The organism is Gluconacetobacter takamatsuzukensis (genome assembly GCF_014174275.1).
GTDB lineage: Bacteria > Pseudomonadota > Alphaproteobacteria > Acetobacterales > Acetobacteraceae > Gluconacetobacter > Gluconacetobacter takamatsuzukensis.
Window position 1 is genome coordinate 55,803 of the sequence record NZ_JABEQK010000001.1, and the last position, 456,922, is coordinate 512,724.

Annotated in this window: 398 protein-coding genes, 6 tRNA genes, 1 pseudogene, 2 CRISPR repeat arrays and 3 riboswitches (2 of these 410 only partly in view); of the genes and pseudogenes, 219 read left to right on the forward strand and 186 right to left on the reverse strand. The window is 66.8% G+C overall.

What is annotated here, in order from left to right:
* The 4 genes from HLH27_RS00290 to HLH27_RS00305 all read left to right on the forward strand — a co-directional run.
* Positions 1–162: the end of a LysR family transcriptional regulator gene (locus HLH27_RS00290; protein ID WP_182947126.1), read on the forward strand. The gene continues 741 nt to the left of window position 1, outside the view; only the last 162 of its 903 coding nucleotides appear in the window; the start codon falls outside the window, past its left edge; the stop codon is at positions 160–162.
* Positions 163–404: 242 nt separating this feature from the next.
* Positions 405–2,207, forward strand: a complete 1,803-nt coding sequence (locus HLH27_RS00295; protein WP_338029802.1) for an FUSC family protein — start codon at positions 405–407, stop codon at positions 2,205–2,207.
* A 335-nt stretch (positions 2,208–2,542) separates the two neighbouring features.
* Complete coding sequence (locus HLH27_RS00300; RefSeq protein WP_182947127.1) at positions 2,543–4,630, forward strand: EAL domain-containing protein; 2,088 nt, start codon at positions 2,543–2,545, stop codon at positions 4,628–4,630.
* On the forward strand, positions 4,627–6,927 hold the full coding sequence (locus HLH27_RS00305; protein WP_220790216.1) for a putative bifunctional diguanylate cyclase/phosphodiesterase: 2,301 nt from the start codon (positions 4,627–4,629) through the stop codon (positions 6,925–6,927). The genes HLH27_RS00300 and HLH27_RS00305 overlap by 4 nt, the downstream gene beginning before the upstream one ends.
* A gap of 14 nt (positions 6,928–6,941) precedes the next feature.
* Here HLH27_RS00305 and HLH27_RS00310 read toward each other — a convergent pair whose 3' ends face one another.
* A complete protein-coding gene (locus HLH27_RS00310; protein WP_182947128.1) occupies positions 6,942–7,871 on the reverse strand; it encodes a LysR family transcriptional regulator in 930 nt (309 codons plus the stop codon).
* A 222-nt stretch (positions 7,872–8,093) separates the two neighbouring features.
* On the opposite strand from HLH27_RS00310, the gene HLH27_RS00315 reads away from it, so the two are divergent.
* Complete coding sequence (locus HLH27_RS00315) at positions 8,094–8,801, forward strand: pirin family protein (RefSeq protein ID WP_182947129.1); 708 nt, start codon at positions 8,094–8,096, stop codon at positions 8,799–8,801.
* Positions 8,802–8,898: 97 nt separating this feature from the next.
* On the forward strand, positions 8,899–9,594 hold the full coding sequence (ung, locus tag HLH27_RS00320; protein WP_182947130.1) for a uracil-DNA glycosylase: 696 nt from the start codon (positions 8,899–8,901) through the stop codon (positions 9,592–9,594).
* A 9-nt stretch (positions 9,595–9,603) separates the two neighbouring features.
* Here ung and preA read toward each other — a convergent pair whose 3' ends face one another.
* The 6 genes from preA to HLH27_RS00350 all read right to left on the reverse strand — a co-directional run bounded on the left by preA (position 9,604) and on the right by HLH27_RS00350 (position 17,591).
* Positions 9,604–10,872, reverse strand: coding sequence for an NAD-dependent dihydropyrimidine dehydrogenase subunit PreA (gene preA, locus HLH27_RS00325; RefSeq protein WP_182947131.1), 1,269 nt, complete (start codon positions 10,870–10,872; stop codon positions 9,604–9,606).
* 3 nt (positions 10,873–10,875) lie between these two features.
* The gene (locus tag HLH27_RS00330) at positions 10,876–12,222 is read right to left on the reverse strand and encodes an FAD-dependent oxidoreductase (RefSeq protein WP_182947132.1); all 1,347 of its coding nucleotides are present in this window, start codon (positions 12,220–12,222) and stop codon (positions 10,876–10,878) included.
* An 87-nt stretch (positions 12,223–12,309) separates the two neighbouring features.
* Positions 12,310–13,581: a histidine-type phosphatase gene (locus tag HLH27_RS00335; protein ID WP_182947133.1), complete on the reverse strand. Its 1,272-nt coding sequence runs from the start codon at positions 13,579–13,581 to the stop codon at positions 12,310–12,312.
* Positions 13,578–16,106: a TonB-dependent receptor domain-containing protein gene (locus HLH27_RS00340; protein ID WP_246375235.1), complete on the reverse strand. Its 2,529-nt coding sequence runs from the start codon at positions 16,104–16,106 to the stop codon at positions 13,578–13,580. The genes HLH27_RS00335 and HLH27_RS00340 overlap by 4 nt, the downstream gene beginning before the upstream one ends.
* A 91-nt stretch (positions 16,107–16,197) precedes the next feature.
* Complete coding sequence (locus HLH27_RS00345) at positions 16,198–17,100, reverse strand: FecR family protein (protein ID WP_182947134.1); 903 nt, start codon at positions 17,098–17,100, stop codon at positions 16,198–16,200.
* Entirely contained in the window at positions 17,097–17,591 is a 495-nt protein-coding gene (locus HLH27_RS00350; RefSeq protein WP_182947135.1) for an RNA polymerase sigma factor, read from the reverse strand. The genes HLH27_RS00345 and HLH27_RS00350 overlap by 4 nt, the downstream gene beginning before the upstream one ends.
* Positions 17,592–17,806: 215 nt before the next feature.
* Here HLH27_RS00350 and HLH27_RS00355 point away from each other — a divergent pair, with 215 nt between their 5' ends.
* Positions 17,807–18,493 carry a YfdX family protein gene (locus HLH27_RS00355; protein ID WP_182947136.1) on the forward strand — a complete coding sequence of 229 codons (687 nt, stop codon included), beginning with the start codon at positions 17,807–17,809 and terminating at the stop codon, positions 18,491–18,493.
* A 41-nt stretch (positions 18,494–18,534) separates the two neighbouring features.
* Here the strand turns inward: HLH27_RS00355 and HLH27_RS00360 are convergent, their stop codons facing one another.
* Positions 18,535–19,371: a DODA-type extradiol aromatic ring-opening family dioxygenase gene (locus tag HLH27_RS00360; RefSeq protein ID WP_182947137.1), complete on the reverse strand. Its 837-nt coding sequence runs from the start codon at positions 19,369–19,371 to the stop codon at positions 18,535–18,537.
* 275 nt (positions 19,372–19,646) lie between these two features.
* Positions 19,647–20,041: a CRISPR direct-repeat array (repeat unit 29 nt; unit sequence GTGTTCCCCGCACACGCGGGGATGAACCG).
* A 228-nt stretch (positions 20,042–20,269) separates the two neighbouring features.
* Between HLH27_RS00360 and cas3 the strand changes: the two genes are divergently transcribed.
* From cas3 to cas2e, 8 genes are all read left to right on the forward strand, one after another.
* Complete coding sequence (gene cas3, locus HLH27_RS00365; RefSeq protein ID WP_338029803.1) at positions 20,270–22,969, forward strand: CRISPR-associated helicase Cas3'; 2,700 nt, start codon at positions 20,270–20,272, stop codon at positions 22,967–22,969.
* 502 nt (positions 22,970–23,471) lie between these two features.
* Positions 23,472–25,121 carry a type I-E CRISPR-associated protein Cse1/CasA gene (gene casA, locus HLH27_RS00370; RefSeq protein WP_182947138.1) on the forward strand — a complete coding sequence of 550 codons (1,650 nt, stop codon included), beginning with the start codon at positions 23,472–23,474 and terminating at the stop codon, positions 25,119–25,121.
* Positions 25,118–25,711, forward strand: coding sequence for a type I-E CRISPR-associated protein Cse2/CasB (gene casB / locus HLH27_RS00375; protein WP_182947139.1), 594 nt, complete (start codon positions 25,118–25,120; stop codon positions 25,709–25,711). Before casA ends, casB begins: the two co-directional genes overlap by 4 nt.
* Positions 25,708–26,769: a type I-E CRISPR-associated protein Cas7/Cse4/CasC gene (gene cas7e / locus HLH27_RS00380; protein WP_182947140.1), complete on the forward strand. Its 1,062-nt coding sequence runs from the start codon at positions 25,708–25,710 to the stop codon at positions 26,767–26,769. Before casB ends, cas7e begins: the two co-directional genes overlap by 4 nt.
* A gap of 8 nt (positions 26,770–26,777) precedes the next feature.
* Positions 26,778–27,566 carry a type I-E CRISPR-associated protein Cas5/CasD gene (gene cas5e, locus HLH27_RS00385; protein WP_182947141.1) on the forward strand — a complete coding sequence of 263 codons (789 nt, stop codon included), beginning with the start codon at positions 26,778–26,780 and terminating at the stop codon, positions 27,564–27,566.
* Positions 27,563–28,246 (forward strand): type I-E CRISPR-associated protein Cas6/Cse3/CasE, encoded by a 684-nt coding sequence (gene cas6e, locus HLH27_RS00390; protein ID WP_182947142.1) that lies wholly within the window; start codon positions 27,563–27,565, stop codon positions 28,244–28,246. The genes cas5e and cas6e overlap by 4 nt, the downstream gene beginning before the upstream one ends.
* Before the next feature lie 12 nt (positions 28,247–28,258).
* Positions 28,259–29,218 carry a type I-E CRISPR-associated endonuclease Cas1e gene (gene cas1e, locus HLH27_RS00395; protein ID WP_182947143.1) on the forward strand — a complete coding sequence of 320 codons (960 nt, stop codon included), beginning with the start codon at positions 28,259–28,261 and terminating at the stop codon, positions 29,216–29,218.
* On the forward strand, positions 29,199–29,540 hold the full coding sequence (gene cas2e / locus HLH27_RS00400) for a type I-E CRISPR-associated endoribonuclease Cas2e (RefSeq protein WP_182947144.1): 342 nt from the start codon (positions 29,199–29,201) through the stop codon (positions 29,538–29,540). The genes cas1e and cas2e overlap by 20 nt, the downstream gene beginning before the upstream one ends.
* A 72-nt stretch (positions 29,541–29,612) precedes the next feature.
* Positions 29,613–30,190: direct repeats of the CRISPR family, unit length 29 nt; unit sequence GTGTTCCCCGCACACGCGGGGATGAACCG.
* Between the two features lie 20 nt (positions 30,191–30,210).
* Here cas2e and HLH27_RS00405 read toward each other — a convergent pair.
* The gene (locus HLH27_RS00405) at positions 30,211–31,110 is read right to left on the reverse strand and encodes a LysR family transcriptional regulator (protein WP_182947145.1); all 900 of its coding nucleotides are present in this window, start codon (positions 31,108–31,110) and stop codon (positions 30,211–30,213) included.
* A 255-nt stretch (positions 31,111–31,365) separates the two neighbouring features.
* Between HLH27_RS00405 and HLH27_RS00410 the strand changes: the two genes are divergently transcribed.
* The 10 genes from HLH27_RS00410 to HLH27_RS00455 all read left to right on the forward strand — a co-directional run bounded on the left by HLH27_RS00410 (position 31,366) and on the right by HLH27_RS00455 (position 45,042).
* Positions 31,366–32,523 carry an iron-containing alcohol dehydrogenase gene (locus HLH27_RS00410; protein WP_182947146.1) on the forward strand — a complete coding sequence of 386 codons (1,158 nt, stop codon included), beginning with the start codon at positions 31,366–31,368 and terminating at the stop codon, positions 32,521–32,523.
* A 26-nt stretch (positions 32,524–32,549) separates the two neighbouring features.
* Positions 32,550–33,920, forward strand: coding sequence for an MFS transporter (locus HLH27_RS00415; RefSeq protein WP_182947147.1), 1,371 nt, complete (start codon positions 32,550–32,552; stop codon positions 33,918–33,920).
* Positions 33,921–33,950: 30 nt separating this feature from the next.
* Positions 33,951–35,444, forward strand: a complete 1,494-nt coding sequence (locus HLH27_RS00420; protein WP_182947148.1) for a CoA-acylating methylmalonate-semialdehyde dehydrogenase — start codon at positions 33,951–33,953, stop codon at positions 35,442–35,444.
* 197 nt (positions 35,445–35,641) lie between these two features.
* Complete coding sequence (locus tag HLH27_RS00425) at positions 35,642–37,237, forward strand: isocitrate lyase (RefSeq protein WP_182947149.1); 1,596 nt, start codon at positions 35,642–35,644, stop codon at positions 37,235–37,237.
* 466 nt (positions 37,238–37,703) lie between these two features.
* A complete protein-coding gene (locus HLH27_RS00430) occupies positions 37,704–39,251 on the forward strand; it encodes an OprO/OprP family phosphate-selective porin (protein ID WP_182947461.1) in 1,548 nt (515 codons plus the stop codon).
* 266 nt (positions 39,252–39,517) lie between these two features.
* Positions 39,518–41,188, forward strand: coding sequence for an OprO/OprP family phosphate-selective porin (locus HLH27_RS00435; protein WP_182947150.1), 1,671 nt, complete (start codon positions 39,518–39,520; stop codon positions 41,186–41,188).
* Positions 41,189–41,235: 47 nt separating this feature from the next.
* Complete coding sequence (locus HLH27_RS00440; protein WP_182947151.1) at positions 41,236–42,270, forward strand: sulfate ABC transporter substrate-binding protein; 1,035 nt, start codon at positions 41,236–41,238, stop codon at positions 42,268–42,270.
* An 11-nt stretch (positions 42,271–42,281) separates the two neighbouring features.
* A complete protein-coding gene (cysT, locus tag HLH27_RS00445) occupies positions 42,282–43,127 on the forward strand; it encodes a sulfate ABC transporter permease subunit CysT (protein WP_182947152.1) in 846 nt (281 codons plus the stop codon).
* Entirely contained in the window at positions 43,127–43,942 is an 816-nt protein-coding gene (cysW, locus tag HLH27_RS00450) for a sulfate ABC transporter permease subunit CysW (RefSeq protein ID WP_182947462.1), read from the forward strand. The genes cysT and cysW overlap by 1 nt, the downstream gene beginning before the upstream one ends.
* Complete coding sequence (locus tag HLH27_RS00455; protein WP_182947153.1) at positions 43,939–45,042, forward strand: sulfate/molybdate ABC transporter ATP-binding protein; 1,104 nt, start codon at positions 43,939–43,941, stop codon at positions 45,040–45,042. Before cysW ends, HLH27_RS00455 begins: the two co-directional genes overlap by 4 nt.
* A gap of 13 nt (positions 45,043–45,055) precedes the next feature.
* Here HLH27_RS00455 and HLH27_RS00460 read toward each other — a convergent pair whose 3' ends face one another.
* Positions 45,056–45,820 carry a VOC family protein gene (locus tag HLH27_RS00460; RefSeq protein ID WP_182947154.1) on the reverse strand — a complete coding sequence of 255 codons (765 nt, stop codon included), beginning with the start codon at positions 45,818–45,820 and terminating at the stop codon, positions 45,056–45,058.
* A gap of 182 nt (positions 45,821–46,002) precedes the next feature.
* On the opposite strand from HLH27_RS00460, the gene HLH27_RS00465 reads away from it, so the two are divergent.
* From HLH27_RS00465 to nadC, 4 genes are all read left to right on the forward strand, one after another.
* The gene (locus HLH27_RS00465; RefSeq protein ID WP_182947155.1) at positions 46,003–46,890 is read left to right on the forward strand and encodes an NUDIX hydrolase; all 888 of its coding nucleotides are present in this window, start codon (positions 46,003–46,005) and stop codon (positions 46,888–46,890) included.
* A 211-nt stretch (positions 46,891–47,101) separates the two neighbouring features.
* The gene (nadA, locus tag HLH27_RS00470; RefSeq protein WP_182947156.1) at positions 47,102–48,085 is read left to right on the forward strand and encodes a quinolinate synthase NadA; all 984 of its coding nucleotides are present in this window, start codon (positions 47,102–47,104) and stop codon (positions 48,083–48,085) included.
* A complete protein-coding gene (locus HLH27_RS00475) occupies positions 48,082–49,623 on the forward strand; it encodes an L-aspartate oxidase (protein ID WP_182947157.1) in 1,542 nt (513 codons plus the stop codon). Before nadA ends, HLH27_RS00475 begins: the two co-directional genes overlap by 4 nt.
* The gene (gene nadC, locus HLH27_RS00480; protein WP_182947158.1) at positions 49,620–50,477 is read left to right on the forward strand and encodes a carboxylating nicotinate-nucleotide diphosphorylase; all 858 of its coding nucleotides are present in this window, start codon (positions 49,620–49,622) and stop codon (positions 50,475–50,477) included. The genes HLH27_RS00475 and nadC overlap by 4 nt, the downstream gene beginning before the upstream one ends.
* A 37-nt stretch (positions 50,478–50,514) precedes the next feature.
* Here the strand turns inward: nadC and HLH27_RS00485 are convergent, their stop codons facing one another.
* Complete coding sequence (locus HLH27_RS00485; RefSeq protein ID WP_182947159.1) at positions 50,515–52,971, reverse strand: ABC transporter permease; 2,457 nt, start codon at positions 52,969–52,971, stop codon at positions 50,515–50,517.
* Between the two features lie 256 nt (positions 52,972–53,227).
* Here HLH27_RS00485 and HLH27_RS00490 point away from each other — a divergent pair, with 256 nt between their 5' ends.
* Together HLH27_RS00490 and HLH27_RS00495 are read left to right on the forward strand one after the other, a co-directional pair.
* Positions 53,228–53,707 carry a low molecular weight protein-tyrosine-phosphatase gene (locus HLH27_RS00490; protein ID WP_182947160.1) on the forward strand — a complete coding sequence of 160 codons (480 nt, stop codon included), beginning with the start codon at positions 53,228–53,230 and terminating at the stop codon, positions 53,705–53,707.
* Between the two features lie 19 nt (positions 53,708–53,726).
* Positions 53,727–54,836: a PQQ-dependent sugar dehydrogenase gene (locus HLH27_RS00495; protein WP_182947463.1), complete on the forward strand. Its 1,110-nt coding sequence runs from the start codon at positions 53,727–53,729 to the stop codon at positions 54,834–54,836.
* A 67-nt stretch (positions 54,837–54,903) separates the two neighbouring features.
* Here the strand turns inward: HLH27_RS00495 and HLH27_RS00500 are convergent.
* From HLH27_RS00500 to HLH27_RS00510, 3 genes are all read right to left on the reverse strand, one after another.
* Positions 54,904–54,980, reverse strand: a tRNA-Asp gene (locus tag HLH27_RS00500).
* Positions 54,981–55,124: 144 nt separating this feature from the next.
* Entirely contained in the window at positions 55,125–55,667 is a 543-nt protein-coding gene (locus HLH27_RS00505) for a carboxymuconolactone decarboxylase family protein (protein ID WP_182947161.1), read from the reverse strand.
* A gap of 228 nt (positions 55,668–55,895) precedes the next feature.
* Positions 55,896–56,438, reverse strand: coding sequence for a peroxiredoxin (locus tag HLH27_RS00510; RefSeq protein ID WP_182947162.1), 543 nt, complete (start codon positions 56,436–56,438; stop codon positions 55,896–55,898).
* Positions 56,439–56,570: 132 nt separating this feature from the next.
* Here HLH27_RS00510 and HLH27_RS00515 point away from each other — a divergent pair, with 132 nt between their 5' ends.
* The 16 genes from HLH27_RS00515 to HLH27_RS00590 all read left to right on the forward strand — a co-directional run bounded on the left by HLH27_RS00515 (position 56,571) and on the right by HLH27_RS00590 (position 73,028).
* Positions 56,571–57,503, forward strand: a complete 933-nt coding sequence (locus tag HLH27_RS00515) for a hydrogen peroxide-inducible genes activator (protein WP_182947163.1) — start codon at positions 56,571–56,573, stop codon at positions 57,501–57,503.
* A gap of 108 nt (positions 57,504–57,611) precedes the next feature.
* On the forward strand, positions 57,612–57,737 hold the full coding sequence (gene ykgO, locus HLH27_RS00520; RefSeq protein ID WP_012223099.1) for a type B 50S ribosomal protein L36: 126 nt from the start codon (positions 57,612–57,614) through the stop codon (positions 57,735–57,737).
* A gap of 252 nt (positions 57,738–57,989) precedes the next feature.
* Complete coding sequence (locus tag HLH27_RS00525) at positions 57,990–58,451, forward strand: hypothetical protein (protein WP_246375239.1); 462 nt, start codon at positions 57,990–57,992, stop codon at positions 58,449–58,451.
* Positions 58,452–58,530: 79 nt separating this feature from the next.
* On the forward strand, positions 58,531–59,199 hold the full coding sequence (locus HLH27_RS00530) for a regulatory protein RecX (protein WP_182947164.1): 669 nt from the start codon (positions 58,531–58,533) through the stop codon (positions 59,197–59,199).
* Between the two features lie 11 nt (positions 59,200–59,210).
* Positions 59,211–59,711 (forward strand): CHAP domain-containing protein, encoded by a 501-nt coding sequence (locus HLH27_RS00535; RefSeq protein WP_338029804.1) that lies wholly within the window; start codon positions 59,211–59,213, stop codon positions 59,709–59,711.
* A 129-nt stretch (positions 59,712–59,840) separates the two neighbouring features.
* The gene (locus tag HLH27_RS00540; protein ID WP_182947165.1) at positions 59,841–60,107 is read left to right on the forward strand and encodes a twin-arginine translocase TatA/TatE family subunit; all 267 of its coding nucleotides are present in this window, start codon (positions 59,841–59,843) and stop codon (positions 60,105–60,107) included.
* Positions 60,108–60,146: 39 nt separating this feature from the next.
* Positions 60,147–60,770, forward strand: a complete 624-nt coding sequence (locus HLH27_RS00545) for a methylthioribulose 1-phosphate dehydratase (protein ID WP_182947166.1) — start codon at positions 60,147–60,149, stop codon at positions 60,768–60,770.
* Positions 60,767–61,306 (forward strand): 1,2-dihydroxy-3-keto-5-methylthiopentene dioxygenase, encoded by a 540-nt coding sequence (locus HLH27_RS00550; protein WP_182947167.1) that lies wholly within the window; start codon positions 60,767–60,769, stop codon positions 61,304–61,306. Before HLH27_RS00545 ends, HLH27_RS00550 begins: the two co-directional genes overlap by 4 nt.
* Positions 61,307–61,319: 13 nt before the next feature.
* On the forward strand, positions 61,320–62,036 hold the full coding sequence (mtnC, locus tag HLH27_RS00555) for an acireductone synthase (RefSeq protein WP_338029805.1): 717 nt from the start codon (positions 61,320–61,322) through the stop codon (positions 62,034–62,036).
* Positions 62,033–62,980, forward strand: coding sequence for a bifunctional riboflavin kinase/FAD synthetase (locus HLH27_RS00560; RefSeq protein WP_182947169.1), 948 nt, complete (start codon positions 62,033–62,035; stop codon positions 62,978–62,980). Before mtnC ends, HLH27_RS00560 begins: the two co-directional genes overlap by 4 nt.
* A 133-nt stretch (positions 62,981–63,113) precedes the next feature.
* Positions 63,114–66,011 carry an isoleucine--tRNA ligase gene (gene ileS / locus HLH27_RS00565; protein ID WP_182947170.1) on the forward strand — a complete coding sequence of 966 codons (2,898 nt, stop codon included), beginning with the start codon at positions 63,114–63,116 and terminating at the stop codon, positions 66,009–66,011.
* Positions 66,008–66,544, forward strand: a complete 537-nt coding sequence (gene lspA, locus HLH27_RS00570; protein ID WP_182947171.1) for a signal peptidase II — start codon at positions 66,008–66,010, stop codon at positions 66,542–66,544. The genes ileS and lspA overlap by 4 nt, the downstream gene beginning before the upstream one ends.
* 10 nt (positions 66,545–66,554) lie before the next feature.
* Positions 66,555–67,082, forward strand: coding sequence for a DUF3035 domain-containing protein (locus HLH27_RS00575; RefSeq protein WP_182947172.1), 528 nt, complete (start codon positions 66,555–66,557; stop codon positions 67,080–67,082).
* 144 nt (positions 67,083–67,226) lie between these two features.
* Positions 67,227–69,110 carry a DNA mismatch repair endonuclease MutL gene (mutL, locus tag HLH27_RS00580; protein WP_182947173.1) on the forward strand — a complete coding sequence of 628 codons (1,884 nt, stop codon included), beginning with the start codon at positions 67,227–67,229 and terminating at the stop codon, positions 69,108–69,110.
* A 179-nt stretch (positions 69,111–69,289) separates the two neighbouring features.
* The gene (locus tag HLH27_RS00585) at positions 69,290–70,798 is read left to right on the forward strand and encodes an NADH-quinone oxidoreductase subunit M (RefSeq protein ID WP_182947174.1); all 1,509 of its coding nucleotides are present in this window, start codon (positions 69,290–69,292) and stop codon (positions 70,796–70,798) included.
* Positions 70,799–71,321: 523 nt separating this feature from the next.
* The gene (locus HLH27_RS00590) at positions 71,322–73,028 is read left to right on the forward strand and encodes a methyl-accepting chemotaxis protein (RefSeq protein ID WP_182947175.1); all 1,707 of its coding nucleotides are present in this window, start codon (positions 71,322–71,324) and stop codon (positions 73,026–73,028) included.
* A gap of 47 nt (positions 73,029–73,075) precedes the next feature.
* Here HLH27_RS00590 and HLH27_RS00595 read toward each other — a convergent pair whose 3' ends face one another.
* On the reverse strand, positions 73,076–73,972 hold the full coding sequence (locus tag HLH27_RS00595) for a LysR family transcriptional regulator ArgP (protein WP_182947176.1): 897 nt from the start codon (positions 73,970–73,972) through the stop codon (positions 73,076–73,078).
* Positions 73,973–74,047: 75 nt separating this feature from the next.
* On the opposite strand from HLH27_RS00595, the gene HLH27_RS00600 reads away from it, so the two are divergent.
* Together HLH27_RS00600 and gluP are read left to right on the forward strand one after the other, a co-directional pair.
* Positions 74,048–74,704, forward strand: a complete 657-nt coding sequence (locus tag HLH27_RS00600) for a LysE/ArgO family amino acid transporter (RefSeq protein WP_182947177.1) — start codon at positions 74,048–74,050, stop codon at positions 74,702–74,704.
* Between the two features lie 174 nt (positions 74,705–74,878).
* Positions 74,879–76,495: a glucose/galactose MFS transporter gene (gluP, locus tag HLH27_RS00605; RefSeq protein WP_246375241.1), complete on the forward strand. Its 1,617-nt coding sequence runs from the start codon at positions 74,879–74,881 to the stop codon at positions 76,493–76,495.
* Here gluP and HLH27_RS00610 read toward each other — a convergent pair.
* The 3 genes from HLH27_RS00610 to HLH27_RS00620 all read right to left on the reverse strand — a co-directional run bounded on the left by HLH27_RS00610 (position 76,434) and on the right by HLH27_RS00620 (position 80,106).
* Positions 76,434–77,411 carry an aspartyl protease family protein gene (locus tag HLH27_RS00610; RefSeq protein WP_182947178.1) on the reverse strand — a complete coding sequence of 326 codons (978 nt, stop codon included), beginning with the start codon at positions 77,409–77,411 and terminating at the stop codon, positions 76,434–76,436. The genes gluP and HLH27_RS00610 overlap by 62 nt on opposite strands.
* Positions 77,412–77,473: 62 nt before the next feature.
* Positions 77,474–78,619 (reverse strand): aminotransferase class I/II-fold pyridoxal phosphate-dependent enzyme, encoded by a 1,146-nt coding sequence (locus HLH27_RS00615; protein WP_182947179.1) that lies wholly within the window; start codon positions 78,617–78,619, stop codon positions 77,474–77,476.
* Positions 78,620–78,714: 95 nt separating this feature from the next.
* A complete protein-coding gene (locus HLH27_RS00620) occupies positions 78,715–80,106 on the reverse strand; it encodes a sugar porter family MFS transporter (RefSeq protein ID WP_182947180.1) in 1,392 nt (463 codons plus the stop codon).
* A gap of 300 nt (positions 80,107–80,406) precedes the next feature.
* Between HLH27_RS00620 and pckA the strand changes: the two genes are divergently transcribed.
* Positions 80,407–82,026 carry a phosphoenolpyruvate carboxykinase (ATP) gene (gene pckA / locus HLH27_RS00625; protein WP_182947181.1) on the forward strand — a complete coding sequence of 540 codons (1,620 nt, stop codon included), beginning with the start codon at positions 80,407–80,409 and terminating at the stop codon, positions 82,024–82,026.
* A gap of 115 nt (positions 82,027–82,141) precedes the next feature.
* A riboswitch (TPP riboswitch) is annotated at positions 82,142–82,253 on the forward strand.
* Positions 82,254–82,320: 67 nt separating this feature from the next.
* Positions 82,321–84,207, forward strand: a complete 1,887-nt coding sequence (gene thiC / locus HLH27_RS00630; RefSeq protein ID WP_220790217.1) for a phosphomethylpyrimidine synthase ThiC — start codon at positions 82,321–82,323, stop codon at positions 84,205–84,207.
* Between the two features lie 76 nt (positions 84,208–84,283).
* On the opposite strand, the gene HLH27_RS00635 is transcribed toward thiC, so the two are convergent.
* Complete coding sequence (locus HLH27_RS00635) at positions 84,284–85,786, reverse strand: aminotransferase class V-fold PLP-dependent enzyme (RefSeq protein ID WP_182947182.1); 1,503 nt, start codon at positions 85,784–85,786, stop codon at positions 84,284–84,286.
* A gap of 107 nt (positions 85,787–85,893) precedes the next feature.
* Here HLH27_RS00635 and HLH27_RS00640 point away from each other — a divergent pair, with 107 nt between their 5' ends.
* Positions 85,894–86,355, forward strand: a complete 462-nt coding sequence (locus HLH27_RS00640; protein ID WP_182947183.1) for an Lrp/AsnC family transcriptional regulator — start codon at positions 85,894–85,896, stop codon at positions 86,353–86,355.
* Positions 86,356–86,383: 28 nt separating this feature from the next.
* On the opposite strand, the gene HLH27_RS00645 is transcribed toward HLH27_RS00640, so the two are convergent.
* From HLH27_RS00645 to HLH27_RS00655, 3 genes are all read right to left on the reverse strand, one after another.
* Positions 86,384–86,563: a CsbD family protein gene (locus HLH27_RS00645; protein WP_182947184.1), complete on the reverse strand. Its 180-nt coding sequence runs from the start codon at positions 86,561–86,563 to the stop codon at positions 86,384–86,386.
* Between the two features lie 123 nt (positions 86,564–86,686).
* Positions 86,687–87,040 (reverse strand): hypothetical protein, encoded by a 354-nt coding sequence (locus HLH27_RS00650; RefSeq protein WP_182947185.1) that lies wholly within the window; start codon positions 87,038–87,040, stop codon positions 86,687–86,689.
* A gap of 83 nt (positions 87,041–87,123) precedes the next feature.
* Entirely contained in the window at positions 87,124–88,362 is a 1,239-nt protein-coding gene (locus HLH27_RS00655) for a sugar diacid recognition domain-containing protein (protein ID WP_246375243.1), read from the reverse strand.
* Between the two features lie 189 nt (positions 88,363–88,551).
* Here HLH27_RS00655 and HLH27_RS00660 point away from each other — a divergent pair, with 189 nt between their 5' ends.
* The 5 genes from HLH27_RS00660 (at position 88,552) to HLH27_RS00680 (ending at position 94,643) form a co-directional block, all read left to right on the forward strand.
* A complete protein-coding gene (locus HLH27_RS00660; protein ID WP_246375245.1) occupies positions 88,552–89,868 on the forward strand; it encodes an MFS transporter in 1,317 nt (438 codons plus the stop codon).
* Between the two features lie 201 nt (positions 89,869–90,069).
* On the forward strand, positions 90,070–91,227 hold the full coding sequence (locus HLH27_RS00665; RefSeq protein WP_246375247.1) for a glycerate kinase: 1,158 nt from the start codon (positions 90,070–90,072) through the stop codon (positions 91,225–91,227).
* Between the two features lie 559 nt (positions 91,228–91,786).
* Entirely contained in the window at positions 91,787–92,914 is a 1,128-nt protein-coding gene (locus HLH27_RS00670) for an inositol-3-phosphate synthase (RefSeq protein WP_182947186.1), read from the forward strand.
* Entirely contained in the window at positions 92,914–93,630 is a 717-nt protein-coding gene (locus HLH27_RS00675) for a phosphocholine cytidylyltransferase family protein (RefSeq protein ID WP_182947187.1), read from the forward strand. The genes HLH27_RS00670 and HLH27_RS00675 overlap by 1 nt, the downstream gene beginning before the upstream one ends.
* A 56-nt stretch (positions 93,631–93,686) precedes the next feature.
* Positions 93,687–94,643, forward strand: coding sequence for a CDP-alcohol phosphatidyltransferase family protein (locus HLH27_RS00680; RefSeq protein ID WP_338029807.1), 957 nt, complete (start codon positions 93,687–93,689; stop codon positions 94,641–94,643).
* Positions 94,644–94,685: 42 nt separating this feature from the next.
* Here HLH27_RS00680 and lptG (HLH27_RS00685) read toward each other — a convergent pair whose 3' ends face one another.
* The 3 genes from lptG (HLH27_RS00685) to HLH27_RS00695 form a co-directional block, all read right to left on the reverse strand.
* Positions 94,686–95,753, reverse strand: a complete 1,068-nt coding sequence (gene lptG, locus HLH27_RS00685; RefSeq protein ID WP_182947188.1) for an LPS export ABC transporter permease LptG — start codon at positions 95,751–95,753, stop codon at positions 94,686–94,688.
* Entirely contained in the window at positions 95,750–96,847 is a 1,098-nt protein-coding gene (gene lptF, locus HLH27_RS00690) for an LPS export ABC transporter permease LptF (RefSeq protein ID WP_182947189.1), read from the reverse strand. Before lptF (HLH27_RS00690) ends, lptG (HLH27_RS00685) begins: the two co-directional genes overlap by 4 nt.
* A gap of 168 nt (positions 96,848–97,015) precedes the next feature.
* Positions 97,016–98,290 (reverse strand): glycosyltransferase, encoded by a 1,275-nt coding sequence (locus HLH27_RS00695; protein ID WP_338029808.1) that lies wholly within the window; start codon positions 98,288–98,290, stop codon positions 97,016–97,018.
* 195 nt (positions 98,291–98,485) lie between these two features.
* On the opposite strand from HLH27_RS00695, the gene HLH27_RS00700 reads away from it, so the two are divergent.
* Entirely contained in the window at positions 98,486–98,806 is a 321-nt protein-coding gene (locus HLH27_RS00700; RefSeq protein WP_182947190.1) for a hypothetical protein, read from the forward strand.
* Between the two features lie 18 nt (positions 98,807–98,824).
* Here the strand turns inward: HLH27_RS00700 and HLH27_RS00705 are convergent, their stop codons facing one another.
* The 8 genes from HLH27_RS00705 to HLH27_RS00740 all read right to left on the reverse strand — a co-directional run bounded on the left by HLH27_RS00705 (position 98,825) and on the right by HLH27_RS00740 (position 104,570).
* Positions 98,825–99,160, reverse strand: a complete 336-nt coding sequence (locus HLH27_RS00705) for a baeRF12 domain-containing protein (RefSeq protein ID WP_182947191.1) — start codon at positions 99,158–99,160, stop codon at positions 98,825–98,827.
* 35 nt (positions 99,161–99,195) lie between these two features.
* Complete coding sequence (locus HLH27_RS00710; protein WP_182947192.1) at positions 99,196–99,984, reverse strand: prephenate dehydrogenase/arogenate dehydrogenase family protein; 789 nt, start codon at positions 99,982–99,984, stop codon at positions 99,196–99,198.
* Positions 99,985–100,137: 153 nt separating this feature from the next.
* Complete coding sequence (locus HLH27_RS00715) at positions 100,138–100,866, reverse strand: cytochrome c oxidase assembly protein (protein ID WP_182947193.1); 729 nt, start codon at positions 100,864–100,866, stop codon at positions 100,138–100,140.
* Complete coding sequence (locus HLH27_RS00720; protein WP_182947194.1) at positions 100,863–101,468, reverse strand: SCO family protein; 606 nt, start codon at positions 101,466–101,468, stop codon at positions 100,863–100,865. The genes HLH27_RS00715 and HLH27_RS00720 overlap by 4 nt, the downstream gene beginning before the upstream one ends.
* A gap of 10 nt (positions 101,469–101,478) precedes the next feature.
* Positions 101,479–103,224 (reverse strand): cbb3-type cytochrome c oxidase subunit I, encoded by a 1,746-nt coding sequence (locus HLH27_RS00725; protein ID WP_220790218.1) that lies wholly within the window; start codon positions 103,222–103,224, stop codon positions 101,479–101,481.
* Entirely contained in the window at positions 103,221–103,733 is a 513-nt protein-coding gene (locus tag HLH27_RS00730) for a cytochrome c oxidase subunit II (RefSeq protein ID WP_182947195.1), read from the reverse strand. The genes HLH27_RS00725 and HLH27_RS00730 overlap by 4 nt, the downstream gene beginning before the upstream one ends.
* Positions 103,734–103,767: 34 nt before the next feature.
* Positions 103,768–103,926, reverse strand: a complete 159-nt coding sequence (locus HLH27_RS00735) for a hypothetical protein (protein WP_182947196.1) — start codon at positions 103,924–103,926, stop codon at positions 103,768–103,770.
* Positions 103,923–104,570, reverse strand: coding sequence for a c-type cytochrome (locus HLH27_RS00740; RefSeq protein WP_182947197.1), 648 nt, complete (start codon positions 104,568–104,570; stop codon positions 103,923–103,925). The genes HLH27_RS00735 and HLH27_RS00740 overlap by 4 nt, the downstream gene beginning before the upstream one ends.
* A gap of 762 nt (positions 104,571–105,332) precedes the next feature.
* On the opposite strand from HLH27_RS00740, the gene HLH27_RS00745 reads away from it, so the two are divergent.
* The 3 genes from HLH27_RS00745 to HLH27_RS00755 all read left to right on the forward strand — a co-directional run bounded on the left by HLH27_RS00745 (position 105,333) and on the right by HLH27_RS00755 (position 110,066).
* Positions 105,333–107,084 carry a methanol/ethanol family PQQ-dependent dehydrogenase gene (locus HLH27_RS00745; protein ID WP_246375250.1) on the forward strand — a complete coding sequence of 584 codons (1,752 nt, stop codon included), beginning with the start codon at positions 105,333–105,335 and terminating at the stop codon, positions 107,082–107,084.
* A gap of 10 nt (positions 107,085–107,094) precedes the next feature.
* The gene (locus HLH27_RS00750) at positions 107,095–108,285 is read left to right on the forward strand and encodes a c-type cytochrome (RefSeq protein ID WP_220790219.1); all 1,191 of its coding nucleotides are present in this window, start codon (positions 107,095–107,097) and stop codon (positions 108,283–108,285) included.
* A gap of 173 nt (positions 108,286–108,458) precedes the next feature.
* Entirely contained in the window at positions 108,459–110,066 is a 1,608-nt protein-coding gene (locus HLH27_RS00755) for a porin family protein (protein WP_182947198.1), read from the forward strand.
* 132 nt (positions 110,067–110,198) lie between these two features.
* Here the strand turns inward: HLH27_RS00755 and HLH27_RS00760 are convergent, their stop codons facing one another.
* Both HLH27_RS00760 and HLH27_RS00765 read right to left on the reverse strand, forming a co-directional pair.
* Positions 110,199–110,867, reverse strand: a complete 669-nt coding sequence (locus tag HLH27_RS00760; RefSeq protein ID WP_182947199.1) for a response regulator transcription factor — start codon at positions 110,865–110,867, stop codon at positions 110,199–110,201.
* Positions 110,864–112,288 carry a sensor histidine kinase gene (locus HLH27_RS00765; RefSeq protein ID WP_182947200.1) on the reverse strand — a complete coding sequence of 475 codons (1,425 nt, stop codon included), beginning with the start codon at positions 112,286–112,288 and terminating at the stop codon, positions 110,864–110,866. Before HLH27_RS00765 ends, HLH27_RS00760 begins: the two co-directional genes overlap by 4 nt.
* Before the next feature lie 68 nt (positions 112,289–112,356).
* Between HLH27_RS00765 and HLH27_RS00770 the strand changes: the two genes are divergently transcribed.
* On the forward strand, positions 112,357–114,708 hold the full coding sequence (locus HLH27_RS00770) for a TonB-dependent receptor (RefSeq protein ID WP_182947201.1): 2,352 nt from the start codon (positions 112,357–112,359) through the stop codon (positions 114,706–114,708).
* Between the two features lie 59 nt (positions 114,709–114,767).
* On the opposite strand, the gene exaC is transcribed toward HLH27_RS00770, so the two are convergent.
* The 3 genes from exaC to HLH27_RS00785 form a co-directional block, all read right to left on the reverse strand.
* Positions 114,768–116,294, reverse strand: a complete 1,527-nt coding sequence (exaC, locus tag HLH27_RS00775) for an acetaldehyde dehydrogenase ExaC (RefSeq protein WP_456305473.1) — start codon at positions 116,292–116,294, stop codon at positions 114,768–114,770.
* A gap of 153 nt (positions 116,295–116,447) precedes the next feature.
* The gene (locus HLH27_RS00780) at positions 116,448–117,341 is read right to left on the reverse strand and encodes a helix-turn-helix domain-containing protein (RefSeq protein ID WP_246375252.1); all 894 of its coding nucleotides are present in this window, start codon (positions 117,339–117,341) and stop codon (positions 116,448–116,450) included.
* 440 nt (positions 117,342–117,781) lie between these two features.
* Positions 117,782–118,567, reverse strand: coding sequence for a sulfite exporter TauE/SafE family protein (locus tag HLH27_RS00785; RefSeq protein ID WP_182947204.1), 786 nt, complete (start codon positions 118,565–118,567; stop codon positions 117,782–117,784).
* 253 nt (positions 118,568–118,820) lie between these two features.
* Here HLH27_RS00785 and HLH27_RS00790 point away from each other — a divergent pair, with 253 nt between their 5' ends.
* Together HLH27_RS00790 and HLH27_RS00795 are read left to right on the forward strand one after the other, a co-directional pair.
* Positions 118,821–119,531: a ferric reductase-like transmembrane domain-containing protein gene (locus tag HLH27_RS00790; protein WP_182947205.1), complete on the forward strand. Its 711-nt coding sequence runs from the start codon at positions 118,821–118,823 to the stop codon at positions 119,529–119,531.
* Entirely contained in the window at positions 119,528–119,908 is a 381-nt protein-coding gene (locus tag HLH27_RS00795) for a cytochrome c3 family protein (protein ID WP_182947206.1), read from the forward strand. Before HLH27_RS00790 ends, HLH27_RS00795 begins: the two co-directional genes overlap by 4 nt.
* A gap of 54 nt (positions 119,909–119,962) precedes the next feature.
* On the opposite strand, the gene HLH27_RS00800 is transcribed toward HLH27_RS00795, so the two are convergent.
* The 6 genes from HLH27_RS00800 to HLH27_RS00825 all read right to left on the reverse strand — a co-directional run bounded on the left by HLH27_RS00800 (position 119,963) and on the right by HLH27_RS00825 (position 126,466).
* Positions 119,963–121,399: a tetratricopeptide repeat protein gene (locus tag HLH27_RS00800; protein WP_182947207.1), complete on the reverse strand. Its 1,437-nt coding sequence runs from the start codon at positions 121,397–121,399 to the stop codon at positions 119,963–119,965.
* A 249-nt stretch (positions 121,400–121,648) separates the two neighbouring features.
* The gene (locus tag HLH27_RS00805) at positions 121,649–122,743 is read right to left on the reverse strand and encodes a flagellin (protein WP_182947208.1); all 1,095 of its coding nucleotides are present in this window, start codon (positions 122,741–122,743) and stop codon (positions 121,649–121,651) included.
* 21 nt (positions 122,744–122,764) lie between these two features.
* Positions 122,765–124,498, reverse strand: a complete 1,734-nt coding sequence (locus HLH27_RS00810; protein ID WP_182947209.1) for a flagellar hook-associated protein FlgK — start codon at positions 124,496–124,498, stop codon at positions 122,765–122,767.
* Positions 124,499–124,670: 172 nt separating this feature from the next.
* A complete protein-coding gene (locus HLH27_RS00815) occupies positions 124,671–125,414 on the reverse strand; it encodes a flagellar hook-basal body complex protein (RefSeq protein ID WP_182947210.1) in 744 nt (247 codons plus the stop codon).
* A 234-nt stretch (positions 125,415–125,648) separates the two neighbouring features.
* The gene (gene flgC / locus HLH27_RS00820; protein ID WP_182947211.1) at positions 125,649–126,056 is read right to left on the reverse strand and encodes a flagellar basal body rod protein FlgC; all 408 of its coding nucleotides are present in this window, start codon (positions 126,054–126,056) and stop codon (positions 125,649–125,651) included.
* Positions 126,057–126,070: 14 nt separating this feature from the next.
* Positions 126,071–126,466: a flagellar basal body rod protein FlgB gene (locus HLH27_RS00825; protein ID WP_246375254.1), complete on the reverse strand. Its 396-nt coding sequence runs from the start codon at positions 126,464–126,466 to the stop codon at positions 126,071–126,073.
* A 229-nt stretch (positions 126,467–126,695) separates the two neighbouring features.
* On the opposite strand from HLH27_RS00825, the gene HLH27_RS00830 reads away from it, so the two are divergent.
* Entirely contained in the window at positions 126,696–127,493 is a 798-nt protein-coding gene (locus HLH27_RS00830; protein ID WP_182947213.1) for a prepilin peptidase, read from the forward strand.
* A 79-nt stretch (positions 127,494–127,572) separates the two neighbouring features.
* Here HLH27_RS00830 and HLH27_RS00835 read toward each other — a convergent pair whose 3' ends face one another.
* Entirely contained in the window at positions 127,573–130,137 is a 2,565-nt protein-coding gene (locus HLH27_RS00835) for a hypothetical protein (RefSeq protein WP_246375255.1), read from the reverse strand.
* 247 nt (positions 130,138–130,384) lie between these two features.
* Positions 130,385–130,636: a hypothetical protein gene (locus HLH27_RS00840; protein ID WP_182947214.1), complete on the reverse strand. Its 252-nt coding sequence runs from the start codon at positions 130,634–130,636 to the stop codon at positions 130,385–130,387.
* A 547-nt stretch (positions 130,637–131,183) separates the two neighbouring features.
* Here HLH27_RS00840 and HLH27_RS00845 point away from each other — a divergent pair.
* On the forward strand, positions 131,184–131,999 hold the full coding sequence (locus tag HLH27_RS00845; protein WP_246375257.1) for a response regulator transcription factor: 816 nt from the start codon (positions 131,184–131,186) through the stop codon (positions 131,997–131,999).
* 111 nt (positions 132,000–132,110) lie between these two features.
* On the opposite strand, the gene HLH27_RS00850 is transcribed toward HLH27_RS00845, so the two are convergent.
* From HLH27_RS00850 to flhA, 9 genes are all read right to left on the reverse strand, one after another.
* Entirely contained in the window at positions 132,111–132,878 is a 768-nt protein-coding gene (locus HLH27_RS00850; protein WP_182947215.1) for a flagellar hook assembly protein FlgD, read from the reverse strand.
* Between the two features lie 35 nt (positions 132,879–132,913).
* Entirely contained in the window at positions 132,914–134,875 is a 1,962-nt protein-coding gene (locus tag HLH27_RS00855; protein ID WP_182947216.1) for a hypothetical protein, read from the reverse strand.
* Positions 134,876–134,914: 39 nt separating this feature from the next.
* Positions 134,915–135,799 carry a flagellar motor stator protein MotA gene (gene motA / locus HLH27_RS00860; protein WP_182947217.1) on the reverse strand — a complete coding sequence of 295 codons (885 nt, stop codon included), beginning with the start codon at positions 135,797–135,799 and terminating at the stop codon, positions 134,915–134,917.
* Positions 135,800–135,924: 125 nt separating this feature from the next.
* A complete protein-coding gene (locus HLH27_RS00865; RefSeq protein ID WP_182947218.1) occupies positions 135,925–137,010 on the reverse strand; it encodes a flagellar motor protein MotB in 1,086 nt (361 codons plus the stop codon).
* A gap of 17 nt (positions 137,011–137,027) precedes the next feature.
* Complete coding sequence (locus HLH27_RS00870) at positions 137,028–137,792, reverse strand: hypothetical protein (RefSeq protein ID WP_182947219.1); 765 nt, start codon at positions 137,790–137,792, stop codon at positions 137,028–137,030.
* A gap of 167 nt (positions 137,793–137,959) precedes the next feature.
* Entirely contained in the window at positions 137,960–138,385 is a 426-nt protein-coding gene (gene fliJ, locus HLH27_RS00875; protein ID WP_246375259.1) for a flagellar export protein FliJ, read from the reverse strand.
* Entirely contained in the window at positions 138,385–139,773 is a 1,389-nt protein-coding gene (fliI, locus tag HLH27_RS00880; protein WP_182947478.1) for a flagellar protein export ATPase FliI, read from the reverse strand. Before fliI ends, fliJ begins: the two co-directional genes overlap by 1 nt.
* 115 nt (positions 139,774–139,888) lie before the next feature.
* Positions 139,889–142,933 carry a DUF1217 domain-containing protein gene (locus tag HLH27_RS16920; RefSeq protein ID WP_220790220.1) on the reverse strand — a complete coding sequence of 1,015 codons (3,045 nt, stop codon included), beginning with the start codon at positions 142,931–142,933 and terminating at the stop codon, positions 139,889–139,891.
* Positions 142,934–143,116: 183 nt separating this feature from the next.
* Positions 143,117–145,186, reverse strand: a complete 2,070-nt coding sequence (gene flhA / locus HLH27_RS00900) for a flagellar biosynthesis protein FlhA (protein WP_246375347.1) — start codon at positions 145,184–145,186, stop codon at positions 143,117–143,119.
* Positions 145,187–145,468: 282 nt separating this feature from the next.
* Here flhA and HLH27_RS00905 point away from each other — a divergent pair, with 282 nt between their 5' ends.
* The 7 genes from HLH27_RS00905 to HLH27_RS00935 all read left to right on the forward strand — a co-directional run bounded on the left by HLH27_RS00905 (position 145,469) and on the right by HLH27_RS00935 (position 156,847).
* Positions 145,469–147,061 carry a tetratricopeptide repeat-containing glycosyltransferase family protein gene (locus HLH27_RS00905; RefSeq protein ID WP_246375261.1) on the forward strand — a complete coding sequence of 531 codons (1,593 nt, stop codon included), beginning with the start codon at positions 145,469–145,471 and terminating at the stop codon, positions 147,059–147,061.
* On the forward strand, positions 147,061–148,689 hold the full coding sequence (locus tag HLH27_RS00910) for a tetratricopeptide repeat-containing glycosyltransferase family protein (protein WP_246375263.1): 1,629 nt from the start codon (positions 147,061–147,063) through the stop codon (positions 148,687–148,689). Before HLH27_RS00905 ends, HLH27_RS00910 begins: the two co-directional genes overlap by 1 nt.
* A gap of 77 nt (positions 148,690–148,766) precedes the next feature.
* Positions 148,767–150,311 carry a tetratricopeptide repeat-containing glycosyltransferase family protein gene (locus HLH27_RS00915; RefSeq protein ID WP_338029809.1) on the forward strand — a complete coding sequence of 515 codons (1,545 nt, stop codon included), beginning with the start codon at positions 148,767–148,769 and terminating at the stop codon, positions 150,309–150,311.
* Positions 150,308–151,906, forward strand: a complete 1,599-nt coding sequence (locus tag HLH27_RS00920; RefSeq protein WP_246375265.1) for a tetratricopeptide repeat-containing glycosyltransferase family protein — start codon at positions 150,308–150,310, stop codon at positions 151,904–151,906. Before HLH27_RS00915 ends, HLH27_RS00920 begins: the two co-directional genes overlap by 4 nt.
* Entirely contained in the window at positions 151,903–153,489 is a 1,587-nt protein-coding gene (locus HLH27_RS00925) for a tetratricopeptide repeat-containing glycosyltransferase family protein (protein WP_246375268.1), read from the forward strand. Before HLH27_RS00920 ends, HLH27_RS00925 begins: the two co-directional genes overlap by 4 nt.
* A 114-nt stretch (positions 153,490–153,603) precedes the next feature.
* On the forward strand, positions 153,604–155,166 hold the full coding sequence (locus tag HLH27_RS00930; protein WP_246375270.1) for a tetratricopeptide repeat-containing glycosyltransferase family protein: 1,563 nt from the start codon (positions 153,604–153,606) through the stop codon (positions 155,164–155,166).
* Between the two features lie 43 nt (positions 155,167–155,209).
* Complete coding sequence (locus tag HLH27_RS00935; RefSeq protein ID WP_246375272.1) at positions 155,210–156,847, forward strand: tetratricopeptide repeat protein; 1,638 nt, start codon at positions 155,210–155,212, stop codon at positions 156,845–156,847.
* Here HLH27_RS00935 and HLH27_RS00940 read toward each other — a convergent pair.
* Positions 156,805–157,506 carry a transglycosylase SLT domain-containing protein gene (locus HLH27_RS00940; protein WP_246375273.1) on the reverse strand — a complete coding sequence of 234 codons (702 nt, stop codon included), beginning with the start codon at positions 157,504–157,506 and terminating at the stop codon, positions 156,805–156,807. The genes HLH27_RS00935 and HLH27_RS00940 overlap by 43 nt on opposite strands.
* 699 nt (positions 157,507–158,205) lie before the next feature.
* On the opposite strand from HLH27_RS00940, the gene HLH27_RS00945 reads away from it, so the two are divergent.
* The 4 genes from HLH27_RS00945 (at position 158,206) to HLH27_RS00960 (ending at position 160,712) form a co-directional block, all read left to right on the forward strand.
* On the forward strand, positions 158,206–159,303 hold the full coding sequence (locus HLH27_RS00945) for a flagellar basal body P-ring protein FlgI (protein ID WP_182947488.1): 1,098 nt from the start codon (positions 158,206–158,208) through the stop codon (positions 159,301–159,303).
* A 28-nt stretch (positions 159,304–159,331) separates the two neighbouring features.
* The gene (locus HLH27_RS00950) at positions 159,332–159,646 is read left to right on the forward strand and encodes a rod-binding protein (protein WP_246375275.1); all 315 of its coding nucleotides are present in this window, start codon (positions 159,332–159,334) and stop codon (positions 159,644–159,646) included.
* Complete coding sequence (locus tag HLH27_RS00955) at positions 159,643–160,077, forward strand: hypothetical protein (RefSeq protein ID WP_182947222.1); 435 nt, start codon at positions 159,643–159,645, stop codon at positions 160,075–160,077. Before HLH27_RS00950 ends, HLH27_RS00955 begins: the two co-directional genes overlap by 4 nt.
* An 89-nt stretch (positions 160,078–160,166) precedes the next feature.
* Positions 160,167–160,712 (forward strand): hypothetical protein, encoded by a 546-nt coding sequence (locus HLH27_RS00960; protein ID WP_246375277.1) that lies wholly within the window; start codon positions 160,167–160,169, stop codon positions 160,710–160,712.
* A gap of 34 nt (positions 160,713–160,746) precedes the next feature.
* Here HLH27_RS00960 and HLH27_RS00965 read toward each other — a convergent pair whose 3' ends face one another.
* The 8 genes from HLH27_RS00965 to HLH27_RS01000 all read right to left on the reverse strand — a co-directional run bounded on the left by HLH27_RS00965 (position 160,747) and on the right by HLH27_RS01000 (position 167,982).
* Positions 160,747–161,496 carry a DUF6468 domain-containing protein gene (locus HLH27_RS00965; RefSeq protein WP_182947223.1) on the reverse strand — a complete coding sequence of 250 codons (750 nt, stop codon included), beginning with the start codon at positions 161,494–161,496 and terminating at the stop codon, positions 160,747–160,749.
* A gap of 79 nt (positions 161,497–161,575) precedes the next feature.
* Positions 161,576–162,724: a flagellar motor switch protein FliM gene (gene fliM / locus HLH27_RS00970; RefSeq protein WP_182947224.1), complete on the reverse strand. Its 1,149-nt coding sequence runs from the start codon at positions 162,722–162,724 to the stop codon at positions 161,576–161,578.
* 62 nt (positions 162,725–162,786) lie between these two features.
* Positions 162,787–163,317 carry a flagellar basal body-associated FliL family protein gene (locus HLH27_RS00975; RefSeq protein WP_182947225.1) on the reverse strand — a complete coding sequence of 177 codons (531 nt, stop codon included), beginning with the start codon at positions 163,315–163,317 and terminating at the stop codon, positions 162,787–162,789.
* A 317-nt stretch (positions 163,318–163,634) separates the two neighbouring features.
* Positions 163,635–165,041: a flagellar hook-basal body complex protein gene (locus HLH27_RS00980; RefSeq protein ID WP_182947226.1), complete on the reverse strand. Its 1,407-nt coding sequence runs from the start codon at positions 165,039–165,041 to the stop codon at positions 163,635–163,637.
* Between the two features lie 303 nt (positions 165,042–165,344).
* Positions 165,345–166,421 (reverse strand): EscU/YscU/HrcU family type III secretion system export apparatus switch protein, encoded by a 1,077-nt coding sequence (locus HLH27_RS00985; RefSeq protein WP_182947227.1) that lies wholly within the window; start codon positions 166,419–166,421, stop codon positions 165,345–165,347.
* Between the two features lie 86 nt (positions 166,422–166,507).
* Complete coding sequence (locus HLH27_RS00990; RefSeq protein ID WP_182947228.1) at positions 166,508–167,320, reverse strand: flagellar biosynthetic protein FliR; 813 nt, start codon at positions 167,318–167,320, stop codon at positions 166,508–166,510.
* A 34-nt stretch (positions 167,321–167,354) separates the two neighbouring features.
* Positions 167,355–167,630, reverse strand: coding sequence for a flagellar biosynthetic protein FliQ (locus HLH27_RS00995; protein ID WP_182947229.1), 276 nt, complete (start codon positions 167,628–167,630; stop codon positions 167,355–167,357).
* Positions 167,631–167,640: 10 nt separating this feature from the next.
* On the reverse strand, positions 167,641–167,982 hold the full coding sequence (locus tag HLH27_RS01000; RefSeq protein ID WP_182947230.1) for a flagellar hook-basal body complex protein FliE: 342 nt from the start codon (positions 167,980–167,982) through the stop codon (positions 167,641–167,643).
* Positions 167,983–168,319: 337 nt separating this feature from the next.
* Here HLH27_RS01000 and HLH27_RS01005 point away from each other — a divergent pair, with 337 nt between their 5' ends.
* Entirely contained in the window at positions 168,320–168,973 is a 654-nt protein-coding gene (locus HLH27_RS01005) for a hypothetical protein (RefSeq protein ID WP_182947231.1), read from the forward strand.
* 311 nt (positions 168,974–169,284) lie between these two features.
* On the opposite strand, the gene HLH27_RS01010 is transcribed toward HLH27_RS01005, so the two are convergent.
* Entirely contained in the window at positions 169,285–170,283 is a 999-nt protein-coding gene (locus tag HLH27_RS01010; RefSeq protein ID WP_182947232.1) for a flagellin N-terminal helical domain-containing protein, read from the reverse strand.
* A gap of 301 nt (positions 170,284–170,584) precedes the next feature.
* On the opposite strand from HLH27_RS01010, the gene HLH27_RS01015 reads away from it, so the two are divergent.
* Positions 170,585–170,947, forward strand: a complete 363-nt coding sequence (locus HLH27_RS01015) for a flagellar biosynthesis regulator FlaF (RefSeq protein WP_182947233.1) — start codon at positions 170,585–170,587, stop codon at positions 170,945–170,947.
* A 308-nt stretch (positions 170,948–171,255) separates the two neighbouring features.
* Here the strand turns inward: HLH27_RS01015 and HLH27_RS01020 are convergent, their stop codons facing one another.
* The 19 genes from HLH27_RS01020 to HLH27_RS01110 form a co-directional block, all read right to left on the reverse strand.
* Positions 171,256–171,642 (reverse strand): hypothetical protein, encoded by a 387-nt coding sequence (locus HLH27_RS01020; protein WP_182947234.1) that lies wholly within the window; start codon positions 171,640–171,642, stop codon positions 171,256–171,258.
* A gap of 28 nt (positions 171,643–171,670) precedes the next feature.
* On the reverse strand, positions 171,671–172,123 hold the full coding sequence (locus HLH27_RS01025; RefSeq protein WP_182947235.1) for a chemotaxis protein CheD: 453 nt from the start codon (positions 172,121–172,123) through the stop codon (positions 171,671–171,673).
* A gap of 104 nt (positions 172,124–172,227) precedes the next feature.
* Positions 172,228–172,617: a response regulator gene (locus HLH27_RS01030; protein WP_182947236.1), complete on the reverse strand. Its 390-nt coding sequence runs from the start codon at positions 172,615–172,617 to the stop codon at positions 172,228–172,230.
* A gap of 77 nt (positions 172,618–172,694) precedes the next feature.
* Complete coding sequence (locus HLH27_RS01035; protein WP_182947237.1) at positions 172,695–173,738, reverse strand: chemotaxis-specific protein-glutamate methyltransferase CheB; 1,044 nt, start codon at positions 173,736–173,738, stop codon at positions 172,695–172,697.
* A gap of 3 nt (positions 173,739–173,741) precedes the next feature.
* Positions 173,742–174,584, reverse strand: coding sequence for a CheR family methyltransferase (locus tag HLH27_RS01040; protein WP_182947238.1), 843 nt, complete (start codon positions 174,582–174,584; stop codon positions 173,742–173,744).
* Positions 174,581–175,051, reverse strand: a complete 471-nt coding sequence (locus tag HLH27_RS01045) for a chemotaxis protein CheW (RefSeq protein ID WP_182947239.1) — start codon at positions 175,049–175,051, stop codon at positions 174,581–174,583. The genes HLH27_RS01040 and HLH27_RS01045 overlap by 4 nt, the downstream gene beginning before the upstream one ends.
* Positions 175,052–175,093: 42 nt before the next feature.
* Complete coding sequence (locus HLH27_RS01050; protein ID WP_246375279.1) at positions 175,094–177,343, reverse strand: chemotaxis protein CheA; 2,250 nt, start codon at positions 177,341–177,343, stop codon at positions 175,094–175,096.
* A 27-nt stretch (positions 177,344–177,370) separates the two neighbouring features.
* Positions 177,371–177,754 carry a response regulator gene (locus HLH27_RS01055; protein ID WP_182947241.1) on the reverse strand — a complete coding sequence of 128 codons (384 nt, stop codon included), beginning with the start codon at positions 177,752–177,754 and terminating at the stop codon, positions 177,371–177,373.
* Positions 177,751–178,047 carry an STAS domain-containing protein gene (locus HLH27_RS01060; RefSeq protein ID WP_246375281.1) on the reverse strand — a complete coding sequence of 99 codons (297 nt, stop codon included), beginning with the start codon at positions 178,045–178,047 and terminating at the stop codon, positions 177,751–177,753. Before HLH27_RS01060 ends, HLH27_RS01055 begins: the two co-directional genes overlap by 4 nt.
* Positions 178,047–179,546, reverse strand: coding sequence for a methyl-accepting chemotaxis protein (locus HLH27_RS01065; RefSeq protein ID WP_182947243.1), 1,500 nt, complete (start codon positions 179,544–179,546; stop codon positions 178,047–178,049). The genes HLH27_RS01060 and HLH27_RS01065 overlap by 1 nt, the downstream gene beginning before the upstream one ends.
* 479 nt (positions 179,547–180,025) lie before the next feature.
* Positions 180,026–180,721 carry a flagellar type III secretion system pore protein FliP gene (gene fliP / locus HLH27_RS01070; RefSeq protein WP_182947490.1) on the reverse strand — a complete coding sequence of 232 codons (696 nt, stop codon included), beginning with the start codon at positions 180,719–180,721 and terminating at the stop codon, positions 180,026–180,028.
* A gap of 226 nt (positions 180,722–180,947) precedes the next feature.
* Positions 180,948–181,250, reverse strand: coding sequence for a hypothetical protein (locus tag HLH27_RS01075; protein ID WP_246375283.1), 303 nt, complete (start codon positions 181,248–181,250; stop codon positions 180,948–180,950).
* 70 nt (positions 181,251–181,320) lie between these two features.
* A complete protein-coding gene (fliN, locus tag HLH27_RS01080; RefSeq protein WP_182947245.1) occupies positions 181,321–181,695 on the reverse strand; it encodes a flagellar motor switch protein FliN in 375 nt (124 codons plus the stop codon).
* A gap of 17 nt (positions 181,696–181,712) precedes the next feature.
* Positions 181,713–182,486: a FliH/SctL family protein gene (locus tag HLH27_RS01085; RefSeq protein WP_182947246.1), complete on the reverse strand. Its 774-nt coding sequence runs from the start codon at positions 182,484–182,486 to the stop codon at positions 181,713–181,715.
* Positions 182,483–183,523, reverse strand: a complete 1,041-nt coding sequence (gene fliG / locus HLH27_RS01090; RefSeq protein ID WP_182947491.1) for a flagellar motor switch protein FliG — start codon at positions 183,521–183,523, stop codon at positions 182,483–182,485. The genes HLH27_RS01085 and fliG overlap by 4 nt, the downstream gene beginning before the upstream one ends.
* A gap of 7 nt (positions 183,524–183,530) precedes the next feature.
* Positions 183,531–185,159, reverse strand: coding sequence for a flagellar basal-body MS-ring/collar protein FliF (fliF, locus tag HLH27_RS01095; RefSeq protein ID WP_182947247.1), 1,629 nt, complete (start codon positions 185,157–185,159; stop codon positions 183,531–183,533).
* A gap of 282 nt (positions 185,160–185,441) precedes the next feature.
* Positions 185,442–185,777, reverse strand: coding sequence for a hypothetical protein (locus tag HLH27_RS01100; protein WP_182947248.1), 336 nt, complete (start codon positions 185,775–185,777; stop codon positions 185,442–185,444).
* 446 nt (positions 185,778–186,223) lie between these two features.
* A complete protein-coding gene (locus HLH27_RS01105) occupies positions 186,224–187,198 on the reverse strand; it encodes a MotE family protein (RefSeq protein ID WP_182947249.1) in 975 nt (324 codons plus the stop codon).
* A 434-nt stretch (positions 187,199–187,632) separates the two neighbouring features.
* Positions 187,633–187,718, reverse strand: a tRNA-Tyr gene (locus HLH27_RS01110).
* Positions 187,719–188,360: 642 nt separating this feature from the next.
* Here HLH27_RS01110 and flgG point away from each other — a divergent pair.
* From flgG to HLH27_RS01205, 19 genes are all read left to right on the forward strand, one after another.
* Positions 188,361–189,146 (forward strand): flagellar basal-body rod protein FlgG, encoded by a 786-nt coding sequence (gene flgG, locus HLH27_RS01115; RefSeq protein WP_182947492.1) that lies wholly within the window; start codon positions 188,361–188,363, stop codon positions 189,144–189,146.
* Between the two features lie 46 nt (positions 189,147–189,192).
* Complete coding sequence (gene flgA, locus HLH27_RS01120; protein ID WP_182947250.1) at positions 189,193–190,170, forward strand: flagellar basal body P-ring formation chaperone FlgA; 978 nt, start codon at positions 189,193–189,195, stop codon at positions 190,168–190,170.
* Between the two features lie 30 nt (positions 190,171–190,200).
* On the forward strand, positions 190,201–190,911 hold the full coding sequence (gene flgH / locus HLH27_RS01125; protein WP_220790239.1) for a flagellar basal body L-ring protein FlgH: 711 nt from the start codon (positions 190,201–190,203) through the stop codon (positions 190,909–190,911).
* Positions 190,912–191,248: 337 nt separating this feature from the next.
* A complete protein-coding gene (locus HLH27_RS01130; RefSeq protein WP_182947252.1) occupies positions 191,249–192,082 on the forward strand; it encodes a TrmH family RNA methyltransferase in 834 nt (277 codons plus the stop codon).
* A gap of 110 nt (positions 192,083–192,192) precedes the next feature.
* Positions 192,193–192,645, forward strand: a complete 453-nt coding sequence (locus tag HLH27_RS01135; RefSeq protein WP_182947253.1) for a hypothetical protein — start codon at positions 192,193–192,195, stop codon at positions 192,643–192,645.
* A 25-nt stretch (positions 192,646–192,670) separates the two neighbouring features.
* A complete protein-coding gene (locus HLH27_RS01140) occupies positions 192,671–193,060 on the forward strand; it encodes a GFA family protein (RefSeq protein WP_246375287.1) in 390 nt (129 codons plus the stop codon).
* Positions 193,061–193,083: 23 nt separating this feature from the next.
* On the forward strand, positions 193,084–193,470 hold the full coding sequence (locus tag HLH27_RS01145; RefSeq protein ID WP_182947255.1) for a VOC family protein: 387 nt from the start codon (positions 193,084–193,086) through the stop codon (positions 193,468–193,470).
* Between the two features lie 149 nt (positions 193,471–193,619).
* Entirely contained in the window at positions 193,620–194,873 is a 1,254-nt protein-coding gene (locus HLH27_RS01150) for a sarcosine oxidase subunit beta family protein (protein WP_182947256.1), read from the forward strand.
* 16 nt (positions 194,874–194,889) lie between these two features.
* Positions 194,890–195,171, forward strand: coding sequence for a sarcosine oxidase subunit delta (locus HLH27_RS01155; protein WP_182947257.1), 282 nt, complete (start codon positions 194,890–194,892; stop codon positions 195,169–195,171).
* Positions 195,168–198,161, forward strand: coding sequence for a sarcosine oxidase subunit alpha family protein (locus tag HLH27_RS01160; RefSeq protein ID WP_182947258.1), 2,994 nt, complete (start codon positions 195,168–195,170; stop codon positions 198,159–198,161). Before HLH27_RS01155 ends, HLH27_RS01160 begins: the two co-directional genes overlap by 4 nt.
* Positions 198,154–198,678, forward strand: a complete 525-nt coding sequence (locus HLH27_RS01165) for a sarcosine oxidase subunit gamma (RefSeq protein ID WP_182947259.1) — start codon at positions 198,154–198,156, stop codon at positions 198,676–198,678. The genes HLH27_RS01160 and HLH27_RS01165 overlap by 8 nt, the downstream gene beginning before the upstream one ends.
* 132 nt (positions 198,679–198,810) lie before the next feature.
* A complete protein-coding gene (locus tag HLH27_RS01170; RefSeq protein WP_182947260.1) occupies positions 198,811–200,067 on the forward strand; it encodes an aromatic ring-hydroxylating oxygenase subunit alpha in 1,257 nt (418 codons plus the stop codon).
* 7 nt (positions 200,068–200,074) lie between these two features.
* Complete coding sequence (locus tag HLH27_RS01175) at positions 200,075–201,160, forward strand: hybrid-cluster NAD(P)-dependent oxidoreductase (protein ID WP_182947261.1); 1,086 nt, start codon at positions 200,075–200,077, stop codon at positions 201,158–201,160.
* Between the two features lie 4 nt (positions 201,161–201,164).
* Positions 201,165–202,130, forward strand: a complete 966-nt coding sequence (locus HLH27_RS01180) for a GlxA family transcriptional regulator (protein WP_182947262.1) — start codon at positions 201,165–201,167, stop codon at positions 202,128–202,130.
* A gap of 10 nt (positions 202,131–202,140) precedes the next feature.
* On the forward strand, positions 202,141–204,189 hold the full coding sequence (locus HLH27_RS01185) for an NADH:flavin oxidoreductase (RefSeq protein ID WP_182947263.1): 2,049 nt from the start codon (positions 202,141–202,143) through the stop codon (positions 204,187–204,189).
* A gap of 4 nt (positions 204,190–204,193) precedes the next feature.
* Positions 204,194–206,056 carry a DUF3483 domain-containing protein gene (locus HLH27_RS01190; RefSeq protein WP_182947264.1) on the forward strand — a complete coding sequence of 621 codons (1,863 nt, stop codon included), beginning with the start codon at positions 204,194–204,196 and terminating at the stop codon, positions 206,054–206,056.
* Between the two features lie 161 nt (positions 206,057–206,217).
* Complete coding sequence (locus tag HLH27_RS17165) at positions 206,218–207,126, forward strand: FAD-binding protein (protein WP_182947265.1); 909 nt, start codon at positions 206,218–206,220, stop codon at positions 207,124–207,126.
* Positions 207,126–207,857: an electron transfer flavoprotein subunit beta gene (locus HLH27_RS01200; protein ID WP_182947266.1), complete on the forward strand. Its 732-nt coding sequence runs from the start codon at positions 207,126–207,128 to the stop codon at positions 207,855–207,857. The genes HLH27_RS17165 and HLH27_RS01200 overlap by 1 nt, the downstream gene beginning before the upstream one ends.
* On the forward strand, positions 207,850–208,335 hold the full coding sequence (locus tag HLH27_RS01205; RefSeq protein WP_182947267.1) for a prolyl-tRNA synthetase associated domain-containing protein: 486 nt from the start codon (positions 207,850–207,852) through the stop codon (positions 208,333–208,335). The genes HLH27_RS01200 and HLH27_RS01205 overlap by 8 nt, the downstream gene beginning before the upstream one ends.
* Here HLH27_RS01205 and HLH27_RS01210 read toward each other — a convergent pair.
* From HLH27_RS01210 to HLH27_RS01225, 4 genes are all read right to left on the reverse strand, one after another.
* Positions 208,319–209,209, reverse strand: a complete 891-nt coding sequence (locus HLH27_RS01210; RefSeq protein ID WP_182947268.1) for a diacylglycerol/lipid kinase family protein — start codon at positions 209,207–209,209, stop codon at positions 208,319–208,321. The genes HLH27_RS01205 and HLH27_RS01210 overlap by 17 nt on opposite strands.
* A gap of 48 nt (positions 209,210–209,257) precedes the next feature.
* A complete protein-coding gene (gene purU / locus HLH27_RS01215; protein WP_182947269.1) occupies positions 209,258–210,109 on the reverse strand; it encodes a formyltetrahydrofolate deformylase in 852 nt (283 codons plus the stop codon).
* Positions 210,110–210,212: 103 nt separating this feature from the next.
* On the reverse strand, positions 210,213–211,289 hold the full coding sequence (locus HLH27_RS01220) for a GlxA family transcriptional regulator (RefSeq protein ID WP_182947270.1): 1,077 nt from the start codon (positions 211,287–211,289) through the stop codon (positions 210,213–210,215).
* A gap of 129 nt (positions 211,290–211,418) precedes the next feature.
* Positions 211,419–212,372, reverse strand: coding sequence for a glycine betaine ABC transporter substrate-binding protein (locus HLH27_RS01225; protein WP_182947271.1), 954 nt, complete (start codon positions 212,370–212,372; stop codon positions 211,419–211,421).
* Positions 212,373–212,598: 226 nt separating this feature from the next.
* Here HLH27_RS01225 and HLH27_RS01230 point away from each other — a divergent pair, with 226 nt between their 5' ends.
* Entirely contained in the window at positions 212,599–213,018 is a 420-nt protein-coding gene (locus tag HLH27_RS01230; protein WP_182947272.1) for a ketosteroid isomerase-related protein, read from the forward strand.
* Here the strand turns inward: HLH27_RS01230 and HLH27_RS01235 are convergent.
* From HLH27_RS01235 to betB, 3 genes are all read right to left on the reverse strand, one after another.
* Positions 212,999–214,357, reverse strand: coding sequence for an L-serine ammonia-lyase (locus HLH27_RS01235; RefSeq protein WP_182947273.1), 1,359 nt, complete (start codon positions 214,355–214,357; stop codon positions 212,999–213,001). The two genes, HLH27_RS01230 and HLH27_RS01235, sit on opposite strands and share 20 nt — an antisense overlap.
* Positions 214,358–214,446: 89 nt before the next feature.
* Positions 214,447–216,114 carry a choline dehydrogenase gene (gene betA, locus HLH27_RS01240; protein WP_456305474.1) on the reverse strand — a complete coding sequence of 556 codons (1,668 nt, stop codon included), beginning with the start codon at positions 216,112–216,114 and terminating at the stop codon, positions 214,447–214,449.
* On the reverse strand, positions 216,114–218,207 hold the full coding sequence (gene betB / locus HLH27_RS01245; protein WP_182947275.1) for a betaine-aldehyde dehydrogenase: 2,094 nt from the start codon (positions 218,205–218,207) through the stop codon (positions 216,114–216,116). The genes betA and betB overlap by 1 nt, the downstream gene beginning before the upstream one ends.
* Before the next feature lie 115 nt (positions 218,208–218,322).
* Here betB and choW point away from each other — a divergent pair, with 115 nt between their 5' ends.
* The 7 genes from choW (at position 218,323) to HLH27_RS01280 (ending at position 227,559) form a co-directional block, all read left to right on the forward strand.
* Positions 218,323–219,225, forward strand: a complete 903-nt coding sequence (gene choW, locus HLH27_RS01250) for a choline ABC transporter permease subunit (protein ID WP_246375289.1) — start codon at positions 218,323–218,325, stop codon at positions 219,223–219,225.
* The gene (locus tag HLH27_RS01255) at positions 219,222–220,406 is read left to right on the forward strand and encodes a quaternary amine ABC transporter ATP-binding protein (RefSeq protein WP_182947276.1); all 1,185 of its coding nucleotides are present in this window, start codon (positions 219,222–219,224) and stop codon (positions 220,404–220,406) included. The genes choW and HLH27_RS01255 overlap by 4 nt, the downstream gene beginning before the upstream one ends.
* 411 nt (positions 220,407–220,817) lie before the next feature.
* Positions 220,818–223,211: a TonB-dependent receptor domain-containing protein gene (locus HLH27_RS01260; protein WP_246375291.1), complete on the forward strand. Its 2,394-nt coding sequence runs from the start codon at positions 220,818–220,820 to the stop codon at positions 223,209–223,211.
* 57 nt (positions 223,212–223,268) lie between these two features.
* Positions 223,269–225,464 carry a methyl-accepting chemotaxis protein gene (locus tag HLH27_RS01265; RefSeq protein ID WP_182947277.1) on the forward strand — a complete coding sequence of 732 codons (2,196 nt, stop codon included), beginning with the start codon at positions 223,269–223,271 and terminating at the stop codon, positions 225,462–225,464.
* Between the two features lie 228 nt (positions 225,465–225,692).
* A tRNA-Ser gene (locus HLH27_RS01270) sits at positions 225,693–225,782 on the forward strand.
* 373 nt (positions 225,783–226,155) lie between these two features.
* Positions 226,156–227,124: a VOC family protein gene (locus HLH27_RS01275; protein ID WP_338029810.1), complete on the forward strand. Its 969-nt coding sequence runs from the start codon at positions 226,156–226,158 to the stop codon at positions 227,122–227,124.
* Positions 227,125–227,271: 147 nt separating this feature from the next.
* Complete coding sequence (locus HLH27_RS01280; RefSeq protein ID WP_182947278.1) at positions 227,272–227,559, forward strand: hypothetical protein; 288 nt, start codon at positions 227,272–227,274, stop codon at positions 227,557–227,559.
* A 258-nt stretch (positions 227,560–227,817) separates the two neighbouring features.
* On the opposite strand, the gene HLH27_RS01285 is transcribed toward HLH27_RS01280, so the two are convergent.
* The 5 genes from HLH27_RS01285 to HLH27_RS01305 form a co-directional block, all read right to left on the reverse strand.
* Positions 227,818–227,894 (reverse strand) — tRNA-Arg (locus HLH27_RS01285).
* A 33-nt stretch (positions 227,895–227,927) separates the two neighbouring features.
* Positions 227,928–228,233, reverse strand: coding sequence for an ETC complex I subunit (locus tag HLH27_RS01290; RefSeq protein ID WP_182947279.1), 306 nt, complete (start codon positions 228,231–228,233; stop codon positions 227,928–227,930).
* A gap of 27 nt (positions 228,234–228,260) precedes the next feature.
* Positions 228,261–228,337, reverse strand: a tRNA-Pro gene (locus HLH27_RS01295).
* A gap of 79 nt (positions 228,338–228,416) precedes the next feature.
* Positions 228,417–228,899: a xanthine phosphoribosyltransferase gene (gene gpt, locus HLH27_RS01300; RefSeq protein ID WP_182947280.1), complete on the reverse strand. Its 483-nt coding sequence runs from the start codon at positions 228,897–228,899 to the stop codon at positions 228,417–228,419.
* Entirely contained in the window at positions 228,899–229,264 is a 366-nt protein-coding gene (locus HLH27_RS01305) for a tRNA-binding protein (RefSeq protein WP_182947281.1), read from the reverse strand. Before HLH27_RS01305 ends, gpt begins: the two co-directional genes overlap by 1 nt.
* A 136-nt stretch (positions 229,265–229,400) precedes the next feature.
* Between HLH27_RS01305 and HLH27_RS01310 the strand changes: the two genes are divergently transcribed.
* Together HLH27_RS01310 and HLH27_RS01315 are read left to right on the forward strand one after the other, a co-directional pair.
* The gene (locus HLH27_RS01310; protein ID WP_182947282.1) at positions 229,401–230,681 is read left to right on the forward strand and encodes an MFS transporter; all 1,281 of its coding nucleotides are present in this window, start codon (positions 229,401–229,403) and stop codon (positions 230,679–230,681) included.
* A gap of 124 nt (positions 230,682–230,805) precedes the next feature.
* Positions 230,806–232,014 carry a GGDEF domain-containing protein gene (locus tag HLH27_RS01315; protein ID WP_182947283.1) on the forward strand — a complete coding sequence of 403 codons (1,209 nt, stop codon included), beginning with the start codon at positions 230,806–230,808 and terminating at the stop codon, positions 232,012–232,014.
* Between the two features lie 74 nt (positions 232,015–232,088).
* Here the strand turns inward: HLH27_RS01315 and HLH27_RS01320 are convergent, their stop codons facing one another.
* The 4 genes from HLH27_RS01320 to HLH27_RS01335 all read right to left on the reverse strand — a co-directional run bounded on the left by HLH27_RS01320 (position 232,089) and on the right by HLH27_RS01335 (position 236,822).
* Complete coding sequence (locus HLH27_RS01320; protein ID WP_182947284.1) at positions 232,089–233,960, reverse strand: glycosyltransferase family 2 protein; 1,872 nt, start codon at positions 233,958–233,960, stop codon at positions 232,089–232,091.
* Between the two features lie 120 nt (positions 233,961–234,080).
* Complete coding sequence (locus HLH27_RS01325; RefSeq protein ID WP_182947285.1) at positions 234,081–234,860, reverse strand: ABC transporter ATP-binding protein; 780 nt, start codon at positions 234,858–234,860, stop codon at positions 234,081–234,083.
* Between the two features lie 5 nt (positions 234,861–234,865).
* A complete protein-coding gene (locus HLH27_RS01330; RefSeq protein ID WP_246375293.1) occupies positions 234,866–235,726 on the reverse strand; it encodes an ABC transporter permease in 861 nt (286 codons plus the stop codon).
* A gap of 136 nt (positions 235,727–235,862) precedes the next feature.
* A complete protein-coding gene (locus tag HLH27_RS01335; protein ID WP_338029811.1) occupies positions 235,863–236,822 on the reverse strand; it encodes a glycosyltransferase family 2 protein in 960 nt (319 codons plus the stop codon).
* Between the two features lie 115 nt (positions 236,823–236,937).
* Between HLH27_RS01335 and HLH27_RS01340 the strand changes: the two genes are divergently transcribed.
* Together HLH27_RS01340 and HLH27_RS01345 are read left to right on the forward strand one after the other, a co-directional pair.
* On the forward strand, positions 236,938–237,189 hold the full coding sequence (locus tag HLH27_RS01340) for a hypothetical protein (protein WP_182947287.1): 252 nt from the start codon (positions 236,938–236,940) through the stop codon (positions 237,187–237,189).
* Between the two features lie 58 nt (positions 237,190–237,247).
* A complete protein-coding gene (locus HLH27_RS01345) occupies positions 237,248–237,421 on the forward strand; it encodes a DUF1328 domain-containing protein (RefSeq protein WP_182947497.1) in 174 nt (57 codons plus the stop codon).
* A gap of 43 nt (positions 237,422–237,464) precedes the next feature.
* On the opposite strand, the gene HLH27_RS01350 is transcribed toward HLH27_RS01345, so the two are convergent.
* From HLH27_RS01350 to HLH27_RS01365, 4 genes are read right to left on the reverse strand one after another with little or no spacing between them, the layout of a single operon-like run.
* Positions 237,465–239,036: an efflux transporter outer membrane subunit gene (locus HLH27_RS01350; RefSeq protein ID WP_182947288.1), complete on the reverse strand. Its 1,572-nt coding sequence runs from the start codon at positions 239,034–239,036 to the stop codon at positions 237,465–237,467.
* 5 nt (positions 239,037–239,041) lie between these two features.
* Positions 239,042–242,356 (reverse strand): efflux RND transporter permease subunit, encoded by a 3,315-nt coding sequence (locus tag HLH27_RS01355; RefSeq protein WP_182947289.1) that lies wholly within the window; start codon positions 242,354–242,356, stop codon positions 239,042–239,044.
* Positions 242,353–245,520, reverse strand: coding sequence for an efflux RND transporter permease subunit (locus tag HLH27_RS01360; protein WP_182947290.1), 3,168 nt, complete (start codon positions 245,518–245,520; stop codon positions 242,353–242,355). The genes HLH27_RS01355 and HLH27_RS01360 overlap by 4 nt, the downstream gene beginning before the upstream one ends.
* A 46-nt stretch (positions 245,521–245,566) precedes the next feature.
* Complete coding sequence (locus HLH27_RS01365) at positions 245,567–246,949, reverse strand: MdtA/MuxA family multidrug efflux RND transporter periplasmic adaptor subunit (protein WP_182947291.1); 1,383 nt, start codon at positions 246,947–246,949, stop codon at positions 245,567–245,569.
* Between the two features lie 325 nt (positions 246,950–247,274).
* Between HLH27_RS01365 and HLH27_RS01370 the strand changes: the two genes are divergently transcribed.
* The 3 genes from HLH27_RS01370 to HLH27_RS01380 all read left to right on the forward strand — a co-directional run bounded on the left by HLH27_RS01370 (position 247,275) and on the right by HLH27_RS01380 (position 249,503).
* Positions 247,275–247,583: a CsbD family protein gene (locus HLH27_RS01370; protein ID WP_182947292.1), complete on the forward strand. Its 309-nt coding sequence runs from the start codon at positions 247,275–247,277 to the stop codon at positions 247,581–247,583.
* 175 nt (positions 247,584–247,758) lie between these two features.
* A complete protein-coding gene (locus tag HLH27_RS01375; RefSeq protein ID WP_182947293.1) occupies positions 247,759–248,406 on the forward strand; it encodes a ribonuclease HII in 648 nt (215 codons plus the stop codon).
* Positions 248,403–249,503: a site-specific DNA-methyltransferase gene (locus HLH27_RS01380; protein WP_182947294.1), complete on the forward strand. Its 1,101-nt coding sequence runs from the start codon at positions 248,403–248,405 to the stop codon at positions 249,501–249,503. The genes HLH27_RS01375 and HLH27_RS01380 overlap by 4 nt, the downstream gene beginning before the upstream one ends.
* A gap of 116 nt (positions 249,504–249,619) precedes the next feature.
* On the opposite strand, the gene HLH27_RS01385 is transcribed toward HLH27_RS01380, so the two are convergent.
* The 5 genes from HLH27_RS01385 to HLH27_RS01405 form a co-directional block, all read right to left on the reverse strand.
* Positions 249,620–250,234: an ankyrin repeat domain-containing protein gene (locus HLH27_RS01385; RefSeq protein WP_182947295.1), complete on the reverse strand. Its 615-nt coding sequence runs from the start codon at positions 250,232–250,234 to the stop codon at positions 249,620–249,622.
* Positions 250,235–250,433: 199 nt separating this feature from the next.
* Positions 250,434–252,569: a VWA domain-containing protein gene (locus HLH27_RS01390; protein WP_182947296.1), complete on the reverse strand. Its 2,136-nt coding sequence runs from the start codon at positions 252,567–252,569 to the stop codon at positions 250,434–250,436.
* Between the two features lie 2 nt (positions 252,570–252,571).
* The gene (locus HLH27_RS01395) at positions 252,572–255,358 is read right to left on the reverse strand and encodes a DUF4159 domain-containing protein (RefSeq protein WP_182947297.1); all 2,787 of its coding nucleotides are present in this window, start codon (positions 255,356–255,358) and stop codon (positions 252,572–252,574) included.
* Positions 255,355–256,353, reverse strand: coding sequence for a DUF58 domain-containing protein (locus HLH27_RS01400; protein ID WP_182947298.1), 999 nt, complete (start codon positions 256,351–256,353; stop codon positions 255,355–255,357). The genes HLH27_RS01395 and HLH27_RS01400 overlap by 4 nt, the downstream gene beginning before the upstream one ends.
* An 8-nt stretch (positions 256,354–256,361) precedes the next feature.
* On the reverse strand, positions 256,362–257,411 hold the full coding sequence (locus HLH27_RS01405) for an AAA family ATPase (protein WP_182947299.1): 1,050 nt from the start codon (positions 257,409–257,411) through the stop codon (positions 256,362–256,364).
* A 160-nt stretch (positions 257,412–257,571) separates the two neighbouring features.
* On the opposite strand from HLH27_RS01405, the gene HLH27_RS01410 reads away from it, so the two are divergent.
* From HLH27_RS01410 to HLH27_RS01435, 6 genes are all read left to right on the forward strand, one after another.
* A complete protein-coding gene (locus HLH27_RS01410; protein WP_246375359.1) occupies positions 257,572–258,108 on the forward strand; it encodes a DUF1285 domain-containing protein in 537 nt (178 codons plus the stop codon).
* A 26-nt stretch (positions 258,109–258,134) separates the two neighbouring features.
* Complete coding sequence (locus HLH27_RS01415; protein ID WP_246375361.1) at positions 258,135–259,340, forward strand: CCA tRNA nucleotidyltransferase; 1,206 nt, start codon at positions 258,135–258,137, stop codon at positions 259,338–259,340.
* Between the two features lie 137 nt (positions 259,341–259,477).
* On the forward strand, positions 259,478–261,199 hold the full coding sequence (locus tag HLH27_RS01420) for an ABC transporter ATP-binding protein (RefSeq protein ID WP_246375295.1): 1,722 nt from the start codon (positions 259,478–259,480) through the stop codon (positions 261,197–261,199).
* A gap of 148 nt (positions 261,200–261,347) precedes the next feature.
* Positions 261,348–262,439 carry an HlyD family secretion protein gene (locus HLH27_RS01425; RefSeq protein ID WP_182947302.1) on the forward strand — a complete coding sequence of 364 codons (1,092 nt, stop codon included), beginning with the start codon at positions 261,348–261,350 and terminating at the stop codon, positions 262,437–262,439.
* The gene (locus HLH27_RS01430) at positions 262,436–264,046 is read left to right on the forward strand and encodes a DHA2 family efflux MFS transporter permease subunit (protein ID WP_275943876.1); all 1,611 of its coding nucleotides are present in this window, start codon (positions 262,436–262,438) and stop codon (positions 264,044–264,046) included. Before HLH27_RS01425 ends, HLH27_RS01430 begins: the two co-directional genes overlap by 4 nt.
* Positions 264,047–264,072: 26 nt before the next feature.
* Positions 264,073–264,471, forward strand: a complete 399-nt coding sequence (locus tag HLH27_RS01435; protein ID WP_338029812.1) for an NUDIX hydrolase — start codon at positions 264,073–264,075, stop codon at positions 264,469–264,471.
* 6 nt (positions 264,472–264,477) lie between these two features.
* Here the strand turns inward: HLH27_RS01435 and HLH27_RS01440 are convergent, their stop codons facing one another.
* From HLH27_RS01440 to gpmI, 4 genes are all read right to left on the reverse strand, one after another.
* On the reverse strand, positions 264,478–264,984 hold the full coding sequence (locus tag HLH27_RS01440) for an RNA pyrophosphohydrolase (RefSeq protein ID WP_182947304.1): 507 nt from the start codon (positions 264,982–264,984) through the stop codon (positions 264,478–264,480).
* A complete protein-coding gene (locus tag HLH27_RS01445; protein WP_182947305.1) occupies positions 264,977–266,401 on the reverse strand; it encodes a S41 family peptidase in 1,425 nt (474 codons plus the stop codon). The genes HLH27_RS01440 and HLH27_RS01445 overlap by 8 nt, the downstream gene beginning before the upstream one ends.
* 148 nt (positions 266,402–266,549) lie before the next feature.
* Positions 266,550–267,989, reverse strand: coding sequence for a murein hydrolase activator EnvC family protein (locus HLH27_RS01450; protein WP_182947306.1), 1,440 nt, complete (start codon positions 267,987–267,989; stop codon positions 266,550–266,552).
* Between the two features lies 1 nt (position 267,990).
* Positions 267,991–269,541 carry a 2,3-bisphosphoglycerate-independent phosphoglycerate mutase gene (gene gpmI, locus HLH27_RS01455; RefSeq protein ID WP_182947307.1) on the reverse strand — a complete coding sequence of 517 codons (1,551 nt, stop codon included), beginning with the start codon at positions 269,539–269,541 and terminating at the stop codon, positions 267,991–267,993.
* 115 nt (positions 269,542–269,656) lie between these two features.
* Between gpmI and msrB the strand changes: the two genes are divergently transcribed.
* The 3 genes from msrB to HLH27_RS01470 all read left to right on the forward strand — a co-directional run bounded on the left by msrB (position 269,657) and on the right by HLH27_RS01470 (position 271,058).
* Entirely contained in the window at positions 269,657–270,076 is a 420-nt protein-coding gene (gene msrB, locus HLH27_RS01460) for a peptide-methionine (R)-S-oxide reductase MsrB (RefSeq protein WP_182947308.1), read from the forward strand.
* Between the two features lie 63 nt (positions 270,077–270,139).
* Positions 270,140–270,784 (forward strand): uracil phosphoribosyltransferase, encoded by a 645-nt coding sequence (gene upp / locus HLH27_RS01465; RefSeq protein WP_408870766.1) that lies wholly within the window; start codon positions 270,140–270,142, stop codon positions 270,782–270,784.
* Between the two features lie 61 nt (positions 270,785–270,845).
* A complete protein-coding gene (locus HLH27_RS01470; protein ID WP_182947310.1) occupies positions 270,846–271,058 on the forward strand; it encodes a dodecin in 213 nt (70 codons plus the stop codon).
* A 12-nt stretch (positions 271,059–271,070) separates the two neighbouring features.
* Here the strand turns inward: HLH27_RS01470 and HLH27_RS01475 are convergent, their stop codons facing one another.
* From HLH27_RS01475 to carA, 4 genes are all read right to left on the reverse strand, one after another.
* Complete coding sequence (locus tag HLH27_RS01475; protein ID WP_182947500.1) at positions 271,071–272,267, reverse strand: threonine ammonia-lyase; 1,197 nt, start codon at positions 272,265–272,267, stop codon at positions 271,071–271,073.
* A gap of 10 nt (positions 272,268–272,277) precedes the next feature.
* Positions 272,278–272,751 (reverse strand): transcription elongation factor GreA, encoded by a 474-nt coding sequence (gene greA, locus HLH27_RS01480; RefSeq protein ID WP_182947311.1) that lies wholly within the window; start codon positions 272,749–272,751, stop codon positions 272,278–272,280.
* 132 nt (positions 272,752–272,883) lie between these two features.
* A complete protein-coding gene (gene carB, locus HLH27_RS01485; protein WP_182947312.1) occupies positions 272,884–276,138 on the reverse strand; it encodes a carbamoyl-phosphate synthase large subunit in 3,255 nt (1,084 codons plus the stop codon).
* A 13-nt stretch (positions 276,139–276,151) separates the two neighbouring features.
* Positions 276,152–277,576 (reverse strand): glutamine-hydrolyzing carbamoyl-phosphate synthase small subunit, encoded by a 1,425-nt coding sequence (gene carA, locus HLH27_RS01490; protein ID WP_182947313.1) that lies wholly within the window; start codon positions 277,574–277,576, stop codon positions 276,152–276,154.
* Positions 277,577–277,735: 159 nt separating this feature from the next.
* Between carA and HLH27_RS01495 the strand changes: the two genes are divergently transcribed.
* The 8 genes from HLH27_RS01495 (at position 277,736) to HLH27_RS01530 (ending at position 285,679) form a co-directional block, all read left to right on the forward strand.
* Entirely contained in the window at positions 277,736–278,191 is a 456-nt protein-coding gene (locus tag HLH27_RS01495) for a GatB/YqeY domain-containing protein (RefSeq protein ID WP_182947314.1), read from the forward strand.
* 3 nt (positions 278,192–278,194) lie between these two features.
* Positions 278,195–280,024: a DNA primase gene (gene dnaG / locus HLH27_RS01500; protein WP_182947315.1), complete on the forward strand. Its 1,830-nt coding sequence runs from the start codon at positions 278,195–278,197 to the stop codon at positions 280,022–280,024.
* 216 nt (positions 280,025–280,240) lie between these two features.
* Positions 280,241–282,178 (forward strand): RNA polymerase sigma factor RpoD, encoded by a 1,938-nt coding sequence (gene rpoD, locus HLH27_RS01505; protein WP_182947316.1) that lies wholly within the window; start codon positions 280,241–280,243, stop codon positions 282,176–282,178.
* A gap of 12 nt (positions 282,179–282,190) precedes the next feature.
* The gene (locus HLH27_RS01510) at positions 282,191–282,766 is read left to right on the forward strand and encodes a GNAT family N-acetyltransferase (protein WP_246375297.1); all 576 of its coding nucleotides are present in this window, start codon (positions 282,191–282,193) and stop codon (positions 282,764–282,766) included.
* A 154-nt stretch (positions 282,767–282,920) separates the two neighbouring features.
* Positions 282,921–283,397, forward strand: a complete 477-nt coding sequence (gene rpsF / locus HLH27_RS01515; RefSeq protein ID WP_182947317.1) for a 30S ribosomal protein S6 — start codon at positions 282,921–282,923, stop codon at positions 283,395–283,397.
* A 6-nt stretch (positions 283,398–283,403) separates the two neighbouring features.
* Entirely contained in the window at positions 283,404–283,679 is a 276-nt protein-coding gene (rpsR, locus tag HLH27_RS01520; protein WP_114726487.1) for a 30S ribosomal protein S18, read from the forward strand.
* A 12-nt stretch (positions 283,680–283,691) separates the two neighbouring features.
* Positions 283,692–284,258 (forward strand): 50S ribosomal protein L9, encoded by a 567-nt coding sequence (rplI, locus tag HLH27_RS01525; RefSeq protein ID WP_182947318.1) that lies wholly within the window; start codon positions 283,692–283,694, stop codon positions 284,256–284,258.
* Positions 284,259–284,419: 161 nt separating this feature from the next.
* Positions 284,420–285,679, forward strand: coding sequence for an SAM-dependent methyltransferase (locus HLH27_RS01530; RefSeq protein WP_182947502.1), 1,260 nt, complete (start codon positions 284,420–284,422; stop codon positions 285,677–285,679).
* A 19-nt stretch (positions 285,680–285,698) separates the two neighbouring features.
* On the opposite strand, the gene rsmA is transcribed toward HLH27_RS01530, so the two are convergent.
* The 9 genes from rsmA to cysQ form a co-directional block, all read right to left on the reverse strand.
* The gene (gene rsmA / locus HLH27_RS01535) at positions 285,699–286,535 is read right to left on the reverse strand and encodes a 16S rRNA (adenine(1518)-N(6)/adenine(1519)-N(6))-dimethyltransferase RsmA (protein ID WP_182947503.1); all 837 of its coding nucleotides are present in this window, start codon (positions 286,533–286,535) and stop codon (positions 285,699–285,701) included.
* Between the two features lie 20 nt (positions 286,536–286,555).
* Positions 286,556–287,914, reverse strand: a complete 1,359-nt coding sequence (locus HLH27_RS01540) for a peptidylprolyl isomerase (RefSeq protein WP_246375299.1) — start codon at positions 287,912–287,914, stop codon at positions 286,556–286,558.
* 28 nt (positions 287,915–287,942) lie between these two features.
* A complete protein-coding gene (locus HLH27_RS01545; protein WP_182947320.1) occupies positions 287,943–290,294 on the reverse strand; it encodes an LPS-assembly protein LptD in 2,352 nt (783 codons plus the stop codon).
* On the reverse strand, positions 290,291–291,400 hold the full coding sequence (lptG, locus tag HLH27_RS01550) for an LPS export ABC transporter permease LptG (RefSeq protein ID WP_182947321.1): 1,110 nt from the start codon (positions 291,398–291,400) through the stop codon (positions 290,291–290,293). The genes HLH27_RS01545 and lptG (HLH27_RS01550) overlap by 4 nt, the downstream gene beginning before the upstream one ends.
* A complete protein-coding gene (gene lptF / locus HLH27_RS01555; protein ID WP_246375301.1) occupies positions 291,397–292,533 on the reverse strand; it encodes an LPS export ABC transporter permease LptF in 1,137 nt (378 codons plus the stop codon). Before lptF (HLH27_RS01555) ends, lptG (HLH27_RS01550) begins: the two co-directional genes overlap by 4 nt.
* 278 nt (positions 292,534–292,811) lie before the next feature.
* Positions 292,812–294,260, reverse strand: coding sequence for an FAD-binding oxidoreductase (locus HLH27_RS01560; protein ID WP_182947323.1), 1,449 nt, complete (start codon positions 294,258–294,260; stop codon positions 292,812–292,814).
* Between the two features lie 103 nt (positions 294,261–294,363).
* Positions 294,364–294,909, reverse strand: a complete 546-nt coding sequence (locus tag HLH27_RS01565; RefSeq protein ID WP_182947324.1) for a hypothetical protein — start codon at positions 294,907–294,909, stop codon at positions 294,364–294,366.
* A 49-nt stretch (positions 294,910–294,958) separates the two neighbouring features.
* Positions 294,959–295,930 (reverse strand): L-threonylcarbamoyladenylate synthase, encoded by a 972-nt coding sequence (locus HLH27_RS01570; RefSeq protein ID WP_182947325.1) that lies wholly within the window; start codon positions 295,928–295,930, stop codon positions 294,959–294,961.
* A gap of 66 nt (positions 295,931–295,996) precedes the next feature.
* Positions 295,997–296,797, reverse strand: a complete 801-nt coding sequence (gene cysQ, locus HLH27_RS01575; RefSeq protein ID WP_182947326.1) for a 3'(2'),5'-bisphosphate nucleotidase CysQ — start codon at positions 296,795–296,797, stop codon at positions 295,997–295,999.
* 185 nt (positions 296,798–296,982) lie between these two features.
* On the opposite strand from cysQ, the gene HLH27_RS01580 reads away from it, so the two are divergent.
* The 9 genes and pseudogenes from HLH27_RS01580 to HLH27_RS01620 form a co-directional block, all read left to right on the forward strand.
* Positions 296,983–298,452, forward strand: coding sequence for a leucyl aminopeptidase (locus HLH27_RS01580; protein ID WP_182947327.1), 1,470 nt, complete (start codon positions 296,983–296,985; stop codon positions 298,450–298,452).
* 19 nt (positions 298,453–298,471) lie between these two features.
* The gene (locus HLH27_RS01585) at positions 298,472–298,921 is read left to right on the forward strand and encodes a DNA polymerase III subunit chi (RefSeq protein ID WP_182947328.1); all 450 of its coding nucleotides are present in this window, start codon (positions 298,472–298,474) and stop codon (positions 298,919–298,921) included.
* Between the two features lie 49 nt (positions 298,922–298,970).
* Positions 298,971–299,825 carry an aldo/keto reductase gene (locus HLH27_RS01590; protein ID WP_182947504.1) on the forward strand — a complete coding sequence of 285 codons (855 nt, stop codon included), beginning with the start codon at positions 298,971–298,973 and terminating at the stop codon, positions 299,823–299,825.
* Between the two features lie 70 nt (positions 299,826–299,895).
* Positions 299,896–301,653 carry a hypothetical protein gene (locus tag HLH27_RS01595; RefSeq protein WP_182947329.1) on the forward strand — a complete coding sequence of 586 codons (1,758 nt, stop codon included), beginning with the start codon at positions 299,896–299,898 and terminating at the stop codon, positions 301,651–301,653.
* On the forward strand, positions 301,650–302,606 hold the full coding sequence (locus HLH27_RS01600; protein ID WP_182947330.1) for a hypothetical protein: 957 nt from the start codon (positions 301,650–301,652) through the stop codon (positions 302,604–302,606). Before HLH27_RS01595 ends, HLH27_RS01600 begins: the two co-directional genes overlap by 4 nt.
* Positions 302,603–303,160, forward strand: coding sequence for a hypothetical protein (locus HLH27_RS01605; protein WP_182947331.1), 558 nt, complete (start codon positions 302,603–302,605; stop codon positions 303,158–303,160). The genes HLH27_RS01600 and HLH27_RS01605 overlap by 4 nt, the downstream gene beginning before the upstream one ends.
* 2 nt (positions 303,161–303,162) lie before the next feature.
* The gene (locus HLH27_RS01610; RefSeq protein WP_246375303.1) at positions 303,163–304,308 is read left to right on the forward strand and encodes a hypothetical protein; all 1,146 of its coding nucleotides are present in this window, start codon (positions 303,163–303,165) and stop codon (positions 304,306–304,308) included.
* Positions 304,305–305,816 (forward strand): NADH-quinone oxidoreductase subunit D-related protein, encoded by a 1,512-nt coding sequence (locus HLH27_RS01615; RefSeq protein ID WP_246375305.1) that lies wholly within the window; start codon positions 304,305–304,307, stop codon positions 305,814–305,816. Before HLH27_RS01610 ends, HLH27_RS01615 begins: the two co-directional genes overlap by 4 nt.
* 14 nt (positions 305,817–305,830) lie before the next feature.
* Positions 305,831–306,271 (forward strand): annotated as a pseudogene (locus tag HLH27_RS01620) (NADH-quinone oxidoreductase subunit B family protein); the annotation flags it as partial.
* Here HLH27_RS01620 and HLH27_RS01625 read toward each other — a convergent pair.
* The 3 genes from HLH27_RS01625 to HLH27_RS01635 form a co-directional block, all read right to left on the reverse strand.
* Positions 306,163–307,137, reverse strand: coding sequence for a CDP-alcohol phosphatidyltransferase family protein (locus HLH27_RS01625; protein WP_246375307.1), 975 nt, complete (start codon positions 307,135–307,137; stop codon positions 306,163–306,165). The pseudogene HLH27_RS01620 and the gene HLH27_RS01625 overlap by 109 nt on opposite strands.
* Before the next feature lie 5 nt (positions 307,138–307,142).
* Positions 307,143–307,820 carry a phosphatidylserine decarboxylase gene (locus HLH27_RS01630; RefSeq protein ID WP_182947333.1) on the reverse strand — a complete coding sequence of 226 codons (678 nt, stop codon included), beginning with the start codon at positions 307,818–307,820 and terminating at the stop codon, positions 307,143–307,145.
* A gap of 74 nt (positions 307,821–307,894) precedes the next feature.
* Positions 307,895–308,620, reverse strand: coding sequence for a methyltransferase domain-containing protein (locus HLH27_RS01635; RefSeq protein WP_182947507.1), 726 nt, complete (start codon positions 308,618–308,620; stop codon positions 307,895–307,897).
* A gap of 72 nt (positions 308,621–308,692) precedes the next feature.
* On the opposite strand from HLH27_RS01635, the gene gloB reads away from it, so the two are divergent.
* On the forward strand, positions 308,693–309,421 hold the full coding sequence (gene gloB, locus HLH27_RS01640; protein WP_182947334.1) for a hydroxyacylglutathione hydrolase: 729 nt from the start codon (positions 308,693–308,695) through the stop codon (positions 309,419–309,421).
* 36 nt (positions 309,422–309,457) lie between these two features.
* Here gloB and HLH27_RS01645 read toward each other — a convergent pair whose 3' ends face one another.
* The 3 genes from HLH27_RS01645 to dhaL form a co-directional block, all read right to left on the reverse strand.
* A complete protein-coding gene (locus tag HLH27_RS01645; RefSeq protein ID WP_182947335.1) occupies positions 309,458–310,213 on the reverse strand; it encodes a GolD/DthD family dehydrogenase in 756 nt (251 codons plus the stop codon).
* Positions 310,214–310,271: 58 nt separating this feature from the next.
* Positions 310,272–311,648, reverse strand: coding sequence for an MFS transporter (locus tag HLH27_RS01650; protein WP_182947336.1), 1,377 nt, complete (start codon positions 311,646–311,648; stop codon positions 310,272–310,274).
* Between the two features lie 124 nt (positions 311,649–311,772).
* Positions 311,773–313,545 carry a dihydroxyacetone kinase subunit DhaL gene (gene dhaL, locus HLH27_RS01655; RefSeq protein WP_182947337.1) on the reverse strand — a complete coding sequence of 591 codons (1,773 nt, stop codon included), beginning with the start codon at positions 313,543–313,545 and terminating at the stop codon, positions 311,773–311,775.
* Between the two features lie 385 nt (positions 313,546–313,930).
* Between dhaL and HLH27_RS01660 the strand changes: the two genes are divergently transcribed.
* The 4 genes from HLH27_RS01660 (at position 313,931) to phaR (ending at position 317,032) form a co-directional block, all read left to right on the forward strand.
* On the forward strand, positions 313,931–314,380 hold the full coding sequence (locus tag HLH27_RS01660) for an RpiB/LacA/LacB family sugar-phosphate isomerase (protein WP_182947338.1): 450 nt from the start codon (positions 313,931–313,933) through the stop codon (positions 314,378–314,380).
* Positions 314,381–314,384: 4 nt separating this feature from the next.
* Positions 314,385–315,455 carry a sugar-binding transcriptional regulator gene (locus tag HLH27_RS01665; protein ID WP_182947339.1) on the forward strand — a complete coding sequence of 357 codons (1,071 nt, stop codon included), beginning with the start codon at positions 314,385–314,387 and terminating at the stop codon, positions 315,453–315,455.
* Positions 315,456–315,539: 84 nt separating this feature from the next.
* Positions 315,540–316,133: a glutathione S-transferase family protein gene (locus HLH27_RS01670; RefSeq protein ID WP_182947340.1), complete on the forward strand. Its 594-nt coding sequence runs from the start codon at positions 315,540–315,542 to the stop codon at positions 316,131–316,133.
* A 281-nt stretch (positions 316,134–316,414) separates the two neighbouring features.
* On the forward strand, positions 316,415–317,032 hold the full coding sequence (phaR, locus tag HLH27_RS01675) for a polyhydroxyalkanoate synthesis repressor PhaR (protein WP_182947508.1): 618 nt from the start codon (positions 316,415–316,417) through the stop codon (positions 317,030–317,032).
* A 25-nt stretch (positions 317,033–317,057) separates the two neighbouring features.
* On the opposite strand, the gene HLH27_RS01680 is transcribed toward phaR, so the two are convergent.
* The 6 genes from HLH27_RS01680 to HLH27_RS01705 form a co-directional block, all read right to left on the reverse strand.
* On the reverse strand, positions 317,058–318,140 hold the full coding sequence (locus HLH27_RS01680; protein ID WP_182947341.1) for a DUF2125 domain-containing protein: 1,083 nt from the start codon (positions 318,138–318,140) through the stop codon (positions 317,058–317,060).
* Positions 318,141–318,447: 307 nt separating this feature from the next.
* Entirely contained in the window at positions 318,448–319,218 is a 771-nt protein-coding gene (locus HLH27_RS01685) for a lysophospholipid acyltransferase family protein (protein WP_182947342.1), read from the reverse strand.
* A gap of 110 nt (positions 319,219–319,328) precedes the next feature.
* Entirely contained in the window at positions 319,329–319,961 is a 633-nt protein-coding gene (locus HLH27_RS01690) for a YdcF family protein (RefSeq protein WP_182947343.1), read from the reverse strand.
* Positions 319,961–320,950 carry a cell division protein FtsX gene (locus HLH27_RS01695; protein ID WP_182947344.1) on the reverse strand — a complete coding sequence of 330 codons (990 nt, stop codon included), beginning with the start codon at positions 320,948–320,950 and terminating at the stop codon, positions 319,961–319,963. The genes HLH27_RS01690 and HLH27_RS01695 overlap by 1 nt, the downstream gene beginning before the upstream one ends.
* Entirely contained in the window at positions 320,943–321,623 is a 681-nt protein-coding gene (locus HLH27_RS01700) for an ATP-binding cassette domain-containing protein (protein WP_182947345.1), read from the reverse strand. Before HLH27_RS01700 ends, HLH27_RS01695 begins: the two co-directional genes overlap by 8 nt.
* Before the next feature lie 25 nt (positions 321,624–321,648).
* Positions 321,649–322,059 carry a hypothetical protein gene (locus HLH27_RS01705; protein WP_182947346.1) on the reverse strand — a complete coding sequence of 137 codons (411 nt, stop codon included), beginning with the start codon at positions 322,057–322,059 and terminating at the stop codon, positions 321,649–321,651.
* A gap of 177 nt (positions 322,060–322,236) precedes the next feature.
* Between HLH27_RS01705 and HLH27_RS01710 the strand changes: the two genes are divergently transcribed.
* From HLH27_RS01710 to HLH27_RS01760, 11 genes are all read left to right on the forward strand, one after another.
* Positions 322,237–322,740: a chemotaxis protein CheW gene (locus tag HLH27_RS01710; RefSeq protein WP_338029821.1), complete on the forward strand. Its 504-nt coding sequence runs from the start codon at positions 322,237–322,239 to the stop codon at positions 322,738–322,740.
* A complete protein-coding gene (locus tag HLH27_RS01715; RefSeq protein WP_182947348.1) occupies positions 322,733–324,133 on the forward strand; it encodes a CheR family methyltransferase in 1,401 nt (466 codons plus the stop codon). The genes HLH27_RS01710 and HLH27_RS01715 overlap by 8 nt, the downstream gene beginning before the upstream one ends.
* 14 nt (positions 324,134–324,147) lie before the next feature.
* Entirely contained in the window at positions 324,148–324,684 is a 537-nt protein-coding gene (locus HLH27_RS01720; protein WP_182947349.1) for a chemotaxis protein CheW, read from the forward strand.
* Between the two features lie 6 nt (positions 324,685–324,690).
* A complete protein-coding gene (locus HLH27_RS01725; RefSeq protein WP_182947350.1) occupies positions 324,691–326,373 on the forward strand; it encodes a methyl-accepting chemotaxis protein in 1,683 nt (560 codons plus the stop codon).
* A 9-nt stretch (positions 326,374–326,382) separates the two neighbouring features.
* Entirely contained in the window at positions 326,383–328,482 is a 2,100-nt protein-coding gene (locus HLH27_RS01730; protein WP_182947351.1) for a response regulator, read from the forward strand.
* Positions 328,479–329,555 carry a chemotaxis protein CheB gene (locus HLH27_RS01735; RefSeq protein ID WP_338029813.1) on the forward strand — a complete coding sequence of 359 codons (1,077 nt, stop codon included), beginning with the start codon at positions 328,479–328,481 and terminating at the stop codon, positions 329,553–329,555. Before HLH27_RS01730 ends, HLH27_RS01735 begins: the two co-directional genes overlap by 4 nt.
* Entirely contained in the window at positions 329,552–331,423 is a 1,872-nt protein-coding gene (locus HLH27_RS01740) for a response regulator (protein WP_182947352.1), read from the forward strand. The genes HLH27_RS01735 and HLH27_RS01740 overlap by 4 nt, the downstream gene beginning before the upstream one ends.
* On the forward strand, positions 331,420–333,357 hold the full coding sequence (locus HLH27_RS01745; RefSeq protein ID WP_182947353.1) for a response regulator: 1,938 nt from the start codon (positions 331,420–331,422) through the stop codon (positions 333,355–333,357). Before HLH27_RS01740 ends, HLH27_RS01745 begins: the two co-directional genes overlap by 4 nt.
* A gap of 47 nt (positions 333,358–333,404) precedes the next feature.
* The gene (gene hslV / locus HLH27_RS01750; RefSeq protein WP_182947354.1) at positions 333,405–333,995 is read left to right on the forward strand and encodes an ATP-dependent protease subunit HslV; all 591 of its coding nucleotides are present in this window, start codon (positions 333,405–333,407) and stop codon (positions 333,993–333,995) included.
* Positions 333,995–335,308, forward strand: coding sequence for an ATP-dependent protease ATPase subunit HslU (gene hslU, locus HLH27_RS01755; RefSeq protein ID WP_182947510.1), 1,314 nt, complete (start codon positions 333,995–333,997; stop codon positions 335,306–335,308). The genes hslV and hslU overlap by 1 nt, the downstream gene beginning before the upstream one ends.
* A gap of 264 nt (positions 335,309–335,572) precedes the next feature.
* The gene (locus HLH27_RS01760; RefSeq protein ID WP_182947355.1) at positions 335,573–336,016 is read left to right on the forward strand and encodes a SufE family protein; all 444 of its coding nucleotides are present in this window, start codon (positions 335,573–335,575) and stop codon (positions 336,014–336,016) included.
* 11 nt (positions 336,017–336,027) lie between these two features.
* Here the strand turns inward: HLH27_RS01760 and HLH27_RS01765 are convergent, their stop codons facing one another.
* On the reverse strand, positions 336,028–336,945 hold the full coding sequence (locus tag HLH27_RS01765; RefSeq protein WP_182947356.1) for a DUF2272 domain-containing protein: 918 nt from the start codon (positions 336,943–336,945) through the stop codon (positions 336,028–336,030).
* A gap of 331 nt (positions 336,946–337,276) precedes the next feature.
* Between HLH27_RS01765 and HLH27_RS01770 the strand changes: the two genes are divergently transcribed.
* Positions 337,277–338,260, forward strand: coding sequence for an aldo/keto reductase (locus tag HLH27_RS01770; protein WP_182947357.1), 984 nt, complete (start codon positions 337,277–337,279; stop codon positions 338,258–338,260).
* Positions 338,261–338,284: 24 nt separating this feature from the next.
* On the opposite strand, the gene HLH27_RS17280 is transcribed toward HLH27_RS01770, so the two are convergent.
* Positions 338,285–338,479 (reverse strand): type II toxin-antitoxin system VapC family toxin, encoded by a 195-nt coding sequence (locus tag HLH27_RS17280; protein ID WP_338029822.1) that lies wholly within the window; start codon positions 338,477–338,479, stop codon positions 338,285–338,287.
* Between HLH27_RS17280 and HLH27_RS17285 the strand changes: the two genes are divergently transcribed.
* Entirely contained in the window at positions 338,472–338,693 is a 222-nt protein-coding gene (locus tag HLH27_RS17285) for a hypothetical protein (RefSeq protein ID WP_338029814.1), read from the forward strand. The two genes, HLH27_RS17280 and HLH27_RS17285, sit on opposite strands and share 8 nt — an antisense overlap.
* Here the strand turns inward: HLH27_RS17285 and HLH27_RS01780 are convergent.
* The 5 genes from HLH27_RS01780 to HLH27_RS01800 all read right to left on the reverse strand — a co-directional run bounded on the left by HLH27_RS01780 (position 338,675) and on the right by HLH27_RS01800 (position 342,345).
* Complete coding sequence (locus tag HLH27_RS01780) at positions 338,675–339,022, reverse strand: helix-turn-helix domain-containing protein (RefSeq protein ID WP_182947358.1); 348 nt, start codon at positions 339,020–339,022, stop codon at positions 338,675–338,677. The genes HLH27_RS17285 and HLH27_RS01780 overlap by 19 nt on opposite strands.
* Before the next feature lie 75 nt (positions 339,023–339,097).
* On the reverse strand, positions 339,098–339,688 hold the full coding sequence (locus tag HLH27_RS01785; protein ID WP_182947359.1) for a LutC/YkgG family protein: 591 nt from the start codon (positions 339,686–339,688) through the stop codon (positions 339,098–339,100).
* On the reverse strand, positions 339,685–341,103 hold the full coding sequence (locus HLH27_RS01790; protein ID WP_182947360.1) for a lactate utilization protein B: 1,419 nt from the start codon (positions 341,101–341,103) through the stop codon (positions 339,685–339,687). The genes HLH27_RS01785 and HLH27_RS01790 overlap by 4 nt, the downstream gene beginning before the upstream one ends.
* Positions 341,100–341,843 carry a (Fe-S)-binding protein gene (locus HLH27_RS01795; RefSeq protein ID WP_182947511.1) on the reverse strand — a complete coding sequence of 248 codons (744 nt, stop codon included), beginning with the start codon at positions 341,841–341,843 and terminating at the stop codon, positions 341,100–341,102. The genes HLH27_RS01790 and HLH27_RS01795 overlap by 4 nt, the downstream gene beginning before the upstream one ends.
* A gap of 151 nt (positions 341,844–341,994) precedes the next feature.
* Positions 341,995–342,345 carry a hypothetical protein gene (locus HLH27_RS01800; RefSeq protein ID WP_182947361.1) on the reverse strand — a complete coding sequence of 117 codons (351 nt, stop codon included), beginning with the start codon at positions 342,343–342,345 and terminating at the stop codon, positions 341,995–341,997.
* Positions 342,346–342,560: 215 nt separating this feature from the next.
* Between HLH27_RS01800 and HLH27_RS01805 the strand changes: the two genes are divergently transcribed.
* Together HLH27_RS01805 and HLH27_RS01810 are read left to right on the forward strand one after the other, a co-directional pair.
* The gene (locus tag HLH27_RS01805) at positions 342,561–343,484 is read left to right on the forward strand and encodes a DnaJ C-terminal domain-containing protein (protein ID WP_182947362.1); all 924 of its coding nucleotides are present in this window, start codon (positions 342,561–342,563) and stop codon (positions 343,482–343,484) included.
* Positions 343,481–343,819: a chaperone modulator CbpM gene (locus tag HLH27_RS01810; protein ID WP_182947363.1), complete on the forward strand. Its 339-nt coding sequence runs from the start codon at positions 343,481–343,483 to the stop codon at positions 343,817–343,819. Before HLH27_RS01805 ends, HLH27_RS01810 begins: the two co-directional genes overlap by 4 nt.
* 357 nt (positions 343,820–344,176) lie before the next feature.
* On the opposite strand, the gene HLH27_RS01815 is transcribed toward HLH27_RS01810, so the two are convergent.
* The 4 genes from HLH27_RS01815 to HLH27_RS01830 are packed head-to-tail and all read right to left on the reverse strand — an operon-like array spanning position 344,177 to position 347,819.
* The gene (locus HLH27_RS01815; RefSeq protein WP_182947364.1) at positions 344,177–344,524 is read right to left on the reverse strand and encodes a hypothetical protein; all 348 of its coding nucleotides are present in this window, start codon (positions 344,522–344,524) and stop codon (positions 344,177–344,179) included.
* 37 nt (positions 344,525–344,561) lie between these two features.
* The gene (locus HLH27_RS01820; protein WP_408870773.1) at positions 344,562–345,569 is read right to left on the reverse strand and encodes a biotin/lipoyl-binding protein; all 1,008 of its coding nucleotides are present in this window, start codon (positions 345,567–345,569) and stop codon (positions 344,562–344,564) included.
* A gap of 13 nt (positions 345,570–345,582) precedes the next feature.
* Entirely contained in the window at positions 345,583–345,777 is a 195-nt protein-coding gene (locus tag HLH27_RS01825; RefSeq protein WP_182947366.1) for a DUF1656 domain-containing protein, read from the reverse strand.
* A complete protein-coding gene (locus HLH27_RS01830; RefSeq protein ID WP_246375309.1) occupies positions 345,774–347,819 on the reverse strand; it encodes an FUSC family protein in 2,046 nt (681 codons plus the stop codon). The genes HLH27_RS01825 and HLH27_RS01830 overlap by 4 nt, the downstream gene beginning before the upstream one ends.
* Positions 347,820–348,106: 287 nt before the next feature.
* Here HLH27_RS01830 and HLH27_RS01835 point away from each other — a divergent pair, with 287 nt between their 5' ends.
* From HLH27_RS01835 to HLH27_RS01860, 6 genes are all read left to right on the forward strand, one after another.
* Positions 348,107–349,249, forward strand: a complete 1,143-nt coding sequence (locus HLH27_RS01835) for a metallophosphoesterase family protein (protein WP_182947367.1) — start codon at positions 348,107–348,109, stop codon at positions 349,247–349,249.
* Complete coding sequence (locus tag HLH27_RS01840; protein ID WP_246375311.1) at positions 349,246–351,936, forward strand: AAA family ATPase; 2,691 nt, start codon at positions 349,246–349,248, stop codon at positions 351,934–351,936. Before HLH27_RS01835 ends, HLH27_RS01840 begins: the two co-directional genes overlap by 4 nt.
* Before the next feature lie 32 nt (positions 351,937–351,968).
* Complete coding sequence (gene moaB / locus HLH27_RS01845) at positions 351,969–352,517, forward strand: molybdenum cofactor biosynthesis protein B (RefSeq protein WP_182947368.1); 549 nt, start codon at positions 351,969–351,971, stop codon at positions 352,515–352,517.
* Between the two features lie 33 nt (positions 352,518–352,550).
* Positions 352,551–353,126 carry a DJ-1/PfpI family protein gene (locus tag HLH27_RS01850; protein ID WP_182947369.1) on the forward strand — a complete coding sequence of 192 codons (576 nt, stop codon included), beginning with the start codon at positions 352,551–352,553 and terminating at the stop codon, positions 353,124–353,126.
* A 113-nt stretch (positions 353,127–353,239) separates the two neighbouring features.
* Complete coding sequence (locus tag HLH27_RS01855) at positions 353,240–353,851, forward strand: POTRA domain-containing protein (RefSeq protein ID WP_182947370.1); 612 nt, start codon at positions 353,240–353,242, stop codon at positions 353,849–353,851.
* A gap of 178 nt (positions 353,852–354,029) precedes the next feature.
* Positions 354,030–354,545 (forward strand): hypothetical protein, encoded by a 516-nt coding sequence (locus HLH27_RS01860; RefSeq protein WP_182947371.1) that lies wholly within the window; start codon positions 354,030–354,032, stop codon positions 354,543–354,545.
* A 90-nt stretch (positions 354,546–354,635) separates the two neighbouring features.
* Here HLH27_RS01860 and HLH27_RS01865 read toward each other — a convergent pair whose 3' ends face one another.
* The 5 genes from HLH27_RS01865 to metZ form a co-directional block, all read right to left on the reverse strand.
* Positions 354,636–356,759, reverse strand: a complete 2,124-nt coding sequence (locus HLH27_RS01865) for a M3 family metallopeptidase (protein ID WP_182947372.1) — start codon at positions 356,757–356,759, stop codon at positions 354,636–354,638.
* 188 nt (positions 356,760–356,947) lie between these two features.
* Positions 356,948–357,847, reverse strand: coding sequence for a dihydrodipicolinate synthase family protein (locus HLH27_RS01870; protein WP_182947373.1), 900 nt, complete (start codon positions 357,845–357,847; stop codon positions 356,948–356,950).
* A gap of 30 nt (positions 357,848–357,877) precedes the next feature.
* Positions 357,878–358,486 carry a GTP cyclohydrolase I FolE gene (gene folE / locus HLH27_RS01875; protein WP_182947514.1) on the reverse strand — a complete coding sequence of 203 codons (609 nt, stop codon included), beginning with the start codon at positions 358,484–358,486 and terminating at the stop codon, positions 357,878–357,880.
* A gap of 49 nt (positions 358,487–358,535) precedes the next feature.
* Positions 358,536–359,012: a Co2+/Mg2+ efflux protein ApaG gene (apaG, locus tag HLH27_RS01880; protein WP_246375315.1), complete on the reverse strand. Its 477-nt coding sequence runs from the start codon at positions 359,010–359,012 to the stop codon at positions 358,536–358,538.
* Positions 359,013–359,030: 18 nt separating this feature from the next.
* The gene (gene metZ / locus HLH27_RS01885) at positions 359,031–360,227 is read right to left on the reverse strand and encodes an O-succinylhomoserine sulfhydrylase (RefSeq protein WP_182947374.1); all 1,197 of its coding nucleotides are present in this window, start codon (positions 360,225–360,227) and stop codon (positions 359,031–359,033) included.
* Between the two features lie 122 nt (positions 360,228–360,349).
* Positions 360,350–360,430: riboswitch (SAM riboswitch) on the reverse strand.
* A 121-nt stretch (positions 360,431–360,551) separates the two neighbouring features.
* Between metZ and HLH27_RS01890 the strand changes: the two genes are divergently transcribed.
* Positions 360,552–360,625, forward strand: a tRNA-Gly gene (locus HLH27_RS01890).
* A 204-nt stretch (positions 360,626–360,829) separates the two neighbouring features.
* Here the strand turns inward: HLH27_RS01890 and HLH27_RS01895 are convergent.
* Positions 360,830–361,402, reverse strand: a complete 573-nt coding sequence (locus tag HLH27_RS01895; RefSeq protein WP_182947375.1) for a hypothetical protein — start codon at positions 361,400–361,402, stop codon at positions 360,830–360,832.
* Positions 361,403–361,500: 98 nt separating this feature from the next.
* Here HLH27_RS01895 and HLH27_RS01900 point away from each other — a divergent pair, with 98 nt between their 5' ends.
* The 3 genes from HLH27_RS01900 (at position 361,501) to HLH27_RS01910 (ending at position 364,466) form a co-directional block, all read left to right on the forward strand.
* A complete protein-coding gene (locus HLH27_RS01900; protein WP_182947376.1) occupies positions 361,501–361,719 on the forward strand; it encodes a DUF1653 domain-containing protein in 219 nt (72 codons plus the stop codon).
* Between the two features lie 48 nt (positions 361,720–361,767).
* The gene (locus HLH27_RS01905) at positions 361,768–363,351 is read left to right on the forward strand and encodes an adenosine deaminase family protein (protein WP_182947377.1); all 1,584 of its coding nucleotides are present in this window, start codon (positions 361,768–361,770) and stop codon (positions 363,349–363,351) included.
* Positions 363,352–363,413: 62 nt separating this feature from the next.
* Complete coding sequence (locus HLH27_RS01910) at positions 363,414–364,466, forward strand: purine nucleoside permease (protein WP_246375370.1); 1,053 nt, start codon at positions 363,414–363,416, stop codon at positions 364,464–364,466.
* 14 nt (positions 364,467–364,480) lie between these two features.
* On the opposite strand, the gene HLH27_RS01915 is transcribed toward HLH27_RS01910, so the two are convergent.
* The 12 genes from HLH27_RS01915 to HLH27_RS01970 form a co-directional block, all read right to left on the reverse strand.
* Positions 364,481–365,020: a PqiC family protein gene (locus tag HLH27_RS01915; RefSeq protein ID WP_182947378.1), complete on the reverse strand. Its 540-nt coding sequence runs from the start codon at positions 365,018–365,020 to the stop codon at positions 364,481–364,483.
* A gap of 218 nt (positions 365,021–365,238) precedes the next feature.
* Complete coding sequence (locus HLH27_RS01920) at positions 365,239–366,213, reverse strand: MlaD family protein (RefSeq protein WP_182947379.1); 975 nt, start codon at positions 366,211–366,213, stop codon at positions 365,239–365,241.
* Positions 366,214–366,216: 3 nt separating this feature from the next.
* Positions 366,217–367,014, reverse strand: a complete 798-nt coding sequence (locus HLH27_RS01925) for an ABC transporter ATP-binding protein (RefSeq protein ID WP_182947380.1) — start codon at positions 367,012–367,014, stop codon at positions 366,217–366,219.
* 1 nt (position 367,015) lies between these two features.
* On the reverse strand, positions 367,016–368,152 hold the full coding sequence (locus HLH27_RS01930; protein ID WP_182947381.1) for an ABC transporter permease: 1,137 nt from the start codon (positions 368,150–368,152) through the stop codon (positions 367,016–367,018).
* Positions 368,153–368,337: 185 nt separating this feature from the next.
* Positions 368,338–369,402, reverse strand: coding sequence for a hypothetical protein (locus HLH27_RS01935; RefSeq protein WP_182947382.1), 1,065 nt, complete (start codon positions 369,400–369,402; stop codon positions 368,338–368,340).
* A complete protein-coding gene (locus HLH27_RS01940; RefSeq protein WP_182947383.1) occupies positions 369,377–370,753 on the reverse strand; it encodes an MBOAT family O-acyltransferase in 1,377 nt (458 codons plus the stop codon). Before HLH27_RS01940 ends, HLH27_RS01935 begins: the two co-directional genes overlap by 26 nt.
* A gap of 21 nt (positions 370,754–370,774) precedes the next feature.
* A complete protein-coding gene (locus HLH27_RS01945; protein WP_182947384.1) occupies positions 370,775–371,512 on the reverse strand; it encodes a 2OG-Fe dioxygenase family protein in 738 nt (245 codons plus the stop codon).
* On the reverse strand, positions 371,505–373,991 hold the full coding sequence (locus HLH27_RS01950; protein WP_182947385.1) for a mechanosensitive ion channel family protein: 2,487 nt from the start codon (positions 373,989–373,991) through the stop codon (positions 371,505–371,507). Before HLH27_RS01950 ends, HLH27_RS01945 begins: the two co-directional genes overlap by 8 nt.
* 173 nt (positions 373,992–374,164) lie before the next feature.
* Positions 374,165–375,004 (reverse strand): hydroxyethylthiazole kinase, encoded by an 840-nt coding sequence (gene thiM, locus HLH27_RS01955; protein ID WP_182947386.1) that lies wholly within the window; start codon positions 375,002–375,004, stop codon positions 374,165–374,167.
* 225 nt (positions 375,005–375,229) lie between these two features.
* Entirely contained in the window at positions 375,230–375,844 is a 615-nt protein-coding gene (locus HLH27_RS01960; RefSeq protein ID WP_182947387.1) for an RDD family protein, read from the reverse strand.
* 38 nt (positions 375,845–375,882) lie between these two features.
* Complete coding sequence (gene argJ, locus HLH27_RS01965; RefSeq protein WP_182947388.1) at positions 375,883–377,115, reverse strand: bifunctional glutamate N-acetyltransferase/amino-acid acetyltransferase ArgJ; 1,233 nt, start codon at positions 377,113–377,115, stop codon at positions 375,883–375,885.
* A 136-nt stretch (positions 377,116–377,251) separates the two neighbouring features.
* Positions 377,252–378,202, reverse strand: a complete 951-nt coding sequence (locus HLH27_RS01970) for a peptidylprolyl isomerase (RefSeq protein WP_182947389.1) — start codon at positions 378,200–378,202, stop codon at positions 377,252–377,254.
* A 208-nt stretch (positions 378,203–378,410) separates the two neighbouring features.
* Between HLH27_RS01970 and secA the strand changes: the two genes are divergently transcribed.
* The 18 genes from secA to HLH27_RS02060 all read left to right on the forward strand — a co-directional run bounded on the left by secA (position 378,411) and on the right by HLH27_RS02060 (position 398,386).
* Positions 378,411–381,143 (forward strand): preprotein translocase subunit SecA, encoded by a 2,733-nt coding sequence (secA, locus tag HLH27_RS01975; protein WP_182947390.1) that lies wholly within the window; start codon positions 378,411–378,413, stop codon positions 381,141–381,143.
* A 211-nt stretch (positions 381,144–381,354) separates the two neighbouring features.
* Positions 381,355–382,104: a YebC/PmpR family DNA-binding transcriptional regulator gene (locus HLH27_RS01980; RefSeq protein ID WP_182947391.1), complete on the forward strand. Its 750-nt coding sequence runs from the start codon at positions 381,355–381,357 to the stop codon at positions 382,102–382,104.
* A gap of 32 nt (positions 382,105–382,136) precedes the next feature.
* Positions 382,137–382,643, forward strand: coding sequence for a crossover junction endodeoxyribonuclease RuvC (gene ruvC / locus HLH27_RS01985; RefSeq protein WP_182947517.1), 507 nt, complete (start codon positions 382,137–382,139; stop codon positions 382,641–382,643).
* The gene (gene ruvA, locus HLH27_RS01990) at positions 382,640–383,257 is read left to right on the forward strand and encodes a Holliday junction branch migration protein RuvA (protein ID WP_182947392.1); all 618 of its coding nucleotides are present in this window, start codon (positions 382,640–382,642) and stop codon (positions 383,255–383,257) included. Before ruvC ends, ruvA begins: the two co-directional genes overlap by 4 nt.
* A complete protein-coding gene (ruvB, locus tag HLH27_RS01995; protein ID WP_182947393.1) occupies positions 383,254–384,300 on the forward strand; it encodes a Holliday junction branch migration DNA helicase RuvB in 1,047 nt (348 codons plus the stop codon). The genes ruvA and ruvB overlap by 4 nt, the downstream gene beginning before the upstream one ends.
* Complete coding sequence (gene ybgC / locus HLH27_RS02000) at positions 384,297–384,701, forward strand: tol-pal system-associated acyl-CoA thioesterase (protein WP_220790222.1); 405 nt, start codon at positions 384,297–384,299, stop codon at positions 384,699–384,701. Before ruvB ends, ybgC begins: the two co-directional genes overlap by 4 nt.
* 193 nt (positions 384,702–384,894) lie before the next feature.
* Positions 384,895–385,611: a protein TolQ gene (tolQ, locus tag HLH27_RS02005; protein ID WP_182947394.1), complete on the forward strand. Its 717-nt coding sequence runs from the start codon at positions 384,895–384,897 to the stop codon at positions 385,609–385,611.
* A 3-nt stretch (positions 385,612–385,614) separates the two neighbouring features.
* Complete coding sequence (tolR, locus tag HLH27_RS02010) at positions 385,615–386,058, forward strand: protein TolR (RefSeq protein ID WP_182947395.1); 444 nt, start codon at positions 385,615–385,617, stop codon at positions 386,056–386,058.
* A gap of 27 nt (positions 386,059–386,085) precedes the next feature.
* Positions 386,086–387,078 (forward strand): energy transducer TonB, encoded by a 993-nt coding sequence (locus tag HLH27_RS02015; protein ID WP_182947396.1) that lies wholly within the window; start codon positions 386,086–386,088, stop codon positions 387,076–387,078.
* A gap of 63 nt (positions 387,079–387,141) precedes the next feature.
* Positions 387,142–388,515 carry a Tol-Pal system beta propeller repeat protein TolB gene (tolB, locus tag HLH27_RS02020; RefSeq protein WP_182947397.1) on the forward strand — a complete coding sequence of 458 codons (1,374 nt, stop codon included), beginning with the start codon at positions 387,142–387,144 and terminating at the stop codon, positions 388,513–388,515.
* Between the two features lie 246 nt (positions 388,516–388,761).
* Positions 388,762–389,238 (forward strand): peptidoglycan-associated lipoprotein Pal, encoded by a 477-nt coding sequence (gene pal, locus HLH27_RS02025; protein WP_182947398.1) that lies wholly within the window; start codon positions 388,762–388,764, stop codon positions 389,236–389,238.
* Positions 389,239–389,462: 224 nt separating this feature from the next.
* Positions 389,463–390,410 carry a tetratricopeptide repeat protein gene (locus tag HLH27_RS02030; protein WP_408870768.1) on the forward strand — a complete coding sequence of 316 codons (948 nt, stop codon included), beginning with the start codon at positions 389,463–389,465 and terminating at the stop codon, positions 390,408–390,410.
* Complete coding sequence (gene tilS / locus HLH27_RS02035; RefSeq protein WP_182947399.1) at positions 390,401–391,747, forward strand: tRNA lysidine(34) synthetase TilS; 1,347 nt, start codon at positions 390,401–390,403, stop codon at positions 391,745–391,747. The genes HLH27_RS02030 and tilS overlap by 10 nt, the downstream gene beginning before the upstream one ends.
* A 198-nt stretch (positions 391,748–391,945) precedes the next feature.
* Positions 391,946–393,880, forward strand: coding sequence for an ATP-dependent zinc metalloprotease FtsH (gene ftsH, locus HLH27_RS02040; protein ID WP_275943877.1), 1,935 nt, complete (start codon positions 391,946–391,948; stop codon positions 393,878–393,880).
* A gap of 115 nt (positions 393,881–393,995) precedes the next feature.
* The gene (gene folP, locus HLH27_RS02045) at positions 393,996–395,051 is read left to right on the forward strand and encodes a dihydropteroate synthase (RefSeq protein ID WP_182947401.1); all 1,056 of its coding nucleotides are present in this window, start codon (positions 393,996–393,998) and stop codon (positions 395,049–395,051) included.
* Positions 395,052–395,069: 18 nt separating this feature from the next.
* The gene (gene glmM / locus HLH27_RS02050; protein WP_182947402.1) at positions 395,070–396,428 is read left to right on the forward strand and encodes a phosphoglucosamine mutase; all 1,359 of its coding nucleotides are present in this window, start codon (positions 395,070–395,072) and stop codon (positions 396,426–396,428) included.
* Positions 396,429–396,446: 18 nt separating this feature from the next.
* A complete protein-coding gene (gene thiD / locus HLH27_RS02055; protein WP_182947403.1) occupies positions 396,447–397,259 on the forward strand; it encodes a bifunctional hydroxymethylpyrimidine kinase/phosphomethylpyrimidine kinase in 813 nt (270 codons plus the stop codon).
* 374 nt (positions 397,260–397,633) lie between these two features.
* Complete coding sequence (locus HLH27_RS02060; RefSeq protein WP_182947404.1) at positions 397,634–398,386, forward strand: response regulator transcription factor; 753 nt, start codon at positions 397,634–397,636, stop codon at positions 398,384–398,386.
* Between the two features lie 229 nt (positions 398,387–398,615).
* Here HLH27_RS02060 and HLH27_RS02065 read toward each other — a convergent pair whose 3' ends face one another.
* The 4 genes from HLH27_RS02065 to HLH27_RS02080 all read right to left on the reverse strand — a co-directional run bounded on the left by HLH27_RS02065 (position 398,616) and on the right by HLH27_RS02080 (position 403,574).
* Positions 398,616–399,929 carry an Hsp70 family protein gene (locus HLH27_RS02065; protein WP_182947520.1) on the reverse strand — a complete coding sequence of 438 codons (1,314 nt, stop codon included), beginning with the start codon at positions 399,927–399,929 and terminating at the stop codon, positions 398,616–398,618.
* Between the two features lie 52 nt (positions 399,930–399,981).
* Positions 399,982–400,656 (reverse strand): DNA oxidative demethylase AlkB, encoded by a 675-nt coding sequence (gene alkB, locus HLH27_RS02070; RefSeq protein WP_182947405.1) that lies wholly within the window; start codon positions 400,654–400,656, stop codon positions 399,982–399,984.
* A 17-nt stretch (positions 400,657–400,673) separates the two neighbouring features.
* A complete protein-coding gene (locus tag HLH27_RS02075) occupies positions 400,674–401,219 on the reverse strand; it encodes a GNAT family N-acetyltransferase (RefSeq protein WP_182947406.1) in 546 nt (181 codons plus the stop codon).
* A gap of 162 nt (positions 401,220–401,381) precedes the next feature.
* The gene (locus tag HLH27_RS02080; RefSeq protein WP_246375319.1) at positions 401,382–403,574 is read right to left on the reverse strand and encodes a S9 family peptidase; all 2,193 of its coding nucleotides are present in this window, start codon (positions 403,572–403,574) and stop codon (positions 401,382–401,384) included.
* Positions 403,575–403,765: 191 nt separating this feature from the next.
* On the opposite strand from HLH27_RS02080, the gene HLH27_RS02085 reads away from it, so the two are divergent.
* The 5 genes from HLH27_RS02085 (at position 403,766) to HLH27_RS02105 (ending at position 410,407) form a co-directional block, all read left to right on the forward strand.
* On the forward strand, positions 403,766–404,692 hold the full coding sequence (locus HLH27_RS02085; RefSeq protein WP_182947408.1) for a DMT family transporter: 927 nt from the start codon (positions 403,766–403,768) through the stop codon (positions 404,690–404,692).
* 141 nt (positions 404,693–404,833) lie between these two features.
* Positions 404,834–405,985 (forward strand): UDP-galactopyranose mutase, encoded by a 1,152-nt coding sequence (gene glf / locus HLH27_RS02090; RefSeq protein ID WP_182947409.1) that lies wholly within the window; start codon positions 404,834–404,836, stop codon positions 405,983–405,985.
* 74 nt (positions 405,986–406,059) lie between these two features.
* Complete coding sequence (locus HLH27_RS02095) at positions 406,060–406,785, forward strand: glycosyltransferase family 25 protein (RefSeq protein WP_182947410.1); 726 nt, start codon at positions 406,060–406,062, stop codon at positions 406,783–406,785.
* A 294-nt stretch (positions 406,786–407,079) separates the two neighbouring features.
* The gene (locus tag HLH27_RS02100; RefSeq protein WP_182947411.1) at positions 407,080–408,546 is read left to right on the forward strand and encodes a hypothetical protein; all 1,467 of its coding nucleotides are present in this window, start codon (positions 407,080–407,082) and stop codon (positions 408,544–408,546) included.
* A 640-nt stretch (positions 408,547–409,186) separates the two neighbouring features.
* Positions 409,187–410,407, forward strand: a complete 1,221-nt coding sequence (locus tag HLH27_RS02105) for a hypothetical protein (protein WP_182947412.1) — start codon at positions 409,187–409,189, stop codon at positions 410,405–410,407.
* A gap of 668 nt (positions 410,408–411,075) precedes the next feature.
* On the opposite strand, the gene HLH27_RS02110 is transcribed toward HLH27_RS02105, so the two are convergent.
* Complete coding sequence (locus HLH27_RS02110) at positions 411,076–411,318, reverse strand: hypothetical protein (protein WP_182947413.1); 243 nt, start codon at positions 411,316–411,318, stop codon at positions 411,076–411,078.
* A 151-nt stretch (positions 411,319–411,469) separates the two neighbouring features.
* Between HLH27_RS02110 and HLH27_RS02115 the strand changes: the two genes are divergently transcribed.
* The 3 genes from HLH27_RS02115 to HLH27_RS02125 all read left to right on the forward strand — a co-directional run bounded on the left by HLH27_RS02115 (position 411,470) and on the right by HLH27_RS02125 (position 415,664).
* Complete coding sequence (locus HLH27_RS02115; RefSeq protein ID WP_246375321.1) at positions 411,470–411,850, forward strand: hypothetical protein; 381 nt, start codon at positions 411,470–411,472, stop codon at positions 411,848–411,850.
* A 68-nt stretch (positions 411,851–411,918) separates the two neighbouring features.
* Positions 411,919–414,282 carry a TonB-dependent receptor family protein gene (locus HLH27_RS02120; RefSeq protein ID WP_182947415.1) on the forward strand — a complete coding sequence of 788 codons (2,364 nt, stop codon included), beginning with the start codon at positions 411,919–411,921 and terminating at the stop codon, positions 414,280–414,282.
* 14 nt (positions 414,283–414,296) lie between these two features.
* Positions 414,297–415,664 carry a PepSY-associated TM helix domain-containing protein gene (locus tag HLH27_RS02125; RefSeq protein ID WP_182947416.1) on the forward strand — a complete coding sequence of 456 codons (1,368 nt, stop codon included), beginning with the start codon at positions 414,297–414,299 and terminating at the stop codon, positions 415,662–415,664.
* Between the two features lie 192 nt (positions 415,665–415,856).
* On the opposite strand, the gene HLH27_RS02130 is transcribed toward HLH27_RS02125, so the two are convergent.
* Positions 415,857–416,504 carry an SCO family protein gene (locus tag HLH27_RS02130; protein ID WP_182947417.1) on the reverse strand — a complete coding sequence of 216 codons (648 nt, stop codon included), beginning with the start codon at positions 416,502–416,504 and terminating at the stop codon, positions 415,857–415,859.
* 190 nt (positions 416,505–416,694) lie between these two features.
* On the opposite strand from HLH27_RS02130, the gene HLH27_RS02135 reads away from it, so the two are divergent.
* Positions 416,695–416,925, forward strand: a complete 231-nt coding sequence (locus tag HLH27_RS02135; RefSeq protein ID WP_338029816.1) for a hypothetical protein — start codon at positions 416,695–416,697, stop codon at positions 416,923–416,925.
* Between the two features lie 136 nt (positions 416,926–417,061).
* On the opposite strand, the gene HLH27_RS02140 is transcribed toward HLH27_RS02135, so the two are convergent.
* The 6 genes from HLH27_RS02140 to HLH27_RS02165 all read right to left on the reverse strand — a co-directional run bounded on the left by HLH27_RS02140 (position 417,062) and on the right by HLH27_RS02165 (position 424,330).
* A complete protein-coding gene (locus HLH27_RS02140; protein WP_220790224.1) occupies positions 417,062–418,711 on the reverse strand; it encodes a long-chain-fatty-acid--CoA ligase in 1,650 nt (549 codons plus the stop codon).
* Between the two features lie 76 nt (positions 418,712–418,787).
* Entirely contained in the window at positions 418,788–420,089 is a 1,302-nt protein-coding gene (locus HLH27_RS02145) for an OmpP1/FadL family transporter (protein ID WP_182947419.1), read from the reverse strand.
* Between the two features lie 422 nt (positions 420,090–420,511).
* Entirely contained in the window at positions 420,512–421,447 is a 936-nt protein-coding gene (locus tag HLH27_RS02150; RefSeq protein ID WP_182947420.1) for an electron transfer flavoprotein subunit alpha/FixB family protein, read from the reverse strand.
* 2 nt (positions 421,448–421,449) lie between these two features.
* The gene (locus tag HLH27_RS02155) at positions 421,450–422,199 is read right to left on the reverse strand and encodes an electron transfer flavoprotein subunit beta/FixA family protein (RefSeq protein WP_182947421.1); all 750 of its coding nucleotides are present in this window, start codon (positions 422,197–422,199) and stop codon (positions 421,450–421,452) included.
* 30 nt (positions 422,200–422,229) lie between these two features.
* Positions 422,230–423,861 carry an electron transfer flavoprotein-ubiquinone oxidoreductase gene (locus tag HLH27_RS02160; RefSeq protein WP_182947422.1) on the reverse strand — a complete coding sequence of 544 codons (1,632 nt, stop codon included), beginning with the start codon at positions 423,859–423,861 and terminating at the stop codon, positions 422,230–422,232.
* A gap of 277 nt (positions 423,862–424,138) precedes the next feature.
* Positions 424,139–424,330, reverse strand: coding sequence for a hypothetical protein (locus HLH27_RS02165; protein ID WP_182947423.1), 192 nt, complete (start codon positions 424,328–424,330; stop codon positions 424,139–424,141).
* 118 nt (positions 424,331–424,448) lie between these two features.
* Between HLH27_RS02165 and HLH27_RS02170 the strand changes: the two genes are divergently transcribed.
* The 5 genes from HLH27_RS02170 to HLH27_RS02190 all read left to right on the forward strand — a co-directional run bounded on the left by HLH27_RS02170 (position 424,449) and on the right by HLH27_RS02190 (position 431,130).
* Positions 424,449–425,588 carry a thiolase family protein gene (locus HLH27_RS02170; RefSeq protein ID WP_182947424.1) on the forward strand — a complete coding sequence of 380 codons (1,140 nt, stop codon included), beginning with the start codon at positions 424,449–424,451 and terminating at the stop codon, positions 425,586–425,588.
* Complete coding sequence (locus tag HLH27_RS02175) at positions 425,588–427,939, forward strand: 3-hydroxyacyl-CoA dehydrogenase/enoyl-CoA hydratase family protein (RefSeq protein WP_182947425.1); 2,352 nt, start codon at positions 425,588–425,590, stop codon at positions 427,937–427,939. The genes HLH27_RS02170 and HLH27_RS02175 overlap by 1 nt, the downstream gene beginning before the upstream one ends.
* A 19-nt stretch (positions 427,940–427,958) precedes the next feature.
* Positions 427,959–429,749, forward strand: a complete 1,791-nt coding sequence (locus HLH27_RS02180) for an acyl-CoA dehydrogenase C-terminal domain-containing protein (RefSeq protein WP_182947426.1) — start codon at positions 427,959–427,961, stop codon at positions 429,747–429,749.
* A gap of 79 nt (positions 429,750–429,828) precedes the next feature.
* The gene (locus HLH27_RS02185) at positions 429,829–430,326 is read left to right on the forward strand and encodes a PaaI family thioesterase (RefSeq protein WP_182947427.1); all 498 of its coding nucleotides are present in this window, start codon (positions 429,829–429,831) and stop codon (positions 430,324–430,326) included.
* A 210-nt stretch (positions 430,327–430,536) separates the two neighbouring features.
* Positions 430,537–431,130, forward strand: a complete 594-nt coding sequence (locus HLH27_RS02190; RefSeq protein ID WP_182947428.1) for a chalcone isomerase family protein — start codon at positions 430,537–430,539, stop codon at positions 431,128–431,130.
* Between the two features lie 108 nt (positions 431,131–431,238).
* Here HLH27_RS02190 and HLH27_RS02195 read toward each other — a convergent pair whose 3' ends face one another.
* On the reverse strand, positions 431,239–432,012 hold the full coding sequence (locus tag HLH27_RS02195) for a TetR/AcrR family transcriptional regulator (RefSeq protein WP_246375322.1): 774 nt from the start codon (positions 432,010–432,012) through the stop codon (positions 431,239–431,241).
* 257 nt (positions 432,013–432,269) lie between these two features.
* On the opposite strand from HLH27_RS02195, the gene HLH27_RS02200 reads away from it, so the two are divergent.
* The 3 genes from HLH27_RS02200 to HLH27_RS02210 all read left to right on the forward strand — a co-directional run bounded on the left by HLH27_RS02200 (position 432,270) and on the right by HLH27_RS02210 (position 435,078).
* The gene (locus HLH27_RS02200) at positions 432,270–433,244 is read left to right on the forward strand and encodes an NAD(P)H-dependent flavin oxidoreductase (RefSeq protein ID WP_220790225.1); all 975 of its coding nucleotides are present in this window, start codon (positions 432,270–432,272) and stop codon (positions 433,242–433,244) included.
* Positions 433,245–433,406: 162 nt separating this feature from the next.
* Positions 433,407–433,616 carry a hypothetical protein gene (locus tag HLH27_RS02205; RefSeq protein ID WP_182947430.1) on the forward strand — a complete coding sequence of 70 codons (210 nt, stop codon included), beginning with the start codon at positions 433,407–433,409 and terminating at the stop codon, positions 433,614–433,616.
* 49 nt (positions 433,617–433,665) lie between these two features.
* Positions 433,666–435,078, forward strand: coding sequence for a cryptochrome/photolyase family protein (locus HLH27_RS02210; protein WP_182947523.1), 1,413 nt, complete (start codon positions 433,666–433,668; stop codon positions 435,076–435,078).
* Between the two features lie 16 nt (positions 435,079–435,094).
* On the opposite strand, the gene HLH27_RS02215 is transcribed toward HLH27_RS02210, so the two are convergent.
* From HLH27_RS02215 to HLH27_RS02235, 5 genes are all read right to left on the reverse strand, one after another.
* Complete coding sequence (locus HLH27_RS02215) at positions 435,095–436,003, reverse strand: delta(1)-pyrroline-2-carboxylate reductase family protein (protein ID WP_182947431.1); 909 nt, start codon at positions 436,001–436,003, stop codon at positions 435,095–435,097.
* An 86-nt stretch (positions 436,004–436,089) separates the two neighbouring features.
* Positions 436,090–436,329 carry a DUF6587 family protein gene (locus HLH27_RS02220; protein ID WP_182947432.1) on the reverse strand — a complete coding sequence of 80 codons (240 nt, stop codon included), beginning with the start codon at positions 436,327–436,329 and terminating at the stop codon, positions 436,090–436,092.
* Entirely contained in the window at positions 436,326–438,170 is a 1,845-nt protein-coding gene (feoB, locus tag HLH27_RS02225; protein WP_182947433.1) for a ferrous iron transport protein B, read from the reverse strand. Before feoB ends, HLH27_RS02220 begins: the two co-directional genes overlap by 4 nt.
* Before the next feature lie 16 nt (positions 438,171–438,186).
* Complete coding sequence (locus tag HLH27_RS02230; protein ID WP_114726625.1) at positions 438,187–438,426, reverse strand: FeoA family protein; 240 nt, start codon at positions 438,424–438,426, stop codon at positions 438,187–438,189.
* A gap of 354 nt (positions 438,427–438,780) precedes the next feature.
* Positions 438,781–439,233 (reverse strand): hypothetical protein, encoded by a 453-nt coding sequence (locus HLH27_RS02235; protein ID WP_182947434.1) that lies wholly within the window; start codon positions 439,231–439,233, stop codon positions 438,781–438,783.
* Positions 439,234–439,489: 256 nt separating this feature from the next.
* Here HLH27_RS02235 and HLH27_RS02240 point away from each other — a divergent pair, with 256 nt between their 5' ends.
* Positions 439,490–440,815 carry an Nramp family divalent metal transporter gene (locus tag HLH27_RS02240; protein WP_246375377.1) on the forward strand — a complete coding sequence of 442 codons (1,326 nt, stop codon included), beginning with the start codon at positions 439,490–439,492 and terminating at the stop codon, positions 440,813–440,815.
* Here HLH27_RS02240 and HLH27_RS02245 read toward each other — a convergent pair.
* Complete coding sequence (locus HLH27_RS02245; protein ID WP_182947436.1) at positions 440,766–441,383, reverse strand: histidine phosphatase family protein; 618 nt, start codon at positions 441,381–441,383, stop codon at positions 440,766–440,768. The genes HLH27_RS02240 and HLH27_RS02245 overlap by 50 nt on opposite strands.
* A 181-nt stretch (positions 441,384–441,564) precedes the next feature.
* A riboswitch (cobalamin riboswitch) is annotated at positions 441,565–441,784 on the forward strand.
* Positions 441,785–441,881: 97 nt separating this feature from the next.
* Here HLH27_RS02245 and HLH27_RS02250 point away from each other — a divergent pair.
* The 14 genes from HLH27_RS02250 to HLH27_RS02315 form a co-directional block, all read left to right on the forward strand.
* Entirely contained in the window at positions 441,882–444,023 is a 2,142-nt protein-coding gene (locus HLH27_RS02250) for a TonB-dependent receptor plug domain-containing protein (RefSeq protein ID WP_408870769.1), read from the forward strand.
* Positions 443,998–444,870: an ABC transporter substrate-binding protein gene (locus tag HLH27_RS02255; RefSeq protein ID WP_246375324.1), complete on the forward strand. Its 873-nt coding sequence runs from the start codon at positions 443,998–444,000 to the stop codon at positions 444,868–444,870. Before HLH27_RS02250 ends, HLH27_RS02255 begins: the two co-directional genes overlap by 26 nt.
* Complete coding sequence (locus tag HLH27_RS02260; RefSeq protein WP_182947437.1) at positions 444,867–445,871, forward strand: FecCD family ABC transporter permease; 1,005 nt, start codon at positions 444,867–444,869, stop codon at positions 445,869–445,871. Before HLH27_RS02255 ends, HLH27_RS02260 begins: the two co-directional genes overlap by 4 nt.
* The gene (locus HLH27_RS02265; protein WP_182947438.1) at positions 445,868–446,656 is read left to right on the forward strand and encodes an ABC transporter ATP-binding protein; all 789 of its coding nucleotides are present in this window, start codon (positions 445,868–445,870) and stop codon (positions 446,654–446,656) included. Before HLH27_RS02260 ends, HLH27_RS02265 begins: the two co-directional genes overlap by 4 nt.
* Before the next feature lie 136 nt (positions 446,657–446,792).
* Entirely contained in the window at positions 446,793–447,446 is a 654-nt protein-coding gene (locus tag HLH27_RS02270) for a cytochrome c3 family protein (RefSeq protein ID WP_182947439.1), read from the forward strand.
* Positions 447,434–450,271, forward strand: coding sequence for a 4Fe-4S dicluster domain-containing protein (locus HLH27_RS02275; protein ID WP_182947440.1), 2,838 nt, complete (start codon positions 447,434–447,436; stop codon positions 450,269–450,271). Before HLH27_RS02270 ends, HLH27_RS02275 begins: the two co-directional genes overlap by 13 nt.
* On the forward strand, positions 450,268–451,617 hold the full coding sequence (gene nrfD, locus HLH27_RS02280; RefSeq protein ID WP_182947441.1) for an NrfD/PsrC family molybdoenzyme membrane anchor subunit: 1,350 nt from the start codon (positions 450,268–450,270) through the stop codon (positions 451,615–451,617). Before HLH27_RS02275 ends, nrfD begins: the two co-directional genes overlap by 4 nt.
* Positions 451,614–452,108, forward strand: a complete 495-nt coding sequence (locus tag HLH27_RS02285; protein WP_182947442.1) for a DUF3341 domain-containing protein — start codon at positions 451,614–451,616, stop codon at positions 452,106–452,108. The genes nrfD and HLH27_RS02285 overlap by 4 nt, the downstream gene beginning before the upstream one ends.
* Entirely contained in the window at positions 452,105–452,587 is a 483-nt protein-coding gene (locus tag HLH27_RS02290; protein WP_182947443.1) for a c-type cytochrome, read from the forward strand. The genes HLH27_RS02285 and HLH27_RS02290 overlap by 4 nt, the downstream gene beginning before the upstream one ends.
* On the forward strand, positions 452,584–453,624 hold the full coding sequence (locus HLH27_RS02295; protein WP_182947444.1) for a hypothetical protein: 1,041 nt from the start codon (positions 452,584–452,586) through the stop codon (positions 453,622–453,624). The genes HLH27_RS02290 and HLH27_RS02295 overlap by 4 nt, the downstream gene beginning before the upstream one ends.
* Complete coding sequence (locus HLH27_RS02300) at positions 453,617–454,006, forward strand: hypothetical protein (RefSeq protein ID WP_182947445.1); 390 nt, start codon at positions 453,617–453,619, stop codon at positions 454,004–454,006. Before HLH27_RS02295 ends, HLH27_RS02300 begins: the two co-directional genes overlap by 8 nt.
* A complete protein-coding gene (locus HLH27_RS02305; protein ID WP_182947446.1) occupies positions 454,003–454,797 on the forward strand; it encodes an SCO family protein in 795 nt (264 codons plus the stop codon). The genes HLH27_RS02300 and HLH27_RS02305 overlap by 4 nt, the downstream gene beginning before the upstream one ends.
* Complete coding sequence (gene coxB, locus HLH27_RS02310) at positions 454,794–455,759, forward strand: cytochrome c oxidase subunit II (protein WP_182947447.1); 966 nt, start codon at positions 454,794–454,796, stop codon at positions 455,757–455,759. The genes HLH27_RS02305 and coxB overlap by 4 nt, the downstream gene beginning before the upstream one ends.
* A 5-nt stretch (positions 455,760–455,764) precedes the next feature.
* Positions 455,765–456,922 carry the 5' portion of a cytochrome c oxidase subunit I gene (locus HLH27_RS02315; RefSeq protein WP_182947448.1) on the forward strand. The gene runs 468 nt beyond the window's last position, so only the first 1,158 of its 1,626 coding nucleotides appear in the window; it begins with the start codon at positions 455,765–455,767; its stop codon lies beyond the right edge, outside the window.

Consider the following 456,922-nt stretch of genomic DNA (forward strand, 5'->3'; position numbering starts at 1 on the left):
TCGCGCATGGGGGGCGTGCCGTTTCAGGTCCGGCGGCTCGACCCGTCGCCGATGCCTTCGGTGGGGCTGGTGCGGGTGCGGCAGCCGATGACCAGCGCGCTGATGGCGCGGTGCTGGCATGTGGCGTCCGGGCTGGTGTTGACGGATGTGCTGACGATGTAGGGAAGCGGTTCTTTTTTTGAAAAAAAGAACCAAAAAACTTTGATTCGTTCAGGAGTTTTTGGCTGGGGCACGCGAGGCTCCCGAACAGATCAAAAGTCTTTTTGCTTCTTTTTCTTCAGAGAAAGAAGAGCGCTTTCCTCCCCCCATCATAAGCCGCCTTTATGACCTGATCACGAGAATGACTTGGACGCCGCCCGCGCCGGCCGCCACTGTCCGCCGCCGGGACCGGGGGATGGCGGGCGGTGGAAACGGGTGTGATCGGGGGGCGGTGGGGCTGGCTGTTCGCGCCTTCGCGGGCCGACCTGGGTTTTGCGGTCCGGACCGCGTGCGCGGCCATCCTGTCGCTGCTGATCGCGATGTGGATGGAACTGGGCAGCCCGCAATGGGCGCCGCTGACCGTGTGGACCGTGGCGACGGCCTCGCGCGGGGAGTCGTTTTCCAAGGCGCGGTGGCGCCTGGCGGGGACTGTCGTCGGGTGCGGCGTGGGGGTAGCGCTGATTGCCGCCTTTCCGCAGGAGGCGGGGCTGTTCTTTGTCGGTCTTGCCCTGTGGGTGGGGCTGTGCTGCGGGCTGGCCACGTTTTTCGACGGGTATCGCAGCTACGGCTTTCTGGTCGCCAGTTTTACCGCCGCCATCGTTGCCACCGACGGGATTGTCTCGCCCGACGATGCGTTCTTTATCGCGATGGCGCGGGGGACGTATATCGCGCTGGGTATTCTCTGCGAGGCCGTGCTGGCCATGCTGTTCTCGCCCGGGCTGCGCGAGCGGGCGCGGGGGGCGCTGCTGGCGCGCCTGAGAGGCGTGTCCGCGTCGGCGCGGCAGCATATGGAAGGCTGGCATCGGGCCGCGCCCGGCCCGGCGATCGAGAGTGCCCTGCTGGCGGATATCATGGCGGCGTCCGGCCGTATCGAATTCGATGTACTGGAGATGGGTCCCTCTGCCGGGCGGGTGGCCGACCATGCGCGGGCGGCGCTGGCCGACCTGCTGGCCGCCGTGGCGCGGGTGCGGGCCGGGGCGCCGTGGGAGTCGGTGCGGCGGGCGCTGGATGCCGGGGGGCTGCATATCGACGCCATCGCGGCGCCGCGCGCGGGGGACCGGTTCCGGTTCCGCACCCGGTCGGTGCGGCAGGCGGGTCAGGGGCTGCGGAACGGCGCGCGGGTGGCGGCGGGGGTGCTGGCCGCGTCGGCGGTCTGGTACGTGACCGCCTGGCCGTCGGGCATCGGGTTTATCGCGTATGTCGTGCTGGTCTATGGGCTGCTGGCGACGCGCGAGGTGCCGGTGCTGGCCTCGGCCGGGTTTGCCCGGGGGGCGATGTGGTGCGCGATCGTCGCCGCCGTCTATGTGCTGCTGATGGTGCCGATGGTGACGGCCCCGGAGATGCTGGCCTTTCTGCTGCTGGTGCCCATGGTGATCGGCGGGCTTGCCGCGCGGGCGCCGCGGCTGGTCAACCATGCCTTTTCCTTCAACATGTTTCTTCCGGTCCTGATCGGGCCGTCGAATGCCGGGCGGTATGACGAAAGTGCGTTCCTGAACGGTACGATGGCGTTTCTGGCGGCGGTGTTCTTCGCGGGGGCGATGTTCCGGCTGGTGCTGCCCTTTCGGCCCGACGACCATCTGCGGCGCACGATCGCCTGGGCGGAGCGGCGATTGCCCGGGCTGGCGACGGGCCGGGGCGTGCCCTCGGCGCGCGTCTGGCTGATGACGAACGCGGACAGCATGGTGCGGGCCGTCCGCACGGGGCGCGGCGTGGCGCAGGAGCGGCTTTTCGCCTATTTCGCGGCGCATATGGCGCTGACGGTGCAGGGCATGTGTGTGATCGAGATTCGCGAGGCCATGGCGGGCGGCGCGCTGCCTGTGGCGGTCGGCCGGCGGCTGGCGGCGTTTCTGCGCGCATGGACGCGCGATCCGGCGCGGGCGGCGGCGCTGGTGCCGGGGTTGCTGCGCCGCGCGGACATGCAGGCGCCCGCCCGGGAAGATCTGGCGATCGCGCTGCGGGCGCTGATGCGGCATGAGCGGCGGCCGGTCGGGCGCGATGGTGGGGGCTGAGGGGCTGTAGAGGCCCTGTCCGGGCCCTGACGCGGGGCGCCGGGGTGGGCCGTAGCGACCCTGGGACCCTGGCAGGTTGCGGTGAGGGCCGCACTGCCGCCCGCTGCGGGCATGCGCATTTCCGAACCGGCTGTCGGGGGCTTGCTGGCCCTGTTCGATCTGGGGCATGCCACACCTCCCGGACCGGGCGGGTGGTGCTCCGCGATGGCTGGTGCCGATCGGGTCATGCCTGAATTCAGTATCAGTGGTGCCGGATGAGGCCTTGAAGGATATTCCGCCAGTGGTATTAATTAACAAAATGTTGATTCCATGCAGCTGAAGAAAGACATGCGTCGGTGAATTCTTTATTCGTCTGTGTCATTCGCGAGCATGATCTTTGGATAGTCCTGGTCGCCGGGCTTCTGTGCGGTGTCGGGTCATGGGTGACGGCGCGCCTGTTTCGCCGTGCGCTGCAGACCGGCGGGTTGCAGCGGGTCGGGTGGTATGTGCTGACCGCCTTGGCCACCGGGGTGGCGATCTGGTGCACGCATTTCATCGCGATGATGGGCTTCCGGGCCGGTGCGGGCGTGACGTTCGACCCGTTCCTGACCCTGCTTTCGCTGTTCATCTGCATCGTCGGGAGCGTTCTGGGGTTTCTGGCTGCCGGCAGTCGCGTCCTGCCATGGCCGGCCGTGGTGGGGGGCGGGCTGCTCGGGCTTTCGATCGCGGCCATGCATTACGTCGGCATGATGGCCTTTCACGTCCATGGGCAGGTGACGTGGGACCGGCCCTATGTGATCGGGTCGGGCATCCTGGGCCCGGTCCTGTGCATGGCGGCGCTGCATATGGCGCTGAAACAGACCCGCCAGGGCACCAATGCCATGGCGGGTCTGTTCGCCGGTGCCATTCTTGCGGTGCATTTTCTGGGCATGACGGCCTTTCATGTCGTCACGGCCGGCGACGGGATGACGCCCACCCATTCCGAAGCCCTGAAGACCATGACCATGGCGGTGATCGGCATGAGCCTGGTCATTCTCGTGATGGGCATGGTCAGCTACCTGATCGATGACAGCACCCGGGCCGAGAGCATCGAGCGCCTGCGGCGCATGGCGCTGAACGATGCGCTGACCGCGTTGCCGAACCGGGCGAACTTCAACGACCGGCTGGATTTCGAGATCGCGCTGACGATCCAGCGCCGGAGCCGGCTGGCGCTGATCGGCATTGACCTGGATCGTTTCAAGGACATCAACGACCTGCGGGGGCACGCGGTCGGGGACGAGGTCCTGCGCGTGCTGGGCCGACGCATGAAGGCCCTGCTGCACGAGGAACGCGGCGAATTCATTGCCCGGACCGGGGGAGACGAATTTACCGCGATCTATCGCATCGGCGAGTCCGGGGATGTTGCCGGGTTCGTAGCCCGGATCGAAAAGGCCCTGTCGACCCCGATCGCGGTCGATAATCTGGAAATCGCGGCCGGGGGCAGCCTGGGGGTTGCGATCTTTCCCGACGATGCCGCCGACCGGGATAATCTGGTCAACTGCGCGGACCTGGCGATGTATCGCGCCAAATCGAACCCGTTGCAGCGCGTCTGCTTCTACGAAGCCGGCATGGACGAGCGGATTCGGGAACGGCGGGCGCTGGCCGCCGACCTGCGCGACGCGATCGGCCACAACCAGCTGACGCTGCATTATCAGGTCCAGACCATCGTCTCGACCGGCCGCATCCGGGGTTATGAGGCCCTGCTGCGCTGGAACCACCCGAAGCTGGGCCAGATTCCGCCCGGCGAGTTCATTCCGCTGGCCGAGGAGAGCGGGCTGATCCTGTCGATCGGGGAATGGGTGCTGCGCACGGCGTGCCGGGAGGCCGCGACGTGGGAGCCGCCCTATACGATTGCCGTCAATCTTTCCGCCGTGCAGTTCATCAACGCCGACCTGCCGGGCATGATCCGCAGCGTGCTGGCCGAGACCGGGCTGGCGCCCGAACGGCTGGAACTGGAGCTGACGGAATCGACCATTTTCGCCGATCGCGAGCGGTCGCTGGAGATGCTGCGCCAGATCCGGGAGCTGGGGGTGAGCATTGCCCTGGACGATTTCGGCACCGGCTATTCGTCGCTGGACACGCTGCGGTCGTTCACCTTCGACCGGATCAAGATCGACCGTTCGTTCTTCAGTTCCTCGTCGGCGACGACGCAGACCACGGCCATCATCCGCGCCGTGCTGGCGCTGGGGAAGAGCTTCGGCATTCCGGTGATGGCGGAAGGCATCGAAACCTACGACCAGCTTTCGATGCTGAATGCCGAGGGCTGCGAGGAAGCGCAGGGGTTTCTGCTGGGGCATCCGGTGACGGTGGATGACATTCTGCGCTCCGGGCAGATCGCGCGGCTGGAGGGCGGCCCGGCCGATGCGGACGCGGTCGCGGCGATGCGGACAGAGGGCGTGGAATGAGCATCAACTGGCCCTTCGGCCGTGAAGGCTGGTTTTCCGCCGCCGAAGCCGAGAGTTCCGAACTGGCCGCCGCGTGCTATCGCCGGTGTGCCCAGCTGCTGCCGACGATGTATGTGATCCTGGTGGCCAATGCGTGGCTGCTTGCCGCCGTCTTTGCCCGGCAGGCTCCCGACTGGCTTTCGCTGTTCTGCCCCGCCGTGGGCAGCGTGTTCTGCGCCGTCAGGATGCGGTCGTGGCTGCGGGCGCGCAATACCGATCCGACGCTGGACCGCATCCAGGCGACGCTGGTCAATACCGGCCGCTTTTCCGCCGGGCTGATCGTCGCCCAGGGAGGGTGGGCGTGTGCCCTTTACCCCTATGGCGATGCGGCGACGCGTTCTTTCCTGTTCTTCTATATCGCCACCACCACGCTGGCGGTCATGTACTGCCTGGCGCATATGCGGCTTGCGGCGATCCGGCTGGCGATCATCGCCAATGTGACGCTGTTCATCCTGTGCCTGGTCGACGAGACGGCGACGCATCTGGCGGCCGTCGTGAGCCTGCTGGTCGATTCGATCGGCGGGATCGGCGTGCTGACCAGCACCTATCGCGATTTTTCGAAGACCGTGAATGCCCGGGCGGAAGAAAAGCGCCGGGCGAAGGAGCAGGAGCTGCTGCTGCGCATGATCGACAACATGCCCGTGGCGGTCATGACCGTGGAGCCGAAGAGCTATATCATCAACTACGCGAACCAGATGTCCAAGGCGCTGATCCGCAGTATCGAGCATCTTCTGCCGATCCGCGCGGATGACCTGATCGGTACCTCGATCGACGTGTTCCACCGTTCGCCGGCCCACCAGCGGGGTATCCTCGCCGACCCGAACAACCTGCCGCACAATGCGCGCATCCGCCTGGGCAACGAGGTGCTGGACCTGAAGATTTCCGCCATCACCGCCACGGACGGTCATTACATGGCGCCCATGCTGACCTGGGCGCTGGTGACGAAGGAGGTGGAGGCTGAAAACCGCATCCGTTACCTGGCGCATTTCGACGCGCTGACCGAACTGCCCAACCGGATCACCTTCCGCCGGGAACTTGAGGAGCGTCTGGCCACGCCGGGCAACCGCGTCGGGCTGCTCTATGTCGATCTGGATGGTTTCAAGCTGGTCAACGATACGCGCGGGCACCAGATCGGCGATGCCCTGCTGCAACAGGTCGCGGCACGGCTGAAAATGGTCTGCAACGGCCCCGCCGTGACGCTGACCCGTCTGGGCGGCGACGAGTTCGCCGTGCTGCTGCCGCATAATTCCCGCCAGCAGGCCATGGTGCTGGCCGACCTGATCGTGGCGGCCCTCGGCGCGCCCTTCGACCTCGATTACGACCGGACCATCCAGATCGGGGCGTCGGTCGGCATTGCCCTGGCGCCGGAGCATGGCGAGGAGCCCGATATCCTGCTGTCGCGTGCCGACATGGCGCTGTACGCCGCCAAGGAGGCCGGGAGGGGGACCTCCCGCCTGTTCTCGCCCGAATTGGAAAAGCGCGTGCAGGAGCGGGTGCGCCTGGAGGAAGAGCTGCGGTCCGCGCTGGCGAGCCGGGACGGGTTGTTCGTATTCTACCAGCCGATCGTCGATCTGTCGTCCGGGCGGGTCACGTCGCGCGAGGCGCTGGCCCGCTGGCATCATCCCCAGCAGGGCTGGATTTCTCCCGGCCGGTTCGTGCCGGTGGCAGAGCAATGCGGGCTGGTCGACCGGCTGGGCGAGTTCATCCTGAACCAGGCGTGCCGGAGTGCCGCGCAATGGGTGGACGAGGCGCATGTCGCCGTCAACGTCTCGGCCATGCAGTTGGGCAAGGGGACGCTGGTCGATAGCGTCTCGGCGGCGCTCGCGGCCTCCGGCCTGCCGGCGGAGCGGCTGGAGATCGAGGTGACGGAAACGGCGCTGCTGAGCGACGAGCATCGCGGCATCCAGGACCTGCTGTTGCTGCGGGACATGGGGGTGCGGGTTTCGCTGGACGATTTCGGGACCGGCTATTCCTCGCTGGCGCATCTGCGGACGTTTGCGTTCGACAAGATCAAGATCGACGGGTCGTTCGTGCGCGATGCGCTGGAGCGGCCGGAATGCGCGGCCGTGGTGCGGGCCATTGCCGACCTGGGCAAGCGGCTGGGGGTACGGATCGTCGCCGAGGGGGTCGAGACCGAGGACCAGCTTGCGCTGGTCCGCGCGGAAGGGTGCCGGGAAGTCCAGGGCTATATCTACGGCCGCCCGGCTCCGTCGGACGAGGATGCGGCGCTGGTTGCGGAACTCGACAGTCGGCGGTGACCGGGTGAGGGGCGTTAGTCCTGCGGAGTGTCCTGCCGTGCCCAGGGGGGCAGCGCGAAGGCGTCGACGAAATAGTCCAGCAGTGCGTTGACGCGGGCGGGGCGCAGGGGGCTGGGGGGCGTGACCAGATAGAGCGCGATCGCGGGGGCCTCCCATTCCGGCAGGATGATTTCCAGCGATCCGGACTGGAGGCTGTTCCAGATCATGAATTCGGGGAACAGGCCGAAGCCCAGCCCGGCCTCGAGCGCCGGCAGGAAGCCTTCCGCATTGTTCGCGCGCAGGCGCGATGCCTGGGACAGCACGTAATCCTTGCCCGACGGGGCATGGCGCAGCCGGATCGTGCCCGGGGCGGAAGTATTGGTGTAGACGAAGCTCTTGTGTGCCTCCAGGTCGCGCGGGTGGGTCGGCCGGCCGATCGCGTCCAGCCAGGCGGGGGTGGCGACCAGCAGCAGCCTGACCGCGCAGAGGCGGCGCGCCCGCAGCGATGAATCGGCCAGCGAGGAGATCCGCAGGGCGATGTCGTAGCCCTCGGCGACCAGATCGACGATCGAATCGCTGAAATCGAGCGTCAGGTCGATATCGGGGTAGCGTTCCAGGAAGGCGGGCAGGATCGGCGAGATGTGCTTGACGCCGAACGTCATCGGGGCGGCGATGCGGATCAGGCCCGAGGGTTTCAGCGTGCCGTCCCTTGCCTGTGCCTCGGCGGCCTCGGCTTCCGCGATGATGCGGCTGGCATGGCCCAGGGCGTGGCGTCCCATCTCGGTCAGGGACAATTGCCGCGAGTTGCGGTTGAACAGGCTGGCCCCCAGCGCCTGTTCCAGCCGGGATACGGCCTTGGAAACCGTAGGCTTGGAGAGCTGGATATCCTCGGCCGCGCGCGCGAAGGACCCCCATTCGGCCACTTTCGCGAAAATCGCCCAGGCTTCGAAATCGGGCAATCGCATGAGGAACAGCCTTTTGAAAACGATCCCCGCGTCTGGCCGGTCGGGTTCCAGGGGGTTTCCCTGCATATATTTTCTGCCCCGGCCCGTCCAGACAGCGCCCCCAAGCCGGCTTTCGGGCCGCGGAAATTCCGGAAACGAAGGGTTTCGCTTCCTGCCGTATCGCGGCGGGCCGGTGGGGGCGTAGGGTCCGCCCAGACATTCAACACATTGGAGGCGATCACGATGATCGAAGTTCGGCCGTTCGCGGAACTGGGCCACGCCGACCATGGCTGGCTCGATGCGAAACATCATTTTTCCTTCGCGGATTATTACGATCCGCGCCGGATGCACTGGGGGGCGCTGCGCGTGTGGAACGATGATGCCATCGCGGCGGGAACGGGGTTCGGCACCCATCCGCACCGCGACATGGAAATCATCACCTATGTTCGCGAAGGGGCCATTACGCACCAGGATAATCTGGGCAACTCGGGGCGCACCGAGGCGGGCGACGTGCAGGTGATGTCGGCCGGCACCGGCATCATGCACAGCGAGTATAACCGCGAGCCCGGCAAGACGCGCATTTTCCAGATCTGGATCATGCCCGATCGTGCGGGGCATGCGCCATCGTGGGGCACGCGGGCCTTTCCCCGGGGCGAGCGTGGCGGGCGGTTCGTGGCGCTGGCCTCGGGCTACGATGCCGATACCGGGGGGGATGCGCTGCCGATCCATGCCGATGCGCGGGTTCTGGGCGCGACCCTGAAGAAGGGCGAGCGCGCGGAATATCATCTGGGCGTGGAGCGGCTGGGTTATCTCGTCCCCGCCAGGGGCAGCGTGGAGATCGAGGAAAAGACGGTCGGCACGCGGGATGGCGCGGCGATTTCGGAGACCGACACGCTGGTGGTGCGGGCGCTGGAAGATGCCGAGATCGTGCTGGTGGACGTGGCTGCCTGACGGTATCGCCGCCCCGAACCTGTTCTGCCCCCGCCCTTATCGGCGGGGGCGGGCGGGACTGCTTGATTTTTGGCGCGCGGCGTCGCTTGATGCCGGCATGACGATCAGACTGGACGATAGCTGGAAGACGGCTCTGGCCCCCGAATTCGATGCGCCCTACATGCAGGCGCTGAAGGATTTCCTGCTGGCGGAAAAAGCGCGCGGGAAGGTGATCTTTCCCAAGGGGGCGGAATATTTCCGGGCGCTGGACCTGACCCCGCTGAACGACGTCAAGGTCGTGATCCTGGGCCAGGACCCCTATCATGGCGACGGGCAGGCCCATGGGCTGTGCTTCAGCGTGCGGCCCGGCGTGCGCATTCCGCCGTCCCTGGTCAATATCTACAAGGAACTCCAGAGCGACCTGGGCATTCCGCCGGCCCATCACGGCTATCTGGAATCCTGGGCGAAGCAGGGGGTCCTGCTGCTGAACAGCGTGCTGACGGTGGAGCGCGGCAATGCGGCGTCGCACCAGAAGCGGGGGTGGGAGCAGTTTACCGACGCCGTGATCGCCCGCGTCAACGAACAGCGCACGCCTGCGGTCTTCATGCTGTGGGGGGCGTATGCCCAGCGCAAGGCGGCCTTTGTCGACCAGTCACGGCACCTGGTGCTGAAGGCGCCGCATCCGTCGCCGCTTTCGGCGCATAACGGCTTCTTCGGCTGCCATCATTTTTCCAAGGCCAATGAATTCCTCGTCAGCCATGGGCTGACGCCGATCGACTGGCGGTTGCCGGTGGAGCCGCCGAAGGATGTTTGAAGGGCCTTTTTACTTGCCGACGCGCGCGGGATTATTGGGATGCTGGGGCCATGTCAGCACGCCCTCCACTGGCTGCGGCACCATGGTGATGCAGTCGTCGACCGGGCAGACATGGGCGCACAGATTGCATCCCACGCATTCCTCGTCGATCACCTCGTAGCGCCTTGTGCCGTCGACGCGCAGTTTCGCGATTGCCTGGTGCGACGTGTCCTCGCAGGCGATGTGGCACAGGCCGCATTTGATGCAGGCATCCTGGTCGATGCTGGCGAGGGTCTTGAATTTCAGATTGAGCTGGTTCCAGTTGACGAAATTCGGGATCGCGCGGCCGGTGACGTCGTCGATCGTGGCGAAGCCTTTCTGGTCCATCCAGTGGGACAGGCCGTCGATCATGTCCTCGACGATGCGGAAGCCGTAATGCATCGCCGCCGTGCAGACTTGCAGCGTGCCGGCGCCCATGACCAGGAACTCGGCGGCGTCGCGCCAGGTCGAAATGCCGCCGATGCCTGAAATCGGCAGTCCGCGGGTGGCGGGGTTGCGCGCGATTTCGCCCACCATGCGCAGGGCGATCGGCTTGACGGCCGGGCCGCAATAGCCGCCATGGGTGCCGAGCCCGCCCACCACCGGCATCGGCGCCATGGCGTCGAGATCGACCGCCACCACCGACTGGATGGTGTTGATCAGCGAGACCGCGTCGGCGCCGCCGCGCAGGGCGGCGGTGGCCGGCTGCATGATGTCGGTGATGTTGGGTGTCAGTTTCACGATGGTCGGCATGCTGGTGTTCTGCTTGACCCAGCGTGTGACCATCTCGACATATTCGGGGACCTGGCCGACGGCGGAGCCCATGTTGCGTTCCGACATGCCGTGGGGGCAGCCGAAATTCAGCTCGATGCCATCGGCCCCGGTCTCTTCGACCAGCGGCAGGATACGCTTCCAGCTTTCCTCGACGCAGGGCACCATCAGGCTGACCACGATGGCGCGGTCGGGATAGTCGCGCTTGACCGACTTGATTTCGGCCAGGTTGACGGCCAGGGGGCGGTCGGTGATCAGCTCGATATTGTTCAGGCCGACCAGGCGGTTGCCGTTATAGTTGAACGCGCCGTAGCGGCTGCTGACATTGACCACCGGCGGGTCTTCGCCCAGCGTTTTCCACACCACGCCGCCCCATCCGGCCTCCAGCGCCCGGCGGACGTTATATTCCTTGTCGGTCGGCGGGGCGGAGGCCAGCCAGAACGGGTTGGGCGAACGGATGCCGGCGAAGTGGCTGCGCAGATCGGCCATGGTTCAGGCTCCCGTTGCGGTCGTCAGGTCGGCGTGGATGGCCTCGGCAGCGTCGCGGCCCTCGCGCACCGCGACCACCGTGAGGTCGGCGCCCGGGGTGCAGTCGCCGCCGGCATAGACCAGGCGGCGTGTGGTGCGGCCGTGGGCGTCGACCCTGATGCGGCCGTTCTCGATGGCGATCGCGCCGCGATCCAGCGGGTCCGGCAGGAAGAGCTGGCCCACCGCCTTCAGCACCATGTCGGCTTCCAGCGTGAAGGTGTCCTGGTCGTGGACCGGCCGGCCGTCCAGCAGCCGGCCGCGGGTGAAGGTGATCGAGCCGACCGCGCCGTCGGGGCCGTCGATGCGCAGGGGGGCGGCCCAGTAGCGGATGGCGACGCCGTTGGTCTGGGCCCAGGCTTGCTCGACCTTGGTGGCCGACATGGTTTCGGCCCCGCGCCGATAGACCAGCGTGACCTCCTCGGCGCCCAGGCGCCGGGCCTGCACGGCGGCGTCGATGGCGGTGTTGCCGCCGCCGATCACCACCACGCGCCGCCCGACCGGCACGTCGGCCCCGGTGGAGGAGGCGCGCAGGCCGGCGATGAAATCCACCGCGTTCAACACGCCGTCCCGTTCCTCGCCGGCGATGCCCAGCGCGCGCACGCCGGCCTGGCCGATGGCGAGGAAGACGGCATCGTATGTCGTTTCCAGCTCGGCCAGGGTGATGTCGCGGCCCAGCATCCGGTCGGTCTGGATGGTGATGCCGCCGATGGCGGTGATGAAATCGATCTCGTGCTGGGCGAAATCATCCGGCAGCTTGTAGGCGGCGATGCCGTATTCGTTCAGGCCGCCGGGCCTGGGGCGGGCATCGAGGATCGTGACCGTGTGGCCGTGCAGGGCCAGGCGGTGCGCGCAGGCCAGCCCGGCCGGCCCGGCGCCGACGATTGCGATGCGGCGGCCGGTTTCGGCGGCGCGGGGGAAGGGCTGGGTGCCTTCATCCATCTGCCAGTCGGTCGCGTGGCGTTGCAGGGCGCCGATGACGACCGGCTTTTCCTCCTGCGCGGTGCGCACGCAGGCGCCCTCGCACAGGATTTCGGTCGGGCAGACCCGGGCGCAGGAGCCGCCGAGGATATTGGATTCCAGGATCGTCCGCGCCGCGCCGGCGAGGTTGCCGGTGGCGATGCCGCGGATGAAGCCGGGGATGTCGATGCCCGTCGGGCAGGCTTCCACGCAGGGCGCGTCGTAGCAGAAATAGCAGCGATCGGCCTCGATCGCCGCCTGGCCGCCCGTCAGCGGCGGGTGTGCGTCGGCGAACCGGATGGCCAGACATTCGGGCGACAGGCGGTTGGCAGCAATGTCCGGGCGTGGGTCCACGATAGACGATCTCCGTCATGAAGCATGACCAGGGGAATCTATCGCAGAATTTGTATTTTTTGCGCAATGAAAAATTTGACCATATGGTCAGAAAATGGTGGCGGGGCGGAGATGGCCGAGCGGGCAGAGTGTTGCCCCGGCGCAGGTTCCGATCGGCAGGGTTGTGGCGCCGGTGCCCGACAGGTCCGGCTTGCGGGCCGCGCGAAGCTGTTCGAGCCCCTGGTGGAGGATCACCGCGCGCACCACGCGGCTGCCGTCCTTGAGGCGCCAGCGTTCGAACGCCAGGGTCGTATCGGGTGCTGTCGGGTCGGGCTGGTCGGCGAAGGCCCAGTCCAGGCCGAAGGTCGCCGCCAGCATGTCCAGCGTCGTATCGTGGCCGGCGAAGAGGACCAGCCGTGCGTCCGGTCCGATTGCGCTGTGGTCGGGCAGTGTGACCGGGCGGTCGGCCAGCAGGTCGATGATGGCGCGGGAGAGCACCGATGCGCGGGGGATGGCGATGGCGGGCAGGCGGCGGGTCAGCGTTGCGGCGTAGAGATGGGCCGGCAGGATGGTGGCCAGCAGGGTGGCGTCGTCGGGCGCGCCCCAGGCAACCTGCTGCGGCCCCATGCCCTGCGCGTAGGCCAGCATCATGTTTTCCGCGATCGTGGCGGCCTGGACCGGGCCGCCCTTGAGGTGCGGTGCTCCGTGCTGCCACGAGAGGGAGAGTTTCTCCGTCAGGCATAGGTCGTGCGTTTGCGCGCAGCCGTCGGGGGCGACCAGGGCCTGGAGGCGGGCCAGCGCATCCTGCACCGGTTTCGGCCGGTGGTCGCGGTCCTGGGCGATGGCGTGCGCCAGCGCGGCAGTCACGCGGGCCTGGTCGAGTGTGGCGGCGCCGGTGCCGAGGGCGTTGAAGAACAGGTCTGCCTGGCCGGCGGGCAGGGCATGCGCAGCGAGGCCGCAGCGGGGGGCGAGGGTGGCGGCCATGATCGCGCCGCTCTGGCGTGTGCGGTCGTCGGCGGAATCGGCCCAGATGGCGATGGTGCCGGGGGCCGGGCAGCCTGCGGTGGGCAGGAGGTCCAGTTGCCGGTATCGTGCGCCCAGTGCGTCGGCCATCGCCGCGAGGGCGGCGCGGCCATGCGGGGTCAATTGTCCCGGTGGGACCGGCCAAGCGGGCCAGTCGCGGCCGGTCTGGGCTTTCAGCTCCTTGGGCGGCCTGGTCGGGCTGCGGACGCCGTGGCGGGCGATCAACACGGTTTTTTCCAGCGTTGCGCCGGCCAGGGAGGGGGCGTTGGCCGCCCTGGCGCCGCCGGCCAGGGTTGCGGCCAGGAGCAGGGCGGCGCCGATGGCGCGGGGGGCTCGGGGCGTGCGGTGGATCTTCATGGCAACGTCATCGACAGGTTGAAGAAGATGCTGCGGCCGGACAGGCGCCAGTAGAGCGGCGCACCGTCGGGATAACCCTTGCTGGCCGCCGACTGGTTGCCGGCGAAATCGCTGATCGCGTGGCTGTCGAACAGGTTGGCGATCTTGAGGCTGGGGGTCAGTTCGCTCATGAAACCGGCCAGGTGATGGAAGTGCCAGCCCAGGGCGAGGTCGGCGGTCGTGGTGCTGCCGACGCGATACTGGTTGGCGAACACGGTGTGGCCGTCGCTGTCTGTGGTGCTGTCCAGTCCCCAGTGATTGCCGACGAACTTGCCGATCAGCGAGAAATACGGGCCCTTGCCGTTATCGTACAGCAGGCCGAACGAGGCCAGGACGTTCGGGGTGGCCGCCACGCGGACCTGCGTATGCTTGTACTGGGCGTCGTTCACGCTGTAATTGCCGTAGAGCGAGAAGCCGGCGCCGATGGCGTACTGGCCTTCGATCTCCAGCCCCTTGTAGACCGCGCCGCCGCTGTTGACCGAGGTGCTCTGGGTGCCGATGCCGGGGACCTTGATCTGTGCCGAGGCGATGTAGTTGGAAAAATCGATGTAGTAGGCATCGGCCGAGAGGGTCCAGCGCTTCTTCTGGAGCACGGTGCCGACCTGGTAGTTGAGCGTCGTCTCGGGGGTGACGCTGCCGACATTCTGGGTCTGGAAGACGCTCATCGGCGGGGCCAGGAAGCCGCGCGCGATCTGGCCGTAGGCGCTCCAGCCCGGCAGGATGATCTGGTTGATGGCGATCGAGGGCTGCCAGGAGGTGAAGGTCTGCCTGTCGTTCAGCGGCAGCTTGGTCGATTTGTTGATGGCTGCGTCATAGTCGCGGTGGAAATAGGAATATTTGATGCCGGGCTTGACCGTCATGCCCTTTATCGGGTGCCAGTCGAATTCGAGATAGGGCTGGACCGTCGTGTTGAGGTCGGAAATATCGTAGCTGTACGCGGAGCCGTTCTTGCCCGGCACCGGAATGCTGCCCTGGCTGAGGTCGACGGCGTAGGTGTATCGCCGGTCGTCCTGCACATCGGCCCAGACCCCCAGCAGCACGTCGCCTACCGGGGTGTTTGCCCGGAATTTCATCGTGTCGCCGTAGTCGCGGAAGGAGGCGCGGGCATATTTGCCGGGGATGTCGGTGCCGTAGGTGCCCAGCTTCTTGCCGGCGGTCGAATAGAAGGTCACGCCGTTGGCGGACGGGTCATCCTGGCTGGCATCGGTCGATTCGGTGTAATCGTGAACGAAGCCGTTGGTGTAGAGCTTGTCTTCGAATGTCAGCCACGGTGCGAGCCGGGTCCTGAGATTCACGTAGCTGAAATCGGACTGGTAGGTGCTGGGGTTGTAGCCGTAATAGCATTGCAGCGCGCGATTGAAGCACAGGCCGTAATTGTCGCCATATTTCGCATATTGCGCCAGAGTCGCGCCCTGGGTGGTGTATTGCCATTCCTTGTCGTAGGTCGTCAGCAGGGTCAGGGTGGTGTGCTCGCCCAGTTCGATCACGTCCTTGAACAGCAGGTTGCTGCGCCGTTCGGCCGAGCCGGTCAGGTAGCCGTCGGTTTCCTCATGCTGCATGTCCAGCACCATGGAACCGGCACGGGTCTTGCCGCTGTCGATTTCGATCCCGCCGGCGCGGGTGTTGAAACTGCCGTAGGTACCGTAAGGCGTGACGCCGAAATGCTTCGCCGGTTCGCGGGAGTCGAAGCCGATCGTGCCGCCGAAGGTCGCGTTGCCCAGGGTCGCCGCCGTGCCAGGCCCGCGATCGACCTGCACCTGGTCGAGAAAATGCGAGATGAAGAGAGAGGATGTCGTGTGGTGCAGGTCGGACGCATCGCCGAAGGGGATGCCGTCGAACGTCATGTTGTACTGGCCATCCTGGAAGCCGCGCAGGCTGATCGTCTCGGCCTTGCCCATGCCCGGACCGTTGGGGTTCTGCGACCAGACGCTGGGCTGGAACTTGATGATGTCGTCGACGCTGGCCAGCGGAATGATGTTGTTGGTGATGAAGCGCTTCTGGATCACGGATGTCGGCTCGGTGATCGTCAGCGGCACCGTCGACGGGGCCAGGCGTTCGGCGCGCCGGATCACGGTGACCTGTTCGGCGTCTTTCTGCGCGTCCTGGGGGGACGGGGTGGGGTGTGGGGGTGTGCCTGCCGGCCCTTCGATCAGCAATCCGCCGTCATGCTGCGGCACGGCGTGCAGGCCGCTGCCGCGCAGCAGGCGGGTTGCTGCGTCTTCGACGCTGAGCGTGCCGTCCACGGCCGGGGCGCGGCGATTGCCGATTTCGCTGCTGGCAAACAGGATGTCCCGGCCGCTGATCCGTGCCAGTTCCTGGAGCGATTCGGCCAGGGACTGGGCGCGCAGGTGCACGGTGACGGGGGCGGCAGGGGTGGGCGTGGCGGCGGGGGCGCGTGCGGGGAGCAGGCCGGCAATCGCGGTCGTCATGACCAGGAGGCAGGCGAGGCGCTGGGAGGAGGGGTGGGGAGATGGCGGGCGTGACATCGGGGGAATCCTGTCTGTGGCGCCGGTTGCGCCGGCTTACAGGCGTGACGAACTGCCCGGTCGTGTCCTCAATGTTCGTGCGTGCGTTTCATCAAAGCTTCACAATACGCAGGGTTGGGCCGTCCTCGATCCGCACCGGCAGCAGACGGGTGAGCGCGTGGGCGAAGCCTGCCATATTGCCGGTGTGGTAGAGGCCGCTGATCCGCAGCGCGCCGATGCCGGGGGAGGCGATTTCCATCTTCCTGTCGCTGTAGCGGTTCATTTCCACGATTGCTTCGGCCAGGGGCGTATCGCGGAATGCCACGCGCCCCGTGCGCCAGGCGATCAGGTCATCCAGCCTTGGGCGGTCGATGCAGGGGGGCTTGCCGGCCCGCAGGGTGAGGCGCATGCCGCGGCCGATCGCGATGGGCTCCGTCTGGCCGGATGTCGGAAGGGCCGTCATCGATCCGTCCAGGACCGTGGCGGCCAGCCCGTCATCGAGCAGGCGGATATCGAACTGTCCGGCGGCGGATGTGAGGGTGCAGTCTGCCGTTGCCAGGCGCAGGGGGGCAGCCCCCATGGGGAGCGTCAGGGCGATCCGTCCGCAGGCCAGCCACGCCCGGTCGGTGCCCGTGGTGGGGGGGAGGATGACCGTGCTCCGGGTGTCCAGCAGCATGTCGGCGCCGCCTTGCAGGGTGCAGCGTCGCCGTTCGCCCGTTGCGGTGCGCAGGACCATCGCTTCGGCCGGTGCGCCAGGGAGGGCGAACAGGCTGGCCGCCAGCCCGACCCCGACGGCGAGGACGGTGCGGCGCGAAGGTGTCGCCGTGCGTTGCCGGTGGCTGGCGGCCAGTGCCGCCGACGAGGCCCAGACGCCGGACATCAGGGAGAAGACCTCGCGGTGGCGGGGATGTTCGTCCAGCCATGCGGTGAAGCGACGCTGTTCGTCCTCGGTGCAGTCTTCGGCCCGGAGGCGCGCTGACCAGCGGGCGGCGGTCTGGACGGTGCTGTCGCTCATGGTGCGTCGCCCTCCAGGAGGGCCGTCGTCAGGACGCACAGGGCCTTGCTGATCTGTTTTTCGATCGTGCTGACGCTGACGCCGAGTTGGGCGGCGATGGTGCGGTAGGGCAGGTGGTCCAGTCGGTGCATCAGGAAGATACGCGCTGTGCGGGGTTCGAGCGCCGCGAAGGCGGTCGAGAGGCGGGCCAGTTGCTGCCGGCCCAGCACCACCGCATCGGGCAGGGGCATCGGGCAGGCGATGGCCTCCGCCTGGTCGGGGAGGAGGTTGACCAGGCAGTCGCGGCGCTCGCGACGATATTCGTCGATGGCCAGGTTGCGTGCGGTGCGGAGCACATAAGCCTCGGTATTGGCGATTCCCGCATGGCCGCGTTCCAGGATGTGGAGCAGGGCCGTCTGCAACAGGTCCTCGGAATCGTGTCGCCTGGTCAGGCGGCGGACGCGGGCGTGCAGCGACGCCCAACCGGTCTGCCGGATCGCCCAATCCGTCATGTCGCCCTCGCCCCATTCTGCCGGTAGACGGCCTGCCCGGTATCGGGGCGGACCCTAGAAGAGCAGTCCTGTCCTGTCATCGGCGCGGCACCGGTAACGGATCGGTATTCTTTAAAACTTCATGATCGCGGAGTGCATCCCTGCCCTGACTTGTTCTCCGGGCTTCAGCAACATTATGTTAAAAATACACGTTCATGACGAAAAGGATGTCAGACATGCGGATTGTGGCCTCGCTGGCGGTTGTTGCAGCCCTTGGTTCCGTGCCCTCGCTGTCACACGCCGCGCCGCTGCATGCGGCGTGGGAAAAATTCAAGGCCGGCCGTGCGCTGAACCATATTTCCGACGATGGCGAGCGCGCGCTGGCCGACATTGTCGTCGCCCAGCAGTTTGTCGCGCAGGGCAAGGTGGACCAGGCGGTGCCGCCGCTGTACGACGCCCAGAAGCGGCTGGAGGCTGCCCGCAAGGCCGAGAAGCGCTTCAACGCGGCGGAAAGCGCGTTGCAGCCCGCGCCGCAGCATCCGGTGGCCCCTTCGCATCAGCCGGTGACGACGCCGACCGACTGGCTGCCGGTGGGTGGCGAATTCGTCGCCAGCGACATCATGGCGCCTGAAAAGAAGGCCGCGGTTGCCTCGGCCAACGCCCAGCTGAAGGCGGGCGACAGCCAGGCGGCGGCGCAGACGATGCAGGTTGTCGGCGAGGATATCGATTTCATCGTCGCGCTGGCGCCGCTGGACCAGATGGAAGGGGCGGTCAACCGGGCGACCGTGTTTGTCGAGGGGCGCCAGCCCAATCAGGCGGCCGAGGCTTTGCAGCAGGCGCTGGACGGGATTGTCTTCGTCTCGCAGGATTTCGTCGAGACCCTGGCGCCGACGGCCGCTCCGTCGCAGCCGGCCAAGAAATAATCGGGGGACGGGCCCGGGGGCGGATTGCGTGCGCCCCCGGGTCAGCCGAAGCGGAAGCCGGACAGGGCCTTGCCCATGATGGTGTCACTGTAGTCGCGTCGCCCAAGGTCTTGGCCTGCCGCGCCGGCGGCGAGCATCAGCGGCAGCAGGTGTTCGGGACGCGGATGGCACAGCAGGGCGCCCGGTGCGCGGTCCCAGCGCAGAAGGGCGTCTCGCCGCTGTTCCGGCGGGGCTTCCACGGCTTGTGTCAGCCAGTCGTCGAAGGCCCGTGCCGCGGCGTCGGAGGCGGGGTTGCGCGTCATGAAATGCGCGAGATTGTGGTAGGTCATGCCGGTGGTGGCGATCAGCACGTTCTGGTCGCGCAGGGGGGTTAGGGCGGCGCCTACCTGCATTTCGGCCTCGGCATTCATGTCGCGGCGCAGGGACAGTTCCACGATCGGGATATCGGCCTGTTTGAAGGCAAGCATGAACGGGATGAAGACGCCGTGGTCGAAACCGCGTGTCGGGTCCTCGGCATTCTCGATTCCCGCGGCATCCAGGAGGGCCCGCACCCGTGCCGCCAGGGCCGGTGCGCCGGGGGCGGGATAGCGCAGCCGGTAGGTGTGGGCGGGGAAGCCGTAATAATCGTAGATCAGCGGCGGATGGGTGGCGGAGGTGACGGTTGGCACCGCCGTTTCCCAATGGCCCGACACCGCCAGGATGGCGTCGGGGCGCCCGGGCAGCGTCGCGGCGATTTCGCGCAGATAGGCCGCCATATGGTCCCAGGTATCGGGCCTGTCCATGAAGAAGCATGGGCCGCCGCCATGCGGCATGAACAGGACCGGCTGACGCGCGGATGCGACGCCGGCCGGTCGGGGGGCGGTTGCCGGTGAGTCCATGGGGTGCTCCTGGGCGTGCGGGGCACGGGTATCATGCCATGGTTGAGGCATCACGATAAGCCCGAGGCCTGGTCAAGGCGATTGATTGGCCTCATGCCGTTTGGAATGACCCCCGAAGGCATTGTCCGTTGCCTCGGCCATTTGGGAGGGATGTCAGAACTGGATATTCCGGCTACTCTGGGAGAATGGAAGATGGGGCGACGCAAGGGCCCTTATTCGTCGGTGGAATTTTTGACATGAAAATAGGCTTTTAATATCAATATGCTCTGGGAAGAGTGTTCCCCGCACACGCGGGGATGAACCGGTGGAGCGGCTGATCACGACCTACCAGGAAAAGTGTTCCCCGCACACGCGGGGATGAACCGGCCAGGAACATGTCCTGATCGATCGATTTCATGTGTTCCCCGCACACGCGGGGATGAACCGTTGCATGTGAAAAACAACACGGTCGAGCCCGAGTGTTCCCCGCACACGCGGGGATGAACCGGTCACGATCTCGGCCGTCGACCGCGTCTCCTCGTGTTCCCCGCACACGCGGGGATGAACCGCTGATGCGTGCGGACCCGATGCTCTGCCTGATGTGTTCCCCGCACACGCGGGGATGAACCGGCGTCGACATCACGGAAACTCCCGCGTCATGAGTGTTCCCCGCACACGCGGGGATGAACCGCATGCGTCGGACGACGTGACGGCTGGGTTGCATTGTTCCCCGCACATGCAGGGATGTTTCTTCTTCGAACGCTACATTGTCTTATCGATAAGATTCCTCCTTCTTTACTATGTGAGGATCTGGAAACGACTATATGATCTCGGTGCCGTTTACTGCTTGGGCGGGAGCCTGGAACGGCCGCGTTTGACGAAGGGACCGCTTCGGTGCGCAAGAAGGGGGCAGGGTCGGGTGTGTATTCCAGGTGCGGACGGGCTTTCCCTATTCTGGGGCAAGGCGCGAACTGATGTATTTGGGGTGGGGGGTCTTTCGGGGCCTGCGATGCACCCACTTGTTGCCCATATGCTCGACGTTGCGGCGGTGGCGGTTCTTCTGCCCGGATGGTCGCAGTGCACACTCGACAGACGCCAGATCGGGTTTCTGGTCGCGCTGCATGATATCGGCAAGCTGATGCCGGGGTTTCAGGCCAAGGTGCCGGAACACTGGCCCAGGGCAGCGTTCGGGCCGTTGTCATCCACGTTGGCCGCTGCCTCTCACGACGCGGACGGGTTGGCGCTCCTGAATGCGATGGCGGATGCGGAACTGGCGCCGTTATTCGGTCTGTCGCCCTCGGGGCGGCGGTGGCTTGCCTTGGAACGGGGTGCGTTGTTCCGCGCGGTTGCCGGGCATCATGGACGTCCGGTAGCGGAAACGCGGGCCGACAGGCTGGATGATCGGACGATGGTCTGGGCACGACGAATTGTCGGCCTGTTGTTCGAAGTGTTTCGGCCGCCGCCGATCCCGCTGCCTGATGCCTCGGCGCTTCGGCGGCTGGAATGGCGGCTGGCGGGGCTGACGGTTACTGCGGACTGGATCGGGTCCAGGGTTGAGTGGTTTCCGTATGTCGCCCCAGGCGAACTGGCCGATCCGGCGGCATATTTCTGGAATCATGCCTTGCCCCGGGCGCATTCGGCCGTCACTCGTGCCGGTCTGGCGCCGATGGCCGTAGCGCCCTTCGCCGGCGTCGGCGGGTTGTTCGATCATATCAGTCAGCCATCGCCGGCCCAGGCGTTGGCCGAAGGCGTGGCCTTGCCTGATGGCCCGGCACTGATCGTCATCGAGGACTTGACAGGCAGCGGCAAGACGGAGGCCGCGCTGACTATGGCGCACCGGCTGATGGCGGTAGGACGAGGCGCGGGTCTGTTCGTTGCGTTGCCGACGATGGCGACAGCGAACGCCATGTATGACCGGTTGGCCACGGCCTATCGACGGCTTTTTCAACCGTCGGCTCACCCATCGCTGGCCCTGGCGCATGGTCGTGCGTCGCTGGATGAGCGATTTGCCGACGCTCTGGCGCCGGATGACGATATGGCGCGCGCGGGTTCCGTCATGGAGGGTACGGCCGAAGCCCATTGTGCCGCGTGGCTGGGCAGCCAGTCGCGCCGGGCGTTGATGGCACAGGTCGGGGTCGGGACCATCGACCAAGCATTGATGGCGGTGTTGCCGGTGCGTTTTGCAACGGTGCGGCAGCAGGGCTTGGCCGAGAAGATCCTGATCGTTGACGAATGTCATGCCTTCGATCCCTACATGCGGCGCGAGATGATCGAATTGCTGCGCTTTCATGCGGCAATGGGGGGATCGGCCATTCTGCTGTCTGCTACATTGACGCGGCGGGTGCGTCAGGCGCTGATTGATGCGTTTCGGAGCGGGCTGGGGGGAAAACCGGTGCCGCTTTCGGCCACGGCCTATCCGCTCGTGACTGTGGCGGGGGGCGGAGAAGTCGACGAACATGCCTGCGCGGCCCGGAGTGGGCTGGCCCGCTCCGTCGCGGTGCGGCGTCTGGCGGATGTCGATGCCGCGTTGGGCGAGGTCAGGCGGGGGGCTGCCGCCGGGGCGGCGGTGGCATGGATTCGCAATTCGGTGGACGATGTTATCGAGACCGCGCGGACATTGCGCGCCCAAGGCGTGGACGTGCTGGTTTTTCATGCGCGCTTTGCCATGGTGGATCGTCTGGCAATCGAACGGGATGTTCTGGCGCGTTTCGGAAAGAATGGCCTGGCCGGCCAGCGGGCGGCGGTGCTGATGGCGTCGCAGGTGATCGAGCAGAGTCTGGATCTGGATTTCGACCTGTTGTGTACGGATCTGGCACCGATGGATCTGCTGATCCAGCGGGCGGGCCGATTATGGCGTCATTCGCGCGCTGGGCGGCCCGTCGCGGCGCTGGAAATGCTGGTTGTCTCGCCGGAACCGGTCGCTGAACCCGATGGCCTATGGGTGCGCCGCGTTCTGCCTCGGACTGCGGCGGTGTATCGTGACCCGGCGTTGTTGTGGCGCACCGCGCGGGCTCTGTTCGCGCGGGGCTGCATCGACAGTCCCGGAGAGATCAGGGCGCTGATCGAGGCGGCTGGGGATGATGATACGGCGGATGCCGTGCCCGAGGCGTTGCTTGCCGCGAACACACAGGAAACTGGTCGAGGGCAGGCGCAAGCTACGCTGGCGGCGCAGAATGTCCTGGCGTTCGATCGTGGCTATGCCCCCGAGACCGCGCAGTGGGAGGCTGAACTGGCCACGCCGACGCGCCTTCAGGAGATCCCTCAGGTCACGGTGCGCCTTGCAGTGGTGCGTGATGGGGTGGTGGTGCCCTGGGCGCTGGAAGCGAACCCGGTCGACCCATCCGATCTGCGACGTGCCTGGGCCTTGTCCGAGGTTTCAGTGGCGCAGTACCGCCTGGCGTCGTGCCACGTGCCGGTCGGGCTGGAATCGGCGGTGACCGACGCCCGGTCCGGATGGTCGCGCTGGGAACGTGAAGCGGAGCAGAGCATGCTGTTGCTGGTCTTGCGTGAAACGGGAAAAGGATGGCGTGGGGACGGTCGGAACGAGAAGGGGGAGGAGGTTGTGGTCGGGTATGATCGTGTCTATGGGTTCATGATAGTTCCCGCCAACGCGGGATGACCCGTCTTGGGTAGGCAAATGTGCGCTGTTCCCCGCGTTAGCGGGGATGTTGTTTTTTGTTGGAAATGCATTGTAAGCATCGCGAGCAGGGTTCTTTGCACAATTACCAACACAAGACATATGGATTAATCTTGACCATAAGAGAGGTTCAAGCTTATGGAAGGGAAGCCACGTCGAAGCTCAGCTTCGACGTGGCGGGGAATTATGAAAGGAGGATATGGCGTGTGGCGCACGTTCGGTAGAAGAGACTATGCTACATCTTGTGCTGCCATTCTCATGTCAGCGCATAGATGCATCCACAGATGCGAATATTACGCCCTTTGTCTGTGTATGTCCATTCATTTGGTATGCCTTCATCTCAGTGTTATTTTATTTCTGAATTGAATTCATTCTATAAAAATAGGATGGCAAAAATAGATTTGTCGAACCGCCACAAAATGTATGAATATTATCGATGTAATATATAATTATTTCCCACAATATCAAGGATATTGTCTGTGCGATGATCTGCTCTCCGCTGAATCTCCTCACCGATTCCTGGCTGCCGGTTCGTAGGCGGTCTGGAGCAGTCGCCTGTATTCGTCCTGCTCAGATCGTGGAGAGGCTGGTCGACGATCCGGTTGTGGCGTTCGATTGGCCGCGCGCGGATTTCCGTATTGCTTCCATTGAATTTCTGATTGGCCTGTTGGCCACCGCGTTCCCTGCTGCCGAGGCGGCGCAGTGGGTGGAGTTGTGGCATATGCCGCCGTCGGTCGAGGTGCTGGACTTGGCTTTTGCCCGTGTGGCCAAAGCGTTCTGGCTGGACGGGCCGGGGGCGCGCTTTCTTCAGGATCATGACGATCTGGCCAGTGGGTCGGAGCCGGTGGAGCGATTGCTGATCGAGGCGCCCGGCGACAGTACCCTGCGCAGGAATGCCGATCTGTTCGTGCATCGGGGGCAGGTGACGGCGCTGGGACGTCCGGCGGCGGCGATAGCGCTGTTTACGTTGCAATCCTGGGCCCCCAGCGGTGGAGCGGGGAACATGACCGGCCTGCGCGGCGGCGGGCCGCTGGTCTCGCTGGTTCTGCCGCGAGAAGGAGCGAGCCTGTGGCAGGTCGTTTGGGCCAATACGCCGTGTGGCCAGCCGGCGCCGGAGGATGATCTGGCGCGTGTCTTTCCCTGGCTGGCGCCCACGCTGGTCTCGGGCAAGGCCGGAACGAAAGTGCGGGCGGAGCACAACGCGCATCCGTTGCAATGCTGGTGGGGAATGCCCCGGCGCATCCGGCTCGATTTCGGTGATGGTGGGTCATGCGACCTGACGGGACGACCGGACGGCGCCACGGTGACAGGCTGGCGCCAGCGGCCTTATGGCGCCAGTTATGACGGATGGACCGGCATGCCCTATGGCGCCGGCGCATGCATTCATCCTCTGACGCCGCGCTATCGGCAGAAGCCGGACAGCGAATGGCTCAGTGTCCATCCCCAGCCCGGCGGGATCGGTTATCGCCATTGGGTCGGCGTGGTGGTGGAGAGTGGCGACGGGAGCCGGTTGCCCGCCAGCGCGGTGGCGATATGGCGCGCCGAACGGGCGCGCGATGCCGGGTGCGCCTGGTCGCCGCGTCTGCTGGCTGCCGGTTTCGACATGGACAACATGAAGGCACGGGGTTTCGTGGAAAGCGAAATGCCGCTGCCGGGTACGGCCGATCCGGTTCGCCAGCAAAAGCTGGACGGGTTCGCGCGCGATTGTGTCGAGGCGGCCGATCTGGTCGCCAGCGTGTTGCGCGGCACGGTGCGCGAAGCCTTGTTCGGTGGCGCGACGGTGTCGCTGGATGCCACGTCGCTGTCAGGTGTGCGCGAGCGGTTCTGGGCCGGAACCTCCGGGGCGTTTTTTGATCTTCTCAATAAACTGACGGAACAGGACGCCTATGCGTTCGAGACTGCGCGTGCCGAATGGGTGACGGTGCTGCGGTGGCAGGCCATGGCGCGGTTCGATGCCGCAGTGCAATTGTCGCCGGACATGCGGGAGGCGGAGGCGATGCGCGCGGCGCAGGCACGACACCGGTTGCGGGTGGTGGTCTCGGGGTTTGGAAAGGAGGGTGGTGCGATCATGAGGGTGATGAACTTGCCTGTTCCTGAGAGCAAGAAGCCGACTTCCACAAGGAAACGGGCATGAGCAGGACCGATGCCGGGACCTTGGCCAGGGAGGCCCAGGCATGGTGGCGGGCGTTGCAACCTGATCCCGCGCGGGGCGATCCCGGTGATCGGGCCGCGCTTGCAAAGCTGCGACGTTGCGGCAGCGTGATCGACGTGCTGTTCGAGCCGGCGGCGCAGGAGCTCGCGCGTCGGTGTGGGGCGCGAGGAGATGGTGCACTGGAGCGTATCGCGCTTGTGGCCGGTGTGCTGGCCCATGTGCGCACGGATCGGCCCGGCCTGCGGGTGGCGCGCCGGATCGGTCCGGTGGATGCCTCTGACCGGGCAACGGCGCTATGCAAGCCGATCCGGTTTCGTCGCCTGCTGGACATGATGGAATTCGACGATTGCCTGCGGGGATTCCGTCGTCTGGTCGCGCTTGCCGATGCCGAAATGAATGTGCGCGACCTGGCTGAAGCCGTCTTCCTGTGGCCTCGCCCCGAGGGGCGGGGCAGTGCGGCAGCGGACCGTATCCGCGTGCGCTGGGTGTACGAATACTGGAATGCCGGTGAGCCGGAGGGGGAGACGCCTTCGGATCAGGCCTGTGACTCTGTCGAGGAATTGCAATCGTGAGCCGTTTTCTGCAACTGCATCTGCTGACTTTCTACCCGCCGTCCAACGTCAATCGCGACGATACGGGCAACCCCAAGACAGCGGTGGTAGGCGGTGTTACGCGCCTGCGGATTTCCTCGCAGGCGCTCAAGCGGGCCTGGCGCACGTCCGACATCTTTGCCAAAGCGCTGGCCGGGCATATGGGGCAACGTACCCAGCGCCTGGGCGATGAAATCTTCCGCTATCTGCGCGAGGAAAAGGCTGTGGCGGAAAAGGCGGCGTTGGAGATCGCCCGGGCGATTGCCGGCGTGTACGGCAAGGTCAAGCCCGAGAAGGACAAGAATCCGGCCCATACCGAGCAACTTGTTTTCGTCTCGCCGACGGAACGCGCGGCTGCGCTGGCGCTGGCGGACCGGCTGGCGGCGGGCGAAAAGGTCGATCCCGCAAAAGAAAAGGACACCCTGCTGTGCCATGCAGATTCTGCTGCGGACATTGCCCTGTTCGGGCGGATGCTGGCTGCCGATCCCGTCTATAACCGCGAGGCGGCCGTACAGGTGTCGCATGCCATTACCACGCATCACGTCACGGTCGAGGACGATTACTACACCGCGATCGACGACCTGAAAGGTGCCCAGGAAGATGCTGGGGCCGGCTTCATGGGCGAGGCGGGGTTCGGTTCGGGCGTGTTCTATCTTTATCTCTGCGTCAACCGCGACCTGTTGCGGACCAATCTGGGCGACGAGGCCGAAAGCGGCGTGATGGATGAGGCGCTGGCAGCACTGGCACAGGCTGCGGCGACGGTGGCCCCCTCCGGCAAGCAGAACAGCTTCGCGGCGCTGGCACGTGCGCATTACGTCCTGGCCGAGAAGGGCGATGCGCAGCCGCGCACTCTGGCGGGTGCATTCGCAAAGCCCGTGACCGGGACATCGCTGATGGAGAATTCAATCCGTGATCTGAAAGCGTTCCGTGCCGATCTGGCCCACGTTTACGGACCGGGTTGCGATGCTGAATGCGCCCTTGAACTCGGGCACTCCAGTAGTGCTACCCTCGCGGAGATCGCGGCATTTTGCCGGACCTGACCGGCATCATGACCCATTTTCTGACCTTCGCCATGGTGGCGCCTGTTGCCTCCTTCGGTGCTCTGGCGGTGGGGGAGCGCCGTGAGGGGTGGGATCGTCCGGCGCGGTCTGGTGTGCTGGGGCTGGTTGCGGCCTGTCTTGGCCTGACGCGCGAGGACGAGGCTGCACAGTCGGCGCTGGCGACACAATACGGGTTGGCCCTGTTATGTCACGCGCCCGGAGAGCCGATGACGGATTACCACACCACCCAGACGGCGCCGGCACGACGCGGATGGCGCCCGGCAACGCGGGCCCAGGAACTGTCGGGACCGGCGGAAGGTCTGGCCACTATTCTCTCCCGTCGCGATTATCGTACCGGGGCATGGCATCTCGGGGCGCTGTGGGTGCAGGCGGATGCACCGTGTTGGACGCTGGAGATTATTGCGGCGGCGATGGCCGCGCCGGTTTTCACCCCCTCCCTTGGCCGTCGATCCTGCCCGCTGGGCCTTCCTCTCGCACCCGTTCTGGTCAGTGGCGAGGCGGCGGCGGAGGTGTTGATGGACCGTTACGATACGGGGCCGGAGGCGCGGTTGAGGGTGCATGGCGGTTCTTTCCGTGAACAGCTTGCCGGGCGTGTGCGGGCGCGGGGTGGGCGGCCGCTGCTGGTGCTCGATGCGGCCGATGTGGCGCGGCAGGGCGGAGGTGCGCGCGTGCTGCGGCGCGAAGTCCGGCGGGACCAGCCGATTTCGCGGACACGATGGCAATTCGCCCTGCGGGAAGAGGCCGTGCTGATGCCGGGCGTGAAGGGGGAAGCATGATGACGCCCATTCTCTCGCGCGTCGCATTGCGGCGGGACGCCCCGGTGCAGGCATTCGCCCGCCTGCTGGTGCCGGAAGGACAGGCGCAGCAGCATGGGGCAGCGCATCATCTGCTATGGGCCCTGTTTGGGGATACACCCGATCGCGATCGCGATTTTCTTTGGCGGCAGGTGGAACCCGGTCGCTACATGGTCCTGTCTGCCCGGCCTCCCATGGACACGCATGGGCTGTTTGCGATCGAGAGCCGCCCGTTTGCTCCGGTGCTGCACGAGGGGGACCGGTTGCGTTTCCTGTTGCGGGCGAATGCCACCGTTGATCGCAAGATGCCGGGCAAGACGCGCAGCCAACGGCATGACGTGGTGATGGACGCGCTTCATCACCTGCCCAGGGACAAACGTGCGCCGGCCCGTGTGGACGCGGTGGCAAGCGCGGCGGCGGCCTGGCTGGAGCGGCAGGGCGCGCGCAGCGGCTTTGTGCCCGAGGCGCCCGTCACGGTCGAGGCATATGACGTCCTGCGGATTGCGCGCGCCGGAGCGCCCCGTGTGTCGTTCGGCGTCGTTGACCTGACCGGGGACCTGATGGTGGCGGCGCCTGCGGATTTTGTTGCGACCTTGTTGCGGGGATTCGGGCGGGCGCGGGCCTTCGGTTGCGGCCTGATGCTGATCCGCCGCGCGGGATAGGAGGCGCAGGTCATGTCGCGCCCCATGCCTGGCCTGCCGCCGCCACGACCCATTCCGATGAAGGAACGGTCGTCGATCCTGTTTGTCGAGAAAGGGCAGCTTGACGTTCTGGACGGTGCCTTTGTCCTGGTGGATCAGTCGGGTATTCGGACCCATATCCCTATTGGCGGAATCGTGTGTCTGATGCTGGAACCGGGCACGCGTGTCAGTCACGCCGCGGCATCGTTGGCGGCGCGTGCCGGTACGTTGTTGATCTGGGTGGGTGAGGCCGGTGTTCGGCTTTATGCATCCGGCCAGCCGGGGGGCGCCCGTGCCGACCGGCTGCTGCTTCAGGCCCGCCTGGCGTTGGACGATGCCGCGCGTCTGAAGGTCGTGCGGAAAATGTATGCGCTGCGCTTCGGAGAGGACCCGCCTGAACGGCGATCGGTGGACCAGTTGCGGGGGATCGAAGGAGCGCGGGTGCGGGAAACCTATCGATTGCTGGCCCGCACCCATGGGGCCCAATGGGACGGACGGTCGTACGACCCGCATGCGTGGGATACTGCCGACGTGGTCAATCGTTGCCTGTCGGCGGCTACGGCCGCGCTATATGGTATTACCGAAGCTGCCATTCTGGCGGCAGGATATGCGCCGGCAATCGGGTTTTTGCATACGGGCAAGCCACAGAGTTTCGTCTATGACATCGCGGACATCGTGAAATTCGAAACCGTAGTGCCGGAAGCCTTTCGAGTTGCCGCCGCCGTCGAGCATGGTCGCCTTCTGGACGGGTGGCGGGTTAGCGACCCTGTTGCGACGGTGCGTCATCGGTGCCGGGATGCGTTCCGGCGCACCAACATTCTGGAACGGCTCATTCCCCTGATCGATGAGGTTCTGGCGGCCGGCGGCATGGAAATGCCGGTGGCTCCGGACGAGGCCATGCCTGTCGCGTTTGACGACCCTAAAGGCCTGGGTGATGCTGGTCATCGTGGTTGAAAACGCGCCGCCCCGCTTGCGGGGGCGGCTTGCCGTCTGGTTGCTGGAAGTCCGTGCCGGAGTCTATATCGGCACGTATGGCCGCCGGGTGCGCGAGATGATCTGGGGACAGGTCTGTGCCTATATCGAGGACGGCAACGCCGTTATCGCCTGGGCGGCACCGAACGACGCCGGGTTTGCATTCGATACCTGCGGCCGTAACCGTCGGGTGCCCGTGGATTTCGACGGGCTTCGGCTGGTCGCGTTCGGGGCCGAAGCGGCGCTGCCGACCCAGCCTGGGCCGGCCGCTACCTCGCCGCCAGGGCGCCGGGGACCTCGCTGACACCAGGGCATTTCGATCGGTAGAATCTTTGACAAGGAAATAGGTGTTTTATATCAACGTTTTGTCGGAAGAGTGTTCCCCGCACACGCGGGGATGAACCGCCCGTGACCTCGCCATAGTTCGACAGCACCGTGTGTTCCCCGCACACGCGGGGATGAACCGCGATCAGGCGCCCGGACAGGTCGGCCGGATGAGTGTTCCCCGCACACGCGGGGATGAACCGGCGCCGGAGCTATCGGGAGGAGGATTGTAAATGTGTTCCCCGCACACGCGGGGATGAACCGTTCACACGCCTATCCTCGCCCGCCGGCACATGGTGTTCCCCGCACACGCGGGGATGAACCGCGGGATAACCCGGTCCTCGGCCAGGAATACGCGTGTTCTCCGCACACGCGGGGATGAACCGGCGCCCGTAAAGGCGCCTTCTCCCACCAGCAGGTGTTCCCCGCACACGCGGGGATGAACCTACCGGATGAACCCCTCAGCGACCCCGAGGGTCGTGTTCCCCGCACACGCGGGGATGAACCGGCGGCCGTGACCACGGTCGATAACGGCATCGAGTGTTCCCCGCACATGCGGGGATGAACCGACCTGCTGGCTTGCCATCATCATCGGCCTGCGGTGTTCCCCGCACACGCGGGGATGAACCATGAACTGTTGACCGTTCTTTTCATGTCTCCCCCAGGAACAGGGGTTTTTCCTTTTCGACTTCGCGGCGGAGGAGGGCGCAGAGGTGGTGGATGCGTCTGGTGCCGCGTTCGTCAGCGCGGGTGACGAGCCAGTAGATGCGGCGCAGGGTCATCGTTTCGGGTAGCACACGGACCAGTTGGGGGCGGGTGGCGGCGACGAAGGCGGGGAGGACGGCGAGGCACAGGCCGGAACACGCGGCCTCCATCTGCGCGTGGATGCTGGAATTCTGGATCCGGACCGCGCGGGCGGGGATGCCCATGGCGCCCTGGTAGTCGAGCTCACGCGTGAACAGGAGTTCGTCGACATAGCCTGCGAACATGTGGTCGGTCAGGTCCTCGCGCATGTGGATCGGGGTGTGGCGGGCCAGGTAGTCGGGGCTGGCGTAGATGAACAGGGCGTATTCGCCCAGTTCCTCGCCCACGAAGCGGTTGCCGTTCGGCGGGGTCAGCGTGATCGCGATATCGGCATGGCGGCGCGCCAGCGAGACGATCTGCTGGATCGTCTCCATTTCCACCGTCAGGCCGGGATTGTTGGCCAGCAGCAGGCCGATCCGCGGCGCGAGGAAGAAATTGGCGAAGCCCTCCAGCGCGCTGATGCGGATCGTGCCGGACAGGCCGCCTTCGCCGGTCTCGGTTATGCGTCCGGCTTCCTTGTCCATGCCCTCGACAGCCGCCAGCAGGCGTTCACCTTGTCGTGTCATCGCGTAGCCGCGCAGGTGGCGCTCGAACAGCGAGGCGTCCATCGACTGTTCCAGCGACTGGATGTGGCGGCCCACCGTCGCATGGTCCACGCCGAGCTGGCGGCCCGCCACGGACAGCGATCCGCCGCGCGCGACCGCCAGAAAATATTGCAGGTCCCGCCAGTCCAGCCCGCGCTTCATCTGTCTCGCTCCCCCACTTGCTCCCCATGATCCCGCACATCGGGTCGCGTGTTGCCGTGCAGATTTGCACAGGCCATGGGCGAAAACGCCTAATTTTCGCGCGAGCGCCGCTGCGTTAGCCCAGAGGCAACATCAACAAGAAGAGGCACCGCCGATACGGCGGACAAGAGGCGGTTTGAAAACTCGTGCCGGATCGCCGGCAGGGTGACTTTGCAAACCGCCCCGAAGCCTCTCCGGCCGGTCAGGAGCCCTGCCATGACAGCCTTATCCCTGCCTCCCTTCGTCCGCCTCGGCGGTGGTGCGCTCGACGAACTGCCGGCCGCGTTGCGCCAGGCGGGGCTTGGTGCGCCGTTTATCATCACCGACCGTTTCATGGCCGCTTCCGGCGTGCTGGAGCGGGTGCATGCGCTGTTGAACAAGGCGGGCATCGAGTTGCGCGCCTTTACCGACACCGTGCCGGACCCGACGGTGGCCTGCGTGGGGGCGGCGCTGGCGATGCTACGCGAGGGGACGCATGATTGCGTGATCGGGCTGGGTGGCGGCAGCCCCATCGACACGGCGAAGATGGTGGCCGTGCTGGCGGTGCACGATACCAGCCCGGCACAGCTGAAGGCGCCGTTCGTGCAGGATGCCCCGGGGTTGCCGATCGTCGCCATTCCGACCACTGCCGGCACCGGGTCGGAAGCCACGCGCGTGACCGTCATCACCGACGAGGCGACGGACGAGAAGATGCTGTGCATGGGGGCGGCCTATCAGCCCCGGATCGCCATCGTCGATTACGAGCTGACCCTGTCGATGCCGCCGCGCCTGACGGCGGATACCGGCATCGATGCCCTGACCCATGCGCTGGAAGCCTATGTCTCGCGCAAGGCCAGCCCGTTTACCGATGCGCTGGCGCTGACGGCCATGGCGCGGATCTGGACCCATCTGCCCACCTGCTGCGTCGAGCCCGGCAATCGCGCGGCCCGTGCCGCCGTGATGGAGGGGGCGTTCGAGGCCGGGATGGCGTTTTCCAACGCCTCGGTGGCCCTGGTGCATGGCATGAGCCGGCCGATCGGGGCGCATTTCCATGTCGCGCATGGCCTGTCCAACGCGATGCTGCTGCCCGAGATCACGGCCTGGTCGCTCGCCGGCGCCCCCGGGCGCTATGCGGAGTGCGCCCGGGCCATGGGCATCGTGGCCGGAAACGTGCCCGATGCGGCGGCCGGCGAGGCGCTGGTTGCGGCGCTGCGGGCGCGCAATACCGAACTGGGGGTGCCGTCGCCGCGATCGTTCGGGCTGGATGCCGGCCGGTGGGACAATCTGCTGCCGCTGATGGCGGACCAGGCGCTGGCCTCGGGCTCGCCGGCCAACAATCCGCGCGTGCCGACCGCGCGCGAGATCATGGACCTTTATCGTCGCGTCTGGGCCTGAACCCATCAGCAAACGGATCGACCGTCATGCAGAATGCGCACGCTGCCGCCCGTCCGATGTATGGGCTGGTCTTCGCCTCCAGCGTCGGTACCATCATCGAATGGTACGATTTCTTCCTTTACGGAAGCCTGGCCATCTTCTTTTCGAAATTGTTCTATCCGCCGCAGGACGGTGTGGCGGCGACGTTGATCAGCGTGGCGACCTTTGCCACCGGGTTTGCCGTCCGGCCGTTGGGCAGCCTGATCTTCGGGCATCTGGGGGACCGGTTCGGGCGCAAGGTCACGTTCCTGGCCACGCTGCTGATCATGGGCTGTTCCACCGCCGCCATCGGGTTTCTGCCCACCTATGCCACGGCGGGGTATCTGGCGCCGGTGCTGCTGATTTCACTGCGGGTTGTCCAGGGGCTGGCGCTGGGTGGGGAATATGGGGGCGCTGCGACCTATGTCGCGGAACATGCGCCACCGCATGAGCGGGGCAAATGGGCCAGCTATATCCAGGCCATGGCCTCGGGCGGGTTCGTGCTGTCGCTGGCGATGGTGCTCGGGCTGCGGCTGGGGCTGGGGGAGCAGAGTTTCGGCGCCTGGGGGTGGCGGCTGCCGTTCCTGGTCTCGATCGTGCTGGTCGGCGTGTCGTTTCGCATCCGCATGCGGCTGCATGAATCGCCGGTCTTTCTGGACATGCAGAAGAACAAGCAGCTTTCCGCATCGCCGATCCGCGATGCCTTTACCATTCCGGGCAATGCGCGGCGGATCGTGACCTTTCTGTTCGGCGTGGCCTGCGCGCAGGCCATCACGTTCTATACCGCGCAGTTCTATGCACTCTATTTCCTGCAAAGCGTCATGCACGTGGATTTCCTCTCCGCCACGCTGGCGGTGGCGCTGGGGGCAGTGTGCGGGCTGCCGTTCTTTATCGTCTTCGGCGCGCTGTCGGACCGGATCGGGCGCAAGCGCCTGTCGCTGTGCGGGATGGCGGCGGCGGTCATTCTCTACCTGCCGATGTTCATGCTGCTGCGCTCGGCCGTGCATGGCACCACGATCGATTTCCTGCCGGTCGCGGGGACCGTGTTCCTGCTGGTGGTGATCGCGGCCATGATCTATGGGCCGTACGGGGCCTTTATCGTCGAGAGTTTTCCGCCGGCGGTGCGCTATACGTCGATTTCCATTCCCTACCATATCGGGAACGGGATTTTCGGCGGCTTCCTGCCGCTGATCGGGCTCAGCCTGGTCAATCTTACCGGGAATGTCTTTGCCGGGCTGCTTTATCCGGTTGCGGTCTGCATCGTCGGTTTTCTCGTCACCCTTTTCTTCGTGCCTGAAACGCTGCCTGTCGGTGGCGATCGGAAACGCCAGGCGGCCTCGCTGTCCGTGCTGATTCCGGAATCCGGGCAGGAAGTCTGATTATCAACACGTATATCAAGGATCGGAATCATGAAGATCATTCCTCACGTTATCGATGGACGGCATAGCGAGGGCGACGGAACGGGCCGTGCCGATGTGTTCAACCCGGCGACCGGGTCGGTGGCGGCGCAGGTCGTGCTGGGGGTGCAGAGCGACCTGGAGGCCGCCATTGCCGCTGCCCGTCGCGCCTTTCCCGCCTGGGCCGAGACGCCGCCGCTGACGCGGGCGCGCATCCTGTTCCGGGCGCGGGACCTGATCGAGGCCCGGATGAGCGAGCTGGCGGCCGTCATTACCGCCGAACATGGCAAGATCCTGTCGGACGCGCAGGGCGAGGTCACGCGCGGGCTGGAGGTGGTGGAATTTGCCACTGCCGCGCCGGAACTGCTGAAAGGCGAGTTTACCGAGCAGGTCAGCCGCGGGATCGACGCCCATACCATGCGCCAGCCGCTGGGGGTGGTGGCGGGCATCACGCCGTTCAACTTCCCGGTGATGGTGCCGCTGTGGATGGCGCCGATGGCGCTGGCCACCGGCAATTGCTTCATCCTGAAGCCGTCGGAGCGCGATCCGTCGGCGGCCGTCATGCTGGCCGACATCTTCAAGGAAGCCGGGTTGCCGGACGGGGTGTTCCAGGTGGTGCAGGGCGACAAGGACATGGTCAATGCCATCCTTGCGCATCGCGGGATCGAAGCCATCAGCTTTGTCGGCTCCACGCCGATCGCGAAGCATGTTTATGCCACGGGGACGGCGGCCGGAAAGCGTGTGCAGGCGCTGGGTGGCGCGAAGAACCATGCCGTCATCATGCCGGATTGCGATCTGGACAAGGCGGTGGATGCGCTGGTGGGCGCGGCCTATGGGTCGGCCGGCGAGCGCTGCATGGCGATTTCGGTCGCCGTGGCCGTGGGGCCGGTTGCCGACGCGCTGGTGAGCCGGCTGGCCGAGCGTGCCCGTTCGCTGAAGATCGGCCAGGGGACCGACAACAGCAACGAGATGGGGCCGCTGATCACCGGCCAGCATCTGGCCCGCGTGCGCGCGCTGGTCGATGCCGGGGTGGAGCAGGGGGCGACCCTGGTGGTCGACGGGCGCGACCATGTCGTGGCCGGCCATGAGAAGGGGTTCTTTATCGGCGGGTCGCTGTTCGACCATGTGACGACGGACATGACGATCTATCGGGAGGAGATCTTCGGCCCCGTGCTGTGCGTGGTGCGGGTGCCGGATTTCGACAGCGCGCTGAAGCTGATCAACGAAAGCCCCTATGGCAATGGTACTGCGATCTTTACCCGCGACGGCGATGCCGCCCGGGCGTTCACCCATGGGGTGCAGGTGGGCATGATCGGCGTGAACGTGCCGATTCCGGTACCGATGGCCTTTCATTCCTTCGGCGGCTGGAAGGACTCGCTGTTCGGCGACCACCATATGCACGGGCCGGAGGGTGTGCGCTTCTTTACACGCATGAAGGCCGTGACCACCCGCTGGCCGACGGGTATCCGCTCGGGCGCGGAATTCGCGATGCCGACGCACGGCTGAGGCGGGTGCGGGCCGGGTTGCGCGCAGGCGCGCCCGGTCCGCGAGCCGGTCGTAAAAAGGCTTTTCATTTGGAAATCGCTGTTTGTAAAAGCTTTACAGAAATACAGCGTGATGAATGGTTTCCACCTTCCTGCACCGGGTATTATGGCGTTAAGCCTTGTGACGCCACGCTTCCCACGGATAACGGAAACCATCATATGTCATATCAGGAATCGGCAACCGCCAAGCTCAACCAGATCATCCAGGCCAAGCAGGGTACCTGGGGCGGGATCAACCCCGACTATGTCGTGCGCATGCGCCTGCAGAACCGTTTTCAGACTGGGCTGGACATTGCGCGCTACACCGCCGCCATCATGCGCCAGGACATGGCCGCCTATGATGCCGATCCGGCGCAGTACACCCAGTCGCTGGGGGCGTGGCACGGGTTCATCGCGCAGCAGCAGATGATCTCGGTGAAGAAGCATTTCGGGTCGCTCAAGGGTCGCTATCTGTACCTGTCGGGCTGGATGATCGCGGCGCTGCGCTCGGAATTCGGCCCGCTGCCCGACCAGTCGATGCACGAGAAGACGGCGGTGCCCGACCTGATCGAGGAGATCTACACCTTCCTGCGCCAGGCCGATGCCCGCGAGCTGGGCATGCTGTTCCGCGACCTGGATGCCGCGCGGGGAGCCGGCGATGCGGCGCGCGAGGCCGAGGTGCAGTCGAAGATCGACAATCACCAGACCCATATCGTGCCGATCATCGCCGATATCGACGCGGGGTTCGGCAATGCCGAGGCGACCTACCTGCTGTCGAAGAAGATGATCGAGGCCGGGGCCTGCGCGATCCAGATCGAAAACCAGGTGTCGGACGAAAAGCAGTGCGGGCATCAGGACGGCAAGGTGACGGTGCCGCACGAGGACTTCCTGGCCAAGGTGCGTGCCGTCCGCTACGCGTTCCTGGAGCTGGGGGTGGAAGACGGGGTGATCGTCTGTCGCACCGACAGCCTGGGCGCGGGCCTGACCAAGCAGATCGCGTACAGCAGCGAGCGCGGCGACCTGGGCGACCAGTACAACAGCTTTCTGGATTGCGATGAGGTGACGGACGGCACCGTGCGCAACGGTGACGTGATCATCGCCCGGGACGGCAAGCTGCTGCGGCCGAAGCGCCTGCCCAGCAACCTCTACCAGTTCCGTGCCGGCACGGGTGCGGATCGCTGTGTGCTGGATTGCATCACCGCGCTGCAGCATGGTGCCGACCTGCTGTGGATCGAGACGGAGAAGCCGCATATCGAGCAGATCGCCAGCATGATGGACCGGATCCGCGAGGCCGTGCCCAATGCCAAGCTGGTCTACAACAACTCGCCGTCCTTCAACTGGACGCTCAATTTCCGCCAGCAGGTCTATGATGCCTGGAAGGAAGAAGGGCGCGACCTCTCGGCCTACGATCGTGCGAAGCTGATGGCGCAGAGCTACGACGAGAGCGATCTGGCGACGGAAGCCGACCTGCGCATCCGCTCGTTTCAGCGGGATGCGGCGAAGCGGGCCGGGATCTTCCATCACCTCATCACGCTGCCGACCTATCACACGGCGGCGCTGTCGACCGACAATCTCTCCAAGAGATATTTCGGCGACGAGGGGATGCTGGGCTATGTGCAGAACGTCCAGCGCGAGGAAATCCGCCAGGGGATCGCGTGCGTCAAGCACCAGAACATGGCCGGGTCGGACATTGGCGACGACCACAAGGAGTATTTCGCCGGCGAAGCGGCGCTGAAGGCCGGCGGCGCGCATAACACCATGGGGCAGTTCGGCTGACGCCGGCACCTTTCGGTGTGCGGGAATAACAACAAGCAATAATTGTTATCGCACCTTGCGGCCCGGTCTTCCTCGTGAAGGCCGGGCTTTTTTTGTGCGTCCTGCGATGGGCGGGGACGAGGAGTGTGCCAGCGCGGCCGGGTGGCGGGAATTAAAATAAAAATTCGCATTATTGGCGGGTATGAAACGGCATATGTGAATTCATGTCTGATGGTGCGATGTAAAACATGGCGCGGCGTTGACCGATCGGCGGGGGCTGACTAGCCTTTCGGCGGCTGGTTGCGGGAAACCTGCACGATCCGGTGCGTTCCTGCGGGAGTGGACGCGGAGAGTTCGGGCGATAGTGTCTATTGTATTGAAAACGCGACATTTGTTTCTTGTGGCGACGGTTGTGCCGGTGGTCGGTCTGCCGAGCCTTGCCCTGGCGACACCCCGAGACGATGAGATTGCGGCGCTGCGGCGCGAAATGCGGGACATGCAGCGTGAGATGCGCGACGAGATCCGCGTGCTTCAGGCCCGGATCGCCCGGGATGAAGGGCGGGCGCCGCAGGCGCGGGACACGCACCCGCCCGGGGAGGCGCCCCGTGTCGCCCATGCCGTGCCGCGGCGCTGGAGCGGGCCCCTGCCGACGATCGGCGCGCCCTATGGGCCCGGGCCGGTACGGCCCCGGTCGGATGCCGGGAGCCGGGTGGCCATGGTGGAAGGGCCGGTTCCGTCCTGGGCGGAAGTGAAGGCCGCGACGGCGAAGGATGAGAGCGTGCATGTCGGCGGCATGCGCATCGGCTTTCCGGCCGGGCGGCCCACGATCTCGTCGGATGATGGGGCGTACAGCTTCTCGGTCGGGGGGCTGTTGCAGGAAGATGTCGGCGGCTTTCTGGGCACCGGTGCCAGGGCGGGCGAGGCCAAGGGCAATTTCAACAGCTTTACCCAGAACGGGCGCCGCCTGCGCATGTATTTTACCTGGCGGTACAAGGATTGGGTGGCGAACGTCACCCCCGATTTCGGGTCGCTGAGTGCCGACGGGTCGGTGGGGCTGTTCGAGGCGAACCTGAATTATACCGGCCTGCGCCATACGACGCTGACCGTCGGCTATTTCCAACCGCGCATGGACGAGGAAAGCGCCGAGCGGCCGGTGGCGTTCGAATTCCTCGAACGTCCCACCATCGTCGACCTGGTGCGCAACATCGCGGCCGGCGTCGCGCGCTTCAGCGTCGGCGGCGAGCATTACGAGGACCGGTGGCTGGCGGCGTTCTATTTCACCGGGCAGAAATTCGGCGACCGCAACAAGGATACGACGATTACCGACAGCCAGACCGGCGGCGTCGCACGCATCGTCGGCCGGCCCTATGTCAGCCGGGATGTCGATGTGCTGGTGGGTGCCGGGGCGATCAGTGCCTTCAAGGTCAACCAGAATGCGAAGGGCCGCGCCTATACGTTCAGCGACAATGTCGAGGTGCCGCTGGGTGAGACGGCGCTGCTGACTTCGGGCGCCCTGTCCAATGTCGCGCAGATCTGGGCGGCCGGCCCGCAGATGGGCGTGCGCTGGCGGCGCTTTCTGCTGAAGGGCGAATATTACCATATCGGGGTGGAACGCAGCCATGAGGCCGGGGCGTCGCCGCTGCCGTCGCTGAATTTCGACGGGTGGTATGTCGCGGCCAACTATACGCTGTTCGGCCGGCCGCGATCCTACAACCCCAGGATCGCTGCGTTCATCACGCCCGGGGTCGAACATGATCTCGATCCGCTGCATGGCGATTGGGGGGCGCTGGAACTCAGCGGCCGCTGGAGCGTCACGGACCTGTCCGATGCCGTCGACCAGGGCGGTACGGGGGTTGACGGCAACCAGCAGACGGTCTGGCAGGGCGGGCTGAACTGGTACCCCAACCGGCATGTCAAGTTCATGCTGGATTTCGACCATTTCATCGTCAGCCGGTCGAAGGGAGTGGCCGGCGGGGTCAATCTGCTGGGGCGGACCGGGAATCTGGTCGTGGGGCGGATTCAGGCCAGTTTCTGAGCGCTTGCATGGTCGATGCGAGGTCGATGCGGGCCGGCGGCGATCGGGCGGGTGTGCCTGGACTCGATAAATAACAATTAAATATAGTGAAAATATCGCCTCGTCGCCCGGGCTTTGTCTCAATTAAACGAACTAGCGTGGTCAATGACTCTTACAACGCTATTGACCGTTAAATTACAACGTGGCATCGATCATTGCGGTTCGCATTAAACGCGAAAAATATCGTGAAATGTGTCTGTTTGTGCCGGGTTGAAGGTTCGTAGAATATGAAAGAAGGTTTCAAGGTCCGGCGTTCGCTTGCCCTGGCAACGGCTCTGTCCACCGGTTTTGTGCCCGCGCTGGCGCAGGCGGCTTCGCATGACGACGAAGTGACGGCGTTGCGGCGTGAAATGCGGGAGATGCAGCGCCAGATGCGCGAGGAGATCCACGTGCTTCAGGCGCGGATTGCCCGCGATGAGGGACGGGCCGTGCCCGCCGCGGCCGGGCATGAGGCCGGCGGGGCGCCGCATGTGGTGCATGCGCATCGCTGGGCCGGTGGACCTTTGCCCACGATCGGCGAGGCCCAGGGACCGGCCGCCACGCAGCGGCCCCGCACGGATGCCGAGACGCGGCTGATCACGCCGGAAGGGCCGATTCCGTCCTGGGCCGAGATCCGGGCGGCGACCGCGCGGGACGAGACCGTGCATGTGGGGGGCATGCAGATCGGCTTTCCGGCGGGGCGGCCCACGATTTCGTCGGAAGATGGCGCATACAGTTTCTCGATCGGGCTGACGGCGCAGGAGGATATCGGCGGCTTTATCGGTGCCGGGCCCAAAAGGGGCGAGACGAACGGCAATTTCAACAAGCTGACCGAGAATGCCCGCCGCCTGCGCCTGTATTTCAGCTGGCGCTACAAGGATTGGGTGGCGAACGTGACGCCGGAATTCGGCTCCAGCTCGGTGGACGGGTCGGTCAGCCTGTTCGAGGCCAATGCGAACTATACCGGCCTGCGCCATACGACGCTGACCGTCGGCTATTTCCAGCCGCGCATGGAAGAGGAAAGCGCGGAGCGGGCATCGTCGTTCGAATTCCTGGAGCGCCCGACCATCATCGACCTGGTGCGCAACCTGGCGGGCGGTGTCGCGCGCTTCAGCGTCGGCGGCGAGCATTATGAAAATCGCTGGCAGGCGGCGGCCTATTTCACCGGCCAGAAATTCGGCGACCGGAGCAAGGACACGACGATCACCGACAGCCAGACCGGTGCCGTGGCCCGCATCGTCGGCCGGCCCTATGTCAGCAAGGATATCGACGTCCATGTGGGGGCCGGGGCGACCAGCGCCTTCAAGGTCAACCAGAATTCGAGCGGCCGCAACTATACGTTCAGCGACAACATGGAAGTGCCGCTGGGCGAGACCTCGCTGCTGACGTCGGGTGCGCTGACCAATGTGTCGCAGATATGGGCGGCCGGTCCGCAGCTGGCGTTCCGCTGGCGGCATTTCCTGCTGAAGGGGGAATATTACCATGTCGGCGTGGAGCGCGGCCGCAATGCCGGGGCGTCGCCGCTGCCGTCGCTGAATTTCGACGGGTGGTATGTCGCGGCCAACTACACGCTGTTCGGCCGGGGGCGTGGATACAACGTCAAGACCGGTGCGTTCACCACCCCCGGCGTCGAGCATGATTTCGACCCGGCGCATGACTATTGGGGGGCGCTGGAACTCAGCGGCCGCTGGAGCGTGACGGACCTGTCCGATGTCGCCAACCAGGGTGGGGTCGGCATCAATGGCGACCAGCAGACGGTCTGGGCCGGCGGGCTGAACTGGTATCCCAACCAGCACTTCAAGTTCATGCTGGATTTCGACCATTTCATCGTCACCCGGTCGAAGGGTGTCTCGGGCGGCGTGGATCTGCTCGGCCGGACGGGCAATGCCGTCGCGGGGCGTGTGCAGGCCACGTTCTGAGCCGGATTTCCTTCCCTCCGCAAACTGTCATCAGGACGAGAAACGATATGAAGAACGGTTTCATGGCGCCGTCGCGGCGTGGCTTTCTGGCCGGTACGGCTGCCGCCGCCACGGCGTTTGCCGTAGGCGCGCGCCCGCGTCCGGCGGCGGCGGCGACGCGGCTGCTGAATGTTTCGTACGATCCGACGCGCGAGCTTTATGCCGATGCCGGGCGGGCCTTTTCCGCCTTCTGGGCGAAGGGGCATGGGGGCGAGCAGGTGGTGGTGACGTCGTCGCATGGCGGGTCGGGGGCGCAGGCGCGCTCGGTGCTGGAGGGGGCGCCCGCCGACGTGGTGACGCTGGGCCTGGCCTACGACATCGACATCCTGGCCCAGCATGGGCTGCTGGCGGCGGACTGGCAGACGCGGCTGCCGCATAATTCCACGCCGTATACCAGCACGATCGTCTTCCTAGTGCGCAAGGGCAACCCGAAGGGCATTCAGGACTGGCCGGACCTGCTGCGGGACGGGGTGCAGGTGATTACGCCCAACCCCAAGACCTCGGGCGGGGCGCGCTGGAACTATCTGGCCGCCTGGGGCTGGGCGCTGCGCCAGCCCGGCGGGTCGGAGGCCAGCGCGACGGCGTATCTGAAATCGCTGTTTGCCCATGTGCCGGTGCTGGATACCGGGGCGCGCGGCGCCACCAACAGCTTCGTGCAGCGCGGGCTGGGCGATGTGCTGCTGGCGTGGGAGGACGAGGCCCTGCTGGCGACGCGCGAGCTGGGACCGGACAAGTTCGACATCGTGGTGCCGCCGGTGACGATCCTGGCCGAGCCGCCGGTCGCGGTGGTGGACAGGAACGTGCAGGCGCACGGCACGGCGGAGGTGGCGAAGGGGTTCCTCGACTTCCTGTTCACGCCCGAGGGGCAGCGGATCGGGGCGAAGCATTATTTCCGCCCGGTCGATCCGGCGATCGTGGCGGAAACGGCATCGGTCTTTCCCAAAACGACAACATTCGATGTCGCCAGCCTGGGCGGATGGACTAAGGTCCAGAAGGCGCATTTCGCCGATGGCGGTGTGTTCGACCAGATCTATAGCCGATAACGGACTCTTTCATGGTGTTTTGCCTGCGGCGGCGCGATGGGCTGCCAGGTCTTTCCCTATCCATCGCGTTCACGCTGGTCTGGATCGGCCTGATTGTCGTGCTGCCGCTGACGGCCCTGGTGTTGCGCCCTTGGCAGGATGGCGGCGGCGTGATGCTGCGGGCGCTGCACGACACGCGCATGTATGCGGCGCTGCGCGTCAGCTTCGGCTGTGCCGCGCTGGCGGCCGCGATCGACGTGCCGCTGGGCCTGCTGCTGGCCTGGGCGCTGGTGCGCGCCCGCCTGCCGGGCCGACGGGCGATCGATGCGCTGATCGACCTGCCGTTTGCGCTGCCGACCGCCGTGACGGGCATCACGCTGGCCACGCTGTATGGGCCGACCGGCTGGATCGGCGCGCTGCTGGCTCGGGCCGGCATCCGCGTGGCCTATACGCCCGCCGGGATCGTGGTCGCGCTGATGTTCGTCGGCCTGCCTTTTATCGTGCGTGCGGTCGAACCGGTGCTGCGCGGCCTGCCGCCGGAGCTGGAGGAGGCGGGGCTGCTGCTGGGCGCCAGCCCGGTGCAGAATTTTCGCCGGGTCATCCTGCCGCCCCTGCTGCCGCCGCTGGTGGCGGGGTTCAGCCTGGCCTTCGCGCGGTGTATCGGTGAATACGGCTCGGTGATCTTCATTGCCGGCAACCAGCCGTTTCATAGCGAGATCGCGCCGCTGCTGATCGTGGTGCGGTTGCAGGAATATGATTACGAAGGCGCCACCGCCATTGCGCTGATCCTGCTGCTGAGCGCGCTGGTCTGCATGACCGGGGTGGCCGCGCTGCGCCGCCGCGTGTCGCGCGGGCTGGTCGCGCGGGGGGCGGCGTGATGGGCGAGCCGTCGCGCCGGGGCAATGCCGTGCTGGTCGCCGCCACCTATCTGACGGTGCTGGCCGTGCTGGTGCTGCCGGTGGTGCTGGTGATGGTCGAGGCCCTGCGCGCGGGGCTGGGGGCGGCGTGGCGCAGCCTGCTGGACCCGGATGCGCTGTCGGCGATCCGCCTGACGCTGCTGGTGACGCTGGTGGCCACCATCGTCAATACCGCCGGCGGGATCATGGCGGCGTGGCTGGTGACCAAATACCGGTTTCGCGGGCGGGGGGTGCTGGTCGCGCTGATCGAACTGCCGATCAGCGTCTCGCCGGTGATTGCCGGCCTGGTCTGGCTGCTGCTGTTCGGGCGGCAGGGCTGGTGGGGCGACTGGCTGGACCGGCATCATATCCAGATCGCCTTCGCCACGCCGGGCATCGTGCTGGCGACGCTCTTCGTCACCTTTCCCTATGTCGCGCGGACGCTGATGCCGTTCATGGAACAGCAGGGGCGCGAGGCGGAAGAGGCGGCGTTTCTGCTGGGGGCCGGGTTCTGGCGGACCCTGTGGCGGGTGACGCTGCCCGATGCGCGCTGGGCGCTGCTGTCGGGCATTCTGCTGACGACCGCGCGCGCGATCGGGGAGTTCGGCGCGGTGTCGGTCGTCTCGGGCCATATTCCGGGGCTGACCGAAACCATGCCGCTGCATATCGAGACGCTCTATAATGGCTACCAGACGGTCGCCGCCTTTACGATGGCGGCGCTGCTGGCGCTGATCGCCATGGCCACCGTCCTGCTGCGGTCGTTTCTCGAGCATGATTTCAGGAAGGGCTCGTCATGAGCGTCCAGATCCGGTCCCTGACGCGCCATGCGCCCAAGGCGTCGCGCAAGCTGCTGAACGATGTGTCGCTGACCATCGAGGATGGGGCGTTCGTGGCGCTGGTCGGGCCCTCGGGTGCTGGCAAGACCACGCTGCTGCGGACCATTGCCGGGCTGGACGGGCCTTATGAAGGGTCGGTGCTGGTGGATGGCCAGGTGCTGGCGGGGCGGCCGATGCGCGAGCGGCGGATCGGCTTCGTGTTCCAGAACTATGCGCTGTTCCGGCATATGACGGTGGCGCGCAACATTTCCTTTGGGCTGGACGTGCTGCCCCGGGGGGCGCGGCCGGACCGGGGGACCATTGCGGCGCGCGTGGCCGAGCTGCTGGAGCTGATCCAGCTGCCGACGCTGGGTGGGGCCTATCCGGACCAGCTTTCCGGCGGCCAGCGCCAGCGGGTGGCGCTGGCGCGGGCGCTGGCGACGAAGCCCGGGCTGCTGCTGCTCGACGAGCCGTTCGGCGCGCTGGACCCGATCGTGCGGCGGCAGATCCGCCGCTGGCTGCGCGGGCTGCACGACCAGCTGGGCCTGACGACGGTGCTGGTGACCCACGATCATGAGGAGGCGCTGGAGGTGGCCGACCGGCTGGTGGTGATGCAGGACGGGCGCATCGTGCAGGATGCCGCCGCCGAGACGCTGGATGCCGCGCCGGCTACGCCGTTCGTGATGGAATTTCTGGGCGAGGCGCTGGCGTTTGCCGGGCGGGTTACCCATGGGCGGTTCCTGCCGGACGATCCCAACGTCCTGTCCTTTCCGGTCGGCGCGGGCGACGGGCCGGCGACGGCGCTTCTGCGCCCGCACGAGGTTCGTCTGGTCGCGGCGGGGGGGACGGCGCATGCCACGCCGCTGGCGGGTGGGCAGGGTGGGTTGCGGCGACTGGCGGTCGCGCTGGGGGCGCGGGAGGTCGAGATCCTGGTCCTGCCCGAGCGGCTGGGGGCCGCGGGGACCGAGGGGCTGGGGCTGGATATCGGACGGGCGCGCCTGTTTCGCGATGGCGTGCCGCTGGCCGGCGCGCTGGTCGCCCCGGCCGGCCACGCGTTGCCGCGCGTGACCGGCGTCGGCTGACGCGGCGCGGCCCTCAGCGGCCGGGCGCCACCATGGCGAACAGCGTGCCTTGCGGATCGCGGCACTGGGCGACCCAGCGGCCGCCGGGCACTTCCAGGGGGCCGTGAATACAGTGGCCGCCGGCCTGGGTGACGCGCGTCAATGCGGCGTCCAGCGTGTCGACGGCGATATAGAACAGCCAGAACGGCGTGTCGGCATCCGGCGCGGTCATCATGCCGCCGGCGGGCGTGCCGCCGATGGCGAACATCTGGTAGATGCCGTCGGGGCCCATATCCAGCGCATCGGCGCGGGTCCAGCCGAACTGGCCGGCATAGAAGGTGAAGGCGGCCTCGCCATCGCGCGCATAGAGTTCGTGCCAGGCGACATGGCCCGGCGTGCCCTCGGGCACTGGCGGCATCGGTGCTTCCCCATTGCCCTGGAACAGGGCGAAGGGCGCGCCCTGCGGGTCGGTGACGACCGCGAAGCGGCCGACGCCGGGAATATCGTCCGGGGCGTGCAGGATGGCGCCGGAGGCGGTGGCGATCCGCGCGCCGGCGGCATCGACGTTATCGACGCCGATATAGCCGATCCAGCCCGGCCGGGCGGCGGCGTCGAGGCCCGACAGGCCGATGAGGCCGGCGACCGGGCGCTCGGCGGCGCTGAGGATCCGGTAGGCCATGCCCGGCACGCCGGCATCGCGGGCCTGCCAGCCGATGACGGCGCGATAGAAGGATTCGGCGGCCGCGGGGTCGCCGGCGATCAGTTCGTACCAGACGAACGTGCCCGAATGGGTCGACATGGCGCATCCTCTTCACCCGGTCCGGTCCCGGCGGGCATCGCGCGGGTTCCGCCGGCCCTGAGACCGTGGTGCGGGGGTGGGAGCATATCAAGCGGCCGCATTGGCGGTTTTTTTGCCGGCCGCGCGATGATATGGCCGGATGATCACCGGCCCCCTGCCACGCAAGCTGAAGGACATGCGCCATGCCCCCGGAATTGATCGCGGTGCTGATCGCGGTCAGCGACGACCGGCCGATGGTGCTGACGCTGGAAGGCGGGCGCCTGCTGCCCTCGGGGCCGCTGGAAGCGGGGCACCGGTCGCTGCAGACCGGCCTGCGCCTGTGGGTGGAACACCAGACCGGCCATGCGCTGGGGCATGTGGAGCAGCTTTATACCTTTGCCGATGCGCCGGCCGATGTGGGGCCGGACGGGCGGCGGGTCCTGATTTCATACCTCGCCCTGACGCGCATCCGCCGGGGGGAGCGCGGGTGGCGCGGCTGGTACGATTATTTCCCGTGGGAAGACCAGACCGCGCCCGAGGGCCGCGACCTGGTGCTGCGCATCGTGCAGTTGCTGGATGAATGGGCGGCGCGTGCCTCTTCGGCCGCCGAGCAGGAGGCCCGGCGGCAGCGCGTGGCGCTGACCTTCGGGCTGGAGGGGCTGGGCTGGGACGACGAGCTGGTGCTGCAACGCTACGAATTGCTGTGGGAGGCCGCGCTGGTGCCGGAATCGGCCTCGCCCGGGGCGGCGGTGCTGCCCGGGCTGGGCATGGCGCGCGACGAGCGGCGCGTGCTGGCCACCGCGATGGCGCGCCTGCGGGCCAAGATCCGCTACCGGCCCGTGATCTACGAGCTGATGCCCGACAGTTTCACGCTGCTGCATTTGCAGCGCACGGTCGAGGCGGTGGCGGGCCAGCCGATGCACAAGCAGAATTTCCGCCGGCTGGTGGCCCAGCAGGGCCTGATCGAGGAAACGGGCGAGGTGGCGCCGGATACGCGCGGGCGGCCGGCGCGGCTGTTCCGCTTCCGGCGCGAGGTGATCGGCGCGCGGCGGATTGCCGGGTCGAAATTGCCGCTGGCACGCCCCATTTGAGAATTTCCTTGAAAGATGCGGCCGGTCGTGGCGTTCACGGATATGTTTGCATCGGTCAATAAACTGGAATTGTGCCGTTTTTTTCGTGATGCGGGGCAGGCGGCGCGCCGGCGTGGCTTGACGCCGACTGGATGCGGGTTGAACAGCACAAAGGCGACGTTATGTATCTAGATTATGCTCAACATGAGCATAAAGGTCGAAGGAGACCGTGATGTCCGAAACCCTTGCTGCCCCGCCCCGGCTCGATGCGCTTTACGAGCGTGTCTCCCGTGTCGTCCCGCGTCTGGAATGGGATCTGTTCGCCGATGACATCGCGGCCATCCTGGAGCTGAAGCGGCGGCGCCGGGCGGTGATCCTGGCCCATAATTACCAGACGCCCGAGATCTTCCACTGCATCGCCGACATCCGGGGCGACAGCCTGGCCCTGGCGCGCGACGCGCAGGGGCTGGATGCCGAGGTGATCGTGATGGCCGGCGTGCATTTCATGGCCGAGACCGCGAAGCTGATGAACCCCGACCGTACGGTGCTGATGCCGTCGCTGGAGGCGGGGTGCTCGCTGGCCGATTCGATCACGGCCGAGGATGTGCGTGCCCTGCGCCGTGCCCATCCGGGCGTGCCGGTCGTGACCTATGTGAACAGCACCGCGGAGGTGAAGGCCGAGAGCGATATCTGCTGCACCTCGGCCAATGCGCGGCGGATCGTGGAAAGCCTGGGCGTGCCGCGGGTGATCATGATCCCCGACGAGTTCCTGGCCCAGAACGTGCAGCGCGAGACCGGGGTGGAGATCATCACCTGGCGCGGCCATTGCGAGGTGCATGAGCGCTTCACGCCGCAGGAGATCCGCGACTGGCGCGCCGACAATCCCGACGTGGCGGTGCTGGCGCACCCGGAATGCCCGCCGGCCGTGGTGGCGGAGGCCGATTTTTCGGGCTCGACGGCGGCGATGTCGGATTTCGTCTCCAGCGGTGCGCATCGCAAGGTGCTGCTGGTGACCGAATGTTCCATGAGCGACAATCTGGCCGCCACGCATCCCGAGGTGGAATTCGTCCGGCCGTGCAATCTGTGCCCGCACATGAAGCGCATCACCCTGCGGGCCATCCGCCACGCGCTGGAGACCATGAGCCACGAGGTGACGATCCCCGAACATCTGGTGGCGGGCGGGCGCCGCGCGGTTGAACGGATGCTGGCGGCGTGACCGGTTTGGCCGCGCTGGCCGGGCAGCCGGTCATTGCCGGGGGCGGGCTGGCCGGCCTGGCGACCGCGCTGCTGATGGACCGGCCCTGCGTGCTGCTGTCGCCGGCGCCTCTGGCGCGGGATGCGGCCAGCGCGCTGGCACAGGGCGGGATTGCGGCGGCGATCGGGGCGGACGATTCGGCCGGCCTGCATGGGGCGGATACGCTGGCGGCCGGAGCCGGGCTGTGCGACCCGGACGTGGTCGCGGCCATTGTCGGGGCTGGTCCTGATGCCGTGGCGGCGCTGGCGTCGCTGGGGGTGGTGTTCGACCTTGGAGCCGACGGGCGGCCCGACCTGCATCTGGAAGCCGCGCATTCCCGCGCGCGCATTGCCCATGCGCTGGGCGACGGCACCGGGGCCGAGATCATGCGCGCGCTGGTGGCACGGGTACGGGCGACGCCGCGCATTACGGTGATGGAGGGGGCGGGCCTGCGTCGCCTGATCCTGCATGACGGGCGGGTGGCCGGGGTCGAGATCGCGCGGGGCGGCGTGGTGCTGGCGCTGCCGACCAGTGCCTGCGTGATTGCCACCGGCGGGGTGGGGGCGCTGTTTCCCGCCACCACCAGCCCGGTAGGCGGCCAGGGATCGGGGCTGGCCTGTGCCGCGCGGGCCGGGGCGGTGCTGCGCGACATGGAGTTCGTGCAGTTTCATCCCACCGCGCTGGCCGATGGGCCGGAGGGTGCGCCGCGCGCGCTGGTCAGCGAGGCGGTGCGGGGGGCCGGGGCGATCCTGGTGGATGAGACCGGGGCGCGCTTTACCGACGAGCTGGCGCCGCGCGATGTGGTGGCGCGTGCGATCCAGGCGCATCTGACTGCCGGGCATCGGGTCCTGCTGGATGCGCGGGCGGCGACGCGCGGGGATTTTGCCCGGCATTTTCCCGGTATCGCCCGCGCCTGCGCGGCGCGGGGGCTGGACCCCGACCGCCAGCCGATGCCGGTGCGGCCGGCCGTGCATTACCATATGGGCGGGATCGAGACCGACCTGAACGGGCGCAGTACCGTGCCCGGCCTGTGGGCGTGCGGCGAGGCGGCGTCGACCGGGCTGCATGGGGCCAACCGGCTGGCCAGCAATTCGCTGCTGGAGGCATTTGTCTGTGCGGGATTTGTGGCGCGCGACCTCGATGCGCTGTCTCTGCCTGTGCCGCGCCCGGTTGGTGTGCCGGTGCCCGATGCCGGGGATGGGGTGGGGCTGGCGGATATTCACGCCTGTCTGGGCCGTGCCGCCGGCATTCTGCGCGACGGGGCCGGGCTGGCCCGGGCCGCCCGGGCGCTGGCGCCGCATGTCGCGACCGATGATCGGGCGCTGGTCGGTGCCATGCTGTGCCTGGCGGCGCTGGACCGGCGGGAGAGCCGGGGCGGCCATTATCGCACCGATTATCCGCGCATGGCGGCGACTGCTGTGCATTCGCGCCTGACCCTGGCGCGGACCCTGACCATGCTGGCCGATTTGTCGGCCCGCGATCCTGCCCTGACCCCTGCCGATGGATTGACCGTGCCATGACCCCTTTGCCCGACCTGATGCTGGAACCGCTGGTGCGCGCGGGATTGCTGGAAGATCTCGGCTGCGGCGGCGATCTGACTACCGACGCGCTGGCGGCGCCCGGCCAGATGCTGCGTACCGCCCTGGTGGCGCGCCAGCCCGGCGTGGTGGCGGGGCTGGCGCTGGCCCGGCTGGCCTTTACGCTGATGGACCCTTCGGTGCGCTTCGACATCGAGCGGCCGGACGGCAGCGCGGTGGCCCCCGGCGACCGGATCGCGCGCGTGAGCGGCCCGGCGCCGGCCATCCTGGGCGGGGAGCGGGTGGCGCTGAATTTCCTGTCGCATCTGTGCGGGATCGCTACCGCCACCGCGGGGATCGTCCGTGCCGTCGCGGGGACGAAGGCGCGCGTGTGCTGCACGCGCAAGACGCTGCCGGGAATGCGGGCGATCCAGAAATATGCCGTGCGGGCCGGTGGGGGGGCGAATCACCGTTTCCGCCTGGATGATGCGATCCTGATCAAGGACAATCACATTGCCCTGGCCGGCGGCGACGTGGCGCAGGCGCTGGCGGCGGCGCGGGCGCGGGCGGGGCATCTGGTCAGCATCGAGCTGGAGGTCGATACATTGGACCAGTTGGCCCAGGCGTTACGCGCGGGTGGAGCGGATGCGTTCCTGCTGGACAACATGACTCCTGCCCAGTTGCGCGAAGCGGTGGCGATGGTGAACGGGCGCGCCGTGACCGAGGCCTCGGGCGGGATCACGCCCGATAGTGCGCCCGACATTGCCGCGACGGGGGTGGATATCCTGTCGGTCGGCTGGCTGACCCATACGGTGCGGGCGCTGGATATCGGGCTGGATCACGAATCCGGCGCCTGAATGGCGGTGGTGACGGCGATGATGGGCCGCGTGGCCGTTATCCCGTCCGGAGGGCCCGTGCGGGTTCGGCGCGGGCAAGGGCGATGGTGCGGCTGAAGACGGTCACGCCGCACAGCACCAGCGCGCAGGCCGTGACACCGAGGAAATAGAGCGGCGACAGCGTGACGCGGCTTTCGAAACCGGCGAGCCAGCTTTGCATGCAGGCCCATGCGACCGGCCACGCGACCAGGTTCGCCAGCATCACGGGGCGCAGGAAATGGGCCAGCATCAGCCGCATGACCTGGCCGCTGGTGGCGCCCAGCGTCTTGCGGATGCCGACTTCGTGCATCCGTCGTTCGGTATTGAAGGCCGCCAGACCGTAGAGGCCGAGGCAGGCGACCGCGAGGGCCACGGCGGCGCCCAGTGTGAATAATTGCCCGCGCTGCTGGTCGGGACGGTAATACTGGGCCAGCGCGTCATCGACTGTCTGGGCCGAAAACGCGATTTCGGGGAAGATGGTTCTCCATTTTTCCGCCAGCCGCGCCATGATGATCTTCGGGTCGGAGTGGGCGAAGCGCACGATGGAGCGGCCGTACGGCATCGGCTCGCGATAATAGCGGAAGATCTGCGGCCCCTGCGCATCGCGCATTGACTGGAAGCGCACCGGGGCCACGACCCCGGCGATTGTCGCGGTGATCGCACGCTGGTTCGAATCGGCCCGGTAGACCAGTGTCTGGCCGACGGCCTCCCGCGGTGAGGACCAGCCGAAAATCCGCATCGCGACCGTATCGATGATGATCGTGCCATGGCCGGACAATTCTGCGGCCTTCGTGTCATCGTCGCCATGGGCGTCGTCGAATACCCGGCCGGCCAGGGGGACGATATCGAGGGTGCGAAAAAAATCGGGACCAACGGCGATGAAGCCTGCGTTGGACCGCTGGCCGATCGTGCCGGGTCGCCAGGCAGGCTCGTCGATGATCCGGACATGGCCGGGGGCCGAGTTCGCCATTGTGACCGCCGTCACGCCGGGGACGGATCGCAGCGCGTCACGCAGGATGCGCTGCCGCCCGTCGGGTGAGGGGTCGAGCGGGGTGGTGATCTCGACCAGCCCGTCACGGCCGAAGCCACGATCGGCGGTGCGCAGGTGGCGGGCCTGCATGTCCACCACCAGGGTGCAGATCGCCAGGCCGACCGCGAAGGCGAATTGCACGCCCACCAGCGCCGCCCGCACCCGCGCGCCCATGCGGCCGCCGGACGGTATTTTCATGGAGGCCAGGACGATGGCGGGCCTGAACGATGCCAGCACGAAGGCTGGATATGCGCCGGCACCCAGACCGATCGCCAGCACGACCGCGAGCAGGACCGGCAGCAGGAACGCATAGTCGATCGAGACCTGCCATCCGCCCAGTGCGTTCACGACAGGTGCGGCCAGTTCGGTGAGCGCAAGGCCTGCGATCCCGGCGCCCAGGGCCAGCATGGTTGCCTCGCCGAGAAACTGCGCGACCAGCATGCCTTTCGGTGCGCCCAGCACCTTGCGCATGGCCACCTCGCGGGCCCGCAGCAGGGCGCGCGCGGTGGCCAGGTTGACGTAGTTGATCGCCGCTGCGACCAGTGCCAGCACGCCGACGATGAACAGCGAGTCGATCACGCGCCTGTCGGTGGCCGTGTCGTCGCCCAATATGTGTGCATCGTAAAAATGCGTCTCGAGAAGAGGAACGATCGTGAAATGCAGGGCGCGGAGGGCGTCGGTTCGATCAGCATCGTTCCGACCCATGGTGACGTGGCGATGTTCCACTTCGTCCAGCGCGTTGCGTACCGTTGCCGCGTCGTCCGGATTGTCGATCCGGATATAGATACTTCCCGATCCGGCGCCCCATTGGCTGAACGCGGGATCGGACAGTGCGGCGCCCGGAAGGCGCGTCATGGCATCGATCGGCTGGGTCGTGTTCGCCGGCTGGGGCGCCAGGACGCCGCTGACCACGTAATCCTGCTTATGCCTGTCGTTCTGGATGGTCAGGCGGGCACCGATTATGTCGGTACGGCCGAAATATTTCCGGGCCAGCGTGTCGGACAGCACGATGCCGTCCGGCTCTTGCAGGGCTTGCTCGGCTTTTCCCCGGATCAGAGGCAGGCGCAACACGTCGAAGAAGGTGGGATCGACATAATCGAGGGTTTCGGTGCCCGTCGTCTCGCCATGCCGGAACGAGACGCTGTGCGGATCGATCCGGACGCTGGCACCGATCTGCGGCACCTCCTGGCGCAGATAGGGTTCGATCGCGAAGGTCGAGCCTGCGACCTCCAACCTGGGCAGGCCGGGCAGGTCGTAGATCTCGTCGATTCGGTAGACCGATTGCGCGCCGGGGATCCAAGCGTTGAAGCGGTATTCGTAGCGGGCGACGAGGCCGAGGGTGAGGAAGGTCGCGATGCCCAGCGACAGGCCCGCGACGGTCAGGATCGCGTCCAGGCGATGGCGGCGCAGGTTCCGCCAGAAGCTCGACAGGATGGTCGTGAGCATGGTCTACGCTCCCCACACGGTGTTGCGGTTCGGGTAGACAGTGTAAGCGATCGGGAGGATTTTTTATCTGTTTGAAATGGCGTGGTATTTTTCCGCATTCCTGCGGAATTGTCCGGAAACGGACGCGGTGTCTGGAAACGGACGGCCCTCTTTCCTCGTCAAGGGGATAGTGGGGCGGGCTCGACAGTGCGGGCGGTCTGCGGCCATCATGATGGCCGCGAGTACCATGCCCCACGTCGAGGATGGAAATCACGCGATGGCTGTTCGTCCCGCCGTTCTGTTTGTGTGTACCGGTAATATCTGCCGTTCGCCGCTGGCCGAGGCCGCGTTTCGGGTGGCGGCGGAGCGCCATGGGCTGGAAGGGCTGGTCGATTCGGCCGGGACCGGCGACTGGCATGCGGGTGACGCGCCCGATCGCCGGGCGCAGGCGGTGGCGCGCCGCCATGGGCTGGATATTGCCGAATATCGCGCGCGGATGGTCAGCGCGGAGGATTTCCGGACCTTTACCCATATCGTTGCCCTCGATCCGGGCCATCTGAAGATCTTGCGCAATCGCCGGCCCGTCGATTCGGCTGCCGAGCTTTCGCTGCTGCTGGATCATGTGGCGGGGCGCGAGGGGCAGGGGGTGGCGGATCCGTATTACGGGTCGGTGCGGGATTTCGACGTAACGTGGGCCGATGTGCGGCAGGGGGCCGAGGCCCTGGCGCTGAAACTGGCCCGCGCCACGGGAGCATGACCGGCGGAGGAGACGCGTGATGACGCGATTTGGGCTGATCGCCTGCCTGGGGGCCATGCTGGCGCTGGGGACGCCGGCAATGGGGCGTGCCGCGCCGCCGGTCGAGCGGCTGCGCCTGCCGCCGGGGTTTCATGCCTCGGTCTATACCGACCAGGTGCCTTCGGCGCGGGAAATGGCGGTGGGGGCGCGGGGCACGCTGTTTGTCGGTTCGATGACCGGGGGCGTGGTCTATGCGGTGACGGGTGGGCCCGAGCGGGCGACACGAGTGCGGATCGTGGCGCGCGGGCTGACCATGCCGGTGGGCGTCGCGTTCCGCAATGGCGACCTGTATATCTCCGACGTGCGCGACATCGTGGTGCTGCGCGGGATCGAGGACCATCTGGACGACCCGCCGCAGCCCCAGGTCGCGGTGACGGACCTGCCGTGGCGGATGGGCGACCATAGCTGGAAGTTCATCGCCTTCGGGCCCGACGGCAAGCTGTATGTGCCGATCGGCGCGCCCTGCAATATCTGCGATGTCGGCCACCATTTCGGCAAGCTGATGCGGATGAATCCGGATGGCTCGGGCCGCGAGGATATTGCCTGGGGCCTGCGCAACAGTGTGGGCTTCGACTGGCAGCCGGGCACGGGCACGCTGTGGTTTACCGATAACGGGCGCGACCTGCTGGGGGACGATATTCCCAATGACGAGCTGAACCGGCTGGACCGGCCGGGCGAATCCTTTGGTTATCCCGTCTGCCATCAGGGCGACATCCTGGACCCGGTTTTCGGGCGTGGGCAGGATTGCCGTGCCTTTACCCCGCCGGTGCTGAAGCTGGGGGCGCATGTCGCGGCGCTGGGGATGCGATTCTACGACGGCGGCATGTTCCCCGAATCCTATCGGGGGGCGGCGCTGATCGCGGAACATGGGTCGTGGAACCGCAGCCGGCTGGCGGGCTACCGCGTGATGGCGGTGCGATTCGCGCCCGGTGGCGGGGTGGCGTCCTACACGCCGCTGCTGGACGGGTTCCAGGCCGATGAGACGCCCTGGGGGCGCCCGGCGGACGTGCAGCCGCTGGCGGATGGCAGCGTGCTGGTGAGCGACGACCTGGCCGGGGCGATCTATCGCGTGACCTATAGCGCGCCGTAGGGTGCGGCCTGCCGGCGCCGGAATACTGGCGTCGGAGAGCAGGCGATCATGATTTTTTGGGAAAGGGTGGCGCGAGTGACGGGGCTCGAACCCGCGACCTCCGGCGTGACAGGCCGGCGCTCTAACCAACTGAGCTACACCCGCATCGGCTTGGGGTTTGAGGCCCCTCGTCCGTGTGTGGAGGGCGAATTAACAAAGCCCGGCGATTCTGGCAACAGCCCGTGCGAGAAAAAATGACGGCGGGCGGAAAAACCGGCCCGGTGCGAGGATGCGCCGGGCCGGAAAAATTCAGTTCGCGCCGGGTTCGGCCAGGGCGCGGGCGCCGTCCAGCGTGACGGCGACGCCGTGGACCGTGGCGGCGATGCGGACGGCCGTCTGGACCTGTTCGGCCGACAGCCCGCCCTCGCGGACCACGCGCTCGTGGCTTTCGACGCACATGCCGCAGCCGTTGATGGCCGAGACGGCGAGGGCCCACAGCTCGAAGTCCAGCTTTTCGACGCCGGGGCGGCCGATGACGTTCATCCGCAGCCGTGCGGGCATCTTGGCGTAGTCGCCTTCGACCATGTGCACGAAGCGATAATAGATATTGTTCATGCCCATGATCGCGGCGGCGGCCTTGGCGGCCTCCAGAGCTTCGGGCGACAGGACGGCCTGGTATTCGGCCACGATGGCGCGCGTGACGTCGTCGTTGCGCGCGGCGAGGGCCGAGGCCACGAAGGTGCCGGCCAGCTGCTGCGGCGACAGGGTGATGTCGTTGGCCAGGGACCCCAGGTTGAGCTTCAGATCCTTCGCGTAATCCGGAAGGCGTTCCTTGAGCGATTCGATCGACATGGCGGACAGACCTGCTGGGCGGAGGAACCCGGTCGGCCGGGCGGGCGGTCGCGGGAAGGCTCCGGCAAATGGAAAATCGGGGGACGGGCGTTTGCCGTCATCGTTTTCGGGGCGTCGCCGCGCGGCGATCGGCGCCCGTCGCGGGCGGGGCCCGCGTTCCGCCTGTCCGGGACCCCGGACAGGCGGCGTGGGCCGGCCATGCGGCCGGACCGTCCTGATCGGGAGGGATCAGGGCTTCAGGAAGGCTTCGCCCTGCTTCCAGTTGCACGGGCACAGCTCGTCGCTCTGCAGCGCGTCCAGGATGCGCAGGACTTCCTGCGGGTTGCGGCCGACCGACAGGTCGTTGACGCTGACATGGCGGATGATGCCTTCCGGGTCGACCAGGAAGGTCGCGCGGTTGGCGACGCCCGCCGTCGGCGACAGGACGCCCAGGGCCGTCGACAGCTCGCGCTTGATGTCGGCCAGCATCGGGATCTGAAGGCCCTTGAGGTCTTCATGGTGCAGGCGCCAGTTCAGGTGCACGAACTCGCTGTCGATCGACACGCCGTAGACCACGGTGTCGCGATCCTTGAACTCGCCGGCCAGCTTGCCGAAGGCGACGATCTCGGTCGGGCAGACGAACGTGAAATCCTTCGGCCAGAAGAAGACCAGCTTCCACTTGCCCGCATCGGTCTTGTCCGAAATCTGGACGAAGTCGCCCTTCAGCCCTTCCGGGCCGCCGGGAACGGCCGCCAGATCGAATTCCGGAAATTTATCGCCGACTGTCAGCATCGGTTTGCTCCCTTGCATAAATGGTCGTGACCGCGGCCCGCACGGGGCGGTCGCGGCCTGGCCTTTATTCTATGGCTCCGAAGCCGATATCATGCCAATGAATAATTTATATCCAGACGATTGAAGAAATCGATGACGCCACTGCCTTCGGCCCAGCAACTGCGCTATCTGATCACCCTGGCGGAACTGCGGCATTTCGGCCGTGCCGCGCAGGCCTGCGCCGTGACGCAATCCACGCTGTCGGCGGGCATCCTGGCGCTGGAGCGGCAGCTGGATATTCAGCTGCTGGACCGCAATGTGGGCAAGCGCGTGGTCTTTACCCCCATCGGGGACGAGGTGGCGGCGCGGGCGCGCTTTGCGCTGGAGGCGTTGCAGGCGGTGCAGGATGTCGCCGATGCCTCTCGCGCGCCGATGACGGGGCTGCTGCGGATCGGGGTGATTCCGACCATCGGCCCCTTTGTGGTGCCGGGGCTGGTGGCGCGGCTGCGCCGGCATTTTCCGCAGATCCGCCTGTCGGTGAACGAGGATCTGACGGGCAACGTGCTGGACAAGCTGGCGCTGGGCCGGCTGGACCTGGTGCTGCTGGCCATGCCCTGCCCGTGCGAGGGGGCGGAGATGCTGCCTTTGTGGCGGGATGAATTCATGCTGGTGCTGCCGGCCAATCATCCGCTGACGGCGCTGGAGTCGATTCCGGTGGAGCGGATCGCCGGCGAGCGGATGGTGCTGCTGGAAGACGGGCATTGCCTGCGCGACCAGACGCTGGCGCTGTGCCGGCAGGACCGTGGCTGGACCAGCACGGAGGGCGAGGAGGAATTCGTCGTGACCTCGCTCTATACACTCGTCGAGATGGTGGCGGACGGGCTGGGGATCGCGCTGCTGCCGCGTCTGGCGGTGGAGTCGGGCATCCTGCGGGACCTGCCGGTGGTGATGCGGCCGGTAACGGGTTGCCAGGCCTGGCGGACCATCGGGCTGGGCTGGCGTGCCCGGTCGCCGCGTGCGGGCGATTTCCGCCTGCTGGCGCCGCATGTGCGTCCGCCGGGGCTCGAAGCCCCGGTTGTGGAGTGAAAATGGCGCTCCGGAGGGCCGAAAAGGGGGGCGGATGGTTGACTCGGGGGCGCCTGACCGGTATTCGGCCCGTCTTCGCGGTTTACCGCCGCCAGTGAGGGTCGGGTCATGAAGATCAGAAACAGCCTGAAGTCGGCCAAGGTTCGTGACAAGGACTGCCGTGTGGTCCGTCGTCATGGCAAGGTCTATGTCATCAACAAGAAGAATCCCCGCATGAAGGCCCGTCAGGGCTGAATGTCGCGGGCGGCCTTGGCCGTACCGTTCTTTTTGGGTGACGCGAAAACCCGCGCCCGTCCCCGGTTTCCGGGCGGTTGGCGCGGGTTTTCGCGCGTACGTGCCCTGCTGGCCGCTCTCGTGTGGCTGGGGGGTGCATTGCCCGCACTGGCCGAGGCGCCCGTTGGTGGCGCCGCGCCAGCGCCGGCCGCGCCCGGCGTGGCCGGGCATCCGGCCCATTCCGACCCTGCTGCGACTCCGGACCTTTCGGCGTTGACCGCCCAGCTGGCGGCTGCGTCCTCGCGCGCGGCGGCGGCGGATCTGGAAGTGCGGCTGGAGCAGGCGCGGCGGCATGCGCTGTCCCCCACCACGCGCCTGTTGCAGCGCGGGGCCCAGGCGCATCTGGTCGAAGGCAAGGCGCTGGCCGCGGTCGAGGATCTGGACGATGCGCTGGTGTTGCAGCCGGATGTCGCGATCCTGTGGCGCGACCGGGCGCAGGCGCGGCTGGCGGCGCGCGACCTGACCGGGGCGATCACCGACCTGGGCGTGGCCCTGCAGCGCGACGGGCAGGATGCGGTGGCGTGGCGGCTGCTGTCGGCGGTCGAGGAACAGCGCGGCGACTGGCAGGCGGCCGAGCGGGCCTGGCAGCGCGTGATGGCGCTGGACCCGATGGTCGAGGGTGGCCGCGCCAAGGGCGAGCAACTGCATCTGAAGGCGTTCGGCCGCCCTACCTGATGGGCGGCGGGGCTGCCCGGGTGCCCGCTGCGACACGTAACTGTCGCGATTCCCGACATTTTATGCCATACTGGCCAGCATGATCGAGCAGGCCGCACGTGGAACGATAACGGGCGGGCGCCGGGCTGCCGGGCCGGTGCCGGATCGCGCGTCGCTGCGCGCGATGGCGCTGGCGCATCTGGCCCGTTTCGGTACCACCCGCGCCGGGCTGACGCAGGTGCTGGAGCGCGCCGTGCAGCGCTGGGCCCGGCGTGCCGTCGAGGGCGGGGCCCTGTCGGAAGATGTGGAGGCCCGGGCCGCCCCGCTGGGGGCCGTGATCGAACGGGTGGTGGCCGACATGGTGGCCCTGGGGGCGGTGGACGACGCGGCCTTTGCCGGGTCGCGCGCCCGGTCGCTGACCCGCTCCGGCCGGTCGCGGCGCGCCGTGCAGGCGCATCTGGCCGCGCGCGGGGTGGAGGCGGAAATGGTCGGCACCGTGCTGGATGAAACGCTGGGGGCGCGGGGGCAGGACGGGCAGGAGATGGAGCTGGCGGCGGCCCTGATCTTTGCGCGGCGGCGCCGGGCCGGGCCGTTCGCCCCTGTGACTGCGGGGGACGATGCGATGCCGGGCGGCGACGGGGCGGTGCGCCGCCGCAAGGCGCTGGATGCCATGGCCCGGGCCGGGTTCGGCCGCGCGACGGCCGAGGCGGCGCTGGACATGGACCCCGAGGAAGCCGAGGACCGGATCATCCGGATGAAATCGGCGTGAGGGCGGGGAGCGTGGCCCGGGGAACGGGCAAGGCCGCGCGGGGGCTGCTATTGTGCGGCCTGTTGCCGCTGGCGGCCTGTGGCGGCGGGAGTGGCAGCGGCCATGGCTGGAACGGGGCCTTGCAGTGCGCGCCCTATGCGCGCTCGGTCACCGGGTTGCAGCTGAGCGGTGCCGCCGCCGGCTGGTGGCGGCAGTCGGAAGGCGCGTATGCCCATACCCGGGTGCCGGCGCCGGGCGAAGTGCTGGTGTTTCGGGCCACCCACCGATTGCCGGACGGGCATGTCTCGGTCGTGCGGCAGGTGCGCGGGTCGCGGGCGATCCTGGTCGACCAGGCGAACTGGGTGCCCGGACGCATCGATCATGGCATCCCGGTGGTCGATGTCTCACGCGCCAATGACTGGTCGGCGGTGCGGGTCTGGTGGCAGCCGGTTCACAGCATGGGTAAAAGCGTCTATCCGACATATGGGTTCATCTCGCGCGACCTGCCCGACCGTCCGTCTCCGGACGCGTGACGGGGCGCGGGGCGAGGGGGCGCTTGCAAGGCGGGCCTCGCGGTTCCATGTCATGTCGGGATCATCGGGACGGATCGGTGTCGGCCCGGAAGCCGGCGGCGCCACGGCGCGGAAACGAGGGTGTGTGTTATGGGTAGCTTGAGCATCTGGCACTGGCTGATCGTCCTGGCGGTGGTGCTGGTCCTGTTCGGTGGCGGCGGCAAGATCAGCACGCTGATGGGCGACGTCGCGCGCGGCGTGAAATCGTTCAAGAAGAACATGGCCGACGACGAGAGCATGGAAAACACGAATGCGGGGCCGGGGGGGCATATTGCCCCGCCGGGGCCGGCGGCCGGCGCGCAGCGCGATGCCAGCTACTCGGCGCCGGGCCGCCCTTCCGGTTCTTCCACCCCCTGAGCCTGGGGACGGGCGAACGATTCAGGATCATTTTCCGATATGGACCAGATGACGAAGACCGGTCTGTGGGTCGATGCGGTGCAGGACATCATCGCCGCCGGCCGGCGGATGGACCGGTTCGGCTGGGTGCCTGCCACCGCCGGCAATATCAGCCGGCGCCTGCCGGACGGGCGGATCGCGATCACGCGGTCGGGCGGGCACAAGGGGTTTCTCGCACCCGACGGCGTGATCGAGGTCGGGATGGACGGCAGGGCGGTGCAGCCGGGCGACCGGCCCAGCGCAGAGACCCTGCTGCATTGCCAGCTCTACGCGCACGACCCGGCCATCGGGGCGGTGCTGCATGGCCATTCCGTGGCTTCGACCGTGCTGTCGATGGCGGCCGGGGATGCCATCACCCTGTCGGACTATGAAGTGCAGAAGGTGTTCGCGGGGCAGACTACCCACGATGCCAGCGTGCGCGTGCCCGTATTCGACAATGACCAGGACATTGCGCGGCTGTGCACCGTCGTGGCGCCTGAGCTGGGGCGGATGCCGGCGGGATACGTGATTCGCGGCCACGGCGTGTATGTGTGGGGCGCCACCATGGACGTGGCGCTGGCGCGGCTGGAAGGGCTGGAATTCCTGCTGGCCTGCGAACTGGAAAAGAGGAAGCTCGGCCGATGAGTCGCCTGACCGTCTATCGCGACGACGATCCGGGCCGCATCGTGCTGCGCACGGAAAACGCACCGGATATTGCCGAAGCCCTGCGCGGAATCGGCGTGCGCTTCGAACGCTGGGAGAGCCCGGTGGTGCCGGAGCCCGATGCCGCGCCCGAGGCGGTGCTGGAGGCCTATCGCCCCTATCTGGACGAGCTGATGGGCGAGACGGGGGCGGGATCGGCCGATGTGGTGCGCATCACGACCCGGACGCCGAACCTGGCCGAGCTGCGCGCGAAATTTCTCTCGGAACATATCCATAGCGAGGACGAGGTCCGGTTCTTCGTCCATGGCTGGGGCAATTTCGTGCTGCACGTGGCGGGCAGCGTCTATGACGTGCATTGCGTCGCGGGCGACCTGATTTCGGTCCCTGCCGGGATTCCGCACTGGTTCGATGCCGGGCTGGAGCCCGATGTCGTGGCGCTGCGGGTGTTTACCGACAGGACCGGCTGGATCGCCCAATATACGGGCGACGATATCGCCCTGCGCTTTCCGGCAGCTTGAGGAGCGGATAACGGTGGCCGAAGCGGCAACGCACGCGGATGGAATCGACTCCGTCCTGCTGGATATCGAAGGTACGACCATTCCGGTCGCTTTCGTGCACAAGGTTCTCTTTCCCTATGCCCGCAAGGCGATGCCCGGGCTGCTTGCCCAGCGCGCCAACGACCCGGTCGTGCGCGCGGCGGTGGCCGAGATCGCGGCGCTGGCCCCCGGCGTGGACCCGCTGGAGCAGCTGAATGCCTGGATGGACCGGGACGAGAAGATCGGGCCGCTGAAAGTCTTGCAGGGACTGGCCTGGGAGGAAGGGTATCGCACCGGCGCGTTGCAGGCGGTGCTGTATCCCGACGTGCTGCCGGCCCTGCGGTCCTGGCATGCGGGCGGGGTGCATCTGGCGGTCTATTCCTCGGGGTCCGAGGCGGCGCAGCGGCTGATCTACGGTCATACGACCGAGGGCGATGTGTGCAGCCTCTTCGACGGGTTCTACGATCTGCGGATCGGCGGCAAGCGCGAGGCGGACAGTTATCGCATCATCCTGTCCAAGGCCGACTGGGTGCCCGGGCGTACCCTGTTCCTGTCCGATATCGTGGCCGAGCTGGATGCGGCGGCGGCGGCGGGGGTGTGGACCTGCCAGCTCGCCCGGCCGGAGGACGGCACCAGCCCCGGCAATGCGCATCCGGTGGCCATGACGCTGGGCGATGTGACGCGTCTGTTCGCCCTGCCCGACATGCCATGAAGGCGCATCTGCATACGAGCTGGCGCCATATCCCCGACGAGGCGCGGGGCATGGCGGCGGCGCTGGGCAATTTCGACGGCGTGCATCTGGGCCATGCCCATCTGCTGCATACGCTGCATACCGCGCGGCCCGACCTGGGGCTGGCGGTGGTGACGTTCGAGCCCCATCCGCGCGAACTGTTCCGCCCGCAGGACCCGCCCTTTCGCCTGACCCTGGCCGAGGAGCGGCTGGCCGCGCTTTCGGCGCTGGGTGTGCGCCATGTCTTCCAGATTCCCTTCGATGCCGCCTTCAGCGCCATGACGGCCGAGCGGTTCGTGACCGGGGTGCTGGATGAGGGGCTGGGCCTGAAGCATGTGGCCTGCGGCGCCGATTTCGCCTTCGGTCATCGCCGGGGCGGCAATGCCGCGTTCCTGGCCGAGCGGGCCGAGGAGCTGGGGATCGGGATGACGACGGTGCCCGCCCTGGCCGACAAGGGTGGCCCCTATTCCTCGACGCGCATTCGCCGGCTGTTGCAGGATGGCTATCCCGAGCGCGCCGCCGAGGAGCTGGGACGCCCCTGGGCGATCCGGGGCGTGGTGCAGCATGGCGACAAACGCGGCCGGCTGCTGGGCTTTCCGACCGCCAACGTGCCGCTGGGCCGGCATCTGGAACCCGCGCGCGGGGTCTATGCCGTGACGGTGCGGCTGCCGGGCGGGCAGGCCTGGCCGGGGGTGGCCAATATCGGCCGCCGCCCGACGATCAACGACGGGCAGGAAAGCCGGCTGGAAGTGCATCTGCTGGATTTCGAGGGGGATCTGTACGGGCAGACCCTGTCGGTGGCGCTGCATACCTTGCTGCGCGAGGAGCGTCGTTTCGACGGGCTGGATGCGCTGAAGGCGCAGATCGCCGAGGATGCGGCGACGGCCCGGACCTACCTCGACCGCTTGGCGTGGGCGGGCGCCTGATCCTGCCCGCGCCTGACCCCCGTGCTTGACCATCGGGTGCGTGGCTCCGCATAAGGTTGGGGCCGCGAGGGGAGGGAATGATCCTCCCGTCACATCTTTGTCCATTGTCGCCAGCAGCCAGAAATTCAGGGTCATGACCGAGTCGAAGTCACAGGATCTCTATCGGGATACGGTATTCCTGCCGAAAACCAGCTTCCCCATGCGGGGCAGCCTGCCGAAGCGGGAGCCGGAGATTCTGGCGCACTGGGCGGATAGCGGCCTGGACCGGCTGCTGCGCGCGCAGGCCGAGGGTCGGCCGTCCTTCATGCTGCATGACGGGCCGCCCTATGCGAACGGCAACCTGCATATCGGCCACGCGCTGAACAAGATCCTGAAGGATGTGGTCAACCGCGCCCATCGCATGGCCGGTTTCGCGGTGCATTACCGCCCGGGCTGGGACTGCCACGGCCTGCCGATCGAATGGAAGATCGAAGAGGAATATCGCAAGTCGGGGCGCGACAAGGATTCGGTGCCGGTTCTTCAGTTCCGCGCCGAATGCCGTGCCTATGCCGCGAAATGGGTTGGCATCCAGGCTGCCGAATTCCGCCGCCTGGGTGTGCAGGCCGAGTGGGACGAGCGGTATGCGACGATGGATTTTTCCTCGGAAGCGACGATCGCCGAGGAAATCGGCCGCTTTCTGCTGAACGGGCTGCTGTATCGCGGCCTGCGCCCGGTGATGTGGAGCCCGGTGGAGAAGACGGCCCTCGCCGAGGCCGAGATCGAATATCGCGACCATGAATCGACGACGATCCATGTCGCGTTTCCCTTCATCCACGACCCCACGCCCGCGCACACGTTGCAGGATGTCTCGGCCGTCATCTGGACGACCACGCCGTGGACCATCCCAGGCAACCGTGCCATCGCCTTCGGGCCCGAGATCACCTATGCGGTGCTGCGCGTGGACGGGGTGACCGACAGCGCGCTGCTGGAGCCGGGCGCGCGCCTGCTGGTGGCCGAGGCGCTGATCGCGCCGTTCTGCGCCGCTGCCGGCATCACCGAGCATTATGTGCTCTACACCCTGCCGGGCGAGGCGCTGACGGGTGCGATCTGCGCCCATCCGCTGCGCGGCGCGGGCTACGATTTCGACGTGCCGCTGCTGGGCGGGGATTTCGTCACCACCGATGCCGGCACCGGGCTGGTCCACATGGCGCCGGCGCATGGCGAGGACGATTTCGCCCTGTCGGTGGCGAACGGGGTCGAGGTGCCGGAACTGGTGCTGGATGACGGGCGCTATGCCGAGTGGGTGCCGCAATTTGCCGGCACCCATGTCTTCAAGGCTGCCGACCCGGTCTGCGCGGCCCTGACGCAGGCGATGGTGCAGGCCAACGAGTCCGGCGCGGCGCCGGCCGGCCTGGTTGCGCGGTCGACGCTGGTCCATTCCTATCCGCATTCCTGGCGGTCGCGCGCGCCGGTGATCTATCGCGCCACGCCGCAATGGTTCATCCGCATGGATGGCGAGGGGCAGTTGCGGGCCCGCGCCCTGCGCGCGCTGGAGGATGTGACCTTCGTGCCCGCCCAGGCGCGCAATCGCCTGACCTCGATGGTGGCCGGGCGCCCGGACTGGTGCATCAGCCGCCAGCGGGCCTGGGGCGTGCCGATCGCGGTGTTCGTCGAGAAGCGGAGCGGTGAGGTGCTGCGCGACCCGGCGGTGATGCAGCGCGTGGTGGACGCGTTCCGCACCGAGGGGGCGGATGTCTGGTACAGCGCGCCGGCCAGCCGCTTCCTGGGCAATGGACGCAACCCCGACGATTACGAGCAGGTGTTCGATATCGTCGATGTGTGGTTCGAAAGCGGGTCGACCCATGCCTTCGTGCTGGGGCGCGACGGGATGCCGTTCCCGGCCGATCTGTATCTGGAAGGGTCGGATCAGCATCGCGGCTGGTTCCAGTCCTCGCTGCTGGAAAGCGTGGGCACGCGCGGGATCGCGCCCTATCGGGCGCTGGTGACGAACGGCTTCGTGCTGGACGAGCAGGGCCGCAAGATGTCCAAGTCGCTGGGCAACGTCGTGGCGCCGCAGGATGTGAACGACTCGCTGGGTGCGGATATCCTGCGCCTGTGGGTGATGAATTCCGACACCAACGAAGATCTGCGCATCGGCAACGAGATCCTGAAGCAGCAGGGCGAGCTCTATCGCCGGCTGCGCAACACGCTGCGCTGGCTGCTGGGCGCGCTGGACGGGTTTGCCGATGCCGAGCGCGTGCCCTACGAGCAGATGCCCGAGCTGGAGCAGTGGGTGCTGCATCGCCTGACCGAGCTGGGTGCGCAGATCGGCCGCGCGGTCGAGACGCATGAATGGGTCGGCGTCTATGCCGCCGTGCACGGGTTCTGCGCCACCGACCTGTCGGCCTTCTATTTCGACGTGCGCAAGGATGCGCTCTATTGCGACGGTGTGGACAGCCTGCGCCGCCGGGCCGCCCGCACGGTGCTGGACCATCTGCATCGCTGCCTGTGCACGTGGCTGGCGCCGGTGCTGGTCTTTACCGCCGAGGAAGCGTGGACGGCGCGGTTCGGCGAGGCCGAGAGCGTGCATCTGCAATCCTTCCCGTCCCTGCCCGAGGAATGGATCCGCCCGGACCTGGCCGATCGCTGGGCGACGCTGCGGGGCGTGCGCCGGGTGGTGACGACCGAGATCGAGGCGGCCCGGCGCGGCGGCATCGTGGGGTCGTCGCTTCAGGCGGCGCTGGACCTGAAACTGTCCGAGGAAGAGGCCGCGCGCTTCGCCGATGTCGACTGGTGCGAGCTGGCCATCGTGTCGCAGGCGTCGATCACGGTGGAACCGGGGGCGGCGTCGATCTTCCTCTCCGGCGGGGCCGAGGGGGAAGAGCGGGACGGCGGGGCGGTCGGTGCCCATGGCGTGCCGTCGATCTCGGCGGCGTCGGGGCATAAATGCGCCCGCTGCTGGAAGGTGCTGGACGAGGTGGGAAGCCATGCCGCCCATCCCGAACTGTGCCTGCGCTGCGTCGCGGTCGTCGACGCGCGGGCCAGCGCATGAGCGAGGCCGTGCTGGGTGCCGGGGCTTCCCGGCCGGCCTTGCGGTGCCGTGTCATCGGTGCCGCGCTGTTCCTGTTCGTCCTGCTGCTGGATCAGGGCAGCAAATACTGGATTCTGCACGGGCTGGACCTGCCGGACCGGGTTTCGGTTCCCGTGCTGCCGTTTTTCAGCCTGACCATGGTGTGGAACCACGCCATCACGTTCGGCATGCTGGGTGGCCTGGGGGGAATGGGGCGGGTCGTCTTCACGGTCATGGCGCTGGCGGTGGTGCTGGGGCTGACGATCTGGCTGGCGCGGACGAATCGGCCCTGGGTGGCCGCGGGACTGGGTACGGTCATGGGCGGGGCGATCGGCAATGTGATCGACCGGCTGCATTACGGCGCGGTGGTCGATTTCGTGCACCTGCATGCGTACGGGCATAGTTTCTATGTGTTCAACCTGGCCGATGCCGCGATCGATTGCGGCATCGCCATTTTGCTGTTCGATAACCTGACCGAGCGGCGCGGCCTTGCCGGAACCGGGCAGGAGCGGTAGAAAGCGAAGCATGGCGCCCCTATTCCCTCGTCTGGTTCCGTTCGCACTTCTGCTGTCGGGCGGAGTCCTTCTTGCCGGTTGCTCCGGCTCGGACCTCAATCGGGCCTTCGGCCTGGAACGCGATTCGCCGGACGAGTATACGGTGACGACGCGCGCCCCGCTGTCGATGCCGCCGACCCAGGAACTGGCGGTGCCGCACAGCGATTCGTCGCGGCCGCAGGACGAGAGCCCGAGATTGCAGGCGCTTGAGACCCTGTCGCCCAACGTTGCGCTGCAGGGCGCCGACGGCACGCCCAGCGCGGGCCAGGCCGCGCTGGTGAACGAGGCCGACGCGGCCTCGGACAGTTCCGACAAGGGCGAGCTGGGCCAGGCGGGGCAGGGCTTTATCAACCAGCTGATGTTCTGGAACGGCGGGGGAGCCGGCGGCGAGGTGGACGGCGAGGCCGAGAATCGCCGTCTGCGCCAGAACGCGGCGCTGGGCAACAGCCCGACCCAGGGCGCCACGCCGACCGTCAAGAGCACGGCCCCCGGCAAGTAGGACCGGATGCTCCGGCCGGTCAGCCGGCCGGGATGGACAGGGGACCGGCCGTGGCCGGTCCTTTTTCATTTGGCCCTGGCTCCGCCCTGTCCCCTCACTGAAAAGGACTTCGTCCCGCTGGGGCGGATGGTCTAGCCTGATCGCATGAGTGATTCGTCCAGCCTGCCCGCCCGACCGGTGATCCGGCGTCTGTCGGAACAGGTGGTCAACCGCATCGCGGCGGGCGAGGTCATCGAACGCCCCGCCGCCGCGTTGAAGGAACTGGTCGAGAACGCAATCGATTCCGGCGCGCGGCGGATCGCGATCCTGCTGGAACAGGGCGGGATCAACCGCATCGAAGTCGTCGATGACGGGTGCGGGATGACGCCGGACGACCTGATGCTGGCGGTCGAGCGGCATTGCACGTCGAAACTGCGCGACGAGACGCTGGTGCGGATCGAAACCCTGGGCTTTCGGGGCGAGGCGCTGCCCTCGATCGGGGCGGCGGCGCGGCTGGCGGTGACGTCGCGCCCGCATGGGGCCGACAGTGCGTGGCGGGTGACGGTGGAAGGCGGGGTGGTGGGCACGCCCGCGCCCTGCGCCGGCACGGCCGGGACCCGCGTGGTGGTGGAGGACATGTTCTTTGCCACGCCCGCGCGGCGCAAATTCCTCAAGAGCCCCCGGGTCGAGGGCGGCCATGCCGACATTACGGTGCGCCGGCTGGCGCTATCGGTGCCGCATGTCGCCTTTCGCCTGCAACTGGACGACCGGGTGGTGTTCGACCTGCCGGCGCAGGACATGGCGGACCGGGTGGCGGCGATCCTGGAGACCGAGGGCGCGGACGGGATGCTGGCGGTCGAGGGCGTGAAGGGCGACCTGGTGCTGACCGGTTTTGCCTGCGGCCCGTCGGTGCATCGGGCGACGGCTGCCGGGCAGATCCTGCTGGTCAATGGCCGGCCGGTGGTCGATCCGGTGCTGCGCACGGCGGTGCGTGTCGGCTACCGGCATGTGATCGAGCATGGGCGGCATGCGGTAGTGGCGCTGTCGCTGACCATTCCGCCCGACATGGTCGATGTGAACGTCCACCCGGCCAAGACCGAGTTGCGTTTTGCCGACCCGGCCGCCGTGCGCGGACTGGTGATCGGGGCGCTGGGCCGTGCGCTGGGCGGAGGCGCGGGCGTGGCCGGGGTACGGCCGGGACTGTTGCAGTCACGGCCGTCGGCGCCGGCGCGGATCTGGTATCCGCCGGCCGATCCCGCGCCTGCGCGGCCGGGGGTGCCGGTGTTTGCGGCGCCGGGGCCGGCGGGGTTCTCGGGCGCGCGACTCGATCTGGGCGACCGGCCGGCGGCGCGCGTGCTGGACGCAGCCTTGCCGGTTGCGCCGCCTCCATCGGGGAAGGGCGCCGGCCCGGCGGCGGTGGAGGATCGGGCCGTGCTGGCCGATCCGGCGGATTATCCGCTGGGCGCGCCGGTGGCGCAGGTGATGGGCACCTATGTGATCGCGGTGTCGGGTGACGGGGCGCTGGTGCTGGTGGACCAGCATGCCGCGCACGAACGGCTGACGCACGAGCGGCTGCGCGCCCAGTACCTGGACGGGACCCTGCGTGCCCAGCGCCTGCTGCTGCCCGAAGTGGTGACGCTGCCGCGCGGCGGGGCGGAGGCGGTGCTTTCGCGTGCCGGGACGCTGTCGGCCCTGGGGGTGGAGATCGAGCCGTTCGGCGGCGATGCGGTGCTGGTGCGAGCACTGCCGGCGCTGCTGGGCACCGACGATCCGGCCGGGCTGCTGCGCGACATGGCCGAGGAAATGGCCGAGGACGATCTGGCCGGACCGGACGAGGTCCAGGCGCTGGACGGGCGGCTGGATGCCATCCTGGCCCGCATGGCCTGTCATGGCAGCGTCCGGGCCGGGCGGAGCCTGACGCGGGCGGAGATGGACGCGCTGCTGCGCGACATGGAACGGACCCCGCGCGCCGGCACCTGTTCGCACGGGCGGCCGACCTGGCTGAAGCTGAGCCGCGCGGACCTGGAGAGCCTGTTCGGCCGGCGATAGGCGGCGCGCCGGGCCGCGACGGGTGGAAAACGCGGGGCTGCTTCAACGTCAGCGCGGGGCCCGGGTTGCGTAAAGCGCTGAAAACCGATGCTGCTCGGGAGAACGTGAGCGGTGCGTGGCTGGTCTCGGTGCCGGAACGGGGATAGGCTTCGCCATCTTTCACGGACGATGAGACCGACGTGCATCCCATCCTGCTCTCCCTGGTCACGTATCTGCCGCTGGGCGGCGCGCTTGCCATCTTCCTGATGCGCGGCACCTCCGAGGCGATCGAGACCGCATCGCGATGGGTGGCCCTGTGGACCAGCCTGCTGGTCTTTGCGCTGTCGGTGGTGATCTGGGCCGAATTCGATCCGCAGGTGCCGGGCTTCCAGTTCGTGCAGCAGGCGGACTGGGCGGCCTCGTTCGGCGTGTCGTACCATACCGGGGTCGACGGGATCAGCCTGCTGTTCGTGCTGCTCTCGACCTTCCTGACCCCGCTGGCGGTGATCGGCGGCTGGAAGCTGGTGACGACGAGGGTGCGCGACTACATGGTCGCGCTGCTGCTGCTGGAAACCACGTTGGTCGGCCTGTTTTCGGCGCTGGACCTGGTTCTCTTCTACGTGTTCTACGAGGCGACGCTGATCCCGGGCAGCCTGATGATCGGCGTGTGGGGCGGCCCGAAACGGGTCTGGGCCTCGATGCAGTTCTTCCTGTTCACCTTCGGCGGTTCGCTGTTCATGCTGCTGGCGCTGCTGGCGATGTGGACCATGACGGGGACCACCGACATTCCCGTGCTGATGCACGCGAATTTCGCGCCCGCCATGCAGTGCTGGCTGCTGCTGGGCTTTATCCTGGCCTTCGGGGTGAAGCTGCCGCTGTTCCCGCTGCATGCGTGGCTGCCGGATGCCTATACCGAGGCCCCGACCCCGACGACGGCGCTGCTGTCGGGCGTGCTGTCCAAGGCCGGTGCATACGGGTTGCTGCGTTTCGGGGTGCTGATGTTCCCCGACGCGGCCCGGCTGTTCGCGCCCTATGTGCTGACGCTGGGCGTGATCGCCGTCATCTACGCCGCCATCGTCGCGCTGGCGCAGACGGACATGAAGCGGTTGATCGCCTATTCCTCGTTCTCGCACATGGGGGTGATCGCGGTCGGGCTGTTTACCCTGACGCCCGAGGGCATCGACGGTGCGATCTTCCAGATGTTGTCGCACGGGGTGATCATCACCGCGCTGTTCTTCTGCGTGGCTGCCGTGTCGTGGCGGGCCGAGACGCGGTCGATCGACGCGTTCTCGGGCGTTGCGCACAAGATGCCGGTGCTGGCGACGCTGGGCATGCTGTTCGTCATGGCCAATATCGGCCTGCCGGGCACCGGTGCCTTCGTCGGCGAATGGCTGGTGATGGTGGGGGCGATCCATGTCTCGTTCTGGATCGCGTTCCTGGCGGGCAGCAGCATGATCCTGGGCGCGGTCTACATGCTGGTGCTTTATCGCCGGGTGATGTTCGGTGCGCCCGGGCGCGGGGTGGTGGCGATGCTGCGTGACCTGACCGGGCCGGAACTGGCGGTGCTGGTTCCGTGCGCGCTGGTCACGCTGTGGATGGGTATTCATCCGACCAGCTTCCTGCGGGTGTTCGACCCGGCGGTCGTCAATGCCGTCTCGGCCCCCCAGGCCCAGGCGGCCGCGGCGCCGGTGCATCTGGCGGCCCGCTGACCGGCTGACCTTTCTTGTTTGCTGATCCATCCTGAAGGCTGGGTGGCGTACAGGGCGTGGCGGATTTCCGCCGCGCCGTGTTTCGTTCGAGGGGGCGGTGGTGCCCCGGCGAACGAGCGGCCGGATGATGTCCCGTGACGATAGCGCAATGGACTCCGTTCACGCTCTTGCGATATAGCGCCGTTATTGATATCGATAATCAATCGTTTTTGGGAGCGCGCGCGGGGAGCGACGGGGCTGTCTGCCGTCGATCTGGTGTCCTTGCGAGGGAGAAGATCGTCGAGCTTCCGGGTGCCCGGGCCGGCGGCGGTGCGGGGTTGCTGCGCAGGTCCCGAGCGGGCTGAAGGCAGGGGGCCGGGTGCCTGCGCGACTGCGACTGTCGAGGATGGTCCGCGGACCGGCCTGCCGGGTTACATTCCGGATTCGATCCGGAACCGGCTTTGTCGGCAGCCTCGGTCCTGGTTTTCGGGCGGCTTTGGGTATGAACTGGTCTGATCTGATCGGGGTAGAGGAAGCGGTATGAATGTTCGGCTTTCTGAAACGTAGTCTGGGGGATGCGGGGGCGACGCTTGCCGCCCTCGATCGGTCGCTGGCGATCATCGAGTTCGATCTGGCGGGGCGGATACTGACCGCGAACAGGAATTTCTGTGAGGCGCTGGGCTATCGGCCGGAGGAACTCCGGGGGCGGCCTCATAGCATTTTTGTCGACCCGGCCTATGCCCGCAGCCCCGAATATGCGGCTTTCTGGGACAAGCTGCGGCGTGGCGAATTCGATGCCAGGGACTATGTGCGCATTGGAAAGGACGGGAGAGAGGTCTTTATCCAGGCATCCTACAACCCTGTGCGCAATTTTTTCGGAAAGCCGTACAAGGTCGTCAAGGTCGCGGTCGTCGTGACCGACGAGGCGATGCGGGCCGCCGATTTCAAGGGCAAGATGGATGCCGTGTCCCGCGCCCAGGCGATCATCGAGTTTACGCCGGATGGCGAGATCCTGGATGCGAACGATCATTTCCTCGAATCCATGTCGTATCGCCTCGACGAGATCCAGGGCCGGCATCACCGGATGTTCGTCGAGCAGGATCTCGCCCGTTCGCCGGCATATACGGCCTTCTGGGAGAAGATGAGAGCGGGCGAATATGTTTCGGCCGAATTCAAGCGCATCGGCAAGGACGGCAAGGTCGTCTGGCTTCAGGCGTCGTACAATCCGATTTTCGACCATCGGGGACGGGTCACGAAGGTCGTCAAGTTTGCGACCGACGTGACCAGCCGGGTCCAGGCCGTGGACGATGTCGCCGACGGGCTGGACAAGCTGGCCGCCAACAGGCTCAGCCATCGTCTGGTCAAGCCGATCGACCCTGCCTACGAGAAGCTGCGTCGCGACTTCAATGCCGCGATGGAGACGCTGGAAAGCACGATGGGGGCGATTTCGGCCTCGGCCGGCAGTGTCGGCAACGGGGCGCAGGAGATCGCTTCGGCATCCAATGACCTGGCCCGGCGGACCGAGGTCCAGGCCGCCAATCTGGAGCAGACCGCGGCGACCCTGGATGAAATCACGAATGCGGTGACGCGGAGTGCGGAGAGTGCCAGGGAGGCGTCCACCTCGGCCTCGGCCGCGCGCGCCGATGCCACGAAATCCGGCGAAGTGGTGCATGAGGCCATTGTTGCGATGGGGGAGATCAGGGGCTCGTCGCAGGAGATTTCCCAGATCATCGGCATGATCGACCAGATCGCGTTCCAGACCAATCTGCTGGCGCTCAATGCCGGGGTCGAGGCCGCGCGTGCGGGCGATGCCGGGCGGGGCTTTGCGGTGGTTGCGTCTGAAGTGCGTACCCTGGCGCAACGTTCGGCGGAAGCTGCCAGGGACATCAAGGGGCTGATTGTCAGGTCCGGCGCCCAGGTCGGGCGCGGGGCGAAGCTGGTCGAGGAGACTGGGGAGGTCCTGGGCGCGATCGTGACGAAGATCTCCCAGATCGACCTGCTGGTGGCCGAGATGGCCATGTCGACCCAGGAGCAGGCGATGGGGCTGGCGCAGGTCAACGCCGCGGTGACGCAACTGGATCAGGTGACCCAGCAGAACGCGGCGATGGTCGAGGAGGCCACGGCCTCGTCCACCAGCCTGGGCCATGAAGCCCAGGAACTCATGAAGCTGATCGGCCAGTTCGAGACCAGGGACCGGACGCGGGTTCTGGAGACCCTGCTGCCCGTCATGGAATCGCGGCCGGCAGCCTAGCGCCCTGTCCGAGGGAGTCCTGGAGGAGTTTCCCGGCGTGCGGGAAGCTAGAGCAGGCCGCCCTGTGCCGCCGCGACGACCTCGCGCGTCAGCGCGTCCAGCAGGCGGGTGCCGATGCGGGCATGCTGCCAGTAGAGCGGCACGTCCAGATGGTGATTCGGCGTCAGGCTGATCAGGCCGCCGGTTCGCAGGTGCGTGGCGACCAGGGGAATAGGGTTCATGCACCAGCCCATTCCTGCCAGGGCGGCGTCGATGAAGCCGTGCGTGGAGGGAATCCAGTGGGTGGGCATGTCCGGTTCGTGCCCGAACAGGGTGCGGGCCCAGCGGGCGTGCAGATCGTCCCGCCGGTCGAAGCGCAGGACCGGGGCCCGCGCCAGGGATGCGGCGTCGACACCCCTGGCAAACCACTGCGCCACGAAGGCGGGCGAGGCCGTGGCGGCATAGCGCAGGGCGCCCAGCGGAACGGTGCGGCATCCCTGGACGGGCGTGTGGTCGGTAGTGACGGCGGCCAGCACATCGCCCGAGCGCAGGCGTTCGGCCGTATGGTCCTCGCCCGCGATCACCAGGTCGACCAGACGGTCGCCCCGCCCGGCAAAGGCGGCGATGGCGGGAATGAACCAGGTGGCCAGGCTGTCGGCATTGACCGCGACGCGGATCGTCGGCGGCCCGGATTCGGCGATCTGGCTGGCCAGTCCCGGCAGGGCGGAGGCCATCTCGCCCTCCAGCAGGCGGACCCGTTCGACATGGGCGCACAGCCGGGCGCCGATCGTGGTGACGCCGCAGGGCTGGCCGCGGACGATCAGCACCGCGCCCAGGCGGTCTTCCAGCGTGCGCACGCGCTGCGACACCGCCGAGGCCGTGACGCCCAGCGCCGCCGCCGCGCGGTCGAAACTGCCTTCGCGCGCGACGGCGGCGACGGCGGCCAGGGCGGCGTAATCCAGCATCCGATTTAGCCTCTCTTAATCCGGTGAAGAGAATTAAGCTGGATTACGCGATCGTCCACCGGCATGGAAGCGGCCATGTTGATTCCTTCCGGCTTTGCCAGCGGGTTCGGCCTTGCGGCCGCCCTGATCGTCGCCATCGGCGCCCAGAACCTGTTCGTCCTGCGTCAGGGATTGCTGCGGCGGCATGTCATGCCCGTGGTGATGTTCTGTACCCTGTCCGACGTGTTGCTGGTTTCGGCCGGTGTGCTGGGGATGGGCGTGATCGTGCAGAAAATGCCCGCGCTGATCTGGGTCATGTCGCTGGGCGGCGCGGTGTTTCTGGCGTGGTACGGGCTTGGCGCGCTGCGGCGCGCGTTTGCCCCCGCCGCGATGGTGGCCGATGGGGGCGGCGGGACGGACAGCCTGGCCGGTACGCTGGGGCGTGCGGCGGCGTTCACGTACCTGAATCCGCATGTCTATCTGGACACCGTGCTGCTGATGGGAGCGGTGGGCGGCGGCCTGCCGGGGGCGGCGCGGCCGCTGTTCGTGGCCGGGGCGGCGACGGCCAGCGTGCTGTGGTTCACCGGCCTGGGATTCGGAGCGCGCCTGCTGCGCCCGATCTTTGCCCGCCCGGCCGCGTGGCGGGTGCTGGACGGGATCGTGGCGGCGGTGATGCTAGGGCTGGCCGGCATGCTGGCGGTGCGCGGGCTTGGCGGCGCGGCGCCGTATCTGGCCACGTGGCACTGGCTCTGAGAGCCTGCCCGTAAATGCGGTCTGGCGGCGATCCGGCGCGCGTTTCCTGCGCGCCGGTGCTCACGGCCACATAGGCCGCTCCACGCCTGTTTCCATGCTCTTCGGGCTGGTCAGGCGCGATCATTCTGTGCTCCGATCGCTGCATGATCGTCCTGTGACGGGGAGTGCGCACGGATGCCTGTCCAGCCATCGGGGCCGTGGTTTGCCGCGCGGCGTTATGGGGTGGGTTCGGGCCTGCCCATCGCATGGCAGGGCTGGGTGACGCTTCTGCTGTTTTTCGGGACGGTCCTGGCCGTTTCGGTGCTGCGGGTCCTCGTGCATTCCGTCATTGTGGTTTTTGCCGAAATCGTCATCATTCCCGTCCTCCTGGCTGTCTTCCTCGTGGTCTGCGCGGCGAAGACGGAGGGGGCTGGAGGTGGCGCTGGGGTGGTGACGACGCGTGACAGCGGCAATGCCGCGTTGGCGGATGCGATGCGGGACGGGGCGATTGTGAGCGGTGCCGGGGCCGGCATGGAGACGGCTGTCGCCACCGGTCCGGCTGGGACCTATGGCTGGCGGCCGGTCGTCATCATGGCGCTGCTGTTCTTCAGCATCGGGTTCGTCACCTGGCTGAACGGGCCGCTGATCACGTTCGTGCAGCTTGCCTTCAGCCTCAGCGACGTCGCGGCCTTTCTTGTCCCTTCATGCTTCTATCTGGCCTATTTCGTGTTTCCCCTGCCGGCCACGCTGCTGGCGCGCCGGACCGGGCTGAAGGCCGGCATGGCGATCGCGCTGATGGTGATGGCGGCCGGCACGGCGCTGTTCGGGGAATGCGTGACCGGGCGCTGGTATCCCGGCGCGCTGGCAGGGTTGGGTGTGATCGGGGCCGGCCTGTCGCTGTTGCAGGTGACGGTCAACCCCTATGTCACGCTGCTGGGGCCGCATGAGCGCGCGGCGCAGCGGATCGCGATCATGGGGACCGCGAACAAGTTTGCCGGCATCCTGGCGCCGCTGGTCTTTGCCGCGCTGGTGATGCGCGATATCGGCGGCATCGCGACGCTGGTGCAGGCCGCGCCCTCGGCGGCGGCGCGGGATGCCGTGCTGGTGCATTTCACCCGCGCGGTGCATGTGCCCTATCTGTCCATGGCCGTGCTGCTGATGGTGATGGCGGTGTGGATCCTGCGCTCGCGCCTGCCGGAGATCGCGATCGGGCCGGAGGTATCCGGGCCGGAAGACGCCCGCGATGGCGGCCTGTTTCTGCTGGCGCTCGGCGTATTCAGCACCTTTCTGTATGTCGGGGTGGAGGTCATGGCCGGGGATGCGATCGGCCTGTATGGCCGGTCCTTCGGCCTGTCGCTGGATGTGACCAAATATTTTACCGCCGTGACCCTGGCGGCGATGCTGGCGGGATATCTGGCCGGCATGCTGGTGGTGCCGCGCCTGGTCTCGCAATTGCGCTACATGGCGTTGTCGTGCGCCATGGGGCTGGGCCTGTGCGGGGCGGCGTGGATGACGACGGGGCTGCCTTCGGTATTGTGCGTGGCGCTGCTCGGCTTTGCCAATGCGATGATCATGCCGGCGCTGTTCCCGGTGGTGATGCGGGCGATGGGGCGGTATGCCGACCATGCCGCGTCGTTGCTGGTCATGGCATTCTGCGGCGGCGGCGTGCTGCCGCAGGTCTTTGTGCATCTGGCGCGACTGAGCGGGGCGCATGCGGCCTTCGTTGCGGTCGCGGCGCCGGCCTATCTGGTCATTCTGGTTTATTGCGGCCTGATGTTGCGTCATGACCGCCGGGCGGCGGCGGTGGCGTGACCTCCCGATAGAACGGGGCGACCGGCTGGACGAAGAGCGCGTCCCGGGCCCTGGGAATCCAGACCCGGTGGCGGCGGAAGAATTCCGCGCCCAGCAGGCTGTGGTCGGTCTGGCCCACCGTCAGGACGGGATTGGAGAAGCGGAAGGGCCCGAGTTCCAGACTGTCGAACCGGTGCAGGAACCGGGTGCCTTTTTCGTCGTCGATTCCGTAGCCGACGCCTTTGCGGTCGCCGGTGAGGTCGGATGTCCTGACGCCTGCCGCGGCGGCATCGTCGGTGGAAATCAGCGTTCGATGCGCGCCGCTGTCGAGAATCGCGTCCATGCCATGGCCGTTCAGCGTGACGTGGACGATGATCTTGGTCTGGTCCCAGCCGTCATGATTGATGGGGACCTTATAATAGGCCCCGGTCCAGTGCGGGATGGCGCCCTTGCAGCCATGGACGTCGTACAGATTGACCCGATGGTTCGGCAGGTCGAAGACGACATCGTAATTGGACAGGAAGTCGGCCCCCAGCAGCCCGACAATGGGGCGGTCGCCGATCATGTGGCCGTCCAGCAGCGTGCCCACGGAGACGAACGATACGTCCGACGCGGTCGCGCTGCCCAGGCCGAGGGTGTGGGCCGTGACGATCGTGCCCGTGGTCTCGCCGCCGACGCCGCGGAGGTGGACCTGCCGGGAACTGGCCTCCAGCCCCAGCCTGTCGATCTGCTGCGGCCAGATGCTGGTGATGACGGCGCCGGTATCGACGATGAGCGCCACCGGATGGCCGTTGAGGGTCGCCTTGACGATGGGCGAGCCCTGCGTGTTCAGGACGTTCAGGTCGCCGACCGAAGCGATGGTGCAGGCGCCGTCATCGGCGCAGGCGCTGAGGACGAAAGGGGTGCAGAGCAGCAGCCCACGCAGGGATCGGAACATGCGGTCAGGTTAGGACGCGCCGTGAAATCCTGACAAGGCGCCAATCGGGACGGGCTGCGCCTTCAGCGTTCCGCATTGCCTGCCCGGGCGAACCAGGGGACCATGCGCCGCAGGGCCTCTTCCAGCCGCTCGGTCGAGACCGCGAAGCTGAAGCGCATGAAGCGATTGCCTTCGACGGGGTCGAAATCCAGCCCGGGCGCGGTGGCCACGCCGGTGTCGGCCAGTAGCCGGGCGCAGAAGGCCAGGCTGTCATTCGTCAGGTGCCCGATATCGGCATAGATGTAGAAGGCGCCGTCGGGCGGGGCAATGCGTTCGATCCCCAGTTCCGGCAGCCGTTCCAGCAGCAGGTCTCGGTTGTGGCGGTACATGCGGACATGGCCCTCCAGTTCCTCGCGGCAGTCGAAGGCCACCAGGCCGGCATGCTGGCTGAGGGAGGGCGGGGTCAGGAACATGCTGCCCACGCGCGCCTGCACCGCCTCGACCAGCGAGGGGGGCGCGACCAGCCAGCCCAGGCGCCAGCCGGCCATGCTGAAATATTTCGAGAAGCTGTTGACCACCAGCGCCTCGGGCTCGTCCTGCAGGATCGAGCGGACCGGCCCGATATAGCTGAGCCCGTGATAGATCTCGTCCGAGACAATGCGGATGCCGCGTTCGCGACAGATATCGACGATGGCCCGCAATTCGGCGTCCGACAGGATCGTGCCGGTGGGGTTGGCCGGGCTGGCGAGGATGACGCCGTCGGGCGGCGGGTCCAGCGCCGCGATGGCGGCGGCCGAAAGCTGGAAGCGTTCGGCGGGGCCGCAGGCGATCTCGACCGGTTCCATATACAGGGCGCGCAATGTGTTGCGGTAGGCGACATAGCCCGGGCGGGCCAGCGCGACCCGCGCGCCGGGCCCGAAGGCGCTGTTCAGCGCCAGGACGAAGGCCGGCGAGGCCCCGCAGGTCAGCCAGATCTGGTCGGGCTGGACGGTCGCGCCATAGGTTTCCAGATAATGGCGGGCGATGCGGGCCTTCAGCGGCGCGCTTTCCCAGTAGCCCATGGCGTCGCTGTCGAGGATGCGATGGGCCTCGGCGATCGCTGCCTTCGGCGCGCCGGTCGAGGGCTGGCCGAATTCCATATGCACGATATCGCGCCCTTCCGCCGCCATCTGGTGGGCCAGGGTGCTGAGCCCGACGGCATGGAAAGGATCGATGCGGGGGATAGTCATCGGGCAGGCCTCGTCCGGGTGGCAGGGCGACCCTTGTGGGCATAATCGCCATGCCGGCCCCCGGCAAGCTGTCGTGCGCCTGTTCGGCCGGGCCTCTAGCGTGCCCGGCCCAGCCCGCGACCGTCCGCGGTGCGCAGGAAGATGCCGGCACGCAGCCGGCCTTCGATTTCCTCGAGCGACAGGCCGCGCGTTTCGGGGACGAAGCGCAGCACGAAGAGGAAGGCCAGGGCGTTGACCAGCCCGAACAGCAGGAAGGTGCCGCCTGCGCCGAAGCCCTGGACCATCGACAGCGTCGTCAGGGAGATCAGCAGGTCGGCGGCCCAATGGGCGGCCGCCACCAGGCCCATGCCCTTGCCGCGCACCGACAGCGGAAAGACCTCGGCTCCGATGATCCAGATCGTGACCGACAGGCTGCCGACATTCAGTACCGCATAGCCCAGCAGGGCCGCCACCATCAGCAGGGGATGGGGCGTACCCGCGGCCTGGCTGTGGAACAGCTCGGCCAGGGCCAGCAGGCACAGGCTGGCCCCGGGGAGGAACCACAGCAGCAGGGCGCGCCTTCCGATGGCCTCGACCGCCCAGTTGCCGAACAGCGTCGCCACGATGATGGCCACCCCGACCGCGACCGAGGTGAGGAGCGCCGAGCCCTCGCCGAACCCGGCGCCGGAGAAGATGGTGGGGGCGTAATAGAGGACGGCATTGATGCCGCTGAGCTGGCAGAGCAGGGCGACGCCGATCGCGGCCACCAGGGCGGGGCGAATCCACGGGCGGCCGAGTTCCGACCACGGGGCCTGATGGTCATGCGCGTCGATGATGCTTTGCAGTTCCTCCTCGGCCGTGTGGTGGCTGGAGCGGACCCGGCGCAGGACAGTTCGCGCCCCTTCGAAATCGCCCCGCATGGCCAGCCAGCGCGGACTGTTGGGCAGGAATGCCATGCCCAGCAGCAGGATCACGGCGGGAATGATCCCGAGCCCGAACATGAGGCGCCAGCTTTCGTGACGCAGCAGGTAGCCGGCGATGAACGAGACCAGGATCCCGGAGACCACCGCGAGCTGGAACAGCCCCACCAGGCGCCCGCGCCGGTGGGCGGGTGCCAGTTCGGAAATATAGAGCGGTACGATCTGCGAGGCCGCCCCCACCGCCAGGCCCAGCACGAAGCGGGCCACGGTGAGCATTCGCGTGCCGTCGGCCAGCGCGGCCACGAGCGTGCCGATGATGAAGATGGCGGCCGCCACCATCACGGTACGCCGGCGCCCGCAGCGGTCGGACAGCGGCGCCGCCCCCAGGCACCCCACCAGCGCGCCGGCGATGATGGCCGAGGTGACGATCTGCTGCCCGCCGATATCGAGATGGAATTGCGGGGTGATCTGCAGCAGGGCCGCCGAGATGATGCCGGTGTCGTAGCCGAACAGGAGGCCGCCAGCGGCGGAAATGCCCGCGATGACGTCGATGAGCAGCTTTGCCTGCGGATTTTCTTTTTCATTCATTCAATTATTTTATGAAGCGAATTCGGAAAAATCAAAGAAAAGCAGGGAATCCGATGCAAAAAAGACGGTAGTCCGGAACGCGTTTGTGATAATTTCCGGCGTCTTTCAAGAAACTTTCCGCCAATGCGATGCTCAGGCAGGTGGAAGGCAAGAGAAGGAGGGGGCAATACTGGAATGCGCTATCACGCATTTGTGATTTAGCGCGTGGAGGTCGATCGGGAAGTTGCCACGCTGATCGGATCACATTGGCCATCCCGGGACGACACATCGGGGAAACAATGATCAGGAAACGGAAAAAGAATGAACAGCAATAATATCTTCCGGCCTGCGGGTTCAGAAAAAGCAATAACGGGTACCGGCCTGCGCCATGCCGGCAGGGTGCATGCCAATCTTCATGCGCCCGAACTGATCGGGCATGCGATTCGCCGCGAGGAAGGCGCATTGTCTTCCGGCGGGGCGCTGATGGTGCGCACGGGGCTGCATACCGGCCGGTCGGTGCAGGACAAATTCATCGTCGACGAACCCTCGACGCGCGACGGCGTGTGGTGGGGGGCCATCAATGCCGCCCTTCCGCCGGAATCGTTCGTACGGGTCTGCGACCATGTGCGCGGCTATCTGGAAGGGCAGGAGCTGTTTACCCAGGACCTGTATGCGGGCGCCGACCCGGCCCATCGCATCCGTATCCGCCTGGTGACGACCCATGCGTGGCATGCGCTGTTCGCGCGCAACATGTTCATCCGCCCGCCGGCGTCGGAGCTGGCGGGATTCGTGCCGGATTTCGTGATCCTGCATGCGCCGGACCTGGAACTCGACCCCGCCACGCATGGAGTGCGCAGCGGCACCGGCGTGATCCTGTCGCTGGAGCAGCGGCTGGTGGTGATTGCCGGCACCCAGTATGCGGGCGAGATCAAGAAATCGATCTTCACGGTCATGAACTGGCTGCTGCCGGAGCAGGACGTGATGCCCATGCATTGCTCGGCCAATATCGGGCCGGGCGGCGATGTGGCCTTGTTCTTCGGCCTGTCGGGCACCGGCAAGACCACGCTTTCCTCCGATGCCTCGCGCCAGTTGATCGGCGATGACGAGCATGGCTGGTCGAAGGACGGCGTGTTCAATGTCGAGGGCGGCTGCTATGCCAAGGTGATCGGCCTGAAGCGGGAGGCCGAGCCCGAGATCTGGGATGCCGCGCACCGGTTCGGCACCGTGCTGGAAAATGTGGTGGCCGACCGGGACGGCGTGCCGGACTTCATGCATGGCGGCCTGACGGAGAACACGCGCGCCTGCTACCCGATCGATTTCGTGGCCAATGCCAGCCCGGACGGGCAGGGCGGCGTGCCGCGCCATGTGGTGATGCTGACGGCCGATGCGTTCGGCGTGCTGCCGCCCATCGCGCGGCTGACCCCGGCGCAGGCGGTCTATCATTTCCTGTCGGGCTATACGGCACGGATCGCGGGCACCGAGAAGGGGCTGGGCAAGGAGCCGCAGGCGACCTTCAGCGCCTGCTTCGGCGCGCCCTTCCTGCCGCGCCGGCCCGAACTGTATGGCGAGCAGTTGGCGGCCAGCCTGGCGCGGACGCCGGTGACCTGCTGGCTGGTGAATACCGGCTGGACCGGCGGGCCGTACGGGACCGGCCGGCGAATCGCGCTGGCGCAGACGCGTGCGCTGGTCAATGCGGCGCTGGATGGGCGGCTGGATGACGTGCCGTTTCGCGTCGAGCCGCATTTTGGCCTGTCGATCCCGACCCATGTGCCCGGTGTGCCGGACAGCCTGCTGGACCCGGCCTCGACCTGGGCCGAGCCGGCGGCCTATTCCCGTGCGGCGGCCGATCTGGCGGCGCGGTTCGAGAAGAACTTCGAGACCTTCCGGGAGGGCTGCGGGCCCGAGATCCGGGAGGCCGCGATTCGTCCCCCCGCATCGTGACCAGTGCGGGCGGGCCGTGGTTGCGGCCCGCCCGTCGCGCGACAATGTGACGGGCCGTGCTGCCGGACGGCGCCGGTTGCACTTGACCCGGGCCCTTGGGCCCGGACTAAGATCGCTCCGTTCTCCGGGGAGTCGCATGCGAGCGGCTGAGAGAGGGGTGTTTTCCCCCTGACCCGTCGAACCTGATCCGGGTCATGCCGGCGAAGGGATGGGAATTGAGCGCGGCGCTGCGATGTGCCGCCGTCATGACATTTCGCGCCGGCGCGCCCCCTCAACGAGCAAAGAGGACGCGCCATGAACATCCAGACACCTCCCGCCACCCCGCCGCGCCAGCCGACGCGCACCCCCGCGACCGGCGATGTGACCGTCGGGCCGCGTGCCGGCGGTCACAAGGTCTATCAGGGCGGCACGCTGTTTCCCGATTTACGGGTGCCCTTCCGGCAGGTCGACCTGCACCCTACCGCCGGCGAGCCGCCGGTGACGCTGTATGATCCTTCGGGCCCCTATACCGACCCGGCGGCCGAGATCGACATTGCGCGGGGCCTGCCGGCGCTGCGTGCGGGCTGGATCGCGCGGCGCGGCGACTGTGCGGTGGTGGACCAGCCCCGGGCGGTGCGGCCGGAGGATAATGGCGGGGCTAGCGGGGCGACGCTGGCGCCGGCCTTTGACAATACCGGGCGGGTGGTACGGCGCGGCCGGGCCGGCCGACCGGTGACGCAGCTGGAATATGCACGCGCCGGGATTGTGACCGAGGAAATGGAATATGTCGCGATCCGCGAGAACCAGCGCCGTGCGGCGACGGACCGGGTGCTGCGGGATGGCGAGGATTTCGGCGCCAGCATTCCGGATTTCGTGACTCCGGAATTCGTCCGCGATGAAATCGCCCGGGGGCGGGCCGTGCTGCCGGCGAATATCAACCATCCGGAACTGGAGCCGATGATCATCGGCCGGAACTTCCTGGTGAAGATCAACGCCAATATCGGCAATTCCGCCGTGCTGGGCCATGTGGCCGACGAGGTGGACAAGATGGTCTGGGCCACGCGCTGGGGTGCAGACACGGTGATGGACCTGTCGACCGGCCGTAACATCCACAATATCCGCGACTGGATCGTACGCAACAGTCCGGTGCCGATCGGCACGGTGCCGATCTATCAGGCGCTGGAGAAGGTTGGTGGCGTGGCCGAGGACCTGAGCTGGGAGGTCTTTCGCGATACGCTGATCGAACAGGCCGAGCAGGGGGTGGATTATTTTACCATCCATGCAGGGGTGCGGCTGGCCTATGTGCCGCTGACGGCGCGGCGGGTGACGGGCATTGTCTCGCGCGGGGGCTCGATCATGGCCAAATGGTGCCTGGCGCATCACCGCGAGAGCTTCCTGTATGAGAAATTCGCCGAGATCTGCGAGATCATGCGGGAATATGACGTCAGTTTCAGCCTGGGCGACGGGCTGCGCCCCGGATCGATCGCCGACGCCAACGATGCCGCCCAGTTCGCGGAACTGCGCACGTTGGGAGAGTTGACCCGTGTGGCGTGGGACCATGGGTGCCAGGTGATGATCGAGGGGCCGGGCCATGTGCCGATGCACAAGATCAAGGCCAATATGGACGAGCAGCTGGCCCATTGCGGCGAAGCGCCGTTCTATACGCTTGGTCCGCTGACGACCGACATTGCGCCCGGCTACGACCATATTACCAGCGCCATCGGGGCGGCGATGATCGGGTGGTTCGGCACTGCCATGCTCTGCTACGTTACGCCGAAGGAGCATCTGGGCCTGCCCGACCGCAACGATGTGAAGACCGGGGTGATTACCTACAAGCTCGCGGCCCATGCCGCCGACCTGGCCAAGGGGCATCCGGCGGCGCGGCTGCATGACGATGCGGTGTCGCGCGCGCGCTTCGAGTTCCGTTGGGAGGACCAGTTCAACCTTGGGTTGGACCCGGAGACGGCGCGTTGCTTCCATGATGAGACGCTGCCGAAGGATGCACACAAGACGGCGCATTTCTGTTCGATGTGCGGGCCAAAATTCTGCTCGATGAAAATCAGCCAGGATATCCGCGATGCGGCGCGGGGGCAGAATGACGGTGCGGGCATGTCGGCCGCTGAAATCACGGCCGGGCTGGCAGAGATGGGGGAGAAGTTCCGGGCCGGGGGGAGTGCGATCGACGTGGCTGTGGTGGAGTGAGGTTTCTGTTTTTTTTGAAAAAAGAACCAAAAAACTTTTGATCTGTTGAAGGCTGCCCAGGAGGCTTCGTGATTCCCTAAACGGATAAAAGTCTTTTTTCTTCTTTTTCTTCAGAAAAAGAAGATTCTCCTGCCACCGCATGAAACCGTGCGGTGGCAGGGTCCACCTCGTAGGAATCGGCGACCGGATAGGGCGCGCGGGCCAGTGCGTCCACGGCGGCGACGATCTTTGCGGCTTTCACGTCGTCCATCAGCACGCTGAAATTCAATCGTGTCCAGCCGGGCTTGCGCATTTCCGCACCGGACAGGATCGCGGCGCGCAGGGCGTCGGATTCCGTGCGGTCGATCCCCAGCAGCCGGTGGGCGTAGGGGCCGGCGCAGGCGCAGCCGCCCCGGGCCTGGATGCCGTAGCAATCGGACAGCATGCGGGTGAAGAGTTGCTGGTGGAGCATGCTGCCGTGCTGCCGGTCGTGGATCTGCATCGAGAAGATCGGCAGCCGGTGCGTGGCGCGCGGGTTGCCCAGGATCACGAGGTTGGGGTTGCGGTCCCAGACCGCCCGTGCCGCGTGGTACAGTGCGTCGTGGCGGGTATTCATGACATCCTGGCCGATCGCGTCCTTGACCAGGAAGGCGAGGGCGGCACGGATATCGCCAATCACGTTGGGGGTGCCGGCTTCCTCGCGCGTTGCGATGGCGTCGGCGTAATCATGGCCCCAGGGGGAGACAAAGCGTACCGTGCCGCCGCCGGTCACAACCGGACGGCGGAGCGCCACGGCGGCATCGCGGACGATCGTGATCCCCGAGGCGCCGGGGCCGCCGACGAATTTATGGGGCGAGACCACGATGGCGTCTTTTTCCCAAGCAGTGCCGGGCTTCATGTCGATCGGCAGGTAGGGGCCGCCGCCGGCATAGTCCCAGACCGCGAGGGCGCCGTTGGCTTTCAGGAGTGCCGTGACCGCGTCGATGTCGGTGATGATGCCGGTGACGTTGGATGCGGCCGAGAAGGTGCCGATTTTCAGGCGTGACGGGCCGGCTGCCGCCAGGGCGGCCGCGAGATGCGCCAGATCGGGCCCGCCGTCGGGAGCCTCGTCGATTTCGACGATCTCGGCGCCGCTTTCGCGCCAGGGCAAGATGTTGGAATGATGCTCGTAGGGGCCGATGAACACGATTGGCGCGGCACCGTTGCGTATCGCTTCCGGCACGCCCAGCAGGGACACCAGCCGGTTCAGCCCCGCCGTGGCACCGGAGCCGGTGAAGATGGTCGAAAACCCTTCGCCGGCGCCGCATGACCGGGCGATGGCGGCGCGTGCAGCATGGCGCAGGCGGCTGACATGCCGGCCGCAGAACGAGGCTTCGGTATGGCTGTTGGCGTACCAGGGCAGGACGTGAGTCATCACGAATTCCTCGACCTGGCGCAGGGCGCGGCCCGAGGCCACGTAATCGGCGTAGATCAGCGCATGCGTGCCGAAGGGGCCGGGGATGGGGGCGCCCTCGCCGATCAGGCCGGCGCGGAGTCCGTCCAGGCCACCCGCGCGCAGGGACATCGTGAAATCGGGGAAGAGATCCTGTCCGTCGCGCATCGTCGCCTGCCTCCGTCAATGGATGGCTGGAAACTAGACGGGATTCGGCGGGAGAACTTTATCATTCTCTCGATTGAAATGGGTCAAATAGGGTCATATGATCGGGAATGGCTGAAAAACTGGATCATTTTGACCGGGCATTGCTCCAGACCCTGCAACGCGATGCCGGATTGTCGCAGCGCGAGCTGGCCGAGCGGATCGGGCTGTCGCAGAATGCCTGCTGGCGGCGGCTGCATGCGCTGCGCGAACGCGGACTGATCCGCCATCAGACGGTGCTGCTCGATCCCGAATCCCTGGGGTTGGGACTGACGGTTTTTGTGATGGTGCGCACGCGCCACCATTCCCGGGACTGGCTGGACCGCTTTCGCGAGGCGGTGGTGTCGGTGCCCAATGTGATCGATTTCTACCGGATTGCCGGCGACTACGATTACATGCTGAAGATCGTGACGACGGACATGAATGCGTTCGATGCCATCTATCGCACGCTGATCGCGCGGGTCGAACTGGATACCGTCACGTCTTATATGGCAATGGAAGCGATCTGCGATCGGCGGGACCTGCCGTTGTGACAGGCCCCGGCGACCGTGTGCCTGAGGCTCAGAATTTGTTGATGGTGCCCTTTACGGCGCCTTTGGCCTTTTCGGCGGTGCCTTTCAGCTTCTGCGCCTCGCCTTCGGCTTCGAGTTCGGTATTTTTGGTCGCCTTGCCGACGCCGCGCTTGATCTCGCCGACCACCGTATCCGCGTGGCCTTTGATCTTGTCCTTGAATTCACCCATTTCGATGCCTCCTTCGTTTCGCGCCTCTCGGGCTGGACGCGGGCAGGAATCGAAACGCCGGGGGGCGGGGCCGGTTGCGTGCGGGCGTGGCAGGGCGGACAATGCAGGGATGTCCGGAGCGGGTCAGTGCTGCTCGTCGCCGATCGTCGCCTGATCGGGCGTGACCTCGCGCATCCGGGTGGGTGCGTTGCCTTTTGCGTGGCTGGAGGGCGCGCAGGGTGTGGAGGACGCGGAATCGTCTCCGCCCATGCTGCCCATGCCGTGATGCATGCCGCCACCGCCGCCACCGAAGCCGCCGCCCATTCCCCCGCCCATGCCGCCCCCCATGCCGCCGCCAAATCCGTGGTGGCCGCCGAAGCCGTGCGAGCCGCCATGTCCCGAACGGCAGGCGCCATCGGAGTCATCGCCGCCGCAGGCGGCCAGCAGGGGCAGGCAGGCGACGAACAGGCAGGGCAGCAGGATTCGGGTCAATGGCATGGTCGGCTCCGTGAATGGACTGGGGGCGATGATGGGCACGGGTGGGGCGGAGGGAAAGCAACAGTCTGTAACGGAACGCGGCGTTATGTGGCGTTTTCAGGAGGATCGTATTCGGGCGGCGCCATGTCCGGGGTCAGGTGCAGCGCCAGATAGAGGGCGACGATGTCCCTGCTGGATGCGAGGTCGACACCGCAGATGGTCTCGATCCGCCGGAGGCGGTAGTCCAGACTGTTGCGATGCAGCCCGAGGGCAGCGGCGGTGGGTTGCGGCCGCATGCCGTGGGCCAGCCATGTCCGCAGTGTGTGCAGCAGCATCGCATGGCCGGCGGTTTCGAGCAGCGGGCGCAGTGGGGCCCGTAGTTCCTGGGTTCGCCAGTCCTGGGACGGGGCGTCCAGCAGGACCGCCAGGCGCATCTCGTCATAGAACAGGAGGTCGCGCGCCGGGTGCAGGCGTCGGCCGACATCCAGCGTTGCCCGGGCGGTGTGGAAGGAACGGACCAGCCCGTCGGTCCCATCCACGAGGCCGCCCAGTGCCAGCCGCAGATCCAGCCCGGTGGCGGCGCGCGCGCGGGCCAGCAGGCGGTGCGCCCGCTCGCGGTGCCAGTCCAGGCTCCAGGCGCCCTTGGCGGTCAGGGCCGGTTTCAGCACCGCGATTTCGGCCAGCGACAGTGGTGCGACCAGGTTGCCGCGTTCCGGCTCGCAGAGCAGGTTGATCAACTGGTGCCGTTCGCCCAGCAAGGCGGCGGCGTCCGGCCCTTCGGACCGGATTTCGATGATCGCGGCCACCCGTGGCTGCCGCAGGTCTATGCCCAGGCGTGCTGCCGAGCGGGCCAGGGCTGGGGGCGTGGTGGCCTCGCGCACCAAGCTCAGCACCAGTTCCTCGCGCAGGCGGGCGTCGCGCGACAGGGTGCGGTTCTGGCGCGCATGTTCCAGCATCGTCTCGGCGGCCATGCGGACCAGTTCGGCATAGGGGCGCAATGTGCCGGGCGCGCCGGTCAGCCCGACACAGCCCACGATCGTCCGGCCGATCCGCAGCGGCAGGTTGACGCCCGGCCGCGCGCCGCCGAACTGCCGGACGGCGCGGGCCTCGATCTCGACCGCGCTGCTGCGGGCCAGGACCAGTAGGGCGCCGTCATGCACCTGGCCCAGCCGCGCGGGATCGCCGCTGGCGATGATGACGCCACGGGCGTCCATGACATTGATGTTGCAGCCGGTAATGGCCATCGAGCGGTCGACGATCGCCTGGGCGAGCGCCGGGTCGATGTCCGTGCGCCCGGTGCCGTCGCGGGCGGCGGTCTGGATCATGTGGTCCGGTGTGGCCATGGTGTTTCTGTCATATGCCCGGAATTTTGTACCGATTCTGGCATAATTATCGTGCATATGCACCAAGACGGCGGGTCGATTCTGCCCGTAGGGTCGATCCAATGGCGCGGACACCGCATGGTGACGTGCCCCCCGCCCGCATCCCGCCCCGGGACGTGGCCGGGCAAGAAGAACAAGCATCGGGGAAGAATGATGCACGCAGCCTCCGCACTCTCGTCGCCGGCCGTGGACCGGCTGGATGCGACCTTTCGCAAGGTCGCAGGCAGGGTGGTGCCCTATATTTTCGTCTGTTACCTGTTCAATTACCTGGACCGGGTGAATGTCGGCTTTGCCAAGCTGGACATGCTCGATGCGCTGCATATGTCCGAGCGTGCCTATGGCCTCGGGGCCGGGATCTTCTTTCTTGGCTATATCGCTTTCGGCGTGCCCAGCAACCTGATGTTGCAGCGCGTGGGGGCGCGGCGGTGGCTGGCTATGATCATGGTCGTGTGGGGCCTGCTGTCGGCGGCACAGATGTTCGTGGCCGGGCCGGCCAGTTTCTATCTGCTGCGCTTCGTGACCGGGGCGGCGGAGGCGGGGTTCTTCCCCGGGCTGGTGTTGTATCTGACGCGTTGGTTTCCCTCCGACCGGCAGGGGCGGGCGCTGACCCTGTTCATGTCCGCGATTCCGCTTTCCGGCGTGGTGGGCGGCCCGCTTTCGGGGTGGATGCTGTCGCATTTCGCCTCCGCGCCCGGTGGGCTGGCGGCGTGGCAGTGGCTGTTCCTGCTCCAGGGGCTGCCGACCGTGGCCCTGGGCATCGGCATGGTGATGCTGCTGAGCGACACGATCGAGCAGGCGGGCTGGCTGGCGCCGGAGGAACGGGCTGCGGTCGGCGAGGCGTTGCGGCGCGACCGGCTGGCGCAGCCGCAGAAGCTGGCCGACAGTTTCGGCGCCGTGCTGCGCAATCCGGCCGTCTGGATGCTGGGGCTGCTGTATTTCTGCATCCAGGCCGGGGTCTATGCGATCAATTTCTGGCTGCCCACGATCATCCGCTCCAGCGGCATCCACGATGCGGCGACGATCGGCTGGCTGAGTGCCGTGCCGTATGTGGGGGCCAGCCTGTTCATGATCGTCATGGGGCGTTCGGCCGACCGGATGCGCGAGCGGCGGTGGCATCTGGCGGTTCCGCTGCTGATGGCGGCGGGCGGGCTGGCCCTGGCGGCGCGGTTTCCGGACTCGATGCCCATTGCGCTGGGGGCCCTGACGGTGGCGACCGCCGGCGCGCTGACCGGCCTGCCGATGTTCTGGCCGCTTTGCAGCGGATATCTGAGCCCGGCGGCGGCGGCCGGCGGTCTGGCGCTGATCAATTCGATGGGCCAGCTGGCGGGGTTCGTCAGCCCGTATCTGGTCGGCTGGGTGAAGGACGCGACGCATCGGACCGACGGGGCGCTGGCCCTGCTGGCGGCGATGGCGGTGCTGGGCGTGGTGTTGGTGCTGCGCATGCCCCCCACCCGCGTCAACCGCTGAAAGCCTGCTTGGAAATGCGCGCTGGTGGCGATCCGACGCGCGTTTCCTGTGCTTCGGTGCTCACGGCCATCAAGGCCGCTCCGCTCCGATGCTCGGAAACCCGCGCCGGACGTGCCGCTTGCGCGGCACTCTCGCTCACCAGCCCACATTTCCAGGCAGGCTTTGAGGTTCGGCCGGTACAGAAAAAATAAAAGACGGGGAATGGCGATGAAGATCGTGATCGTGTGTGATTCCTTCAAGGAAAGCCTGTCGGCGCTTCAGGTGGCCGATGCGATCGAGGATGGGTTTCGCGAGATCTATCCGGACGCGACCTATGTGAAGCTGCCGGCGGCCGATGGGGGCGAAGGGACGGCGGAATCGCTGGTTCTGGCGACCGGGGGGCGGATGTTGACCCGCGAGGTGATCGGGCCGCTGGGTGAACCCGTGACCGCCGCGTTCGGCATCCTGGGCGACGGGCGGACGGCGGTGGTGGAGATGGCCGCCGCCGCCGGACTGATGCTGGTGCCGCGTGACCGGCGCGACCCGATGGCGGCCACCACCTATGGCGTGGGGCAGTTGATCCTGGCGGCGCTCGACGAAGGGTGCCGGCATGTCATTCTCGGGCTCGGCGGCAGCGCCACCAATGATGGCGGGGCCGGCATGGCCCAGGCGCTGGGTGTGTCGCTGCGCGACCGTGACGATGTGGAACTGCCCTTTGGCGGCGGTGGGCTGGGGCGGCTGGCCCGCGTCGAGCTGACGGGGCTGGATGCCCGTCTGGGCAGATGCCGGATCGAAGTGGCGTGCGATGTCGACAATCCGCTGACGGGTCCATCGGGAGCCTCTGCGATCTTTGGCCCGCAGAAGGGGGCGACGCCAGAGATGGTGCGCGTGCTGGACGACGCGCTGGCGGGATATGGGCGGCAGGTCGCGGCCGTGACGGGGCGCGCGGTCGATGCCGTTGCCGGCGCCGGTGCGGCGGGCGGACTGGGGGCGGCGGCGCTGGCGTTCCTGGATGCCACCCTGCGGCCCGGGGTGGAGATCGTGATGGAGGCGCTGGGGCTGGATGCCATCCTGTCCGACGCCGACCTGGTGATCACGGGCGAGGGACGGATCGACGGGCAGACCGTGCATGGCAAGGCGCCGATCGGCGTGGCCCGGGTGGCCCGCCGCCACGGACGGCCGGTGATCGGCATTGCCGGGTCGCTTGGCCATGATGCGGCCCGGGTGCATGCCCATGGAATCGATGCCGTCTTCAGCGTCGTCAACCGGCCCTGCACGCTGGAGGAGGCTCTGGCGGAGGCGGCGGCGAATGTCCGTGTGACGGCGCGCAATGTGGCCGCCGCGACCGCGATTTTTCACGGCCGGGCGGTAAAAATGTAACCGGCCCGCCGGGTTGCGGCGGAGATTGATTTTATTTTATGTCAAATATGACAGAACGAAGACAGTGTCCTTGCGGCATGTTTGTTTTTTGTAAGCCGATGGATTTTCTATAACATTCTGTTTTTATTTGACTAGTTTGGATAGTTGTTCGACCCTCCGGGCGAGGAAAGCGCTTTTTTAATCAATAAAGATTAATTTAATTTAACTAAAAGCCCATCGGTGTCTGTAACATAAGCAGCGGAATGAGACCGCGCCGGCCCATGGGCGCGACCGACGGGCGCGCTGGACGCCGGTGGAGGGGGAATCGGACAGGGACGCATTCTTGATCTGGCGCCGGATTTCCCCGATGCTCGCGGGTGAGAGAGCAGGTGGCTGGTGGCGATCGGCGCGGATCACACCAGAGAGTGCGTGCGGCACGGCTATCGACAGGGTCCGCTGCCGCGCCGCGTGCCGATACCGGATCTGTTCAGGCGACAATGTGCGTTTTTGATTCGTCGTGCGGCCGGCGGCCGGTGCGACTGTTGGTTTATTATGGTCTCGAAGAGGGCAGGGAAAGATTATGAAGACTAAGGGCGGTATCCGTATCGCGATCGTGGGCGTCGGCAACTGTGCCAGTGCCCTGATCCAGGGCATTCATTATTATGGCCCGAACCGCCACAACGAGGAAGTCATCGGACTGATGCACGAAAGCCTCGGCGGTTATCGTCCCAGCGACATCGAGGTGGTGGCTGCGTTCGATATCGACGCGCGCAAGGTCGGCACCGATGTCAGCCGTGCCATCTTCGCTGCCCCCAACTGCGTGGTGAAGTTCGAGCCGAACATCCCCGACAGCGGCGTGACCGTGCGCATGGGCGCGGTGCTGGACGGCATGTCCGAGCACATGGCCAATCATGACGAGAAGCGCAGCTTCGTGCGGGCCGGCGCCCCGGAGCCGAGCCGCGAGGACGTGGTGGCGGAACTGCGCCGCAGCGGCGCCGAGATCCTGGTGAACTACCTGCCGGTCGGGTCGGAAAAGGCCACGCGCTTCTATGCCGAGTGCGCGCTGGAAGCCGGTGTCGGCTTTATCAACAACATTCCGGTCTTTATCGCCAGCGATCCGGAATATGCCGCCCGTTTCGCCGAGCGGAACGTGCCGATCATCGGTGACGACATCAAGTCGCAGCTGGGCGCGACCATCGTCCATCGCGTGCTGACCGACCTGTTCGCCAAGCGCGGCGTCAAGATGCTGCACACGTACCAGCTGAATACGGGCGGCAACACCGACTTCCTGAACATGAAGAACCAGGAGCGCCTGGCGTCGAAGAAGACCTCGAAGACCGAGGCCGTGCAGGCCGTCGCGAAGACGCGGATGGAGAACGAGGACATCCATGTCGGCCCCAGCGACTATGTGCCGTGGCAGAACGACAACAAGGTCTGCTTCATCCGCATGGAAGGCCATGCCTTCGGCAACGTGCCGCTGGAACTGGAACTGCGCCTGTCGGTGCAGGACTCGCCGAACTCGGCGGGTGTCGCCATCGACATGATCCGCTGCTGCAAGTTGGCGCTCGATTCCGGCGTCGGCGGCGTGCTGGCGGCGCCCAGTGCGTATTTCTGCAAGCATCCGCTGGTCCAGTACACGGATGACGAAGCGCACAAGATGGTCGAGGATTTCATCGCCACCCACTCGACTGAGGCCGTTCCCGCCTGATGAAGTGCCTGATCGTCGCCGCGGGGCAGGGCAGCCGCCTGCGTGACAAGGGGCCGCTCAAGCCCCTGGTCACGATCAGGGGGCGGCCCCTGATCGCCGAGGTCATCGACCGCGCCCGTCGTGGCGGGGTCGATGAATTCGTCATCATCAACGGCTATCGCGGCGGCGAATTGCGTGAGGCCCTGGACGGGATGGCGGAATGTGACGGGGTGCGGGTGACGCATGTCGCCAATCCGGCATGGGACCGGGCCAACGGGGTTTCGGTCCTGGCTGCCCGGCCGTTCCTTGACGGACCGTTTCTGCTGACCATGTGCGACCATGTGCTGGACCCGCAGATCAATCGCCTGATGGCATCCGTCCCCGTCGGCCGGGACGGGGTGACGCTGGGCATCGACAGCAATGTCGAGCGCATGCTGAACGATCCGGACGACGTGACGCGGGTGCTGTGCCGGGACGACCGGATTGCGCGCATTGGCAAGTCGCTGACGGATTACAATGCCTTCGATACCGGCATCTTCCATTGTACACCGGTGATGTTCGACGCCCTGGAGAGCAGCCAGGCCGAGGGCGAGGACAGTATTTCCGGCGCGATGAACACGCTGGCCCGCTGGCACAAGGCCTATGTCCTCGATATCGGCGAGCGTCTGTGGATCGATGTCGATGACCCGGTGGCGTACGACAAGGCCGAGCGCCTGATGGCCCAGGGGCAGCTTTGACAGGAACCGCCCGACCCTTGCCGGTCGGGAGGATTTGAGGAAACAAGGGCGCCATCGTGTTGCAGCAGACAGACCCCGTGCGGCGCACGTCGGAAATCGAGGAACTGACCAACCTGCACGTCATCCATCCCGTTTCGGGGTGGTTGACGCGGCATTTCGCTCGCCTGGGCGTGGCGCCCAATGCCGTGTCGCTGGGCGGGATGGCGGCGGGCGTGCTGGCTGGGGTGGCCTATCATCATGTCGGCGATCCGCGTTTTGCGGTGGCAGGCTTTCTGCTGATGGTCGTCTGGCATGTCATGGACGGGGCCGACGGCCAGCTGGCGCGCCTGACGGGCAAGCAGTCGCAGACCGGCAAGATTCTCGACGGTATCTGCGATTACGTGACGTTCGTGTCGGTCTATGTCGGGTTGGCGCTGGCCCTTTCCGCCCTGTACGGGGCGTGGGTCTGGGCGCTGGTCGTGCTGGCCGGCATGTGCCACGCGGTGCAGTCCGCCGCCTATGAACGGCAGCGGCAGGATTATAATTTCTGGGGCTGGCAGCGTGGATCGCCGCCGATGGCGCGGGCGAAGGTTCGGTCGGGGCGGCGCATGGGGGACCTGCTGTTTGGGCTGTATAACCGGCTCGAGTCGCTGACCGCGCCTGGTGGGGAGGCGGGGCTGAACCAGCGCCTGGCGGGACTGCTGGCTGCGTATCCCGACCGGGCGCCGGTCGTGCGGCTGGCCTATCGCGAGGCCTTTGCGCCGCTGCTGCGCGGCTGGTCGATCCTGTCGGCCAATTATCGGACGATCGGCATCTTTCTGTGTGTTTTCTGCCAGGTGCCGCTGGCTTATTTCACGTTCGAGATCGTGGGCTTTACCGCGATCCTGATGCTGCTGCTGGCACGGCAGCGCGTGTGCGACGCCGCGTTCGCGTCCGGGCTGGATGGGTTGGCCGGCGATCCGCCGGGTGGCGGCGACCGTCGCCGCGAGCAGCCGGTCTTTGTGGTCGAGGTCGAAGCGCCCCTCGTGCCGTGACGGGGCACCCCCGCCTTCTGGCGGGGCTTTTGAAGCGGCCGCTTATTCCCTCGTGTGGATGAACAAATAGGCCGCCGACAGCATCAGCAGGACGGGAGGGGTGAGGGCTGTGATCGCCGGGTTCAGGTCCAGCAGCAGGCCCAGCCGGTTGGTGATTTCCTGCCCCAGCGAGAACACGATGGCGATCGCGATGCCGACCGCCATGCGATAGCCGAGGCTCTGCGAACGGGGCGGCCCGAAGACAAAGGGGGCGGCGCAGGCGATCAGCGCGATCATGGCGAAGGGCGTGCTGATGCGCGACCAGAGTTCCTGCTCGTAGCGCGTGGCCGGCAGGTGGTGGCGTTTCAGGTCGCGGATGTAGCGGTAGAGCGCGATCGGCGGCACGCTCTCGGGCGGCAGGCTGAGGAAACGGATCTGCCGTGACGACAGGAAGGCATGCCACGTCATGCTGTCCTGATGGCTCGTGTGGAACTGGTCGGCGACGATGTCCTTGCGTGTGACATCGGCCAGGAGCCAGTCATCGTCCGCGCCGATCGTGGCGTGGGCCGCGTGCAGATATTGCGTCAGCGCGCCCTGGTCGTCGAAACGGTAGATGTCGATATCCTCGGCCAGCGTCTCGCTTGCGAAGCGATGGACGCCGAGGAACTGCTGGTCGCCATGGGCCCAGAAGGCCGTGTTGTCGCCGGCATTCGCCGATGTCAGGGCGGCGGTGCGGCGTTCCTGCGCCATGTGGCGGGCCGAGGGGACGATGAATTGCCCGACCAGGAACAGCATCACGATCGTCGGCACGATCAGGCGCAGCACCGCACCGATGATCTGCATCTCCGACAGTCCGATCCCTTGCAGCGCCGTGAGTTCGGAATGTTTGGCCAGGCCGCCCAGGCCCAGCAGGCAGGCCAGCAGCAGGGCGATCGGGGTGACCTGCATGAAGCGTGCGGGGGCGAGCAGGGCGGTGTAGGCGGCGGCGTCGGCCAGATGGTAGTGGCCCTGGCCGACGAAGGAGAGCTGGTCCACGAATTCCAGCAGGCTGAACAGCGCCGTCAGCCCGACGGCCACCAGCACGAAGGCGCGCAGCGTGACGAGCTGGATATAGCGATCGAAGCGTTTCATGCCGCGCGCGCCCGCCGCTGGGACAGCAGGTCGGCGATCTGGCCGCGCAGCATGAACGCCGTCAGGGCCGCCAGCAGGACGGGTGCCCACCAGATGCCGGGAAAAGATGCCACCATGCCGTGCTGCACCCAGGTGCGGGCGGAGGTGTAGAGCAGGTAATAGACGAAGAAGATCAGGATCGCGGTCCCCAGTTTGCCGTAGCGGTTCTGGCGGGGGCGCCCGCGCGCCAGCGGCACGGCGAGCATCGCCAGCAGGATGGTGGTCAGGGGCGTGGACAGGCGCCACTGGAATTCGGCCACATCCGCCGGCTTGTGCGAGAGGGCGAGGCGCAGGCTGCCGGCCGTCACCGAACTGTAGTTTGGTGCTTCCGCGACGTGGCGGTTCGGGTCCTGCGTGATTTCGCGCACGGTCAGGATCTGGTCGTGCGCCCCCGGCGCGGTGCCGATATCGTAGATATGGGCGTTCTTCAGACGCACATAGAGGTCGGTGCGGCCATTGCTGTCTTCAGCCACCGGATAGCCGAGTTCGGCATGGATGATCCTGGTATCGGTGGCGCGGTGCAGCTGGACGAAGATATCGCGTGCCGGGCCGTTGGGGCCCTGGCGCCGGGTCAGGAAGATGACGCGTGCGCCGTTCTGCACGACATAGAAGGTGCCGGCCTGCATCGCATCGACGTCCAGCGTCAGTTCGGCGCTGCGCGACAGGGCATGCAGGCGGTCGTAAGCCCAGGGGCGTACCACCAGCGACAGGAGGCCGACCCCGATGGCGACGCAGCCGGCGAGAATCATGACATGGCGCAGCAGCATGCCGGGGGTGACCCGCAGGGCATGCAGCGCCGTGATTTCGGAATTGCCGTACAGGGTACCCAGCGCCAGCACGATCGACAGGTACAGCGCCACCGGCACCAGCACTTCCAGGCTGATCAGGAGCTTGAGCGTGATCAGTTCCAGGATCGTGTTGGTGGACAGCAAGCCGTTTACCGCGTCCGACAGGAAGTCGGCGGCGCTGTAGCCGGCGAACAGCGCCATGCAGACGACCAGCATGGCCGCCAGGGGCTTCCCGATTTCGCGCAGAAGATAGGTGCGAATGATCAAGGTATGAAAACCGTCTGTCGGGGACGCGTGTCGCGTCGGGGCGCACGAGTTGTTTCCTCCGTCCCGTCACGCCGGACGGGCGCGGCCTGCGCCGCGTGTGAACGCACCCCTGATCGCGCAAGGATAAAAGAGGGGTCCGCTTTCGTCAAATCGGTGGTGCCGGCCGGTTCAGGAGCCGGAGGGCGGGAGGATCGGCGAGCCGGTGCGCAGCAGGTGTTTCAACCAGCGCCAGGATTGACGTCGATACAGGCGCCATTGGGGGGCCTTCCACCCTTCGACGGGAGCGGGCGGGGCGGCCAGGCGTTCGGAGATCGCGGCCATGATCCGCGTGGCGCGGGCCTCCCATGTCAGGGTGCGGCTTTCCGCCAGCGCCGCTTCGGCGAGGCGCGCGCACAGGGCAGGGTCGTCGGTCATGCGCCGCACTGCATCCGCCAGGGCCTGGGGGGAATCGGGGCGGCAGAGATAGGCATTGTCCGCGTGGCGCAGGACTTCGCACACGTCGGGGGTGTCGCCGGCCAGGATCGGGCGGCCCGATGCCATGTAGAAGAACAGCTTGAGCGGCAGCACCGTCGACCCGAAGCGCGTCAGGGGCTGAAGCGAGGGCGGGATCAGCAGGACATCGGCGGCCGTGACATACAGGCCCAGGGTTTCCGACGGCTGGAAGGGAACGATCCGCACGTTGGACAGGGAGCGGGCCTGCTCCTCGATGGGGCCTTCGCCATAGGACCCGACCAGGATGAAGAGGCGGTCGGGCAGCAGGCGTGCGGCCTCGATGACCACCTCCAGCCCCTTTCGCTGGTTGATCCGGCCCGTATAGACGATGGTCCGCGCGGCCGCGGGGATGGAGAGAGCCTGTCGGGCGGCGTCCGGCGCCGGGGCGGCATCCAGCCGTCCGGGCTCGAAGCCGTTATGGATGCAGCGCAGTTTTGCGGCGGGTACGCCCAGTTCCAGATATTTCTGCCGCGTATAGTCCGAATGGCAGATATTGAGGATGAAGCGGGGATGGCTCATCAGCCGGTGGAGCCAGCGGCGCAGCGGCGGGATCTGGTCGGGCCACGGGCGATAATGGTCGAAGACCACGCGCTGGCCGAACCGGATGGCCATCCAGGCGATCCACAGATTGCGGGTATAGACCAGATCGGCCCGGCGGAAGGCGCTGCGGCAGACGATGGTCAGGCCGCACATCAGATGCCTCAGGATGGCGGGGCCGAGCGGTGCCCAGGCCCGCACCACCGTCAGGCCCGTGGACGCGCGCAGGGCCGCGCAGGCCGCCTGGTCGCGCATGGGAACGTGCAGCCGCGCACGAGGCGCCAGGCGGGCCAGGTAGCGGGCAGTGGTAATGAAGACTTCGGCGTCGGCTTCGGCACTTGGGAGCGGATTTTCGAACGCGAAAAGGATTCCGATCCCCGCATCCGGGTTTCCGGCATGGCCGCTCTGTCTCACTGGTCGCATCCATCAGGCTTTTGTCCGGGCGCTGGCCCGCCGATGGCGCATATGACCGGGAACGTCCGCGGCTGTCCAGAAGGAGGCCGCCATGCCGGGGGCGGGTGGCGGATGCAACCATCATGGGCATGGCGCGCTACGAAGTCGGGTGACGGCCCGCCTTTGGGGGGCCTGTCCGGTTCGGAGGAAATCGTCATGCGTGATCTGACCGACATCGAGATCCTGTCGCATCTGACCGCGCTGCGCGCGCAGGTGTCGGGCTTGTGTTCGGCCTTGCAGATGCCACGGACCACCCAGGAGCCTCCGCCGGCACGGAAGGCGGCGGACGGTGAAATCGTGGCGGTTACGCTGAACGATTCCGTTCTGCGCCGTGTCGCGGACTGGCAGGCGCGGCAGGCGGACCTGCCGAATCGCGCGATCGCGCTGGAGCGGATGATCGAGGCTTTTCTCGATCTGGATGCCTGGTCCCGGCGCCCTGGCCTGAACGGGGCGGGCTCGGAGGGCGCCGGAGCCTAGCCCCGGCGCCGCGGTGGGTTACGGCCAGCCGGTCGCCGGAATATCGAAATGATGGATCAGTTCATGGTCCGGCAGCTGTGCCAGTTCCTTGGGTACGGCCAGGATCAGCCTGTCCTGGGTGGTGGCGGCCAGTTCCGCCCGGATTGCGTGCAGGAGATGGCCCGGCGCGGCCAGGATGAAGCGGCTGATCGTGCCGTCCGTCACGCGGCGATTCAGCGTCTCGGCGATCGTGGTCGCGAAATGTTCGGTGGTCGCGATGTGCTCGATCGTGTGCAGCGCGTGTCCTTCGTGGCGTAGCAGGCGCGCCGTGTGTGCGTCGGCGACGACATATGTCACGGGGTCGATCGTTGTCATGATCTTCTTCTCCCTCTCGAAGAGCTCTTCATCTTTCACTGGAACGCCGTTTCGGGGAAGAGGGCTGCGTCGTGCGCGTCATCACTTTCCGCGATCCGGCCGGCGATAGTGAAGAATCGCCGGCGGACTGCCCCCGCATGGGGGTTGAGATGCGCGATGGCGTGCGAGACCTCCGGTGCGTCGTTCTGCACCATGGCGGCGGCGGTGCGGATCAGGTCGAAGCTGCTGGTGCTGATCCGCTCGGGCATCGGGCCCATTTCGGAGAGGATGCGCGCGAGCAGGTGCGTCAGGCCTTGCGCCATCGCGGCGTCGCGGTCGTGGGCGTCGGGCGTGGTCAGGATGACGTCCAGGCCCAGGGTCCGGCGCAGGAACGCAGAGAGCGGGGCGGCGCTGGTGCCGCGCAGGGGGCAGAGCACGATCCGGTGGCCGGCGATGCCGTTCCTTGCGCTCTGCGGGCCGAACAGGGGGTGGGTGGCGATGATGCGGACATGCGGCGGCAGTTCGCGGCACAGGATGTCCGCCGGCAGGATCTTGACCGATCCGACATCGGCCACCAGCGCACGATGCGGCAGGTGGGGGCCGATGGCGCGCGCGGCCGCCTGCATCCGTGCGACCGGAACCGCTAGGATCACGATCGGGCAGCGTGCCGCGTCTTCCAGCGTCGTTGCCGTGATTCCGGGCTGGAGGGGGCCCGGCGAAAGCAAAGGATCGTGGACGCGGATGGGGCAGTGGGGGGCAAGGTGGGTGGCGATCAGCCGGCCGAAGGCGCCGAAGCCGAACAGGCCGACCAGGGGAGGGGAAGGAAGAGACGATCTGTCTGACATGACACGGCTTTCGGGAAGCTGCGTTGCCAGGTGACGTCTTGAATGTTCGACCGCTGACGACGCAGCGGTTGAACAGAATAATACGCCCCCGCCGCTATGAGTGCGGCGCGTAATACAGTCCAGACAGGAAGGACGGGGTGATCATGGAGGCAACTAAGGGGATTTGGCGGGGTCGGTCAAGGGTGTTGCCTGGGCCGCGACCAGGAGCCATGTCCCGACGACCTGGAGGGGCAGGCCGGCTACCAGCATGACGAAGCCTGCCCAGTGCTGGTCTTCGAGCGGGGTCAGGTCCCACCGGCAGAGAACGTCCAGATAGGGTGCGTAGAGTACGTGCGGCGCCGTCATCCACACCACCGCCACCACCGTCATGGGCAGGCTGCCCAGCAGCGCATAGGCGCCGGCCAGCGGCGCGCGCCGGATGACCCGGCTGCCGGGCATCAGCTGGGCCCAGAAGAGCAGGCCGGCCAGCAGGTCCAGCAGGCCCAGGGGTGCGCTGAACAGGGCGTTGGCCAAGGATCGGTCGAGGATCGCGGGCAGGCCGGTCGCCACCGCCAGACCGCCGAACAGGGCGGCGGCCACGCCGGGGTCGCGGGTCCAGCCTGCCACATGGGCCGGGCGTGGGGCAGGGGCGGGGATGGCCAGCAGCAGGAAGGGCGGGACGACCTGCCCCAGCGTCATCAGGGCGAGCGTGTATTGGGTCATCGAGGTCAGCGGGTCGCGCAGGCCCAGGCAGGAGGCCGCCAGCAGGGCCGTGCCGGTGGCCCCGGCCGCCAGCCGCCATGCCGGCCGCCGGTGCCGGGCGGCCAGGAGCAGGATCGCGGTGCCGCCGAGCAGCCCGGCGGCGATCCAGCCGGCCTGGAAGAGGGGGCTCCAGCCCCTCATGGGGACAGGGCCGCATGGATGTCGGCGGCCATGGATGCGGGATCGTTCAGTTGGGTCATGCCGTAGCGCGCGCGCATCCGCCCGTCCGGGCCGACCAGCGTCAGGACCGAATTGTGGTTGATGTGGCCGTCGGTGCCCGTCCAGCCGATTCCCCAGGCGCGGGCGGCCCGGGCCATTTCGGCCGGGCGGCCGGTCAGGCCGGTAGGGGTGGGCTGGAAGTGGGAGAGGAAGGCATGCAGCACGGCGGGGGTGTCGTGCGTGGGGTCCAGCGTGACGAACAGGACCCCGGTCCGCGCCGCATCCGGGCCCAGGCGGGCGAAGAGCGGTTCCAGCGCCGCGAGGACGGTCGGGCAGACATCGGGGCAGCGCACATAGCCGAAATAGACCAGCGTTGCCCGTCCATGCAGCGTGGCCGGGTCGAACGCGCGGCCCAGATCGTCGCGCAAGGCCAGGCCGGGGGCCGGGACCGGCGGGACGGGAGAGCCGAAGCGGCCGAAGTTGCCGCTCCAGCCCGCATAAAGCGCCAGCAGGGCCAGGATGGCGGCCACCGTGCAGGCGGCGCGCCGCAGCGACTGGCGGACCGGTGGGGCGAGCGCCGTCACGCGGCCTGTCCTACCAGAGGATCCAGCCCGGTGCCCGCGTCACATGGTGCAGGAAGGGCCACAGGATGGGAATGTAGGCGGCGACGGTCGCCAGCGCCGTGACCCCGGTGAGCAGCCATATGTGATCCAGCGCGCGGATCAGGGGCGAGGCCGACTGTGCCGGGTTGGGCGGCGAGTCGATGGTGGAGCTGGCCGGGCCGCCGAAGGACTGGGCGAAGGGTATCGGCGGCGGGGCCGTGCGCCGGCCGAACAGGATGGTGCCGAAGAAGACGGCGAAGAACGTGTAGCTGGCCACCCACAGCAGGACGCCGCCCAGTGCGACCAGGGCCAGCGGGACCGACGCCATGCCGTACAGCGCATGATAGGTCTCGTGCGGGAGGGCGGACACCCAGGCCCGGCGCGGCACGCCGTAGAGGCCAGCCCATGTCATGCCGATGGCGAAGATCGTCATGCCGACGAACCAGGTCCAGACGGAGAACAGCGCCAGCCGGCGGCTGACCAGCTGGCGGCCGGTCAGGTGCGGCACCATCCAGAAGCTGATTGCCATGAAGGTCATGGCGGTGACGCTGCCCACGGTGACATGGAAATGGCCGGGGATGAACGTGGTGTTATGGACGATGGCGTTGAGCTGCCAGCTGCCGTTGACGACGCCCGTGGCGCCGCCGAGGATGAAGGTGACGGCGGCGAGAACCTGTGCCGCCACGCTGGGATCGCCCCAGGGCAGGGCGCTGAACCAGCCGAACCAGCCCCTTCCGCCACGCAGGCGGCCGGCATATTCCAGGCTGAGCCCGATGGTGAAGGCCGTGACCAGGCTGGGGGTTGCCACCGACATGGTCAGCACCACCAGGATGCCGCGCCAGATGGACGAGAAGCCCGGGTCGGAGAATTGGTGGTGCGTGCCCACGGGCAGCGAGAAGATCATCAGCAGGGCGAAGGTGATCCGCGCCATCGGGTCCGAGATCAGCTTGCCGCCGACCTGGCGCGACAGCAGGCCGTACCACGAGACATAGGCCGGCATCAGCCAGAAATAGACGATCGGGTGGCCCGTCAGCCAGAACAGGGTGCGGTTGACGATCGGGTCGACGGTGCCGATCAGCCCCAGCGACCATGGGTCGAGCTGGAGCACCAGCTCGGCCACCACGCCCACGCCGGCCAGGCCCCACATCAGCATGGTGGTGAGCGACATGTAGGTGACCAGCGGCGTGATTTCGCCGGGACGGTGCCGGCGCCAGGTCGCGCGCATTTTCAGCAGGATCGGCAGCGGCATCGTGCTGCCGAGGGCCAGGAGCGTGATGCCGATATAGAAGAACGGGCTGCCCTTCAGCGGTGGATAGAATGTCCACAGCACCGACGAGGAATTGTCGGCCATGGCATAGAACACGCACAGCGTGCCCAGGGCCATGACCGCGAAACAGGCGCGCCACATCGCGAGATTGGGCGCGACGCCCAGTTCGCGGGCCGGCAGGTAGACCAGCAGGCCGCAGGTGACGAAGAAGGTGAAGACGTAGCCGTTCATCACCCCATGGATGGTCAGGCCCTGGTAATAGCTTTGCAGCAGCGGGCGCAGGGCGGGGTAGGCGTCGATCCCGCCGTAGTTCAGCGCCTGGAGGGGGCCGATCGTCGCCCCGACCAGCAGGGCGGAGAAACCCATGACCAGGAACGCCAGCATCAGCCGGCGCATGCTGGTGGCCGCGCGGTCGGAGTCGGACCGCGGAAGGGCGGAGGGAATTGTGTCGGCCGTGATGTCCATGCTCATGGCGTGCCTGCCGGATCGACGATGATGCGGGCCACCATGGCATGGTGGAACATGCCGCAATATTCGTTGCAGAGGATGCGGAACAGTCCGGCATGCCGGAATGTGTATCTGACCGTGCCGACCACGCCCGGCACCGCCGTGAGGTTGACCGGCGTGCCCTGGATTTCGAAACCGTGCAGCACGTCGGCGCTGGTGACGTAGAAGGTGATCTCGGCGCCTTCGGGCACATGGATCACGTCCGGCGACCAGTGCCAGGCGCGGCCGACTACATATACCGCATAGGCGTTAGGGCCGGTGCGTACCACCTTGCCGTCCTGGAACGCGGCTTCGCGCGCCGGGGCCTGCGGGTCGGTCGCGTAGGAATGGGTGCCGGTCACCAGGCCGTAATCATGGACGACGTAGAACATCGTCCCGATCGTGAGCAGTACCAGCATGACGAGTACGCCGAAGATCCAGAATCGCTCGTGCCGTTCGGCCGAGGCATGGAAGGCGGCTTCGAAAGGGCTCATGCCCGTATTATTGTCCATAACCGTTCCTCTCCCGTCACGCGCGATGCAGGAAGATCACCGAGACCAGGATCCAGACCGCCAGCACCGCCACCAGCAGCACGCCGCTGACGACCCAGGTGCCGACGGGCCGGACCTCCATCACGGGTGGGCCGTTGCCCGCGTCCGTGTCGCCCTGTTCGGTCGGTGTGCTCATTTCGTGCCTCCTGCGTTCGGGGCTGGCAGGCTTTGCACGTAGGCCGCCACGGCCTGCATGTCGGCATCGGCCATGGCGTGGGTTTCCGTCACCATCATCTTGCCCATCGGGTCGCGATCCTTGCCCTGGTGCCATTGCCGCAGCTGTTCCAGCAGGTAGGGGGCGGATTGTCCGGCCAGGTGCGGGGCGAAGGCGCCCATGCCTTGGCCCGCCGGGCCGTGGCAGCCGCCGCACGGCATGACGCCGTGGGCCATGTCCCCTTTCTGGAACACCTCCTTGCCGCGTGCGCGCAGCGCGTCGCCGGCCGGGTCGTTCTCGGCCGGGGGCGGTTCGGGCAGGGCGGCGTAATAGGCCGCGACATCCTGCATCTGCCTGGGCGTCAGCATCCGCGCATAGGGGGCCATCCAGCTGTTGCTGCGCTTGTCGGAGGCGAAGAAATCCAGCTGCTGGGCGATGTACGCGGCCGAGAAGCCCGCCAGGCGGGGGATGCCCACGTCGGGCTGTCCGGCACCGTTCATCAGATGGCAGGCCGAGCAGCCGACATGGCCGGTCAGCACGCCGCTTTCCGCGATCGTGCGCCCTGCCGCCGGGTCGGGCGTGTCGGCCGCGTGGGACGGTTGCGCGGCCAGCAGGGTGAGTCCCAAGAGCGTCAGTACGCCAGCCCGTTGCCGGCCTGGACGGATGATGCTTCCCGCCGCCTGGTGCATGCCTTTCTCCCGTTCGGGTTTCTTGCCGATATGATACGCTATAGGCGATTGCCGGGGGGTGGGCACATTCCGCAACCCCCGGCATCGCGGTTCGTGTTCTTGCTTATGGTCCCGCTCGCTCTTCGGCTGCGACTTTCCGATGTTGCCGGCGGCCTGTCACGGGGGCGGTTCCGATCCGGATATCCGACCTGTCGCAGAATTGAGACAGGAGCGCGCGGCCGGGGCATGGAAATGCGAAATATAAAGACAGGAATACGGGCGCTTTCATCGTGCCGGCCATAATCTCTGAAACGTGATTATAGTCAATCCGTATCGATGACAGCGCGGGGGAAAGCGCCCCGCGGGATTTTCTGCATCGCACCATGGGTTTTCGGCCCTGTTTTTCCCGGGTGGCACCGCACTTGTCGCAGTTTTGCGACAGTCTGCCCGCACCATGCCTTTTCGACAGCGTGACAGAACCGGTGGAACCGGCAAATGCTGAGGGGCCTGACACATAAGAACGACAACGTGCAGGTGGAGCATCGTCATGAACACTATTGCCCGGGATGCGTGATGGATCCTGCGCCCGGATCCGCCGTTATACCGTCCCGCCCCTGCTGGGCGGTATTCCGGCCGATCGGGCGCGAGCGTCATCATTTCCTGGAAGCAGAACCGTTGTTCGGACGATCCCTACCGGAAGAGTGTTGCGGGAGATCCAAGATGAAGTTTGCTTACCGTACCAGCGCCCCCCGGCGGCCCCTGCATCGGGCGATGCTGGCCCTGCCGGTTGCCCTGGCGTGCGCGACCGCGCTGACGGTTGCATCCCCGGTGCGGGCCGACGAGCCGGCTGGCCCCTACCAGCCGGTGACGAGCGAGCGGCTGGGCCATGCGGCGCAGGATGATGGCTGGCTGATGTACCGGCACGATTATGCCAGCACGGGCTATTCGGTCCTGGAGGGGGTCAATGCGGGCAATGTCGCCCAGCTGAAGCCCGTCTGGGATTACGAGACGGGCTCGAAGAGCGGGCATGAGGCGCCGCCGATCGTCAATGGCGACTACATGTTCATCACCACCCCGAAGAACGGGTTGCTGGCCTTTCAGGCCAGTACGGGAAAGCTGCTGTGGAAATACCAGCGCGACCTGTCCGACGTGGGGCTGAAGACGATCTGCTGCGACGTGGTCAATCGCGGAGTCGCGCTGTACGGCACCAATGTCTACATGGCCACGCTGGACAATCACGTGCTGGCGCTGGATGCCACGACCGGCAAGGTGGTGTGGGACCAGGCGCTGGAAGCGCCGGACCTGGGCTATGCGATGACGCTGGCGCCGCTGGTGGTCAAGGGCCATGTCATTGTCGGCGTTTCGGGCGGCGAATATGGAGGGCGGGGCTTTATCGCATCGCTGGACGCCAAGACCGGCAAGCAGATCTGGCGGCAATCGACGATTCCGGCACCGGGGGAACCGGGTGGCGAGACCTGGCCCAAGGGTGCCTACAAGACCGGTGGCGGCGCCACCTGGCTGACCGGCAGCTACGACCCGCAGACCGATTCGCTGATCTGGGGCGTGGGTAATCCGGGGCCGTGGCTGGCGGTGCTGCGGCCGGGCGACAACCTGTATACCGACAGCGTGATCGCGCTGAATCCCGCGACCGGCAAGATCAAGTGGCATTACCAGTACACGCCGAACGATACGTGGGATTACGACGGCACCAACGAGCCGGTCCTGACCGACCTGACCTATGAGGGCAAGGCGTACAAGGCGCTGGTCAGCGCCAGCCGCAACGGCTGGTTCTATGCGGTCGACCGTACGAACGGAAAGCTGATCTATGCCGAAAAATTCGCGCACGCGACATCGGTTTCCGGATTCAAGGACGGCAGGCCCGTCACGGACCCCGCCATGCGGCCGGACGTGGACAAGGAGGTCTTTACCTGCCCCAGCTTCCTGGGCGGCAAGAACTGGTGGCCGATCGCCGTCGATCCGCAGACCCATTTCGCCTATGTGCCGACATTGCATACCTGCATGAAGATGAAGGGGGCCTCGGTCTCGTACAAGGCGGGCCTGCCGTTCCTGGGCGAGACCTTTACCGTCATGCGCGATCCGGAGCATCCGGATGAGTGGGGTTCGGTCCAGGCCATCGACCTGAATTCCGGCAAGCAGGCCTGGTCGTTCAAATCCGCCCTGCCGTGGAACGGCGGCATGCTGGCGACGGCGGGCGGGCTGGTCTTCTCGGGCAGCGCCGACGGATACCTGTATGCCTTCGATGCAAAAACGGGTTCCGTGCTGTGGAAGAGTCCGAAAATGTCGTCGGGCGTGCTGGGTGTGCCCAGCACCTGGAAGGTCGGCGACAAGCAGTATGTCGGCGTCTATGCCGGGTGGGGCGGCGGCGTGCCGATCTGGGGTGGCGACATGGCGAAGGACGCGCGTGTCCGCTCCATTCCGCTGGGTGGCCATCTGTATGTCTTCGCGCTGTAAGGAGGATTGCATGCGCCTGAACATTACCCGCCTGTCGCGCCGCGCCCTGGTCTGCGCCGTCGCGGCCGGCGCCGTGCTTGCCGCCCGGCCGGCCGGGGCCACGGTCTCGGTCTGCATCGATTCCTCCAACCCGGCCCATGCGATGGATCGCCGGGTCGTCCAGGCGGTTGCCCGCCAGCAGGGTACCGATGCCGCGATCTATACGTTCGACGGCAGCGGCGCGGGGGACGACGATGGATTCGACGTCAAGAAGTTCGGCACGCTCGCGGCCTCGCGCTGCGCGCTGGTGCTGGGCTTTCCCGTGGACGCCACGCATGGGGCGGTGCCCGAGGGGATGCGGGCGACGGCCCCCTATGCGCGGATGGGATTCGTGCTGGTGACGCCCCGTAGCCATGATGCGGAAACCCTGGCGGCCCTGCCGCACGGGACCGACGTGGCCGTGACCTACCTGACGGCGCCGAACCTGTATTTCGTGAAGCATCCCAACGTCCAGGCCGATATCTACCCGACCGATGCGCAGACCATTGCGAGCGTGGTTCACCATACGGACCGGGCGGCGATGGTCTGGCGTGCCAGTGCGGTTGCCTATCTGCCCGGTGGGGAAAAGGCGCGCGACTATTGCATCCATGCGCTGAACGAGCCCCATGCGGCCTGGGACGTGGTGGCGCTGTATGGTCCGCACGGCGCGGCGGCGGCGGCTTCGTTCCAGAAGAGCGTCGAGGCGCTGCGGCGGTCCGGCCAGTTGGCGGCCCTGCTGAGCCCCTATGCCATGTCGCCGGCCAATCCGGTCGTTCTGGCTGCGGCGGAGGCGCCGGCGGCCGCCCCTGCGGCTGCACCGGCCGCTCCGGCTGCCGGTGGGGAGAAGCCCGCGCTGTTTACGGCGGCGCAGGCCGATGCGGGCAAGAAGGCCTATGCCGACAATTGCGCGCAATGCCATGGCGACAATCTGGAGGGGATGGCCGGGCCGGCGCTGAAGGGCAAGAATTTCGCCTCGCCCAAGGCGAATTTCCATGTCGGCGATGTCTTTACCATCGTGTCGCAGAACATGCCCGCGACCCAGCCGGCCAGCCTGCCGCATGACGTGTATGTGAACATCATGGCCTTCCTGCTCCAGCAGAACGGGATGCCCGCCGGTTCGGCCGAACTGACCTTCGATGGGGCCAAGGCCTCGACCGTGCCGCTGGTCTATAGCGGCGAATAGGCCGGGGAGGCCGGTCCGGCCGGGTTTCCGGCCGGACCGGCCCACGGCGCGGGAGCGGCCATTGGCCACGCCCCGACATTGCCCGGGCCTGTGGCGGCACGGTGTAATTGGTCGTTCGCGCCATAGAGGCGAACGCGTTATAATAAAAAATAAGAAACAACGGAGTTTGTCAGATGTCAGCAAGACATTGGGCGCAGGTGGGTTTGACGGCCGTTCTGGCTGCTGGTGGTGTGTCCATGCTGTCGGCCCGTTGTGCCCGGGCTGATGATTACAGTGATCTTCTGGATATCCTGCGGGCCAAGGGGGCGCTGACGCAGGTCGAATATTCGACCCTGCTGGCCAAGCATCGGCATCATGCGGCGGAGCCGGCATCGGCCGAGGGGCCGCGACGGGGACGGGGCGCGGCCGGGCGGCATGCCGGGGTTGCGACGGCCGAGGCCGCTTCGGACGGTGCGGTGATGCCGGCGGTGGTGGCCGCCCAGCGCGCGGCCGACAGCGCGGCGGCCAGCGCCCGTGCCGCCGAGGCCTCGATGCTGGCGGCGCGCAGCACGATCGACAGCCCCAGCGTGGTGCGGGTCGACCCCTATGTTTCGGGCAAGGGGCTGACTTTCAAGGCCGGGCAGATCGATATCAATTTCTCCGGGTTCATCAACGGGTTCTACAGCTACAACTCGCCTGGGCGCGGGCAGGCGGTGGCGGGCGGGCTGTCGAGCGGGGGCAGCGGGTTCGATTCGTCGGCGGTGCGCAACGGCCTGCTGCCGGCAGGCTTCATCCTCAAACTGTCCACGACGCAGTCGGGGATCGACATGTCGGCCGTGCTGGGCATGTATCCCGGCCTTAACAATGCCAATCCGGGGGCCTTCAACGCCAATTCCGGCGGCAGCCCGGTCGGGCTGGGCACCGCGGGCATCGATCTTCGTCAGGTTTACCTGACGGCGGGGACGAAGACCTTCGGCACCGTCAAGCTGGGCCGCGACCTGGCGCTGTTCGGGTCGGACGCGATCCTGAACGATGCGACGCTGTTGAGTGTGGGCTCGACGGGCAGCAATACCGCGCCGGCCAATACGTCGCTGGGCCGTATCGGCCTGGGGTATGTCTATGCCGACTGGATTCCGCAGATTTCCTATGCCTCGCCGGTCGTCAAGGGCTTCCAGGGATCGGTTGGTGTCTTCCAGCCGCTGGATGCGTTCAATTTCGCCGGGGGGGGCCTGTCGGCGCAGTCGACGCAGCACAGTTCGCCGATGGTGCAGGGCAAGATCACCTACGATTTCAAGATCGGCGAACTGAGCACGCGGATCTGGTCCAGCTTCCTGATCCAGCATCAGCAGGGCCTGACGAGCACGCTGCTGTCGGAAGAGGAGCGTCGGGGTGCCATGGCCGAGGCCGGCGAAATCGGTGCCAAGCTGACCTATGGCGCGGCGCAGGCCGTGGTCTATTACTATCGCGGCAGCGGGCTTGGCACGACGGGCCTGTTCTTCGACGGTGTTGCCGCGAACGGGCACAAGCGTGATTCGGAAGGCTATTACGTGCAGGGGGCCTATAACTTCACCAAGCGCTTCAAGCTGGTGGGCAGTTATGGCGTCAGCAATCTCTACCTGGCGTCGGGCGATACGGCGGTCGGGCTGGTGCGCCGCAATGAATCGGAAGTCGGGGCGGCTTACTACGACCTGACGGACTGGTTGAAGCTGGTGGCCGAATTCGCCCATACCGATGCAGCCGCGCATAACGGCAACGCGGCGCGGGACAACACGGTCTCGGGCGGCGCGATCCTGTTCTTCTGATGCGTCTTTTCATCCGGGGGTGCCTCTCTGCCCCCGGATGGTTCCGACTGGCCGCGCTCCAGACAACGGCCCAAACGAATAAAAGTCTTTTTGCTTCTTTTTCTTCAGAAAAAGAAGAATCCACGGCGAGCGTCAGAGTATCTCCGGACGCAGTGCCCGTGTCCCGGCATTCTCCCGCCCATCGAAGGTCCCGCCCGCCTGCGTGGCGATGGCCAGCCGGATCAGGTCGGCGGTGCGGGCCACGCCCAGCTTGGTCTTGATCATGCCCGCCGTGTTGGCGACCGTCTTGTAGCTGACGCCCAGCGTTGCCGCGATGTCCGACAGGCTGCGGCCCTCGCCCAGAAAGCGCATGATATCCAGGTCGCGTGCCGTCAGGCGGCCGAAATCGCGGCCCAGTATGTCGTGATGTTCGCTGAGCATGGAGGCGATTCCGGCTTCGACATAGCATTGTCCGTTCATGGCCTGCCGGATGGCGTCCAGCAGGTCGTCGGGCCCAATTGTCTTGGACACATAGCCGGTTGCCCCGGCATCGAGCGCCCGGCGTGCGTAGATCGGGTCGGCATGCATGCTCAGTACCAGCACGCGCAGGCCGGCGTCGCGCAGGCGGGGCAGCAGCCACAGGCCGCCGGCGCCGGGCAGGCCCAGGTCGAGCACCACCAGGTCCGGCCGTGCGTGCAGGGCCAGGTCGAGGGCGGTCGGGGTGTCCGCGGCTTCGAGGATCGTGGCGTCCAGCGCCGTTGCCAGCAATTGCCCGAGGCCGGCGCGCACCACCGTATGGTCGTCTACCAGAAGGATGTTCATGCGTCGTGCGCCTCCGGCGCCCTAGTGCGGTTGAGGGGGGATGGCGGAGCCGGATGGGCGTCCGGGTCGGGCAGGCTGGCGGTGACGGTCCAGCCCCGGTCGCGCGTGATGTCCAGGGATCCGCCCAGGTCGGACAGACGGCGGCGCATGCCGGCAAGGCCGAAGCCCGGCGCGGGCGTGCCCGTCGTGCCGTCGTCATGGACCGACAGGGCGATGCGGCCGCCGGCGCGCGTGGCCCGCAGCGTGATGTGCGAGGGGTGTCCGTGGCGGGCGGCGTTGCAGACGGCTTCCTGTGCCACGTGAAACAAGGCGTCGCGCGTTGCGTCGTCCAGCGCGCCGAGCGCGGGATCGCAGGAAAGCGTGAAGACGATGTGTGGTGCGACACTGTTCCAGAACAGGACAATGCCCTCCAGGGCTTCGGGGAGCGCGCGCCCGGGGGTGCCGTGCAGCCGTTGCAGGATGGCGCGCAGGGTGCGCTGGATGGACCCGGTGGCGTCCTGTATGGCGCGGACCTGGGCCGGGATGGCGTCGTGGCGGCCCTCGGCGGCGGAGCGGGCGAGGGTAGCCGCGAAGGTTGTGATGCCGAACAGCAGGGGGCCGACCTCGTCATGCAGGTCGCGCGCGATGTCGGCGCGTTCTTCTTCGGCCACGCGGGCGATCTGGTCCTGGAGGTGGCGGTTCTGCGCGGTCGCGGCGCGCAGGGCGCGGGCCATGCGATTGAAGGATGCGGCCTGCCCTGCGATGTCGGCCGGGCCGTGTTCGGGCAGGTCCGCGATTTCTTCGCCCGCCGCGATCCGGGCATAGCCGTCGGAGAGGGTGGCCAGCGGGCGCAGGCCGCGTATCACGATGACGCAGCAGGAGCCGGCGACCAGCAGGACCAGCAGCGCGATGGTGGCGATCTGTACCCGGAGTTCGCCCCAGCGTTCCGCTGCCTCGTTGGTCGCATCGGCTTGCAGGCGCAGCCGCCACCCCGTGGGCAGGCCGGCGGGGGCGAGTGTCAGCGGAGCCATGGCCGGTGCGGTGGCGCGCAGGAACCAGGCGGGCGGGCGGGGGCCGGTGGCCAGGCGGGACTGGCGGAGCACCCGGCCGGCCGGGTCGACGATCCGGGCCTGGATATGACGGTTGCCGTCGAAACTGTCGCACATCTCCGCCAGCCAGGCGGCGGCGGAGGCGGCGGGGGGTGGCGGTGTCGCGGCGATGTCGGCGCGGGCATTGGCCAGGGCGGCGGCCAGTTCCACCCGGATCGAGCGGCCTGCCTGCCACGCTGCGAGGCCGGAGCCGGCGGCCAGGCCGATGAGTGCCGCCACCGCGAGCGCCAGCAGCAGGCGCTCCAGCAGCCGCAGGCGCGCGCCGGGGGGGCGGAACGGGAAGAATGAAGTGTCGGCCCAATGATTTTTATGACGTTCGGGAAAATGTCCCATCGACTTCCCTAGTCCCGTTCGATCTGATGAACCGCGTGGCATGCCAATCAAATGAGAAGAATAAACGCATGTTTGAAAAGATGATCGGGCGGCGGGCCATGTATCTGGCCTCCGCCGCGCTCTGCCTTCTGCCCGTCCGCGCGGTGTCGGCGCAGACGGTGCCGGTATCGGGCGGTGGGTCGGCTGGCGTGCAGTCGGAGGACATCACCGTTATTGGAACCTCGCCACTGCCCGGTTCGGGCATCGACCGCGACCGTCTTCCGGCGGCGACCGCCATCGTGACCGCGCATGACCTGCAACTGACCGGCACGGCCGACCTGCTGCATGCGCTGGATAGCCGGCTGGCGGGTGTCAGCCTCAATTCGCCTGCCGGGAATCCCTATCAGCCCACCATCGTCATGAACGGCTTCCAGGCGTCGCCGTTGCAGGGCACGTCGCAGGGTGTCGCGGTCTATCTGGATGGTGTCCGCTTCAACCAGGCTTTCGGCGACACGGTGAACTGGGACCTGATCCCGGACCTGGCGATCGAGCGGGTGGCGGTGGAGGGGTCGAACCCCGTCTTTGGTCTGAACGCGCTGGGCGGGTCGCTGAATGCGCGGATGAAGAACGCGTTCAATACCGTGGCCGGCGGCGAGGCGGACCTGTCCGGCGGGTCGTTCGGGCGCATCGTGGCGCAGGGCGATTATGCGGCGCGGCGGGGCAATTGGGGCTTTTATGTCGCTGGCCGGGAGGTGCACGAGGATGGGTGGCGGGATCTGCAAAGCACCGACATCCAGAGCCTGTATGCCGATCTGGGCTGGAAGGGGCAGGCGACGGAGGTGCATGGCAGCCTGGACCTGGCCAATTCGGTGCTGAATGGGCCGGGGACGTCGCCGGTCGAGCTTCTGCGGGCGGACCCGCGGGCGCAGTTTACCGCGCCCAACCAGATGGCGAACAAATTCATCCAGTTTGCCGTGAACGGCCGGCACAGCTTTACCGACACGCTGTCGGTACAGGGGCAGGTTCATTACGATTATTTCCAGCAGCGGGTGATCAACGGCAACGCGCCCAACGATGCGCCGTGCGACGACGGATCGGGCCTGATGTGCTCCGACGATGGCGACCCTTCGACCACGCGGGGCGGGGCGACGATTCCCGATTTCCTGAATGGCGGCCCGTATTCGGAGTTGGATCTGCAAACGACCAATACCAACGGCTATGGCGTATCCATGCAGGAGACCGAAACCCGTTCGGTGTTCGGCCTGCGCAATCATGAGGTCGCGGGCGTCAGTTTCGACGGTGCGCAGACGATGTTCACCGGTGAGGCCCTGCTGGGCGGCCTGACGCCGGTGACGCGTGCCTATTACGGGCCCGGCTATGTGATCGACGAACCGGGCGAGACCGTGCCGGTGCGGGTGCGGGTGAACGATGCCTATGTCGGCGTGTTCGCGACCGACACGATCGATCTGACGGACCGCCTCTCGCTGACCGGATCGATGCGCTACAATTTCGCGCAGATCAATCTCGCCGACCAGAATGGCGGGGATTTGAGCGGCCGCCATGCCTATTCGGCAATCAATCCGGGGGGTGGGATCAGCTATCGCCTGACGCGCTGGGCCACGATCTATGGCGGCTATGCCGAGGCGAACCGTGCGCCGACCCCGGCCGAACTGTCCTGCGCCGGACCGCAGAACGCGTGCAGCCTGGCCAATTTCTTTGTCGGCGACCCGGAGCTGAAGCAGGTGAGGGCCCATACGTTCGAGGCCGGGCTGCGCGGCGGCTTTGCCATCGGCATCGCCGGCCGCCTGAGCTACGATCTGGGCCTGTTTCGTACCGATGCCGACGATGACATCGTCTTTATCAACAGCGAGACGCTGAACCGTGCGTTCTTCGCCAATATCGGCGCTACCCGCCGGCAGGGCGGCAAGGTGCATCTGGCCTGGCAGGCGGATGGCTGGTCGGCCTGGCTGAACTATACCCATACCGATGCGACCTATCGCAGCGGTTTCGTCGAGGATGCGGGCAGCAATCCTGCCGGCGACGATGACGGCGACATCACCGTGCGCCGGGGCAACCGCCTGCCGGGCATTCCGCTGGACAAGCTGACCGGCGGGGTGGATGTGCGCATCACGCCCATCTGGAGTGTCGGCGGCGATTTCGATTTGCAGGGCGGGCAGTATCTCTATGGCGACGAAGCCAATCTGACGCCGCGCCTGCCGGGATTCTTCGTGCTGAACCTCCATACTTCCGTCCAGGTGACGCATTCCCTGCAACTGTTCGGCAGCATCTCGAATGTGACCGACCGGCATTATTATACCTATGGCACGTTCTCGCCGACCAATTCGGTCTATCTGGTGCAGGCGCCGGGGGCGAGCAATCCGCGCAGCTACAGCCCCGCCGCGCCGATCGGCGGCTTTGGAGGTGTGCGCGTGACGTTCTGAACCTTTGTCGTTGCGGTCCGGGTGCCTGTCGGCACCCGGATTGTCGTGTGGAGTGTGGGTCAGAAGAAGCCAAGTTTCTTCGGGGCGTAGCTGACCAGCAGGTTCTTGGTCTGCTGGTAATGGTCGAGCATCATCCGGTGGTTTTCACGCCCGATGCCGGACTGCTTGTAGCCGCCGAAGGCAGCGTGGGCCGGGTAGGCGTGGTAACAGTTCGTCCACACCCGGCCGGCCTTGATGGCGCGCCCGACGCGATAGGCGCGGGTGCCGTCGCGGGTCCAGATGCCCGCACCCAGGCCGAACAGCGTGTCGTTGGCCAGTTTCACCGCCTCGGCATCGTCGCGGAAGGTGGTGACGGAGACGACGGGGCCGAAGATTTCCTCCTGGAAGATCCGCATCCGGTTGTCGCCCTTGAAGACGGTGGGCTGGATGTAGCAGCCGTTCGACAGGCTGCCGCCCACATCGGCCCGGCCGCCGCCGATGAGCAGTTTCGCCCCTTCCTGCCGCCCGATATCGATATAAGACAGGATCTTGTTCATCTGGTCGACAGAGGCCTGGGCGCCGACCATCGTGTTGAGATCGAGCGGGTTGCCCTGTTTGATCGCCGCGACCCGGCGCAGCGCGCGTTCCATGAACCGGTCGTAGATGGATTCGTGGATCAGGGCGCGCGACGGGCAGGTGCAGACCTCGCCCTGGTTGAAGGCGAACAGGACGAAGCCTTCGATCGCCTTGTCGAGAAAATCGTCGTCCTCGGCGGCAATGTCGGAAAAGAAGACGTTGGGGGACTTGCCGCCCAGTTCCAGCGTCGCGGGGATGAGGTTGTCGGCCGCCGCGTGGGCGATCATCTTGCCTGTCGGCGTCGAGCCGGTGAAGGCGATCTTGGCGATGCGGCTGTTGGAGGCCAGCGCCGTACCGGCCTCGCGCCCGAAGCCGTTGACGATGTTCAGCACGCCGGCCGGCAGGATGTCGGCGATCAGTTCTGCCAGGACCAGGATCGAGGCCGGCGTCTGCTCGGCCGGCTTCATCACCACGCAATTGCCCGCGGCCAGGGCCGGCGCGAGTTTCCAGGCGGCCATCAACAGCGGGAAGTTCCAGGGGATGATCTGGCCGACCACGCCCAGCGGTTCGTGGAAATGGTAGGCGACGGTGTCGTGGTCGATTTCCGACAGGGCGCCTTCCTGCGCGCGGATGCAGGAGGCGAAATAGCGGAAATGATCGACGCACAAGGGAAGGTCGGCGTTGAGCGTTTCGCGCAGGGGCTTGCCGTTGTCCCAGCTTTCGGCGCGGGCCAGCAGTTCCAGATTCTCCTCGATCCGGTCGGCGATGCGGTTGAGCAGCAGCGCGCGCTGGGCCGCGCTGGTTTCGCCCCAGGCATCGCGCGCGGCGTGGGCGGCGTCGAGCGCGCGCTCCACATCCTCGGCCCTGGAGCGCGCCACCTTGCACAGGATGCGCCCGTCGACCGGGGACGGGTCGTCGAAATATTCCCCGGCGAAGGGGGGTACCCATTTTCCGCCGATGAAATTGTCGTACTGCGCCTTGAACGGTGACGACATGTCGATTCGATGGCTTTCCAGCGAGTCCATGGTCATTCTCCTTCTTGGTCGCCGCGGACGGAGCGCGGTCAACGTTTGGAAGAGTGGCGATGGGGACTGGATTTGTCAGCCGGTTGCGGGCGGTATGGCCACCGATCTGTCGCAGTTCCGCGACAGATGGCGGGGTGGGCCGAACGGCGGCGAAAGGGCCTAGTGGACGTCGTGGCGCTTCAGGCGGCGATGCAGCGTGGCGCGGCTGACGCCCAGTTCGCGCGCGGCCGCCGAGATGTTTCCGTTGCAGCGTTTCAGCACGCGTTGCAGGGCGGCGTGGGCGGCGCGGGCGGGATCTTCGTGGCCGGTATCGGACAGCAGGTCGGGGAGCGTCATGGGCTTGCCCGCGCGCAGGCCGAACAGGGTGCGGGCGGCCTTGTTGGTGCCGACGATCACCTCGTTCTCGTCCACGGCCAGCAGGGCCTGTGCCTCGTTGCCCAGCGAGATGATGCGGTGGTCGGCGAAGGCTTCGCCGAACAGGCGGGTTTCGATCCGCCGGGCGGCGTCCTCGACCACCAGGGACAGGAAGGAGAGTGTCGCCGTGTCGCAATCGTTGCGGCAGGAGGAAATGTCGATCCCGCCGATCGGGCTGCCCGACGGGTCGTGGATCGGTGCCATGGTGCAGCTGAGCCCGGCATTGCGGGAAAAGAAATGCTGGTCGCGATGGATCGTCAGCACCCGGTCTTCGGCCAGGCAGGTGCCGATGCCGTTGGTGCCCTCGTGGGCTTCGTCCCATATGGCGCCCAGGTTCAGGCCCCAGGCGCTGAAGATTTCCTCGTCTCCGGCCATGCATCGCTGCTCCAGCGCGACGCCGCGCGCGTCGCTGAGCAGCATGCAGAAGCCGCCGCGCCGGACCGCCGAGGCCAGCCGGTCCAGAACGGGCTGGGCCGCGTGGAGCAGCAGGGCGCTGCGCTCGCGGGCCTCGCGGTAGGCCTGGGCGTCGAGACGGCGTGGGGGTTCGTCATGGTTCGGGCTCAGGCCGTAATGACGCAGCGAACGGGACCACGAGGCCGCGAGCGCCGAGCGGCCGGAGGCGGATTCGTCTCGCAGCATGCTGTAGACGCGATCCGCGTGGTGAATGCTCACTGGAGCGTGATGATTATCGAGTGATCTGGCTTTCGTCACTCTTGGCCTCTGCATTTCAGGCATATGTGTTATGCCCAGACGCTAATCATGTAAGGCCGGTCAGGGCAATCATGTCGTGTTCACAAACGCGCGGGAAGCGGCGGAGTGCCCTGTTCGCGGGCGGTGCGGAAACCCGCGCGGGGGCACGCGGTTGAATCGCCGTTGCGGTGGAGGGTGCGATGTCCATGCGTGAACATGACCGTTCCGGGCCCCGGCGGCCGATGCCGACGCCGGCCCCCGGGCCGTTCGATCCGAACGACCCGATCCCCGGAGACGTCCCGGACGAGGATCCGTTCGAGCCCGACGATGACGATGAGGGACCTGTTTTATAGGCGAGTCGGCTGGGGGGGGCGTGCCCAGGCGGATTTTCAGATCATGCGGATGCCGACGATGGTGAGGACGGTGGCCAGGACCGCGCGCTGGACATTTTCGCGGACCATGCCGACAAACAGGCTGCCTAGGATGATGCCGGGAATCGATCCGACCAGCAGGGACAGCAGCATGCCGCCATTGACCGAGCCCAGGAGCCAGTGGCCCAGGCCGGCGACCAGGGTGAGCGGCACGGCATGCGCGATATCGGCCGCGACGATGCGGGCCGTCGACAGGCGGGGATACAGGACCAGCAGGACCGTGACCCCGATGGCACCCGCGCCGACGGACGACAGCGAGACCAGGAGGCCGAGCAGCGCGCCCACGGCAATGGTCAGGATATGGGTCCGGCGATCGGACAGGCCGGCGGAGAAGCCGGCCAGGCGCTGCATGAGGGCGGCGCGAAACAGGATGCAGGGCGCGGTCAGCAGCAGGGCGACGCCCAGGCTGCGGGTGATCAGGTGGGTGGTGATCAGGGACGGGGCGCCCATCGTATGCAGTACCACGAGCGCCAGGGCCGAGGCGGGGATGCTGCCGCTGGCCAGGCGGCGGACCACTTTCCAGTCCACCCCGCCGGAGAAGCCGTGCACGCCGGTGCCGACCGCCTTGGTGATGGCGGCGTAAAGCAGGTCGGTGCCCACCGCTGTCTGGGGATGCACGCCGAACAGCAGGATCAGCAGGGGGGTCATCAGCGATCCGCCGCCGACCCCGGTGAGACCAACCAGAAACCCCACACCCAGACCGGACAGCGAATATAACGGCTGGATCGTGTCAATAAAACTCATTACGGGAATTCCGGATGGTTAAAACCGCCATTCAAGGTCGATATGTGCCGAATGGGCAGGCCTTCGAAGCGCAGCGCATCATAGTGCGGTATTTATTTTAATCAACGATCAAATATGGTGATAAAATTCGCCCTCCCGGTCCAGGCGGGCGATCATCCCGGCTTGTTCATCTTCTTGTATCGATGTCATGATTATTTGTGGCCGGTGCGTGCGGATCGGAAACGGGGGATGCCACGGGCATGCGGAGGGGGCGGTGATCATTCTTCTTCCGCTGCTGGTCCTGTGTGGCCTGCTGTTCTCCGCCCTGTTCGCGGGGCAGAAATTGCCCGCCAACGGCCCGCTATGGGATATCGCCATGGCTTGCGGCTTCATGGGCTATGGGCTGGTGGCGTTTCTGTTTCTTCTGACCGGGCGCCCGCTGCGGATTCCCTTCAATGACGGTAAGTTCTTCACGGTCGCCCATCGTCTGTTCGGGTGTGTCGCGGGGCTGCTGATCGGGCTTCATGTCGGCCTGTCGCTTTGGGCCGAGCCGCTGACGGCCCGTTACCTGCTGCCGGGTGGCCCGGGCTATATGCTGGCGGGGCTGGCTGGAGTGCTGCTGGCCATTCTGGCCATCGGGCCGTCCTTCCATGTCGTGCGCGGGCGGATCTGGCGGACGGCGACGCGGTTTCGGCAGGCGCATGGGCTGGTGGCGCTGGGGCTGCTGGGAATGGCCAGCTTTCATATCACGGGCGCGCGGCTGCATGTGCAGGGGCGGGGCCAGATGGTCGCCATTGCGGTGATTGCCGGGTTCTGCGCCATCCTGCCGTGGGTGGGACGGCATGGCCGGCTGCCGCGGCCTTCCGGCCATCGGCGTCGCAATACCGCGCCGGTGGCCGTGCGGCTTGCGGTGGGGGTTGGCGGTGGCGCGCTGGGGGGCTGTCTTGCCTACGGACTGTATGGCAGCCAGTGGCTGGCGCCATGAAGGGCCGGCTTGCTGCCTGCATGCTGGCCGTGACGCTGGGCGTCGGGGCCGGGGGGATCTGGTGGTGCGAATCGGGCATCAGCCACGCGATGCCGATCCCGGTCGTGTTCATGCATCGCGACCATGCGGCGTATAATTGCGTGCAGTGCCATCATGACGTGATGGAACCCGCACTGGCATCGTCCCCCAACCGGACATGTATTGGGTGTCATCGGACGCGGCCGGACCAGGCGGACCTGTCCTTGTCGACGTTCCATGATTTCTGCGAAACCTGTCATCTGGCGCGTCGCCGCGACCATGGTAAGGCTGGTCCGGTCCGGGAGTGCCATGGCTGCCATGTGCCGCCGCATGGCAGGAAAGGGCAGGATATTTTCTGAGCCGGTGCGCGCCGTTTGAAACGCCCCAGGGAAATGGCGGTGTTGGGGCGTGGTTCAGGTCCGCGTGGGGCGGGGGCGCTTTGCCAGGGTCCGCAGGTCGGTGCGGATGCGTCGGACCGGGTCCGACCAGTCGAGGGGGGCGGTCTGCTGATACAGGCGCAGGCTGTCGTACCAGGGGGAATCGGTGCGGCCCGACAGCCAGCGCCAGCATTGATCGTAGCGGGACAGCATCCAGACCGGTTTCCCCAGGCCGGCCGCCACATGGGCGGTCGATGTGTCGACGGCGATCACCAGGTCCAGCGCGTTGATCAGCGCCGCGGTATCGCTGAAATCGCGCAGGAGGGGGGTGTGGTCGATCAGGTGCATCCCGGCCGGCGGCGTTTTGGCCTGGGATGATTTTTCGCCGATCTGGAGACTGTAGAACAGGATGTCCGGTGCCGACCCGGCAAGCGGTGCGAAGGTCGAAAGATCGGTCGAACGCCGCCGATCGGCCAGTTCGGCGGCCTGGATTTCGGGATGCGGAGCGCCGGCCCAGACGAGGCCGACCCGGAGGGAGGGGGGGCGGCCGCCGCGTTTCGCCACATCCTGTTGCAGTGTCTCGCGCCAGAAGGATGTTTTCTGCGCGTCCGCATGCAGGAAGCCGGCGGCGGACGGAATGGTCGCGACCGTCGTGCCCAGCGCGAAGGGCAGGCTGAGGACCGGGCATTGAAGATCGTGCGGAGGGAGCGCGTCGTCTTCCGAAACAATGAGCTGTTCCGGGAAAGACTGCCGGAGCAGGGTCAGCAATTCCCGTCTTGCCCGCACCACGATGCGACCGCCCCGTTGCGCGGCAATGGGAATGAAGCGTGAGAACTGGATCATGTCCCCGAACCCGCCCTCGGTATGGATCATGAGGGTGCGGCCGGGGAATGGCTCGCCCTTCCATTGCGGCACCGTCTTGCCGTAGCTGTGGGAACTGGGCGTTGTCCACCGCCACTCATATTCCCGGAAGCCGGCCAGGTAGTCGCCTTGCAACAGGAGGGAGATGGCGTAGTTGGTGCGGGTTTTCGGATTGGCGGGGGTCAGGCGGATGGCCGCCTGGTGAAATTTCTGGGCCAGCGTGTGCTGGCTGCGATGGTCGAGAACCACGCCGAGATTGCTCAGTGCGAGCGCATGCGTGGGCTGGCGTTGCAGGCAGGCCTTGTACGCGGCGATCGCTTCGTCGTAATGCTGGAGATACATGTGGGCGTTGCCGAGATTCGACCATGCGTCGGGCAGTGTCGGATCGCAGGCCACGGCGCGGGTCAGCATCTTCAGCGCATCGTCGAAACGGCTGAACGCGCAGAGCAATCCGCCGTAATTGCTCAGGGTTCTGGCATCGTCCGGGTTCTGTGCCAGCCGGGTCTGATAGGCGGCGGCGGCCTCGTGCAGATGTCCGGCGAGCTGAAGATCTTCGGCGTTGTCCTCGGGACGCGATACCTGATCCGGGATCGACCCGGCGGTTTGGGACATGAGGCGTGGACCCTTATCGTGGAAAAGAAAGGCGGACCTGCCAGGGTCACGAAGGGGCGGTTCCGCGAGGCAGGTCTTGGTCCGCCTTGCTGAAAGGCGCTGTCTCCCCCGGTGGGGCGCCTTGCGAATCTCGTATGTCCTGGATGAGGAAATCCGGCCTGAACCTCTCGAGATCGCGCTATTTCCCGGCGAAGGGCGATATCGAGAGGGGTATTTTTGATCCGATGGACGATCCGGAAGGCGGAAAGATCAGAGATAATTGGCCAGTGTCATGTCCTTCATGTCGGCAATCAGCGTATAGGATGCCTTGAGCTGGGTCTGGAGGTTGATCTGTTCCGTGGCCGTGGTCGCCACGTCGGCGCCCCAGGCGCTCTGCAACTGGTCTTCCAGCGAAGACTGGACGTTGGTCAGCAGGTTGGATTGCGACGTCAGGCTGTTCTGGGCGGTGCCGACCGTCGTTTCCATGTTGACCAGTTGCTGGATGGTGGTTTGCAGCGACGTGTAGAGGTCATTCGAGAAACTCTGCGTCGACGCCGATGAACCGCTCATGGACGATACGATCATCATGTCGCGCATCAGGTCGCGGATCGGCGAGCCCGACGATGTCGAGGACGCGGAGGAGTCGCCCGAGCTTTGCGTCGCGACGACCCCGACGGAGATTGCGGAACTGCTGCCTGCCACGATCTTGCTTTGGGAAGAGGATGCGGCATCGAGATTGCCGGCCGCCGTCGACGTGGTCAGGTTGGTCGAAAAGACGGACAGCGAAGAATCGTTGGAAGCGGTCGTGGCCTGCGACAGGACGTTGGACGTATCGCCGCCGTTATTGACCACGCTGACGATCGAGGCGATCTGCTGCGCGAGGGCGCTGTCCGACAACGAGGACGTCGTAACGGGGGGATTGTTCGAATCGCTTCCGGAAAAGACGTATGCCGCGCCGGTGCTTGTATTGAGCGCGCTCTGCAATTGCGTCAGCGCCGCCTGGGCCTGCGCGGAGGCGGCGGTCACTGTCGAGGTGCTGAGCGTACTGTTGTTGGAGGCGATGCTCAGCAGGTTGGTGGACAGGCTCTGGGCCAGCGACACGATCTGCGACAGGGCGGAGGCCGTGACATTCAGGTTGGTCTGGGCCGTCTGGATATTCGACTGCCAGGCATTCACCTGCGTGATTTTCGGGGTCACGTTGAAAACTGTCGTGCGTCCGGACCCAAGATCGGCATAGGTCGCAGCCAGCGTGCCGTTCGTGTTTTGCCAGGTCAGGACGTTTTCAGCCGCGTTCAGGGAATTGATACCGGCATTCAGGATCACGGAGGCGGCGCCGCCCCCGTACTGATTGATTGATGTACTCATCGCTTTTCCTCCGACCCCGAATTATTGGATGGCATCCAGGAGTGACGTGAACATCGACTGCACGGCACTGACGATCTTGGCATTGGCGGTGTAGGCGTTTTGCAGGGCGACGACCTTGGCCATCTCGTCGTTGACGTTGACGCCGGATACGTTGGAGACCTGCGTCTGCAGGATCGTCTGGAAAGACGAGCTGGAGGTCAGGCTGCTGCTGGCCGCCGCGATGGTCGCCCCCTGATCGGATGTCAGGGAGGTGGACAGCTGGAGCAGGCCCTCGGTGCCGGTATAGCCCGTGGACAGGGTTCCGGTCGGGCCGAGATTGTTGGTCGGCGCGGCGAGTGAGCCGCTGACATTGCTGGTCGCGGTGCCGAGCGCTGTGCCGAGGACGTTGGTGAGGACGGATGTGTCGCCGGTCTTGGTGGCGTCGGCGACGGATGTGGCCGCTGTCGTCGTGCCAGTCGTGCTGTCGGTGGTGCTCATCGTCAGCAGCGAGGGGGTGCCGCTATAGATGGCGTTGACGCCCAGGAGGGACGAGAGCCCGACGATTCCGCTCGGCGGTGTCGTCGTTACCGTTACCGCGCCGGTCGTGCTGTCGACACTGGTTGTCGTCGTCGGGCTGGCCGAGCCGGAATAGGCGCCGCTGGCCGTTACGCCGTTCTGCACGTCCGTGAGGTAATTCGTGACTTCCGAGGCGTCGGTCGAGCTGGCATCGTTCGTGAACAGGCTGAGGCCGGCACTGTTGAAACGGTTGATCAGCGTGTACGAAAACGAATCGAGCTGCGCCTGCATCTTCGGGTAGGTGTCGTCGCGCAGGGTGATGTTGGCGCCCAGCGTGCCGCCGGTCAGGGACGTCGTGATGTCCTTGCCGTTCAGCATGATCCCCGGGATCGTCGAACCGGAATCGTTGGCGGCGTAATACGTCGATGCGGAGATTTCGGAGGACGTAAAGCTGCTGTCGGACAGGCTCAGCGGCCAAGTGGAGCTGGGGAGCGTCTGCGAGCTGTCGCTTTGTCCGATCTGGTCGGGACGGGTGGGAAGCTGGACGCCGTTCGCGGTCTTGACGATCATGTCGCCGTTCGGCGTCTGGGTGAATGTGACCGAAAGCTCGGACGACAGGCTGGTCATGAGGCCGAGCCGCTGGTTTTCGAGATCGGCCGTGTCGGAGCCGACGCTCTGGAGCTTGACGATCTGCTGCGACAGAACCCCGATCTGGGTCAGGTCGCTGTTGATGTCGGAGAGCGACGAGGTGACGTTGTCCTGCGCCTGCTGGCGCTGGGTCGTGTAGGTCGAGCTCAGCGTGTGGATGGTATCGACCAGCGACTGTGCGTCACCGATGACCGCCGATTGCGCGGAGCTTTCGAGCGGGGTGGAAACCAGCGAGGTCAGGGCGCTCTGCACATTGCCCAGCTGGTCGGACAGCGTGGCCGTGGTGCCTGCCGAGTCTGTCGTGGAATCGGTCGCCGTCGTGCCCTGGACGGCGGAGACGGAGGCCAGGGAGTTGCTGGTCGCGGTATAGGCCGCGACCTGGGCATTCTGCGCGTACAGGCTGTTCTGCAGGGCCTGGCTGACGTTCAGGACAGTCTTGCCGATCTGGACGCCGTTGGCAGTGCTGCCTGTTGCGGCGGACGTGACGACGGCGGTTTCGCTGACATATCCCGCCGTGGTCTGGTTGGCGACATTCTGGGACGTCACGGAGTATTGATATTCGATCGCGTTCAGGCTGCTCGTGGCTATCGAGAGAGACGATAACAGATCCATTCCCAAGTTCCCTGTGCGTAAGCCACTATCAGCGGAGCATCGATCGAGACTCACAGCAGCCTGGATAGAGTAGCGACGGCGCTCTAATGCGTTTGCTATCTGTTAATGGTTTCTAAAAGGTTTCAAGAGCAGCGGGGGCTGCGCGGTTGCGGGCGTTTCCGACCTGTCGGGGTCAGCTTGAGGCTTCCGCCGTGATCTTGTCGATGGCGTTCAGGTGGCGGGTCGATTCGGTCTGGATAAGCTGGAATGTCAAATCGTAGGCGCGCTGGATTTCGACCATGCGAGTTGTCTCGGACACCGCGTTGACGTTGCTGGCTTCCAGCATGCCCTGGCGGATTTCCGGACGGGCAACCTGATGCGTCTGCGTGGTCGGGCGCAGGAGGAAGGCCCCTTCGGCCACCAGGGTATTGGGATTGTCGACCGTGAGGAGGCCGATGATGCCGATCGGGCCGGTCTGGGTCGAGAGAGTGCCGTCGGATGCGGCGGACAGGAGATCGCTCTCCTGCTGCAGGACCAGGTTCCGGCCGTTATTGTCCAGGATCGGGTTGCCCGTTCCGTCCACGATCGTGCCGTCCATGCGACGGTGGAACTGACCGTTGCGCGTCAGCCTGATCCCCTGCGTCGTGCGGACGGCGAAATAACCTTCGCCGTTGATGGCGAAATCGGTCAGGTTGCCCGTGGTATGCATCGGACCCTGCAAATGGTCCCGATAGGTCGATTTGTCTTCAGTGAAGGCCTGGTCCTTGTCACCCGGCAGGGTGTTGGCGCCCTTCTGATGGACGAGATAGTCGGAAAAAAGCTCCTTGGATGCCTTGAAGCCGTCCGTGTTGACGTTGGCGAGATTGTTCGCGCTTACGTCCAGGGCGCGTGTCAACACGTCAATGCGTGACAGGGCGATATAGGTCGTATTTTCCATGGTCGCTCCTTTTGAAGGAACCGGAGGCTTGTGTGATCAGGGCTTCGCCACGCCTGCTGTCCGGTTGTCATCCTCCGACCAGGGCACACGACCCAGTCTGCTGATGTGAAGACTACCGACTTACGTACGAAACGGCAACAAAACTGGTAACGTCGCGCGACGATCGCGCTGTGGTCACAATACCGGCGCGCAAGCGCGGGAAATATGGCCACCGGGTGATTATTCCCGGCTGTTTTATTTCATCAGGTTGATCGTGCGGGTCAGCATGGAGCGCGTGAGCTGCATTGTATTGAGGTTGGCCTCGTAGGAATGCTGCGCCTCGTGCGTGTCCATGATTTCGACCGTCATGTTGACGTTCGGCATCTTGACCTGCCCTTGGGCATTGGCCGCGGGATGGGACGGGTCGTACCGCGTCTCGAACGGAGACTGATCCTGCCCGACGCCCTTGATGACAACGCTGGATACCCCGGATGTGCGGTTCAGCGCTTCCTTGAAGGTGATCGTCTTGCGCCGGTACGGATCGGAGCCGGGGGTCGATCCGGTCGTTTCCGCATTGGCGATGTTCTCGGCCGCGACCTGAAGGCGCTTCGCCTGCGCGCGCATGCCGGCGGCGGAGACATCTATCGTGTTCGAAAAATCCATGGTGACTCACACACTCAGGAACCGGAGCTGCCCAGCGCGATGTTGAACATCGACATGTAGACGCTGTAGGCGTTGGTCGCGAAACGCTGCTGGTCGTTGGTGTCGGCCACCTTTTCCAGCTCGTCCTCGAGTTCGACCTGATTGCCGTCGGGGGAGGAATTGACCCCCGATACGCTTTTGGTACCGTTCGCACCGCCATGTCCGGACAGATGGCCGGCGTCGGTCTGTGCCAGGGTTACGGCCATCTGGTTCTGCAGGACGCCCTGGAAGGCCGTGATGTCCTTGGAGACGTAGCCGGGCGTGTTGGCGTTGGCGACATTGCCGGCCAGAAGGGATTCGCGGGCCTGAAGCCATTGCAGGCGTCGACCGGCCAGGGCAAGCACGTCCGTGCCGCCATTGACCTGTGACATATGAGCTGACAATGCTTCCAGCATGCGATGTCAATTCTCTTGGTTGGTGCGCCTGTAATCGCGGCACATTGTGTGGAGCGCAGGACTCTGCCGTTGTTTGAATAGCGCGCCGTCAGGATGAGGGCTATAGTTTTTTCCGTGTTCCTATTCTCTTTGTCGCATCATGCGCGATCCGGGTCTGCTGCCGGAACGGACAGGATGTGATCGCGGCCGGGAGCGGATGATCAGGATGAGTGGCAAGCGGATGCGGAAGTCCGAACTGTCCGACGGGTTCGTACTGGCCGCGGCCACGACCGGCATGGTCCTGTGGAGCCTGCTGGCGCGTGACGGCCGGACGTCGCTTATCGGGCTGGGCGCCGCGGCCTGGTTTCCGGTCTCGGTCGTACTGTACCGGATCGTGCTGCGCTGGATGCCGGTGATCGGTGGCCTTTATGGCCGCCCCGTGCAGCCGGGGCCGCAGCGCAGACGGGAAATCATCGCGGGATGTCTGCTGACCGCGTCGTTTTCCATCGTGTTCCTGGGCTGCATGCCGGGGCAAGTCGCAGTGGCGGATATGGTCGCGCTCAATTTCGCCTGTCTCGCGGCGTTGCTTGATCGCAGCGAGCGGTGGATGCCGACCCATATCCTTATTCCGATGCTGCTGCTGGGGCTGATGAACGGGATCTGGAAAGGGAATGCGGACAATGCCGTTCTCGGGGCTGCCGCTGCCTGGGGCTGTACGCTTCTGGTACTGGTCTTCATCGCTGTCTCGGCGCGGGTCAGCGTTCTGTCGAGCGATGATGTCACCCTGGCCGCCGCGTGTGGCGCATGGGTGGGGATCGGCGGTCTTTCGACCTTTCTGTTGCTGACAGGCTTCCTGTACTGGGTGTCGTGCATGCTGGCGCGATATTCTTCCACCTCGCGGGCGGAGGGGGCGGGCCGTCACCGGTCCGAAACGATATGGATCCGCTCGACCGGGCTTTCCTTCGCCGTCAGCCTGGCGGTCACGATGTTGTTGCGGGACGGTGGGCAGATCCTGCCGGGCTGACCCCGGTCGGCCGGGTTCGCCCGGGGGCTGTGCATCAGCGGGGACTATAGTGACGGCGAAACGCTCTGTTTATTACTGATTACTGGGAGACCGCGAGGGTCGGGCTGACCGGTTTCGTCAACAGGTTGAACAGGGCCTGGCGGTCGCCATCCAGGGGCCTGCCCCCGATCCGGCTGGTGATCCAGTCCAGCAGCGGGCGATCGGCGGCCTGCGATGCATCCGAAGCCACGCGAAGGGCCAGGGCCTGCTGGTCGTCGCTCAGGGAGCCGCTTTCAGGAATGGTGGCCTCGGCGAGGCGGCGCACGTCCCGCGCCGCGGCGGCCCATTCGCCTTTGCCTTCATGAATGCGGGCGGTGATATCGAGCGATTGCGGGCTGGTATCGTTGTGCAGAACGGAGAGTGTCTTCGTGGTGTCGCCGTTGGCCAGGGCGATCTGGGCCGTCATGATCCGTCTGGTAGTCTTGATATCGTCCGGCAGGTTTGGATCATCCGTGACATCCAGAACCTTCAGGGCGTCCTGCGGCAGTTTGCGCTCGAGATCGACCTGTGCGAGGGCGATGCCGGCCGCCGCGCGCAGGGCTGGCGATTCAAGCAGAGGGATCGCATCGGAAAAAGCCAGGGCCGCATCATCCGGCAGCCCGAGTGCCGAGAGCATCCGGCCATAAGCAACCAGAATATCGGCCCGTTTCTCGCCAGGCGGCAGGTCGGATACATGGGCCTTCAGCATTGCCGCGGCGCGCAGAAGGCTTTCCTTGTCTTCGGTCGAGGGCGGGGTCTGGGCGACCCCGGACAGGGCCTGGAACAAGGCGGGGGCTATCGCGCTCGGCGGCGCCGGCTGAGGAACGGACCGGGCGGCGTCGATCGACTGGAGCGCGTCGCTCCATCGGCGGTCGCGCATGTAAGCATCGGCGAGGAGCAGGCGCACCGCGGCCTCGCGGCCGGCCAGGCGTGCGTCGGGCAGCAGGGTGCTGAAGAGATTGGCCGCGGCGCCCGGCGTGATATGGCCGCTGGCCAGGTCCATTGATGCTTTCTGCTCGATGGCCTTCTCGGCGACGAGCGGATTTCTGTTGTCCTCGAGTTTCTGGAATGTTGCGTAGGCCGCGTTCCGATTGCCGGAGCGAAGCTGCCTGAATGCGTCGACGAGCTGATATTGCGCATCGGGCGGCAGGGAATTGAGCACCGTGAGGTCTTCGGGTGTGCCGTAGCGGGCGATTTCTTCTGCCGCGACCGGCAGGATGACCTCGCGAACCGGTTGCGGATAGGATTTTATACGGGTGAAATCGCGCGCCAGCAGGCGGGCGGCGGTATCGTGATCGTCTCGCAGGGCTGCGAGATACAGGCCGCGCCAGAACTGGGTGGCCCGTTTGTCGTTCTGCGGCCACGGACCGGTGAGCAGGGATGCGCCGTCTACGTCCCCGCACAACAATTCGGCGGCGGCCAGCAGGAAACGGACGTCCGGCCGCGATGCTTCTTCCGGGTCGTCCTGCAGCGCGATCGTCATGATGCCGCGTGTTTCGACGAAGGAACCGAGATTGAAGGCGGCTTTCGCGGCATCCAGGCGCCGGTCGAAACGATCGGCCGGGGTGGAATCCGCCGCCGCGTGCAGCGCCGTATTATAGCGCGCCATCAGGGCATCGAGGGGGAGGTCCCGCAGGCCGAGCCATTTCAGGTCGACGTCGCTGGCATACACGGCCCGGCCGTGATCGAGGAAGGCCTTGCCATCTTCGGTCAGGAGCATGCCGTTCGGCACGGGGCGCAGATCGATACGCGGGGACTGGGCCGAAATGACGACGCCTTCGGTCGTCGGCCAGACTTCGTACCCGTCGCCCTCGCGCAGGGACAGGATCCCGCCATCGTCCATGGTGGACGTGCCCACCAGCAGCCGCCGGCCGGACGTGGGGTCGGTGATCGAGATGACGCGGCCCGACCGGCGCATCGGATAAAGGGTGCCGTCCTCGACATATTGCGGGTTGATGACGCGTCGGTCTTCGTAATCGATCGCCGGCGGCGGCTTGTCGCCCAATACCCAGCCTTCGGCCTGTTGCGAAAGATACAGGCGGCGTGTGTCGGGAACGCGAAGCTGGATCAGGGTCGCATCGGGAAGGGTGTTGACGGTGAGCGTCGAGAAAATGCCGGTCCCGCGCAATGCGCTGGTATCCATCGGCTCGGCATTGTCGATGACGATGATGAAGCGGCTTCCGCTCTGGAACGCGGCGAGTCCCATGCGGGGCGGCACCGGCAACAGGATGCGATCCATGGACGGCGTATCGGGGGAAGACGCGTTCGCATCGGACTGTTGGGAAGAGGGCGTGGGGGGAGGCGGCGGCCGGCCTGATGCTGATGCTGTGCTCGGGGCTGGTCCCGATGAAGTCTTCGTCGTGGCCGACGGCGGGTCCATGAGCGTTGCCCGCCAGGATGAGGGCAGGCCCTGGAGCAGGACCGCGTCGGGCAACCCGGTCTCGGTCTGCGGCGACTGCGCGACGGCGGGCGGAAGGGCAGCGGTCGGCGGAGCCTGGGGCGTGGGCGCGGGCGTGTGTGAATTGCCGTGATGGCGGGCGTTACCGTGCCGGTCCGCCGCCATGGCGGGCGTAATGGCGGAGCAGGACAGGAGCATGAGGGCCGAAAGCGTGACGGAGCATCTCATGCGGGATGTGCTGCTGAAAGGCACGTGTCTTTGATCCTAAAGAGGGACGGAAACCCGTTGCCCTGGAGTGTCGTCTCTGAACCGGTTCGCAACCGTCGATGGTCGATGCGCATGGGGTGGATGGGGTGCACGGTTGGACGGGGGGGCTTCCGGACGGGCGGGCATGAAGCCCGCGACGCTGGATGGTCATCTTCTGGACGCCACCGCCGGAAGCCTATCTTTGATATTCAGTTGGCCGGATTGTTGGTCAGGCGAAAAGATTCAGGGCGCTCGCGGTTGCCGATTCCTTCTTGCTGGTGTTCCCGGTGGGGATGATCTGCCCGGATGCGTCGAACTGCATGGAGGAGGAAGAGCCGTCGATGCTGTTGGAGACGATGTTGACACCGGCTGCCGCCGCATGGGCCGGCCGGGCATTGTGGTATGCCGTCTGGGACGCGGCCGAGGTCGCCTGGCGGATGCTGGACGCGAGAACCGAGGCGGCCGTGATGATGTCACTCATGTTTGTCGTCTTTCAGATTGAAGGCTGGAAAGCATTGTATCGACAACGTGCCTGCAAGAACACTGGGTAAAGAAGCAGATATATGCCATGGGGGCTGATTCACCTGTCCCAATTCCTGTCGGCGGATGTGACGGCAAAGACACGGTGAGGTGACGGGTCGGACTATCGTGACCGGTGCATTGCATTTTCCTTGGCACCATCCGGAAAGACAGTCGCAAATAACGACGCCCGTTCCCGGGGATTTTCCATGTCAACTTGCTTGGGAATGATTGATCTCTTGTGTATAAAGATAAAAATATACCACATCCATTCTAGGAGATGGAAAGGCTTTCGCCAAGGTGCTTTTTTCGCCTCGGGGACTTGTCATTGATCTTTATCGGGGCGGAGGACTGGGCAGTCGTCGCAGTCTGTGGCAAGAACAGAGTGGCGGGGGCGTACGCTCCTCTTTCACGCGCATGGCACCTGTGCCGTCTTCAAAAGGATATCGGGAAAAAGACGGGACAAGAATAGTCCTGTATCTTTTTCTGCTGGCAGCCATGCGCTTTTGATGGAAGTAAAGATGCGCGTACTTTGCATTGCCGATGGATCGGAACAGCGCAACGGCTTGCCCTATGACGGGCTCTCGAAGGCCGCGCTGGGGGGCTCCGTTTCAATCACGATGTCCGGCCCGGAAGGGATCGTGGAGACGGTGCGGCGATCGCATTTCGATATCGTGGTCATCCAGCAATCCGTGCCGGACATGAAACTGGTGCGTCATATACGCAAGAGTCGCGTGCCGACGCCGGTCATGATTCTTGTCCGGCAGTCCACGCCGCACGCGGTGGCGGAGCTTCTGAGTATCGGTGCCGATGATTGCGTGCCGGCATCGGTTGATCCCATTGAACTCCTGGCCCGCTTGCAGGCCATTGTCAGGCGGGTCAGCGGGCATGACAGCCGAACCCTGCATATCGGCCGCATGACCGTGGGCGTCGACCGACGCGAGGTGCATATCGATTCCAAGCTGGTTCCGCTGACCCGCAGGGAATATGACCTGCTGGAACTGCTGGCGCTGCGCAAAACGCAGGTGCTCAGCAAGGAAACGGTGCTGGACAGCCTGTACGCCGGGGAAAGTGAGCCTTACGGCAAGGTCATTGACGTCATGATCTGCAAGATACGCAAGAAGATGCGTAATTTCGGCGTTGATGAGCCGTTCACGACGCTATGGGGAATCGGGTATCGCCTGAATGAAAAGGCCTTCGCCCCCCTGGGCGCGCGCAATCATGCGGCCGAGGCGCTGGGCGACCGCTCGGCGAAGGAATCCTGCCTTCCGGTGATGCCCGGCATCAATATCATGACATCCTCGACGATACTCGACCTGACCTGATCTTTGCCTCCGTGATGCGTATTCGGGCAGCACGGGACGGCTGAGGACAGCCGTTTCGCATTTGGTATGGCGGGCCTGCCCCCGGAGGCGATGATCTCCGGGGGCAGCGATTCACGATCCGGCGTCGCTGGTGCTGCTTCCCGTGGCCGAAGACAGGTTCGTGATGTCGGACAGGGGGATGGTGGCATCCCCCATCTGGATATTCATGTCGGATGTGCCTTTCTGTACGCCGGTAATCGTGCCGGTCACGGTGAAAGGGAGTACCGATGTGGTGCCCGTAGAATCGACGGTGTTGACCGAAACGCTGTAGGCGCCGTCGGACAGTTTGTTGCCGCTATTGTCCGTGCCGTCCCATGTCCAGGTATTGCTGCCGCTGTTGGCGGTTACGATGGCGTCCTTGACGATGGTGCCGCCCGAATTGGCGATGGCGATGCCCACGGTCTCTCCGGCGGTGCCCGTGTAGGTGAGCGAAGCCGCACCGTTCTGCAGCGGCAGTGTCGTGGTATTCGCCGTCGCTTGCTGGCCGACCAGGCTGGAATCGCTGGACAGCTGGCTGCCTTCGTTCAGCGAAATCAGCGAAGCCAGTTTCGTATTTGTCTCGACCTGCTGCTCCACCCCCGCAAACTGCGCCAGTTCCGTCGTGAAGGTGTCGGTATTCATGGGGCTGCTGGGATCCTGATTCTTCAGCTGCGTGGTCAGCAGGGTCAGGAAGGTGGTGTAATTGTCGGCCAGCGAGGATAGCGCCGAGTTTGCCGTGGAAGTGCTGGCGCTTGAACCGCCGGACGCGGCGGTGCTGGCCGAACTTTTGGCGGCAGCCTCCGACGCCTGAAGCAGCTTGTATTCGTTGGTGAGGGTGGATGTGGTGGTTGATGTCGTCATGGTCCTCGGGTTCCCCTATTCAGGCTGTTATTGGATCAGGCGGTAATATTGACGCCGCTTCCGGTATATGAGCCTGCGGGCTTTACCGAGCTGGGGTCATTCTGCGTTTCGAAGGCGTAGCCGTCCTGGGTGGAGACATTGGTGCCCGTATTGTTCCAGCCGCTATTGCCGTACGACGCCTGTCCGTTTTGTCCGGGATTGCTGCCGAACATGTTGCCGGACAGGTCGCTGCCATAGGCGGTGCTGTTGTTGGAATTCTGATCGTTCATATTGCTGTTGGTCCCGGTGGGTAAGGGACCGATATCGATTTTCAAATGGCTGGTATCGATGCCCGCCGCATTGAGGGCCGCGACCAGTTCGTGCTTGTTGTCGGCTAAGTGGCGGGCTGTCGCCTGGTCTTCGCTTTGCAGGACGACCGCTGTTGTCGTGCCGTCCGTGCCTTCGACGCGGACATGGATCGGGGTGGAATCATCGGTGAGGAGCGTCATGGAAAGAGACGCCGAACCGTCGCGGCCCTGGGTAAAGGTCGAGGGGGAAGCGAAGCCATTCGTCTCCATAGTGCCATCAGGCTGGGTCCGGGACAGATTGGCGGGAGCGTCGCCCGTCTTGCTGTTCAGCAGGGTCGCGAATGTACTGACCGCCGCCATGCCGACAGGAAGCGTGAGCCCATTGGTGAGCTGAGGAGCCGTCTGGTTGCTTTCGCCGTTGGTACTCCCATCGGACGAATCCGAATGGCCGTCCATGCTGCCATTGTCGGTCGATTGCGCGATGGCTGCGCTCGTGTTTTCGGCGACATAGGTCGCGTCGGAGGTCGGGGAGGGCGCGATGTCGATCGTCGTGGGTGATGCTGTCGCAGCTGCGTTGCTGTTTGCGGCGTTCTGAGCGATCGATTTTCCGGGCGATTCCTGAAGGGGCGACGGATCGGAGCTGTCTGCCGCCGCGGACGAATCCGATGGCGCGGATAGCGACGCGGTGTCTGGAAGCGTGAGGGAATGCTGCCCTTTTTCCGCACGCGCCGTCGTGGCCAAGTCGGCCACGGTCAGCGGAATGCCGGTCGAAACAATCTGGTTCTGACCGGTTGTTCCCCCCGAGGCCTGTATGGAGGTGACGAGGATTTGCCCGGTCGGGGCGGCCTGTGTCGGCGTGGCGCCTGGTGACGGTGCCTGGTTCTGGCCCGGGATGGCGGAGGCGGCGAGCGCGGCGGGGGCCATGGTCGCGGATGACGTCTGTGCCGGAAGGGCGGACAGGGCAGCGGTCTGGTTCTGGCCCGGGATGGCGGAGGCGGCGAGCGCGGCGGGGGCCATGGTCGCGGAGGATGTCTGGGCCGCAAGGGCGGACAGGGAAGACGACCAGCCTTGAGCGGCCATGCCGCCGGTCTGGTCGGCCGGGTTCGCCAGGGCCGCTGTCCCGTTGGCGGACGACGCATCGGGGCCGGTCTTGGGCGGGGTGGGGGATGTCAGGGTTTGAAGAGACCCGATCATCTGGGACAGGAGGGCCGCGAGAGGAGCCTGTGAAGTCGGCGCGGCGTCCGTCTCGTCGCTGGTGGAGGCGGCATCCGAACCGGTCTTTTTCGGTGTGCCAGTGCTGGTGCCGGATGGCGCGACCGCTGCCGCGACGATCTGCGGGGTGGGGAGAGGCGTGGTGCTGTCGGCAGCCGTCGACGCGGGGCTGCCCTGCCTGGGTGTGCCCTTGCCGGTGGCCTGATGGCCCGATGTCTGGCTGTCCGTCTGGGTGCCCGCATTGGTCTGTGCGCTGGACGTCGCGGACTCGCTCGTCGCGCGTGTGCTGTCCTGTTTCCCGCTGCCCGTCTCACGGGACGCGTTCTGGAGATGGGCGTTGAACGAGCCCTGATCCTCGGCGCCACGTTTCCGTGGCCGTACGGCGGAAGAGCCCGTCGATACCGACGGGCCGGGCAGGGTGGAGAGGGGGGAGCTGGATGACGACGAACCCGGTGCGCCATTCGCCTTCGTCGAGGCTTTCGTCACCACAATACTCATCGGAGGCTCCATATACCTTTCATGTGCACCCTGGTCCCGTCAGGCTGCCGCCCCCGCCGGAGAGGATTGGGCGAGGGACAAGGCCGTATCGAGTTCGCTGAACGAGGGCATGCAGAAATGCGGAATGTCCTTTCGTCCGATTTCGGCGCTGACCTGCGGCGGGCTGCCTTGAAGATGCGCAACGAAGACGATCCGGATGATGTCCTGGTAGCGACCATCCTGGAGTATCACATCTCGCATTCTCGCCGCCAGAGGCGCCACGACGCCGTAGGACAGCAAAACGCCGAGAAAGGTGCCGACCAGCGCGCCGGCGATCATTTCGCCCAGGATGGCCGGGGGCTTGTTGATGGCCGACATCGTCTTGATGACGCCAAGAACCGCAGCCACGATGCCCAGAGCCGGCAATGCGTCCGCGATACTGGAAAGACACTCGGAAATGTGGAGCCGTTCTTTCAGGTTCTTCTTCAGTTCGCGCGACATGACCTCGTCGAGCTGGTACGCGTCTTCCATATTGAGGCTGACCAGACGCAGATAGTCGCAGATCAGGCTGCGTGTTTCCAGATCGTTCAGAACGCGCGGCGCCTGCGCAAAAATGGTGCTCTCGGTGGGGTTTTCGACATGTTCTTCAAGGGCGATCGCTCCCTTGGAATGGGCCAGGCGCGTGAACCTGAACAGCGTGACGAGAAGATCGAGATAGGCGGCCTTGTCGTAGCTGGGGCCCTTGAGTGTCAGGATCAGGTCCCGGGGAGCCTGCTTGAGCGCGCTGGCGGGATTCGACATGACGAAGATGCCGGCTGCCGAGCCGAGAATGGTCAGCAATTCGAATGGCATGGAGGCAAGTAGCGGCGCCAGCGCCCCGCCGGATGCCGCGAAGGAACCGAAGACGCAGACCAGTGCAAAGACGAGGCCGCCAACGAAAAGCATGGAGTTTTCTCCGTTTCATCCATCTGTGCCGTCCGACCCCATCGGTTGCGGCTGTTAGCGATCCAGGGACGGCTGGAACCGGACACGCACGGCCCTGGGTCGTGCCGGTTACCGTCGATGAACAATTATGGCCGTGCGGTCGTATCGGTTGTTCTGTCGGTGTGCTCGCCGCCGGAGGCGGGTTGGGCGTTGGCGCCGCCGTCTGCCACCGGCAGGATGGGGGCGGGTGCGTTCCTGTAGATTTTATGCATGACGATCACAACCCGCCTGTTCGCCGCCGCGGTCGGGTCGGAGGGAACGACCAGGTTTCGGTCGCCGTAGCCCGAGACGTCGAGGATGTTGATGTCCGGATATCCGGACTTCACCAGCACTTCCCTGGCGTGGTCTGCCCGCAGGGCGGACAGGGTCCAGTTCGACATGGTCCATGTCTTTCCCGCCTGGTAGGGCGACGCGTCGGTATAGCCGACGATCGAGATCCGTTCCGGCATGGGAGACAGAAATTTCGCGATTTCGGCCAGCATCTGGCGGCCCAGGGCGTTGGGTTCGGACGAGCCCGAGTCGAACATCGGCATATTGCTTGCGTCGCGCAGTTCGATCCGGACATCGTCCCGCCCGAACTGGATCGAAACATTCTTCGAGGCGTTCTGCAGCGTGGAGTTCTGCTGGATCGCCTGGTGGATGTCCGACGTCATCTGGGCCAGATGGGCCTGTTCCGCTATCGCGCCGTTGGCGCCGACGAAGCCGCTCCCCTGCGCCGCGCCGCTGTTGGGGCCGCCGATCGGCAGGACGCTGGGCATGCGGGGCGTGAATTCGGACCGGATGCCGAATGTGATGTCATCGGGCGATCCGCCCGCGGTCGAGGTGACCTCGGTGCGCTCGGCGCCCGGCTTCTGGGGCCACGGAGTCTCGGATGTCGAGCCGTCCTTGATCCGCTTGACCGCACTTCCCGCCGTCAGGGGCGAGGGGGAGGTGTCGAGCATGCCGTCGGTCGGCGGGATGTGGGTCTGGTTATCGGCCATCGGATTAAAGAACTGCGCGATACCCCGCCGCTGTTCGTCCGTTGTCGCGTTGAGCAGCCACATGACAAGAAAGAACGACATCATCGCCGTCATGAAGTCGGCGTAGGCGATCTTCCACGCGCCGCCGTGATGACTGGACGTTTCGGAGTCGTCGCCGCGCTTGATGACGAGAGATGTGTTGCGTCTTGCCATATGGAGCTACCTTGGCCTTATGAGCCCTTGAGATGGACCATGCCGACGCGGCACGACGGATCGCCGCGATAGGCGGCGCGCCCGGCATGGGTCAGGGAGAGGGACGTGTCGAGCCAGACTTCGCCGCCGATCTCGCGCCAGCGGCGGCAGAAGGTGAAATCCTCGCTCAGATATGTTCCGGTTTCCGGATCGATGCTGGCGTCGAAAAGGGCGTGGCTCAGGCCCTCGTCCCCGCTGCGCGCGGTGTCGATGCGCCGGTAGGCCGTTTCCGGATAATGCTTGATCATGGTGGCGATTGCTTGCCGGCTGATCATCATGAAGCCGGTTCCGGCGTAATGCGTGCTGAGGAGCGGCCCTTTTTCCCATGTCTCGTGCATGGCTTCCGTCTCGCCGACATAGCGCAGGGACGCGGATTCCTGGGCTTCGCCACGCAGGATGTTTTCCTGGGTGGCCTTGTCCCAATAGCGTTCCTTGATCGGGTACATGCCCGCGATCAGGTCCTTGTTCGCCGCCAGGAGACGGGCCGGCGCTTCTGCCGGGAAGCCGATATCGGCGTCGATGAAAAGAATATGGGTGGCGTCGGAGCGTGTGAAGAATTGATGAACAAGCGTATTTCGGGCCCGGCTGATCATGGCATCGTCGCCCAGCAGGGAAAGGGTCATCGGAATCCGCATGACGCTGGTGCAGGCGATGATGGATTCCATGTATTCCTGCGTCACCAGACCGCCGAAACAGGGGGTAGCGATAAAGATTTTCGCGGTCGGTTGCTCTGTCTGTTGCATGCGCTTTCCTAGTCGCTCATGGCTGTGGGGACGGCCGGAGTGCGTCCGGTAAGATCGCGTTCCCGCTCCAAGAAACAGCGATAGCCGGGGCATTCCACTTTCTCAAGGACGAAACATGACAAAAAAGGAATGATTGCTGCGAGGGGGCTGTATACGAGCATTGCAAGTCAGTGCGCATTGCGGCGAACGTGGGGTGTCAGGTCGTCGATTTCGGCCTGTTCTCGGCGGGAGCGGGTTGTTTTTTCTTCTTCCACTCGTTTTTCGAGAATGGATTCTGTCGCTTTCAATGCGGCATTGACCTGCATCAATGCATCGCGCGCCTGATCGGATACCGCCTTTACGCTGTGCAATGCCTCCGCGGCCCGTGTGACAGCCTGCTGGCCCGTCGGCAGCCAGCGACGGAAATCGTCCATCGATGTCTGACCGGCGGATGCCGCGCGCTGTTCGGCGGCGATGGAGGCCTGAAGGCTTTCCAGGTGTTGACGCGCCGCCTCTTCATTGGCCAGGGCCTGGGCCAGCGTGCTCTTGGCCTCGTCGACTTCTGTCTTGCGCAGGCGGATCAGCGATTGCAGCGTGCGCGTTCGGGAGGCCATCAGGCCTGCCCGGAGGAGGACAGCGCGCCGCGCAGGGCGTCGAAGCTTTCGGCGATCGTGGCCGCTTCGCCGCGGGACTGCTTCATGACGGCTTCGATGGAGGGAATGACGCGGATGGCCTGGTCGGCCGTGGGGTCGTTCCCCGCGCGATAGGCGCCCAGGCGGACCATGTCCTGAATGTCTTCCCAGATCGACAGGTCGGCCCGTGCTTCCTGCACCAAGGCGTTTTCCTCGGGGGAATTGCAGCCAGGGACGGTGCGGGAGAGCGAGCGGAGGACATTGACGGCGGGATATCGTCCACTTTCCGCGATCTTGCGTTCCAGCACCACGTGCCCGTCGAGAATGCCGCGGACCGCGTCGGCGACCGGTTCGTTATGATCGTCGCCTTCGACAAGGACCGAGAACATCGCCGTGATCTGGCCGGCCTTGCCGTCCGGGTTGACGAGTCCTGGACCTGCGCGCTCCAGAAGGCGCGGCAGTTCGGCGAAAACACTGGGTGGATAGCCCCGGGTGGCAGGCGGTTCGCCGGAGGACAGGCCGATTTCGCGCAGGGCCTGGCAAAAACGGGTGACGCTGTCCATCAGCATGAGGACCGACTTGCCCTGGTCGCGGAAATGCTCGGCCACGGCCATGGCCGCATAGGCGGCCTCGCGGCGCATCAGGGGGGAGCTATCGGACGTGGCGACGATCACGACCGATTTGGCCAGACCCTGGGGGCCCAGATCGTCTTCCACGAATTCCCGGACTTCGCGGCCACGTTCGCCGACCAGCGCGATGACCGCGACGTCGCAATCAGTATTGCGGGCCAGCATGCCCATCAGCGTGGATTTTCCGATGCCCGAGCCCGCGAACAGGCCCAGCCTCTGGCCTTCCCGGCAGGTGGTGAACAGGTTGAGGACGCGTACCCCCAGATCGATGCGCGGGCCCAGGCGGGCCCGGAGGGCGGCCTCCGGCGGGGAGGCATGAAGCCTGCGCGGATCGCCGCCCGGGGGCAGGGGGCCCTTGCCGTCGATCGGACGGCCCATCGGATCCAGGACACGCCCCTGCCACGCATTATTGACGATCAGCGTGCCGCCGGCGCGGCGCTTGCGTTGCTCCTGATCGAATAGCCGGAATGTGGCGCGACAGCCGGAACCTATGCCTTCCAGCCCGCCGAACGGCATGGCGATGGCGGTATCGCCACGAAAAGCGACGATTTCCGCGTCGGTTTCGCGGCCGTCCAGGCCAAAAATGCTTACCCGGTCGCCGACCCCCGTGAAATCCCGCATGCCGTTCAGGGACACGGAAAGCCCCGTCAGGCCGGTCACGCGCCCTTCCAGAACACCGACGGGTGTATCGTGGAAGGGGGTGGCGACGACCTTGCGGATCGCGTCCAGGACGCTGGACATTCTGCCGACGACGGTTTCGTCCCGGGAAAGCCGGATCGTGGCGGCATCGGTTTTTTCGGGCTGCATGCGGCGTTTATTCCATCAGGCGGTGCATGCCCGCGCGAGACTGTAATTGTCAGAACATACTCGAATACAGGCTGCTCGACGAAGAAGAACTGCCGGCGCCGAACAGGGAGACGATGCCTGAATTGCTGCTGCCGCCGCCGAACAGATCCATCATCGACGCCGGCTTGTCCGTCGACGGCGGATTGATCTGCAGCATGGCGAGATAGCGTTCGGCATATTGCTGGATCTGCTGCGTGGTCTTCAGTTTGCTGAAATCGACCTTGTTCTGCAGCAGCCGGACCTGCTGGTCGTAATCCAGGACCCCGAACTGATCCGGATCGTAGCCGTTGACGACTTCCACGACCTTCAGAAGGGTGCTGTCGGACATCAGTCCGGCCAGGTCCGTGATCTTGCCGGCGCCCATGGTGCGGGTGAAATAGAGTGCGTCGCCGACACCGCTATCCTGGTTGGCGGTATTGTTTTCGTATTGCGTCTTTTCGAAATTGGCGAGGGTCTGGCCGACGCTGATGCCGTCCACTGTATTGGAAACGGTGCTGTCGCTCGTCAGCGTCTCGCTCGGGCTGATGGTCGAGGTCGAAAGGCTGGGGGCCTGGAGATTGACGGTGTAGGTGACGCCTTTGACACTGGCCTGCAGGGAGGGGATCGACTGCGAATAGCTGCCGTTGACCTGCATGAGGGCGCCGGAGCTGTTGAAGGTCAGATTGACGGCGGAACTCGTAACCGCCGATCCATAAGGATCGATGATATAGGCCTGCCACGTCGAAGGAGAGGACGTGTTCTGGACCATTTTGACGGACAGGTAGGTTCGGCTGGAGGACGGCACGTTGTTCGCGTCATCCCACGCCTCGTTGGGGTCGAACGGCGTCGTGACGTAGCTCTGGCCTGTTCCCGATACGGTTCCCACAGTCGTGGACGGCAGCGTCAGGTTGGTTTTTGAGCCGTCCGACGCGACGACGGGAGCCATCGTGACGCCAGTCGATCCGCCGGGAGCCCCAATATTGAAGGAGATCGTCTGCGAGCCGCCGGGAAGGTTCAGGCTGAAGGGCAGGTTGAGACTGCCGGTAGCTGCCGAAATCGATCCGCCGGTTGAATCGGCGGCGGTGTCCAGGGTGCCGTTGGCATTGAACGTGACTTCATAACTGTAGGTGCTGAGGGAATTTCCGCTTCCGTCCTCGGCAGTGACGGTCCATTGCAGAGGATTGCTGGAATCCTGCGTCCATTTCAGGTCGACCTGCTGCGCCTGCTGGGTGGAATCGTACACCGTGACGGGGGCGGTATAGGTCTGGTTGGTGGTGTTGGCGGCAGGAAGGGTCGACACCAGTGTAACGGCAGTCGTTGTCGCGGTGCTGCTGACCGTGCCGCTGACATCGGAAGAGGAACTCGTCGTCACGATGACGCCGTCCGCCTGACCGGCCGTGCCCAGCGAAGTCTGGATTGTCTGCGTGTTGCCGGAGGAATCGGTCAGCGTGACGGGAATGTCGAGCGATCCGGAATTTTCCGTGACCGGCAGGTTTGTCGTGGGATCCGTATACGCGACGGAAGCCGGCGTCCCGTCGGCATTGAAGGTGACCTGATAGGATGTCGTGCCGACTGACGCGGTCCCGTCCGTGCCGTTGGCCGTGACGGTCCACAGGAGAGGATTGCTGGAATCCTGCGTCCATTTGAACGTGAGCGCGTGGGCGTTGGTTTGCGTGTCGTACACCGTGACCGGCGCGGTCGTGTAGATCTGGCCCGTTCCCTGGGAGGTGGGCAGGGTCGTGTCCAGCGAGAGGCTGGTGGTCGTCGAACCGGTCTGGCCGACGACGCTTCCGGTGCCGGTGATCATGCTGCCCACCTGACAGGCGGCCGAAGCCATCGTGACACCGCCGGCCGTGTCGGCTGCGCCGATGGAGAATGTGACGGTCTGCGACTGATCCGAACTGTTGGTCAGGGTCATGGGCAGGGTAAGCACCCCGTAGGAATCCGCCGAGACAGAGGCCCCCGTCGTGGCATTGGTCACCGAAGCTGGGGTGCCGTCGCTGTTGAACAGCACCTGATAGGAGGAAGTGGAACTGAGCGTGCCGTCCGTGCTCTGGGGGCTGACGGTCCACAGGAGAGGATTGCTGGAATCCTGCGTCCATTTCAGGGCGACCGAATGGGATGCCAGGCTGGAATCGTAAATCGAGATCGGTGCCGTCGTGTAGGTCTGGCTCAGGTTGCCGGCGGAGGGGAGTGTCGATTCCAGCGAGACGGCTGTCGTCGCGGCCTGGCTGGTCACGGTGCCGATGACGTCAGAGGATGGGCTGGCTGCCAGCGTGACCCCGCCGGACGTGCCGAACGTGCCGAGATCGAGATTGACCGTCTGCGACTTTTCCGTGGTGAGATTGGTCAGGCTGATAGGCAGGTTGACATCGCCTGTCGAGGTGACCGCCTCGCCCGTCAGTGTGTTGAGGACGGAAGCCGGGGTGCCGTTGGCGTTGAAGGTTACCTGGTAGGCATTGGCGCCGACCGTGGCATTGCCCTCCGCATCATAGGCGCTGACGGTCCAGACCAGGGGATTGCTGGAATCCTGGGTCCATTTCAGGGCGACCTGGTGGGCTTCCGACGAGGCATCGTAGGCGGTGACCGCGGCCGTCGTGTAGCTTTGCCCCGTCGCGTTCGCTGCGGGCAGCGTCGTATCCATCTTGATGGTCTGGGTCGGCGTGTAGGTCGTGCTCAGGACCTGCGTGGTGTCGCCGCTGGTGAAGGGCGACGTGGTGGATTCCCCGCCATTCTGTCCCCACACCTTGAAGGCATCGGCGAAGGCCATCCACGTCGCGTTGCCGGACTTCGCGGCCAGGGAAGTGGAGGATGTCGGGTCCTGCGTCAGCAGGTCGCGGATGACGGCCGTTTCGCCAGCGATCGAGCTGAGCCCGTATGCGCCGAGGACAACCTGCAGGGCCGAGTAGTTCTTCAGGAGCTGACTGGCCGAGGTAATCGAAGGGGCGTCTTTCTGGAATTCGGCAATCTCTCGCTTGGTCGTCGCATCGGTTTGGGCATAGGTGGCCGCTGCCGTATCTTCGTCCTTTACGGCAGTCAGATATTGCGTAACCGGAGAAACGGAGGAGATGGCCATCAGCCTGTTTCCTTGATTTGCCCTGACGTGACGCGCAGAAGGGCAGCGACGATGCGTGTCGGCTCGTTATACGGGGTTCCCCATGGTATTGCCATATCGTCTTGCCGATCAATATGAATAAAGAACCATGCAGCTGTGCCTGTATCGTGGTGGTGGCCGGCAAAAAGCGCCTTTTGCAGGGGATTACGTAATCGTCGCGATGGTCTTGATGCGGGCGCGCGGGTAGATTTCGGCTTGCGAGAGGACCGGGACGCTTGGCCGGACGCGTTCGACGATCGAGCGCATGGCGTCGCGTACTGGAGAAGAGACGACGATGACCGGCATTTCGCCATTGGTGGAGACGGTATTGAAGGTCTCCCGCAGTTTTGCGACGAACTGGTTAAGTAATAAGGGCGGCATGGCTAGGCGCCGTTCTTCGCCTTGTCCTGCGATATGGGTCAGGAACTCGCTTTCCCAGTCCGGGGACAGGGTGATCATGGGAATATAGCCGTTGGCGCCTTCCAGCCCATGGCAGATCTGCCGGGAAAGGCGGATGCGGACATGGTTGGCCAGGTTCTGCACGCCGCGCAGCCCCATTCCGTTTCCTTCCTGGATGCTTTCCAGGATGGTCGGGAGGTCGCGGATCGAGACGCGTTCGGCGAGCAGCGATTGCAGGACGCGCTGCACCGTGCTCAGCGTAACCTGGGACGGGATCAGGTCGTTGACGAGCTTCTGCTGCTCGCGGGGCAGTTCGTCGAGCAGGGACTGGGTGGCGACATAGGTCAGGAGGTCCGGAAGATTCTGTCGGACCAGTTCGCTGAGATGCGTGACGATGACGCTGGCCGGATCGACCACGGTGCATTTCAGAACGGTGGCCCGGCCCTTGACCGACGGGTCGATCCATACGGCGGGCAGGCCGAACGCGGGCTCGGTCGTCTTGTCGCCGGGCAGCGGCGGGATGCCGCCCGAGGGGCTCATGGCCAGGAGCTTGCCGGGCTTGGCCTCGCCGGAGCCGATCTCGATTTCCTTCAGCTTGATGATGTATTTCTCCGAGGGCAGGAGAATATTGTCCTGGATCCGGATGGGGGGCGTCACGAACCCCATTTCGGTGGCGATCGTCCGGCGCAGGGCCTTGATCTGCTCGGTCAGCTGGGAGTTCTCGCCGCTGGTCAGGGGCAGCAGGCCGAATCCCAGTTCGAGGCGCAGCAGGTCGAGCTTGAGAACTTCGGAAATGGGCGCGGAGGCCGGCTGCTGGGGCGCGGTTTCGGTGATGTCCCCGTCGCTGCTCTTGATGGGCGTCTTGCGCCGCCACCAGGCGCCCGCGCCGGCCAGGGCGGCGATGGTCAGGAACGGGAAGGCGGGCAGGCCAGGCATCAGGGCGAAGAGCGTGGCCAGGACGGCGGCCATGGCCATCGGCTTGGGGTTGCCGGCCAGTTGCCGGACCAGCGTGACGTCGGCCGAGCCGTCCGTGCCGCCCTTGGTGACCACGATACCGGCGGCGGTCGAGACCAGAAGGGCGGGAATCTGCGACACCAGCCCGTCGCCGACCGTGAGGGTCGTGAAGGTGCTGGCGGCCTCGCTCAGCGGCATGCCGTGGCGGAGCACGCCGATGGCCAGGCCGCCGATGATGTTGATGACGGTGATGATGATCGCCGCGATCGCGTCGCCGCGCACGAATTTGGCGGCACCGTCCATCGCGCCGTAGAAAGTGCTTTCCTCTTCCAGTTCCTTGCGCTTCTGGCGGGCTGCCCGGTCGTTGATCGCGCCCGACGACAGTTCGGCGTCGATCGCCATCTGCTTGCCCGGCATGGCATCGAGGAAGAAGCGCGCCGCCACTTCCGCGATGCGGCCCGACCCCTTGGTGATGACCATGAAGTTCACCGCCAGCAGGATGCAGAACACGATCGCGCCGATGACCACGTCGCCGCCCATCAGGAACCCGCCGAAGGCCGCCACCACGTGGCCGGCGGCATAGGCGCCCTCGCTGCCATGGCTGAGGATGAGGCGCGTGGTGGCGATTTCGAGCGACAGCCGGAAAAGGGTCGTCAGCAGCAGAAGGGTGGGGAACGAGGTGAATTCCACCGGTCGTTCCAGGAACAGCGACACCATCAGCACGAGGGCCGACAATGTGATCGACAGGGACAGGCCCATGTCGAGGATGGCCGTCGGCAACGGAATGATCAGGAGGGACAGCAGCAGCAGCACGCCGACCGCCAGGCCGATATCCGTCCCCGGGATCAGGGAGCGCCAGGAGATCGAGCCCAGGCCGCCCATGCCGCTGGACAGGAGCGACGAAAATTTCTGCCGCGCGACAGCGGTGCGTTCAGCCAGTTTGCCGTTGCCGGATGGCGCGACGGTCATGCCTTCGGCGGGGTCCAAGGTGCCGCATTCCCTTTCGTGTGCCCGTGACGCATCCGTTGCGGCATGGCGCCCATGACCGTCGGCCGGTCCGGTTGCCGTCTGGATATATTGCTTGGGCCTGGTTTGTATTGACGACCAGTACCGTTATAGTCGGGCCAGAGCAAGGCGTGAAAAATGATTCCTGCGGGACGGTTGATGGCGGGAGTTGACATGGCGGACGGGGCGCAGGCGAACCCGGTAGACGGTGGGGGCACCACCAGCCTGGACTTTGCGGCCAGCAGGGACGCCCTGCTGCGGTCGCCGACGCCGGACCTGATGTTCCAGACCGGGGATGCGTTCTTTGCCGCGCGGCGGGGGGACGAGGCGATCTGCCTGATTCTGGAGGTGGCGTCCCGTCTTCCGGATGAATGGCTGTTGGCGTTGGCCGGCGTGACGGTGGTCCTGCGCTATACGATCCGGTACGATGTTGCGGACAGTCTGCTGGACATTGCCCTGCGATGCCGGCCGGATGTCGTGGTGGGCCAGGGGCTGCGGGCGCATGTCCGCATGCTGAAGGGCGATGTCGCGGGGGGATGCGCCCTGTTTTCCGCCCTGCTGCAACGCTATCCGGACCAGCGGGCCGCGATCTGCGAGCAGATGTCCATGTCATTTCTCGAAATCGGCTATCCGATGGAGAGCCTGAAGATCCTGCGGTCGCATCTGGAAACCGGCCCCGCGACGGCGGCGATTCTGGCCAATGTCGGATGTTCCCTCGAACGTCTCAATCGTTCGGCCGAGGCGCTCCCGTGGTTTGAAAAGGCGATCGCGCTGGATTCGACGCAATCCGAAACGAGGTTCGCCTATGTCTACACCCTGTTGAAGGCCGGCAGGTTGCGCGAGGCATGGCCGCTTTATTTCGAGCGGGCCCTGAGCGTCCTGGACGGGGCGGCGTGGTACCTGTCGCTGCCGCGCCTGCATCCCGGCGATGAAATAGCGGGGCGCGGCGTCATCCTGTTCTATGAGCAGGCGCTGGGGGATACGCTCCAGTTTATCCGCTTTGTGCCCGACCTTCTGGCGAAGGGGGCGCGGGTGACGATTCTGGTGCCCCGGCCCCTGGTCCGTCTGCTTGCGCAATCCTATCCCGAGGCTCAGGTCCGCGAGATCGACGGGTTTGGGTGGGAGGACGGCTATGACTATGCCGCTCCCATTCCGGATCTGCCCTATATCGGGGGAGCGATGTCGCTGCGGGAGATTCCGGCGCCGATTCCCTATCTGCGGGCCGATCCCGGCGATATCGCGCGCTTTGCTGCCCTGCTGCCGGAGCGTCGGCCGCGGATCGGCCTGGTCTGGGCCGGCGAGCGACGCGCCAAGTGCGAGCAGATGCAGATGGATCTGCGGCGTTCGACGACGCTGGCGGCGCTGGGGGCGGCGATGACGCCGGTGGATGCGACGCTGGTGAGCCTGCAGTTCGGCGGTCCGCGCGGCGAGATTGCGGGTTGGGCCGGGCAGGCACTGTGCGACCCGATGGGTTCGGTGCGGGACATGGCCGACACGGCGGCGATCATGGCGAATCTGGACCTGGTGATCTCGGTCGATACCTCGCCCGTGCACCTGGCGGGTGCTGTGGGCTGCCCGGTGTGGATGATCAGCCGCCAGGATGCCTGCTGGCGGTGGGGAGATGCGGGCGGGCGGTCGCCCTGGTATCCGGAGATGCGCCTGTTCCGGGCGCGGGAGCGCTCGCTGGCTCCCGTTCTGCAGGAAGTCGGCACGGCGTTGCGGACCTGGGTGGACACCTGGCGTCCGTCCTGATGACAGGCGGAACGGCACGGGTGCGGATGACGGAAAGCGGGATGACGGCGGAAGGGGCAGCCGACGCTGGAGCGGCGCAACTACTGGATGTCACGGCGTACAGGACGGCCCTGCTGCGGTCGCCGACGCCGGACATGATGAGCCGGGTGGGCGACATGCTCTTCGCCGCGCGACAGGAGGTGGAGGCGGTCCGTCTGGTTCTGGAGGTCGCGTCCCGCTATCTGGATGACGGGCGGTTCAGCCTGGCCGCCGCGATGGCGATCCTGCGCTATACGGTCCGGTACGATATCGCCGAGAGCCTGCTGCGCAATGCCTTGCGGTGCCAGGCGGACAATATTCAGGCACAGGCGTTTCTGGCCCATGTCCGCATGGCGCGCGGGGATGTGGCGGACGGGTGCGCCCTGTTCTCCGGGATGATGCGGCGCTATCCGGACGAGCGGGCCGCGATCTGCGAATACATGTCCACGTCGCTGCTGCAGGTTGGCTATCCGATGGAAAGCCTGAAGATCCTGCAATCCTATCTGGAGACCGGGCAGGCGACGGCGCTGCTTTTGAAGAATGTCGGTTGCGCGCTGCTGTGCGTCAATCGTTCGGCGGAAGCCATTCCGTGGTACGAGAGGGCGGTCGCCCTGGATGCGGCGGGAGCAGCGGCGGCCCAGTCCGAATATGCGTGCGCGCTTCTCAAGGCCGGCAGGCTCGGCGAAGGCTGGGCACTCTATGCCCGGCGCGGCCTGTTCGAGCGCAACCTGATCGCCGGTGACCGGGCAGCGTGGTTTCTGGCCCTGCCGCGCCTGCGGCCTGGCGATGAGGTGGCGGGGCGGCGGATCATCCTGTTCCAGGAGCAGGGGCTGGGGGATACGCTCCAGTTCATCCGCTTCGTGCCCGACCTTCTGGCGAAGGGGGCGGCGGTGACGATCCTGGTGCCGCGCACCCTGGTCCGGCTGCTGGCGCAATCCTGTCCGGGGGCATCCGTGCGGGAGGCGAGGTCCTTCGCGCGGGAGGAGGGATATGACTATATCCTTCCCATTCCGGACCTGCCCCATATTGCCGGCGTGATGTCGGAGCGGGACATTCCGGCGCCCGCTTCATACCTGCGCGCCGATCCCGGCGACGTGGCGCGCTTTGCCGCCCTGCTGCCGGAGCGGCGGCCGCGGATCGGGGTGGTCTGGGCCGGCGAACGGCGGATGCAATCCGCCCCGGCCCTGCTGGACCAGCGGCGTTCGACGACGCTGGCGGCCTTGGGGGCGGCGGTGACGCCGGTGGATGCGACGCTGGTGAGCCTGCAGTTCGGCGGCCCCCGCGGGGAGCTCGCGGGCTGGACTGGGCAGGCACTGTGCGACCCGATGGACGCGGTGCGGGACATGGCCGACACGGCGGCGATCATGGCGAATCTGGACCTGGTCATTTCGGTCGATACCTCGCCGGTGCATCTGGCGGGTGCTGTGGGCTGCCCGGTATGGATGATCAGCCGCGAGGATGCCTGCTGGCGGTGGGGGGATTCGGGCGAGCGGTCGGCATGGTATCCGGGCATGCGCCTGTTCCGGGCGCGGGAGCGCTCGCTGGTGCCGGCTTTGCAGGAGGTCGGTGCGGCCTTGCAGATCTGGGTGAAGCAATGGCACCCGTCCTGAAGGGACCACAATGAATGGTGGAAACGGGTGCGATGGACCATGCAGGGCGTGACGGGATGTCTGCTTCGGGACGCGACGTGCGTGTCCAAGAGGCTCAGGCAGACGCGCCGCTGCCCCTGACGCCGGAAGAAAGCCTGCGGATCAGTGAAGACCTGATGGCCGCAGGGCTGGTGGATGAGGCGGTCGGCCTGCTGCTGGAGACGGTGGAGCGTTATCCGGAGGATTGGCAGCATGGTGTTGCCGCTGCGACATTCATTCTACGCCACACCGCCGTCTACGATCTGGCTGAAAAGATCGTAGGCATTGTTTTGCGCCATGCTCCGGACAGCATTCCGGCGCATGGTCTTCTGCTGCATATCCGTGTCGCGCGCGAGGATATCGCCGGCGGGCGCGCGTTGTTTGCGGAACTGCTGGACCGTTACCCCGAGGGGACGAGCCTGTTCTTCGAACAGATGTCGACGGCGCTGTTGCAGGTCGGCTGCCCGTTGGAAAGCCTGCAGATTCTGATGCCGTGTCTTGAAAGCGGCATGGTAACGCCGACGCTGCTGAAAAATGCGGGATGTGCCTTCTATTGTCTCGACCGGTCGAAAGACGCCATTCCCTGGTATGAAAAGGCCCTTGCTCTCGATTCGACGGATTATGGAATCACGTTCGGCTATGCCTGTACGCTGATCAAGGCTGGGCGGTTGCAGGCAGCCTTGCCGCGCTATTTCGAGCGCGATCTGAAGCTTGCGGATCGGGAGGCATGGTACCTGTCCCTGCCGCGCCTGCGTCCGGGGGATGATGTCGCGGGGCGCAGGATCGTTCTTTACCAGGAGCAGGGGCTGGGGGACACGATCCAGTTCATCCGCTTCGTGCCCTTTCTGCTGGCACGGGGGTGCAGGATCGCGGTCGTTGTGGCCCCTACGCTGGCGCGCCTGTTTCGGCAATCCTGTCCGCAGGTTTCCGTCCATGAAACAGGGTGTTGGGCGCCGCAGGAGGGATATGATTATGCCACGCCGATCCCGGATCTGCCCTATATCGCCGGGGTGATGTCGGTCGTGGATATTCCGGCACCGATTCCTTATCTGCGGGCCGATCCCGACGATGTTGCGCGCTTTGCCGCCATGCTGCCGGTGCGCCAGCCGCGCATCGGCCTGGTCTGGGCAGGGCAATGGCGGAGCCAGCTCATTCACGCGCTGGTGGATCGGCGGCGGTCGACAACGTTGGCGGCAATGGGGGCCGCGTTCACGCCGATCGATGCGGCATTGGTCAGCCTGCAACGCGGCGACCCGCGCGGCGAGATCGCGGGGTGGAATGGCCAGGCTTTGTGCGATCCCATGGAACAGGTTCGCGACATGGCGGATACGGCGGCGATCATGGCAAGCCTGGACCTTGTGATTTCGGTCGATACGGCACCGCTGCATCTGGCGGGTGCCCTGGGGTGCCCGGTGTGGCTGATCAGCCGCCAGGATGCCTGCTGGCGCTGGGGCGATGCGGGCGACCGGTCGCCCTGGTACCCTACGATGCGCATCTTCCGCGCGGGGGAACGCGCGCTCGGCCCTGTTCTACAGGAGGTCGGGAAAGCCTTGCGGACCTGGGTGGCGACCTGGAAACCGACGCGGATGGATATCTCGGAATGACAGAACGACATGATGATGCGCCCGGCGGGACCCTGGATCTTCAGGCCTGCAAGGAGGCCCTGGTGCGGTCGGCCTCGGCGGAGGAAATCATCCGGACCGGCGACAGGCTTTTCGCCGAGGGGCGCGGTCTCGACGCGGTCCGTCTGGTTCTGGAGGTGACGGCCCATCATATGAATGACTGGCGGGTCAGCCTTGCCGGGGCGGATGTCATCCTGCGCCATACCGTCAGTTACAATATCGTCGAGACCTTGCTGCGCAATGCGCGCCGATGCCATCCGGATCATATTCAGACGCAGGCACTTCTGGCGCATGTCCTGATGGCAGGGGGAGATATCGCGGGGGGATGTGCCCTCTTTTCCGAGATGATGCAGCGTTATCCGGACGAACGGGGGACGATCTGCGAACATATGTCGATGTCGTTTCTGGACACCGGCTACCCGGCGGAAAGCCTCCAGATCCTGTTGTCGCATCTTGAAACCGCACGGCCGACAGTGGCGATGCTGAACAATGTGGCATGTTCCCTCCACCGCCTGAACCGTTCGGCCGAGGCAGTCTCGTGGTACGAACAGGCGTTGGCGCTGGACCCCGCGCGACCGGAAATCCGGTTCGGGCAGGCCTGTTCGCTGTTGAAGGCCGGCAGGCTGCGCGAGGGATGGCCGCTCTTTTTCGATCGGATCCTGAGCGTCAGGAACGGAGCGGCCTGGTTCTTGTCCCTGCCGCGCCTGCGCCCAGGCGACGAGGTGGCGGGGCGCCGGATCATCCTGTTCTACGAGCAGGGACTGGGCGATGCGATCCAGTTCATCCGCTTTGTGCCCGGTCTTGTGGCGAAAGGGGCCGAGGTGACGATTCTCGTGCCGCAACCTCTGGTTCGTCTGCTGGCGCAATCCTATCCGGCGGCGTCGGTTCGTGAGATCGACGGGTTCGGCCGCGAGGACGGGTATGACTATGCGGTGCCGATTCCGGATCTGCCCTACATTGCCGGTGTGCTGTCGATGCACGATATCCCGGCGCCGATCCCCTATCTGCGGGCCGATTCTGGCGATGTGGCGCGTTTCGCGGCCCTGCTGCCGGCGCGCCGGCCGCGCATTGGCCTGGTCTGGGCGGGAGAAACGCGGACACGATCGGAGCATGTTCTGGCGGATCGGCGGCGTTCGACGACACTCGCCGCGATGGGGGAGGCGCTGACGCCGGTGGAGGCGACACTGGTCAATCTCCAGTTCGGTGCGCCGCGTGGCGAGATTGCGGGCTGGAGAGGCCAGGCCGTGTGCGACCTGATGGGGGACGTGCGTGACCTGGCCGACACGGCTGCGATCATGGCGAATCTGGACTTGGTGATCTCGGTCGATACGTCGCCGCTGCATCTGGCGGGTGCCGTGGGGTGCCCTGTATGGCTGGTCAGCCGGTGGGATGCCTGCTGGCGCTGGGAAAATTCGGGCGACCGGTCGCCCTGGTATCCGGGAATGCGCATTTTCCGGGCCCAGGAACGCTCCTTCGTCCCGGTTCTACAGCAGGTGGGGGCGGCCTTGCGGAAATGGGTGGCATGCCGGCAGCCTGGTGACGGTCATGGTGCCGAAAGTGGCGGGTGGCAGGCATGACGGATCGGACTCTGGCAGGGGCGGAGATCAGCGAGGAAGCACCGCTGGTCCTGGATGTGCAGATGTGCCGGGAAGCTCTGCTGCGCGCGCCGGATCCGGAAACGATGATTCGGATGGGCGACGCGTTTTTTGCCGCGGGGCGGGGCCTTGATGCGCTCCGTCTGATTCTGGAAGTGACGTCGCGGCAACTGGAGGACTGGCGGCTCAGTCTGGCCGGGGCGGATGTCATCCTGCGCCAGACCGCCGCCTACGATATCGTGGAGACCCTGCTGCGCAACGTTCTGCGTCTCCAGTCGGATAATCTGCTGGTGCAGGCCTATCGGGCGCGCGTGCTCATGGCGGGCGGCGATGTGGCGGGCGGACATGCGCTGTTCGACGACATGCTGCGCCGCTATCGCTCTGCGGACCAGCAGGTCATGATCTGCGAATTGATGTCGAATTCGTTTCTCGATGTCGGCCATCCGGGGGAGAGCCTGAAGATTCTGCTCTCTCACCTTGAAACCGGGCGCGCGACGTCGGCGATCCTCGGCAATGTTGGATGTTCGCTCGGATATCTCAACCGGTCGGCGGAAGCCCTGCCATGGTTCGAGAAGGCTCTGGCCCTGGATGCGGCGGATGCCGGAATCCGGCTCGGCTATGCCTGCACGCTGATCAAGGCCGGCCGGCTGGATGCGGGATGGCCGCTCTATGCCGATCGGGTTTTGAGCGTTGAGGACCCGGAACCGTGGTACCTGTCCTTGCCGCGCCTGCGCCCGGGTGACGATGTGGCGGGGCGTGGGATTGTCCTGTTCCAGGAGCAAGGGCTGGGAGACACGCTCCAGTTCATCCGCTTCGTGCCTGATCTGCTGGCGAAGGGGGCGCGGGTGACGATCCTGGTGCCTCGACCGCTGGTCCGTCTCATGACGCAGTCTTATCCCACGGTTTCGGTGCGCCAGATCGGATGTTTCGGGCCGGAGGACGGGTATGCGTATGCCCTGCCGATTCCGGATCTACCTTATATCGTCGGCATGATGTCGCTGCGGGAGATTCCGGCGCCGATTCCCTATCTGCGGGCCGATCCCGGCAATGCCGCGCGCTTTGCCGCCCTGCTGCCGGCGCGCCGGCCGCGGATTGGCCTGGTCTGGGCCGGAGATCGGCGAACGCGGTCGGCACATGTGCTGGTTGATCTGCGGCGTTCGACGACGCTGGCGGCGCTGGGGGCGGCGGTGACGCCGGTGGATGCGACGCTGATGAGCCTGCAGTTCGGCGGCCCGCGTGGAGAGATTGCGGGCTGGACCGGCCAGGCGCTGTGCGACCCGATGGGCGCGGTGCGGGATATGGCTGATACGGCGGCGATCATCGCGAACCTTGATCTGGTGATCTCGGTCGATACCTCGCCTGTGCATCTGGCTGGCGCCGTGGGTTGCCCGGTGTGGATGATCAGCCGCCAGGATGCCTGCTGGCGCTGGGGAGATGCGGGCGACCGGTCGCCCTGGTATCCGGACATGCGTGTGTTCCGGGCACGGGAGCGGTCATGGGGGCCTGTGCTGGCGGAGGTTGGGGCGGCCTTGCGGAACTGGGTGGAGCATTGGCGGCTGCGCTGATGGAGGCGCGGTTGCGAGGCCGCGACCGGACATTCAGGGAGGGAACGATCACGGGCGTATGGTTGCGCCCGATGGCGCGCTGCATTGGGCGGGAGTGGCATGAGGGGGGATGGAATGGCTGATCTTGCGCCTGGTGTGGATGCCGCGGTTCCGGACGTGCGGGCCTGCAGGGAGGCGCTGCTGCGGTCGCCTACGCCGGAGCTGATGCTGCGGACGGGCGATGTGCTCTTTGCCGCGAAGCAGAGGCTGGAGGCCATTCGGCTGATCCTGGAGGTGACGTCCTGCCATCTGGATGACTGGCGGCTCAGCCTTGCCGGGGCGATGACGATTCTGACCCATTCATCCCGTTACGATATCGCCGAGACGTTGCTGCGCAACGCGTTGCGCCATCAGCCCGAGCATATTCCAATCCAGGCCTATCTGGCGCATGTCCGCATGGCGGGAGGCGATATCGCGGGGGGGAAGGCCCTGTTCTCCGGGATGGTGCGGCGCTATCCGGCCCAGCAGGCCATGGTCTGCACCTATATGTCGGTCTCGTTGCTGGCATTCGGCTTTCCGATGGAGAGCCTGCAGATCCTGTTGCCGTGCCTTGAGAGCGGGTATGTAGACGCTTCGATCCTGAGCAATATCGGATGTTCCCTGGAACATCTCAACCGCTCCGCCGACTCCTTTTCCTGGTACGAACAGGCCCTGGCGCTGGACCCGACGCGTGCGTTGATACGGTTCGGCTATGCCTGCGCATTGCTGAAGGCGGGCCGGTTGCGCGAGGGATGGCCGCGCTTTTTCGACCGGGAGCTGACTGTCGGTGACAGGGGGGCGTGGTACCTGGCGCTGCCGCGCCTGCGGCCTGGCGATGAGGTGGCGGGGCGGCGGATCATCCTGTTTCAGGAACAGGGGCTGGGGGACACGATCCAGTTCATCCGCTTCGTGCCCGATCTTCTGGCGAAAGGGGCAGAGGTGACGATTCTGGTTCCCCGGACCCTGGTCCCGCTGCTGGCGCGATCTTATCCCGGGGCGACGGTCCGGGAGATCGACGGGTTTGGCCGCGAAGACGATTACGCATATGCCGCCGCGATTCCCGATTTGCCCTATATCGCCGGGGTGATGTCGATGCACGATATTCCGGCGCCGGTTTCCTATCTGCGGGCCGATCCCGGCGACGTGGCGCGCTTTGCTGCCCTGCTGCCGGAGCGGCGGCCGCGGGTCGGGCTGGTCTGGGCCGGGGAGCAACGGGTGCGGTCGGACGATGCCCTGGTGGACCGGCGGCGTTCGACGACGCTGGCGGCGCTGGGGACGGCGGTGACGCCGGTGGATGCGACGCTGGTGAGCCTACAGTTCGGCGGTCTGCGCAGCGAGATTGCGGGCTGGACCGGGCAGGCACTGTGTGACCCGATGGGGGCGGTGCGCGACATGGCCGACACGGCGGCGATCATGGCGAATCTGGACCTGGTGATTTCGGTCGATACGTCGCCGGTGCATCTGGCGGGTGCCGTGGGCTGCCCGGTGTGGATGATCAGCCGCGAGGATGCCTGCTGGCGGTGGGGGGATTCGGGCGAGCGGTCGGCATGGTATCCGGGCATGCGCCTGTTCCGGGCGCGGGAGCGCTCGCTGGCTCCCGTTCTGCAGGAGGTCGGCGCGGCCTTGCGAATCTGGGTGAAGACCTGGCGCCCATCTTGAAGGGGGGCGGCAGTCAGGTTCGGCGTTTGGGGACCGGGTGGCGATGAGGGGGAAGAGGATGGAGGGGCTTGTGCCCGAGATGGATGTCTCCGCCCTGGATATGCAGGCCCGCAGGGAGATCCTGCTGCGGTCGCCGGTGCCGGCAACGATGGTCCGGATGGCCGACGCGCTTTTTGCTGCCGGGAAGGGGCTCGATGCGGTTCGCCTGGTGCTGGAGGTGGCATCCCATCAGTTGAACGACTGGCGGTTCAGCGTGGCCGCTGCGACGGCGCTGCTGCGCTATACCGTCCGTTACGATATCGTCGAGGCCTTGCTGCGCAATGTCCATCGTCATCGGCCGGACGATGTGCTGGCGCAGGTCCTGCATGCGTATGTCCAGCTGATGAAGGGAGATGTCGGAGGGGGATTGGCCCTGTTTTCGGCGCTGATGCGGCGCTGTTTCGATGAGCGGGCCATGATCTGCGAATATATGTCGATGGCGTTGCTTCGTATCGGTCAGCCGGAACAGACTCTGGCGTGCCTGCAATCGTATCTGGAGAGCGGGCCGATGACGGCGGCGATCCTGAACAATCTGGGATGTGCGCTCGAACGCCTCAATCGGTCCGCTGAAGCCATTCCCTGGTATGAAAGGGCTCTGGCGCTTGAGGCGGGACGGCCGGAAATCAGCTTCGGGTATGCCAATACGCTGTTGAAGGCCGGCAGGCTGCACGAAGCATGGCCGCTTTATTTCGAGCGGGCCCTGAGTGTCATGGACGGGACGGCTTGGTACCTTTCCCTGCCGCGCCTGCGCCCCGGCAATGATGTGGCGGGGCGACGGATCATCCTGTTCCAGGAGCAGGGGCTGGGGGACACGATCCAGTTTATCCGTTTCGTGTCCGATCTTCTGGCGAAGGGGGCGGAGGTGACGATCCTCGTACCCCGCCCTCTGGTTCGCCTGCTGGCGCAATCCTATCCGGGGGTCTCTGTGCATGAAACGGGATGGATTGGGGAGAAAGAGCGGTACGATTACGGAATGCCCATTCCGGACCTGCCGTATGTGGCGGGCGTGATGTCGATGCAGGAGATTCCCGCGCCGATTCCCTATCTGCGGGCCGATCCCGGCGATGTCGCGCGTTTTGCCGCCATGCTGCCGGCGCGCCGGCCGCGCATCGGGCTGGTCTGGGCCGGCGAGCGGCGGGAGGGGGCGGCGGATGTTCTGGCGGATCAGCGGCGGTCGACGACGCTGGCGGCGCTGGGGGCGGCGGTAACGCCGGTGGATGCAGTGCTGGTGAGCCTGCAGTTCGGCGCTCCGCGCGGTGAGATCGCGGGCTGGATGGGTCAGGCCGTTTGCGACCCGATGGTGGGAGTTCGCGACATGGCCGACACGGCGGCGATCGTGGCGAACCTCGATCTGGTGATTTCGGTCGATACGTCGCCGCTGCATCTGGCTGGCGCCATGGGCTGCCCGGTGTGGCTGATCAGCCGGTGGGATGCCTGCTGGCGGTGGGGGGATGCGGGCGATCGGTCGCCCTGGTATCCGGCCATGCGTCTGTTCCGGGCGCAGGAACGATCGTTCGCGCCGGTTTTGGGCGCGGTCGGCGCGGCAGTGCGGGACTGGTCAGGCCGCTGGCACGCCGCGGAAGCTGACGGAAACGATCCTCAGCCGGTCGGTCCGGCCAGGGGGACCGGACTGGCCCGGTAGGACGCCAGGGCCCGGCCCCGCATGCCACTGGTTGCTGGTCTGCGCAGAACGGGCTGGGAGACGTGGCTGAAGCCCTGGAAGGGGTGGAATGGCCGGGCCGGCGCGGGGAGGCTTTCCGCCTCGCCATCCGGCTGGTCGGCATCCGCGATCGTTTGCGGCTGCACCATTTTCGGCATGACCGGATGCGGGAAGGCCGGCGTGCCGGCGAAGAGCGGATGGGGGGGCTTCTGTGGGTCCTGCCCGTCTTGCGGAATCGCCCAGGCCTCCAGCACTTTCCATTGATAGGGAGTGCCGATGCCCGGCGTCTGCGAATGGTAGGCGGCGGCGGCGCGGGGCCAACTGCCCGTCTTGTCGTGCATTTGCAGCAGGAAGCGGCCGGCATATTGGGTGTTGGCCATCGGATCGAACGCCTGGTCGAGAGAGGCGAAGGCATCGGGGTGCTGTTGCAGATTGACCTGCATGCATCCGACGTCGATCGACTGGATACCCTGTAGACGCAACGTCGCTACGGCCGCGATGGCGTCGGCGCGCGTCGGATAATAATGGCCGATCCCGCCAGCCGTAATGGTCCACGGCCATGGGGCGATCGTGCCGTCGGGGTCCGGGCGGCCGCTTTCTACCCGGCCCATGGCATAGAGAAAACCTTCCGGAATATGCATGGCGCGTTCAACCTGCCCGGTCGCCGCCACGCAGAGGGCGGCCTGGGGCGTTCGGGCGGAAGCCGGCCCGGGAGCATGGACCAGCACGGCGGCAGCTACCGTCGCCCACCATGCGGAACGATACGGGGCCGCTTTTGTGCGGAGCCATGGCCGGGGGCCTGACGTCTCGGGACGTTCGGGATGAGCGTTTCTGGTCATGCGATCATGATGTGCGGATGCCTGTCTCTACCGCATTTCCGGGATGTTCCACAACCTTGCCCGGGTGTCTTTCGTATCGGCTACGGATGAATCCTGCTGAAATACATGCATGATGAAGTGGATTTTCTGGCTGCGCATGGTTTGTCACGCATGAATCCAGCGCCGTTATTGAAGGCGATCCACACCTGAAAAACCACCGTAGAACAAATAGGTAATATTGCGCGTGTACTGTATCGGCTGATTCGGACCGTCTGGCCGGCTTCGGCCTCTTTTCGCGGTCGGGGGCATTGAATGTCGTGGTCCGGCAGCGTATTCTGACGCATCCCTTGGGCATGTTGCAGAACGCCATGGCTCGAAATACATAAGGTGACCAGTGTCCATGAGGAATTGCCTCAAGGTGGCCAGCAGATATCGCGACCGGCCTGACAGGCATGACGGACCATTCGGTTGCCTTTCCGTTCAGGAGGTGAGGGCGTGAGGCGTTCGCGGCGGATTGTGGCCATGATCGTCACGGCCTTCTTTCTGGCCGGCGTATTTCCGGTCTCGCCGGCCGATGCGGCGATGGTCAGGGTAAAGGATATCGTCGACTATGAAGGCGTGCGCGACAACCAGCTTGTCGGGTACGGACTTGTCGTCGGGTTGAATGGGACGGGCGATCGTCTGACGAATACGATCTTTACCCGCGAGACGTTGATCAGCATGCTGAACCGTCTTGGCGTGAATATCCGTGATCGCGAAGTGCAGCTTCAGACGCATGACGTTGCCGCAGTCATGGTGACGGCAACCCTGCCGCCTTTCTCGCATGGTGGCGGGCGTATCGATGTGACCGTCTCGGCGGCCGGCGATGCGCGCGACCTGACCGGCGGCACGCTTCTGGTGACCCCGCTTCAGGCTGCGGATGGCGAGGTTTATGCCGTCGCCCAGGGATCGCTGGTGACCAATGCGGTTTCGGCGGGCGGTGCCGGTGCCTCCCTGACGCAGAATGTGCCGACATCCGGCCATATCGCCAATGGTGCGGTCGTCGAGCGCGAGGTGCCTGTGAACCTGGGGGCGACCCGGGTTATCCATCTTTCGCTCCGCAATTCCAACTTCACGACGGCGAACAGGATTGCCACCGCGATCAACCGTTCCATCGGTCGCGGGATGGCGCGGGTGGATGATCCGCGCACCATTGCCATCGACCTGTCCGGCCGTGAGGCGGCGGAGACCCTTTACCGGATCGGGGACCTGACGATCGAGCCGGATACGATGGCCAAGGTCATTGTCGATGAGGCGAGCGGCACGATCGTCATGGGCGACAATGTCCGCATCAGCACGGTCGCCATCGCCCAGGGCAATCTGACGATCCAGGTTACGGAAGCGCCCGTGGCCTCCCAGCCCGGCCCGTTCTCGAACGGTACGACCGCCATTCTGGCGCGTACGCAGATTGCCGCCAGTACCGACAGTTCGCATCGTCTGGGGATCTTGCGCGAGGGGCCGACTCTTTCCACGCTCGTATCGGGTATGAACGCCCTGGGAATGGGGCCGAGGGATATGATCAGCATCCTTCAGGCCATCAAGGCTGACGGCGCCCTTCAGGCTGATCTCGAAGTAAGGTAGTGAGCGCATGAGTGGAGTAGGAAGCGTCATGTCTGCGCTGTCTTCGATCACCCGGCAGCAGGATGTGGCCGGGTCGTCGCAGCAGGAGAGTGCCCGGCTGGAACAGGCCCGCAATACGGCCGTCTCCTTCGAAGGCGTGACCATAGGCGAATTATTGCAGCCTATGTTCGATACGATCAACACGGACGACAACATGTTCAGCGGCGGCGCGGCCGAAGAGCAGTTCCGGTCGTTGCAGGTGTTGGAGATGGGCAAGCAGATTGCCAATAGTGGTGGCATCGGTATAGCCGATAGCGTGTATCGCCAGATATTGGCCATGCAGGAACAGGCGCAGTCATCATGATCTTCCAGCCCGATCGGAAAGTCGCTTCCCTCCTGAATGGCTTCCAGAAAGTCTGTGTTGTTCTGGAGAAAGAAAACGAGCTTCTGAAGACGGGACGGATTCGCGATGTCGTCGATATGCTTCCTCATAAACGGAAGCAAATGGAGGCGCTTGAGCGGCTTCTCTCATCCGACAGGGCGGATGCGGGTGAGGGGGCCGGAGGGAAACATCCTCTGATGACGCCGGAGACCGAAAAGGCGGCGGCTCGTTTCGGGACCCTGGCCCGCCTCAATCGCACGTTGCTGGAAAATGCAATCGACGCGCAACACGTCCTGATCCGGCTGATTGTCGTCGATAACGAACCGGACAGCACGACGGGCTATGGGGCATCCGGCCAGTATCTTACGAAGAACGGACCGCAGATGGCATTGCAGGTGCGTAGTGACGCCTGAAGGAATTTTCTCTTCGCCAAGCTCCGCCGTCAGGGCGCATGGGGCAGCGACAGGGAATTTTCGCGGCCATCCATATGACGGGAAAAACGATGCCTGAAAGCGTCCCGTTTCTCGATATCCGGAACAGGGAAATCATGACATCACGAAATGGCCCTGCGGCCTGTCTGTCTCGTGGCCGATCGCGGGCGGTTGGATTGGGACTGGCCGCATTGTTCAGTGCTGGGGTGGCGGGATGTTCGCCTGCCAGGCCCTATCTGGAGATGGGACGGCGGTTGTCGGAGGCGGGCTTTGTCGCGCATGTGGCCGATACGACGGCACGCTATGCCATGATGAATACGCTTGCACCAGGTGAGCTGACCTATCGTCCGTCATCGGTCGGGCCGGTTTATCTCTATGCCGATCCGATCGGATGCGGATGCGTGTATATGGGGTCGCCGACGGCGTACAATACGCTGCTCGCGAGTGCTCCCACGACCGCCCGAAAGACGCGGAAACCGATTGAGGGTGTGCCGGAGATTCCCGCGATGGCCGCGGAGAACAGGCGCGATACGGCTGCATGGGACTGGAGCGCCTGGTCGCCCAATGCCGATCCCGGTCCCAACCAGCCGCGGCACGTCATAGGCGGATATTGGTGACAACGACCGACTGATTGCGCCGCTTTCGTCTCGCCTATCTGCCCAGGAACGTCTTTTCCAACCGTTTCAATCGCCGCGATTTCTGCCCGTCCGACAGGAGAATCTGATTGCTGCTGTCCTTGGGCTGGTTCTGGCCTGTTGGCGGCGCCTTGGCGTCGGGGGGCTGTCGCTTGCGGGCCGCGGGGGGTGCGATCGCTTCTTTTTTGTCCGGTGCCCAGGCGAGGGGTTCGCCGCCGGCGGAATGATCGGCCGGCGTCGGTTTCTCTGTTTCCCTGGCATCGGCCAGGGAGGGGGCGACATCCGGCTGCTGCGGCTCCGTATGCGCGGTGGGATCGATCGGCGGCGTCTCCATCGTCGTCGGCTCGGCAGGCAGCTCAGGCGATGCGGTGTGAGGGGTGGCTTCGATTCCGACCTCCTCGGCTTCTTCAAGCAGTCGCTGGAGTTTTCTCTCGTGGGGTAATGCCTTCATGGTCAGGGATTCCAGCCGATGGGCCATGGCATCGGCTTTATCGACCACCGTGTCGAGCTCGGTGCCTGTGATCCTGGCCAGTTCGATGATCCGGCTTAGAGGACGGCCGCTGACTTCGCCCGCGATGCGCAGCTTTTCCACGCCTTCTTCCGCGCTCTTGACGCTGGCTTCCAGCTTGTCGACCAACCCGATCAGACTGGCACGATCGTGCTTCAGGTTGGACAGAATCCGGCTAAGGTAAAAACTGTAGACAATTCCCATGAGCAGGAAGAGCGATAGAACGATCTCAATGATCACCTGGATCTGTGTCAGCATCTGCCAGATGTCTCCAGTCTGATCCGGTTTGATGGCCGGATCGGTAGAACAATAAAGGGGAAGAAGGAGATCCTGCTCGTTATTCGTTTGATACCGGAGCGGCAGTGGCATGAGCCTGAAGGCTATCTACCGAAACCAGTCTCTTTTCGATTTTTACCGCGGCATTGCCGTGCAACTGGCCGAGGCGGCCTTCGAACAGCGCTGTCGGTCCGCACTGGAGCTTCACCCGGATCGGCATGTTGTTCTGGTACGGAAGGGCAATCTGCATGCCGGGGCGGAGGTGGAGAAGATCTGAAAGGGGAACGGTCCTTTCCTCGAAGACAGCCGCAATCTGCACATCGGTCTCGAGGATCTCGGAAATGAGATGATTTTCCCAGATCGAGTCGCGACCGAACCGTTCCCCCATGAATTGCTGGGACAGCCGGTCCCGGATGGGCTCGAGCGTCGCATAGGGGATGATCAGGTCCAGATTGCCGCTTCTATCCTCCATGTCGATATGAAGCTTCGTCATCACCACGGCATTGGATGCGCGCGCGATCGCGGCGAAACGCGAGCTGACTTCGAGCCGTTCGAATGTCAGATCGATCGTGCAGACGGGGCTGAAGGCAGCCGACAGGTCGTGGAGCGTCAGGACGATCAGTTTCTCGATCAGGGCCCGTTCGATCGCGGTATGGGGGCGGGCTTCAGATCCGGCATGGCCGATCCCGCGCGGGCCACCCATCAGAATATCGATGATGGAATAGGACAGCGACGAGTCGACAATGACGAGGCCGTAATTCTCCCACTGAACGGCCTTGAAGACCGCAAAGAGCGAGGATGACGGAACCGTATTCATATAGTCGCCAAAGCTCATGGAGCGCGTGCTCTCCATGGTGATTTCGACGTTATCGTTCGTGAAGCTACGCAATGTGGACGACAACAGCCGGACAAGCCGGTCCAACACGATTTCCAGCATCGGCAGACGCTCGTACGCTACGAAGCCAGCTTTGAGGACACGTTCCATGCCGCTTTCTTCCCTTTCGGGAAGGCCTGCGAATGTGTCGCCCAGAAGGCTATCGATTTCAGATTGATCCAGGACGTGGCCACTGGCCACTCCTCCTTCGAAGGCTGCGGAGGTCTCTCCCAGAATATCATGGTGCATTGCGTCTCCGTCATGCGAAGAGGTGGGGCGCTGTTCAGCGCCCTCATGCTCTTCAGTACCGTTCGTGGTCTCTTCTGCATCGTGCATGGCGTCTTCGCTACGACTCTATATCTATTCTGGTCGATTCGATGTTTTCAGAAATCGCCTCACTACTGGATAAGGAATTCAACCAGATACAGGTTTGTGACTTGCAGGGGCGTCAGCTCCGCCCTCAGGCGGCGCATGATTGCCTCACGCAGACGATAGATCCCGTCGCCCCGGATATCCTGCGGCCGTGTCTCATGCAAGTACGTCTGGAATATATCCTGAACCCGCGGGATCAGGGTTATCAGCGACGCTTCGTCCCGTGCACCCGAGATTTCGACCTTGGCCGTCAGTTTTACATAAACCGGTCGACCATCTCCACTATCAAGATTGGAAATGATCGGCGGGATCGCCAGGACGATCGGGGGATGGAGAGCATGATCCGCCCCATTGAACACGTTCTCTTTCATGTTCTGGAAGCGTTTTCCTTTCTCCACGAAGACGGTCGTTCCTCCGCCTATGAGGAGCAGAGCAGCCAGGCCGCCGACTATGAGCAGTCGCTTCGACTTTCGGCTTTCGGTTCCGGTAGCCATCGACTGCCGTGCTTCCGTCCCCTCGGAAGCCCCCGATTGGCCGCCGGTTGCAGTCTCACTCATATATTGGGGCTCCGGGAAAATTAGATAATCGTTAGGGTGCCAGTCTAGCGACTGGCGCAGACCAGCTCAATGGGGCGTTCGTGGAACGCGCCGCACAATAAGAAAAAAGAAATGCCTGTATAGGTCCAGGGTGCCGATGAGGGTAAAGGGATTGGAAAACAGGGCGACGATTATATGATAATTTCGGAATAAATCCGGTACGGGCTCTGATTTCAGGAAAATATAATTCCGGGACTTTCTTCCGTGATCTGAAAAAGAAAATGCAGGCTTGTGGATGCCACAAGCCTGCATTCGTATCACATAACAACCGGCGATTGTTACTGCTTCATGGCGATTGTCGTCTGGAGCAGCTGATCGGCGGTCGTCACGATCTTGGTGTTGGCCGAATAGGCTTCCTGCGCCACGATCAGGGCGGACAGGTCGCTCGTCAGGTCGGTGGTGGAGGATTCCACCTTGCCAATCGACAAGGTGCCGGTGGCGTTGTCGCCGGACACGCCCACTTCTGCCGTGCCGGACAATGACGTGGACGTATATGCCTGGCCATCGACGGCGTTCAGGCCGTTCACATTGGCGAAGTTCGCCAGTGCCACCTTGCCGACAAGCTGGGTATCGCCATTGTCGAACTGGGCCATGACGGACCCATCGCTTTCGATGGAAATGCCCTCGTAGGTTCCGCTGGTGACGCTGTCGCTGGTCGCCGTTGGGGCCACCGCCGAGGTGCTGCTTGAAGTGGCGATGGTCGTGCCGCTGCTGCTCGTGCTGCCGATCGTGCCCAGCCCGACATTGATGCTTTGCGTGCTGCCGTCCGGATACGTCACCGAGACCGGAATGGTCGCTGTGGCGCCGCTCAGAGTGGATGTAACATTCTGGCCGGTGCTGTCTGTGACGGACGTGATAGCGCCGCTGGCGTTGAAGGTCACAGTGTAAGGACCGGTATAGGTGGTGCCACCGCTGGCGGTGGTGGTGTTGCTTACGGAGAAATTGCCGGCGCTGCTTGTCCCGGTGGCATTCGTGGGTGAGAAGCTGACCTGGGCCGTATAGCCCGTAATCGCGCCCGTAGCATCTGTATTCGTGGTCGGTGCGGTCCAATTGATGTTCAGAATACCTGAATTATCGGCAGGCGCATCTTGATTGTACTGCCCATCATAAACCTGCACTTGCGCGGCCGCTGGCGCTGTGCCGGGGGTCAGTGCGCCGGACGACGTGACGGTGGTGGTCTGGGTGGGACGGAAGGCGACGTTGGCGACGTTCAACTGGGTCAGCGTGGTGCCCAGCGCCCCGGTCTTGGAATCCACCGCATAGCCGTCGAGGTAATAGCCGCTGGTGTTGACCAGGTAGCCGGCCTTGTTCTCGTACACCTCGCCGTTGCGGGTGTAATAGTCCTGGCTGGCGAACTGCGTGGTGCCGGCGGTGGCGGCGCCGGTCGATTTGGAGACGACGAACATGCCGTCGCCGGAAACCGCCATTGCCAGGGCATCGGTGCTGGTGGACGTCGTTCCGGCATTGTCCAGATGCTGGACAGTGACGGCGGAGACGGAATCCGAAATGTCTCCGGAAGAACCGCCACCCGTCAGCGAGCCGGCCACGAAATCCTGAAAGGACGTCGTATCGGCCTTGTAGCCGATGGTCTGGCTATTGGCGATATTATTACTGAGGTTCGTGAACGCGGTTGACTGCGCGTTGATTCCGCTGACAGCCGTGGAAAGGGCATTGAAAACTGACATGTGCCGTCCCTGCCTTGTGCGCGCCGCTGTTTGTTCCGCCCTGCTGTGGCAAGTAGAAAAACCATGATCTGACTATGTAACATGCCTGATACATCAAGATACTTTTGATGGGACAGAATGTTGGTCAGTGATTTTACGGATATGGAATGGCGGCCGAAACATTCCCCGCGCGACACCTGTGCCTAACTGCGGTTCTGAGTAGCATGGATGACGTGAAATGCAAGGCCTTCATGCGCCTGCCGGGCCCTGCGCCCGGGAAAAAATCGTCGGTTTGCCTTGTCCGGCGCCCGCTGTCGGGGATGGTCAGCGACCGGCTCGGGAACCCGGTGTTTTGAGTTTGATGACATAGGCGATGATGGCGGCGACGGGTTGAAAATATTCCGGCGGGATTTCTGAATCGAGCGGCAATGTATAGAGGCCGCGCGCGAGAGGGGCATTCGATACGATCGGCACTTTCGCCTTTTCGGCTTCCTCGCGAATGCGCGCCGCCAGTTCGTCCACACCCTTGGCGACGATGGTCGGAGCTTTGTCGGCACTGCTTTCGTAGACCAGTGCCACCGCATAGTGGGTCGGGTTGGTGATAATGACCGTCGATTGCCTGACGGCGTGCATCATGCGCTGGCGCGCGCGCTGCATGCGGATCTGTCTCTGCTTGGCCTTGACCTTGGGATCACCGTCGTCCTGCTTGGCCTCGTCCTTGATGTCCTGATGACTCATGCGCAGCTTCTGCACCCGGTGGAAGCGTGTCCACAATTCGTCGAGCGTTGCGATCACGAGCTGTACGGCCAGGATCGTCAGCGTCGCATAGATGAACCATGAGATGAGTTCCGATGTCAGGCGGGGAACAGTCCAGCGTTCGGCTTCCGGCGCCACCCGCAGCGTTCCCTTGGCGACGCCATAGAGTATGGATCCGAAGACGATGAATTTGGTCAGGCTTTTGAGCAGTTCGATCAGATTGGTGACGCCGAACAGACGTCTGATACCGGAAAGGGGGGACAGGCGCGTGATATCTGGCACGAGGGCCTGGGGACGAAACAGGAAGCTGGTTTGCAGCATGCTGAAGACAATGACGACCGCGCCGCCGACGGTGATCAGGGGGAGCATCAGCATGATGCCTTCGCGCATGGCCTGGCGAAGCATCTGTCCGAGAAGGGCGCCGTCTGGCGGAATACTGTCGAAATGCTCCATCAGGCCGCGCATATGATGGAGAAAGGAGCTTCCGGACGTGGCGCTGGTCGTGGAAAAGACAAGAATGAACACGCTCAGGACCGCAAGCATCTGCGATTCCCGGGATTGGGCGACATTGCCTTCCTCTCGCGCTTTCTGCAGCCTCTTCCCGGTGGGGGCTTGCGACCGGTCGTCGCTTCCTTCATCGGCCATATCGGGTTCATTCCTGGAGCTTCATCCGAGCGGACGCGTTATCCGATTGGATGCGTATTCTTTCAACTGCTGCCCTGGCGGAGCCCTTAGTGCGGGCGTGCCGCCATGTTGGTTCCTGGCAGGGCGACCAGCAGGTCGTTCATTCTTTCCTGCCAGACGCCGGTCAGGACCTGAAGCAGCATGGCCAGGAGAAGAATACCGCCTAGAAGCTGGGCGGGCATGGCGATGCCATAGACCTGGATGGAGGGCATCAGCCGGTTCAGAACACCCAGCATGGCAGGCCACAAGGTGCCGATCAGGATAAAGGGTGCTGCCAGCTGAAGCGCCAGAGCGAATGTCTGCCCCGTTGTCGTCATGACGCTTCTGGCCATGTCGCCGATCATGGGCATGTGGCCCGGCGGGAACAAAGCGTAAGATCCGATCAGGGCGGTCAGGGGCAGGACATAGAGTCCAGTAGACAGAAAAATGACCGGAATCAGGGATGACGCCATGTGGCTGAGGGCCGTGCTGGACGATCCCAGTTCCGGATCCGGCTGCAGGACGCTCGCCATGCCTGTGAAAACAGCAATGATTTCCATCGCGATTGCCATGGCCAGGGTCATGAGGCGGGCCAGATAGCCGATGAAGGCGCCACATAGCAGTTCGCTGGCGATGATGGCCAGCATGATGAAGGGATGATGGATCGCGGGGCCCGAGACGGATGCCAGGCGCTCCTGGACCAACGGCAGGACCGTGAATGTGGTCACCATGGCAATTCCGGCCCGAACGGTCATGGGGGAGGTGGTTTCGCCAAGGCCAGGCGCCGTCATGACCATGGCACTGACCCGGCAGAGGGTGACAAGGAACATGGCGGCCAGCACGGGAATGGAGCCGCCGGGGAAGGACGGATCTCCGTTCATCCCGGCAGGGCGGCCGCCCGCGTGAAAGGCGCCCTCATGAACCGCCGACCATGATGATCTGATCGAAAATGGTCTGGGCGTAAGTGTGCAGGGTCGAATACATGAACGAGCCGGTCAGCATCAGCGCAGCCGCAGCGGCCATGAATTTCGGCACGAAGGACAATGTCGCTTCGTTCACCTGGGTCACGGCCTGGAACAGGGAAACCAGAATACCGGCGCACAAGGATGCAAGAAGGGAGGGAGCCCCCATCTTGACGGCCACGATCATGGTCTGGCGCAGGATTTCGTGGATATCGACCGTATGCTGCACGCCTTCGGGCCTAGATCGACATCTTCATGACGTCCTGATAGGCCTGCACGAGGCGGTCCCGGACCGTTGTGACGGATTGCAGCGTCAGCTTCGCTTCTTCCACCGATGTTGCGATGTCCGTCAGGCTGCCTTTGCCAGACAGGCCCTCGGCGGTCTGGGCTTCGGCCGTCTTGCCCGACTTGATCGCGTTCTTGAGCGCGCTGTCCAGCACATCGCTGAAGCTGGAGACGGCGTCGGAGGTCGGTGATGTCTCGTTGTCGCCCTGGAGATCGGCTCCGGCCTGTAGGGTCTTCTGCGTTTGCGCGTAGGCATTGACTGCATCGAGACTGCGTGTGGTGATGTCGCTGATCATCTGTTCGTGCCGCGCCCTTGTTGATCCCGTGCCCGATGGCTCCGGCGGCCATAGTCTGTCGAGTGCGTAGTCTAGTCTCGTCATGACGACAAGCCCAGTGGCTTTCGCTTCGGGTGGAATATTATGATTCTGTTAAAAGAGCACGGCTCTCCTTATATATGTGGGCATGCGTGGCGGAGCGCGACAGCCTTTCGGGCTGGAATCCGTGTCCCGGCGCTGTGCGTCTGGCATGGATCATGGTAGAGGGTGTTCGTACGCTCCAGTAATCATGGTCGCGTCAGGCCGGTCGCTCCTCGGCGAGAGGGTATGGCCGCATAGCGAATACACGGAGTATGGCGTGGATGATCACTATAGAATCGATATGCGGCGCGTATTGAACGCGGCGGCCCGGCGGAAGCTGGCCTATGGAACGATGATGGTCGCCGCATTGAGCGCGCATGACTGTCGGGGTGCCGCAGCGAGGAACAATGCTGCGACCGCGCATATGGGAGAAGACGGGCTGCGCTGTCCGTCGGGGGCTGTGCATATCGCGGAGATCCAGGCGATCATGCGGCAGAACGGTGTCGCGGATCCTAATCTGCCGGTCGGAGAGGCTTCGGTGGAGGTCTGCGCCACGGATGCGACCAAATTCGCCGATGTCGTGACGCGCGGCGCGCCGGATGATGTCGACCCTGCCGGTACCGGTGCGGGCGGCGGTCCTGTCGGGCAAAAGAATGGGGTGGATGGTACGATCCAGATTCGCGGGCGCACTGCGCAGATGGATGCGAATATCTATCTTCCCCTGACCGACGCGGATAACACGCAATGTGCATCCCGTTCGGACGACGGGCAGCAGGGCGGCGGCCCCTGCAAGCCGCATGGATTCGTGACGAGCTTCGCCGGCACCTGGGTCTTTACGCCGGGGACATGGGCGACCTTTCAGGCTGGAACCGGTCCTTCCGGCAATCCGATTGTTCTGGCCGTCAGGATCCAGAACGGCCCAGTGCAGTAAGGGGCCGTTTGCGAAGTTCTCGCGCCGGCGTGTCCTCAGCATGTTTCCCGCGCTTCGTGGCGGGCGGCCGACAAGGCTGATCCGCTCCGAGGGTCCAAATACCGGCTGGGCGTGATGCTGCGCGGTGTCTGCGTGCGACGGGCCGACTCTATCAAACCGTCTCCAGGATTTTCCGGCGGCGCGGCCTGAAGGGTTGCGGTGCGTTCCTCGCGCCGTACTTGGTAAGTCGTTCGATTCTGTTGGCCATAAAAAATGCCCCCCGGCCCAAGCCGGGGGGCATTCCTCGCATTACGCCGCGGGCGTAAGAGCGATTACTGGAACAGCGACAGGATCTGCTGCGACTGCGCGTTGGCGATCGACAGCGCCTTGATGCCCAGCTGCTGCTTGGTCTGCAGCGAGGTCAGACGCGCGCTGGCGGCCGACATGTCGGCGTCGGTCAGGGCGCCGATACCGTTGGTCAGGTTGTCCGAAATGGTCGAACCGTAGCTGATGGCGGTGCTGATGACGTTGGTGTTCGCGCCGAGGGTCGAGGTGACGACCGTCATCGCCTTGATCGCGGCCTGAACCTGCTGGATCATCATCGCGTACTGGGTGCTGCCCATGCTGGCGAAAGCCGAACCAATTACGCCGCCCGAGCTTTCGAACACGTTGCTGGTCACGGTGCTGCCGGCCGAATAGCCGGTCGTCAGGCCCAGGGCGTCCGTCAGGACGCTGCCGGAAGCGCCAGAGATGGTGGCGCTGACGCCGCTGCCGTCGGTCACCGTCAGGTTGGCGGCAATGGAGCCCGAACCCGAGGAGGCATTGAAGCCGCTGATCGTCGTCTGGGCGCCCTGCAGGCTGGTCAGGTAGGACAGGCTGTTGGAGCTGATTTCCAGCCCATCCGTCGTGCCGCTGGCCAGCAGGTTGATGCCGTTGAACGTGGCGCCCTGGGCGATGGTGTTGATTTCGGCCAGGTAGGCGGTGATCTCCGTGCCGATCTGGTCCTGGGCGGCCTGGCTGCCCTGGTTCTGGCCCAGGCGGGTCACGGCGGTCTGAACGTCGTTCAGCACGCTCAGGATGCTGTTGGCGGCCGTGGTCGTCGAGCTGACGATCTGGGAAACGAAGCTCAGGCCGTCGTTCACGGCGCTCTGGCCGGCAACGTTGCCCTGCATCTGCTGCGCGATACCGAAGGCGGCGGCGTCGTCGGCGGCAGTGGAAACCTTCAGGCCGGTGGAGACCTGGTTCTGCGTCGTGTTCAGCTGGGTCTGGGTTGCGTTCAGCGTCTCGATCGCGATTTTCGCGGCGCTGTTGGTATTGATGGAAAGGCTCACGATAAATTCTCCGTCCTGGCTATCCTGGGCGTGCTCCAGGTGAAGGCCAGAAGACCGGGAAATGGCTAAGAGAAAGTTACCAGCTTCACATGACGGGCGATTTTCGCGCGCTGTCCGGTAGGGAGAGAGACGAAGACCGGAAGGCGGTACCCGCCCGCGAAACGGTTCGCCAAATTCCGCGATTGCCATGCGGGGTTTGGATTTGCCGTCCCTGATTTCCTGTCCTGGACGGGGATGGTCTTGGGGCGTGGCTTGAGGTACATTGCGTGGCGTCAAACGTGACGAATAGTGGACGGTGTTGATGATGTTTCACCCGGCAATCAGGGCTTACCAGAGCGTGACGGCAACCTCCATGTCGGACCGGGAAACGGAGGCTGTCTGCTTCCGCATGCTCGTCGAGGAACTGGAGGCGGCGTCCGTTGATGCCGATAGCGCCGCGCGCGAGCGGGTGTTGGCGAAGCATCAACGTTTCTGGTCGATGATCATGAAGGCGAATACGCTGGATAATGGTCACGCGACCGAGGATGAGCGGAAGCTCTTCATCCGGCTGGCCGACCAGGCACAGAGATATGGTATCCAGGCCATTCTGGACCCCAAACTGACGCTGATGCCCTTGATCGAGATCGCGGAAAATGTCCTGGCCGGGCTGGAAACCGTTCCCTGAGGCAACTGACAGACTGCCTTCCAGTCTTTGTCGGCCTTGACCCACCAGATCTGCGGAGCGGAATGACAGGAGAGAAGGGCAGGCCGCCGGTCATGTACGGTAGAGCTGGGGCCGGCTTCTTCCGTTTTTTTATTGAACATGCGATTCGGATCGATTTGGACCGATGAAGAAACGCGATTATTGAAGGCCGTGAATTGCGGTGCGGAGTGTGCGCAACGCAGGACGTCCGTTCATCAATGGTGGGACGAGCAATTCACCAACCGGTGGGACCGGAGCAGCGTCAGAACATCCGGGCATCCGATTCGTCGTCAGAACAGATCGATTTCTCCAGCAGCCACGGAAACGTCTGGTGCATGTTCGCCCTTTAGAACCTGCACGACTTCTCCCAATGTGACGCCGTCATACACATGCGTCAGGCTGACGCTGTCCGATACGCCGGTCGGAGAAAGAGACATCAGGTTTCTGAGCACCCTGGCCACGGACGCAACCGTCTGCGTCGCCACATCCAGCTTCTGGAGGCGACGCATCTCGGCATCGGTCAGCGGAAAGTCCCGGACACATTCTTCGACAGCCTGCTGGGCGATCATCAATTCATCGCCTGCCATGTCCAGAATCTCTGTCGCTTTCACGATGGTGTCCTGTACCGTGATTGCCGGAGACGGCGATCCTTGCGTGGTGGCGGAATGCATGTCCATCGCTCTGTCTTTCTCCACGCCCTGACGATCAGAATAGTTCGACGCTGGAACTGGCCTCTCGGGCCCATGCCCGTTCGGCTTCGGCCTCGCGCCGGCTGTAGGCTTCTTCCTGACGACCGATGGACTGGCCATCCTGTATCAGGTTCTGTTGTGCCTTTCCGGTCGCCGGCCAGAATCTTACCCGTCTGGCCTGCGTGCCGCCAAGACTTTGCGCAATGCAGGGGATGCTTTCATCCGCAAGATATTGCATAACAAAAAGACTGTTTTCTTGTCCAATACGTCCTAAAGTCGGAACGATCGCAGCACCGCCGAACGCCTTGCAGCGCAGACGGTCGCGTTTTCCTCCGGCTTTCAGAATGCCGTTGATAAGCTTTTCCATGGCATTGACGCCGAAACGCATAGCAGTGCTGTCATGGCTCTCGCCACCGCCAGGCAGCAGGAAATGATTCATGCCGCCCACCTGGCCCACGGGATCGAACATGCATACCGAGATGCATGAGCCCAGAAGGGTGACAAGAAAAGTAGATGGGTCGTCGGAAACGACGACTTCTCCTTGTACAACTGTCGTGGCTGCCTGCAGGTGTGTCACGTTATAGGCCCAAACACCTTTTCGAGAACTTCCCGAAGTTTTGCGACGGTGTAGGGCTTGGCAAGGAAATTGTTGACTCCCGCCTTGATCGCTTCCTGAACGAGATCCCGGCTGGCTTCGCTGGTCAGGATAATGAAGGCGACCTTCTGGGTTTTCGGATTGCTGCGCACGGCGCGCAGCAGAGCCAGTCCATCCATTACCGGCATATTGAAGTCGGAAATGACGAGATGTGTCGGGTTTAGCGCAAGATATTCGACGGCTTCCTTGCCGTCTTTTCTCTGCGCGACATTCGTGAAACCAAGTTGCGCCATATTATTGGCCAGAATCTGCCGAATGGAAGACTGGTCATCAACAATAAGGGCCCTGATCTGTGAAGCCGCGGGCATTGTTTTCTCCTCTTTCAGGTCCGTCTTGACGTCTCAGTAGCAGTCACTAGGGGGGCGTATGTCGATATATCGGGTCGTCAGCGTATTTGGGCGTTCATGGCGGCAGTACTGATCTGATTAAGAGGGACGATTTGAGAGGTCGCCCCGATCTCGGCGGCAACACGGGGCATTCCATAGACGACGGAAGAGGCCTTGTCTTGCGCAATTGTCCAGGCTCCGGCCCGGTGCATTGCAAGAAGCCCTTCCGCGCCGTCCTGTCCCATTCCGGTCAGGATAATACCCAAGGCATTTTTGCCGACTTCCTCGGCAACTGAATCGAACAGGACGTCGACCGACGGACAGTGGCCATTGACCGGACTGGCTTTCATGAGCCGGGTCGAATACTGGCCGTCACGCCGTTCGATAACCAGGTGTCGGTCCCCGCCGGGCGCGATTCTGACATCTCCGGGCTGCAGAGCTTCGCCGTTGCGGGCTTCGCTGATGGAAAGCGCGGTAATCTTCTGATCGAGCCTGTTGGCGAAACTCGCGGTGAACAGGGCCGGCATATGCTGGCAAATGACGATCGGAGGACTGTGCGGCGGAAAACCGGCCAGCACCTGTTCCAAGGCTTCTACCCCGCCGGTCGACGAGCCGATGGCGACCAGCTTGAAATCATGCGCCCAATGTTTCTGAGGCTGGGCCGCGCAGGCGTTGCGCTCGGCAGGTTGGAGCTTTGCCACGGGATCGGAATGGGCTGCCTGTCGCACAAGATTGACCAGCCCGGCGAACGCGTCGGTGCCGGCGATGACGGAGGTCGGCTTCGGAAAGCAATCGAACGCACCCATCTGCAGGGCGGTGATCGCGATATCGGCCCCGCGCGCCGTCAGGCTGGATACCATGATGACGGGTATCGGACGCAGCCGCATGATCTTGTCGAGAAACTGCAGGCCGTTCATGTTCGGCATTTCGACATCAAGCGTAATGACGTCCGGCTGATCCTTGATGATCAGGTCGCGGGCTTCGATCGGATTTGCCGCTTCACCACAGATGACGATATCGGAATGCTGCGCAAAAGACCGACGAATGAGCGCCCTTACCGTTCGTGAATCGTCAACTACGAGAACCTTAACTGGCTTTCCCACGCGTCAAAGACCTTTTCTGTAAATCGTCGGGGCAACCTGTATCAGACCGCACTGGTTTGCGCACGACACGCGCTCGGAATGACCGACATAGAGAAAACCATCAGGTTCGAGCTTTTCCGCGAGGCGCTGCCACAGCCGCTCGCGCGTGTCGTCATCGAAATAGATGACGACGTTCCGGCAGAAGATAGCCGTGAACGATCCCCGGATCGGCCATGATGCGTTGAGATTGAGGGCCCGGAAGGCGGGCAGTCGGCGGATGGGACCGTTAAAACGGTAATCGCCGTCCCCCGAAGGCTCCATGAACTGCGATTTCTTGCCGCTGGGAATGCCTTCGGTTTCTTCGGCAGAATAGACGCCTTCGGCTGCCTGTGCCACGACGTCGGTATTGATATCGGTCGCAAGAATACGCAGATCGTGCGACGTCGCATCGGGAAACGCCGTCATGACCGACATGGCGATGCTCCAGGGTTCTTGGCCCGTGGAACAGGCTGCCGACCACAATCGGCCTCGCTTTCCGGTCCGGACCTTTGCAGCAAGCTGGGGCATCACGACCGTTTCGAGATGTTCGAAATGGTTCTTTTCCCGGAAGAAGCTTGTGACGTTCGTGGTCAGGGCGCAGATTAGCTTCTGCATTTCACTCTGGCCGGCCGGAGTCGTCACGAAGTCCAGATAGGCGTGGAACGAGGCGTGATTCAGTTCGCGCAGCCGGCGCGAAACGCGCGAATAGACCAGTGCTTTCTTCGTTATCGGAAGATGGATTCCGGCCTGCTCGCGCGCGATCTGCTGCACTCTCTGGAAATCGGCATCCGTGTAATCGGCTTCACCGACCGGCATCAGGTCGTTCATTCGGAAACCGTGTCCCCCACCAACTGACCTACGACGGTTTCCAGGCGCAGGATGCCGATCATCCGGTCACCGACCAGGACCAGGCCGCCAAGACAACTGCCCTCTTCGGAAACGGCCTGCACGTCATTCATGTTGATGTCGGCCATGTCGATGACGCGATCGACCAGAAGGCCGCACACGACACCTTCCTTGGATTCGACAATCACCACGACGCGGCGCGGGTTGTCGGTCTGCGGCGGTACGTTCAGATAGATCGCCAGATCGATCACCGTCAGAATGATGCCGCGCAGATTGATGGCGCCACAGACATAGGGGGGCGCGAAGGGCAGCGTCGTCGTCTTCTCGAAGCCCCGAATTTCGCGAACGCTCAGGATAGGAATGCAGTATTCCTGCACGCCTATCGCGAACACGATCATCTTGACGATCATGTCGTCGGCGACTTCTGCAACCGCGGTTTGTTCCGTCATATCCGTTTCCCTGCTTAAATACCGATGATCCGTATGGTCTGCCTATGCTGCCAGTCCGGCGCGGATATTGGCTGATTTGGTGTCGATCTGGCCGATGGCGGACGCGACCAGTGCCGAGACGTCAAGGATCAGGGAAACACTGCCGTCACCAAGGATGGTCGCCGCGGAGACGCCGAAGATCGGTCGGTAGTTACTCTCCATGCTTTTGATGACGACCTGTGTCTGGTCGCGGATCTCGTCAACCACCAGGGCGGCCCGGGCGCCGGCTTCGTTTTCGACGACCAGAATGACCGCGTTGTGGAACGATTCCGGCGACGAGGCACTGGAGAGCTTCAGTGCCGTTGCCAGGGGGATCAGCGGCATGCAGTCGCCGCGGATGGACACCACGTTGCTGCCGTCGGGCAGGGCATAGATATCCCTCTGATTGACGATCATGGTTTCGATAACCGCCGAGATCGGCAGAACCATGGTGGAGCCAGCAGCAGCGATCAGCATGCCGTCCAGAATGGCGAGCGTCAGAGGCAGGCTGAAACCGAATGTCGTGCCTTTGCCTGGTACGCTGCTGATGGTAATGCGGCCGCCGAGACTCTGAATGGCCTGCTTGACCACATCCATGCCGACGCCGCGCCCGGACAGGTTGGACACCGTCGCCGCTGTCGAGAACCCGGGCATGAAGATCAGATTATAGACCTCCTCGTCGGTCAGGGAGGCATCCGGCGGTATGATCCCCCGTTTGACCGCCGTATCAAAGACGCGCTGGCGATTGATACCCGCGCCGTCATCCTTGATGGTGATCAGAATGCGCCCCGACCGGTGTTCGGCGGACAGAACGATATGCCCCTCCGCCGGCTTGCCGGCGGCGATACGCGCTTCTTCGCTCTCGATTCCATGATCGACAGCGTTGCGCAGCATGTGGGTCAGCGGATCGGTCAATTTCTCGACCAGCGTCCGATCGACCTCGGTGTCTTCGCCTTCCAGCAGGAGGACGATGTTCTTGTTGGTCATGGAGGATGCTTCGCGCACCACGCGCTGCATGCGCTGGAACACACTGCGCACCGGTTGCGCGCGCACCGCCATGACGGCGTCCTGAATGTCGCGCGTCAGGGACTGCATGCTGCTGATGCTCTGGACCAGCTCATGCTGACCGGATGCATCGGTCCGCCGGGACAGGGATTCGATCGCTGCCTGGGCGATCACCAGTTCGCCGACCAGATCCATCAGATTGTCGATGCGATGCAGATCGACGCGAATCGATGCCTGTTCGGGTTTGCGGGCTGCTGCATGGACCCCTCCCGCTGCGGGTTGGGCTGCCGCCGCGATCGACGGCACGAGGGGGGTAGCGGAGGCCAGCGGCGCGACGGCATCGTCGTGGAGATGAGGCTCCGCCAGATCCATTTCCGTGAGCGAATCTGTCGTTTCCGGCTCGGCCTGGTCGAGCGGGTGCTCAAGGGCCGAATCGGCAGGCGTCGTGTCGTCCGCCTCGTCACGCGTGAGCGTGAAATCGCAGGTATCGCTGACCCAGTCGAAGACGGCGTTGGCGCTGTCTTCCGAGGCGTCGGCAGGCAGGACCACGCGCCAGGACAGATAGGATTTGCCGGGAATCAGATCGGCGAGGGGAGGCAGGGCCGAGCGATCGCAGGTGACCTCGATCTGGCCGCCGGCTTCCGTCGCGATATCCGTGAGACCGATCAGGATATTCCGGGCATCGTCGCCGCGTTCGTACAAAGCATCATGCGGACGGAACGTGACGATGAGGGCGGCCGGAGCAAGTGCGGCAAGCTCCCCGAAGTCCAGATCGACCGGGACAGGCTCGAAATCCGCGGAAATCGGCTCGAAATCCATCGGGATCGGGGTGAAATCCTGCGGAATGGCGGCTTCGGTTGCGGCCAACGCCGAAGAGGCGGCGCTCTGGTCTCCGCTGTCGCTGATGGCAGCCAGTTCGGCCTGGCTTTCCGCGACGCGGGCCGGATCTACCGTGTTGCCGCCACGGGCTTCGCTGACGAGGTCACTCAGGACATCCATCGCCTTGAGGAATGTCTTGACGACTTCAGGCGTTGGCGCAAAGCGTTCCGAACGCAGGCCGTCCAGCGAGTTTTCGAACACGTGGGAGAAGCGAACAAGGTTCTCGAGCCCGAACGATGCGGCTCCACCCTTGATCGAATGCACGGCGCGAAAGACGGCATTTACGGTTTCATGTTCGGATTCGCCATCCGACAGAGCTGAAAGTCCGCGTTCCAGTTCCTGCAGTTGCTCGTCACATTCCTGGAAGAAGATCTGCAGGATGTCGTCCATATCGGAACTCATGCCGTCCCCGCTTTTTCAGGCTGTTACTCGGCGGATTGCCGCAATCAGGCTGTCGGAGCTGAATGGCTTGATGATCCATCCTGTCGCGCCGGCGGCCCGGGCCTTGGCCTTTTTCTCGGGATCGCTTTCCGTCGTCAGCACAATGACCGGCAGATGTTTGAACTGGCTCATTTTGCGGACGGTTTCGATCACACCAAAACCATCCATGCGCGGCATGTTGATGTCGGTGATGATGACTTTAGGCGGAGGATCGGCACTTTCGAGGACTTCGATCCCCTCGACGCCGTCGGCCCCCTGGATGACGTCATACCCTGCTTCTTCCAACGCCTTACGCAGCATTCCTTGCATGGTTCGGGAGTCGTCAATGGTCAAGACACGCAAATTTTGTTTTTCCGTCATGCTGAGAGCTCGCTGGAGGAAGGGGTGGGTTCCGACAGGAATTCACTGACCCCGAAGAGGGCGAACGCTTCCCTGACTTTCTCTGACGGCGCGGTCAAGGGGCGACCGTTGGCCAGAAGAACCTGAAGGCACAGGCCGCCGACATAAGTGACCTCGGAAGCGTCAAGATCGGCGTTCTGGGCTTCAGCCTGTTCGATCAGGCCCTTGAGCACATCGACCGCCGCTGAATCCAGACGGTCGGGCAATGTCACACGGGCAGCTGGGGCGGGAGCCGTCTCGGTGTCAGTGGACATCAGAAATCTTCCCATCCCTGATCGGACGACGTCGTCAGCAACGGCGTGGAAGCCGTGCGGGCCTTCGGTGTCTGAGGCGTCTTTACGACAGGCCGTTCAGCGGGGAGCGTAATCATGCTTTCGTCAAATGTATGGTTTCCGCGATCTTCATTGATTTTGAAGCGGCTCAGGGTCTGGGTCAACGTTCTGGTCTCGGCCGTCAGATTATGGCTGGCGGCCGTCGTTTCTTCGACCATCGCCGCGTTTTGCTGCGTGACCTGATCCATGTCGCCGATGCTGCTCGTCACTTCAGACAGGCGCTGAGCCTGTTCGCGCGTGGACACCGAGATTTCCTCGACGCGAGTCGCGATATTTTTCGTGCTGCCGGCGAATTCGCCCAGATAGCGTCCGGTCTGCTGCACGAGATCGACCCCCTTGTCGACCTGTTCCGCCGAGACTGAAATCAGACGCTTGATTTCATTGGCCGATTTCGCGGATTTTTCTGCGAGGGAGCGGACTTCCTGCGCCACGACAGCGAAGCCGCGGCCCGCGTCGCCGGCACGCGCTGCCTCGACGCCGGCATTCAGTGCCAGGACGTTGGTCTGGAAAGCGATGCCGTCGATGACCGATATGATCTCGCCGATCGCGTCCGACGATTTCTTGATGCCGTCCATTGCCTGCGTCGTCTGGGTCATGACGTCGGTGGCCGACTTGACCTTGTCGAGGGACTGCTTGGCGTCCGAACTGGCCTCCGAGCAGGCCTTGGCCGTGCGCTGGACACCGTCGGTAATGGTGCGTACGGACGCGGCCGCCTGGCCGAGATTGGCTGCCTGCTTTTCCGTCCGCTTCGCCAGATCGTCGGATGCGGTCGAAATTTCGGTGGCACCTGTCGCGATCAGTTCCGAATTGCTGGCCAGGGCACGCATGGCATCGTTCAGGCGGGCTGCCGAGTTGTTGAAGGCGTCGCGAAGGGGGGAAAACTCGCCGTTGAAAATATCGCTCGTGATTCTGGTCCGCAGATCGCCGTGCGCCATATCCGCCAGGGCCGCACCCAGTTCGTCGATGGCGGCATGGGTCTGCTGGTCGCGTGTCTGGCTGCGCTGGAGGGATTGCTGGATTTCTCCCGCCATGGAGGTCAGGCGGCTCTGCGCCTCTTTCTGTTCCTCGACCCGGCGTGCGAATTGGACCATCACGCGGGCCATGCGGCCGACGCAATCCTCGTTTTCAAGAAAGGGCACATTGCTGGGAAGTTCGCCCTTGCTCAGTTTCTCACCCAGTTCGGTCAGCGTCTCGAGCGGCATTGTGACCACGCGCGACAGCATGAACCAGATCATCTGAACAACGAATGCGCCAAAGCCAAGAGCGCACATATTCAGGATGAACATGTGCTGGATCGGCTCATGTATGAAGTAGCCGGCAGTCTCAATAATGATCTGGAGCAGAAGATATGCTTCCAGAGCCAACATTACCGTTCTGATCTTGCTTCGGAACGGTGCGTCCCGATACAGCCAATTCAACATGCTGACCTAACTTTCCTTACACACTTGGCGGAGTACCGTCACGATCGGAGTTGCGCGTGCATACGGCCCGGCTTCGAATGGCGCACCGGATACCAATGGCTCTTTCACAGCGTACCCCTAGCATATGCCAAGGATAATGGGCTGACGCCTGTTCTCCAAGACCCCTTAGGTACCTTGTAAAGAGATGTTTTTATTTGAGTGGTGATTTCGCGGGCGCGCAAGAGGAATGTTGGGGCGCCGGCCTGCGCATCGCCGTGTGGTGTCTGCGCCCTTCGAAAATTCATATTACTTTCCAGCTGTTGACGCTGCGCTTCCTGCCTCGTGGAAGCGGGTACGCTCCGGTCGTGAAAAGAAAGCGGAAGGTATTATTTCCTCGCGGCCAAAGGGCTATGGGACAAATTTATTAATGAGTCGTTAAATTTTAGCTTAATGACGAAGTAAAATCCGTATTCATTTTATTCTGATACCCTGCGGCCTGGTCAGCCGCCAAAGCTTCGGACCAGGCCGCCCGAAACCATCTGCCAGCCATCGACCATGACGAAGAAGATCAGCTTGAACGGCAGGGAAATCGTAGCCGGCGGCAACATCATCATGCCCAGGCTCATCAGCACGCTGGATGTAACGATATCGATGACCAGGAATGGCAAATACAGGAGGAACCCCATCTCGAACCCGCGACTGAGCTCCCCGATCATGAAGGCTGGCATCAGTACGCGCCATGGGGTTTCGGAGGGGGTTTTCGGCGGCGGGAGGTTCGCCAGATGCAGGAATGTCGTGACGTCGGCTGGGCGCGCATTGGCCAGCATGAAGGTGCGGAAGGGTTCGGCCGCCGCTTTCAGGCCGTCCATCTCGCTGACATTGCCCTCCATCATCGGAACGATTCCGTGATTCCACGATTGCTCGAGAACCGGCTGCATGACGAAGAAGGTCAGGAATAGCGCCAGGCCGATGATGACCGTATTGGGTGGCGTGCCCTGCGCGCCGATCGCGCCGCGCAGAAGGGATAGAACGATGATGATGCGGGTGAACGCGGTGACCATCACCAGCAGGCTGGGAGCCAGGGACAGGAGCGTGATGAGGGCCGTCAACTGCACGAGTCGACTGGTCGTTCCCGTATCGCCGAATCCCTTGCCGAGATCGAGCGTCAGGGATTGAGCCAGCGCGGGATCGGGCATGACAGCCAGCACCGTGAAGGCCAGAATGGCTGTGACCAGGGCCCCTGAACCGAGGATGCGGTTCGCGAGCAATCGGGCTGTCAAGGCGTCACGCTCCCTTTGTTCGTCTCGATCGAATCTTTGCACGGCATTCCGGTTCTGCTCGGTGCGGTGCATGCGACGGGACAATCCTGTTGTTTTTGCCCGATTGTCGAAACGCTCGCGCGGCTGCTGACATGACACATGATCAGTCGGTCTGCAGTTTCCCGGAGGACGGAGATGACGGAAAACCGTCTTCCGCGTCCGTCCACCCCAGAAACACATCCGTGCTTCCACCGGTCAGGATCAAGCCTGTTTTCCTACCATATCGTATGACGCTGAGGCGTCGGCGCTGGTCGATGGACAGACTCTCGACAAGGACCAGGTCACGGGTTCGGCGCCCTTTCATCAGATAGGGCTCGAGGAATTTCAGGCCGTGGCGGCTGAGCAGAATCAAGGCGACCACCACCACGAGAGACGCGGCGACGGTCAGCCATGTCGTCAGGAACATTCCCGTGCCAAGTCCCAGTGATCCCGGTTGGGACGCGGTCGGAAAGCTTGGCCCTGACATTTCGTCTTCTTCAGCTGGACGAGCCGGGCGAGGACGAAAGGATTTCCGTCATCGTGACGCCGATATGGTTGTCATCGACGACGACGACTTCTCCGCGGGCGATCAGGCGATTGTTCGCATAAATATCGACAGCTTCGCCGAGCTTCTTGTTCAGCTCGACAACCGCGCCGCGCCCCAGTCGGAGCAACTGGCTGACCGGCATCGTCGCCGTGCCGATCACGGCCGTGATCTTGACCGGAATGTCATAGACCGCTTCCATCTGATTGGTGCCGATACTGGCCTGACCCTTGTCGGCCTGTTCCGGCGTGTCGGATGGGGCGGAGGCGGCGGGCGCCGAGGTCGTCGCGAAATCCTCCAGCCCGATAGGTCCATTGTCCGAGTTCATGATTCTCTCTGCCTAGTCTATGTTCTTTGCTGGCACTCATTCGCGCGCTGTTCGGCCAAAGCCGTGACGGCGGCGACGATCTTTTCGACGATTGATTTTCGCCATTGTTCCGGGGAGATGACAATGGCATTCGTCTCCGAAAGGACGCTGATAATGGCGGGCTCCGTGTCCGGTATGGTTTCCAGTTGGACGCGGCTGTCTTCGCTGACCATGGCGCGCAGGGAATGCGCGTCGGACTCCCGGCAACGGACGGTCACTTCGCCTTCGCATTCAGTGACGAATTGTCTGGCGTCCGCCACGAGGTTGTGCTCCAGACCCGCCAAGATCGTATCGTCCAAGGCGGTCAGGTGGTGGATGACCTCTACAACGCTCTTTGTAAAGCTATCGGCGGCATCCTTCACGAGTTGAGACCGCTTGGCATTTTCGGCCTCGAAGGCTGCTGATAGAGCGGAAAACTGGGAGGCGAACAAGGCCTGCAACGCCTCCTCCTTTTCCTTGGCTCCTTTTTCCTGGCCTTCGTGAAAGGCGGTCTCGCGCATGGCGGCGATCTCGTCGCGATGGATCGTGACGAGATCGGGATCGGGTTCGGGCTCGGCGGAACGGGACGCGTCTGGACCGTTCTTCGCGCCCGCTTTCCCTGCGATTTCGGCGGAAATGCCGAAATCCTCCAATTCGACCAGTTTGCAAAGGCTTCTGGGGTTCGTCGGACGGACGTCGACGATGCCCGCACGACGAGGAAATATCGTCGCGGCCCCAATGCTGGACGAAGAGGGAGGAGTGGGGTTGGTCACGGGATGATTTCGTCGCCGCCGGCGCTGTCGGTCAGGTCAATCTCGCCGGCATTTGCCATGTTCTTGATGGTCGCGACGATTTCGGCCTGTGCCGTTTCCACGTCCTTGACGCGGACCGGCCCCAACGACGAGATTTCTTCCAGGAGGATGCTGCCGGCACGCTTCGTCATGCATTGCAGGAAGAGCTTGCGTTCGGTATCGGACGCGCCTTTGAGGGCCAACGGCAGCTTTTCGCGGTCGATCTGATTGACGATTCGCATAAGCGATTCGCGGGGAAGGCGCTTGATGTCTTCGAAGGTGAACATCAGCGACTTCACCTTCTCCATATCGTCGTGGTTGCGCTTGTCCATCGACTCCATCAAGCGGCTTTCCGTCTTGCGGTCGAAATTATTGAACACTTCCGCCAGCAATTCGTAGCTGTCCCGTCTGGCCGATCGGCCGAGGGTGGAGATGAATTCCGAACGCAAGGTCGCTTCGACGCTGTCGAGCACGTCGCGCTGCACCGTTTCCATGTGCAGGATGCGCATCATGACGTCGGTCGCATAGTCCTCCGGCAACAATGCCAGCACCCGCGCGGCGTGGGCCGGTTGGAGGCGGCTGAGAATGACGGCGGCAGTCTGCGGATATTCGCTGCGCAGGTAATTGGCCAAGATGGTTTCCTGAACGTTCCCCAGCTTGTCCCACATCGTCCGTCCGGCCGGGCCACGGATTTCGTCCATGATCTTCTCGACCTGATCCGGGGGCAGCGCGCGGCGCAGAAATTCCTCGGTGGTCTCGTATGTTCCGACCAGGCCTTCCGGAGATTCGAAATTTCTCGAAAATTCCTCGCAGACGCTCTCGACGGCCTCGGCTCTCACGAGACCGAGTGTGGACATGGAGATCGAAATGTCACGAATTTCGTCCTCATGCAGCAGGCGCAGGATCTTCGCCGCCTTGTCACGGCCGAGTGCCAGCATGAGCACCGCGGCTTTCTGCTTGCCGGTCAGGGCGACGGCAGGGGCGCCGAACGGATCGTCACTCTTTGCGGAGGTTTCCATTGCGAAATCAGGCACGTTCATGCCCTTTCTTCAGGTCTGGAGAGGCCAGCCAGTTGCGGATGACGTAGATCGTTTCGCGCGGACTCTCGTCTACACGGGTGAGCACCCTGGAAATGGCAGATGCTCGCGGCTTGCCGATAACACCTTCAATGGTGACGGTCTCTTCTTCCTCGACCTCGTTGGCGTTTGGAAGCGCGGGCCTGCTCGGAGTGGCTCCGCGCTTGGCCTGAAGCGGCGTCGCGGCAGCCGTCGCCAATGCGCCCAATTTGCCCCGTTGCAGCATGGGGCGAACCGCCAGGAAGATAGCGCCCAGCGCCAGCAGGATGGGAATGACCCATTCGGCGATGTAAATCAAGTTGTCCCGGCTGAAGAGAGGGCCATTCTCTGCCGATAGCCCGGTTCCCGCATCGGGGGCAAAGCGCATGGAGACGACGTCGACCGCGTCGCCCCGTCCCTTGTCGAAACCGACGGCCGTCTTCACGAGGGCCGAGATTCTTTCGAGTTCGCTGGCATCCAGCGGCTTCCAGACTTCGTTGCCATTCTTGTCTTTGACGTATGTGCCATCGACCATCACGGCAAGGCTGATTCTGGAGACGCGGGGGCGCGTCTGGCTGACAACGCGGACTCTTTTTCCGATCTCGTAATTGTCGGTCTCTTCCTGGCGGTCGTCGTTGGACCCACTGCGGGTGGACTGGTTCGCGTTGGCGTTCGGCAGGTTGTTCGCGACTGAAGTGTTCGGACTGGCTTCGGTATTGACGCTCTTGTCCGAGGTGGTCTGCTGTGACCTCAGGACCTGCTGGTTGGGATCGTAGGTTTCTTCGGTCTCGCGGATCTCGTCCGTATTCATGGTGACGGCCGCCCGAGCACGGACGTGGCCGACGCCCAAAGTGGGGGCTAGCATGTCTTCTGCGGCCTGGGCCAGGCGCTGTTCTTCCGAATGGCGGAATTTTTCGAGCGTCGTTTCCTGCCCGTCCATGCTGTCCGGATCACCCGGCTTGGCCAGGACGTCGCCGCGGGTATCCACGATGGAAATGCTTTGAGGACGCAGGCCGGGAACGGCTGCCGCGACCAGATTCTGAATGGCCTGGATGCCGTCCGGCGCCATGTGGCCGGAATTACCGATATCCAGAACGACGCTGGCCTGCGACGGGTTGGTCTGGGTCGAGAACAGATCGCGGTGCGGCAGGACGAGGTGGACACGGACGTTGCGTACGCCGTGAAGGAGGCGGATGGAGCGTTCCAGTTCGCCTTCCAAGGCCCTGGTCTCGTTGATCGTCTGCTCGAACTGCGTGCTGGTCAGCGTCGCGGTCTTGTCGAACAATTCGTATCCGACGCTGCCGCCGCTGGGCAGGCCATCCTTGGCCAGCAGCAGGCGCGCATTGGCGACCTGATCCTTCGGCACGTAGATATTGGTGCCATCCTGGCTGGTCGTCGAGGAGATATGCGCCTTGCTCAGGTCTTCGACCATGCGGGCGGATTCGTTGAGGTCGAGGCCGCCATAAAGGAGAGCCATGGCCTGGCCGCCGCCGCGAAACGCGAACAGACCGATCGCCCCGAGCAAGAGCGCAGCCGCCGCTCCCAGCACGATCAGTCGCGTGCGTCCCAGATTTTTGAGGCCGGCCAATAAATTCTGCATAAGAAAACCGCTACTTTGCTACAGCGCTGTACCAGAAAGTCATGAAAACTGCCGGTGAATTTTGCATGGAATCGTCTTTGCTGTTCGCGCTGTCATACCACGCCAATGTCGTCCGGGAGCGCTGGACAGCCATAATAGCGTGGCCGGGATTCTCCGGAAGGGCAAAAAAATCGATCCGCAGGAAAATCCCGGAAGCCGAAGTCTCGCGATCGCGACGTCTGACTTGTAACTGAACGTATCTTTATCAATCGGGGCCGCGGGGCGAGATGATTTCCTCTGCCATCAAGGAATATAGCTGTTTGTCGGCGGGGCCTCTTTAACCGACATGTTCAGCCTGTTCGCATTTTGGTCCTGGGTCAGGCCGGTCGGTCCTTCGCCGACGGCGCGAGCGACGTTCGGCATCTGGTCGGGGCGGCTCCAGCAATCCACGCCATTCCAGCTTTGTGTGCAGTAGGGCTGTGGGACGGGAGGCCTTTCCGGCGGGGCACACCAGTCTTCACCTTCCTGGATGTAGCCGGCGTTGCATTCACGCCCCGCGAGATGTCGGGCCACAGTATCTGCCGAGCAACTGGAAAGCAGCGCCAGCATCAGTGTCAGGGCGCCGCGCTTGATAGTCATGACTGCCAGTTCCTGCCCCTTAAGACGCTGCCCAGCATTCGGCTGACTCAGGCGATGCGGATGAATCGTGTCGAATATGCCTGCGCGCGAGGTGTTTCACAACAGCTGTCACGTCTTTCGTGCCCTTTCTCATCCATGCAGGCGGTACGTCGCAAGGGTTTTCTAAAAAGGAGGAAAATAGGTAGGGGGTCATAAATATTACAATTCCGTAATTTCTTCAGGGCGGGAGTGTTGTATTTGATATCGAGGTGTTTTTTTTGTTGGGGAATTTTTTGTTTTTATCGTTTGTGTACAATAAATTTTTATTATAATCATTTTACGGAAGAAGAGATCAATCGATTTTTCTACTGAAGGTCTGTATTTTATATCATAAGAGATTTGCGGGGCGGCCTTCGTATCAGGCTTGCCGTGCGTATGATGGTACGAAAGGGCGAAATTCTGTCACGTTATTGACGTGACAGTTTCAACGACTCTTCTTCGACTTGCCTGGGTGCGGTTCTGCTCTTTGACCACCATGGGGCAGCTCCACTATCCGGGGTCTGCCCTGACATGCCGTCCGAAGGCGGGTGAGAGGGGCGGAATGTCCGCACGCCGGCCATGTATTGCGATACGATATTCACGCGTTCCGGCATCATGTATCCCATGACGCTGGATATCTTGCGGGGGGCCATTTTGTTGGCAATGGAAACCAGAACATGAATATCCATGATGTTGAAGATTGCCGCCGCTTCCCGGGGCGGCATTTCTTCGTAGATCTTCACCAGCCTGTCCGTCTCGGCGGACATTGTTTCCTGCTGGGCGGCCTGCTTCTCGGCCACGCTCGCCATCGAGTTGTCCAGAACGCGCATCTTTTCGTTAAGCGCCTGGTTGGCAGCGTCTATGACGCGCTTCTGGTCTTCCAGGTTTTTTTTCTGCTGATCGATGTCTGGCTGTCGGGTCAGAATGTCTTTCACCAAGCCTGCTTCGGCCGTATCGACGACCGGATCGATCTCGTGAATATGGGGTGACGCCCCCATCTGACCGACCTGTGCGGCTTTCTGCACAGGGGCGGCATTGCTCGGAGCGGGAGGATTCTGGCGGGTGTCGGACGACAGAACTGACGTCCAGCCCTCGATGGTGTTCTGCACTTCCGCTGGCCGATGAGTTTCGGGAACCGTTGGGTTTTCCGTGGGGGGCGGCTGGGCTGCGGAAATCGCTGGTTGTGGTGTGGGATCGCCGGATTCGATATCGTCTTCCTTCAGGTGTCCGGCCAGCGCATGCATGTTCATTGCCAGCAGCAGAGTCATCAGGATGGATGAGACATGCACGAGTTTCCCGAACGACAGGCGGGGCATCAGCATCTTGATCTGACCGGCTTTCGGGTTTCTGACGACGACACGCGACTTTCCTAGCTTGATCTCGGAGTTTGAATAATAGAACAAGCTGGAATTGGCAATTTAGCCTTCCCATAAAAATTTTTGCGGTAAATATCCAAAATGATTTACTTTAATTGCGTCGGCTTTTTTCTTGTGCGTTTGTTTGGCGGATAGAAAAATTCCGACACTGCGCATGATTCACAGTAAAAATGAAGGCAATGGAGGTTGCTGTCAAGCTGCGTCATTAACCTTTCGCGACCAGCGTTCTCCCTGACTGGACCTTGTGGGCAGTCTGTGGAAGGGGCTGGTGTCGATGTCAATATGAATTTCGGTTTGTCAGAATTGCAAATGGCCGAAGGAGAGTCTCGGCAAGGGGGGGGCGGGGTTTTGTTGAAATTCCGGCGGGGTCATCCGGGTGGACAGAATGGCATCGAAGCGCCAAGTCTGCGTGACGTTCTTCGCCGCAGTTCTGACCAAACATTCTGCTTTGCCGGAAATTATGGTGGAAGGGGTTGGATTCGAACCAACGTAGGCGTACGCCAGCGGATTTACAGTCCGCCCCCTTTAGCCACTCGGGCACCCTTCCGTCTTGGGAAGGGTGGTTAAGGCCAGTGGACGAGTCTGTCAATGGTCTTGTTGCGATATCTGGCGCAGTGCTGGGACAGCCCAAGGCCTCCCTCCCAAATCAAAGGATATGCGCCCGTTGCCGCTGTCGCGATTCGTGCCTTGTCTGCCATATCTGGCGGAGCTCGCGCGCCCTTATAAGGGGGCGCCCGGCCGGCCTGAGGCTGGCCAATCCCGAATGGCGCATCCGGCCCATTGTGACCGTCTGAGGGAACGCATTGCTTTCGCTGTGTCGATCTGCCTGCCAGGGCGTGCCGGTCCTGCCTTGGGTGCTGGAGCGGCAGATGTTAAGGAACGCCGCTTCGATCCTCAGGTGTTGTGCATCGGCACGTCTTGATCGTGTCTGAGGTCGGATAGATGGCTGGGCGGCAAGAGCAATGGTCGCCTTGCGTCGTTTTGGCGAGCATCTTCCCAATATAATTTAACGTGTCGCGTCCCCATGAAACATCTTGCCATGGGCGCGACATGGTCGTAGCTGTGTCAGCGGCAATGCATAGCGTGGATACGATCCGACGGACTATGGCATGCAGGAATACAATAGACCTACATCTGTTGCAGTGGATGGCCGAACAGCGCCGCACATCCGGAGGACAGTCATCCCATGATGCGTTCCCTTGACATCGCCAATACAGGCATGCAGGCGCAGACCACGAACGTCGAGACCATTTCCAACAATATCGCCAATATGACCACGACGGGGTACAAGCGTCGTCGTGCTGAATTTCAGGATCTGATTTATCAGGACCTTCGCCGTGCCGGCACCATGAGCTCCGACAACGGCAACCTCGTACCGGCGGGTGCGCAGGTCGGGCTTGGTGTCCGTACGGCCGGTATCTATCGCATCAACGAACAGGGTACGCTGGAGCAGACCGGCAATTCCCTCGACATGGCCATCGAAGGGCGCGGCTATTTCCGGGTCACGCTGCCGTCGGGCGAATATGCCTATACGCGTGACGGGACGTTCTCTTTGTCTCAGGATGGCACCATCGTGACGGCGGATGGCTATCCGCTCGCCCCCAATATTTCGCTGCCGAACAACGCCGAAAACATCACGATCGACCAGACCGGTCAGGTTCAGTATACTCTTACGGGCCAGACCAATGCACAGGTCGCCGGCCAGGTCCAGCTTGCGACCTTCCAGAACGAAAACGGTCTGGCAGCGATGGGGCAGAACCTGTTTACCGAGACGACCTCATCGGGAACAGCCAATCTCGCGACTCCTCAAAGCGTGGGCTATGGCTCGATTCGCCAGGGCTTTATCGAAGAATCGTCGGTCAACGTTGTGACGGAAATCACGGACCTGATCACTGCGCAGCGTGCCTATGAGATGAACAGCAAGGTCATCACGGCTTCCGACGAGATGCTGCAAACGCTGACCAATCTGAAGTAACATGCGGGCACGTGGAGTATTCGCGGGCGTCGTTATGGCTGCCTGCATGGTGGTGCAGACCGCCACGCCTCAGGCGGCAACGCTGCGAAGCGCCACGGTCATTACCTCGGAGACGGTAAGGCTGTCCGATCTTTTTGCCGACTTGGAGCCGGGGCAGGATCGCCCGCTGGGACCTGGCCCCGCGCCGGGTGCCAGTATTCAGGTCGGAGGGGGGCAATTACTGGCCATTGCCGACGAATATGGCGTTGATTGGCTGGACCAGTCTCCTTCGGCCATGGCGACCATCACGCGTGCCGGGCGCATGCTGGACCAGACATTCTTCGCCGAACTCGTGCGCCAGAACCTGCCCGAAATCGGTAATGGACCCGTTGCAATCGAATTGCAGGATTTCCACCCGTTCGTGGTCGCCACTGACGATCCGAAACCCGTGGTACTGTCTGATGTCAAATGGGATCAGCATAGCGGGTGGTTTACTGCGACCGCCTATCGCGGCCGGCCGGTGGGGGATATCACGCAGGATTCCTTTATGTTGACCGGTGTTATTCATGCGACGCATCGGGTTATTGTCTATGCGCGCTCCCTTCCCAGTGGAACGGTGCTCTCGGCGTCCGATGTCCGGATGAACGATGCCTACGCCGAGCATCTTGCCTCCAAGACGTTCACGAATGCGGCCGAAGTGGAAGGACTGACCCTGACCCATGGCGTGGTCGCGGGTGAAGCGGTTTCCGACCAGGACGTGCAAAGAACCATTCTGCTTCATAGGGGCGATCCGGTTCTGATTGCCTTTACCGCCCCCGGGCTGCATCTGACGGCGACAGGACGCGCGTTGGAGGACGGAGGGGCGAGCCAATATGCGCGCGTCCTCAATCTGATGAGCCACATGATCATAACAGGACGGGTTGTAAGCGCATCGGAAGTCGAGGTTGAACCGGGAAGCGGGGGAGTGCCATCCGATTCCGCCGGCATGCGGAGTCTGGCAGCGGCTGCGCTCGCTCCTCCGAGAGCAGATCTGTCCCTTCGGTAGCGTTGGAGCCCGCCTGTGAAGAAGTCCCCCCTGTCCACCGCGATCCTATCCGGGCTGTTATGCCTGTCGGGGTGTACGGGCTTGGCCGACCTGAGCGAATTAGGTCATCCGCCGCGCATGACGAAGACGTCGGATCCGACCCAGGCTCCCGATTACCGCCCCATCACGATGCCGATGCCACCGCTGCAGCCACCTCCCACCGAAGTCGGTAGCCTGTGGCGGCCGGGAAGCCGGGCTTTCTTCAAGGACCAGCGGGCTTCTCAGGTCGGGGATCTGATTACGATCGACGTCAATATTGCTGACAATGCGGCCGTAGTGAACAATACTTCAGCCGCTGGCAGCGGTTCCCAGACGTTCGGCATTCCCAGCCTTTTTGGCGCCCAGGGCAAGACGCTGTCCAGTTCGACGGCGCTTGATACCAGCAGTGCCAGCGCCAATACGGCGGCCGGTACGATCACACGAAACGAAACGGTCACGCTCGCTCTGGCGGGGACCATTACCCAGGTTCTGCCGAATGGCAATTTCGTCGTCATGGCCCGGCAGGAAGTCCGGGTGAACGGCGAATTGCGCCAGTTGATGGTCAGCGGAGTCGTGCGACCGCAGGATATCACGGAAGATAATACTGTGACCCATGACAGGATCGCCGAGGCACGGATTTCTTATGGTGGCCGTGGCCAGTTGAGCAAGATACAGACACCGCGCTACGGACAGCAGGTCCTGGATAGCGTTCTGCCTTTCTGATCCTGATTGCTGCCTTCTGTATAGGCAAGTAGGTAAAGCCTAATTGCGTTTGCTCCTGGGCTGGTCGACGCCGAAACAAGGTGTTTTACCTGCTCGAGAACAGGCAGGGGTGCAAATCGGATCCCGTGCAGGGCGCAGGGAGTGTGCGTGCGGGCGTGTTTGTCCTTGCCGCTCCCCATGGAGTGACGGCGGTCCTCGATCCGTATCGTCGAGCGTTTACGAATTCGGATGCAGATGCCGTGGGCCGTCGTGACGCTCGACGTGAGAGCAGCAGGACGGTGTGCATTCTCTTGCGGCATGTCGTGACGGACGAGGCGGTTCGTCCTATATCGAGGGGATGCGCACCCGTCTCCCGCGTCGTCCGGACGCCAGAACCGCTTCCCATTCGACCGACCATCGGGCGGAGACCGTCGCCCGGGAACCTTCCCGGCCATCCCGGCGGAGCGGCGGGACCACGCCGCGTGGTACCTACTGGCTGTATGGACTGCATCCGGCGTTGGCCGCCCTTGCGAACCCGGAACGGCGAGTCCGTCAGATCCTGACGACTGAAGAGGGTGAAGCCGCCCTGCGTCAGCGGCTGGACGTGCCCCTGCCGATGCAGCCTCAACGCGCCGACCGGGCGCGGTTGGAGGCGCTGTGTGGCCGCGACGCCGTGCATCAGGGCGTTGCGATCCTGACTGATATCCTGCCGTCCTTGGCGATCGAGGATGCTGTGGAGCGCCCTGGTCCATTGCTGTTGCTGGACCAGGTGACCGATCCGCGCAATGTGGGGGCGATCCTGCGGTCTGCTGCCGCATTTGGTGCCGCCGCCGTCGTGGTGATGGATCGCAACGCGCCGGATGAGACGGGGGCCTTGGCAAAGGCTGCCTCCGGCGCGCTGGATGTCGTGCCGCTGGTCCGCGTGGTGAATCTGGCCCGTACCCTGGATCTGCTGAAGGAGCGGAATTTCTGGGTCGTGGGGCTGGATGCCGGTGGAGGGGTGCTGGATGGCGGCACGTTCGGGCAGCGACGCGTCGCCCTGGTCCTAGGGGCCGAGGGAGATGGGTTGCGGCGGCTGACCCGCGAGCATTGCGATGAGATTGCGGGGCTGGCGATGCCGGGCGACATGGAAAGCCTGAACGTTTCGAATGCCGCGGCGGTCGCGCTGTATGAGGTGACGCGCCGACGCTGAGGGAGGCCGATTCTAAAATCGTCCTCATGATCCGTGACAGGGGGCCATGTCCCGCTGACGGGACGGGCGGGATCTGGCATCCTGAAACGGCCCAGCGGAGAGTGTTCCCGATGAGAGCCGTCATCCCTCTTCTGTTTGTTGCGTCCCTCATGCTCGCCGGCTGTGTCCAACGGCGGCCTGGCGGGATCATCGCCAGTTCCGATGTCTCGGTGAGTGCGGCAACCAATGACCATTTTGTCCGGGACTTCGCGGTAGCGGCCGGCCAGCCGGGCATCGTGAATACATGGTTTGTGCTGAATCCGGATTGCTCGGCCTCAGGTCAGGTCACGGTACGAGTGCAGGATACGCCCGCGCATGGCACGGTGACGATCGAACCGGGTGCGTACTATCCCCACTATGGGGCCGGCAATCAACGGCGGGCCTGCAATCTGCAGCCTCGGCAGGGTGTGCGGGCCATCTATCACCCGGTACCGGGCGCGCTGGGGACAGATCGCTTCTCCATGCTGATCGTAACGCCGCTTGGACGGTCCTGGACATCTGACATCCATGTCAGCATCCGCTAGCAGGAGCACGGATGTGCCGCGCCCGTTGACCGGTAGTTGCTTGTGCGGCGCGATTATCTATCGTCTCGATGGCGCGCCGCTGGATTTCGTGCTGTGTCATTGCGGGCGTTGCCGAAAGACGACGGGATCGGCCTTTGCCGCCAACCTGATCGCCCGTCCCGAGGATGTGGTCTGGCTTTCCGGCGATCCGGATATGGTCATGCGCTGGGACCTGCCGACGGCGAGCAGCTTTGCCACCGCGATCTGCCGCAACTGTGGCACGCCCATTCCCCACACCACTCGAAACGGGCGGTTGACGATCATTCCGGCAGGTACGCTGGATGACGACCCCGGCATCCGGCCGCGCCGGCAGATCTTCACCGCCTCGCAGGCAGGCTGGTGTGTCGATCTTGAGGATGTGCCGATCGAGACCTGACCCCTGTCGCCGGAGCCTGATCAATGTTCAGCCATGTGACCATCGATGTCGACGATGTCGCTCGCGCGATTCCGTTTTACGACGCATTCCTGGGCCCGTTGGGCATTACCCGGATCTGGACTGACGAGGGTGGCGGCTTCGCGGGCTGGCGCAAGGGCGAGGCAGGGCCGATGCTTTACCTCACGCGCCCCTTCGACGGACGGCCGGCGGCCGTTGGCAATGGCTGGATGTGCGCGCTGGCGGCGGACAACCACGATTCGGTGCGGGCGGCATGGGAAGCTGCCATGGCCCATGGTGGCAGCGACGAGGGCGCACCGGGGCCGCGCCCCCATTACGGCCCGGATTATTTCGGCGCCTACCTTCGTGATCCGGACGGGAACAAGCTGCACGTCGTCTGTCGCGGCTCCTGACGGCGGCAAGCCGTCGCGGGGATCGGTGCGATTGTCGTGATGTCGCGAACATGCAAGTGGCGTGTCATTTTTGTAAAAGATTTTGCCGGGGGCGGCTTCCATCATCGCATCGATCGCGCGTGTCGGCGCGGAGGTGAAGTCAGATCGCCATGCAGAAATTTTCCGCGTTTTCTCTGGCTCGTCAGGCAATGGGGCGTCATCTGGGGTGGCGACCCCAATGGCGTTCGGTGGTGCCGAAGCCGAGCTATGACATCATCATCGTCGGCGGCGGCGGCCATGGGCTGGGTGCGGCGTACTACCTGGCCAAGCAGCATGGCCTGTGCAACATCGCGGTAGTCGAACGCGGATGGCTGGCGGGAGGCAATACTGCGCGCAATACCACGATCATCCGGTCGAACTACCTGTTCGAGCAAAGTTCGTCCTATTACGAACATGCGCTGAAATTATGGGAAGGCCTGTCGGAGGAACTGAACTACAACGTCATGTTCAGCCAGCGCGGCTGCCTGATGGTCGCGCATACGGTTCATGACGTGCAGGTCTTCAAGCGGCATGTCTATGCCAACCGGCTGAACGGCATCGATAATGAATGGCTGACGCCCGAAGAGACCAAGGCGTTCTGCCCTCCGCTGAACATCTCGCCCAATATCCGCTATCCCGTCCTGGGGGCTGCGCTGCAGCGCCGCGCCGGCACCGCCCGGCATGATGCGGTGGCCTGGGGCTTCGCGCGCGCGGCCAGCGACCTGGGCGTCGACATCATCGAGAATTGCGAGGTCACGGGCATAGACCGTGACCCATCGGGCAAGGTGACGGGCGTGCAGACGACGCGGGGGCCGATCCGCGCGGGCAAGATCGGCGTGTCGGCGGCGGGCCATAGCTCGGTGGTGCTGGCTATGGCGGGCATCCGCCTACCGTTGCAGGTCAACCCATTGCAGGCGCTGGTGTCCGAGCCGGTAAAGCCGGCCTTTCCGTGCGTGGTAATGTCCAACACCATCCACGCCTATATCAGCCAGTCCGACAAGGGTGAGATGGTGATCGGTGCCGGCACCGATTCCTACGTGTCGTACACTCAGCGCGGTGGCTTGCATATTCCGGCGCATACGCTGGAGGCGATCTGCGAACTGGTGCCGGATTTCCGCCGGCTGCGGATGTTGCGGTCATGGGGCGGGATCACCGACAATACGCCCGATCGCTCGCCGATCACGGCGAAGACCTCGGTGCCGGGCCTGTATGTGAACTGCGGTTGGGGCACCGGCGGCTTCAAGGCGACGCCGGGGGCGGCAAACCTGTTTGCCTGGACGATCGCGCGCGACGAGCCCCACCCGATCAATGCGCCGTTCACTATCGAGCGTTTTCGCGACGGTACCCTTATTGACGAAGCCGCTGCGGCGGCGGTCGCGCATTGAAGCGGCGGAGACTGTCATGCTTCTGATCGACTGTCCCTATTGCGGTCCCCGAGCCGAAATTGAATTTGCCTATGGAGGCGAGGCGCATATCGCCCGCCCCGCCGCCGATGTGTCGGAGGAGGAGTGGGAGGCCTTCCTGTATCTACGTGACAATACCAAGGGTGTGCTGGCCGAGCGCTGGCGTCATGCCCATGGTTGCGGCCGCTTTTTCAACGCGCTGCGCGATACGCGGACCGACCGGTTCCATGCCTTTTACGAAATCGGGACGCCTCGGCCCGATGTGGGAGATGCGGCATGAGCGGCGCTTTCCGGCTGGCCGGTCGCGGCCGTATCGATACTGCGCGGCCGGTCGTCTTCCGCTTCGACGGGCGGATGGTCAGGGGGTATGCGGGCGATACCGTGGCCTCGGCCCTGCTGGCCGAAGGCCGGCACCTGATGGGACGGTCCTTCAAATATCATCGGCCGCGCGGGCCGGTTTCCGCCGGATCGGACGAGCCGAACGCGCTGGTCGGTGTCGGTGAGGGGGGGCGGTACACCCCCAATCTGCGCGCCACCCAGGTCGAGATCCATGATGGGATGGTCGTGGTCAGCCAGAATCGCGCGCCCAGCCTGCGCTTCGATATCGGGGCGCTGAACACGCTGGCGGCGCCGGTGCTGCCGGCGGGATTCTACTACAAGACTTTCATGTGGCCGCGTGGCTTCTGGGACAAGGTTTACGAACCGCTGATCCGCCGGGCTGCCGGATTGGGGCGGGCGCCCACCGCGCCGGACCCCGATCATTACGCGCTGCATTATGCCCATTGTGACGTGCTGGTGGCGGGTGGTGGGCCGGCCGGTCTGGCGGCGGCGCTGGCGGCGGGGCAGGCAGGCGCGCGGGTGATTCTATGTGACGAGAACGTCGAATTCGGCGGCAGCCTGCTGGTCGATACACACAGCCTCATCGATGGCCTGCCGGGTATGACGTGGGTGGCGCGCATCGTGGCCGAACTGGAGCGGCTGCCGAATGTGCAATTGCTGACGCGCTGTTCGGCTTTCAATTACGGCCCGCACAACATGGTGGCGCTGAACCAGCGCTTGTCCGACCATCTGGCAGCGCCGCCGGCCGATATGCCGCGCGAGCGGATCTGGCAGGTGCGGGCGCGTGACGTGGTGCTGGCGGCCGGCGCACTGGAACGGGTGCTGGTGTTCGAGGGCAATGACCGGCCCGGCATCATGCTGGCCAGTGCCGCACGGACCTATTTGCATCGCTATGGCGTGGCCTGCGGCCGCAAGGCAGTGGTGGTGACGGCGGACGACGCGGCCTATCGCGTCGCGCTGGATCTGGCCGAGGCCGGAGTGAAAATCGCGGCGATCGCCGATCTGCGCCCCACACCGGGCGGCCCGGTGGTCGAGGCAGTGCAGTCGCGGGGGATCGCGGTTCTGCCTGCCACCACCATACAGCGTGCGCATGGTCACCTGCGGGTGACGGGCGCCGAGCTGGCGCCGATCGGGGCGGACGGCACGGTGGGGAGGGGGCGGACGATCGCGTGCGATCTGGTGCTGATGTCGGGTGGTTTCACGCCGAGCCTGCACCTGCATAGCCAGGCGCGGGGGGCGCTGCGTTTCGACGATGCGCTTGGTGTCTATGTGCCAGGCGAGTCGGTCGAGCGTGTGCGGTCGGCCGGATCGTGCCGGGGGATCTTTGCGCTGGACGAGGTGCTGCGCGACGGAGTGGTAGCCGGGCTGGCTGCTGCGGGTGGTGAAACCGGGCCTGTGTGGACGGTGACGCGTCAGGATGCACCGGGGGCGGGCGGTTTCGCGGGGGCACTGCCGCGTCGTGGCCCCGGCCATCTGGCCCTGGCCTTTGTCGATTTCCAGAATGATGTCACGGCCAAGGATGTGAAACTGGCGGTGCGCGAGGGCTTCCGTTCCATCGAGCATGTCAAGCGCTACACCACTACCGGCATGGCGACGGATCAGGGCAAGGGCTCGAACGTCAACGCGCTGGCCATCGTATCCGACGTGCTGGGGCGCACGCCGCAGGAGGTCGGGCTGACGACCTATCGGCCGCCTTATACGCCGGTGACGTTCGGCGCCTTTGCCGGCCATGCGCGTGGCGACCAGTTCGATCCGCTGCGTCTGCCGCCGATGGATGCTTGGGCGCGCGCGCAGGGGGTGGTGTTCGAGGATGTCGGGCTGTGGCGTCGGGCGCGCTATTTTCCGCGCGCGGGCGAGGATATGGCGGCGGCGGTGGCGCGCGAATGTCGGGCTGTGCGCGGGGCGGCCGGGATCTTCGACGCGTCCACACTGGGCAAGATCGAAGTGGTGGGTCCGGACGCGGCGGAGTTCATGAACCGCTTCTACGTCAATGCCTGGACCAAGCTGAGCATCGGCAAATGCCGCTATGGGCTGGTGTGCCGGGATAGCGGATTTGTCTATGATGATGGGGTGGTCGGGCGGATTGCGACCGACCGGTTTCATGTCACCACCACCACCGGCGGCGCGGCGGGTGTGCTGAACATGATGGAGGATTATCTCCAGACCGAGTGGCCCGACCTGGATGTGTGGCTGACCTCGATCACCGAACAATGGGCGGTCATCGCGTTGCAGGGGCCGCGCGCGCGCGACATCCTGGCGCCGCTGGTGGACGGGCTGGATATCTCGGCTGGTGCCATGCCGCATATGACGCTGCGCGAGGGCAGTATCGGCGGGGTGCCGATGCGGCTGTTCCGCGTCAGCTTTACCGGTGAACTGGGCTACGAGATCAATGTGCCGTCGCGTCAGGCGCAGGCGGTCTGGGATCGTGTCTGGCAGGCGGGGGCGGTATTCGGTTTGATGCCGTACGGCACTGAGGCGATGCATGTGCTGCGCGCCGAGAAGGGCTACCTGATCGTCGGGCAGGAAACCGACGGCACCATGACCCCCGGCGATGTCGGCTGCGGCTGGGCGGTGAGCAAGGTCAAGCCGGATTTCGTCGGCAAGCGGGCCCTGGCGTTGCCGGCCATGAACGCGCCCGACCGGTTGCAGATGGTGGGTGTGCTGACCGACGACCCGCAGGAGGTACTGGAAGAAGGGATGCAGCTTGTCACCGCCGCCGAGACCCCGGTTCCGGCATCGGCGGAGGGGCATGTCACGTCGTCCTATTTCAGTCCCGCGCTGGGCCGGTCGATTGCGATCGCGATGGTGAAGGGGGGACGAAGCCGGATGGGTGCCGCGCTGTATGCGCCACGGCTGGAGGGGCCGGCGCTCAAGGTCACGTTGGTCGATCCTGTCTTCTACGATCCCGAGGGAGCGCGCCTGAATGATTGAGATCGCTGAAGGCTGCGCGCTTGCCGGCCTGCCCCCCATGGTCCGGCTGGTGTTGCAGGGGCGTGCGGCGGCGCTGGAGGCCGCTGCTGCTTCGCTGGGGCTGGAGGCGCCGCCGCCGATGCTGCGCGCGGTGTCGGGCGCGGGGGGGACTGCGCTGCGGCTGGGGCCGTTCGAACTGCTCGTGCTGCCCGCGTCGGAAGGATGGGCCGGGCTGGACGCCGCCCTGGCCACGGTGCCGCACAGTCTGGTGGAGGTCAGCGACCGCAATGTCGGCTTTGTGCTGGAGGGGGCGCGGGCGGCCGATATCCTGGCTGGCCTGTGCCCGCTGGATTTCGCGCTGTCATCCTTCCCGGTCGGGATGGTGACGCGGACGCTGCTGGACAAGGCGGGTGCCATGATCTGGCGGACGGGCGCGCAGGCCTTTCACATCGAGGTCTGGCGGTCGTTCGGGCCCTATGTCGAGGGGCAACTGCGGGAGGTGGCGCGGGGCATTTCTTTCTCGCTTCTGGCGGTCTGAAAAAAACGGATGACGGAAAACGGAAACAGGGACAGCATATCGATATCGTAATGTCATGGGCGGGGTTGGAGGCGGCGGTATCCGTCGCCCTTCGCAACAGGACGGCCGCCGGCCGATGGAGAGCGTTGTGCCATGCCGAAATACGATGCCGAGGCGGTGCGGGCCCTGATTGCCCGTCGTCGACCGGGACATGCGCTGGAAAGCGCGTTCTATACCGACCCGGAGGTCTTCCGGGCCGACATGGACGCCATTTTCGACCAGCACTGGATCTATGTTGCGGTGGAATGCGAGGTGCCGGAACCCGGCGATGCGCTGGCGGTGGATATCGGTGCCTCGTCGGTCGTGATCGTTCGCGGCGATGACGAGCAGGTCCGGGCTTTCCACAATGTCTGCCGCCATCGCGGTGCGCGGCTGTTGCCGCCGGGGCCGTCCATCGTCGGCAATCTGGTCTGCCCCTATCATGCCTGGACCTATGGGCTGGATGGCGCCCTGAAATTTGCCGAACATATGGGGGAGGGTTTTGACCCGTCGTGCCACGGGCTGCGGCCGGTGGCGCTGCGCTCGGTCGGCGGCCTGCTGTTCGTCTGCCTGGCGGATACGCCGCCGGACGATATCGACGATCTGGCACAGCAGATCGAGCCGTACCTGGCGCCGCATGACCTGCGCAATACGCGCGTCGCCCATTCGGCGGACCTGATCGAATATGGCAACTGGAAGCTCGTGATGGAAAATAATCGCGAATGCTACCATTGCACGCCCAATCATCCGGAACTGACGATTCCGCTTTTTGCCTATGGGTTCGGTTTCGCGCCGGAAGAGCTGACCCCGGAGGGGCAGGAGCAGGCCGAACGGTACGAAACGCTGCGCAACGCCTCGCATGCGGCGTGGGAGGCGGCGGGCCTGCCTTCGCGCCTGATCGAGCATCTGGACGATCGCCCGACCGGCTTTCGCACCGAACGCCTACCGCTGGACGGCGCGGGCGAAAGCCAGACGATGGATACGATGGCGGCCTGCCGGGTTCCGCTCGGGGCGATCCGCGACAAGGCGGTGGGGGGGCTGCATTTCTGGACCCAGCCCAACTCCTGGCATCATCTGATGAGCGACCATGTCGTGACCTTTACCGCGCTGCCGCTGGATAAAGGGCGCACGCTGGTCCGCACCAAATGGCTGGTGCACAAGGATGCCGTCGAAGGCGTGGATTACGATCTGGAGAAGCTGATCGATATCTGGAACGTCACCAACCGCCAGGATGCCGATCTGGTGGAGATGACGCAGCGCGGGGTCGCGGATCCGGCCTATGTGCCCGGCCCCTATTCGCCCTACACCGAAGGGCTGGTCGAGAAATTCATGCTCTGGTACCTGGCGCGCCTGCGCGCGCACCTGGGCTGATCGCCGCATGACGACCGCCGAGACGCTGCCGCCCTTCTGGGACCCGGAGCGGGATGAGGTGCTGGTCTGCCGCGCCGTGCGGCGACAGACCCATGATGTGGCGACCTTTATCCTGACCGCGCCCGCGCCACGCCGGTTTCGCTACCGGCCGGGGCAGTTCATGACCTTTACCGTCATGATCGGGGGCGTTGCCTGCCATCGCTGCTACACGCTCTCTTCCTCGCCCAGCCGGCCTGATGCGGTGGCGATCACGGTCAAGCGCGTGGCCGGCGGCCCCGTGTCGAACTGGCTGCACGATCATCTGCGGCCGGGGATGGAGATCGCGGCGCTGGGGCCGGCGGGGGACTTTGTACTGGATGTGCGGGCGGATGAGGCGGCGGAGCAATATCTGTTTCTCTCCGCGGGCAGCGGCATCACGCCGGTGATGTCGATGGCGCGGCATATGGTCGATACGCGCTTCGACGTCGATGCGGTATTCCTGCATTCCGCCCGGTCGCCGGACGACCTGATCTTCGAACGTGAACTGGCATGGATGGAAAGCCAGGCGCCGTCGCTGCGGGTGCGGATGATCTGCGAGCATGATACGCCCTGGCGGCGCTGGCCGGGGGCGATGGGGCGGGTCGATTCTGCGCTGCTGGCGCGCGAGGTGCCCGACCTGCTCGCCCGCCGCTGGTTTGTCTGCGGGCCCGAGGGGTATCGCGAGGCGGTGCGGGCGCTGGCCATGCAGGCCGGGTTGGATATGGCGCGCTTCCACGAGGAAAGCTTCGATTTCGGCGAACTGGTGGCGGAGGAGATCGATCGTCTCGAGCCGGATGGGGCGCCGGGCGGTGTGCAATACTCGGTGAGCTTCACGCGCAGCCGGCGCGAGATTGCCTGTGCCGGCGATATGCCGGTCCTGTCCGCCGCGCGGGCGGCCGGGATGCGGCTGCCTGCCTCGTGCGCGCGGGGCATGTGCGGGACGTGCAAATGCAAGCTGGTGTCCGGTACGGTGGAGATGAAACATGACGGTGGCATCCGCCAGCGGGAGATCGATCAGGGCATGATCCTGATCTGCTGCGCGCGGCCCACCAGTGACCTCGTGATCGAGCGATAGGCTGATGGCCCCTCGCGCCAGCGACCTTGCCAGCCTGCGCCGCTTCGGGTTCCTGACGCTGAAGACCTATTCGATGATTGCCGTCAGCAACGCGATCGAGGCGTTGCGCATGGCTAACCGGGTAACCGGGAGCGAGGATTATGCCTGGCGGGTGCTGAGCCTTGATGGCGCGCCGATTGCCGCCAGCAACGGGTTGTCGCTGCATCCGACCGAAGAGCTTGGCGACGCCGATGGGCTGGATGTGCTGTTTGTCTGCGGCGGGATCGATGTCCGCGCGGCCACCAGCCAGGACCTTCGCGTGGCGCTGCGCCGGCTGGCGCGGCAGCGGATCGTGATCGGGGCGCTGTGTACCGGTACGTTCGCCCTGGCCGAAGCGGGGCTGCTGCGGGGCTATCGCTGCGCGATCCATTGGGAAAATCTGGGCGCGATCCGCGAGGAGTTTCCCGAGATCGATATCGTGGACGAGATGTTCGTGATTGATCGCGACCGCATGACCTGCACCGGCGGCGCCGTGCCGTTGGACATGATGCTACGGATTATCGCCGCCCATGTCGGCCCAGCGCGTGCCCGCGAAATCGCGACCCAGTTTCTGCTGGAACGCGACCGGGCGGGCAGCGAGGCCCAGCCCATCACCGCGCTGGACCCGCTGCCGGCATCGATGGGACGGGCCGTGCAGTTGATGGAAAGCCGCATCGACCAGAAGCTGAGCGTGGGCGAGATCGCGCGCGCCGCCGGCCTGTCGGAGCGCCAGCTGGAACGGCTGTTCCGCACTTATACCGGTGCCACGCCGGTTGCCTATCTGGCGGCGACGCGGCTGGAGCGTGCGCGGCGCCTGCTGCGGCAGACCGGCATGTCGGTCACCGATATCGGCATTGCCTGCGGCTTCATGTCGCTGGCCCATTTTTCGACCGCCTTCCGCAACCGGTTCGGCTACGCCCCGCGCCAGGAACGCCAGCGGCAGGCAGGCTGAAGGAACGCACATGATCCCCCATGCCGATGTCCTGATGAAGCCGTTGCGCATCAAGTCGATGGTCATTCGCAACCGGGTGATGAGTACCAGCCATGCCCCGGGCTACGGCGTGGATGGCAAGCCGCAGGAACGCTACCAGCTCTATCACGCCGAGAAGGCCAAGGGCGGCATCGGGTTGACCATGTTCGGCGGTTCCTCGTCGGTCGAACTGGACAGTCCGGCCACGCCGTGGAGCCAGATCGCGGTGTCCGACGATAGTGTGATTCCGTATTTTCGCCAGTTCGCGGACCGGGTGCATGGGTATGGCGCCCGGCTGATGATCCAGTTGACCCATATGGGTCGCCGTACGCGCTGGGATACCGATGCGTGGCTGCCGGTGATCGGGCCCTCGGTCCGGCGCGAGCCGGCGTCGCGGTCGATTCCCAAGGAGATGGAGCCGGAGGATATCAGCCGCGTTGTCCGCGCCTTTGGGGCCGCCGCGCGGCGTTGCCGCGAGGGCGGGTTGGACGGGTTGGAGATTTCCGGCGCGCATGGGCACCTGCTGGACCAGTTCTGGAGCCCGTCGGTCAATCACCGGCACGATGCCTATGGCGGCAGCCTGGAACACCGGATGCGTTTCGGCATCGAGGTGTTGAGCGCGATCCGGGAGGCGACCGGGGACGATTACGTGATCGGCATGCGCATGTCGGGCGATGAGCTGATGAAGGGTGGCCTGACCCAGGAGGATTGTATTGCGATCGCCGAGGATTATGCGCGGCGGGGGTTGATCGATTTCGTCAACGTCATCGGCGGGCAGGCGCGCGACGAGATGGCGCATGCGGTTTCGCTGCCCAACATGGCATTTCCGGTCGCACCCTTTCTCGGTCTGGCCAGCGCGATCAAGCGGGCGGTGGATATTCCCGTCTTTCATGCCCAGCGCATCACCGACCTGGCGACGGCGGCTCGTGCGGTGGCCGAGGGGCATGTCGACATGGTGGCGATGACCCGCGCCCACATCGCCGACCCGCATCTGGTCCGCAAACTGGCCGGCGGGCATGAGGATGATATCCGCCAATGCGTGGGGGCGGGCTACTGCATCGACCGGATCTATGTTGGTGGCGATGCGCTGTGTCTGCAGAACGCGGCGACGGGGCGCGAGGCGACGATGCCGCACGAGATCCCGCTGGCAGCGCGGGCGCGGCGCGTGGTCATTGTCGGGGCCGGGGTGGCGGGGATGGAGGCGGCGCGGGTGTGTGCCCTGCGCGGCCATCAGGTGACGCTGTTCGAGCGCGAGGACCGCACCGGTGGACAGGTGAACCTGGCCGCTCGCGCGACCTGGCGCGAGGCGCTGTCGGGCATCGTGCGCTGGCTGGATGGGCAGGTGCGCAGGCTGGAGGTCGATCTGCGATTGGGCTGTGAGGCCACGGCCGCCGATATCCTGCTCTGCACGCCGGATGTGGTGATCGTGGCGACGGGGGGAGACGCGATCCGGGGCGACGATCCTGGCAGCGAGATGCACCAGACGACGCGCGACGTGCTTGCGGGACGTGCCATGCCGACGGGCAGCGTGCTGATCTTCGACGAGATGGGGCAGCATAATGCTGCCTCGGTGGCGGAATTGCTGGCCACGCGCGGGTGCCTGGTCGAACTGGTGACGCATGACCGGCTGGTGGCGCAGGAGGTCGGCACCACGAACCAGCCCGTGCATCTGCGCGAATTCTATCGGCTGGACGTCGTGACGACACCGAACATGGAACTGACCGAGACCTGGCGCGAGGGGAACCGGCTGGTCGCCGTGCTGCGCAACACCATGACCGGCGCGGAGGAGGAGCGGGTGGTCGATCACATCGTGGTCGATCGTGGCGGCGTGCCGGATACGACGCTCTATGAGTCGTTGAAGGCAGCCTCGGTCAATCACGGGCAGACCGATGCGCATGCGCTGGTGGCCGGGCGGCCCCAGCCGGCCATGGAGCGGATCGACGTCGGCGCATATGCGCTGTTTCGCATCGGCGATGCGGTGGCGGCGCGCAACATCCATGCCGCGCTCTACGACGCGCTGCGCCTGTGTAAGGATCTGTAGCCCGATGGGGGCATTGATCGCGGCCGAGATCGGGGGGATTGCGCTGGCCGCCCTTGCGGGCTGGCTGGTCCTGCTGGCGCGGTGGCTGAAGGGGCGGCCGGCGGCGGGGTCGTGGCTGGCGGGACTGCGTCATGTGCCCCGGCGCTATCTGGTGGATGTGCATCATGTCGTCGCGCGCCGTCCGGCGGCGGCGCGGATGCATGCCCTGGCGGCCGGGGGCGTGCTGAGTGGGGCGGTGATGGCGCTGCCGGCGGGTTTGCTGGGGGCGGGACGGATTGTCTGGGCACTGGCGGCGCTGGCCTTCGGCATTGGAGGCATTGGTGCGCTGCTGGTGTGGCGGCGGCGGGTGCCCAGGAGCCCGCCTGGCCTGTCGGGCGGTGCGTTCCTGTGGCTGCCGGCGGCGCTGGCTGCGTGGTGTGTCGGCAACGGGCTGGCGGCCCTGTTCATGGCGGTTGGTGCGCCCGCGTTGCCGGTGGTCCTGGCTGTGCTGCTGGGGGGCGCGGGCGGGGTGGGGTTGCTGCGGCTGGTGGCGCTGGGGCCGATGCGCCACGCGCTGGCGGGGGTGGCGTGGTTGGCCGGCCATACGCGGCCGGGCCGCTTCACGGGGCGGGATACGGCGTTGCGGCCGCTCGATCTGGTCGCGCCGCGCCTGGGGGTGCTGGTGCCGGCCGATTTCCTGGCGCCGGAGCTGGCTGGTTTCGATGCCTGCATCCAGTGCGGGCGGTGCGAGGAGGCATGCCCCGCCTTTGCCGCCGGGCAGCGGCTGAACCCCAAGGCGTTGATCCAGACCCTGTCGGCGGCGATGCGCGTGGCGCCTGCCGCCTATGCCGGGCGGCCGGCACCGGGGGCGCCGGTGATGGACGGCAAGGGCGGGATGGCGCGGCCGATCGTGGGCAATGTGCTGCATCGCGACAGTTTGTGGGCCTGCACCACCTGCCGCGCCTGCGTCGAGGAATGCCCGATGCTGATCGAGCATGTCGACGCCGTGGTGGCGCTGCGCCGGGGACAGACCCTGATGCTGGGGGCCGTGCGTGACGGTGCGGCGCAGGCGCTGCAAGCGTCGCGCGAGCGGGCGGAGCCGGGGGGGCGGGACCTGGCGGCGCGCGGCGATGTGCTGGCGACCCTGGATGTGCCGGTGCTGCCGCCGGGAGGCGAGACGGGTATCCTGCTGTGGCTGGGCGAGGGGGCGTTCGATGCGCGCTATGGCCGAACGTTGCGCGCGCTGGTCACGCTGATGCGGCAGGCGGGGCTGCGCTTTGCGACCCTTGGGGCGGATGAGGTGGATTGCGGCGATCTGGCGCGCCGGCTGGGGGATGAGGCGACGTTTCAGGCGCTGGCGGCGGAGGCCATCGGAGCGTTGAAGGCGCGGCGGTTTGCGAAGATCGTCACCGCCGACCCGCATGCGCTGCATGTGCTGCGCAACGAATATCCCGCTCTGGGAGGGCAGTGGACGGTCCAGCACCATACCGGCCTGCTGGACGAGCTGGTGCGGGACGGCCGGCTGCGGCTGGAGCGGCGACAGGGTGGATCTGTTGCCTATCACGATCCCTGTTATCTGGGCCGCTATAATGGCGAGATCGACGCGCCCCGGCGCTTGCTGGATGCGGCCTGTGGCGGGCGGGTGGAGATGGCGCGCCATGGCATGAAGGCCATGTGCTGCGGCGGTGGCGGCGGTGGGCCGGCGAGCGATATCGATGCCGTCACGCGTATTCCCGACCTGCGGATGGAGCAGGCGCGGGCGGCGGGGGCCGGCGTGGTGGCCGTGGCCTGCCCGGGCTGCACCGCGATGCTGGAAGGCGTGACCGGGCCGCGCCCGGAAGTCCGGGACGTGGCGGAACTGGTGCTGGCGGCGGTGGTGGCGTCGTGACGGGGCGGCCGAGACGCGACCCGCGCGCCGAACGGGCGCGCTGCCTGGTCCCCGGCGGTGTGCGGCCGCGCCTGGTGCGGGCGGGCTGGGACGGGGTGCTTACCGCGGAGGCGGGGCCGCGCCCGCCGGCGGTGGTGTGCATTGAAGAACCTGCTTTTTGGGTGGCGGCGATTGTCGAGACGCCGGAGGGGCGGCCGGATCGGTGGGGGCGCCAGGTCCTGGGGGCCGCGCGTGTGCTGGCCGGCGCGGAGGGCGGTGTCGTCGCCTTGGTGACGGGGGTGGAGGCAGGGCATGGCGTGGGTGAGGGGGGGGCGGACAGGGTGGTGGTGCTGGACATCGCTATCGGCCCGGAGGCGATGCCGGGCGTGATGCTGGCGGCGCTGGCGCCGTTTGCGCCGCGCCATGTGGTGATGGCCGAAACGCCGGCCGGAGGGGATTGGGCGCGCCGGCTGGCGGCGCGGTCGGGGTGGTCGATCCAGGCCGGGATCGAGATGCTGAATGCGCGGCAGGCGCTCCGCCCCGTCGGTGCCATGCGGCGGGAGCGGGCGGCCGCGCCGGCCCGGGTGCTGACGGTGCCGATCGATCGGGTGGCGCCTTATGGCGGGATGCGGCGTGAGGGGCGGGGGTGTGTGCCGCCGGATGTGCCTGTGCTGGAGGCGCGGGTGCAGGTCGGGCCGGTGGTTTTGGCACAGGCGGCCGAGATGCCGCTGGCCGAGGCGCCGTTTGTGATGGCGGCGGGGCAGGGGGTGCGGGATTTCGACAGTTTCCATGCCCTGTCGCGGTTTTTGGGGGCGACCGAAGGGGCCAGCCGTGTGGTGTGCGATGCCGGGCTGATGCCGCGCGGGGCGCAGGTCGGGGCGTCGGGCACCGTGCTGGATGCGCGCTGCTATCTGGCGTTCGGCATTGCCGGTGCGCCGCAGCATCTTCAGGGGCTGGGGAAGGTGGAGCATGTGGTGGCGGTCAATACCGACCTGCATGCGGCGATTGTCGCGCGGGCCGGGCTGGCGATTATTGCCGATGCGCAGGCGGTCATGCCCGCCCTGCTGGACCTGCTGCGGGAGGAAGGCTGATGCGCGGCGTGGTGCTGCTTTCGGGGGGGATCGACCCGGTTTCGGGCCGGCCGGCGGTGCCGCGTGGCGAGGTTGCGGCGATCGGGCTGGCGCTGTCGGCGGGTGGTGCGGTTGGTGGGTTGCATGTGGGTGAGGGGTCGGTCGCCCAGAGGCAGGCGGGGGGGTATGGGCTGGAGCGGGTCGACTGCCTGCGGGGCGGGGGCGATGCGGTCGCGATCCTGGCCGCGCATCTGTCCGCCCCGCCGCCCGACCTGGTGCTGGCCGGGTCGCGGGCCTGCGGTGGCGAGGATAGCGGCATGCTGCCCTATCTGCTGGCCGAGCGTCTCGGCTGGCCGCTGCTGGCCGGGGTCATGGCGATCGGGGCGGTTGCGGATGGCTGGCTGTCGGTGACGATCGGCCTGCCTTTGGGCGCGCGGCAGGAGGCCCGGATCCGGCTGCCCTGCATCCTGTGTGCCCATGATGCCGCGCCGGCGCCGCCTTTTGTCTTCGACCGTGCGCGGCGGGTGGTGGTGCGGACGGTTGATGTGTCCGACGCTCCGCCTGTCCCCGTGGTGGAGGGGGTGGAACGGCCCTATCGGGCGCGGCCCCGGCTGATCGGATCGGCCGGGCCTGGGGGCGGGGGGACGGTGCTGGAGAATCCGGAGCCTGCCGAGGCGGCGCGGGTGCTGCTTGCGCATCTGCGGGCGTTGGGCATGCTGGGGTCATCGGAAGGAGCATCCATCGATGCGTGACGATTTGCGTGCCCTGCTGGAGCGGCTGGATTTCGAGCCGTACGGTATCAGCCATCCGCCCGTTTGTACCGTGGAGGACGCGCACGCGCATTATGCCGGGCTGGAGGGCGTGCATACCAAGAACGCCTTCCTGAAGGATGCGAAGGGCGTGATGGTGCTGGTGAGCGTGCCGGCGGACCGGCGGCTGGACATGAAGGCCTTGCCGGCGCTGATCGGCACCAAGCGCCTGTCCTTTGCCAGTCCCGAATTGATGCTTGCGGTGCTGGATACGGAGCCGGGGGCGCTGGGGCCGCTGAGCCTGGTGGCCGACGGGGCGCATCAGGTGCGCTTTGCCATCGAAGGCTCGTTGCTGGAGGCGGATGCCATCACCTGTCACCCGATGGATAATACCGAAACCTGGGTGATCCCCCGGGCCGTGCTGGCGCGCCTGCTGGCCGATCTGGAAGTTGAGCCGGTGGTGTTTACCCTGCCGGCGTGACGGCGACGCGCAGGGGGGATGGGGAAATATCGAGGCAGGCTGGGGAGAAACCCTTTCGGTCGCCATCGCTCTGGATGGGGATGGCGGCCGGGGAGGGAACCTGGACGGTCGCGGCGGTGAGGGTACGCACGCCCTTCTGCCGGCCGATCCGGCCGAGGAACAGGGAGAGCACGGTTTTCATCAGGGCCAGCTTGCCGGATGTTTCGAACAGGATGACGGAGAATTTCTTGTCCTTGTGCGCGGAGTGGCGCGTCAGCGCGTATTTTCCGGCGTAGAGCGAGCCCTTCGATACGATGACGGTCGTGGCCCGGTGTGGAACAGTGTCGATGAGAACTGTGAATTCCGTCAGCCCGTATCGGAGGAGCGAGGAGAGCGTGCTGACGGCATATGCGGCGCGGCCGATCCGGGCCTTGAGGCGTGTCGATGTGGTGTGCACGATGTGGGCGTCGAAGCCGATGCTGGCCATCTGCACGAAAAGCTGCGGGCCGGCCTGTGTGTGGAGATAGCCGGGCCAGATGGTCGTGAAATGGCCGGCCCGGATGAGGGCGGCGTTGCGGATTTCGTTGAAGGGGATGCGGAGTTCGTGCGCCAGCACGTTGGCCGAGCCGAGGGGGAGGATGCCCAGGATGGCGGAGGTGCCGACCATGCCCGCCGAGACTTCCGCGATCGTGCCGTCGCCGCCCGCCGCCACGATGTGGGAATAGAGGCCGCTTTCGGCGGCGTCGCGGGCCAGGATGGTCGCGTGGCCGGGATAATGTGTGTGCGCGACGCTTGCGGGCAGGCCGGCCTGCGCCAGATGGCGGGTGAAGCGGGCAATCCTTGACTGGCTATGATGTCCGGCTGTCGGGTTGGCGACAATGATGATCTTTTTCATCGACAGGAGGCATCTTCCGGACCGTTCTGGCGACCATATACACCGGCTTCAGTCGGGAAACACCACCGTGCGGTGGCCGTTGACGATCACGCGCCGTTGCAGGTGGTAATGCACGGCCTTGGACAGCACCCGGCGCTCCACATCACGGCCCTTGCGGATCAGGTCGTCGGGCGTGTCGGCGTGGGAGATGCGTTCGACATCCTGTTCGATGATCGGGCCTTCGTCGAGGTCGGCCGTGACGTAATGGGCGGTGGCGCCGATCAGCTTGACGCCACGGGCCTGAGCCTGGTGATAGGGGCGCGAGCCCTTGAAGCTGGGCAGGAAGGAATGGTGGATGTTGATGCAGCGGCCGGAGAGTTTCGCCGCCATCTCGTTCGACAGGACCTGCATGTAGCGGGCCAGCACGACCAGGTCGGCCTGCGTTTCGGTGACCAGGCGCCAGAGCTGTTCCTCCTGCGCTGCCTTGGTCATGGGGGTGACGGGCAGGTAGTGGAACGGGATGTCGTCGGTGGCGACCGCGCGGGTGGCCTCGGGCGGGTGGTTCGACACCACCGCCACCGGGTCCATCGCCAGTTCGCCGATCCGCCAGCGATAGAGCAGGTCGGCCAGGCAATGGTCGAATTTCGACACCATGATCAGCACGCGCTGGCGGATGCCGGCCGGGTAGAACTGCCAGTGCGCATCGAAGCGCGCGGCGATGGCGGCCAGCGCCGCGTGGTCGGGCGGGGTGTCGGCGGTGAAGGCGATGCGCATGAAGAACTGGCCCTCCGCCAGGTCCGCATGCTGATGGATCTCGATGATGTTCGCGCCCGCATCGAACAGGCAGCCCGACCACGCGGCGACCAGCCCTGTCTGGCTGGTGCAGGTGACGATGAGGATATGGGCGTCGGAATAGGCCATGATGGGGGATCTTCGAGGCTGTTTGCAAAGCCGCCCGACGCGGCCCGGGCTGCGCGTTTCCTGTGCTGCCTGGTTCGGCAGGGCGGTTTTGCGGACGGTCCCGCTATCCGTCGGAGAACAGCCTGATCCCCGCGTGGGACAAGATGTCGGGTGCCGCGCGGCGGGCCGCGAAATCGGGGGTGGCGGTGCGGTGGCAGGCGCTGGGGCTGATGCCGAAAATATTCTTGAAATGACGGGAGAAATGCGAACAGTCGGAAAAACCCATCTCGATGGCGATTTCGGTCACGCTCATCTCGCCGGCTTCCAGCAGGGCGCGGGCGTGGCGCAGGCGGAGCGTGCGGTAGAAATCCTGCGGCTTGCGGCCCAGCGTGGTCTGGAACAGCCGTTCGAGCTGGCGGCTGGAGATGCCCAGCCGGGCGGCCAGTTGGGCGATCGACAGCGGGCGCGCCATGTTCTGTTCCATATGCAGCACCGCGCGCCGCACGCGGGGATCGGCGAAGCGGGTCGCCGAGGCCAGGGTGGGGGGCTGCGGTTGCAGGCGTGTCGGGCTGCCCGCGGTGCCGGCGGGTTCCATCAGCAGGATATGGCTGGCCTTGAGCCCCGCCGGGCGGCCGATGCTGCGTTCGATCAGGTGCAGCGCCACGTCGGCCGCCGCCCCGCCGCCGGAACAGGTGATGCGGTCGCCGTCATCGAGGAACATCTGGTCGCTGACGGCCTCGTGCGCGGGGAAGGCCTCCTGGAAATCCTGGCGGTGGTACCAGCTGACGCAGACGCGGCGATTGTCCATCAGCCCCGCGCGGCACAGGGCGAAGCTGCCGGTGCAGACGCCGATCAGGGTGATGCCCATGGCGGCCGCGCGGCGCAGCCAGGCCGTGGTGACGTAATCGATCTGCTCCTGCCCATGCAGCAGGCCGCCGACCACCACGATATGGTCGAACGCCCTGGGGTCGCCCAGCGGGGCGTCGCGCGCGATGGCGACGCCGCAGCTGGAGCGCACCGGGTGGACCGAGGCGGACAGGACCTGCCACGAACAATGGATGGGGCGGCTGCGATCGTCCTTGTCGGCGGCCAGGCGCAGATGGTCGACGAACAAGGCGAAGGCGGACAGCGTGAAATGCTCGGCGAGAATGAAGCCGACGCGCAGGCGCGGCTTGATGCCGGCCGGTGCCCCATCTGACATGATCGTTCTCCCGATCGGGCCCGGCGGATGCGGGGCGGTTTTAATTTCTTATCCGAAATGAGAATACGGAGCCAGCGGAGGATACCTCTTGCGCCGATGCGACATAAATTTCAGGCAATCCGCCAGGTTTCAGTCGCCGTAGGCGAGGCGGGCCTGGATGGCGGGCAGGGACGGCGCGCCGTCCTGGGTGGTGACGCCGTCGAGCCACGCATGCCAGGCGTCGGGGTGGTCGCGCAGCCAGCGGCGGGCGACCAGGGACGGCGGCGTGTGGTCGCGCTGGATGGCCAGCATCATGATGTTCTCGTCGGGGACCGTGAAGCGGATCCGGGCCAGCAGGCGCGCCGCGTTGGGGCAGTCGGCCCGGTAGCCGCGCCGGATGACCGTGTTGACGGTGACGCCGCCATCGGCGCCGAAGATCCTGTCGCCGCCGGTGAGGTAGCGCAGGGCGAAGCGCAGGTTCATGGGATGGGGTTCCCACGCCAGGAACACGATGGGGCGGTGGCTCTGGATGGTGCGGTCGACCTGGCTGAGCATGCCCTGCTCGCTGCTTTCCACCAGGCGGAAGCGCTGGAGCTGGAACTGGTTGGTGCGGATCATGTCCAGCACCAGCGCGTTGCCGTCATTGCCCGCTTCCAGGCCGAAGATCATGTAGCCCAGGCGCGACCCCCAGGCCGCGATGTCGCGATAGTCGCGCAGGCCCGCCTGCCAGACATAATCGGGCACTGCCAGCGTGTAGTGCGCGCCCGTCAGGTTGGTGGCCAGCCGTTCCACCGACCCATCGGCGAGAAACGGCCTGATCGGGGTGCTGCCCGACGGTTCCCAGTTGCTGAGGAACGCATCGACGCGCCGGTCGCGCATGGCCACATAGGTCATGGTCAGGGCCAGCATCGGCGTGTGCGGCGCGTAGCCCAGCGCGTCGAACAGGGTGGACGCGACGGCGGTGACGGCCTCGGCGTCCGTCCAGCCGACATTGGACAGGCGGATCGGCACGCAGGCCGCCGGATCGCCGGCTGCGCGGGCCACGCCCGGCGGGACGGCCAGCAGGGCGAGCAGCGCGAACAGGCGGGCGGCGCGGATGGGCATGCGGATCGGACTTTCCTTCTGGCCAGTTCACGACCGCATCATGGCGGGGCTGCGGGCCCTCCACCCGAATGTTCGCGCCGGATGACGGTTCGATTCCGACATGAAACACCGGAAGGCGGGGTGGGGTCGATTTTTTTGTATCGGTGGGCGGGGCGGGACATTCCCTCGGCCTGTCGCGGGCTTTATCAGACTGTCGGAGATCCTGCCTGACTGATCGGAGCCCGTCATGTCCGTCGATACCGCGCGCACAGTGATCGAGACCTATTACCGCCTGTTCAATTCCGGCGACCGCGCGGCCTTTCTGGCCCTGCTGGCCGAGGATGTCGTGCATGACATCAACCAGGGGGGGAGCGAGAGCGGGGTGGCGGCGTTTGCCGCCTTTCTGGAGCGGATGGACCGCTGCTATCGCGAGGAGATCCGCGATGTGGTGGTGATGGTCAATGGGGACGGCAGCCGGGCGGCGGCGGAATTCGTCGTCCACGGCACCTATCTGAGCACCGACGAGGGGCTGCCGGAGGCCGTGGGCCAGACCTATGTGCTGCCGGCGGGGGCGTTCTTTACCCTGCGCGACGGCAAGGTGGCGCGGATCTCGAATTTCTACAATCTGCCGGAATGGACCCGGCAGGTCAGCATTCCGGGAAATTGACCGCGAGGCCGCCCAGCGCCGTTTCCTTGTAGCGGTGGTTCATGTCCCGCCCCGTCTCCGCCATGGTGCGGATGACCTGGTCGAGCGAGACATGGTGCGCGCCGTCGCCGTGCATGGCCAGGGAGGCGGCGTTGATGGCCTTGACCGCGCCGAAGGCGTTGCGCTCGATGCACGGGATCTGCACCAGGCCCGCCACCGGGTCGCAGGTCATGCCCAGATGATGTTCCATGCCGATCTCGGCGGCGTTTTCGATCTGGAGCGGGGTGGCGCCCAGGGCCGCCGCCAGGCCTGCCGCCGCCATGGATGAGGCCACCCCGACCTCGCCCTGGCAGCCGACCTCGGCGCCCGAGATCGAGGCGTTGAGCTTGAACAGGCCGCCGACCGCCGCCGCCGTCAGCAGGAAATCGTGCATGCCCTGGCGCGAGGCGCCGGGGCAGAAATCGCGGTAGTAGCGCAACACGGCCGGGATGACCCCCGCCGCGCCGTTGGTCGGCGCGGTGACGACGCGGCCGCCGGCGGCGTTTTCCTCGTTCACCGCGATGGCGAACAGGCTGACCCAGTCCATCGCCTCGTGCGGGGGGCGCTGGTTGAGGCGGGCGCGGTCCTGCAACCGTTCGTACAGCGCCGCCGCGCGGCGGCGGACCCTGATCCGGCCCGGCAGCGTGCCGTGCTGGACCAGCCCGCGATCGACGCAGGCCATCATGGTGTCGATGATGCGGTCCAGATAGGTCGAGATTTCGGCAGGGGGGCGCAGGGCGGCCTCGTTGGCCAGGACGACGGCCGCGATGCTCGACCCGCTTTCGCGCGTGCGGTCCAGCAGTTCGGCGCCGCTGGTGAAATCGAGCGGCATGTCGGGCTGGGCGTAGCCGGCCTGTTTCGTCGCGTCCTCGGGCACGATGAAGCCACCGCCGACCGAGCAGAAGCGCGCGGTGTCCAGCACCGTGCCGTCGGCGGCCAGCGCCTGGAACTGCAAGGTGTTGGGGTGGACGGGGGGGATCGTGTCGCGGTCCAGCACGATATCGTGGGCGGGGTCGAAGGCGATGGCGCGGCCGTTGACCAGGACGGTGCGGTCGGTGCCGATCCGGCGGACGATGTCGTCGGCGGCGTCGGGGTCCACGCTCTCGGGCGCTTCGCCCGCCAGGCCGAGGATGACGGCCTTGTCGGTGGCGTGGCCGCTGGCGGTCCAGGCCAGCGAGCCGTAGAGCGTGACGCGCAGGCGGGCCGTGGGCGCCGTCGGGTCGAGATGCGCGGTGAAGCGCCGGGCCGCGCGCATGGGCCCGATCGTATGCGACGAGGACGGGCCGATACCGATCTTGAAGAGGTCGAAGAGGCTGATCATGGGGCGCGATGGTGCGCCCGCCGCCCGCGCGACACAAGGAGGCGTGCGCCATCGGCCGTGCGGAAAGCGACAGGGGGGCGCGCCGGCGGTCAGGCGCCGCCGATGCGCTGCCGGGTCTGCCAGTCGGGGGCTTCGAAGAACGGGGCGTTGGAGGCGGGGAGGGGGGGGAGGCCCCTGATATGGTCGGCGGCTTTTTCCGCGATCATGATGGTGGGGCCGTTGAGGTTGCCGTTGGTGACGCGCGGCATGATCGAGGAATCGACCACGCGCAGCCCCTCCACGCCGATAACGCGTGCCTGGGGGTCGACCACGGCCATCGGATCGGTTTCCGCCCCCATCTTGCAGGTGCAGGACGGGTGCAGGGCGCTTTCGACCTTCTGGCGGATGAAGGCGTCGATCTGCGCGTCGGTCAGGCAGTCGGCGCCGGGTTGCAGTTCCTCGCCCCGGAACGGGTCGAAGGCGGGCTGGGCGAAGATCTCGCGCGTCAGGCGGACGCAGGCGCGCATGTCGGCCCAGTCTTCCGGATGGCTCATGTAGTTGAACTGGATTTTCGGCTTTTCCGCCGGGTCGGCGGAGCGCAGGCGGACCCAGCCCCGGCTTTTGGAGCGCATCGGCCCGACATGGGCCTGGTAGCCGTGGCCCTGTGCCAGGCCCTTGCCATCGTACGTGATGGCCAGCGGCAGGAAATGGAACTGGATGTCGGGATAGCGGATGCCGGCGCGGCTGCGGATGAAGCCGCAGCTTTCGAAATGGTTGGTGGCGCCCAGCCCGTCCTTGAACAGCAGCCAGCGCAGGCCAATCCGCGCCTTGGCCCAGGGGGACATGGCCGAATAGAGCGTGACCGGCTGGCGGCACGCGACCTGGAAATAGAATTCCAGATGGTCCTGGAGATTCTCCCCCACGCCCGGCCGGTCGGCCAGGACCGGGATGCCGTGGTCGCGCAGTTCCGCCGCCGGGCCGATTCCCGACAGTTTCAGCAATTGTGGGGAATTGATCGGACCGCCGCACAGGATGACCTCGCGCGTTGCGCGGACGCTGTGGGCCGTACCGTGGCGCGTGTAGGACAGGCCGGTGGCGCGCGTGCCGTCGAAGAGGATGCGGGTGACGCGGGCGTGGGTTTCGAGCGTCAGGTTGCGGCGTTTGAGCGCCGGGCGGAGATAGGCGTTCGCGGTGCTCCAGCGCCGGCCATGATGGACCGTCATGCTCATGCGGTCGAAGCCTTCCTGCCGGAAGCCGTTATAATCGCCGGTGCGGCCGTAGCCGGCCTGTTCGCCCGCCTTCATCCAGGCTTCGTGCAGGGGATTGTCCAGCGTGCCGTATTGCGTATGCAGCGGGCCGCCGCGTCCGCGATAGGAATCCTCGCCCTCGGCGCAATCCTCGGCGCGGCGGAAATAGGGCAGGACGTGGCGGTAGCCCCAGCCGGTGGCGCCGGCCTGCTCCCATTCCTCGTAATCGAGGGCGTGGCCGCGCACATAGACCATGCCGTTGATGGAGGACGAGCCGCCCAGCCCCTTGCCGCGCGGGGTGTGCATGCGGCGGCCGCCCAGATGGGGTTCCGGCTCGCTCTCGTAGAACCAGTTGAAGCGCCTGGAGTGCATCGGCAGGGCCAGGGCGCTGGGCATCTGCACGATGACCGAGCGGTCGCTGCCGCCGAATTCCAGCAGCAGCACGCGGCTGTGCCCGTCCTCGGTCAGGCGGTTGGCCAGCACGCAGCCGGCGGAGCCGGCGCCGACGATGATATAGTCGTATTCCCGCATCAATAGGGTGCCTCGACATCGCCCAGCGCCACGTAGACGCTCTTGATCTGGGTGTAGTGATCGAGCGCCGCGCGGCTGTTCTCGCGGCCCAGGCCGGATTGCTTGTAGCCGCCGAAGGGCAGTTCGATCGGGGTGACGTTATACTGGTTGATCCAGCAGGTGCCGGCTTCCAGCCGCGCGATCACCCGGTGGGCACGCGCGAGGTCGCGGGTGAAGACGCCGGCGGCGAGGCCGAACGGGGTGGCGTTGGCGCGGGCCACGGCCTCGTCCTCGTCGGTGAAATCCAGCACCGCCATGACGGGGCCGAAGATTTCCTCGCGCACGATCGTCATCTCGTCATGGCAATTCGCGAACACCGTCGGTTCGACGAAGGCGCCGCGACGGAGCGCGCCGCGCGTCACGCGCCGGCCGCCGGCCAGGAGTTCGGCGCCTTCCTTCTTCCCCGCCGCGATATAGGACAGGACCTTGCGCATGTGATCGTCGGAGATCAGGGCACCGACATCGGTTTTCGGGTCGAGCGGGTCGCCGATCGTCATGGCCGAGACGCGTGCCTTCAGCCGCTCCAGGAAGCGCTCGCGGATGCCGGACTGCACGAAGACGCGGGTGGCGTTGGAGCAGACCTCGCCCGCCGAATAGAAATTGCCCAACAGGGCGGCGGAGACGGCATTGTCCACGTCGGCATCGTCGAAGACGATCAGCGGCGATTTTCCGCCCAGTTCCAGCGTGACATGCTTCAGGGTCGCCGCCGCGTCGGCCATCACCCGGCGGCCGGTGCCGACCTCGCCGGTCAGGGAGATCTTGCGGATCCGGGGCGCGCGGGTGAGCAGTTGCCCGGTTTCGCGCGTGCCCTGCACGACGTTGAAGACGCCGTCGGGCAGGCCGGCCTCGCGGAAGATCGCGGCCAGGCGCACCGCCGTCAGCGGTGTCAGTTCGGCGGGCTTGAAGAGCATCGCGTTGCCGCAGGCGAGCGCGGGTGCGGCCTTCCAGCAGGCGATCTGGATCGGGTAGTTCCACGCGCCGATCCCGGCCACGATGCCCAGCGGCTCGCGCCGCGTGTAGCCGAAGGCGGTCTGGCCCAGATCGACGCTCTCGCCGGTCATTGTTGCCGCCAGGGCCGCGAAATAGTCCAGCGCGTCGGCGCCCGACAGGATGTCGACGCTGGAGGTCTCGGCAATCGGCTTGCCGGTGTCCTGCGTTTCGACCCGTGCCAGTTCCGCGTTGTCGCGGCGCAGCAGGTCGGCGGCGCGGCGCAGGATGCGGGCGCGTTCGGCGCCGGTATGGGCGGCCCACACCGCCTGCCCGCGCGCTGCGGAGTCGATGGCCTGGGCGACCAGGGGCTCGCCGGCTTCCTCGACCTCCGCCAGTACCGCGCCGGTGGCGGGGTTGCGGGTTTCGAACCGGGTTCCGGTGCCGGTGACGGGGCGGCCGTCGATCCAGCTTGTGCACAGACCCTCCGGCGCGCCGCGCAGGATGGCGGGGGGCGGGGCGGGGGAAGGGGCGTCCCCGATCTGGCTGTCGAGGAAGGCGAGGACCTGCCGGCGGGGCGTGTTGCGGTCGAACGCCGCCGGCGGGGCCAGGGCGGCGCGCAGCCATGTGCCGTCGATCAGCGAGGCCAGCGTGTCGGCCGTGGCGAGGGCGCGCGGGTGCGGCATGAGATGGCCGAGATCGTGGCGCAGGTTGGAGAGCATGCGGGCCTGGTACGCGCGCTGGATCCGGCCCAGTGTCGGGACATGGACCGCCTGGCCCCACAGGGCCAGCCAGAGGGCGACCTGGCGGGTGGTGAACTGCTCGCCCCCCAGGCAGACGCCGATCAGGGCCTCCAGCCGGGCGCGCGGGCCCCTGGCGTCGCGCAGGGCGCGTGCGACGTCGGCCGACAGGGCAGCGGCGGTGCCGCGGAACGCCAGGCCGAGCAGCGCGTCCTTGTCGCCGAAATAATGGACCAGGAGGGCGCCGGAGACGCCGGCATGGCGGGCGATCCGCGCCACCGTCGCGCCGGCGAAGCCGTGATCGACCAGGATGTCGAGCGTTGCGGCCACGAGTTCCCTGCGACGCTTCAGCTCGACCGGCGTAAGAGAGGGAAGGGACTGTTTCATGTCCGGAATGTGGCATGGATTGAACGGTTGTTCAATGTCGATTTCGTTCCTGCGAAAGTCGGAATTCTCTCTATCATTTTCCGATTTCGTTTCGTTATATGTTCGTTCAGTTCACATGGGTATCGACGTCCGCGATATCGAACACCGAGAGACGGGGGCCGCGCGGATCATGGCGCCGGAACAATGGATCGCGGAGCACAAGATCCCGGTGGGCGCCGTCATGGCGGCCGTGGTCGATGTGGTCAGGAAGCACGGTCTGGGGTTTTTCGACGCGATTACCGATATCGTCGGCTTCTGTGCCGATGGCCTGACCATGCTGCTGCTGGATATTCCGCCCCTGCTGCTGGTGGTGGCCGCGACGGCGGGGGCGTGGTTTCTCCGCCGGTCGCCGGCCCTGGTGGCGCTGGTCGCGCTGGGGCTGCTGTTCATCATCAACCAGGGATACTGGAACGAGACGATGGCGACGCTGTCGCTTATCCTGTTCTCGACCATCTTCTGCATGGCCATCGGCGTGCCGCTGGGGATTGCCTGTGCCCATCGGCCCCGGCTGGCGCGGGCGTTGCAGCCGTTTCTGGACCTGATGCAGACGCTGCCGACCTTCGTCTACCTGATTCCGACGCTGATCCTGTTCGGGCTGGGGACCGTGCCGGGCATGATTTCCACCATCATCTTCGCCGTGCCCGCGCCGATCCGCATGACGCAGATGGGCATTGCCCGGGTGCCCCGGTCGCTGATCGAGGCCGGGGAGGCGTTCGGCGCTACCGGGCGGCAGATCCTGTGGAAGATCGAACTGCCCGCCGCCCTGCCGATGATCCAGGCGGGGCTGACGCAGTGCATCATGCTGAGCCTGTCGATGGTCGTGATCGCGGCGCTGGTGGGGGCCGGGGGGCTGGGGGTGCCGGTGGTGCGCGCGCTGAATACCGTGCAGGTGGATGCCGGGTTCGAGTCCGGGTTCGTCATCGTGCTGCTGGCCATCATGCTCGACCGGGTCTGTCGCCCGAAGGATTCGGCATCTTGAGCGAAGAGGTCAATGCGGCGCTGGAATTTCGCGATGTCGATATCCTGTTCGATCGCGGCAATCGTCGCGGGGCGATCGAGGCCGCGCTGGCGCGGCTGGATGCCGGGGAGACGCGCGAGGAGATCGGCCGGGCCCTGAAGGTGACGGTGGGGGTGGCGGGCGCGAACCTGGCGGTGGCGCGCGGCGAGATCAGCGTGCTGATGGGGCTGTCGGGCTCGGGCAAATCGACCCTGCTGCGGGCGGCCAACCGGCTGAACCGGCCGGTGCGCGGCGAGGTGCGGATCGGCAACGGGCTGGCCTGGCTGGATATCGCGCGCTGCGACGACGATACGCTGCGCACCCTGCGCAAGACGCGCATCGCCATGGTCTTCCAGCAATTCGGGCTGCTGCCGTGGCGGACCGTGCGCGACAATGTCGGATTCGGGCTGGAACTGCGCGGCATGGCGCCGTCGCTGCGGCGGGATGTCGTGGCCGAGAAGCTGGAACTGGTCGGGCTGTCGAACTGGGCGGATGCCCATGTCCACGAACTGTCGGGCGGGATGCAGCAGCGTGTGGGCCTGGCGCGGGCCTTTGCGACCGATGCCGACATCTTGCTGATGGATGAGCCGTTTTCCGCGCTCGACCCGCTGATCCGCCGGAAATTACAGGACGAGCTTCTGGACCTTCAGAAGCGGTTGAAGAAGACGATCCTGTTCGTCAGCCACGATATCGACGAGGCACTGAAGATCGGCAGCCGGATCACGATCATGCGCGAGGGGCGCATCATCCAGACCGGCACGCCGGACGATATCGCGCTGCGGCCGGTGGACGATTATGTGGCCGAATTCATCCGGCACATGAATCCGCTGCCGACCATCGTGGCTGCCTCCGTCATGCGGCGGTTCGAGGATCTGCCGCGCCTGCCGGACGGGATGCTGGATGGCGGGCGCATCGCGGTTGCGCCCGATGCCGCGACCATGTGGGTCGCCGGCCGGGCGGTCCCTGTGCGGCCGCATAGCGCGTGGGTGGAGGGGGCGCTGTGCGTGGTGCCGGCCCGGTTGAGCCTGGGCGAGATCATCGCCTTGCGCCAGCGCAGCGGCCTGCCCGTGCTGGTGGAGGCCGAGGGGCGGCTGGTCGGCCTGTGCGACGATGCCGATATTCTTCAGGCCCTGTGCGGGAAAGCGCGCTTCGGGGCCGGGTAGAGGCTGTTCCGAAAGCCCACGCCGGCGGCGGTTTTCTGTGCGTCGCCTGGTGTCGATGTGCGGTTTTCCAGAGGGTTGGCGAGAAGGCGGGCTCTGCCCGGACCCGGCAGGGCCTGAGACCCTGCACCCCGATCATTTGATTATGGATGCGCTTCCGACCATGCGTGCGGTCATGCGCCATCCTGTTGGGATAGGAGTGTTTTTCTCGTACCTGTTATCGTCGGGAACAGGTATCGGTCGCATTTCTTCCAGTCCATGACGGATTCATCATTCCGAAATCGCAATGGTTGAACGAACATTCAGCTCTCTGCCGGGTATCACCGGTGCGGTCGTCTGGAAGATGGGACAGCCAGGATGAGACATGCTTCGTGCCTTCCGGGGGCTTTGCCGACGACCGCCATGACGTCGCGGATGCTCCTGTCGTTTCTTCTGCTGACGTCCTCCATCGTCATGATTCCGGATCTGGCGTTTTCGGCCGATGCCGCCGTGGGGACGGGCAAGGCGGGCGGGGCGAAGCCGCGCCATGTGGCGAAGGCGGGTGCGGCGCCCTCCGGCCCGGCCGGGGCCAGGGGGGCTTCCGCCGGCCGGCATGAGGAGGCCCGTGCGCGTTCGTCCGAGGATGTCATGGTGACGTCGCTGCGGCATAACGCCAACGGGGGAACGGAGACGATGACCCGCACGGAGATGGACCGGTTCGTGCAGGGTAGCAGCCCGATGATGATGCTGGCACGCAAGCCGGGCGTCAATTTCGTGGCGAACGATCCGCTGGGTGTCGATACCTGGGGGTCCAGCCTGTATATGCGCGGCTTCCAGCAGGACCAGCTTGGCGTGACGCTGGACGGGGTGCCGCTGGGGGCGCAGACCTACCTGCCCTATAACGGCCAGAGCATAAATTTCTCGATCCTGTCGGACAATATCGAGCGCATGGACGTCTCGGAAGGCGGCGGGGATGTGGCCCTGCCGGCCACGACCAACCTGGGGGGCTCGATCCAGATCGTCTCGCGCGATCCCTCGGACAAGTTCGGGGGCAAGATTTCGCAGATGTTCGGCAGCTTCAATGCCTTTCGGACCTACGGTCGCATCGACAGCGGAAAGCTGAACGCGTCGGGCACCAAGTTCACGATTTCCTATGCGCGGTCGGACGGGGACAAGTGGAAAGGGCATGGCGAGCAGTTCGACCAGCAGGTGAATGCCAAGCTGGTCCAGCCTGTCGGGCAGGAAAGCAATGTAAAACTGTTTTTCAACTGGAACGATGCGACCCAGTTCAACTATGCCGACCAGACCATCGACATGCTGAACACGCTCGGCCACCGGAACGATTATTACTATGCCGATTATACGCGTGCCTATCTGGCCGCGCAGGGGCAGTTCAGCGGTGCGCTGGCGGCCTATAACGCGGCCGGGGGCGATGCGCTGGATGCGTCCTATTTCGACGGGGTGACGCATTCGTCGGGTTATCTGGGCGGGGTGAACGCGCATCTGGTGCTGAACCGGCATCTGGCGTGGAATACGGTGTTCTATGGGCAGGCCGCGAACCAGTGGGGAACCTGGACGACGCCCTATGTCACCTCGCCGAATGGTGTGCCGCTGTCGGAGCAGATCAATTTCTCGGGCAACCAGAAATTCGGCTTTACCACCGCACTCGACTATAAATTCCGGAAGCATACGATCGATGTCGGGGTCTGGTACGAGAATAACCGTTACCATGTCGTGCAGGACATGTTCCAGGAACCGGTGCCGGGGGAGGGGACGCCGGTCAGCGGGGTCCTGGGCAATTTCGGCACGCCGTTTCAGCAGAACTGGGGCGAGAATTTCAATACCAACAGTTTCCAGTTCCATCTGGAAGATACCTATCGGCCCCTTGCCAACCTGACGCTGCGGGCCGGGTTCAAATCGATGCTGGTGACGACGGTCGGGGGATCTACGGCGAACTATGCCGCCTATACCGGGCAGGACCAGCTTGCCAATGGCAGCCTGACCAGCGCGAAGGCGTTCCTGCCCCATTTCAACGGGGTGTGGCATTTCCTGCCGGGGCATGAGCTCTATTTCGACGTGGCGCGCAACATGCGGGCGTACAGCTATGGCGGTTATCAGCTGGGCTCGACCTTCGGGGGATTTGCCAACCAGGCGACGTTCGATGCGGCGAAGAATACGCTGCGTCCGGAGACGGCCTGGGTTTACGATGTCGGTTATCGCTATCTCTCGCAGATCGTCGGCGGGTCGCTGAACCTGTATCATGCGGATTTTTCCAACCGGATCCAGAACCTGACATCCGGGCCCATTACCGACCCTGTTTCCACGCCGATCGATGTCGGCGGCGTGAGCATGTATGGTGTCGATGCGGCCCTGACGCTGCGCCCGATCAAAAACCTGTCGATTACGAACAGCATCAGCTATAATCATTCGACTTACGACAACAATATCGTGTCGGAAGGCGTGACCTATGGCCTGGCGGGCAAGAAGGTGGTCGCTTTTCCGCAACTGATGTACAAGGCCGACATTTCGTATAATTGGGGTCCGGCGACCGTTTATGCCAATGCGAACTACATGTCGAAGCGCTATTTCAGCTATGTCAACGACATGTCGGTGCCTGGCTATTGGCTGACCTCGCTGGGTGCGAGCTATCGGTTTGCCAGGGTCGGGCCGCTGCATAACCTGAAATTCGACCTGAATATCTATAATCTGACGAATATATCTTATATTTCGCAGATCGGAGAAAACGGGTTGCCGCTTTCGGGCGATTATCAATCGGCCCTGGCGGGCTCGCCGCGCACATATTTCGGGACGGTCAGTGTCGAATTCTAGGCTTGCCGGGGGAGCGCATCCATGGGACCGGGATTTTCATTTGGAATAAGAACCCGATTGTTCCTGGCCATCGGTGCCATGTGCTTTCTGTCCACCTGCGTGGTGGTGCTGATCGGCATGCGGGAGATGGCGGCCGCGGAATTGAATGAGAGCCGGCAGCTTTTTGTGGAGAGCCTGTCGTCCAACGCGGGCACGATTTCCGAAATCATTGGTGAGATGGCGCATGAAAGCAGCATTCTGGCGGCCACGATCTCGGGACTGACGGCGTCGGGCAAGGTCGATCGGGATGCGCTGGGCGCGATGATGACCAGCGCGTTCCAGGTCAGGCGCCCCAACCTGATCGGCCATACGCTGGCGTTCGAGCCCAATGCGCTGGACGGACGGGACGCGGATTTCATCGGGCACAGATTTTCCAGCCCCACGGGGCGGTTCGTGCCGTATTTCTACCTGACCCCCGAGGGGTCGGTGGGGGTGGAAAAGCTGGTGATGACGGCGGAAGCCGGTACCGGGCCATGGTACGACCTGCCGCTGCACGAGAACCGGCCGGTCGTCACGACGCCCTATTATTATCCCGTGAACGGCGCGGATGTGCTGATGACGACTATCAGCATGCCGGTGCGCCGGGAGGGCAGGGCGATCGGCATCCTGACGACGGACCTGCGCCTGACGGCGCTCAGCGCGTTCGTCTCCGGCCTGAAGCCTCTCGGCACCGGGGTGGTCGGGGTGATCGGCACGGGGAATGTCTGGATTGCCAACCATGATCCGGCGCTGATCGGCAAGCCGGTCGATGCCGGGACGGCCGCCTTTATCACCGGTTCGGAAACCCGGGGGCGTTTTGTCGAGGGGAGCGATGGGGAGGCCCGTTTCGAGGCGGCGCGGTTCATTTCCATTCCCGATACCGACAGCAAATGGGTGGTGGTGGGTACGGTGCCGCGTGCCACGCTGGTGCGGAATGCCGCGCTGACCCGCAACCGCATGTTGGTGGGGGCCGGGGTTTCCTTTCTGCTGACCATGGTGTGCGTGCTGTTTCAGGCCAACGGGCTGAGCAAGCCCATTCGCCAGATGACGCAGCGGATGCGCAGCCTGGCCGATGGCGACCTGCGGACGCCGGTCGATGGCATGAAGCGGCATGACGAGATCGGCGCGATGATGAAGGCTGTGCAGGTCTTCCGCGACAATGCCATTGCCCGGGTGCAGCTCGAAAAGGATATCCAGGCCGCGCGCGAGGAACAGGAGCGCGAGCGGCTGGCCCGCGAGCGGAAGGCCGCCAGTGAGGCGGCGGACGTCAAGTTTGCCGTCGATGGGCTGGCGGATGCCCTGGCCCGGCTGGCGCAGGGGGATATTTCCTATCGGATTACCGCGCCGTTCATCGACAGCCTGAACGGGGTGCGCAACGATTTCAACATTTCCGCCGAGCAGTTGCAGGGGGCGCTGCGGCAGGTTTCGGACAATGCGCGCAACATCGGGGTCGGCAGCAACGAGATCAAGGGCGCGGTGGACGACCTGGCCCGGCGGACCGAGCAGCAGGCCGCCGTGACCGAGGAAACCGCCGCCGCGCTGGAGCAGATCACCACCGCCGTCAGGCACGCCACCAGCCGGGCGCTGGAGGCGGGCGAGCGGATAAGGCTGTCCCAATCCAGTGCCGAAAAATCGCGGGACAATATGGCGCGGACGGTGACGGCCATTCGGGAGATCGAGAAATCGTCGGTCGATGTCGTGAACATTATCAGTGTGATCAACGATATCGCGTTCCAGACCAATATCCTGGCGCTGAATGCGGGCATCGAGGCGGCCCGGGCGGGTACGGCCGGGCTGGGCTTTGCCGTGGTGGCGCAGGAAGTGCGGACGCTGGCCCAGCGTTCGGCCGATGCCGCCCAGGATATTCGCACGCTGATCAATGCGTCCAACGAGCAGGTCGGCAGCGGTGTGCGGCTGGTGGAGAGTTCCAACCGGGAACTGGACAGTATCGTTGCCGACATCCAGACCATCAACCAGCATATGACGTCGATCGTGGAAGGGTCGGAGCGGCAATTGGCCGGGCTGCAACAGATCAATATCGCCGTGGGGCAGATCAACCAGGATACCCAGAAGAACGTCGCCATGGTGGAGGAAACCACCGCGACGACCCACGCGCTGGCCATGAGCGGGCAGGCGCTCAACCGGTTGCTGGGGGGATTCAGGCTGGGCAGGCCGGAGCGGGGTGAGGCGGGGCGGCGGGGGCGGCAGCTGGAAAGATCCGGTCTGGTCGGCTGACGGGGTGTCGCCGGCCGCCAGGAAGGGGTTCGCCGGCTGGCATTGACTGGAGACATTCATCGGTCGGGCGGGCATTCAGGGCGCGTGTCGGGCCAGGGGGCCGGGAGCCGTCTGGCCGAACCGGCCGGGGCAGAGCTTGACAGCGTTGTCGGCGCTGGCACAAAAGTCGGCACGGTCCGGTTCGGGCGTTCGGGTCTCGCGGCCCGGGATGCGATATCGAACCGATCTGGAGAGGTGGCCGAGTGGTTTAAGGCAGCGGTCTTGAAAACCGCCGTGCGTGCAAGCGTACCGTGGGTTCGAATCCCACTCTCTCCGCCATGATTGCTCAGATATCCATGGAAATTCGCCTGTCGAGCCGAGGTATTGACTCCTCGCTTTTTGGCTTCCTCCCTTCGTGGAGATGTGCTCGCCCGTTCCGGCCGACGGAATCTTCGGAGACCCATTCATCATCCAGTGATCGGGGTGCAGGGCTTCGGGCCCTGCCGGGTCCGGGCAGCGCCCGGGGCGTCGACACTTTTCGCCGGATTTCCTGCGCACGAAGACTTTTGCGCATGATGGCAGGGAAACGCGCATAAGGGGTTCGGTGTTATTGCCATTGCACGCAGATTGCTTCGCCGGTCGGCGCAGGAAATCGAGCGCATCTTGCCGGGCCTCTGCCTGACGCCGGTCGGAATAGAGAGGAACTCCAGACGTGTCATTACTGAAACCGCGCGCGTTTCGCTGGAAGATAGCCGGGCGTCGCGCCTCGGTGGTCGGGATTTCGCTGGGGCTGGCCCTGGCTGGCGCGGCTCTGCCGGCCGGTGCCGAGCCTGTGGTGGCGCCGGCGGCGACCTCCGGGACCCTTATGCCGGGGAAGCTGCTTTATGCCGAACTTGCGACCCCGGACCTGAATGCGGCGAAAGCCTTCTACGGTGCGTTGCTGGGGTGGACGTTCCGCGACGTCACCAATCCGCGGGGGCGCGCGGTCGTCGCGCTGGTGCACGATCAGCCGGTGGCCAGCCTGGTCGAACGGTCCCGCCCTTCACGGCATGGGAGCCCGGCCTGGTTGCCCGTCATTTCAGTGGCGGATCCGGCCGATGCGGTGGCCAAGACGAAATATTGGGGTGGCAGGGTCATCCTGCCGCCTTCCGCCGTCGCCGAGAGCGGCCTGGCGCCGGGGGAGGAGACGATCCTGGCCGATCCGCAGGGCGCGCCCTTTGCCGCCTTCCGCGCCCAGGCGGGCGACGCGCCGGACGACGACACGCCCCCCACGCAGGGCGAATGGATCTGGAGCGCCTTGCTGACGCGTGATCCCTCCACGGCCGCCGGGTTCTATCAGCAGGTCTTCGGCTATCAGGTGCAGGCCGCGCCGGATGCGACCAAGGGGACCGCGTATCTGCTTCTGTCGCAATCCGTCGCGCGGGGGACCGTCAATCCGCTGCCGGCGCGCGTGTTGCCCAGCGCACGGGGGCGCTGGCTCGGCTTTGTCCAGGTGGACGGTGTCGGTGCGTCGGCCGAGGCGGTCGAGCGGCTGGGTGGAAAAGTGTTGGTCCAGCCGCATCCGGACCGCCGGAACATCATGATCGCCATCGTATCGGACCCCGCCGGGACGGTGTTCGGCCTGATGGAATGGCATGGCTCGGATCCCGCACCCGCCGATCAGACGGAGAACGCGAAATGAAGACCGGTTTCTTTCGCGTCCGCATCGCGGTCGGCGCGTTTTCGCTCCTCGCTCTTCTTGGCGGCTGTGCCGATTATGACGGCTATGGCGGCGGGTATGGCGGCGGCTATTACGATTATGGCCCCGGTTGGGGTGGTGGCTGGGGCGGTGGCTGGGGGCCCGGATATCGGGTCGGCCCCGATATCGGTGGCCGGTGGCGTGGCGGACCGCATGGTGGCGGCGGTTTCGGCGGACGCGGCGGCGGTGGGCATGGTGGTGGCGGGCCCGGCGGCGGTGGTGGCGGCGGGCATGGTGGCGGTCCGGGCGGCGGACATGGTGGTGGCGGTGGCGGAGGCGGTGGTCACGGCGGTGGTGGTGGTGGTCATGGAGGCGGCGGGCATGGCGGTGGGGGCCGTCACTGACGCGGCGGGATCGGACGATCGTTCCTGTCGGTGAGCTTCGGCGTTCGTGCCAGGCATGAACGCCGGACTTGCCTCCGCAGCAACCGGCGAGGCTTGGCAGCGTGATCGTGTCGTCGGTTGTCGAGGATGTCGTCTTGCGGGATGCGCCGCCGTGCCGCGGAGCGTCGTGCCCGGCGGTCCTCGATCGCGGTCACGCGCGGATGGCGGGGTGAGCAGGGGGTGAAACGACCCACGATCATCTGCAAACCGTTTTGCAAACCTGCAAACCGCGTGGGCGCTAACCTGTTGATACTGGCGCGCCCTGCTGGATTCGAACCAGCGACCCACAGCTTAGAAGGCTGTTGCTCTATCCAACTGAGCTAAGGGCGCATGCGCAGTGGCGTTTCTTCTGCCAGAGCGCGGTCAGTGCGTCCAGTTCTGGACCCGGTCGTGGCGGAAATTGTCGGCGTAGAGTTTCGGCTTGCGCGCGCGGGCGACCGGCAGTTCCAGATCGTAGGGGACCGCGTGGCGGTCGGCGTAGGCGACGGCGCTCTCGCGGTCCGGGAAGTGCAGGCGCAGCTGCGAACGGGTGTCGCGGCTGCCGGTCCAGCCCATCAGCGGGTCCTGCTGACGGGGCTGGGTCTGCCCGTATTCGAGAATCCAGTCATGGGTATTCGCCTGGCCGGACTGGGTCGCCGTCTTCGCCTGCCTGTAGATTCGGGCCCGCATGGAACGAAACTCCCTTTATTCTTCTGCTGGTCGGGGCGCCCGGACTCGAACCGGGGGCCTCGTGTACCCAAAACACGCGCGCTACCAGGCTGCGCCACGCCCCGAACCTGGGGGCGAAGCTATGAGCCCTTGAGGGCGCTGACAAGCGCCCCACGAAATTTTTCCTCGGGTCGCGCGGGCGCCTCAGGCTGCCGTGCTGCCCTTGCGGGCCAAGGGCGGGATGAACAGCGGCGCGGTGTCCCACGGGAACAGCACCCACGTATCCTGCGGGACCTCGACCACGAACAGGTCGGTCAGCGGCTTGCCGGACGGCTTGGCGTACAGGCAGGCGAACAGGGCCTTGGGCAGGAGCTGGCGCACGATCTGGGCGGTGACGCCGGAATCGACCAGGTCGTCGATGATCAGGAACCCTTCGCCGTCGCCGGCGGCGACGGGGGGCTTCAGCACCGTGGGCTGGCCCTGTTCTTCCTCGTCATAGGTCACGACCGAGACCGTTTCGATCAGCCGGCAATCGATTTCGCGGGCGATGATGGCCGCGGGGATCAGCCCGCCGCGGGTGACGGCCACGATGCCCTTGAAGGGACCGCGCGGGATCAGGATTTCGGCCAGTTGGCGGGCGTCGCGGTGAAGCTGGTCCCAGGTAACGGTTGCGTAGTTGGTGGCCATCAGAACAGCTTTCCTCCATCTGGCACGGTCAGGTCGGGTCTGATCAGGACGACGTCGCCCTTCGTGTCGGGCATGCCCAGGGTCAGTACTTCGCTCAGGAACGGTCCGATCTGGCGGACCGGGAAGTTGACGACCGCGCAGACCTGCCGCCCCACCAGCGTGGCGGGGGTGTAATGGACGGTGATCTGGGCCGAGGACCGTTTCACGCCGATCTGCGGCCCGAAATCGATCCATAGCTGGTAGGCCGGCTTGCGGGCCGCGGGGAAGGGGCGTGCTTCCACGATCGTGCCGACGCGGATGTCGAGGCGTGCGAAAGTCTCGATATCCGTGGGCGGAAGCGGCGCGGATGGGACGGTCTCTGTCATGGAACGGTTTTGCCCGCGCTGCCGCGGATTTGCAAACGGTCCGCGCGGGCGCGATGGCCGGATTGCCGCGCCGTGATGACGGTACGAAGACAACGGGATGGTAAAAGACGGTCGGCGGGCTATTGTCCGCACCATCATGCCAGATCCATCCGACCAGGCGGACCAATCGCGGGAGCCGTCCGCCACCCCGACACAGGGGCCCGCGCGGCTGTTCAGCCATCGGGGCTTCGCCATTTTCCTCACGGCCCGGACCCTGTCCTCGTTCTCGTCGCAGGTTCAGGCCGTGGCGGTCGGGTGGCAGATCTACATGCTGACCCATAGTGCGAGCGCGCTCGGCTGGGTGGGGCTGGCGCAGTTCACGCCCATGTTCTGCCTGACGCTGGTCGCGGGGCATGTGGCCGATCATTTCGACCGCCGCTTCATTACCGCGACCTGCCAGGCGCTGGAGGCCTGCGGGGCGCTGCTGATGGCGATCGGGTCGTTCGGCGGCTGGCTGACCCCCGGCATGATCTATGCCATGGTCGCGCTGTTCGGCACCGCCCGGGCGTTCGAGATGCCCAGCCAGCAGACATTCCTGCCGGCCCTGGTGCCGCCGGCCCTGTTTGCGCGCGCGGCGGCGCTGTCGTCGTCGCTGTTCCAGGTGGCCTCGATCATGGGGCCGTCGGTGGGGGGGCTGCTGTACGGCGTGGGGGCGGGGATCTGCTACAGCGTCTGCACGGTCGGGTTCGGGCTGGCGGCGCTGGCGACGCTGGGCATGCGGCTGGAATTTCCCGCCCGGGTGCGGCGGCCCATGACGCTGGAGACGGTGCTGGGAGGGCTGCATTTCATCCGGGCGAATCCCGAGATGATGGGGGCGATCTCGCTGGACCTGTTCGCGGTGCTGCTGGGCGGCGCGACCGCGATGCTGCCGCTTTATGCCGATGCGATCCTGCATGCGGGGCCGACCGGCCTGGGCGTCCTGCGGATGGCGCCGGCGCTGGGGGCGCTGCTGGTGGCCGTGATCTTCGCCCGCTGGCCGCTGAAGCGCCGGGCCGGGCGGGCGATGTTCGCCGCCGTCGCCGTCTTCGGCGTTGCGACCATCGTCTTCGGCCTTTCGCGTTCGCTGGTGGTGTCGGTCCTGGCGCTGGCGGTGCTGGGTGGGGCCGATGTCATCAGCGTGGTGGTGCGTGGCGCGCTGGTGCAGTTGCGGACGCCCGACGAGATGCGGGGCCGGGTTTCGGCGGTGAACATGCTGTTCATCGGATCGTCGAACCAGCTGGGGGAGTTCGAGAGCGGCATGCTGGCCAGCCTGATCGGCCCGGTGGAGGCGGTGGTGCTGGGTGGTATCGGCACCATCGCGGTCACGCTGCTGTGGATGCGCCTGTTTCCCGGCCTGCGGCGGCTGGACCGGCTGGACGATATCCGCCCGGCGGGGTGACCTGCCGGGCTGCCGCCATCGGCCGCATCCGTGACCGGACGGGAGGCCATGGGACAGGATGTGGAAGGAAGGGCGGGACCGCGGTATGATGACGTTCCAGAATGGATCGGGATATTCGTTTTACATGTCCGTCTCCACCCTTCCGACCGGTCCATCCATCGCGCTTGTCAGTCTGTTGATCGGGTTTCTCTGCCGGGTTGCCCGTCATTACCGTCCCGATCCGACGCTGCGGCTGCTCGAGATCGGGACGTTTGCTGCCGCCATCGGCGTTCCGCTGGTCGTGACGCGGCCGACGGTTCCGGATTTCATCGCCATTCCGATCGGAAACGGGATCCTGCTGTTCGCGCTCGCCTTGTTCTGGCAGGCGACCCGGCAGCTCAACGGCAGGCCGCTTTCCTGTCGCGGGCTGGCTGTTCCGGTGCTGATCTGGCTGGCGTGTTACGCGCTGCCGCAGTTCCGCCATTCGGTCATCATGCGTGTGGAAATCGCGATGGTCATGGCGATGGTGCTGGTGGTGCTGGCGTTGCGGGAGTTGATCCGGCTTCCGCGCGAGACCCGGTCTCACCAGATGCTGATCGTGGTGAGTTGCCTGCATGTTGTCACCTGCGTCGGCCGGGTGGTGCTGGTGGGGGTGCCGGCATTGGCGGCGTGGGTGCCCCTGATGCTCGCGACCATTCCCTTCGAGATGCTGACCTATATCGTCCTGTGGCCGGGGCTGATGCTGACGCTGGTGGCGGAACGGGCCATTCTGGAGGCGCGGGCGGCGGCGCTGCGGGACGATATGACCGGCGTGCTGAACCGGCGGGGGTTCTGGCAGGCGGCGGATATCGTGGTGCTGCGGGGGGTGCTGCTGTTCGATATCGATCATTTCAAGCGCGTCAACGACACGTTCGGGCATGCGACCGGGGATCGGGTGATCAGGCATTTCAGTACCGTGGCGATGGCGGTGCTGGGTGAGGAGGCGGTCTTCGGGCGGATCGGCGGCGAGGAGTTTGCCGCCGCGGTCAGCGGCCTGTCCGATGACGAACTGGGTGCGCTGGCCGAGCGGGTGCGGATTGCCTTCGCGCAGACGCCCTTGTCCGACGATCTGCTGGCGACCGTCAGCGTCGGCTATGCTTCCGCCAGCCTTCCCGACCCGTCATTGGGCGAGCAGATGGCGCTGGCAGATGCCGCGCTCTATTGCGCCAAGCAGGGGGGGCGCAACCGTGTTGAGGGCGCCGGTCCGGAGAGTGGTGCCGTCGCCGGCAGGCCTGCCGGTTTCCGCCGGCGGGGCGGGGACAATCAGCTTGCGGCCCTGGATGCGGTGGGCACGGGGCCGGGCGACCGGCGCTGATCGATGCGGCTCGGCGGGCCGGTCGGGCTGTCGGGTGGCGCGGGAGAAGCCGGGGTGGGGCGATGGTGGTGCGTTTATGCCTGGGGGTTGCCCGTAGGTCCGGTGCGGTAGCGCCGTGCGCGGCGGGGCTGGTCGGCGAGGGTGCAGTCCGCGGCCTTCGCGGCATGGTTCGGGCTGTAATAAGGATCGTTCAGGAGCGCATCGCCCCAGCGCGCGGCCATGGCATCGGCCTCGTGCCGCAACGGAGCCGCCCTGCCGGGCCCGTCGGGCGCTGCATTTTCGTGATGATAGAGTTCGGCGAAGGGCGTCCAGACGATGCGCAGCCCGTGTTGGCGGATCTTCAGGCATAGATCGACATCGTTGAAGGCTGTGGGCAGGTTGGTTGCGTCCATTCCTCCGACCTGTTGCCAGACGGTACGGCGCAGGGCGAGGCAGGCGGTCGTGACTGCGCCGGTGCTGCGCAGCAGGTTCAATACCCCGAACGGGCCGTGATCCGCGCGGCGTGCGCCGGCCAGGAGGGGGGCGCCGATGTCTCCGATACCCAGGGCCGTTCCTCCATGCCGGAGCCGGCCGTCCGGGTGAAGCAGGCGGCAGCCCACGGCGCCGATCTCGGGCCGGATCGCATGCGAGACGATCTCGCGCAGCCAGTCCTCCGCGATGATTTCGATATGGCTGTCGAGCAGCAGCAGAATGTCGCCCCGAGCCTCGGCGGCGGCGTGATTCGTGATTTGGGCGGGAGTGGACGGGTTGGGGGAGCGGATGATCCGCAGGCGGGGATCGGACTCCATGTTCTTCGGCAGCGCGACTGTGTCGGGATCGGTGCCGGTCACCAGCACTTCGATGGCCGGGTAATCCGTCCGGTTCAGCACGCCGTCGAGGCAGGTGCGCAGGCGATCTGCCTGGTTGGGCGTGGGGATGACGATTGAAACCAGGGGGGCGGGTTCGGGCAGGGGGAAGACGATCCGGTGATAGAGGCTGCCGGCGGGGTGAAGGTCGGCCGCGATTCCGCGGGCCGCCAGATGGTCGGCGATGGCCCGGCGGGCCATGGCGACGCACCGGGTCATGGCGGATTCCGAGAAGGATCGGCGGCCGGTCTGCTGGCGCCAGTGATACAGGATGCGCGGGATGTGCCGGACGGCGCCCGGTCCGCAGGCGACGGTGGCGCGCAGGGCCAGATCGTGGTCCTGCGCGCCTTCGAACCCTTCGCGGAAGCCGCCGAGAGTCTGGACGAGATCCCGCCGGTAGGCTGTGAGATGGTTCAGCAGGTTCTGGCCCAGCAGCAGGTCGGGGTCGAAATCGGGCTTGAAATAGGGGCTGTAGCGGCGACCGTGGTCGTCGATCTTGTCTTCGTCGGTATAGAGGATTCGGGCTTCGGGGTGCGCGGCGATTTCGGCGGCGAGTTCGTACAGCGCGTTGGGGGGGAGCAGGTCGTCATGGTCCATCAGGACCACCCACTCGCCGCGTGCCAGGGCCAGCGCGGAATTGGAGGCCGCCGAGATGTGGCCGCGTTCGGGGCGGTGGACGACGCGCACGCGGGGGTCGGTTGCCGCGATCTCGTCGAGTATCCGGCCCACATGGGGGGCGCTTGAATGGTCGTCGGCCACGCAGAGTTCCCATTCCGCGTAGAGCTGGGCCTGGAGGGAGGCGATGGCGGCGCGGAGATAGGGTTCCGGCGTCTCGTAGGTCGCCATGACGACCGAAAGCAGCGGGCGGGCGGGGAAGCGGGCGATGTCGGCGCGCATGGCGGCCGCGTCCGCCGGCGTGATCGTTTCGTGGCGGGCGATCCAGCGTTTGTAAGCGCGGCGTGAAATATGCCCGGCCCGGAAGGACAGGAGCGACGGCGTGGCGAGATGCGCGAGGGGGCGCAGCGCGCGTTTCAGGGCCGGGTGGCTCCGCACGAAGCGGTGGGCCGCATCCATGACCTGATGGACCCTGTTTGCGGTCATCCTGCGGATTGCCGGCCGCAGGTGTCCGGGGGATCGGATCATGAATCGCTTTCTCTGGTCGTCGACCCTGTCGGTGGGAGGCGGCATGGTCGGGGGCAGGCCGCGCCGTTCGCGGACGGCCTAAGCCGCGGGTTCGACTTTCGCCAGGTCCCGGAAGGCCGAAGGGGGGAGATAGCGTTCGAGGACCGTCATCGGGTCGCCGTCGCCCTTGATCTGGCCGTTTTCGATCCAGAGCAGGCGATTGCACCATTCGACCAGGATCGAAGGCGAATGGCTGGCCAGCACCAGGATATCGGCGTGGCGGACCATGCCTTCCACCCTCTTCTTGGCTTTTTCCATGAAGACGGCGTCGCCGGCGAGGATCCATTCGTCCATCAGCAGGATCTCGGGCGGGAAGGCGGTTGCCATGGCGAAGGCCAGCCGGATGGTCATGCCGGAGGAATAATTGCGGACCGGCAGGTCGAGGAAATGTCCGAGTTCGGAAAAATCCTCGACATCCTTGACGAGTTCCGTCGTCTCGGCGGGGGAGAGGCCGAGATAGAGGCCGCGGAGGCGGATGTTCTCGCGGCCCGTGAGCTGGTGGTTCATGCCCTGGCCGGGATCCAGCAGGGCCGTCAGGCGCCCGTCGGCCGACAGGATGCCGCCCGTGGGCTGGTAGATGCCCGAGAGCACGCGCAGGAGGGTTGTCTTGCCCGACCCGTTGGAGCCGATCAGGCCGAGACGGTCGCCGGAGCCCAGGGAAAAGGAGATATCCCGCAGGGCCTGGACGACGGGACGATTGTGGGTGTCGCGTCCGAAGCGGGCCGAGGCATGCCCCAGGATGGTCTTCTTCAGGGAGCGGCTTTCGCTGTGATAGAGCGGAAAGTCGATCGTGATGTTGGATGCGGTGAGGTTTGCCATTGTCTTCAGACCCAGAAGGCGATCCGGCCGCGTGTCCGCGCGAAGGCGACCCATGAGAACAGGATGAGGATAGCGGAAATGACCAGGGCCCAGGCCCAGGTCGTGGCGGCCAGCGGCGTGCCCAGCAGGGGGGCCCGGAGGATTTCGAACAGGTAGTAGAACGGGTTGAAACGGATCAGGAAAATCGCCTCGCGGTGGCCGTTGAGGATGTTCATGTTCCACATGACCGGCGTGATGAAAAACGCGATCTGCATGATGGCCGCGATGATCGGCGGCACGTCGCGGAAGCGGGCGCACAGGGCGCCGAAGAGCAGCGAGAACGCGAAGGCATCGACGAGCCACAGGCAGAATGCCGGCAGCGCCATCAGGGACGAAAGGGACTGGTGCACGCCCATGATCGCGAAGACCGCGATGATGATCACGACATTATGGGCAAGGATGATCGTGTTGCGGACGATGCTGCGGGCCGCGTGGACGGTGAAGGGCATGCGCATGCCCTTGATGACGGAATCGGACTGGATGAAGCAGGCGCAGCCGTCGGTCACCAGCGCGTTCAGGTAGTTCCACGCGATGAGGGAGAGAGAGAGGAAGGGGAGATAGGTGTGGATGTCGGTGTGGAACAGGTCGGCATAGATGAAGGCCATGGCCCCCACCTGCACGCCCATCGAGATGGTCAGCCAGAACGGACCGAGCGCCGAGCCGCGATAGCGGAGCTTGATATCGAGAAAGCCGAGGACGACGATGAGCCGCCACAGATGCATGCTCTCGCGCAAATCGGCCGTTGCCAGCTGGAAGCGCTGTTTCCATCCGCGATCGGCGGACAGGTTGAAATGGACCGGTTTTCGAAAAGCTCCGTCTCGCGACATCGGGGGGGCTGCTTTTGTCATGACGGTGGAGCCTCTGATAACCTTACATCCGCCGGGGAATCGGACCGGAAATGCGCGCCGACCATACGCGGATCGAACCTCGGGAGGCAAACCGGCCCGGGTGGGCGGTCGGGTCTTAGCCCAGCAGGAACCAGAGGCGGAAGATCATCTGTTCGGCGCGGGTGTTCCGGTGCATCTCCGGTATCTGTCGCAGGAGGCGGGCGCGTGCCAGCCAGCCGGCTAGGCCGGGAGTGTCCAGTGCCTGCCGGAGCCGGAGCAGGCGGGCGGCGGCCGGTTCCGTCAGCAGGTCGGTGTGGCGGAGGAGTGCCGCCACGTTGGCGCGGAAGGTGGACATGAACAGGGAAGGGCCCCGCCGGAGGGCCGCCAGCGCGCGGGTCGCGCGGTGGGCCGGTGCGCCGACGGCGTTGCCCCGGTGCTGGCGGTAATAGAGGCTGGGCTGGTTGTCCGCCACGATGGGGCCACCCGCGCCGCTGACCAGCAGGTAGCTCCACCAATCATGCAGGGTGCCGGGCGGGGGCGGCAGGGCGGCGCGCACCAGATGGATCGCAGCGGGCGAGAGCATGACGGTGCAGCCGGTCGCGATATTCTGGGTCAGGGCCATGGGGAAGGTGGGGGTGGCCGGCAGGGGAGGTGACACGCCGATCCGGGTGAGTGCGGCGTCCGTGAGGACCTGGCGGGAGCAGTAGAGGGCGGGCCTGTCCGCTGCGTGGAAGGGCGACAGGGCGAGTGCCGCGCGGGCCAGCTTGTCGGGGAACCAGACATCGTCCTGGTCGCAGAAGGCGGCCAGATGGCCGTCTGGCACCTGGTCCAGCAGCAGGCCGAACGAGCCGGCCACGCCCAGGCGGCCCGCGTTCCGGACGATCTGGATGCAGCGCCCGGCGGGTTGGGTGTCCGCAAAGCGCTGCATGATCCGGGTGCTGTCGTCGGTCGAGCCGTCGTCGCGCCAGAGCAGGCGCCAGTCGGCATGGGTCTGCTGGACGAGCGAGTGAAGCTGTGCCTCCAGGAAGCGGGCGCCGTTATGGATGGACAGCAGGATGCAGACCGGCATGGCATTGGGAGGCGGGGAGCCGTTCACGCGGAGACTCCGTGCCGGAGCGCGGGGCCCGGGGGCGCTGGGGATTTGAAAACGGTGCCTGTGTCCCGCATATATCTCATGTCGCTATGTTTGCCAGGAAGATTGGGGCGCCATCATGACCGAGGGACAATTTGAAACGAAGCTGGAAGAAGGGGTCGGTCGGCTTCAGGATGGGCTGGGCGGATTGCTGGGCGATCCCGCGCTTCAGGTGAAGGGCAAGGGACGGGTATTGTGTGCCCGGGCGCGCTCGGCCTGTTTCACGGTCGGGGATGCCATGCGCGATCTGACGGTGGACCAGCCGCTGGTGGCCGTGGTGACGGCGGGGCTGGCGGGGTTTGCCCTGGCCATGGCGTGGGTGCGGCGCTGAGGAACTGCCGGGCCGACCCGGCGTTCGTCCAGCAAGAACTATTGATGGAGCGTGGATGATGTTGAAGCTGGCCCTGTTTTTTCTGGTGATTTCGATCATCGCCGGGCTGTTCGGGTTTACCGGAATTTCGGCGGCTTCGGCCGGTATCGCGAAGATTCTGTTCTTCCTTTTTATTCTCGCCTTTGTCGTTTTCCTGCTGATTGCGTTACTGACGGCCAAGACGATCTTGTGACGATGCGCCCCGGGCTGCCTGGCGGCCCGGGGCGGCGTGCCGCTTACTGATTCTTGTCCTTCTGGATGAAGGATGGCAGGAGCGGATTGTCGGTCTGGAGCGAGGCCTTCGATGGCAGGCGCGTCGCGTTCCATCCCCCACCCAGAGCCTGGACCAGGGCGACGCTGTCGACCATGCGTTGCTGCTGGATCGAGAGCGTCGTCTCGGCGATGCCCAGGGCCGTGGTCACGTTGGTGATGACCGTGGTGTAGATCTGGGTTCCGGCCTCGTATTGGTTCATCGACACCTGGACCGCCCTGTTGGCGTAGTCCAGCGCGACCTGCTGCTGGGCGGCCTGCTGGGCGAGAATGCGCAGGTTGGACAATTGGTCCTCGGTGCCCTGCATGGCCGCCAGAACGGTCTGTCGGTAGGTGGCTACCGCGCTGTCGTACTGGGCGTCGGCCGAGTGGACGGCCGCGGTGCGCGAGCCGCCGCTGAACAGGGTTTCGGTGGCCGAGGCGCCCAGCGACCAGACGCGGTTGGCGACGCTCATCAGCGAGGTCACGGGGTCGCCGCCGCTTTGTGCGTAGCTGGCATTGATCGTGACGTCGGGGAAGAACGCGGCGATGGCGGCGCCGATCTGGGCGTTGTACTCCTCCATCGCGCGCTCGGCTGCGGCGATGTCGGGGCGGCGTTGCAACAGGTCGGCCGGGACGCCGACCGGAATGGCCGGGATGGCGCGGCTGAGCTCGCCCGGCTTGATCGTGAGTTCGGCGGGCGAGCGGCCGACCAGGACGGCGATCGCGTGCTCGTACTGCGCGCGGGCGATGCCGGCCTGGATCAGCGAGGCGCGGTTCTGCTCCAGCTGGGTGCGGGCCTGCATGACCGCCGTCGGGTCGGTGACGCCGGCATCGTACTGGTTCTGTGCGATCTCCAGCGCCCTGCTATTGAATTCGACATAGCGGCGCAGCAGGTCCTGTAGCGAATCCTGGTAGCGCAGGTTGAAATAGGCCGTCGCGAGCTGTGCCTGGTAGGACAGGGTGGCGTTGGCGAGGTCGGCGGCGCTGGCCTGGGCGGCCGTCACCTGGCTTTGGATATTGCGGCGGATTCGGCCCCACAGGTCGAGGTCCCAACTGGCGCTGGGGCCGATATTGTAGGAATTGTAGACCGTGCCGGCATTGGCGTAGGTGCTGCCGGAGGACGAGACGGACGAGCCGCCGTGACCCGCGCGGTTGAAGCCGACGCTGCCGCTGATGGTCGGGAACAGCTGCGCGCGGATGCTGTCGATCGTGGCGCGGGCCTGGCGGTAGTTGGCCTCGTACATTTTGACGTTCTGGTTCGAGATCGCGACCCGCGATTCCAGGTCGTTCAGGATGGGGTCGTCATAGATCCGCCACCAGGCATCTTTGGGCAGTTCCGCCATCGCGGGCTGCGCCTTCTCCCAGCCCGGGGCCGGGACCAGTTCCTTGAACCGGGCCGAGACCGGGGCCGTGGGGCGGTGGTAGGACGGGCCGACCATGCAGCCGGCCAGCAGCAGGGGGGACAGGACGACACCCAGCAGAAGGGCATGCCGGCGCGGCGCGGACGCGCCGGGGCGGGATTTGGGGGCGATCGGGCGGGAGGGCGGCAGGGACATCCGGGTCAGGCATCCTGTTGGGAAAGGGGGCCCCGCCGGCCCGTGAGGGCATTGGCCAGGGAACGATAACGGCGACGGCACCACTGGCCGAAGCGGTCGAGATACAGATAGACGACCGGGGTTGTGTAGAGCGTCAGCGCCTGGCTGACGACCAGGCCGCCGACGATGGCGATGCCGAGCGGGCGCCGCAGCTCCGAACCGTATCCCTGGCCCAGAATCAGCGGCAGGGCCCCCAGGGCGGCGGCCAGCGTCGTCATCATGATCGGCCGGAAGCGCAGCAGGCAGGCTGTGTGGATGGCCTGGGCCGCCGACAGGCCGTTGCGTTCGGCCTCGATCGCGAAATCGACCAGCATGATGGCGTTCTTCTTTACGATGCCGATCAGCAGGATCACCCCGATCATCGCGATCAGCGAGAAATCCTCGCCGGCCAGGTCCAGCGCCAGCAGGGCGCCGACGCCGGCCGAGGGCAGGGTGGAGAGGATGGTCAGCGGGTGGACATAGCTTTCGTAGAGGATGCCCAGGACCATGTAGACCGCCGCCAGCGCGGCCAGGATCAGCAGCGGCTCGTTATTGACCGATTTCTGGAGCTGGCCGGCATTGCCGGCGAAGCTGCCGTGGATGGTGGGGGGCACATGCAGGCGCACCATTTCGGCGCTGACGATCTGGGTCGCCTGTTGCAGGGGGACGCCCGTCGCGAGGTTGAAGGATACGGTTGCCGCGACCGACTGGCCCTGATGGTTGACCGACAGCGGTGTGAGCTGCGTCGCCACCGTGGAGACGATGCCGAGGGGGACCATCGTTTCCGCGTTGGTGGAGACCGCCGAGCCGTTGGAGGCGGAGGCGCCGCCGGCCAGGCTGTTGGCGATCTGGTTGCGGAAGGACTGGCTGCTGAGGCTGTTGGCCTGGCTGGTGGCGATGGAGGAGGCGGGGACGCGGATCGTGTTGGCCCGCGTTCCGCCGCCGGCGGAGCCGCCGGCGGTGCTGATCCAGGCCTGCTGGAGGCTGGCGGGGTCCTTCCAGAAACGCGGCTCGACCTCCATCACCACATGATACTGGTTGAGCGCGTTGTAGATGGTCGAGGCCGAGCGCTGGCCGTAGGCGTCGTACAGCGTGTTGGCCACCAGCTGCGGCGTGATGAGGGTGCGGGCCGAGGTCTCGCGGTCCAGGGCCACGTTGAGGGCCGAGCCGCCCTGCTGCACGTCGGACGAGACGTCGGTCAGTTCCGGATGTTTCTGGAGGGCCGAGACCAGCTTCGGCATCCAGGCATACAGCTCGGTCGGGGAATCGGATTGCAGCGTGTACTGGTAGGCGGCGTTGGACTGGCGCGCGCCCAGGCGCAGCGTGCCGGGGGCCATGGTGTAGAAATGCGCGCCCACCATGTTGCGCAGCCGCGCGCTGATGCGCGCGATGGTGGTGCTGGGCGGGCCCGCGCGCTGCGACTTGTCCTTGAGCACCACGAACATGTTGGCCTGGTTGGACGAGCCGCGCCCGCCGGTGAAGCCGGTGATGCTGACGACGTCGCGATCGGCCATCACGGCCTTCTGGACCTCGTCGATCTTGCCGACCAGGGCCTGGAACGAGATCGACTGGTCGCCTTGCAGGTGGCCCATCAGCATGCCGGTGTCGCTGTCGGGGAAGAAGCCCTTGGGCATGTGGATGAACAGCGCCACCATCAGCACGACCGTGCAGGGCAGGGACAGCAGGACCAGGCGCGGATGGGCCAGCGCCGCGTCCAGCGTGTAGCCGTAGCCGCGTTGCAGGCCGCCCAGCAGGCGTTCCAGCACCGCCGCCATGCGTGCCCAGAGGCGCCCCAGGGGGCCGGTGGCGGTGCAGGTCGCGTCGTGCGTCGGCAGGAACAGGGCCGCCATCATGGGCGTGAGGGTCAGCGACAGGACCATGGAGACGATGATCGTGATCGACATCGTCATCGCGAATTCGTGGAACAGCCGGCCCGCGACGCCGCCCAGCAGCAGGATCGGCAGGAAGACCGCGATCAGCGACATCGAGATCGAGAACACGGTGAACCCGACTTCCTGCGCGCCTTGCAGGGTGGCCTGGAGGCGGCCCATGCCGTCTTCGAGGTGGCGGCTGATATTCTCGATCACCACGATGGCGTCGTCGACGACGAAGCCGGTGGAGACCGTCAGGGCCATCAGCGACAGATTGTCCAGCGAGTAGCCCAGGAGCTGCATGGCGCCGAAGGTGGCGATGATCGATGTCGGCACCACGATGGCCGGGATCAGCGTCGTGCGGACCGAGCGGAGGAACACCAGCACCACCAGCACCACCAGCACCACCGAGATGATCAGCGTGTACTGGGTGTCGGCCAGGGCGGCGCGGATGGTGACGGAACGGTCCAGGATGGCGTGCAGCTCGACACTCGGCGGCAGGGCGGCGCGCAGGGCCGGGATTTCGGCGTTGATCTGGTCGATGGTGCGGATGACGTTGGCGCCGGACTGGGCGAAGATGATCGCCAGAACCGCCGGCTGGCGGTTGTAGTAGCCGGCATTGCGCAGATCCTCGACGCCGTCATTGACGGAGGCGACGTCGGCCAGGCGCACCGGCCGGCTGTTGTGATAGGCGATGACCAGGTCGCGATAGGCCTGGGCGTTGTGGGCCTGGTCGTTGGTGTCCAGCGTGTAGCGGCTGCCCTGCTGGTCGATGAAGCCCTTGGGGGTGTTGGCGTTGGCCGAGGCCAGGGCCGCGCGCACGTCCTCGAACCCGATCCCGAACTTGTAGAGCGGCAGGGGGTTCATCTCGACACGGACCGCGGGCAGCGAGCTGCCGCCGACCTCGACCTCGCCCACGCCGCGGATCTGCGACAGATGCTGTTGCAGGACGTTGGAGGTGAGGTCGTAGAGCTGCGACATCGTGCGCGTTTTCGATGTCAGCGCCAGGATCATGATCGGCGCGCCGTTGGGGTTGGCCTTGAAATAGCTGGGGTTCTGGCGCAGCGACGTGGGCAGGTCGGCGCGGGCGGCCTGCAACGCGGCCTCGACATCGCGGGCTGCGCCGTTGATGTCGCGGTTCAGGGCGAATTGCAGGGTGATGCGGACCTGGTTCTGCGTCGACTGGGACGTCATTTCGGTCAGGTCGGCGATCGCGCCCAGGCGCCGCTCCAGCGGAGCGGCGACCGAGCTTGCGATTTCCTCGGGCGATCCGCCGGCCTGCCGCGCCTGGACCTGGATCACCGGGAAATCGACGTTCGGCAGGTCCGCGACCGGCAGCGCCTGGTAGCCGATGATGCCGGCGATCAGCAATGCGATCGTCAGCAGCGTCGTCGCGACCGGTCGAAGAACGAAGAGCCGGACCGGATTCATGTCGCGGTCTGTTGCGGGGGCGGTACGTTACGCGTCGGGGAGCCGAAGCGGCGCCGCAGGTCCAGGCTGATCCGGTCCATCAGCAGGTAGATGACCGGGGTGGTGAACAGGGTCAGCAACTGGCTGAGCAGCAGGCCGCCGACGATGGCGATGCCCAGCGGGCGCCGCAGCTCCGACCCCGTGCCGGTGCCGATGACCATCGGCAGCGCGCCCAGCATGGCGGCCAGCGTCGTCATCAGGATCGGCCGGAAGCGCAGCAGGGCGGCGTGGTGGATGGCCTTCATCGGCGGCATGCCCTCGATCCGCTCGGCCTCCAGCGCGAAATCGATCATCATGATCGCGTTCTTCTTCACGATGCCGATCAGCAGGACCAGGCCGATGATGCCCATCACGCCCAGGCCGGCGCCGCTGAGTTGCAGGGCCAGCAGGGCGCCGACGCCCGCCGAGGGGAGGGTGGAGAGGATGGTGATGGGGTGGATGAAGCTCTCGTACAGGATGCCCAGCACGATATAGACCGCGACCAGGGCGGCCAGGACCAGCCACATCTCGTTGCCCAGGCTGTTGCGGAAGGCCGCCGCCGTGCCCTGGAAGGAGGTCTGGAAGCTGGCCGGCAGGTGCAGCGTGCTCTCGACCCGTTCGATCGCGTTCGTCGCCTCGCCCAGCGAATAGCCGGGGGAGACGTTGAAGGAGATCGTGGTGGCCGGGAACTGGCCGACATGGGTGATCAGCAGCGGCGCGGTGCCGCGCGTGACGGTGGTGACGGCGCGCATCGGGACCAGGCCCGAGGTCGGCGAGCGCGTCGGGCCCGAGGTGCTGCTGCCCGAATTGCCGCTGATGCCCGGGAGGTAGAGCTTGTCGAGCGACACCAGGTCCTTCTGGAAGGCGGGATCGGCCTCCAGGATCACGCGATACTGGTTCGACTGGGTGTAGATGGTCGAGATCTGGCGCTGGCCGAACGAATCGTACAGCACGTTGTCGATCGTCTGGGGGGTGATCGAGTATCGCGCGCCGGTGGTGCGGTCCAGCGTCACATGGGCCACCAGCCCTTCGGCCTGGAGGTCGGACGTGACGTCGGACAGGGCCGGTTCCTTGCGCAGGGCGGCGATGACCGTGGGCACCCAGGTGCGGAACTGGTCGTAATCGGGATTTTCCAGCAGGAACTGGTACTGGGTCGCGGACACCGTGGTGTCGAGCGACAGGTCCTGCACCGGCTGGAGATAGAGGCTGGCGCCGGGGATGTCGGCCACTTCCTGCTGGATGCGGGCCGAGATTTCGGCGGCGGTTTCGGACCGGTCGTCGTGCGGGCGGAGGTTGATGAGGAACCGGCCCTGGTTCAGCGTCACGTTCTGGCCGTCGACGCCGATGAAGGAGGACAGGCTGACCACGTCCTTGTCCTGCAGGATGCGGCGCCCCAGCTCCTGCTGGTGGGCCGCCATCGCGTCGAAGGACGTGGATTGCGCCATGACCGAGATGCCCTGGATCACCCCGGTATCCTGCACCGGGAAGAAGCCCTTGGGGATCGACCAGGCCAGCAGGCCGGTCAGGCCCAGCGTGGCGACGAAGATGGCCAGGGTCAGCTTCTGGTGGCGCAGGACGACCGTGAGCGCCCGGCCGTAGGCGGCGATTACGGATTCGGTCCAGCGCTCGACGGCGGCGGACCAGCCGCGCGCGTCGGGGCCGTGCGGGCGCTCGCTGAGCAGGCGGGCGCACATCATGGGCACCAGGGTCAGCGAGACCACCGCCGAGAGCACGATCGTGACCGACAGGGTGATGGCGAATTCGTGGAACAGGCGGCCGACCACGTCGCCCATGAACAGCAGCGGGATCAGCACCGCGATCAGCGAGACGGTCAGCGAGATGATGGTGAAGCCGATTTCGCCCGCGCCCTTGAGGGACGCCGTCATCCGGTCGTCGCCCATTTCGATGTAGCGGGCGATGTTCTCGATCATCACGATGGCGTCGTCGACAACGAAGCCGGTCGCGATAGTCAGGGACATCAGCGACAGATTGTCCAGCGAGAAGCCCATCAGGTACATGATCGCCAGCGTGCCGATGAGCGACAGGGGGACCGACAGGCTAGGGATGATCGTCGCGGGGACGTTGCGCAGGAAGACGAAGATGACCGCCACCACCAGCGCCATGGCCAGCACCAGCTCGAACTCCACATCGGCCACCGAGGCGCGGATGGTGGTCGTGCGGTCGGTCAGCGGGGTGATGGTGATGCCCGGCGGCAGCGCCTGGCGCAGTTGCGGCAGGGCGTATTTGATGTTGTCGACCACCGAGATGACGTTGGCGCCGGGCTGGCGCTGCACGTTGAGGATCAGGGCCGGCGTGGTGTTGGACCAGGCGGCGAGCTGGGTGTTCTCGGGGCCCTGGACGACGGTGGCGACGTCGCGGATGCGGATCGGGCCGCTGTTCTGGTAGGCGATGACCTGGTTGAGCAGCTGGTCGGTGCTGACGATCTGGCCGTCGACCCGCAGGGTGGAGGCGCGCTGCGCGCCGTCGAACGTGCCGGTGGGCGAGTTGATGTTGACGTTGCCGATGGTGGTGCGCAGCGTGTCCATGTCCAGGCCGAACGAGGTCAGCTTGGGGACGTTGACGCGCACGCGGATGGCCTTGCGGTTGCCGCCCGACAGGGTGACCAGGCCCACGCCCGAGATCTGGCTGATCTTCTGCGCCAGGCGGGTGTAGACGTAATCCTCGACCTCGGTCAGCGGCATCGTCTTCGAGGTGATGCCCAGGGTGAGGACCGGGGTGTCGGCCGGGTTGACCTTGGCGTAGATCGGGGGGGCCGGCAGGTCGGTGGGCAGGAGCATCTGCGCCTGGTTGATCGACGCCTGGACTTCCTGCTCCGCCACGTCCATCGACATGGTCAGCCCGAACCGCAGCGTGACGATCGAGGCGCCGCCGGAGGATTGCGACGTCATCTGGTCCAGGCCCGGCATCTGGCCGAACTGGGTTTCCAGCGGCGCGGTGACGGACGTGGCCATGACGTCGGGCCCGGCGCCGGGATAGAAGGTCTGGACTGTGATGGTCGGGTATTCGACCTGCGGCAGCGCCGAGACCGGCAGGAAATGATAGCCCAGCAGGCCCGCCAGCATGATGGCGAGCATCAGCAGCGTGGTGGCGACCGGGCGTTCGATAAACAGGCGGGACGGATTCACGCACGGCTCTCCGGCTGAAGGCGACGGATCGGATGTCGGGCCGGGATCATTGCTGGGGCTGCCCGCCGGATGTGCCCGAGGTGCCGCCCGCCGGGCTGTCGGTCGTGCCGCCGGTCGCGCTGCCGGTCATGTCGCCCTGGCTGGCCGCGCGGTGGCGATGGCGGCCCTGCCCCGTGGGGGTGGCGGCGTTACCGGCCGGGGCGGCCGTGGCGTCGGTCGCGGTCGGGATCGTGACCTTGGCGCCGGCATGCAGGTGGTCGGTGCCGTCGGTCACGACCGATTCATTTTCCTTCAGCCCCGTTGTGACCACCACGCTGTCGCCGTGCGTGGTGCCGGTCTTGATGTCGCGGACCTCGACCGTGCTGTCGGGCTTGACGACGTAGACGAACGAGCCGTTGGGCCCGGTCTGGACGGCGTTGGTGGGGATCAGCAGCACGCCGTGCTCGGTATTGACCAGCAGATGGGCGTTGACGAACTGGTTGGGGAACAGGGTTTCGTCCTGGTTCGGGAAGATCGAGCGCATCTTGACCGTGCCGGTCGCGGTGTCGATCTGGCTGTCCAGCACGCTGACGGCACCGTCGGCGAGCTTGCGCGTGTTGGTGCTGTCCCAGGCTTCGACCGGCAGGGAGACGCCGGTGTGCAGGCGCTCGGCCACCCGGCCCAGTTCGGTCTCGGGCAGGGTGAAGATGACCGAGATCGGCTGCATCTGGGTCAGGATTACCAGGCCGTTGGTCTGGCCGGCGGTGATGTAGTTGCCCATGTCGACCTGGCGGATGCCGACGCGGCCGTCCACCGGGGCGATGACGTGGCAATAGATGATCTGGAGCTTCTCGTTGTCGACCTGGGCCTGGTCGACCTTTACGGTGCCTTCGAGCTGCGCGACCTTGTATTGCTGGTCGACGGCGGTCTGGGCCGCGATGCTGTTCTGGTTCATCAGGCGCTGGTAGCGGGCATTGTCCACCCGTGCCTGCTGCAACTGCGCGATGTCGGAGGCGAGCTGGCCCTGGTACTGGGCCAGCAGGACCTCGTAGGGCCTGGTGTCGATCAGTGCCAGGAGGTCGCCCTTCTTGACGTGCTGGCCCTCGGTGAACAGGACCTGCATCAGGTAGCCGTCGACGCGGGACTGGACCGTGACGTTGGTGATCGGGATCACGGTGCCCAGTTCGGTTAGTTCGACCGGCATGTCGCCCTTGTGCACGGTGGCGACCGCGACCGGCTGGACATCCGCCGCCATCTGGGCGTGGCGCGCGCTGCTGCCGCCATGGCCGTGGGGCCGGAGGAAGGCCACCGCGATCACGGCGGCGCCGACGAGCGCCGTGCCCCATAGCAGGAGGCGGCGGCGCGATTTCTTCCCGGCGCTGCCCTGCCGGCCGGGCCCTGTCGATTGATGAGCGGGCACGTCGGACGGGTCCAGAGTCGGTTTGTCCATGGTCGTCAGGTCTTCCTCAATCCAATGACGTCGGGCACGCCCGGGCGTGCGGTTTTGTTGGGGGCAGTGTTAGCAGCTAAGCGAAAAAAAGATGCCTAAATCCTTGCTTAGGAAACCGTCTAGAAATGTAACAAATTTCGGCGCTCGCCAACTGTCCGCCGTGCGTTTTCGGCCGGTAGCGGGATCGGGGCGGCCACGATAGCGTGCCATGCGGGCCGGACGATCCGGCCCTGCCCGGGGGCGGGACGCGCAACCGGGGTGCATTCGATCCGTTTCCACAGGATCGGCCCCGTTCGGGGCCGGCCTGTCTGGAGGAGTAAAAGGCATGACGGAATCCGGTAACGAAACGTTTGTCGAAAAGGCAAAGGGCACCATCGAGGAGGGAACCGGCCGCCTGAAGGACGCGGCGGGGGGCCTGACCGGCGATCTGGGCCTGCAGGCCGAAGGCAAGGTCGATCAATTGAGCGGCATGGCGCGCCGGGAATTCGCCGAGCTGTACGAGGAGAGCGAAGGCAAGGTCGAGAAGGCGGTGCTGTTCGTCCAGGACCGGCCGCTGCTGTCGGTGGCGATCGCGGCCGTGGTCGGACTTGTGGCCGGGCTGATCCTGCTGCCGCGGCGGGCGTCGAAGGGCTGAAATCGCCCCGGGCCGAGTCCCTGGCGGGAGGTATTTTTTCCGTTTGAAAGGACTCGGCATGGAATCAGCATCTTGCGCAACATGACGTAAAGATGGTTTCCATCCCTTCAGGACGTGATTCGGTGTGCGAATCGGGCGACAGGCGCCCGGCTCGGCCCGGTTCGGGATGGGGTGGATGCCGGATTACACGCGCGAGGCGCAGCATGGCGGACGGGTCGCCGGGGTGGATGAAGTGGGCCGTGGCCCGCTGGCGGGCCCGGTCGTGGCGGCCGCGGTGATCTTCGACGGCGGCGTGCCGGACCAGCTGGCCACCCTGCTGGACGATTCGAAGAAGCTGTCGGCCGTGGCGCGGCGGCGGGCCTATGCCGCGCTGCGCGGCGCCCGGGGCGTGCATGTGGCGGTTGCCGCTGCCTCGGTCGCCGAAATCGCGCGCCTGAACATTCTGCATGCCGCCTTTCTGGCGATGCGGCGCGCCGTCGCGCGCCTGCCGGTGCGGCCGGACCTGGTGCTGGTGGATGGAAATGCCGCCCCCGATTTCGGCTGCCGGACGGAGTGCGTCGTGGGCGGGGACGGGGAGAGCCTGTCGATCGCGGCGGCGTCGATCGTGGCCAAGGTGGTGCGCGACCGGCTGATGGAACGGCTGGCCGTGCGCTGGCCCGCCTATGGCTGGGAGCGCAATGCCGGCTATGGCACTGCCCAGCATCGGGCTGCGCTGTGCGATGTCGGCACCACGCCGCATCATCGCGCGGCCTTCGGCTTGGTCCGGCAATTGTCGCTGGGCCTGCCCGCCGACGGCAGCCCGGCCGCCTGGGGCGTGTCATGAGCGGCGCCGTGATGATGGAACTGCCCCTGGACCAGATCCTGCGCGGCGATTGCATCGAGCTGATGCAGACCCTGCCGAGCGGGTCGATCGACTGTATCTTCGCCGATCCGCCCTACAACCTCCAGTTGCGCGGAGAGCTGCGCCGCCCCGACGACAGTATCGTGGACGGGGTGGACGATGACTGGGACAAGTTCAGCGACCTGGCGGAATATGACCGGTTTACCCGGGCCTGGCTGGGCGAGGCCCGCCGGCTGCTGCGCAAGGACGGCACGATCTGGGTGATCGGGTCGTATCACAATATCTTCCGGATCGGCGCGATCCTGCAGGATCTGGGGTTCTGGATCCTGAACGACGTGATCTGGCGCAAGTCGAACCCGATGCCGAACTTCCGGGGGCGGCGTTTCACCAATGCCCATGAGACGCTGATCTGGGCGGCGCGGGGCGCCGACAGCCGCTATCGCTTCAACTACCAGGCGATGAAGGCGCTGAACGACGATGTGCAGATGCGCTCGGACTGGTACCTGCCGCTGTGCACCGGGGGCGAGCGGCTGCGCAATGCCCATGGGCTGAAGCTGCATCCGACCCAGAAGCCCGAAAGCCTGCTGCACCGGGTGCTGGTGGCCTCGACCAACGTCGACGACATCATCCTCGACCCGTTTGCCGGCACCGGCACGACGACGGCGATGGCGCGGCGGCTGCGCCGGCGCTTTATCGGGATCGAGCGCCATCCGGACTATGCCGAAGCCGCGATCGGCCGGGCCCGGCGCGAGCGCCCCGTGCCGCTGGACAGCGTGCTGACCACGCCCGCCCGGCGCGAGGCCCCGCGCGTGCCCTTCGGCAGCCTGGTCGAACGGGGCCTGCTGCCGGCCGGAACGATGGTGTACGACCGGCATCAGCGCGTATCGGCCACCGTCGCGCCCGACGGCACGCTTGTCAGCGGCACGCAGCGCGGGTCGATCCACAAGCTGGGGGCGCTGCTGACCAATGCCCCGTCCTGCAATGGCTGGACGTTCTGGCACCTGATGCGCGACGGGCAGATGATTCCGCTGGATACGCTGCGGAGCGAGGTCCTGTCGCAGGACAGTTCGGCGAGCTGACCGTTACCGGGGCTCTGCCCTGGACCCGGCGGGGCCTGAGGCCCTGCGCCCCGATTATTCGATCCCGATTATTCGATAACGACTGGGGTCTTCGGTGGAAGGCTGCCCTTGAGGGGTCAGCCGCCGCCGAAGCCGAGGAAGCCGATTTCGGGCCGGGGGGTGCCGTTGTCGCGCGGCGCGGTGCGGCTGGTTGCCATCATCACGCCCGAGCGGGACCCGTGGCTGGTGCCGTCGATGGTCAGGTGGCCGCTGCCGTCATGCATCGTGATGCCGGAATGGGTGGTCGAGGCCGCGATCACGTGCTCGTCGTCCAGCGTGCGGAGCGACAGCAGCAGGAAGGTGATGTCGTTGCGGTTGAGGTCGATCGCCATGTCCAGTGGCGTCTGGCCGAGGACGTTATGGCCTTCCATGTCCGCGCCACGGTTCAGGGCTTCCTTGGCCGCGCCGAGGCTGCCGCGATTGATGGCGTCGAACAGGGCGGCGGTCGGGTTCAGGTCGCTGTTGGCGTGGCCGCTGACTTCCTCGTTCGCCTCGGCGCCCGGCAGGGCGGCCGGGGGGGCGGAGGCGCGGGCGGCGCGCCGGGCCTCGGCCTGCTTTGCCGCGTCGGCGGCTTCGGCTTCGGCTTCGTCGTCATCGGACTGGGCATAGGCGAAATGCATCGGGGCCATGATGACCGCGCTGCCCGTGAGCAGCGCGAGAAAGAGAAGGCGGATACCTGTTCTGACAATCATTGCTCGTCTCAGTAACATTCGTCTCGATGACAGGCGCGACCTGTTCGGGGCGGATGCGGGCCGCCCGAGATGGACCGGCCTGCCGGACGCGTACCCGGCCTGCTTTCATAATCCAGATCAGGCCGCGATGCGATGGAAATCGCAGGATCGTGAGTCGTGGTGCCGTCCGCCTGTCTTCCGGGGCTTCTGGAGCCGCCTCTCAGCGGCCTTCGCGCCACCAGCCGGCCAGCAGCAACGCGGTGGCCAGCGCCAGGACCAGCCATGCCGGCAGGAGGGGGCTGGCGGTGCGGCCGGTGACGAGGCGGGCGTCGCGCTGCGGAAAGCCCATCCAGTCCGGCCCTGCCGTGCGGCCCGCGGCCGGGGCGTGCAGCGTGGGCAGGTGGGGGTTGGCCGGATCGTCGCCCAGCCAGTACACGCCGCCGCCCGCCTGGCCGGCGAGGGGCGCCGTGACCGTGGCCGTGGCGCGCAGGTCGGACCATTCCAGCGGGTCGTCCTGCACCGGGGCGGCGAAGGCGCGATGCGTGCCGTCATCGGCCATCCAGATGCCCTGCTGGCCGGCCGGTGCCTCGGCCTGGGACAGGCCGATGCCGGTGGCATGCAGCGGCACCTGGCGGGTGGTGCCGTCGGGCGCGGTGATCGTGACCGCGCGGGGGGCGACGGGGGCGGCGGTGCGGCGGGTCACGACGATGCGGCCGTCGGCGATGGTGGCCGTAAGCTGTTCCTCTTCCAGCTCCGGCTCCTTCATCAGCCAGTGCGAGACGTGGCGCAGCAGTTCGGATTGCGGGCCGCCGCCGCCCTCGCCGTGCGACCACAGCCAGATCTGGTCGGACAGCAGGAAGGCGACCCGGCCCCGGTCCACCCGGTCCAGCACCAGCAGCGGGGTGTGGGCCGGGCCGTCCATCAGCACCTGGCCGTGGACGGAATCGGTCCGCAGGACGCGGTACCACGGGCCCCATTCGGCATCGTGCCCGTCGGGGGCGCTGCCGGCGCCGGGCAGGCCCGCCGTGACGGGGTGGCGGTGGCCGTCGGCCGTGAGCGTGGGGCGGAAACGCTGCTCGACCAGCCCGCCTTCGACCGGGACGTGGGCAGGCAGGATGTCGCCCAGCGGCGTATCCTGCAACGAACCCGCACCCAGGAATTCCGGGCCGCCGATCAGCAGCAGGCCGCCGCCGTCGCGCACATACTGGGCGATGTTCTCGAGATAGGCGCGCGGCAGGATGGCGCGGTTCTCGAACCCGTCCAGGATGATCAGGTCGAACTGGCTGATCTTTTCCTGGAACAGTTCGCGCACCGGGAAGGCGATCAGCGCCAGGTCGGACAGCGGCGTGCCGTCATCCTTGTCGGGCGGCCGCAGGATGGTGAAATGCACGAGATCGACCGAGGGGTCGGCCTTGAGCAGCCGGCGCCAGACGCGCTCGCCCTGGTTGGGGGTGCCCGAGACCAGCAGCACGCGCAGCCGGTCGCGCACCCCGTTGATCCGCACCACGTCCTGGTTGTTGACGGTCGAGACCTCGCCCTCGAGGGGGGAGACCGACAGGCCGACCAGCATCGGGCCGGGGTGGGTGACGGGCAGGGTGATGTCCTGCGGCTGCCCGACGCGGACGGTCTTGCGTAGCGGGGGCTCGCCGCCGCGATCGAGTTGCAGCGCGACCTCGGCGCCGTTGTCGGGGTGGGGGCCGAGATCGTCGACCTGCACCCTGAGCGTCGCGGTCTGGCCGACGATGGCATAGGGCGGGGCCTGGAGGATGCGCAGCCGGCGGTCGGTTTCCTCGCCTTTTGCCGTCAGCAGCACGTGCAGCGGCAGGGTGGTGTGGCGGCCGCCGGCATCGGCGGGGCGCAGATGCTCGGGCACCTGCGGCGGGGTGTCGTGGACCTGGCCGTCGGTCAGCAGGATGGCGCCGGCCAGCCGGGCCGGGGGAATGTCGGCCGCCGCCTGGTCGAGCGCCGCGAAGAGGCGGGTGCCCTGGCCGTGCCCGTCGCGCACGGTGACGGTGCGCAGCGTCAGGCCCGGTATGTGCGCGGCCTCGGCTTGCAGGCGCTCCGCCGCCTGATGGGCGACGGCCGCGCGCTGGCCCACGCCCATGGAAGCGGACTGGTCGACGACCAGGATGGCGGTTTCGGGCAGGGCCTGCCCCGTTTCGCTGATGCGTTCGGGGCCGGACAGCCACAGCAGGACGATGGCCGCCGCCGCCGCGCGCCACAGCGTGCCGCGCGCCCGGCGCAGCAGCCCGGCCAGCAGGACGAGCGCGGCCAGGAGCGCCAGCGTGTAGAGCAGCCACGGGGGGAGCAGCGGCGAGAACGACACGATGTGCCGCAGGGTGGTCAGGTCCGGCATGGTCATTCCCCCAGCCGCCGCAGCAGGGCGGGGACATGGACCTGATCCGCCTTGTAATTGCCCGTGAGGGCGTAGAGCACCGCGTTGACGCCGAACCGATAGGCGGTGACGCGCTGGGCGGCGCCGTCCGGCACCGTGGCATAGGGTGTGTCGCCCTGGGCGTCGACGGCCCAGGCATGGGCCCAGTCGCTGGAACCGATGATGACCGGGCTGACGCCGTCATTCGCGCTGTCGCCCTCGCGCGCCACCCAGACCGGCAGCCCGTCATAGCGGCCGGGGAAGCTGTGCAGCAGGTAGAAGGTATGGGCCAGTACGTGCCGGTCGGTCAGCCGGGTAAGGGGGGGGACATCCAGCCCCCTGGTCATGCGCCGCAGGGCCGCCGCCGTGCCGGGGGCCTGGGCGGCGAAGCCGGCGCCCTGGGCGGTGTCGGTGCCGGGGGCGGCGGGATCGACGCCCTGGCTGTCGATCAGCAGGATGCCGCCATGGCGCATATAGGCGTTGAGCGCCGCCGTGCGGGCCGGGTCGATTGTCGCGTCGGCCGCGACCGGCCAGTAGAGCATCGGGTAATAGGATAGGTCGTCGCGGTCCGGCACCACGCCGTCCGGGTGGCCCAGCACGGCCGAGGTGCGGGCGTTGGTGTAATCGGACAGGCCTTGCAGCCCCTCGCGCGAGACGGCGTCGATATCGGCATGGCCGGTCAGGATATAGCCCAGCCGGGTTTCCAGCGCCGCGCCGGGCACGCCGTCGGGCGCGGGCTGGGCATGGGTGGGCGAAGACAGGGTGGCCAGCAGCATCGCGCCGACCAGCGCCCCGGCCCGCCGGCCCGACAGGAGGCCGGCCCGCAGCAGCAGCGTCAGCACCGCGTCCAGCGCCAGCAGCAGCAGGGCGGCGGCGACCAGCCAGGGGCCCAGCGCGCGGTCGCGGGACTGGCCGCCCAGCGTGACTTCGTGGCCGATCGTGGACTGGGGGGCGAGCGGGCCGATGGCGTCGCCCAGGTTCAGGGCCCGTCGGCTGGCGCGGGGGCCGTACAGGCCCGGCGGGTGGGCGGCGGAGGCCGGGGTGGTGCCGAATGCGTCGGCCGGCAGGGCCCGCGCCGCCGGTGGAGGCGGGGCGAGGGCGCCGTCGGCGTCGAGTGTCATGTACGGAGCCAGCAGGCTGTGGTCGGCCGGGGCGTCGACGCCGACCGAGCGTTCGGCCAGCCGGCGCAGCATGTCCACGAACAGGCCCGAGAGCGGCAGGTTGGACCATTCGGCCGTGCTGGTGACATGGAACAGCACGATTTCGCCCGCGCCGAGGGCGGCGTGGGTGACGAGCGGCGTGCCGTCGGTCAGGCGCGCCCAGCTATAGGTGGCCAGGTCGGCCGCCGGGCGGGCCAGGACCTGTCGCGACACGGTGACGTCGGTGGGGACCGCCAGCCCGTGGAACGGCGAATCGTCGGGGAAGGGGGCCAGATGTTCCGGCTTGCCCCAGGACATCGCGCCGCCGAGCTGGCGCTCGCCCGCCATCAGCGGGACGGGGAGCAGGGTGTCGGGCAGCGGGGGGGACGAGGGAGCGCCCGCATCCGCGCTGTTGTCGGGGGCGGTGGGGTCGTGGTCGGGGCTGCCGTTGAGCAGCGGGCCGGCGAAGCGAATCAGCATGCCGCCCTTGCGCACCCAGTCGGTGACGGCGCGGCGCGTATCCGGGCTGCCCAGCGCGCCGTCGGGCGCGATCAGGATCGAGAGCGGGCGGGCCAGCAGGTTGGCGGCCGGGCCCTCGCGCAGTTCGGCGGTGGGGGAGAGGGCGCGGCGGAGATAGAACAGCGTGCCGACCAGCGGGGTGTCGGTGCCCGCGACGCCGATCAGCCCCACCGGGCGGCGGCGGTCGCCCTCGTCGAGCAGGCGCACGCCCGCCGGGCCGGGCATGTCGCGCAGGACCAGCCGGCCGATCCGGTTGCGCAGTTCGGCAGGCAGGGTCACGGCGGCCGTTCCCTGGCGGGCGTCGGCCGCCACGGGTACCGGCACCAGCGAGAGCACGCCGCCATCGGTGGCTTCGGCCCGTACCGTGAACTGGCGCGGATGGGGGGTGGGCAGCGTGCCGACGGCGACGTGGAGCTGCTGGTCGCCGGTGGGGGGAGCGGGCGTGAGGGCCGCGACCGTTGCCTCGCGGTCGATGAGGGTCCGGACCGGGCCGAGCGTGGCCAGCGCGGCGGCGAAGGCCGGGTCGTCGGAGGCTGCCAGCCCGTCGGAGACATAGGCGATTTGCCCGTGCCATCCGCTGGAGGCCAGGTCGCGCAGGGCCTGTGCGGCGGCGGCGCGGTCGGTCGGCCAGGGCATGGGGCGGGTGGAATCCAGCATGCCGCGCAGCAGGGAGGGTGGGGTCGGGGCGCCCACGGACGGGGCCTCGCCGGCCGGTCCGGGCGCGGTCGTCAGCAGGCGCACCGGATGGGTCGTGCGGTCCAGCAGGGCATCGACGGCCGCCAGCCGGCGCGACCAGTCGGGCACGGCGGCCCAGCCATTGTCGAGGACCACCGTCAGCTCGGCATCCTGGCCGGGCGTGGATTGGCCCGTGCGGTCCTGTCGCAGCACCGGGCCGGCCAGGCCGACGATCAGCGCCCCCAGGGCCGCGCAGCGCAGCAGCAGCAGCCAGAGCGGGGCGGTGGCGGCCTGCGTGACCCGGGCCCGCAGGCCGCGCAGCAGCATGATGGCGGGAAAGGCGCGGCGCTGGGGCGGCGGCGGCAGGGTGCGCAGCAGCAGCCACAGCACCGGCAGGATGGCCAGCGCCGCCAGCAGCCAGGGAAGCTGGAAGATCATGGGCGCTCTCCCCGCCCCGACAGGGCGGCGTGCAGGGCCAGCAGGGCTTCTTCCGGCCGCTGGTCGGTCGCGTGGCGGAGCAGGAGGTGGCCGTTGGCGCGGCACAGATCGGCCAGGTCTGCCTGGTGGCCGGCATAGGCCGCCCGATAGGCGCCGCGTATCTGCTCGACCCCGGAGAGGGTCAGCGGGTCCTCGCCTTCCAGGCCCGCGAAGCGGACATGGCCTTCATAGGGCAGTTCGGCCTCCGCCGGGTCGTTGACCAGCAGGAGCATGGCGTGGGCCGGGCGGGCGGTCAGGCCGCGCAGCAGCGCCGCCATGGCGGGCAGGCCGCACAGCCCGTCGCCGATCAGGACCACCCGCGCGTGGCGGGGCACCTGCTGGGGGTGCGGCAGGCCGGTATCTTCCGGGTCCTGCGCCATGCTGCGCATCAGCGCAACGGCCAGCCGGTCCAGCGCCGCGCGGCCGCCGGGGGGGATGTCGACCGGTTCGTCCGGGGTGAGCAGGCGCACCCGTTCGCCCTGGCGCAGCAGCAGGGCGCCCAGGGCCAGGGTCAGGAGGAGGGCGCAATCCGATTTCAGCGGCAGGGCCTGGGTGGAGCGCCAGCGCATCGATGCGCTGGGGTCGCACCACAGGCAGACAGTCTGCGCGGCCTCGGCCTCGGTCTCGCGGACATAGGCGCGGCTGCTGCGGGCGGATTGGCGCCAGTCGATGCGCGTGACCGGCTCGCCGGGCTGGGCGGGGCGGAACTGCCAGAAATCCTCGCCCGGGCCGGCCTGGCGGCGCCCATGGTGGCCGGCGGCGACCGTCGCGGCGATGCGCTGGGCCGACAGGATCAGCGACGGCATGCGCGCGGCTAGGTTTTCCGCCGCCGCCAGGGGGATGGCGGCCGGGTTCATGCCCGAATCGGGTGTATCCGCCGACGAGGGGACGTGCCGCGCCAGCGCGCGGCGCAGGAACGCGGCCGCGCGGCCGGGCAGGGAGGGAGACCGCGTCATCGCGACGGTCAGTCCAGCGTGCGGAGCAGGCCGTCGATCAGGTCCGGCAGGCGCCGGTTCTCGGCCCGGGCGGTGAAGGTCAGGGCCATGCGATGCGCCAGCACCGGCTGCGCCAGGGCCGCGATGTCGTCGATGCTGGGCGACAGGCGGCCGTCGAGCAGCGCGCGGGCGCGGGTGGCCAGCATTAGCGCCTGCGCGGCGCGGGGGCCGGGGCCCCAGGCCACGGAGTCGCGGATGGTGGGGTCCTGCGTCGTTTCCGGCCGGGCGGCGCGGACCAGCCGCACGATGGCGTCCACGACCCGGTCGCCGACCGGCAGGGCACGGACTAGGCGCTGGGCCTCGGTCAGGTCGCGGTCGGTCAGTACCGGGCGCGGTACGATGTCCTGGCTACCGGTGGTGGCCAGCAGCATCGCGCGTTCCGCGGCCTCGTCGGGGAAGCCCAGGGGGATCTGGAGCATGAAACGGTCGAGCTGGGCCTCGGGCAGCGGGTAGGTGCCCTCCTGCTCGATCGGGTTCTGGGTGGCGAGGACGTGGAACGGGTGCGGCAGCCTGTGGTCGGTGCCGGCGATGGCCACCCGGTGTTCCTGCATGGCCTGCAGCAGGGCCGACTGGGTGCGGGGGCTGGCGCGGTTGATTTCGTCGGCCATCAGCAACTGGCAGAAGACCGGGCCGGGGACGAAGCGGAAGCTGCGGCGGCCGTGCTCGTCCTCATCCAGAATCTCGCTGCCGGTGATGTCGGACGGCATCAGGTCCGGGGTGAACTGCACGCGCCGCGCCTCCAGGCCCAGCACCGTTCCCAATGTCGTGACCAGCAGGGTCTTGCCCAGGCCCGGCGCGCCGACCAGCAGCGTGTGGCCGCCGGCCAGGATGCTGGTCAGCGTCTGGTCGATGACCGTGCGCTGGCCATGGATGACGCGGCCGATTTCGGCCCGTGCGGCCTGGAGAAGCCCGCCCAGGCGCTCGGCCTGCGCCAGGTCGGCGGCGGCGGTCGCGGCCGCGAAGGGAGGCAGGCCCGGCGCGGTGCCGGAGGCGGGGGGCAGGGCGTCCGATATCGTCATGCGCTCAATCTGACAGGTCTGGGGGTTTCATCAAGTCGGGGATGATCCCTATATCGGGGGTCGGATGATTCAACAGGCGTGGGTTATGCAGTTGGCTGACGATCTGAACAGGAACGCCGTCTCGGCTTTCGACGGCGCCCAATGCTCCTCCCGGCCTGCCATGCCTTCCGCGTCGTCGTCATGCGGGGCGTTGCCGTTCCGCATCCAGCGCGACGGGACGTGGCTTTATCGCGGCACGCCGATCCGTCGCAAGCCGATGGTCTGCCTGTTCGCGTCGGTGCTGACGCGGGATGCCGAGGGGACGTACTGGCTGCAGACGCCGACCGAGCGCGGCACGATCGAGGTCGAGGACGCGCCGTTCGTGGCGATGGAGCTGCATTGGAGCGGCTGCGGGCGCGATCAGGTCCTGTCCTTTCGCACGAATGTGGATCTGGTGGTGTGCGCGGGGCCGGACCATGCGATCCAGGCCGAATGGGATGTTCCCTGCGAGGAATGCGGCACCGGCCCTGTTCCCTATCTGCATGTGCGCGACGGCGCCGGGGCGTATCCGATCCAGGCCCGGATTGCCCGTGCGGTCTATTACGAACTGGCGGCCCTTGCGGTTCCCGGCACTTGTCGCGGGGTGCCGTGCCTGGGCGTGTGGAGCCAGAACGTCTTTTTCCCGCTCTCGTGCCTGCCGGCGGGGGACGGGCGCTGAATCCGGGCGACGGCCCGGCCGGCGAACTGGCGGACCGGCTGGCGGCGCTGCCGCCGGATGTGCGGTGTGGGCTGGCGCGGCTGTGGGCGCTGCTGCCGGATGCGCGGCTGGTCGGCGGGGTGGTGCGCGACCTGCTGGCCGGACGGGCGGTGGCCGACATCGACATGGCCACGCCGGAACCGCCCGAGCGCGTGCAGGCGATTCTGGCGGCGGCCGGGGTCAAGGTCGTGGCCACGGGGCTGGCCCACGGCACGGTGACGGCGGTGATCGACGGCCGCCCCTACGAGATCACGACCCTGCGGCGGGACGAGCGGACCGACGGGCGGCATGCGGTGGTGGCCTGGACCGCCGACTGGCAAGAGGATGCGGCGCGACGGGATTTCACGATCAACGCAATGTCCTGCGACCGGGACGGGGTAGTGCACGATTATTTCGGCGGCCGGGTGGATCTGGCGGCCGGACGGGTGCGCTTTGTCGGCGACGCGTCGGCGCGCATTCGCGAGGATGCGCTGCGGGTGCTGCGTTTCTTCCGCTTCCATGCCCGCTATGGGCGGGGCGTGCCCGATGCGGCGGCGATGGCGGCGATCGGGGCGTGTCGGGACGGGCTGGCCCGGCTTTCGGCCGAGCGGGTGTGGTCGGAATTGCGGCGCATCCTCGCCGGGCCGGCGGTGGTGGCGACGCTGGCGCTGATGGACGAATCCGGGGTGCTGGCCTGTCTGCTGCCGGAGGGCTGCGACCTGCCGGCGCTGGAGCGGCTGATCGCGACCGGGGCGCCGGACGATCCGGTGCTGCGTCTGGCGGTGCTGGCGCGGGCGGCGCCGGACATGCTGGCGGGCCGGCTGCGGCTGTCGCGGGCCGAGACGGCGGCGCTGGCGGCGGTCCGGTCGGGGGCGCCGCCCGATCCGGCGATGGATGAGGACGGGCGCCGGCGCCTGCTGGCGGACGAGCCGGCGCAGGCCCTGGTCGGGCGGAGCTGGCGGCTTCAGGCGGAGCGGCTGGGGGCGCGGTCGGCGGCATGGGACGCGTTGCGGGCCGACCTGCTGGCGCGGGCGCGGCCGGTGTTTCCGCTTGCCGGGCGGGACCTGGTGGAGGCCGGGATGACGCCCGGCCCGCAGGTGGGGCAGGTGCTGGCGCAGGTGCGCGGCTGGTGGCACGCGGGCGGGTGCCGGGCCGGGCGGCGGGAGTGCCTGGCGTATCTGGAGCGGCTGGTGGCCGCCGGGCCTGCTGCCTGACGGGCGGCGTTGCTTTCCTTGTTAACCCCGGCTTGTTAAAGGGCTGCATGAACGTCGTTTCGTCCCGGACCCCGGTTTCTTCCCCGCCTGTGCCGCCGCCGGGCCGGCCGGCGGGTGCCGATGCGCGCGAGCGGGGCATGGATCTGCTGCGGCGCGTGTGGCGCGAGGATGTGCGCCGCCATCGCGCCCGGATCGCGGCGGTGATCGGGCTGACCATCCTGATGGCGTCGCTGACCGGCCTGTATCCGCTGGTCATCCAGCGGGCGCTGGACATGTTCGCTGACCATGATCCGCGCATTCTCTACCAGGTGCCGGCGCTGGTGATCCTGATCACGACCGCCAAGGCGCTGTCGCAATACGGCCAGACCGTTGCGGTGCAGAACCTGGTGCTGGTGGTGATTCGCGGGTTGCAGGAGCGGATGTTCGCTCATCTGCTGCATGCCGACATCGCGCGGGTGGAGCGCGAGGCGCCGGCGCAGCTTGCGGCCCGCTTTACCACCGATGCGGTCTCGATCCGCGAGGCGATGATCCGGGTCGTCAATTCGCTGGGCGATGTCGTCACCGTCGCGGGGCTGGTGGTGTCCATGTTCTACATGGACTGGGAGCTGAGCCTGATCGCGGCCGTGCTGTATCCGATCGCGGCGGTGCCGATCCAGCGCCTGGGCAAGAAGGTGCGGCGGGCCTCGGGCGGCATGCAGGAGCGGATGGGCGAGACCTCGGCGCTGCTGACCGAGAGCTTTTCCCAGGCGCGTACCGTGCGCGTCTATCGGCTGGAGCAGGCCGAGGCGAAGCGGGTCGACCATGCGTTCGACCAGTTGCATGCCGCACTCCTGCGCATTGCCCGGGGACGGGCGCGGGTCGATCCGGTGCTGGAGGTGCTGGGTGGGGCTGCCGTGGCGGCCGTGCTGGGCTTTGCCGGATGGCGCGCGGCGCTGGGCGGGGCGACGCTGGGGGATTTTTCCGGCTTCGTGGCGGCGCTGCTGCTGGCGTCGCGGCCGCTGCGGGCGCTGGGATCGCTGAATGCCGCGATGCAGGAAGGTTTTGCCGGGCTGGAGCGGATCTTTGCCGTGATCGACGAGCCGGCCGATATCGTGGAGGCCCCCGATGCCCGGCCGCTGCCCGGGGGCAACGGGCATCTGCGCTTCGAGGGGGCGTCGTTCGTCTATCCCGATGGGCGGGTGGGGCTGGACGGGCTGACGTTCGAGGCCTGGCCGGGGTTGACGGTGGCGCTGGTCGGGCCCTCGGGGGCCGGAAAATCGACCGCGCTGTCGCTGATCCCGCGCCTGCACGATGTCAGTGGCGGACGGATCGTGCTGGATGGGGCGGATCTACGTGCCGTGCGTCTGGCCGACCTGCGCGATGCCATCGCCTATGTGAGCCAGGATACGCTGCTGTTCGACCTGTCGGTGGCCGAGAATATCCGGGTCGGGCGGCCGACGGCGACGGATGGCGAGATCCGCGCGGCGGCGCGGGCGGCGGCGGCGGAGCCCTTTATCGACGCGTTGCCCGAGGGATTCGCTACCCGCGTCGGCCCCGGCGGGCAGCGCCTGTCGGGCGGGCAGCGGCAGCGGGTTGCCCTGGCGCGGGCCCTGCTGCGCGATCCGCGCGTGCTGCTGCTGGACGAGGCGACCAGTGCCCTGGACAGCGAGAGCGAGGCGCTGGTGCAGGAGGCGCTGGGCCAGTTGCGGCAGGGGCGGACGACCATCGTGGTGGCCCATCGGCTGTCGACCGTGCGTTCGGCCGATCTGGTCGTGGTGCTGGCAGACGGGCAGGGTGTGGAATGCGGCACCCATGCCGAGCTGATGGCGGCCGACGGGCTGTATGCCCGCATGGTACGGACCCAGGCTTTCGGTCTCTGAGTCGTCCCTGATGGGGTTGGCGTAGGCTTTTCCGCACGGTCGTCGGGCAGGGCGGTTGATGGATCGGGTTCTTCGTGCCATGGATTGACCGACCGGTTCGGTCATTCGATCGGGCCGGCGCCATGAGCTGGAAGTCAAGAGGAACCGTATGGCCGAGCAAGACGGCGCAGGGTCGGGCGACAAGCCGGAAGAATCGCGCAAGAAGAAACCCAACCCGCTGGTCCGTGTCGGCCTGATCCTGTTCGTGGTCGGCCTGGCCGTAGGGGCCGGGCTCTACTGGTTCCTGACCCGGCACGATGTCGAGACGGACGATGCGTTCACCGCCGGGCGGGCCGTGACCATCGCGCCGCATGTGCGCGGCTATGTCACGGAACTGCTGGTGAACGACAACCAGTTCGTCCATGCCGGGCAGCTTCTGGCGCGGATCGACGACCGCGACTATCGCGCGGCGCGCGACAATGCGGCGGCGACGTTGCAGATCGCGGAGGCCCAGGCGGCCGGGGCGCAGTTCGGCCTGGCGGTCGCGCAGAAGGATTTCCCCGGTCGCCTGCTGATGGCGCAGGGGCAGTTGCAGGCCGCGCAGGCGCAGCAGTTCCGCGCCGAGACCGATTATCGCCGCCAGCATGCCGTGGCGCGTGCCGCGACCACGCAGCAGGATATCGATTACGCCACCGCGGCGCTCCAGGCCGCCAAGGCGCAGGTGACGCAGGCCGAGGGCAATCTGCGGATCGCCGAGCCGGTGCAGGCCAATATCTCGAACACCCAGACGCGGATCAGCCAGTATGACGCGCAGATCGCGCAGGCGCGGGCGCAACTGGCGCAGGCCGAGCTGAACCTGGGCTGGACGGAAATCCGTGCCCCGCATGATGGCTGGATTTCGCAGCGCAATATCGAGCGCGGCAGCTTCGTCAGCGAGGGGCAGTCGATTTTTGCGGTCGTCGAGCCGGAAGTCTGGGTGATCGCGAATTACAAGGAAACCCAGATGGCCCATATGCGGCCGGGGCAGAAGGTGGATATCGCGGTCGATGCCTATCCGTTCCTGAACCTGAAGGGGCATGTGGATTCGGTGCAACTTGGGACGGGGGCCACCTTCAGCGCCTTCCCGCCCGAGAACGCGACGGGCAACTATGTGAAGATCGTGCAGCGCGTGCCGGTGAAGATCCTGATCGACCAGGGCATGCGGCCCGACCTGCCGCTGACGCTGGGCCTGTCGGTCGTGCCGACGGTGCACACGGAATGAGCGACAGCCCGGTGGCCGGTGCGTCCGCTCCGGCGGGGCAGCCCCCGGCGGAAAAGCCGTGGAAGCCCCGGGCGAATCCATGGCTGATCGCGGTCGTCGTGACGGTGGCCGCGTTCATGGAAATCCTGGACACGACCATCGTCAATGTCTCGCTGCCGCATATCGCGGGCAGCCTGTCCTCGACCTACGACGATGCGACCTGGACCCTGACATCGTACCTGGTGGCCAACGGCATCGTGCTGACCATTTCGGGATGGTTGGGAAAGCTGCTGGGCCGGAAACGCTATTTCCTGATCTGTATCTTCATGTTCACCGTGTCGTCGTTCCTGTGCGGCATGGCGACCAGCCTGCCGGAACTGATCGTGTTCCGGCTGATGCAGGGGTTCTTCGGCGGGGGGCTGCAGCCCAACCAGCAATCGATCATCCTCGATACGTTCCCGCCTGAGCGGCGGGCGGCGGCGTTCGGGCTGACGGCGATCGCGACCATCGTCGCACCCGTCATCGGGCCGGCGCTGGGGGGGTGGATCACCGACAATTATTCCTGGCGCTGGATCTTCTTCATCAACGTGCCGGTGGGGCTGGCGGCGACGTTTGCCGTGTCGATGATCGTCGAGGACCCGCCGTGGGCGGGCAAGCAGAAGGCGCCGCTGGACATTGTGGGGATCGGGCTGATCGCCATCGGGTTCGGCTGCCTGGAAGTCGCGGTCGATCGTGGCGAGGACGAGGACTGGTTCGGGTCGTCGATGATCCGCACCATGGCGGTGCTGGCGGTGCTGGGGATCGGCGGCGCGGTGGTCTGGCTGCTGCGGACCAAAAGGCCGGCGGTGGACCTGCGCGTGTTCAAGGACCGCAATTTCGCGACCGGCACGCTGCTGATCGGGGCCGTGGGTGCGCTGCTCTATGCCGCCGCGATCATCGTGCCGCAATATGCGCAGCAGGTGATGGGCTATACCGCCACGCTGTCGGGGCTGATCCTTTCGCCCGGTGGAATCGCGGTCATCATCCTGATCCCGCTGGTCGGGCGGTCGATGAAATATCTGAGCCTGCGGACGCTGATCGCGATGGGCTTCTTCTTCATGGGGGTGTCGCTGTTCTGGTCGGCGCATCTGGTGCCGTTGCTGGATTTCCGGCATCTGGTGTTCTTCCGCATGACCCAGACGGCCAGCCTGGCCTTTCTGTTCGTGCCGATTTCGACCATCACCTTCGCCACCCTGCCGCGCGAGCTGAACGGGGATGCCTCCGCACTGTTCAGCATGGCGCGCAATGTGCTGGGGTCGATCGCGATTTCGGGCTCGACTGCCATGCTGACGGAGATCCGCCAGGCGCATCAGACGCAGATGGTGCATTGGATGACGCCGTTCCATCAGCCCTATAACGATTATCTGGCGCATGCGCGGCAGGCCGCCGCCGGGCGCGGTGTGGCGCAGGGGGCGCTGGACGCCGTGGCGCAGCATCGGCTGTTCGTCGAGTTCACGCGGCAGATTGCGATCCTGGCCTATAATGAGGTGTTCATGATCCTCGGCATCGGGGCGTTTCTGGTCGTGCCATTCTGCTTCCTGCTGTCGCCCATCAAGGGAGGCGGCAAGAAGCCGTCGGCCGGGCATTGAGCGCCCGCCGGAAAGCCGCCGGGCGCGTGATCTGCGTCGTTGCGGCCGCGATCGTGCGGGATGGGGCGTTGCTGGTGGTGCGCAAGCGCGGCACCGCCAGCTTCATGCTGCCGGGCGGCAAGGGCGAGCCGGAGGAGAGCGAGGCCGAGACCCTGCAACGGGAGTTGCATGAGGAACTGGGCTGCCGGCTGCGCCCGGAGGGGCTGGTGCTGCTGGGGCGCTTCGAGGCGCCGGCGGCCAATGAGCCGGGGTGTGTCGTGCGGGCGGCGATCTATTGCGGCGATCTGGATGGCGTGCCCGTTATCGCGGCGGAGATCGCGGAGATGCTGTGGCTGGATGTGGCGGGCACGGACGACCCGCCGATCCGGCTGGCCCCGCTGCTGAGCCGGCATGTTCTGCCGGCATTGTGCCGCGAGGCTTCGTAGCCTGCGTTAAGGTCGTGGCTGCGCGCAGGCGGCGAAGTCGCGTGCCAGGGTGAGGTAGATGTCGCGCTTGAAGCCGACATTGCGCTGGGGCAGCGTGGCCAGGTCGATCCATTGCCAAGCGTCGAATTCGGCCGGCTGGTGGGCGTCGAGGCGGATGTCGGTGTCGGTGCCGGTGAAGCGCAGGGCGAACCATTTCTGGGTCTGGCCGCGATAGCGGCCGCCGAGCACCTTGCCCACCAGTGCCGCCGGCAGATCGTAGGTCAGCCATTGGGGGTGGGTGGCGATGATTTCGGCGCGATCCGTCCCGATTTCCTCGTGCAGTTCGCGCAGGACGGCCTGCTCGGGGGCTTCGCCCTCGTCGATGCCGCCCTGGGGGCATTGCCACACGCCCTCTTCCAGCGGGCCGCCCGCGCCGGGCATGTCGGTGCGCCGCCCGATCAGGATCTGCCCCCGGTCGTTGAACAGCAGGGCCCCGACATTGCGGCGATAGGGCAGGGACGCCGCGTCAGTCATGACGCGGCAGGTTGGCCGGTGCGGCATCCGCCGTATGGGGGCCGGCCGCCATGGCGCGGACGATCTTGAGCCCCTGCTGCAACTGGAAGTCGGTGGCGGGCTTGGTCAGGTCGAAGGCGGGCCAGTTGGCCGGCGGTTCGCCGGGGATGGACGAGACGATCGGCGGCAGGTCGACGCGCGCCGGCGGCTTGGCGGTGTTGCCGCCCTGGTTCTTGATGATGTGGCTGAGATCGGCCTCGCGGATGCTGTAGCCGGGGTCTTCGCGGGTTTCGCGCACCGCCACGTCGGGGACGATGCCCAGGCCCTGGATGGAGCGGCCCGACGGGGTGTAGTAGCGCGCCGTGGTCAGGCGCAGCGCGCCGTCGCCGGGGATCGGCAGGATGGTCTGCACCGATCCCTTGCCGAAGGATTTCTCGCCCACCAGCACGGCGCGCTGATGGTCCTGCAGGGCGCCGGCGACGATTTCGCTGGCCGAGGCCGAGCCGCCGTTGATGAGGACCACCATCGGCAGGCCGTCGGTGATGTCGGTGCCGTGCGCGTCCCAGCGCTGGCTTTCCTGCGCGTGGCGGGCGCGGGTCGAGACGATTTCGCCATTGCGGATGAAATCGGAGCTGACCGCGATCGCCTGGTTCAGCAATCCGCCCGGGTCGGAGCGCAGGTCCAGCACCAGGCCGGTCAGGTGGCCGTGGGCATCTGCCTTGAGCTTGCGGTAGGCGGCTTCCAGCCCCGGCGAGGTTTCCTCGTTGAATTCCGAGACCCGGATATAGCCGGTCGAATCGTACAGGGCCGACTTGATGACCTGGATATGGATGATCGCCCGCGTCATCGTCACGATGATCGGCTTGGGCGTCTTCTCGCGGATCAGGGTCAGGGAGATCTTGGTGTCGGGCTTGCCGCGCATGCGCTGCACGGCGTCATCGAGCGGGAGGCCGTCGATATTCTTGCCGTCGATGGCGACGATATAGTCGCCGGGCTTGATGCCGGCCTTGGCGGCGGGGGTGTCGTCGATGGGGGAGACGACGCGGATGTGGCTGTCCTCGGCCTGGACTTCCAGCCCCAGGCCGCCGAACTCGCCCTTCGTGCGGGTCTGGAGGTCGGCGTACTGTTTCTCGGTCATGTAGGAACTGTGCGGGTCGAGGCCGCTCAGCATGCCGTTCAGCGCGTTGATGATCAGTTCGCGGTTCGACACCTGGTCGACGTAATTCGTCTTCACCTGTTCCAGCACATGGCCGAACAGGGACAGAAGGCGAAAATTCTCGGCCGGCGAATCCGAATCGCCGTCCTTGGACAGGCTGGCGGCGAGGGCGTTGGAGGTCAGGCTGTTCCCGCCCGGAAGCGAGAGGTGGGCGATCTGTGGCCCCGCCGCGATGCCTGCCAGAAAGGCGCAGCCAAGCAGCAGGCCGGTGCGGAACGTCATACCATGCGTCTCCTGAGTGAAACCGCCCCTGCCGTGGACGGTGGGGGCCCCGCGCCGTCCGGAACGGTGCGGACCATCGTCATTTCCACGATCTTATACCGAACTCGCGCCGGGCGGAAACTGCCCAGAGGGGGAGTCCGCGCCGGGACTACAGAAACGGGGCGGGATCGACCGTGCCGCCGCCGTGCCGCAATTGCACGAACAGGGTGGGGCGGGTGCCCTGGCCGGCCCAGTCGGGCATGCGGCCCACGGGGGCGCCGTGGGCCAGCGCCTGGCCTGTCGTGACGGCGAGGCCCCCCAGTCCGGCCAGGACGAAGCGATACTGGCGCCCGCAATTGAGGATGACCATCTGGCCGTAGGAACGGAACGCGCCGGCGAAATCGACCTGCCCCGCGCAGGGGGTACGCACGGTGGCGCCCGAGGGCGGGGCGTAGGTGATGCCGGTGGCCGGGCCGGCCTCGGTCGCCGCGCCCCAGCCGGTGACGATCGTGCCCGCCACCGGGGCCCCCCGGCCGGCCGGCCGGCCGGGGGGCGCGGCGCTGAGCCCCGGGCCGGGGCCCTGGGCGATGGCGGCGGCGCGGGCGCGGGCGGATGCGGCCTCGTCGGCGCGGTGGGCCCTTGCTGCGGCTTCGGCGGCCTGTTCCAGCTGGTCTTCGGCGGCTTTTTCCAGGGCCTCGATGCGGTTGACGGCGTCCTGGAGGCTGCTGGCCTTGCGGGTGGCGTCCTCGACCTGCCGGGCGGCCTGGGTGGCGGCGCTGTTCGACCGCTGCTGGGCCTGGCGCGCGGCCTCGGCGGCGCGGGCGACGCTGTCGCGCTGCGCTGTCTGCCGCTGTTGCAGATCCGCCAATCGGGCGCCCTCGCGCGCCAGGTCGGCGTCCAGCCCCGCCAGCACGGCGCGGCGGGCGCGGATGGCGCCGGCCTGTCGTTCGAGCTGCGCGGACAGGCCCTGGATGACCAGCAGCCCCGCGATCGCCCGGTCGGGCGGGACCGGGGCGGCCAGCAGCGTGTCGGCGGGGTAGTGCGCCAGCCGCGCCGCCAGCGGCAGCAGCGGGGTGACGGCGGCCGAGTCGCGGTCCAGTTCCGTGCGCAGCCGGGTCTGCTCCGCCCGAAGGACGGCGACGCGGTCGGTGAGTTCGGCGGTCTGCTGTTCGGTCTGCTGCAATTGCGTGGTGGCGTCGACGGTCGCTTCGGACAGCGCGGCAGCGCGGGCGGTGTCCTGGCGGGCCTGGGCGCGGGCGGCGTCGCGGGCGGCTGTGCGGGCCGCCAGGTCGCGGGCCTGGAGCTGCTGGCGGGCGACCAGTGCCTGCTGGACGGCGCGGGCTTGTGCGACCGCGCGGCGGGCAGCGGCCGCCTGGTTGTCGGCTGCCGTGCCCTGGCTGGTGTGCCGCGTGGGATGGTGGTGCGGACTGGCGTGGGATGTGTGTGCCGGGGCGGCAGTGGATGGGCCGGGGACGGCGAGGGCGGCGGCCAGGCTGATGGCTGCCAGCGCGCTTTGGCGAAATGATGGGGATTGTCTGTCCGGAAACGTGGGCTGGTGAGCGAGAATGTCGCGAAGCGGCACGGCCGGCGCGCGTTTCCGGACAGACATTTCAGAAGCCGTGTTTGGGGGCCAGCAGGGAATTGCCGGTCATCGCGGCGGGTTTGGGCAGGCCCATCAGGGCCAGCAGGGTGGGGGCAAGGTCGGCCAGGCGGCCGTCGTGCAGTCCGACCTCCCGCACGCCGGACAGGACCACGGGCACCACGTTGAGCGTGTGGGCGGTGTGCGGGCCGCCGGTTTCGGGGTCGAACATGGTTTCGGCGTTGCCGTGGTCGGCGGTGACGAGGATGGCGCCGCGCTGGCGGTGGATGGCCTCGACCAGTTGCTTGAGGCCACGGTCCACGGCCTCGATCGCCTTGACCGCCGCGGTGAAGACGCCGGTATGCCCGACCATGTCGGGGTTGGCGTAATTGAGGATGATCAGGTCGTAGGTGCCGCTGTTGATGGCCTGGACGGCTTTTTCGGTCAGTTCGGGGGCGGACATTTCCGGCTTGAGGTCGTAGGTCGCGACCTTGGGGGAGGGGACCATGATCCGGTCCTCGCCGGGCAGTTCGCCTTCCTTGCCGCCGTTGAGGAAGTAGGTGACGTGGGGGTATTTCTCGGTCTCGGCCATGCGCAGCTGGCGCAGGCCGGCCCGGGAGACCACCTCGCCCAGCAGGTCGTCGAGCGATTGGGGGGGGAACAGCACGCCGATGAGCGCGGCCAGGCGGTCGCTGTAGCGCGTCATGCCCACGGCGGCCGCGACATGGACCACGCGCGCGCGCGGGAAGCCCTGGAAATCCTTCTCCAGCACCGCGTCCAGCAGCTGGCGGATGCGGTCGGCGCGGAAATTGAAGGACAGGATGGCGTCGCCGTCCTTCATGCCCGCATAGGCGCCCAGGACGGTCGGGGGGAGGAATTCGTCGGTGGTGCCGGCCTTGTAGGCGGCATCGAGCACCGTCAGCGGGTCGTCGCCGTGCGGGCCCTGGGCGGCGACGATGGCGTCGTAGGCCTTCTCCACCCGGTCCCAGCGGCGGTCGCGGTCCATGGCGAAATAGCGGCCGGAGATGGTGGCGATGGTGACGGCGGGCGGCAGGTCGCGGAGGAGGCGGGCGACGAAGTCGCGCCCCGAATGGGGCGGGGTATCGCGCCCGTCGGTGAAGACATGGAAGGCGACCGGTACGCCGTTATCGACCAGGATTCGGGCCAGCGCCACCGCGTGGTCCTGGTGGGAATGGACGCCGCCGGCCGAGACCAGGCCCATCAGGTGGCAGGTGCCGCCGGTTTTCTTCACCGCGGCGATCAGTTCGGCCAGGGCCGGGTTGGCGGCCAGGCTGCCGTCGCGGATGGCGGCGAAGATGCGCGGCAGTTCCTGCATGACGACGCGGCCGGCGCCGATATTGAGATGCCCGACCTCGGAATTGCCCATCTGGCCTTCCGGAAGGCCGACATCCTCGCCACATGTCTTGAGGAAGGCGCGCGGGCCCTCCTGCCACAGGCGGTCGAAGGTGGGGGTGTAGGCCGCGCGCACGGCATTGTCCGCCACGTCCTCGCGCCAGCCGAACCCGTCGAGGATGACGAGCATGACGGGACGGCGGGGGTGGAGCTGGGTCTGGTCGGTCATGGGTATTCTCTCCCGTTATTTTGTCGTCCATGATGGCACCGATTGCCGGGATTGCGAATGGCCCGGGAGGGGCGGTGCCCCGGTGATGTCGGCGCCCCCGGATGGAGGAAGCGTGATGACATCGAACGAAGCGGACCCGACGGACGGGCCGGCCTGCGGCAGCGGCTCTGGATGTGGCCCGCTGACGCCCGAGCAGATCCGCGTGATGCGCGACCACGGGACGGAGCGTCCGGGATCGAGCCCCCTGAACCATGAAAAGCGGGCGGGGCTGTATCGTTGCGCGGCCTGCGGGACGCCGCTGTTTCGCTCCGAGACCAAATATGACAGCGGCAGCGGCTGGCCGTCCTATTATGACGTGCTGCCCCATGCGGTGGAAAGCCGGACCGATTCCACGCACGGGATGGTCAGGACCGAAATCCATTGCGCGTCATGCCAGGGGCATCTGGGGCATGTCTTCCCCGACGGGCCCCGGCCGACGGGGCTGCGCTACTGCATCAACGGGCTTGCGTTGAATTTTGTGCCCGATGCCGCCTGAGAGGGCGGGTAGCCCTTTCGATTCCGCCACGATCTGCCGTAAAAGGGGTGCATGAGCGAGAATGTGATAACCCCCCCCGCCGCGCCCGTGGTGGTGCTGGATCATCCGCTGGTCCAGCACAAGCTGACGCGGCTGCGCCAGGCGAGTACGTCCACCGCCGGTTTCCGCCGGCTGACGCGCGAGATCAGCCTGCTGATGGCTTATGAGGCGACGCGCGACCTGCCGCTGGAAGCGGTGGAGATCGAGACGCCGCTGGAGCACATGGAAGGGCGCCTGCTGTCGGGCAAGAAGCTGTGCCTGGTGTCGATCCTGCGGGCCGGCAACGGCATCCTGGACGGGATGCTGGACCTGCTGCCGGCGGCGCGGGTGGGGCATATCGGCCTGTTCCGCGACCCCGAGACGCTGGAGCCGGTCGAGTATTACATGAAGTTGCCCGAGGATATCGACGCGCGCTTCTGCATCGTCGTCGACCCGATGCTGGCCACCGGGCACAGCGCGTCGGCGGCGATCGACCGGCTGAAGCGCGCGGGGGTGCGGCAGCTTGTCTTCGTCTGCCTGCTGGCGGCGCCGGAAGGGGTGGCGTTTCTGTCGGCGGCGCATCCCGATGTGAAGGTCATTACCTGCTCGATCGACCGGGAGCTGGATTCGCACGGTTATATCCGGCCCGGGCTGGGCGACGCGGGGGACCGGCTGTTCGGCACCAAGTAGGCCGGCCGGAACCCCTGTCGGCGGGGCCCGTTGTTCCTCCACCAGGACAGGGAGGAACATCATGTCCGAGCATGTCTATAAAGTGGTGGAGCTGGTCGGGTCGTCGCCGGATTCGATCGAGGCCGCGATCGGCAGCGCGCTTTCGCGCGCGGCCGACAGCGTGCATGCCATCCGCTGGTTCGAGGTGGTGAGCACGCGCGGCCATGTCGTCAACGGCCAGGTCGGGCATTACCAGGTGACGCTGAAGGTCGGCTTTACCATCGACGAGACGTAGGGGCCCGCGCCCCTACGCGCGGCGGACGATGTAGGTCTTGGCCAGTTCGTCCATGATTTGCTGGGCGTGGGCCGGGTCGCGGGCCTCGATCATCACTTCCAGTTCGGCGGCCTGGACGCTGGCGGCGGTGAAGAGGCGCTGGTGCGAGACCTCGATGATATTGCCGCCGGCATCGCCGATCTTGCGCGAGATGTCGGCCAGGATGCCCGGGCGGTCGGGGATGTCCATCTTGAGGCACAGCAGCCGGCCGTCGCGCAGGAGCGTGCGCAGCAGGGTGTTGGCCAGGATGCGGCTGTCGATATTGCCGCCCGTGACCGGCAGCGCGACGCGCTTGCCGCGAAACAGCTCGGGATAGGTGATGACCGCCGCGAGGGCGGCGGCGCCCGCGCCCTCGCTGACCTGCTTGGCGCCCTCGGCCATCAGGGTGATCGCGTCCTCGACCGCGCGTTCGGGCACCACCAGCACGCGTGAGACATGATCGCGGATCACGTCCAGCGGCTGGCGGCCGATGCGCATGACCGCGATGCCTTCGGCGATGGTGGCCCCACCCGGCGGGGTCAGTTCCTCGCCCGGGAAATCGGAGAGGGAGGAATAGGCCTCGACCTGCACGCCGACGATGTCCATGCCGGGGCGCAGGGCGGCGGCGGCGACGGCGCAGCCCGAGAGCAGGCCGCCGCCGCCGATGGGGCCGACGAAGACGTCGAGCGGGCCGGCGTCCTGGAACAGTTCGAGCGCGAAGGTGCCCTGGCCGGCCATGACCGCCGGGTCGTCGTACGGGTGGACGAAGACGCGGCCTTCCTGCGCGCACAGCGCATCGGCATGGGCGGTGGCTTCGGCGAAATTGTCGCCGTACAGCACCACGCGCGCGCCCCATGCGGCGGTGCGCGTGACCTTGGCGGCGGGGGTGAAGCGGGGCATGACGATGACCGCGTCGATCCCCAGCAGCGACGCATGACGGGCGACGCCCTGCGCGTGGTTGCCGGCCGAGACGGTGATGACGCCGCGGCTGCGTTCCTCTTGCGTCAGCAGCGCCAGCTTGTTGGCGGCGCCACGCTCCTTGAACGACCCCACGGCCTGGAGATTGTCCAGTTTCAGCACGATCTCGGCCCCCGTCGCCTTGGAAAGGGCGTGCGAGGGTACCGTGGGGGTGCGCAGGACGCGCCCCTCGATCCGGGCGGCGGCGGCCTGGATGTCGTCGAGCGTGATCATCGCCACGGCCTCAGCCGTAGGTGACGGCCAGGATTTCGTAGGTCCGGTCGCCGCCGGGGGCGGGGACCGAGACGGAATCGCCGATCTTCTTGCCGATCAGCGACTTGGCCAGCGGCGAGGAAATGGACAGCAGCCCCTGCTTGATGTCGGCCTCGTGCACGCCGACGATCTGGTAGGTGGCTTCCTTGTCGGTTTCCTCGTCCACCAGGCTGACCTGGGCGCCGAATTTCACCTGGTCGCCGGACAGGGTCGAGGGATCGATGACCTCGGCCGAGGAGACGATTTCTTCCAGTTCCAGAATCCGGCCCTCGATGAAGGACTGGCGTTCGCGGGCGGCGTGGTATTCGGCATTTTCCGACAGGTCGCCATGGCTGCGAGCCTCGGCGATCGCGCGGATCACGGCGGGGCGTTCTTCACTCTTGAGTTTGCGAAGTTCATCTTCCAGCCGTTGCAGGCCCTTGCCTGTCATCGGAAATTTCTGCAAGGCGCGTCCCCAGGGTGAAGGTCGGTCAGGTGGCCGACATGACAAATTGCAACAAGAGCATCCCACAAGACCGACAGCGCCGGAAACGGGGCCGGCTGAGCCTGCCCTGTTCCCGGCGTCGGTGTGGTACGCTCAGAACGATCCGTTAAAGTAGGATTGAAGAGGCGCGACTTCAAGCGGTCCTTCCCGCATCGCCGCGATCGCGTGCGTGGCGGCGCGGGCGCCGGCGATCGTGGTGAAGTGGGGGATGCCCGAAATGAGGGCCGAACGGCGAATGTCGAAACTGTCCGCCACCGACTGCGCGCCCTGGGCGGTGTTGATGATCATCTGCACCTCGCCCGAGCGGATGGCGTCCACGCAGTTCGGCCGCCCTTCCAGCACCTTGTTCACGACCTCGACCGCGATACCGGCCTCGCGCAGGTGCTGCGCGGTGCCGCGGGTGGCGAGGATGGTGAAGCCCATGTCGACCAGGCGGCGGGCCAGCGCCGGCACCGCCGGCTTGTCGCTGCCGCGCACCGACAGGAACACCGCGCCCGACAGCGGCAGCCGCACGCCGGCGGCGAGCTGCGACTTGGCGAACGCGCGCTCGAAGGAGGCGTCGAGGCCCATGACCTCGCCGGTCGAGCGCATCTCGGGGCCCAGGATCGTGTCGACGTTGGGGAAGCGGTTGAAGGGGAAGACGGCTTCCTTCACCGCGACATGGGGGGCGACCGCCCGGTCGTCGAGGCGGAATTCCGCCAGGCGGGCGCCGGCCATGACCCGGGCGCCGATCTTGGCCACCGGCACGCCGGTCGCCTTGGCGACGAAGGGCACGGTGCGCGAGGCGCGGGGATTGACCTCCAGGACGAAGATGTCCTGGTCCTTGATCGCGTACTGGACGTTCATCAGCCCGACGATGCCCAGTTCGCGGGCCATGGCCTCGGTCTGCGCCTTGAGTTCGGTCACGATGGCGGGGGAGAGCGTGTAGGGGGGCAGCGAGCAGGCGCTGTCGCCGGAATGGATGCCCGCTTCCTCGATATGCTCCATGACGCCCGCGACATAGACTTCCTGCCCGTCGGCGATGCAGTCGACATCGGCCTCGATCGCGTCGTTCAGGTAGCGGTCGATCAGCACCGGGCCGGAGGCGATGTCCTGGCCGGCCAGTTGCAGCGCCACGCGCATGTAGCGTTGGAGGCTGGTGCGGTCGTGGACGATTTCCATCGCGCGGCCGCCCAGCACGTAGGACGGGCGGATGACCACCGGATAGCCGATGCGCTCGGCCACGTCCTCGGCTTCGGCCGGGGTGCGGGCGATGCCGTTGGCCGGCTGGCGCAGGCCCAGGCGCTGGAGCATGGTCTGGAACCGCTCGCGGTCCTCGGCGCGGTCGATCGCGTCGGCCGGGGTGCCCAGCAGGGGGATGCCCGCCGCCTCGAGCGCGTGGGACAGTTTCAGCGGGGTCTGGCCGCCATACTGCACGATGCAGCCCAGCACGGTGCCGCTTTCCTGCTCGCGGCGGATCAGGGCGATCACGTCCTCGGCGGTCAGGGGCTCGAAATACAGGCGGTCGGAGGTGTCGTAGTCGGTCGAGACCGTCTCGGGGTTGCAGTTGACCATGATGGTCTCGAACCCGGCCTCGCGCAGCGCATAGGCGGCGTGGACGCAGCAATAGTCGAATTCGATACCCTGGCCGATGCGGTTGGGACCGCCGCCCAGGATCACGACCTTCTGCCGGTCGGTGGGCCGGCTTTCGCATTCCGGGGTGCCGAACCCGCCCTCGTAGGTCGAATACATATACGGCGTGTCGGAAGCGAATTCGCCCGCGCAGGTATCGATGCGCTTGTAGACCGGCGTGACCGCCAGGCGCGTGCGCAGGGAGGCGATCTCGGCCGCCGAGGTGCCCGAGAGGCGGGCGAGCTGGACGTCGGAGAAGCCCATCGCCTTGAGCCGGCGCAGGTCCTGCGCGTCGCGCGGCAGGCCGTCGCGGATCACGGCGTGTTCCGCCGCCACGATCTTGGCCAGTTCGCGCAGGAACCAGGGCTCGAACTTGCAGGCGGTGTGGATGTCCTCGACGCTCAGGCCGGCGCGCAGGGCCTGGGCGGCCATGAGGATCCGTTCCGGTCGGGGCTGCGACAGGGCGGCGCGGAAGGCGTCGGTGCCGCCGTCGCCCGGGGCTTCCACCGGGTCCAGCCCGGCCAGGCCGGTTTCCATCGAGCGCAGGCCTTTTTGCAGGGCCTCGGGGAACGAGCGGCCGATGGCCATGGCCTCGCCCACCGACTTCATGCTGGTGGAGAGCAGGGCCGGGGTGCCGGGGAATTTCTCGAAGGTGAAGCGCGGGATCTTGACCACGACATAGTCGATCGTCGGCTCGAACGATGCCGGGGTGGAGCCGGTGATGTCGTTGGCCAGTTCGTCGAGCGTGTAGCCGACCGCGAGCTTGGCCGCGATCTTGGCGATGGGGAAGCCGGTGGCCTTGGAGGCCAGGGCGGAAGAGCGCGAGACGCGGGGGTTCATCTCGATGACGACCATGCGCCCGTCGGCGGGATTGATGCCGAACTGGACGTTGGAGCCGCCGGTTTCGACGCCGATGGCGCGCAGGCAGGCCAGCGATGCGTCGCGCATGCGCTGGTATTCCTTGTCCGTCAGGGTCAGGGCCGGGGCGACGGTGATGGAATCGCCGGTATGCACGCCCATCGGGTCGATATTCTCGATCGAGCAGACGATGATGCAATTGTCCGCGCGGTCGCGGACGACTTCCATCTCGAACTCCTTCCACCCCAGCACCGATTCCTCGATCAGGACTTCGGTGGTGGGCGAGGCGTCGAGGCCGGAGGCGACGATCTGGTCGAATTCCTCGCGGTTATAGGCGATGCCGCCGCCCGAGCCGCCCATGGTGAAGGAGGGGCGAATGACCGAGGGCAGGCCGACCTGTTCCAGCGCCGCGCGGGCTTCGTCGAGCGTGTGCGCGATCATGCTGCGCGGGCTTTCGATGCCGATCGCATCCATCGCCTCGCGGAATTTCTGCCGGTCCTCGGCGCGGTCGATCACCTCGGCGTCCGCGCCGATCAGTTCCACGCCGTGCGTCTTGAGGAAGCCCGACTTGTCCAGCGCCATCGCGGTGTTGAGCGCCGTCTGGCCGCCCATGGTGGGCAGGACCGCGTCGGGCTTTTCCTTCAGGATGATGCGTTCGACGAATTCGGGGGTGATCGGCTCGATATAGGTCGCATCGGCCAGGCCCGGATCGGTCATGATCGTGGCCGGGTTGGAGTTGACCAGGATGACCCGATAGCCTTCCTCGCGCAGGGCCTTGCAGGCCTGGGCGCCGGAATAGTCGAATTCACAGGCCTGGCCGATGACGATCGGGCCGGCGCCGATGATCAGGATCGAGCGTATGTCTGTCCGTTTGGGCATGGGGGCGCGACTTTCAGGCGGGCTGATTGGTACGGTCGATCAGGGCGACGAAACGGTCGAACAGGTAATGGCTGTCCGACGGGCCGGGGCTGGCCTCGGGGTGGTACTGGACCGAGAAGGCCGGGTAGCGCGTGGAGGCGATGCCCTCGTTCGAGCCGTCGAACAGGCTGCTGTGGGTGACGCGCACATCGTCGGGCAGGCTGGATTCGTCCACCGCGAAGCCGTGATTCTGGCTGGTGATCTCGACCTTGCCGGTGCCGAGGTCCTTGACCGGCTGGTTGGCGCCGCGATGGCCGCGCGCCAGCTTGTAGGTGCGCGCGCCCAGTGCCTGGGCCAGCAGCTGGTGACCCAGGCAGATGCCGAAGACCGGCTTGCCGGCCGCCAGCACGCCCTGGATCGCCGGCACCGCGTATTCGGCGGTGGCCGACGGGTCGCCGGGGCCGTTCGACAGGAACACGCCGGCCGGGTCGAGGGCCAGGATCTCTTCCGCCGTGGCAGTGGCGGGGACGACGGTGACGTCGCAGCCGGCATTGGCCAGGCAGCGCAGGATGTTGCGCTTGGCGCCGTAATCGACGGCGACGACGCGGCGGTGCTTCGCGGGCAGGGGCAGGGTGCCGTCGGGCCACGCCCACACGCCCTGGTCCCAGCCATAGGGTTCGGCGCAGGTGACGTCGCGCGCCAGGTCCATGCCTTCCAGCCCCGGCCATGCGGCGGCCTGCGCGCGCAGGGCGTCGAGGTCGAAGGCGCCGTCGGCGGGATAGGAGAGGATGGCTGTCTGTGCGCCGCCGTTGCGGATGCGCAGCGTGATCGCGCGGGTATCGACGCCGCAGATGCCCGGGACGCCGCGCGCCTGCAACCAGCTGTCCAGGCCCTGGGTGGCGCGCCAGTTGGCGGGCTCGGTCAGGTCCTGCTTGACGACCAGGCCGCGGGCCGCGACGCGCGCGGCTTCGTCATCCGCCGCGTTGGTGCCGACATTGCCGATATGGGGGAAGGTGAAGGTGATAATCTGCCCGGCGAAGGACGGGTCGGTCAGCGTTTCCTGATAGCCGGTCATGCCGGTGGAGAAGCAGAGCTCGCCGATGGCGGTGCCGGCGGCTTGCGTGTGCGCGCCGAAGCCGCGCCCCCACAGGATTGTGCCGTCGGCCAGCACCAGGGCGGCCGTGGCGCCCGGGGGAATGGCGGCGGGGGGGGCGGCAGGAACCTGGCGCTCGGGCATCGGGGTCTCCGGTCCATCATACGCTTTGTCGGGGGACGCGCTGTCGGGTTGCAGGTCGGAAAGGCTGAGGCCGGTATGGCGCAGGATCACCGTCCAGTGCTTGGGCGGAATCGCGCCGGCCTGACGCCATTTGCGGATGGCCTCGGTCCCGACGCCGGTCAGGCGGGCGGCATTGTCGGCCCCGCCCAGACGTTCGATGATATGGTCGATCGATGACGGCATGGAGAATTCTTCCTTCCGGGGTTATCTCCTACCAGCCTCCCGCGAGGCTGGGAAGAAAATTCCCACCCTGATTGTCTTTTGTCGGGTGGGAAAAAACTTCCGGATATTGACCGGAGGGGTCCTGCCCGGTGGGGCCCTTCACATCAGGAGTACAGCATCATGAGCCTGCGCGCGCGTTTCATGGAAGACCTCAAGGCCGCGATGAAGGCCGGGCAGAGCGGGCAGGTCGCGACCCTGCGCATGGTCAATGCGAAGCTGAAGGACGCCGATATCGTGGCCCGCGCGCGGGGCGCGGAGGTGTCGGAAGACGAGATCGTGTCGATGCTGCGCGGGATGATCAAGTCGCGGACCGAGTCGGCCGCGATGTACCAGCAGGGCGGCCGCCCCGAGCTGGCCGAGAAGGAAGAGGCGGAGATTGCGATCATCCGCGCCTATCTGCCCGCCGAGCTGGATGCGGCGACGCTGGAGGCGGCGGCGCGCGAGGCGATCGGCGCGCTGGGTGCGGCCTCGATGAAGGATATGGGCAAGGTGATGGGGGCGCTGAAGGCGCGCTTCGGCGCGGCGCTGGATGCCGGCCAGGCCAGCGCCGTGGTCAAGTCGCTGCTGTCCGCCTGACGCGTGGCGCTCGACCCCGCCTTTCTGGAGGAGCTTCGGGCCCGCACGCCGATCGCCGCCGTGATCGGGCGGCGGACCCGGCTGATCCGCTCGGGCCGGAACTGGAAGGCGTGCTGCCCCTTCCACGGCGAAAAGACGCCGTCCTTCTATGTGTATGACGACCATTACCATTGTTTCGGGTGTGGCGCGCATGGCGACGTGATCACGTTCGTGATGCAGAGCGAGGGGCGGGGCTTTCCCGAGGTCGTGGCCGAGCTGGCGGCGGAGGCGGGGCTGGAAGTGCCCCGCGCCAGCCCCCGGCAGCGCGAGACCGAGCAGCGCGTCCGCGACCTGGCCGAGGTGCTGGAGCTGGTCCAAGCCGCCTGGGTGCGCCGGCTGCATGCGCCGGAGGGGCGGGGCGGGCTGGCCTATCTGCGCGGGCGCGGCCTGTCCGACGAGACGATCGCGGGTTTCGGACTGGGCTGGTCGGGCGACGGGCGGGGGGCGCTGCTGGAGGAATTGCGCCCGAACGGGGTGACGCCCGAACTGCTGGCCCGGGCCGGGCTGATGCGTGTGGACGAGGAGGGACGGCCCAAGGGGGAATTGTTCTTCAATCGCGTCACCTTTCCGATCCGCGACCGGAAGGGGATGCTGGTGTCGTTCGGCGGACGCATCCTGGGGGATGGTCAGCCGAAATACCTGAACGGGCCGGAGACCGAGCTGTTTTCGAAGCGGCGGGTGCTGTTTGGCATGGATCGGGCCCGCAGCGCCCTGCGCATGGCGCGGCCGCGGGGGGCGCCGCCGGTCGAACTGCTGGTCGTCGAGGGGTATATGGACGTGATCGCCCTGCATCAGGCCGGGTTTCCGGGCGCGGTTGCCCCCCTGGGCACCGCCCTGACGCCCGAGCAGATGGAGGCGCTATGGGGCATGGCGCCGGCGCCGATCCTGTGTTTCGACGGCGATGGGGCTGGGCAGCGCGCGGCGGTGAAGGCCGCCGAGACCGCGCTGCCGCTGCTGTCGATGGATCGCACGGTCCGGTTCTGCACCCTGCCCGAGGGCGAGGACCCCGACAGCCTGCTGCGCGCGCGCGGTGCGGGGGCGGTTGCCGCCCTGGTGGAGGGCGCGCGGCCGTTGAGCGCGGTGCTGTTCGAGCTGCTGACGCAGGGGGTGCGCGATCCGGGGCCCGAGCAGCGGGCGGCGTTGCGGCGGCGGCTGACGGATGCGGCGGCGATGATCGCCGACAAGGGGCTGGCGTCGGAATACCGGTCGACGCTGGTGGACCGGTTTTTCGAGACCTATCGGCGGCGCCCCGGCGGGCCGCGCCGGGAGGGGGCGGCCCGGTCCACGGTGGCTCCGGTGGCCGTGGCGCCGTTCGATGCGCTGGCCGCGACGGAGGAGCGCATGCGGATCCTGACCGCGATCCTGCTGCGGCATCCGGGCCTGCTGTCGGAGGTGGAGGATGCGTATTGCCGGCTGGACCTGCCGCCGGCGCTGGGGCGGGTGCGGGCGGCGCTGATGGAGGCGGCCGCGGACCATGCGGCGATGGATGCCGGGGCGCTGGCCGCCTGGCTGGAGGATGTCGGGCTGGGGGAGGAACGCGCCGCCGTGCTGGCGGCCCGGCCGCTGCCGATGGCGCTGAGCGCGCCGGACGACCTGATGGCGGTCGATGTGGCGCAGGAATGGTGGCATTTCTACGCGTTGATGAATGTGCGCCAGTTCGGCGAGGACCTGCGGGCGGATACCGAGCGGATGTGCAGCGGGACGCTGGATGAGCGGGCATGGGGGAGCCTGCGCCCCCGGCTGCTGGCCTGGGAGGCGCTGCGGCGGGGTGAAATATCGCTCGACGAGGGGTGAACTCGTGCGGCCCGGAGCATGCCGGGCCTTGACTTTGGCGGGTGAATCGACCACCTGCACACCACTTGTAATTTGTCAGATGCGATAGAATGGCCGTTTCGTATCCGGAGTTTGTATCCCACTTGCAATGGTGGGACCGGATATGAGGCAGGGCCGGCGATGCCGTGGCGCGGCGAAAGCGTGACGGCGGGTTAGCGCTTAGGGATAGGGCAGGCGATGGCTACAAAGACAGCCGCGGGTTCGGAAGCGACTGCTGGCGACCAGGATAACGACACCACTCTGCTGGATACGCAATCCGGAGCTGTCAAGAGGCTGATCGCCCGCGGGAAGGAGCGGGGGTACATCACCTTCGACGAACTGAACACCGTCCTGCCGCAGGACCAGATGTCCTCGGAGCAGATCGAGGACGTGATGGCGGTGCTGTCGGAGATGGGGATCCAGGTCGTCGAGAACGAGGATAACGACGACACCGAGGCGAACCGCGAGGAAAAGACCGAGGAAGCCGAGACCGAGGAAGAATCGGGCAGCGGCAACGTCGATACCGAGAGCCTGGGCCGGACCGACGACCCGGTGCGGATGTACCTGCGCGAGATGGGCTCGGTCGAGCTGCTGTCGCGCGAGGGCGAGATCGCCATCGCCAAGCGGATCGAGGCCGGCCGCGACGAGATGATCGGCGGGCTGTGCGAGAGCCCGCTGACCTTCAGCGCCATCATTTCGTGGCACGAGCGGCTGAAGGCCGGCGAGATGCTGCTGCGCGACATCGTCGACCTGGAGGCCATGCAGGCCGGCGGCGCCGAAGAAGAAGGGGGCGAGCCGCCGCAGGAAGACGGGTCCTTCGAGGCGCCGGCCGAGAATGAGGAAGGCGAGGAAGGCGACAGCGCCGGCCTGTCGCTCTCGGCGCTGGAAGAGAAGCTGAAGCCCGAGATCCTGGCGCAGTTCGAGGAGATCGAGGAGCTTTATTCGCGGCTGCAGAAATTGCAGTCCAAGCGGCTGGAGACCCTGACCTCGGGCGCCGAGATGTCGGACAAGTCCGAGAAATCGTACGAGAAGCTGCGCGAGGAGCTGGTCGGCAAGGTGCAGCAGGTGCATCTGCACAACACCCGGATCGAGTATCTGGTGCAGCATATGAAGGAGATCTTCCAGCGGCTGAACGGGCTGGAAGGGCGGATGCTGCGCCTGGCCGAGAGCACCAAGGTCTCGCGCGAGGACTTCCTGATCAAGTATCGCGGCAGCGAGCTGGACCCGGGCTGGATGGACATGGCGTCCGCCCTGCCGGGCAAGAGCTGGAAGAATTTCGTCGCCAAGCATGCCGATACGGTGCAGGAGCTGCGCGGCCAGGTGGCGACGCTGTCGCAGGAGACCGGGCTGCCGGTGGGCGAGTTCCGCCGCGTCTATGCGACCATTTCGCGCGGCGAGCGGGATTCGGCCCGCGCCAAGAAGGAGATGATCGAGGCGAACCTGCGCCTGGTGATCTCGATCGCCAAGAAATATACCAATCGCGGCCTGCAGTTCCTGGACCTGATCCAGGAGGGCAATATCGGCCTGATGAAGGCTGTGGACAAGTTCGAGTACCGTCGCGGCTACAAATTCTCGACCTATGCCACCTGGTGGATCCGGCAGGCGATCACGCGGTCGATCGCCGACCAGGCGCGGACCATTCGTATCCCGGTCCACATGATCGAGACGATCAACAAGCTGGTCCGGACCTCGCGCCAGATGCTGCACGAGATCGGGCGCGAGCCGGCGCCCGAGGAACTGGCCGAGAAGCTGGGCATGCCGCTGGAGAAGGTGCGCAAGGTCCTGAAGATCGCCAAGGAGCCGATCTCGCTGGAGACGCCGATCGGCGACGAGGAAGACAGCCATCTGGGCGACTTCATCGAGGACAAGACGGCGGTGATTCCGCTGGATGCCGCGATCCAGACCAACCTGCGCGAGGCCACGACGCGGGTGCTGTCGTCGCTGACGCCGCGCGAGGAGCGCGTGCTGCGCATGCGCTTCGGCATCGGGATGAACACCGACCACACGCTGGAAGAGGTCGGCCAGCAGTTCAACGTGACCCGCGAGCGTATCCGCCAGATCGAGGCCAAGGCGCTGCGCAAGCTCAAGCACCCGAGCCGCAGCCGCAAGCTGCGGTCGTTCCTCGACGACAACTGAGGATTCGGGTCAATGGGTGCGATGCCGGGGGCCGGCCCGACGACCCGGATCGTCGTCGACGTGACATTCCTGTGCATGGACGCGCCGCCCGCCGGCGTGGCGTCGACGCTGCCCGGTGGCTACCGGATCGTGCATCATCCGGCGCCGGATGCCGCGTTCTACCGGCTTCTGTATGACGGGGTGGGACAGGATTATTGCTGGTGGATGCGCCGGGTCATGCCCGAGCGGGAACTGGCCGCCCTGCTGCGCGATCCGCGCGTCGAGGTGCATGTGCTGTGGCGGGGCGAGGAGATCTGCGGGTTCTTCGAGCTGGACCGGCAGGTGCCCGGCGAGGTCAACCTGGCCTATTTCGGCCTGATGCCGGGGCAGATCGGGCACGGGATCGGCCGGACGTTCCTGCGTGCCGCGCTGGACGCCGCCTGGGCGTCGGGGCCGGAGAGCGTGCGGGTCAATACCTGTTCGGCGGATCATCCGCGGGCGCTGGAGACCTATCTGCAGGCGGGATTCCGCAAGGTGCGGGTCGTGCGGGAGGTCTGGGACATTCCCGACCGGCTGGGGATGGGTGTGCCGGCTTGGCTGCGCGTGTAGTTTTTGCTTGTGATGGGGTGGGGTTCTGTGCTTCACACCCCTCCTTCCCTGCTTGGGCGCGGCATCGCCCCGGCTATACCCATGCCCCCCGGGAGGGGCGCCGTGCGGACCGTGTCCGATGCGGCCGGGTTGACCTTATCCGAAGGGAGTTCCCATGCCGTTATACGAGACCGTGTTCATCGCACGGAATGATGTGTCGCAGCAGCAGGTCGAGGCCGTCGCCGACGGAATCGCCACCCTGCTGGAGACTGACGGCGGCGCCGTCAGGAAGCGCGAATATTGGGGCCTGCGCAGCCTGGCCTATCGCATCAAGAAGAACCGCAAGGGGCATTACATGCTCCTGGGCCTGGATGCGAAGCCGGAGACGATCAAGGAGATCGAGCGCCAGCTGAGCCTGAACGAGGACGTCATGCGCGTCCTGACCCTGCGCGTCGAAGAGATCGACGAGGCGCCGTCCGTGATCCTGTCCCGCAAGGGCGACGAGCGCGAGCGCGGTTTCCGTGGTCCGAAGCCGGCCGGCCGGTTCGAGAGCGGCCGCGGCGGTCCCCGTCGCGCCTATGACGACCGCGAGGAATTCCGTGCCCGCAACGAACGGGACGAGCCGCGCGACACCGACGGCGAAGCGGAGTAAGAATCCATGTCCGACACCACCGAAATCAACCCCGCCGCCCGTCGCACGGCCGTGGGCGCCCGTCGGCCGTTCTATCGCCGCCGCAAGTCCTGCCCGTTCTCCGGCCCCAACGCGCCGAAGATCGACTACAAGGACGTGCGCCTGCTCAGCCGCTTCCTGTCCGAGCGCGGCAAGATCGTGCCGAGCCGCATCACCGCCGTTTCGGCGAAGAAGCAGCGCGAGCTGGCCCAGGCGATCAAGCGGGCCCGCTTCCTGGCCCTGCTGCCCTACATCGTCGGTTGAGGGAGGCAGATCATGTCCGCAGTAGAACTGATTCTGCTCCAGCGCGTCGAGAATCTGGGGCAGATGGGCGATATCGTGAAGGTGAAGCCGGGCTATGCCCGTAACTTCCTTCTGCCCCAGGGCAAGGCGATCCGCGCCAACGGCATGAACCGCGAGCGCTTCGAGCGCGAGCGCGTGCAGCTGGAAGCGCTGAACCTGAAGCGTCGCGAGGAGGCCGAGCGCCTGTCCGAGCGCATGCATGGCCTGTCCGTCATCCTGATCCGTCAGGCCGGCGACAGCGGCAGCCTGTACGGTTCGGTCACCACCCGCGACGTGGCGGACGCCACGACGGCGGCCGGCCTGACGATCTCGCGCACCCAGGTTGTCCTGGAGCACCCGATCAAGCAGCTGGGCCTGTACACCGTGCGCGTTGCCCTGCACCCGGAAGTCTCGATCCCCGTCACGGTCAACGTGGCGCGTTCGGAGGAAGAAGCCGAGCGCCAGGCACGCGGCGAAGCGATCGGCGTCGAGGACGAGCCTGCCGGCTTCGTCGAGGAATCGCTGATCGAAGAGACGGAAGAGGCTCCGGCCGAAGCCTGATCCGACCCGCGGCGCAGACGCGCCAGAGCTGCGAAAGGCCCGGAAGAGTTCGCTCTTCCGGGCCTTTTGTCGTTGAAAAACCATCGAAACCCCTTTCGCCCGTTCTTTACGGATGGCGCCGCAGACTCCATTCTGTCCGCCTGATCAGGGGGAGCTGAATGATGACGCCGGTGATCGACAGGATCTTTCGCAGCTTCATCACGCAGGGGCGGCTGGATGTCGTGTTTTCGAACGGGGTGCGGCGGACCTATGTCGGTGCGCCGGGGCCGGTGGCGGCGATGCGGATCCTGGCGCCGTCGGTGGAGCGGCGGCTGATCGCCAATCCGGGGCTGGCCTTCGGCGAGGCCTATATGGACGGGCTGGTCGAGCCCGTGGGCTGCACGCTGTACGACCTGCTGGACCTGCTGATGACCAACAGCATGGGGGCCGGACATATCGGCGAGGCGGTGGCGGCGGTTATCCGCTACGGCAAGCGGACCTGGACCCAGTTCAACCCCGCATCGCGGTCGCGGCGGAATGTCGCGCATCATTACGACCTGAACGGTGCGCTGTACGACCTGTTCCTGGACAGCGACCGGCAATATTCCTGTGCCTATTTTCCGCGCGGGGACGAGACTCTGGAAGAGGCGCAGGTGGCCAAGAAGCGGCATATCGCCGCCAAGCTGCGCCTGGATCGCCCGGACCTGGAGGTACTGGATATCGGCAGCGGCTGGGGGGGCATGGCGCTGACGCTGGCGCGCGAGTACGGCGCGCGGGTCACGGGCATTACCCTGTCGGAAGAGCAGCTTGCCGTTTCGCGCCGCCGGGCGGTGGAGGAGGGGCTGGCGGACAGGGTGCGCTTCGAGCTGGTGGATTATCGGGACGTGACGCGCCGCTTCGACCGGATCGTGTCGGTCGGGATGTTCGAGCATGTCGGGGTGGGGCATTACCGGCAGTTCTTCGACAAGGTGCGTACGATCCTGGCGCCGGACGGGGTGATGCTGCTGCATTCCATCGGTCGCAATGACGGGCCGGGTTCGACCAATCCGTGGATCGACCGCTATATCTTCCCCGGCGGCTATTCTCCGGCGCTGAGCGAGACCTTCGCCGCGATCGAGAAGGCGGGGCTGTGGGTGACGGATTGCGAGATCCTGCGCCTGCATTATGCGCAGACCATCGCCCATTGGCGCGCGCGCTTCGCGGCCAATCGCGACCGGGTGGCGGCGCTGTACGACGAGCGGTTCTGCCGGATGTTCGAATTCTATCTGGCCGGGGCGGAACTGTCGTTCCGCGTCCAGGGCCATCTGAATTTCCAGTTGCAGATCACCCGCTCGATCGATGCCGTGCCGCTGACGCGCGATTACATGGTCGAGGCCGAGCGGGCCGCGACGCCCGCGCCGGCCCCCAAGAGGCGCGCCCGCAAGGCAAAGATATCGGAGTAGGGGTGGGAGCCCGGGCCCGTCAGGCGGTCCGGGCGGCGTGGCAGCGGGCCAGCCGGTCGAATTCGGGGATCGACAGCGTTTCCGCCCGGCGGTCGCCGGCGATTCCGGCTTCGGCCAGCAGGATTTCGCCGCCGATGCCGCGCAGCGACCCGCGCAGCATCTTGCGCCGCTGGCCGAAGGCGGCCGCCGTGACCTGTTCCATGGCCCGGAACAGGGCGGGCTCGGGCTGGGTCGGGTGCGGGATCAGGCTCACGACCGCCGAATGGACCTTGGGCGGGGGGGAGAAGGCGCCGGGCGGGATGCGCATGACCAGGGCGGCCTGGCAGGTCCATTGGGCGAGCACGGCCAGCCGGCCGTAATGGCTGGTGTCCGGCGCGGCGCAGATCCGCTCCGCCACTTCCATCTGGAACATCAGGGTCAGCCGTTCCCACGATGCGGCCTGGCGCAGCCAGCCGACCAGCAGCGGCGTGCCGACATTATAGGGCAGGTTGGCGACGATCTGGCGCGGCGGGGGGCAGAGTTCCGTCAGGTCGTGCCGGGTCGCGTCGGCTTCCACCAGCCGCAGCCGGCCGGGGAAATGGGCGACCAGTTCCTCGATGACCGCGACGGCCCGGCGGTCGATTTCCACCGCCGTCACGCTCGCAGCCGTGGTGGCCAGCAGGGAGCGGGTCAGGCCGCCGGGGCCCGGACCGACCTCGACCACATGCCGGCCGGCGAGGTCGCCGGCCAGGGCGGCGATGCGTGCGGTGATGCCGGGATCGAGCAGGAAATGCTGACCCAGCGCCTTGCGGGCGTCCAGCCCGTGGCGGGCGATGACGTCGCGCAGGGGCTCCTGGACCGGATCGGAGACGGGCATGGCCGGGGTGTCGGCGCCGGTCACACTTTCGACCGGATGTCGATGACCGCGCGGCGGCGCAGGTCGCGGTTCAGCTGCCGCGAGGTCTGCTCCACCCGTTCGTTCATGAGCTGGTCGGCGATTTCGCTGGGGGTCTGCTGGGCGAAGTTCTTCTGCTGGCGCGCGCAGACCATCAGCACGGCGATGCCCTCGCCGGAGACCAGGGGATGGCTGGCCTTGCCGGGGGGCAGGTCGGCCAGGATCTGCTGCATCTGCGGGTTGATGCGCTCCAGTTGCAGGTCGCCCGGGTTGGCGGGGCGCTTGTCGCCGTAACGGTGGTTCGCGGCCTCGAGATCCGGGCAGGAATGCACGCTGGCGGCAAGCTGCTGGGCCTGCTGGAGCATGTCGCGCTGCTGCTCGGACGGGGCCTGCGGGTTGAGCGGGGTGGTGAAGGGCAGGAAGGCCTGCCGCAGCGTCAGCATCGTGCCCATCTGGTGCCCGATGGTGCGGCGGCCGTTGAGCGTGGCGATGACATAGCCGCCGGCGACGCGGATCGGGTTGGAAATGGCGCCGTCCGGCATGGCGCGGGCGACGGCGACCACTTGCGGATCGAGGCTGTCTTCCTGCACCCAGCCCATCATGCCGCCTTCCAGGGCCGTCTGGCTCTGCGAGAACTGGGCGGCGACGATGGGGAAGGGGGCGCCGTTGCGCAGTTCCTGGATGATCGTCTGGGTGAATTTGAGCTCATCGTCGGAATGACGGGCGTCGTCGACCGGGATGAAGATCTCGCTCATCAGATATTGCGGCTTGCCGTCCTCGCGGCGCAGCGCTTCCTCGCGCTGGGCGATCTCGGCGGCGGTGGTGCGGCCGCGCGAGCCCATTTCCTCGCGCAGTACCTGGGTCCAGCCGAGCTGCACCCGGATCTGGTCGATCATGGTGGTCAGGGAAATGCCGTCCGCCGCCAGATGGTCGCGCAGGGCGTTGTGGGGCATGTTGTTGCGGCGCTCGATATCCGCGATCGTGGCGGCGATCTGTTCGGGCGGCACGTTGATGTGGCGCGAGAGCATCTCCTGCTGGCGCAGGCGTTCGTCGATCAGCTGGCGGAGGATCTGCGGGCGCAGGCGGGCCATCAGGTCGTCGGTCAGGTCCAGGCCCGCGGACAGGGCGAACAGCCGGCCGCGATTGTCGACGTCGCGCCGTGTCAGCACCGTGCCGTTGATGACGGCAACGATGGAATCCTGGGGGATCGAGCCGTCGGAATCCTCGGCGGCGGCCGGTTTGGGTGCCGGGGCGGCGTCGGCCGGGAGGACCGTGCCGGCCGTCCAGGCCGCCAGCCCGGCGGCGGCGATACGGGCCAGGAGGTGCGAGGGAAGTCCGGTCGGGGAAAGGCGGCGTCGCATTCTGTTCGGTCTCTCGCGCGTCGTCGGGTCAGCCATGGATACCAAAGGCCCCGATGGTCTTGAAGGTCAGGGTGAACATGACGGTCGAATTGCGCTGTTCGCCGCCGATCGAGGTATATTGCTTTATATACATGACGTTGAAGGCAAAACAGTCATTCTGGTACCCCGCATTGCCGCCCATGCTGACGAATTCCTGGCGGGACAGGCTGCGTCGGACGAAGCCCGAGAGACTGTAGCCGTTCCAGTTCGTCGTCGCACCGAGCGTCAGTTCGTTGGTGCGGACATAATAGGCGGAGGTCGGGCTGCCTGTCTGGAGGTTGGTGGCGTAGTAATAATAGGGCGTCACCGGCTCGTAGACATAGCCCCCGGTGACGCGGAAATGCTCGACGCCGGTGGAAAACAGCGCGTCGCCGAAATCGATGCGGCCCGCATAGGGATCGACGCGGGCCCGGCCGGTGAAATCGACATAGCGGTTGGGGGCGATGCGGGCCCGGGCGACCACGTCGGACAAATGATGGTTCAGCCCCGAATAGGGGATGCGGTTATGGTCGATATGTTCCTGGACGCTTTCGCCCACCAGCGTGTCGATTTCATGTCCGTCCCAGGTCCAGTTGGCATGGACGCCGAAATTGCCGCGCAGGCCGCCGTCGAGCCTGTCGGTGCCCGGATAGCGGTTGAGCGCGAACAGGGTCGAGTCGGTGAATTCGTAGGACAGGCTGTCTTCGTTGGGCATGTTGCGGGTGACGCTGTTGCCCGTGTTGGGGGCCGCGATGACCTGGGCGATCGGCTCCAGGATCTGGGTGCCGCCGCCATGTTCGAAGCTGCGCAGGAACGGCCAGTTCATCTTGAGCGCCACCGTCGGCAGCACCTGGCCGGTGACGACGGCGCGGTGGCTGCTGGTAAGGGCGTAGAGCGGCTGCTGGTTGAGGCTGGTGGCGCGGTGGAGCGTCGATTCCAGGTGCAGCGTCAGCTTCCACAACTGGCCCAGCCGGTTGTGGAAGGGGCGGTCCCAGTTGGCGGAGAGCTGCGCGCGCTGGTCGGACACGCCGTCATTGCGATAGACGTAGAAATCGTTGGTATCGAGCGACAGGCGGCCGCCCCAGGCATCGGGCTGGCCGAAATAGCTGAACGTGTAGCGCGGCAGTACCCAGGGCAGGTCGTTGTTGCGGATGACGCCCTGGTTCAGGCCCTGATAGGCCTGCGCGTCCACGCGCGAATAGGAGCCGGTGCCGAACCCTTCGAGGAAGACGTTCGACGTCAGCATTTCCTGCCCGTAGCCGGTGACGCGATAGTCGCGCATGTAGTTGGCGGAGGTGGCGAGGTTGATGTTCATCCCCGCCCGCCATTCGCGCGTGATCGAGGCCTGCCCCTGGGCGAAGATGTAGCCTTGGACCCCGTGCTCGCTGCCCGAGCTGGTGGTGTTGCCGAACGTGTTGACGTACGAGCCCTGGTGATTGGTATCGTACGCCAGCCCGCCGAGGATGTTGAGCGTGCCCCAGTTGAAGATGTTGCGGTACTGGGTGCTGATCTGCGGCCCGGTGCGGGTGGAGAACAGTCCCTGGACGGTCAGGTCGGACTGGCCGTCGATCACCCAGTAATAGGGGATCGTGGCATAGGCGCCCAGATAGCGGTCGTGGGGCGTGATGCCCGGGGTCAGGAAGCCGCTCTGCCGGCGGACCGAGGGGTCCGACATCGAGAAGACCGGCAGGTACATGATCGGAATCCCGAACATGTCGAGATAGGCGTCGCGGAATTCGATGCGCTTGTGTTCGGTATCGTCGATCGCGTCGTAGGCCCGGAGCTGCCAGAAGGGCGGGCGAGCGGGGTTCTTGGCGCAGATCTCGCAGGCGGTGTAGACCGCGCGGGTCATGTCGTTGATGTGCGCGCCCGTCCGGCGCATGCCGTTGGCGGCGAGCTTGGCATTGTCGGCCATCAGCGCGTGCAGGCGCGTCATGATGCCGTCGCGCATGCCGTTGCTGAGTTCGGCATAGTCGCTGAACAGCACGGTGCCGTCGGCCTCGACGATCGCGACGTTGCCGCGGGCCGCCGCGATGCCGGTATTGCGGTCGTAGGTGACCGTATCGGCCCGCAGCACGTGGTCGTTCTGCCAGATCTGGACATTGCCCGACCAGGTGACGATGCCCTGGGCGTTGTCGTACGACACCTTGTCGGCCTGGAACGTCACCGGGTCCTTCTGCGAGGCCGGCGAGCCCGTGTCGACATGCAGCGGACGGACCTGGGCATGGGCGCGATGGATCTGGACGGCGGCGCCCAGCAGGGTGCCCCCCAGCATGCTGGCAGCCAGCAGCGTGCCGCGTGCCTGCGCGGATTTGCCCCGGACGGGGCGGAACAGGCAACGAGGCAGGAGGAATGGCATCATCCGTCTTCTAGATGAAGCAATAGAGAAACTGCAAGGCAGAGACCCGCTCCGGTCGGGGCCCAGGCGGCCAGAATCGGGGGCATGGCGCCGGATTCGCCGAATTGTGCCGCGACCTTGGACACCGTGAACAGCGCGAAGCCCGCCGCCACGCCGCCGCCGAGCATGCGCGCCACCCCGCCGCGCCGGCTCGGGCGCATGGAGAACCCCGCCGCGACCAGCGCCATGGTGCCCGCCAGGATGGGCAGGGTCAGCAGCGACTGGAAATGCAGCCGGTGCCGGATGGACGAAAAGCCCGAGCGTTCGAGAAGCGCGATGAAGCCGGGGAGGGCCCAGACCGACAATGTGTCGGGCGACGCGAAGCTTTCCTGCACGCGCGAGAGCGTCAGGTCGGTCGGCAGGGTGAAGCGTCCCACCTGGATGGGCAGGCGGTCCGGGCGGATGGTGTGGGTGTCGTCGAGCACCCATTCGCCCTGGCCCAGATGGCCGCTGGAGGCTTCGACGCGGACGATCATGCGGTCGGCCTCGTCCAGCCGGAACAGGCTGACGCCGCTGATCTGCAGCACGCCGTCCTGCAGGTGCACGCTGCGGGCATGCAGGATCGCCACCCCGTGGGGGGCCAGCGCGTTGTCGGCCTGGCGGATCCACAGCGCGCCGTCGGCGAGGTTCAGCGGGCCGCCGCTGCGCAGGTAGACATGATCCAGCGTCTCGGCCCGGCGGTACATGAGCGAGGACAGGGGGGAGAGCACCCCCGTGGCCAGGGCGCCGATCAGCAGGGCGCAGGCCAGCGGGCCGGTGAGGAACTGCCAGGCCGAAATGCCGGCGGCGCGCGCCACGATCAGCTCCGACGAGCGGGTCAGGCGCCAGAAGCAGACGATACCGCCCAGAAGCACGCCGAAGGGCAGGATCTCGATCATGAAATAGGGGATGTGGAGGAGCGCGATCTCGCTGACCAGCCGTGTGGGGACGTTGGGGCGCGTCGCGACCCGCCGCAGGAGGTCGATGAAGTCGAACAGCGAGACCAGGCCGGTCAGCGACAGGATCATCGCCAGGACCGCCAGCGTGAACTGCCGCGCGATGTAGAAGGAGAGCGTGACCGATACGGTCATGGCCGGGGTGCCGGCTGGCCGGAGGCGAGGAGCGACCCGGCCACGGCCTGGTGCCGCTGGCGCCATTCGGGCAGGAAGAGGGCCACCGCGCAGACGGCGCCGGGCAGGATCGCCTCGATCCACATCAGGGGCATCAGGCCCGGGTTGCGGCCGGCCAGGTTCTGCACCATCAGGCTGAGGGCAAGCAGACACACCACCGTCATGATCGCGGTGAAGGGGCGCAGGATGTTGCCGTGCCGCGAGAACGTGCCGCCCAGAACGCTGACCAGCCCGATCATCGCGAAGGAGAAGGCCGTGAACGGCGAGGTCAGGCGCCGCCAGGCCTCGACCGCGAACTTGCCGCGGTCGCGGGCGGAGACCTCGTGCGGGTCGGGGTGCAGCAATTCGTGCAGCGAGAGTTCGCTGGCGTCGCGATAGCGGATCTGCTCGCCCCTTGGTGTGGTGAGGTCGATGGTGTTGCGGGCGAAGGCCAGGACGTTCAGCCGGCCGGTGCGGCGGTCGATCTCCTGCCGGGAGCCGTCGAACAGGACCACCCGGGGCTGGTCGTTGACGATCAGCATCGTGCCGCGCTCGGCCAGGATGGTCGAGGGATTGTCGGGCTGGCGGCCGTCCTCGACCATGATGCCGTGCAGGGTGCCGTCGTGATCGCGGGAGCGGACATAGACGGTCATGGTGCTGGACAGGGGGGTGAAGACGCCGTCTTGCAGCATGAAGGCCGCGATGCGGTTGCGGATCTGGAATTCGTACTGTTTGAACGCGTGGAAGGCCTGCGGGACGATCCACACATTGAGCAGCAGGCACAGCACCACCGAGGCGCCGGCGCAGAGCAGGCCGGGCCGTGCGACGTGAAGCGGCGAGAGGCCGGCCGCGCGCATGACCGTCAGTTCGCGATCGGTGGCCAGGCGCTGGTAGACGAACTGCACCACCACGAAGGTCGTAATGGGCAGGATGATGGCGACGAAGGAGGGCACCAGCAGGCTGGTCAGCCCGATGAAGACCCGCAGGGACAGGCCGCGTTCGACCACCAGGGAGACGAAGCGCAGGGACTGGGTGAGCCAGATCAGGGCCGCCAGGCCGCCCGTGGTTGCCGCCAGCGCCACGAGAAGCTGCCGCAGCACGTAGCGGTCGAGCATCGGCAGGTGCGCCCTTGACGGGCGTCGTGTTGCGGATCGGGCGAACGACATATGCCTGTGTAGCTCCCCGGAGGATATGGTGAAAAGCCCTGCGTCCCAGGGGTGGTGCGACCCTTACGGCCGGCCGCCCAGCCGGTTCCGGGCCGTCCCGGCGCGGTGGCCGGTTGAAGCAGGGTCCGCCCCTGTCATGTCATCCGAATGGGCGAAGATGCTTGTGGAAAATTAAGGAACCGGAAATGCGCCGGCGCGCCGCCGGGGACGGGCATCCGGGCGGGAGACTAGCCTGCCGGGGGGAAGAGCGCGCCGGGATTCATCAGCCCGTGCGGGTCGATCGCGTCCTTGATCCGGCGCATGGTGGCCAGTTCGGCGCCCCCGCGCCAGCCCGGCATCATGTAGGGTTTCAGGCGGCCTATCCCGTGCTCGGCCGAGAAGGAGCCGTCCAGATCGCGCACGATGGCGGCGACCGTGTCCATGATCCGGTGATCCTGCGCCAGGAAGGCGGCCGGGTCCATGCCTTCGGGCTGGACCAGGTTGAAATGGATGTTGCCGTCGCCGATATGGCCGAACGGCGCGGGGCGGATGCCCGGGATCAGCGCCGTGCAGGCGGCGCTGGCGCGCGCGATCAGCTCCGGCACGCGCGAGACGGGGACCGAGACGTCGTTCTTGACGCTGGCGCCCGCGCGGCGCTGGGCCTCGGCATGTTCCTCGCGCAGTTTCCACAGGGCCAGGCGCTGGCCCTCGCTTTCCGCGATCACGGCGTCGCTGACCGTGCCGGACTCGAACATGGCGGCCAGGACGTCTTCCAGCACCGTGCGCAGGTCGGCGTCGCGGCGCGGGGTGGCCAGTTCGACCAGCACATAGGCCGGGGCGGGCTCGGCCAGGGGCAGGCTGGTGCCGGGCACCAGCCGCGTGACCAGGTCCATGCCGGCGCCCGACATATATTCGAAGGCCTGGATCAGGGCCGGGTCCTGCGCGCGGAAGGCGGAGAACAGGGCCAGCGCCGCGCCGGCGTCGGCCACCGCGCACAAGGCGGCCTCGACCGCGCGCGGCTGGGGCTGCAATTGCAGGATGGCGGAGGTGATGAAGCCCAGCGTGCCCTCGGACCCCACGAAGAGCTGGCGCAGCGCGTAGCCCGTATTGTCCTTGCGCAGGCGGCGCAGCCCGTTGAAGACGCTGCCGTCGGGCAGTACGACCTCCAGCCCCAGCACCAGTTCCCGCGCGTTGCCGTAGCGCACGGTGTTGTTGCCGCCGGCGTTGGTGGCCAGCACGCCGCCGATCTGGGCCGAGCCTTCCGACGAGATCGAGAGCGGCAGCATCAGCCCGGCCGCGCGTGCCGCGTCCTGTGCCGCCTTCAGCGTGACCCCGGCCTCGATGTCCATCGTGTGGTCCAGCGGGTCGATCTGCCGAACGCGGTTCATCCGGGACAGGCAGACCACGATGTCGCGTCCGCTCTCGTCCGGCGTGGCACCGCCGACCATGCTGGTATTGCCGCCCTGGGGGACCATCGCGACCCCGGCGCCGGCGCACAGCGCGACGGCCCGGGCCAGTTCGGCGGTGGTGGCCGGGCGCAGGACGGCTGCCGCGCGGCCGTGATAGAGCGAGCGCCAGTCGGTGCAGTAGGGGGCTGTGTCCGTGGTCTCGGTCAGGATGCCCGACGGCCCCAGCAGGTCCGCCAGACGAGCCAGCAGATCGGCGGTCGGCGGGGCGGAGGAGGGGGTGGCGGTCATGACGGGGTTCCCGTGGGGGTGGATGCGCGGCGCGGGCGAGGGTGCCGCCTGTCTTGGGACAGAATGGCGGGCATGGCAATGTCTCGCCTCTGCCCGCCGTCGATCAGTTCAGGGCGGTTGTCCTGAACGGGGCGGCCGGCACGTCCATCGCGCGCACCATGCCCATGCCGATCGCGCCCACCAGGGCGCCGACGGCGACGGCCAGGGCGACGACCGAGCGGCGGCGCGGGGTGGGGCGCGCGCGCATCACGGACAGGGCGGCCTGGGTCTCGGCCCTGGCCTGCTGGGTCAGGTAGAGCTGGGACCGCAGTTCCTCATTGCGGGCCCGGGCGCTGCGCAGGTCGAGGTCGAGCCGGTTGACGCTTTCGGTCAACTGCACGATCCGGGTGCGCGCGGCCTGCATTTCCTCGGTCGCGGCGGTGCCGGATGCGGCGCGCGAGGCGCGCGGGCGGGGCGGCGGACGCGGCGGCGGGTTGGGCGCGAGGGCGGTGAACAGGTTTTTCAGCGCCCCGCCGGTCATGCCGTTGCGGCGGGCGCGGCTGCGGATGGCGTCCAGCGCATTGGCGGACTGGCCCGGATGGTCCTCGAGGACCAGGGCCAGGATATCCGCCAGGATCTTCAGTTCCTTGGGATCGAGTTTGTCGCTCATGGCGGCGGATCACGATGGTTGGGGCAGGCGGTTGTGGACGGGTGCGGCATCATGCGGGTCGGGGCGAGGCGGCGCGGCGCAGGCGGTCGCGGATGGCCAGGCCCAGGCCGGCGCGCGGGATCGGCATGGCGGCGATGCGGGTCAGGCCGCGTCGCGCGCCCTCGCTGTCGAGAAAGCGCAGGCCCGCGAACAGGCGAGCCGCGGCTTCGTCCACCGTGCCGGAGGGGCTGAGATTCCACACCAGCCCGGCCCCCGGCAGTTCCGGCCCGAAGGCCAGCAGGGCCTCGTCGGCGCCGACTTCCTGCGCATCCAGCCGGACCGGGAGGGAGGGGGCGTAGTGCGATTCCATCCGGCCCGGGGAGACCGGCAGCGTGTCGGCGTAATCGTCGGGGTGGGAGATCGGGCCGCAGATCTCGGCCAGGGCCTCGATCGTGACGCCGCCGGGGCGCAGCAGCATCGGCGCGGTGCCCGTGAGGTCGAGGACCGTGCTTTCCACCCCGACCTGGCAGGGGCCGGAATCCAGCACCGCGTCGATGCGGCCGGTCAGGCCGCGCAGGACGTGATAGGCGTCGGACGGGCTGACCTTGCCGGACAGGTTGGCCGAGGGGGCGGCGACCGGGCGGCCGGTGGCGCGCAGCAGGGCGGCCGTGACCGCCCCGCGCGGCACGCGGACGGCCACCGACGGCAGGCCGGCGGCGGCGAGGTCGGAGATCGTGCCGCCCGGCTGGCGCGGCAGGACCAGCGTCAGCGGGCCGGGCCAGAACCGGTCGGCCAGGCGCCGGGCCAGATCGTTGGGCACGGCCTCGGCGAACGCGGCCTCGGCATCGGGGAAATGGCTGATCAGCGGGTTGAAGCGCGGACGCTCCTTGGCGGCGAAGATGTGGGCCACGGCGGTATCGTTGGTCGCGTCGGCGCCAAGCCCGTAGACGGTCTCGGTCCCGAATGCCACCAGGCCGCCCGCCCGCAGCAGGTCGGCCGCGCGGGCGATGCCCGCGTCGCTTGCTTCCAGACGTTCCGTCATCTCCCCTCTACCCGTTCCTCTCTACCCGTCCGTTTCGTCGCCATTGCCGGCATGGATCATAACGCGTCACGCGCCCGATTGCTCCCGCTTTCCGGCGCAGACGAAGTGCGGGTTGCGCCAGTCGGGCTTGCCGTAGCGCAGCATTGCGCCGTCCATCGTGGTGACGGTGCCGCCGGCGGCCTCGACGATGACCTGCGGGGCGGCGGTGTCCCATTCCATCGTCGTGCCCAGGCGCGGGTACAGGTCGGCCGCGCCCTCGGCCACGCGGATGAATTTGGCGGCGGAGCCGATATTGCCCAGGTGGGCGATCCGCCGGCCGCCCAGGAACGATGCCAGGCGCGGGTCGTCGGCATAATGGCGCGAGGCCAGCACCGTCAGCCCCTCGGGCGGGACCGTGCGGGCGTGGATGGGGTGGGTGCCGGTTGCGTCCGTGCGGTAGGCGCCGGTGGCGACATGGCCCGCGTAGAGCTGGTGGTAGGCCGGCAGGGCGACCGCGCCCAGGACGGCGCGGCCGTCGCGGACCAGGCCGATATTGACGGTGAAATCGTCCCGCCCCGCCGCGAATTCGCGCGTGCCGTCCAGCGGGTCGACCAGCCAGAACATGTTGCCGGCCTCGATGCGCACGCCGGCGGCGGCTTCTTCCTCGGCGATCACGGGGATGGTGGGGGCGAGGGCGCGCAGGCCGGCCAGGATATGGGCCTCGGCGGCGTGATCGGCCTCGGTCACCGGGGACGAATCGGACTTGGTCACGGTTTCGAACCCGCGCGCACGGATCTGGCGGATCAGTTCGGCGGCCTCGGCGGCCAGCCGGGTCGCGAGGTCCAGCAGCGTGTCGTCACCGGGAAGAAGCAGGGAGGAACGGTTCATGGGTTCATGGGATTAGCTTACTCGCGGCCGCGCGTCATGCGCCTTTTCTCGTGTTCCCGCCCTTTCGGGCGCCATGCGCCGGAGGGGGCTTTGGACAGACGCGCCCGCATGGGGCATGCTGCGGCACCTGTTCCAGGGTCCGGGGCGCGACCCTGTCCGACCGATCGTTGCGGAGTATCAGCGCCATGTTGCAGACCGGCTTTTCCGATGCCGCCCTTCCCGTCGATGGTGTCCTGGCCATCCTGGTGCCCGAGGATGGGCCGCGCCCGGCTTCGTACCTCGCTGCCGACCGGGCGACCGGCGGGGCGCTGGAGCGCGCGGTGGGCGCCGCGTCGTTCACGTTCAGCGCCGGCCGGACCTGCATGCTGCTGGCGCCGGGGGGCGGATTCGACCGTATCCTGCTGGTCGGGCTGGGCAAGGCGGCCGAGATCGGCGCCAGTGCCGTCGAGAATGCGGCGGGTGCCGCCGTCACGGCGCTGGGCAAGCTGACGGGCGCGGCGCGGATCGCGGCCGATGGCGTGGAGCCCGCGCTGGTGGCCCATGTCGCGCAGGGGGCGACGCTGGCGGCCTTTCGCTTCGACAGCTACCACACCCGGCTGCCCGAGGATGCGCGCTGGCGCCTGACCGAGGTCACGATCCTGACCCCGGACGCCGCCGGGGCCGAGGCGGCGTGGGTGGATCTTTCCGCCGTGGCGCGGGGTGTCTGCCTGGCCCGCGACCTGGTGAGCGAGCCCGCGAACGTGCTGCGGCCGCCCGAATTCGCGACCCGGATCGAGGCGCTGCGCGAGCTGGGGGTGGAGGTCGAGATCCTGGACCGGGATGCGATGGCCGAACTGGGCTTCGGCGCGCTGCTGGGGGTCGCGCAGGCCAGCGACGCGCCGCCGCGCACGGTGCTGATGCGCTGGAACGGGGCCGGGGACGATTCGGCGCCGCTGGCCTTTGTCGGCAAGGGCGTGACCTTCGATTCCGGCGGGATCTCGATCAAGCCGGCGGGCGGCATGGAGGAGATGAAGACCGACATGGCCGGCGCCGCCGCGGTGGTGGGGCTGATCGCGGCGCTGGCCGGGCGCAAGGCGAAGGTCAATGTCGTCGGTGCGGTCGGGCTGGTGGAGAACATGCTGGCCGGCAATGCCCAGCGCCCCGGCGACGTGGTGCGGACCTATTCGGGCCAGACGGTCGAGGTGATCAATACCGATGCCGAGGGGCGGCTCGTGCTCGCCGACGTGCTGTGGTACGTGCAGGAGCGCTTCAAGCCGCGCCTGATGGTCGACCTGGCCACGCTGACCGGGGCGATCGTCGTCGGGCTGGGGCATGAATATGCCGGCCTGTTCTCGAACGACGACGCGTTGGCCGGGCGGCTGGCGGCGGCGGGCGAGGAGACGGGCGAGCTGCTGTGGCGCATGCCCTTGTCCGATGCCTATCGCGAGGCCCTGCGCTCCGACATCGCGGATTTCAAGAATGTCGGGGGCCGGCCGGGCGGGTCGATCACGGCGGCGAAGTTCCTGGAGCATTTCGTCAACCAGGTGCCGTGGGCGCATCTGGACATCGCGGGAACGGCCTGGGCCCGGAAGACCGTGAACTGCACGCCCAAGGGGGCGACGGGTTTCGGCGTGCGCCTGCTGGAGCGCTTCGTGCGGGAAAATCACGAGGGCTGATTCGGGGTCGCGGCGCGCCATGGCGGAGATCGGATTCTATCACCTGACGCGGACGGGCGTGGAGCAGGCGCTGCCGGCCCTGCTGGGCCGGACGCTGGAGGCCGGGCGGCGTGCCGTGCTGCGCTGTGGCGACGCGCAGCGGGTGAAGGCGGTGGACGAGGCGCTGTGGCGCGCCACCGATCCGGTCTGGCTGCCGCATGGCAGCGCGGCGATGGGGCATGGGCCGTTGCAGCCCATCTGGCTGACGGCGGGAGAGGACGTGCCGAACGGGGCGACCTACCTGTTCCTGATCGATGGGGTGAACTGCCCCGACGCCGGTGCGTTCGAGCGGGTGTTCGACCTGTTCGACGGGGGAGACCCGGAGGCCGTGGAAGCGGCCCGCCGGCGGTGGACCAGTGCCCGGGAGGCCGGGCACGCGCTTGTCTACTGGCGGCAGCAGGCGAAGGGATGGACCCGGGGGGGACGCTAGGGCCGGCCCCGGGCGCTTGCGAGGAGAACCACGCGGCATGATCGATGGCATGATCGATTCCGTCACGTTTCCGGACGGCACGCGCCTGCCGGCGCTGGGCATGGGGACTTGGGCGCTGGGCGACAGTGCCGAGCGCCGGGCGCAGGAGATCGCGAGCCTGCGGCTGGGCCTGGACCTGGGATTGCGGGTGGTCGACACCGCCGAGATGTATGGGGCCGGGCGGTCGGAAAAGCTGGTGGGCGAGGCGATCGCGGGCCGGCGGGACGAGGTCTTTCTCGTCACCAAGGTTCTGCCGTCCAATGCCTCGCGCGCCGGGGTGGCGAGCAGTTGCCGGGCATCGCTGAAGCGGCTGGGGACCGACCGGATCGACCTGTACCTGTTGCACTGGCGGGGGGCGGTGCCGCTGGAGGAGACGATCGGGGCCTTCGAGCTGCTGAAGCGGGAGGGGCTGATCGGCGCGTGGGGGGTGTCGAATTTCGATGTCGGGGATCTGGACGATCTGGCGCGCGTCGCCTCGCCCGGGCCCTGTGCGGCGAACCAGGTCCTCTACAGCCTCGATTATCGGGGGGTGGAGTTCGACCTGCTGGAGGCGGACCGGCGCCGGTCCATCGTGACCATGGCCTATTCGCCGCTGGGGCAGGGCGGCGACCTGCTGCACCAGCCGGTGCTGGGGCGGATCGCGGCGCGGCACGAGACCAGCCTGGGGCCGGCGACCCCGGCGCAGGTGGCGCTGGCCTGGGTGCTGCGGCAGCCGGGCATGCTGGCGATCCCCAAGGCGGGGAGCGTGCAGCATCAGCGCGAGAACGTGGCGGCGACCGAACTGGTGCTGACGCCGGAGGATCTGGAGGCGATCGACCGGTCGATCCCGCCGCCGCGCCGCAAGGTGCCTCTCGCCATGATCTGAGCGGCGTGGTTTGATGGGGGCTCGATCGGACCCGTGATTCGGGGATGGGGCCATCCTGCCGCTGATTCTCATGCTTGTGTTGTCGGTGCTGCTGCTGGACGGCCTGATGCCCCGGTTCGCGGCGCCCCAGGTGGCCCGGGCGGGGTGGGGGCTGGCCCTTGCGCTGGCCCTGGCGATGGCCTGCCTGCCTGCGGCGGCGGGTTCCCTGGCCGGCCCGGCTGCCCTGTTGCGTGTCGATGCGCTTTCGCTGCCCTTCGTGCTGATCCTGTCGGTGGCCGGCCTGGCCTCGGGCGCGCGGACGCCGGTGCTGGCCGGTGCGGCGCTGACCGTTGGTACCGGCAATCCTGTCCTGTTCTGTATCGGTGCGGCGGCCCTGCTGCCCCTGTTGCGCGCGCGTGCGGTCGTGCCGCGCGCGATGGTGGGGTGGGAGAGTGTCGGGGTGGCGGTGGCGACGGCTCTGCTGTCGGGCCCGCGGGACTGGCGGCTGGTCGTGTTGCCGGTTCCGGCGCTGGTGGCGGCTGCCGCATTGATGGGGCTGTCGGTGCGGCCGCTTGCCGGCGCGCGGCATGGCGCGCCCGTGGGGGTTGCGCATCTGGCCGGGTGGGTAGCGGGGCTCTGCCTGGCCCTGCGGATGCTGGTCGACTGGCCCCGGGTGCCCGTGGCGGCGCTGTGGGGTGGTGGGCTGGTCGTTGTGGGGCTGGTGCTGGCCCTGGCGGGATGCGGGCGGGCGCTGAACGCGCGCGATGCCGGGCGTGTGGCAGCCGGCATGCTGGGAGGCTGGGGTGGTCTGGCGCTGCTGCTGGTGGGGCTGGTGGTGACGGGGCGGGCGGATGATCTGCCGCTGCTGGCGCTGGGAGCGTTTCGTGCCCTGATGCTTCTGGCGGGTGGGGTCGGGATGGCGTTTCTGGCCGCGATCCTGATCCTGGCGGAGATTGCCGAAGCCGCGGGCTCGCTGCGGCTGACGCGGGCCGGCGGGCTGGCGGCGCTGATGCCGAAAGCGTCGTGCCTGCTGGTCATGGCGCTGGCCGGGGCCTGTGCGCTGCCGCCCTCCGGCGGGTTTGCGGTCACTTGGCTGCTGGTCCAGTCGCTGCTGGCGCTGCCGCGTGCCGAGGGGCTGGTGGGGGCGATGCCGTTGCTGGCGGCACTGGCCGGGGTGGGGCTGGTGTGCGGGCTGTTGATCCTCGCGGCGGTGCGCCTGCTGTCCGGCCTGGTGCTGGGGCGGCCGCGTACGCCGCGCGCGGCCGGGGCGACCGACCCGGTGGCGGGGCGGCTGGCGGTGCCGGCGGCGTGCCTGGGTGGGTCCATGGTCATGGTGCTGGTGCCCGGCCTGTGGCTGTGGCTGACGCGGGGTGCGGGATGGGATGCCGCCGGCCTGCGGGGTGCGATTCCGCTGGGTGCGCGTCCGGACTGGCTGGCCTTGGCGGCGCCGGGGGGCGGCGGGGCGGTGTATCCGGTCGGTATCGCCGTGCTGCTGGCGCTGGCGGGGGGGCTGGTGCTGGCACTCTCGCGCCTGGCCGGCACCGTGCCGTCGCGCCCGGTAGCGGCCTGGACCGAGGGGGCGCCGCCGTCGCCGCCCTGGATGCCGTTCGGCGAGCCGGCGGCGCAGGTCGGGCCGGCGCAGTTGACCGGGGCGCTGGGCTGGAGCGTGGCGGGGGCGCGGCCTGCCCGGCATGGCGTGCGGCGCGTGGCGCGGCGGACGCGGGTGGTGGCCCGCCGGGTTTTGACGGGGGCGGAGGCAGGGGTGGGCTGGGTGTCGCGCCATGCCATGGGGCTGGTGCTGCTGTGGCTGGCCGTGGCGGCGCTGGTCCGGATGTGGGGCCGTTCGTGATGGTGTCGTGGGCGATGGTCTCGGCGGCGGTGGCGGGGTGCGTGCTGCTGCTGGTGCATCTTGTGCTGATGGTGGCCTGTGCGCCCCTTGCGCGGGGGCTGCTGGCGGCGGGGATGGCGCGGGCGGGGGGTGCGGAGCGGGTGCCGGTGCTGGGGCGGTGGCGGTTGATCCTGTCCTGCGCGCGCCGGCATGGGGTGCGGGCCGCCGGCGGGGCCGAGATCGTGCCCGGGGCGGCGCTGGCGGTCGCGCTGGCGGCCTGCGTGCTGGTGCCGTCCTTCGCGCTCGGCCTGCCGGGGGGTGGGCTTTCGGATTTGCTGACGGTTTCGGGCCTGCTGGTGCTGGCGCGCCTGCTGCCGCTGCTGGCGGCGCTGGAGCCGGGCGGGGCGCGGGCCGGGCTGGCGGCGGCGGGGGACGTGACGGCGCTGGCGGCGATGCAGGCGGTCTTTCCGCTGGCGGTGGCGGCGGCGGTGATGGCGAGCGGGCATGGCGGGATCGATGCCCTGCTGGTGCGCCTGCGCGACCCGGATATGGGGGGCGGGCGGGTGTCGGCGATGCTGCTGGCCCTTGCCCTGCTGCTGGCCGGGCCGGATGTGGGGCCGGGGGATGACGTGCGCGCGGCGGACATGATGGTCGATCTGGGCGGGCGCGGCCGGGCCGCGATGGAACTGGCGCGGGACCTGGTGCTGATGGGCTGGATCACGCTGGCGGGCGACCTGGCTTGGCCCGGTGGGCTGGCGGTGCCGCAGGCCGATGCCCTGTTGCCGCCCGCGATCTCGCTGCCGGGCGCCGTGGCGGCGTGGCTGGCGCGGACGGGGGTGATCTGTGCCGGGATCGTCGCGGCGCGGGTGGTGGTGATGGGCTCGGCGCGCGGGACGCGGGGACGGCTGGTGCTGGCGCTGCTGTTTGCGACGCTGGCGGTCGTGGTGCTGTTCGCGGATCAGGAGGTGGCATGATGGCCTCGCCGCTGCCCGGGCTGCTGATTGCGGCGTCTGTCGTGTTGTCGGGCCTGCGGGGGGCGTTGCCCTGGCAGGCCGGGCTGGTGGTGCTGACGCTGCTGGCGGCGGCACTGGACGGTGGCGCGCTGGTGCGCCCCTGTCTGGCTTCCCTGTTCGTGGTGGCGGGGACGGTGCCGCTGGTCTGGGGGCTGGGGCGGCTGGAGGACCGGCCGCCGGTGCCGGGGGAGCGGATATCGGGGGTGGGTGGCGGATTGATGCTGACGATCCTGGCCGTGCTGGCGGTGCCGCGCGGCCTGGTCGATGCCGTGGCGCGGCCGGACCTGATTGCGGCGCTGGTGGCCATTCTGTGCGGTGTGCTGGCGGCCGCCGTCCGGCGGTCCGTCGTGGGGCAATGCGCGGGGCTGGCGGCGGCGGTGAATGGATTGATGCTGCTGGCCGGCCTGGCCGGGCGGGATGCGGTGCTGGCGGGCGCCATTGCCTTGCAGGTGGCGCTGCTGCTGGTGGCCTTTGTATGCCTGCGGCGCATTGCCTGGGGGCGGGAGGCGACGTGAGCATGGCTGTCGTTTCGTCGCCGCTGCTCTCGCTGCCGGTGCTGATGCCGCTGGCCCTGTGCTGGCCGTTTCTGTCGATGGGCGTGCTGGCCGCGTGTTCGCCGGCCTCGGCGCGGGCGGCGGCGACAGGCCTTTCGGGGATCGGGCTGGTGCTGGCCGTGCTGGCGGTGGCGTCGCGCAGCGTGTGGCCGGCGACGCCGTTTGCCGTGCCGCCCGGTCCGCTGGGGCTTCTGCTGCCGCTGCCGCTGGTGGCGCTGTTTCTGTCCAGCCTGGCGGCCGATGCGGCACCGGCGCGGCAGGGCGCGCGCGTGCTGACCCATGGGCTGGCCGGTGGCGCGGTCGTCGCGACCGCCTGCGCCGATCCGCTGTCGGGCGCCGTCGCGGTCGGAGGCGTGGCGATGCTGGTGGCGCTGGCGACCGCCGTGACGCGCGGGGCGGCGCGGGCGGGGTGGGACCTGTTTCGCCTGAGCCTGTCGGGCATCCTGCTGGCGGTGCCCGGTGCGGCGCTGCTGGCGGCATCGGACGCGGCGGGGCGGCTGGAGGGGCTGGGTGGCCTGTTGCTGACGGTCGGGCTGGGGACCGTGGCCGGGCTGGGGCCGGCGGCCCCGGTCGTGCTGGCGGCCGGCGAGGCGGCGGCGCCCATGGCCCTGGCGCCGGTCATGACGGCGATTCCGGTGCTGCGTCATCTGGCGGAGGGGCCTGACCCGATGGGGGTGATGGCGCTGGGGCTGGTGACGCTGTGGCTGATGGCGCTGTCGATCCGCGTGGCCCCCGAGGCGCGGCGTGGCCGCCTGTCGGTGGGGCTGGCGATCGGGCTGGCCGCGGTGGCGGCCGGGGCTGGCGGCGGGGCCGGGCAGGCTGGGCTGGTGGCGCTGCTGCTGTCGGTCGCGCTGCTGGGGCCTCTGGCGCGGGAGGGAGCGGTGGTGGCCCTGGTGCATGCGCCGCTGCTGCCGTTCGGGGGGCTGGTGCTGACGCTGGTTGCCCTGTGCGAGACGGCGCCGCTGCTGGTGCTGCCCGTCGCGGTCGGGGTTGCGGTCGGCAGCCCGCTGCCGGTGAAGGGTGTGTTCGGGACCGGCTGGCTGGGGCGGGGGGTAGCCGCGCTGTTGCTGGCTGGTCTTGTGATGCTGGTGCTGCGGGGGTGGCGATGATGATCCGGGCCGAACCCGATGCGGCGCCGCGCACCGCCGCCGCGCTGATCCGGCGGGGGGAGGCCGAGGCGGGGGCATGGCGCTTTCGGCTGGATGAGGAAGGCTGGCACGAACTGGCGGGGGCGCTGGGGCACGATCCGCTGCCGTTCGCGACCCTGTGGGCCGATGGGCGGGATGTGCATGCGCTGTTTCTGGATGGCGGGGAGCGGCCGCTGGTGGCGAGTGTCGAACCGTATGGCGGCCGCTATCTGGGCCTGTCCCCCGTGCGGCCGGCGGCGGGGCCGTTCGAGCGCTGCGTGCAGGATCTGTGGGGATGGTCGGCGATGGATGCGCGGGATTCGCGCCCGTGGCTGGACCAGGGGCTGTGGACGGCGACCTGGCCGCTGAGCGCGCGGCCGGGCCCCGCCGCGTGGCCGCCCGATCCGCCGGATTTTCGGCGGGTGCCGGCGGACCACATGATCCGGGGGAGCGGGCCGGCCGATGGCGGCCACCGCACGCCGGCCCATCTGCGCCTGGCGCTGGATGGGCTGGGCATGGTCGGGCAGGCCGAGTGGCGGCTGGGCTATGCGCATCGGGGGATCGTGGCGCGGCTGGTGGGGCTGGAGGCGGAAGGTGCCGTGCGTCTGGCCGGGCGGGCAGCGGCCGGGGCGTCGGTCGCGCATCAATCGGCGCTGTGCCGGGCGATCGAGGATGCGACGGGGCAGGCCGCCGATGCAGGGACCGTGCGGACGCGCGTATTGCTGGCGGAAATCGAGCGGGCGGCGACGCATCTGCATGATGTGTCGCGCGTGGCGCGGGCGGCCGGGGGGACGGCGCTGGCGGCGGAATGCGAGCGGCTGCGCGAGGCGATCCTGGAGCCGTGCGGCCGGATCGGCGGCCATCGGCTGCTGATGGACCGGGTGAGCCCCGGCGGGGCGGGGGACCCGGCGATGGATGACGCGGCGGCGGCCCTCGGCGCCCGGGTGGCGGAGTTGCTGGAGGCTGGGCGGGACGGGCTGGTGCGCTGCCGGGCCTGGCCGGGGCTGGAGGCGCGCATTGCCGGCATCGGCGTGCTGGGGCAGTCGGCGGCACGGACGCTGGGGGTGGGCGGCGTTGCCGGCCGGGCGTCGGCGCGGGAGGAGGATCTGCGGCGGCTGGTGCCGGGCTATCGGCGCGAGTGGCTGGATAGCGGCGTGCGGCGCGGGGGCGACGTGGCGGCGCGCATCGATCTGCGGCTGGCGGAACTGGGCGGCGTTGCGCGGCTGCTGCGGGCCGCCCTGGACAGTGCGCCGGTCGTTGGGCGGGTGGCGCCTGGTGCCGGCGAGGGTGTGGGGTTTGCCGAGGGGCCGCGCGGGGCGGTGTGGTATTGGGTACGCATGGCCGGGGACCGGGTTGTGGCGGCGCATGCCTGCGACCCGGCGCTGGCCCAGGCCTGTGCTCTGGAGCATGTGCTGGCGGGGGCGCGGGCCGAGGATGTGGAGATGATCGTGCGCTCGTTCGGCCTGTCGGCCGCCGGGGCGGATCTTTAGGCGGGGGACGAGGCTTGGCGCTGCTGCGGGCGATTCTGACGCGGGGATTCCGGCCCGCCATCCGTCTGCCTTCCGTGGGGCCGATGGCAGTGTTTCACGTGGATACAGGGGGATGCGAGGGCTGCGCGATGGAGGTCGCGGCGCTGGATGGCGCGGCCTATGCGCTGTCGGCGACGGGGCTGCGCTTCGTGACCACGCCGCGCCTGGCCGACGTGCTGCTGGTGACCGGGCCGCTGACCCGCGCCATGGCCCCGGTGCTGGAGACGGCATGGCATGCCATGCCCGACCCCAGGGCGCTGGTCGCCGTGGGGGCCTGCGCGATCGATGGCGGGCCGTTCGGGGAAAATTATGCGGTTCTGGGCGGGCTTGAGGGGCGGGCGCCGCTGGATGCGTCGATCCCCGGCTGCCCGCCTTCGCCGGCGTCCATCGTGGCCGGGCTGGCGGGGCTGCTGGGGGTGTCGGGATTGTCTTCCTCGGCCTGAAGGGCCAGGGCCTCCTGCTTCAGGCGGTGGAAGCTGCGGCGGCTGAGGGGGAGCAGGGCGATGTAGATCACGCCGGCGGCGGCGAGCGCGCCCCACGGATCGGCGACCAGTACGGCGGCGTAGGCGCCGGTGCCCAGCATCAGCGGCAGCACATAGGCCGACGGGACCTTGAAATTCTTGAACGACCAGACGGGCAGCGTGCACACCAGAAGGAACGCGGTGCCGCTGAGCGTCAGCGCCGGCAGGATGGGCAGGCGCGTGAGGTCGTAGAGCTGGTTCCAGCCCAGCTTGTGCGCCTCCAGCCCCAGGAACAGCGGAAACAGCGCCAGCCCGGCGCCGGCGGGTGCCGGGACGCCGGTGAAGAAATTGCTGGCGTATTTGGGCTTGTCGGTATCGTCCAGGCTGGCGTTGAAGCGCGCCAGGCGCAGCGCCATGCACACCGTGAACATGATGCAGGGCAGGTAGCCGTAGCGCCCGGCATCGCGCAGGGCCCACAGATACAGGACGAAGCCCGGCGCCACGCCGAAGCACAGGAAATCGGACAGGCTGTCGAATTCCGCGCCGAAGCGGCTGGTGCCGCGCAGCAGGCGGGCGATCCGGCCGTCCAGCCCGTCGATGCACGCGGCGATCAGCAGCGCCACCGCCGCGTCGCCGAACCGGCCGTCGAGCGCGAAGCGCATGCCCGTCAGCCCCGCGCACAGGCCCAGCATCGTCATGATGTTGGGGATCAGCCGGTTGAAGGACGGACCGCGGACGCGGGGCCGTCGCCTGCGGATCAGCCGGCGGCGGCGACGGGGCGGGACGGGAGTGGAGGCCGGGGGGATGTCGGGCAGCGCCATCGGGATCAGAGACGCGCCATGACCGTTTCGCCGCCAATCATGGTCTGCCCGGCCGTGACGAGCGGTTCCACGCCCGGCGGCAGGTACAGGTCGGTGCGCGACCCGAAGCGGATGAGGCCGAAACGCTCGCCGGCCTCGTAGGTCATGCCTTCCTCGGCGTCGCACAGGATGCGGCGGGCGATCAGGCCCGCGATCTGGACCACCGCGAGGTTGCGCCCGTCTTCCAGCGTCAGGCGCAGGGCGTTGCGCTCGTTCAGGTCGGACGCCTTGTCGAGGCTGGCGTTGAGGAACTGGCCGGGATGGTAGGCGACGCGGGTGACGGTTCCGGCGGCGGGCATGCGGTTGACGTGCACGTCCAGCACCGAGAGGAAGGTGGCGATGCGCCACACGGGGGCGTCGCCCATGTCCAGCGACGCCGGGGGGGCGATCTTTTCCACCGACACCACGCGGCCGTCGGCGGGGGCGACCGCCAGGTGCGGGTCGGCCGGCGGCACGCGCTGGGGGTCGCGGAAGAAATAGAGGCAGAAGCCGAAGAACAGCCCCGCCGCGTGGCTGACCCAGCGGGCCGGGCGCCAGGGCAGGAGCCGGGCCGCCAGGGCGGTGGCACCCGACGCCAGAAGAAAGGGACGGGCGGCCGGATGCGGCCGCGCGAGGACGAGCTTGATGGACTGGATCAGGGACATGGACCGAGCTTCATGGAGTTTGCGGGGGATGGGGTCAAGCGTTGCGGCCAGTGTGGCATGGATCGGGGAGCCGGTCAGCCGGGTTCGTAGATCCGTCGCGGCGCGCGGATCAGGGCCGGCGCGGTGGCCGCCGGGACGCCGGAATAGACGTCCTTGACCGCCTCGATGACGAAGACGCCGCCCAGCTGGGGCAGCAGCATGTGGCCGGCATTTTCGGCCAGCGTGCCGGCGCGCCGGTAGCCGGCGCCCGGCGGCGGCATGAACAGCGCGCCGTCGTGGCGTTCGGCGCAGAGGAGGGCCTGCGACAGGCGGCGCGCGATCTGGCGGGCGGAAAAGGGTTCGCCCTGGCCGAAGGGCGTGCCGTCGGAATGGGCCCACCAGCCGGCGCGGTTGGGGACCACCAGCAGCAGGCGGCCGTGATCCTTCATGACCTTCCACACCGAGCGGATCAGCGCGTCGGGCCGGTCGGTGATTTCCAGCGCGTGGACCAGCAGCACGCGGTCGAAGGACAAGTCGGGGAAGGGCAGGCGGTCTTCGGCCACCACGCAGTCGCGCACGCCCTCGGGCGCCGTGGCGGGTGCTTCACGCGTGACGGGCGTGTTCATGCGGGCCGAGATACAGGGCGTGCCGTCGGGCTGGGCCCAGAGCGGCAGGAAGGGCTGGGTGTAGCCCAGGCCCAGGATCCGGTCGTTGCCGGTGCGGGGCCAGAAGGCCTGCATGCGATGCCGCAGCAGCCGGGCGGTGTTCTCGCCCGCGCGGGTGGCATAGAAACGGGCCGCGGTGCAGATATCGTCTTGCATCACGCCGGATTAGCACAAACTGTTGGACGATGCCGGGGCGCCCTGGCGCCGCGTACGAGACGGAGACAGATCATGGTGCTTGCCATTCGCCCGGTCCCGATCCTGGCCGACAATTACGCCTGGCTGCTGCGCGACGAGGAAAGCGGTGCCACCGCGCTGGTCGACCCCGCCGAGGAGGCGCCCCTGGTCGCGGCGGTGGACGCGGCCGGCGGGCGGCTGGACCAGATTTTCCTGACGCATCATCATGCCGATCATGTGGCGGCGACCGATGCCCTGCGCAAGCGCTACGGGGCAATTGTGACCGGGGCGGCGGCCGATGCCTACCGCCTGCCGATGCTGGACCAGGCGGTGAATGACGGCGACGGGGTGACGCTGGGGGGGGCCATCGGCACCGTGATGGAGACGCCGGGCCATACGCGCGGGCACATCGCCTATTATTTTCCGCTGACGCCGGCGCTGTTCTGCGGCGACACGCTGTTCAGCCTGGGGTGCGGGCGGCTGTTCGAGGGCACGGCGGAGGAGATGTTCCATTCGCTGCGGCGGATCGCCGCCCTGCCGGATGCGACGCTGGTCTGCTGCGGGCATGAATATACCCAGTCCAACGCGCGCTTCGCGCAGGCGGTCGACCCCGGCAACGACGCGCTGCGCGAGCGTGTGGCCGAGATCGACCGCCTGCGGGCCGAGGGCCGGCCGACCGTGCCGGTGCGGCTGGGGGTGGAGAAACGGACCAACCCGTTTCTGCGCGCGCCCGACGTGGCGACGTTCGCGCGGCTGCGGCGGGAGAAGGACGGGTTCCGGTAAGAGGGGGCTGCAAGGCCACCCTCCCCGGCCGGCCTGTCAGCGGATCGTGTAGCCGCCGTCGACGACGAGGTTTTCGCCGTTGACCATCGCGGCGGCGTCGCTGACGAGGTAGGTGACGGCGCAGGCGATTTCATCGGGTTGGGCGAAGCGGCCGGTGGGGACCTGGGCGCGGAAGGCGTCGCCCACGGGGCCGGACCAGACCTGCTTGCCGAGTTCGGTCTCGACGACCGTGGGCGAGATGGCGTTGGTGGTGACGCCGCGCGGGCCCCATTCGAAGGCCAGGGTCTTTGTCAGGCCGATGATGCCGGCCTTGCTGGCGGTATAGGCCGCATGGCCTTCGAGCGCGACCAGGGCCGCCTGGGAGGCGATGTTGACGATCCGGCCATAGCCGTTGGCGCACATGAGCGGGCCGAGGGCGCGCGCGAAGAGGAACGGTGCGCGCAGGTTGATGGACAGCGTGGTGTCCCAGGCCTGGGTGCTGAGTTCGGCGGCCGGGGCGATCAGCGCGATTCCGGCATTGTTGACGAGGATGTCGATCTTTCCGGCGTGTGCCGTGGCCTCGGCGCAGGCCCGGGCGATCGCGGCTTCGTCGGTCACGTCGGCCTCGATGCCGACATGGCCGGTGCCGAGGCGGGATGCGGCGTCCCTGACGCCGGGGCTGCGGTCGACCAGGCAGAGGCGGGCGCCCTGTTCGGCCAGGCGTTGCGCGATGGCGAAGCCGATGCCCGAGGCGCCGCCCGTGACCAGGGCGGTGCGGCTGCACAGGGAGAACAGGTCGGAGAACGGTTTCATTCTGGATCGTCCTTGATGGATCTTGTCGATGGATCTTGCGCGTTTTCGATCGGACCGGTCACTCGGCGAGGCTGGCATGGGGCAGGGGGCGGACCGCCGGTGCCCGGGATCGTCTTGCGCGGTCGAGTTCGGCCTGGAGGTCGGGCTCCAGCGTCAGGAACCAGGTCAGGATGGCGCTGAGCACGTAGATCGCGGCGTAGACCACCATGACGCCGAAGATTCCGAACGAGGGCTCGACCAGGTAGACCACGGCCGGGCCGATCCAGACGCTGGCGCCGGCGCCGAGATTGAGCAGCGACATGGCGGCGGGTTTGTCGTCTGGCGCGAGATAGGGCATCAGCGCGGAGAGCGGGACATAGGCGGCCAGCGTCATGCCGTAGAGCGCGCCGGCGAACAGGGTGGGCATGATATGCTCCGGGCCGAACCAGGTCGGGCACCAGTAGAGCAGCATGGTGCTGACGGCCGAGCCGATGCCGCCGCCGATCATTACCGTGCCGCGCCAGCTCAGCCAGTCGCTGAGGATGCCGAACAGCAGGTTCCAGATCACGTTCGAGACGAAGATCGCCTGCAGGACCAGCAGCCACTGGCTGAGGCTGAAATGCAGGTCGTGCATGAAATAGATCGGCAGGCACACGAGGAATCCGAATTCGGCGGAGGTGTCGATGGCGCGGACGATGCAGCCGAGGCCGACTTTCGGCCGGGTCCAGGCAATGGAGAGCGAGGCGAGCAGGGTGCGCAGCGGGTGTTTTTCGGCGCCCGGCGCGTGCCGGTTGCCGTGGGCCTCGCGGATGCCGACCAGCGCCATTGCGCCGCCCAGCAGGACCAGCAGCAGGGCGCTCCACAGCGTGTAGATCGAGCCGATCCATGGAATGGCTGCCCGCGCGAACATCGAGCCGAGTGTGGGCATGCCGCCGGTGAAGCAGAACCAGAACCAGCCGACGGCGGAGCCGAGGCGGCGGGGATGGACCGACGTGACGACCCAGACCAGGAAGCCGAAGGCGAAGAGCGGATAGCCGAATCCCCTGATGCCGTAAAAAAGGATCATCAGCGGGTAGGAATGGGACGGTAGCGCGAAGGCCAGGAATCCGACCTGGAAGACGACCCAGATGGCCAGCCCCGTCATCATGACGCGGCGGGCGCCCCAGAGGTCGGACAAGGCACCGGACAGCCAGGCGGAGATGGCGGCGCTGAGCCCGTAGATGGTGAAGAGCAGGGCGACGTCATGTTCCGTCAGGCCTGTGCCGACGAGATAGGAGGAGAGATAGCCGCTTTCCACGCCGTCGCCGGACATGAAGATCAGCAGGCCGATGAAGCCCCATGCCAGCGACGGCGGCATGCCGATGCCGATGAGAAGTCGCCCGATCGCGGTGCGCGGGCGCTCCTCGGCGGGGATTTCGTCCTCGGGACGGACGGGATGTGTGATGGTTCCAGCCATTTTTCTTGCCCCGGTTCTATGGCCCGCATGCGTGGACGCATGGCGAGCCGTGAAGGCATTTTTTTTATTTATGGTGACTGTATCGTTGGTGTTTCCTGCCGGGCGTTTTTCCTGGAGACGCCGGTCAGGCCGCGTCGATCCTTGCCAGGGCCTCGGCCAGCGTTTGCAGGATCAGGCAGCAGGAGGTGGCGCCGGCATCGAGGACGCCGCGCGAGCGCTCGCCCAGGCGGCTGGCGCGGCCGATGCGGGCGACGAGGTCGATGGTGGAATCGCGGCCTTTTTCGGCAGCGGCCGAGGTGGCGGCCAGCGCGGCCTTCAGGCCCTGGGCCTCGGCAGCGTGGCAGGCTCGGACGGCGGGGACGAGGGTGTCCATGAGCGTCTTGTCGCCCACATCGGCGTTGCCCAGCGAGCGGATGCCCGCTTCGGCGCCGTCGAGCATGAGGCCGAAGACCCGGGCGTCGATATAATCGGTGTTGGCGAGCGGCAGGGCCATGCCGGCGAAGAAGCGCCCGTAGAGCGGGCCCATGGAGCCGCCGATTCCGGCCAGGAGGGAGTCGGAGAGGATTTGCAGCGCTTCCTGGAGCGGCGGCGGGTTGGCGCCGAGCGCCTGGCCGCAGCGTTCGAAGCCCTTGGCCATGTTGATGCCGTGATCGCCGTCGCCGATCTTGCCGTCGATTTCGCTCAGCCAGTCGCGGGCGCCGACGATCGCATCGACCAGGGCGGGGATGACCGTGCTTGTATCGCCCACGGGAATACCGTGGGCAGCACTGTATTTTTCGGCGGCGAAGACGTTTTCGACATCGGCCTGCGTCGCGGCGGCGATGGCGGGGGCTTCGACCGGCGGGGCGGTGTAGAAGGTGCCGATGCGGGTGAGGCCGATCGAGTGCGTGGGGTGGGACATCAGCCGGTCCAGCTCGGCATCGAGCTTCATGACCGTGAGGGTTGCGCCCTTCATTTCCAGGGACGTGAAGAAATTGCCCACGAAACTGTGGCGGATTTCGATCCCGCGCTCTTTCATGATGTCCGCCACGTCGGCGAAGAGCACATAGAGTTCGATGATCGGGGTGGCGCCGAGGCCGGAGAGCAGGACGACGACATCGTCGCCGGCCGCGAACGGCAGGTCGGCCAGCACATGGTCGCACATCATGCGCGCGATCTCGCGCGAGCGTTCCAGCGGGCGGACTTCGACGCCCGGCTCGCCATGATGGCCGATGCCGACTTCCATGGTCCCGGCATCGATGGTGAAGTTCGGGTGGCCGTTGGCGACGATCGTGCACGGGGAGAGGCCCACGCCGATGGAGCGCGTGTTGTCGATGGCCTTCTGCGCGGCGGCCAGGACGTCTTCGAGCGAGCCGCCTTCTTCCGCGCGGGCGCCGCCGGCCTTCCACATCAGGATTTCGCCGGCGACGCCGCGCCTGCGGGCGGCATCCTGCCTGGGCGCGGAGGCGACGTCGTCATTCGCCACCACCGATCCGACGGTGATGCCTTCGCGTGCCGCGTCGCTCATGGCCAGGCGGACGTTCATGGTGTCGCCGGCATAATTGCCGAACAGGCAGGCGACACCCGCCCCCATGTCGGCCACGCGCATCGCGTCGAGGAAGCTTGCGGCGGTGGGGGAGGAGAAGATCTCGCCGATGGCGGCGGCATCGAGCATGCCGGTGCCGACATAGCCGAGGAAGGCGGGCTCGTGACCCGAGCCGCCGCCCGTGATGACGCCGACCTTGCGCACCGGGCTGCCCTCGCGCCGGCGGACGACGCGCGGATTGTCGGTCGCGGCCAGGATGTTGGGGTGGGCCAGGAGATAACCCCGGACGGCATCTTCGACGATATGGTCGGGACTGTTGAAGATGCGGTCCAGCTTGGGAATGGAGCGGGACTTGGGATCGATGGTGTTCATGGGATTTCCCCGATGCTCGCGGACGGTATGGGCCGGCCCGTCGTTATTTTGAGATCCTGTCTGCACGGCAATCCGCCCGGCAGGTCGCCTGGTCAGGCAGGCTCTTACTCAGATGGTTCTGAACGAAAAATTACGATAAGGAACATTTGTGCTCTTGTGGATTGGGGTCTTTTAGCGGGCCCGATCGGCGTTCAGGCGATTAACGCACAGTTTCTGGCCGAAACGGTATCACTAATCTGTGAAATCATTCATGTCGGCGCTGACATTGGGCTTAACGGCTGGAACATTTGTGCGTTTTGATTTGCATTTGTGTGGTGGCCCACGCAAGAGTGGCGGGACGCGATCCCCGGGTCGGTACCGGCGGGACAGCGGTAGGGAGGACGGGATGAGAATCGCCATCGGCTGCGATGAGGCGGCCACTACACTCAAGGACATCATCAGGGACGCGGTGAGGGAGGAGGGGCACGAGGTCACGGATTACGGGACGTTCGGCGACCAGCCTGTGCTTTATCCCGATATCGCGGTCACGGTCGCGAAGGCGATCATGGCGGGGCAGCACGAGCGGGGCATCCTGCTGTGCGGGACCGGCATCGGGGTTGCCATCAGCGCCAACAAGGTGCCGGGGATGCGGGCCGCGCAGGCCCATGACACCTATTCCGCCGAGCGGGCGATGAAGAGCAATAACGCGCAGATCATCACGCTCGGCGCCCGGGTCGTCGGGCCCGAACTTGCCAAGTGCATCGTGCGTGCGTACCTGCTATCCGAGTTCGGCAATGGGGCGTCGGCGCAGAAGGTCGACCGCATTGCGCATTATGAGGGCCTTCTTTCCGCATGAACGCATGAAGGACGAGACTGACCGCCCGGCCGGTGCCTTGCCGCCCCCGGCCCCGGCCCCCGACGAGGGGGCGCGGGGCAGCGGGGAGGCGCGCAGGGGCGCGCGCGTGGAGATCTCGCCCGATCAGCTTACGGAAATCGCGGCGCTTTATTACCTCGAGCAGGTGACGCAGGAGGATCTGTCGCGGCGTTTCGCGCTGTCGCGGCCCACGATCAGCAAGTTGCTGAAGCGGGCGCGGGAGGAAGGGATCGTCGAGATCCGCGTGCGGACGCGGCCGGCCGCGTCGGCCGAGCTGGAGCAGGAATTCCGCCGGCGCTTCAGGCTCGAGCGGCTGCTGACGGCCGTGGACCAGCGCGACCAGGAGGCGCAGCGCGACGGGGTTGCCGCCCTGCTGGCATCGTATCTGGAAAGCATCCTGCGGGACGAGATGATCGTGGCGGTGGGCATGGGGCGCAATGTGGCGGCGATTGCCGACCAGGTGGGGACCCCGGTGGCGCGCGAGATCATGTTCGTCTCGGCGATCGGCGGGTCGACGCGGGCGGGCGAATATATGAGCTCGGACCATATTTGCCGGCGGCTGGCGGCCCGGTTCGGCGGCGAGAGCGAGACGTTGTATGCGCCGGCGCTGGTGGCGGACCCCGGGATCCGGCGGGCGCTGATGCAGAACGACGTGGTGCGGCGCACGCTGCACCGGGCGCAGCGGGCCGATGTGGCGCTGATCGGGATCGGCGATGTCAGCGAGGAGAGCAACATGGTCCGGATGGGCTGGTTCTCGCCCCAGGAGGTGGCCGCGGCCAAGCTGGCGGGCACGGTCGGCGACATGATGGGCTACGATTTCATCACCATCGACGGGCAGGCGGCCGATGTGCCGATGCAGGGGCGGGTGATCGGCCTGTCGCTGGAGGATCTGCGGCGGATTCCCAATGTCGTCGCGATTGCAAGCGAGAGTTCGAAGCTGGTGGCCATCATGGCCGCGTTGCGCACCGGGACGATCACCACGCTGGCGACGACGGAGACGATTGCCCGGAACATTCTCAGCCTTGATGGGGAGGGGGAGCCCGATCGGGCGCATTGATGCGCGTCGCCGATATTGGGGCGCCGTAACGGGCGATGTATGGTGGGGTCGGTTCGCGAGAGAGTGCCGGAGGATATCGCCCTGATGAAGCTCTACCATGCTCCGCTCAGCCCCTATGCGCGCAAGGTCCGGGCTGCCGCCATCCTGCTGGGCCTGGAGGCCCGGCTGACCGAGATCGTGGTGCGGGTTTCGGACTCGCCGCCCGAGGTGCTGGCGGCGAACCCGCTGTGCAAGATCCCGACGCTGGAACTGCCGGACGGCGAGGGGCTGTACGACAGCCGGGTGATCGTGGATTACCTGGACGGGCTGGCCGGTGGCGGGCGGCTGGTGCCCGCCGGGGGTGCTGCGCGCCGCCGGGCGCTGCGGATGCAGGCGCTGGGCGATGGGCTGGCCGATGCCGCGATCCTGGTCCGGACGCTGATCCCGGCCGGGCTGGCGCATGACCATCCGCTGGTCCAGCGCCAGCTTGCGGCGGTCGGGCGCAGCCTGGACCGGCTGGAAAGCGCGCCGCCCGCGCTGGAGCCGATCGATATCGGCGGGCTGTCGGTGGCCTGTGCGCTGGGGTATCTGGATGTGCGCTTTGCCGACGATCCGTGGCGGCGCGACCGGCCGGCGCTGGCGGCGTGGTACGAGGCGGCCCGTGTGCTGCCCTGTCTGGCGCGGACCGCCGTTTCGTAAGGCCCGGCGGTGTGCGGGGCGCCGCGCGCTTTGGGGCGATCATAATCCTTTCGGACCGTGGCACCGGACGGGCCCGCGCGCGTTAGGCGGGCGGGGCCGTGCGGGTTGGGCGCGGTCTGTGCATCGGACGGCCGGTCATGCTAGGCTTTCCGACCCCGGTACCCATATCCGGGGGATCGCCGTGCGGTTGCCGCGGGGGGATGGTCGTTTTCGTGTTGTTTCGCCGGCGCTTGCCCGGCGGTTGGTTTCATGCCCCGGCCACCTGCCGGCCCAGCCCGTTGATGGAGGGTATATTGCCGGATGCCAGTCGCCCGTGCGCCCCGATCGTCATCAAGAAATACGCAAACAGACGTTTGTACGACACGGAACGCTCGATCTATATCACGCTCGACACGCTGGCGGATATGGTTCGTTCTGGCAAGGATTTCGTGATTTTCGATGCCCGTACGGGCGACGACATCACCCGTGCCGTCCTGACCCAGATCATCATGGAGGAAGAGACCAAGGGGCGGGCCATGCTGCCCGCGAGCTTCCTGCGGCAGATCATCCGCTTCTACGGCGACAGCATGCAGGGGCTGGTCCCGGAATATCTGGACCAGATGATGGAGCAGTTTACCGCCAACCATCACCAGATCCGCACCACCATGCAGCGGACCATGGAGGCGTTCCTGCCCCCCGGGATGGAGCAGCTCGGCCGGCATGACATCGAGATGATGGACCGGGCGATGTCGATGTTCGCCTCGCTCTACGGGCCCGGGGCGGCGCCCGGGATGGTGGGGCTGGCGGGCGAGGCCGCGCCCGAGGGGGGCGAGAGCGTGGAAGAGGAAGTGCTGCGCCTGCGCCGCGAGGTGGCCGACCTGCGGGCCGCGCTGGCCGCGCCGCCCGCCGTGGGGGGGTGAGGGCCGCTTTTTCGGAAACGGCGTTCTACCGGATCCAGTCCATGGGGTGGCCTAGCGGCAGGGCGCCGATATAGAACATGCCTGCGCTGAGATGCAGGGGCAGGCTCAGCGGCTGGTCGGTGAGGGCGGGGGTGTCGGGCTGGGCTGGGGCGGTTGCCGGATAGCCCGCGGCCAGCCGGTCGAGCGCCGTGACCGCGCGGGCGAGGTCCGGGGACAGCGTGCCGGCCTGGTCCAGCGTCCGGACGGTGTGGCCGATGCCCGCGACGGAGAGGGTGAACGTGCCCTCGGGGCCGCCGGCCGGCGAGAGGTGGGCGTTGCCCGTGACCGACAGCGACAGATGCGTCCATCGCGCGTGCAGGGCCTGCACCAGCACGGGGGTGTCCGCGCCGCCGGGGAGGGAGAGGGTCAGGCCGGCATCGGACAGGCGGTGGGCATCGGTCGGGGCCGGGGGCAGGGGCCATGTGGGGGGCAGGTCGATCGCGGTGGCGCTGGCGGTCAGGGCCAGGCGGCTGGCGTCGGGGCCGGCATGGTCGTTCCATAATCCGTGGCCGTGCAGGTCGTGCAGTGTCAGGTCGGTCGTGCGGCCATCGGATTGCAGGATCTGGAGGGCGAGCGTGCGGGCGGCCCAGGCCGCGCGGCCTGTTGCCGCGCCGGGCGGCAGGCCGAGGGGGATGAAGAGGCGGGCGTTTTCGCTCTGGATCCGGACTGCCTGGGCGGTATAGGGGCCGGTGAGACGCGCGGCCTGAGTGCCGTCGAGGCCGATCCGGACCGTCAGCGGATGGAGCAGGGAGAGCGACAGCGTGAGGCTGGTGGCGCCCCAGGCGATGGTCCGGTTGCCGACCGGGCCATCGAGGCGCGGGTCCTGCAGGGTGAGGCGGGCCGTCAGCGGGGAGCCGCCGCGCGTGGGTTGGCCGGGGCGTATAGTCCAGCCCTGGTGGCGTAACTGCGTGCTCCAGTGCGCCAGCATCCGGTCCAGTTCGCCTTGTGCCGCCTGCCAGGCGAGGCCGTCGACGACCGCGAGGCCGAGCAGGGCGAGGGCGGCCCGGCGTGGCCATCTGCGCCGGCCGGAAGGGCGTCGGCGTGCGGGCTGGGGGGAGGGCGGTGGCATGTCGATCCTGATAAGGCACTTTCCGGACGGCCGGGAACAGATTGATTCACAAATCTTTCATGGAGTCGGGCCGGCGGGGAAAAGAGCGGGGGATCGAATTTATCCACAGTTCGGGCCAGCCGGGGGTGTGGAGCGGTGCCGGGACGGACCACCAGAGGGCACGGGCACCGGGACGGTCGGGAAAATATGTTAAAAACGGGTGTAAGTTTAATATGTTATTGCGCGTTTTTCCGCCATCCGGTGCCCGGCGGCGCGGCATGGAGTCCGGGGATGGCGGAGGGTGGCGCGGCTGAGGTCAAACGGACACTCACAGGCCCGCCGAGTGACCGGTTTGACTGCCCACAGAGTTATCCACAGGCTTGTTCGCGTCCTCGATCCTGCCGAAGCGGTTGGACAGGTCCTGCCAGCGGGCGGTGATTTCGGTGAGGATGCGGGCCTTGCCCAGGTCGGAGGGCAGGGCTGGGCCGATGGCGATGTGAATGGGGCCCGGACGCTTGACGAAGGCGTTGCGCGACCAGCGCAGGCCGGAATCGGTCGCCACGGGGACGATGGGCAGGCCGGTATGGGTGGCCATGGCGACGATGCCGGGGTGCAGGCGCCGGGTTTCGCCGGCCTGGGTGCGGGTGCCTTCGGGGAAGATCACGATCTGCCGGCTGTCGGTCGCGGCCTCGCCCGTCGCGGCCAGCAGGGCGCGCAGGGCCTTGGCGCCGTCGGCGCGGCGGACCGGGATCATGCCCGCCAGCAGGAGCATGGGGCCGACCAGGGGGATGCGCGTCAGTTCTTCCTTCATCACATAGGCCGGGCGATCGACCAGGTTCATCCAGACCAGCGTGTCGAAGGCCGACTGGTGCTGCGAGGCCAGGAGGCAGGGGCCGGCCGGCAGGTGTTCGCGGCCCGTCACCACGACCCGGATGCCGCAGATATGGCACAGGCCCGCCACCGAGAGCCGGGTCCACAATTTGGCGTAGGACAGCGCGTAGCGGTGGGCGAACAGGCGGATGGGCATTGCGGCGATGCCCATCGCGACCGTCAGCAGGACGAAATACAAATTGAACAGGCACGCGCGGACGAAAATCATGGCTGGCGGGGACATTCCGGACGGGTCGGGCACGACAGGCGTGCGATGGGGCGGCGTACATCAGAAAAACGGCCCCGAGACAAGGGTACGAAGATGGGGGCTGCCCGCCGTCAGGTCTGGCCCCTGGTGGCCATGTTGCGGGCCAGGCCCAGCCCGGCCATGAGCCATTTGTCGTATTCCGTCGCCATCAGCCGGAGGGAGGAGCCGCGCAGCGGCGAGCGCAGGGCCGGCGGGCGGACCGCATAGGGGGTGAGCGCCACGTCGGGCAGGGTGCGGTGGATTTCCATGATCGCGCGGCGGATATGGTAGCCGGCGGTGACGACGATCAGCGAGTGCAGGCCGTTCGCGCGGGCCCATTGCGCGGTTTCGTCGGCATTGCCGATGGTCGATGTCGCGTGCCGGCCCAGCGTGACCTGCTGCCAGATGCCGGGGGGCAGGCCGGCCGCGAGGTCGGGCTGGAGGGCGCCGGCGACGCTGGCGATGGTGGCGTGGGGGGCGACGCCGGAGATCAGCAATTGCCGGGCCCGGCCGTCGGCCAGCAGGCGCAGCGAGGCCTCGATCCGCCCCTGTCCGCCGGTCAGGGCCACGATGCCGTCGGCCATGGGGGGGCGGCCGGGCGCCTTGAGCGCGTCGTGGACGAACCAGGCGAAGCCTGCGCCCCACAGGAGCATGCAGCCCAGCAGCCCGGCCAGCGTGCCGTGGAGGAATCGTCGGGCCGTGCCGCCATGCCGCCGCTGCCTCATTACGGGAGGGTTCGCAGCCAGGCGCGCACCGTGGCCTGGGTGGTCAGCCAGCCGATCAGCGCGGCGGCGGGGGCAAGGGCCAGCAGGGTGGCGACCAGGGGTGTGGGCAGCGTGTGGGCCAGGGTTGTCCAGCCTGTCGCCCAGTCCGCTGTCGGGGTGGGCGGCGGCGTGGCGGAGGTGGCGAAGGGGGCGGCCACGCGCGACAGCAGCACCAGGAGCGGGAGTGCCAGCACGCTGCCGGCCAGGCCGCCGATGAAGGCCAGCAGGGCCGTGCGGCGGGCGAAGCGGCCGGCGATATAGCCGTCGGTCGCGCCCATGGCGTGGATCAGTTCGATCGGCAGGCGGCGGGCCGCCAGCCCGGCGCGGGTGGTGGCCGCGATCAGCACCACCGCGATGCCGACCACGATCGCCACCGCCAGCAGGGCGCAACTGTGCAGGCTGTCGGCCAGGCGGCCCAGGCGCTCGCCCCATTCGGCATTGCGTTCGACCAGCGTGCCGGGGGCGGTGGCCGCCAGCCGGCGGGCCAGGGCGTCGGCATCGGCAGGCCGGGCGGCCTGCATGTGCAGTTCGACGATGGCGGGGAGGGTGAGGGCGAAATCGTTCTGCTGCCCCAGCCAGGGGGCCAGCAGGGTTGCCAGTTCCGCCTTGTCCAGCCGGTGCACGCGCGCGGCGCCCGGTGTGTCGGCAAGGGCGGCCAGCACGGCGTCGGCGCGGGTCAGGGGCGGGGTGGTTTTCGCCGTCGCCGGGGCCTCCGGATCGGGGATCTGGATGGTCAGCATGGAGGCGGCGCCGCTGGACCAGCGGGCGGAGAGGATCTGCGCGCCCGTGGCACCTGCGAGTGCCAGCGCGGCGAGGACCGCCATGGCGGCGACCAGCAAGGGCAGCAGCCGGTCGGGCAGGGCGCGGCGCAGGGCCAGCCCGTCGGCCCGGCGGGCGCGGTGCCATTGGGCGAACAGGCCCGGCCGTGCCGCCCGGTCCCGGTCAGCCATTGCGTACCAGCCTGCCTTGCGCCAGTTCCAGCTCGTGGGCCGGGTAGCGGCGGATCAGCGCGTCGTTATGGGTGGCGACCAGGATCGTGGTGCCCAGGCCCGACAGGTCGCGGAACAGTTCCATCAGCCGGTTGGCCTGGTATTCGTCCAGCGCGTTGGTGGGTTCGTCGGCCAGGACCAGGGCCGGGCGGTGGATCACGGCGCGGGCGATGGCCACGCGCTGCTGCTCGCCGCCCGAAAGCTGGGGCGGGCGGGCTTCGGCGCGGGAGGCCAGGCCGACCCAGTCGAGGATCGCGTGGACTTCGTCATGTACCTCGTCCTCCGGCCGGTGTTGCAGGCGCAGGGGCAGGGCGATGTTGTCGAAGACCGGGAGGTCGGGCAGCAGCCGGAAATCCTGGTGCACCACGCCGATGCGCCGGCGCAGGCGCGCCAGCGCGGTGCGGCTGGCGTGGCCGATGTCGCTGCCCAGGATTTCCAGCATGCCGGAGGTCGGGCGCGCGCCCAGCGCCAGCAGGCGCAGCAGGCTGGATTTGCCGGCGCCCGAGGGGCCGAGCAGCCAGCGGAAACCGCCCTGCGGGACCTCGAACGAGAGCTGGCGCAGGGCGACCGGGGCCGAGGTGCCGTTGGCACCGCCGGCATCGTAGCGGAAACCGACGTCGCGGAGCCGGATCACGGGTGGGGGGCGGGCAGGCGGTGCGTCACATCTCGCGGGCCGCGACGGCGGCCAGCGTGGCGCAGAGTGCCGCCGCCGCCATCATCAGCAGCCCGTCGACCACCAGCGAATCGGCCGTGATGACGTGCGAGCCGATGATGACCTGGTGGGGGATGGTGCCGGCGACATGGGTGACGATGTCGCGCGTCTGCGGATCGGCCGAGGCGGCGCTGGTGCCGATGGCGCCGACGATATGGGGCAGGGCGGCCCAGCCCACGCCGAGGATCAGCACCAGGGGGGCCATCAGTTCCGTGACCTGCTGGACGAAATAGAAAAGCCCGTAGAAGACGGCGCATATCGCCACGCGGGCGATGCGGGCGAAGGGGAAGCGCTGCGATCCGTCCTGGCGGGACGGAAGGAATCGGTCGGTAGCGCGGCCCGAATTGAAACTGTCCATGACGGTCGGATCTCCGGCGGCGGCTGCGGCGCGCCCGATCTGCCGGGTACGCATCCCTGCCGGAGGTAGCCGTCACTTGTATTAAATGCAATCTTCGGGAAGAAAAGCAGGCAGGGAACGCGCCGGAACGGCATTGCCGGACCGGCTCGGGTGGAAGGCAGCAAAGCCCCGGTGTCAGTGGCCGTCGTCATCTTCCGTCTCGTGGATACATGCTACGGCCTGCCCGCGTCCGCGGTGCGGGAGTGCATGCCCATGCCGGCACTTGTGCGCCCCCCGGGGACGCCGCCGCCGGTGCTGGGGTTTTTTCGGCTGGGTGCCGAACGGGTGGTGGCGATCGACCTTGCGGTGCTGCTGGGCCTGCGGGGGTGGAACCCGCCGGACGATGCCGCGATGCTGTACCGCCCGTTGCTGCTGTGCGGTCCGGCTGCCGGGATGAAGGTGGCCTTCATGGTCGACAGCGTGCTGGATGTGCGGCAGATGGCAGGGGGCGTGACGGCACTGCCCGCCGACAGCATGCCGGAAGGCGGCTGGCTGGTGGGGGACGTCGAACTGGCCGGAGGAATGACCGCGTTGCTGATGGATCCGGACCGGCTGCTGATGGAACGCGAACGGCAGCGGATCGAGGCCCTGGCCCTGGAGGCGGCATTGCGCGACGCCTTGTGGGAGCGCGCGGATGACTGACCGGCAGCGTGTCCTGGAACGGCTGGCCGCCCGGATCGTCGCGCGGACCGGGCTGCATTATTACGCCGACAAGATGGACCTGCTGGAAATGGTGCTGCAGCGGCGCATGGAGGCCTGTGGCTGCGCCTGCCCGATGGATTACCTGTCGCGGCTTTCGGACGAGTCGGCGGGCGAGGCCGAGTGGCGGGCGCTGGAATCGGCCGTGACGATCGGCGAGACGTTCTTCTTCCGCTATGCCGAGCAGTTCCATGCGCTGGAACGTACGATCCTGCCCGACCTGATTACGCGGCTGCGGCCCCGGCGCACCATCCGGATCTGGAGCGTCGGCTGTTCCAACGGTGCCGAGCCCTATTCGCTGGCCATTCTGCTGCACCGGTTGCTGCGGGCGCGGGGCGAGCTGGACTGGACCGTCGATATCCTGGGCACCGACATCAGCGTCCAGGCGCTGGAGCGGGCGCGGGCCGCCGAATATGGGGCGTGGTCGCTGCGCGATGTCGGGGCGTCGGAGCGGCGGCAATGGTTTCGCCCTGCCGCGAGCGGGCGGCACTGGATCCTGCGTGATGTCTATCGCCGGATGGTGCGCTTCGAATACGGGAACATCATGGACCTGCCGTCGGGCGGGGGGCCTGCCGGGCCGTTCGACCTGATCCTGTGCCGCAACGTGCTGCTCTATTTCGAGGCGACGCGGGCGCTGGAGTTGGTGCGGGCGCTGGCGGAGCGGCTTTCGCCGCCGGGGTGGCTGCTGCTGGGGCATTCGGACCCGATCGGGGAATGCGGCGATTTTCTGGAGACCGTGACCTTTGCCGGCACGGTGGCGTTTCGCGCCGCCGGGTCGCGGCATGGGCCGGCCGCGCCGCGTCGCTGCGTGCTTTCCCGCGCGTCCGGGACGCGTCTTTCGCTGACCGCGCCGTTTCGGCCGGCAAGGGCGCGCACGCCCGATATCGTCGCCCGGGCCGACGCGGGACTGGCGCGGGCCGAGGTGCGGGTGCTGGCCGACCGGGGGGCCGTGGCCGAGGCGCGCGCCGGTTGCCGCGCGGCGCTGGACCTTTATCCGCTGGATGCCGGGCTGCATTTTCTGTCGGGCGTACTGGCGGAGGACGCGGTGGCCGCCGGGGAGGGGTTCCGGCGGACCCTCTATCTGGATCGCGAGCATGTCATGGCGCATGTCCATCTCGCCCGGCTGCTGCGCGATGCCGGGGAGGAGGATGAGGCCGAACGGATGCTGCGGCAGGCGCGGACCCTGCTGCATCGGCTTCCGCCCGGCGCCACCGTGCCGGATGGGGACGGGCTGACCGTCGCCGGGCTGTTGCGGCTGGTCGGCGGGGATGGCGCTGCGGATGGCGACGAGACGATCGCGCACGGGTCGTCGCTGCTGGCGCGGAGCGTGTCCTGACCGGTCGGGGTATCATGCCCGGGGCTGCGGGGGATGGGGATGACGCCGCGGCGCGCTATGCGGGCCGGGTGATGGCGGAGCGGGCGCGGCTGCTGGCCGCGCGCGGATATGCGCCGGCCGACGATGCGGGGCGGCGGGCGGCCGTGATCCTGGACGTGGGCGGGCAGATCTATGCCATCGACCTGCATCATGTGCTGCGCATGGCCGAGCCGGCCTGGAGCGCCATGCCCCGGCGCCCCGACTGCCCGGCTTCGGTGCGGGGCGTCTATGGCTATGTCGGCCATCTGTATACAGTGATCGATCTGTCGGTTCTGCTGGGCGGGGCGCCGATGGATCATGCCGGGGCCATGGCGCTGCTGCGCCCGGTGGCCGGCCTGCCGGTGGCGCGGATCGCGCTGCTGGCCGGGCGGACGCTGGGGGTGGACGATGTCGTGGGGGCGCCCGCCGCCGCATCCGTGCCGGGTCACCCGATGGCGGCCCTGCCGGACGGGCGGCTGGTCGCGGCGCTGGACCCTGCCCGCCTGTTTGCCGCGCGTCCATTCGGAGTCTGACCTGTCGTGACAATCGCCAATCGTCTTCTGTTCGGGTTTCTGGTCGGCGTGATGCTGATGGTGTCGATCGGCGTGTATGCGCTGGGGCAGATCCGCAATGTCCGCGACGAGATGACGGTGATCGTTACCCGGGACCTGCTCGTCTATCGGCATCTGAACCATCTGCGGGTGCTGGAGAACGACCTGGTGGCGCGGCGGCTGTCGATCCTGTCGCATTATTATGCCCGGGATTACCAGAAGGACCCGGCGATGCTGGATGCGGCGGTCGCGGACTGGACAGGGATCGACCGGCAGGCCGAGGATACGCTGGTGCAGGCGATGGCCGCCGCCAGCCAGGCCGACGACGAGGCGCGGATCGATGCGCGGCGGGCCATGTTCGCCACCATTTCGGCCCGCCTGCACGAGGCGCTGGACCAGGCGCGGCAGAATGCCGAGGCGGCGTCGGACCTGTTCGCGGCGATCCATCAGGGCGACGACGCGGCGGTGCGCCAGCAATCCGCGCGCTCGGACACGCGGGACCAGACCATCGACCGGCTGATTTCCGAGGCCGGGACCACGCTGGATGGCGGCGTGCAGGCCGGCGAGACGCAGAGCAGCGCGCTGTATGAATTCAGCCGCCGCTCGCTGATCCTGGGGCTGGCGGTGGCGGTCATCGTCGCGCTGACCGTGACCTTCTGGACCCGGCGGTCGATCCTGGCCCCGCTGGCGGCGCTGATGCGGGTGATGGAGCTGGTCGGGCAGGGGGACCTGTCGACGCATGTGACGGTCGGGGGCTCGGGCGGGGGACGGGACGAGTTCGAGCGGCTGGCCAGCGGGCTGAACCGGATGATCGACGGGTTGCGCGAGATCGCGCAGCAGAGCCGCGAGGCCACGCGCAACCTCGATGCGGCGGTGGCCGATATCCGGGCCTCTGCCCAGCAGCAGGCGGCGAGCGTGGAGGAGCAGTTTGCGGCCGTGCAGGAGACGGCGGCGACGGTGGACCAGATCACCCATTCCGGCGCGCAGATCAGCAAGCGTGCGCGGGAGGTGATCTCGTCGGCCGAGACCATCGTCCACAGTTCGGCCAGCGGGCTGGAGGCGGTCGAGGAGACCGCGCGGGCCATGGAGCGTACGCAGGAAGGGGCCGAGGCCGTGGCCTCGAACATCGTCGCGCTGTCGGAGCGGACGGATGCGATCAGCGAGATCATCACCGCCGTCAACGACCTGTCGGAACGCTCGCACCTGCTGGCGCTGAATGCGGCTATCGAGGCCGCCGCCGCCGGCGAGCATGGGCGGTCCTTCGCCGTGGTCGCGGCCGAGATGAAGATCCTGGCCGACCAGTCGCGGGATGCCACGCAGCATGTGCGCTCGATCCTCGGCGACATCCAGCGCGGCATCAATACCTCGGTCATGCTGACCGAGGAGGCGGTGAAGCGCGTTTCGGCGGGCAAGGAGCGGACCGATATCGCCTATCGCACCATCGAGCGCATGACCGGCGGTATCGAGGAAGGGGTGAATGCGTTCCAGCAGATCGTGGCCTCGACCAACCAGCAGCAGATCGGCATCGAGCAGGTGATGACCGCGTTGCAGAGCATCCGCCAGGCCAGCCAGCAGACGGCGGCGGGGACCCGCAACCTGGAGGCCTCGGCCAGCAACCTGGGCAGCCTGTCGCACCAGCTCCTGGCCATTTCCGCGCGTTACCGGACCTGACGGCCGGCCGTGGAGGCTCTGCGACAGGAACTTCTGGCGGTCTTCGAAGCCGAGTATCGCGACCATCTGCGGGTGGTGCGGGATATCCTGGCCGCCGGGCCGCTGGATGGGCGGGGGATCAGCGAGATCTTCCGGCGCGTGCATTCGCTGAAGGGCGCGGCCCGCGTCGTGGAACGCGCCGATATCGAGACGATCGCCCATGCGCTGGAGGGGCGGCTGTTCCGGCTGCTGGACGGGCAGCAGCCGGTGACGGGAGACGATCTCGCGGCCATCGGTACCGCCATGGACCAGATCGATGCCCGCATGCAGGAGATGCCGGACCCGGCAGAGGGCCCTGAGGACGGGGCGGCGAGCCCCCCCGGGCGCGAGGAGCCGGCTGCCGGCTATGTGCAGGTGCCGGTTTCGCGCCTGGATGCGCTGGTCGGTGTCGTGCACGACATGATGGGCATTGCCGAACGGCAGGAGCGGCTATGGGCCGATCTGGAGGACCTGACCGCTGCCGCCGCGCGCCGGGCCGGGCCGACGACCGACCCGGCGGCGGAGCTGGCGCGGCTGACCCGTGCGCTCGCCGCCCTGTCGCGCGAGCGGGGGCGGATCGCGGGGCAGGCCGACCGGGCCATGATGCGGCTGGACGAGGAGGTGCGGGCGGTGACGCTGGTGCCTGCCGGGACGGTCTTCGGGTCGCTGACCGGCATGGTGCGGCAGATCGCGCGCGAGCATGGCAGCGGCGAGGTGACGGTGCGCCTGCTGGGCATGGATGTGCGGGCCGACCGGCGGGTGATGCAGGCGCTGCGCGACCCGGTGATCCATCTGCTGCGCAACGCCATCGTCCATGGGCTGGAGAGCCCGGCCCGGCGGCAGGCGGAGGGCAAGCCGGCGGAGCCGGTGCTGACCCTGTCGGTGCGGATGCTGGGCGTGCGCCTGCTGGTATCGGTCGGCGATGACGGGCGGGGGCCGGACCTGGAGGCGATTGCCGCCCGGGCCGTCCGGCAGGGGCTGATGCAGCCCGACGAGCCGTGCCTGCCCGAAACCCTGCTGAACCTGGTGTTCGCGCCCGGTTTTTCCACCCGGGCGGCGGCCGACCGGCTGTCCGGCCGGGGGATGGGCCTGTCAGTGGTGGCCGAGGCCGCGCGGGCCTTGCAGGGGTCGGTGCGCATGGAGGCGGGCGCGCCGTGGGGGACGGTGGTGACGATGGCCGTTCCGGTCTCGCGCCGGCAGCGCACGACGCTGGTGGTCGAGGCCGGGGATGTGACCGTGGGCGTGCCGGGGCGGGTGATCGAGCGGCTGGCGCGGGTGCGGCAGGCCGACGTGCGGATGGTCGATGGCCGCGCCTATTTCGCCCTCGACCGGCGGCGGGCCGCGGCGGGGGGCGGGGCCGCGGAGGCCGTGCTGGTGCCGGTGGTGCCGCTGGCGGCCTTTCTGGGCCGGCCGGATGCGGCGTTGCCGGTACATGACGGGGCGCTGTCGGTCGTGGTGCTGGCCATGGCGGATGGCGGGTGCTGCGGGTTTGCCGTCGACCGGATGCGCGAGGTGCGGGTGCTGCATATTTCCGACGCCGATGCAGTCGGGCTGGACAGCGAGCTGATCCCCGGTGTCGGCTGGCCGCGCGGGGATCGGCCGGTCTTTGTCCTCAATCCCGATACGCTGCTGGAGCGGTGGCAGAAGGCGGGCGGCACCGGCGGGCATTTCGACGGTGCCGAGGATGCGGGGCCGGGGGGCGGGGAGGCGGCGCTGCGCCGGGTGCCGGTCGTTCTGGTGGTTGACGATTCGATTACCACACGGACTCTCCAGAAGACGATCCTGCAGACCCACGGCTATGATGTGCTGCTGGCGACGGATGGGGTCGAGGCCCTGTCGCTGCTGCACCGGTCGCCGCGTCGGATCGACGTGATCGTGACGGACGTGGAGATGCCGCGGATGGATGGTTTCGCATTGCTGGACGCGGTCAGGTCGGACCCGCGCCTGTCACGGATTCCGGTGGTGCTGATGACGTCGCGCAACGAGGAAGCCGATATCAGGCGCGGGCTGGAGGGCGGGGCCCGGGCCTATGTCACCAAGCAGGGGTTCGAGCAGGGCGAGCTGCTGGACATCATCCGGGGTGTGCTGTGACCGGGCCGCGCGTCAGGGTGCTGGTCGTCGAGGATTCGGCGGTGGTGCGGCATGTGCTGGTACGGCTGATCCGCGACGATCCGCGGCTTGAGCTGCTGGAGGCGGTGGAGACGGCCGAGGAGGCGCTGCGGCTGGTGCCGATGCTGCGGCCCGACGTGATTTCGATGGATGTGCGGCTGCCCGGCATGGACGGGCTGGAGGCCACGCGGCGCATCATGGCCGAGTGCCCGACGCCGATCGTGATCGTGAGCGATTCCTCGACCGATCCGGCGCTGCGGATCTCGATGAACGCGCTGCGTTCCGGCGCGCTGTCGGTGGTGCAGAAGCCGGCCGGCTGGCCGGTGGATGCCGCCGGGGGAGCGGCGATCGCGACCCAGCTCTACATCATGAGCCAGGTGCCGGTGATCCGGCATCGGCTGCATTATGGCGCGATCGTGCCCGATGCGGCGCCGCCGCCGCCGCGCCTGCGGCCGCGCCTGGTCGGCATGGCGGCGTCGACCGGGGGGCCGCAGGCCTTCGCGCATATCATGGGTGCGCTGCCGGCCAGCTTCCCGTGGCCGATCCTGCTGGTGCAGCATATGGGCACGGGGTTCATGGAAGGGTTCGCCGCCTGGCTGGATACCCAGACCCGGCTGCCGGTCGGGCTGGCGCGGCAAGGGGAGATCATGCGGCCGGGGCATGTCTATGTCGCGCCGGCCGAGGCGCACCTGACCCTGGGGCTGGGCGACGAGATCCGGTTGATAAAGGCGGCCCCGCTGGCCGGGCAGCGGCCGTCGGCCACCGCCCTGTTCGCCTCGATGGCGCGGGTTGGGGCCGGGGCGATCGGCGTGCTGCTGACCGGCATGGGCGAGGACGGGGCCGTGGGGCTGCGCGACATGCGCCGGGCGGGCGGATATACGATCGCGGAGGATCGGAGCACGTCGATCGTGCATGGGATGCCGGGGGCGGCCGAGCGGATCGGCGGGGCGTCGATCAGCCTGCCCCTGGGGCAGATCGCGCCGCATCTGGTGGCCGTCGCCTCCGCCGCGTCGCCCCTGCCGGTGGCGGCCGGGATGGAAGGGCGGGGACCATGACCGACGCATCCGCAGACGCGGTGCCGCCGACGCTGCTGCTGGTCGAGGATTCCGACACCCAGGCGCTGCGGATACGGCGGATGCTGGAAGGCCATGGTTTCGCGGTGACGCGGGTGGCCAGCGGCGAGGCCGCGCTGGATACGCTGGATACGCGCATCCCCGACCTGGTGGTGGCCGACTACCACCTGCCGGGCATGAATGGCGGGCAGATGGCCCGCCAGCTGCGCATGAGCGCGGCCACCCGCATGATCCCGGTGCTGATGCTGACCGAGGGGGGCGAGCCGGGGCTGGAGCGCGAGGGGCTGGAGAGCGGCGCCGACGCGTATGTTCCCAAATCGGCCGAGCCGGACCTGATCGTGTTTCGCATCCGCGCGCTGCTGCGCGAGGGGGCGGGGGCCGGCAGCGGGCAGCGGGATGCCAGCCCGCTGTTTCGTCGTGCGCGGATCCTGATCGTCGGCGGTGAGGGCGCGCGTGCGCATGCGGTGGCGGCGCTGGCGGCGCTGATGCGCAATGACGGGCATGACGTGACGGTGATCGGCTATCCCGGCGCGATGGAGCGGGACGACTGGTTCGACCCCGCGCGGGCGCCGGACTGCGTGGTGGTCGACCTGGTGTCCGACCGGTTCGACGGCATCGCCTTCTGCCAGGAGCTGGACGATCTGCGGCAGGATGTCGTGGTGGCGGGTGGCGGCGCGCCGCGGATTCTGGGGCTGAGCGGGCCGGGGGCGGCGCGCGGGGTCTTTCCTGCCCGGGCGTTCGAGGCCGGTGTGGACGATATCGTGGCCGACGATATCGAGCCCGATGTGCTGGCCCTGCGGATTCGCGCGCTGGTGCGGCGCAAGCTGTTGCAGGACGATGTGCGGCGCATCGACCTGGACCGGCAGGCGCGCGAGATCGCGATCGAGGCCGCGCGGGCGGAGGCGGCGGCGATTGCGTCCAAGGCCTCGCTGGCCGAGGCGCTGGAGCAGGCGAATGCCGAGCTGGCCGATGCCAATCGCCGGCTGATCGAAACCCAGGGCAAGCTGGTCCAGACCGCCAAGATGGCGTCGCTGGGCGAGCTGGTGGCCGGCATCGCGCATGAAATCAACAATCCGCTGGCCTTTATCCTGGCCCACAAGGACACCGTGGCCCGCCTGCTGGCGCAGGTGATCGCCGAGGAGCCGGCCACGGATGGAGACGGGGCCCGGCACGCCGTGCTGATGAAATGCCGCGACCGTGTCGAATCGATGAGCCTGGGGCTGCGGCGGATCCAGAACCTGGTGCTGAACCTGCGGAAATTCTCGCGCCTGGACGAGGGGCTGTTCCAGGTGATCGACGTGCCCGAGGCGCTGGAGACGGTGTTGGCCCTGCTGACGCAGAAATTCGGCAACCTGATCGTTGTGGAGCGGGATTATCGCGCGCCCGAGCGGCTGTACTGCCAGTCCGCGTTGCTGAACCAGGTGATGATGAACATCATCAGCAATGCCGCCGATGCGATCCATTCCATGCTGGAGGATGCCGGGCAGGGCGGCGACCCGGCGGGCCCGGCGCGGGGGATCATCCGGATCGGCACCGAGCTGCGGGTGAGCGAGGTGACGGGCGAGCAATCCTATGTCTTTATCGTGACGGATAATGGGCCGGGCATTCCGGCCGAGGTGAAGGAGCGGATCTTCGAGCCGTTCTTCACCACCAAGCCCGTCGGCGCGGGGACGGGGCTGGGGCTGGCCATCGCCTATAGCGTGGTACAGGCCCATCACGGGACGATCACGATCGCCGATGCGGGTGCCGGGGGAGGACAGGGAAGCGTGTTTACCATTTCGGTGCCCTGGCAGCCGCATTTCGAGGCGATGGCCGAGCCGGCCCACGGCATGACGGAGATGCAGGCGTGACCGACCGCCCCGTCGTGCTGCTGGTGGATGACGAACCCGAGATCCTGGTGGCGCTGACCGACTTGCTGGAGGACGGGTTTACCATTCTCTCGACCACTTCGCCGGTCGAGGCGCTGGAGATCCTGGCCCGGCGGCGGGATGTCGATGTCATCGTGTCGGACCAGCGCATGCCCGAGATGGGCGGCGACGTGATGCTGGCGCGCGCGCGGGGCCTGTGCGACGCGCAGGCGATCCTGCTGACCGGCTATGCCGATATCGGCGCGGTGGCGGCGGCGCTGAACCAGGGGCGGATTTCCTTCTATTCGCACAAGCCCTGGGACGGGGATGCCCTGCGCGCCATGGTCGTGCAGGCGGCGCATCGCCACATGCTGGAAGGCGAATTGCAGACCGAGCGGATGCTGCTGCGCGGCCTGCTGGGGAACCTGCGCGCGGGGCTGGCCTTCAAGGACCCGGACGGGCGCTTCATCCGGATCAACCGCAAGGCCGCCGCCTTTTATGGCCGGGACGAGGCCGGCTGCCTCGGCCAGCGCGAGGAGGATCTGTCGGACCCTGCCCTGCTGCCCGCGCTGCGCGCGGCCGAGGCGCGGCTGGAGGCCGAGGGGCGGGACGAGGAGGTGATGCCGGTATCCGGCCCCGGCGGCAGCGTGACCTGGCGGGAATTCACGCGCGCGCGGCTGGGCGTCAACAGCCGGGGGGAGGCGTATTCGGTCCTGATCAATCGCGACATCACCCGCCAGCGGGAGATGGAGGCCCGTCTGCGCCAGGCGGAGAAGATGCAGGCGCTGGGTACCATGGCCGGCGGAATCGCACATGATTTCAATAATCTGCTGACTGCGGTGATGGGGTCGCTGGAGCTGGCCGTCGATATGGGCGAGGGGCTGGACGACCGTACGACCCGTCTGCTGGAAAATGCCATGGGCGCGGCGCGGCGGGGGGCGGACCTGACGCGCCGGCTGCTGAATTTCAGCCGGCCACGGGATTTGAGCCTGCAACCGGTCGACGTGAACGCCCTGCTGCGCGGGATGCATGACCTGCTGGTGCAGGGTGTTGCCGCGCGCAGGCGCGAGGGTGCGGCGTCGCGCCTGCCGGTCGAGATCGGGATGGAGATGACGGACCCGGCCGGCGACGTGCCGATGGTGCGGACCGATGCCGGGCAGCTGGAACTGGCGCTGCTGAACCTGTGCCTGAATGCCAGCGATGCCATGCCGGATGGCGGCGCGATCATGCTCTCGACCCAGGTGGCGCGGCTGGATGCGCCGGGGGCCGGGGGCGACATGCCCCGGGACGACCTGCCGCCGGGCGAGTATGTAGTGGTGTCGGTGGCCGACCAGGGTACCGGCATGGCGCCGGAGACGCTGGCGCGGATCTTCGAGCCGTTCTTCACCACGAAGGATGTCGGGCGGGGGACCGGCCTCGGCCTGTCGATGATCTATGGTTTCGTGCGGCATGCGGGGGGCGACGTGCGCGTGACCAGCGCGCCGGGGCAGGGGACGCGGGTGGATCTGTACCTGCCCGTCCATCGGTGCCCGGCGGCCACGCTGGATCGGCCCGAGGCGCTGGGCCCGCTGCCTGTCCGCGAGGGGCTGCGGGTGCTGGTGGTGGATGACGAGGATACGGTCAGGACCGTGACGGCCGGTTTCCTGCGCGGCATGGGACACGAGGCGATCGAGGTGGCCGGCGGTGCGGAGGCCCTGGACCGGATCGCCGCGATGGCGCCCCACCAGCCCGACCTGGTGGTGCTGGACGTCATGATGCCGAAGATGGGCGGCGAGGAGGCGGCGCGCCGGATCGGGGCGCTGTGCCCCGACACCCGGATCCTGTTCCTGACCGGCTATGCCGACAATGCCGTGTTGCCGGAGGATGCGCTGGTGCTGCGCAAGCCCTTCACGCAGGCCCAATTGTCGGGGCATGTCGCCCGCGCGATGGGCGGATGATGGGGCGGCTCTTGTCCTGAGGCGCGAACGGCCTATTTCTGTCAGTCATGCAGAACATACACGCGACCCCCCATGATCCAGTCGGCTGGCATGGAACGACGATCCTGTGCGTGCGACGCGGCGCGCAGGTGGCAATGGCCGGTGACGGGCAGGTGACGCTGGGCGCCACCGTCATCAAGGGCAATGCCCGCAAGGTGCGGCGCATCGGGCCGGCCGGCACCATCCTGGCCGGTTTTGCCGGCGCCACCGCCGACGCCTTTACCCTGCTGGAACGGCTGGAGGCCAAGCTGGAGCGGTTTCCCAACCAGTTGGAACGGGCCTGTGTCGAACTGGCCAAGGACTGGCGGACGGACCGCTATCTGCGCCGGCTGGAGGCGATGATGGCGGTGGCCGATATCGAACGCTCCTTTACCCTGACCGGCAATGGCGACGTGCTGGAGCCTGAGGACGGGATCATCGCCATCGGCTCGGGTGGCAATTATGCCCTGTCGGCGGCCCGCGCGCTGGCCGGGGTCGATGGCCTGTCCGCTGCCGAGATCGCGCGGCGGGCGATGCGGATTGCCGGCGAGATCTGTGTCTATACCAACCATTCGGTGATCCTGGAGACGCTGGGCGAAAAGGGCGGGGAGAACGCATGATGGATATTCCCAACCATTCCCCGCGCGAGATCGTCTCGGAACTCGATCGTTTCATCATCGGCCAGGGGGACGCCAAGCGCGCGGTCGCCATCGCGCTGCGCAATCGCTGGCGGCGGGCGCAGTTGCCCGACGGGATGCGCGACGAGGTGGTGCCCAAGAACATCCTGATGATCGGGCCGACGGGCTGCGGCAAGACCGAGATCGCCCGCCGGCTGGCGCGACTGGCGCAGGCGCCGTTCCTGAAGGTGGAAGCCACCAAGTTTACCGAGGTCGGGTATGTGGGCCGCGATGTGGAGAGCATCGTGCGCGACCTGGTCGAGGTGTCGCTGAACATGCTGCGCGACCTGCGCCGCCGCGACGTGCAGGCGCGGGCCGAGCAGGCCGCCGAGAACCGGCTGGTCGATGCGCTGGTGGGCGAAGGGGCCTCGGCCGATACCAAGGGCAAGTTCCGCCGCATGCTGCGCGCCGGCGAGCTGGAGGAGAAGGAGGTCGAGATTTCGGTCGCCGATGCCCAGGCCCCCGGCATGGGTGAGATGCCCAACATGCAGCCCGGCACCGTCATCAACTTCTCCGACATGATGAAGGGGCTGATGAACCGCGTGCCCCAGCGCCGGCGCATGAGCGTGGCGGCGGCGCGCGAGGCGCTGACCCGCGAGGAAGCGGACAAGATGCTGGACAATGATGCGCTGGTCGGCGAGGCCGTGGCGCATGCCCAGGACCATGGCATCGTGTTTCTCGACGAGATCGACAAGGTGTGTGCCCGGTCGTCGGAAAGCGGGTTCCGGGGCGGCGACGTCTCGCGCGAGGGCGTGCAGCGCGACCTGCTGCCGCTGATCGAGGGGACGACGGTTTCGACCAAATACGGGCCGGTGAAGACGGACCATATCCTCTTCATCGCCTCCGGCGCGTTCCATATTGCCAAGCCGTCGGACCTGCTGCCGGAGTTGCAGGGGCGGCTGCCGATCCGTGTCGAACTGGCGCCGCTGACGCGCGAGGACCTGCGGCGGATCCTGACCGAGCCGGAACATTCGCTGCTGAAGCAGTATACGGCGTTGCTGGGGACCGAGGGGCTGGACCTCGATTTCTCGGACGACGCGGTGGATGCGCTGGCGGAGCTGGCCGCGGACATCAACGAGCGGGTCGAGAATATCGGGGCCCGGCGGCTGGCGACGGTGCTGGAGAAGCTGCTGGAGGATGTGTCCTTCACCGCGGCCGACCGGTCGGGCCAGACCGTGCGGATTACCGCCGACGATGTGCGCGATCGCGTGGAGCCGCTGGCCAGCAAGGGAGACCTGAGCCGCTTCATCCTGTGAGTTTATGCCCGGAAACGCGCGCTGGCGGCGATCCGGCGCGCGTTTACTGTGCTCCGATGCTCACGGCCCGTATGGCCGCTCCGCTTCGGTGCTCGGAAACGCACGACGGGCGCGGCCCCTTGGGCCGCTCTCGCTCGCCAGTCCGCGTTTCCGGGCACAAACTGCGTGTTCACGGCGGGGGGCGGGTCGTGCGGGGTTCAAGCGGGTGGGGATGTGTTTTAGTCTTTGCCTGTTCATTTGCTTATTCTTTGTCAGGTAGCCTTGATGACCGATCCCTTCGTCTTGCCCCAGGACGAGACTGCCGCCGCCGCGATTGCCGCGATCGGCGAGGAACTGGACCTGTTCGATGACTGGATGCAGCGCTACCAGTACATCATCGAACTGGGCCGGACGATGCCGCCCTTTCCCGCCGAATGGATGGACGATGCCCATCGCGTGCCGGGTTGCCAGAGCCAGGTCTGGCTGGAAATGACGGCGCGCGACGGCGTGCTGTTCTTTGCCGGGGCGTCGGATGCCGCCATCGTCTCGGGCCTGGTGGCGCTGCTGCTGCGGGTTTATTCGGGGCGGAGCGCCGACGAGATCCTGGCGACCGATTCCGGCTTCCTGCGCGAGCTGGGGCTGGTGCAGGCGCTGTCGACCAATCGCGGCAACGGGGTGGAGGCGATGGCGCGCGCCATCCGCCATGCCGCCGCGCAGGTCGCGGCGTAGGACCCGGCGCCTTATTGGTGGTCCGGAGGCTCGGCGTCGGCGTCGTACAGCACCTGTAGCACGACGCACCACGGGTAGCGTGGGTCGTAGCTGTGGCCGGTGGCGTCGGCCAGCTTGCCGTCCGGCCCGACGGGGACGTGGGTCAGGGCCACCGCGTCGTCGACATTGCCGCCGATGATGCTGATCTGGTGGCCGAAGGGCTGCCCGGTCTGGTTGGTGGCGACGACGATGCCGCAATGGGCGGGGAAACCGTATTGCGTCGGCAGGTTGGCGAAACGGACCGATTTGCTCGCACCCCGGCCGACGCAGATCAGGTCGCCCAGTGCCGGGGCGTAGGAGGCGGGGTCCTGCGCGCGGACGCCGCTTTCGGTGCCGGCGGCGGCGGCGTTGATATAGGTGGAATGGTTGGGGGAATAGGCGAAGCGGTCGTTCGCGCCGGCCACCCGCATGACGTAGGAAATGAAGGCCGCCGACCAGGCGAACATGCCGTCATGGACATAGTCGGTGATTGCGCCGTCGGTATTGTGCTTGCCGGTCCAGGCGACCTCGCTTTCGCCCGGGTCCTGGCCGATCCACCAATATTCGCCCACCCGCTGCCACAGGCCGGGCATGCGTTCCGGCTTGACGGTCGCGCTCTGGGCTTCGGGGCGCTGTTCGGGGTCGTCGTCATCCACCGGCTGGCCGAACATCCGCCATTCCCGCATCGCGATCGCCGCGACGCCCTGCCGGGTGAAGGGCTCGAAATTGCGGGTGGCGAAGTCGGGCACGTGGTCGTCGACCGCCAGTGCGCCCTGGCCGGCCGCATATTGCGCCGAGGGCGTGTGGGCGGGATGCGGAGAGGGATAATGCGGGGCGCAGGCTGCGAGGAGCGCCAGGGGCGCCATCAGGGTGATCGTGCGTGATGCCGTCGGGGCGACCTTGCGCGACATTGCTTCGCTTCTCCATTCAGCGCGGGCCGGCGCGTGTCGCGCATACGACGGCCGCCCCCTACCCATAGGACGCGGCGCGTGGCGGGAAAAGAGGCGCCATGGGCGGACGGGGTGGGCCGGCGGGACCGTTCCGGGGTGGCTAGCAATATTATGAAATGTTTTTTCATTGTCGCGTGGCCGGTTCGGGCGCCCGATGGCGGTGACGGCTCGGCCGTCGCTTGCATACGAGGGAAAGACTTGGCCGGGACGCTTGCGCGTTCCGGTCCTTTTTTTGTTCTATCCCTATCGATGAGTCCGCCCCCATGGGTGGGCGGGCAGGAAGGAGCATTTCATGCCGATGGAAACCATTGCCGTCTCGGGCATTCCCTTTCCGGTCTCGCGCATTGCGCTGGGCACATGGGCGATCGGCGGCTGGATGTGGGGCGGGGCGGACGACAGCAAGGCCATCGCCACGATCCACGAGGCGCTGGACCTGGGGATCAGCCTGATCGACACCGCGCCGGTCTACGGGTTCGGCCATTCCGAGGAGGTCGTGGGGCAGGCGCTGGAAGGGCGGCGCGACAAGGTGGCCATCGCCACCAAGGTCGGGCTGGACTGGAAGGACGGCAAGCCGTTCCGCAACTGCTCGGCCGCACGGATCCGGCAGGAAATCGAGGATTCGCTGCGCCGGCTGCGTACCGACCGGATCGACCTCTACCAGATCCACTGGCCCGACCCGTCGGTGCCGCTGGACGAGACGGCGCGGGTGCTGGAGGACCTGCATCGCGAGGGCAAGGTGCTCGCGCTGGGGGTGAGCAATTTCTCGGTCGCGCAGATGGAGCAGTTCAGCGCCGTGGCGCCGCTGGCCGCCGTGCAGCCGCCCTATAACCTGTTCGAGCGCGCGATCGAGGACGATATCCTGCCCTGGTCGGTCGAGCATGGCCTGGCCGTGCTGGCCTATGGGCCGCTGTGCCGGGGGCTGCTGTCGGGCAAGATGAATGCGGACAGCCATTTCGGTGCCGACGACCTGCGCAGTGCCGACCCGAAGTTCCAGGCGCCGCGCTTTGCCCAGTATCTGGCGGCGGTCGGGGCGCTGGAGGCGTTTGCCAGGGAGCGGTTCGGCCGGTCGGTGCTGGCGCTGGCGATCCGCTGGGTGCTGGACCAGGGGCCGACCATCGCGCTGTGGGGCGCGCGCAAGCCCGAGCAGATCGCCGGGATCGACCAGGCCTGCGGCTGGACGCTGTCGGCGCAGGACAAGGTGGAGATCGACCGGATTCTGGCCGCGCATATCACCGATCCGGTGGGGCCGGAATTCATGGCGCCGCCCGGCGGCTGATGCCTGAGACGCCGGCGCAGGTCGTCAGGCGACGGCGGTGAGGTCGGTCTGCGAGAAATCGTCCCCCTTGAACAGGAGGGGGAGATTTCGCTCTCTGGCGAGGGCGTAGCTGGCGCAATCGCCGAAATTCAGTCCGGCGGGGTGCCGGTCCTTGCCGAACCGAAGGAAGGCTTGGCGTGCCAGTGCGGCCTGGGTGGACGAGAAGGGGACGATGGCGATGTCGGCCGTCGATCAACTGGTCCAGGCCGCTCCAGGCATCTGGGGAGGGGCGGCGCCCGGCCAGTACCATGCTGGTTTTCAGCATGCTGACGCTGGAGAGCAGGCAGCGATCGGCGGTGACGATCCGGGCAAGAAAATCGTCCGCATCCGATTCGCCGCGCAAGATCGACACCAGGACCGACGTATCCAGCACGATTATGCCGGCAGGCCGTGATCGTCGTACAGATCGTCGTCGGTCAGGGGAGGATTACCCTGGAGCCGTGCGGCGCTGGCCCGGCTGATGGCCTGAAGGCGGGACAGCAGAGCCGCCTTTTGCTGGGGCGGCTGCCGACGGCGCACACCGTCAGGGATGAATTCGACCCCGGCCTGTTCGAGAGTCTGCCGGACGGTGTTGGTCGCGAGCGACGACACGCGGGAACAGGTGCCCGGCGATTCCAGGCGCCGGATGGTGATGACCGAGACATGGGCACGCCTGGCCAGTTCCTGCTGCGGGAGATTCAGGAGGGCACGGGCTGCCCGGATCTGATCATGGGTCACGTCCATGATCGTTATATATCATTATGATCGTTATGGATTAATGACGGGCAGGGGGAAGGGCTGCCCAGCTGACGTCTCTCCCTATTCCGGCAGGAAGCAGACGGACAGGCTGCGGACGCCCTGGGCGCCGCGGATCAGGACGCCCTGGATGTCGGCGGTGGCGGAGGGGCCGCTCATGAGCACGCCGTAGCGGGCGGTGTGGAATTCCGGGCGCAGGTAGGCGGTGTGCATGCTGGCCGTGATCTGCGCCGGGTCCAGCAGGACGACCATATGCTGCGTGAGATGGGCCAGGGCGTTGAGGTGGAGCTGGGCCTCGCTGAGGAAGATCGAGCCGGTTTCCGCGATGCCGAAGGCGGCGCGGACGATGGTGACGTCGACCGGTTCGGCGGCCTGCGGCGTGGGCAGGTCTTCGATCCGCACCGTGCCGGTGGCTTCGGGCACCAGCGAGCAGATCATCAGGCCCGGTTTGGGGAAGCGGCGGGCGATGGCCTGGTCGAGCGGTTCGTCGGGGCCGCGGTCCAGCATCGTGCCGCCCATCTGGGTCAGGCTGGCGCTGAACCGTTCCGGGCTGGCGTCGGATTCGCCCAGCAGGGCCGGGTCGGGCAGGGGGTGGGCGGCCGGGTCGGGGCTGTTGCGGCGCAGGGCGGCCAGGATGGTGTCGCGGGCGCTCATGCCTTGGTCTCCGCGTTGTCGGGTTTGCCGGGCTTGGCTGCCGGGCGGTTGCGGCGGTGCCAGCTGTGGAAGGTTTCCTTGACCGGTTCGGGGAGTTCGCGATTCTTGCCCCACGGGTTCAGCCAGTTGTAGAGCGCGAAGCGGGGCAGGGTGCCCAGTGCGGTTTCGGTGCCCGCGATGGCGGCGCGGTAGAGTTTGGGCTGGCCCATCAGCTTGCCAGCCATGTGCATGATCTCGCGCTTCACAAACGGCATCTGGTGGTGTTCGACCAGGACCTGCCGCCATTTGAAAAGCTGTTCGTGGATATTGATCTTGACCGGGCAGACATTGGTGCAACTGCCGTTGAGCGTCGAGGCGTAGGGCAGCGTGCTGTATCTGCGCTCGTTGAAGGTGGGGTCGATGATCGCGCCGATCGGGCCGGAATAGACCGCGCCGTAGGACAGGCCGCCCGAGCGGCGGTAGACCGGGCAGGTGTTCATGCACGCGCCGCAGCGGATGCATTTCAGCGACGTCCAGAAATCCGCCATGCCCAGCCGGGCGGAGCGGCCGTTATCGACCAGCACCACATGCATCTCGCCGCCATCCTGCGGGCCGCGGAAATGGCTGGTATACTGGGTGATGGGCGAGCCCAGGGCGCTACGCGACAGCAGGCGGATGAACACGCCGAGATCGGCCATGCGAGGCACGACGCGCTCGATGCCGATGGTGGCGATATGCACGCCGGGCACGGTGGCGCTGAGGTCCGCGTTGCCCTCGTTGGTGCAGACGACGAAGGTACCGGTTTCGGCCACGAAGAAATTGCCGCCGGTCATGCCCGCGTCGGCGTGCAGGATGACCGGGCGCGCGGCCAGGCGCTGTGCCTCGGCCAGCTGGTGCGGGTCGTTGGCGTCGGGGTCGGTGCCGTAATGCTGGGCGAAGATGCGTGCCACGTCGCTGGTCAGCTTGTGGACCGACGGCACGACGATGTGGCTGGGCAACTGGTCGTCGAGCTGCTGGATGCGTTCGCCCAGGTCGGTCTCGGTGACGGTGACGCCCCGGGCGGCCAGGTAGGGGCGGAGGTCGCATTCCTCGGTCACCATCGACTTGCTCTTGATGAGCGTCTTCGCGCAGCGTGCGGCCAGGATTTCGGCCACGATGCGGTTATGCTCGGCGCCGTCGGCGGCCCAGTGGACGTGGATGCCGTTGCGTTTGGCGTTGCGTTCGAATTCCTCGAGATAATCCGCGAGGTTGGCCAGCGCGTGTTCCTTGATGGCGGAGGCGCGGCTGCGCAGTTCCTGCCATTCGGGCAGCAGGTGCATCTGGGCGTCGCGCTTCTGGCGCATGTCCCACAGCCTTGCATCGTGGAAGTCCAGATGCGGCTTGTCGGCGATGAAGGCGACGGCGGCGCCGGCGTGGTCGACGGGTTTTTCCTTCATTGCCGGGCTCCGTTCAGGATTTCGGCGATGTGGATGAAGCGGATGTCCACCCCCGCCCGTTCGGCGCAGCCGCGCTGGTGCATCAAGCACGAGGAATCGGCCGAGACGATATATTCGGCGCCCGCCTGGTGGTGGTCGCGGACCTTGTCGAGCCCCATGCGGGCCGAGACCGCTTCCTCGGAGACCGAGAAGGTGCCGCCGAAGCCGCAGCATTCGTCGGGCCGCGCGGGGGTGGCGAAGCGGATGCCCCTGATGCCCGACAGCAGGGCCATGGGCTTGGAGAAGGCGGGCTCGCCCAGTTCGGACATGCTGGCGGTGCGCAGGGCGCGCAGGGAGGAGCAGCTATTGTGCAGGCCGACCGTGTGGGGGAATTCCGCCCACGGGAAATCGTGTACCTTCAGCACGTCGTGCAGGAATTCGACCAGCTCGTAGGTGTTGGCGCGGACATGGCGCACCGCATCGGTCTGCTCGATGGCGTCGAAATGCGCGCGGACGTGGTGGGTGCAGCTTCCCGAAGGCATCACGATGGCGTCGAAGCCGGCGAACAGCCGCACGAAGAGGGCCTCGGCTGCGGCGGAGTCGGACACGCAGCCGGCGTTGGTCATCGGCTGGCCGCAGCAGGTCTGTTCGGGGGGGTAGGTGACGTCCTGGCCCAGCCGTTCCAGCAGTTCGAGGGTTGCGATGCCGACGCCGGGATAGAAGGCATCGATGTAACACGGGACGAACAGGCCTATCTTCATTCGCATCGGGCTTTCCCCTCTCGGCGCCGCCGCCCGCGCGGGCCGTCATGATGGACCGTTCCGGTCTTCTCGGTTTTGGACAGGAAATTGTTATAACAAGTTGCCGGGCCGACTCAACCGGCGGATTGTTCGGGGGAGCCTTCTTCGGTGGTCAATGATCGTCGGCCGGGCGGTCGCCGGCGGCATTGCCGGTGATGCGAATCCATGCGCCCCGGCTTTCCATGCAGAGGGCGTAATCGGTCTTGAGGCGTTTGAACTGGTTGCCGCCGCCGCCCGTCATCACGGTGCCGTTCGTCGCCGCGCTGACCGAGGCGTCGGTCTGGCAGAAGGCGTCGGCCGAACGGTAGGCGTCGCTATTGCGATCGAGGATCGCGCGGTATCCGGAGATGGAGCCGTAGATCGAATGTTCCTTGTGGGCGTGGGCCGGCGTGGTGGCGGCGATGGCCAGGCCCGTGCCGGCCAGCAGCGGGAGCAGGCGGCGGGCGTCGATGCGGATGGTCATGGTCGTGGTCCCTGGTTTCTGTGCCCCGGCCCGTCGTGCCGGGAGGAGCGCGCGCAGGATAGCAGCCCTGCGTGCCGGCTTACATTGACCGTCCGGCGGCTGCTCCCCATTATTTCAGACAAGGGGCGTGCCTGGATGACGGGGCGCCGGGATGAAGGCGGGCTGTGCGCCCGCTTGTGCGATATCGCGTTCAGCCAGGGAGAAGACGCATAGCCGTGAGTACCGATCCGTACGAGATCCTGGGCCTGTCGCGGACGGCCAGCCAGGACGACATCCGCAAGGCGTATCGCAAGCTGGCCAAGAAATGGCATCCGGACCTCAATCCGGGTGACAAGGCGGCAGAGGAGAAATTCAAGGCAATCGGCTCGGCCCACGCGCTGCTGTCGGATGCCGACCAGCGGGCGCGCTTCGACCGGGGCGAGATCGATGCCGCGGGCCAGGAGCGCGGCTGGGCGGGCGGTGGCGGCGGTGGTGGCTATCGCGACCATGCGGAGGGCGCGCAGGGGTTCCGCTATTCGGCCGGCGGGTTTTCCGAGGACGATCTGGGCGACATGTTCGGGTCCATGTTCGGCCAGCAGCGGGGCTTTCGCCGCCGTCCGCAGGGGCCGGCGCGGGGTGAGGACCGGAATTTCTCGCTGACCATCAGTTTCGAGGATGCTGTGAACGGGGGCACGTCGCGCGTGACCCTGCCGGGTGGCGGGACGCTGGATGTGAAGATTCCGCCCGGGATCGAGGACGGGCAGGTGATGCGCCTGCGCGGCAAGGGTGGCGAGGGCCATCAGGGCGGGCCGGCCGGCGACGCGCTGATTACCATCGGCATCGCGCCCAGCGAGATCTATACCCGCGACGGCAACGACCTGCGCATGACCTTGCCCGTGGGGGTGAAGACCGCCGTGCTGGGCGGGCCGATCAAGGTGCCGACGCCGGGTGGCACGGTGTCGATGAACGTTCCGGCCCATTCCGACACCGGCAGCGTGCTGCGCCTGCGCGGCAAGGGAGTGAAGGCGCATGGCGGGCAGGAGGCGGGGAACCTGTACGTCACGTTGCAGGTGACGGTCGGCCCGGTCGACGCGGCGCTGGAGACCTTCCTGAAATCCTGGACCCCGCCGGGCGAGGCGAAAGGGGGAGGTGCCGCATGATCACGATCGAGGCCCTGTGCCTGCGGGTGGGCAATGTCAGCGTGGTCGACGTCCAGCACTGGATCGACAGCGCCTGGCTGCGGCCCGAGGGTGAGCCGGGGGCGTATGTCTTCCAGGATATCGACGTGGCGCGGGCGCGGCTGATTGCCGAGCTGACCGGCGAGCTGGGGATCGGGGAGGACGGCATGCCGGTGGTGCTGTCGCTGCTGGACCAGCTTTACGACGCAAGGCGCCAGATGCTGCGCCTGCGCGCGGCGCTGGAAAGGCCGCAGGCCGCCGAGCTGCGCACCAGCCTGTTCAGCCTGCTGGGTGTGGCGGACGAAGGACGGGGTTAGCTTTTCCCGGCTTCTCGAAGACGGCCTCGCAGAGGGTGGTCGGAAATGTGGGCTGATGAGCGAGAGCGGCCCGCAGGGCCGCGCCCGGCGTGTGTTTCCGAGCACCGAAGCGGAGCGGCCTGACGGGCCGTGAGCGCCGAAGGGGAGGAAACGCGTGCGGATCGCCATTAGCGGCGCTTCCACGGGTCACGCGCAGAGGGTGGTCGGAAATGTGGGCTGGTGAGCGAGAGCGGCCCGCAGGGCCGCGCCCGGCGTGTGTTTCCGAGCACCGGAGCGGAGCGGCCTTATGGGCCGTGAGCACCGAAGCGCAGGGAACGCGCGCCGGATCGCCACCAGCGTGCATTTACGACCACCCTCTCAGTCGTTGCGGCTTAGGGGGAGGTTGACCGTCTGGCCGGGCTTGGTGCCCTTGATTGTCAGGGTGGCGCTGTTGGCGGAAACCAGCTGGAACGTGACCAGCGGGTCATGGCCCGGCGATTGCAGTTCGGCCTTGCCGTGGGGGGCCAGCGTGACCTCGTGCGGGGCGTAGGTGTGCAGCTCGTCGGGCAGGGTGACCTGGACCTGATGGTGGGCGTCGGGCGCGGCGACCACGACCGGGGAGAGGCCCATGGCGGCCCATTCGCCCGTAAAGGGGCTGGCGGCGGCGCGGGCCTGGGTGGCGGACAGGGCCAGCAGCGCGGCGGCAATGGCGTAAAGGCGGGGCATGGGTGACTCTCCGGGTCTGTCTCGTCTGGGCGGGACCTTACTGTGTCCGGCCCGGGTCCGACAGGGGTGCGGCGGTCTGGGTGGGGTGCAGGGCGGCGTTGGGCGGTTTGGGGCGGACCAGGAACCGGTGCAGCCCGTCGAACAGGGAATGCCATGACAGGCGCGGGCGGCGCCCGTCGGGCGTGACCATCGAGACGCTGGCCGTCATGCCCGCCGAGAGCGTCAGCCCCGCCGGCATGGTGTCGATATGGATGCGCACCGGGATGCGCTGGGCCAGCCGGACCCAGGTATAGACCGGGTTGACCGAGGGCAGGCCCTGGGTCGACCGTTCGGCATTGGTCGAGGAGATGCCGCGGGTGATGCTTTCCACATGGCCCCAGAGCGGGGTCGGCACGCCCATGAGGTCGATGCGCATCAGGGCGCCGCGATAGAGGCCGCGCAGGCGCGTTTCCTCGAAATAGCCGTCGACCCAATAGGAATCGGCGTCGATCACCTGGATGTCGGAGATGCCGGCGGTCGCGAAATCGCCCACGCGCATCGTCAGGTTGGTGACGTAGCCGTTGACGGTGCTGTGGATCTGGGTGCGCTCGAGGTTGATGCGTGCCTGCGACAGGGCTGCCAGGGCCTCGGCATACTGGGCCTTGGCCTGTTCGGCCACGGCTTCGAACTGCTGCTTTTCCTCGGCCGAGGCGGAGGCGGAGGAGAGTTGCTGGCGGCGCTGGTGCTGGGCGAGGCGCAGGGTCATGTCGGCCTGGCGTTCGTTGACGCGGGCCGTGGCCTGGGCGACCGCGACGCGGAAATCGAACGGGTCGATGGTGTACAGCACGTCGCCCCGGTGCACGTACTGGTTGTCGGCGACGCGGATATCCTCGATCTGGCCCGAGACGCGCGGTGCGATGTTGGCCACCTGGACGCGCACCTGGCCGTTCCGGGTCCAGGGGGCGGCGGTGTAATATTGCCACAGGCCCAGCAGGACGATCGTGGCAACGGCCAGGATGGCCAGGGTGGTGGTAATCCGCATGACCATGCGGGCGCGTTCGAACACCATCGGACCCTTTTCAGAGAAGAAAGACATACAGCCCGACCAGGCAGATCAGGATGCCGAATTCGGCCAGCGGCACGTTCCATAGCCGCTTCTGCACCATCCGGCTGGCCAGCAGCGGGCGCAGTGCCAGCAGGGTCAGCACCGCCAGCCCGGCATCGACCAGGAAGGAGGCGACCTCGACCCCCGCGATGGAGATGGTGGGCGTCATCGCGGGGCCCCAGGCACCGGCAGGATGCCGTAATGGCGCAGGGCCCTTGCGTTGCGGTCCAGCAGGCGGGACGCGCCGAACAGGCCCGATGCGGCGCCGACCAGCGTTTCGCGGTCGGCGGGGGGGAGGGTTGCGGCCGCCGCCAGCAGGTGGGTCGCCTGGCCCAGCAGGGGGGCGCCGGCTTCGGACAGGTTGAGCGTGCGCAGCATGTCCTGGGTGCGGGCCACCGGCTCGGCCACCGCCTGGATGGCGGCGGCGCGGACCAGGTGGCGGCGGGCGCGGGCTAGCGCGCCGTTGAGGTCGCCCAGCGACACGATGCGGTCGAACACGCGCAGGGTGATGGGTTTCTGCGGCAGGTGGCCGGTCCAGGTGCGGGCCTGGAGCAGGCGGTCATATTGCCGGCTGATGAGGGCGGGGCTGGCGATGTCGCCCCGGCCGGTGAATTGCCGCCGCAGGGTCATTGCCACCGCCATGGCGATGCGGAACCGCCGCCGGCGCGCCGAGGGGGGCGCCAGGGTGAGGGTGAAGAACAGGATCACCGCCGAGAGCATGTAGTAGAGATTGCGGTCGACGAACTGGGTCGGGTCGTAATTATGGACATTGTCCAGCCCCAGCACGATGAAGAAGAAGACCCCGAAATTCAGCCCCACCGGCATCAGGCGCGGATGGATCAGCAGCAGGCAGCTGGCGAAGATGATCGGGGCGAGCATCAGCGAGAAGAAGACCATGCCCGAGCCGTAGGGCAGGATGCGGGTGTCCAGCACGAAGGCGCAGACCGTGGAGAGCGGCACGCCGACCAGGGCGCCCACGCCGAAGGCGCGGGTGTCGAAGGTCGTGATCGACAAGGTGAGGATGGTGGCGACCTGCAGCAGGGTCGTCGTCGTGCCCGGCAGGCCGCTGAGGATGCAGATGATGGCGGCGGCGGTGAAGCCCGCCATGACCCGCGCGCCGTTGAGCAGCGCCAGCACCGGGTCCTGCTGGCGGGCGATCCGCACGCCCGGCGCGATGCGGGGGGCGGCGCGGCCCTCGGCCAGGGTGCGGATGCCGTCGGTGACCCGGCGCCCGTAGGTGAGCAGGGCCATCGTGCGTTCGATCAGGTAGGCTTCGGCCGGGGTGAGGGGGGGCTCGCCGGGGTCGATGTGCAGCAAATGGTCCAGCGCGCGGCTGGCTTCGGCCTCGTCGACGAAGGGGGTGCCGTCGCCGAAGCGCTGGCGCACGCGGGCCAGGATGGCGGGTCGGACGTCCTCGTTCATGCGCAGGATGCCGCTGATGGCGCGGCTGCACGAGATCATGTCCAGCATCGAGACCATCGCCGAGCGGGCGCCCGTCATGCGCAGGGCGCTGTCGGCCAGTTCGGTGCGGGCGAAGGAGACCTGGCTGGTCAGGGCCATGATGTGCCCGGCCAGCGACAGCCAGGTGACGTCGTCGGGCGAGCCGTGCCCGTTGACGGCGTCGCGCGCGATGCGCCGGACCTCGCCGGCGCCGTGGCGCAGGCCGGTGGCCAGACGGTGCCAGGCGGTGGGCGAGCCCGTCACGTCGTTGACGACCGCGACCGAGACGATGCCGATCATGATGGCCGAGACGCGGAAGATGGCGACGGTAAAGACCTGCTCCGGCCGGTCGATGCAGCCGATGCCGATGATGGCGACCGTGTAGCCTGCGAGCAGCGCGCCATAGGCCCGGAAGTCGCGCGCCAGGGTGCCCAGCACCACGCACAGGCCCAGCCACAGCGCGACGCCGCCCAGGAACATCACCCGGTCCTGCCCGAAGACCGCGATCAGCCCGATGGCCACGGCGGCGCCGGCCAGGGTGCCGGCCATGCGGTACAGCGCCTTGGACAGGATCTGGCCGCGCAGGGGCTGGGTCAGGATCATGACCGTGACGCCCGCGCTGGCGGGGGAGTCGATCTGCAGCCAGAAGGCCACGCCCAGCGCCAGCATGACGGCGGCCCAGCTGCGCAGGCAGAAGGCGATGCTGCCCGGCGGCAGCCAGGCCGGGCGTGCGGCCGGCAGCCAGATCCAGCGCGCGAGGGCTGTTGCCATGCCCGTTCCGCCGCCCTGTTCCATCGCCTTCATCATCCTCCGTCCGCTCGCAGGCCGCGGACTATGGCGGTTGCGGACGAGCCATATATGTCCCGGTCGCGACAAACCGTATCAGAGGGTGGGTGTTCCGGGGACCGGAAATGCGTGAATTCGGAAAATATTCGTGCGGATAAGGAGAGATTTCTCTTTTTTGTGTGCGGACCGGCTCGTTTTTCGGTGACGATGGCTGGTATGCGTCGCCGGCATGTCCCTCTGGCCGTCATCGCCGGATCGGGCGATAAGGGAGTATGCGCCTGCTTCATACGTCCGACTGGCAGATCGGCAAGGTCTTCCGCTTCGCCGACGACGATATCCTGCCCGTCCTGCAACAGGAACGGCTGGAAGCGATTGGCCGGATCGGCCGCCTGGCCCGCGCCCAGGGGGCGGAATGCGTCGTGGTGGCGGGGGATATCTACGACCATCTGCGCCCATCGGAACGCACGCTGCGCCAGCCGGTCGAGCGGATGCGGCAGTTTCCCGACCTGCGCTGGCACCTGATCCCCGGCAACCATGATTTCAACGAACGGGACGGGTTGTGGGAGCGGCTGGCGCGGACCGGGCTGCCGGACCATATCGTGCCGCATCTGGCCCCCGTGCCGGCGCCGCTGGATGCGGCGGGGACGGCGTGGCTGCTGCCGGCGGGGCTGGGGCATCGGCATGTCATCGGGGACCCGACCGCCTGGATGGATGGGGCGGCGACGCCGGAAGGGACGATTCGCGTGGGGCTGGCGCATGGGTCGGTGCGCAGTTTCGGGGAAGAGGCGGCGGGGCATAATTTGCTGGCCATCGACCGGGCGCGGCTGGCGGGGCTGTCCTATCTGGCGCTGGGGGACTGGCATGGTGCCATGCGGATCGATGCCCGTACCTGGTATTCGGGCACGCCGGAGGTTGACGGGTTCGATGTCGGCGGGGCGGGCGGCGGGCAGGCGCTGCTGGTGACGCTGGATGGGCCGCGGGCCGAGCCGGTGGTCGAGGCCCATGCCGTCGGGCGCTTTCGCTGGGCGCGGGCGCAGGCGGTGCTGACCGGGGCCGACGACATCGCGGCGCTGGAGGGGCGGTTGCGTGCGATCGATCCCGACGACCCCAGCCGGGTGCTGGTGTGGCTGGCCGTCAGCGGGGCGCTGGGCCTGTCGGACCTGGAAGGCTGGCAGGCGCGGATCGTGGACGGGCTGGGCTCGGCCTTGCGGCTTTTGCGGATCGACGGTGCGCCGGGGCTGGCGCCGTCATCGGACGATCTGGAGGCTTTCGGGCCCGGGGGCGCGGTGCGGGCCGCCACCGAGACGCTGGCGCGGCAGGCCGGGGAGGGCGACGAGGCGGCGCGGGCGGTCGCGGCGGCGGCATTGCAGCGGTTGTATCTGCTGGCGCGCGATGTGGCCGGGGGGATGGCATGAGCGGCGGCATGATCCTGCGGGGGCTGGAGGTCGAGCAGGTGCGGCGGTTCGGCGATGCCGTGCGGCTGGCGGGGCTGGGGCCCGGCATCAACCTGCTGGGGGCGCCGAACGAATTCGGCAAATCGACGCTGCTGGCGGCGTTACGCGCGGTGTTTCTGCTGCCGCACGGGTCGAAGGCGCGGCCGGTGGCGGAGTTGCAACCTTATGGCGGGCGGGGGGCGCCGCGTGTCGCGGTCGATTTCACGCTGGATGGCTGCGACTGGCGGCTGGAAAAGCGCTTCATGCAGCGGGCCTTCGTCCGGCTGGAGGGGGGCGGCGAACGGCTGGATGGCGATGCGGCCGAGGCGCGGCTGCATGACCTGCTGGGCGTGGAGGGGGGCAAGCGCGGTGCCGAGGCCATGGGCCTGCTGAATGCGCTGTGGGTCGGGCAGGGGCACAGTCTGGTGCAGCCCGATTTCTCGGACCCGGCGCGGGCGACCATCCGGTCGTGTCTGGAAGCCGATCTGGATGCCATGACGGGCGGGGATGCTGCCGGGCGGGTGCTGTCGCGCGTGGCGGCGGATCTGGCCGTGCTGCTGGACGGGCGGGGCAATCCGCGCGGGCGTTATCGCGCGGCGAAGGAGGGCGAGCAGGAGGCGGCGGCCGAACTGGCGCGGCTGGAGGCGCGCCGGCAGGCGTTGGAGGACGACCTGAACGCTATGGCGGATCTGCGTCGTCGGCTGGCGCATGAGGACGATGCCGACCGGCGCGAGAAGGAGCGCGCCGACCTGGCCGAGGCGGGCCGGGTGCGCGACCGGCTGCGTGACCATGATGCCCGGTATCGGGCCGCGCGGGCTGTGCGCGACCATGCGGCGGCGCAACTGGCGGCCGTGCGGCAGGATCTGGCCGGGCGCACGGCCTGGGAGCGCGATCTGGCGGCCGGTGTGGCGCGGGTGGCGGAACTGGAGGGTGCGTTGCTGACCGCGCAGGGCGCGCAGGATGCGGCGGGGGCGGCGCATGCCGCGCGGTTGGAGGCGGTGCGGGTGGCCGATGCCGCGCGCCAGGCGGCGCGTGGGGCGCTGGACCGGGCGGCCGGCCGGGTGGAGCGGGCGCGGCTGGTGCATGAGCGGGGCGAAGCGGCTGCCGCGCTGGACCGGCTGGACCGGGCGGCGCAGGCTGTGACGCGGGCCTCGGCGGAACTGGCGGCCTGCACGATCGACGATGCGCGGATGGGAGCCATCCGCAAGGCCGAACGGGCGCTGGATGCGGCGCGGGCTGCGAGCCGGGCGCAGGCGACGACGCTGGATATCGCGTTGGCCGATGGCGGGCGCGGGCGGCTGGTGCTGGATGGGGCGGCACTGGAGAGCGGGCGCGTCGTGGTGACGGATAATGCCGTGCTGCGGATCGAGGGGATCGGCACCATTTGCATCGAACCGGCCAGCCATGGGCGCGACACGCTGCGGGCGGCGCTGGCCGGGGCGGAAGAGGCCTTGCGCCGGGCGCTGGCGGCGGTTGGCTGCGCCGACATTGCCGGTGCCGAGGCGGCGCTGGCGGCGCGGCGGCAGGCCGAACTGGCCGCGCAGGCCGCGCAGACGGTGCTGGGGGGGCTGCTGGCCGCCACCGGCCAGTCGCCGGTGACGGCGATGGATGTGGCGCGGCGGCGGCTGGCGGATTTGGATGTGCGCCTTGGGCGGATCGGTGCGGCGGATGGCGAGGATATAGCGGGCGATCCGGTGGCGGTGCTGGACGCGGCCCGGGAGGCGATGCAGGTGGCCGAGGAGCGGTATGGCGCCGCGCATCAGGCCCTGCTGGCCCCGGATGAGACGATGCGTCGGGCGGCGGAGGATCTGGCACGGCTGCGGGCCGAATGGCAGGTGGCGCGGGATGGCGCGGCCCAGTTGGCGCGCGACCTGGAGGCCGCGCGGGCGGTGGAGGCGGATGAGGCGCTGTCGGCGCGGCTGGCGGCGGCCCATGCGGGGGCCGAGGCGGCGGAACTGGCGCTGCTGCGGATCGAGGAGACGCGGCCCGAGGGGACCGAGGCGCTGGCCGATGCCGCGATCCAGCGGCTGGAGCGCACGATTCAGGAGGGACATGCCCGTCTGGCGGCGTTGCGGCAGGAGATGGCGGCGCGGGAGGCGCGCATTCGCGCGGCGGAGGGCGACGGGCTGGACGAGCGGATTGCGGCGCAGGAGCGGCTGCGTGCGGCCCATGCCGCCGAAGATGCGGCGTGTGCACGGGAGGTCGCGATCCTGCAATGTCTGCGCGATGCGGTGGCGGCGGCGGAGCGGGCGGCGACCGAGCGTTATCTGGCGCCGCTGGCCCGGGCGATCCAGCCGGCGCTGAGCGCGCTGTTTCCGCGCGCCGTGGCCACGGTGGAACCGGATTTCAGCATTTCGGCCCTGTCGCGGCGGATCGACGAGCCGTTCGTGAACCTTTCGGACGGCACGCGCGAGCAGATCGCGGTGCTGGCGCGGCTGGGGCTGGCCGACCTGATGCGGGCGCGGGGGCGGCCGGCGATGCTGGTGCTGGACGATGCCCTGACCTATGCCGATTCGGGGCGGCTGGACCGGATGTTCGACATCCTGACCGAGGCCGCCGGCCGGTTGCAGATCGTGATCCTGACCTGCCGCACGGAGCTGTTCACCGGGCTGGGGGCCCGGCGGCTGGCGGTCGAGGCGGTTGGTGACGCGACCGCGGAAGGCCATTGACGCCGTTTCGGGCGATGGAGGAACATGCCGCCATGTCAAAGCTGGACCTTACCCGCCCCTTCCTGCCTGTTCGTATCGCGGTGATGACCGTCTCGGACACGCGTACCCTGGAGACCGATACGTCTGGCACCCTGCTGGCCGAGCGGATCGTCGCCGCCGGCCATCAGCTGGCCGCGCGCAGCATCGAGCCGGACGATGTCGACCATATCACCGGCTGCCTGAAGGAATGGATCGCCGATCCGGAGATCGACGTGATCATCTCGACCGGGGGGACCGGCGTGACCGGCCGGGACGTGACGCCCGAAGCCTATGAGCAGGTGCTGGAAAAGCGCATCGAGGGGTTTGGCGAGCTGTTTCGCATGCTGTCGTACCAGAAGATCGGGACCTCCACGATCCAGTCGCGGGCGCTGGCCGGGGTGGCGGGGGGGACCTATCTGTTCGCGCTGCCCGGATCGAGCGGGGCGGTGAAGGACGGGTGGGACGATATTCTGGTCTGGCAGCTCGACAGCCGGCATCGACCCTGCAATTTCGTGGAGCTGATGCCGCGCCTGCGCGAGCATCTGCCGGCTTCACACGGCTGAACGACGGGTACCATGACAGAAAGGACAGCGACCATGGGCGCGAAGAAACTGCTGCTGCTGGCGGGCGACTATGTCGAGGATTACGAGATCATGGTGCCGTACCAGGCGCTGTCGATGCTGGGCTTTACCGTCGATGCCGTCTGTCCGGGCAAGAAGGCCGGCGAATATGTGCTGACGGCGATTCACGATTTCGAAGGGGCGCAGACCTATAGCGAGAAGCCGGGCCATCGCTTTACGCTGACGGCGGATTTCGAGAGCGTGAACGCGGCGGATTATGCCGGGCTGGTGATTCCGGGCGGCCGGGCGCCGGAATATCTGCGGCTGGACCCGCGCGTGATCGATCTTGTGCGTGCCTTTGTCGGCCGGCCGATGGCGGCCATCTGCCATGCCGGGCAGTTGCTGGCCGCGGCCCGGGTGATCGAGGGGCGCACCGTGTCGGCCTATCCGGCCTGTCGCCCGGAGATCGAGCTGGCGGGCGGGATCTATGCCGATATCGCGGTCGATGACGCGGTGACGGACGGGTGGCTGGTCTCGGCGCCGGCGTGGCCGGCGCATCCGCGCTGGCTGGCGCAGTTCATCGCCGTGCTGGGGGTGCGCGTCACGATCTGACCGCTGGGGCCGCCCATGTCGGGGGTTGGCATTGGCACGGGCGGATAGCTGTGCATCATGGACGGGCAAGGGCGGCGTTCCGGCCGCCCGATCGGACATGGGAGAATTCCGTCTTGCGCACCCGTCATCTTCTGGCCCGCTCCGCGCTGGCCGTTGCGATTGCCACCGGCTTTGCCTCCGCCTCGTTCTCCGGCCCGCAGGCCTTCGCCGCCGGCCCGCCGGCGGCCACCGCGCCTCTGAAACTGAAATCGCTGGTCATTACCGGGAACAAGCAGGTCTCGACGGACGACATCCTGGCGGCGTTGCCGTTCCATCAGGGTGATACCGTGACCCGCAACCAGATCGACGCCGGCGCGCAGGACGTCATGGGCGTGTACCAGAAGAAGAATGTGGGCCTGAAATTCGGCCAGAAGCTGAAATTCGCCGGCTCCGCCGTCTATATCGAATGGGCGATCGAGGAACAGGCGCCGGAGGTGGTCCAGACCGCGCTGGTGGTCGACAAGATCGTCTTCGAGGGCAACAAGAAGCTGTCCGCCGCCGACCTGACCAACGCGACGAAGCTGCGGACCGGATCGACGATCGACCAGGCCGCGATGGCGGCCGACCAGGAAGCGGTGCAGAAGGCGTACCAGGCGCGTGGCGTCAGCGCGGCAATCAATGTTGTGCCGTCGCAGCCGGCCGGGGATAACCATGTCGTGCTGACCTACAAGATCAGCGAGCAGTAAGACGAGTTGGGCGCGGAGTGCGGCTGTTGGCCGGGCTCCGCGCTTTTTTTTCGGTAGAGCCTCGTCCGGGCGGGGGATCAAGATTGGTTTTCCGGCATATCGCCGTTTGCGCCTTTACGGCCGGGTTGCCGGATGGAGTGGTGCCTTTACCCGGTTTCAGCTTTACGGGGAGCCGATCATGGTGATCTGCTCGGTCAGGGGCAGGCTATTCGCGTTCGGTGGGGCCGCGGTCATGGCCTCGGCTCTATCGTGCCCGGTCGCAGGAATCGCGGCGGTATGGACGCCTGCGATCATCGAGCATGGCGTCACGGTGGACGGTGCCGTTGCGACCAACAGGCATCTTCCGCAGTCGCAATTCGATTATCTGCTGAAGGAAGCGTCGAGGGGCGATGCGCAATGGCTTCGCGCGCTGGCCTCTTTGTATCCCGGAACCGATGGTGCCCGGGCGGAGGGGATGGAAATGGCCCTGAGCGACGCGTTGCAGACGAATCCCGAAGAGGTGTTGTCCCTGCTGACGACATATTCCGATCTGCCGCAGCCTGACAGGCTCTGTGAGAACAGGGAAATCGAACCGACGGCAAGCAATGTGCGGCGGTATTACGACCGTGCGTTACAGGCGGTAGAAGCCGTTGATGACCCGATGCTTCGCTCGGTCAAGGCTCGGTGCCTTGCCCAGCTTCGCCGGAGACGCTGAGCCGGGGCATGGATGCCGGAGGCCGTGATATCCGGCGCCGGATAGCGTGGTGGGGGCACGCCGGATTGCTCCGGCGTGCGGTTGGTGGGATCAGTTCGGATCCGTGCCCAGGATGCGGTGGTTGAGCATGGGGGTGATGTCGGGGTCCTTGCCGTAGAAGGCGCGGAACATCGGGCCGTAATCCTGCGTGTGGCCCTGGGAGAGGATCAGGTCGCGGAAATGCTGGCCGTTCTGGCGGGTCAGGCCGCCATGGTCGCGGAACCAGGCGAAGGAATCGTCGGCCAGCATCTGGGTCCACAGATAGGCGTAGTAGCCGGCCGAATAACCGTTCGACCAGATGTGCAGGAAGTAGGTCGAGCGGTAGCGGGTGGGGACGAGGGCGGTGTTGAGGCCGGTCTTGTCCAGAGCCGCTTTTTCGAAGGCGTCGACATCCTGCTGCGGGGCGCCGGCGGGCAGGCTGTGCCAGGCCATGTCGAGCTGGGCCGCCGCGATGATCTCGCCCATATTGTAGCCGCGATTGAAGGTGGCGGCTTTCTTGATCTTGTCGACCAGCTCTTGCGGCATGACGGCGCCGGTCTTGTAGTGGCGCGCATAGTGGGCGAACACGGTCGGGTCGAGCGCCCAGTGCTCGTTGAACTGCGAGGGGAATTCGACGAAGTCGCGCGCGACCTGGGTGCCGGAGACGATCGGGTAGGTCTGGTTGGCGAACAGCCCGTGCAGCGCATGGCCGAATTCGTGGAACATCGTGACCACGTCTTCGAAGCTGATGAGGTCGGGCTGGCCGGCCGCCGGCCTTGCGATGTTCGCGACGTTATAGATGACCGGCTTCGTGCCCAGCAGCCTGGACTGGCCGACGAAATTGGACATCCACGCGCCGCCGTTCTTGTTGTCGCGCTTGAAATAATCGAAATACATCAGGCCGAGCGTCGAGCCGTCCTTGTCGAAGACCTCGAACACCATCACGTCGGGGTTGTAGACGGGGATGTCCTTGCGCTGCTTGAACGTGATGCCGTAGAGCTGTGTCGCCGCGAAGAACACGCCGTCGCGCAGGACCGTATTGAGCTCGAAATAGGGCTTCACCTGATTTTCGTCGAGCGCATAATCCTGTTTGCGCACCTGCTCGGCATAATGGGTCCAGTCCCACGGTTGCAGCGCGAAGGACTGGCCGTCCTTGCGGATCGTGTCCTGGATGCGGGCGGCCTCGTGATCCTGCTGCGTGCGGGTGGCGGGCGCCAGTTCGGCGATGAAATGCTGCACGGCGGCCGGTGTGTCGGCCATCTGGTCGTACAGCACGTAGGATGCGAAATCGAGGTAGCCGAACAGGGCGGCCTTCTGTGCCCGCAACTGGGCCAGGGTCGCGATCGTGGCGCGCGTGTCGTTGGCGTCGCCCTTCTCGGCGCGTGTCCAGCTTTGCTTGAACAGGGCCTCGCGCGTCGCGCGGTCGGTCATGTCTTGCAGGTCGGGCTGCTGCGTCGTGTTTTGCAGCGGGATGACCCATTTGCCGGGGAGCTTGCGATCTGCCGCATTTTTCGCGAATGCGGTGATCGTGCCGTCATCGAGGCCGGCCAGCGCGTTCTTGCTGTCGACGACCAGGGCGCCGTCGCGGGTGGCGGCCAGCAGCTTCTGCTGGAATGCGGTCTCCAGCGTGGAGATCTGCGTGTTCAGGGCCCGCAGCTTCTCCTGGTCGGCGGGGGAGAGGCGGGCGCCGGCGTGGACGAACTGCTGGTAGTAGAGGTTGAGCACCTGCGCCTGTTCGGGTGTCAGGGCCAGGTGGGCGCGGTTGTTGTACAGGATTTCGACGCGGTTGAAGAGTTTCGCATCGAGATAGATCGAGTCCTGATGTTGCGAGAGCAGCGGTGCGATGTCGCTCTGCGTCTTGTCCAGCGTGTCGTTGGTGTTGGCCTGGTAGACGCCGTAGAAGGTCAGCGACACGCGGTCGAGCATCCGGCCCGAGCGTTCCATCGCGACGATGGTGTTGTCGAAGGTCGGGGCCGCGCGATTATCCGCGATCCGGCGGATTTCGCCTTTCTGGAGCGCCATGGCCTGGACGAAGGCCGGTTTGTAGTCGGTATCGTGGATGGCGTCGAAACGCGGGGCCTGGAGCGGAAGCGTGCTGGGACTTGCGAACGGATTGGAGGCGGCCGTTGCGACGCCGGAAAGACCAGCCAGCGCGGTCGTGGCGACCAGCGTGCCGATGCGGAAAAATCTTGTCATTCAGTGAGTCCTCGGAACCCGGGCGGCGCCGCCCGGCGCCGCTGGCGAAGCCGGATGATCCGGCCGATGGTCATTTATAGGCAGGCATGACCGGTGTGGAAACCGGGGGCCCCGTCCGCGACGACTGGTCGGGGCGGTGCGGGCACTTCAATCATTCGGCATTCCGCGACGGTGTCGCGGCTGCGCGGTTAGGCCTGTTCTTCGGTGCAGGCGCGGAGGGCTTCCGCGACCTTTTGCCGGTCGGGGTCGGGGAGGGGGAGCAGCGGCCGGGGCGGCTGGGCCTCGGACAAGCCCAGATGATGGATGGCTGCGTATGCGACGCGGAGGCTGCCGAAGGCGCGGAAGAGGGCCCATAGCGGCTGGAGGCGGGCATTGCAGTGCCGCACCGTCGCCGCGTCGCCGTTGCGCGCGGCGGTGACCAGGGTGCGGGCAAGTGTCGGCAGGAAGCCGCCGAGGACGCTGAACCAGCCGTCGCAGCCTGCCAGCAGGGCCTCGGCGGCGATCCAGTCGCCGCTATAGCCGATCGACAATTTTCCCACCGGTCCGGCGCGGAGGCGGGCGAGTTCGTCGGCGACAGAGCCTTCGGGCGGGGGCGGCATCTTGACGGCGGCGATGGTGGGGATGCCCGCCAGCCGTTCGAGCAGGTCCGTGCCGAAGGTGAAATGGGTGGTGCTGGGGTTGTTGTAGATGCACAGCGGTAAGTGGGTGGCGCCGGCGACGGCCGCGTAATGGCGGTAGGCCTCTTCCTGCGTCAGGGGCGTGTAGGAGACGGGGGCCATGAGCAGCCCGTCCGCGCCTTCGGCCTCGGCATCGCGGGCCAGCGCCTGGGCGTCGTCGGTGCGCAGGGTGCCGATGCCGATGACCAGGGGCGTGCGGCCGCCGACGCTTTGCACCGCCGCGCGGATGGCGCGACGCCGTTCGGCGCGGGTGAGATACGCATATATGCCGGTGCTGCCCAGCAGGCCGATGGAATCGACCCCCGCCGCCGAGAGATGGGCCGTGAGGCGCATGACGCCTTCGACATCCACCACGCCATGGTCGTCGGCGGGCGTGATCGGGAAAGCGGACAGGCCATGGAAGAGCGACATGCTACGCCTCGGTGCCGTTGCGGATGGCGGTTACAGGTGGGCGGTGGCGACCGAGGGGCGGTTGAGCATGGACATCAGTTCGCGCCGTGTGTCGGAATTGGTGCGGAAGACGCCCAGCATGCGGCTGGTGACCATGGACACGCCGGGGCGGTGGACGCCGCGGGTTGTCATGCATTGATGCCCGGCCTCCAGGATCACCGCGACGCCGTGGGGTTGCAGCACGTCGTTGATCGTGTTGGCGATCTGTGCCGTCAGGCGTTCCTGGATCTGAAGACGGCGGGAAAAGGCGTCGACCACGCGGGCCAGTTTCGAGATGCCGACCACTCGCTTGCTGGGCAGGTAGGCCACATGGGCGACGCCGATGATCGGCACCATATGGTGTTCGCAATGGCTTTCGAAGCGGATGTCGCGCAGCAGCACGATCTCGTCGTAATCGTCGACCTCGGAGAAGGTGCGCGACAGGATGGAGGACGGGTCTTCGCCATAGCCGGCGAAGAATTCCTCGTAGGAGCGTACGACCCGGCCGGGCGTGTCCAGCAGGCCCTCGCGCGACGGGTCCTCGCCTGCCCAGCGCAGCAGGGTGCGGATCGCATCTTCCGCCTCCTCGCGAGAGGGGCGGAGAAGGGGGGCCTGGGACATCTCGGTCATGAATCCTGTCTGCTCGGGGGAAGTGCCGCCGCGCGGCGCGCTAGTGGATGATGGTGGGGTGGTAGGGGCAATCCAGGCTGAAAGGCGGGACCTGGACGTCGAACGGGCGGCGCGAGCGGGTCTCGACCATATGATAGAAGCCGCGCATGAAGCCGGTCGGTGTCTGGAGGCCGGTGCCGGAGGTGTATTCGAAGACCTGGCCCGGTTCCAGCACCGGCTGTTCGCCCACCACGCCGTCGCCGTGGACATGCTCGATCCGGCCGATGGCGTCCATGATCTCCCATGTCCGGCGCAGCAGCTGGACCGTCTCGTTGCCCAGGTTCTCGATCCGGATGCGGTAGGCCCAGGCGAAGCGATGGTCCTCGGGCATGGACTGGTCGTCCAGCCAGAAGGTCTGCACCACCACGCGGATCGAGTCCGTGGTGGCCTCGTAGCAGGGGACGCCCTCCATGGCCTCCGCCAGGGCGGCATCCGGGTCGGGCGGCATTCCCGGCGGCGGCGGGCGGTCGATGGCCATGGCGTGGTCCCCGTGGGTTCAGCGCGACCGCAGGGCCGCGAGGCCGCGATCGAGGTCGTCTTTCAGGTCGGCGATGTCTTCCAGACCGACCGAGAAGCGGATCGCGCCGTCGCTGATGCCCAGGCGTGCCCGTTCCTCGGGGCCGATCTTCATGTGCGTGGTGGTGGCCGGGTGGGTGACCATGGAGCGCGCGTCGCCCAGATTGTTGGAGATCGCGATCAGGCGCAGCGCGTTCATGAAGGCGAACGCGCCCTCCTTGCCGCCTGCGACCTCGAACGCCACCAGGGTGGAGGCGTCGCTCATCTGGCTCCGCGCCAGGTCGTATTGCGGGTGGTCGGCGCGGCCGGGATAGAAGACGCGGGTCACGCCCTCGGCGGCGGCCAGGTGGTCGGCGACGGCGGCGGCGTTTTCGGTCATGGCCCGCACGCGCAGCGGCAGCGTTTCCAGACCCTTCAGCATCACCCACGCATTGAAGGGCGACAGGGCGTTGCCGGTGTTGCGGGTAAAGGGTTGCAGCGTGTCGGTGATCCAGTCGCGCCGGCCCAGCACCGCGCCGCCCAGCACGCGGCCCTGGCCGTCGATATGCTTGGTGCAGGAATAGACGACCACGTCGGCGCCCAGTTCCAGCGGCTTCTGGTACAGCGGGGTGGCGAAGACATTGTCCACCACCACCAGCGCGCCGGCCGCGTGCGCCAGTTCGGAGATCGCGCGGATATCCAGGATTTCCAGCATCGGGTTCGACGGGCTTTCCAGCAGCACCGCCGCCGCCGGGCGGGACAGGGCCGTGGCCCAGGCATCGAGATCGCGGCCGTCGACGAATTCGGTCTCGACACCGTAGCGGGGCAGCAGGTTGGCGACGATCCAGTGGCAGGACCCGAACAGCGCGCGCGATGCCACCACCCGGTCGCCGGCCTTGACGTGCGCCAGCAGGGCCGAGGAGACGGCGCCCATGCCCGTGGAGGTGGCGATGCAGGCCTCGGCACCCTCCAGGTCCGCCAGGCGGGATTCCAGCGCCGCGACGGTGGGGTTGCCGAAACGGCTGTACTGGTAATGGACCACGTCGCCGGTGAAGGTGGCCTCGGCCTGCTCGGCATTGTCGTAGACGAAGCCGGAGGTGAGGAACATCGCCTCGCTCGTCTCGCCGAAAGGCGTGCGCTCGACGCCGGCATGCAGCAGGCGGGTGGCGGGGCGGTAGGCGGTGGAATCAGTGCTCATCGTCAGTTCCCGGAACAAAACCGTCAGGAGGCCGAGGCTGGGAGCATCCGGGTGACGAACCGGTTCCGTGGCCCCGCGTCCCGACGCGGAAATCCGACCGTGGAAACCGTGACGCCCGCGGAGTCTGGCGGTGTCAGGCCTCTTTAGCGCGTCTGTTTAACCTCGTCGCAAGCCGGCCGATCCAAATCACGAGGGCCCGTGGGCCCCCGTGGGGGCTGCGGACGACAGGGTTATTGCGGATCGCAGGGCTGCTCGTCAACCATGTGGGGTGGCGGAGGATGGATTGCATCGGGGCGGGCGGTGCGGTATAGGGCTAGCCGCGACGCGGGTGTAGTTCAATGGTAGAACGGCAGCTTCCCAAGCTGCATACGAGGGTTCGATTCCCTTCACCCGCTCCAGCCCTGTTCGTAAATGCGTGCTGGTGGCGATCCGGCGCGCGTTTTCTGCGCTTCGGTGCTCACGGCCCATAAGGCCGCTCCGCTCCGATGCTCGGAAACACACGACGGGCGCGGCCCGTGCCGGGCCGCTCTCGCTCACCAGCCCGCATTTCCAAACAGGGCTTGGATACTTCCCCGTGATTTCCTTGGATGCCTTGCCTGCCTCTATTGTGGCGGGTGGTCTTCGTGGTGTTGGGCCTGGAATTGTTCGATCGACTGGCGCAGGCCGGTGTCGGGGGCGGCGGGCATTGTGTCGCGGTAGGTGGTGCCGTTCCAGATCCAGCGGTCGGTGCTGTCGACGATCAGGTCGCGCATGCCGCCGTGGCTGCGGTGGGACAGGGCGATCGGGCCGCTGACCGAATCCAGGACCTTGACCCAGTCTCGCCGGTCCCGCCGCAGGTAGACCGAGGTGGCGCAGCCCGCCGAGCCGCACAGATTGGCCGATTGCAATTGCACGAACAGCGCGGTGTCCCCCGCATGGGTCGAAAGCGGGGCGGAGCCGACCAGCACCACGGGCGTGTCGCCCTTGCCGACTGCCGCCGCGAGGTCGGACTGGTTGAGCGTGCGCGCGGCCTGGTCCAGCGCGCCGCCGGGCTGCTGGGCCAGGATGACCGGGTCGCCGCTCTCGGCCGCGCCGGCGACCGGGTGGCGCGGTGCGGCCTGCGCGGGGGCGTGGGCCAGCGCCAGCGTGGCGGCCAGGGCCGGGAGGAGGCGTGTATGACGGGGCAGGCGAATCATGCGATGAGGTCCGTCGGTTCGCGGGCGGTCCTGTGGGGGCCGCCTGTGGAAAGACTGGCTCCGGACCGTAATCCGGAGCCCCGTGAGGGTAGTAACGCATGAACGAGACCGAAAGGACACGGCCGGGCCTGTACCGCCATTACAAGGGCGGGCTGTACACCCTGATCTGTGTCGGTCGCCATTCCGAGACCGAGGAATGGCTGGTGACGTATCGCAGCGAGGCGCGCGGCGATTACTGGGTGCGGCCGCTGGCCATGTGGGTCGAGGACGTGGCGGGGGTGCCCCGTTTCAGCCCCGTTGGGGACGCCGCGGGCTGAGCAGGGCGGGCTGTTGCGTTTTTGAATCGATCGCCGCACCATCGCCCGATGTCGCGATTCTCCGTTGTCTGTGCCCTGGCTGCCGGGCTGATCCTGCCCGGGGCCGCTATTGCCGCGCCCGCTTCGCCCGATGCCGCGTCGCGGGCCTTTGCGCTGCTGGGCCGTGACCCGGCGCGGCTGGATGGGCTGCTGCGCGCCATGCCCAAGGGAGCGGACCTGCACAATCATCTGGCCGGCGCCGTCTATGCCGAGAGCATGCTGGACTGGGCGGCGCAGGATGGGCTGTGCGTCTCGCCCGCGCAGGGGCGCATCCTGTCCGGTGCCTGTGCGCCGGGCGGGGAGGCGGGGCGCGTGCGTGCCGCCGATCTGGCCGGGCGGCCGGATGAGCGGGCCGGGATGATCGATGCGCTGTCGATGCGCGATTTTGTGCCGACTGCGGCCGACCGGTCGGAGCATGACCATTTCTTTGCGACGTTCGCGCGGTTCATGCCCGCGCAGGCGGCCCATGGCGGGGACATGCTGGCCGAGGCGGTGACGCATGCAGCCGGCGACCATGTGCTGTATCTGGAACTGATGATTTCGCCCCAGCTTGGCCCGGTGGCGGGGCTGGGGGTGCGGCACCCCCTGCATGACGAGGCGTTTGCCGAGGCCGACCGCGCCATTGCGCCCGACCTGCCGGCGCTGGTCGCGGCGGCGCGGCGGGATGTGGATGCGATGGAGGCGCGGATGCGCGCCGTGCTGCATTGCGGGACGACGCAGGCCGCGCCGGGATGCGGGGTGGCGGTGCGCTATCTGTACCAGACGATCCGCACCATGCCGCCCGCCATGGTCTTTCCGCAGTTTGAATTGGGGTATGCGCTGGTCGGGGCCGATCCGCGTTTTGTCGGCGTGAATATCGTCGCACCCGAGGACGATGCGGTGGCGATGCGCGATTATGGGCTGCATATGCGCATGTTCGGCTGGCTGGCGGCACGCGAGCCGGGGGTGAAACTGTCGCTGCATGCCGGGGAGCTGGCGCCCGGGCTGGTGCCGCCCGAGGGGCTGCGCGACCATATCCGGCAGGCGGTGGAGGTCGCGGGGGCGCGGCGGATCGGGCATGGGGTCGATATCCTGCATGAGGACGATCCGGACGGGCTGATGGCGGAGATGGCGCGGCGGCGGGTGATGGTGGAGATCAACCTGACCAGCAACGACGTCATCCTCGGCATTGCCGGGGCGGCGCACCCGTTCGCGGCCTATCGCGCGGCGGGGGTGCCGGTGGCGCTGTCGACCGATGACGAGGGGGTGTCGCGCATCGACCTGACGCATGAATATGCGCGCGCGGCGACGGTTTATGCGCTGGATTATGCCGCCTTGCGGGATCTGTCGCGCGCGGGGCTGGAATATGCCTTCATCCCCGGCGACAGTCTGTGGCGGGGGGTGGCGCCGTATCGGATGGTCGCGGCCTGTGCCCCTGTCGTGCCGGGGACGGTGCCCGGTGCGGGGGCGTGCCGTGATTTTCTGGCCGCCAGCGCCAGGGCGCGGCTGCAATGGGCGCTGGAAGCGAGGCTGCATGATTTCGAAACCACGATGATTCGCGAGGCGGGCCAGCGTGCTGCCGCCGCGCGGCCGAAAGGACAGGGACCGGCATGAGGATGGACGCAGTGCGGACGCGATCGGGGCGCCGTCTGGCGGGGGCCTGCCTGCTGGCCGCCATGGTTGCGGGGGGAGGGGCCGCCGCCCGTGCGGCGCAGATCCCGGTGCGCGTGGTGGTGGTGACGACGTTCGAGATCGGCAACGATACCGGGGACGTGCCGGGGGAATTCCAGACCTGGGTGGAAAAGCTGCCGCTGAAGCAGGAAGTGCCGGCGCCGGGCACCTGGCATGGGGTGATGCGCTATAATCCGGACCTTCAGGTGCTGGGCATTGCCAGTGGCGAGGGGCCGGAACATATGGCTTCGGCCATTACCGCGCTGGTGCTGGACCCGCGTTTCGACCTGCGGCGGGCCTATTTCGTGCTGGCCGGGATTGCGGGGATCGATCCCAATTTCGCCTCGATCGGCGGGGCGGTTTGGGCGCCGCGCGTGGTCAATGGCGGGCTGGCCCATGCGATGGATGCGCGGGAAATTCCCGCCGACTGGCCGGACGGGTTTACGCCGGTGCAGGGCAGCGTGCCGACCGAGAAGCCGGTGCCGCCTTTGCATTCGCTGTCGGGCGACATGGCCTATACGCTGAATCCGGCGCTGGTGGGTTGGGCCTATGACCTGACGCGGTCGCTGAAACTGCCCGACACGAAGGCGCTGAAGGCGATCCGGGCGCGCTATGTCGGGTATCCGCAGGCGCAGAAGCCGCCTGCCGTGCTGCTGGGCGACACGATTTCCGGCGAGACGTTCTGGGTCGGCGAGCGGATGAACCGGTGGGCCGAGCGCTGGGTGCGCTACTGGACCGAGGGCAAGGGCACGTTCGCGACCACGGCCGAGGAGGATATCGGCTTCATGCAGGCGCTGACGCTTCAGGCCCAGGCCGGGCGTGTGGACCCGCAGCGGGTGTTGCTGCTGCGCACGGGCAGCAATTTCGATATGCCGCCGCCGGGCGAGACGGCGGCCGAACTGCTGAAATCCGAGGCCAGCGAGGGCGGGTATTCAGGGTATCTGCCTTCGGTCGCCGCCGCCTATCAGGTCGGCAGCGTCGTGGTGCGCGAGTTGGCCCTGCATTGGGACCGTTATGCCGACCATGTGCCGGGTGTGGCGGCGCCGCAGGATAAATAGCGGCTGCCAGGCGGTTATCGCGGCCAGCTGGCCGCGATCCGTTCCGCCAGGTCGTCCAGGATCGATTGGGTGAGGTCCGCGACCTGGTCGTCGGTCGTGGCGGGACCCTGGCGGGTGAGGGTGGCGCGCTGGTGGATCAGCGGCTGGTGTTCGTCGCGGGGGACGATCGACCAGTCGGCGGCCAGCGACGCGGTGCCGTCATGCGCGATGTCCAGCCGGCTGATATTCACCGCCAGGCGCCAGGTCGCGGGCAGGACCTGCGGCTGGTCGGTCACGAACAGGTCGGTGCGGCTCTGGGCGAGGCGCGCGGTGATGAGGTCGGTGGCGCCGAGCGACAGGCGGCTGGCCCAGCGGCCGGTGGCGCTGCGTTCGATCCGGTTGCCGTCGCGGGCGATCAGGTCCTGGCCATCGAGATAGTCGGGCAAGGTGATGCGGGCGACCGTGACGGTCGGCGTGGTGGAGGTGACGCTGCCGACCGGCACCGCACCGGTCGCGATGGCCGGCGCGCCCAGCGTGTAGAACCGTACCGGCGGCGAAGCGCAGGCGGCGAGCATGGCCGGAAGGGCCAGCGCGGTCAGCCAAGCCGGAACGCGGCGGCTTTGGAATGAAAAAGACTGTTCTGCCAGCCGGTCTGCTGAGCGAGAGTGCCGCGCAGCGGCACGCCCGGCGTGGGTGCGCGAGCACCGAAGCGGAGCGGCCTTGATGGCCGTGAGCACCGGAGCGCAGCGGACGCGCGTCGGATCGCCGGCAGGCCGGCTGGCAGGACAGTCTTTCATGGGCGGCGTCCCATCAGGAGGAGTTGCGGATTGCGTTCCACGTCGCTGGCGAAGCCGCGCAGGGCGGCGGCGGCGGCGGACAGGTCGCGCAGGGTGGAGTCGATGTTCGCGCGGTCGGCCGAGCGGGGCGAGGTGATGTCGTGCAGGGCCGACAGGCTCTCGCGGGCCTGGATCACCGTGTCGTTGGCGTTGTGCAGCACTTCGTGCAGGTCGGCGCCGCGGGCGTCGAGCTGCTGGGTGCCGGTATTGGCCAGCCGGTCGATGGCCGTCAGCGTCGTGTCCAGCCGCTGTTCCAGGTTCTGGATGGCGTGGGTCGCGCTGTCGACGGCGATGCGCGAATGGTCGGAGGTCTGCTTGACGCTGTCGACCAGGGGCGGCAGGTCCTGGTCCAGCCGTTCGGCCAGCTGGCGGATGCTGGCCAGGGCGGCCTGGGCGTTGTCGGCCAGTTCCTTCAGGGGAAGCTGGGTCAGGGTTTCCTGCACCTTCTGGATCGCGGACTGGCGGGTCGGGATTTCGACCTGCTTGCCGGTCACGATGTCGGGGTGGAGCACGGCGGGGGCGGAGGGGTCGAAATCGAGGTCGATCTCGGACTGGCCGGTGACGAAGCTCTGCATGTTCAGCGACGCGCGCAGCCCGTGGTCGATCATGCTTTGCAGGCTCAGGCTGCGGTGGGTGCCCGAGGTGCCGGCGATGGAGATGTTGTTGGGCTGGAGTGCGACCGCCACCGGAATATAGGCGGCGTGGGTGCGGGCATCATAGGTGATCGAGATGGAATCGACCGCACCGACCCTGACCCCCCGGAACGTGACCGGGGCGCCGATGGTCAGGCCCGATGTCGAGCCCTGGAACACCACGGTGGCCTGCCGCGTGGGCGAGAAAATGTTGAAATTGCCGAAGAAGACCAGGGCCCCCATGCCCAGGGCCACCCCTCCGACGACAAAGGCGCCAACGATCGTTTCTCGGTTTGCCATGGGTCAGTCGGTCCTCCCGGACTCGGTTTCGCGTTCGCGGTGCATGAAGGCGTGGACCTGCGGTTCGTCGCAATGATCGCGCAGCCACGCGGGCGCGCCGTGGGCGATCGGGGTCCTGGTCCTGGCGTCGAGGAAGATTCCGTCATCGGCGATCTTGAACAGGCTGGGCAGTTCGTGGCTGACGATGACGATGGTCGCCCCCAGCCCGTCGCGCAGGTTCAGGATCAGGTCGTCCAGCCGGGCCGAGGTGATCGGGTCCAGCCCGGCGGAGGGTTCGTCGAAGAACAATATGTCCGGGTCCAGCGCCATGGCGCGGGCCAGGCCGGCGCGCTTCTTCATGCCGCCGCTGACTTCCGACGGATACTGGTCGATGGCCTGCAGCATGCCCACCAGCCCCAGCTTGAGTTCCACCTGCCTGCGGACGGTGGCGGGGTCCATCTTCGTGAGCATCTGCATCGGCAGGGCGACGTTTTCGCCCACCGTGAGGGAGCTCCACAGGGCGGCGCTCTGGAACAGGACGCCGAAGCGCCGGCTGACCGTCTGGCGGTGGGCGGGGTCGGATGTCCAGTAATCCTCGCCATCGACCAGGTACTGGCCGGCGGCGGGTTTCAGGAGGCCGATCATGCTCTTGAGGACGGTGCTCTTGCCGCAGCCCGATCCGCCCATGACGGCGAAGATGCTGCCGCGCTTGATGTCGAAGGAGATGTCCTTCTGGATCACTTTCGGCCCGAAGGCGAGCGTGATCCCTTGCAGGGACATCAGGGTTTCGCGGCTGTCGGTGGCGGGGGTCTGGGGCACCATGTCAGATTCCGATCGTCGTCGCGATGACGGCGAAGATCGCGTCCAGCGCGATGACGCCCACGATGCCTACCACCACCGCGCGGGTCGCGGCCACGCCGACATCGGCGGCGCTGCGGCCGGCTTGCAGGCCGATGCGGCAACTGGTCAGCCCGATCAGGACGGCGAAGAAGATGCTCTTGATGAAGCCGAACACGAACTGGTTCAGCGCCACGGCATTGAGCGTCTGGTGGAAATAGCCGGCCCCGGTGACGGAGAGCATGCCGATGGCCACCGTGAAGCCGCCCAGCATGCCGACCAGCGAGCCGTACAGATACAGGAACGGCATGGTGGCGGTGAGGCTGAGGATGGAGGGCAGGATCAGGTAGCTGGAGACCGGGATGCCGAAGACGGTCAGGGCGTCGATTTCCTCGTTGCCCTGCATGGTGGCGATGCGCGCGGCGTAGGCGCCGCCGGTGCGGCCGGCCATGATGATCGCCGTCATCACCGCCGACATCTCGCGCACCATCGCGATGCCGACCAGGCTGGCGACGTAGATGTCGGCCGCGAACTTGCGCAGCTGCACCGCGCCGACGAAGGCCAGGATGGCACCGACCAGGAAGTTCACGACGCTGACGATCAGCAGCGCCGAGGGGCCGGCGTCGCGGATGTTCGACATCAGGTCGGTCAGGCGCATCCGGCCGCGCCCGGTCAGGCTGGCGATGCCGCCTCTGGCGGTCTCGACGCCCAGTTCGGTGACGGTGCCGATTTCGGTCAGGCTGTCGATGGTCACGGTACCGATCGCGGCCAGGGGGGCGAAGCGGCGGCGGGGGATGGGGGGGGCCGGGGCGGGCCGGTCGGGCAGCAGGTCGAGCAGCTTGCGCGCCGCGTCCGGCAGGGTTTCGGCGCGCATGTCGAGATGGGCCTGGGCCGCGCCCTGCTTCAATGCCCACAGGAAGCCGATCAGCCCGGTATCCCACCGGCCCAGCCCCTCGGCATTGAAGGTCAGCGGTCGGTCCGGCCGGGCCTGGTGCAGCCCGTCGGGCGGGAAGTCGGGGACATGGCCCTGCTGTGCGATCCAGTCCCCGGACAGGATGATCACGTTGGCATCGTCGCCGGCCTGCAGGGACCATTCCGGTTGACCGCGGTCGGTACTGTTCACAGCCTCTCCATATCGCAGGGCATCCCGTGGCGGGGTCTGGAAAAAGGTGGGCAGGCGACGGGGCGCCCGTTGGCGGGTCCTGTCTCCTTATCAGATGGGCACCGTCCGGCAAGGGGGCGGGGGGCCGGGCGGGACGGTTGGAGTGTGGGACGGGCCGCCGCCCGCGCGTATTCCGCGATGCGCTCTCAGGGATGTAGCGGTACCAGAACCCTGCCCTGCGTGGGGGGCACGTCTCGGCCCGTGGCGGCGGCGGCGAGATCGGCCATTACCATGTGCGCCACCGACTGGCGGTAATGGAGCGGGTCCCAGAAATTGGCGCGGGTGTCGGCGATGGGGCCGGGGATTTCGAAATCGATTGCCATCGCATGCGGGGTGGCGCGGGCGACGGCGGCGATGGCGACGCGGCAGGCGGCGCGTGCCGCCGCGATCCGGCTGCCCGGTAAGCCCTGCTGTTCGCGCGCCGTCGGGGGGAACCACAGGATCTTGGTGGTGTCGGTCGGAATGGCGTCGAGCAGGCGGGTCAGGAACGGGATGGAGGCCGGTGGGGGCGCGGGCCCCTGCGCGCGGGCCGGATTGAATCGCCAGGAGCGGAAGATGGCGTCCACCCGGCGCGGGTCGTAGAGGCTGTCGGGTGGCACGAAGCTGGTATAGCCGTCAGAACCGAAACGCTGCTGCTTGTGCCCGATCAGCCACATGAACTGGTTGGCGGCTTCCTGCACCGCATACAGGTTCATCATCTCGGCATAGCCGCGCCAGGGCGAGCCCGCATACATCCAGTCCGGCATCGGCCGGTTGGGTGCCGACAGGCCGTGCTGGTCGGCGAGGCACCACGCCACGTCGATGCCGACCAGCACCGCGCGGGGTGCGGGATGGTGACGCAGGAACAGGCGCAGGATGCGGTCCTGCTCCCAGGCCGAGGCGTTGTTCATGGCCAGGTTGACGAAATGGGCGCCGAAAAGGGGGGCGAGAACGGCCGGCTGGAGCAGGCGGCCGGTCGAGGTGCCGATCATCGCCGAATCGAAGCGGGGGCTGACGGCCAGTGCCGGCATGCTGTAGCGGGCGTTGGTGGAAATCGGAATCCGGTGCCAGGGCGGCGACAGGGGCAGCATGTCCCACGGATCGACCGTGACGACGAACAGGTAGACGAAGGCCCCGGCCGTCGCCGCCGTGCAGGCGAACAGGCGGGCGAAACGGCGCCATGCGGCGCACCCGTCGGGGCCGGGGTCAGAACTGGAAATAGATGAAGGCATCGGGAATCCGTCCGCCGATCAGCAGCAGCAGGAAGACGAAGGCGAGCGCGGCCGGTACCGCGACCAGGGGGCTGGGGCGCAGCATCCGCAGGATTGCGTCCTGCGAGGAGGGGCCGGCCAGCGCGACGGCCAGGGCGATCCAGAAGATTGCCGCATCCACGATGCCGGCATGGCCCGTGCCGCCCAGCCCGGCCATGCCGCGCAGGATGCGGCCGGCGGTCGGGAAATCGGCCGCGCGGAACAGGACCCAGCCGACGATGACGAACAGCATCGTGGCGGCCCATCCCGCCAGGGCCGGCAGGCGGAGGCCCGCACGCGTCCAGGCATGGTTGGCCGCCAGCCCCGCGCCGTGCAGCGCGCCCCAGGCCACGAAGGTCCAGCCCGCGCCGTGCCACAGCCCGCCCAGCATCATGGTCGCCATCAGGCCGGCCATCTGGCGTGGCATGCCGTGCCGGTTGCCGCCCAGCGGGATGTAGAGATAGTCGCGCAGGAAGCGCGACAGCGTCATGTGCCAGCGTTGCCAGAAGGCGCGGAGGCTGGTGGCGCGGTAGGGGACGTTGAAATTGAACGGCAGGCGGAGGCCGAACATCAGCGCCATGCCGATCGCCATGTCGGAATAGCCCGAGAAATCGAAGAAGATTTCCAGCGTGTAGGTGAGGGCGGCGACCCAGGCTTCGCCGAGATTCGGCGTGGCGCCCTGGGCCGCGTGGGCGAAGAGCGGGTTGCAGGTCAGGGCCAGCGTGTCGGCCAAGCCGGCCTTCTTGGCCAGCCCCAGCAGCAGCAGCATCGCGCCGCGCGACAGGTTTTCCCACATCGCGGGGCCGCGCGGGTCAGTGCCGAACTGGGGCACGATTTCGGAATGGCGGACGATGGGGCCCGCGATCAGCTGCGGGAAGAAGGTTACGAATTCCAGGAAATCGAGCACGCCGCGCACCGGGCGGGCGCCGCGCAGCAGGTCGGCGTGATAGGCGATTTTCTGGAAGGTGAAGAACGAGATGCCCAGCGGCAGGAGCAGGCTCCACGCCGGCGGGGGGCGGCCCGCCGCCCAGGCCAGGTTTTCCGCGAGGAAATGCGCGTATTTGAAGACGAGCAGGGTCGCGAGGTTGAGCACGATCCCCGCGATGGGCCATAGGCGGCGCCCGGTGGCGGCCCAGGCGCGGCCCAGGGCCCAGTTGGCCAGCGTCAGCGCCACCAGTGCCGGGACGAGGCGCCAGTCCCACGATGCGTAGAACAGCAGCGATGCCCCGACCAGCACCGCCTGCCGCCCCGTGCGATTGCCCGCGCACAGATAGAACAGCGCGAGCGTCGGCGGCAGGAAGCCGAGCAGGAAGGCCTGGGTGCTGAACAGCATGCGGGGCGCGCGCCGCCCGCCCTATTGGTGGCGGAAGGTCACGACCAGCACGTCGCGATAGGCGGGTCTTGCGGGGTCGATCGGCCGGACGGCGGTGACGCCGTGATAGACGCGGTTATCGTCGACCAGGGCGGCGTCCAGTGGGTCGGTCAGGGTGAAATGGCCGACCGGGCGGCGATGGAGGTCGTGGATCGTCGTCTCGCCGCTGGCCACGTTCTGGCGCTGGACCATCAGGACCAGCACCCAGTCCACGCCGTCGCGATGGAGGCCTTCGGGCGTCGGCTCGCCGGGTTCGCCGGCGCGGGCCTCGATGCGGAACTGGTGGATTTCGACGTGCCAGGCGTCGGGGCGGCGGTCGGGCGGCGTGAGGTCCGTGACCAGGCGCCGCATCAGGCGCAGGATCGCGATGAGGGCGGGGTGGGTGCCGATGGCGGGTTCCACCGGGCTGAACCAGCGTTCGATCCCGCCATTCAGCTCGTTGTAATCGCGGCTCTGGTAATGGGGCTGGTGCTTCTTGCGCTCGATGCCCTGTGCCGAGACCGTGTAGGTGGCGTGCCGGCGGCGGCGGTAGCGGCCGCCGTCGGCCATGTAGCGGTCCAGCCCCAGCCGGTTCCAGCTTTCGGCGAATCCGTCCCAGTCGGCCAGGCCGTATGGCGCCAGCAGGGCATGCGTCGTGGGGGCGTGCAGGCAGGCGAAGCCGTCCTGCGCCAGGGGGGATTCGACGCCGGCGAGGTCGGCCGGGAGGGGGGTGTCATTCATGCGGCGGGTCCGGTTGGAGGGGCGCCGGCGCGGTGTTGGTATTGGCGGGCGGCGCCGGCTCGGCCTGTCCGATCAGGAAGGGCGAGGTGCCGAGATTGGTCATCATCGAGATGGAGGTGGGGGTCGGGAATTTTACCCCTTCGGCCACCATGCGCAGGCCCAGGCGCCGATAATATTCGCGCGACACCTTCCATTTGCTGCCCGGCGTGGTGCGGAACGACCCGATGAATTTCGCGCCGTTGCCGTCGGCATTGTCGACGCCGAGGAAGGTGAAGTCGGACAGGATCATCGGTGCGAACGCGGTATCGGCCCGCATGTCGGTCACGACTGCCGCCAGCACGCCGGCCACGCGGTCGGGGTTTTCGCTGAGGTCGAGCATGAAGCTGACGATGACGACATTATAGTCGCGCGAGGTGTTGGCAATCGAGGTGACGGACGAGAACGGGATGATGTGCACGTCGCCCGAGGTGGTCCGCAGGCGCAGGGTACGGATGGACAGATGCTCGACCGTGCCGGACACGCCGCCGGCCGTGACCCAGTCGCCGACCTGCATGGCGTTTTCCACCAGCATGAAGAAGCCGGTGATGAAATCCTTGACCAGGCTTTGCGAGCCGAAGGCGATCGCGGCGCCCATGATGCCCGCACCCGTCAGCAGCGGGGCCACGTTCAGCCCGATCTGCGACAGGGTGGTGACGGCGACGATGATGACGATGACCGTCAGCAGCACGGTCCGGATGATGGGCAGGACCGTGCGCAGGCGGATGGCGCGCGAGACCTGCTCGCTGCTTTCGAAATGATTGATCTGGTTCTGCAAGGCGGCGTTCGCGGCCTCCCACACCACGATGGCGACCGTGAAGGCGATCATGATCGACAGGATGGCGGCGACGATGCGCGTGCCCAGTTCGCCGTGCAGGAAGAAGGCGACGGCCGGGATGCCCCAGGCCTGAAGCAGGATGACGACCGTGACGAAGACCAGCAGCGCCGACAGGGAGCGCCTGGCATACGGATAGTAGTAATCGGCCCGGACCCGCAGGCCGGGATAGCGGGCCTCGACATCGTCGCTGATATGGAACAGCCGGTTCTGCGCGCCGAAGAGCAGGAGGGAGAGCATGCGCGAGACGACGATGACGACGATGGTCATGACAGTGGTGCGCCAGATCCAGGCATAGCCGCCCCGGACATGGGTTGCCCAGACCAGCCACAGGGCCATGTCGAACACCATTGCCGGCAGCCACCAGAGCTGGGCCAGCCGGCTGACGAAGAGCCAGAACGAGCTTTTCTGGAAGCGGGCCGGCGGGTGCAGGGCGGCGGCCACCTGATGGCGGATGCGCCAGATGAACACCGCGATCATGAGATGTTCGGCCAGCACCAGCGCGCGGATCAGGGCCTCGGTCCCGCGCGGGGCGAGGTGGAACAGGCCGCCCAGCGTGGAGAGGCAGACCACGATCGAGGGCATGGCGACCAGCACGTTCCACCAGCGGGTGACGATGCGGGCCGTGCGGTCGGATGCGCGGCACAGGCGGATGGTGGGCGATTTCGGCACCAGGACGGTTTCGACCAGCAGGTAGATGCCGCGGGCCGCGGCATAGGCGTTGGCCAGGGTGAGCGTGACCAGTTCGGCCTGCTCGCTGCCGCCGAGGAAGGTGGCGCCGGCATAGCCGACGCCCAGGAACAGCGCCACGGGCAGCAGCTTGGTCAGCAGATGCAGCAGCGAGAAGGGAATCCGGCGGATGATGCGCAGGGTTTCGACCTGCTTGCGGTCGTCCTGGCGCCTTGTGTCCTGGACCGTCCGTTCGGCCTGGGTTTCGCCGGTGGGGGTGGGGGCGTCGTCCTCGGCCTGGACCTGGGCCGCGCGCTGGTTCAGGCGGCGTTCGGCGTCGACCGCGCGGGCGGTGATGCTGGCCAGCGGCCGGCGCAGCGCGAGCGACAGGCCGCGTTCGGCGGCCATGGCGAGGAGGATGATCAGGCCCGCGCGGCCGAATGCGTCGAACAGGGCGTGCCGCGAATCCGGATCGGACAGTTCGGTGCGGAACCAGTGGCCGACGAAGGCCAGGTCGGCGAAGAGGGCGGCGAATTCGCGCGCCTGATGGACGACGCCGTTGCGCATGGTCGACAGTTCGTCCAGCACGTCGCTGCCCACGCTGTCGGGTTCCAGCCCCACATCCGATTTGTCGGCGGATGCGCCGGCCGGGCGGGCGGGGGCAGGCGCCGGTGCGGCCGGGGGGGCTGCGGGGCGCGGGGCGGGAGGCGTGGCGGCGGGGGCCTGCGGCAGGCCGTTTGCGATCGCGCTGAGGGTGCGGGTGAATTCGGCGCGCTTCTGCGGGTCATTCAGCACGCCCAGGACCTGCTGTGCCTGCTGGGCGGTCATGGCGGGGGGCGGCGATTGCGACGTGGACGGGGGCGGGGGTGCGGCATCGTCGGCGTGGCCGGCGGCCGACGGCAGGACGAGTGCGCCGAGAAGCAGGAGCAGGATCGGCATCAACCGCCATGGGCGCCGTCCGGCGCGGGGAAAGGAAGGGCCACGAACGGGGAAGACCGACATGCCTGTGTATTACCTCCTGGAGGGATGGCCGGGATTGGACCGGATCGTCACGCAGGGCCTGACTGGACATGCGCGCTTCGGCGATCCGGCGCGCATGTCCAGTCAGGCTCTCAGGGGGCGAGGATAGCGATCCGCGCTTCTCGCGTCACCGTGTCGCGGTCCAGATGATACAGCTCGTCCAGCAGGCGGACCTGAAGGCTGCCCGGTCCGGCGGCGTGGCGGGCCGCGCGTTCGCCCGCCACGCCGATCAGGACCATGGCGTGCGCGCAGGCGGCCGTCGCATCGGGTTCCACGGCCAGGCAGGCGCCGGCCAGCGCGGTGGCGGTGCAGCCCAGGGCGGTGACACGCGTCATCATCGTGTGCCCGTTCGCCACCGTGGCGATGCGCGTGCCGTCGGTGATGTAGTCGGTCGCGCCGCTGATGACGATGCTGGCGCCGGTGGCCCGGGCCAGCCGGCCGGCCGCGTGCAGGGCCTGTTCGGCGGCTTGCAGCGAATCCACGCCGCGCCCGGCGGGGGGCGGTTCGGCATGGCCTTCGCGCAGGTGGGCGAGGGCGAGGATTTCCGAGGCGTTGCCGCGAATCGCCCGGGGGGCATGGGCCAGGCTCTCGACCGCCACGCGGGCGCGGAAGGGCAGGGCGCCCACCGCCACCGGATCGAGGATCCATGGCGTGCCGGCCGCCTGTGCCGCGCGGGTGGCGCGGGCGATGGCGGCGGCCTGCGGCGCGGTGATGGTGCCGATATTGACCACCAGCGCGGCCGCCATGGCGGCGAAGGATTCGACTTCCTCCTCGGCGCTGACCATGGCGGGGGAGGCGCCGAGGGCGAGGAGGGCGTTGGCCGTGCTGTTCGCGGCCACGATGTTGGTGATGTTGTGGACCAGCGGCGTGGCGGCGCGGATGCGCTCCAGCGTCGTGGCCACGGCATCGGGGGTGAAGAGGATGTGCGACATGGGCTCACGCTCCCGCGAAGGTCGACCGCCGGCTTTTCGGGTAACTTTGCAAACAGCCTGCGAGAACCTGACCGTCAATGTGGACTGGTGAGCGAGAGCGGCCCGTCTGGTCGCCTCCGCCGTGGGTTTCCGAGCATCGGAGCGGAGCGGCCTTATGGGCCGTGAGCACCGAAGCGCAGGAAACGCGCGTCGGATCGCCGCCAGACCGCATTGACGGTCAGGTTCTCAGGTTGGTGGGGTGAAGCTGACCAGCGCCTCTTCCTGGCTGCGGATGACGCAGGTGCCGGCCAGCAGGTCGTGCAGGGCCTGGCGGCGCCGGGTCCAGACCACCATCAGGAAGCCCAGGCCGAGGGTCAGGATGGACAGGAAATGGCCCACATAGCGCACCGTGGCACGGCCGAAGCCGATCTGCCGGCCGTGAAGGTCCGTGACGCGCATGCGGCACACCCGCTTGCCGGGCGTGCCTTGCAGGCGCGAGGATTCGAACAGGACGTAATAGAGCGCCGGCAGGAGGAGTTGCAGGATCTCGTACACCCCGTTTCCGTGCCATGTCGGGTGGAACCCGCTGTAGGAATAGGAATAATCCACCGGGAGGGTGGTGGTCACGTCGCTGATGCGGACGATGTCGGAGATCTGGTACTTGTCCGCCGCCGCGCCGCCGTTGGTCAGCGTGACGGTGAGGCTGGGGGCGACCAGAATCCGCATGATCCCGCCCAGCACGCTGAGGATGCAGGCGTCGATGATCCAGGCCAGCGTCCGGAACCAGAAGCCCGCATAGACCCAGACATGGCGGGGATGGAGACTGCCGAACGGGTCGGAAAGCGGCGGCACGTCGGACATGGGGCGGTCTCCGCGCGGGTCGGTGAACTGCTTGGGTGTCAGCTGCGATAGGACCCGTTGATGTCGATATAGCCGTGGGTCAGGTCGCAGCTCCAGGCCGTGCCGGTGCCGTTGCCCAGGCCGAGATCGATCGTGATTTCGATTTCCGGGTCCTTCATGTGGGCGACGACCGGGGTTTCGTCATAGCCCGGGACCACGGTGCCCTCGCGGGCGATCCAGACGCCGCCGATGGCGACCGACAGCGTGTCGCGGTTGGCGGGTTCGCCGCTCTTGCCTACCGCCATGACGACGCGGCCCCAATTGGCGTCCTCGCCCGCGATCGCGGTCTTGACCAAGGGGGAATTGGCGACGGCCATCGCCACCTTGCCGGCGGATTCGTCGCTGACGGCGCCCTTGACCTGGATTTCGATCAGCTTGGTCGCGCCTTCGCCGTCGCGCACCACCAGCAGGGCCAGTTCCAGCAGCAGCTCGTCCAGCGCCTGGGCGAAGGAAGCCAAGGCCGGGTCGGCGGGGCCGGTGACGGGCGGGTTGGCGGCCTGGCCGGTGGCGAACAGCAGCACCATGTCCGAGGTCGAGGTGTCGGAATCGACCGTCGTGCGGTTGAAGCTGCGGTTGGTGCCCGCCGCCAGCAGCGGTTGCAGGACTGAGGGCGGCAGGGCGGCGTCGGTCGCCACGAAGCACAGCATGGTTGCCATGTCCGGCGCCACCATGCCGCTGCCCTTGGCGATGCCCTGGATGCGGACCGGCACGCCGCCGATTTCCGTCTCGCGCACCGCGGCCTTGGGGAAGGTGTCGGTGGTCATGATGCCGCGGGCCGCGTCGGCCCAGCCGGTTTCGGACAGGGTGGCGTACAGGCCGGGCAGGGCCGTGGAAATCTTTTCGAAGGGCAGGACTTCGCCGATCACGCCGGTCGAGGCCAGGAAGACCTCGCTGGCGGCGCAGCCGACCAGGCGGGCGGCGTCGGCGGCGTTGGCCTGCGTGGCCTCGTATCCGGCGCGGCCGGTGAAGACGTTGGCGTTGCCGGCATTGACCACCAGCGCGCGGGCCGAGCCGTCGGGCAGGGCGGCGCGGCACCAGTCGACGGGTGCGCCGGGGCATTTGTTGCGGGTGAAGACGCCCGCGACCGTGGTGCCGGGGACGAAATCGGCCATCACCAGGTCGGTCCGCCCCACATAGCGGATGCCGGCCGCCGTCGCGCCGAAACGCACCCCGGCCACGGGCGGAAGGTCCGGCAGCGCGCGGGCGAGGGGGGATACGGGGAGGGGAGCCATCGGTCCGGTCTTCTTTTCTGGGGGCGGCAATGGTCCGGCCCGCCGGGGCCGGACTGGATGTCGTGTATAACGCATCGGGGGCCGGCCGCGATGCTCCGGTTTCATGTGAAACCGGGATGCGCGGCCGGGCTGGGGGTTATTTCTTGACCGGAGCGGCCGGGGCCGGAGCCGCCGCCGGGGCGGGGGTGTCGGGGATCGGCTTGCCGCTGGGGTCGTAGCGGACGACCTTGACGCCGGAGACCGCCTTTTCGACCGCTTCGCGGACGCCCTGCTGGATCAGCTTCTGGCGGATTTCGTCACGCACCGCGTCCAGCTTGGGCACGGCGGCGGTGCGGGTATCCAGCACCTCGATGACGTGCCAGCCGTACTGGGTGTGCACCGGCGTCTGGCTGACCGTGTGGGGCTTCATGGTGAAGGCGGCGTCGGAGAAGGCCGGCAGCATGTCGCCCTTCTTGAACCAGCCCAGGTCGCCGCCATTCTGCTTGGCGGAGGCCTTGTCGGTCGATAGCTTGGTGGCCAGGGCCCCGAAATCGGCGCCGGCCTTGAGCTGCTTGATGACGTCCTTCGCCTCGGCTTCCGTCGCCACCAGGATATGGCGGGCGTGGATTTCCTGCTCCGGCTTCTTGTTGGCGTAGTTCTGGTCGTAATAGGCCTGGATCGCGGCGTCGGTCAGCGTCGGCGTGACCTTCTGCGAGAGGTAGGCGTTCTGCAGCGCGTTGGCGGCGGCGGTCTGCATCTGCTGCTTGACCTCGGGCTGGCTCTCCAGCCCTTCCTTGTGCGCCGCGAGCTGGATTGCCTTCTGGTCGATCAGCTGGTTCAGCAGCATCGGGAAGATCATGTTCGGCGGCAGCTGGCGCAGCTGCTGCGGCATGCCGGCCGCGGCCTGGCGCACGTCGTCGAGATGAATGTCTTCGCCATTCACGGTCGCGACGAGCGGGTTCGGATTGGCCGGGGGTGCCGGCTGGGCCGCGGCGGCGGCCGGCGCGGGCGCGGCGGCCGGGGCGGCGGCATGGGCATGAGGAATGGAAAGGGCAGGAACGAGCAGGGCTGCCGCCAGAATGGAGGCTGCCGGGCTGGAAGGCCGCATGTGTTGAGAACCCTAAGATATAAGCGTCCGAGGCATCATGGCCGAGCCTGTCCGCTCCTGCAAGGCTGGGCGGGAGGGGCGGGCTTCGGTTGACCGGTGGCGGCGTGGGTCCTATCTCAGATGCCGCGCGCGAGAATGCCCTTGCTCCAGTTTCAGCCCGTCCGGGGGTCCGGCCGGGTGTGGGGCCGCGCCATTCCGGAAGGTCTACATGTTCGCCAGTCTTGCCCGTGCCCTGTTTGGAACCGCCAACGATCGTTCTCTGAAGGCATTCCAGCGCCGCGTGCCCGAGATCAACGCGCACGAACCCGCGCTGCGTGCGCTGGACGACGCGGCCCTTGCGGCCAAGACGGTGGAGTTCCGGGAGCGGATCGCGAACGGCACGTCGCTGGACGCGCTGCTGCCCGAGGCCTTCGCGGTGGCGCGCGAGGCCGCGCGCCGCGTGCTGGGGATGCGCCATTTCGACGTGCAGCTGATCGGCGGCATGGTGCTGCATGCCGGGCGGATCGCCGAGATGCGGACCGGCGAGGGCAAGACGCTGGTGGCGACGCTGGCGGTCTATCTGAGCGCGCTGGCCGGCAAGGGCGTGCACGTGGTGACGGTCAACGACTACCTGGCCCGCCGCGATGCCGAGGAAATGGGCCAGATCTATGCCTTCCTGGGCCTGACCACGGGCGTGATCGTGCCCAACATGGCCGACGAGGAACGGCGCGCGGCCTATCGGGCCGACATCACCTACGGCACCAACAACGAATTCGGCTTCGATTATCTGCGCGATAACATGAAGTACCGGATCGAGGACATGGTGCAGCGCCCCTTCCACCATGCCATCGTGGACGAGGTGGATTCGATCCTGATCGACGAGGCGCGGACGCCGCTGATCATCTCGGGGCCGGCCGACGACAGTTCGGACCTCTACCGGTCGGTCGACGAGGTGGTGCGCGAACTGGTCAAGCTGCCCGAGGCCTACGAGAAGGACGAGAAGTTCCGCACCGTGATCCTGACCGATTCGGGGTCGGAACAGGTCGAGACCATGCTGCGCGAGGCGGGCGTGCTGTCCGAGGGCGGGCTGTACGACATCCACAATATCGCGGTGATCCACCACGTGCAGCAGTCGCTGCGGGCCCACACGCTGTTCGCGCGCGACGTGGACTACATCGTGCGCGGCGGCAAGGTGATCATCATCGATGAGTTCACCGGCCGCATGATGGACGGCCGCCGCTATTCCGACGGGCTGCACCAGGCGCTGGAAGCCAAGGAGCATGTCGAGATCCAGCAGGAAAACCAGACGCTGGCCTCGATCACCTTCCAGAATTATTTCCGCCTCTATCCCAAGCTGTCAGGCATGACCGGCACGGCGATGACCGAGGCCGACGAATTTGCCGAGATCTACAAGCTGGACGTGGTCGAGATTCCGACCAACCTGCCGGTGTCGCGCAAGGACGGGGACGACGAGGTCTATCTGACCGCGCGCGAGAAATACGATGCCGTCAGCACCCTGATCGAGGAGATCGCCAAGACGCCGCAGCCGGTGCTGGTGGGGACGACCTCGATCGAGAAGAGCGAGTACCTGTCCGAGCTTCTGAAGAAGCGGGGCATCCGCCACAATGTGCTGAATGCGCGGTTCCACGAGATGGAGGCGACGATCGTCGCCCAGGCCGGCGCGCCGGGGGCGATCACGATCGCGACCAACATGGCCGGGCGCGGCACCGACATCAAGCTGGGTGGCAATGTCGAGATGCGCATTCGCCAGGAGCTGGCGGATGTGACCGACCCCGAGGAAAAGGCGCGGCGCGAGGCCGAGATCCGCGCCCAGGTGGCGGAATATCACGACATCGTCCGCAAGGCGGGCGGGCTGTACGTGATCGGCACCGAGCGGCATGAGAGCCGCCGGATCGACAACCAGCTGCGCGGCCGCGCCGGGCGGCAGGGCGATCCGGGCAATTCGCGCTTCTTCATCTCGCTCGAAGACGATCTGATGCGCATCTTCGGGACCGAGCGCATGGGCGGGATGCTCCAGCGCCTGGGCCTGAAGGATGGCGAGGCGATCGTGCATCCTTGGATCAACAAGGCCCTGGAGCGCGCGCAGAAGAAGGTCGAGGCCCGCAACTTCGACATGCGCAAGAACACGCTGAAATACGACGACGTCATGAACGACCAGCGCAAGGAGGTCTATGCCCAGCGCCGGGAATACATGGCGGCCGAGGACCTGTCGGCCACGGTGCAGGAGATGCGGGCCGACGTTATCCACGACATGGTGCGCCGGCGCATCCCCGAGAAGGCGTTTGCCGAGCAGTGGCAGAGTGCCGAACTGGCCGAGGATGTGCGCGAGACCCTGGGGCTGGATCTGCCGATTGTCGACTGGGCGCGCGAGGACGGGGTGGATGGCGATGTCGTGACCGAGCGGCTGGACCAGGCGGCGACGCAGGCCCAGGCGGCCAAGGCTGCCAATTTCGGCCCCTCGGTGATGCGCTATATCGAGAAGCAGGTGGTGCTGACCACGTTCGATTCGGCGTGGAAGGAGCATCTGCTGGCGCTGGACCAGCTGCGCCAGGGCATCGGCCTGCGCGCCTATGGCCAGAAGGACCCGCTGAACGAGTTCAAGCACGAGGCGTTCCAGCTCTTTACCGCCATGCTCGACGATCTGCGCCTGCGCGTGACCTCGACCATGGCGCGGGTCGAGGTGGCGCCGCCGGTGCTGGACAATCCGTTTACGCACGCGGCCGAGATCCATGCCGATCCGCATGTGCCCGGCCTGACCTCGGAGCCCGGGCCCGGCGCGCTGTTCGGCGAGACGGCGGGGGACGTGACGATTGCAACCCCGATCGGGGCCAGTGCGATCATGCCCGACGATCCGTCGAGCTGGGGCGAGACGCCGCGCAATGCGGCCTGTCCCTGCGGGTCGGGGAAGAAGTACAAACACTGCCACGGCCGCCTGGCCTGAATGTTGGCCCGGAAACGCGCGCTGGCGGCGATCCGACGCGCGTTTCCTGTGCTCCGGTGCTCACGGCCTGTATGGCCGCTCCGCTCCGGTGCTCGGAAACACGCGACGGGCGTGCCGCCTTGCGGCACTCTCGCTCGCCAGCCCACGTTTCCGGGCCAACATTGAGCCGGGCCGGTCTATGATTTGATTGAAGAGTTAGAGAAGACGGACGATGGCGGGTCATTCCCAGTTCAAGAACATCATGCATCGCAAGGGCGCGCAGGATGCGCGTCGGGCGCGGCAGTTTGCCAAGGTGATCCGCGAGATTACCGTGGCGGCGCGGTCGGGTCTGCCTGATCCGGCGAGCAATCCGCGCCTGCGGGCCGCGATTTCGGCGGCGCGCGAGGTCAACATGCCCAAGGATACGGTCGAGCGCGCGATCAAGAAGGCGACGGGTGCCGGGGGTGGCGACGATTACGTGGAAGTGCGTTACGAGGGCTATGGCCCGGCGGGCGTGGCCGTGATCGTCGAGGCGCTGACCGACAACCGCAACCGCACGGCGTCGGACGTGCGGGCCGCGTTCTCGAAATATGGCGGGTCGCTGGGCGAGACCAATTCGGTGTCGTTCATGTTCACCCGGCTGGGCGTGATCGGCTATCCGGCGAGCGTTGCCAGCGAGGACGAGATGCTGGAGGCGGCGATCGAGGCGGGTGCCGAGAATGTCGAAAGCTCGACGGAAGGGCATGAGATCACCTGCCCGGTGGAATCGTTCTTCGCGGTGCGCGATGCGCTGGAGGCGCGTTTCGGCGAGCCGGCGAGCGCGAAATTCGACTGGCGCCCCGGAACGGTGGTGACGCTGGACGAAGACAAGGCGCGCACCGTGCTGAAGCTGATCGACGTGCTGGACGAGAGCGACGACGTGCAGGCCGTCTACGCCAATTTCGACCTGCCGGACGACGTGGCCGAGAGGCTGTCGGCCTGACGGGCCCGATGCCCCCCCGCCCGTCCGCGGGCATGGTCCGGTTGATGGGAATCGATCCGGGCCTGCGGTTTACGGGCTGGGGGATGATCGACGTGGCGGGCAACCGGCTGTGCCACGTCGCCGATGGCGTGATCGCGACCGATGGCGATGCGGCGGTGCCCGAGCGGCTGCGCTGCCTGCATGATGCGCTGCTGGAGCTGGTGCATCGGTTTGCGCCCGCCGAGGCGGCGGTCGAGGAAACCTATGTCAACCGCAATGGGTCCTCGACGCTGAAGCTGGGCTATGCGCGCGGGGTTGCGTTGCTGGTGCCGGCGCTGGCCGGAATCGCGGTTTCCGAATACGGTGCCATGGCGGTGAAGCGGGCGGTGGTCGGCACCGGTGCCGCCAGCAAGGATCAGGTGGAGATGATGGTGCGCCGTCTTCTGCCCACGGCGACGATCAGGCGGGCCGATGCTTCGGACGCGCTGGCGGTGGCCATTTGCCATGCGCATCATCGCGCCAGCGCCCTGCGCGTGGCGGGCGGGACGCGCACGGCATGATCGCGCAACTGACCGGGCTGGCCGGGCAGATCGAAGCCGATCGCTGCGTGATCGATGTCCATGGCGTGGGGTATCTGGTCCATGCCTCGACGCGTACCCTCTCCGCGCTGCCCAGCCCCCCCGAAGTGACGCGCGTGCTGGTGGAGACCGTGGTGCGCGAGGATGCGTTCCTGCTCTACGGGTTTGTCGATGCGGCGGAGCGGGACTGGTTCCGGCTGCTGACCACCGTGCAGGGGGTGGGAGCCAAGCTGGCGCTGGCGATTCTGTCCGCGCTCTCGCCCGCCGACGTGGCGGCCACCATAGCGGCGGCGGACAAGGCGGGGCTGACGCGGGTCTCTGGCGTGGGGGCGCGGCTGGCGGAGCGGATTCTGTCGGAGCTGCGCGACAAGGCGGGGAAGCTGCCTGTCGGCGCGGGCATCGTGCTGCCGGTGCAGGTGGCTTCGGCCGGGGTCGAGGGCGATGTCCTGCTGGCGCTGGCGGGGCTGGGCTTCCGCCGGGCCGAGGCGCAGCCGGTGGTGGCGCGGATTTTGGCGCGGCTGAAAGAGGCCGGCACCGGGCGGGAGGCCGACCTGGACGTGGTAATTCGTGAAAGCCTGCGGGAGCTGGCCCGATGAGCGAGCTGCCCCCCCGCGCGGTCGATCCCGGGCGCATGGACGAGGATGCGGCCGAGGCCGGGCTGCGCCCGCAGACGCTTGAGGATTTTACCGGGCAGAAGGCCAGCCGCGAGAACCTGGCGATCTTTATCGCCGCCGCGCGCGCGCGGGGCGAGGCGATGGACCATGTGCTGCTGCACGGGCCGCCGGGCCTGGGCAAGACGACGCTGGCGCAGATCGTGGCGCGCGAGCTGGGGGTGGGGTTTCGGGCGACCTCGGGGCCGGTGATCCAGCGCGCGGGGGACCTGGCGGCGATCCTGACCAACCTGCAGCCGCGCGACGTGCTGTTCATCGACGAGATTCATCGCCTGCAACCGGCGATCGAGGAAATCCTGTATCCGGCGATGGAGGATTTCCAGCTGGACCTGATCATCGGCGAGGGGCCGGCCGCGCGGTCGGTGCGGATCGACCTGTCGCCCTTTACCCTGGTCGCGGCGACCACGCGGGCCGGGCTGCTGGCGACCCCGCTGCGCGACCGGTTCGGCATTCCGCTGCGGCTGGTGTTCTACACCGCCGAGGAATTGCGGCGGATCGTCTCGCGCGGGGCGCGGAAGCTGCAATTCGACCTGACGCCGGAGGGGGCGGAGGAAATCGCCCGCCGGTCGCGCGGGACGCCGCGCATCGCGGGGCGCCTGCTGCGGCGGGTGCGGGATTTTGCCGCGGTTTCGGGTGCCGGTGCGGTGGACCGGGTGATGGCCGATGCGGCGCTGTCGCGGCTGGAAGTCGATTCGCTGGGGCTGGATGCGATGGACCGCCGCTATCTGCGGCGGATCGCGGAATATCATCATGGCGGGCCGGTCGGCGTCGAGACGCTGGCGGCGGCGCTGGCCGAGGCGCGCGATACGCTGGAAGACGTGGTCGAGCCCTATCTGATCCAGGAAGGGCTGGTGCTGCGGACCAGCCGCGGGCGGATGCTGGGCGAGCGCGGATGGCGGCATCTGGGGCTGGAACCGCCGCCCCGGCAGGCGGGCCAGGGGGATCTTTTGCTGGGAGAAGACGGATGAAGCACAGCATTCCGTTTCGCGTCTATTACGAGGATACCGACGCGGGGGGTGTTGTCTATCATGCCCGCTACCTGGCCTTTGCCGAGCGGGCGCGGACCGAGGCGATTCGCGGGCTGGGGCGCTCGGCGTTTTCGCTGCTGGAAGAATTCGGGCTGGCCTTCGTCATTCATCGCGCCGCCATCGACTACAGGCGGCCGCTGCGGCTTGACGATGTCGTGACCGTGACGACGCGGCTGATCGAGCTGGGCTCGGCCAGTTGCCGGCTGGAGCAGGAGTTCCTGCTGGAAGACAAATGCTGCGCCCATCTGGACGTCCGGCTGGCCTGCGTGCGTGCCGCCGACGGCCGGGCTGCCCGATTTCCGCCTTTATGGCATGATCTTCTGACCCGGTTGCTGGATTAGGACGACGCGTTTTTTCGCGTTTTCGTCCAGGGGGGAAATTTTTCCGCAAGGCTGCTGCGTCCCCCCCCGGGGGGTGCTTCTGCTTTCTTCTGGAAGCCTATAAGGAACAGTGAGGAAAGCAGTGTAGGGCTGCCCCGACTCGGCGTCGGGATCGCGGTGCCGAAGCTGCGTGCGGAAGGTGCAGGAGGCGTTTTTGGACCAAGCGGTTAACGCGGCGAATCTGGGCGCGGCGGCGTCCGACCTGTCGCTGTGGAGTTTGTTTCTGCACGCGGCGATCGTCGTCAAGCTGGTGATGATCGGCCTGGCGGTCAGCAGCGTCATCGTATGGGGCATCATCTTCGACAAGATCGTGACCCTGCGCCGCGTGAATCGCGAGGCGTCGGCGTTCGAGGACAAGTTCTGGTCGGGCGGCAGCCTGGACGATCTGTACGAATCCGACGGCGCCAAGCCGCTGCATCCGGTGGCGGCCGTGTTCGGCGCCGCGATGGGCGAATGGCGCCGTTCGGCGCGCATCGCGGGCATCGACCTGGCGCGCGGCGGGGTGAAGGAGCGGGTGGACCGCGCCATGAACATCACCATCACGCGCGAGATGGAGCGGCTGGGTCGCTGGATGATCTTCCTGGCCACGATCGGGCCGGTGGCGCCGTTTATCGGCCTGTTCGGCACCGTGTGGGGCATCATGCATGCGTTCGGGTCGATCGCGGCGATGCACAACACCAACCTGGCCGTGGTGGCCCCCGGTATTTCCGAGGCGCTGTTCGCCACCGCCATCGGCCTTGTGACCGCCATTCCCGCGGTGATCGCCTATAACGTCATCAGCAACAGTCTGGGACTGTTCGAGGACCGGATGGCGGCGTTCGGCACCGAATTCGCCGCGATCCTGTCCCGCCAGTCCGAAGAAAGGGGCTGAACCATGGGCGTTTCCCTCGGTGGAGGGGGCGGCCGCCGCGGGCGTCGGCGCCCCATGTCGGACATCAACGTCACCCCGCTGGTCGACGTCATGCTGGTGCTGCTGATCATCTTCATGGTGACGGCGCCGATGATGACCAGCGGCGTGAACGTAGACCTGCCGAAGACCGACGCGGCGCCGGTCAATGCCGACACCAAGCCGATCACGGTCTCCATCCGCAGCGATGGCGCGCTGTATCTGGGCGACAACCCGGTGTCGGCGGACCAGTTGCTGGACCAGCTGCGCGCGGCTGCCCAGAACGACCCGTCGCACCGCATCTTCGTGCGCGGGGACTCGCATATCGATTATGGGCGCGTGATGGAGGTGATGGGTCGCATCACGTCCGGCGGCTTTACCCATGTCGCCCTTCTGGCCCAGCAGCCGCCCTCGGGCGGCGGCGCGCCCTGACCGCCATCGGGTAGGAGAGCCGCCGTCGTGGTTCCGCCGCGTCGTTCCGAACGTAATCTGATGCGGTGGTCGATCGTCGCATCGGGTGTCGCGCATATGGTGCTGCTGGCGGCCGTGCTGCTGGGGCTGACGGTGCCCGTGCCGCCCGAGCCGCCGCCGCCGCCCACGATCGAGATGGAATTCGCCCCCTCGGACAGTGGCGGGACGCCGCACAAGGCCGACAAGCCGGCGCCCAAGCCGGCGCCCGCCCCGGCGCCGGTGCCGCAGGATGCCCCGCCGGCGCCCACGCCGCCGGTGAAGGCGCCGAACGAGGAAGCGGCCCCGCCGCCGCCTCCGCCGCCGCCCATGCCGCCGCCGCCGGAAACGCCGCCGGTGAAGCTGCCCGATACCCCGGTGCCGCCCAAGGTCGAGCAGCCGTCGCCCGATGCCGTGCCCGCGCCGCCGGCCCTGCCGTCGCCGCCCGTGCCCTCGCACGAGACGGCGCCGCCGTCGCCGCAGCCCGAGCCCGCGCCGTTGCCGAAGATGCAGCAATTCTCGCACATCACGCAGCCGAACGAGACGAAGAAGGCGGTGCCGGATACCCATTCGCTGCTGGCGACGCTGGATGCGTTCCGCGCCGACCAGAAGCAGACCCATCCGCCCAAGGCCCGGGCGAACCCGCTGCAGGGCGGCGCGCCCGACGGCGGTGGCGCGCCGGATGGCGACATTACCAGCGCGCTGAGCTCGGCCGAGCAGAAGGCGATCGGGAATGCCGTGCGCCGCTGCTACACCGAGGATACGGCGGCGAAGGATTACGCGCAGTTTGTGGCCCATCTGGTGGTGACGGTGGACGGCACGGGCATGGCCCGCATCGTGCAGTTCGCGCCCGAGACCCAGGCGCGGATGGCGGGTGATTCGTCCTATCGCGCGCTGGCCGAGCGGGCGCGGGCGGCGGTGCTGAGCCCGACCTGCGCGCAACTGCCCATACCCAAGGCGATGCTGGGGCAAACCCGGCAGCTCAAATTCGTTTTCCGTCCGTGAGGCAGCCCGGGCGCTGCCCGGTCCCCCAGGTGCTGCCCGGCCGATCTGTTCGAGGAGAAGACCATGCGTCCCAGTGACCTTTCGCCGATATCCGATGCCCAGGCCGCGCTGCTGGCGACCCATCTCGGCCGCCGCGCCCTGCTGGGGGCCGGGGGGATGGCCGCCGGCGTGATGGCCATGCCGCTGTCGGCGCTGGCCCAGGCCGCGCCCGGCGGCGCGGGCGATGCCGAGATTACGGTGGACCAGGCGCGCACGGCGCCGATTCCCATCGTCATTCCGGTGCTGGGCGGCGATGCTGGCCAGCAGGTCAGCAGCGTGATTTCCGGCGACCTGGGCAATTGCGGCCTGTTTACCCCGATCGATGCCGCGCTGCCGGTCGGCGTGCCGGATTTCGGCACCTACAAGTCGCTGGGCGCGCGGGCGCTGGTCAGCGGCACGGCCACCACCGGCGCCGGGGGGCTGCGCGTGGAGTTCCGGCTGTGGGACGTGCTGACCGGGCAGCAGATCCAGGGCACCGCCTATACGGCGGGCGCCGGGGATGCGCGCAAGATCGCACATATCATCGCCGATGTGATCTATGAGCGGCTGCTGGGCGAGAAGGGCTATTTCAATTCGCGGATCGCGTATATCGCCCGTTCCGGCCCGCGCGCGCACCAGACGACGCGGCTGGCGATCATGGATCAGGACGGGGCCAACAGCCATTACCTGTCCGGCGGCCAGTGGCTGACCCTGACCCCGCGTTTCAGCCCGGTCAGCGAACAGCTTGCGTTCATGTCCTACGCCAACAACCGGCCGCGCGTGTATGTGCTGAGCCTGGCGACGGGGCGGCAGCAATTGCTGGGCGATTTCGACGGGATTTCGTTCGCGCCGCGCTTCGCGCCCGATGGGCGGACGGTCGTGATGTCCGTCACGCGTGGCGGGGGATCGGATATCTATACGGTCGACCTGGCCTCGCGCGCCAAGCGGCAGCTGACCAGCTCCGGCGCCATCGATACCAGCCCGTGCTTCAGCCCCGACGGATCGCAGATCGTCTTCAACTCGGATCGGGGGGGATCGCCGCAGCTTTACATCATGAGTGCCGGCGGCGGCGGGGCGAAGCGGATTTCGTACGGCAACGGGACCTATGGCTCGCCGGTCTGGTCGCCGCGCGGCGACCTGATCGCCTTTACCCGCATCGCCAATGGCAGCTTCTCGCTGGGCGTGATGGCGCCCGACGGCACCGGCGAGCGGATCCTGACCCAGGGCTTTACCGTGGATACGCCGACCTTCTGCCCCAATGGCCGGGTGCTGGCCTTCTGCCGCCAGACGGCGGCCGGGGCGGGGGGCGCCGGGTTCTCGTCCTCGATCGGGACGATCGATATTACCGGCTTCCACGAGCGCTCGATTCCGGCGGTCGGTATGTCGTCGGATCCTGCCTGGTCCCCGCTGAACGGTTGAAAACATGGCGGGAATGGCGCGCTACTGTGCTTTTCCCGCCGATGTACAAAACAAGATGCCCGGCATGTGTTACGGGCATCTTGACGGTCTGTCACGTCTGGCGCTAACGGGCAGTGGGCTCCACTGTTCGCATAGTTCTGTCGTCGGGTTGTTGACGGAACAAAACGAGTGTCGGAACCAGATAAAGCTTACCGGCAACTTAATCATATGGTTCCGTGCGGGAACCGATCTCAGGATCTAAAACCAATGAGACTGAAGCTTCTTGGTGCGCTTGGCATGGCCGTGTTTCTCGCGGCGTGCTCGGACGATACGAACAAGGGCGCCACGACCGGAACCGGTGCCGCCGCCCAGAGCACTGGCGTGACGCCCGGCAGCGAAGCCGACCTGGTCGCCAATGTCGGCGATCGCGTCTTCTTCGAACTGAACAAGAACAACCTGTCCAGCGAAGCCCAGGCGACGTTGGACCGCCAGGCCGCCTGGCTGGCGAAGTACCCGCAGGTCACCGTGCAGCTGGCCGGCAACTGTGACGATCGCGGCACCGAAGAGTACAACATCGCCCTGGGCGAGCGTCGTGCCAATGCGGCGCGCGACTACCTGGTGGCCAAGGGCGTTGCCGCCTCGCGCATCACGACGATCTCCTACGGCAAGGATCGTCCGACCGCGACGGGCGACAGCGAAGAGTCCTGGGCCCAGAACCGTAACAGCATCACGTCGGTTCGCTGAGCGAACCGGCCGACGCGTTCGTTCGGCTGAAGGAAGCCGGCCAGGTGTCTCACCTGGCCGGCTTTTTTATTTTACGGCTGCCGCTTCTTCATGGCTGGGGCGTGCGAGATCTCTTTCCGCGTTCGGGGCGGGCGTGCATAAGAGGCTGTTTATGACCTCGTATCGTCGCGTCCGGCGATCGGCATCGGTCCGGCCGACGGTGCGTTTATGGAGACATCCGTATCATGCGGTCTGTTGCCTTCCGCCCTTTTTCGTTGTCTCGACATCGCGGGCTGACCCCGTGCGCAAGGGGGTTGGCGATCCTGACCCTGCTGGCCGGCCTGTCGCCGCTGGCGGTGCGCGCGCAGGACGCCGAGCAAATGACGAGTCGTGAAGGGATCGCGCTGCAGAACCAGATCATGGATCTGCGCCAGCAGCTTTCGCAGATGCAGTCGGCGGGGCCCGGGCAGGGCAATATCCTTCCGCCCCCCGCGCCCGAGGCCGGCGGTGGCAATGGGGGCCCGCCGGTGGCCGGTGGCGGCGACCTGACCGCGCAACTGCTGGACCGGGTGATGACCCTGGAACAGCAGGTGCGCGACATGCGCGGGCAGCTCGACCAGCTGACCAACCAGGTGCAGCAGCAGAACGCGACCCTGGCGAAGCAGATCGACGACATGAATTTCGCCATGCAGAATGGCGGGCACCCGGCGCCGCGGCCGGCTGCGGCACCGGCCGAGGCGCCGGATGCGCCTGCCGAGGCCGGCCCTGCCGCGCCTGCCCCGGACGGGGAGGAGGCGCCGGCGGCCAAGCGCACCCCCGAGATCGTGCTGCGGGACGGCAATGCGGCCTTGATGCATGGGGATTATGCGGGGGCGCAAGCGGCGGCCAAGCAGGTGCTGGCGGGTCCGCGCGGCCCGTTGCAGATCGATGCGCAGTTTCTGATGGCGCAGTCGCTGGCCGGGCAGAAGCAGTATCGCCAGTCGGCCGTCGCCTATTACGATACCTATAACCGCTCGCCGCGTTCGGGCCGTGCGCCCGATGCGCTGCTGGGGGTGACGGCGTCGCTGCTGGCGATGGGGGACAAGAATTCGGCATGCCAGGCGCTGGCCAAGCTGAAGAGCGAGTTCCCGTCGCCGGCGCCGCGCGTGAAGACGGCCGAGACGGCCTATCGCACCCGCGCGGGATGCCACTGAGCGCCACGCAGGCACACGCCCGGCGCGGCCGCCCGAACGGGGAGGCTGGCGCCGGGATTCTGGATGACGGACGCTTTGCCGCCATCATGGCGGGGCTGGGGCCCTGGTTGCCCGACGGGGCGGGCATGCCCGAGATCGGGATTGCGGTGTCGGGGGGGGCGGACAGTCTCTGCCTCGCTTATCTGGCGGGACGCTGGCGCCGTGCGGTGCGGGCGCTGATCGTCGACCATGGGTTGCGGCCGGCCGCTTCCGCCGAGGCGCGGCTGACGCGCGACCGGCTGGCCCGGCTGGGCATTCCCTCCGAAATCCTGGTGCTGGAGGGGCTGCGCCCCGGCCCTGGCGTCGCCGATCGGGCGCGGCGGGCGCGTTATGCGGCCCTGTCCGCTGCTTGCCGCCGGGCGGGCATTGTCGACCTGCTACTGGGCCATCATGCGGGGGACCAGGCGGAGACCGTGATGATCCGTCGCCGGGCCGCCAGCGGGCCGGATGGTCTGGCGGGGATGGGGGCGGTGACGTTTGCCGGTGACCTGCGCCTTGTGCGGCCTTTTCTGGATGTCGAACCGGCCGTCCTGCGCGGCACGTTGCGGTGCGCGGGGCTGGACTGGGTGGAAGACCCGTCGAATGCCGATCCGCGTGCCGAACGGGCCCGGCTTCGGGCCGCGCTGGGTGCCGATCCATCGGCCGGGCGGCGGCTGCGGGCGGAGGCGCGGCAGGCGGGGTTGGCGCGGATGGCGCGCGATGCCGGGCAGGCGCTGTGGCTGGCGCGTGGCGTGACGGTCGCCGAGGGCGGCTGGGTGGCGCTGGCGGAGGACCCGGCCTGTCCGCGCATGCTGGCCTTTCTGCTGCGTGCGGTGTCGGGGCGGGATTATCTGCCGCCCTCGCGGGCGGTGGCGGCGCTGTGCGCCGATCCGCGCCCGGCCACGCTGGCCGGCGTCTGCCTGGTGGCGGCGGGCGCGGGCCTGCGCCGCGCCGGGTTGCGCTGGCTGCTGCTGCGCGAGGAGGGGGCCATGCAGGCCCCCGTGCCGGCGGTGGCGGGCTGCGTCTGGGACGGGCGGTTCGTGTTGTCGGCGCCGGCCGGCGCCGACCTGCGGGGCGTGACGGTAGGCGCGGCGGGGCCCGTGGGGCGATGGATGCCGCCGCCGGACTGGAAGACGCCCTGGCCGGCCCGGGCGCTGCGCACGGTACCGGCCCTGTTTCGCGACGGGCGGCTGGTCGGGGTGCCGACGATGGGGATCTGCCGTGACCCGGGCCTGGCGGGTGTGCGGCTGGCGCTGATGCCAAGCGGGGTGGCGGCCGAGGCGGGACGTTTTGCACAGGGGCCGGCCGGGGGGCAATGAACGGGCGGGAGAGCGGATTTTCACGCCGGGGGGCAATTAAAGACCGGTCGTGGGGGTGTGAATGTCGCCCGAACAGCCTATGTATGGCTAAATCGAGGTAGAGAAGGCGTCTGGCTGCCGGTCAGAAGGGGCCTTACCTGCGTGTTTCGGCACCAGGCGGTATCCGGGTGGCGTCAAGCGTATGGAACAATGGGCAAGATGAACAATTTTGGCCGGAACCTGGCCCTCTGGGTAATCATTATCGTACTGCTGTTGCTGCTGTTCAACGTCTTCCAGCCTGGAAGCACGCAGCATGCGGCGCAGCAGCTGGCATATTCCGATTTCATCGGGGATGTGAACAACGGGCGCGTGCGCTCGGTCGTCGTGCAGGATCATAACGTCTCCGGCACGCTGACGGACGGCACCTCGTTCGAGACCTATACGCCCCAGGATCCGACGCTGATCCCGCGCCTGACGGAAAAGGGCGTGGAGGTGATGGCGAAGCCGCAGGATAGCGATTCCAATCCGTTCCTGCGCTATCTGATCAACTATGCCCCGATCCTGCTGATGTTCGGCGCTTGGATCTTCATCATGCGCCAGATGCAGGCGGGTGGGGGCCGGGCGATGGGCTTCGGCAAGTCGCGCGCCAAGATGCTGACGGAAAAGCAGGGGCGGGTGACGTTCGAGGACGTCGCGGGTATCGACGAGGCCAAGAGCGAGCTTCAGGAGATCGTGGACTTTCTGCGCGATCCGCAGAAATTCACCCGGCTGGGCGGCAAGATCCCCAAGGGCGTGCTGCTGGTCGGCCCGCCGGGCACCGGCAAGACGCTGCTGGCCCGCGCCATCGCCGGCGAGGCGAACGTCCCCTTCTTTACCATTTCGGGCTCCGATTTCGTCGAGATGTTCGTCGGTGTGGGTGCGTCGCGCGTGCGCGACATGTTCGAGCAGGGCAAGAAGGCCGCGCCGTGCATCATCTTCATCGATGAAATTGACGCGGTCGGCCGGCATCGCGGTGCGGGCCTGGGCGGCGGCAACGACGAGCGTGAGCAGACGCTGAACCAGATGCTGGTCGAGATGGACGGTTTCGAGAGCAACGAGGGCGTGATCCTGATCGCGGCGACCAACCGCCCCGACGTGCTGGACCCGGCCCTGCTGCGCCCCGGCCGCTTCGACCGCCAGGTGGTGGTGCCCAACCCGGACGTGGTGGGGCGCGAGAAGATCCTGCGCGTGCATATGCGCAAGGTTCCGCTGGCGTCGGATGTCGACCCCAAGGTGATCGCGCGCGGCACGCCGGGCTTCTCGGGCGCCGACCTGGCCAACCTGGTGAACGAGGCCGCGCTGATGGCCGCCCGCCTGGGCAAGCGCACGGTCGCGATGCTGGAATTCGAGAACGCCAAGGACAAGGTGCTGATGGGCGCCGAGCGTCGCTCGCTGGTCATGAGCGAGGACGAGAAGCGGATGACCGCCTTCCACGAGGGCGGGCATGCGCTGGTCGCGATCATGACGCCGGGGGCCGACCCCGTGCACAAGGCCACGATCATTCCGCGTGGCCGGGCGCTGGGCCTGGTGATGAGCCTGCCCGAGGGCGACCGTTATTCGAAGAGCCGGGCCAAGTGCCTGGGCGAGCTGACGCTGGCCATGGGTGGACGCGCGGCCGAGGAGATCATCTTCGGGGCCGACAACGTGTCGAACGGGGCCTCGGGCGATATCAAGATGGCGACCGACCTGGCGCGCCGGATGGTGTCGGAATGGGGCATGAGCGAGAAGCTGGGCATGATCGCCTATGGCGATAACGGGCAGGAGGTCTTCCTGGGCCACAGCGTGACCCAGAACAAGAACGTGTCCGAAGAGACGGTTCGCGAGATCGACGACGAGATCAAGAGCCTGATCGACAGTGCCTATGCCAGGGCGCGGACGATGCTGATCGAGCATGTCGACGACCTGCATCGCCTGGCCAACGCGCTGCTGGAATACGAGACCCTGTCTGGCGAGGAAATCCGCCAGGTGCTGCGCGGCGAGGCGATCGTGCGGGTGGTGGTGGATGATCCGATGCCGGAAAATCGCCGGTCTTCGGTTCCGCCCACGCCGCCGGCGGCGCCGCTGCCTTCGCCGGGGGGCGGGGGTGGCCTCGATCCGGCGCCGCAGCCGGGCTGACGCCGGCGTCGGGAGTTGGCGTTTGCGGGATGCGCAGGGAAAACAGGCGGGGGTAGCTCCGTCTGTTTTCGTTTCCAGGGTGTTTCGGGCATCTCGATGATGGGGCGGGAGGTCGATGGACGCTTTGCGGCTGCTTGAACCGGCGGGGCTGGTATTCGGGCGGGATGCCCATGAGGCGGTGGATGCGGGGTTGGCCCACTGGCTGGCCGGTGGGCCGGCGGCCTTTACCCTTGCGCGGCTGATCGCGGGCGATGGGGCCCGGCTGGTCCGGTCGGCGGACGTGCCCGCCGGCTGGCTGGATGTGCTGGCGCGGGTGACGGCCCCTCTGCCTTCGGCGGCGCTGCCGCCGGGCCCGCAGGTGATGGGCATCCTGAACGTGACCCCGGACAGTTTCAGCGATGGCGGCCGCCATTTCGGTGCCGAGGCGGCGATTCGCGCCGGGATCGCCATGATCACGGCGGGGGCGGGGCTGCTGGATATCGGCGGCGAGAGTACGCGGCCCGGTTCCGCCGTGGTGACGCCGGAGGAGGAATGGGCGCGCATTGCCCCCGTGCTGGCGGCATTGCGGCACCAGTCCGACGTTGCGCTGTCGGTCGATACGCGCAATGCGGCGACCATGTCGGCGTCGCTGGGGGGCGGGGCGGCGCTGATCAACGACATTTCGGCCCTGCTGCACGATCCGCAGGCGCTGGCGGTGGTGGCCGATGCCGGGTGCCCGGTGGTGCTGATGCATATGCGCGGCACCCCGCAGACCATGCAGCATTTCGCGACCTATGACGACGTGGCCGTCGAGGTGACGCGGGAGCTGGCCGCGCGGATCGACGAGGCGGTGGCGAACGGGATTGCCCGCGAGCGGATCGTCGTCGATCCCGGGATCGGCTTTGCCAAGGACGCGGCGCAGAATATCGAGATGATGCGGCGGCTGCCGATCCTGGCCAATCTGGGATGTCGCGTGCTGCTGGGGACCTCGCGCAAGCGCGTGCTGGGGGAACTGGCCGGGGTGCCGGTGGCGTCGGATCGCGATCCGGCCACGATTGCGAGCAGCCTGCCGGGACTGGAACTCGGCAACACCATCCTGCGTGTGCATAACGTGCCCGCCATGGTGCAGGCGCTCCGGGTCTGGCAGGGATTGTGGAGCTGCGATAAGCCGGACAGGACTCAGTCGCGGTGAACCAGGGATAGCCGGAAGATGACCAAGACCAGAAAATTGTTCGGCACCGACGGAATCCGCGGCACGGCCAACCAGGACCCGATGACGGTGGAGGTCGCCCAGAAGCTGGGACAGGCTGCCGGCCTGCGCTTCATGCGCGGGACGCATCGGCATCGCGTGCTGCTGGGCAAGGATACGAGGCTTTCGGGCTACATGATCGAATGCGCGCTGGTCTCGGGCTTTCTGTCGGCCGGAGTGGACGTGACGCTGGCCGGGCCGATGCCGACGCCCGCCATCGCGATGCTGACGCGTTCGCTGCGGGCCGATCTGGGGGTGATGATCTCGGCCTCGCACAATCCGTTCGGCGATAACGGGATCAAGCTGTTCGGGCCCGACGGGTTCAAGCTTTCCGACGAGACCGAGGCCGAGATCGAGGCGCTGATGCGTGCCGATCTGACGGGCCGCCTGGCGACGCCGGAGGCGATCGGCCGGGCCTCCCGCCTGAACGACGCGGCGGGACGGTATATCGAGAATGCCAAGGCCTCGTTCCCGCGCGGGCGGCGGCTGGACGGGCTGCGGATCGTCATCGACTGCGCCAATGGAGCGGCCTATCGGGTGGCGCCGACCGCACTGTGGGAACTGGGGGCCGAGGTCATCCGGATCGGGTGCGAGCCGAACGGGGTCAATATCAACGAGAATTGCGGCTCGACCCGGCCCGAGGCGCTGTGCGCGGCGGTGGTGGCGCATGAGGCCCATATCGGCATCGCGCTGGATGGCGATGCGGACCGGCTGCTGATCGCCGACGAGCAGGGGCGGCTGATCGATGGCGACCAGATCCTGGCCCTGATCGCGCGCTCCTGGAGCCGTCAGGGGCGGCTGAGTGCGAAGCAGGTCGTGGCGACCGTAATGTCGAACATGGGGCTGGCGCGGTGCCTGGACGGGCTGGGGCTGGAACTGGTGCGTACGGCCGTCGGCGACCGCTATGTGGTGGAGCGGATGCGCGAGTTGGGCGTCAATCTGGGCGGCGAGCAGTCGGGCCACATGGTGCTGTCCGATTTCGCGACGACGGGCGACGGGCTGGTTGCGGCCTTGCAGGTGCTGGCGGTGCTGGTGGAGGAAGGGCGGCCGGCCAGCGAGGTTTGCCGCATGTTCACGCCCTTTCCGCAATTGCTGCGCAATGTGCGGTTTGTCGGCAAGAGCCCGCTGCATGCGCCGGCAGTGCAGGAGGCGCGCCGGCAGGCCGAGGCCGAGCTGGGGACGGAAGGTCGGCTGCTGCTGCGCGAGAGCGGGACCGAACCGCTGGTCCGCGTGATGGCGGAAGCGGAAGATCCGGCGCTGGTGGAGCGTGTGGTCGCCGGGATGTGCGCGGTGATCGGCTCCGCGCAGGAAGCGGCATAGGGGGCGGTCTTGGCCATCATGAAGGGCCGTGTCCTGGTCATCGCCGGCAGCGATTCCGGCGGGGGCGCCGGTATCCAGGCGGATATCAAGGCCGTGACGGCGCTGGGAGGGTTCGCCATGACGGCGATATCGGCCCTGACGGTGCAGAATACGCTGGGTGTGAGTGGAATCCTGCCGGTGCCGCCCGATCTGGTGGCGGCGCAGATGCGGTGCGTGCTGGACGATATCGGGGTGGATGCCTTCAAGAGCGGCATGCTGGACCGGGGCGAGGTGATCCGGGCCGTGGCCGCCGAGGTGCGGGCCCATCCGGATGTTCCGTATGTGCTGGATCCGGTGATGGTGGCCAAGGGCGGGTCGCGCCTGTTGCAGGACGATGCGGTGGGGACGCTGATGCGGGACCTGGTGCCGCTGGCGAGCCTGCTGACGCCTAACCTGCCGGAGGCCGAAGTGCTGGTGGGTCATTCGATCCGCACCGTGGACGATATGTGCCGGGCGGCGGAGACCCTGCGGCGCGCGGGTGCGCGGGCGGTGCTGCTGAAGGGCGGGCATCTGGACGGCGACATCCTGACCGATGTGCTGTGCGAATCGTCGGGGATCGCCCTGTTTTCGGACACGCGGCTGCCGACCCGGCACACGCATGGGACCGGGTGCACGCTGGCCAGCGCGATTGCCGCCGGACTGGCGCAGGGCCTGACGCTGCGCGCGGCGGTGGAACGCGCCCGGCGCTATCTGCGGGCCGCGATCGCGACCGCGCCCGGCTATGGGGCCGGTGCGGGGCCGCTGAATCATGCGGTGACGGTCGACCCCGCATGGGGTGCGCCGGACGCCTGAACGCCGGGGCGTTTTTCCATCCGCCATCGTGGGTGGCCCTGTTCGGGCGGGCGGATTCGATCGGGTATCGAATACAAATCGTGTGAACATTGGGGGGCGCCGCGCGTTACCCTGGAGTCATGCCCTGTTCATGCGGGCGCGCGGGGCTGCGTGCGCTTTTCTGGGCGGTATTGGTCGCTGTCGCGCCGGTATTCGAGGTTCGGCAGTCCGGGAAGATGGGCCGGGCGGGGTGAAAATCGCTTTGGAAGCTCGATATAACATATTCGTGATTGCGGAGGTTTGGAGGGGTGAACCCATCCTAAAAGGATTGTTTATGTGAGGTTACACACCTATAGGTAGTAATTGTAGTCATAAACAATCAATGGTTGATGAACATGCGTGTCTTGCTCGTCGAAGGGGATGGGAGTGCGGCTCGTGGTACTTCCTGCACATTGCGTTCTGTTGGCTACATGATCGACCACGCCGTGACAGGTCATGAGGGTGTGGAAATGCTCCGCCGTTACGATTACGATCTGGCATTACTTGAAATGGTTCTTCCGGATATTGACGGCTACGAAGTCCTGCGTGCGGCCAGGGCTGCGCGGCTGGATACGCCGATCGTTGCCCTGTCCAGCCTGAATGGGGCGCAGGCCAAGGTCCGGGCCTTTTCGGCCGGGGCGGACGATTACATCACCCGGCCGTACGATACGCCGGAACTGGCCGCCCGCATCCAGGCCATTGTCCGTCGTTCGAAGGGGTACAGCCAGCCGGTCCTTCAGGCCGGGCCGGTCAGGCTTTCGCTGGACAGCCGCGAGATTACGGTGAAGGGGATTCTGGTCCATCTGACCGGCAAGGAATACATGATCCTTGAGCTGCTCATGCTCCGCCGGGGGACGGTCCTGAGCAAGTTCGCGTTTCTCGATCATCTCTATGGCGGGATGGACGAGCCGGAAATGAAGATCATCGATGTCTTCATCTGCAAGCTGCGCAAGAAACTCCAGCAGGCCGGGGCGAAGAACGTGATCACGACGGTCTGGGGGCAGGGCTACATGCTGAGGGACGATTCCGATGGCGATACGCCGTTGCCCATCGCGATGATGAAGCCGCCGCGATCGTCCGATGAGCGGTCGTCGCTTTCGGTCGTCTGATTATGCGGAGAGGGTTTCGGGCTTTGTGAAACGCAAGGGCCGGCGGGAAGGCGGGCGCTGTTGCTTCTGCTTGTCGCAAAAAAAAGCAGGGTCCGAAGACCCTGCGAGTTAGCGTGATGATTCGATATGCGATGCCCCCATCGCCCTTTTCTTATGGCACGGCGTGGGGGCATCTTCCTTGATCTGGATCAAAGCCGGATGAAAAATACGAAAGGTCTGAAAGGATTTTTCAGCAGGGCGTAGTCGCGTTCGGCTGGGACGCGGTGTCGCCCTGCATCAGGGCCAGGCCTTCGGCGACCGACACGAATTCTCCCCCGCGATCGATCCGCTGGTTGCCGAAACGGGCCGCGAACAGGGCGCGCACCGCCGGGACGAAGGAGGTGCCGCCGGTCAGGAACACCCGGTCGATATCGGATTCGGCCAGGCCCGCGCGTTCCAGCGCCGTGGTGACCGCGCCGTCGAACTGTGCCAGGTCGGGGGCGATCCAGTCTTCGAACGCCGCCCGCGTGATCGTGCGTTCGATATGGATGTCCTTGTGGTGAAAGCGCAGGGTCGTGCTGTCGGCGTGAGACAGTTCGGCCTTGGCGGCGCCGACGGCGCGATAGAGGGCCTGGCCCTGCTGGTCGGCGACCAAGGTTGCCAGTGCGGCCAGCCGGTCGGGCTGGGAGGCGGTGCGCGCGACGTCGCCGATCGCGCGCAGGGTGGCCGGCGTGCGCATCAGCGACAGGCGGTGCCAGCGCGCCAGGCTGGCGTACCATTCGATCGGCACCGGCAGCGGTGCGCCGCCCATGATGCGGTAGGTGCTGTCGCGCCCCAGTTCGGGGGAGACGACATTGTCGATGATCCGGTAATCGAACTGGTCGCCCGCGATTCCCACGCCCGCATGGCCCAGCGGAACGGCGCGCCCGATGGCGGGGTCGAAGCGCAGGACCGAGAAATCGCTGGTGCCGCCGCCGAAATCGCCCACCAGGATCGTGGCCGGGGCGTCCAGTCGCCGGGCGAAGCGCCAGCCGGCGGCCTCGGGCTCCAGCGCCACCGCGATGCTGCGAAAGCCGGCCTCGGCAAAGCCGGCGCGCAGGCGCTGTTCGCCGAAGGCATCGTCCGGGGCCTCGCCGGCGAAGCGCACCGGGCGGCCGACCGTCGCGTCCACATCGGCGGGGTCGATGCCCACCGCGCGCATCAGTTCGGCCACGAAGAAGCCGACCAGGTTTTCCAGCGTCAGTCGCCGGCCCAGCAGGCGCGTTTCGCGGAACGATGTCTGCGCCAGGTAGGATTTCATGGACATGATCAGGCGGCTTTCGGCCGGGTCGTCCAGATAGGCATCGATGGCGGCGGCGCCGATGGCCTGATGGACGGCCAGGCGGCCGCGCTGCTCTTCCTGCCACAGGCACAGCAGGGTGCGGCAGGTCTCGGAATCGGCATGGCCGGGAAAGGCGAAGCGCGTGGTGCTTGTGTTGCCATCCGGGGTCGCGATGACGACGACGCTGTTTGTCGTGCCGAAATCGATGCCGACACGGGGGCGGGGCGTGGGGGCAGAGGACATCATCGCGGGTGCATAAGTGCTGCGGATCGCGATGTCCATCCGTCCTGCTTCGTTACCCGGCGCGGCGGAAGGTCAGGTTGAGGCGGGCGCGGCCGGTCAGGGGGTGGCTGCCTTCGGGCAGCGGGTTGATGCCGTGATGGACCAGCCGGGCGGGACCACCCCATACCACGACGTCGCCATGTTCCAGCGGCACCCGCCGCACCGGGTCGGCGCGGGCGGGACCGCCCCAGAGGAAGACGGCCGGCAGGCCCAGCGAGACGGAGACGATCGGCTGGTCGAAATCGCGTTCGTTGCGGTCCTGGTGCAGGGTCAGTCTCGTGCCGGGTTCGTAGCGGTTGATCAGGCAGGCGTCGGGCGTGAAGCCGGGATATCCGGCCTCGGCGGCGGTGTGTGCCGCCAGGGCGGAGAAGGCGTCGGGCATCGCGGGCCATGGCGCGCCGGTGAGCGGGTCGCGCGTGGTGTAGCGATAGCCCCTGCTGTCGGAGATCCAGCCCAGGGCGCCGCAATTGGTCATGGCGACCGACATCGTCCGGCCGCCGGCGGTGGACATGTGGCGGAACGGTGCCGCGTCGGCGATGGCCGCGACCAGGGCGAGCAGATCGGGGGCCTGGGTGCGGGCGCGCCCGGCCAGCAGCAGGGCGCCCGGCCCCAGCACGCGGTCCCGCGCGTCCGATTCCAGGTCCAGGCCGGGGAGGGGATCGGTTGGCGGGGGACGGGGTGGCGGCATGTCCGGGGGGCCCGGTTTCAGGGGCGGTCGGGGGGTGTGCGGTCGCCGCTGCCCAGCTCGCATTGCAGCAGCACGACATCGAGCCAGCGGCCGAACTTGTAGCCGACCGATTGCAGCGTGCCGACCGTGCGGAAGCCGTGGCGTTCGTGCAGGCGGATGGAGGGCATGTTCGCGCTGTCGCCGACCAGGGCCATCATCTGCCGGAAGCCGCGTCCCACGCAGTCGGCCATCAGCGCGCCGAGCAGCATCGATCCGACGCCGCGTCCGGTGGACTCCTGGGCCAGGTAGATGGAATCCTCCACCGTGTCGCGATAGGCGATCCGGGGGTGGTAGGGGCCGGCATAGGCGTAGCCGATCACCGCTCCATCCTGTTCGGCCACCAGATAGGGAAAGTGTTTCGCCCGCAGCGCCTCCATGCGCCGGGCCATCTCGTCGACGGATGGGGCCTCGATTTCGAACGATGCGCAGCCGTGCAGCACATGGTGGGCGTAGATGGCCGTGATGGCGGGCAGGTCGGCATTGTGCGCGGTGCGGGTGGTGACGGCGGGAGAGGGGGGAGGCATGCTGGCTGGTCCGGGTTGGGTCGGCGGTGAAGACTAAGGACGAAATCTGCGACAGCGTGGTTCCGATGTCGATGATGACGTGATCGGTCTCTGTGTGGCCAGGGATGCGATCGCCGCCCTTCCCGGCCGTGGGTGGCCGGGAAGGGGACAGGGATCGCGCGGTCAGTGAGGCGTGGCGGATGCCTTGAGGGTCGTGGCCAGGAAGGCCTCGCGCGCTTCATCGACATGGGCGCGCAGGATCGGGTCGGTCAGCATATGGGTGCCGGGCAGCAGCAACAGATTGTAGGGGCGGCCGGCGGTGATGAAGGCCTGGGTCATCTTCATCGTGTTTTCGAAATAGACATTGTCGTCGGTCAGGCCGTGCATGATCAGCAGCGGCCGGGACAAGGATGCGGCGTAGGTCAGCACGTTGCTGACGCGGTAGCCGTCGGGGTCGTCCTGCGGCGTGCCCAGGTAGCGCTCGGTATAGGCCGTATCGTAATCGGCGAAATCGGCCGGCGGGGCGCCCGCGACGCCAGCCTTGAAGATATCGGGCCGGCGGATGGTGGCCATTGCGGTGAAATAGCCGCCGAAGGACCAGCCATGGATGCCGACATGGTCGAGATCCAGTTCAGGATAGCGTTTGCCCAGGGCGATGAGGCCGTCGACCTGGTCCTGGAGCGGCAGGTCGATCAGGTTGTTTTTGGTCGCCCGTTCCCAGTCATGGTCGCGACCCGGTGTGCCGCGCCCGTCCAGGCTGACGACGATGAAGCCGTGATCGGCCATGCACTGGCTTTCCAGATCCAGGCGCGGTGCGTCCAGGACCTCCTTGTAGCCGGGGCCGGCATAGACCGACAGCACCACCGGGTAGTGTTGCCCCGGTTTGAAGGTGGCCGGGCGGATGATCATGGCGTCCATGTCGCGTGTGCCGGCGCGGGTATATTCGACATGCGGCGTCAGCGTGGGCGTTTCCGCGACCGAGGGCAGCGTGGCCAGCACGTGGCCGTCCGCGTCGCGCAGGGTGGTGACGGCGCTGCCGTCGGCCCCCGACAGGCTGTCGATGAAGCGCGTATGGCCGCCATCGGCGAAGGTCGCGGCATGCAGGCCCGCTTCCGGGGTCAGCAGGACCGGCGTGCCGCCTTGCAGGGACAGGCGGTAGATCGCGGTACGGATCCGGTCGGGGTTGGCGGTGATCGTCACCGTGCCGGCCTCGGCGTCGACATCGTCCAGCGAGACGAAAGGCAGGCCGGCGGGGGTGATCGCGTGGTCCAGCGTGCCGTCGGCGTGGCGCAGTTCCAGTTGCCAGTGGCCGTTGCGCTCGGCAGCCCACAGGAAGCCGCTGCCGTCGGGCAGCCAGCGCGGCAGGGAGCGGCCGCGCCCGTCGCCGGAGGGGCTGATATTGATCCAGGCGGGATCGCGTTCGGTCAGCAGGGTCGTGGTCCGGCCGGTGGCGGGGTCGACGCGCAGGACCCGTTCCTCGGTCTGGGCGCGGTTCAGCACCACCAGCGTCAGGGGGCCGCGCCCCTTGGGCCAGACGGCGCGTGCCAGATAGGGGAAACCGGTGCTGTCCCACTGGACCCAGCGGGTCGGCCCGCCATTGCGGGCCACCAGCCCCAGCCGGATGCGCGCGTTTGCCGTGCCGGCGCGCGGGTAGCGGAATTCGACCGGCTGCGTGGCCGGGTGCTGGGGGTCGGTGATGTAGTGTTTCTCGACGCCGGAGGAATCGGCTTCCTCGTACAGGATCGTCTGCCCGTCGGGGGACCACCACAGCCCGTCCGGGCGGGCCAGTTCCTCGGCGGCGGCGAATTCCGCCAGGCCGTGGGTCAGCGTATCGGTGCCGCCATGGGTGAGGCGCACGGTCTGGCCGTTGGCCAATGTCACGACATGGACGTCGTTATCGCGCACCACAGCGACATGGGTGCCGTCGGGCGACAGGCGGGGGGCGATCCAGCCGCGTCCGGGCACGTCGGAGACCTTGCCGGTGCCGATGTCGATTCGCATCAGCCGGTCAGCCTGGCTGACCAGCGCGGTCTGCCCGTCATCCGACTGGGTGAAATCCGTGATGCCGGTCAGCGACATGCGGGCCCGTTCGCGGCGGGCCTTTTCCTCGACCGACAGGGTTTCGGTGCCGGTGGGGCGGGCGAGTTCGGTTGCGGTGCCGGTCGCCGGGTCGAGACGCCAGAGATGCAGCGTGGTGTCGCGCGGGCCGCTGCGCAGGAACAGCACGGTGCGCCCGTCGGGTGTCGGCTGGGCGTGGCGCGGCAAGCCCAGCGTGAAATTCCGTGTGGCGGCCAGGTCGGCATAGCATTGGCCGCCTGCGGCCGGGGCGGCATGGGCTGCCGCCGCGAGCAGCAATCCGGGCAGGGACAGGGCCATGCGCCGTATCAGGCGGGATCGGCGGCAGGGGAGGCGTGGAAACATGTGGACGTCCATCTGTCATTTCGAGGGCGTACGATGAATCGCCGGAGCGCCGGGTGCAAGTCGGAGGCGCCCCCTCTCGCGCGGCCGGCATCGTTTCGGTATGACACGAGGTGCCCGCCGCCTGTCCGGGCAGGGAAGCCTGAAGCATGTCCAACGCCGCGCGGTTTCTGCCGCTGATCGTTACCGTCGCCATCCTGTCCTGGGCGAGCGCCTATCCCGTCGTGCGGATTGCGTTGCGTGACCTGCCGCCGGTGCCGCTGGCCGCCGCGCGCTATGCCGTCGCGGCGATGCTGGCGGGGGGCTGGCTGGCCTGGGCGCGGCCGCCCGCGCCGGCGCGGGGCGACTGGCCGCGCATTCTGGCCTGTGGGGGGATCGGGATCGCGCTGTACAATATCCTGTTCAATACCGGCGAAGTGACCGTTTCGGCCGGTGCCGCCAGCCTGCTGATCAGCGCCATGCCGCTGATTGCCGCCCTGATCGCGGTCGCGGTGATGGGCGAGCGGCTGTCGCGCTGGGGATGGGCCGGGTCGCTGTGCAGTTTCGCGGGCGTGGTGCTGATTGCCCAGGGGCAGGTGGGCGGTGTTGCCTTGGGGTCGGGCGCGACGCTGGTCTTCGCGGCGGCGGTTTGCGGGGCGCTTTATACCACGTTGCAGAAGAAGCTGGTGCTGCGATACGGGGCGTTGTCGAGCATCTGCTACATCCTGATCGCGGGGGCGCTCTGGCTGAGTCCCTGGTTGCCGCAGGCGCTGATGGGGCTGAGGGGAGCGCCTGTGCGCTGCTGGGCATCCGTGCTGGAACTGGGGATCTTCCCCGCCGCCATCGGCTACGCGGCCTGGGCGTTCGTCATCGGTCATATGGGCGCGGCGCGCGGGGCGGGGTTGCTGTATCTGCTGCCGCCGGCGACGCTGGTGCTGGCCTTTGTGCTGACCGGCGAAATTCCCAGCGCGCGGACGCTGGTGGGCGGCGCGATAGTCATGGCGGGGGTCGTGGTGACCAATACCTATGGTCATCCTGGCCGGCAGGGGCGCCGGACGGCGGCGACAGGGAAAAGCGCCGTGACGGCCAAAGAATAAAGAAGGTTTCCGCGCGGGGCCGTGGGCCGCGCTTTTTTCGAAGTCGTTCGGTGGCATTTGCCGGCGGGACCGTCTATCAGTCGGGCAGGGCGGAAGGAAGCGCCGTTTCTACGAACCGAGCAGGTCGAAAGTCGGACGAACATGAGATTTTGCGTGGCCGGCGCCGGACTGAGCGGTGCTGTTATTGCCCGGACGCTTGCCCAGTGTGGTCATGATGTCATCGTGGTGGATGAACGGTCGCATGTAGGTGGCAACTGCCACACCGAACGAGACCCCGAGACGGGAGTCATGGTTCATCGCTACGGCCCGCATATCTTTCATACAGCGGATGAACGTGTCTGGCAGTATGTGCAGCGTTTCGGCACGTTCCGCCCCTATACGAACCGTGTGAAGGCTGTCGCCGGGGGGCGTGTCCATGTGCTCCCCGTCAATCTTCTGACGATCAATCAGTTTTTCGGAAAGACGATGGACCCCGGGGAGGCCCGGGCTTTTGTCGCGGCGAAGGCCGATCGATCCATCGTGGAGCCGCGTTCCTTCGAGGAACAGGCGCTGAAGATGGTCGGGTCGGAACTCTATCAGGCATTTTTCCGGGGCTATACCCGCAAGCAATGGGGGATCGACCCGACCGAGCTGCCAGCCTCCATCCTCAAGCGGCTTCCGTTGCGTTTCGATTATGATGACAATTACTTCAACCATCCCTATCAGGGGATTCCGGAAGATGGATATACGTCCGTCATCCAAAATATATTGAATGTCGATGGGATCGAAGTCAGGAACAATTGCAGCTTCGAATTCTTGTCCGAGACATTCGATCATGTTTTCTACACGGGGCCGATCGATCGTTATTTCGGATTCAGGATCGGCCGCCTGGCATACAGGACGCTTGATTTCGAAAGGATTGTTGCGGACGGTGATTTTCAGGGGACGGCCGTCATGAACTATTGTGATGAGGACGTTCCTTATACGCGGATCACGGAGCATAAATATTTTGCACCGTGGGAAAAGGACAATTTCTCCAAAACCGTTTGCTTTCGTGAGTATAGCCGGTCTGCCGGGGAAAACGATATTCCCTATTATCCAGTCAGGCTTGTCAATGACAGGATTTTGCTTGATAATTATATCAGTATGGCGCGGAAGGAAAAAAACGTTTCTTTTCTTGGACGGCTTGGGACCTATCGGTACCTCGATATGGATGTCACCATCAAGGAAGCGTTGCACGCGAGTGATGTGATCGAGCGGGCTTTCCAGTCGTCCAGTTTTTCTCTTCCCGTTTTCTTCGTTGATCCGAACTGAAGACCCGATGCCGGGGACGTGGAATGGAAGATGCTCCGCCGTAATCGTATATCGCCTCAGGGATAGGACCGGAAATGAATAAATTCTTTATCAGCCTGGAAAGAACGCCGGAGCGGACCGAGCGTTTTCGCACGGTCAACGCGCATGTTCCGGGACTGGTGCATGCTCCGGGAATCGACGGATCGGTATTGGATATCGATGGCATGAAGCAGCAGGGTTTTCTGCGGGAGGATTGCCAGTTCACGCGTGGCGCCATCGGCTCCGGACTGACGCATGCCGCCCTGTGGGGCACTGTCGCCAAGAGCGGTGTGGCAGCCCATATTTTTGAGGATGATGCCTTTCTGTGCCGGAATTTCGAAGAGGAAAGCCGCCGGGTCATTGCCAGTCTGCCGGAGGACTGGGATATTATCCTGTGGGGCAATAATTCGGATACGGTGCTGCAGTTCGACCTTCTGCCCGGCATTACGCAATGCGTTGCCACATTTTCGCAGGACAGCGTCCGGGCCGGGATCCAGACGTTCCGTGACATGGATGTGACTTCCCTGCCTTTCCGGCTGGATCATACGTTCGGTATTTGTGGCTATGCGATTTCGCCCTCGGGGGCCGACAAGATGATCCGAAGCTGCCTGCCCATGGAAACAACGGATCTCGGCTATGCCTCCCTGGGTGGACGCGTGCTGACGACGACTTCGATCGACCATCTGATGAACATGCATTATCATGAGATGAAGGCCTATACGTGTTTTCCTCCGCTGTGTCTGACGGATAACCTGACGGCGCAGAGTTTGAATCTGGACTGAAATGGGTCTGAATATCATTGCATGAAAGACCGTCATATTTACTGACGTCGGGCAGGGGAGGTGGGCGTACGCGATGCGGCCATCTCCGGGCCAGATTCAGTCGATTGGTCGATCGAGCAGAGCTCTCGGGAGCCTGTCTGGAAACGGGTAATGGTTGCCCTTGAGCGCATTTCCAGGCGGGTTCATCAATTCGGGGGCCGTCGAATTCGGCCCACGACAATAGATTCGGCCGATTATTTCCTTAACATAAAAAATATGCATATAATATCGTAAAATTCGCAAGTGAGGTAAATTATGACTGAGAAAAGCATTATTGATACCTTTGATGTTTTTGATACCCTTATTGGCAGACGCTGTGTCATGCCTCTTGAAATCTTTTCGCTCGTGGAAAAGAAGACTGGCGTAGCAGGTTTTGCGAAGGCCAGAAGAGCAGCCGAACTGAATCTGATCGGGCGGCCGTACACATTTGACGATATTTACGATGAACTAGCGCGGATTTTTGATCCGGCCAAAGAAAATCTTCAGTTGTTAAAGACTGCTGAAGTGGAAGAAGAACTGGAAAACGTTATTCCAATAAGTGAAAATATTCAAAAAGTAAATAATGGTGATGTTCTGATTTCAGATATGTATCTATCCGAGGGTATGATTCGGAGTTTACTTACAAAAGCTGGGTTGGAGAAAGAAGTAAGCCTGATTGTGACAAACTACGGGAAGCATGATGGTTACATATGGAAAGAAATACTCTCCAATTTTTCTATAAGAAAACATCTTGGCGACAATGTTCATGCGGACGGGCTTCGGGCTGCCGAGGCGGGTATTCCGTTCGAAATTACCACGAGTTCGCAGATCAACGCATTTGAAAAAGTTTTCTTCGATATAGGCTTCAGGTCTCTGGGAGAATTGTGCCGTGAGGCACGTTTGGCCACCTGGAATAATATGGCGCATGAGCGCGATTTGCAGACTACGCAAATTCATATGAATTTCCCCATATTGTTTTTTTCAAGCATAATACTTTGCAGGCTATGTCGTCAGCTTGGAAAAACACGTATTCTTTTTTCAAGTCGTGATTGCTGGGCGTGGAAGATTGTTTTTGAATCCATGTTTCCAAATGAATTTGAGTGTATTTATTACTACACAAGCAGATATGCAAAAATATCCAATAGCGATTCTTATCAAAAATATTCCAGCCGCTTGATAACGGACCAATCCATGGTTGTTGATTTGTGTGGAAGCGGCTGGTCCTTGGAAAAGATATCGGATAATATTCAGGCTGATAAAATAGATATATTGTATATGCACAAAATGCCAAAAGATAGAAAATACATGGAAGGGAAAAATTCTGATAAATGCAAATTTTATTGCATAATTGAAAATGAAAACGAAAAATATAGAAACCACCTTCTGGAGATTGCGAATTATATTGATCATGGGATGTTGAAAGATATAAAATTTGTCAACGACATTCCGTGTCCGATCTTTTTTTCTGATACAAGGTCTGAAAATGAGATGCTCTATATAGATATACAAAAGAAAGCATTAAATGAATGCATTTCAAGGATAGGAAATTATGATTTCAGTGACGTCGTGCGACACGATAATAGTATTTATGTTCAAATAATACAGATTCTGTATAGGACATTATCAAATAATGTCTCTGTTCATAACCTTTATGCTCAGAACTTCTTTGCTGAAAATGCGGCAGTAGAAACGATTTTGAAGAAAACAACCGAATCGGTAGCGATGAATTATTCGGTATCGTAGTGACTGGCGAGGGAGCAGGAGGTCATTGATCTGTGCGAAGACGTCAGCACCCGAGTGTGGAATTGATGTCTCAGGCTTCGCTGTGATGCCGAGGAGGGAGAGGCATCATGGTTCGATGCGGGAATCTTGTGGTTTCTGATGTTATGGGACCGATACTGTCGGGCGACGTTGTCCACAACATTGGGGGCGACGTTCCTGAACCCTGTGCTGAGCAAAAAAGGGATTAACGTTCGTCTGTAGCGCCTGAAGGAGGGTCGATCCGACTGTCGTTCGTTACGGTTAGAAGGCATGCCCGGTCGCCATTTTTACGGAACGACTTCTGCTACTATGAACGCTGAACGAATTGATGTGCATATTTCATGCTTCGCTCCAAGAGGTCGGGAGCGAGTCCGTTCAGCGCCACTATCGCGTGCCAGAGGTGCATTCTCAGAGCCTGTTTGGAAATGCGCGCTGGCGGCGGTCCAATGTGTTTTCTGCGCTCCGGTGCTCAAAAACACATGCCGGGCGCGATCCTGGCTGGCCGCTCCCACTCGCCAGCGTGCATTTCCAAACAGGCTCCCAAACATGTTTGTATTTTCGGGTCTTTACGTCTGGTTTAAAAAAAAATACGTTAAAATAATAAGTATGAAGGAATATTTTCGTGGAAGAAATAGGTGTTGCGCACCCTCTGATAGACATTGAGTGGATTCGACTTGCTTCCAAAAATCCATCTCTGACAATACCGGAATGTCTCGCTCTTCAAGATACGGTGGGACCTAATATTTTATTTGACGTAGACTTTTATAGAAGAACATATGGGCATGAAATACCGCAAGGTATGACATGTTTGCAGCATTTTTGTCAGCAAGACGCGAGTTGCCTGAGAGATCCTAACCCATTACTTATGACGCGGCACTGGTTTGAAATATTTTCCTGGAAATTTCCGCATCCAAATGAATGGCAATTCGCTTTTTTTCGTGAAATGGGCCAGGACGCTATCATTTCTCGAATCGAGATGCAAAGAGACCTTAATAATGATATCGTTCTAAGTGATGATATCATTGGTGTGCCTCCGGCGCCGGGGCAAGATATCTGCCTTTTTGTTCATTACGATCGTCATGACGAAATTCAGCCTTATGTTGTCGATTATATCGAAGCGCTGAAGAATGCGGGCGTCGCTGTTTTCTTGTTATCGAATACAAAGAAATTCAAGCAGTCTGAAATAGACAAGGTAAAAAATAGCGTCTGGAGAATCATCTGTGCTGACAATGCCGCGTATGACTGGGGTTTGCACCGGCAGGGCGTTCGGAGACTGATGAAAGAATACCCGCGAAATCCTATCTTGTTGGCAAATGATAGTGTGACCTATCTGGGTCACGGTTTGCCCGGTATAATGAATATCTGCCGTCAAAATCCGAATTTGATGCTCGGTGCAATTGCTGCATATCAACATGCAGCGCATTTACAGTCGTTTTTTATATATTGCAGCAGTGAGATAGTAACATCAGATGCCTGGATGGGGTTCTGGGAAAATTTCAAGTATCATCATAATAAATGGTTTGTTGTCAACGGGAACGAGTTCGGATTTTCTCGCTGGATGATCGACCATAATGTTCCCACGGGAGGATTGTGGGATTATTTCAATTTGCTATCGTCAACAAAAAGAAACAGATCGAATGAGAATAGAGAGAAAGTCCTGGCGAAGGACCATCTGGTCAATCCGACCATGGAGTTGTGGGACGTTCTGATCGATCAGGGATTCCCGTTTATCAAGAATCTGATTCTCAACGAGAAAGTTGCCTGCGGGAATCGTGATCATTTATGTAACATAATCAGCAGACTTGCCAAGAATAATCCGCGGGAATTGAAAACGCTTCTGTAAAGAAGATGCTCCTGCCATGACAGGTTTCCTGGAAAATCCTGGACGAACGGCAACCCATGGTGGATGGCGTGGGGGCGGCCAGGTAGTTATTCGGAAAACACGCCGACGGCGATCCGGCGCGTGTTCCGGGTCGCTACTGGACCATCCATCGGTCTTGTTGATGGCCGCATCGAGATGCTGGTTATGTGATTCGGGAACGCGGCTTCTGCGAGGTCGGATTTGGCGTGACCTCGATTGTTATGGAAGTGGCGGCCGACATTCGGCAGATTTGCGGCGTTGAGAACATGGCCGAGGAAAGGCATCGGACGACGCGTTTGCCTTGTTCATTTTTCTATCGAACTGGACTCCCATAGGCCAATCTGGCGCTCTGGGCGGGATCGTTGTCATGCATGGCGGAATGGGCGGCCATGAGACGGGTGTCATGTGCTGCCGAAGGCGGGCGTGTCGATCCTGGGTTGGGCCAGCGATTTGGAATGGCATGCGGCATGCTGCCGGCCAGCAAGGTGAACGGCCGGTTCAGGCACGCCGGGCCGGCGCGTTCGGTCTTTCCGGCTATAAAGCCCGGAAAAGCGAACCGCATCTGGGCAGGCTGTGCCTGGTCCGGTCAGTTACAAAAGGATCGCCTTCCGCATCATGTTGCAGAAGGCGCCCCTGGTCGTGACGGAGGGTCAGATTTCTTCCTCCTCCTCTTCCTCGCCATCGTCCTCGAAGACGGGTTCGACCGTTATCGTGTCGTTGTTGCCGGCGCGGAGGGCTTCGGCGTCCTGTTCGGCTTCGGCTTCGGTCTTGTAGAGCTTGCCGTCGTCCGGATCGTCGTTCCAGCCCGCTTCCGGGTCCCAGAACAGGATCTCGTCATCTTCGACTTCCTTGATCACGAGGTAGCCGATGATCGGTTCGTTTACGTCTTCCATGATGTCCTCTTCCCCTGATGGACGTTCGACGTATGGACGATAGCGGAGAAAAGGGAAGGGCAAAAATGGCCGGGGACGCTATCTGCCTGCCTGCTGCTATGCAGCCGGATGGAAAGGCCCTAAAGACCGGATCATGAATGGATCGCGTGACATGGCGAGAGCTTGGCGGGCCGCATGGCCGCTGGTTCTGCTCGCCCTCGTCGCACGGCTGACCCTCGGCGGGCTGGCCAGTCCGCAGGCCGTCCTTGCCGATCCGCTGGCCCAGCTGGCGAGCCTGTCCCTGATCTGCGACAGCGATCATCCGCTGGTGCCCGACCCCGCTGCGCCGCATCACGCGGGCGATCAGGGCGATGGGTCGCTGCTGCTGGCGGAGGCGCATGATACGCCTGCCCTGTCGGTGGGTGGCGCGGCCGGGTTCCTGGCCCTGCGATCCGTCGTGGTGGGGATGGCCTGGGTCTTTCCGCCTGTTCGCGGGCCGCCGCTCCAGTCCCTCTCCAGCCTTTATCCGCAGGGGCCGCCGGCCCTGACCTGAATCCGTTCTCGTGATCTCCGCGCCTCGGCGTGGCGGTTCATCGTACCGTTCTTTCAGGTCCAGCAGACATGTCCATCAGACGATTTCACGCCCCCTGGCGGGGGGTGGCGGCCGGCGTGCTGATATTGGCCGCCGCGCAGGGGGCCGTGGCCCAGCCCGTGGCGCCTTATTCGCCGCAACAGAAGAAGCGGGTGCCCGCTTCCGCATTGTCTTCCTCTGCTCATTCTTCGGGGACTGCCGTGCCTGGTGCGCCAGACGGGCCGCAATCCGAACGGATTACCGTGACGGGCATGGCCCGTGGTCCGGCGACGGTCCGGCCGGCGGGGCAGACGACCTATAGTGCCGAGCGGAGCAGTTTCGGCAATCAGGTCGGGCAGAGTGTGGCCGATATGGTCGTGACCATTCCCGGGGTCAGTTTCGTCGCGGGGAACGGGCCGCGCGATGTCGTGGTTTCGGTGCGGGGGTCGGGGGATCGGCAGTCTTACGGGCTGAAGAACATCCAGGTCCTGGAGGATGGGTTTCCGGTCACGCAGCCGGATGGCACCGCGCGGTCGGACCTGATCGATCCGCATGCCTATGAGGGGGTGGATGTCTTTCAGGGGCCGGCATCCACCGTGTACGGCAATTACGCGATCAATGGGGCGATCAATTTCCGCACCCGCAGCGGCGCCGATATCCATGGGCTGGAGCTGGGGTCGGATTTCGGCAGTTTCGGCATGTTCAACAATTACGTCACGCTGGGGGTCGGCGGGCGGTCCTACGATCTGACGATCTTCGGTAGCGACGTGCGCGGGAACGGCTTTACCGCCAACAGCAGCTATGCGACCTCGACCGAGAATGTGCGGCTGCGGGTCAACCTGACGGATCGGGATCGGCTGATCCTGAAATTCGTCAACAACGTCACCGACGCGTTTCTGCCGCTGCGGCTGTCTCTGGCGCAATATCGCCTCAACCCGTACCAGCAGGGCTGTGCCGACGCCGCCAGTGCGGCGGCGGGGTGTGCCACGGTCAATCTGCTGGTCAATGGCCGTTATGGGGCGACCGCCGCCCTGACCCCGCAGCAGGCGGGGCTGGGCCGGTTCGACCGGCGGAGCATCGTCGGGCTGCGCTGGGAGCATGATTTCGACAGCCGGACCACCTGGCGGAACCAGTTTACCTACGACCAGCGCCATATCGACCAGCCGACCTCGGTTGCCAGCTATGTGGGACCGTACAATTCCTACAATGCCAGCAGCGACGTGACGAACCGTGCGCGGCTGGGGGCGACCAGCCTGACCAGTTTCGGGGGCGTCAGTTTCGATTATCTGGATTTCGGGTCGCAGACCTACAATGTCACACCGGCCGGGGGAGCGACGCGGGGGGGGCTGAACGGGACCTCATATGGCCATCAGTGGAATCTCGGCGCCCGGTTTCAGGAGGATTGGCAGTTCGCGCCGCAATGGCATGCGGTGGTCGGGCTGGGGGGGACCTATTCCGACCTGGGGGCGGTCCAGAACCTGTATCGTTACAGTGCCGCCGGCGAGAGCATGACCGCGATCACGGCCAATCGGTTCTTCTTCAACCTCGCGCCCGAGGCGGCGCTGATCTATGCGCCGGATCGGGACTGGACGCTGCATGCGCGGGTCGGGACTGCCTATGCCACGCCGACGACCTCGAACCTGTTCGTGACGCCGCAGGGGAATTACGGCAACAACACGCACCTGAAGAGCGAGACCAGCCTGGGGATCGATCTGGGGGCGGACTGGCATCCGTTCACCGGGCTCGATCTTGAGGCGACGGGGTTCTACGAATTCTATCGCAACGAGCTGGTCAGCCAGTCGGCAGGGGTCAACACGATCAGTTCCTTCACCTTCAATGCTCCGGCGTCGCAGCATCGGGGCGTCGAGCTGGGGGCGGACTGGACGCCGCTGCGTCATGCCCTGCCGGGGGGGCGGATCAGGCTGAGCTATACCTACGATAACCAGGTCTACACCGATTATACCGAGGTACTCTCCGGCAATGGGCTGTCGCGGTCGTTCGACCGCGGGGGCAAGTCCATTCCCGGCGTGGTGCCAAATTTTCTGAATGCCCGTTTTCTCTATGACCAGCCGGACGGGCCGCTGGAGGGGCTGGGCGGATATGCCGAGGTGACCTGGCGGAGCGATTACTGGCTGGACAATGCCAACCGGCTGCGTGCGCCGGGTTATGCGCTGGTCAATCTGGAGCTGCATTACGATCCGCCGAAGCGCTTTGGCTGGGTGCAGCGGCTGCATAGCTATATCGAAGTCCAGAATCTGGCCAACCAGACCTATGTGGCCGGTGCGACGAACATTGCCGACGTGTTGCAGGCCGATGGAAGCCAGGCGGGGGCGGCGCTGCTCGCGACGCGGACCGGGTCGATCTATGCCGGCTCGCCGCGCGCCGTCTTCGGCGGCGTGCGGGTGCGGTTTTGAAGGGGGACGGGACCATGCGTGAGGGGAGGTCCGTCTTCTGGCCGGAATATCGGACGGTCTGGCGCTGGCATATGCTGGCGGGGCTGTTCTGCCTGCCCTTCGTCGCCTTGCTGGCGATTACGGGTGCGATCTATCTGTTCAAGCCCCAGGTCGATGACCTGATCGACTGGCGCTATGACCATCTGGCGGTGGCGGGAGCGCCGGGCGTGGCCTCGGCGGAGGTGCGCGCGGCGCTGGGGGCGGTGCCGGGCAGCCGGTTCATGGCCTATGAACTGCCGCGCCCGGGGCATGGCGCGGCCCGGGTGATCGTCCTGCGGGGCGGCGAGGCGATCCGGGTCTATATCGATCCTTCGTCGCTGGCCGTTCTCGGGCAGGTGGCGGAGGAGGCGCGGTTCGAGCGCCTGGTCTTCAGGCTGCATGGGCAGTTGCTGCTGGGCAATGTCGGGTCGGTCATCATGGAGATGGTCGCGTCCTGGACGATCGTGCTGATCGTCACCGGGCTGTATCTGTGGTGGCCGCGCGGGCGGACCGGCTTGGCCGGGATTGTCTATCCGCGGCTTGGCCTGTCCGGGCGGGCGCGGTGGCGGGACCTGCATGCGGTGACGGGATTGTGGCTGTCGCTGGTGCTGGCGCTGTTCCTGGTTTCCGGTCTGCCATGGTCGTTCGTCTGGGGGCATGCGCTGCAATCGGTCGAGCAGCGGGTGGGGCGCCTGATGGCGGTGCAGGATTGGGAAATCGGCGCCGTTCCGGTTCGGGATACGATTGCGGGGCATCCGGTTGCGCCCCATGCCGGCATGGGTTCCATGGCCGACATGCCGGGGATGGATATGGGGGGTGGGGAAGCCGCCGAGCCGGATGCGCTCGCGGGGGTGGATGCCGTGGTGGCGACGGGTGTGCGGCTGGGGCTGCCGGCGCCGGTTCTTGTGACGCCGCCTGCGGCGGTGGGGGCGCCGTGGCAGGTTCGGTCGGACACGCAGGATCGGCCGAAGCGGGCCAGTGTGCGGGTCGGGGCAGACGGGACGGTGCTGTCCCGGCAGGATTTTGCCGGCAAGGGGTTGGTCGACCGCGCCGTGGGCTATGGCGTGGCCGCGCATGAGGGGCAGTTGTTCGGCTGGCCGAACCAGTTGCTCAACCTGCTGGTGGCCGGCGGGCTGGCGACCATGAGCATCGCGGCGACCATCCTGTGGTCGCGGCGGCGCCCGCCGGGTGGCTGGGGTGTGCCGGCCGCGCTGCCCGGGCGGCGGGTGGGCGTCGGGGCGGTTGTGGCGATGGTGGTGCTTGGGGTGCTGCTGCCGGAACTGGGTGGGTCGCTGTTGCTGCTGGCTGTGGCGGCTTGGGCGATGGGACGCCGCGTTCGGCCCGAAGGTTCGGAGAGCATTTGAAAAATCTGTTGGTCGGTAAGGAGTCTCGCAGAACGTAGCCGGAAATGTGGGCTGGTGAGCGAGAGCGGCCCGAGGGGCTGCGCCCGTCGTGTGTCCGCGAGCACCGGAGCGGAGCGGCCTTATCGGCCGTGAGCATCGGAGCATAGGAAACGCGCGTCGGATCGCCACCAGCCCGCATTTCCGGCCACGTTCTCAGGTGGGGAGGAGGGTGCGTAGCCGCTCGGCAATGGCCTGGGGGCTGGAATCGACGGGCAGCATGGCCGCCAGATGGTTGTCGCCGTCCATCAGGTACAGCACGGAACTGTGGTCCATCAGATAATCGCCGTCAGGCGGACTGGAGGTGGGGGCGTGCCGGCGGGCCATGACGTGGAAGGCGTGGAGCACCGGCTGGATCTGGGCGGGGGTGCCGGTCAGCCCCACGATGCGGGGTGAGAAGCGGGCGACGTAATCGTGGACGACCGGCGGGGTGTCGCGTGCCGGGTCGACGGTGACGAAGATCGGCACGACGGTGGCCGCGCGGGGGCCGACCTGGTCGAGCGCCGCAGTGACGGTTGCCAGCGTCAGCGGGCAGACATCGATGCAATGGGTGTAGCCGAAATAGAACAGGGTGTAGCGCCCGTGGAAATCGGCCTGGGTGACGGGGCGGCCCCGGTCGTTGGTCAGGGTGTACGGTCCCCCCACGGTGGCATGCGGGCGGTCGAGAACGAGCGTGCGCAATCCGGCGGCGGCCAGCAGCAGGCCGAACGCGGCCAGGGTGAACAGCGCCGGGCGTGTCCAGTGCCTGCCCCGTGGCGGGGGGGCGGTGCGGCGGCGGGGTGGGGGCGTGGTCTTTTTCGGCATGCCTCTGGCCGCTGGTGGCGATGAAGCGTCGCACCCTACGGATTTTTGCGGCGGATCGCGACCCCCATGACGATTGCCGGGGACGGATGGCGGGGCGGTGACCCTTTGTGACAATTCAGCGCCTTAACGAAAAGTCATGCTTCGCTAGGTTTTCGGCACGATCCCGTTGGCAATGCAGAGAGGTCCGGCCGTGCGTGCATCCGCCCTGAGAATGGTCCTGGTCATGGCGGTCGCGCTGCCGGTGCTGGCTGCCTGCGCCGACCAGGGCCGCCCGCTGGATGAGGACGGCCAGCCCTATACGGATGATGACAGCCGGTCGTCGGGACGGGGTGGGCGGGGCGGCATGGGCGGCGGGCAGGGCGTGTGGGCGGAAGCCCTGCGGACTGCGACGCAGGTCGGCATGGGATTCCTGCATCATTGAGCCCGAGAGCCTGACCGTAAATGCGGTCTGGCGGCGATCCGACGCGCGTTTCCTGCGCTCCGGTGCTCGGAAACACACGACGGGCGCGGCCCTGCGGACCGCTCTCGCTCACCAGTCCACATTTACGGTCAGGCTCTCAAAGGGTGATGCCCTCCTGAATTTTCAGGTCTTTTCTGGAGAGTTTGCCGATTAGGGTTTTCGGCAGGGAGTCGCGGAAGACGATTTCGCGCGGGCGCTCGATCTTGGAGATATATTGCTCCAGATGGGTTGCGAGGTCGGCCGGCGTGATCGTGGAATCGGGGCGCAGGGTGACGAATGCCTTCGGGGACTGGCCGCGATAGGGATCGGGGACGCCGATGACGAGGGCTTCGAGCACCGCCGGATGGCGGTGAAGGGCCTCCTCGATGATATGCGGATAGACGTTGTAGCCGCCGCAGATGATGATGTCCTTGAGGCGGTCGACCAGGAAGAGATAGCCGTCCTCGTCGAGATAGCCGACATCGCCGGTGCGAAAATAGCCGTCCGGCGTGAAGGCGGAAGTGTTTTCCTCGTCCTTCCAGTAGCCTGACATGACTTGCGGGCCTTTTACGCAGACTTCGCCTTTTTCCATGGCCGGCAGGCGCCGGCCGATATCGTCGAGGCTGCGGATCTGAAGGTCGGTATGGAGGACGATCTTGCCGCAGGAGCCGTCGCGGACGCCGTGGAGCGGGTTGAGGGTGAGGACCGGGGAAGTCTCGCTCAGCCCGTAGCCTTCGATGACCGGACACCTGGCCGTTTCCTCGAAGCGCTTGCGCAGGGGGACGGGGAGGGGGGCGCCGCCGGAGATGATGGCGCGCATATGGGTGAACAGGTCCGGCGAGAGTGCCGGATCGCGGAGCAGTGCGGTCTGGATCGTCGGCACGGTGGGCAGCAGCGTGATCCGGACCCGGCGCATGGTGGCGAGCGTGGAACCTGTCTCGAAGCGGGGCAGCAGCACGATCTCGCCGCCGCGTTCGATCGTGAGCAGCATGACGGCCATCAGCGCGAAGACATGGAACAGGGGCAGGATGCCCAGCGTAGTCGGTGGCGTGCGCAGGGCGTCCTGCGCCATGTCCTTGATCTGCTCGATATTGGCCAGGAGGTTGCCGTGGGTGAGCTTGGCCGCCTTGGGAATGCCCGTGGTGCCGCCGGTGAATTGCAGGACGGCGATATCGTGCATCGGGTCGATCGTGACATGCCTGGCCACCGTCTTGCTGTGGGCGAGCGTGTCGTAGGTGACGAGGCGTTTGTCGGCAGGGAAATGGTAGATTTCCCTGGATTTGAGAACCTTGAACAGGGTCGATTTGACCGGTGGCAGCGCATGGGAGAACGGGCAGACGACGATGCGCCGGACCGAACTGTTCTCTGCCGCCCGGTAGGCGGGCTCGGCAATGGCTGCGAGGTCGGAAATCACCAGGACCGAGGCGTCGACGGTCTTGAGGATCTGGTGGACCTCGTGCTGGACGTAGAGCGGGTTGAGATTGACGACGATGGCGCCGATGCGCTGCACCGCGAAGAAGAGGATGACGGAATAAGGCGTGTTGGGCAGCGAAAGGGCGACGCGGTCGCCCCTGGAGACGCCGATATCCTTCAGGCCGCCCGCGACATGCTCCACGGCCTGGAAGATCTCGCGATAGGTCAGCTTGCGCCCCATGAAATCGACGGCAAGGGCGTTGGGGTGGCGAAAGGTCGAGACGCGCAGGAGTTCGAACAGATCGTGGATCGAATCGCCTGATGCGGTGTGACGCAGGATTGTGCTCTCATTCATGACATTCATGGGGGAAGCCCTTTGATCGGGCGGGAGGGAGACCCTGGGGAGGGTCGATCCCGGCTCCCGCTGTCGTTCAGAAACGCGTTCTCACGCCGAAGGCGACGACATTGCCGTAATCGTTGTAGGAGCCGACAAGTTGTCCGGACGTCGCGGAGGCGGCATCGTTGATTCTGGGATTGGTGCCGAAGATGTGGGCGTAGGACAAAGTGAGGGTCACACGCCGGATCGGCGTGTAGTCGACGCCGGCGCCCAGCGTGAAACGATTGGTGTCGGGCGTGATGGTGTTGCGGTTTCTTATGGTCGTCGGGCTCTGGTCGTAGCTGAAGCCGCCGCGCACGAGCACGGCTTTCGATGCCCGGTATGTCGCGCCGATGCCGCCGAACCAGGTGTTGCGCCAGTTGACGGCGATTGACGTATCGGCGCCCCCCGCGTGGTCGGAAATATTGTTCAGCGAGTGCAGGAGGGACCAGTGTGTCCATTCGCCTTGCAGCATCACGGTCCAGCGTGGCGAAATGGCCCGGGTGACGCCGAACGAGACGCTGTCGGGCAGGGTAACCTGCATTGCGCCGTGGCCGCTTTGGGCGATCAGCATGCCGTTGACCAGCGGGTTGGCGGCCAGCAGCGGCGGGGGCGAGAATTTCGTGCGGGTGGAGAGATCGTAGGAGATGCGCGACTGGTAGTTGATGCCGATCTGGGTCGCATCGTCGGGCTTGTACAGGATGCCGGCATCGTACCCGAAGCCGAAGGCGTTGCCCGCCATGTCGGCCGTCGTCGGGCCGAAGGCGTTCAGTGCGCCGAGATTGAGATCGCGTGTGAAGCGGCCGGTGAGAAAGCCCATGCGGGGGCCGACGCCGATCGAGAATCGCTTGTTGAAGCGGTAGGAGGCCATGGCACCGAGTTCGTAATCGGTGATGGAACTGACCAGGCTCTGGTAGCGGCCGACCCAGTTGCTGGGGTAATTGGCGCGCTGGCCGTAGGGCGTATAGAACCCGTAGCCGATCGCCCAGTGCGGGTCGATTTTCAGGACACCGTAGCTGGCGGCGGTGGCGGCATCGGTGATGCCGCGATTGCCCTGCACGCCGGGGGTGGTGACGCCCGGGCCCAGATAGTTCTGGCCCGAAAAGCGGGCGACCGGGCCGGCGTAGAACACGTTGCCCTGCAGTTCGCTGGCATCGAGGAAGGACATGCCGGCCGGGTTCATCAGGACGGTGGACGCATCCCCTGCGCGGCTGACGGAACCGACATAGGCGCTGCCCAGCGAAATCGTATCGGTTTCACGCAGGGCGAAACCCGAGGCGACGGCCTGGTGGCCGGGGCTGAACAATGTCTGGGTGACGAGGGCGCTGCATGCCATCAGCGTGATTTTTTTTTTCATTATTGGACTGACCATCTCAGCATTCTAACCAAACATTTGATAGGTTAACCGGGCAAGCGCGTTCTCCATGTCTCTGATCCGGGAAAACTATGAGCCCGGCCTTGCGGCCTTGCAAGAAAATCACGGCAGGAATCGGAAGCGGCGCGCTTCACACTCTCTCGATTGAAAATGTCGGGACCGGGTGCGCGGAACGTGGAAAAAAGATTGGAGTTCCAACGGGTGAACGGATTGGGGCGTTTTTGACGGGGAAAGGACGGGCGGCGCGGCGCAGCGGTGGCCCGGCAGGACGTTCGGGTGCCGGCGCGCGGTGCCGCGCGGGAGGATGGGAGCGGGCCTGTCGCGCGGAGGGGAGTAGGTGCGGCTTTCTGTAGAACAATCGTTCTGTAGAATAGTCGTTCTGTAGAAAGTCGCGCCGGGCAGGGTTATCCGAGGGCGGCCGTGAGGGCGGGTACGATCTGGAACAGGTCGCCGACCAGGCCGTAATCTGCGACCTGGAAGATGGGGGCGTCTTCATCCTTGTTGATCGCCACGATCACCTTGCTGTCCTTCATGCCGGCCAGGTGCTGGATGGCGCCGGAGATGCCGCAGGCGATATAGAGATCGGGCGCCACGATCTTGCCGGTCTGGCCGACCTGGTAATCGTTGGGGACGAAGCCGGAATCGACGGCGACCCGCGAGGCGCCGATGGCGGCGCCGAGCCTGTCGGCCAGGGGTTCGAGAATCCTGAACCCTTCCGCGCTTTGCAGGCCACGCCCGCCGGAGACGATGACCCGGGCGGATTCGAGCTGGGGGCGCTCGGTGCTGGAATGTTCAGCCGACAGGAAACGGGATTTTTCCTGGTAGTCGGGCGGGGTCACGGCTTCGATGGGGGTGTTGCCGCCCTCGGCGGGTACCGGGTCGAAGCTGGACGTGCGGATGGTCAGGAGCTTTTTTGCGTCCGACGAGCGCAGGGTGACCAGCACGTTGCCGGCGAAGATGGGGCGGACGAAGGTCTCGGCGTCCTTGACCTCCATGACGTCGGGGATGAGCTGCACGTCGAGCAGGGCGGCGGCGCGGGGCAGGGTGCTCTTGCCGATGGCGGTGGCGGCGGCGAGAATGTGGTCGTAATCGGGGGCGAGGGCGACGAGCAGTGCCGCGAGCGGTTCCGCCAGCCCGTGGGCGAAGGCCTCGCCCGAGGCGGTGCGGACGCGGCGGATGCCGGGGATTTTCGCGGCACTGGCCGCCGCGGCGTCGATCGCGCCGGAGCTGCCGGTCACGAGCAGGTCGATGTCGCCCAGGCTGGCCGCAGCCGCGATGGCGGAGCGGGCGGTCTGCGGGATGGTGCCGTCTTCGGCATCGAGAAGGACGAGCGCGGTCATGATCAGATCACCTTGGCTTCGTTGCGGAGTTTTTCGACCAGTTCGGCGACGCTGGCGAGCCTGACGCCCGCCTTGCGGGTCGGGGGTTCGGCCATCGAGAGGATGGTGAGGCGGCGCGTCAGGCCGATGCCCAGATCGGTGGCCGCGATGGTTTCGAGCGGCTTCTTCTTGGCCTTCATGATGTTGGGCAGGGAGGCGTAGCGCGGTTCGTTCAGGCGCAGGTCGGCGGTGACGATGGCGGGCAGGGTGAGGGAGAGGGTTTCCGAACCGCCATCGACCTCTCGCGTGACGGCCAGGCCGTCGCCGGTTTTCTCGACACGGCTGGCGAAGGTGGCCTGTGGCCAGTCCAGCAGCCCGGCGAGCATCTGCCCGGTGGCGTTCATGTCGTCGTCGATGGCCTGCTTGCCGAGGATGACGAGATCGGGCTTTTCGCGCTCGACGAGAATTTTCAGGATCTTGGCGACTGCGAGCGGCTCCGGGCTTTCCTCGGACTGGACCAGGATGGCGCGGTCGGCGCCCATGGCGAGCGCGGTGCGCAGCGTGTCGGCCGCCTGGGGGACGCCGATGGAGGCGACCACGATTTCGGTGGCGATGCCCTTTTCGCGCAGGCGCAGGGCTTCCTCGACGGCGATTTCGTCGAACGGGTTCATCGACATCTTGACGCCGGCGGTCTCGACGCCGCCGCCGTCGCGCCGGACGCGTACCTTGACGTTGTAATCGACGACACGCTTGATGGGGACAAGGATTTTCATGGTACCTCTGGGGGAATGAAAGGGTGCGGACTACATGCCGCCCGGATAGTTGGGGCCGCCGCCGCCCTCGGGCGTGCACCAGTCGATATTCTGGGGCGGGTCCTTGATGTCGCAGGTCTTGCAGTGGACGCAGTTCTGGGCGTTGATCACGAGCCGGGGTGCGGTCTCGGCGTCGGCGACTTCATAGACGGAAGCGGGGCAGTAGCGGCTTTCGGGCGCGCGGTAGGTCTGCCAGTTGACGGGTTTCCACAGGGCCGGATCGCGCAGGCGGAGATGGACCGGCTGGTCTTCCGCGTGATTGGTGTTGGACAGGAAGACCGAGGACAGTTTGTCGAAGGTGATCGTGCCGTCGGGCCTGGGGTAGGCGATGGGCGGGCTGGACGCGGCGGGGCGCAGGGTCTGGTTGTCCGCGTGGCGGAAATGCAGCGTCCAGGGGGCGCGGCCGCGCAGGATGGCGGCATCGAACCCGGCATAGAGGGCGCCGCGCAGCGTGCCCCAGCGTGCGAAGGCGGGGCGGATGTTGCGGGCGGCCGAGAGTTCCTGATGCAGCCACGAGGTCTGTAGCCGCTCGGTGAAGGTATCGGGTTCCGGTGCGTCCGCCGCATGGGCCGCCGCGATGGCCTCGGCGGCGAGCATGCCGGATTTCATGGCCGTGTGGGTGCCCTTGATCTTGGGCGTGTTGAGGAAGCCCGCGGCGTCGCCGATCAGGGCGCCGCCGGGGAAGGTGAGGCGGGGCAGGGATTGCAGGCCGCCTTCGGACAGGGCGCGGGCGCCGTAGATCAGGCGGCGGCCGCCCTCGAAATATTTGCGGAAAACCGGGTGGTGCTTGGTGCGCTGCATTTCGTCGTAGGGCGAGAGCCACGGATTGGCGTAGTCGAGCCCGGTGACGAAGCCGTAGGAGACCAGGTTGCGGCCGAAATGGTAGAGCCAGGCGCCGCCATAGGTCCGGTCGTCCAGCGGCCAGCCGAAACTGTGCAGGACCAGGCCCGGTTCGTGCCGGTCGGCCGGGATTTCCCAGACTTCCTTGATGCCCAGGCCGTAGGTCTGCGGATCGACGCCCTCGCGCAGGCTGAAATGTTCCATGACGCGCTTGGTCAGGGATCCGCGGCAGCCTTCGGCGAACAGGGTATATTTGCCGCGCAGTTCCATGCCCGGCGCGAAATTCGGGCCCTGCGTGCCGTCGCGGGTGATGCCCATGTCGCCGGTGACGATGCCGGCGACGCGGCCTTCCTCGATCAGCACGTCCGCGCCCGCGAAGCCGGGATAGATCTCGACGCCCATCGCCTCCGCCTGGGCGGCCAGCCAGCGGCAGACATCGCCCAGGCTGACGACGAAATTGCCGTGATTGGCGAGGTGCGGCATGACCCGCGACAGGGCGGGAATGCGCAAAGCCCGGCGTTCGGTGAGGAGATACATCTCCTCGCGCGTGACCGGGGTATCGAGGGGGGCGTTGCGCTGGTGCCAGTCCGGCAGCAATTCGTCGAGCGCGCGGGGTTCGATGACGGCGCCGGAGACGATATGCGCGCCGATTTCACTGCCTTTCTCGATCAGGCAGATGGATTCGTCGGGCATGAGCTGTTTCAGCCTGATGGCCGCCGCCAGCCCGGCCGGGCCGCCGCCGACGATCACGACGGCGAACTCCATGATGTCCCGTTGGCTCATGCCTGCGTCTCCAGCGTTCTGGTATCGGGCCGCCCGGGGAGGCATCTGATGGGGGTGGCACCGTTCAACAAGGGGAAGTGTATATCCCGCCGCGTTTTTATCGAACAGTCGATAGGTAGGTGTTTGTGGCCGGCGCCGGGTGTCGGAGGCGGGATCCGATGTGGATGGATTTCTTAGTGTAATGATAAAGAAAGGAATTATCCGTTTTCAGCCTCTTCGTCACATAATTGAGATGGACTTCTGGTTTGTCGTCGGAGGGACGGTGTGGCGGCGCCTTTCAGCGATCGGCGGTGGAAGGTTTTTCCGCGATTCCGGGGCGGATGGAAAAAATTTCTAACGATTGTTCGTATTGGTCCCGCTTGTGGCGGTGTGCGGGTAATCCATTGGCAGGAATTGATTTTTCTTGCCGCAGTCTGTGCATTTTCCCGCTTGGGAACGGGGCCGGGCCATCAATGAATTGTGTCATCACGACAAAGCGTCTTTTCGGAAGGGGTGTCGTTCCATTATCAAGGCGGGGCACAATGCGCGCCCTCAGTTCGAACAAACGTTAGACATAATGAACGAGGGCATTGCCAGGAGCGCTATTCATGAATTCCGTTGTCATCGCAGGGTATGCGCGATCGCCGTTTCAGCTCGCGCGCAAGGGGCAGTTCGTCAGGACGCGCCCTGACGATATCGCGGCCCAGGTCGTGCGTGGGCTGGTGGAGCGCACGGGGATCGCGCCCGAGGATATCGAGGACCTGATCCTCGGCTGCGCCTTTCCCGAGGGGGAACAGGGTTTCAATCTCGGCCGGATCGTGGCGCTGCTGAGCGACCTGCCGCTTTCGGTCGGCGGGGTGACGGTCAACCGTTTCTGCGGGTCTTCGATGCAGTCGGTCCATATGGCCGCCGGGGCGATCCGCATGGGGGCCGGGGAGGCCTTTATCTGCGCGGGTGTCGAGAGCATGACGCGCATCCCGATGGGTGGGTTCAACCCGTTGCCCAATCCGGCGCTCTACAAGAAGCGGCCGGGCGCCTACATGGACATGGGCATCACCGCCGAGAATGTCGCGCGGAAATACGAGATCGGCCGCGACCAGCAGGAACGCTTTGCGCTGCGCAGCCAGATCCGGGCCCGGGACGCCATCACGGCGGGGCGGCTGGAGGCCGAGATCGTACCGGTCCAGACCCGCGACGGGGTCGTTTCCACCGATGGGTGCCCGCGTCCGGAGACGACCGCCGAGGGGTTGGCCGGGCTGAAGCCTGCCTTCGACGCGGCCGAGGGGACGGTGACGGCCGGGACCTCCTCGCCGCTGACGGACGGGGCGGCGGCGGTGCTGGTCTGTTCGGAAGCGTATGCCGACCGCAAGGGGCTGCCGAAGCTGGCGCGCATCCGCGCGATTGCCATTTCCGGCTGCGAGCCGGAGGTGATGGGGCTGGGGCCGATCCTGTCGTCGCGCAAGGCGATGGAGCGGGCAGGGATCACGATCGATGATGTGGGGGTCGTGGAGCTGAACGAGGCCTTTGCCTCGCAATCGATCGCCTGTGCCCGCGAACTGGGTGTGCGCGACGAGACGCTGAACATCGATGGCGGCGCGATCGCGCTGGGCCATCCGCTGGGTGCCACGGGCGCGCGGATCGTCGGCAAGGCGGCGCAGCTTCTGGGGCGTGAGGGCGCGCGCTACGCGCTGGCCACGCAATGCATCGGCGGTGGGCAGGGCATCGCCACGGTCCTGGAGCGCATCTGATGAGCGAGCATGTTACATCTGGCGGGACGGGCGGCGCGCCGCCGGCCTTCTCGCGCGTCTGCGTGATCGGCTCCGGCGTGATGGGGGCGGGGATCGCCGCCCAGATCGCCAATGCCGGGGTGCCGGTGCTGCTGCTGGACCGCAAGGCGGACGGGGCGGACCCGAATGCGCTGGCCAACGATGCGATCGCCAGGGCGCTGAGGACCGATCCGGCGCCCTTCATGGACCCGGCGGCGGCGAAGCTGATCACGACCGGCAATATCGACGACGACCTGGCCCGGGTAGCCGATTGCGACTGGGTGGTCGAGGTGATCATCGAGCGGCTCGACCTCAAACAGGCGCTCTATCGCCGCCTTGACGCGGTGCGGCGGCCCGGGACACCGGTATCGTCGAATACCTCGACCATTCCGCTGGCGCGGCTGGTGGAGGGACTGCCGGAGCGTTTCGCGCGCGATTTCCTGATTACGCATTTCTTCAACCCGCCGCGCTACATGCGGCTGCTGGAGATCGTGGCGGGGCCGGCGACCGATGCGGCGCATGTCGCGGCGGTTGCGGATTTCTGCGACCGGTGGCTGGGCAAGACCGTGGTGCGGGCCAAGGATACGGCGGGCTTCATCGCCAACCGCATCGGCACCTTCTGGATGCAGGCGGCGGCGCGCGTGGCGCTGGACCATGGGCTGACGGTGGAACAGGTCGATACGATCATCGGTCGGCCGTTCGGCATCCCCAAGACCGGCGTGTTCGGGTTGCTGGACCTGGTGGGCATCGACCTGATGCCGCATATCTCGGCCAGCATGAAATCGCTGCTGGCGGCCGGGGACCGGTACCATGCCTTTGCCGACGACCTGCCGCTGGTCGGGAAGATGATCGAGGGGGGCTATACCGGCCGCAAGGGCAAGGGGGGCTTCTATCGCATCAACAAGGCGGGTGGCGGGAAGGTCAAGGAATCGATCGATCTGGTGACCGGCGAATATGCGGTGTCCGAACGGTTCTCGCTGCCGGCGGGGGCGGGGGATGCCGCGGGGTTGCTGGGCGCCGATGACCGGTTCGGGGCCTATGCGCGCAAGGTGATGGGCGAGACGCTGGCCTATGCGGCCTCGCTGGTGCCCGAGATTTCGGACGATATCGTCGGCGTCGACAAGGCGATGGAGCTGGGATTCAACTGGAAGAAGGGGCCCTTTGCGCTGATCGACCAGATCGGGGCAGCGAAGCTGGCCGCGTTGCTGCGCCAGGAGGGGATCGCGGTGCCGGCCCTGGTCGAGGCGGTCGGGGACGGGCGGTTCTATCAGGTTCGTGACGGCATGACGCAGGCTTTCGGCGTGGATGGGGCCTGGCATCCGGCGGGGCGGCCTGAAGGGGTCATCCTGCTGGACGATTTCCGCAAGCGCGGCAAGCCGGTGCTGTCGAGCCGGTCGGGGGCGCTGTGGGATATCGGCGACGGGGTGGCGTGCTTCGAGATCACGACGAAGATGAACACGTTCGACGAGAGCGTGATGGCGATCCTGGAGAAATCGCTTGCCCACGTCGGGGAGCATTTCAAGGCGCTGGTGCTCTATTCGGACGCGGCCCATTTTTCGGCCGGGGCCAATCTGGGCCTGGCGGCCTTTGCGGCCAACATGGCGGCGTGGGGCGAGATCGGGAGGCTCGTCTCGCGTGGGCAGGAAGTCTACAAGGCGATGAAATATGCGCCGTTCCCGGTCGTGGCCGCGCCGGCCGGCATGGCGCTGGGCGGCGGGTGCGAGATCGTGCTGCATGCCGATGCCATCCAGGCCCATGCCGAAACCTATATCGGGCTGGTCGAGTGCGGCGTGGGGCTGATCCCCGGCTGGGGCGGTTGCGGCGAGATGCTGGACCGGCTGCGGGCCGACCCGCGTACCGCGAAGGGGCCGATGCCGCCGACGCGCGAGGTGTTCGAGATGATCGCCACCGCGCGGGTCTCGAAATCGGCGGCCGAGGCGCGGCGGATGCATATCCTGCGCGATCGCGACGGCATCACCATGAATCGCGACCGGCTGCTGGCCGATGCGAAGGAGCTGGCGCTGTCGCTGGTCGATGGCTACCAGCCGCCGCCGAGGCCGGAATTCCGTCTGGCGGGGGCGGGCGGGAAGCTGGCGCTCGACATGGCGGTGGACGGCATGGCGCGGCAGGGGATCGCGACACCTCATGACGTGACGGTGGCGGGGAAGCTGTCCGGCATCCTGACGGGCGGCGCGCATGACAGCACGGAGATCGTGACCGAGGCGGAGATGCTCGGGCTGGAACGCACGGCATTTGCCGAGCTGGTCCGGAGCATTCCGACATTGGACCGGATCGAGCACATGCTCGAAACCGGCAAGCCCCTCAGAAACTGACGCAAGGGGAACCAGAGAGATGCAAACCTATACACCACCCCTGCGCGACATGAAGTTCGTGCTGACCGAGCTGCATGATTTCTCGCGGCTGACGACGCTGGACGCGTTTTCCGAAGTCGATGCCGACCTGGCGGAGACGGTGCTGGAAGAGGGAGGGAAATTTACCTCCGAGGTGCTGCTGCCGCTGAACGTGCCGGGCGACCGGGAAGGCTGCCGGCTGGAGAATGGCGTCGTCACCACGCCCAAGGGCTTCCGCGATGCCTATCGCCAGTTCTGCGAGGGCGGCTGGTCGGCGCTGTCGGCGCCGCCGGAATTCGGCGGGCAGGGGCTGCCCGAGACCATCGGCATGATGCTGTCGGAGATGATCTGCGCCACCAACCTGTCCTTCGGCCTGTATCCGGGCCTGACAGGCGGCGCGATGGTGGCACTGCGCAAATATGGCTCGGACGAGCTGAAGGCGCTGTACCTGCCGAAGATGATCAGCGGCGAGTGGTCGGGCAGCATGTGCCTGACCGAGGCGCATTGCGGCACCGATCTGGGCCTGCTGCGCACGAAGGCGGTGCCGCAGGAGGACGGGACGTACCGGCTGAGCGGGGCGAAGATCTTTATCTCGGCCGGGGAGCACGATCTTTCGGAGAACATCATCCACCTGGTGCTGGCGCGGCTGCCGGATGCCCCGGCCGGGATCAAGGGGATCAGCCTGTTCCTGGTGCCGAAATTCCTGCTGCGCGCGGATGGTACGCCGGGGGAGCGCAACGGCGTGCTGTGCACCGGCATCGAGCACAAGATGGGCATCAAGGCCTCGGCGACCTGCCAGCTGGCCTTCGACGATGCGAAAGGCTGGCTGGTCGGTGCCCCGCACAAGGGGATGCAGGCGATGTTCGCCATGATGAATGCCGAGCGGCTGGGCGTGGGCATCCAGGGGCTGGGGATCGCCGAAGTGTCGTACCAGAGCGCCGTGGCCTATGCGAAGGAGCGGTTGCAGGGGCGGTCGCTGGCGGGCGCCAAATATCCCGCGCTGCCGGCTGACCCGATCGTCGTGCATCCGGACGTGCGGCGGATGCTCATGACCATGCGCGTCAATGCCGAGGGGTGCCGGGCGCTGGGGGCCTGGGTGGCGATGACGCTGGACGTGGCCGAGCATGCCGCCGACGAGCGCCAGCGCCGCGATGCCGAGGATTTCGTGGCGCTGATGACGCCGGTGGTGAAGGCGCTGTTTACCGACCTGGGGTTTGAATCGGCCAATCTTGCCGTCCAGACCTATGGCGGGCATGGCTATATCGCCGATCATGGGGTCGAGCAGTTTGTGCGGGATTCGCGGATTGCGATGATCTACGAGGGCACGAACGGGATCCAGGCGCTCGACCTGGTGGGGCGCAAGCTGCCGCCGCATATGGGGCGCAACCTGCGCGGGCTGTTTCACCCCATCGCGGCGTTTATCGCGGAGAACAAGGAAAACCCGCTGCTGGGCGAGATGGTCACCGGGTTGGAACGTGCCTTCGGCGCGTTGCAGCTTGCGACCGGGCAGATCGCCGAGCGCGGCATGAAGGACCCGGAGGAGGCCGGTGCCGCCGCCACGGATTACCTGCGGCTGATCGGGCTGGTCTCGCTGGCCTATCTGTGGGCGCGGACGGTTGCGGTGGCCGTGCCCAAATCCTTCGCCGCCGGGCCGGACCAGGCGTTCTATGGGGCGAAGATCGCGTCTGCCCGTTTCTTCTACGATCGTGTTCTTCCGGAATCGGCGTCGCTTTATCTGAAAATCAAGGCGGGCAAGGCGTCGATGATGGCGCTGGCCGACGACGCATTCTGACGGGAGGGCCGTCCTGCTCCGGCATCGGAGCGGGGCGACGCCCCGTGCCGGGTTCGTCTGCTTTCTGGGAAACAATGTGATGGTCCATCTGTCTGACAATCCGCCGGCGGGCGTGCGGCCGGCGGGGTTTCGACCGCTGCCCCTGCTCAATGAAAGTGGTTTCGATGCGGTCATCGGCGGATTTGACGTGGCCGAGGCGGACGGGCGGCTGCTGGCCGGCTTTGCCGTGCAGCCCCGCCACTGCAATCATGCCGGGACGTGCCACGGGGGCATGATCGCCACCGTCTTCGACGGTTATATGGCCATGGCGGCGATGTTCGAGAACGATCTGCAGGTTCCGATCCTGCCCACGATGTCGCTGGTCGTCGATTTCCTAGCGCCCGGCGTGCCGGATGACTGGATCGCGTTCAGTGCCGATGTGCTGCGCGTGACCCGGAGTGCCGTCTTCGTCCAAGGGCTGGCGCGCGTGAAGGGCAAGCCGATCGCGCGGGCGAGCGGCGTGTACAAGCGGCCGGCGCCGGACCCCGAACTGCGGCTGGATACCGGAAAGCTGCTGCGGGCCTTCATGCGGGACTGACGCGATCCGGGGTGTGCCCGGCAATTCCGATCGCGGATATCCGGGTTGCGCTTGTGGGTGGCGTTTATCGGGCGTTTTTATGTTTCACATTCATCACACCCCCCTCGATGTCGCATTCAAGGCTGCGCCGGCGCGCGTCTGTGGCGGGACGGGATGGGGGCTCGGGATACCGCATGTGGCGGTGCCCGACATGATCGGGAGGATTGCCTTATGTCTGGATTGCGCAGATCGTCATTCGGTATCGGCCTGGCCCTGGCGGCCGGATTGGTGGTTGCATCGTCCGCCGGACATGCGGATACGAAGATCGGGGGCGCCGTCTTTCCCGATGACCTGAAGATCGGCAATACGTCCCTGAAGCTCAATGGCGTGGGCGTCCGGGTCTTTTATCATCTGGTCGAGGGCTATGCGACCGGCCTGTATGTCGTCTCGCCCGGGCATGACGGCAAGGCGCTGGTGGAAGGGCCCAATCCGAAGGTCATCTACACCGAATTCCTCCGCGATGCCTCCCTGGATCGGGTGAAGGACGAGTATGATTCGATTCATGCCCATTATTGCAAGCTCTATGGGTGTGACGCGCGGAACGAGGCCTCCTTCGCCGCTTTCACTGCCCATCTGGCGCCGGCGAAGAAGGGGGAGGCCCAGCTCCTTCTCGTCACGGACCAGGGGGTCAGCATGCAGCGGAACGGTGTCGTGGTGGTGTCGATCGACGATCCGGGATTTGGGAAGGGGCTTGTGCAGTCGCTGCTGAGCGCGGCGGCGCCGACGGATGGATTTCGGGATGGGCTGCTTGGGAATGTGAACTGAGGGGCACAGAGTCTCGTCTTTTTCCTTACGAGAAAGAAAAAAGACTTTTATTCGATCAGGGATATTGTGGGTGGCGGGTGCCTGGCTTCCGGATGAATGGGATTCCCTTCATGGTGATTTCATGTCTCCGGGGTGCCGGTTCGGTGTCCTGGCCTTGACCGGGGCGGCGGCTCGGCTGCGGGTTTTGGCCGATGTGGGCGCGGCGCGCCTGTCGGCTTCCGCTTCGGCCTGGTGTTTAAAGATTGTGAAGATCTGATATGCGATCTGATCATGCGACATGCGGCCGCTGCGGTACCAGTCGCTCGCGGTGTTGAGGACGCGCAGCAGCAGGATACGGTAGATATCACGATCGATCGTTGCCGGAAGCGGCAGGTCGTCGATGATGTTGCGGAAGATCGCCTCGAATTCATCACGCTTCTTGATCAGCGCGCTGCGCACGTCCGGCGGTGCCGAGATGATGCTGTTCATCAGCGGAAGGGTGATGGATGTCAGGCTGAGCTGGATATCCAGCAATTCGGTGCATGCGGCTTCGAGCCTGGCCCAGGGAGCGGTATGGGGCGCGATGGCCGAGAAGATCCGGCTGGCCGCGGCATCGAGCGCGCGGTTGTGGATTTCTACGAAGAGGGATTCCTTCGACTGGATATGATAATAAAGCGATCCGGCCATCATGCCGACAGCGTCGGCGATCTGGCGGATCGAGGTGGCCTTGTAGCCGCGCTCGGAGAAAAGCTGGGCGGCGACCTCGAGGATCTCCTGCCGCCGTTCGGCCTGCGCCCCGGTTTCGTCGCCATTCGGACTGGCGGGGGCCGTGCGCATGGCGGAGAGAACGGCCCCCTTGGCCTGTGTCCGGGTTTTTCTTTTCGGCGTGCGGGATGACGTCATTCCTGGTCGGTTCCGGACTCTGGTTGTCTCTGGCCTGTCGGCCCTGCTTGCGGAAGCCTACAGGATTTGAGGGGATATTTGTCATTTTCCGTTGGCCTTATAAGGATTTGTGCCCTCAACCATCCGTGATGGAAGGGTGTGCGTTTGCGCCTCGACGGGGGGATGGATCGTGGAGTAGTTAAAGGCTAACAAATGTTAGAATTTCGGGTGTGGCTGCCGGTGGCAGGCGCATGACGGGAAGGGAGGGGGCCGTGTCCATGCCGGTATCGTTTCGGGGGAGGCTGGCATTGCCGGCCATCGTCGCGCCGATGTTCCTTGTCTCGACGGTCGAGCTTGTCCTGGCCTGTTGCCGGGCCGGAGTGGTGGGGTCGATTCCCTCGCTGAATGCACGACCGGCATCGGTTCTGGAGGAATGGCTGGAGCGGCTGACATCGTCCCTGACCGAAGGGGACGCGCCGTTTGCCGTGAATCTGATCGTCCATCGCAGCAATGCCAGGCTGGAGGAGGATCTGGCGCTGGTGGTCCGGTACAAGGTGCCCATTGTCATTACGTCGCTGGGCGCGCGGCCCGAGGTGAATGATGCGGTGCATGCCTATGGCGGTATTGTCCTTCATGACGTGACCACCAATGATTTCGCGCGCAAGGCGGTGGCCCGTGGGGCCGACGGGTTGATCGCGGTTGCCGCCGGGGCGGGGGGGCATGCGGGAACGCAATCGCCCTTTGCGCTGGTGCAGGAAATCCGGTCTTGGTTCGATGGGCCGCTCGCGCTCTCGGGTGCCATCGCGAACGGCCGCGCGATCGCCGCCGCCCGGGCGCTCGGGGCCGATCTGGCCTATATCGGATCGGCGTTCATTGCGACGGAGGAAGCGGCGGCCGATCCGCGCTACAAGAAGATGATCGTGGAATCATCTGCCGGCGACATCGTCTATTCCAATCTGTTTACCGGCGTGCACGGCAATTATCTGGCCCCCAGCATTCGCGCGGCCGGTCTGGATCCCGATGACCTTGCCTTGTCCGATCCTTCGCGGATGGATGTGGCGAGTTTCTCCGGTGGAGGGACGAAGGCGTGGCGGGATATCTGGGGAGCGGGGCAGGGGATCGGCGCCGTCGATGCCGTTGTGCCGGCGGCGATTCTGATCGCCCGGTTGCGGCGGGAATATCGGGATGCGCTTGCCCTTCTGGCGGAAGAAAGCCGGCTGTTGGAGGGAGGCGATCCGAATGTTCGCGGATAGGATGGACGAATTTCGGCGTGAAGCCTGTTTCATCTTGGTTGGCGGGGCGTTGTTCCGTCTGCGTCCGGCCCAGGGGTGTGACGTTGGAAAGTTTTCCGGTTCTCTTTTTTCCGGAGAGAACGGAGCCATATTGTGATCGATATTGTCTGAAAGGTGCCTGATATGTCGTTTTCCATCAACTCGACCGTTCGCGAGATTCTGGCCGATGAGCAGGCCAAGGGGGTGGTCGAGGGCGTTCTGCCCGGTTTTTCGAAACATCCGCAGATCGGGATGGCGAAGGGCCTGTCCCTGAAGACGTTGGCGAAATTTTCGGGGGGCGTGATGACGGACGAGGTGCTGGAGAAGATCGATACGGGTTTGAAAGCCTTGTAGAGGCTGGTATCCGATCCTGTGGGCGCTGACCGCCCGAAAGGATCGGGTTATCGTGACATCTCCGGTGATTGTCTGGTTTCGCCATGATTTTCGTCTGGCGGACAATGCGGCGCTGACGGCGGCGGTGGAAACCGGGGCGCCGGTGCTGTGCATCCATATTCTGGAGGGAGCGGCTGACCAGGTTGCGGCGCGCTGGTGGCTGGGGCGGGCACTGGAGCTGTTCGATGCGGCCCTGCGGCAGCGTGGCGGGGGACTGCATGTCTTCGATGGGCCCGCGATGCAGGTTCTGCCGGCGCTGGTTGCCGCAACCGGGGCGCGGGCGGTGTTCTGGAACCGGCGCTACGATCCCGAGGGGCGGGAGACCGATACGCGGCTGAAGGCCCTGCTGAAGGCGGGGGGAACGCCGGTGCAGAGCTTTTCCGGCGCGCTGCTGCATGAGCCGTGGACGGTCCGGACCCGGACCGGGCAGCCCTATCACGTCTTTGGCGCCTATTGGCGCGCGGCCTGCCAGATGGGGCATGAACGGTCGCCGTTGCCGGCTCCGCGGACGATTGCGTTTGCCGCGCCGGATCCGGGCTGCCTGCCGCCGATGGTGGATGCCGGCGCCATTGGGCGGGAGATGCGGGCGACCGGCTGGACGGACGGGCTGGAGGCGGCCTGGCGGCCTGACGAGGAATCGGCACAGGCGGCGCTGGCGCGGTTTCTGGACGGGCCGCTGGAGGAATACGCGCGGGATCGGGATTTCCCGGCGCGGCCGGCGACTTCCTGCCTCTCGCCTTTCCTGCGCTGGGGGCATGTCACGCCCGCGCAGATCCGGGAGGCAGCTGTGGCGCGGCCTCCATCGGGTGGTCTGGCGAAATTCATGGCGGAGCTGGGCTGGCGGGAGTTTGCGTGGTCGGTGCTGTTCACGCGTCCTGAGCTGGCTTCGCGCAATCTGCGTCCGGAATTCGACGCCATGCCGTGGCGCCGCGATCGGGACGGGTTGCAGGCGTGGGCGCGTGGGCGGACCGGCTACCCGCTGGTGGATGCCGGCATGCGCCAGTTATGGCGGACGGGGTGGATGCATAACCGCGTGCGCATGGTGGCGGCCTCGTTCCTGGTGAAGCATCTGTTGATCGACTGGCGGGAGGGGGAGCGCTGGTTCGCGCGCACGCTGGTCGATTACGACCCGGCCAGCAACGGTATGAACTGGCAATGGGTCGCGGGGACAGGCGTGGAGGCCGCGCCCTTTTTCCGGATGATGAATCCGCTGATCCAGTCGCGCAAATTCGACCCGTCCGGCGCCTATATCCGCGCCTGGGTGCCGGAGCTGGCGGGGCTGGCGGATGGGCAGATCCATACGCCGTGGCTGGCCGGGGGGGCTGCGGGCTATCCGGCGCCGATCGTGGGGCATGAGGCGGCGCGAGAACGGGCCTTGTCCGCGTGGCGTGGGTTGCGCGGGCCCGTGGAAGAGGAAGAGTAGGGCCGTTGGCGGGTTCTTAGGCTGCGCCCTCTGCCAGGCGGCGGCGGGCGAGGCGGCAGGCTGCCAGATCCCACGCCGCGCAGCCGACCGATTTGAAGAGGACCGGCATGTCGGGGGGCGGAGGGGTGTCGATCGCCGTGGCCAGCGGGTGGACGGTCTGCCAGTCCACGCCGGCCTGGATCAGGTCGCCGGCTTCGGAGGGTGCGCCGATCGGGTCGTCGACGAAGAGGCGGCTGTTCAGGACCAGGTTCGGGCCGATCTCGATCATTTCCGGTCGGTAGGCGCCGACGCCGATGACCAGGCGGCCGGGGCGTGGGGCGGCGTCATAGACGATCTGGTGGCTGCTGGTAGTGGTGATGATTATGTCGGCGGCCTCGGCGTCGCCGGGGGCTTCGGGGCGGACATGGTGGCCTGTCGGGTCCAGCGCGGTGCACAGGGCGGCTACCGCAGCCGGTTTGCGGCCGCGGATGCGGATGGTGGCCTCGGGGTGGAGGGCCCGCAGGGCGTGGACATGGCCCTTGGCCTGCGTGCCGGCACCGATGACCAGGACGTGGCGCGGTGCGGTGCGATGGAGCAGGCGGATGGCCAGCATCGACATCGCGGCGGTGCGGCGCCCTGTGGTTTCGGGCCCGTCGAGGGTGAAGAGGAAGGCGCCGTCGCGGGCGTCGCAGCACGTGACCTGGCCCTGGATCACGGGCAGCGCGCGGTTGCCGTGAAAGATCGTGATCAGCTTGGTTGCCATGATGTCGGGGGCGACGGACGGCATGCAGAGCAGGTGGCCGCCGGCATCCGCCGTGTCGATGACCATCCGTTCCGGGGAAAGGATATCGCCGGCGGCGTAATCCCGCACGACATCGCGCAGGATATCGACCAGTTCGGGGAACGGAAGGAGGTCGGCGGTCTGCCCGGCCGTGAAGATCTGCATCGGAGCCCCTGGATCGGTTCGGGATAAAAACGTATCTCGCCGTTCCGGCAGTGGCAATGTCGGTTTCCGCGTGTCCGGTCAGGCGCCTAGTGGCAGCCGCTGTCGCCGGGGCCGCATTTGGTGCAGGCGCCGCAGCCGGTGGGGCGTTTTTGCCCCTGTCGGGCGCGTTGCGTGGCCCGGTCGCGCAGGGCGCGGGGGGCGTGGACCACGCGCAGCATGTCGGCGCTGGTGCGCCAGAACATGCCCTGGCTGGCGGGCACCAGCCGGCGCACCCAGTAGAGCGCTGAGGCGGTGACGATGGCGACGATGACGATGGTTTCGATCATGGACTGCCCCCCCAACCGAGAAGAAGCGAGATGTGCCAGGTGATGAAGGCGGCGCCGTAGGCCATGGCGAACAGGTAGCCTGCCGTTATGCCGACCATGCGCCAGGACCCGGTCTCACGCCGGATCACCGCCAGGGTGGAAAAACATTGTGGCGCGAAGATGTACCATGTCAGCAGCGACAGGGCCGTGCCGAGGCTCCAGTGTGCCGAGAGCAGCGGCAGGAGCTGGCTGGCGGCGTCGCTGTCGGCGGCGCCCAGGGAATAGACGGTGGCCAGGGCGCTGACCGCGACCTCGCGCGCTGCCAGGCCGGGGATCAGGCTGACGCAGATCTGCCAGTTGAAGCCGATCGGGGCCATGACATAGAGCATCCAGTGCCCGATCCGGCCGGCCAGGCTCCATTCGATCGCGGGGCCGACGGCGCCGGCCGGCGGGGCGGGGAAGCTGGCGAGCGCCCAGAGCAGCACGCTGACCGTGACGATGATCGAGCCCACGCGGGACAGGAAGATCACGGCCCGCTGCTTCAACCCCAGCGCGAGGTCGCGCGGATTGGGCAGCCGGTAGGCCGGCAGTTCCAGCAGCAGGGGATGTTCCTCCTGCCTGTCGCGGTTCTTCAGCACCCGTGCCACCACGAGCGCGCTGAGGATGCCGGCCATGTAGAGCGCGAACAGTACCAGCCCGTGCAGGTTGAACAGGCCGGCGACCCGGCGTTCGGGGACGAAGGCCGCGATCAGCAGCGTATAGACCGGCAGCCGGGCGGAGCATGTCATGAGCGGGGCGATCAGGATCGTGATCATCCGGTCGCGCGGGTTCTGGATCGTGCGGGTGGCCATGATGCCCGGCACCGCGCAGGCGAAGCTGGACAGAAGGGGGATGAACGACCGGCCGCTCAGCCCTGCCGTGGCCATGATCCGGTCCAGCAGGAAGGCGGCGCGGGGCAGGTAGCCCGATTCCTCCAGCGCCAGGATCCACAGGAACAGGATCAGGATCTGCGGCAGGAACACCACCACGCTGCCCGCGCCGGCGATGACGCCATCGACGATCAGGCTGCGCAGGGCGCCGTCGGGCAGCACGGCGCCGACCGCCTGGCCCAGCGCCGCCGTGCCGGCATCCAGCAGGTCCATCACCGGCTGGGCCCAGGAGAAGACCGCCTGGAACATGACGAACATCAGGGCGAACAGGATCACCATCCCCCAGACGGGGTGGAGGAACCAGCGGTCCAGACGTTCTTCCAGCGCCAGGCCCAGCCGCGAGGGGCGGGTGACGCAGTCGGCCAGGATGCGCCGGGCCTCGGCATGGAAATCGCTGCCCGGGGGCAGGGCGGCCGGCGGCGGCGGGGGCGGCAGGTCGAGGGCTTGCAGGAGTTGCTGGCCGCCGTCGCGGCGGATGCCGACCGCCGTGACCACGGGGGCGCCGAATTCGGCGGACAGGCGCGGCACGTCGATGGCGATGCCCTGGCGCTTCGCCGCGTCGATCATGTTCAGCACGAGGATCATCGGCCGGCCCATCTGCCGGACTTCGAGCGCGAAGCGCAGGTGCAGGCGCAGGTTGGTGGCGTCCACCACGCAGACCAGCAGTTCCGGCGCCGGTTCGCCGCGATAGGTGCCGGCGCAGACGTCGCGGGTCACGGCTTCGTCGGGGCTGGTGGCGACCAGGCTGTAGGCGCCCGGCAGGTCGAGCAGGCGCACCGCCAGCCCGTTGGGGGTGGTCAGCCGCCCGACCTTGCGTTCGACCGTGACGCCGGCATAGTTCGCCACCTTCTGCCGGCTGCCGGTCAGGAGGTTGAACAGGGCCGTCTTGCCGCAGTTCGGATTGCCGACCAGGGCGGCGTTGAGTACGCTCATGCCACGGGCCCGGGGGTCAGGCCGCGTCGCGCAGCAGGACGCGCGCCGCTTCCGCGCGGCGCAGGGCGAAACGGGTGAAGCCGATGCCGACCGCGATCGGGTCCGCGCCGATCGGCCCCACGGCGACGATGCGGATGGGTTCGCCCGGCACGAAACCCAGGGCGCGCAGCCGCTCGGCCACCGGGTCGCCGGCCGTGTGGTCTTCCACATGGTCGATGATGGCGCTGCCCCCCAGTTTCAGTTCGTTCAGTCGCATCCCGGATCCGTTTCGGCACTTCAGGTTCAGTTGAGAATAATACTTAATATTTAAGCGTGCCGATGTCCATTGTGCCGGCTGCATTCCACCCGCTCGGGGCCGCATGGGGGGCCATGCGGCGACCGTGAGATCGGGAAGCAGGAGGGGGGAAAGGTCACGGGAACGGCTTATGAAACAGCCTGTTGCCTCGCAGAGCGTGACCGGAAATGGGGGCTGGTGAGCGAGAGCAGCCCGAAGGGCTGCGCCCGTCGTGTGTTTCCGGGCATCGGAGCGGAGCGGCCTTGATGGCCGTGAGCACCGAAGCACAGGAAATGCGCGCCGGATCGCCACCCGCGCGCATTCCCGGCCACGCTCTCAGATGGGGGGGCGGAGGTGGAGGGTGATGCGCATGGCTTCGGCCGAGAGGCGGGCGCCGCTGGCGGTGGCGGCCGTGAGATCGATATCCACCTGGTGGTTGTTTTCCATCAGCTTGCTGCCCAGGCCCTTGCCCATCGTCGCCTCGGCCTGCACCGCCCAGTAGGTGCCGTCGAAATCCTGCAGGCGGGCGAGGTTGCGGACGGTGCCGTGGCCCTGGATGTGCGAATAGCCGACGCTGCCCAGCCCACCGCCGGAAATCGTGAAGTCGTAGGAGCGGCCGGCATAGACCAGTTGCCCGGTGCCCCAGGTGTAGCCCGCGCCGACTCCGATCTCCTTCATCATGAAGGTGACGTGCCCGGTCGTCATGGCTGCCGGGTCGGGCGTTGCGCAAACCGCCGCATGGAGGCCCAGGGCGTAGAGAGACAGTCCGGCGGACAGGATTTTCTTCACGCTGCATCCTCCTCGACAGGGTGCGTGCCGGTCGGCGGCTCCTCACTCAAGACCGATCTCACGGATTTTACAATGTGCCTGATGCATCCTTGGGCCGGCGGGCTGTCGCATTGCCTGGGCCACATCATATAGCATGTTGCATATTTCTGGTGTCTGGCCCTAGGCTGGGGCCGCAGGCGGTCCGTAATCCCGTTTCCGGCGGAGGGCGTTCCCATCGATGTCTGATCGTTCTTCCGGCGCGGATGCGTCCATCGGCATGAAAGAGGATGGCGGCAGGGGGCGTGCGGGATCGGCACCCGGCCTGGCCGATATCAGCGGCTCGATCCGGATTCCGGCGGGGGCTGCCGGGTGGCGGCGGCTGCTGGCGTTCCTTGGGCCGGGCTACATGGTTTCGGTCGGCTATATGGACCCCGGCAACTGGGCAACCGACCTCGCCGGCGGTTCGGCGTTCGGCTACACGCTGCTGTCGGTCGTCATGCTGTCCAACCTGATGGCCATCCTGTTGCAGGCTTTGTCGGCGCGGCTGGGGATCGCTACCGGCCGCGACCTGGCGCAGGCCTGTCGGGACCGGTTTGCGCCGTGGGTGGCCGTGGTGCTGTGGGTGGCGTGCGAGGCCGCGATCATTGCCTGCGACCTGGCCGAGGTTATCGGCACCGCCATCGCGCTGCAATTGCTGTTCGGTATTCCCTTGTTGCCCGGCGCGGTGATCACGGCGCTGGACGCGGCGGTGGTGCTGATGCTGGTGAATCGGGGGTTCCGCGTGCTGGAGGCCTTCGTGATCGGGCTGCTGAGCGTGATCGCGGTGTGTTTCGCGATCCAGATCGTGGCCGCCGCCCCGCCCGTGGCGGCGGTGCTGCGAGGGCTGGTGCCCCGGCCGGCGATCCTGACCGACCCCGGGATGCTGTATGTTGCCATCGGCATCATCGGGGCGACGGTGATGCCGCATAATCTGTACCTGCATTCCTCGATCGTGCAGAGCCGGGCCTATGAGCGGTCGGAGGCCGGGCGGCGGGATGCCATCCGCTGGGCCACCTGGGACAGCACGCTGGCACTGATGATGGCGTTTTTCGTCAATGCCGCGATCCTGATCGTGGCCGCTGTCGCCTTTCATGAGAGCGGGCATCGGGACGTGGCCGATATCGGGCAGGCGTGGCGCCTGATCTCGCCCCTGCTGGGGCTGGGGGCGGCCGCGACGCTGTTTGCCGTGGCGCTGCTGGCGGCAGGGATGAATTCGACCGTGACCGGGACCCTGGCCGGGCAGATCGTGATGGAGGGGTTCCTGGATCTGCGCCTGCCGCCCTGGGCGCGGAGGCTGGTCACGCGGGGGCTGGCCATCGTCCCGGTCGTGGTGGTGACGGCGCTGTATGGCGATTCGGGCGTCGACCGGCTGCTGGTGTTCAGCCAGGTGGTGCTGTCGCTGCAATTGCCGTTTGCCGTCACTCCGCTGGTCTGGTTTGTGTCCGACCGGCGGATGATGGGGCCCTTTGCCATTTCCCGCCCGGTTGCCGGCCTGTCCTGGGCGGTGGCGCTGGTTATCCTGGGGCTGAACGGCAAGCTGCTGTGGGATGTGCTGGCGGGCTGACCGCCGGCAGCGCGAACAGGCCGGCGCCGCCCTGTGGGGGCGGGGCGGCGAGGAGATCGGGCACCTGGCCGCGCGCGAGGGCCCAGAGCAGCCGCAGCGGGCCGCCATGGGCGATGACGCCGGCCGGCTGGCCCGCGTGCAGCAGGTTGGTCCAGAAGGACAGGGTGCGCCGGCGCAGGGCGGCGCCGCTCTCGCCGCCTGGGGGTGCGAAATCCTCGGGGTCCGCCGCCCAGCGATCGAGGGCGGTGCGATCGATCTCCGCCCACGGGCGGCCCTCCCAGATGCCGAAATCCAGTTCCGCCAGGCGGGGGTCGATCCGCAATTCCAGGCCGGTCGCGCCGGCCAGCCGTGCGGCGACCATGCGGCAGCGGGCGGCCGGTGCGCTGTGGAGCACGCGGATTGCGGCACCGCGCGCCAGCACCGCCAGCCCGTCGGCATAGGCCTCCCACCCCGGGCGCAGGGCGACGTCCAGCCGGCCGTAACAGGTGCCGGGGGGCATTGCCACGGGCGGGTGACGGGCCAGAAGCAGGGAACGGCTGGCGGCCGGATCGGCGGGAGGGAGGGTCATGTCCGCGATCAATCGGGATCGGGGGCCTGCGATCAAGGGAAAAGAAACAATGCCGCTGGACGGGCTGGTTTCGCGGAAACGTTGCGTGCCCCGGATCGGGGCGTGGGGCGCGCCTGTTCCGGCTGGGGTAAGGGTTTTATTGCTTGAGCGCGTGCGTTTTTCTTGACAGGGAAGGCGCAGATTCTATGAAGGGCGCGATGGTTCCTCGTTAATGAGGATTAAAAGGGAACACAGTGCGGGTCGCGAGGCCCAAGCCTGTGGCTGTCCCCGCAACTGTAGGCGGCATGTTCACGCATCGCCGGGCGTCATGGCCCGGGGCCACTGGGGTTTCGTTCGACCCGGGAAGGCCATGCGGGACGACAACCGCGAGCCAGGAGACCTGCCGTCAGCACTGGTTGCGACCGGGAACCGTCAGGCGGGGTGATCTGGCGGGCGGACAGGGACGTCATCGCGGTATCGGATGACGGATCTTGGCCCGTGCTCTCGTGGCAGCCGCGCATGGTCACGAGAACGGTCCCGATGCACGATTTTCGCTCGCTTCTTTTTTTCTCCACGCTGTTTACTGCTGCCGGCCTGTCGGGCGTGCTGGCGCAGGAGGCGCCCGTTGCATCGGTGGCGCCCGTGCCCGCGAAGGCGCCTGCCGTCCGCCCAGCGACCGCGACGACGCGGCCGGTGGCGCCTGCCGGCAACCATGTCGCGCTGACGCAGAAGGATGCGGGGGAGGCGATTACCGTCAGCGCCGCCCGCCGGCCGGTCAGCGTGGACGATATCGGTTCCAGCGTGACCATCGTCACCGAGCAGCAGATCCAGACCCAGCAGCGCCGCGGCCTGGCGGATATCCTGGTGCGCCAGCCGGGGCTGAATGTTGTGCAGACGGGTGGGTTCGGGGGCACGACCTCGATTTTCATGCGCGGGAACAATGCGAACGAGGTCAAGGTCCGGCTGGACGGCATGGACATCAATGACGGGAGTTCGACCAGCGGCGCGTTCGATGCCGGGCAGTTCGTGACCGATGGCATGGGGCGGATCGAGATCCTGCGCGGGCCGCAGAGCGGCCTGTATGGCGCCGATGCCATGGCGGGCGTGATCGACATCACCACCGCGCAGGGGCAGGGGCGCTTTACGCCGTTCGTCCGGCTCGAGGGCGGGGAATATGGGACCTTCAACCAGGTGCTGGGTGCGCGGGGCAGCAAGGGGCGGTTTCATTACAATATCGAGCTTTCCCATTACCGCATGGATGGATTCAACAATATCCCGTCCTATATCGAGCGGGCCTATGGCGCCGACCGCCAGCAGCGGGAGGAGGGGAACCGCAACGACAACCGGAGCGCCAATATCCGGCTGGGATATGATGTGACGCGGACGTTCGACGTGGGGCTGACGGCGCGGCTGATCCAGTCGAATTATCATTCCTATTCGGTCTATGACCTGCAGAGCGAGAATCTGTATGGCGATTCCGGCGTGCGGGAGCAGAACAACAAGAACCAGGCGATCGTGCGCGGGACGGCGCATCTTGTCTCGTTCAACGGGCTGTTCGACCAAGTGATCGGGCTGGGATACATGACCAACCGCAATCGCTGGACGGAGACGGGCACCAGCTATGGCAGCGCGGTCAACCCCGATCCCGATTATTATCGTTCCGAACGGCTGAAGATCGACTGGCATGGCACTTTCGACCTCAAGCGCTATGGCCAGTTCCTGATCGGTGCCGAACATTTCCACGACAGTTTCAACACCAGCCATACCGCTTCCAGCATGTGGGACAGCGGATATGACAATTCGGCCGGCATGGATACGACGGCGGGATACGGGCAGTATCAGGGGAACTGGAACCGGATCCTCTATGGTGCGGCCAATATCCGTTACGATGCGAATTCGCGCTACGGCAATCATGTGACCTGGCGGGTGGCGCCGGCCATCCACGTGCCGGGCACAGGCACCATCATCAAGGCGAGCGCGGGTTCGGGATTTCATGGGCCTTCGCTGTATCAGCTCTTCGCCAACCAGGTTGGTGTGGGATATTCGGAAAAAGGCAATCCGAACCTGCGGGCGGAGCAGCTGATCGGCTACGATGCCGGGATGGAGCAGAAGCTGCTGCATGATCGCCTGAAATTCGGTGCCACCTGGTATGACAACCGGGTGAGGAATCTGATCCAGTCGTCCCTGGCGATCGATTCTTCGTATAACTACAATTATTCGTACGAGAATGTGGCGAAGGCGCGGATGTATGGCGTGGAGGCCTTTCTGAACTGGAAGGCGCGCAGCGATCTGGAATTCAACCTGAGCTACACCTGGACCCATGCGCGCGACGAGACGGCGCATATGGAATTGCAGCAGCGGCCGCAGCATAAATTCAATTTCAATACGACGTGGACGCCGATCCGGGATCTGACATTCTCGGGCAACATTCTTTATACCAGCGGTTGGCGCGACCTGCCGGTGATCGGCAGCGAGACATGCAGTATCTGTGCCAAGGGGCATGGGTATGTCACGATCGACATCGCGGCCAATTACAAGATCAACCGATTTGTCTCGGTCTATGCCCGCGCGGACAATCTGCTGAACAGGCAATATGAGGAGCCGATCGGATATTTGCAGCCGGGGCGCGGCGGGTATGGCGGCTTTACGCTGTCTTACTGACAGGATGCGCGGGTGGCGGCGCTGCGGGACCGTGCTGCTGGCGGTGGTGCTGGCAGGGGGCGCGCGGGCCGAGCCCCGGCACCGGATCGTTTCGCTTAATCTGTGTACCGACCAGTTGTTGCTGCAACTGGTGCCGGCCCGCGATATCGCGGGCCTGTCGCCGCTGGCGCGGGATTGCGCCTATTCCGTGATGTGCCTCCAGGCGCGGTCGGTGCCTGCCATTCGGCCCTCGGCCGAGGCGGTGGTCGCGGCGCGGCCTGACCTGGTGGTGGGTGGGCGCTATGCCAGCGTGACCGCCCTGCTGGCGGCGCGGCAGGCGGGGATGCCGGTCGAGCTGTTCGACCCTGTCGAGCGGCTGGCGGATGTGCCGGACCAGATCGCAGCGGTGGCGAATGCGGCGGGGGTGCCGGAGCGGGGACGGGCGCTGGTCGACGCCTTCAGGGCGCGTCTGGCGGCCTATCCTGTGTCGGCGGGTGGGAATGGTGCCCCGTCGGCGATGATCTATGCTGCCAACGGGTTCGTCACCCGTGCGGGGTCGCTGGCTGACGACATGCTGGTGCGTGCCGGGTTCCGTAACGCCGCGAACGGGCTGGACGGGCGGCATGCGCTTGGGGTGTCGCTGGAGAGCCTGCTGGCCCGGCCGCCCGACCTGCTGGTCGTGGCGCGCTCGGATGTCGGTATCTCGCTGGCGCAGGCGGTGCTGGACCATCCGGCCTTGCGCGATGCTTTTCCTGCCGCGCACCGTCTATCCCTGCCCGACCGGCTGTGGCTGTGCGGCCTGCCGCAGACGCTCGATACGCTGGACAAGCTGATCGCGGCCCGCAAGGCGCTGGAGACTTCCCGATGATCGATCGTCGCGACTATCCGCTGATCGCCGTGCTGGCGGCGGGCGTGCTGGGGATGCTGGTCCTGTCGCTGGCCTGGGGAGACAGCCCGGTTTCGCTGCCGGCGGCGCTGCGCGACCTGATGGCCGGACGGCATAGCGTGGGGGCGATCATCGTTGGCCAGTTGCGCCTGCCGCGCGCGATCCTCGGGGTTTCGATCGGGGCGGCGCTGGGGCTGTGCGGGGCAGTGATGCAGGGGTATCTGCGCAATCCGCTGGCCGATCCCGGTTTGCTGGGCGTGTCCGGCGGGGCGGCGCTGGGCGCGGTGCTGGTCTTCTATACCGGGTTGGCCGGCCTGTCGGCGGTGCTGCTGCCGGCGGGCGGGCTGGCGGGGGCGCTGCTGGCGGTGCTGCTGCTGCTGGGGCTGGTGGGGCAGGGCGGCACGCTGGTGCTGCTGCTGGCCGGGGCGGCGCTGAGCAGTTTCGCGGCCGCGCTGACGGCGATGGCGATGAACCTGATGCCCAGCCCCTATGCGGCCTATGAGGTGATGCGCTGGGTGATGGGGTCGCTGACCGACCGGACCATGACCGATGTCGGAATCAGCCTGCCCGGTACCGTCGCGGGGTGCCTGCTGATGCTGACGACCGCGCTGGCGCTGGATGCGCTGGCGCTGGGGGACGAGGTGGCCGAGAGCATGGGCTTTCGCCTGCGTGGGCTTTGGGGTGTTCAGACCCGCGTTGTGGTGGGGGCGGCTGTTGCGGTCGGGTCCTGCGTTGCGGTCAGCGGGGCGATCGGTTTTGTGGGGCTGGTGGTGCCGCATCTGCTGCGGCCGCTGACGGGGCACCAGCCTTCGCGCCTGCTGCTGCCTTCCGCGCTGGGGGGGGCGCTGCTGCTGCTGGTTGCCGATGCGGCGGTGCGGCTGCTGTCGGGGGCGACCGAGATCCAGATCGGTGTGCTGACGGCGCTGATCGGGGCGCCTGTCTTCTTCCACCGGGTGATTGCCATGCGGCGGGGCCAGTCATGACCGGGTTGGCTGCGCGTGGGGTGACGCTGTCGCTGGGGGGGCGGAGGGTGCTGCACGAGGCGAGTGTGGGGGTGGCGCCGGGTGAAATCGTGGGGGTGATCGGCCCCAATGGGGCGGGCAAGAGCACGTTGTTGCGCGCGCTGGCTGGCATCCAGCGCCCCGATGCGGGCGTGGTGATGCTGGATGGCCGCGAACTGGCGGGGATGGCGCCGGGTGACCGGGCGCGGCGCCTGTCCTTTCTGCCGCAGGAGGAGATGCCGCCGCCGCCGATGCGGGTCGAGGATCTGGTGGCGTTTGGGCGGCTGCCGCATCGGGCGGCGCGGGACGAGGCGCGGGATCGGGCGGCGGTGGCGCGTGCGCTGGGGGAGACCGGATTGCTGGACCTGCGGGGGCGGCCCGGCAGCCAGTTGTCGGGGGGGGAGCGCGCGCGCCTGCGGCTGGCGCGGGCGCTGGCGGTCGAGGCGCCCTATCTGCTGGCCGACGAGCCGGTGGCGGCACTGGACCCCGCCCATGCGCTGGCGGTGATGGCGTCGTTCGGCCGGCTGGCGGAAGGGGGCAGGGGGGTGGCGGTGGTGCTGCACGACCTGACCCTGGCCGGGCGGTTCTGCCATCGGCTGGTGCTGATGCGGGACGGGCGTGTCGCGGCGCACGGGCGGCCGGCGGAGATCCTGACCGATGCAGCCATGCGTGCGGTCTATGGCGTGACCGTGCGGCGGGTGGGCGATGCGGTCGTGCCCTGGAGCCTGACCGATGGCAGGTCCGAAGAAAAGCAGGTGATTTCGTGAAAAATACGCGAAAGCGATAGTCTCGGCGCGGGTCACCGCGACGTGATGGGATCGTTTTTCGTCCGGGATGCGTTCGTGGGGGGAACGATGCCTGGGTGGATCGGGCCGCCCCGGTCTGCAAGGTGGAACATGGCCGATGGCGGCTATATTCAGTCCACGGGCCAATGTCATCGTCGCGGTGACGATGCTGGGGGCCGTGGGTGCCGTTGCGGGGTTGTGCCTGTGGTGGTTTGCCTGGCCGCGTTCCGATTATGTCCGGCATGTCGGGTGGGCGATCCAGCAGCCGGTTCCCTTCAGTCACCAGCATCATGTTGCGGGGCTGGGGATCGATTGCCGGTTCTGCCATAGCAGCGTGGAGCGTAGCGCGCAGGCCAGCCTGCCGCCGACCTTTACCTGCATGACGTGCCATTCGCAGATCTGGACCAATGCCGCCCTGCTGGCGCCGGTTCGCGACAGCCTGGCATCCGGCCGGCCCATCGTCTGGGCGCGTGTGACGGATGTGCCGGATTACGTTTACTTCAACCACAGCATCCATGTTTCAAAAGGTGTGGGATGCGTGAGCTGCCATGGGGACGTGGCGCGCATGCCGCTGACCTTCAAGGCCAAGAGCCTGACGATGCAGTTCTGTGTGGACTGCCATCGCGATCCGGGGCCGAACCTGCGGCCTCTTGCCCATGTCTATGACACGGACTGGCATCGGGACGATGCGACGCCGCCGCCGGCGGAGCTGATGCGGGCCTATCATATCGGCGGGCGGAACCTGACGGAGTGCTCAATATGCCATCGCTAGAGGGGCTGCCGGGCGACGAGGGGGACTGGATCAGGCGCTTTCCGCACCTGGAGCAGGCGCTGGCGCATCCGCTGGACCGGCGGCGGACGCTGAAGCTGCTGGCCATGGCGCTGGCCGGGGGCGGGCTGGCGGGGTGCGATCCGGGAACGCCGGAGCGTGGCTTTGTCTCCGCCGTGCGGGCGCCGCCGGGGGTGATACCGGGGGTGCCGAATATCTATGCCAGTGCCCATGTGCGCGACGGCTATGCCAACGGTATTCTCGTCACCCACCAGATGGGGCGGCCGACCAAGGTGGAAGGCAATCCCGGGCACCCGTCCAGCCTCGGTGCCACCGATCTGTTCGCGCAGGCGGCGATCCAGGATTTCTATGATCCCGACCGGGCCAGCGGACCGCTGCATGACGGCATGCCTGCCGCGTGGCAGGAGGTGACGACCGCGCTCCAGGCCCTGCGCGTGGTGCCGGGTGGTGCGGACGCTCCGGGCGGGGCGGGGTTGCGCATCCTGACCGGGACGGTCACGTCGCCCACGCTTGGGGCGGCGATCGATGCGTTGCTGGCGGCCCATCCGGGGGCCGTGTGGCATCGATGGGATGCCATCGGGCGGGATACGGTGCGGGAGGGGGCGGCCATGGCCTATGGCCGGCCGGCGATGGTGAGTCCGGACCTGCGGCAGGTCGAAGTTGCCCTGGCGGTGGACAGCGACCTGCTGGACAGCGCGCCGGGGCATCTGCGCCATGCCCGGGCCTTTGCCGGGCGGCGCAACCCGGTGCGGGGGGCGATGAACCGCCTGTATGCCGTGGAGCCGACGCCCAGCCTGACGGGGGTGGCGGCCGACCATCGGTTTATCGCGGCGCCTGCGGCCTGCGACGAGATCGTCGGGCATCTGGCGGCCGCGTTGCTGCGCAACGAGGAGCCCTCGGGCGGGCCGGACTGGCTGGGGGCGGTGGTGGCGGATCTGCGGGCGCATCGGGGGCGGGCGCTGGTGCATCTGGGGCCCGATCACGGGGCGGAGGCCCATGCCGCGATCCATGCGGTGAACGAGGCGCTGGGCGGGCGGGGGCGAGTGTTCGATGTGTTCGAGCCGGCCGACTATCGGCCGGTGCAGCCGGTCTCCGGCCTGGCGGACCTGATGGACGACATGGAAAAGGGGAGGGTGCGCGCGCTGCTGATCCTGGACGTCAATCCGGTCTATCAGGTGCCGCGCTTCGCGGCGGCGCTGCCGCGCGTGGGGCTGAGCGTTGCGCTGGCGGATCGGCCACATGAGACGGCGCGGGCGGCGCGGTGGCATGTTCCGCTGGCCCACGGATTCGAGGATTGGGGCGATGCGCGCGCCGATGACGGGACGGCGACGATCCTCCAGCCTCAGGCGATGCCGCTTTATGGCGGCAGCAATGCCGCGAGCATCCTGCGGTTCTGCGCCGGGGAAGTCGGACGCCCGGCGCGGGAACTGGTGCGGCAGGCCTGGCGGGAGCGCCTGGCGTCGGAGCGCGACTGGCGCGCCGCGTTGGCGGCGGGTGTCGTTTCCGGGACTGCCAGTGCGCGCCTCGACGTGGCGGTTTCGGGCGTCATGCCGGCTGTGCTGGCCGGCGGGGGGAGTGCGGCGCTGACGCTGCTGCTGCGGCCGGACCCGCATCTGTGGGACGGGCGGGAGGCCAATAACGCGTGGTTGCAGGAGTTGCCGCGGCCGCTGAGCAAGACGGTCTGGGGCAATCCGCTGCTGGTTGCGCCGGATCTGGCGCGCTCGATGGGGCTGCGCAACGGGGATGAGGTGGCGCTGTCCGTGGGGGCGCGCCGTGCCGTGCTGCCGGTGTGGGTGCAGCCGGGGCAGGCCGCGGGGTGCGTCGTGGGGCTGCTGGGCTCGGGCCGGAGGTGTGCGGGAGAGACGGGGGATGGCGTCGGTACCGACCTGTATCCGCTACGCGATGGCGCGGGGCCGGTGCGGATTGTCGCGACCGGGCGCAGGGTGGCCGTTGCCTGCACCGAACATCATGAGACGCTTTTCGGCGATGTGTCGTCCGACATCGTGCGGCATGGCACGCTGGCGCGGTTTCGGCAGGAGCCGGAATTTCTGGGTGCCGGGCGGGAAGGGCCGGTCGCTGCCCTGTACCGGCGGGACCCTGGTGCGCCGGTGGCGTGGGGGATGAGCATCGACCTGAATGCCTGTATCGGCTGCAATGCCTGCATGACCGCCTGCCAGGCGGAGAACAACGTGCCGGTGGTGGGGCGGGACGAGGTGCTGCGCCAGCGCGAGATGCACTGGCTGCGGATCGACCGTGTCCATGAAGGAACACAGGACGCCCCGGATACGTTCTTTCAACCGATGCTCTGCATGCATTGCGAACAGGCGCCGTGCGAAACGGTCTGCCCGGTCGGCGCCACGACGCATGATTCGGAGGGGCTGAACGTGATGGTCTATAACCGATGCGTCGGCACCAAATTCTGCTCGAACAATTGTCCTTACAAAGTCAGGCGATTCAATTATTTCGCCTTTGCCGAGCAGGAACGCCGGCCGGCGATCAGCCGCAATCCGGATGTCTCGGTGCGGGCGCGCGGCGTGATGGAGAAATGTACCTTCTGCGTGCAGCGGATTGCGCAGGCGCGCATTGCGGCCGACCGGGACGGCGTGGCGGAACGGGTGGTGACGGCCTGCCAGGCGGCCTGCCCCACGCAGGCGATCACGTTCGGGGATATCAACGATCCTGAATCGGCCGTCAGCCATCGCAAGGCCAGTCCGCTGACCTATGCCGTGTTTCCCGAACAGGGCACGCATCCGCGCGTGACGTATGAGGCGCGGATCCGGAATCCCAACCCGGCGATCGTGTCGTGAGCGCACCGGCCGTTATTGCCGCCGGCGAGACCGCGCAGTCGATGACTGAGCGGATCTGCGCGGTGACGCTGCGCGAGGGGGCGGGCCGGTGGACGCCGCTATGGTGGTGGGCGGCCTTTGCATTCTCGCTGGGCATGCTTGGGGTCGGCGTGATTTCGGTGGCCTGGCTGTTTTATGCCGGGCTGGGGATCTGGGGGATCGACTGGCCGGTGGCGTGGGGGCTGGATATCCTCAATTATGTCTGGTGGATCGCCATTGCCTCGGGCGGCACCTTTATTTCCGCCCTGTTCTTCCTGCTAGGGGTGGAGTGGCGCACGGCGCTGAATCGGCTGGCGGAGAGCCTGACCCTGTGCGCGGCCCTGTGTGCCGCGATCTTTCCCATCCTGCATCTGGGGCGGCCGTGGTTTTTCTACTGGCTGTTTCCCTATCCGAACACGATGGGGCTGTGGGCGCAGTTTCGCAGCTCGCTGGTGTGGGATTTCTTTGCGATCCTGACCTATGTTCTGGCGTCGATCCTGTTCTGGTATTTCGGGTTGCTGCCGGATCTGGCGACCTTGCGGGACCGGGCGGGCGGGGCGGGGGCGCGCCTGTTCTATGGTGTTCTGGCCATGGGTTTTCGCGGATCGGGGCGGCAGTGGCGGCATTATCGCGCGGTCTATGCCGTGATGGCCGCGCTGATGGCGCCGCTGGTGGTGTCGGTGCACAGTATCGTGGGCATGGATTTTGCCGGGAGTGCCGCCACCGGATGGCATTCCACGCAGTTTCCGCCTTTCTTCGTGTTCGGTGCGGCATTGTCGGGGTTTGCCGTCGTGCTGGTGGCCCTTCTGCCGTTGCGCGTGCTGCTGGGTTTGCAGGCCTATGTGACGGAACGGCATGTCGACGTGCTGGGGCGGCTGTTCCTGACCAGTTCGCTGTGTGTCGGCTATGCCTATCTGATGGATGCGTTTTCCACCTTCTACGGGCCGGACCCGGCGGAGCGGACGATGTTCGTCCTGCGCGTCTTCGGCCTGTATGCGCCGGTTTATTGGGGCACCATCGTGCTGAATATCCTGCTGCCGCAATTGCTGTGGTGGCGCGCGGTGCGGATGACGGCGCCCCTGGTGTGGCTGATCGGGCTGGGTGTACTGGTGGGCATGTGGCTGGAGCGGTTCCAGATCATCGTGACCAGCCTGGCGCGGACGCAGATGCCGTCTTCCTGGGGGCAATATACGCCGACGATATGGGAATGGAGCCTGCTGCTGGGCACGATCGGGCTGTTCCTGACGGCGTTTCTGCTGATCGTGCGGCTGATGCCGGTGGTGGCGATGGCGGAAATGCGCGCGATGCTGCGGGGAGGGACGGCATGATCGTCGCCGCCTTTGCCACCGAAGCCGGGATGCGGGAGGCAGCTGCCGAAATGCGGCGCGGCGATAACGGCTTTGTCGAAACCTATATGGCGATGGAGCCGGGTGGGGAGGACGAGGCGGCGGGCTCCATCCTGCCGGCTGTCATGCTGGCGGGTGGGGTTCTGGGGGGTGTGGGGGGCTTTCTGATGCAGGCCTATGCCACGACCGTGAGCTATCCGCAGAATATCGGCGGGCGGCCGGATCTGTCCTGGCCGTCTTATGTGCCTGCGACGTTCGAACTGGCGGTTCTGGGGGCGGTCGTGGCCGGCATGGCGGGATATCTGGTCATGGGGGGAATGCTGCGCCTGTACGATCCGGTCGATGAGGCCGGGTGCATGCGGGGTGCCATGCTGGGCTCCTACGTGCTGGTTGTGCGCGCTGCCGATAGCGCCGGGGCGCGGCGGGTGCTGGCCCGTCATGCCCCGGTCGCGATCGAGGAGGTGGCGGGATGAGAATGGGTGCCGCCACCGCCCTGGGCGTTGCGGCCCTGCTGCTGGTTGGCGGCTGCGACGACATGACGAAGCAGAAGAAGCAGAACCCGTATGCCAGCCGGGCAACCGCGCCGGGCGAGGTGCCGGCCGGGACGGTGCAGTATGGCGAAACCGCCACTCCGGTGCCGCCGGTGACGATGGCGCTGCTGGCGCGCGGGCAGAGCGAATATCATGTCTTCTGCGCGCCCTGCCATGCGGAAACGGGTGACGGGCACGGGATGATCGTGCAGCGGGGCTTTCCGGCGCCGCCGCCGCTGGCCGCAGCCCGGCCGCAATTCGTGTATGACGTCGTCACCGATGGCCGGGGCGTGATGTACGGGTTTGCCCAGCGGATTGCGCCGGAGGATCGCTGGGCCGTCGTGGCCTATGTGCATGCGTTGCAGCGCAGCCAGCGCATGGCACTGGCCGACCTGACGGCCGAACAGCGGGCCGTGCCATGACCCGGACCCGGCCCGGCATCGAGCATGTGGCGTGGGCGATTGCCCTGGCGGCCGGGCTGGCGGTGCTGGCGGGGTTGGTGTGGATGCCCCATGCGGTCTATCGCCCGTGGCTGGGGGCGTGTGCCGCGTGGCTGGGCTGGCCGCTGGGTAGCATGGCGCTGATGCTGGCGCATGCGCTGACGGGCGGGCGGTGGGGCGAGATCCTGCGGCCGGGCCTGCGCGCCGGGGTGGCGACCCTGCCGCTGGGGCTGCCGGCGCTGGCCGTGCTGCTGGTGGGGGCGGGGGATCTTTATCCCTGGCTGCATGGAGAAGAGGCGGCGCGGGCTGCCAACCGGTTCTATCTGAACCCGCCCTTCGCGCTGGTGCGGATTGCCCTCTATGCCGGGATCTGGGGCGTGCTGGGGGTGGTGTGCCTGCGGGGGCGGGGGTTGGCGCGCATTGCGCCGGTGGGGCTGATCCTGCTGGCGCTGACGTTCAGTTTCGCGTCCATAGACCTGACGGAATCGCTCGATCCGCACTTCAGTTCCAGCGCTTACGGGCTGATCGCCTCGGCCGGGGCGGGGTTGCTGGCGCTGGCGCTGGCCATGGTGCTGGCGCTGCTGGCGGGTGGTCTTGATGCCGACCGGCAGGTGCTGCGCGACCTGGCGCGGCTGCTGCTGGGGCTGACGGTGCTGTGGGCGTATCTGGATTTCATGCAGTTCCTGATCGTCTGGCAGTCCAACCTGCCGGTCGAGGCGGCCTGGTATGGCCGCCGCCTGCATGGCGGGTGGGGTGTGGTGGCGGTGGGGTTGGTGGGGCTGCATTTCCTGCTGCCCTTCGTGCTGCTGATGCTTGCGCCCTTGCAGGGTCGGCGGTCGGTGGTGCTGGGGGCGGCGGGGCTGCTGGTGGCCATGGAGGTGGTGCGCAACCTGTGGCTGGTACTGCCGGGGCATGCGGCGGTTTCGGTGTTGCCGACGCTGGCGTGCCTGCTGCTGTTTGCGGCGGCGGGGGCGGCGCTGTGCGTCCGGGCGATGCGGCGGGAGGTGATCCATGCCTGACGATCCTGCCGCCGCTGACCCGCATTTTTCCCGTCCCCGGCATGAGGTGCGGGATGTTGCCCTGCGCCCGGTCCTGGTCGTGGGCATCGGGGTGGGGGCGGCATTGGTGATGCTGGCGGTGGCGGCCAATTTGCTGTTTCCGCAGCACAGGCTGGACCGGCTGATGGCTGCGCCGTTGCCGCCGATGGCCGCGCCTGCGCTGCAAAGCGATCCGCCGGCCGACATGGCGGCCTTCCGCGCGGCGGACATGGCGCGGCTGAACGGGTTCGGCTGGGTGGATCGCGCGCATGGCGTGGCGCATGTGCCGGTCGGGCAGGCGATGCGGCAGGTGGCGCGCGAGGGGATTCCCGACTGGCCGGGTGCCGGGGCGGACCGGCCATGATGCGGGGGGAGGGGATCGGGCGCGGCATTCTGGCGGCGCTGGCTGTGATGCTGCCTGTGATCCTGCCCGGGGCGGCGTGGGCGGGCACGATGGGGGATCTGGCCTTTACCCAGCGGCAGGGGGCGAACGTGCCGCTGGACGCGCGCTTTACCGATACGGCGGGGCGGACCTTGCCGCTGGGGGCGTTTGTCGGCGGGCATCCGGCGATCCTGTCGATCGGATATTATGCGTGCCCCAACCTGTGCGCGCTGGAGCGCGAGGATCTGCTGCACGCTTTGGACGGCAGCGGTTTGAAGACGCCCGACGATTACACGCTGATCGTCGTCAGTATCGACCCCGCCGAGACGGAGGCGGTGGCCCGGCGGGCCCGGCAGGACGATCTGGACCGCCATGCCACGCCGGGGGCCGAGCGGGGCTGGCATTTTCTGGTGGGGGAGGCGGCGTCGATCGGGCGCCTGGCCGATGCGGTGGGGTTTCATGCGCGGTACGATCCGGGGCTGAAACAGTATCTGCACCCGATGGGGCTGGTGTTCACGACGCCTGCGGGGATGGTCTCGGGCTATGTGCTGGGCGTGGGCTATCGCGCCGGGGATGTGCGGCAGGCCCTGGCGCGGGCGGCGGCGGGGCAGCGGGCCGAGGCGTCGCCGGTCCTGCTGCTGTGCTTTCACTACGATGCCGCCACCGGGCGCTACACGCTGGCGGTGCGCAAGCTGCTGCGGCTGGGCGCCGTGATGACGGTGCTGGTGCTGGGCACCCTGTTGGGCATGGCCCATTGGCGGAGGGTGCGATGACCTGGCTGCCCGAGGCCTCGGCCCATGCGATGCGGATCGATATCCTGCTGGCCGGCCTGACGATCATCAGCCTGGCGGTGCTGGGGCTGGTGTTCGGGCTGATGGGGCTGAATGTCCTGCGCTTTCGGGCCGGCCGGACGACGGTGACTGCGCGGACCCAGGCCGAGCACAAGGGCTGGGGGTTCGAGATCGCCTGGACCTCGGCGACGCTGGTGATCTTCTTCGGGCTGTTTCTGTGGGCGACGCAGCTTTATGTCGTGGGCTTTCGGCCACCGGCCGATGCGATCCAGATCTATGTCACCGGCAAGCAGTGGATGTGGAAGGTCCAGTATCCGGGCGGGCAGCGCGAGATCAATGCGCTGCATGTGCCGGTGGGGCGGCCGGTGCAGCTTCTGCTGACATCGGAGGACGTGATCCACGATTTTTCGATCCCGGCGCTGCGGATCAAGCACGATGTGCTGCCGGGCCGATATCAGAGCCTGTGGTTTACGGCGACGCGGACCGGATCGTTTCGGCTGTATTGCACGCAGTTCTGCGGGCTGGGCCATTCGCGCATGACCGGCACGGTGATGGTGCTGGATGCCACGGATTATGCCGGCTGGCTGAACGGCACCCCGGCCAGCGGCAGCCTGGCGGCGGCGGGGGAGGCGCTGTTCATCCGCAGCGGGTGCAGCGGCTGCCATGCCTCCAGCCGCTATGCCCCGGATGCGGGGGATAGCAGCCGGGCGCCGTCGATGGTCGGGTTGTACGGCAGCCGGGTGGTGCTGGCGGACGGCCGGGCGATCGTGGCCGATGCGGCCTTTCTGCACGATTCGATCCTCGATCCGCCGCGTCGGCGGGCGGCGGCGTTCGCGACCGACATGCCGTCCTTTCGCGGGGTGCTGGCCGAGGACGACCTGGCCGCGCTGGTGGCGTATTTGCAGACCCTCTCGCCCACTCTTCCTCCGGAAGCAGGGAATTGAACGCGATGGCGCAAAGTTACCTCTGGCAGGATGGTACCCTGCGATCGTGGCTGCTGACGCGCGACCATAAGCGGATCGCCCTGCTGTATCTGGGGTCGATCACGTTCTTCTTCGCGCTGGGGGGCGTGGGCGCGGCGCTGATCCGGCTGCAATTGCTGGAGCCGACGGGCGCCATCCTGTCCGACGCGGCCTATAACCGGGTGTTCACCCTGCATGGCGTGGTGATGGTCTGGCTGTTCCTGGTGCCGTCGATTCCGGTCACGCTGGGCAATTTCCTGGTGCCGCTGATGCTGGGCGCGCGCGACCTGGCCTTTCCGCGCCTGAACCTGATCAGCTGGTACCTGTTCGTCGCGTCGGGGCTGCTGGTGCTGTACGGCCTGTTCTGGGGTGGGCTGGAGACGGGCTGGACCTTCTATACCCCGCTTTCGTCGGATTACAGCGAGGGCAGGGTGCTGCCGGTGGTGCTGGGGATCTTTCTCAACGGGTTTTCCTCGATTGCCACGGGCGTGAATTTCATCGTCAGCATCCATCAGCTGCGGGCGCCGGGGATGACGTGGTACCGGCTGCCGCTGATGCTGTGGGCGCTGTATGCGACCAGTGTCATCTTCGTGCTGGCGACGCCGGTCCTGGGCATCACGCTGCTGCTGCTGGCGTTCGAGCGGCTGTTCCGGGTGGGGGTGTTCGACCCCGGGCTGGGGGGCGACCCGCTGCTGTTCCAGCAGATGTTCTGGTTCTACTCCCACCCCGCCGTCTACATCATGATCCTGCCCGGCATGGGGGTGGTCAGCGAGATCGTCAGCACTTTCTGCCGCAAGCCGGTGTTCGGCTACCGGTTCGTGGCCTGGTCCTCGGTCTCGATCGCGGCCATCGGCTTTATCGTGTGGGGGCACCACATGTTCGTGGCCGGGGAATCGCTTTACTCGGCCATCGTCTTTTCGATGTTCAGCTTCTTCGTCTCGGTGCCGTCGGCCATCAAGGTCTTCAACTGGCTGGGGACCATGCATGGGGGGGCCATCCGGCTGGATGCCCCGATGCTGTATGCGATGGGCTTTATCGGCCTGTTCACTGTGGGAGGGCTGACGGGGCTGTTCCTGGCCTCGCTGGCTGCCGACGTGCATCTGACGCAGACCTATTTCGTGGTCGCGCATTTTCACTACATCATG

Coding starts and splice junctions, on each gene's coding strand:
- HLH27_RS00305 (WP_220790216.1), top strand. CDS start 4,627: ATGAGCATCAACTGGCCCTTCGGCCGTGAAGGCTGGTTTTCCGCCGCC.
- HLH27_RS00310 (WP_182947128.1), bottom strand. CDS start 7,871: ATGCGATTGCCCGATTTCGAAGCCTGGGCGATTTTCGCGAAAGTGGCC.
- HLH27_RS00315 (WP_182947129.1), top strand. CDS start 8,094: ATGATCGAAGTTCGGCCGTTCGCGGAACTGGGCCACGCCGACCATGGC.
- ung (WP_182947130.1), top strand. CDS start 8,899: ATGACGATCAGACTGGACGATAGCTGGAAGACGGCTCTGGCCCCCGAA.
- preA (WP_182947131.1), bottom strand. CDS start 10,872: ATGGCCGATCTGCGCAGCCACTTCGCCGGCATCCGTTCGCCCAACCCG.
- HLH27_RS00335 (WP_182947133.1), bottom strand. CDS start 13,581: ATGAAGATCCACCGCACGCCCCGAGCCCCCCGCGCCATCGGCGCCGCC.
- HLH27_RS00340 (WP_246375235.1), bottom strand. CDS start 16,106: ATGTCACGCCCGCCATCTCCCCACCCCTCCTCCCAGCGCCTCGCCTGC.
- HLH27_RS00345 (WP_182947134.1), bottom strand. CDS start 17,100: ATGAGCGACAGCACCGTCCAGACCGCCGCCCGCTGGTCAGCGCGCCTC.
- HLH27_RS00350 (WP_182947135.1), bottom strand. CDS start 17,591: ATGACGGATTGGGCGATCCGGCAGACCGGTTGGGCGTCGCTGCACGCC.
- HLH27_RS00355 (WP_182947136.1), top strand. CDS start 17,807: ATGCGGATTGTGGCCTCGCTGGCGGTTGTTGCAGCCCTTGGTTCCGTG.
- HLH27_RS00360 (WP_182947137.1), bottom strand. CDS start 19,371: ATGGACTCACCGGCAACCGCCCCCCGACCGGCCGGCGTCGCATCCGCG.
- casA (WP_182947138.1), top strand. CDS start 23,472: ATGATCTGCTCTCCGCTGAATCTCCTCACCGATTCCTGGCTGCCGGTT.
- casB (WP_182947139.1), top strand. CDS start 25,118: ATGAGCAGGACCGATGCCGGGACCTTGGCCAGGGAGGCCCAGGCATGG.
- cas5e (WP_182947141.1), top strand. CDS start 26,778: ATGACCCATTTTCTGACCTTCGCCATGGTGGCGCCTGTTGCCTCCTTC.
- cas6e (WP_182947142.1), top strand. CDS start 27,563: ATGATGACGCCCATTCTCTCGCGCGTCGCATTGCGGCGGGACGCCCCG.
- cas1e (WP_182947143.1), top strand. CDS start 28,259: ATGTCGCGCCCCATGCCTGGCCTGCCGCCGCCACGACCCATTCCGATG.
- cas2e (WP_182947144.1), top strand. CDS start 29,199: ATGCTGGTCATCGTGGTTGAAAACGCGCCGCCCCGCTTGCGGGGGCGG.
- HLH27_RS00405 (WP_182947145.1), bottom strand. CDS start 31,110: ATGAAGCGCGGGCTGGACTGGCGGGACCTGCAATATTTTCTGGCGGTC.
- HLH27_RS00410 (WP_182947146.1), top strand. CDS start 31,366: ATGACAGCCTTATCCCTGCCTCCCTTCGTCCGCCTCGGCGGTGGTGCG.
- HLH27_RS00415 (WP_182947147.1), top strand. CDS start 32,550: ATGCAGAATGCGCACGCTGCCGCCCGTCCGATGTATGGGCTGGTCTTC.
- HLH27_RS00420 (WP_182947148.1), top strand. CDS start 33,951: ATGAAGATCATTCCTCACGTTATCGATGGACGGCATAGCGAGGGCGAC.
- HLH27_RS00425 (WP_182947149.1), top strand. CDS start 35,642: ATGTCATATCAGGAATCGGCAACCGCCAAGCTCAACCAGATCATCCAG.
- HLH27_RS00430 (WP_182947461.1), top strand. CDS start 37,704: ATGCGGGACATGCAGCGTGAGATGCGCGACGAGATCCGCGTGCTTCAG.
- HLH27_RS00435 (WP_182947150.1), top strand. CDS start 39,518: ATGAAAGAAGGTTTCAAGGTCCGGCGTTCGCTTGCCCTGGCAACGGCT.
- HLH27_RS00440 (WP_182947151.1), top strand. CDS start 41,236: ATGAAGAACGGTTTCATGGCGCCGTCGCGGCGTGGCTTTCTGGCCGGT.
- cysT (WP_182947152.1), top strand. CDS start 42,282: ATGGTGTTTTGCCTGCGGCGGCGCGATGGGCTGCCAGGTCTTTCCCTA.
- cysW (WP_182947462.1), top strand. CDS start 43,127: ATGGGCGAGCCGTCGCGCCGGGGCAATGCCGTGCTGGTCGCCGCCACC.
- HLH27_RS00455 (WP_182947153.1), top strand. CDS start 43,939: ATGAGCGTCCAGATCCGGTCCCTGACGCGCCATGCGCCCAAGGCGTCG.
- HLH27_RS00460 (WP_182947154.1), bottom strand. CDS start 45,820: ATGTCGACCCATTCGGGCACGTTCGTCTGGTACGAACTGATCGCCGGC.
- HLH27_RS00465 (WP_182947155.1), top strand. CDS start 46,003: ATGCCCCCGGAATTGATCGCGGTGCTGATCGCGGTCAGCGACGACCGG.
- nadA (WP_182947156.1), top strand. CDS start 47,102: ATGTCCGAAACCCTTGCTGCCCCGCCCCGGCTCGATGCGCTTTACGAG.
- nadC (WP_182947158.1), top strand. CDS start 49,620: ATGACCCCTTTGCCCGACCTGATGCTGGAACCGCTGGTGCGCGCGGGA.
- HLH27_RS00485 (WP_182947159.1), bottom strand. CDS start 52,971: ATGCTCACGACCATCCTGTCGAGCTTCTGGCGGAACCTGCGCCGCCAT.
- HLH27_RS00490 (WP_182947160.1), top strand. CDS start 53,228: ATGGCTGTTCGTCCCGCCGTTCTGTTTGTGTGTACCGGTAATATCTGC.
- HLH27_RS00495 (WP_182947463.1), top strand. CDS start 53,727: ATGACGCGATTTGGGCTGATCGCCTGCCTGGGGGCCATGCTGGCGCTG.
- HLH27_RS00505 (WP_182947161.1), bottom strand. CDS start 55,667: ATGTCGATCGAATCGCTCAAGGAACGCCTTCCGGATTACGCGAAGGAT.
- HLH27_RS00510 (WP_182947162.1), bottom strand. CDS start 56,438: ATGCTGACAGTCGGCGATAAATTTCCGGAATTCGATCTGGCGGCCGTT.
- HLH27_RS00515 (WP_182947163.1), top strand. CDS start 56,571: ATGACGCCACTGCCTTCGGCCCAGCAACTGCGCTATCTGATCACCCTG.
- ykgO (WP_012223099.1), top strand. CDS start 57,612: ATGAAGATCAGAAACAGCCTGAAGTCGGCCAAGGTTCGTGACAAGGAC.
- HLH27_RS00530 (WP_182947164.1), top strand. CDS start 58,531: ATGATCGAGCAGGCCGCACGTGGAACGATAACGGGCGGGCGCCGGGCT.
- HLH27_RS00540 (WP_182947165.1), top strand. CDS start 59,841: ATGGGTAGCTTGAGCATCTGGCACTGGCTGATCGTCCTGGCGGTGGTG.
- HLH27_RS00545 (WP_182947166.1), top strand. CDS start 60,147: ATGGACCAGATGACGAAGACCGGTCTGTGGGTCGATGCGGTGCAGGAC.
- HLH27_RS00550 (WP_182947167.1), top strand. CDS start 60,767: ATGAGTCGCCTGACCGTCTATCGCGACGACGATCCGGGCCGCATCGTG.
- HLH27_RS00560 (WP_182947169.1), top strand. CDS start 62,033: ATGAAGGCGCATCTGCATACGAGCTGGCGCCATATCCCCGACGAGGCG.
- ileS (WP_182947170.1), top strand. CDS start 63,114: ATGACCGAGTCGAAGTCACAGGATCTCTATCGGGATACGGTATTCCTG.
- lspA (WP_182947171.1), top strand. CDS start 66,008: ATGAGCGAGGCCGTGCTGGGTGCCGGGGCTTCCCGGCCGGCCTTGCGG.
- HLH27_RS00575 (WP_182947172.1), top strand. CDS start 66,555: ATGGCGCCCCTATTCCCTCGTCTGGTTCCGTTCGCACTTCTGCTGTCG.
- mutL (WP_182947173.1), top strand. CDS start 67,227: ATGAGTGATTCGTCCAGCCTGCCCGCCCGACCGGTGATCCGGCGTCTG.
- HLH27_RS00590 (WP_182947175.1), top strand. CDS start 71,322: ATGTTCGGCTTTCTGAAACGTAGTCTGGGGGATGCGGGGGCGACGCTT.
- HLH27_RS00595 (WP_182947176.1), bottom strand. CDS start 73,972: ATGCTGGATTACGCCGCCCTGGCCGCCGTCGCCGCCGTCGCGCGCGAA.
- HLH27_RS00600 (WP_182947177.1), top strand. CDS start 74,048: ATGTTGATTCCTTCCGGCTTTGCCAGCGGGTTCGGCCTTGCGGCCGCC.
- gluP (WP_246375241.1), top strand. CDS start 74,879: ATGCCTGTCCAGCCATCGGGGCCGTGGTTTGCCGCGCGGCGTTATGGG.
- HLH27_RS00610 (WP_182947178.1), bottom strand. CDS start 77,411: ATGTTCCGATCCCTGCGTGGGCTGCTGCTCTGCACCCCTTTCGTCCTC.
- HLH27_RS00615 (WP_182947179.1), bottom strand. CDS start 78,619: ATGACTATCCCCCGCATCGATCCTTTCCATGCCGTCGGGCTCAGCACC.
- HLH27_RS00620 (WP_182947180.1), bottom strand. CDS start 80,106: ATGAATGAAAAAGAAAATCCGCAGGCAAAGCTGCTCATCGACGTCATC.
- pckA (WP_182947181.1), top strand. CDS start 80,407: ATGAACAGCAATAATATCTTCCGGCCTGCGGGTTCAGAAAAAGCAATA.
- thiC (WP_220790217.1), top strand. CDS start 82,321: ATGAACATCCAGACACCTCCCGCCACCCCGCCGCGCCAGCCGACGCGC.
- HLH27_RS00635 (WP_182947182.1), bottom strand. CDS start 85,786: ATGCGCGACGGACAGGATCTCTTCCCCGATTTCACGATGTCCCTGCGC.
- HLH27_RS00640 (WP_182947183.1), top strand. CDS start 85,894: ATGGCTGAAAAACTGGATCATTTTGACCGGGCATTGCTCCAGACCCTG.
- HLH27_RS00645 (WP_182947184.1), bottom strand. CDS start 86,563: ATGGGTGAATTCAAGGACAAGATCAAAGGCCACGCGGATACGGTGGTC.
- HLH27_RS00650 (WP_182947185.1), bottom strand. CDS start 87,040: ATGCCATTGACCCGAATCCTGCTGCCCTGCCTGTTCGTCGCCTGCCTG.
- HLH27_RS00655 (WP_246375243.1), bottom strand. CDS start 88,362: ATGGCCACACCGGACCACATGATCCAGACCGCCGCCCGCGACGGCACC.
- HLH27_RS00660 (WP_246375245.1), top strand. CDS start 88,552: ATGATGCACGCAGCCTCCGCACTCTCGTCGCCGGCCGTGGACCGGCTG.
- HLH27_RS00665 (WP_246375247.1), top strand. CDS start 90,070: ATGGCGATGAAGATCGTGATCGTGTGTGATTCCTTCAAGGAAAGCCTG.
- HLH27_RS00670 (WP_182947186.1), top strand. CDS start 91,787: ATGAAGACTAAGGGCGGTATCCGTATCGCGATCGTGGGCGTCGGCAAC.
- HLH27_RS00675 (WP_182947187.1), top strand. CDS start 92,914: ATGAAGTGCCTGATCGTCGCCGCGGGGCAGGGCAGCCGCCTGCGTGAC.
- lptG (WP_182947188.1), bottom strand. CDS start 95,753: ATGAAACGCTTCGATCGCTATATCCAGCTCGTCACGCTGCGCGCCTTC.
- HLH27_RS00700 (WP_182947190.1), top strand. CDS start 98,486: ATGCGTGATCTGACCGACATCGAGATCCTGTCGCATCTGACCGCGCTG.
- HLH27_RS00705 (WP_182947191.1), bottom strand. CDS start 99,160: ATGACAACGATCGACCCCGTGACATATGTCGTCGCCGACGCACACACG.
- HLH27_RS00710 (WP_182947192.1), bottom strand. CDS start 99,984: ATGTCAGACAGATCGTCTCTTCCTTCCCCTCCCCTGGTCGGCCTGTTC.
- HLH27_RS00715 (WP_182947193.1), bottom strand. CDS start 100,866: ATGAGGGGCTGGAGCCCCCTCTTCCAGGCCGGCTGGATCGCCGCCGGG.
- HLH27_RS00725 (WP_220790218.1), bottom strand. CDS start 103,224: ATGAGCATGGACATCACGGCCGACACAATTCCCTCCGCCCTTCCGCGG.
- HLH27_RS00730 (WP_182947195.1), bottom strand. CDS start 103,733: ATGAGCCCTTTCGAAGCCGCCTTCCATGCCTCGGCCGAACGGCACGAG.
- HLH27_RS00735 (WP_182947196.1), bottom strand. CDS start 103,926: ATGAGCACACCGACCGAACAGGGCGACACGGACGCGGGCAACGGCCCA.
- HLH27_RS00745 (WP_246375250.1), top strand. CDS start 105,333: ATGAAGTTTGCTTACCGTACCAGCGCCCCCCGGCGGCCCCTGCATCGG.
- HLH27_RS00750 (WP_220790219.1), top strand. CDS start 107,095: ATGCGCCTGAACATTACCCGCCTGTCGCGCCGCGCCCTGGTCTGCGCC.
- HLH27_RS00755 (WP_182947198.1), top strand. CDS start 108,459: ATGTCAGCAAGACATTGGGCGCAGGTGGGTTTGACGGCCGTTCTGGCT.
- HLH27_RS00760 (WP_182947199.1), bottom strand. CDS start 110,867: ATGAACATCCTTCTGGTAGACGACCATACGGTGGTGCGCGCCGGCCTC.
- HLH27_RS00765 (WP_182947200.1), bottom strand. CDS start 112,288: ATGGGACATTTTCCCGAACGTCATAAAAATCATTGGGCCGACACTTCA.
- HLH27_RS00770 (WP_182947201.1), top strand. CDS start 112,357: ATGTTTGAAAAGATGATCGGGCGGCGGGCCATGTATCTGGCCTCCGCC.
- exaC (WP_456305473.1), bottom strand. CDS start 116,294: ATGACCATGGACTCGCTGGAAAGCCATCGAATCGACATGTCGTCACCG.
- HLH27_RS00780 (WP_246375252.1), bottom strand. CDS start 117,341: ATGCTGCGAGACGAATCCGCCTCCGGCCGCTCGGCGCTCGCGGCCTCG.
- HLH27_RS00785 (WP_182947204.1), bottom strand. CDS start 118,567: ATGAGTTTTATTGACACGATCCAGCCGTTATATTCGCTGTCCGGTCTG.
- HLH27_RS00795 (WP_182947206.1), top strand. CDS start 119,528: ATGAAGGGCCGGCTTGCTGCCTGCATGCTGGCCGTGACGCTGGGCGTC.
- HLH27_RS00800 (WP_182947207.1), bottom strand. CDS start 121,399: ATGTCCCAAACCGCCGGGTCGATCCCGGATCAGGTATCGCGTCCCGAG.
- HLH27_RS00805 (WP_182947208.1), bottom strand. CDS start 122,743: ATGAGTACATCAATCAATCAGTACGGGGGCGGCGCCGCCTCCGTGATC.
- HLH27_RS00810 (WP_182947209.1), bottom strand. CDS start 124,498: ATGGATCTGTTATCGTCTCTCTCGATAGCCACGAGCAGCCTGAACGCG.
- HLH27_RS00815 (WP_182947210.1), bottom strand. CDS start 125,414: ATGGAAAATACGACCTATATCGCCCTGTCACGCATTGACGTGTTGACA.
- flgC (WP_182947211.1), bottom strand. CDS start 126,056: ATGGATTTTTCGAACACGATAGATGTCTCCGCCGCCGGCATGCGCGCG.
- HLH27_RS00825 (WP_246375254.1), bottom strand. CDS start 126,466: ATGTCACAGGTCAATGGCGGCACGGACGTGCTTGCCCTGGCCGGTCGA.
- HLH27_RS00830 (WP_182947213.1), top strand. CDS start 126,696: ATGAGTGGCAAGCGGATGCGGAAGTCCGAACTGTCCGACGGGTTCGTA.
- HLH27_RS00835 (WP_246375255.1), bottom strand. CDS start 130,137: ATGAGATGCTCCGTCACGCTTTCGGCCCTCATGCTCCTGTCCTGCTCC.
- HLH27_RS00840 (WP_182947214.1), bottom strand. CDS start 130,636: ATGAGTGACATCATCACGGCCGCCTCGGTTCTCGCGTCCAGCATCCGC.
- HLH27_RS00845 (WP_246375257.1), top strand. CDS start 131,184: ATGGAAGTAAAGATGCGCGTACTTTGCATTGCCGATGGATCGGAACAG.
- HLH27_RS00850 (WP_182947215.1), bottom strand. CDS start 132,878: ATGACGACATCAACCACCACATCCACCCTCACCAACGAATACAAGCTG.
- HLH27_RS00855 (WP_182947216.1), bottom strand. CDS start 134,875: ATGAGTATTGTGGTGACGAAAGCCTCGACGAAGGCGAATGGCGCACCG.
- motA (WP_182947217.1), bottom strand. CDS start 135,799: ATGCTTTTCGTTGGCGGCCTCGTCTTTGCACTGGTCTGCGTCTTCGGT.
- HLH27_RS00865 (WP_182947218.1), bottom strand. CDS start 137,010: ATGGCAAGACGCAACACATCTCTCGTCATCAAGCGCGGCGACGACTCC.
- HLH27_RS00870 (WP_182947219.1), bottom strand. CDS start 137,792: ATGCAACAGACAGAGCAACCGACCGCGAAAATCTTTATCGCTACCCCC.
- fliJ (WP_246375259.1), bottom strand. CDS start 138,385: ATGGCCTCCCGAACGCGCACGCTGCAATCGCTGATCCGCCTGCGCAAG.
- fliI (WP_182947478.1), bottom strand. CDS start 139,773: ATGTCCAGCGTCCTGGACGCGATCCGCAAGGTCGTCGCCACCCCCTTC.
- HLH27_RS16920 (WP_220790220.1), bottom strand. CDS start 142,933: ATGGCCATCTCCTCCGTTTCTCCGGTTACGCAATATCTGACTGCCGTA.
- flhA (WP_246375347.1), bottom strand. CDS start 145,186: ATGGGCGGCCTGGGCTCGATCTCCTGGCGCTCCCTGATCCCGGGGACG.
- HLH27_RS00905 (WP_246375261.1), top strand. CDS start 145,469: ATGGCGGGAGTTGACATGGCGGACGGGGCGCAGGCGAACCCGGTAGAC.
- HLH27_RS00910 (WP_246375263.1), top strand. CDS start 147,061: ATGACAGGCGGAACGGCACGGGTGCGGATGACGGAAAGCGGGATGACG.
- HLH27_RS00920 (WP_246375265.1), top strand. CDS start 150,308: ATGACAGAACGACATGATGATGCGCCCGGCGGGACCCTGGATCTTCAG.
- HLH27_RS00925 (WP_246375268.1), top strand. CDS start 151,903: ATGACGGATCGGACTCTGGCAGGGGCGGAGATCAGCGAGGAAGCACCG.
- HLH27_RS00930 (WP_246375270.1), top strand. CDS start 153,604: ATGGCTGATCTTGCGCCTGGTGTGGATGCCGCGGTTCCGGACGTGCGG.
- HLH27_RS00935 (WP_246375272.1), top strand. CDS start 155,210: ATGAGGGGGAAGAGGATGGAGGGGCTTGTGCCCGAGATGGATGTCTCC.
- HLH27_RS00940 (WP_246375273.1), bottom strand. CDS start 157,506: ATGCATATTCCGGAAGGTTTTCTCTATGCCATGGGCCGGGTAGAAAGC.
- HLH27_RS00945 (WP_182947488.1), top strand. CDS start 158,206: ATGATCGTCACGGCCTTCTTTCTGGCCGGCGTATTTCCGGTCTCGCCG.
- HLH27_RS00950 (WP_246375275.1), top strand. CDS start 159,332: ATGTCTGCGCTGTCTTCGATCACCCGGCAGCAGGATGTGGCCGGGTCG.
- HLH27_RS00955 (WP_182947222.1), top strand. CDS start 159,643: ATGATCTTCCAGCCCGATCGGAAAGTCGCTTCCCTCCTGAATGGCTTC.
- HLH27_RS00960 (WP_246375277.1), top strand. CDS start 160,167: ATGCCTGAAAGCGTCCCGTTTCTCGATATCCGGAACAGGGAAATCATG.
- HLH27_RS00965 (WP_182947223.1), bottom strand. CDS start 161,496: ATGCTGACACAGATCCAGGTGATCATTGAGATCGTTCTATCGCTCTTC.
- fliM (WP_182947224.1), bottom strand. CDS start 162,724: ATGCACGATGCAGAAGAGACCACGAACGGTACTGAAGAGCATGAGGGC.
- HLH27_RS00975 (WP_182947225.1), bottom strand. CDS start 163,317: ATGAGTGAGACTGCAACCGGCGGCCAATCGGGGGCTTCCGAGGGGACG.
- HLH27_RS00980 (WP_182947226.1), bottom strand. CDS start 165,041: ATGTCAGTTTTCAATGCCCTTTCCACGGCTGTCAGCGGAATCAACGCG.
- HLH27_RS00985 (WP_182947227.1), bottom strand. CDS start 166,421: ATGGCCGATGAAGGAAGCGACGACCGGTCGCAAGCCCCCACCGGGAAG.
- HLH27_RS00990 (WP_182947228.1), bottom strand. CDS start 167,320: ATGAACGGAGATCCGTCCTTCCCCGGCGGCTCCATTCCCGTGCTGGCC.
- HLH27_RS01000 (WP_182947230.1), bottom strand. CDS start 167,982: ATGATCAGCGACATCACCACACGCAGTCTCGATGCAGTCAATGCCTAC.
- HLH27_RS01015 (WP_182947233.1), top strand. CDS start 170,585: ATGATGTTTCACCCGGCAATCAGGGCTTACCAGAGCGTGACGGCAACC.
- HLH27_RS01020 (WP_182947234.1), bottom strand. CDS start 171,642: ATGGACATGCATTCCGCCACCACGCAAGGATCGCCGTCTCCGGCAATC.
- HLH27_RS01025 (WP_182947235.1), bottom strand. CDS start 172,123: ATGTTCGATCCCGTGGGCCAGGTGGGCGGCATGAATCATTTCCTGCTG.
- HLH27_RS01030 (WP_182947236.1), bottom strand. CDS start 172,617: ATGCCCGCGGCTTCACAGATCAGGGCCCTTATTGTTGATGACCAGTCT.
- HLH27_RS01040 (WP_182947238.1), bottom strand. CDS start 174,584: ATGAACGACCTGATGCCGGTCGGTGAAGCCGATTACACGGATGCCGAT.
- HLH27_RS01045 (WP_182947239.1), bottom strand. CDS start 175,051: ATGACGGAACAAACCGCGGTTGCAGAAGTCGCCGACGACATGATCGTC.
- HLH27_RS01050 (WP_246375279.1), bottom strand. CDS start 177,343: ATGGACGACATCCTGCAGATCTTCTTCCAGGAATGTGACGAGCAACTG.
- HLH27_RS01055 (WP_182947241.1), bottom strand. CDS start 177,754: ATGACGGAAAAACAAAATTTGCGTGTCTTGACCATTGACGACTCCCGA.
- HLH27_RS01060 (WP_246375281.1), bottom strand. CDS start 178,047: ATGTCCACTGACACCGAGACGGCTCCCGCCCCAGCTGCCCGTGTGACA.
- HLH27_RS01065 (WP_182947243.1), bottom strand. CDS start 179,546: ATGTTGAATTGGCTGTATCGGGACGCACCGTTCCGAAGCAAGATCAGA.
- fliP (WP_182947490.1), bottom strand. CDS start 180,721: ATGCCCGATCCCGCGCTGGCTCAATCCCTGACGCTCGATCTCGGCAAG.
- HLH27_RS01075 (WP_246375283.1), bottom strand. CDS start 181,250: ATGTTCCTGACGACATGGCTGACCGTCGCCGCGTCTCTCGTGGTGGTG.
- fliN (WP_182947245.1), bottom strand. CDS start 181,695: ATGAACTCGGACAATGGACCTATCGGGCTGGAGGATTTCGCGACGACC.
- fliG (WP_182947491.1), bottom strand. CDS start 183,523: ATGGAAACCTCCGCAAAGAGTGACGATCCGTTCGGCGCCCCTGCCGTC.
- fliF (WP_182947247.1), bottom strand. CDS start 185,159: ATGCAGAATTTATTGGCCGGCCTCAAAAATCTGGGACGCACGCGACTG.
- HLH27_RS01100 (WP_182947248.1), bottom strand. CDS start 185,777: ATGACTATCAAGCGCGGCGCCCTGACACTGATGCTGGCGCTGCTTTCC.
- flgG (WP_182947492.1), top strand. CDS start 188,361: ATGCGTTCCCTTGACATCGCCAATACAGGCATGCAGGCGCAGACCACG.
- flgA (WP_182947250.1), top strand. CDS start 189,193: ATGGTGGTGCAGACCGCCACGCCTCAGGCGGCAACGCTGCGAAGCGCC.
- HLH27_RS01130 (WP_182947252.1), top strand. CDS start 191,249: ATGCGCACCCGTCTCCCGCGTCGTCCGGACGCCAGAACCGCTTCCCAT.
- HLH27_RS01135 (WP_182947253.1), top strand. CDS start 192,193: ATGAGAGCCGTCATCCCTCTTCTGTTTGTTGCGTCCCTCATGCTCGCC.
- HLH27_RS01145 (WP_182947255.1), top strand. CDS start 193,084: ATGTTCAGCCATGTGACCATCGATGTCGACGATGTCGCTCGCGCGATT.
- HLH27_RS01150 (WP_182947256.1), top strand. CDS start 193,620: ATGCAGAAATTTTCCGCGTTTTCTCTGGCTCGTCAGGCAATGGGGCGT.
- HLH27_RS01155 (WP_182947257.1), top strand. CDS start 194,890: ATGCTTCTGATCGACTGTCCCTATTGCGGTCCCCGAGCCGAAATTGAA.
- HLH27_RS01160 (WP_182947258.1), top strand. CDS start 195,168: ATGAGCGGCGCTTTCCGGCTGGCCGGTCGCGGCCGTATCGATACTGCG.
- HLH27_RS01165 (WP_182947259.1), top strand. CDS start 198,154: ATGATTGAGATCGCTGAAGGCTGCGCGCTTGCCGGCCTGCCCCCCATG.
- HLH27_RS01170 (WP_182947260.1), top strand. CDS start 198,811: ATGCCGAAATACGATGCCGAGGCGGTGCGGGCCCTGATTGCCCGTCGT.
- HLH27_RS01175 (WP_182947261.1), top strand. CDS start 200,075: ATGACGACCGCCGAGACGCTGCCGCCCTTCTGGGACCCGGAGCGGGAT.
- HLH27_RS01180 (WP_182947262.1), top strand. CDS start 201,165: ATGGCCCCTCGCGCCAGCGACCTTGCCAGCCTGCGCCGCTTCGGGTTC.
- HLH27_RS01185 (WP_182947263.1), top strand. CDS start 202,141: ATGATCCCCCATGCCGATGTCCTGATGAAGCCGTTGCGCATCAAGTCG.
- HLH27_RS01190 (WP_182947264.1), top strand. CDS start 204,194: ATGGGGGCATTGATCGCGGCCGAGATCGGGGGGATTGCGCTGGCCGCC.
- HLH27_RS01200 (WP_182947266.1), top strand. CDS start 207,126: ATGCGCGGCGTGGTGCTGCTTTCGGGGGGGATCGACCCGGTTTCGGGC.
- HLH27_RS01205 (WP_182947267.1), top strand. CDS start 207,850: ATGCGTGACGATTTGCGTGCCCTGCTGGAGCGGCTGGATTTCGAGCCG.
- HLH27_RS01210 (WP_182947268.1), bottom strand. CDS start 209,209: ATGAAAAAGATCATCATTGTCGCCAACCCGACAGCCGGACATCATAGC.
- purU (WP_182947269.1), bottom strand. CDS start 210,109: ATGGCCTATTCCGACGCCCATATCCTCATCGTCACCTGCACCAGCCAG.
- HLH27_RS01220 (WP_182947270.1), bottom strand. CDS start 211,289: ATGTCAGATGGGGCACCGGCCGGCATCAAGCCGCGCCTGCGCGTCGGC.
- HLH27_RS01225 (WP_182947271.1), bottom strand. CDS start 212,372: ATGCCCATCCGCGCCGCCCGCCTGTTCGCGCTGCTCGCCCTGCTGGCC.
- HLH27_RS01230 (WP_182947272.1), top strand. CDS start 212,599: ATGTCCGTCGATACCGCGCGCACAGTGATCGAGACCTATTACCGCCTG.
- HLH27_RS01235 (WP_182947273.1), bottom strand. CDS start 214,357: ATGATCAGCCTCTTCGACCTCTTCAAGATCGGTATCGGCCCGTCCTCG.
- betA (WP_456305474.1), bottom strand. CDS start 216,114: ATGCGGGAATACGACTATATCATCGTCGGCGCCGGCTCCGCCGGCTGC.
- betB (WP_182947275.1), bottom strand. CDS start 218,207: ATGAAACAGTCCCTTCCCTCTCTTACGCCGGTCGAGCTGAAGCGTCGC.
- choW (WP_246375289.1), top strand. CDS start 218,323: ATGGGTATCGACGTCCGCGATATCGAACACCGAGAGACGGGGGCCGCG.
- HLH27_RS01260 (WP_246375291.1), top strand. CDS start 220,818: ATGCTCCTGTCGTTTCTTCTGCTGACGTCCTCCATCGTCATGATTCCG.
- HLH27_RS01290 (WP_182947279.1), bottom strand. CDS start 228,233: ATGCGGGCCCGAATCTACAGGCAGGCGAAGACGGCGACCCAGTCCGGC.
- gpt (WP_182947280.1), bottom strand. CDS start 228,899: ATGGCCACCAACTACGCAACCGTTACCTGGGACCAGCTTCACCGCGAC.
- HLH27_RS01305 (WP_182947281.1), bottom strand. CDS start 229,264: ATGACAGAGACCGTCCCATCCGCGCCGCTTCCGCCCACGGATATCGAG.
- HLH27_RS01310 (WP_182947282.1), top strand. CDS start 229,401: ATGCCAGATCCATCCGACCAGGCGGACCAATCGCGGGAGCCGTCCGCC.
- HLH27_RS01315 (WP_182947283.1), top strand. CDS start 230,806: ATGTCCGTCTCCACCCTTCCGACCGGTCCATCCATCGCGCTTGTCAGT.
- HLH27_RS01320 (WP_182947284.1), bottom strand. CDS start 233,960: ATGACCGCAAACAGGGTCCATCAGGTCATGGATGCGGCCCACCGCTTC.
- HLH27_RS01325 (WP_182947285.1), bottom strand. CDS start 234,860: ATGGCAAACCTCACCGCATCCAACATCACGATCGACTTTCCGCTCTAT.
- HLH27_RS01330 (WP_246375293.1), bottom strand. CDS start 235,726: ATGTCGCGAGACGGAGCTTTTCGAAAACCGGTCCATTTCAACCTGTCC.
- HLH27_RS01340 (WP_182947287.1), top strand. CDS start 236,938: ATGACCGAGGGACAATTTGAAACGAAGCTGGAAGAAGGGGTCGGTCGG.
- HLH27_RS01345 (WP_182947497.1), top strand. CDS start 237,248: ATGTTGAAGCTGGCCCTGTTTTTTCTGGTGATTTCGATCATCGCCGGG.
- HLH27_RS01350 (WP_182947288.1), bottom strand. CDS start 239,036: ATGTCCCTGCCGCCCTCCCGCCCGATCGCCCCCAAATCCCGCCCCGGC.
- HLH27_RS01355 (WP_182947289.1), bottom strand. CDS start 242,356: ATGAATCCGGTCCGGCTCTTCGTTCTTCGACCGGTCGCGACGACGCTG.
- HLH27_RS01365 (WP_182947291.1), bottom strand. CDS start 246,949: ATGGACAAACCGACTCTGGACCCGTCCGACGTGCCCGCTCATCAATCG.
- HLH27_RS01370 (WP_182947292.1), top strand. CDS start 247,275: ATGACGGAATCCGGTAACGAAACGTTTGTCGAAAAGGCAAAGGGCACC.
- HLH27_RS01375 (WP_182947293.1), top strand. CDS start 247,759: ATGCCGGATTACACGCGCGAGGCGCAGCATGGCGGACGGGTCGCCGGG.
- HLH27_RS01380 (WP_182947294.1), top strand. CDS start 248,403: ATGAGCGGCGCCGTGATGATGGAACTGCCCCTGGACCAGATCCTGCGC.
- HLH27_RS01385 (WP_182947295.1), bottom strand. CDS start 250,234: ATGATTGTCAGAACAGGTATCCGCCTTCTCTTTCTCGCGCTGCTCACG.
- HLH27_RS01390 (WP_182947296.1), bottom strand. CDS start 252,569: ATGCCGGACCTGACCACCCTGCGGCACATCGTGTCGTTCTCGCCGCTG.
- HLH27_RS01395 (WP_182947297.1), bottom strand. CDS start 255,358: ATGATCTTCCAGCTTCCCTGGCTGCTGGCGGCGCTGGCCATCCTGCCG.
- HLH27_RS01400 (WP_182947298.1), bottom strand. CDS start 256,353: ATGACGCGGTCTCCCTCCCTGCCCGGCCGCGCGGCCGCGTTCCTGCGC.
- HLH27_RS01405 (WP_182947299.1), bottom strand. CDS start 257,411: ATGACGATATCGGACGCCCTGCCCCCCGCCTCCGGCACCGCGCCGGGC.
- HLH27_RS01410 (WP_246375359.1), top strand. CDS start 257,572: ATGCCTTCCGCGTCGTCGTCATGCGGGGCGTTGCCGTTCCGCATCCAG.
- HLH27_RS01420 (WP_246375295.1), top strand. CDS start 259,478: ATGGATCTGCTGCGGCGCGTGTGGCGCGAGGATGTGCGCCGCCATCGC.
- HLH27_RS01425 (WP_182947302.1), top strand. CDS start 261,348: ATGGCCGAGCAAGACGGCGCAGGGTCGGGCGACAAGCCGGAAGAATCG.
- HLH27_RS01430 (WP_275943876.1), top strand. CDS start 262,436: ATGAGCGACAGCCCGGTGGCCGGTGCGTCCGCTCCGGCGGGGCAGCCC.
- HLH27_RS01440 (WP_182947304.1), bottom strand. CDS start 264,984: ATGACTGACGCGGCGTCCCTGCCCTATCGCCGCAATGTCGGGGCCCTG.
- HLH27_RS01445 (WP_182947305.1), bottom strand. CDS start 266,401: ATGACGTTCCGCACCGGCCTGCTGCTTGGCTGCGCCTTTCTGGCAGGC.
- HLH27_RS01450 (WP_182947306.1), bottom strand. CDS start 267,989: ATGTCTGTCCGGAAACGCGCGCCGGCCGTGCCGCTTCGCGACATTCTC.
- gpmI (WP_182947307.1), bottom strand. CDS start 269,541: ATGACCGACCAGACCCAGCTCCACCCCCGCCGTCCCGTCATGCTCGTC.
- msrB (WP_182947308.1), top strand. CDS start 269,657: ATGACATCGAACGAAGCGGACCCGACGGACGGGCCGGCCTGCGGCAGC.
- HLH27_RS01470 (WP_182947310.1), top strand. CDS start 270,846: ATGTCCGAGCATGTCTATAAAGTGGTGGAGCTGGTCGGGTCGTCGCCG.
- HLH27_RS01475 (WP_182947500.1), bottom strand. CDS start 272,267: ATGATCACGCTCGACGACATCCAGGCCGCCGCCGCCCGGATCGAGGGG.
- carB (WP_182947312.1), bottom strand. CDS start 276,138: ATGCCCAAACGGACAGACATACGCTCGATCCTGATCATCGGCGCCGGC.
- carA (WP_182947313.1), bottom strand. CDS start 277,576: ATGCCGTCATCGATCGACCATATCATCGAACGTCTGGGCGGGGCCGAC.
- HLH27_RS01495 (WP_182947314.1), top strand. CDS start 277,736: ATGAGCCTGCGCGCGCGTTTCATGGAAGACCTCAAGGCCGCGATGAAG.
- rpoD (WP_182947316.1), top strand. CDS start 280,241: ATGGCTACAAAGACAGCCGCGGGTTCGGAAGCGACTGCTGGCGACCAG.
- HLH27_RS01510 (WP_246375297.1), top strand. CDS start 282,191: ATGGGTGCGATGCCGGGGGCCGGCCCGACGACCCGGATCGTCGTCGAC.
- rpsF (WP_182947317.1), top strand. CDS start 282,921: ATGCCGTTATACGAGACCGTGTTCATCGCACGGAATGATGTGTCGCAG.
- rpsR (WP_114726487.1), top strand. CDS start 283,404: ATGTCCGACACCACCGAAATCAACCCCGCCGCCCGTCGCACGGCCGTG.
- rplI (WP_182947318.1), top strand. CDS start 283,692: ATGTCCGCAGTAGAACTGATTCTGCTCCAGCGCGTCGAGAATCTGGGG.
- HLH27_RS01530 (WP_182947502.1), top strand. CDS start 284,420: ATGACGCCGGTGATCGACAGGATCTTTCGCAGCTTCATCACGCAGGGG.
- rsmA (WP_182947503.1), bottom strand. CDS start 286,535: ATGCCCGTCTCCGATCCGGTCCAGGAGCCCCTGCGCGACGTCATCGCC.
- HLH27_RS01540 (WP_246375299.1), bottom strand. CDS start 287,914: ATGCGACGCCGCCTTTCCCCGACCGGACTTCCCTCGCACCTCCTGGCC.
- HLH27_RS01545 (WP_182947320.1), bottom strand. CDS start 290,294: ATGATGCCATTCCTCCTGCCTCGTTGCCTGTTCCGCCCCGTCCGGGGC.
- lptG (WP_182947321.1), bottom strand. CDS start 291,400: ATGACCGTATCGGTCACGCTCTCCTTCTACATCGCGCGGCAGTTCACG.
- lptF (WP_246375301.1), bottom strand. CDS start 292,533: ATGCTCGACCGCTACGTGCTGCGGCAGCTTCTCGTGGCGCTGGCGGCA.
- HLH27_RS01560 (WP_182947323.1), bottom strand. CDS start 294,260: ATGACCGCCACCCCCTCCTCCGCCCCGCCGACCGCCGATCTGCTGGCT.
- HLH27_RS01565 (WP_182947324.1), bottom strand. CDS start 294,909: ATGAGCGACAAACTCGATCCCAAGGAACTGAAGATCCTGGCGGATATC.
- HLH27_RS01570 (WP_182947325.1), bottom strand. CDS start 295,930: ATGACGGAACGTCTGGAAGCAAGCGACGCGGGCATCGCCCGCGCGGCC.
- cysQ (WP_182947326.1), bottom strand. CDS start 296,797: ATGAACCGTTCCTCCCTGCTTCTTCCCGGTGACGACACGCTGCTGGAC.
- HLH27_RS01580 (WP_182947327.1), top strand. CDS start 296,983: ATGTTGCAGACCGGCTTTTCCGATGCCGCCCTTCCCGTCGATGGTGTC.
- HLH27_RS01585 (WP_182947328.1), top strand. CDS start 298,472: ATGGCGGAGATCGGATTCTATCACCTGACGCGGACGGGCGTGGAGCAG.
- HLH27_RS01590 (WP_182947504.1), top strand. CDS start 298,971: ATGATCGATTCCGTCACGTTTCCGGACGGCACGCGCCTGCCGGCGCTG.
- HLH27_RS01595 (WP_182947329.1), top strand. CDS start 299,896: ATGCTTGTGTTGTCGGTGCTGCTGCTGGACGGCCTGATGCCCCGGTTC.
- HLH27_RS01605 (WP_182947331.1), top strand. CDS start 302,603: ATGATGGCCTCGCCGCTGCCCGGGCTGCTGATTGCGGCGTCTGTCGTG.
- HLH27_RS01610 (WP_246375303.1), top strand. CDS start 303,163: ATGGCTGTCGTTTCGTCGCCGCTGCTCTCGCTGCCGGTGCTGATGCCG.
- HLH27_RS01615 (WP_246375305.1), top strand. CDS start 304,305: ATGATGATCCGGGCCGAACCCGATGCGGCGCCGCGCACCGCCGCCGCG.
- HLH27_RS01625 (WP_246375307.1), bottom strand. CDS start 307,137: ATGGCGCTGCCCGACATCCCCCCGGCCTCCACTCCCGTCCCGCCCCGT.
- HLH27_RS01630 (WP_182947333.1), bottom strand. CDS start 307,820: ATGTCCCTGATCCAGTCCATCAAGCTCGTCCTCGCGCGGCCGCATCCG.
- HLH27_RS01635 (WP_182947507.1), bottom strand. CDS start 308,620: ATGCAAGACGATATCTGCACCGCGGCCCGTTTCTATGCCACCCGCGCG.
- gloB (WP_182947334.1), top strand. CDS start 308,693: ATGGTGCTTGCCATTCGCCCGGTCCCGATCCTGGCCGACAATTACGCC.
- HLH27_RS01645 (WP_182947335.1), bottom strand. CDS start 310,213: ATGAAACCGTTCTCCGACCTGTTCTCCCTGTGCAGCCGCACCGCCCTG.
- HLH27_RS01650 (WP_182947336.1), bottom strand. CDS start 311,648: ATGGCTGGAACCATCACACATCCCGTCCGTCCCGAGGACGAAATCCCC.
- dhaL (WP_182947337.1), bottom strand. CDS start 313,545: ATGAACACCATCGATCCCAAGTCCCGCTCCATTCCCAAGCTGGACCGC.
- HLH27_RS01660 (WP_182947338.1), top strand. CDS start 313,931: ATGAGAATCGCCATCGGCTGCGATGAGGCGGCCACTACACTCAAGGAC.
- HLH27_RS01665 (WP_182947339.1), top strand. CDS start 314,385: ATGAAGGACGAGACTGACCGCCCGGCCGGTGCCTTGCCGCCCCCGGCC.
- HLH27_RS01670 (WP_182947340.1), top strand. CDS start 315,540: ATGAAGCTCTACCATGCTCCGCTCAGCCCCTATGCGCGCAAGGTCCGG.
- phaR (WP_182947508.1), top strand. CDS start 316,415: ATGGAGGGTATATTGCCGGATGCCAGTCGCCCGTGCGCCCCGATCGTC.
- HLH27_RS01680 (WP_182947341.1), bottom strand. CDS start 318,140: ATGCCACCGCCCTCCCCCCAGCCCGCACGCCGACGCCCTTCCGGCCGG.
- HLH27_RS01685 (WP_182947342.1), bottom strand. CDS start 319,218: ATGATTTTCGTCCGCGCGTGCCTGTTCAATTTGTATTTCGTCCTGCTG.
- HLH27_RS01690 (WP_182947343.1), bottom strand. CDS start 319,961: ATGAGGCAGCGGCGGCATGGCGGCACGGCCCGACGATTCCTCCACGGC.
- HLH27_RS01695 (WP_182947344.1), bottom strand. CDS start 320,950: ATGGCTGACCGGGACCGGGCGGCACGGCCGGGCCTGTTCGCCCAATGG.
- HLH27_RS01705 (WP_182947346.1), bottom strand. CDS start 322,059: ATGGACAGTTTCAATTCGGGCCGCGCTACCGACCGATTCCTTCCGTCC.
- HLH27_RS01715 (WP_182947348.1), top strand. CDS start 322,733: ATGACTGACCGGCAGCGTGTCCTGGAACGGCTGGCCGCCCGGATCGTC.
- HLH27_RS01720 (WP_182947349.1), top strand. CDS start 324,148: ATGCCCGGGGCTGCGGGGGATGGGGATGACGCCGCGGCGCGCTATGCG.
- HLH27_RS01740 (WP_182947352.1), top strand. CDS start 329,552: ATGACCGACGCATCCGCAGACGCGGTGCCGCCGACGCTGCTGCTGGTC.
- hslV (WP_182947354.1), top strand. CDS start 333,405: ATGCAGAACATACACGCGACCCCCCATGATCCAGTCGGCTGGCATGGA.
- hslU (WP_182947510.1), top strand. CDS start 333,995: ATGGATATTCCCAACCATTCCCCGCGCGAGATCGTCTCGGAACTCGAT.
- HLH27_RS01760 (WP_182947355.1), top strand. CDS start 335,573: ATGACCGATCCCTTCGTCTTGCCCCAGGACGAGACTGCCGCCGCCGCG.
- HLH27_RS01765 (WP_182947356.1), bottom strand. CDS start 336,945: ATGTCGCGCAAGGTCGCCCCGACGGCATCACGCACGATCACCCTGATG.
- HLH27_RS01770 (WP_182947357.1), top strand. CDS start 337,277: ATGCCGATGGAAACCATTGCCGTCTCGGGCATTCCCTTTCCGGTCTCG.
- HLH27_RS17285 (WP_338029814.1), top strand. CDS start 338,472: ATGGCGATGTCGGCCGTCGATCAACTGGTCCAGGCCGCTCCAGGCATC.
- HLH27_RS01780 (WP_182947358.1), bottom strand. CDS start 339,022: ATGGACGTGACCCATGATCAGATCCGGGCAGCCCGTGCCCTCCTGAAT.
- HLH27_RS01785 (WP_182947359.1), bottom strand. CDS start 339,688: ATGAGCGCCCGCGACACCATCCTGGCCGCCCTGCGCCGCAACAGCCCC.
- HLH27_RS01790 (WP_182947360.1), bottom strand. CDS start 341,103: ATGAAGGAAAAACCCGTCGACCACGCCGGCGCCGCCGTCGCCTTCATC.
- HLH27_RS01795 (WP_182947511.1), bottom strand. CDS start 341,843: ATGAAGATAGGCCTGTTCGTCCCGTGTTACATCGATGCCTTCTATCCC.
- HLH27_RS01800 (WP_182947361.1), bottom strand. CDS start 342,345: ATGACCATCCGCATCGACGCCCGCCGCCTGCTCCCGCTGCTGGCCGGC.
- HLH27_RS01810 (WP_182947363.1), top strand. CDS start 343,481: ATGATCACGATCGAGGCCCTGTGCCTGCGGGTGGGCAATGTCAGCGTG.
- HLH27_RS01815 (WP_182947364.1), bottom strand. CDS start 344,524: ATGCCCCGCCTTTACGCCATTGCCGCCGCGCTGCTGGCCCTGTCCGCC.
- HLH27_RS01825 (WP_182947366.1), bottom strand. CDS start 345,777: ATGACGCCCACCATCTCCATCGCGGGGGTCGAGGTCGCCTCCTTCCTG.
- HLH27_RS01830 (WP_246375309.1), bottom strand. CDS start 347,819: ATGGCAACAGCCCTCGCGCGCTGGATCTGGCTGCCGGCCGCACGCCCG.
- HLH27_RS01835 (WP_182947367.1), top strand. CDS start 348,107: ATGCGCCTGCTTCATACGTCCGACTGGCAGATCGGCAAGGTCTTCCGC.
- HLH27_RS01840 (WP_246375311.1), top strand. CDS start 349,246: ATGAGCGGCGGCATGATCCTGCGGGGGCTGGAGGTCGAGCAGGTGCGG.
- moaB (WP_182947368.1), top strand. CDS start 351,969: ATGTCAAAGCTGGACCTTACCCGCCCCTTCCTGCCTGTTCGTATCGCG.
- HLH27_RS01850 (WP_182947369.1), top strand. CDS start 352,551: ATGGGCGCGAAGAAACTGCTGCTGCTGGCGGGCGACTATGTCGAGGAT.
- HLH27_RS01860 (WP_182947371.1), top strand. CDS start 354,030: ATGGTGATCTGCTCGGTCAGGGGCAGGCTATTCGCGTTCGGTGGGGCC.
- HLH27_RS01865 (WP_182947372.1), bottom strand. CDS start 356,759: ATGACAAGATTTTTCCGCATCGGCACGCTGGTCGCCACGACCGCGCTG.
- HLH27_RS01870 (WP_182947373.1), bottom strand. CDS start 357,847: ATGTCGCTCTTCCATGGCCTGTCCGCTTTCCCGATCACGCCCGCCGAC.
- folE (WP_182947514.1), bottom strand. CDS start 358,486: ATGTCCCAGGCCCCCCTTCTCCGCCCCTCTCGCGAGGAGGCGGAAGAT.
- apaG (WP_246375315.1), bottom strand. CDS start 359,012: ATGGCCATCGACCGCCCGCCGCCGCCGGGAATGCCGCCCGACCCGGAT.
- metZ (WP_182947374.1), bottom strand. CDS start 360,227: ATGAGCACTGATTCCACCGCCTACCGCCCCGCCACCCGCCTGCTGCAT.
- HLH27_RS01895 (WP_182947375.1), bottom strand. CDS start 361,402: ATGATTCGCCTGCCCCGTCATACACGCCTCCTCCCGGCCCTGGCCGCC.
- HLH27_RS01900 (WP_182947376.1), top strand. CDS start 361,501: ATGAACGAGACCGAAAGGACACGGCCGGGCCTGTACCGCCATTACAAG.
- HLH27_RS01905 (WP_182947377.1), top strand. CDS start 361,768: ATGTCGCGATTCTCCGTTGTCTGTGCCCTGGCTGCCGGGCTGATCCTG.
- HLH27_RS01910 (WP_246375370.1), top strand. CDS start 363,414: ATGGTTGCGGGGGGAGGGGCCGCCGCCCGTGCGGCGCAGATCCCGGTG.
- HLH27_RS01915 (WP_182947378.1), bottom strand. CDS start 365,020: ATGCTCGCCGCCTGCGCTTCGCCGCCGGTACGGTTCTACACGCTGGGC.
- HLH27_RS01920 (WP_182947379.1), bottom strand. CDS start 366,213: ATGGCAAACCGAGAAACGATCGTTGGCGCCTTTGTCGTCGGAGGGGTG.
- HLH27_RS01925 (WP_182947380.1), bottom strand. CDS start 367,014: ATGGTGCCCCAGACCCCCGCCACCGACAGCCGCGAAACCCTGATGTCC.
- HLH27_RS01935 (WP_182947382.1), bottom strand. CDS start 369,402: ATGCCTTCATCTATTTCCAGTTCTGACCCCGGCCCCGACGGGTGCGCC.
- HLH27_RS01940 (WP_182947383.1), bottom strand. CDS start 370,753: ATGCTGTTCAGCACCCAGGCCTTCCTGCTCGGCTTCCTGCCGCCGACG.
- HLH27_RS01945 (WP_182947384.1), bottom strand. CDS start 371,512: ATGAATGACACCCCCCTCCCGGCCGACCTCGCCGGCGTCGAATCCCCC.
- HLH27_RS01950 (WP_182947385.1), bottom strand. CDS start 373,991: ATGCCGATCCTGCTCCTGCTTCTCGGCGCACTCGTCCTGCCGTCGGCC.
- thiM (WP_182947386.1), bottom strand. CDS start 375,004: ATGTCGCACATCCTCTTCACCCCCGATGCCGTGGCCACGACGCTGGAG.
- HLH27_RS01960 (WP_182947387.1), bottom strand. CDS start 375,844: ATGTCCGACGTGCCGCCGCTTTCCGACCCGTTCGGCAGTCTCCATCCC.
- argJ (WP_182947388.1), bottom strand. CDS start 377,115: ATGGCTCCCCTCCCCGTATCCCCCCTCGCCCGCGCGCTGCCGGACCTT.
- HLH27_RS01970 (WP_182947389.1), bottom strand. CDS start 378,202: ATGCGGCCTTCCAGCCCGGCAGCCTCCATTCTGGCGGCAGCCCTGCTC.
- secA (WP_182947390.1), top strand. CDS start 378,411: ATGTTCGCCAGTCTTGCCCGTGCCCTGTTTGGAACCGCCAACGATCGT.
- HLH27_RS01980 (WP_182947391.1), top strand. CDS start 381,355: ATGGCGGGTCATTCCCAGTTCAAGAACATCATGCATCGCAAGGGCGCG.
- ruvC (WP_182947517.1), top strand. CDS start 382,137: ATGGTCCGGTTGATGGGAATCGATCCGGGCCTGCGGTTTACGGGCTGG.
- ruvA (WP_182947392.1), top strand. CDS start 382,640: ATGATCGCGCAACTGACCGGGCTGGCCGGGCAGATCGAAGCCGATCGC.
- ruvB (WP_182947393.1), top strand. CDS start 383,254: ATGAGCGAGCTGCCCCCCCGCGCGGTCGATCCCGGGCGCATGGACGAG.
- ybgC (WP_220790222.1), top strand. CDS start 384,297: ATGAAGCACAGCATTCCGTTTCGCGTCTATTACGAGGATACCGACGCG.
- tolR (WP_182947395.1), top strand. CDS start 385,615: ATGGGCGTTTCCCTCGGTGGAGGGGGCGGCCGCCGCGGGCGTCGGCGC.
- tolB (WP_182947397.1), top strand. CDS start 387,142: ATGCGTCCCAGTGACCTTTCGCCGATATCCGATGCCCAGGCCGCGCTG.
- pal (WP_182947398.1), top strand. CDS start 388,762: ATGAGACTGAAGCTTCTTGGTGCGCTTGGCATGGCCGTGTTTCTCGCG.
- HLH27_RS02030 (WP_408870768.1), top strand. CDS start 389,463: ATGCGGTCTGTTGCCTTCCGCCCTTTTTCGTTGTCTCGACATCGCGGG.
- tilS (WP_182947399.1), top strand. CDS start 390,401: ATGCCACTGAGCGCCACGCAGGCACACGCCCGGCGCGGCCGCCCGAAC.
- ftsH (WP_275943877.1), top strand. CDS start 391,946: ATGAACAATTTTGGCCGGAACCTGGCCCTCTGGGTAATCATTATCGTA.
- folP (WP_182947401.1), top strand. CDS start 393,996: ATGGACGCTTTGCGGCTGCTTGAACCGGCGGGGCTGGTATTCGGGCGG.
- glmM (WP_182947402.1), top strand. CDS start 395,070: ATGACCAAGACCAGAAAATTGTTCGGCACCGACGGAATCCGCGGCACG.
- thiD (WP_182947403.1), top strand. CDS start 396,447: ATGAAGGGCCGTGTCCTGGTCATCGCCGGCAGCGATTCCGGCGGGGGC.
- HLH27_RS02060 (WP_182947404.1), top strand. CDS start 397,634: ATGCGTGTCTTGCTCGTCGAAGGGGATGGGAGTGCGGCTCGTGGTACT.
- HLH27_RS02065 (WP_182947520.1), bottom strand. CDS start 399,929: ATGTCCTCTGCCCCCACGCCCCGCCCCCGTGTCGGCATCGATTTCGGC.
- alkB (WP_182947405.1), bottom strand. CDS start 400,656: ATGCCGCCACCCCGTCCCCCGCCAACCGATCCCCTCCCCGGCCTGGAC.
- HLH27_RS02075 (WP_182947406.1), bottom strand. CDS start 401,219: ATGCCTCCCCCCTCTCCCGCCGTCACCACCCGCACCGCGCACAATGCC.
- HLH27_RS02080 (WP_246375319.1), bottom strand. CDS start 403,574: ATGGCCCTGTCCCTGCCCGGATTGCTGCTCGCGGCGGCAGCCCATGCC.
- HLH27_RS02085 (WP_182947408.1), top strand. CDS start 403,766: ATGTCCAACGCCGCGCGGTTTCTGCCGCTGATCGTTACCGTCGCCATC.
- glf (WP_182947409.1), top strand. CDS start 404,834: ATGAGATTTTGCGTGGCCGGCGCCGGACTGAGCGGTGCTGTTATTGCC.
- HLH27_RS02095 (WP_182947410.1), top strand. CDS start 406,060: ATGAATAAATTCTTTATCAGCCTGGAAAGAACGCCGGAGCGGACCGAG.
- HLH27_RS02100 (WP_182947411.1), top strand. CDS start 407,080: ATGACTGAGAAAAGCATTATTGATACCTTTGATGTTTTTGATACCCTT.
- HLH27_RS02110 (WP_182947413.1), bottom strand. CDS start 411,318: ATGGAAGACGTAAACGAACCGATCATCGGCTACCTCGTGATCAAGGAA.
- HLH27_RS02115 (WP_246375321.1), top strand. CDS start 411,470: ATGGCGAGAGCTTGGCGGGCCGCATGGCCGCTGGTTCTGCTCGCCCTC.
- HLH27_RS02120 (WP_182947415.1), top strand. CDS start 411,919: ATGTCCATCAGACGATTTCACGCCCCCTGGCGGGGGGTGGCGGCCGGC.
- HLH27_RS02125 (WP_182947416.1), top strand. CDS start 414,297: ATGCGTGAGGGGAGGTCCGTCTTCTGGCCGGAATATCGGACGGTCTGG.
- HLH27_RS02130 (WP_182947417.1), bottom strand. CDS start 416,504: ATGCCGAAAAAGACCACGCCCCCACCCCGCCGCCGCACCGCCCCCCCG.
- HLH27_RS02140 (WP_220790224.1), bottom strand. CDS start 418,711: ATGAATGAGAGCACAATCCTGCGTCACACCGCATCAGGCGATTCGATC.
- HLH27_RS02145 (WP_182947419.1), bottom strand. CDS start 420,089: ATGAAAAAAAAAATCACGCTGATGGCATGCAGCGCCCTCGTCACCCAG.
- HLH27_RS02150 (WP_182947420.1), bottom strand. CDS start 421,447: ATGACCGCGCTCGTCCTTCTCGATGCCGAAGACGGCACCATCCCGCAG.
- HLH27_RS02155 (WP_182947421.1), bottom strand. CDS start 422,199: ATGAAAATCCTTGTCCCCATCAAGCGTGTCGTCGATTACAACGTCAAG.
- HLH27_RS02160 (WP_182947422.1), bottom strand. CDS start 423,861: ATGAGCCAACGGGACATCATGGAGTTCGCCGTCGTGATCGTCGGCGGC.
- HLH27_RS02170 (WP_182947424.1), top strand. CDS start 424,449: ATGAATTCCGTTGTCATCGCAGGGTATGCGCGATCGCCGTTTCAGCTC.
- HLH27_RS02175 (WP_182947425.1), top strand. CDS start 425,588: ATGAGCGAGCATGTTACATCTGGCGGGACGGGCGGCGCGCCGCCGGCC.
- HLH27_RS02180 (WP_182947426.1), top strand. CDS start 427,959: ATGCAAACCTATACACCACCCCTGCGCGACATGAAGTTCGTGCTGACC.
- HLH27_RS02185 (WP_182947427.1), top strand. CDS start 429,829: ATGGTCCATCTGTCTGACAATCCGCCGGCGGGCGTGCGGCCGGCGGGG.
- HLH27_RS02190 (WP_182947428.1), top strand. CDS start 430,537: ATGTCTGGATTGCGCAGATCGTCATTCGGTATCGGCCTGGCCCTGGCG.
- HLH27_RS02195 (WP_246375322.1), bottom strand. CDS start 432,012: ATGACGTCATCCCGCACGCCGAAAAGAAAAACCCGGACACAGGCCAAG.
- HLH27_RS02200 (WP_220790225.1), top strand. CDS start 432,270: ATGCCGGTATCGTTTCGGGGGAGGCTGGCATTGCCGGCCATCGTCGCG.
- HLH27_RS02205 (WP_182947430.1), top strand. CDS start 433,407: ATGTCGTTTTCCATCAACTCGACCGTTCGCGAGATTCTGGCCGATGAG.
- HLH27_RS02215 (WP_182947431.1), bottom strand. CDS start 436,003: ATGCAGATCTTCACGGCCGGGCAGACCGCCGACCTCCTTCCGTTCCCC.
- HLH27_RS02220 (WP_182947432.1), bottom strand. CDS start 436,329: ATGATCGAAACCATCGTCATCGTCGCCATCGTCACCGCCTCAGCGCTC.
- feoB (WP_182947433.1), bottom strand. CDS start 438,170: ATGAGCGTACTCAACGCCGCCCTGGTCGGCAATCCGAACTGCGGCAAG.
- HLH27_RS02230 (WP_114726625.1), bottom strand. CDS start 438,426: ATGCGACTGAACGAACTGAAACTGGGGGGCAGCGCCATCATCGACCAT.
- HLH27_RS02240 (WP_246375377.1), top strand. CDS start 439,490: ATGAAAGAGGATGGCGGCAGGGGGCGTGCGGGATCGGCACCCGGCCTG.
- HLH27_RS02245 (WP_182947436.1), bottom strand. CDS start 441,383: ATGACCCTCCCTCCCGCCGATCCGGCCGCCAGCCGTTCCCTGCTTCTG.
- HLH27_RS02250 (WP_408870769.1), top strand. CDS start 441,882: ATGGTCACGAGAACGGTCCCGATGCACGATTTTCGCTCGCTTCTTTTT.
- HLH27_RS02255 (WP_246375324.1), top strand. CDS start 443,998: ATGGCGGCTTTACGCTGTCTTACTGACAGGATGCGCGGGTGGCGGCGC.
- HLH27_RS02260 (WP_182947437.1), top strand. CDS start 444,867: ATGATCGATCGTCGCGACTATCCGCTGATCGCCGTGCTGGCGGCGGGC.
- HLH27_RS02265 (WP_182947438.1), top strand. CDS start 445,868: ATGACCGGGTTGGCTGCGCGTGGGGTGACGCTGTCGCTGGGGGGGCGG.
- HLH27_RS02270 (WP_182947439.1), top strand. CDS start 446,793: ATGGCGGCTATATTCAGTCCACGGGCCAATGTCATCGTCGCGGTGACG.
- HLH27_RS02275 (WP_182947440.1), top strand. CDS start 447,434: ATGCCATCGCTAGAGGGGCTGCCGGGCGACGAGGGGGACTGGATCAGG.
- HLH27_RS02285 (WP_182947442.1), top strand. CDS start 451,614: ATGATCGTCGCCGCCTTTGCCACCGAAGCCGGGATGCGGGAGGCAGCT.
- HLH27_RS02290 (WP_182947443.1), top strand. CDS start 452,105: ATGAGAATGGGTGCCGCCACCGCCCTGGGCGTTGCGGCCCTGCTGCTG.
- HLH27_RS02295 (WP_182947444.1), top strand. CDS start 452,584: ATGACCCGGACCCGGCCCGGCATCGAGCATGTGGCGTGGGCGATTGCC.
- HLH27_RS02300 (WP_182947445.1), top strand. CDS start 453,617: ATGCCTGACGATCCTGCCGCCGCTGACCCGCATTTTTCCCGTCCCCGG.
- HLH27_RS02305 (WP_182947446.1), top strand. CDS start 454,003: ATGATGCGGGGGGAGGGGATCGGGCGCGGCATTCTGGCGGCGCTGGCT.
- coxB (WP_182947447.1), top strand. CDS start 454,794: ATGACCTGGCTGCCCGAGGCCTCGGCCCATGCGATGCGGATCGATATC.